At 57.8% G+C, this 461,373-nt stretch carries 424 protein-coding genes, 8 tRNA genes, 2 pseudogenes and 1 riboswitch (2 of these 435 only partly in view); of the genes and pseudogenes, 125 read left to right on the forward strand and 309 right to left on the reverse strand.

What is annotated here, in order from left to right:
* Window positions 1-386 carry the 3' portion of a class I SAM-dependent methyltransferase gene (locus L8V01_RS00270; RefSeq protein WP_259887149.1) on the forward strand. 217 nt of this gene lie to the left of the window's left edge, so the window shows 386 of its 603 coding nt (coding positions 218-603); the start codon falls outside the window, past its left edge; its stop codon occupies window positions 384-386.
* Here the strand turns inward: L8V01_RS00270 and L8V01_RS00275 are convergent.
* From L8V01_RS00275 to L8V01_RS00290, 4 genes are all read right to left on the reverse strand, one after another.
* Entirely contained in the window at window positions 383-1,918 is a 1,536-nt protein-coding gene (locus L8V01_RS00275; protein ID WP_269945191.1) for a bifunctional hydroxymethylpyrimidine kinase/phosphomethylpyrimidine kinase, read from the reverse strand. The genes L8V01_RS00270 and L8V01_RS00275 overlap by 4 nt on opposite strands.
* Window positions 1,911-2,540 carry a thiamine phosphate synthase gene (gene thiE, locus L8V01_RS00280; protein ID WP_269945192.1) on the reverse strand — a complete coding sequence of 210 codons (630 nt, stop codon included), beginning with the start codon at window positions 2,538-2,540 and terminating at the stop codon, window positions 1,911-1,913. The genes L8V01_RS00275 and thiE overlap by 8 nt, the downstream gene beginning before the upstream one ends.
* Complete coding sequence (thiM, locus tag L8V01_RS00285) at window positions 2,541-3,353, reverse strand: hydroxyethylthiazole kinase (protein ID WP_269945193.1); 813 nt, start codon at window positions 3,351-3,353, stop codon at window positions 2,541-2,543.
* A gap of 207 nt (window positions 3,354-3,560) precedes the next feature.
* Window positions 3,561-4,904: an NAD(P)/FAD-dependent oxidoreductase gene (locus L8V01_RS00290; RefSeq protein ID WP_269945194.1), complete on the reverse strand. Its 1,344-nt coding sequence runs from the start codon at window positions 4,902-4,904 to the stop codon at window positions 3,561-3,563.
* A 232-nt stretch (window positions 4,905-5,136) separates the two neighbouring features.
* Between L8V01_RS00290 and L8V01_RS00295 the strand changes: the two genes are divergently transcribed.
* Window positions 5,137-6,450 (forward strand): class I SAM-dependent methyltransferase, encoded by a 1,314-nt coding sequence (locus L8V01_RS00295; protein WP_269945195.1) that lies wholly within the window; start codon window positions 5,137-5,139, stop codon window positions 6,448-6,450.
* Here the strand turns inward: L8V01_RS00295 and L8V01_RS00300 are convergent.
* The 4 genes from L8V01_RS00300 to L8V01_RS00315 all read right to left on the reverse strand — a co-directional run bounded on the left by L8V01_RS00300 (window position 6,447) and on the right by L8V01_RS00315 (window position 9,664).
* Window positions 6,447-7,355 (reverse strand): Dyp-type peroxidase, encoded by a 909-nt coding sequence (locus tag L8V01_RS00300; RefSeq protein ID WP_269945196.1) that lies wholly within the window; start codon window positions 7,353-7,355, stop codon window positions 6,447-6,449. The genes L8V01_RS00295 and L8V01_RS00300 overlap by 4 nt on opposite strands.
* A gap of 1,084 nt (window positions 7,356-8,439) precedes the next feature.
* Entirely contained in the window at window positions 8,440-8,604 is a 165-nt protein-coding gene (locus tag L8V01_RS00305; protein ID WP_269945197.1) for a hypothetical protein, read from the reverse strand.
* Window positions 8,605-8,617: 13 nt separating this feature from the next.
* The gene (locus L8V01_RS00310) at window positions 8,618-9,319 is read right to left on the reverse strand and encodes a YceI family protein (RefSeq protein ID WP_269945198.1); all 702 of its coding nucleotides are present in this window, start codon (window positions 9,317-9,319) and stop codon (window positions 8,618-8,620) included.
* A gap of 3 nt (window positions 9,320-9,322) precedes the next feature.
* Window positions 9,323-9,664 carry a hypothetical protein gene (locus L8V01_RS00315; RefSeq protein ID WP_269945199.1) on the reverse strand — a complete coding sequence of 114 codons (342 nt, stop codon included), beginning with the start codon at window positions 9,662-9,664 and terminating at the stop codon, window positions 9,323-9,325.
* 130 nt (window positions 9,665-9,794) lie between these two features.
* Here L8V01_RS00315 and L8V01_RS00320 point away from each other — a divergent pair, with 130 nt between their 5' ends.
* The gene (locus L8V01_RS00320; RefSeq protein ID WP_269945200.1) at window positions 9,795-10,178 is read left to right on the forward strand and encodes an RNA polymerase-binding protein RbpA; all 384 of its coding nucleotides are present in this window, start codon (window positions 9,795-9,797) and stop codon (window positions 10,176-10,178) included.
* Window positions 10,179-10,256: 78 nt separating this feature from the next.
* On the opposite strand, the gene L8V01_RS00325 is transcribed toward L8V01_RS00320, so the two are convergent.
* From L8V01_RS00325 to L8V01_RS00335, 3 genes are read right to left on the reverse strand one after another with little or no spacing between them, the layout of a single operon-like run.
* Complete coding sequence (locus tag L8V01_RS00325) at window positions 10,257-11,150, reverse strand: polyprenol monophosphomannose synthase (protein WP_269945201.1); 894 nt, start codon at window positions 11,148-11,150, stop codon at window positions 10,257-10,259.
* 5 nt (window positions 11,151-11,155) lie between these two features.
* Complete coding sequence (lnt, locus tag L8V01_RS00330; protein WP_274707243.1) at window positions 11,156-12,682, reverse strand: apolipoprotein N-acyltransferase; 1,527 nt, start codon at window positions 12,680-12,682, stop codon at window positions 11,156-11,158.
* Window positions 12,683-12,684: 2 nt separating this feature from the next.
* Complete coding sequence (locus L8V01_RS00335) at window positions 12,685-13,287, reverse strand: FxsA family protein (protein WP_269945203.1); 603 nt, start codon at window positions 13,285-13,287, stop codon at window positions 12,685-12,687.
* 85 nt (window positions 13,288-13,372) lie between these two features.
* Between L8V01_RS00335 and L8V01_RS00340 the strand changes: the two genes are divergently transcribed.
* Entirely contained in the window at window positions 13,373-14,158 is a 786-nt protein-coding gene (locus tag L8V01_RS00340; RefSeq protein WP_269945204.1) for a precorrin-3B synthase, read from the forward strand.
* Window positions 14,159-14,172: 14 nt separating this feature from the next.
* Here L8V01_RS00340 and L8V01_RS00345 read toward each other — a convergent pair whose 3' ends face one another.
* The 13 genes from L8V01_RS00345 to L8V01_RS00405 form a co-directional block, all read right to left on the reverse strand.
* Window positions 14,173-14,919, reverse strand: coding sequence for an SDR family oxidoreductase (locus tag L8V01_RS00345; RefSeq protein ID WP_269945205.1), 747 nt, complete (start codon window positions 14,917-14,919; stop codon window positions 14,173-14,175).
* On the reverse strand, window positions 14,919-16,046 hold the full coding sequence (locus tag L8V01_RS00350) for a M24 family metallopeptidase (RefSeq protein ID WP_269945206.1): 1,128 nt from the start codon (window positions 16,044-16,046) through the stop codon (window positions 14,919-14,921). The genes L8V01_RS00345 and L8V01_RS00350 overlap by 1 nt, the downstream gene beginning before the upstream one ends.
* Before the next feature lie 32 nt (window positions 16,047-16,078).
* Window positions 16,079-18,895 carry a DEAD/DEAH box helicase gene (locus L8V01_RS00355; protein ID WP_269945207.1) on the reverse strand — a complete coding sequence of 939 codons (2,817 nt, stop codon included), beginning with the start codon at window positions 18,893-18,895 and terminating at the stop codon, window positions 16,079-16,081.
* A gap of 21 nt (window positions 18,896-18,916) precedes the next feature.
* A complete protein-coding gene (gene tatC, locus L8V01_RS00360; protein WP_394371646.1) occupies window positions 18,917-20,011 on the reverse strand; it encodes a twin-arginine translocase subunit TatC in 1,095 nt (364 codons plus the stop codon).
* Window positions 20,012-20,119: 108 nt separating this feature from the next.
* Window positions 20,120-20,383, reverse strand: a complete 264-nt coding sequence (gene tatA, locus L8V01_RS00365; protein WP_269945208.1) for a Sec-independent protein translocase subunit TatA — start codon at window positions 20,381-20,383, stop codon at window positions 20,120-20,122.
* A gap of 97 nt (window positions 20,384-20,480) precedes the next feature.
* A complete protein-coding gene (locus L8V01_RS00370; RefSeq protein WP_269945209.1) occupies window positions 20,481-21,437 on the reverse strand; it encodes a helix-turn-helix transcriptional regulator in 957 nt (318 codons plus the stop codon).
* A gap of 20 nt (window positions 21,438-21,457) precedes the next feature.
* Complete coding sequence (locus L8V01_RS00375) at window positions 21,458-22,426, reverse strand: helix-turn-helix transcriptional regulator (RefSeq protein ID WP_269945210.1); 969 nt, start codon at window positions 22,424-22,426, stop codon at window positions 21,458-21,460.
* Window positions 22,427-22,462: 36 nt separating this feature from the next.
* Window positions 22,463-23,842, reverse strand: a complete 1,380-nt coding sequence (gene pafA, locus L8V01_RS00380; protein WP_269945875.1) for a Pup--protein ligase — start codon at window positions 23,840-23,842, stop codon at window positions 22,463-22,465.
* Between the two features lie 38 nt (window positions 23,843-23,880).
* Window positions 23,881-24,072 (reverse strand): ubiquitin-like protein Pup, encoded by a 192-nt coding sequence (locus L8V01_RS00385; protein ID WP_269945211.1) that lies wholly within the window; start codon window positions 24,070-24,072, stop codon window positions 23,881-23,883.
* A 44-nt stretch (window positions 24,073-24,116) separates the two neighbouring features.
* Window positions 24,117-25,649 (reverse strand): depupylase/deamidase Dop, encoded by a 1,533-nt coding sequence (gene dop, locus L8V01_RS00390; RefSeq protein ID WP_269945212.1) that lies wholly within the window; start codon window positions 25,647-25,649, stop codon window positions 24,117-24,119.
* Complete coding sequence (arc, locus tag L8V01_RS00395; RefSeq protein WP_269945213.1) at window positions 25,646-27,211, reverse strand: proteasome ATPase; 1,566 nt, start codon at window positions 27,209-27,211, stop codon at window positions 25,646-25,648. Before arc ends, dop begins: the two co-directional genes overlap by 4 nt.
* Before the next feature lie 85 nt (window positions 27,212-27,296).
* The gene (locus L8V01_RS00400; RefSeq protein WP_239193930.1) at window positions 27,297-28,133 is read right to left on the reverse strand and encodes a tRNA (adenine-N1)-methyltransferase; all 837 of its coding nucleotides are present in this window, start codon (window positions 28,131-28,133) and stop codon (window positions 27,297-27,299) included.
* Between the two features lie 28 nt (window positions 28,134-28,161).
* On the reverse strand, window positions 28,162-29,415 hold the full coding sequence (locus L8V01_RS00405; RefSeq protein ID WP_269945214.1) for a M18 family aminopeptidase: 1,254 nt from the start codon (window positions 29,413-29,415) through the stop codon (window positions 28,162-28,164).
* A gap of 46 nt (window positions 29,416-29,461) precedes the next feature.
* Between L8V01_RS00405 and L8V01_RS00410 the strand changes: the two genes are divergently transcribed.
* Window positions 29,462-30,292 (forward strand): RecB family exonuclease, encoded by an 831-nt coding sequence (locus tag L8V01_RS00410; RefSeq protein WP_269945215.1) that lies wholly within the window; start codon window positions 29,462-29,464, stop codon window positions 30,290-30,292.
* Between the two features lie 12 nt (window positions 30,293-30,304).
* Here L8V01_RS00410 and L8V01_RS00415 read toward each other — a convergent pair whose 3' ends face one another.
* From L8V01_RS00415 to L8V01_RS00455, 9 genes are all read right to left on the reverse strand, one after another.
* Window positions 30,305-31,972, reverse strand: coding sequence for a formate--tetrahydrofolate ligase (locus tag L8V01_RS00415; protein ID WP_269945216.1), 1,668 nt, complete (start codon window positions 31,970-31,972; stop codon window positions 30,305-30,307).
* Between the two features lie 138 nt (window positions 31,973-32,110).
* Window positions 32,111-33,418, reverse strand: coding sequence for an anaerobic C4-dicarboxylate transporter (locus L8V01_RS00420; RefSeq protein ID WP_269945217.1), 1,308 nt, complete (start codon window positions 33,416-33,418; stop codon window positions 32,111-32,113).
* Between the two features lie 354 nt (window positions 33,419-33,772).
* Complete coding sequence (gene aspA, locus L8V01_RS00425) at window positions 33,773-35,329, reverse strand: aspartate ammonia-lyase (protein WP_269945218.1); 1,557 nt, start codon at window positions 35,327-35,329, stop codon at window positions 33,773-33,775.
* A 110-nt stretch (window positions 35,330-35,439) separates the two neighbouring features.
* Window positions 35,440-36,285 (reverse strand): ATP phosphoribosyltransferase, encoded by an 846-nt coding sequence (gene hisG, locus L8V01_RS00430; RefSeq protein WP_269945219.1) that lies wholly within the window; start codon window positions 36,283-36,285, stop codon window positions 35,440-35,442.
* A 32-nt stretch (window positions 36,286-36,317) separates the two neighbouring features.
* Window positions 36,318-36,581, reverse strand: coding sequence for a phosphoribosyl-ATP diphosphatase (locus tag L8V01_RS00435; protein WP_269945220.1), 264 nt, complete (start codon window positions 36,579-36,581; stop codon window positions 36,318-36,320).
* A 50-nt stretch (window positions 36,582-36,631) separates the two neighbouring features.
* A complete protein-coding gene (locus tag L8V01_RS00440) occupies window positions 36,632-37,354 on the reverse strand; it encodes an HAD family hydrolase (protein WP_269945221.1) in 723 nt (240 codons plus the stop codon).
* Between the two features lie 131 nt (window positions 37,355-37,485).
* Window positions 37,486-37,869, reverse strand: coding sequence for a hypothetical protein (locus L8V01_RS00445; RefSeq protein ID WP_269945222.1), 384 nt, complete (start codon window positions 37,867-37,869; stop codon window positions 37,486-37,488).
* 24 nt (window positions 37,870-37,893) lie between these two features.
* Window positions 37,894-39,132 (reverse strand): cysteine--1-D-myo-inosityl 2-amino-2-deoxy-alpha-D-glucopyranoside ligase, encoded by a 1,239-nt coding sequence (gene mshC, locus L8V01_RS00450; RefSeq protein WP_269945223.1) that lies wholly within the window; start codon window positions 39,130-39,132, stop codon window positions 37,894-37,896.
* Window positions 39,133-39,157: 25 nt separating this feature from the next.
* Window positions 39,158-40,012 carry an undecaprenyl-diphosphate phosphatase gene (locus L8V01_RS00455; RefSeq protein WP_269945224.1) on the reverse strand — a complete coding sequence of 285 codons (855 nt, stop codon included), beginning with the start codon at window positions 40,010-40,012 and terminating at the stop codon, window positions 39,158-39,160.
* 66 nt (window positions 40,013-40,078) lie between these two features.
* On the opposite strand from L8V01_RS00455, the gene L8V01_RS00460 reads away from it, so the two are divergent.
* Together L8V01_RS00460 and L8V01_RS00465 are read left to right on the forward strand one after the other, a co-directional pair.
* Entirely contained in the window at window positions 40,079-41,125 is a 1,047-nt protein-coding gene (locus tag L8V01_RS00460; protein ID WP_269945225.1) for a YncE family protein, read from the forward strand.
* A 4-nt stretch (window positions 41,126-41,129) separates the two neighbouring features.
* Window positions 41,130-42,245 (forward strand): quinone-dependent dihydroorotate dehydrogenase, encoded by a 1,116-nt coding sequence (locus L8V01_RS00465; protein ID WP_269945226.1) that lies wholly within the window; start codon window positions 41,130-41,132, stop codon window positions 42,243-42,245.
* 98 nt (window positions 42,246-42,343) lie between these two features.
* Here the strand turns inward: L8V01_RS00465 and L8V01_RS00470 are convergent, their stop codons facing one another.
* Both L8V01_RS00470 and L8V01_RS00475 read right to left on the reverse strand, forming a co-directional pair.
* On the reverse strand, window positions 42,344-42,730 hold the full coding sequence (locus tag L8V01_RS00470; RefSeq protein ID WP_269945227.1) for a hypothetical protein: 387 nt from the start codon (window positions 42,728-42,730) through the stop codon (window positions 42,344-42,346).
* Window positions 42,730-43,269 (reverse strand): YbhB/YbcL family Raf kinase inhibitor-like protein, encoded by a 540-nt coding sequence (locus tag L8V01_RS00475; RefSeq protein ID WP_269945228.1) that lies wholly within the window; start codon window positions 43,267-43,269, stop codon window positions 42,730-42,732. The genes L8V01_RS00470 and L8V01_RS00475 overlap by 1 nt, the downstream gene beginning before the upstream one ends.
* A gap of 226 nt (window positions 43,270-43,495) precedes the next feature.
* Here L8V01_RS00475 and L8V01_RS00480 point away from each other — a divergent pair.
* The 3 genes from L8V01_RS00480 to L8V01_RS00490 all read left to right on the forward strand — a co-directional run bounded on the left by L8V01_RS00480 (window position 43,496) and on the right by L8V01_RS00490 (window position 45,011).
* Window positions 43,496-43,581, forward strand: a tRNA-Leu gene (locus L8V01_RS00480).
* Between the two features lie 81 nt (window positions 43,582-43,662).
* The gene (locus L8V01_RS00485; RefSeq protein WP_269945229.1) at window positions 43,663-44,379 is read left to right on the forward strand and encodes a TVP38/TMEM64 family protein; all 717 of its coding nucleotides are present in this window, start codon (window positions 43,663-43,665) and stop codon (window positions 44,377-44,379) included.
* Window positions 44,380-44,432: 53 nt separating this feature from the next.
* A complete protein-coding gene (locus tag L8V01_RS00490; RefSeq protein WP_269945230.1) occupies window positions 44,433-45,011 on the forward strand; it encodes a MarR family transcriptional regulator in 579 nt (192 codons plus the stop codon).
* On the opposite strand, the gene L8V01_RS00495 is transcribed toward L8V01_RS00490, so the two are convergent.
* The gene (locus L8V01_RS00495; protein ID WP_269945231.1) at window positions 45,008-45,847 is read right to left on the reverse strand and encodes a DUF3097 domain-containing protein; all 840 of its coding nucleotides are present in this window, start codon (window positions 45,845-45,847) and stop codon (window positions 45,008-45,010) included. The genes L8V01_RS00490 and L8V01_RS00495 overlap by 4 nt on opposite strands.
* A 33-nt stretch (window positions 45,848-45,880) precedes the next feature.
* Between L8V01_RS00495 and L8V01_RS00500 the strand changes: the two genes are divergently transcribed.
* Complete coding sequence (locus L8V01_RS00500) at window positions 45,881-46,654, forward strand: hypothetical protein (protein ID WP_269945232.1); 774 nt, start codon at window positions 45,881-45,883, stop codon at window positions 46,652-46,654.
* Here the strand turns inward: L8V01_RS00500 and L8V01_RS00505 are convergent.
* From L8V01_RS00505 to L8V01_RS00515, 3 genes are all read right to left on the reverse strand, one after another.
* Complete coding sequence (locus L8V01_RS00505) at window positions 46,651-47,724, reverse strand: ferrochelatase (RefSeq protein WP_269945233.1); 1,074 nt, start codon at window positions 47,722-47,724, stop codon at window positions 46,651-46,653. The two genes, L8V01_RS00500 and L8V01_RS00505, sit on opposite strands and share 4 nt — an antisense overlap.
* Window positions 47,725-47,755: 31 nt before the next feature.
* Window positions 47,756-49,210 (reverse strand): NlpC/P60 family protein, encoded by a 1,455-nt coding sequence (locus tag L8V01_RS11930; RefSeq protein WP_269945234.1) that lies wholly within the window; start codon window positions 49,208-49,210, stop codon window positions 47,756-47,758.
* A 1,729-nt stretch (window positions 49,211-50,939) separates the two neighbouring features.
* Window positions 50,940-51,398: an Rv1476 family membrane protein gene (locus tag L8V01_RS00515; protein WP_269945235.1), complete on the reverse strand. Its 459-nt coding sequence runs from the start codon at window positions 51,396-51,398 to the stop codon at window positions 50,940-50,942.
* A 328-nt stretch (window positions 51,399-51,726) separates the two neighbouring features.
* Between L8V01_RS00515 and acnA the strand changes: the two genes are divergently transcribed.
* Window positions 51,727-54,540, forward strand: a complete 2,814-nt coding sequence (gene acnA / locus L8V01_RS00520; protein ID WP_269945236.1) for an aconitate hydratase AcnA — start codon at window positions 51,727-51,729, stop codon at window positions 54,538-54,540.
* Window positions 54,541-54,733: 193 nt separating this feature from the next.
* Complete coding sequence (locus L8V01_RS00525) at window positions 54,734-55,309, forward strand: TetR/AcrR family transcriptional regulator (protein ID WP_269945237.1); 576 nt, start codon at window positions 54,734-54,736, stop codon at window positions 55,307-55,309.
* 77 nt (window positions 55,310-55,386) lie between these two features.
* Here L8V01_RS00525 and L8V01_RS00530 read toward each other — a convergent pair whose 3' ends face one another.
* From L8V01_RS00530 to L8V01_RS00550, 5 genes are all read right to left on the reverse strand, one after another.
* Window positions 55,387-56,523: an ABC transporter gene (locus L8V01_RS00530; RefSeq protein WP_269945238.1), complete on the reverse strand. Its 1,137-nt coding sequence runs from the start codon at window positions 56,521-56,523 to the stop codon at window positions 55,387-55,389.
* Window positions 56,514-57,206: an energy-coupling factor transporter transmembrane component T family protein gene (locus tag L8V01_RS00535; protein WP_269945239.1), complete on the reverse strand. Its 693-nt coding sequence runs from the start codon at window positions 57,204-57,206 to the stop codon at window positions 56,514-56,516. The genes L8V01_RS00530 and L8V01_RS00535 overlap by 10 nt, the downstream gene beginning before the upstream one ends.
* Window positions 57,206-57,916, reverse strand: coding sequence for an ECF transporter S component (locus L8V01_RS00540; protein WP_269945876.1), 711 nt, complete (start codon window positions 57,914-57,916; stop codon window positions 57,206-57,208). The genes L8V01_RS00535 and L8V01_RS00540 overlap by 1 nt, the downstream gene beginning before the upstream one ends.
* Before the next feature lie 181 nt (window positions 57,917-58,097).
* On the reverse strand, window positions 58,098-59,069 hold the full coding sequence (locus L8V01_RS00545) for a nucleoside hydrolase (protein ID WP_269945240.1): 972 nt from the start codon (window positions 59,067-59,069) through the stop codon (window positions 58,098-58,100).
* A 21-nt stretch (window positions 59,070-59,090) separates the two neighbouring features.
* Entirely contained in the window at window positions 59,091-59,765 is a 675-nt protein-coding gene (locus L8V01_RS00550) for an NAD(P)H-binding protein (RefSeq protein ID WP_269945241.1), read from the reverse strand.
* 104 nt (window positions 59,766-59,869) lie between these two features.
* On the opposite strand from L8V01_RS00550, the gene L8V01_RS00555 reads away from it, so the two are divergent.
* The gene (locus L8V01_RS00555; protein WP_179386521.1) at window positions 59,870-60,139 is read left to right on the forward strand and encodes an ACT domain-containing protein; all 270 of its coding nucleotides are present in this window, start codon (window positions 59,870-59,872) and stop codon (window positions 60,137-60,139) included.
* Between the two features lies 1 nt (window position 60,140).
* Entirely contained in the window at window positions 60,141-61,505 is a 1,365-nt protein-coding gene (locus tag L8V01_RS00560) for a PFL family protein (protein ID WP_269945242.1), read from the forward strand.
* Window positions 61,506-61,529: 24 nt separating this feature from the next.
* Here the strand turns inward: L8V01_RS00560 and L8V01_RS00565 are convergent, their stop codons facing one another.
* From L8V01_RS00565 to L8V01_RS00605, 9 genes are all read right to left on the reverse strand, one after another.
* Window positions 61,530-62,852, reverse strand: coding sequence for a DUF2254 domain-containing protein (locus L8V01_RS00565; RefSeq protein WP_269945243.1), 1,323 nt, complete (start codon window positions 62,850-62,852; stop codon window positions 61,530-61,532).
* Between the two features lie 6 nt (window positions 62,853-62,858).
* A complete protein-coding gene (locus tag L8V01_RS00570; protein ID WP_269945244.1) occupies window positions 62,859-64,490 on the reverse strand; it encodes an ABC-F family ATP-binding cassette domain-containing protein in 1,632 nt (543 codons plus the stop codon).
* A 114-nt stretch (window positions 64,491-64,604) separates the two neighbouring features.
* On the reverse strand, window positions 64,605-65,012 hold the full coding sequence (locus L8V01_RS00575; protein ID WP_269945245.1) for a metal-sulfur cluster assembly factor: 408 nt from the start codon (window positions 65,010-65,012) through the stop codon (window positions 64,605-64,607).
* Window positions 65,013-65,465: a Fe-S cluster assembly sulfur transfer protein SufU gene (gene sufU / locus L8V01_RS00580; protein WP_269945246.1), complete on the reverse strand. Its 453-nt coding sequence runs from the start codon at window positions 65,463-65,465 to the stop codon at window positions 65,013-65,015.
* Window positions 65,462-66,709 (reverse strand): cysteine desulfurase, encoded by a 1,248-nt coding sequence (locus L8V01_RS00585; protein ID WP_269945247.1) that lies wholly within the window; start codon window positions 66,707-66,709, stop codon window positions 65,462-65,464. Before L8V01_RS00585 ends, sufU begins: the two co-directional genes overlap by 4 nt.
* A 45-nt stretch (window positions 66,710-66,754) precedes the next feature.
* Window positions 66,755-67,513, reverse strand: coding sequence for a Fe-S cluster assembly ATPase SufC (gene sufC / locus L8V01_RS00590; RefSeq protein WP_259886736.1), 759 nt, complete (start codon window positions 67,511-67,513; stop codon window positions 66,755-66,757).
* A 28-nt stretch (window positions 67,514-67,541) separates the two neighbouring features.
* Entirely contained in the window at window positions 67,542-68,696 is a 1,155-nt protein-coding gene (gene sufD, locus L8V01_RS00595; protein ID WP_269945248.1) for a Fe-S cluster assembly protein SufD, read from the reverse strand.
* A 5-nt stretch (window positions 68,697-68,701) separates the two neighbouring features.
* Window positions 68,702-70,141 carry a Fe-S cluster assembly protein SufB gene (gene sufB / locus L8V01_RS00600; RefSeq protein WP_005324837.1) on the reverse strand — a complete coding sequence of 480 codons (1,440 nt, stop codon included), beginning with the start codon at window positions 70,139-70,141 and terminating at the stop codon, window positions 68,702-68,704.
* Window positions 70,138-70,875, reverse strand: coding sequence for a helix-turn-helix transcriptional regulator (locus tag L8V01_RS00605; RefSeq protein ID WP_269945249.1), 738 nt, complete (start codon window positions 70,873-70,875; stop codon window positions 70,138-70,140). Before L8V01_RS00605 ends, sufB begins: the two co-directional genes overlap by 4 nt.
* A gap of 268 nt (window positions 70,876-71,143) precedes the next feature.
* Here L8V01_RS00605 and mptB point away from each other — a divergent pair, with 268 nt between their 5' ends.
* The 5 genes from mptB (at window position 71,144) to L8V01_RS00630 (ending at window position 76,764) form a co-directional block, all read left to right on the forward strand.
* Window positions 71,144-72,868, forward strand: a complete 1,725-nt coding sequence (gene mptB, locus L8V01_RS00610; protein WP_269945250.1) for a polyprenol phosphomannose-dependent alpha 1,6 mannosyltransferase MptB — start codon at window positions 71,144-71,146, stop codon at window positions 72,866-72,868.
* 6 nt (window positions 72,869-72,874) lie between these two features.
* Window positions 72,875-73,804: an ABC transporter ATP-binding protein gene (locus tag L8V01_RS00615; protein WP_269945251.1), complete on the forward strand. Its 930-nt coding sequence runs from the start codon at window positions 72,875-72,877 to the stop codon at window positions 73,802-73,804.
* 55 nt (window positions 73,805-73,859) lie between these two features.
* Complete coding sequence (locus L8V01_RS00620; protein ID WP_269945252.1) at window positions 73,860-74,624, forward strand: ABC transporter permease; 765 nt, start codon at window positions 73,860-73,862, stop codon at window positions 74,622-74,624.
* 69 nt (window positions 74,625-74,693) lie between these two features.
* Window positions 74,694-75,722 (forward strand): COX15/CtaA family protein, encoded by a 1,029-nt coding sequence (locus L8V01_RS00625; protein ID WP_269945253.1) that lies wholly within the window; start codon window positions 74,694-74,696, stop codon window positions 75,720-75,722.
* 64 nt (window positions 75,723-75,786) lie between these two features.
* Window positions 75,787-76,764 carry a quinone oxidoreductase family protein gene (locus L8V01_RS00630; RefSeq protein WP_269945254.1) on the forward strand — a complete coding sequence of 326 codons (978 nt, stop codon included), beginning with the start codon at window positions 75,787-75,789 and terminating at the stop codon, window positions 76,762-76,764.
* 84 nt (window positions 76,765-76,848) lie between these two features.
* Here the strand turns inward: L8V01_RS00630 and L8V01_RS00635 are convergent, their stop codons facing one another.
* Window positions 76,849-77,793 (reverse strand): heme o synthase, encoded by a 945-nt coding sequence (locus tag L8V01_RS00635; RefSeq protein WP_269945255.1) that lies wholly within the window; start codon window positions 77,791-77,793, stop codon window positions 76,849-76,851.
* A gap of 345 nt (window positions 77,794-78,138) precedes the next feature.
* Between L8V01_RS00635 and tkt the strand changes: the two genes are divergently transcribed.
* From tkt to pgl, 5 genes are all read left to right on the forward strand, one after another.
* The gene (tkt, locus tag L8V01_RS00640; protein WP_269945877.1) at window positions 78,139-80,211 is read left to right on the forward strand and encodes a transketolase; all 2,073 of its coding nucleotides are present in this window, start codon (window positions 78,139-78,141) and stop codon (window positions 80,209-80,211) included.
* Between the two features lie 27 nt (window positions 80,212-80,238).
* Window positions 80,239-81,324 (forward strand): transaldolase, encoded by a 1,086-nt coding sequence (gene tal / locus L8V01_RS00645; RefSeq protein ID WP_269945256.1) that lies wholly within the window; start codon window positions 80,239-80,241, stop codon window positions 81,322-81,324.
* Between the two features lie 99 nt (window positions 81,325-81,423).
* Window positions 81,424-82,956, forward strand: coding sequence for a glucose-6-phosphate dehydrogenase (gene zwf / locus L8V01_RS00650; protein WP_269945257.1), 1,533 nt, complete (start codon window positions 81,424-81,426; stop codon window positions 82,954-82,956).
* 14 nt (window positions 82,957-82,970) lie between these two features.
* Entirely contained in the window at window positions 82,971-83,906 is a 936-nt protein-coding gene (locus tag L8V01_RS00655) for a glucose-6-phosphate dehydrogenase assembly protein OpcA (protein ID WP_269945258.1), read from the forward strand.
* Window positions 83,907-83,948: 42 nt separating this feature from the next.
* On the forward strand, window positions 83,949-84,710 hold the full coding sequence (gene pgl, locus L8V01_RS00660) for a 6-phosphogluconolactonase (protein ID WP_269945259.1): 762 nt from the start codon (window positions 83,949-83,951) through the stop codon (window positions 84,708-84,710).
* Between the two features lie 139 nt (window positions 84,711-84,849).
* Here pgl and secG read toward each other — a convergent pair whose 3' ends face one another.
* The 4 genes from secG to gap all read right to left on the reverse strand — a co-directional run bounded on the left by secG (window position 84,850) and on the right by gap (window position 88,432).
* Complete coding sequence (secG, locus tag L8V01_RS00665; protein ID WP_049360789.1) at window positions 84,850-85,083, reverse strand: preprotein translocase subunit SecG; 234 nt, start codon at window positions 85,081-85,083, stop codon at window positions 84,850-84,852.
* A gap of 184 nt (window positions 85,084-85,267) precedes the next feature.
* Window positions 85,268-86,050: a triose-phosphate isomerase gene (tpiA, locus tag L8V01_RS00670; protein WP_269945260.1), complete on the reverse strand. Its 783-nt coding sequence runs from the start codon at window positions 86,048-86,050 to the stop codon at window positions 85,268-85,270.
* A gap of 39 nt (window positions 86,051-86,089) precedes the next feature.
* Window positions 86,090-87,307 carry a phosphoglycerate kinase gene (locus L8V01_RS00675; RefSeq protein WP_269945261.1) on the reverse strand — a complete coding sequence of 406 codons (1,218 nt, stop codon included), beginning with the start codon at window positions 87,305-87,307 and terminating at the stop codon, window positions 86,090-86,092.
* 117 nt (window positions 87,308-87,424) lie between these two features.
* Complete coding sequence (gap, locus tag L8V01_RS00680) at window positions 87,425-88,432, reverse strand: type I glyceraldehyde-3-phosphate dehydrogenase (RefSeq protein WP_269945262.1); 1,008 nt, start codon at window positions 88,430-88,432, stop codon at window positions 87,425-87,427.
* 536 nt (window positions 88,433-88,968) lie between these two features.
* On the opposite strand from gap, the gene L8V01_RS00685 reads away from it, so the two are divergent.
* On the forward strand, window positions 88,969-90,615 hold the full coding sequence (locus L8V01_RS00685) for an L-lactate permease (protein ID WP_269945263.1): 1,647 nt from the start codon (window positions 88,969-88,971) through the stop codon (window positions 90,613-90,615).
* Window positions 90,616-90,715: 100 nt separating this feature from the next.
* Here the strand turns inward: L8V01_RS00685 and whiA are convergent, their stop codons facing one another.
* From whiA to pyrR, 25 genes are all read right to left on the reverse strand, one after another.
* Window positions 90,716-91,693 carry a DNA-binding protein WhiA gene (whiA, locus tag L8V01_RS00690; RefSeq protein ID WP_274707249.1) on the reverse strand — a complete coding sequence of 326 codons (978 nt, stop codon included), beginning with the start codon at window positions 91,691-91,693 and terminating at the stop codon, window positions 90,716-90,718.
* A gap of 195 nt (window positions 91,694-91,888) precedes the next feature.
* Complete coding sequence (locus L8V01_RS00695; protein WP_269945265.1) at window positions 91,889-92,863, reverse strand: gluconeogenesis factor YvcK family protein; 975 nt, start codon at window positions 92,861-92,863, stop codon at window positions 91,889-91,891.
* Between the two features lie 23 nt (window positions 92,864-92,886).
* On the reverse strand, window positions 92,887-93,759 hold the full coding sequence (gene rapZ / locus L8V01_RS00700; RefSeq protein WP_269945266.1) for an RNase adapter RapZ: 873 nt from the start codon (window positions 93,757-93,759) through the stop codon (window positions 92,887-92,889).
* Window positions 93,760-93,808: 49 nt separating this feature from the next.
* Window positions 93,809-95,884 carry an excinuclease ABC subunit UvrC gene (gene uvrC, locus L8V01_RS00705; RefSeq protein WP_269945267.1) on the reverse strand — a complete coding sequence of 692 codons (2,076 nt, stop codon included), beginning with the start codon at window positions 95,882-95,884 and terminating at the stop codon, window positions 93,809-93,811.
* A 3-nt stretch (window positions 95,885-95,887) separates the two neighbouring features.
* The gene (locus tag L8V01_RS00710; protein WP_269945268.1) at window positions 95,888-96,436 is read right to left on the reverse strand and encodes a PH domain-containing protein; all 549 of its coding nucleotides are present in this window, start codon (window positions 96,434-96,436) and stop codon (window positions 95,888-95,890) included.
* 74 nt (window positions 96,437-96,510) lie between these two features.
* Window positions 96,511-96,990, reverse strand: a complete 480-nt coding sequence (gene ribH / locus L8V01_RS00715) for a 6,7-dimethyl-8-ribityllumazine synthase (RefSeq protein ID WP_269945269.1) — start codon at window positions 96,988-96,990, stop codon at window positions 96,511-96,513.
* Between the two features lie 32 nt (window positions 96,991-97,022).
* Window positions 97,023-98,282 carry a bifunctional 3,4-dihydroxy-2-butanone-4-phosphate synthase/GTP cyclohydrolase II gene (locus L8V01_RS00720; protein ID WP_269945270.1) on the reverse strand — a complete coding sequence of 420 codons (1,260 nt, stop codon included), beginning with the start codon at window positions 98,280-98,282 and terminating at the stop codon, window positions 97,023-97,025.
* A gap of 11 nt (window positions 98,283-98,293) precedes the next feature.
* Complete coding sequence (locus L8V01_RS00725; protein ID WP_269945271.1) at window positions 98,294-98,908, reverse strand: riboflavin synthase; 615 nt, start codon at window positions 98,906-98,908, stop codon at window positions 98,294-98,296.
* Window positions 98,909-98,962: 54 nt separating this feature from the next.
* Complete coding sequence (gene ribD, locus L8V01_RS00730) at window positions 98,963-99,985, reverse strand: bifunctional diaminohydroxyphosphoribosylaminopyrimidine deaminase/5-amino-6-(5-phosphoribosylamino)uracil reductase RibD (RefSeq protein ID WP_269945272.1); 1,023 nt, start codon at window positions 99,983-99,985, stop codon at window positions 98,963-98,965.
* Window positions 99,985-100,653 (reverse strand): ribulose-phosphate 3-epimerase, encoded by a 669-nt coding sequence (gene rpe / locus L8V01_RS00735; protein WP_269945273.1) that lies wholly within the window; start codon window positions 100,651-100,653, stop codon window positions 99,985-99,987. Before rpe ends, ribD begins: the two co-directional genes overlap by 1 nt.
* A 19-nt stretch (window positions 100,654-100,672) precedes the next feature.
* Complete coding sequence (locus L8V01_RS00740) at window positions 100,673-102,226, reverse strand: RsmB/NOP family class I SAM-dependent RNA methyltransferase (protein WP_269945274.1); 1,554 nt, start codon at window positions 102,224-102,226, stop codon at window positions 100,673-100,675.
* Window positions 102,223-103,173 (reverse strand): methionyl-tRNA formyltransferase, encoded by a 951-nt coding sequence (gene fmt / locus L8V01_RS00745; protein ID WP_269945275.1) that lies wholly within the window; start codon window positions 103,171-103,173, stop codon window positions 102,223-102,225. The genes L8V01_RS00740 and fmt overlap by 4 nt, the downstream gene beginning before the upstream one ends.
* A gap of 75 nt (window positions 103,174-103,248) precedes the next feature.
* Window positions 103,249-103,761, reverse strand: a complete 513-nt coding sequence (gene def, locus L8V01_RS00750; protein ID WP_269945276.1) for a peptide deformylase — start codon at window positions 103,759-103,761, stop codon at window positions 103,249-103,251.
* Between the two features lie 97 nt (window positions 103,762-103,858).
* Window positions 103,859-105,901, reverse strand: a complete 2,043-nt coding sequence (locus tag L8V01_RS00755; protein WP_269945277.1) for a primosomal protein N' — start codon at window positions 105,899-105,901, stop codon at window positions 103,859-103,861.
* A gap of 11 nt (window positions 105,902-105,912) precedes the next feature.
* Window positions 105,913-107,145 carry a methionine adenosyltransferase gene (gene metK / locus L8V01_RS00760; RefSeq protein WP_269945278.1) on the reverse strand — a complete coding sequence of 411 codons (1,233 nt, stop codon included), beginning with the start codon at window positions 107,143-107,145 and terminating at the stop codon, window positions 105,913-105,915.
* 109 nt (window positions 107,146-107,254) lie between these two features.
* Window positions 107,255-108,502: a bifunctional phosphopantothenoylcysteine decarboxylase/phosphopantothenate--cysteine ligase CoaBC gene (coaBC, locus tag L8V01_RS00765; protein ID WP_269945279.1), complete on the reverse strand. Its 1,248-nt coding sequence runs from the start codon at window positions 108,500-108,502 to the stop codon at window positions 107,255-107,257.
* 128 nt (window positions 108,503-108,630) lie between these two features.
* On the reverse strand, window positions 108,631-108,933 hold the full coding sequence (gene rpoZ, locus L8V01_RS00770; protein WP_005324891.1) for a DNA-directed RNA polymerase subunit omega: 303 nt from the start codon (window positions 108,931-108,933) through the stop codon (window positions 108,631-108,633).
* A 41-nt stretch (window positions 108,934-108,974) separates the two neighbouring features.
* Window positions 108,975-109,544: a guanylate kinase gene (gmk, locus tag L8V01_RS00775; RefSeq protein WP_269945280.1), complete on the reverse strand. Its 570-nt coding sequence runs from the start codon at window positions 109,542-109,544 to the stop codon at window positions 108,975-108,977.
* 8 nt (window positions 109,545-109,552) lie between these two features.
* Window positions 109,553-109,873 carry an integration host factor, actinobacterial type gene (gene mihF, locus L8V01_RS00780; RefSeq protein WP_005328460.1) on the reverse strand — a complete coding sequence of 107 codons (321 nt, stop codon included), beginning with the start codon at window positions 109,871-109,873 and terminating at the stop codon, window positions 109,553-109,555.
* A 259-nt stretch (window positions 109,874-110,132) separates the two neighbouring features.
* Window positions 110,133-110,972, reverse strand: coding sequence for an orotidine-5'-phosphate decarboxylase (gene pyrF / locus L8V01_RS00785; protein WP_269945281.1), 840 nt, complete (start codon window positions 110,970-110,972; stop codon window positions 110,133-110,135).
* Window positions 110,956-114,297 carry a carbamoyl-phosphate synthase large subunit gene (carB, locus tag L8V01_RS00790; RefSeq protein WP_269945282.1) on the reverse strand — a complete coding sequence of 1,114 codons (3,342 nt, stop codon included), beginning with the start codon at window positions 114,295-114,297 and terminating at the stop codon, window positions 110,956-110,958. The genes pyrF and carB overlap by 17 nt, the downstream gene beginning before the upstream one ends.
* Window positions 114,298-114,322: 25 nt before the next feature.
* Complete coding sequence (gene carA, locus L8V01_RS00795) at window positions 114,323-115,504, reverse strand: glutamine-hydrolyzing carbamoyl-phosphate synthase small subunit (RefSeq protein ID WP_269945283.1); 1,182 nt, start codon at window positions 115,502-115,504, stop codon at window positions 114,323-114,325.
* Window positions 115,505-115,527: 23 nt separating this feature from the next.
* Complete coding sequence (locus L8V01_RS00800) at window positions 115,528-116,865, reverse strand: dihydroorotase (protein ID WP_269945284.1); 1,338 nt, start codon at window positions 116,863-116,865, stop codon at window positions 115,528-115,530.
* A gap of 34 nt (window positions 116,866-116,899) precedes the next feature.
* The gene (locus L8V01_RS00805) at window positions 116,900-117,856 is read right to left on the reverse strand and encodes an aspartate carbamoyltransferase catalytic subunit (RefSeq protein WP_269945285.1); all 957 of its coding nucleotides are present in this window, start codon (window positions 117,854-117,856) and stop codon (window positions 116,900-116,902) included.
* A 2-nt stretch (window positions 117,857-117,858) separates the two neighbouring features.
* Window positions 117,859-118,467: a bifunctional pyr operon transcriptional regulator/uracil phosphoribosyltransferase PyrR gene (gene pyrR / locus L8V01_RS00810; protein WP_269945286.1), complete on the reverse strand. Its 609-nt coding sequence runs from the start codon at window positions 118,465-118,467 to the stop codon at window positions 117,859-117,861.
* A 145-nt stretch (window positions 118,468-118,612) separates the two neighbouring features.
* Here pyrR and L8V01_RS00815 point away from each other — a divergent pair, with 145 nt between their 5' ends.
* The 3 genes from L8V01_RS00815 to L8V01_RS00825 all read left to right on the forward strand — a co-directional run bounded on the left by L8V01_RS00815 (window position 118,613) and on the right by L8V01_RS00825 (window position 121,036).
* Window positions 118,613-119,965 (forward strand): TIGR01777 family oxidoreductase, encoded by a 1,353-nt coding sequence (locus L8V01_RS00815; RefSeq protein ID WP_269945287.1) that lies wholly within the window; start codon window positions 118,613-118,615, stop codon window positions 119,963-119,965.
* 74 nt (window positions 119,966-120,039) lie between these two features.
* Complete coding sequence (locus tag L8V01_RS00820) at window positions 120,040-120,531, forward strand: YbjN domain-containing protein (RefSeq protein ID WP_269945288.1); 492 nt, start codon at window positions 120,040-120,042, stop codon at window positions 120,529-120,531.
* Window positions 120,524-121,036, forward strand: a complete 513-nt coding sequence (locus L8V01_RS00825) for a YbjN domain-containing protein (protein WP_269945289.1) — start codon at window positions 120,524-120,526, stop codon at window positions 121,034-121,036. Before L8V01_RS00820 ends, L8V01_RS00825 begins: the two co-directional genes overlap by 8 nt.
* 87 nt (window positions 121,037-121,123) lie before the next feature.
* Here L8V01_RS00825 and L8V01_RS00830 read toward each other — a convergent pair whose 3' ends face one another.
* The 3 genes from L8V01_RS00830 to efp all read right to left on the reverse strand — a co-directional run bounded on the left by L8V01_RS00830 (window position 121,124) and on the right by efp (window position 123,294).
* Entirely contained in the window at window positions 121,124-121,978 is an 855-nt protein-coding gene (locus L8V01_RS00830) for a PPK2 family polyphosphate kinase (protein WP_269945290.1), read from the reverse strand.
* A 111-nt stretch (window positions 121,979-122,089) separates the two neighbouring features.
* Window positions 122,090-122,719, reverse strand: a complete 630-nt coding sequence (nusB, locus tag L8V01_RS00835) for a transcription antitermination factor NusB (protein WP_269945291.1) — start codon at window positions 122,717-122,719, stop codon at window positions 122,090-122,092.
* An 11-nt stretch (window positions 122,720-122,730) separates the two neighbouring features.
* Window positions 122,731-123,294: an elongation factor P gene (gene efp, locus L8V01_RS00840; protein ID WP_023021466.1), complete on the reverse strand. Its 564-nt coding sequence runs from the start codon at window positions 123,292-123,294 to the stop codon at window positions 122,731-122,733.
* A gap of 253 nt (window positions 123,295-123,547) precedes the next feature.
* Between efp and L8V01_RS00845 the strand changes: the two genes are divergently transcribed.
* A complete protein-coding gene (locus L8V01_RS00845) occupies window positions 123,548-124,444 on the forward strand; it encodes a GDSL-type esterase/lipase family protein (protein WP_269945292.1) in 897 nt (298 codons plus the stop codon).
* Here the strand turns inward: L8V01_RS00845 and L8V01_RS00850 are convergent.
* The 13 genes from L8V01_RS00850 to aspS all read right to left on the reverse strand — a co-directional run bounded on the left by L8V01_RS00850 (window position 124,441) and on the right by aspS (window position 139,602).
* The gene (locus L8V01_RS00850; RefSeq protein ID WP_269945293.1) at window positions 124,441-125,547 is read right to left on the reverse strand and encodes an aminopeptidase P family protein; all 1,107 of its coding nucleotides are present in this window, start codon (window positions 125,545-125,547) and stop codon (window positions 124,441-124,443) included. The genes L8V01_RS00845 and L8V01_RS00850 overlap by 4 nt on opposite strands.
* 119 nt (window positions 125,548-125,666) lie before the next feature.
* Window positions 125,667-126,095: a type II 3-dehydroquinate dehydratase gene (gene aroQ, locus L8V01_RS00855; protein WP_269945294.1), complete on the reverse strand. Its 429-nt coding sequence runs from the start codon at window positions 126,093-126,095 to the stop codon at window positions 125,667-125,669.
* Window positions 126,096-126,097: 2 nt separating this feature from the next.
* Window positions 126,098-127,168: a 3-dehydroquinate synthase gene (gene aroB / locus L8V01_RS00860; protein ID WP_269945295.1), complete on the reverse strand. Its 1,071-nt coding sequence runs from the start codon at window positions 127,166-127,168 to the stop codon at window positions 126,098-126,100.
* A 63-nt stretch (window positions 127,169-127,231) separates the two neighbouring features.
* The gene (locus tag L8V01_RS00865; protein ID WP_269945296.1) at window positions 127,232-127,768 is read right to left on the reverse strand and encodes a shikimate kinase; all 537 of its coding nucleotides are present in this window, start codon (window positions 127,766-127,768) and stop codon (window positions 127,232-127,234) included.
* 3 nt (window positions 127,769-127,771) lie between these two features.
* On the reverse strand, window positions 127,772-128,983 hold the full coding sequence (gene aroC, locus L8V01_RS00870; RefSeq protein WP_269945297.1) for a chorismate synthase: 1,212 nt from the start codon (window positions 128,981-128,983) through the stop codon (window positions 127,772-127,774).
* A 7-nt stretch (window positions 128,984-128,990) separates the two neighbouring features.
* On the reverse strand, window positions 128,991-129,443 hold the full coding sequence (locus L8V01_RS00875) for an A24 family peptidase (RefSeq protein WP_316986883.1): 453 nt from the start codon (window positions 129,441-129,443) through the stop codon (window positions 128,991-128,993).
* Between the two features lie 112 nt (window positions 129,444-129,555).
* Window positions 129,556-130,383 carry a shikimate dehydrogenase gene (locus L8V01_RS00880; RefSeq protein ID WP_269945298.1) on the reverse strand — a complete coding sequence of 276 codons (828 nt, stop codon included), beginning with the start codon at window positions 130,381-130,383 and terminating at the stop codon, window positions 129,556-129,558.
* Between the two features lie 31 nt (window positions 130,384-130,414).
* Window positions 130,415-131,608 (reverse strand): endolytic transglycosylase MltG, encoded by a 1,194-nt coding sequence (gene mltG, locus L8V01_RS00885; RefSeq protein WP_269945879.1) that lies wholly within the window; start codon window positions 131,606-131,608, stop codon window positions 130,415-130,417.
* Window positions 131,609-131,646: 38 nt separating this feature from the next.
* The gene (gene ruvX, locus L8V01_RS00890; RefSeq protein ID WP_269945299.1) at window positions 131,647-132,198 is read right to left on the reverse strand and encodes a Holliday junction resolvase RuvX; all 552 of its coding nucleotides are present in this window, start codon (window positions 132,196-132,198) and stop codon (window positions 131,647-131,649) included.
* Between the two features lie 11 nt (window positions 132,199-132,209).
* On the reverse strand, window positions 132,210-134,894 hold the full coding sequence (alaS, locus tag L8V01_RS00895) for an alanine--tRNA ligase (RefSeq protein ID WP_269945300.1): 2,685 nt from the start codon (window positions 134,892-134,894) through the stop codon (window positions 132,210-132,212).
* Between the two features lie 101 nt (window positions 134,895-134,995).
* On the reverse strand, window positions 134,996-136,387 hold the full coding sequence (locus L8V01_RS00900; protein ID WP_394371630.1) for a replication-associated recombination protein A: 1,392 nt from the start codon (window positions 136,385-136,387) through the stop codon (window positions 134,996-134,998).
* A 42-nt stretch (window positions 136,388-136,429) separates the two neighbouring features.
* Entirely contained in the window at window positions 136,430-137,644 is a 1,215-nt protein-coding gene (locus L8V01_RS00905) for a protein kinase family protein (protein ID WP_269945301.1), read from the reverse strand.
* Between the two features lie 125 nt (window positions 137,645-137,769).
* Complete coding sequence (aspS, locus tag L8V01_RS00910; protein ID WP_269945302.1) at window positions 137,770-139,602, reverse strand: aspartate--tRNA ligase; 1,833 nt, start codon at window positions 139,600-139,602, stop codon at window positions 137,770-137,772.
* Window positions 139,603-139,845: 243 nt separating this feature from the next.
* On the opposite strand from aspS, the gene ypfJ reads away from it, so the two are divergent.
* The 7 genes and pseudogenes from ypfJ to L8V01_RS00945 all read left to right on the forward strand — a co-directional run bounded on the left by ypfJ (window position 139,846) and on the right by L8V01_RS00945 (window position 147,413).
* The gene (ypfJ, locus tag L8V01_RS00915) at window positions 139,846-140,724 is read left to right on the forward strand and encodes a KPN_02809 family neutral zinc metallopeptidase (RefSeq protein ID WP_269945303.1); all 879 of its coding nucleotides are present in this window, start codon (window positions 139,846-139,848) and stop codon (window positions 140,722-140,724) included.
* A gap of 241 nt (window positions 140,725-140,965) precedes the next feature.
* Window positions 140,966-142,541 (forward strand): annotated as a pseudogene (locus L8V01_RS00920) (inorganic phosphate transporter).
* A 142-nt stretch (window positions 142,542-142,683) separates the two neighbouring features.
* On the forward strand, window positions 142,684-143,406 hold the full coding sequence (locus L8V01_RS00925; RefSeq protein WP_269945304.1) for a CBS domain-containing protein: 723 nt from the start codon (window positions 142,684-142,686) through the stop codon (window positions 143,404-143,406).
* Window positions 143,407-143,465: 59 nt separating this feature from the next.
* Window positions 143,466-144,578, forward strand: coding sequence for an LLM class flavin-dependent oxidoreductase (locus L8V01_RS00930; RefSeq protein WP_269945305.1), 1,113 nt, complete (start codon window positions 143,466-143,468; stop codon window positions 144,576-144,578).
* Window positions 144,579-144,585: 7 nt separating this feature from the next.
* Window positions 144,586-145,245 (forward strand): FMN reductase, encoded by a 660-nt coding sequence (locus L8V01_RS00935; protein WP_269945306.1) that lies wholly within the window; start codon window positions 144,586-144,588, stop codon window positions 145,243-145,245.
* Between the two features lie 173 nt (window positions 145,246-145,418).
* Complete coding sequence (locus L8V01_RS00940; protein ID WP_269945307.1) at window positions 145,419-146,828, forward strand: L-serine ammonia-lyase; 1,410 nt, start codon at window positions 145,419-145,421, stop codon at window positions 146,826-146,828.
* Window positions 146,829-146,837: 9 nt separating this feature from the next.
* The gene (locus tag L8V01_RS00945; protein ID WP_269945308.1) at window positions 146,838-147,413 is read left to right on the forward strand and encodes a TetR/AcrR family transcriptional regulator; all 576 of its coding nucleotides are present in this window, start codon (window positions 146,838-146,840) and stop codon (window positions 147,411-147,413) included.
* A 27-nt stretch (window positions 147,414-147,440) separates the two neighbouring features.
* Here L8V01_RS00945 and hisS read toward each other — a convergent pair whose 3' ends face one another.
* Window positions 147,441-148,730 (reverse strand): histidine--tRNA ligase, encoded by a 1,290-nt coding sequence (gene hisS / locus L8V01_RS00950; RefSeq protein WP_269945309.1) that lies wholly within the window; start codon window positions 148,728-148,730, stop codon window positions 147,441-147,443.
* Between the two features lie 5 nt (window positions 148,731-148,735).
* The gene (locus L8V01_RS00955) at window positions 148,736-149,371 is read right to left on the reverse strand and encodes an MBL fold metallo-hydrolase (RefSeq protein WP_269945310.1); all 636 of its coding nucleotides are present in this window, start codon (window positions 149,369-149,371) and stop codon (window positions 148,736-148,738) included.
* Window positions 149,372-149,782: 411 nt separating this feature from the next.
* Here L8V01_RS00955 and L8V01_RS00960 point away from each other — a divergent pair, with 411 nt between their 5' ends.
* On the forward strand, window positions 149,783-150,643 hold the full coding sequence (locus L8V01_RS00960; RefSeq protein WP_269945311.1) for a peptidylprolyl isomerase: 861 nt from the start codon (window positions 149,783-149,785) through the stop codon (window positions 150,641-150,643).
* Between the two features lie 358 nt (window positions 150,644-151,001).
* A complete protein-coding gene (locus L8V01_RS00965; RefSeq protein WP_269945312.1) occupies window positions 151,002-151,328 on the forward strand; it encodes a hypothetical protein in 327 nt (108 codons plus the stop codon).
* Between the two features lie 189 nt (window positions 151,329-151,517).
* Here the strand turns inward: L8V01_RS00965 and L8V01_RS00970 are convergent, their stop codons facing one another.
* The 13 genes from L8V01_RS00970 to L8V01_RS01030 all read right to left on the reverse strand — a co-directional run bounded on the left by L8V01_RS00970 (window position 151,518) and on the right by L8V01_RS01030 (window position 167,120).
* A complete protein-coding gene (locus L8V01_RS00970; RefSeq protein ID WP_269945313.1) occupies window positions 151,518-152,090 on the reverse strand; it encodes a DUF421 domain-containing protein in 573 nt (190 codons plus the stop codon).
* A 119-nt stretch (window positions 152,091-152,209) separates the two neighbouring features.
* Window positions 152,210-154,282 (reverse strand): bifunctional metallophosphatase/5'-nucleotidase, encoded by a 2,073-nt coding sequence (locus tag L8V01_RS00975; RefSeq protein WP_269945314.1) that lies wholly within the window; start codon window positions 154,280-154,282, stop codon window positions 152,210-152,212.
* 187 nt (window positions 154,283-154,469) lie between these two features.
* Window positions 154,470-156,758 (reverse strand): RelA/SpoT family protein, encoded by a 2,289-nt coding sequence (locus L8V01_RS00980; protein ID WP_269945881.1) that lies wholly within the window; start codon window positions 156,756-156,758, stop codon window positions 154,470-154,472.
* Window positions 156,759-156,846: 88 nt separating this feature from the next.
* On the reverse strand, window positions 156,847-157,392 hold the full coding sequence (locus L8V01_RS00985; protein WP_239235234.1) for an adenine phosphoribosyltransferase: 546 nt from the start codon (window positions 157,390-157,392) through the stop codon (window positions 156,847-156,849).
* A 53-nt stretch (window positions 157,393-157,445) separates the two neighbouring features.
* The gene (locus tag L8V01_RS00990; RefSeq protein WP_269945315.1) at window positions 157,446-159,113 is read right to left on the reverse strand and encodes an ABC transporter substrate-binding protein; all 1,668 of its coding nucleotides are present in this window, start codon (window positions 159,111-159,113) and stop codon (window positions 157,446-157,448) included.
* A gap of 53 nt (window positions 159,114-159,166) precedes the next feature.
* The gene (gene secF, locus L8V01_RS00995) at window positions 159,167-160,324 is read right to left on the reverse strand and encodes a protein translocase subunit SecF (RefSeq protein WP_269945316.1); all 1,158 of its coding nucleotides are present in this window, start codon (window positions 160,322-160,324) and stop codon (window positions 159,167-159,169) included.
* A 2-nt stretch (window positions 160,325-160,326) separates the two neighbouring features.
* On the reverse strand, window positions 160,327-162,219 hold the full coding sequence (secD, locus tag L8V01_RS01000; RefSeq protein ID WP_269945317.1) for a protein translocase subunit SecD: 1,893 nt from the start codon (window positions 162,217-162,219) through the stop codon (window positions 160,327-160,329).
* 239 nt (window positions 162,220-162,458) lie between these two features.
* Window positions 162,459-162,821, reverse strand: a complete 363-nt coding sequence (gene yajC / locus L8V01_RS01005) for a preprotein translocase subunit YajC (protein WP_269945318.1) — start codon at window positions 162,819-162,821, stop codon at window positions 162,459-162,461.
* Window positions 162,822-162,894: 73 nt separating this feature from the next.
* Window positions 162,895-163,974 (reverse strand): Holliday junction branch migration DNA helicase RuvB, encoded by a 1,080-nt coding sequence (gene ruvB, locus L8V01_RS01010; RefSeq protein ID WP_269945319.1) that lies wholly within the window; start codon window positions 163,972-163,974, stop codon window positions 162,895-162,897.
* A gap of 23 nt (window positions 163,975-163,997) precedes the next feature.
* Entirely contained in the window at window positions 163,998-164,615 is a 618-nt protein-coding gene (gene ruvA / locus L8V01_RS01015; protein ID WP_269945320.1) for a Holliday junction branch migration protein RuvA, read from the reverse strand.
* A gap of 32 nt (window positions 164,616-164,647) precedes the next feature.
* Window positions 164,648-165,214, reverse strand: coding sequence for a crossover junction endodeoxyribonuclease RuvC (ruvC, locus tag L8V01_RS01020; protein ID WP_269945321.1), 567 nt, complete (start codon window positions 165,212-165,214; stop codon window positions 164,648-164,650).
* A 184-nt stretch (window positions 165,215-165,398) separates the two neighbouring features.
* Entirely contained in the window at window positions 165,399-166,154 is a 756-nt protein-coding gene (locus L8V01_RS01025; protein WP_269945322.1) for a YebC/PmpR family DNA-binding transcriptional regulator, read from the reverse strand.
* Window positions 166,155-166,247: 93 nt separating this feature from the next.
* Entirely contained in the window at window positions 166,248-167,120 is an 873-nt protein-coding gene (locus L8V01_RS01030; RefSeq protein WP_269945323.1) for an acyl-CoA thioesterase, read from the reverse strand.
* A gap of 183 nt (window positions 167,121-167,303) precedes the next feature.
* Between L8V01_RS01030 and L8V01_RS01035 the strand changes: the two genes are divergently transcribed.
* Window positions 167,304-168,650 (forward strand): DUF2029 domain-containing protein, encoded by a 1,347-nt coding sequence (locus L8V01_RS01035; RefSeq protein ID WP_269945324.1) that lies wholly within the window; start codon window positions 167,304-167,306, stop codon window positions 168,648-168,650.
* An 18-nt stretch (window positions 168,651-168,668) separates the two neighbouring features.
* On the opposite strand, the gene L8V01_RS01040 is transcribed toward L8V01_RS01035, so the two are convergent.
* From L8V01_RS01040 to L8V01_RS01110, 15 genes are all read right to left on the reverse strand, one after another.
* A complete protein-coding gene (locus L8V01_RS01040) occupies window positions 168,669-169,130 on the reverse strand; it encodes a hypothetical protein (RefSeq protein WP_269945325.1) in 462 nt (153 codons plus the stop codon).
* The gene (locus L8V01_RS01045) at window positions 169,130-170,233 is read right to left on the reverse strand and encodes a glycosyltransferase family 4 protein (RefSeq protein WP_269945326.1); all 1,104 of its coding nucleotides are present in this window, start codon (window positions 170,231-170,233) and stop codon (window positions 169,130-169,132) included. The genes L8V01_RS01040 and L8V01_RS01045 overlap by 1 nt, the downstream gene beginning before the upstream one ends.
* Window positions 170,233-171,177 carry a phosphatidylinositol mannoside acyltransferase gene (locus L8V01_RS01050; protein WP_269945327.1) on the reverse strand — a complete coding sequence of 315 codons (945 nt, stop codon included), beginning with the start codon at window positions 171,175-171,177 and terminating at the stop codon, window positions 170,233-170,235. The genes L8V01_RS01045 and L8V01_RS01050 overlap by 1 nt, the downstream gene beginning before the upstream one ends.
* Before the next feature lie 39 nt (window positions 171,178-171,216).
* Window positions 171,217-171,822: a phosphatidylinositol phosphate synthase gene (gene pgsA, locus L8V01_RS01055; protein WP_269945328.1), complete on the reverse strand. Its 606-nt coding sequence runs from the start codon at window positions 171,820-171,822 to the stop codon at window positions 171,217-171,219.
* Complete coding sequence (locus L8V01_RS01060) at window positions 171,815-172,309, reverse strand: HIT family protein (RefSeq protein WP_269945882.1); 495 nt, start codon at window positions 172,307-172,309, stop codon at window positions 171,815-171,817. The genes pgsA (L8V01_RS01055) and L8V01_RS01060 overlap by 8 nt, the downstream gene beginning before the upstream one ends.
* Window positions 172,310-172,400: 91 nt before the next feature.
* Complete coding sequence (gene thrS, locus L8V01_RS01065; RefSeq protein WP_269945329.1) at window positions 172,401-174,464, reverse strand: threonine--tRNA ligase; 2,064 nt, start codon at window positions 174,462-174,464, stop codon at window positions 172,401-172,403.
* A gap of 77 nt (window positions 174,465-174,541) precedes the next feature.
* Window positions 174,542-175,768, reverse strand: coding sequence for a Dyp-type peroxidase (locus L8V01_RS01070; RefSeq protein WP_269945330.1), 1,227 nt, complete (start codon window positions 175,766-175,768; stop codon window positions 174,542-174,544).
* Window positions 175,769-175,770: 2 nt separating this feature from the next.
* Entirely contained in the window at window positions 175,771-176,337 is a 567-nt protein-coding gene (locus L8V01_RS01075) for a copper chaperone PCu(A)C (protein WP_269945331.1), read from the reverse strand.
* On the reverse strand, window positions 176,337-176,903 hold the full coding sequence (locus tag L8V01_RS01080) for a copper resistance CopC family protein (protein ID WP_269945332.1): 567 nt from the start codon (window positions 176,901-176,903) through the stop codon (window positions 176,337-176,339). Before L8V01_RS01080 ends, L8V01_RS01075 begins: the two co-directional genes overlap by 1 nt.
* A gap of 531 nt (window positions 176,904-177,434) precedes the next feature.
* A tRNA-Gly gene (locus L8V01_RS01085) sits at window positions 177,435-177,507 on the reverse strand.
* 40 nt (window positions 177,508-177,547) lie between these two features.
* Window positions 177,548-177,622 (reverse strand) — tRNA-Val (locus L8V01_RS01090).
* A 27-nt stretch (window positions 177,623-177,649) separates the two neighbouring features.
* Window positions 177,650-177,720, reverse strand: a tRNA-Cys gene (locus tag L8V01_RS01095).
* A 30-nt stretch (window positions 177,721-177,750) separates the two neighbouring features.
* Window positions 177,751-177,826: transfer RNA gene (locus tag L8V01_RS01100), tRNA-Gly, on the reverse strand.
* A 38-nt stretch (window positions 177,827-177,864) separates the two neighbouring features.
* Window positions 177,865-177,936, reverse strand: a tRNA-Val gene (locus L8V01_RS01105).
* 48 nt (window positions 177,937-177,984) lie between these two features.
* Window positions 177,985-178,060: transfer RNA gene (locus L8V01_RS01110), tRNA-Gly, on the reverse strand.
* Window positions 178,061-178,304: 244 nt separating this feature from the next.
* On the opposite strand from L8V01_RS01110, the gene L8V01_RS01115 reads away from it, so the two are divergent.
* From L8V01_RS01115 to msrB, 5 genes are all read left to right on the forward strand, one after another.
* A tRNA-Val gene (locus L8V01_RS01115) sits at window positions 178,305-178,379 on the forward strand.
* Between the two features lie 67 nt (window positions 178,380-178,446).
* Window positions 178,447-179,349 carry a DMT family transporter gene (locus L8V01_RS01120; protein WP_269945333.1) on the forward strand — a complete coding sequence of 301 codons (903 nt, stop codon included), beginning with the start codon at window positions 178,447-178,449 and terminating at the stop codon, window positions 179,347-179,349.
* A 70-nt stretch (window positions 179,350-179,419) separates the two neighbouring features.
* Window positions 179,420-180,106 carry a dihydrofolate reductase family protein gene (locus L8V01_RS01125; RefSeq protein ID WP_269945334.1) on the forward strand — a complete coding sequence of 229 codons (687 nt, stop codon included), beginning with the start codon at window positions 179,420-179,422 and terminating at the stop codon, window positions 180,104-180,106.
* 18 nt (window positions 180,107-180,124) lie between these two features.
* Complete coding sequence (locus tag L8V01_RS01130) at window positions 180,125-181,276, forward strand: glycosyltransferase family 87 protein (protein ID WP_316986888.1); 1,152 nt, start codon at window positions 180,125-180,127, stop codon at window positions 181,274-181,276.
* A gap of 10 nt (window positions 181,277-181,286) precedes the next feature.
* Entirely contained in the window at window positions 181,287-181,709 is a 423-nt protein-coding gene (msrB, locus tag L8V01_RS01135) for a peptide-methionine (R)-S-oxide reductase MsrB (protein ID WP_269945336.1), read from the forward strand.
* A gap of 105 nt (window positions 181,710-181,814) precedes the next feature.
* Here the strand turns inward: msrB and hemQ are convergent, their stop codons facing one another.
* Entirely contained in the window at window positions 181,815-182,516 is a 702-nt protein-coding gene (gene hemQ / locus L8V01_RS01140) for a hydrogen peroxide-dependent heme synthase (RefSeq protein ID WP_269945337.1), read from the reverse strand.
* A 147-nt stretch (window positions 182,517-182,663) separates the two neighbouring features.
* Here hemQ and L8V01_RS01145 point away from each other — a divergent pair, with 147 nt between their 5' ends.
* Complete coding sequence (locus L8V01_RS01145) at window positions 182,664-183,323, forward strand: DUF3000 domain-containing protein (RefSeq protein WP_394371631.1); 660 nt, start codon at window positions 182,664-182,666, stop codon at window positions 183,321-183,323.
* A 1-nt stretch (window position 183,324) separates the two neighbouring features.
* Window positions 183,325-184,569 carry an HRDC domain-containing protein gene (locus L8V01_RS01150; protein WP_269945338.1) on the forward strand — a complete coding sequence of 415 codons (1,245 nt, stop codon included), beginning with the start codon at window positions 183,325-183,327 and terminating at the stop codon, window positions 184,567-184,569.
* 17 nt (window positions 184,570-184,586) lie between these two features.
* Here the strand turns inward: L8V01_RS01150 and dxs are convergent, their stop codons facing one another.
* The 5 genes from dxs to dut form a co-directional block, all read right to left on the reverse strand.
* The gene (gene dxs, locus L8V01_RS01155; protein ID WP_269945339.1) at window positions 184,587-186,512 is read right to left on the reverse strand and encodes a 1-deoxy-D-xylulose-5-phosphate synthase; all 1,926 of its coding nucleotides are present in this window, start codon (window positions 186,510-186,512) and stop codon (window positions 184,587-184,589) included.
* Window positions 186,513-186,649: 137 nt separating this feature from the next.
* Window positions 186,650-187,873, reverse strand: a complete 1,224-nt coding sequence (locus tag L8V01_RS01160) for a class I SAM-dependent RNA methyltransferase (protein ID WP_269945340.1) — start codon at window positions 187,871-187,873, stop codon at window positions 186,650-186,652.
* Window positions 187,866-188,498 carry a DUF3159 domain-containing protein gene (locus L8V01_RS01165; protein ID WP_269945884.1) on the reverse strand — a complete coding sequence of 211 codons (633 nt, stop codon included), beginning with the start codon at window positions 188,496-188,498 and terminating at the stop codon, window positions 187,866-187,868. Before L8V01_RS01165 ends, L8V01_RS01160 begins: the two co-directional genes overlap by 8 nt.
* Before the next feature lie 107 nt (window positions 188,499-188,605).
* On the reverse strand, window positions 188,606-189,553 hold the full coding sequence (locus L8V01_RS01170) for a DUF3710 domain-containing protein (protein WP_269945341.1): 948 nt from the start codon (window positions 189,551-189,553) through the stop codon (window positions 188,606-188,608).
* A 45-nt stretch (window positions 189,554-189,598) separates the two neighbouring features.
* Window positions 189,599-190,033, reverse strand: coding sequence for a dUTP diphosphatase (gene dut / locus L8V01_RS01175; protein WP_269945885.1), 435 nt, complete (start codon window positions 190,031-190,033; stop codon window positions 189,599-189,601).
* A 181-nt stretch (window positions 190,034-190,214) separates the two neighbouring features.
* On the opposite strand from dut, the gene L8V01_RS01180 reads away from it, so the two are divergent.
* Window positions 190,215-190,673 (forward strand): DUF3093 domain-containing protein, encoded by a 459-nt coding sequence (locus tag L8V01_RS01180; RefSeq protein WP_269945886.1) that lies wholly within the window; start codon window positions 190,215-190,217, stop codon window positions 190,671-190,673.
* A 115-nt stretch (window positions 190,674-190,788) separates the two neighbouring features.
* Here the strand turns inward: L8V01_RS01180 and L8V01_RS01185 are convergent, their stop codons facing one another.
* Together L8V01_RS01185 and L8V01_RS01190 are read right to left on the reverse strand one after the other, a co-directional pair.
* A complete protein-coding gene (locus L8V01_RS01185; protein ID WP_238799907.1) occupies window positions 190,789-191,079 on the reverse strand; it encodes a DUF4193 domain-containing protein in 291 nt (96 codons plus the stop codon).
* A 112-nt stretch (window positions 191,080-191,191) separates the two neighbouring features.
* Window positions 191,192-192,079, reverse strand: a complete 888-nt coding sequence (locus L8V01_RS01190) for an inositol monophosphatase family protein (protein ID WP_269945342.1) — start codon at window positions 192,077-192,079, stop codon at window positions 191,192-191,194.
* Between L8V01_RS01190 and ppgK the strand changes: the two genes are divergently transcribed.
* Window positions 192,078-192,836: a polyphosphate--glucose phosphotransferase gene (gene ppgK, locus L8V01_RS01195; RefSeq protein ID WP_269945343.1), complete on the forward strand. Its 759-nt coding sequence runs from the start codon at window positions 192,078-192,080 to the stop codon at window positions 192,834-192,836. The genes L8V01_RS01190 and ppgK overlap by 2 nt on opposite strands.
* Before the next feature lie 200 nt (window positions 192,837-193,036).
* On the forward strand, window positions 193,037-194,557 hold the full coding sequence (locus tag L8V01_RS01200; RefSeq protein WP_269945344.1) for an RNA polymerase sigma factor: 1,521 nt from the start codon (window positions 193,037-193,039) through the stop codon (window positions 194,555-194,557).
* A 456-nt stretch (window positions 194,558-195,013) separates the two neighbouring features.
* Here the strand turns inward: L8V01_RS01200 and dhaM are convergent, their stop codons facing one another.
* The 5 genes from dhaM to L8V01_RS01225 all read right to left on the reverse strand — a co-directional run bounded on the left by dhaM (window position 195,014) and on the right by L8V01_RS01225 (window position 199,606).
* Complete coding sequence (gene dhaM, locus L8V01_RS01205; RefSeq protein ID WP_239204137.1) at window positions 195,014-195,733, reverse strand: dihydroxyacetone kinase phosphoryl donor subunit DhaM; 720 nt, start codon at window positions 195,731-195,733, stop codon at window positions 195,014-195,016.
* Between the two features lie 3 nt (window positions 195,734-195,736).
* Window positions 195,737-196,420: a dihydroxyacetone kinase subunit DhaL gene (dhaL, locus tag L8V01_RS01210; protein WP_023022662.1), complete on the reverse strand. Its 684-nt coding sequence runs from the start codon at window positions 196,418-196,420 to the stop codon at window positions 195,737-195,739.
* A gap of 2 nt (window positions 196,421-196,422) precedes the next feature.
* Window positions 196,423-197,424 (reverse strand): dihydroxyacetone kinase subunit DhaK, encoded by a 1,002-nt coding sequence (gene dhaK / locus L8V01_RS01215; protein ID WP_269945887.1) that lies wholly within the window; start codon window positions 197,422-197,424, stop codon window positions 196,423-196,425.
* A 149-nt stretch (window positions 197,425-197,573) separates the two neighbouring features.
* On the reverse strand, window positions 197,574-199,358 hold the full coding sequence (locus tag L8V01_RS01220) for a DEAD/DEAH box helicase (RefSeq protein WP_269945345.1): 1,785 nt from the start codon (window positions 199,356-199,358) through the stop codon (window positions 197,574-197,576).
* Window positions 199,355-199,606, reverse strand: coding sequence for a DUF3039 domain-containing protein (locus tag L8V01_RS01225; RefSeq protein ID WP_269945888.1), 252 nt, complete (start codon window positions 199,604-199,606; stop codon window positions 199,355-199,357). Before L8V01_RS01225 ends, L8V01_RS01220 begins: the two co-directional genes overlap by 4 nt.
* Window positions 199,607-199,743: 137 nt before the next feature.
* Here L8V01_RS01225 and L8V01_RS01230 point away from each other — a divergent pair, with 137 nt between their 5' ends.
* The 9 genes from L8V01_RS01230 to galE all read left to right on the forward strand — a co-directional run bounded on the left by L8V01_RS01230 (window position 199,744) and on the right by galE (window position 209,411).
* On the forward strand, window positions 199,744-200,118 hold the full coding sequence (locus L8V01_RS01230; RefSeq protein WP_269945346.1) for a DUF3099 domain-containing protein: 375 nt from the start codon (window positions 199,744-199,746) through the stop codon (window positions 200,116-200,118).
* A gap of 15 nt (window positions 200,119-200,133) precedes the next feature.
* Window positions 200,134-201,705 carry a N5-glutamine methyltransferase family protein gene (locus tag L8V01_RS01235; protein WP_269945347.1) on the forward strand — a complete coding sequence of 524 codons (1,572 nt, stop codon included), beginning with the start codon at window positions 200,134-200,136 and terminating at the stop codon, window positions 201,703-201,705.
* A 44-nt stretch (window positions 201,706-201,749) separates the two neighbouring features.
* On the forward strand, window positions 201,750-202,193 hold the full coding sequence (gene dtd / locus L8V01_RS01240) for a D-aminoacyl-tRNA deacylase (RefSeq protein WP_269945348.1): 444 nt from the start codon (window positions 201,750-201,752) through the stop codon (window positions 202,191-202,193).
* Window positions 202,194-202,551: 358 nt separating this feature from the next.
* Complete coding sequence (locus L8V01_RS01245; protein ID WP_269945349.1) at window positions 202,552-203,967, forward strand: SLC5/6 family protein; 1,416 nt, start codon at window positions 202,552-202,554, stop codon at window positions 203,965-203,967.
* 46 nt (window positions 203,968-204,013) lie between these two features.
* Window positions 204,014-205,387: an L-serine ammonia-lyase gene (locus tag L8V01_RS01250; protein WP_269945350.1), complete on the forward strand. Its 1,374-nt coding sequence runs from the start codon at window positions 204,014-204,016 to the stop codon at window positions 205,385-205,387.
* A gap of 145 nt (window positions 205,388-205,532) precedes the next feature.
* The gene (locus L8V01_RS01255) at window positions 205,533-206,324 is read left to right on the forward strand and encodes a helix-turn-helix transcriptional regulator (protein WP_394371632.1); all 792 of its coding nucleotides are present in this window, start codon (window positions 205,533-205,535) and stop codon (window positions 206,322-206,324) included.
* A 181-nt stretch (window positions 206,325-206,505) separates the two neighbouring features.
* Window positions 206,506-207,519, forward strand: a complete 1,014-nt coding sequence (locus L8V01_RS01260; protein WP_269945352.1) for a sigma-70 family RNA polymerase sigma factor — start codon at window positions 206,506-206,508, stop codon at window positions 207,517-207,519.
* 225 nt (window positions 207,520-207,744) lie between these two features.
* Entirely contained in the window at window positions 207,745-208,422 is a 678-nt protein-coding gene (locus tag L8V01_RS01265) for a metal-dependent transcriptional regulator (RefSeq protein ID WP_269945353.1), read from the forward strand.
* A gap of 2 nt (window positions 208,423-208,424) precedes the next feature.
* Entirely contained in the window at window positions 208,425-209,411 is a 987-nt protein-coding gene (galE, locus tag L8V01_RS01270) for a UDP-glucose 4-epimerase GalE (protein ID WP_269945354.1), read from the forward strand.
* Between the two features lie 10 nt (window positions 209,412-209,421).
* On the opposite strand, the gene L8V01_RS01275 is transcribed toward galE, so the two are convergent.
* Window positions 209,422-210,507, reverse strand: coding sequence for a DUF4192 domain-containing protein (locus L8V01_RS01275; protein WP_269945355.1), 1,086 nt, complete (start codon window positions 210,505-210,507; stop codon window positions 209,422-209,424).
* A gap of 241 nt (window positions 210,508-210,748) precedes the next feature.
* On the opposite strand from L8V01_RS01275, the gene L8V01_RS01280 reads away from it, so the two are divergent.
* Together L8V01_RS01280 and L8V01_RS01285 are read left to right on the forward strand one after the other, a co-directional pair.
* A complete protein-coding gene (locus L8V01_RS01280) occupies window positions 210,749-211,813 on the forward strand; it encodes a proteasome assembly chaperone family protein (protein WP_269945356.1) in 1,065 nt (354 codons plus the stop codon).
* A 34-nt stretch (window positions 211,814-211,847) separates the two neighbouring features.
* Window positions 211,848-214,391, forward strand: coding sequence for a DEAD/DEAH box helicase (locus L8V01_RS01285; protein WP_269945357.1), 2,544 nt, complete (start codon window positions 211,848-211,850; stop codon window positions 214,389-214,391).
* An 85-nt stretch (window positions 214,392-214,476) separates the two neighbouring features.
* On the opposite strand, the gene ahpD is transcribed toward L8V01_RS01285, so the two are convergent.
* Together ahpD and L8V01_RS01295 are read right to left on the reverse strand one after the other, a co-directional pair.
* Window positions 214,477-215,001: an alkylhydroperoxidase, AhpD family gene (gene ahpD, locus L8V01_RS01290; protein ID WP_269945358.1), complete on the reverse strand. Its 525-nt coding sequence runs from the start codon at window positions 214,999-215,001 to the stop codon at window positions 214,477-214,479.
* A gap of 97 nt (window positions 215,002-215,098) precedes the next feature.
* Complete coding sequence (locus tag L8V01_RS01295; RefSeq protein WP_269945359.1) at window positions 215,099-215,692, reverse strand: peroxiredoxin; 594 nt, start codon at window positions 215,690-215,692, stop codon at window positions 215,099-215,101.
* Between the two features lie 160 nt (window positions 215,693-215,852).
* On the opposite strand from L8V01_RS01295, the gene L8V01_RS01300 reads away from it, so the two are divergent.
* Window positions 215,853-216,797 (forward strand): hydrogen peroxide-inducible genes activator, encoded by a 945-nt coding sequence (locus tag L8V01_RS01300; RefSeq protein ID WP_269945360.1) that lies wholly within the window; start codon window positions 215,853-215,855, stop codon window positions 216,795-216,797.
* Between the two features lie 104 nt (window positions 216,798-216,901).
* On the opposite strand, the gene L8V01_RS01305 is transcribed toward L8V01_RS01300, so the two are convergent.
* On the reverse strand, window positions 216,902-217,810 hold the full coding sequence (locus tag L8V01_RS01305; RefSeq protein ID WP_269945361.1) for a DUF2189 domain-containing protein: 909 nt from the start codon (window positions 217,808-217,810) through the stop codon (window positions 216,902-216,904).
* 106 nt (window positions 217,811-217,916) lie between these two features.
* Between L8V01_RS01305 and hrpA the strand changes: the two genes are divergently transcribed.
* Window positions 217,917-221,804: an ATP-dependent RNA helicase HrpA gene (hrpA, locus tag L8V01_RS01310; protein WP_269945362.1), complete on the forward strand. Its 3,888-nt coding sequence runs from the start codon at window positions 217,917-217,919 to the stop codon at window positions 221,802-221,804.
* Here the strand turns inward: hrpA and nrdR are convergent.
* A complete protein-coding gene (gene nrdR / locus L8V01_RS01315) occupies window positions 221,801-222,259 on the reverse strand; it encodes a transcriptional regulator NrdR (RefSeq protein WP_269945363.1) in 459 nt (152 codons plus the stop codon). The two genes, hrpA and nrdR, sit on opposite strands and share 4 nt — an antisense overlap.
* A gap of 730 nt (window positions 222,260-222,989) precedes the next feature.
* Here nrdR and lexA point away from each other — a divergent pair.
* Window positions 222,990-223,694 (forward strand): transcriptional repressor LexA, encoded by a 705-nt coding sequence (gene lexA, locus L8V01_RS01320; protein ID WP_259886911.1) that lies wholly within the window; start codon window positions 222,990-222,992, stop codon window positions 223,692-223,694.
* 363 nt (window positions 223,695-224,057) lie between these two features.
* Window positions 224,058-224,840, forward strand: a complete 783-nt coding sequence (locus L8V01_RS01325; RefSeq protein ID WP_259886910.1) for a DeoR/GlpR family DNA-binding transcription regulator — start codon at window positions 224,058-224,060, stop codon at window positions 224,838-224,840.
* A gap of 15 nt (window positions 224,841-224,855) precedes the next feature.
* On the opposite strand, the gene ptsP is transcribed toward L8V01_RS01325, so the two are convergent.
* A complete protein-coding gene (ptsP, locus tag L8V01_RS01330; protein WP_269945364.1) occupies window positions 224,856-226,544 on the reverse strand; it encodes a phosphoenolpyruvate--protein phosphotransferase in 1,689 nt (562 codons plus the stop codon).
* A 197-nt stretch (window positions 226,545-226,741) separates the two neighbouring features.
* Here ptsP and L8V01_RS01335 point away from each other — a divergent pair, with 197 nt between their 5' ends.
* From L8V01_RS01335 to L8V01_RS01345, 3 genes are read left to right on the forward strand one after another with little or no spacing between them, the layout of a single operon-like run.
* Window positions 226,742-227,719: a 1-phosphofructokinase family hexose kinase gene (locus tag L8V01_RS01335; RefSeq protein ID WP_269945365.1), complete on the forward strand. Its 978-nt coding sequence runs from the start codon at window positions 226,742-226,744 to the stop codon at window positions 227,717-227,719.
* A 1-nt stretch (window position 227,720) separates the two neighbouring features.
* A complete protein-coding gene (locus L8V01_RS01340) occupies window positions 227,721-229,829 on the forward strand; it encodes a PTS fructose transporter subunit IIABC (RefSeq protein WP_269945366.1) in 2,109 nt (702 codons plus the stop codon).
* 53 nt (window positions 229,830-229,882) lie between these two features.
* On the forward strand, window positions 229,883-230,152 hold the full coding sequence (locus L8V01_RS01345) for an HPr family phosphocarrier protein (protein WP_023021375.1): 270 nt from the start codon (window positions 229,883-229,885) through the stop codon (window positions 230,150-230,152).
* Window positions 230,153-230,220: 68 nt separating this feature from the next.
* On the opposite strand, the gene L8V01_RS01350 is transcribed toward L8V01_RS01345, so the two are convergent.
* From L8V01_RS01350 to hflX, 3 genes are all read right to left on the reverse strand, one after another.
* Window positions 230,221-231,210, reverse strand: coding sequence for an HNH endonuclease signature motif containing protein (locus L8V01_RS01350; RefSeq protein WP_269945367.1), 990 nt, complete (start codon window positions 231,208-231,210; stop codon window positions 230,221-230,223).
* Between the two features lie 131 nt (window positions 231,211-231,341).
* Window positions 231,342-232,622, reverse strand: coding sequence for a uracil-xanthine permease family protein (locus L8V01_RS01355; protein WP_269945368.1), 1,281 nt, complete (start codon window positions 232,620-232,622; stop codon window positions 231,342-231,344).
* A gap of 31 nt (window positions 232,623-232,653) precedes the next feature.
* On the reverse strand, window positions 232,654-234,147 hold the full coding sequence (gene hflX / locus L8V01_RS01360; protein ID WP_269945369.1) for a GTPase HflX: 1,494 nt from the start codon (window positions 234,145-234,147) through the stop codon (window positions 232,654-232,656).
* 75 nt (window positions 234,148-234,222) lie between these two features.
* Here hflX and L8V01_RS01365 point away from each other — a divergent pair, with 75 nt between their 5' ends.
* Both L8V01_RS01365 and L8V01_RS01370 read left to right on the forward strand, forming a co-directional pair.
* Window positions 234,223-235,020 carry a hypothetical protein gene (locus L8V01_RS01365; protein ID WP_269945370.1) on the forward strand — a complete coding sequence of 266 codons (798 nt, stop codon included), beginning with the start codon at window positions 234,223-234,225 and terminating at the stop codon, window positions 235,018-235,020.
* A 35-nt stretch (window positions 235,021-235,055) separates the two neighbouring features.
* A complete protein-coding gene (locus L8V01_RS01370) occupies window positions 235,056-235,661 on the forward strand; it encodes a hypothetical protein (RefSeq protein WP_269945371.1) in 606 nt (201 codons plus the stop codon).
* Window positions 235,662-235,684: 23 nt separating this feature from the next.
* On the opposite strand, the gene dapF is transcribed toward L8V01_RS01370, so the two are convergent.
* Genes dapF through L8V01_RS01385 form a run of 3 tightly spaced genes read right to left on the reverse strand, consistent with a single transcriptional unit; the run spans window position 235,685 to window position 238,046 of the window.
* Window positions 235,685-236,545, reverse strand: a complete 861-nt coding sequence (dapF, locus tag L8V01_RS01375) for a diaminopimelate epimerase (RefSeq protein WP_269945372.1) — start codon at window positions 236,543-236,545, stop codon at window positions 235,685-235,687.
* Window positions 236,546-236,550: 5 nt separating this feature from the next.
* Window positions 236,551-237,447 (reverse strand): tRNA (adenosine(37)-N6)-dimethylallyltransferase MiaA, encoded by an 897-nt coding sequence (miaA, locus tag L8V01_RS01380; RefSeq protein ID WP_269945373.1) that lies wholly within the window; start codon window positions 237,445-237,447, stop codon window positions 236,551-236,553.
* Window positions 237,447-238,046 (reverse strand): hypothetical protein, encoded by a 600-nt coding sequence (locus tag L8V01_RS01385; RefSeq protein WP_269945374.1) that lies wholly within the window; start codon window positions 238,044-238,046, stop codon window positions 237,447-237,449. The genes miaA and L8V01_RS01385 overlap by 1 nt, the downstream gene beginning before the upstream one ends.
* A 136-nt stretch (window positions 238,047-238,182) precedes the next feature.
* Between L8V01_RS01385 and L8V01_RS01390 the strand changes: the two genes are divergently transcribed.
* Both L8V01_RS01390 and L8V01_RS01395 read left to right on the forward strand, forming a co-directional pair.
* On the forward strand, window positions 238,183-239,487 hold the full coding sequence (locus L8V01_RS01390) for a DUF349 domain-containing protein (RefSeq protein WP_269945375.1): 1,305 nt from the start codon (window positions 238,183-238,185) through the stop codon (window positions 239,485-239,487).
* Window positions 239,487-240,617 (forward strand): GNAT family acetyltransferase, encoded by a 1,131-nt coding sequence (locus tag L8V01_RS01395; protein ID WP_269945376.1) that lies wholly within the window; start codon window positions 239,487-239,489, stop codon window positions 240,615-240,617. Before L8V01_RS01390 ends, L8V01_RS01395 begins: the two co-directional genes overlap by 1 nt.
* 37 nt (window positions 240,618-240,654) lie before the next feature.
* Here L8V01_RS01395 and L8V01_RS01400 read toward each other — a convergent pair whose 3' ends face one another.
* The 5 genes from L8V01_RS01400 to L8V01_RS01420 all read right to left on the reverse strand — a co-directional run bounded on the left by L8V01_RS01400 (window position 240,655) and on the right by L8V01_RS01420 (window position 245,100).
* A complete protein-coding gene (locus tag L8V01_RS01400; protein ID WP_269945377.1) occupies window positions 240,655-241,281 on the reverse strand; it encodes an Rv2732c family membrane protein in 627 nt (208 codons plus the stop codon).
* 22 nt (window positions 241,282-241,303) lie between these two features.
* Entirely contained in the window at window positions 241,304-242,866 is a 1,563-nt protein-coding gene (gene miaB, locus L8V01_RS01405; protein WP_269945378.1) for a tRNA (N6-isopentenyl adenosine(37)-C2)-methylthiotransferase MiaB, read from the reverse strand.
* 45 nt (window positions 242,867-242,911) lie between these two features.
* Complete coding sequence (recX, locus tag L8V01_RS01410) at window positions 242,912-243,514, reverse strand: recombination regulator RecX (protein WP_269945379.1); 603 nt, start codon at window positions 243,512-243,514, stop codon at window positions 242,912-242,914.
* A gap of 51 nt (window positions 243,515-243,565) precedes the next feature.
* Window positions 243,566-244,702, reverse strand: a complete 1,137-nt coding sequence (gene recA / locus L8V01_RS01415) for a recombinase RecA (protein WP_269945380.1) — start codon at window positions 244,700-244,702, stop codon at window positions 243,566-243,568.
* A 182-nt stretch (window positions 244,703-244,884) separates the two neighbouring features.
* Complete coding sequence (locus L8V01_RS01420; protein ID WP_269945381.1) at window positions 244,885-245,100, reverse strand: DUF3046 domain-containing protein; 216 nt, start codon at window positions 245,098-245,100, stop codon at window positions 244,885-244,887.
* A 163-nt stretch (window positions 245,101-245,263) separates the two neighbouring features.
* Between L8V01_RS01420 and L8V01_RS01425 the strand changes: the two genes are divergently transcribed.
* Genes L8V01_RS01425 through L8V01_RS01435 form a run of 3 tightly spaced genes read left to right on the forward strand, consistent with a single transcriptional unit; the run spans window position 245,264 to window position 247,151 of the window.
* Window positions 245,264-245,827, forward strand: a complete 564-nt coding sequence (locus tag L8V01_RS01425; RefSeq protein WP_269945382.1) for a biotin transporter BioY — start codon at window positions 245,264-245,266, stop codon at window positions 245,825-245,827.
* The gene (locus L8V01_RS01430) at window positions 245,827-246,519 is read left to right on the forward strand and encodes an energy-coupling factor ABC transporter ATP-binding protein (protein WP_269945383.1); all 693 of its coding nucleotides are present in this window, start codon (window positions 245,827-245,829) and stop codon (window positions 246,517-246,519) included. The genes L8V01_RS01425 and L8V01_RS01430 overlap by 1 nt, the downstream gene beginning before the upstream one ends.
* A gap of 11 nt (window positions 246,520-246,530) precedes the next feature.
* Window positions 246,531-247,151, forward strand: coding sequence for an energy-coupling factor transporter transmembrane component T family protein (locus L8V01_RS01435; protein ID WP_269945384.1), 621 nt, complete (start codon window positions 246,531-246,533; stop codon window positions 247,149-247,151).
* Between the two features lie 79 nt (window positions 247,152-247,230).
* Here L8V01_RS01435 and L8V01_RS01440 read toward each other — a convergent pair whose 3' ends face one another.
* The 4 genes from L8V01_RS01440 to pgsA (L8V01_RS01455) form a co-directional block, all read right to left on the reverse strand.
* A complete protein-coding gene (locus L8V01_RS01440; RefSeq protein ID WP_269945385.1) occupies window positions 247,231-248,091 on the reverse strand; it encodes a PspA/IM30 family protein in 861 nt (286 codons plus the stop codon).
* 184 nt (window positions 248,092-248,275) lie between these two features.
* Window positions 248,276-248,641, reverse strand: coding sequence for a helix-turn-helix domain-containing protein (locus L8V01_RS01445; RefSeq protein WP_269945889.1), 366 nt, complete (start codon window positions 248,639-248,641; stop codon window positions 248,276-248,278).
* 26 nt (window positions 248,642-248,667) lie between these two features.
* A complete protein-coding gene (locus tag L8V01_RS01450) occupies window positions 248,668-249,165 on the reverse strand; it encodes a CinA family protein (RefSeq protein WP_269945386.1) in 498 nt (165 codons plus the stop codon).
* Between the two features lie 7 nt (window positions 249,166-249,172).
* Window positions 249,173-249,757 carry a CDP-diacylglycerol--glycerol-3-phosphate 3-phosphatidyltransferase gene (gene pgsA / locus L8V01_RS01455; protein WP_269945387.1) on the reverse strand — a complete coding sequence of 195 codons (585 nt, stop codon included), beginning with the start codon at window positions 249,755-249,757 and terminating at the stop codon, window positions 249,173-249,175.
* A gap of 59 nt (window positions 249,758-249,816) precedes the next feature.
* Between pgsA (L8V01_RS01455) and L8V01_RS01460 the strand changes: the two genes are divergently transcribed.
* On the forward strand, window positions 249,817-250,104 hold the full coding sequence (locus L8V01_RS01460; RefSeq protein ID WP_269945388.1) for a YciI family protein: 288 nt from the start codon (window positions 249,817-249,819) through the stop codon (window positions 250,102-250,104).
* Here L8V01_RS01460 and L8V01_RS01465 read toward each other — a convergent pair.
* The 7 genes from L8V01_RS01465 to dapB form a co-directional block, all read right to left on the reverse strand.
* Window positions 250,101-251,222 carry a TerC family protein gene (locus tag L8V01_RS01465; protein ID WP_269945389.1) on the reverse strand — a complete coding sequence of 374 codons (1,122 nt, stop codon included), beginning with the start codon at window positions 251,220-251,222 and terminating at the stop codon, window positions 250,101-250,103. The genes L8V01_RS01460 and L8V01_RS01465 overlap by 4 nt on opposite strands.
* 169 nt (window positions 251,223-251,391) lie before the next feature.
* Window positions 251,392-254,694, reverse strand: a complete 3,303-nt coding sequence (locus tag L8V01_RS01470) for an FtsK/SpoIIIE family DNA translocase (RefSeq protein WP_269945890.1) — start codon at window positions 254,692-254,694, stop codon at window positions 251,392-251,394.
* A gap of 218 nt (window positions 254,695-254,912) precedes the next feature.
* Entirely contained in the window at window positions 254,913-255,548 is a 636-nt protein-coding gene (locus L8V01_RS01475; protein WP_269945390.1) for a TIGR03085 family metal-binding protein, read from the reverse strand.
* 58 nt (window positions 255,549-255,606) lie between these two features.
* On the reverse strand, window positions 255,607-257,757 hold the full coding sequence (locus tag L8V01_RS01480; RefSeq protein ID WP_269945391.1) for a ribonuclease J: 2,151 nt from the start codon (window positions 257,755-257,757) through the stop codon (window positions 255,607-255,609).
* Between the two features lie 2 nt (window positions 257,758-257,759).
* Entirely contained in the window at window positions 257,760-258,668 is a 909-nt protein-coding gene (dapA, locus tag L8V01_RS01485) for a 4-hydroxy-tetrahydrodipicolinate synthase (protein ID WP_269945392.1), read from the reverse strand.
* A gap of 56 nt (window positions 258,669-258,724) precedes the next feature.
* Window positions 258,725-259,471, reverse strand: a complete 747-nt coding sequence (gene thyX, locus L8V01_RS01490; protein ID WP_269945393.1) for an FAD-dependent thymidylate synthase — start codon at window positions 259,469-259,471, stop codon at window positions 258,725-258,727.
* A gap of 3 nt (window positions 259,472-259,474) precedes the next feature.
* Window positions 259,475-260,221 carry a 4-hydroxy-tetrahydrodipicolinate reductase gene (gene dapB, locus L8V01_RS01495; RefSeq protein WP_269945394.1) on the reverse strand — a complete coding sequence of 249 codons (747 nt, stop codon included), beginning with the start codon at window positions 260,219-260,221 and terminating at the stop codon, window positions 259,475-259,477.
* 136 nt (window positions 260,222-260,357) lie between these two features.
* Between dapB and L8V01_RS01500 the strand changes: the two genes are divergently transcribed.
* Window positions 260,358-260,747: a VOC family protein gene (locus L8V01_RS01500; RefSeq protein ID WP_269945395.1), complete on the forward strand. Its 390-nt coding sequence runs from the start codon at window positions 260,358-260,360 to the stop codon at window positions 260,745-260,747.
* 119 nt (window positions 260,748-260,866) lie between these two features.
* Window positions 260,867-261,574: an AMIN-like domain-containing (lipo)protein gene (locus L8V01_RS01505; RefSeq protein WP_269945396.1), complete on the forward strand. Its 708-nt coding sequence runs from the start codon at window positions 260,867-260,869 to the stop codon at window positions 261,572-261,574.
* A gap of 103 nt (window positions 261,575-261,677) precedes the next feature.
* Here the strand turns inward: L8V01_RS01505 and L8V01_RS01510 are convergent, their stop codons facing one another.
* The 4 genes from L8V01_RS01510 to L8V01_RS01525 all read right to left on the reverse strand — a co-directional run bounded on the left by L8V01_RS01510 (window position 261,678) and on the right by L8V01_RS01525 (window position 266,462).
* On the reverse strand, window positions 261,678-263,924 hold the full coding sequence (locus tag L8V01_RS01510) for a polyribonucleotide nucleotidyltransferase (protein WP_269945397.1): 2,247 nt from the start codon (window positions 263,922-263,924) through the stop codon (window positions 261,678-261,680).
* 143 nt (window positions 263,925-264,067) lie between these two features.
* Entirely contained in the window at window positions 264,068-264,337 is a 270-nt protein-coding gene (rpsO, locus tag L8V01_RS01515) for a 30S ribosomal protein S15 (protein WP_005278802.1), read from the reverse strand.
* 139 nt (window positions 264,338-264,476) lie between these two features.
* Window positions 264,477-265,439 carry a nucleoside hydrolase gene (locus L8V01_RS01520; protein WP_269945398.1) on the reverse strand — a complete coding sequence of 321 codons (963 nt, stop codon included), beginning with the start codon at window positions 265,437-265,439 and terminating at the stop codon, window positions 264,477-264,479.
* On the reverse strand, window positions 265,440-266,462 hold the full coding sequence (locus tag L8V01_RS01525; RefSeq protein ID WP_269945891.1) for a bifunctional riboflavin kinase/FAD synthetase: 1,023 nt from the start codon (window positions 266,460-266,462) through the stop codon (window positions 265,440-265,442).
* Between the two features lie 23 nt (window positions 266,463-266,485).
* Between L8V01_RS01525 and truB the strand changes: the two genes are divergently transcribed.
* Window positions 266,486-267,379 carry a tRNA pseudouridine(55) synthase TruB gene (gene truB / locus L8V01_RS01530; RefSeq protein ID WP_269945399.1) on the forward strand — a complete coding sequence of 298 codons (894 nt, stop codon included), beginning with the start codon at window positions 266,486-266,488 and terminating at the stop codon, window positions 267,377-267,379.
* Here truB and L8V01_RS01535 read toward each other — a convergent pair.
* The 9 genes from L8V01_RS01535 to rimP form a co-directional block, all read right to left on the reverse strand.
* A complete protein-coding gene (locus L8V01_RS01535; protein ID WP_269945400.1) occupies window positions 267,376-268,050 on the reverse strand; it encodes a 4'-phosphopantetheinyl transferase family protein in 675 nt (224 codons plus the stop codon). The two genes, truB and L8V01_RS01535, sit on opposite strands and share 4 nt — an antisense overlap.
* Window positions 268,047-268,856, reverse strand: coding sequence for a metallophosphoesterase family protein (locus tag L8V01_RS01540; RefSeq protein WP_269945401.1), 810 nt, complete (start codon window positions 268,854-268,856; stop codon window positions 268,047-268,049). The genes L8V01_RS01535 and L8V01_RS01540 overlap by 4 nt, the downstream gene beginning before the upstream one ends.
* An 85-nt stretch (window positions 268,857-268,941) precedes the next feature.
* On the reverse strand, window positions 268,942-270,282 hold the full coding sequence (locus tag L8V01_RS01545; protein WP_269945402.1) for an MATE family efflux transporter: 1,341 nt from the start codon (window positions 270,280-270,282) through the stop codon (window positions 268,942-268,944).
* Entirely contained in the window at window positions 270,279-271,241 is a 963-nt protein-coding gene (locus L8V01_RS01550; protein WP_269945403.1) for a DHH family phosphoesterase, read from the reverse strand. Before L8V01_RS01550 ends, L8V01_RS01545 begins: the two co-directional genes overlap by 4 nt.
* Complete coding sequence (gene rbfA, locus L8V01_RS01555) at window positions 271,242-271,685, reverse strand: 30S ribosome-binding factor RbfA (protein WP_269945404.1); 444 nt, start codon at window positions 271,683-271,685, stop codon at window positions 271,242-271,244. It abuts the gene before it with no gap.
* A 261-nt stretch (window positions 271,686-271,946) separates the two neighbouring features.
* On the reverse strand, window positions 271,947-274,802 hold the full coding sequence (gene infB / locus L8V01_RS01560; RefSeq protein WP_269945405.1) for a translation initiation factor IF-2: 2,856 nt from the start codon (window positions 274,800-274,802) through the stop codon (window positions 271,947-271,949).
* Between the two features lie 106 nt (window positions 274,803-274,908).
* The gene (locus L8V01_RS01565; RefSeq protein WP_269945406.1) at window positions 274,909-275,256 is read right to left on the reverse strand and encodes a YlxR family protein; all 348 of its coding nucleotides are present in this window, start codon (window positions 275,254-275,256) and stop codon (window positions 274,909-274,911) included.
* Window positions 275,257-275,341: 85 nt separating this feature from the next.
* Window positions 275,342-276,358 carry a transcription termination factor NusA gene (nusA, locus tag L8V01_RS01570; protein ID WP_269945407.1) on the reverse strand — a complete coding sequence of 339 codons (1,017 nt, stop codon included), beginning with the start codon at window positions 276,356-276,358 and terminating at the stop codon, window positions 275,342-275,344.
* A 23-nt stretch (window positions 276,359-276,381) separates the two neighbouring features.
* Window positions 276,382-276,921, reverse strand: coding sequence for a ribosome maturation factor RimP (rimP, locus tag L8V01_RS01575; protein WP_269945408.1), 540 nt, complete (start codon window positions 276,919-276,921; stop codon window positions 276,382-276,384).
* Window positions 276,922-276,959: 38 nt separating this feature from the next.
* On the opposite strand from rimP, the gene L8V01_RS01580 reads away from it, so the two are divergent.
* A complete protein-coding gene (locus tag L8V01_RS01580) occupies window positions 276,960-277,811 on the forward strand; it encodes a DUF4439 domain-containing protein (protein ID WP_269945409.1) in 852 nt (283 codons plus the stop codon).
* A 169-nt stretch (window positions 277,812-277,980) separates the two neighbouring features.
* Window positions 277,981-278,310: a transglycosylase family protein gene (locus L8V01_RS01585; RefSeq protein ID WP_269945410.1), complete on the forward strand. Its 330-nt coding sequence runs from the start codon at window positions 277,981-277,983 to the stop codon at window positions 278,308-278,310.
* Window positions 278,311-278,436: 126 nt separating this feature from the next.
* On the opposite strand, the gene L8V01_RS01590 is transcribed toward L8V01_RS01585, so the two are convergent.
* Window positions 278,437-278,799 (reverse strand): DoxX family protein, encoded by a 363-nt coding sequence (locus L8V01_RS01590; RefSeq protein WP_269945411.1) that lies wholly within the window; start codon window positions 278,797-278,799, stop codon window positions 278,437-278,439.
* Window positions 278,800-278,839: 40 nt separating this feature from the next.
* Window positions 278,840-280,609, reverse strand: a complete 1,770-nt coding sequence (locus L8V01_RS01595; RefSeq protein WP_269945412.1) for a proline--tRNA ligase — start codon at window positions 280,607-280,609, stop codon at window positions 278,840-278,842.
* Between the two features lie 31 nt (window positions 280,610-280,640).
* Between L8V01_RS01595 and yaaA the strand changes: the two genes are divergently transcribed.
* Window positions 280,641-281,363, forward strand: coding sequence for a peroxide stress protein YaaA (yaaA, locus tag L8V01_RS01600; protein ID WP_269945413.1), 723 nt, complete (start codon window positions 280,641-280,643; stop codon window positions 281,361-281,363).
* A gap of 32 nt (window positions 281,364-281,395) precedes the next feature.
* Here the strand turns inward: yaaA and L8V01_RS01605 are convergent, their stop codons facing one another.
* The 5 genes from L8V01_RS01605 to L8V01_RS01625 all read right to left on the reverse strand — a co-directional run bounded on the left by L8V01_RS01605 (window position 281,396) and on the right by L8V01_RS01625 (window position 286,421).
* Window positions 281,396-282,709, reverse strand: coding sequence for a DUF4921 family protein (locus L8V01_RS01605; RefSeq protein ID WP_269945414.1), 1,314 nt, complete (start codon window positions 282,707-282,709; stop codon window positions 281,396-281,398).
* A 27-nt stretch (window positions 282,710-282,736) separates the two neighbouring features.
* Entirely contained in the window at window positions 282,737-283,489 is a 753-nt protein-coding gene (locus tag L8V01_RS01610) for an ABC transporter permease (RefSeq protein WP_269945415.1), read from the reverse strand.
* 45 nt (window positions 283,490-283,534) lie between these two features.
* Window positions 283,535-284,434 carry an ABC transporter ATP-binding protein gene (locus L8V01_RS01615; protein WP_269945416.1) on the reverse strand — a complete coding sequence of 300 codons (900 nt, stop codon included), beginning with the start codon at window positions 284,432-284,434 and terminating at the stop codon, window positions 283,535-283,537.
* Between the two features lie 66 nt (window positions 284,435-284,500).
* Window positions 284,501-285,244 carry a response regulator gene (locus tag L8V01_RS01620; RefSeq protein ID WP_269945417.1) on the reverse strand — a complete coding sequence of 248 codons (744 nt, stop codon included), beginning with the start codon at window positions 285,242-285,244 and terminating at the stop codon, window positions 284,501-284,503.
* Window positions 285,237-286,421: a sensor histidine kinase gene (locus L8V01_RS01625; protein ID WP_269945418.1), complete on the reverse strand. Its 1,185-nt coding sequence runs from the start codon at window positions 286,419-286,421 to the stop codon at window positions 285,237-285,239. Before L8V01_RS01625 ends, L8V01_RS01620 begins: the two co-directional genes overlap by 8 nt.
* Window positions 286,422-286,488: 67 nt before the next feature.
* Between L8V01_RS01625 and L8V01_RS01630 the strand changes: the two genes are divergently transcribed.
* Complete coding sequence (locus L8V01_RS01630) at window positions 286,489-287,310, forward strand: PhzF family phenazine biosynthesis protein (RefSeq protein ID WP_269945419.1); 822 nt, start codon at window positions 286,489-286,491, stop codon at window positions 287,308-287,310.
* On the forward strand, window positions 287,311-288,666 hold the full coding sequence (locus tag L8V01_RS01635) for a protein adenylyltransferase SelO (RefSeq protein WP_269945420.1): 1,356 nt from the start codon (window positions 287,311-287,313) through the stop codon (window positions 288,664-288,666).
* 83 nt (window positions 288,667-288,749) lie between these two features.
* Here L8V01_RS01635 and mqo read toward each other — a convergent pair whose 3' ends face one another.
* Window positions 288,750-290,246, reverse strand: coding sequence for a malate dehydrogenase (quinone) (mqo, locus tag L8V01_RS01640; RefSeq protein WP_269945421.1), 1,497 nt, complete (start codon window positions 290,244-290,246; stop codon window positions 288,750-288,752).
* Window positions 290,247-290,511: 265 nt separating this feature from the next.
* Here mqo and L8V01_RS01645 point away from each other — a divergent pair, with 265 nt between their 5' ends.
* From L8V01_RS01645 to L8V01_RS01660, 4 genes are all read left to right on the forward strand, one after another.
* Entirely contained in the window at window positions 290,512-291,540 is a 1,029-nt protein-coding gene (locus L8V01_RS01645) for an alpha/beta hydrolase (RefSeq protein ID WP_269945422.1), read from the forward strand.
* A gap of 27 nt (window positions 291,541-291,567) precedes the next feature.
* On the forward strand, window positions 291,568-292,971 hold the full coding sequence (gene mtr / locus L8V01_RS01650; protein WP_269945423.1) for a mycothione reductase: 1,404 nt from the start codon (window positions 291,568-291,570) through the stop codon (window positions 292,969-292,971).
* A gap of 316 nt (window positions 292,972-293,287) precedes the next feature.
* Window positions 293,288-293,680, forward strand: coding sequence for a hypothetical protein (locus L8V01_RS01655; RefSeq protein ID WP_269945424.1), 393 nt, complete (start codon window positions 293,288-293,290; stop codon window positions 293,678-293,680).
* Window positions 293,681-293,728: 48 nt separating this feature from the next.
* On the forward strand, window positions 293,729-294,127 hold the full coding sequence (locus L8V01_RS01660; RefSeq protein WP_269945425.1) for a hypothetical protein: 399 nt from the start codon (window positions 293,729-293,731) through the stop codon (window positions 294,125-294,127).
* Between the two features lie 199 nt (window positions 294,128-294,326).
* On the opposite strand, the gene map is transcribed toward L8V01_RS01660, so the two are convergent.
* From map to dxr, 5 genes are all read right to left on the reverse strand, one after another.
* Complete coding sequence (map, locus tag L8V01_RS01665; protein WP_269945426.1) at window positions 294,327-295,196, reverse strand: type I methionyl aminopeptidase; 870 nt, start codon at window positions 295,194-295,196, stop codon at window positions 294,327-294,329.
* 65 nt (window positions 295,197-295,261) lie between these two features.
* Window positions 295,262-297,115 carry a penicillin-binding transpeptidase domain-containing protein gene (locus L8V01_RS01670; RefSeq protein WP_269945427.1) on the reverse strand — a complete coding sequence of 618 codons (1,854 nt, stop codon included), beginning with the start codon at window positions 297,113-297,115 and terminating at the stop codon, window positions 295,262-295,264.
* Between the two features lie 81 nt (window positions 297,116-297,196).
* Window positions 297,197-298,360 (reverse strand): flavodoxin-dependent (E)-4-hydroxy-3-methylbut-2-enyl-diphosphate synthase, encoded by a 1,164-nt coding sequence (gene ispG, locus L8V01_RS01675; RefSeq protein ID WP_259887582.1) that lies wholly within the window; start codon window positions 298,358-298,360, stop codon window positions 297,197-297,199.
* A 107-nt stretch (window positions 298,361-298,467) separates the two neighbouring features.
* Window positions 298,468-299,676 carry a M50 family metallopeptidase gene (locus L8V01_RS01680; protein ID WP_269945428.1) on the reverse strand — a complete coding sequence of 403 codons (1,209 nt, stop codon included), beginning with the start codon at window positions 299,674-299,676 and terminating at the stop codon, window positions 298,468-298,470.
* A 14-nt stretch (window positions 299,677-299,690) separates the two neighbouring features.
* Window positions 299,691-300,851, reverse strand: coding sequence for a 1-deoxy-D-xylulose-5-phosphate reductoisomerase (gene dxr / locus L8V01_RS01685; RefSeq protein WP_269945429.1), 1,161 nt, complete (start codon window positions 300,849-300,851; stop codon window positions 299,691-299,693).
* Between the two features lie 138 nt (window positions 300,852-300,989).
* On the opposite strand from dxr, the gene L8V01_RS01690 reads away from it, so the two are divergent.
* Window positions 300,990-301,490 (forward strand): DUF2631 domain-containing protein, encoded by a 501-nt coding sequence (locus L8V01_RS01690; RefSeq protein WP_269945430.1) that lies wholly within the window; start codon window positions 300,990-300,992, stop codon window positions 301,488-301,490.
* A gap of 224 nt (window positions 301,491-301,714) precedes the next feature.
* Here L8V01_RS01690 and L8V01_RS01695 read toward each other — a convergent pair whose 3' ends face one another.
* Genes L8V01_RS01695 through rlmN form a run of 3 tightly spaced genes read right to left on the reverse strand, consistent with a single transcriptional unit; the run spans window position 301,715 to window position 305,280 of the window.
* Window positions 301,715-303,313 (reverse strand): hypothetical protein, encoded by a 1,599-nt coding sequence (locus tag L8V01_RS01695; RefSeq protein ID WP_269945431.1) that lies wholly within the window; start codon window positions 303,311-303,313, stop codon window positions 301,715-301,717.
* A gap of 5 nt (window positions 303,314-303,318) precedes the next feature.
* The gene (locus L8V01_RS01700; RefSeq protein ID WP_269945432.1) at window positions 303,319-304,149 is read right to left on the reverse strand and encodes an ABC transporter ATP-binding protein; all 831 of its coding nucleotides are present in this window, start codon (window positions 304,147-304,149) and stop codon (window positions 303,319-303,321) included.
* Between the two features lie 18 nt (window positions 304,150-304,167).
* Complete coding sequence (gene rlmN / locus L8V01_RS01705) at window positions 304,168-305,280, reverse strand: dual-specificity RNA methyltransferase RlmN (protein ID WP_394371634.1); 1,113 nt, start codon at window positions 305,278-305,280, stop codon at window positions 304,168-304,170.
* A gap of 94 nt (window positions 305,281-305,374) precedes the next feature.
* Between rlmN and L8V01_RS01710 the strand changes: the two genes are divergently transcribed.
* Complete coding sequence (locus L8V01_RS01710; protein WP_269945434.1) at window positions 305,375-305,782, forward strand: LapA family protein; 408 nt, start codon at window positions 305,375-305,377, stop codon at window positions 305,780-305,782.
* A gap of 84 nt (window positions 305,783-305,866) precedes the next feature.
* On the opposite strand, the gene L8V01_RS01715 is transcribed toward L8V01_RS01710, so the two are convergent.
* The 5 genes from L8V01_RS01715 to rpsB form a co-directional block, all read right to left on the reverse strand.
* Window positions 305,867-306,745 (reverse strand): phosphatidate cytidylyltransferase, encoded by an 879-nt coding sequence (locus L8V01_RS01715; RefSeq protein ID WP_269945435.1) that lies wholly within the window; start codon window positions 306,743-306,745, stop codon window positions 305,867-305,869.
* A 141-nt stretch (window positions 306,746-306,886) separates the two neighbouring features.
* Entirely contained in the window at window positions 306,887-307,444 is a 558-nt protein-coding gene (gene frr, locus L8V01_RS01720) for a ribosome recycling factor (RefSeq protein WP_269945436.1), read from the reverse strand.
* 71 nt (window positions 307,445-307,515) lie between these two features.
* Complete coding sequence (gene pyrH / locus L8V01_RS01725; RefSeq protein WP_269945892.1) at window positions 307,516-308,202, reverse strand: UMP kinase; 687 nt, start codon at window positions 308,200-308,202, stop codon at window positions 307,516-307,518.
* A gap of 276 nt (window positions 308,203-308,478) precedes the next feature.
* A complete protein-coding gene (tsf, locus tag L8V01_RS01730) occupies window positions 308,479-309,291 on the reverse strand; it encodes a translation elongation factor Ts (protein WP_269945437.1) in 813 nt (270 codons plus the stop codon).
* A 299-nt stretch (window positions 309,292-309,590) separates the two neighbouring features.
* Window positions 309,591-310,424 (reverse strand): 30S ribosomal protein S2, encoded by an 834-nt coding sequence (gene rpsB / locus L8V01_RS01735; RefSeq protein WP_049377474.1) that lies wholly within the window; start codon window positions 310,422-310,424, stop codon window positions 309,591-309,593.
* A gap of 497 nt (window positions 310,425-310,921) precedes the next feature.
* On the opposite strand from rpsB, the gene L8V01_RS01740 reads away from it, so the two are divergent.
* Entirely contained in the window at window positions 310,922-311,323 is a 402-nt protein-coding gene (locus L8V01_RS01740; protein ID WP_338081039.1) for a M23 family metallopeptidase, read from the forward strand.
* On the opposite strand, the gene L8V01_RS01745 is transcribed toward L8V01_RS01740, so the two are convergent.
* The 14 genes from L8V01_RS01745 to rimM all read right to left on the reverse strand — a co-directional run bounded on the left by L8V01_RS01745 (window position 311,320) and on the right by rimM (window position 323,790).
* Window positions 311,320-312,237, reverse strand: a complete 918-nt coding sequence (locus L8V01_RS01745) for a tyrosine recombinase XerC (protein WP_269945439.1) — start codon at window positions 312,235-312,237, stop codon at window positions 311,320-311,322. The genes L8V01_RS01740 and L8V01_RS01745 overlap by 4 nt on opposite strands.
* A gap of 35 nt (window positions 312,238-312,272) precedes the next feature.
* The gene (dprA, locus tag L8V01_RS01750) at window positions 312,273-313,454 is read right to left on the reverse strand and encodes a DNA-processing protein DprA (RefSeq protein ID WP_269945440.1); all 1,182 of its coding nucleotides are present in this window, start codon (window positions 313,452-313,454) and stop codon (window positions 312,273-312,275) included.
* Complete coding sequence (locus L8V01_RS01755) at window positions 313,451-315,013, reverse strand: YifB family Mg chelatase-like AAA ATPase (protein WP_269945441.1); 1,563 nt, start codon at window positions 315,011-315,013, stop codon at window positions 313,451-313,453. Before L8V01_RS01755 ends, dprA begins: the two co-directional genes overlap by 4 nt.
* Window positions 315,000-315,398, reverse strand: a complete 399-nt coding sequence (locus tag L8V01_RS01760) for a YraN family protein (RefSeq protein ID WP_269945442.1) — start codon at window positions 315,396-315,398, stop codon at window positions 315,000-315,002. Before L8V01_RS01760 ends, L8V01_RS01755 begins: the two co-directional genes overlap by 14 nt.
* Window positions 315,399-315,570: 172 nt before the next feature.
* On the reverse strand, window positions 315,571-315,876 hold the full coding sequence (locus L8V01_RS01765; protein ID WP_259887599.1) for a DUF2469 domain-containing protein: 306 nt from the start codon (window positions 315,874-315,876) through the stop codon (window positions 315,571-315,573).
* A gap of 62 nt (window positions 315,877-315,938) precedes the next feature.
* Window positions 315,939-316,580: a ribonuclease HII gene (locus L8V01_RS01770; protein ID WP_269945443.1), complete on the reverse strand. Its 642-nt coding sequence runs from the start codon at window positions 316,578-316,580 to the stop codon at window positions 315,939-315,941.
* The gene (gene lepB / locus L8V01_RS01775) at window positions 316,567-317,304 is read right to left on the reverse strand and encodes a signal peptidase I (protein ID WP_269945444.1); all 738 of its coding nucleotides are present in this window, start codon (window positions 317,302-317,304) and stop codon (window positions 316,567-316,569) included. The genes L8V01_RS01770 and lepB (L8V01_RS01775) overlap by 14 nt, the downstream gene beginning before the upstream one ends.
* Window positions 317,282-318,085, reverse strand: a complete 804-nt coding sequence (gene lepB, locus L8V01_RS01780; protein ID WP_269945445.1) for a signal peptidase I — start codon at window positions 318,083-318,085, stop codon at window positions 317,282-317,284. The genes lepB (L8V01_RS01775) and lepB (L8V01_RS01780) overlap by 23 nt, the downstream gene beginning before the upstream one ends.
* Window positions 318,086-318,266: 181 nt before the next feature.
* Complete coding sequence (rplS, locus tag L8V01_RS01785; protein WP_269945446.1) at window positions 318,267-318,611, reverse strand: 50S ribosomal protein L19; 345 nt, start codon at window positions 318,609-318,611, stop codon at window positions 318,267-318,269.
* Window positions 318,612-318,837: 226 nt separating this feature from the next.
* Window positions 318,838-321,159 (reverse strand): Tex family protein, encoded by a 2,322-nt coding sequence (locus L8V01_RS01790; RefSeq protein ID WP_269945447.1) that lies wholly within the window; start codon window positions 321,157-321,159, stop codon window positions 318,838-318,840.
* A gap of 142 nt (window positions 321,160-321,301) precedes the next feature.
* Entirely contained in the window at window positions 321,302-321,946 is a 645-nt protein-coding gene (locus tag L8V01_RS01795) for a hypothetical protein (RefSeq protein WP_269945448.1), read from the reverse strand.
* Window positions 321,947-322,049: 103 nt separating this feature from the next.
* Window positions 322,050-322,427, reverse strand: coding sequence for a BTB/POZ domain-containing protein (locus L8V01_RS01800; protein ID WP_269945449.1), 378 nt, complete (start codon window positions 322,425-322,427; stop codon window positions 322,050-322,052).
* On the reverse strand, window positions 322,424-323,296 hold the full coding sequence (trmD, locus tag L8V01_RS01805) for a tRNA (guanosine(37)-N1)-methyltransferase TrmD (RefSeq protein WP_269945450.1): 873 nt from the start codon (window positions 323,294-323,296) through the stop codon (window positions 322,424-322,426). Before trmD ends, L8V01_RS01800 begins: the two co-directional genes overlap by 4 nt.
* Complete coding sequence (gene rimM, locus L8V01_RS01810) at window positions 323,293-323,790, reverse strand: ribosome maturation factor RimM (protein WP_269945451.1); 498 nt, start codon at window positions 323,788-323,790, stop codon at window positions 323,293-323,295. Before rimM ends, trmD begins: the two co-directional genes overlap by 4 nt.
* Window positions 323,791-323,898: 108 nt before the next feature.
* On the opposite strand from rimM, the gene L8V01_RS01815 reads away from it, so the two are divergent.
* Both L8V01_RS01815 and L8V01_RS01820 read left to right on the forward strand, forming a co-directional pair.
* On the forward strand, window positions 323,899-324,300 hold the full coding sequence (locus tag L8V01_RS01815; protein WP_269945452.1) for a cupin domain-containing protein: 402 nt from the start codon (window positions 323,899-323,901) through the stop codon (window positions 324,298-324,300).
* A gap of 38 nt (window positions 324,301-324,338) precedes the next feature.
* Window positions 324,339-325,025: a TetR/AcrR family transcriptional regulator gene (locus L8V01_RS01820; RefSeq protein WP_269945453.1), complete on the forward strand. Its 687-nt coding sequence runs from the start codon at window positions 324,339-324,341 to the stop codon at window positions 325,023-325,025.
* Window positions 325,026-325,248: 223 nt separating this feature from the next.
* On the opposite strand, the gene rpsP is transcribed toward L8V01_RS01820, so the two are convergent.
* Complete coding sequence (rpsP, locus tag L8V01_RS01825; protein ID WP_269945454.1) at window positions 325,249-325,764, reverse strand: 30S ribosomal protein S16; 516 nt, start codon at window positions 325,762-325,764, stop codon at window positions 325,249-325,251.
* A 352-nt stretch (window positions 325,765-326,116) separates the two neighbouring features.
* On the opposite strand from rpsP, the gene L8V01_RS01830 reads away from it, so the two are divergent.
* Window positions 326,117-328,384 (forward strand): acyltransferase family protein, encoded by a 2,268-nt coding sequence (locus tag L8V01_RS01830; RefSeq protein WP_269945455.1) that lies wholly within the window; start codon window positions 326,117-326,119, stop codon window positions 328,382-328,384.
* Between the two features lie 132 nt (window positions 328,385-328,516).
* On the opposite strand, the gene ffh is transcribed toward L8V01_RS01830, so the two are convergent.
* From ffh to L8V01_RS01910, 16 genes are all read right to left on the reverse strand, one after another.
* Window positions 328,517-330,160: a signal recognition particle protein gene (ffh, locus tag L8V01_RS01835; RefSeq protein ID WP_269945456.1), complete on the reverse strand. Its 1,644-nt coding sequence runs from the start codon at window positions 330,158-330,160 to the stop codon at window positions 328,517-328,519.
* Between the two features lie 51 nt (window positions 330,161-330,211).
* On the reverse strand, window positions 330,212-332,335 hold the full coding sequence (locus tag L8V01_RS01840) for a [protein-PII] uridylyltransferase (RefSeq protein ID WP_269945457.1): 2,124 nt from the start codon (window positions 332,333-332,335) through the stop codon (window positions 330,212-330,214).
* 4 nt (window positions 332,336-332,339) lie between these two features.
* Entirely contained in the window at window positions 332,340-332,678 is a 339-nt protein-coding gene (locus L8V01_RS01845) for a P-II family nitrogen regulator (RefSeq protein WP_269945458.1), read from the reverse strand.
* Between the two features lie 225 nt (window positions 332,679-332,903).
* Window positions 332,904-333,272: a Na+/H+ antiporter subunit G gene (locus L8V01_RS01850; protein ID WP_269945459.1), complete on the reverse strand. Its 369-nt coding sequence runs from the start codon at window positions 333,270-333,272 to the stop codon at window positions 332,904-332,906.
* A gap of 3 nt (window positions 333,273-333,275) precedes the next feature.
* Window positions 333,276-333,566 (reverse strand): cation:proton antiporter, encoded by a 291-nt coding sequence (locus L8V01_RS01855; RefSeq protein WP_269945460.1) that lies wholly within the window; start codon window positions 333,564-333,566, stop codon window positions 333,276-333,278.
* Window positions 333,563-334,096 carry a monovalent cation/H+ antiporter subunit E gene (locus tag L8V01_RS01860; RefSeq protein WP_269945461.1) on the reverse strand — a complete coding sequence of 178 codons (534 nt, stop codon included), beginning with the start codon at window positions 334,094-334,096 and terminating at the stop codon, window positions 333,563-333,565. Before L8V01_RS01860 ends, L8V01_RS01855 begins: the two co-directional genes overlap by 4 nt.
* Window positions 334,097-335,638, reverse strand: a complete 1,542-nt coding sequence (locus tag L8V01_RS01865; protein WP_269945462.1) for a monovalent cation/H+ antiporter subunit D family protein — start codon at window positions 335,636-335,638, stop codon at window positions 334,097-334,099. It abuts the gene before it with no gap.
* Window positions 335,638-336,114 carry a sodium:proton antiporter gene (locus L8V01_RS01870; protein WP_269945463.1) on the reverse strand — a complete coding sequence of 159 codons (477 nt, stop codon included), beginning with the start codon at window positions 336,112-336,114 and terminating at the stop codon, window positions 335,638-335,640. Before L8V01_RS01870 ends, L8V01_RS01865 begins: the two co-directional genes overlap by 1 nt.
* The gene (locus tag L8V01_RS01875; protein ID WP_269945464.1) at window positions 336,114-339,092 is read right to left on the reverse strand and encodes a DUF4040 family protein; all 2,979 of its coding nucleotides are present in this window, start codon (window positions 339,090-339,092) and stop codon (window positions 336,114-336,116) included. Before L8V01_RS01875 ends, L8V01_RS01870 begins: the two co-directional genes overlap by 1 nt.
* Before the next feature lie 372 nt (window positions 339,093-339,464).
* Window positions 339,465-341,402: a signal recognition particle-docking protein FtsY gene (gene ftsY / locus L8V01_RS01880; RefSeq protein ID WP_269945465.1), complete on the reverse strand. Its 1,938-nt coding sequence runs from the start codon at window positions 341,400-341,402 to the stop codon at window positions 339,465-339,467.
* A gap of 84 nt (window positions 341,403-341,486) precedes the next feature.
* On the reverse strand, window positions 341,487-345,011 hold the full coding sequence (gene smc / locus L8V01_RS01885; protein ID WP_269945466.1) for a chromosome segregation protein SMC: 3,525 nt from the start codon (window positions 345,009-345,011) through the stop codon (window positions 341,487-341,489).
* Between the two features lie 78 nt (window positions 345,012-345,089).
* Complete coding sequence (locus L8V01_RS01890; RefSeq protein WP_269945467.1) at window positions 345,090-345,368, reverse strand: acylphosphatase; 279 nt, start codon at window positions 345,366-345,368, stop codon at window positions 345,090-345,092.
* A gap of 22 nt (window positions 345,369-345,390) precedes the next feature.
* Window positions 345,391-346,890, reverse strand: a complete 1,500-nt coding sequence (locus L8V01_RS01895) for an alanine/glycine:cation symporter family protein (protein WP_269945468.1) — start codon at window positions 346,888-346,890, stop codon at window positions 345,391-345,393.
* Window positions 346,891-346,943: 53 nt separating this feature from the next.
* A complete protein-coding gene (gene mutM / locus L8V01_RS01900; protein WP_269945469.1) occupies window positions 346,944-347,759 on the reverse strand; it encodes a bifunctional DNA-formamidopyrimidine glycosylase/DNA-(apurinic or apyrimidinic site) lyase in 816 nt (271 codons plus the stop codon).
* Window positions 347,760-347,761: 2 nt separating this feature from the next.
* Complete coding sequence (rnc, locus tag L8V01_RS01905) at window positions 347,762-348,532, reverse strand: ribonuclease III (RefSeq protein WP_269945470.1); 771 nt, start codon at window positions 348,530-348,532, stop codon at window positions 347,762-347,764.
* Window positions 348,529-349,074 carry a YceD family protein gene (locus L8V01_RS01910; protein ID WP_269945471.1) on the reverse strand — a complete coding sequence of 182 codons (546 nt, stop codon included), beginning with the start codon at window positions 349,072-349,074 and terminating at the stop codon, window positions 348,529-348,531. The genes rnc and L8V01_RS01910 overlap by 4 nt, the downstream gene beginning before the upstream one ends.
* Window positions 349,075-349,224: 150 nt before the next feature.
* Here L8V01_RS01910 and L8V01_RS01915 point away from each other — a divergent pair, with 150 nt between their 5' ends.
* Window positions 349,225-349,872, forward strand: a complete 648-nt coding sequence (locus L8V01_RS01915; protein ID WP_269945472.1) for a hypothetical protein — start codon at window positions 349,225-349,227, stop codon at window positions 349,870-349,872.
* 191 nt (window positions 349,873-350,063) lie between these two features.
* Here L8V01_RS01915 and L8V01_RS01920 read toward each other — a convergent pair whose 3' ends face one another.
* Together L8V01_RS01920 and gdhA are read right to left on the reverse strand one after the other, a co-directional pair.
* Entirely contained in the window at window positions 350,064-350,822 is a 759-nt protein-coding gene (locus tag L8V01_RS01920; RefSeq protein ID WP_269945473.1) for a DivIVA domain-containing protein, read from the reverse strand.
* A 195-nt stretch (window positions 350,823-351,017) separates the two neighbouring features.
* Window positions 351,018-352,364, reverse strand: coding sequence for an NADP-specific glutamate dehydrogenase (gene gdhA, locus L8V01_RS01925; RefSeq protein WP_269945474.1), 1,347 nt, complete (start codon window positions 352,362-352,364; stop codon window positions 351,018-351,020).
* A 199-nt stretch (window positions 352,365-352,563) separates the two neighbouring features.
* Here gdhA and L8V01_RS01930 point away from each other — a divergent pair, with 199 nt between their 5' ends.
* Window positions 352,564-353,646 carry a glycerate kinase gene (locus L8V01_RS01930; RefSeq protein WP_269945475.1) on the forward strand — a complete coding sequence of 361 codons (1,083 nt, stop codon included), beginning with the start codon at window positions 352,564-352,566 and terminating at the stop codon, window positions 353,644-353,646.
* Here L8V01_RS01930 and L8V01_RS01935 read toward each other — a convergent pair.
* Complete coding sequence (locus L8V01_RS01935; RefSeq protein WP_269945476.1) at window positions 353,643-354,041, reverse strand: hypothetical protein; 399 nt, start codon at window positions 354,039-354,041, stop codon at window positions 353,643-353,645. The genes L8V01_RS01930 and L8V01_RS01935 overlap by 4 nt on opposite strands.
* Before the next feature lie 36 nt (window positions 354,042-354,077).
* Here L8V01_RS01935 and L8V01_RS01940 point away from each other — a divergent pair, with 36 nt between their 5' ends.
* Window positions 354,078-355,283: an amidohydrolase gene (locus L8V01_RS01940; RefSeq protein ID WP_269945477.1), complete on the forward strand. Its 1,206-nt coding sequence runs from the start codon at window positions 354,078-354,080 to the stop codon at window positions 355,281-355,283.
* A gap of 97 nt (window positions 355,284-355,380) precedes the next feature.
* A complete protein-coding gene (locus L8V01_RS01945; protein ID WP_269945478.1) occupies window positions 355,381-357,771 on the forward strand; it encodes a glycogen/starch/alpha-glucan phosphorylase in 2,391 nt (796 codons plus the stop codon).
* A gap of 74 nt (window positions 357,772-357,845) precedes the next feature.
* Here the strand turns inward: L8V01_RS01945 and L8V01_RS01950 are convergent, their stop codons facing one another.
* The 15 genes from L8V01_RS01950 to hisD all read right to left on the reverse strand — a co-directional run bounded on the left by L8V01_RS01950 (window position 357,846) and on the right by hisD (window position 371,630).
* Window positions 357,846-359,468, reverse strand: coding sequence for an alkaline phosphatase (locus L8V01_RS01950; protein WP_269945479.1), 1,623 nt, complete (start codon window positions 359,466-359,468; stop codon window positions 357,846-357,848).
* Window positions 359,469-359,663: 195 nt separating this feature from the next.
* Entirely contained in the window at window positions 359,664-361,079 is a 1,416-nt protein-coding gene (gene pyk, locus L8V01_RS01955) for a pyruvate kinase (RefSeq protein ID WP_269945893.1), read from the reverse strand.
* 159 nt (window positions 361,080-361,238) lie between these two features.
* On the reverse strand, window positions 361,239-362,192 hold the full coding sequence (gene lgt / locus L8V01_RS01960; protein WP_269945480.1) for a prolipoprotein diacylglyceryl transferase: 954 nt from the start codon (window positions 362,190-362,192) through the stop codon (window positions 361,239-361,241).
* A gap of 45 nt (window positions 362,193-362,237) precedes the next feature.
* The gene (locus L8V01_RS01965; RefSeq protein ID WP_269945481.1) at window positions 362,238-363,068 is read right to left on the reverse strand and encodes an indole-3-glycerol phosphate synthase TrpC; all 831 of its coding nucleotides are present in this window, start codon (window positions 363,066-363,068) and stop codon (window positions 362,238-362,240) included.
* Between the two features lie 84 nt (window positions 363,069-363,152).
* Window positions 363,153-363,791 carry a TIGR02234 family membrane protein gene (locus L8V01_RS01970; RefSeq protein WP_269945482.1) on the reverse strand — a complete coding sequence of 213 codons (639 nt, stop codon included), beginning with the start codon at window positions 363,789-363,791 and terminating at the stop codon, window positions 363,153-363,155.
* A complete protein-coding gene (gene hisI, locus L8V01_RS01975; RefSeq protein ID WP_269945483.1) occupies window positions 363,788-364,150 on the reverse strand; it encodes a phosphoribosyl-AMP cyclohydrolase in 363 nt (120 codons plus the stop codon). The genes L8V01_RS01970 and hisI overlap by 4 nt, the downstream gene beginning before the upstream one ends.
* Entirely contained in the window at window positions 364,147-364,917 is a 771-nt protein-coding gene (gene hisF, locus L8V01_RS01980) for an imidazole glycerol phosphate synthase subunit HisF (protein WP_269945484.1), read from the reverse strand. Before hisF ends, hisI begins: the two co-directional genes overlap by 4 nt.
* Before the next feature lie 29 nt (window positions 364,918-364,946).
* Window positions 364,947-365,729, reverse strand: a complete 783-nt coding sequence (locus L8V01_RS01985) for an inositol monophosphatase family protein (protein WP_269945485.1) — start codon at window positions 365,727-365,729, stop codon at window positions 364,947-364,949.
* A gap of 3 nt (window positions 365,730-365,732) precedes the next feature.
* A complete protein-coding gene (gene priA, locus L8V01_RS01990) occupies window positions 365,733-366,521 on the reverse strand; it encodes a bifunctional 1-(5-phosphoribosyl)-5-((5-phosphoribosylamino)methylideneamino)imidazole-4-carboxamide isomerase/phosphoribosylanthranilate isomerase PriA (RefSeq protein WP_269945486.1) in 789 nt (262 codons plus the stop codon).
* Window positions 366,522-366,535: 14 nt separating this feature from the next.
* The gene (gene hisH / locus L8V01_RS01995) at window positions 366,536-367,168 is read right to left on the reverse strand and encodes an imidazole glycerol phosphate synthase subunit HisH (RefSeq protein ID WP_269945487.1); all 633 of its coding nucleotides are present in this window, start codon (window positions 367,166-367,168) and stop codon (window positions 366,536-366,538) included.
* A gap of 3 nt (window positions 367,169-367,171) precedes the next feature.
* Complete coding sequence (locus L8V01_RS02000) at window positions 367,172-368,422, reverse strand: MFS transporter (RefSeq protein WP_269945488.1); 1,251 nt, start codon at window positions 368,420-368,422, stop codon at window positions 367,172-367,174.
* Window positions 368,419-368,586, reverse strand: coding sequence for a hypothetical protein (locus tag L8V01_RS02005; RefSeq protein ID WP_005324605.1), 168 nt, complete (start codon window positions 368,584-368,586; stop codon window positions 368,419-368,421). The genes L8V01_RS02000 and L8V01_RS02005 overlap by 4 nt, the downstream gene beginning before the upstream one ends.
* A gap of 5 nt (window positions 368,587-368,591) precedes the next feature.
* Window positions 368,592-369,194, reverse strand: a complete 603-nt coding sequence (hisB, locus tag L8V01_RS02010) for an imidazoleglycerol-phosphate dehydratase HisB (RefSeq protein WP_269945489.1) — start codon at window positions 369,192-369,194, stop codon at window positions 368,592-368,594.
* A 24-nt stretch (window positions 369,195-369,218) separates the two neighbouring features.
* A complete protein-coding gene (locus tag L8V01_RS02015; RefSeq protein WP_269945490.1) occupies window positions 369,219-370,319 on the reverse strand; it encodes a histidinol-phosphate transaminase in 1,101 nt (366 codons plus the stop codon).
* A complete protein-coding gene (gene hisD / locus L8V01_RS02020) occupies window positions 370,320-371,630 on the reverse strand; it encodes a histidinol dehydrogenase (RefSeq protein WP_269945491.1) in 1,311 nt (436 codons plus the stop codon).
* Window positions 371,631-371,755: 125 nt separating this feature from the next.
* Here hisD and L8V01_RS02025 point away from each other — a divergent pair, with 125 nt between their 5' ends.
* Window positions 371,756-372,652, forward strand: coding sequence for a type III secretion system chaperone family protein (locus L8V01_RS02025; RefSeq protein ID WP_269945492.1), 897 nt, complete (start codon window positions 371,756-371,758; stop codon window positions 372,650-372,652).
* Window positions 372,653-372,661: 9 nt separating this feature from the next.
* Here the strand turns inward: L8V01_RS02025 and L8V01_RS02030 are convergent, their stop codons facing one another.
* Complete coding sequence (locus tag L8V01_RS02030) at window positions 372,662-373,174, reverse strand: hypothetical protein (protein ID WP_269945493.1); 513 nt, start codon at window positions 373,172-373,174, stop codon at window positions 372,662-372,664.
* The gene (locus L8V01_RS02035) at window positions 373,149-373,925 is read right to left on the reverse strand and encodes a hypothetical protein (RefSeq protein ID WP_269945494.1); all 777 of its coding nucleotides are present in this window, start codon (window positions 373,923-373,925) and stop codon (window positions 373,149-373,151) included. Before L8V01_RS02035 ends, L8V01_RS02030 begins: the two co-directional genes overlap by 26 nt.
* Before the next feature lie 164 nt (window positions 373,926-374,089).
* Here L8V01_RS02035 and L8V01_RS02040 point away from each other — a divergent pair, with 164 nt between their 5' ends.
* The 5 genes from L8V01_RS02040 to L8V01_RS02060 all read left to right on the forward strand — a co-directional run bounded on the left by L8V01_RS02040 (window position 374,090) and on the right by L8V01_RS02060 (window position 379,898).
* Window positions 374,090-374,629: a TetR family transcriptional regulator gene (locus tag L8V01_RS02040; protein WP_269945495.1), complete on the forward strand. Its 540-nt coding sequence runs from the start codon at window positions 374,090-374,092 to the stop codon at window positions 374,627-374,629.
* Between the two features lie 21 nt (window positions 374,630-374,650).
* Complete coding sequence (gene glgX, locus L8V01_RS02045; RefSeq protein ID WP_269945496.1) at window positions 374,651-376,849, forward strand: glycogen debranching protein GlgX; 2,199 nt, start codon at window positions 374,651-374,653, stop codon at window positions 376,847-376,849.
* 13 nt (window positions 376,850-376,862) lie between these two features.
* Window positions 376,863-378,194: an exonuclease domain-containing protein gene (locus L8V01_RS02050; protein ID WP_269945497.1), complete on the forward strand. Its 1,332-nt coding sequence runs from the start codon at window positions 376,863-376,865 to the stop codon at window positions 378,192-378,194.
* Between the two features lie 77 nt (window positions 378,195-378,271).
* On the forward strand, window positions 378,272-378,889 hold the full coding sequence (locus L8V01_RS02055) for a hypothetical protein (protein ID WP_269945498.1): 618 nt from the start codon (window positions 378,272-378,274) through the stop codon (window positions 378,887-378,889).
* A gap of 10 nt (window positions 378,890-378,899) precedes the next feature.
* On the forward strand, window positions 378,900-379,898 hold the full coding sequence (locus L8V01_RS02060; protein WP_269945499.1) for a GTP pyrophosphokinase: 999 nt from the start codon (window positions 378,900-378,902) through the stop codon (window positions 379,896-379,898).
* A 22-nt stretch (window positions 379,899-379,920) separates the two neighbouring features.
* Here L8V01_RS02060 and L8V01_RS02065 read toward each other — a convergent pair whose 3' ends face one another.
* From L8V01_RS02065 to ilvA, 4 genes are read right to left on the reverse strand one after another with little or no spacing between them, the layout of a single operon-like run.
* The gene (locus L8V01_RS02065) at window positions 379,921-380,310 is read right to left on the reverse strand and encodes an RNA-binding S4 domain-containing protein (RefSeq protein WP_023021235.1); all 390 of its coding nucleotides are present in this window, start codon (window positions 380,308-380,310) and stop codon (window positions 379,921-379,923) included.
* On the reverse strand, window positions 380,311-380,550 hold the full coding sequence (locus L8V01_RS02070; protein WP_049361101.1) for a hypothetical protein: 240 nt from the start codon (window positions 380,548-380,550) through the stop codon (window positions 380,311-380,313).
* 2 nt (window positions 380,551-380,552) lie between these two features.
* Window positions 380,553-381,191 carry a YigZ family protein gene (locus tag L8V01_RS02075; RefSeq protein WP_269945894.1) on the reverse strand — a complete coding sequence of 213 codons (639 nt, stop codon included), beginning with the start codon at window positions 381,189-381,191 and terminating at the stop codon, window positions 380,553-380,555.
* Window positions 381,191-382,459, reverse strand: coding sequence for a threonine ammonia-lyase IlvA (ilvA, locus tag L8V01_RS02080; RefSeq protein ID WP_269945500.1), 1,269 nt, complete (start codon window positions 382,457-382,459; stop codon window positions 381,191-381,193). The genes L8V01_RS02075 and ilvA overlap by 1 nt, the downstream gene beginning before the upstream one ends.
* Window positions 382,460-382,558: 99 nt before the next feature.
* On the opposite strand from ilvA, the gene L8V01_RS02085 reads away from it, so the two are divergent.
* Window positions 382,559-384,415: a choice-of-anchor I family protein gene (locus L8V01_RS02085; protein ID WP_269945501.1), complete on the forward strand. Its 1,857-nt coding sequence runs from the start codon at window positions 382,559-382,561 to the stop codon at window positions 384,413-384,415.
* A gap of 61 nt (window positions 384,416-384,476) precedes the next feature.
* Entirely contained in the window at window positions 384,477-384,962 is a 486-nt protein-coding gene (locus L8V01_RS02090) for a hypothetical protein (RefSeq protein WP_269945502.1), read from the forward strand.
* A 49-nt stretch (window positions 384,963-385,011) separates the two neighbouring features.
* Here L8V01_RS02090 and L8V01_RS02095 read toward each other — a convergent pair whose 3' ends face one another.
* Both L8V01_RS02095 and dnaE read right to left on the reverse strand, forming a co-directional pair.
* Window positions 385,012-386,202, reverse strand: a complete 1,191-nt coding sequence (locus L8V01_RS02095) for a cobalamin-independent methionine synthase II family protein (RefSeq protein ID WP_269945503.1) — start codon at window positions 386,200-386,202, stop codon at window positions 385,012-385,014.
* Window positions 386,203-386,274: 72 nt separating this feature from the next.
* The gene (gene dnaE / locus L8V01_RS02100) at window positions 386,275-389,847 is read right to left on the reverse strand and encodes a DNA polymerase III subunit alpha (RefSeq protein WP_269945504.1); all 3,573 of its coding nucleotides are present in this window, start codon (window positions 389,845-389,847) and stop codon (window positions 386,275-386,277) included.
* Between the two features lie 45 nt (window positions 389,848-389,892).
* On the opposite strand from dnaE, the pseudogene rarD reads away from it, so the two are divergent.
* Window positions 389,893-390,745 (forward strand): annotated as a pseudogene (gene rarD, locus L8V01_RS02105) (EamA family transporter RarD).
* Here rarD and L8V01_RS02110 read toward each other — a convergent pair.
* Genes L8V01_RS02110 through lspA form a run of 6 tightly spaced genes read right to left on the reverse strand, consistent with a single transcriptional unit; the run spans window position 390,732 to window position 394,089 of the window.
* A complete protein-coding gene (locus tag L8V01_RS02110) occupies window positions 390,732-391,001 on the reverse strand; it encodes a permease (RefSeq protein WP_269945505.1) in 270 nt (89 codons plus the stop codon). The pseudogene rarD and the gene L8V01_RS02110 overlap by 14 nt on opposite strands.
* Before the next feature lie 53 nt (window positions 391,002-391,054).
* Window positions 391,055-391,378, reverse strand: a complete 324-nt coding sequence (locus tag L8V01_RS02115) for an HNH endonuclease signature motif containing protein (RefSeq protein WP_269945506.1) — start codon at window positions 391,376-391,378, stop codon at window positions 391,055-391,057.
* Entirely contained in the window at window positions 391,375-392,085 is a 711-nt protein-coding gene (locus L8V01_RS02120) for a hypothetical protein (protein WP_269945507.1), read from the reverse strand. The genes L8V01_RS02115 and L8V01_RS02120 overlap by 4 nt, the downstream gene beginning before the upstream one ends.
* Window positions 392,086-392,145: 60 nt before the next feature.
* Window positions 392,146-392,682, reverse strand: a complete 537-nt coding sequence (locus tag L8V01_RS02125) for a hypothetical protein (protein ID WP_269945508.1) — start codon at window positions 392,680-392,682, stop codon at window positions 392,146-392,148.
* Window positions 392,679-393,605: an RluA family pseudouridine synthase gene (locus tag L8V01_RS02130; protein ID WP_269945509.1), complete on the reverse strand. Its 927-nt coding sequence runs from the start codon at window positions 393,603-393,605 to the stop codon at window positions 392,679-392,681. Before L8V01_RS02130 ends, L8V01_RS02125 begins: the two co-directional genes overlap by 4 nt.
* Window positions 393,598-394,089, reverse strand: a complete 492-nt coding sequence (lspA, locus tag L8V01_RS02135) for a signal peptidase II (protein WP_394371637.1) — start codon at window positions 394,087-394,089, stop codon at window positions 393,598-393,600. Before lspA ends, L8V01_RS02130 begins: the two co-directional genes overlap by 8 nt.
* A 41-nt stretch (window positions 394,090-394,130) precedes the next feature.
* Between lspA and L8V01_RS02140 the strand changes: the two genes are divergently transcribed.
* Window positions 394,131-395,072 (forward strand): hypothetical protein, encoded by a 942-nt coding sequence (locus L8V01_RS02140; protein WP_269945510.1) that lies wholly within the window; start codon window positions 394,131-394,133, stop codon window positions 395,070-395,072.
* Here the strand turns inward: L8V01_RS02140 and L8V01_RS02145 are convergent, their stop codons facing one another.
* Window positions 395,073-395,723: a WKL family lipoprotein gene (locus tag L8V01_RS02145; protein ID WP_269945511.1), complete on the reverse strand. Its 651-nt coding sequence runs from the start codon at window positions 395,721-395,723 to the stop codon at window positions 395,073-395,075.
* Window positions 395,724-395,830: 107 nt separating this feature from the next.
* Here L8V01_RS02145 and L8V01_RS02150 point away from each other — a divergent pair, with 107 nt between their 5' ends.
* On the forward strand, window positions 395,831-396,721 hold the full coding sequence (locus L8V01_RS02150) for an asparaginase (RefSeq protein ID WP_269945512.1): 891 nt from the start codon (window positions 395,831-395,833) through the stop codon (window positions 396,719-396,721).
* 13 nt (window positions 396,722-396,734) lie between these two features.
* Here L8V01_RS02150 and L8V01_RS02155 read toward each other — a convergent pair whose 3' ends face one another.
* Window positions 396,735-398,129 (reverse strand): DNA polymerase IV, encoded by a 1,395-nt coding sequence (locus L8V01_RS02155; protein ID WP_269945513.1) that lies wholly within the window; start codon window positions 398,127-398,129, stop codon window positions 396,735-396,737.
* A 299-nt stretch (window positions 398,130-398,428) separates the two neighbouring features.
* On the opposite strand from L8V01_RS02155, the gene L8V01_RS02160 reads away from it, so the two are divergent.
* From L8V01_RS02160 to L8V01_RS02170, 3 genes are all read left to right on the forward strand, one after another.
* Window positions 398,429-399,052, forward strand: coding sequence for a metallophosphoesterase (locus L8V01_RS02160; protein ID WP_269945514.1), 624 nt, complete (start codon window positions 398,429-398,431; stop codon window positions 399,050-399,052).
* A 65-nt stretch (window positions 399,053-399,117) separates the two neighbouring features.
* The gene (locus L8V01_RS02165) at window positions 399,118-399,762 is read left to right on the forward strand and encodes a GntR family transcriptional regulator (RefSeq protein WP_269945515.1); all 645 of its coding nucleotides are present in this window, start codon (window positions 399,118-399,120) and stop codon (window positions 399,760-399,762) included.
* Window positions 399,759-400,991, forward strand: a complete 1,233-nt coding sequence (locus L8V01_RS02170; protein WP_269945516.1) for an MFS transporter — start codon at window positions 399,759-399,761, stop codon at window positions 400,989-400,991. The genes L8V01_RS02165 and L8V01_RS02170 overlap by 4 nt, the downstream gene beginning before the upstream one ends.
* A 69-nt stretch (window positions 400,992-401,060) precedes the next feature.
* Here L8V01_RS02170 and ileS read toward each other — a convergent pair whose 3' ends face one another.
* Window positions 401,061-404,231, reverse strand: a complete 3,171-nt coding sequence (gene ileS, locus L8V01_RS02175; RefSeq protein ID WP_269945517.1) for an isoleucine--tRNA ligase — start codon at window positions 404,229-404,231, stop codon at window positions 401,061-401,063.
* Window positions 404,232-404,518: 287 nt separating this feature from the next.
* On the opposite strand from ileS, the gene L8V01_RS02180 reads away from it, so the two are divergent.
* The gene (locus L8V01_RS02180; protein WP_269945518.1) at window positions 404,519-405,520 is read left to right on the forward strand and encodes an HNH endonuclease signature motif containing protein; all 1,002 of its coding nucleotides are present in this window, start codon (window positions 404,519-404,521) and stop codon (window positions 405,518-405,520) included.
* A 72-nt stretch (window positions 405,521-405,592) separates the two neighbouring features.
* Here the strand turns inward: L8V01_RS02180 and L8V01_RS02185 are convergent, their stop codons facing one another.
* The 21 genes from L8V01_RS02185 to L8V01_RS02285 all read right to left on the reverse strand — a co-directional run bounded on the left by L8V01_RS02185 (window position 405,593) and on the right by L8V01_RS02285 (window position 427,528).
* Window positions 405,593-405,814, reverse strand: coding sequence for a zinc-binding dehydrogenase (locus L8V01_RS02185; RefSeq protein WP_269945519.1), 222 nt, complete (start codon window positions 405,812-405,814; stop codon window positions 405,593-405,595).
* 99 nt (window positions 405,815-405,913) lie between these two features.
* Window positions 405,914-407,089, reverse strand: a complete 1,176-nt coding sequence (locus L8V01_RS02190; protein ID WP_269945520.1) for a DivIVA domain-containing protein — start codon at window positions 407,087-407,089, stop codon at window positions 405,914-405,916.
* Between the two features lie 204 nt (window positions 407,090-407,293).
* Window positions 407,294-407,587 (reverse strand): YggT family protein, encoded by a 294-nt coding sequence (locus L8V01_RS02195; protein ID WP_259885781.1) that lies wholly within the window; start codon window positions 407,585-407,587, stop codon window positions 407,294-407,296.
* Between the two features lie 75 nt (window positions 407,588-407,662).
* Entirely contained in the window at window positions 407,663-408,115 is a 453-nt protein-coding gene (locus L8V01_RS02200; RefSeq protein WP_269945521.1) for a cell division protein SepF, read from the reverse strand.
* 104 nt (window positions 408,116-408,219) lie between these two features.
* Complete coding sequence (locus L8V01_RS02205) at window positions 408,220-408,918, reverse strand: YggS family pyridoxal phosphate-dependent enzyme (RefSeq protein WP_269945522.1); 699 nt, start codon at window positions 408,916-408,918, stop codon at window positions 408,220-408,222.
* A complete protein-coding gene (pgeF, locus tag L8V01_RS02210; protein WP_269945523.1) occupies window positions 408,918-409,649 on the reverse strand; it encodes a peptidoglycan editing factor PgeF in 732 nt (243 codons plus the stop codon). The genes L8V01_RS02205 and pgeF overlap by 1 nt, the downstream gene beginning before the upstream one ends.
* A 24-nt stretch (window positions 409,650-409,673) precedes the next feature.
* Window positions 409,674-410,993, reverse strand: a complete 1,320-nt coding sequence (gene ftsZ, locus L8V01_RS02215) for a cell division protein FtsZ (RefSeq protein ID WP_269945524.1) — start codon at window positions 410,991-410,993, stop codon at window positions 409,674-409,676.
* A 310-nt stretch (window positions 410,994-411,303) separates the two neighbouring features.
* The gene (locus L8V01_RS02220; protein ID WP_269945525.1) at window positions 411,304-411,975 is read right to left on the reverse strand and encodes a cell division protein FtsQ/DivIB; all 672 of its coding nucleotides are present in this window, start codon (window positions 411,973-411,975) and stop codon (window positions 411,304-411,306) included.
* Window positions 411,975-413,438, reverse strand: a complete 1,464-nt coding sequence (murC, locus tag L8V01_RS02225; protein WP_269945526.1) for a UDP-N-acetylmuramate--L-alanine ligase — start codon at window positions 413,436-413,438, stop codon at window positions 411,975-411,977. Before murC ends, L8V01_RS02220 begins: the two co-directional genes overlap by 1 nt.
* Complete coding sequence (murG, locus tag L8V01_RS02230; protein ID WP_269945527.1) at window positions 413,439-414,539, reverse strand: undecaprenyldiphospho-muramoylpentapeptide beta-N-acetylglucosaminyltransferase; 1,101 nt, start codon at window positions 414,537-414,539, stop codon at window positions 413,439-413,441. It lies immediately after the preceding gene.
* Window positions 414,540-414,562: 23 nt separating this feature from the next.
* A complete protein-coding gene (locus L8V01_RS02235) occupies window positions 414,563-415,963 on the reverse strand; it encodes an FtsW/RodA/SpoVE family cell cycle protein (protein WP_269945528.1) in 1,401 nt (466 codons plus the stop codon).
* 28 nt (window positions 415,964-415,991) lie between these two features.
* Window positions 415,992-417,383 carry a UDP-N-acetylmuramoyl-L-alanine--D-glutamate ligase gene (gene murD, locus L8V01_RS02240; RefSeq protein WP_269945529.1) on the reverse strand — a complete coding sequence of 464 codons (1,392 nt, stop codon included), beginning with the start codon at window positions 417,381-417,383 and terminating at the stop codon, window positions 415,992-415,994.
* 41 nt (window positions 417,384-417,424) lie between these two features.
* The gene (gene mraY / locus L8V01_RS02245) at window positions 417,425-418,531 is read right to left on the reverse strand and encodes a phospho-N-acetylmuramoyl-pentapeptide-transferase (protein ID WP_269945530.1); all 1,107 of its coding nucleotides are present in this window, start codon (window positions 418,529-418,531) and stop codon (window positions 417,425-417,427) included.
* A 30-nt stretch (window positions 418,532-418,561) separates the two neighbouring features.
* Window positions 418,562-420,091 (reverse strand): UDP-N-acetylmuramoyl-tripeptide--D-alanyl-D-alanine ligase, encoded by a 1,530-nt coding sequence (locus L8V01_RS02250; RefSeq protein WP_269945531.1) that lies wholly within the window; start codon window positions 420,089-420,091, stop codon window positions 418,562-418,564.
* 2 nt (window positions 420,092-420,093) lie between these two features.
* A complete protein-coding gene (locus L8V01_RS02255) occupies window positions 420,094-421,629 on the reverse strand; it encodes a UDP-N-acetylmuramoyl-L-alanyl-D-glutamate--2,6-diaminopimelate ligase (RefSeq protein WP_269945532.1) in 1,536 nt (511 codons plus the stop codon).
* Window positions 421,630-421,638: 9 nt separating this feature from the next.
* Window positions 421,639-423,510: a peptidoglycan D,D-transpeptidase FtsI family protein gene (locus L8V01_RS02260; protein WP_420869457.1), complete on the reverse strand. Its 1,872-nt coding sequence runs from the start codon at window positions 423,508-423,510 to the stop codon at window positions 421,639-421,641.
* Window positions 423,511-423,705: 195 nt separating this feature from the next.
* On the reverse strand, window positions 423,706-424,509 hold the full coding sequence (ftsL, locus tag L8V01_RS02265; protein WP_269945533.1) for a cell division protein FtsL: 804 nt from the start codon (window positions 424,507-424,509) through the stop codon (window positions 423,706-423,708).
* The gene (gene rsmH, locus L8V01_RS02270; RefSeq protein ID WP_269945534.1) at window positions 424,506-425,546 is read right to left on the reverse strand and encodes a 16S rRNA (cytosine(1402)-N(4))-methyltransferase RsmH; all 1,041 of its coding nucleotides are present in this window, start codon (window positions 425,544-425,546) and stop codon (window positions 424,506-424,508) included. Before rsmH ends, ftsL begins: the two co-directional genes overlap by 4 nt.
* Window positions 425,547-425,704: 158 nt before the next feature.
* Window positions 425,705-426,139, reverse strand: a complete 435-nt coding sequence (gene mraZ / locus L8V01_RS02275; protein ID WP_005324499.1) for a division/cell wall cluster transcriptional repressor MraZ — start codon at window positions 426,137-426,139, stop codon at window positions 425,705-425,707.
* Between the two features lie 449 nt (window positions 426,140-426,588).
* The gene (locus L8V01_RS02280) at window positions 426,589-426,987 is read right to left on the reverse strand and encodes a DUF3040 domain-containing protein (protein ID WP_269945535.1); all 399 of its coding nucleotides are present in this window, start codon (window positions 426,985-426,987) and stop codon (window positions 426,589-426,591) included.
* A 109-nt stretch (window positions 426,988-427,096) separates the two neighbouring features.
* Window positions 427,097-427,528 (reverse strand): SAV_6107 family HEPN domain-containing protein, encoded by a 432-nt coding sequence (locus L8V01_RS02285; RefSeq protein ID WP_269945536.1) that lies wholly within the window; start codon window positions 427,526-427,528, stop codon window positions 427,097-427,099.
* 229 nt (window positions 427,529-427,757) lie between these two features.
* On the opposite strand from L8V01_RS02285, the gene L8V01_RS02290 reads away from it, so the two are divergent.
* From L8V01_RS02290 to L8V01_RS02300, 3 genes are read left to right on the forward strand one after another with little or no spacing between them, the layout of a single operon-like run.
* Window positions 427,758-428,312, forward strand: coding sequence for a GNAT family N-acetyltransferase (locus L8V01_RS02290; protein WP_269945537.1), 555 nt, complete (start codon window positions 427,758-427,760; stop codon window positions 428,310-428,312).
* 50 nt (window positions 428,313-428,362) lie between these two features.
* Window positions 428,363-429,442, forward strand: coding sequence for a polyprenyl synthetase family protein (locus L8V01_RS02295; RefSeq protein ID WP_269945897.1), 1,080 nt, complete (start codon window positions 428,363-428,365; stop codon window positions 429,440-429,442).
* Between the two features lie 8 nt (window positions 429,443-429,450).
* Window positions 429,451-430,941, forward strand: coding sequence for an alpha-(1->6)-mannopyranosyltransferase A (locus L8V01_RS02300; protein ID WP_269945538.1), 1,491 nt, complete (start codon window positions 429,451-429,453; stop codon window positions 430,939-430,941).
* Here the strand turns inward: L8V01_RS02300 and L8V01_RS02305 are convergent.
* Window positions 430,910-431,314, reverse strand: coding sequence for an Rv2175c family DNA-binding protein (locus L8V01_RS02305; protein WP_269945539.1), 405 nt, complete (start codon window positions 431,312-431,314; stop codon window positions 430,910-430,912). The two genes, L8V01_RS02300 and L8V01_RS02305, sit on opposite strands and share 32 nt — an antisense overlap.
* Before the next feature lie 10 nt (window positions 431,315-431,324).
* On the opposite strand from L8V01_RS02305, the gene L8V01_RS02310 reads away from it, so the two are divergent.
* Entirely contained in the window at window positions 431,325-432,677 is a 1,353-nt protein-coding gene (locus tag L8V01_RS02310) for a protein kinase domain-containing protein (protein ID WP_269945540.1), read from the forward strand.
* On the opposite strand, the gene L8V01_RS02315 is transcribed toward L8V01_RS02310, so the two are convergent.
* Both L8V01_RS02315 and L8V01_RS02320 read right to left on the reverse strand, forming a co-directional pair.
* Window positions 432,674-434,062 carry a class II 3-deoxy-7-phosphoheptulonate synthase gene (locus L8V01_RS02315; protein WP_269945541.1) on the reverse strand — a complete coding sequence of 463 codons (1,389 nt, stop codon included), beginning with the start codon at window positions 434,060-434,062 and terminating at the stop codon, window positions 432,674-432,676. The genes L8V01_RS02310 and L8V01_RS02315 overlap by 4 nt on opposite strands.
* Window positions 434,063-434,106: 44 nt before the next feature.
* On the reverse strand, window positions 434,107-434,616 hold the full coding sequence (locus L8V01_RS02320; RefSeq protein ID WP_269945542.1) for a polyadenylate-specific 3'-exoribonuclease AS: 510 nt from the start codon (window positions 434,614-434,616) through the stop codon (window positions 434,107-434,109).
* Between the two features lie 74 nt (window positions 434,617-434,690).
* Here L8V01_RS02320 and L8V01_RS02325 point away from each other — a divergent pair, with 74 nt between their 5' ends.
* On the forward strand, window positions 434,691-435,872 hold the full coding sequence (locus L8V01_RS02325; RefSeq protein ID WP_269945543.1) for a glycosyltransferase 87 family protein: 1,182 nt from the start codon (window positions 434,691-434,693) through the stop codon (window positions 435,870-435,872).
* Here L8V01_RS02325 and L8V01_RS02330 read toward each other — a convergent pair.
* From L8V01_RS02330 to ctaC, 12 genes are all read right to left on the reverse strand, one after another.
* Window positions 435,778-436,869, reverse strand: a complete 1,092-nt coding sequence (locus L8V01_RS02330) for a hypothetical protein (protein ID WP_269945544.1) — start codon at window positions 436,867-436,869, stop codon at window positions 435,778-435,780. The genes L8V01_RS02325 and L8V01_RS02330 overlap by 95 nt on opposite strands.
* A 65-nt stretch (window positions 436,870-436,934) precedes the next feature.
* Window positions 436,935-437,675, reverse strand: a complete 741-nt coding sequence (locus L8V01_RS02335; RefSeq protein WP_269945545.1) for a lysophospholipid acyltransferase family protein — start codon at window positions 437,673-437,675, stop codon at window positions 436,935-436,937.
* 23 nt (window positions 437,676-437,698) lie between these two features.
* A complete protein-coding gene (locus tag L8V01_RS02340; protein ID WP_269945546.1) occupies window positions 437,699-438,631 on the reverse strand; it encodes an ROK family protein in 933 nt (310 codons plus the stop codon).
* A gap of 38 nt (window positions 438,632-438,669) precedes the next feature.
* The gene (locus L8V01_RS02345; protein ID WP_269945547.1) at window positions 438,670-439,773 is read right to left on the reverse strand and encodes a glycosyltransferase family 4 protein; all 1,104 of its coding nucleotides are present in this window, start codon (window positions 439,771-439,773) and stop codon (window positions 438,670-438,672) included.
* On the reverse strand, window positions 439,774-440,817 hold the full coding sequence (locus tag L8V01_RS02350) for a C40 family peptidase (RefSeq protein ID WP_269945548.1): 1,044 nt from the start codon (window positions 440,815-440,817) through the stop codon (window positions 439,774-439,776).
* A gap of 112 nt (window positions 440,818-440,929) precedes the next feature.
* Window positions 440,930-441,559 (reverse strand): C40 family peptidase, encoded by a 630-nt coding sequence (locus L8V01_RS02355; protein WP_269945549.1) that lies wholly within the window; start codon window positions 441,557-441,559, stop codon window positions 440,930-440,932.
* Window positions 441,560-442,532: 973 nt separating this feature from the next.
* Complete coding sequence (gene qcrB / locus L8V01_RS02360; RefSeq protein WP_269945550.1) at window positions 442,533-444,155, reverse strand: cytochrome bc1 complex cytochrome b subunit; 1,623 nt, start codon at window positions 444,153-444,155, stop codon at window positions 442,533-442,535.
* A complete protein-coding gene (gene qcrA / locus L8V01_RS02365) occupies window positions 444,155-445,375 on the reverse strand; it encodes a cytochrome bc1 complex Rieske iron-sulfur subunit (protein WP_269945551.1) in 1,221 nt (406 codons plus the stop codon). The genes qcrB and qcrA overlap by 1 nt, the downstream gene beginning before the upstream one ends.
* Window positions 445,372-446,259 carry a cytochrome bc1 complex diheme cytochrome c subunit gene (gene qcrC, locus L8V01_RS02370; RefSeq protein ID WP_005324465.1) on the reverse strand — a complete coding sequence of 296 codons (888 nt, stop codon included), beginning with the start codon at window positions 446,257-446,259 and terminating at the stop codon, window positions 445,372-445,374. The genes qcrA and qcrC overlap by 4 nt, the downstream gene beginning before the upstream one ends.
* Before the next feature lie 54 nt (window positions 446,260-446,313).
* The gene (gene ctaE, locus L8V01_RS02375) at window positions 446,314-446,925 is read right to left on the reverse strand and encodes an aa3-type cytochrome oxidase subunit III (RefSeq protein ID WP_394371638.1); all 612 of its coding nucleotides are present in this window, start codon (window positions 446,923-446,925) and stop codon (window positions 446,314-446,316) included.
* A 547-nt stretch (window positions 446,926-447,472) separates the two neighbouring features.
* Window positions 447,473-447,904, reverse strand: a complete 432-nt coding sequence (gene ctaF / locus L8V01_RS02380) for an aa3-type cytochrome oxidase subunit IV (RefSeq protein WP_198491716.1) — start codon at window positions 447,902-447,904, stop codon at window positions 447,473-447,475.
* A gap of 19 nt (window positions 447,905-447,923) precedes the next feature.
* On the reverse strand, window positions 447,924-448,997 hold the full coding sequence (gene ctaC / locus L8V01_RS02385; protein ID WP_269945552.1) for an aa3-type cytochrome oxidase subunit II: 1,074 nt from the start codon (window positions 448,995-448,997) through the stop codon (window positions 447,924-447,926).
* Window positions 448,998-449,386: 389 nt separating this feature from the next.
* Here ctaC and asnB point away from each other — a divergent pair, with 389 nt between their 5' ends.
* Entirely contained in the window at window positions 449,387-451,309 is a 1,923-nt protein-coding gene (asnB, locus tag L8V01_RS02390) for an asparagine synthase (glutamine-hydrolyzing) (protein ID WP_269945553.1), read from the forward strand.
* A gap of 76 nt (window positions 451,310-451,385) precedes the next feature.
* On the opposite strand, the gene L8V01_RS02395 is transcribed toward asnB, so the two are convergent.
* Window positions 451,386-451,730 (reverse strand): HesB/IscA family protein, encoded by a 345-nt coding sequence (locus tag L8V01_RS02395; protein WP_005324455.1) that lies wholly within the window; start codon window positions 451,728-451,730, stop codon window positions 451,386-451,388.
* Window positions 451,731-451,871: 141 nt separating this feature from the next.
* Here L8V01_RS02395 and L8V01_RS02400 point away from each other — a divergent pair, with 141 nt between their 5' ends.
* Window positions 451,872-452,552, forward strand: a complete 681-nt coding sequence (locus tag L8V01_RS02400) for a DUF3043 domain-containing protein (RefSeq protein WP_269945554.1) — start codon at window positions 451,872-451,874, stop codon at window positions 452,550-452,552.
* Between the two features lie 11 nt (window positions 452,553-452,563).
* Window positions 452,564-453,358 carry a nicotinate-nucleotide--dimethylbenzimidazole phosphoribosyltransferase gene (locus L8V01_RS02405; RefSeq protein ID WP_269945555.1) on the forward strand — a complete coding sequence of 265 codons (795 nt, stop codon included), beginning with the start codon at window positions 452,564-452,566 and terminating at the stop codon, window positions 453,356-453,358.
* Between the two features lie 8 nt (window positions 453,359-453,366).
* On the opposite strand, the gene L8V01_RS02410 is transcribed toward L8V01_RS02405, so the two are convergent.
* Window positions 453,367-454,461, reverse strand: coding sequence for a branched-chain amino acid aminotransferase (locus L8V01_RS02410; protein WP_269945556.1), 1,095 nt, complete (start codon window positions 454,459-454,461; stop codon window positions 453,367-453,369).
* A 102-nt stretch (window positions 454,462-454,563) separates the two neighbouring features.
* Here L8V01_RS02410 and L8V01_RS02415 point away from each other — a divergent pair, with 102 nt between their 5' ends.
* From L8V01_RS02415 to thiC, 3 genes are all read left to right on the forward strand, one after another.
* On the forward strand, window positions 454,564-456,051 hold the full coding sequence (locus L8V01_RS02415; RefSeq protein ID WP_269945557.1) for a leucyl aminopeptidase: 1,488 nt from the start codon (window positions 454,564-454,566) through the stop codon (window positions 456,049-456,051).
* Window positions 456,052-456,089: 38 nt separating this feature from the next.
* Window positions 456,090-456,626, forward strand: a complete 537-nt coding sequence (locus L8V01_RS02420) for an isochorismatase family protein (RefSeq protein WP_269945558.1) — start codon at window positions 456,090-456,092, stop codon at window positions 456,624-456,626.
* Window positions 456,627-456,954: 328 nt separating this feature from the next.
* A riboswitch (TPP riboswitch) is annotated at window positions 456,955-457,065 on the forward strand.
* On the forward strand, window positions 457,064-458,845 hold the full coding sequence (gene thiC, locus L8V01_RS02425; protein ID WP_269945559.1) for a phosphomethylpyrimidine synthase ThiC: 1,782 nt from the start codon (window positions 457,064-457,066) through the stop codon (window positions 458,843-458,845). It overlaps the preceding riboswitch by 2 nt.
* Here the strand turns inward: thiC and L8V01_RS02430 are convergent.
* On the reverse strand, window positions 458,837-459,247 hold the full coding sequence (locus tag L8V01_RS02430; protein ID WP_269945560.1) for an oxidoreductase: 411 nt from the start codon (window positions 459,245-459,247) through the stop codon (window positions 458,837-458,839). The two genes, thiC and L8V01_RS02430, sit on opposite strands and share 9 nt — an antisense overlap.
* A 125-nt stretch (window positions 459,248-459,372) precedes the next feature.
* Between L8V01_RS02430 and sucB the strand changes: the two genes are divergently transcribed.
* Window positions 459,373-461,373 carry the 5' portion of a 2-oxoglutarate dehydrogenase, E2 component, dihydrolipoamide succinyltransferase gene (gene sucB / locus L8V01_RS02435; protein ID WP_269945561.1) on the forward strand. The gene runs 57 nt beyond the window's last position, so 2,001 of the gene's 2,058 nt are visible here — the first part of the coding sequence; it begins with the start codon at window positions 459,373-459,375; its stop codon lies off the right edge, out of view.

Consider the following 461,373-nt stretch of genomic DNA (forward strand, 5'->3'; position numbering starts at 1 on the left):
TCGACGTAGATCCCATCCTCATCGAGCACGCCGAGCACGATTTCCCAGAGGGGCAATGGTTCGTTGGTGACCTGTGCGAAGAAGAGGTGCCAGAAGGGCCCTTTGATATTGCCGTATCTGCCGGCAATGTCATGGGCTTTTTAGCAAAGGAAGGACGCGAGCCTGCACTGCGCAATATTTTTAATTCCCTCAAGCCGGGTGGGCGCCTCGTTACCGGCTTTGGCGAGGGCCGCGGCTGGGAGTTCTCCGATTTCCTCGACATGGCGCAAAAGGTGGGCTACCGAGTGGACTTCACTTTCTCTTCGTGGGACATGAAGCTCTTCTCGGAGCACTCCACCTTCCTCGTCGCTGTCCTCTCGCGTCCGGGATCAGACCTTCTGGCCTAAAAGCGCCTATCGGCTTGGTCGAAGAAATCGACCTCGTGGTGACTTGCGGTGATATAAGCGCGCTCGGCCCGCATGCGGGTTCGCTCATCTGCTCTGCTGAGCGCGTCCTCGACTATGTCAAGGCTTGCGCGTACTCCGTTGAGGAAGTCCTCGCCGCCGTACATGGATAGCCAGGAGTGGTATGGGTGCTCTGGGGAATCAAATTCTGCAAGGTGGAGGCCTACTTCTGCGTACAGCCAGTAGCAGGGAAGTACAGCTGCTGCGCCCACGACGTAATCATCGGTATGCGTCGAGCGGATAAGAAAATCCGTATAGGCACTGGTAACCCCAGAGGCTGCGGTAGTCATTTCGCTCGCCAGCCAACCGCGGTGTAGCTCTGCCTCTACCGCTAGGCAATCGTGCGCCCCCTCGGCCCAGTGCAGTTGTTGTGCCGGTACTGGTGCTTGGCTGGCGAGGCGAGACAGTGCCTTGGAATAGGCGTTGAGGTATTGAGCATCCTGGTCGAGGTAGAAGCTGAACGCATCTCGATCCAAAGCTCCGGTGCCCAACGCTTGAATAAAGGGTAGCGCCTTGATGGCCTCCCAGTGATCTCCGGCCAAGTTCCACAGCCGCTGCGTGTGTGGTCCGGCCGCAGGAACGCGTGGCTGATTGACGTCATCCGGTTCCTTCAGGCTGCCGGATAGATAAGGCTGGGGCAGGGTAGAGGCAGCCTGCATCAGGCGCTGCGCGCGGTGCTGGTGATCTACGGGGCCATGTCCATTACCCACATGCAGCGCATCCGCATTCGCAATTGCCTCGTGCAACCACTGGGTAGACCACGTAAGAGCTGCGGCAGCGCTATCGCCGGCACCTAAACGTGTGGCCAAGGCAGAGGAAAGGGAGCAACCCGTCCCGTGGGTGTTCTTCGTATCCACGCGGCTTGAAGGAACGCGATGGACGGACCCATCTGGGGTGACAACCGCATTGTCTGCGATATCGGAATCGAGGTGCCCGCCCTTGACGACGACCGCGGTATCTGCAACCTTGGCCCAATCTTTGGCAGTGGCGATGGCCTGCTCGAGGTCCTTTGCCTCTTCCGTCTGTGTCAAAACTGCCAATTCTTTCAAATTCGGAGTGATGAGATCGACCTGATAACTCAGATCGCGCACGGCCTGCTCTGCTTCTTCTTCCAAGAGCCGGTCACCGCTGGTGGCTACCATGACAGGATCGAGTACTACGGGAACGGTCTCCGGAAGGCACCGGAGGAAGTCTGCGACCTTGGCGGTAATGGCGGCGTCAGCAAGCATGCCGATTTTTACTGCATCGATCTCTACGTCCTCAATGACCGAATCCAACTGTTCTTGCAGGAAGCTCAGTGGGGGAACATGGACGCTGCGCACACCTTGGGTATTTTGGGCCACCAAGGCAGTAACCACGGTCATGCCGTAACCGCCCGCGGCGGAGATAGCCTTCAGGTCAGCCTGAATACCTGCGCCGCCTGTGGGGTCGGTACCGGCGATGGATAGAACTCGGGGATAGATTCCTCTAGCCACGAAAAGCCTCCTTGAGTTGAGCGGCAGCCGCTGCAGGATCTTGGGCCGCCATTATGTCGCTTACTACACAGATACCGGAAAAATCGTCGCCCGCTAGCTCGTGCGCATTATGGGTCTTAATCCCGCCGATGGCGACAGAAGCAATACCGCGCTGTCGGGCGGCGTGGGCGAGAGCCTTGGCCGCATCCGGCCCCATGCCGGCTGGGGCATCTTTCTTCGTAGCGGTCGAATGCACGGGACCAATGCCGATCACATCTGGGCGAGCATCATCCGCAATGGCTTCCAACTCCTCTTGGCTCCCAACGGATAAGCCGATCAGCTGATCGTCGCCCAGCTTGTCGCGGGCGACGCGAAATGCCATGTCATCCTGGCCTATGTGCAGGTGGCAGCCGAGCTTGGCTGCCACCTCAACGCGGTCGTTGATAAACAACGGAATATCGCCCAGTACGGCAAGCAATTCGCGCGCAGTACTTTCAATCTGCTCATCGCTTGCTTCTTTGTCTCGCAGCTGGACAACGGTAACGCCGCCGCGAATAGCTTCTTTAACAATCCCAACGACGTTGTCGCGCCCGCCTGCAAGGTGCGGATCGGTAACGAGGTAGAGCGTCCAATCAATAGCCATTTAGATCCCCTCGGCTGGGGTAACGGTGATGAGGCCTTCGATATCTGCAGTCGGGACATCGTAAAGCGCATCGAGCCAGGCGACAGCAAAGGAACCAGGTGCATGCTGCTTTTCAGCAGCGATAGTGCCGGCCGCGCCCACGTGTGCGTGGGCCGCGATGATTGCCTCGAAGGGATCTTTCCACGATGCCAAATAAGCTGCGCAAATCGCACCAAGTGAACAGCCGGTGCCAATGACGTTTTGGAGCATTGGATGGCCCGATTCTAGGTAGACCGCACGCGTTGTATCACCGACGTGGACGATGAGGTCGCGCGGTCCTGAAATGGCCACCACGGCACCGGTATCCCGAGATAGGGCCAAGGCAGACTCAATTGCGGCGTCAACGCCATCGGTTGATTCCACCCCGCGGCCTCCTTGTCCAGTGCCTGCTAGGGCGATAATTTCCGATGCATTGCCCCGGATAGCTGCCGGCCCCTGTGGCAGCACTTCCCGCATGAATTCGGTGCGCTTAGACAATCCACCAGCGCCCACAGGGTCTAGCACCCAGGGAGTCTGGGCGGCATTCGCTCCCGCGATGGCTTCGCGCATGCCGTCATATTGTTCGGAGGTGGGGGTGCCACAATTGATCAGAACCCCACTGGCTATCTGCGCGAATTCCCGGGATTCTTCCGGGGTATCGACCATTGCGGGGCTGGCGCCGACGGCCAAGAGGGTATTGGCAGTGACGTTGCTGACGACCTTATTGGTCAAGCATTGAATAAGCGGCGTGGACTCGCGCACGGAATCATGTGCGCGCAGAAAAGAATAATCCACAACTATCCCTTCGCTAGTTCTAACTGAGTGCAGGTTCGATGGGTGTTTCTCAGCCGCACCGTGTGCGGCACCCCATGTTGTGTGTCTCAGCCTAACAAAGGTCACGGAAACTATGTGCGAAAATCTTGGTGGTAGCGCCAGGCAAATAAAAATCGCCGCCCGTGCCTTGCCTTGGGGCAGGTGGGCGGCGATGCGAGCGAGGAGGTACTACTTCTCGTGCTTGTTGATGATATTGCGTGCGATGCGCTGCTGGGTGGTGATCTCCAAGTTGCCGCGATCGCGGGAGAGAATATTGGTTGCCCAGTTAACCAGGACTGCCAAACGGCTGCGCAGACCAATAACGTAGGTCAGGTGCAGGCCCAGCCAAGCCATCCAGCCTGCGAAACCACCGAATTCTGTCTTGCCCAGCTTGACGACGGCGTTGAAGCGCTTGACGATGGCCATGGAGCCCTTGTCAAAGTAGTCGAAGGCTTCCTTCTCGTTTGCGGTGGACTCCTCATCCACCTTGGCCTCGATGAGCTTAGCGACGTGCGCGCCGCCCTGGATTGCAACCTGTGCCAGACCCGGCAGACGGTTGAGCGAAATCATATCGCCGACCATGTAGACGTTATTGTGCTCGCCCACGGTAAGATCCTCGTTCACGGAGACGCGACCCGCGCGGTCTGCCTCGACGCCAGCCTGATCGGCAACCAGCTTGCCCAGTGGGGAAGCGGCCACACCGGCGGACCAGATCTTGGTAGCGCCGGTTAGGGTGGTCTCTTCCTCAGTCTTCATGTCCTTGTAGGTGACGGTATCCGCGGTTACGTCGGTCACCATGGCGTTGAGGTGAACCTGTACGCCTTCCTTTTCCAAGGTGCGCTGAGCCTTGCGGCCCAAACGCTTGCCGAATGGCGGCAGTACCTGTGGGGCGCCATCGAGCAGGTAGATCTTGGCGGAGGTGGTGCCGTAGTTGGAGTAAACATCGTTGAGGGTACGGTTTGCCAGCTCGGCGATCTGGCCGGTGAGCTCAACACCAGTTGGGCCAGCACCAACGATGATGAAGGTGAGCAGGCGCTCGCGTTCCGCGGGGTCGTCGGTAAGCTCAGCCTTTTCAAACGCCGAGATGATGCGAGAACGCAGCTCCAAGGCATCGTCCAAGGTCTTCATGCCAGGGGCGAACTCGGCGAAGTGGTCGTTGCCGAAGTAAGACTGACCGGAACCCGCGGCTACAACCAGGGAGTCATAAGCATAGGTACGGGAGAACTCGTCCTGCTCAGCGGTAACCGTCTGATCCGCTAGGTTGATGTCAGTAACCTCGGCGTTAACGAAGTGGACGTTGTCCTGATCGCGCAACAACTGGCGGGTAGAAGGGGCAACCTCACCGGTGGAAATCATGCCGGTTGCTACCTGGTAGAGCATCGGCTGGAACAGGTGGTGGTTCTTCTTATCGATGAGGGTGATTTCCACATCGGCGTTCTTCAGCCTCTGAACAGTGTTAAGACCACCGAAGCCGGCACCAACCACGACGACGTGGTGGCGGCCACCGTTGGGGCGATAAGGGGTATCAGTCATGGAATTAATGCGACCTTCCTTAAGAAAGCTAATGTTTAGTACCCATACAGTCTAAACACTTCAAACAGAACGCGCATACTTAATAGTGATTAACTTGCGTTAGACGCACTTGGCTGATGAGGACGGAACAAGTCTGCGTTAGCGGAGTGCCTAAACCTCTAGGCTCGCATAGCTGACTAAAGTTATTCCGGATAGTGACTTCTTCCGCTCACCAAGGAGTGCACCTGGCATTATGACTTTTACCCGCCCCGAGCATTTGAGCTCCATTGATGCTGATTCCTGGCCGAACGTGGCAACGGTCCCTGCGTCTCGTTGGCCTGGTATGAAGGCTCGCAGGGCAGAGGCTGAGTTTGCTAAGGCCTGCGACGATGCAGGCCTAGAACTGGATCTAGATGCGGAAGGCGGGCCCGATCTCAAGGTGGGCCATGATGCCCTGTTCGAGCGGATCGCCGCTAGCGGTTGGCTGGGATTTGCGGAAAGCTTCATGGCGGGAGAGTGGACCGTCAGCTCTTCGACGCAGTTAGTTAAGGTTCTGGGGCGACTTTTAGGAGCAAGCTACCTCCCCAAGGCAAAGATGCTTGGGGTTAGCGACTCGGAGCCAGGGGAGCTGCCGCTTGATTTGGTGCGTCTATATTCTGGTGATGGTTTGAGCCACGCCGGAGGAATCTTTTCCAGTGGTGTACCTACTACCATTAGAGAAACGGTAGAAAGCTACAGCCCAAAAGCTGGCCGTAAAGAGCCCAAAAGCCATTTTGTAGATGTCACTACGTTAAGCGAGCCCACCAGCGTAGATAGGGACGACTTGGGCGATGCGCAACGGCGCGCGGCCGATTGGTTACTTGATGCCACCCGAACTGGTGCCGGAACCCACCTGTTGGTCTATCCGGCTGCCGGCATGCAGCCTGCCATGCGCGCAACTAAGCGGCGCGCGACTGTGGACGTTTTAACCAGCGACGTAGACCAGATAAGTCAAATGCGGGAGGCACTCGTACTCGAGGGAGCAGATGACTCCATTCACGTCGAACGCATTCCCGGAGTGGTCCCAGATCCTAAGCAATGGCACGGGCACTATGACGCAATTGTCACCGTGGAGAAAGTAGAGCAACTAGGGCCAACTGAGCGCAAAGGATACATCCGTGCTGTTGATCGGTTTTTGACCCCGAACGGACGGGCAGCAATACAGTCCATCGTGGCAACTGACTCCATGACCGAAGCCGGTAGGGCCTCACTGCAGGCTCTGCGAGCATATGTTTGGCCGGGCTTGGACTATCCACTTACCACCGATTTGCACCAACTGGTGGATAAGAACTCCAACCTGCGCATCGTGTCCGAGACTCACGTAGGCACCCATTACCTAGAATCATTGCGCCAGCAGAGATCCTTTTTTGATGGGCACCTCCGCGAGGCTGCGGCGGCTGGTTTCGACCCAGTATTCCGCCGCTTGTGGACCTTCCAATTTGCTCTCCGTGAGGCGCTTATGACGCTTGGCATGATTGATGCGGTCCAGTTCGGGTTGGCTCACCGCAACCGTGGGGGACGGCGTTAGGCGGGTGGCAGCTCGTCGAAGTTCTTCATCAGCTCCGCGCTTGGCACAAAGAAATTGGTGCCTGTAAGGGCCGTGGAAAAGTCGAGAATACGATCGTAGTTTCCTTCTGGCTTGCCAATGAACATATTGCGCAGGCGCTCCATTACGTTTTCAGGATCCTTGGCATAGCCAATGAAGTAGGTGCCCATTTCACCAGCAGAGAAAGAACCAAAGACCATGTTCTCGCGGTAGATATCTTCCTCTAAGTCATTGAGTGCGACGTGGGAATTTGATGGCTTAGTGTCATCGTCCAATTCGATATCGTCGGCTTTGGTGCGTCCGATGACCTTCTCTTGTTCTTCAGTGCTCAACTCATTCCACTTGGCGAGGTCATGGATATATTTTTGAACGGTGACATAGGAGCCGCGGGGGTAGTCGGCGTCATCGTCAAGCAAGACGGTATCCAAGGCTTCTTCTGCCAAGGGATTGGCAATACCATCCACAAAGCCTAGTAAGTCGCGCTGGTCAAGGTACTTAAAGCCGTGGGTCTCGTCGATAACGGTTGCGGCATCACCCAGTTGGTCTAGAACCTGGCGGGCCATTTCGTGGCAGAGATCGTAGCTATTAGCCCGGAAGTGGAACAGGATATCACCTGGAGTTGCGGGAGCATTATGTGCTGCGTCAATTGCCTCGAATTCCTTCAGCCGATCAGGAAGGGGCGCGCTGGTCAAACGCGGCCACATGGAGGCTCCGATGCCAACTACGGTATAAAGCTCACCTTCGTTATAGCGGAAGTTCACGGACTTGAAAAGCCCGGCGAACCCCGTGAGCATGTCACGGGTGGCTTGCTCGCCGCCGTCCTTGATCTCTAGGACTAGGAAAAGCGCTGCGCGGGAGGGCTTATCTATTACATGCTGAATCGTCATAACATCGATTTTACCCACCCTGCGGTAATCAGGCCCGTTCGCCGGCTTGGAATCGCCCCTGATAGAGACCATCTTGGCCTCTATATGAGCTAGTGTGCATTTTGGTTGAAAACTAACCGATAGCCGGGTGAGAAGATGCGGACATGGATACGGAAAAGCAGAAGAAAAAGCACCGCGCGGATCTTTGTATTGTTTGCGAGGAAAGACGATTCATATGATGAGTCATTTGCAGGAGTTGCGCTGACGCGTGCCCAAGAAAAAGCGATGGGGCAATGCGTAGACCGCTCGGGGGTAACCTGTTGGACTGAAGAAGCACGCCTGCGTGGGTGGAAAGGTCCACTGGATGAAGTACACCATCCGGAAGTGGTTTACCTCGTATTTAGCGGTGGACACGCGCAGGGATCGGACCCGTCGAGCGCTGAATTCGATCCAGAGCTTAAGGCCGCGTGTACTACGAGAGGTCAAGCCGAGAAAGAAGTCATCCGTCGTATGAGAAATGATGCGAGCTCAATTTTCGTGAAGGAATGGCACATCTGGAAAGCGTCATTCGGGCGCGTGTTTTCAGGAGCGACCGGAAGATGCGAGGTGCAGGTATCAATGTATGGAGGCAGGAACTAAAAGGGGAGAATGCCACCCCTACTTAATATGACATAATGTACATTATCGGACAAATACTCATATCTGGGTTTATTGCCTTCCCACCATTACAGACTTCCGCTTAGAGTCAGGCTTTGCAGATATTGTTTCTGAACCACGGCCCAATTCCCACCAGTTTCTAAATGACGTTGTGCGTTGCTTCGCGACGCCTCGCGGTCTCTGCCGCGCTATCCGACGGTCCGCCAGCTTTGGGCCTAGGCGCGGATTACCGGCTCAGCTGTCCGGGGTCATATTTGGAATGCCGAGTGTCGCCAGACTTTAAGGGTTTCGCTATCCCGCGGCCTACCGACTGTAGCTTCGCTCTGCTTGGTGACCGAATGGGTCGATATGGGTCAAAAATATGCCCTACCGGTGGGGGTAACTGCACCACCTTTTAACGTCACACTGACGTTATTCGGGAAATTCTCCCACGCCATGAATACCACATTTAGCGATTACGGTACGCGCTCCACAGCTGCCAGATAGTCAACAGCGCCAAGATAACCGAAATCGCTGCGATGACCCACATGTGTTGAGCGGCTACGAAAATCGTGAAGCCGATGACTACGACGAGACGCAGCCACATGAACGGGATAATCTGACGGGTATTCACAGCCTAGTCCTCGCTAGTTCTTCTCAAAGGAAATGCGGAGATTAACCTCGCCTTTTTCTTCTACCTTGGCGGCAAGCATCTCTGGGGTCTCTACGCCGTAATCAAGGCGATCAACTGGCACGGTGCCGCCGATGACGATCTGGTCTCCATCGCGAAGGACGTCAAAATCCTGAGTGATCTCGTGCGTCTTATCCTTGATCGTCAGATCGCCGGTGAGCTCAACCTTGCCAATGGTGCCGTCATCGGGGACGTCGGCAAGCGAAGCTGGCTTTGTAAGCTCAAAGGAAGACTCCGGGAAAAGCTGGGTCTCAAAGAGCTTGGACTTCATATTCTTATCGCGGACCTTCTTATCCGTAGTCAGCTCATCCATATCGACAGTGACCATGGCATTTTTGAGTGTGTAATCAGAAATATCTGCCTGGCCGGTAACCTCGGTGGTTGAACCCGATGTGGTGGTCTTTTCCGCAGGTAGGACCTCATTAAAGGTAAAGCCTACCGAAGTATGGTTATCGGCACGCCCCTTGGCTACCTGCCATGACCCGTCCAGCTCCGTTGAGGCGGACTTGGCACCATCTGCGGAGACTGCTTCAGTCTTCACGCCTGTGCCTTTCAGGAGCGAATACACCATAGGGCCAATAGCCACGGCGGTGAGCAATACGATCAGCACCACAAAGATGGTGATGACGAGCTTTCGGTTATAAAAAAGCTTTTTCATCTACTATCGAAGTCCTTCTAGGCGTCGGGCTAGCGTTACGAGCTCTTCGCACAAACCGCTAAGCTCTTGTGCGCTGGCACCTTCCTCCGCGGCGGTATTAATGTCCTCTGCGGAACAACGTAGTTCAAAAAGTCCGTCACGCAAACTCTCTGCCTTTTCTGGAGTAAGGATTACGGCATTGGCAGGAATTCCCGTGCCGCTGACGTTATTCCTCTGTTCATAAGCGCGCTGCTTACAGGAGGCGCTGCAGAATTTGCGTGGCCGTCCCCTACCGCCTTGGTCAATGTCCTTCCCACACCATTGGCAGGAACCGACGTTGCGTTCACGACTAGCTGTACGGATCACCCGATATACTTTAGTTCATTTTGGGCGGGCTGGGAACAAAGGCCCGTGGGTGTTCGTTATAATTAGTAGCTCTTAGGCGAAGTTTTGCTTCGCAATCAATCAGGGATCTCTTTGAAAAGGATGATGTTGCATGGCAGATCGCGTACTCCGTGGCAGCCGTATGGGCGCAGTCAGCTACGAAACCGACCGCGACCACGACCTCGCACCGCGCCAGATGGTGAAGTACCGCACCGATGACGGCGAGATTTATGAGGTACCTTTTGCGGATGATGCTGAAATCCCTGAAGAATGGATGTGCAAGAACGGCAAGCTGGGCCACCTGGTAGAGGGCGAGGGCGTTGAGTCTAAGCCAGCCAAGCCCCCGCGCACCCACTGGGACATGCTGCGTGAGCGCCGCTCCATCGAGGAGTTAGACGAGCTTCTAGAAGAGCGCATTAACCACCTGCGCTCCCGCCGCCGTTCCGCAGCACGCCTTTTGAAGGAGCAACAGGAACAGCAGCAGAAGAACTCCTAGAGTTTTCCGCGGCATGAATTAAGCCCGTACCCCTTAGCTTTTTAGTTAAGGAGTACGGGCTTTTCGTTACTGCGCGGGCTACTTTTTCAGCTGCGCAATCTGGTGCTTAGCCAAATGACCGATCTCTTCGGCGAAGTCCGAAATCCAGCTGGCACCTTTGCGGACTTGCACGCCCAGATCGTGAATGGAGCCATCCTTGACCTCGCGGTTGACCAACTTCGATACAGCGCCGCCGAAGTCCTGCAGCTGCTCAGCTCGGTGGGCTACGCCCCACTTAGTCACCTCGAGCAGAGAATCTTTGACGAAGGAGCCATCGAGCTTGGACTCGCCGTATTCGCGCTCGGTAAAGGTAATGGGAACCTCGCGGACGTCGAAGCCAGCCTTAACCGCGCGGAAAGCCAAGTCCACCTGGAAGATGTAGCCCGCCTTGGACAACTCATCGAAATCGATGGATTCCAAAAGCTCGCGGCGGAAGGCACGGTAACCGGCGGTCATATCGGATAGCCCAGCGCCCAGCGCTACGGAGATGTAGATATTGCCCAAGCGGGAAAGGTACTCGCGGGAGGCCGGCCAGTTGACGGTCTCGCCGCCAGGGATGTAACGGGAGCCGATAACCAGGTCCGCACCCTTGTCTACCTCTTCCAGCAGCAGGTGCAGCTGTTCCGGTGCGTGGGAGCCATCTGCATCCATTTCACACAGCACCTGGTAGTCGCGCTCCAATCCCCACTCAAAGCCGGCGATATAGGCGCCCAACAGGCCGCCCTTGCCCTCGCGGTGAAGAACGTGGATGTGGTCGTCTTGCGCTGCAAATTCATCGGCCTTGTCACCGGTGCCGTCGGGAGAGTTATCGTCCACGATGAGGATTTGGACCTCTGGGACGGCCTCCCTAACGCGTCCGGTAATGAGGGGAAGATTCTCTATCTCGTTATAGGTCGGGATGATGACCAAGGTCGAGGATTCAAGCGTGCTCACAGTGTTTATGCTCCTACGTATGTCTCTGTGCCGGAGCGGCGCGGGGTGCGTCGCAGGCGGTTTGTGCGCAAAGCTACCAGTGCGCAGACTGTACCAATAATAACCATCAGCCATTGCAGGGGCGAACCAAACCTGACCGAAAAGGTCTCGCCGTTGCGCAATGGTAGCTGCTCTACTAGTGCGGCCGGAGTGAAAATTTCCGAAGACTGGCTAACGTGGCCATCAGGGTGAACGATGGCGGATACTCCAGAGGTTGCCGCCACTACTACGGCGCGGTCGGTCTCCATCGCACGCAGCCGGCTCATCGCCAATTGCTGATAGGTCATATCGGAGTGGCCAAAAGTCGCGTTGTTGGTAGGCGTCGTCAGCAGTTGCGCCCCATTTTTCACCGAGTCCCTAAAGGCATTATCGAAGGAAACTTCGTAGCAAGTAGCCACGCCCACCGGCACGCCCGCCATGGATACCACGCCTGGACCATCACCGGGTTTGAAGTTGCCAGCTAGGTTCACATAGTCGGAAAATTTGGCAAAGAAATCCCGCATGGGCATGGTCTCACCGAATGGTTGCAGGTACTTTTTATAGTGGTGGTCTCCTACTGTGTGGCCAGGGGCAAAGACCTGCATGGTGTTGCGGGCGCCCACCTCATCCCGCGTGGCGGTGCCAACCAAAACAGGTGCGTCTATCGCATCGACGGCGCCGCTGATCGCCGCGGCTGCCGTGCCGTCACGGAATGGGTTGATATCAGAGGAGTTTTCGGGCCAGATGACTAGGTCAATGTCCTTTTCGCGTGCGGCCAGCTTCTTTGTTTCGGCCACGTGGTTGTTGAGGACCGCCTGGCGTTGCCCGGCAAAGTCTAGGCCCATGCGAGGTACGTTGCCTTGGATGGCGGCAACCTTTGCTTTCCCGACAGTGGAATCGTCTCGGTTGATTCCCAGACCTGCCACCGTTGCGCTTGCAAGGGGAAGGATAGCTGCTAAGAGTGCGGCGCTCTTGGCCTTCCATCCGCGTTGAATCAGCAGCGCAGCGAGACCGCAGCCGCACAGGACCGTGGCTGCGGTAATGAGCGAGGTTCCACCCCACGGAGCCAGGTTGGCTAGCGGTCCGTCGATTTGTCCCCAAGCCAATTTCACCCAAGAGAAACCGCCGAAAGGTACCGAAGAACGCAGCACCTCCACCGCGAGGTAGAAGAACGGGAAGGCAATAAAACCGTATTTCCACCGCGCTACTGCCGCGCCGCCAAGGCCCAGCACAATGGCGTATACCGAAAGCCATATAGCCAAAGCGATGTATGGACCGCTGCCCACCAGCTCGCCGATCCAGGGCAGTGTGAGCAGATACAGCACGAGCGAATGTGTTACTGCAAGAAGCGCGCCCACACGGGCGGAAACGTGCCTAGTTCCCCACGGCAGCATGCTCGCGTACAGCAAGCCCACGCCCACAATGGCAGCCCACCACCAGCTACGGGGCTCTATGGCGGCATACGTGAGCAGACCAGAAAGGCCCGCCACAGCGAGGCGGGCAAGAGTCACCATCACTAGCTCTTTCCGCCTTTGGAGTCGCCACCGGAGGGTCTGAAGTCATCTGGATCCAGGTTCTCGCTCCAACGGCGGATCTCTTCCTCATCCAACACTTCATGCGGGCCAGCATCCTGCGTGCTGGGGTGCCCACTTTGTGTTGCTTGTCCACGACCAAAGGAGCCAAAGTCGCCATAAGAATCGTGCTGCTGCGCCATTGGGGTGGCCTCGTAGATCTTAACGCCCATGTTTTCGATCTTGCGGTACAAGGAGGCCGCCATCATCGTGCGGAAGACAGCGCGGGTCGGCGAGAAGATCAAGAGGGCCCCGAGGATCGTCGTCAAGAAGCCCGGCAAAGAAAGCAACATGCCGCCCACCAAGGTAAGGCCCACATTGCTGGCGGTCTTGCCCACATTGCCGCCGCGTACGACGTATGTACCGTCCCCTGTGCGTTCGACCTGCTTTCCCATCAAGCGGCGCACTTCAATGCCAGCGATGGACATTCCGAAGAACATGGTGACAAAGAGTGCGATAAGCGCCCAGCCAACGCCGATCCATTTTGAGACGGCCCAAAAAGTCAGGGTCTCTGCGACCATGTAGAGAGCAAAATACATAAACGGCATGGCCTCAGTCTAACGAGGCAGACTGATAAAGTGCTGGCAACACTCATGCGCGAAGGTGCAACCGCGGCAGGTTAGACTAGTGCGCATGTTTACTCCTGCGCTTTTTGAAGACCCCCAGTACGGCACGTGCATCCGCATCCACGTTGCCGGCGGCAGCACCCACGCCCAGGATTGGGTCACTTTGGCGCAGTGCGCCAGTGCTGTTGCGGATGGGTATGTCTACATCGACCGGTTCTCCGCAATCGAGTTGCGCGGCATTAAGGATGCGGAGGCACTCAATCAGCAGCTCCAGGAATTGCAATTGCGCGCAACGGCGATGCCGGTGCTGGCTTCGCCTTTGTCGGCGGAGGCCAAGCAAACGGCCCAGAACATCGCGGCTGAGCTGGAAGCGGCGGAAGGCGGTCCCGGGATTGCCGTCATTGCCCACGATGACGTACCGACCGGCGCGGCTGCAGTCAGCCTTAGCATCGACGGGGACGGAGCCCTGCGCCTTGAGCGTTCCCCGCTTGGCGACGCCCCCTCTGCCACACTGACTCCACAGGCTGCTGCCCACCACTATGAGGAGGCGCTCCAAGGCGCCGAATCCCTAGAGCATAATGCCTCCGACCTGGCAGAACCAGGCCCTATTGGCTGGCTAGATCAGCATTTGCCTGCCGGCATCGTTGATCTGGGTGCCGGCGTGCACCGCGGCGCCATCCCTGCCGAGTTTGCGCAGCTCATCGGCCAGTTAGAGGTAGACATCACCGTCACCCCATGGGGCGGATTAGTCTTTCACAATATTGCCGAGGGCGACGCCGAAGTGGTACTGCGAGTACTCGCCCCACGCGGATTCATCTTCGATATCAACTCTCCCCTGCTGCGCGCAGAGTAAAAAGAACGCAGGATCTAGCGCGGCATGTGCCGCCATATTGGGCGCGGTACAAGCCGCATGACCCACGCGAGGCCCTGCAGAGCCCGAGGAATCCATATGGTGTGCGAACGCGGCTTACCGCGCTGTGCATCGCGGGAAATACAACCGACAACGGCCTCGGCCACATCTGCCGGACGCACAGAAAGCGGCGCCGGCTTCATTCCTTCCGTTATGCTGCCGATGACAAAGCCAGGGCGCGCGGTAATAAGGCCTACCTGGCTGCCGTGCAGCTTGTCCGCCAGCCCCTGACAAAAGGCATCAAGACCGGCCTTGGTAGATCCGTACACGTAGTTTGCCCGGCGAGCCCTCCAGCCTGCAATCGAGGAAAAGGCGACGATATGGCCGCGGTCCATTCGCTGGGAAACCAGCGTAAGCAGTGAAATCTGCGCGGCATAATCGATTGTGGCGATGTCGACCGCGTGGAAAGCATCGCGTTCCGCCCGCTGCTGATCGCCCAGGATGCCAAAGGCGACGACAGCAAGCTCAAGGGGGCCTGCTAACTCTATGGCGCGATCGACCACACCGGCGTGGGACGGAAAATCTGCGGCGTCGAAATCGAGCAGATGCACGCTGCGCGCACCTGCCGCCCTGAGCTGGCCTTCCATGCCCTCCATTCCGTGGGTGCCACGAGCGGCGAGCACAATATCTTGGCCTGGGGCTACTCTCCTAGCGATTTCTCCGCCGATATCGCTGCGGCCTCCCAGAATTAGTACGCCAGCCATTAACGGACGTCACGCGGAGCTTGGTTCAGGGACTCGTAGCCATCGTTGGTAAGGACCACGATGTCTTCCAAACGCATGCCCCACTTGCCTTCCAAGTAGATACCCGGCTCAATGGAAAAGGCCATGCCCTCTTCCAAGGCGAGATCGTTGCCTTCCATAATGAAGGGCTCCTCGTGCGTGGACAGGCCGATGCCATGTCCGGTGCGGTGGACAAAGTAGTCGCCCCATCCGGCTGCCGAGATCGCCTGGCGGGCAATGGCATCGATGTCTGCGGCGGTGCTGCCGGGGTGGGATGCTGCGCGAGCGGCAGCTTGGGCGTCGGCAAGCACGGCGTAGGCATCCTGAAAATCCTGCGGGGCCGTGGAAATATCCCCGCCCACTACGTAGGTGCGGGTGCAATCGGAGTGGTAGCTGGAAGGCAAAGTGCCTCCGATATCGACGACGACTGGCTCGCCCTCAGCCAACTCGCGATCCGAAAAGCTATGGTGCGGGTTGGCGCCATTCGGGCCCGATCCGACGATGACGAAATCGATAACAGAGTGCTCCTGCAGGATGAGCTTTTCCAGTTCGTGGGCCACCTCGGCTTCGGTGCGGCCGGCCTGCAAAAGCTGTGGAACCTGCGCGTGGACCGCGTCGATAGCCTGCCCGGCCTTGCGCAGCTCAGCAATCTCAGCCTCGTCTTTGCGGGTAAAGAGTTCGGCCAGTGCGTAAGTGGCCAGTTCATAGCTGGCGTGTGGGAGCAGATCTTGGAAACGCAGCACGTGATCTGCAGTCAGCGACTGTCCCAGCGCTACCTTGCCTAGTCCGTCGCCTGCGCCACGCAGTGCAAGCTCATAAGGATTTTCTCCGTCATTCCAGCCACGCAACTCTACATCCAGCTCACCTACCGGTGCAGCCTTGATATCGGTGATATCGGTATTAGGCGCGACGATCCATGCATTGCCCTGCTGAGGCACGACCAAGACCGTCAGGCGTTCGTGGGAAGAGACCCAGGAGCCGGTGAGGTAGGCAAAGTCTGGTCCCGTGCCAATGAGGAGCAGATCGATGCCCTTGTCTGCAGCTGCCTTTTGTGCGGCGTGCAGACGCTGGGCGTAGACATCAGCGGAAAAAGTCTGAGTATCAGTCATGCCCCAGAGTCTACTCGTCCGCGCCGCGGATATTAGGCACCAATGGCTACGACACCGCGCTGAATTGCGTCGATGGCCCGGCGGGCATTGCGTTGAATCTCGCCGTCGTGCCCCGTTTTAGCCACTTGTTGCAGCAAGTTGATAACTTGGCGGCACCAACGGACAAAATCACCCGGGGTGAGCTCGGCGCCGGCTTCATTGGCCGCAGCCATGCAGTAGCCCAAGGGTGCGCCGGCCGCCCATTGGTGTACCGCCAAGGTGAACCCGGCTTCCGGCTCTCGGGTAGGTGGCAGCCGGTGGCGCTGCTCGTCAGCGGTAAGTTCGGTGTACACGCGCCACGTGGCATTCATAGCGTCAGCCATGCGCTCGGTGGCTGCTTCCGGTTGCCCACTGGTGGCATTGCGGTTTTCGAAACAGCACAGGGAGGCAACGCCGGCAAGCTCTGCGGGATCGAGTTCATCCCAAATTCCGCGCTTGAGGCATTGTGCGACGAGCAGATCGGATTCGCTGTGAATTTTGGCAAGGCGCTCGCCTTCTTCGGTAATAACCGGCGTGCGATCGGCACCGACCCCGGTGAATTCTACGTAGTCCATTTCTGCGAGGAGGTCCACGATGCGCTCGAAGGTGCGGCCCAATGTATCCGTAGCTTTATTGACCTTGGACTGCAGCTTGTCCCGATCACGCTCGCGCCGTGCAAGCTTTTGTGCCAGGCCCGCCAGCTGTTCGCGGTCAGTAGCCGGCCAATCGTGAGCTGGATGAGCACGCAGTGCGTCGCGCAACTGACCTACCCGCTTATTTGGCCGAGCGCGGGTGTGCGACTTCATGCGCTTGGGCCGGTCGAAGTGTTCGCGGTGCAAAACATCCTGCACATATCGAGTATTGCGGCGCGGGTTCTTGCGCACCGGCTTGGGGATCTTGATGCTACCGACTTGGATCGGTGGGTTATTGATTCCGGCTGCATCGATACGTCCCGACCACCCGGACTCAGTGGTAATCCACGGGCGAGGATCCGCGGTTTGGTTAGCGGGAGTAACAACCGCGGCGAGAATTGGACGCTTCTTGCCGGGCATGGCAATAACATCGCCCAGCTGCAGGCGTCCCAGTACCGCAATCACCTCTTGGTTGCGCTGGTTGGCACTATCGATTTTTGATTGCTTTTCTTCCGCTGTGAGCTCGCGGCGCAGGCGGACATAGTCCATGAGAACCTCGGCGGGATCTTCTCCGTCCTTAGCAGGCGGAGCAAGCGACGCCACGGCATCATCGAGCTGATTGCGCAGTTCTCGCACGCGATGCTCGGCGCGTTCAATCTCGCGAGTTTCCTCCACGACGGAGCCATCGGCTTGGAACTGTGCGAAGGACTTTTCCAAAAGGCGGAGAGATTCCTCGAAACCAAGCATGCCCAGCAAATTGATCGCCATATTGTAGCCCGGTGCAAAAGTGGAAATGAGAGGATACGTACGGGTAGAAGCAAGGCCAGCTACTTGACGCGGATCCATGGCGGGGGCCCACTGCACGACTGCATTGCCCAAGGTATCGATGCCACGGCGTCCTGCGCGGCCCGTCAGCTGCGTGTACTGGCCTGGGGTGAGATCGACGTGCGCCTCACCATTGAATTTGATGAGCTTTTCTAGCACCACGGTGCGCGCCGGCATGTTGATGCCGAGTGCGAGCGTTTCAGTAGCAAAAACGGCGCGGACGAGCCCGCGTACGAATAGGTCTTCCACGATATGCCGGAAGGCGGGCAGCATGCCCGCATGGTGTGCGGCAAAGCCACGGGACAGGGCTTCGCGCCAGCGCTTAAAATCTAGAACTTGCAGATCTTCTTCAGGGATACCTTCCACACCCGCATCGACGATGTCCTTGATCTGGCGCGCCTCCTCTTGGGAGGTAAGCACCATGCGGCTGCGCAGGCACTGATAGAGAGCGCCATCGCAGCCTGCACGGGAGAAGATGAAGGTGATCGCCGGAAGCATGTCCTGCGATTGCAATACCTTCAATACCTCTGGGCGGCCCAAGGGGCGATAGCGATCCTGCTGCCGGGCGGCGCCGGAGCGTCCCCTTCCTTTACCGTGGAATTCGCTGCGTCCGCCACCCTTGTGACGCGCACGCGCGCGAAAGCCCTTGCCAGACTTATAGTCCGCGCGACCATCGTCGGTATCGCCGGCCTCAAGGCGCTGGATCCTACGCTCTAGCTCGGCGTTGACCTGGCCGCCAGATTCTGGCTCGAAGAGCGGATAAATCTTGCGCCCCAGCATCATCCACTGGTCGAGGGGAACTGGGCGGTGTTCGGAGACGATGACGGTGGTATCGCCGCGCACGGTAGAAAGCCAATCGCCGAATTCTTCCGAATTGGACACTGTGGCAGATAGGCCGATGATGGAGACATGATCCGCGAGGTTGAGGATGACCTCTTCCCACACTGCGCCGCGGGAGGCATCAGCCAAAAAGTGGATCTCATCCATGACTACGTGGGTCAAGCGATCGAGGGCCGCGGATTCTGCGTAAATCATATTGCGCAGCACCTCTGTGGTCATGACGACGATCTCTGCATCAGGGTTGATCGATACGTCACCGGTGAGCAGGCCTACGGCTTCTTCGCCATGCTCTTCCACCAAGTCGTGGTACTTCTGGTTACTCAAGGCTTTAATCGGCGTCGTATAAAAGCACTTGGTTCCCCGGCTCAGCGCCAAAGAGACAGCAAATTCGCCCACGATCGTTTTGCCGGCGCCGGTCGGCGCGCAAACCAGTACGCCATGACCGTCCTCCACGGCTTGGCAGCCCTTTACCTGGAACTCATCCAAAGGGTATGGCAGGGCTGCGGTAAAGGAATCCAGATGAGTTTCAGTCATGACTCCCCAGGCTACCCGTGCCTAGAGGACATCGTCGAAAAAGCCGCCGCTGGTCGACGAAGTCCCACTGGCACCGGTGCTCCATGTCTGCTGCGGCTGCTGCTGTGCCTGTTGTACTGGCTGTGAAACGGGTTGAGAGGGCCCCGGTGAAGGGTTTACTCTGCTCGGCGCCTCGACAGGGGTTGGCCCGCCTATGGCTCCTGGTCCAGCGCCAAGCGGCGAAGCAGTCTCATCATCGAGATCCATCCACTCGGGGCGTTCGCGCTGCATGCGCTTATCGTGGAGGCGGCAGAACTGGAATGCGATCTCGATGAGCAAGATGAGTGAACCAGCCAGTACCACCATCGAGAAAGGATCCTGGCCTGGGGTGACAAAGGCGGCAAAAATCATCACGACGACAATGATGATACGACGCTTGTCTTTGACGTGTTCATATTCGAGCACGCCAATAAGGTTCAGGGACACGATAAGCAGTGGGATTTCAAAGCTGATGCCAAAGATAAGCAGCAGGGCCAAGAGGAAGTAGAAGTAGCGCTCACCGGTCAGGGCCGCTGTTTGATACTCGGCGCCGATGCCCATGAGGAATTCCAAACCCACGGACAAGATGAAATAGGCCAGCACGGCACCGGCAACGAATAGGCCCACCGCGGCGCTGACAAAGCTCAACGTGTAGCGGCGCTCGTTCTTATGGAGACCAGGCACAACGAAGGCCCAGACCTGGTACAGCCACACCGGCGAGGACAATACGGTGCCGGCCAAAGCTCCTACTTTCAGGCGCAATAGGAGCATTTCAAACGGGCTGGTGGCCAATAGACGGCACTCGCCGTCCGCGCTAAAGGAGGCGCGCTTATCTGGGGGCAGCGCACAATACGGCTCTCGTAGAATTTCACCTAACGGAGACAGCCCGAATGGTGCTCGTTGGTACCAAATGAACCCAATGATGGCCCCGACAACAACCGCTAACACGGAAATAATGATGCGACGGCGCAGCTCCTGCAGGTGCTCCACCAAGGTCATCTCCCCGGTAGGGTTCTTCTGCTTGCGCGAAAAGCGCAGCTTTCCCTTCACGCTCTTGCTTGCCTTCTGGGGAGATAGAGGCTGTGACTGTGACGACATCAGTGTGGCTCTTTCAACGCAAAGAAGCGAACACTTCCCTACTGCACGGATTGCGGGTGCATATCCGCGCGCTGCAGAGGTGTTCGCGCGACGACAGGTTAGGGGCGTTTACTGCTGAGTATTGGTGTTGTTCTGCTGGCCCGGCTGCATGTCTGGGCGGTTCCAGAATTCCTCATCGGACTGCTGCTTCTGGTTCAGCTGCGCCTGAGACTGAGAACGCTGGGCTTCCTCGGAATGCATCTCATTGACCTCAGACTTGAAGATGCGCGCGGAACGGCCAATAGAGCGTGCCAATTCCGGCAACTTCTTTGCACCGAATAACAAGACGATGACAAGAACGATTAGGCCAATTTCCATAGGTCCTATACTCATGGAGAAACCTCTTTCAACTAGTGCACCAGCATGCCGGAAAGCATCACCGCCAACTTATCTGCCGGCGGGCGGGCGCAGTAAACGGGCAAGTAACTGGCTACTGAGTATAGCCGCTCAAGGCGGTGTTTCCTCGCTCCGCAATGAGGTTTACCACGGATTGAGGAGCCACTACCCGCAACCTATCAGCTTGACCAAGGGCAAAGCGAATAAGCCAATCCACTGATCCCATTGGCATCGTTGCAGCTACTTCCCCATTTCCTAAGTCTTCACCCAGGCGCATATCGTAATACTCAGCCAGCCACGTGAATTCTTGGTTAATTGCTAGTTGCACGGTGTCCCCATCGCCCAAATTAAAGGGTGAAGAGGCATCAAAGTCGAGGTCTTTCAGGTGCGGCTGGGATTTTTCCTCCACGATACGAGCCTTACTAATGCGGTCGATGCGGAAGGTGCGATGCGCTTGCTTTGCTTCCTCCCAAGCGGCCACGTAGGGCTCGGAATCGACGATGAAAATGCGGGCTGGGTCCACCACCCTCTCGGATTCAGCATTTGAGGATGCGCTCCAGTAACGCAGCCTTACCCGCTTTCTTTCGTTGACTGCTTGGGTCAAAAGCGCCTGGATATCCGTCTCTTGAGGGGCGGGAGTAGACAGCGACTCATAGATGGCGGCTGTCTTTTCATCCATGATGCCGCGCAGCTTAGTGGCGGCGGATTCGACCGCGCGGGCGTCGATTAGCCCTGGCATCGCCTGCAAGGACTCCAGGGTAAGGAGCAAAGCACCGGCTTCCGTCGGGGTAAGGCGCAGAGCCTGGCTCAAGCCTTGATCATTGTGAATGGTTACCCCATCGCGATAACTGAAGGTGAGATCAATGAGATCCTCGGTATTGCGCCCAGTACCGGAACAAAAGAGCCGATCGAGGGCTTCTTTCAATTCGCCAGGATCCATACCCAAATCTTTGGCCGCTTCCATGGGCGTCTTGTCGGGGTGATTTTTGAAGTATGGAATCAGGTTTAAAGAGCGCACTAGCGCCTGGAGCTTTAGTGATCCGTCAGCCATGACTAGCCTTCCTCCTGCGATTATGACGCCTTGCGTAAAAGGGAGATGACCTCTTGGCGGACCCCGGCTGGTTCGAGCACCTGTACCGCTGGTGCATAGCCGGCCGCGGTCCGCACGAGCCAATCCTTATCCACCTTGTGCAGCAACACAGTGCCATCGGGTTGTTGCTCGCCGGCATCTAAAAGCTCTCGTGCCTGCCCGTCAGGGATAACGAGGCGCGCATCGACTTTTTCCCCTCGCTGCAGTGCACGCTCTACTAACACCTGCAGGTCTTCAGTTGGAGCGGGGTGCTCCGCGGGATCGTGCGAGCGCTTGATGTCAGAGACGCGGAGGGCGCGAAAGACGCGCGGTTCGTTGCGGTCCACATCGAATCCCACGAGGTAGATGCGACTGTCCCGGTTGACCACTCCCCAAGGGTCCATGACACGGCGTACCGGCTCAGTAGCCGGATTAGCACGGTAGGAAAACGTAATGCGGAGCTGATTGCGCACCGCAGCGAGCACCGCGGTGATGATTTCTGGGGCAAGTCGAGTGATGTCATTGACCGCCGTGTATACCGGTGCGCCTGCGAGGTTGCGTGAGGCGCCGCTGGCAGCAATCTTCGTCCATCCCGACAGGGAAAAATCGCTTAAGCCGCCGGTGGTACCCACGCCTCCTGCAATCCCTAGAACCATGGCCTCCTCAGGGGAAAACTCCACCGGAGGAAGCTGGTAGCTGCTCGAGTCAAGGCGATAACGCGCACCGTCTTCGCTACCGGAATGCACAATGGGCACCCCGGCGCGCTGGAGGGTTGCGATGTCTCGTGCAAGCGATTTGGCAAAGGCTTCATCTGACTTATCGCCGTATCCTGCTACATGACGGCGAATCCAGGAGGCAGTGCGGTCCGGGCTACCGCCGGAGTTGGCGGCGCCCTGTAGCGCGAAAGAGAGGTTGGTGAGTCTTTCTACCGCCTCATCATGCCGTTTCGGCGCGGGGTTGTGTGCTGCCACGTGTTGTGTTGTCTCCCTGGTGCGGCTCGTGTGCTTCTAGCTGTGGTGTAGACGCATATAGTCTAGCAACGCCTCGACCCGATCATCGTCGGCCACGAAGGGGTCTAGGAGCTCTTCGGTGCGCGGCTCTGGGCGGTTGACCTTGAGGCGCGTCCAGTCAACGGTGACGTTGGCCCCGAGGCTACGGGCAGCGGCAAGAAACTGGCCGCGCAGCGCAGCACGGGTGGTGGCAGGCGCTGTGTCCATAGCTCGTTCGATCTCGGAGTCCGTGATCCAACGTTCGATAAGGCCCTTGCGTAGCAAGACATGGTAGAGCCCGCGGCTCGGCCGGATATCGTGATAGGTCATATCAATCTGGGCGAGCTTGGGGTGTCCCCAGTGACCACCCAGCCGTTCGCGGTAGCGCTCGAGCAGTCCCAATTTAATGACCCAGTCGATTTCTCGGTCCACGCCGGAGAAGTCTTGAGTCTCAATGGCGTGCAGCGTGCGCTGCCAGAGATCCACCACGCGCCGCATTTCTGCCGTGGGAGTTCCGGCGTCTTCGCGTTCTTCCAACCATTGGGTTGCGCGCTGGCACAGTTGCTGTTGGACCTCGAGCGCGGTGACGGATCCCCCTCCTGCGAGTGGTAGTTCGGTCAAACCCGTCATATCGCGCGCGATGGCGCGAATATGGTGAATGGGTTTTTCGATGTCGAACTCCGGCAACTCAAATCCTGCCTCCAGCATTTCCAAGATGAGCAGAGTGGAGCCCACTTTGAGCGCCATGGTGGGCTCGGCCATAGTGGAGTCACCCACGATGACGTGCATGCGGCGGAAGCGTTTGGAATCGCCGTGCGGTTCATCGCGGGTATTGATGATGGGACGCGAGCGGGTGGTGGCAGAAGACACGCCTTCCCAGACCTGGTCTGCCCGCTGCGAGAGCAGGAATTGGGCGGGCTTATCGCCCTTAGCGGGCTGGATCATGCCGGTGCCGCAAATGAGCTGGCGGGTAATAAGGAACGGAAGGAGCGCCAGCCCCACATCCTTGAGCACCATGTGGCGGCTGATGAGGTAGTTTTCGTGGCAGCCAAAGGAATTTCCGGCTGAATCCACGTTGTTTTTAAACAGGTACACCGTGCGCGGGTGCCCCTCGGCGGCAAAGGCCTGTTCAGCTTGTTCGCCCAGCCGGTTGACTATCGCATCGCCGGCGCATTCATAGGCCAGAAGCTGGCTCAAGCTATCGCACTCGGCGGTGGCTACCTCAGGGTGGGAGCCGACGTCGAGGTACAGGCGGCTCGCGTTGGTAGAAAAAATATTGGACGAGGAATGCTCTTGGACGATGGGCCGGAAAAGCACGCGCGCCACTTCATCGGGGCTCAGGGCGCGTTCTCCTGGGCCCGCGCTGGTGGTTAAGCCATATTCCGTCTCGATGCCCATGATGCGACGGGCGAAGACAGGATGCTGGTCACTCACCCTTACTGCCCGCCTTTTTGGACATAAGAGCGCACGAATTCCTCGGCGTTGTTTTCTAGCAGCCCATCGATCTCATCGAGCAATTCATCGGTGCTGGTGGTATTGATGCTAAGCTGCGTGGTGGTAAACTCTTCCTCTCCGGCGGAGTCATCGCCGCCGTGTCCGCCGGTGACCTGGGACTGGTCAGTAGACATAGGGTGTGTGTCCTTTCCTTCGCTTCTGCCTTAATAGTTGGTTATTAATTACGGTACTCGGGGTGGATACCGCTGTCAGTTAGTCCCTGCAGGAGATCCTCCACGGTGCGTGCGGCTTCGATGATCTCCCCACATTCGGCCCGGGTAAGACCGGTGGTCTCATCCATCGGAACGGTGGCCCAGGGCGCTGCAGATCCCTCACCTACCCGAACGGTGAGGCTTTGCCAGCTCGCGGCAATAATGTCCTCGCCGAATTTCTGCGTTACTCGTCCGCGGAAATACGCGCGGGTATCCTCCGGAGGAGTGCTGGCAGCGCGTTCTATATCTGCGGTGCTAAAGAGCTGGCGCATCTGCCCTTTGCGCACCAGTGCGTGGTGAAGGGATTTGGCAGGATCAATCTCTGCGTATTGCAGGTCAATCAGGCGCAGCTTTGGGTCGGCCGGGTCGATACCGCGGTCGAGGTAGCCCTTAATCAGGCGATACCTCGCCACCCAATCCAAAAGGTGCGCGGCCTGCATCGGATCTTCCGCCAAGAGTGCAACTACCTCGTCCCAGGCCGCGAGCACCTTGTGATCGGCTTCTGTGCGTGGGGTTACGCGGGCGCGGTATTCGGCGAGAAGCTCTAGGGCGGTGAGCTGGCGGGCGTTGGCAAGCTGGAGCCGATGCTGAAGGCTCAGGTCGCGGCTCACGCGTGGGACTTCCGCCACTGCATCCTTCAAGTGGAGATCGCTAAAGTCCACGCCCTCCTCAATCGCATCGAGAACCAACGAGGTCATGCCCAGTTTGAGCAGCGTGGAGGTCTGCGACATATTCGCATCTCCGATGATGACGTGGAGGCGGCCAAAGTCCGCGTGCACCGCATGCGGCTCGTCGCGGGTATTGATGATTCCTCTGTTGAGGGTGGTTTCCAGCGAGATTTCTTGCTCTATATAGTCCGCACGTTGGGAGATCTGGAAGCCTGGCTCCTCGCCGAATTCCCCGAGCCCCATGCGTCCGGCACCGATAACTACCTGGCGGGCTACGAAGAAGGGGATGAGGGCCTGCGCCATAGTGTCAAAATCCGTGGCACGGGAATACTGATAGTTCTCGTGCGAGCCATAAGACGCGCCTTTGCCGTCCACGTTGTTTTTATAGAAGCGCAATGCAGGGCACGGATCGTGGTTAGCAAGGACCGACTGTCCTTGCTCAGTAAGCCCAGCTACGGCCGCGGCAGATTGCAGGAGCGTGGCGTCACCTGCGGCGTCGTAAAGCGTAGCTTCCCAGGCATTGGTGCATTCCGGTGCGGAATATTCTGGGTGGGCGTGGTCCACATAGAAGCGCGCGCCATTAGCCGTGACCACATTGGCCACCCCGATGGCGTTGGGGTCAACCACGGGCACGGTGTGATAGCGCTTGAGATCAAAGCCGCGGGAATCACGCAGCGGGTGTTCTTCGGCAAAGTCCCAGCGCGAGCGCGCCCCAGTGTGCAGCGCGGCATACGCTACCACCGCGTGCGTGGAAGAAATGATGGGCGAATACTCCGGCAGCTCCGGGGTGGCGATTCCGTACTCGGTCTCGGTACCTACAACGCGTCTCATGCGCTCCTCCTAGCAGTCAGCAGCTCCACCCGCTCAACGCGGGCACCTGCATGGTCTTGGGAGATGATCTTGGTCCACTCCTCCGGGTTGGTAGAGGTGGGCACGTACTCGGATTCGGCGCGCTCGGCCGCGATGGCCTGGAGCAAATGCTGCTTGGCGATGCCCCCGTGGCGCCCGCCTATCCCCTGCTCACTGTTCGCACGCTGCTGCAGTTCGTCCTTAATAGCTAGCTTCTTGGCGCGGGAGAGGATATTGGCAATCATCGCGCCGGAGACAAAGTCCCGGTAGTGTAAAATTTCGCGCTCCCCGCTGGAAAAGTGCAGCTGCACAAAGGGGCGATCGGCATAAAGCTCGTCCACCGCGGCGCCGATGAGCTCCTCTAGCCTGCCCTGGTGCGGCACGGATTCTGCAAAATGGCGGGCAAAGATTTCGCGGGCGCCCTGTTTATTTGGCCGGTTGACCCGGATCTTGATATCCAGCCGGCCGGGGCGCATGATGGCGGGATCGATGAGCTCCTCGCGGTTGGTAGCGCCAATAACGATCACATTGGATAGGCTTTCTACTCCGTCGAGCTCCGTAAGCAGCTGCGGCACCACCGTGGTTTCCATATCCGAGGACACGCCTGAGCCGCGGGTGCGGAAGATGGATTCCATCTCATCAAAAAAGATGACCACCGGCCGGTCAGAACTCAGCTGGGCTAGTTCCCGGGCGCGCTCAAAGATAAGGCGGATGCGGCGTTCCGTCTCGCCTACATACTTATTGAGCAACTCTGGTCCCTTGACATTGAGGAAGTAACTCGGCCCATCACTGCCCAGTTGCTGCGCCAAGGAATGGGCCACGGCCTTGGCGATGAGCGTCTTACCGCACCCGGGCGGGCCATAAAGGAGGACGCCCTTAGGCGGCTGTAGCTCGTAGTGGTGATAGAGGTCCGGATGGATAAACGGCAGTTCCACGGAATCGCGGATCTGGGAAATCTGCTCGTCTAGTCCGCCGATGTCCTCGTAGCGCACATCGGGGACCTCCTCAAGGGAGAGCTGGGAGACCTCCGTCTTTTCCACCTTTTCCAGCGCGATGGCAGCTTTGGGATCAACGAGCACGATTTCACCTGCTGGCACGCGGGTTTCCTCGCGCAGTGCCTGCGATAGCAGCACCACCTTTTCCTCGCCGGAGGAATTTGCCACGATGAGGCGGTGATCTCCTAAGCGCTCGACCACGGTGGCGAGCTCACCCGTGCGCTCGGGCGCGCACCCTTCTACCACTACGAAGCCATCGCTCAAGCGAACCTGCTGGCCGGCCACTAGGCTGCCTGGTTCCACATTGGGCGAAACCTTTAGCTGCATCACGCGGCCGTTGGTGTAGACCTCTGCGGTGGTTCCCACCTCGCTGTGGGTAGGCGAATAGCCTAAGAAAACGCCGTAGGTCGATGCCGGCTCAGCCAGCGCGTTAAGCTCCGCAAAAAGCTGTTCGAGCTTCCCACGCGATTCCTTTAATAAGCCCGCCAACTTCTGATTGCGGGCAGCAAGCTGGCTGATCTGCCGCTTATAGTCCGTGGCTTCATCCATGCCCACTACTCTAACGCGGCCCAGTCGGCGAAAGAGGGCAGTTGCGCTTTAAATTCTGGGCGCTGAGACGAGCCTATTTCCAGCTTTACTTGCGGGCGCGGCGCTGCGGGCGCGGCGGAGTGACGCCATCAGCCAAGCGGCGGGTCCAGATAAGGAAGGCGGTATGCGCATTCATGCGGTGCTCCGGGCGGGTAGCCAGGCCTTCGACCTTCCATTCGCGCACCAGTGATTCCCAGGCCTTAGGCTCGGTAAAGCACTTAAGCTCGCGAATTCCTTCCATGACCTTCATCAACTGCGGCACCGTTGCCACGTAGGTCATGAACACTCCGCCAGGGATCAGAAGATCGCGCACTGTCTCCAGGTGCTCCCAGGGCTCGAGCATATCGAGGATCACGCGGTCTACCGGCCCGCCCACGTCCTCGGCGGTGACATCTCCTAAATCGCCGAGGCGCGGCGACCACCACTCGGGCTGCTCGCCAAAGTATTCCTTGACGTTATCTACCGCATACTCGAGGTGGTCATCGCGCACCTCATAGGAATACACATGACCTTCCGGCCCCACGGCGCGTAGCAGGGACATGGACAGCGCACCCGAACCGGCACCGGCCTCGAGCACGCGCGCACCCATGAAGATATCGCCCTCTACCAAAATCTGCGCCGCATCCTTGGGGTAGATCACCGCAGCACCACGCGGCATCGACAGCACGTGATCCACCATCAGGTGACGGAAAAGGAGGAAAGAGGAGCCAAGGGTGGATTCAATAACCGAGCCCTCGTCCATACCCACGATGTCGTCATGATTAATGATGCCCTTGTGGGAGTGGAACTGGCCTCCTTCTTCCAGAATGACCGTGTAGTGGCGCCGCTTGGCGTCGGTAAGCTGCACGCGGTCGCCATAGGCAAAGGGGCCGGAATAAGCCATGTCTCAAGACTCCTCGAGGTTGCGGTTACTATCCCACCAAGTATGCCTCAAGCGCCTGCGCGAGCCATACTTGGTCCCGCTCGCCCACCATTTCTCGCGCCGAGTGCATGGACAGCATGGGCACGCCCACATCGACAGTGTCGATGCCCAAACGCGTCGCAGTAATGGGACCGATGGTCGAGCCGCAGGGCACATCATTATTGCCCACAAAACGCTGCACCGGTACACCGGCCCTGCCGCACGCTGTTTCCCACAGCGCTACCGTAGTGGCATCGGAAGCATAGCGCTGATTGCCGTTGATCTTGGTTACTGGGCCTTTGCCGATGATCGGATGGTGCGTGGGATCGTGCTTGCTCACGTAGTTGGGGTGCACCGAGTGCGCTGCATCGGCCGAAACACAGCTCGAGCGTGAAAACATCTGGAAACGCTCCTCCTCGTTAGCTCCCAGCGCGCGCGCCGTACGAGTAAGTACATCCGCCAGGATGGGGCCGCCCGCACCGTAGCGCGAGCTGGAGCCCACCTCTTCGTGGTCAAAGGCCATCATGACCAAGATATCCTTGCCCTGATTTCCCTCGGCGGCCTTCTTCATCGCCTCCAACGAGGCATGAACGGAAGAAAGGTTATCCATGCGTCCGGCCGCGATGAACTGCTCGCCGGTGCCAAAGACTTCGCCGCGAGCGGCATCGGCCGTAATCAGGTTGAAGGAAGCAATATCCTGCTTGGCGACACCCACCTTCTCCCCCACTACCTGCAAGATGGACGCCTCCGGGTCACCGACGCTCAAAACTGGCTGCATGTTGTGCTGGCGATCCGGCTTAAACTCATCTTTGCGGTAGAGGTGGATTGCCAGGGACGGAAGGCGCAGTACCGGGCCAGTATTGACCAGATGCCGCGTGCCATCCTTGGTGACAATCTGCCCAGCCACGGTCAGCTCCCGGTCAAACCAAGTATGCAGTAGCGCCCCTCCATAGATCTCTACTGCCACCTGCTGCCAGCCGGCCGCGGAAAAGTCCGGCGTGGGCTTAAGAACCAAGCCCGGCGAATCTGTATGGGACCCTACGATGCGGAAACCAGAATTCTTATCCGCTCCCTCTGGCACGTACCACGCCGCTACCGCGCCGCCGCGCACCATGACGTGGCCGCCAGGCGCAGCGGACCACTGCGTTCCCTCATCCTGTACCTCAAATCCCGCCTCGCGCAGCTGGCGGGATACCTCATCGGCAGCGTGGTACGAAGAAGGAGAAGCAGCAATGAAATCTAGGAAATCTGCGGTATAACTCATACCTCCTAGCTTGCCACGAAACGCGCGGCGATAGGCTAGATACACCATGGCTACTTCATCTACACCCCGACCGCTCGCCCTGTCGCCCTCGCGCGCCTCCGACTATAAGCAGTGCCCGCTGCTTTACCGCTTCCGAGCCATTGACAAGTTGCCCGAGCCCAAGACCATTGCGCAGGTCAAAGGAACCCTAGTGCACGCCGTGCTGGAAGAAATGCACAAGCTACCGCGTGCAGAACGCACCTATCCTGCCGCAGTGAAGATGATTAAGCCCTCTTGGGCAGAGATGACCGCTAAAGACGAGGAGCTTTTAGAGCTCGTGCCAGAAGAAGACACCTACGACTTCTTCGTCGCTGCCAGAGATCTGCTCAAAGGTTATTTCCAGATGGAAAATCCGCAGGGCTTTGATTGCCAAGAAACCGAGATGTACGTCAACACGGTTCTGCCCAACGGCGTCCCCGTCCGTGGCTTCATCGACCGCGTGGACCGCGCACCAACCGGCCAGGTGCGGGTCGTGGACTATAAAACAGGCAAGAAACCCCTGCCCCGCTATTCTCAGGACGCGCAATTTCAAATGCGCTTTTATGCGCTGGTTTACTGGCGCATCCTAGGCACTATCCCTCATCAACTCCGCTTGATGTACCTCAAGGTCTTGGACTCGATGTTTCTTAGCCCAAACCGTGAGGAACTCGAATACTTCGAGCGCGATCTCGGCGAATTGTGGGCCAAGATTGAGGCCGATGGGCGCGCCGGGGACTTCCGCCCGAAGCCGTCTAAGCTGTGCGGTTGGTGCGCCCACCAGGATCTCTGCCCCGAGTTTGGCGGCACTCCGCCGCAGTACCCGGGTTGGCCGGGCTCAGCGGCAGATACAAAGGATTAGCACCCCACCTGCCTAGAAGAGGCCCGAAATGGTGCCCTGCTTATCGACGTCGATATTATTCGCCGCCGGCTTCTTAGGCAGCCCCGGCATCGTCATAACGTTGCCCGTAAGCACGACGATAAATCCCGAACCGGTACGCGGCAGCAATTCGCGCACATGCAGGGTATGTCCTTCCGGCGCTCCCAATGCGGAGGCATCATCGCTGAAGGAGTATTGCGTCTTCGAAATAACCACGGGCAGCTTATCCCAGCCATTGTCCTGGATGTACTTCAGATCCTTGAGCGCCTTTGCCCCGTACTCCACACGGTATGCGCGATAGATCTCGCGAGCGATGGTCTCGATGGAGGCCTCGATTCCCTCCTGCGGATCGTAGAGCTGCTTAGCACCGCCCTGCAGGTTCTCCAGCAAGGTCTCTGCCAGCTTGGTAGCTCCCGCGCCACCCTCAGACCACACGTTGGCTTCCTCTATTGCCACACCAAAGTCCTTGGCCCACTGCCGCATGAATTCTCGCTCCGCCTCAGTATCAGACCAAAAGAGGTTGAGCGCTACTACCGGTTTGATCCCGAACTTGCGCAGGTTTTCTACGTGGCGCTCTAGGTTGACAATGCCCGCCTTCAGGGCGTCTAGGTTCTCCTCGGTGAGCTTATCCTTGGCCACACCGCCGTTGTACTTCTGTGAGCGGATGGTGGCGACAACGACAGCGCCGGCGACATCTAGATCACCGAAACGTGCCTTGATATCCAGGAATTTTTCGCCACCCAAATCAGAGCCGAAGCCTGCCTCGCTTAAGACGATATCGCCAAATTGCAATGCGGTTTGGGTCGCCAACAGGGAGTTACATCCATGCGCAATATTGGCAAAAGGCCCACCGTGAACCAGCGCCGGAACGCCGCCTAGGGTTTGCACTAAGTTCGGATTCAAAGCATCGCGCATGAGCGCCGTGAGTGCACCATCGGCATTAAGCTCGCGGGCGGTGACAGGGCGCTGATCATAGGTGAATCCAATAGTGATGTCGCCAAGGCGTTTCTTTAGGTCTTCGAGGCTCGTGGCCAAGCACAAGATGGCCATGATTTCAGAAGCAGCGGTAATGGTGAAACCGGTCTCGGCAGGTACCCCGTGAGCTGGCCCGCCCAAACCCGTGACTACGTTGCGGAAAGCGCGGTCGTTGACGTCCATGCACCTTTGCCAGGTCACGCGACGCGGGTCGATGCCGAGGGAATTTCCTTGGTGGATGTGATTGTCGATGATGGCGGCCAAGGTATTAGTAGCGGAGGTAATCGCGTGGAAATCGCCGGTAAAGTGCAGGTTAATGTCCTCCATAGGGACAATTTGTGCGTAGCCGCCGCCGGCTGCACCGCCTTTGATGCCCATGACTGGGCCTTGGGAGGGCTCGCGGAGGGCAACGATGGCCTTCTTTCCCAATTTATCTAAGGCGTCCGTAAGGCCGATAAGGACTGTGGACTTGCCTTCCCCGGCAGGTGTGGGCGACACACCGGTAACAAGCACCAGCTTTCCTTGATTTTCTTTAGCGTAGTCGACCTTGGTGATATCCACCTTGGCCTTAGTAGTGCCATAAGGAATTACGGCGTCAGAAGGAATGCCTGCCTTAGCGGCAATCTCCGCAATTGGTAGCAAGTTATGGGCTTGAGCGATTTCAACATCGGATGGCTGCGTAGTCATGGCCTCAGCCTACCGAGCAGTCAGATGGAATAAAGCGCATTTGCCAATAAAAGTGAATTGACTCATGGCATAAAAAGTCGACCAACCGAAAAGGCGCCCCCAAGAGGGCGCCTCATGCATGAACTGGAGATCGTCCTATTACAGGATGACGAGACCGAATGCGTAGCCCAAAAGGACAGAAAGCACGATGCTGACCGTTCCCGGAATAAGGAACGGGTGATTGAATACGGCCTTGCCAATTCGGGTAGAGCCCGTATCGTCCATCTCCACCGCTGCAAGCAGCGTTGGGTAGGTCGGCAAAATAAACAGTGCCGACACGGCCGGGAAAGCTGCGACTGCGGTAATTGGGCTGACCCCCAATGCCAGTGCTGCCGGCATGAGAGCCTTGGTGGTGGCAGCCTGCGAGTACAGCAATGCCGCTGCGAAGAACAGAACTACGGCGAGCAACCACGGCGAAGACTCGATGACGCTGCCGGCCATGGACTGGATATCGTCCATGTAGTGGTTGATAAGGCTGGTGCCCAACCAAGCAACGCCCAACACACAAATACATGCAGACATACCGGACTTGAATACTGGGGTGTTTAAAACGTCTGCGGCAGGAACCTTGGTCATCATCACGATGATGGTGGCCGCGGTCAACATCACCGTCATGATGGCCTCATTGCGCGGCAAGGTTGGCTCTGCGATAAGACCAACCTGCTCGGAGGTCAGCGTTGCCCATGCCATCACAATAACGATGGCGACCAAAAATACGATCACAGAAGCTTTGGCGCCCTTCTGCGGTGCGAAATTGCCTGCGCCGAGCGGTTCCTTTACGAGGCCTTGAGCCTTGCGTTCCTGATAGACCGGATCATCATCTAGTTCTTTTCCAAACTTATTGGCAATCCAAGCAGCCGGGAAAATGGAGAGGAACGTTGCCGGAATGACCACTGCCAATACCTGTAGATAGCCCACATTCATCGGCTCCAACAAACTAGCCAGCAAAACAACGGCTGCGGAAATTGGTGAAGCACAGATAGCCATCTGGGAGGCTACAACCGCAATAGAAAGCGGACGGGAGGGACGAACTTTGCCCTCTTTTGCTACCTCCACGATGACCGGCAGCGTGGAAAACGCGGTGTGACCAGTACCGGCAAGTACTGTCATCAGCCAAGTAACCACCGGTGCGTAGAAGGTAATGCGCTTAGGATTCTTGCGCAAAAACTTTTCGGCAATATGCACGAGGTAGTCCATGCCACCGGCGCGCTGCATAGCCGCAATCGCGGCAATAACAGTCATAATGATGCCGATGACATCAAACGGGATGTCTTCCCTTGTGATGGGAACGCCGGTGAGACCGAGTATCAGCACACCGAGGCCGCCGGCCATGCCAATGCCGATTGATCCAATTCTCGCGCCCAAGAAGATAGCTGCGAGAACGATGAGAATATGAACAATAACCATGGACTTACTCCATACGCTCTGTACGCAAACGATGAGCATGCATCTCTCTGCAGAGTGCATGCCGCCTAGACAATTTCTATTTTGCACCCACTAGGGTGATTTATTCATTCAAAATGCCCGTTTGTGTTTATTCCCACATGTGTTTAGGTTCTCGCTATAAAACGCTCGGTATTTGGCTATTCATTTGCCCAGCTTAGAGGCTCGGAACAACAGTGGGAACAATGGGGCCGCCCCATAGAAAACACCTCCGCTGAAGTTGCCGTTTTTCCAACGCATGCGCACTGGAAGCGACAAGTCCTACGGAGGTGTTTGGGACCAGGGACTCAGCCCTGCAGTTTATGCGGCGATCCGGCTTTAATCTTCGTCGATGAAGAGCTGACCGCGGAACTCTGGATGCATGAGGTTTTCTACCGAAAGCACCTTGTTCAAGGTTGCCTCATCAAGCAGTCCCTTCTCCAGAACCAGCTCCTTGACGCCCTTGCCGGTCTCTAGGGATTCCTTGGCAATCAAATCACCATTGTGGTGGCCGATGAATGGGTTCAGGTAGGTGACGATACCAATGGAATTTTCCACGTATGCACGGCACACGTCTGCATTAGCAGTAATGCCGGTGACGCACTTCTCGTGCAGTGCATCAACGGCGTTACCCATGATGCGAATGGACTGGAACAGTGCCTCACCAATCACCGGCTCCATCACATTGAGCTGGAGCTGGCCAGCCTCAGCAGCCATGGTGACCACGTGGTCATTGCCGAAAATCTTAAAGCACGTCTGGTTAACAACCTCCGGGATAACGGGGTTGACCTTGCCCGGCATGATGGAGGAACCGGCCTGGCGAGCAGGCAGATTGATTTCAGCCAAACCGGCGCGCGGACCAGAAGACAGCAAACGCAGGTCATTGCAGATCTTGGCGAGCTTCATTGCTGCGCGCTTGATGGTGGAATGCAGCAGGACATAAGCACCACAGTCAGAGGTAGCCTCAATGAGATCGCGTGCGGTCTTCATCTCAAGGCCGGTAACCTCAGACAAGGCAGCGGTGACTTGGTGGCGATATCCAGCTGGGGTATTCACGCCGGTACCAATTGCGGTTGCGCCCAAGTTGATCTCGAGGAGGCGACGCTGTGCATCGCGCAGCAAAGCCTGCTCCTCGTTGAGATTATTGGCAAATCCCTTGAACTCATCGCCCAAGGTCATCGGTACCGCGTCCTGTAGCTGGGTACGTCCCATCTTTAGGATGTCCTGGAACTCATTGCCCTTATCCTGGAATGCGGCGCGCAGGCCGTCCATGCGCTCAATGAGGTGGTCGACGGCTGCGTGCAGTCCCAAACGGAAGCCGGTCGGGTATGCATCGTTGGTGGACTGGGACATGTTCACATCATCGTTTGGGTTGATGATGTCGTAGGAACCCTTTTCTTCACCGAGGTACTCCAGCGCAAGGTTGGCAACGACCTCATTGGTGTTCATATTCAGCGAGGTACCAGCGCCGCCCTGGAATACATCCAGCGGGAACTGGTCCATGCAGCGGCCTTCTTCCAAAATCTGGTCACATGCCCAGATGATGGCCTCAGCCTTCTTCTTCGGCAGCACGTGCAAGCGGCGGTTTGCCATCGCGGCCGCCTTCTTGACCTGAACCATGCCGCGAATGAAATGCGGGATGGTGTTAATGGTCACATAAGAAATCTGGAAGTTGTCCATAGCGCGGACGGTGTGGACACCGTAGTAAGCGTCAGCGGGAACTTCCAAGGAGCCAAGAAGATCGGTCTCGGTACGAGTCTTCTTGCTGGAGTTCTTAGGTGTCTTTTGCTCGGCCACCTTCTGCTGTGCGGCGTGAGTGGAAGTATCGTCTTTCTTCTTCACGTCCTTTGCTGCAGACTTGGTGTCCTTTTCTTCTTTCTTAGAGGACTTTGCCATGATGGCTCGGCTCCTTTACCTGTCGAGACTTATATTCGAATGAGTAACCTCAAGCGCTAATGTTAGCCACGACTGAATCTATTTGGGCCGACCCAGAATATTTACTCCCCCTAAAAGCGGGCGATGCGCAAATCAGAAGCCAAAATAGCTTCCGCCCCTAATTGGGAAAGCCGGTCCATCACTTGGTTAGCTTGCTTCTGCGGAACCATCGCGCGCACCGCCACCCAATCTTCGCGGGCCACAGGAGAAACCGTAGGACCAGTTAATCCCGGCGTAATACCAGCCGCTGCGTCCAAGTTAGATTTGGCAATGTTGTAGTCAATCATCAAATAGGTGCGAGCATGCAGGATTCCCTGAATGCGGCCCAGAACCACCTGCTCTTCTTCAGTGATTTCTACGCCGGTGCGCTTAATAACTACAGCTTCAGACTCGATAATGGGCTCGCCAAATGGAGCCAAACCTTGTTGGCGCAACGTAGTACCAGTTGACACGACATCAGCAATGACATCGGCGACGCCGAGCCGAATGGAAATCTCCACGGCACCGTCGAGCCGAATTACATCGGCCTCAATGCCTTGTTTCGCAAGGTTGGTGCGGACAAGATTTGGGTAGGACGTTGCTACGCGGCGCCCGGCCAGTTGAGAGATTTCCCACTCTTCTCCTTGCGGGGCGGCATACCGAAAAGTTGACGCGCCAAAGCCTAACGGTAGGACTTCTTCAAATTGTGCCTTGGAATCAAGCGCTAGGTCGCGGCCGGTAATGCCCAGATCCAAAACTCCACGAGCGACATAGATGGCAATATCCTTCGGCCGCAGGAAGAAGAACTCTACATCGTTTTCTGCATCAACAACGTTGAGCGCCTTGGAGTGGCCACGGCCTTTGTAGCCGGCCTCCGTAAGAATCTCCACGGCGGCTTCTGATAGAGAACCTTTGTTGGGTACAGCTATCTTAATCATGATGTTCCTTCCATCGCGCCCCTGCCGGGCTATTAGAGATATTTGTAGATGTCCTCAGGACTTAACCCGCGCTTGAGCATCATGACTTGCGTCCAATAGATAAGTTGAGACATTTCTTCCGCCAGTTCGGCATCGGATTGGTACTCCGCGGCGATCCAAACTTCCCCTGCCTCTTCGATAATCTTCTTGCCAATGTGATGTTCGCCTTCGTCTAGGGCGGCGACGGTGCCCGACCCGGCTGGACGCTGGGTGGCTTTGCGGGCTAGTTCAGCAAAAAGGGTCTCAAAGTTCTTCACGCCTACCTATTGTTCCATAGGTAGATATGGAATGTAAGGGAACGCCGGTTTTACTGCTGCGCTGAAATCTTCCTAAACCAGTCGTATACATCCAAAGCCGTTGCACCTTCAAGGTGACGGGAATCGCGGAGGAGGGAAACCTCCGTTACTCCTGCTGGGACCTCTACCCCGTTATCCTCTGGCAAGCCGATAACGATACAGCCCGCATCAACTGCCGCACGCATACCAGTCGCGGAATCTTCAAAAACCAAACAATTCGCAGGGTCAGCTCCGACGCGGCGGGCGGCTTCGCGGTACATATCTGGTGCAGGCTTTCCGGCCGGCACCTCATCTCCGCAGATGGTATCGACAAAATGCTCGCGCCCAAGCGCCTGGATAGCTGCATCTGCCACGTTACGTTCGGTATTGGTGGTGACCATCATGGGTATGTCATCTGCCTCAAGCTCTTCCAACAGCGAGGCAATGCCGGGGAAGACTTCCAGTTTGCTGGCGAAAAGCCGTTTGACATAGTCAAACATCAACTTACGATACCGCTGACTATCACCGGATTGAAGAGTTACGCCTGCATTATCAGCACAGATGCTCAAGGTGGTGTCAAAGGTCGCGCCTACTGTAGCGAGGCGCTGAGTAGGCGTTAGCCGTTTCCCTAGAAGCTCCGAAAGGTAAAAGGTAGCCTCTGCCCACAGCGGTTCCGAGTTAGTTAGCGTGCCATCCATGTCCCAGAAAATGGCGGCCGGCTTTGTTTGTTTGGAAGCGCTATCGGGGTATGACAAGAGGATTGAACTAACTTTCTCAATTGAATAGGCAATGGTAACGAGTACGCATCACGTGCACGACTTTAAGAACTGGGCAGCGAGTTTGCGCTACCTAGATGCAGATTTCGTCCAGGGTTTAAGGGCGGTGACTAAAAGTCCAGCTCCGGAATCTGGGACAGTGCTTCATCGTCTGCCCCAGTTGCCGCGCAGGCATTATAGATGAGCTCGGAAAGCTCTTCCTTTTCCTCCGGTTCAAGCACAGCATCATGCTGGGCGCGGTTGAAATCGGCTAACTTGCGTACAGTCTTGGACAAAACGCTTAGCAGTTGCGGCCCGTCCGGATCATCTGGAAGCGCATCCAGCCCATCCAACATCTGCTCTAGGTAGCCGCGCAGCTCCGGAAGCACGCTGGCATCAAAGGGGGCCTCCCAAAACTCCTTTTCCTCCTCTTTGAGGTAATCGCCGGTAGCGAAGGATTTCAGGTCATTGATGAACTCATCTACGGTGGGCTGGAAATCGGCGCGAATGCTCATGATGTAGATACTGCCCTATCTTGGCTAGGCCTGCACGCCGAGGAGCGAATTTAGTGCAGTGCGGACCAAATCGGCCGCCCCTTCTTCCTCCGCGCCCCGGTCGCCTTCCGCCCAGTCGTCCACGGCAGCCAGCGCGGATGGGGTATCAAGATCGTTGGCGATCGCTGCGCGCAGCTTGGCGACGACCTCTTGAGCCCCTGCTAAGCTACCCGGCTTAGCCAATGCTTCCCGCCACGCAGCCAGACGTCGCTTAGCCTCTTCGAGCACTTCATCCGACCAGTCGCGCTCATCGCGGTAGTGTCCAGCGAAAACGCCCAAGCGGATAGCGGATGGATCCTCGCCCGCTTCTACCAACTTGTGGACGAAGACGAGATTGCCCAAGGACTTAGACATCTTGACGCCCTCGAGCCCAATCATGCCGGTATGCACGTAGAACTGCGCCATGCGGTCTACTCGTAGGGCAGCCTCTGCGTGGGCAGCGGAAAACTCGTGGTGCGGGAACTTCAGGTCACTGCCGCCACCCTGGATATCAAAGGTTGATCCCAAGCGGTTAGTGGCAATAGCGGAACATTCAATATGCCAGCCTGGGCGGCCAGGCCCAAAGGGCGAATCCCATGCCGGCTCACCCTCGCGGTGAGCGCGCCAAATGAGTGCGTCAAGCGGGTTCTTCTTACCTGGGCGGTCTGGATCGCCACCGCGCTCAGCAAAGAACGTGCGCATCTCTTCAGCCGAGTAATTGGACTCGTAACCAAAGTGCTCGGTGGCTTCGATGGAGGCGTAGACATCCGGGTGTTTGGGGTCGTCTACGACGTAGGCCGCGCCAACGTCGAGAAGCTTCTGCACCATTTCCACGATTTCATCGACGGCCTCCATGGCGCCGATGTAGTCCTGCGGCGGGAAAACGGAGAGCAGCTCCATATCGGAGCGGAAAAGGTCAATTTGAGAAGTACCGAGCTCACGCCAATCCACGCCGTCACGTTCGGCACGCTCGAATAGGGGATCATCGACGTCGGTGATGTTTTGGACGTAGTGGACCTTCTTTCCGGCGTCCAAGAACGCGCGGTAGATAAGGTCAAAGGTCAGGTACGTGGCGGCATGGCCCAGATGCGTGGAGTCATAGGGCGTGATGCCGCACACGTACATGGTGGCGGTATCTCCTGCGACCTCTACGGGGGCGATGGTTTGATTCGCGGAATCGTACAAGCGCAGCTGTGCCGCATCACCCGGCACAGGGCGGAAGGAAGGTATTGGCCAAGAATGCATAGCCACCATCCTAACGCGGTGCGTCTTAGAGCGGCTGCAGGACTCCCAGTGCCAGGAGGATCATTAGGAGGATGCCAACTGGAATGCGGTAGGCGGCGAACCAGGAGAAGGAGTGGTTGCCCACGAACTTCAGCAGCCACGCAATCGAGGCATAACCCAAGGCAAAGGCAATGCCCGTACCGACCAAGAGCTGGAGACCGGAGGCGGACTGGCCGGCTTCGGGAGAAAAGGCGTCGGGAAGCGAGAAAAGCCCCGAAGCCAACACAGCCGGAATGGCGAGCAAGAAGCTAAAACGCGTAGCCACCTCGCGGTCCAGCCCCAGAAACAGGCCGCCAGAGATGGTGCCGCCGGAGCGGGAAACGCCCGGAATGAGCGCCAGGCACTGGCACAAACCCATGACAATGGCGTCTTTCATGGATAGCTCCTCAAAGCCCCGCTCCTTCTTGCCCACCTTTTCTGCAGCAATGAATACAAAGGAGAAAAGAATCAGCATGGCGCCGGTGATCCAGAGGTTGCGCAGGGCGCCGCGGATTGCATCTTCAAAGGCGTAGCCGATGATGCCGATGGGAATGGAACCGACGATAACCATCCATCCCATGCGCCAGTCCTGGCCACGTGAGGCCTTATTGGTCCAGCCGCGGAACCAACCGGACAGAATCTGCCAGATCATAGGGGCGAAGTAGACCAGTACGGCCAGCTCCGTACCTAGCTGGATAACGGCGGTGAAGGAAGCGCCGGCGTCTTTGCCCCAAAAAAGCTCGGAAACAATGCGCAGGTGGCCAGAGGAACTTACCGGAAGAAACTCGGTAAGGCCCTGCACGATGGACAAAACGATGACCTGCGCCCAAGAAACTGCGTCAGTTGCGGTATTAGAAATCACCCGCTTCACACTACAGCCGCTCTGGGCTTCGGGTTTTTACAACGCGCGCTGTTAGGATTAGTAGCCGTGAAATCTCAATCTGGCTCCGCACTTATCCTTTCCAGTTTGCTGGCGCTCAGCGCCACCGCGTTGGCCGCCTGCCAGCCCGAAGTGGGCGTGGGCGCCGATCCAGAGACTGCGGTCAAAGGCAGTGCCACCCCGGCAGCCTCCCCAGCCAACGCGGATCCGGAAGGCACGGTAGTCGACTTCAAAGAAGACATCACGGACTTTGCTGCCATTAATGACTCGCTAGCGGTGCGCACCAAGAACCAACTTCTCATTGGCAGCCAGAAGGATTTTGAGGGGAAGAAGGCCGCCAAGCTCGATATTTCTGAAGAGTGCGGCGATCTCAGTTCTTCTGCTTCCGGTTTCGTTTTGGCTTGTCCGGACAAGGTGCTTCTTATCGATCCTTCCTCCCCAGAATCTCCCGATGAAGTCGCCATGGAGGAAGAGTCCCCTGTCACTGCTGCGACCCAGCTATCTAACGGTGACATTTTTGCCACTTCAGCTGATTCCTCCACAGTGGGGATATACAAGGACGGCAAGCGCGAGAACGATATTGAAGTCGAAGCAGGCTCCGATCAGCTACTCGCCGTGCCCAATCCCAAGGGCGATGACGCGGTGGTACGTATCCACCGCGAGGATTCGACCATCCAAAACGTAGATTGGACTAATGATCGCGCGGGCGGCCGGCTGCGCGTTGGCCAGGGAGTAGGAAGCATCGCGGTGGGCGACAACGGCGTAGTCCTAGCCTCCGATACTGAAGGCGAGCGCTTGGCGGTCTATACCTCCGATGATGTCATCCGCCTGCACCAATACGGCAATGTCGACGGTTCTCCTTGGGGCGTAGCCTGGGATAAAGAGCGTAACTTGGCCTGGGTTAGCGCAACCGATACCAACAAGGCCCATGCCTACGAGATAAACAAAGGCGTTCCCGAGTTGCGCGGCGATATCTCCACCGTGCGGGATGCGCAAAATATCGCCGTGCTTGGCGACGGCACCTTTGTCGCCGCCTCCGCCACCGGTCACGGCCTGCAGTTCGTAGGCACCCCGCACCTGAAGAAGGAGTCTTAAGAAGATGACCAGCACTATTGACCGCCTACGCGCCGAGGCCTACCAGCTTGCATTGCGCGGCATGTTCAAGCTCAGTCCGGAGCGGATACACGAGATCATCAATACGGCCTTGAGCGGACTCCAAGCTGCCGGCCCCGTCAACCGCGCCTTGGCAAAGGTCCTGCCGGTCAATGATCCCGTCCTGCGCCAAGAGGTCTTTGGGGTAGAGTTTCCGCGCCCGCTGGGACTAGCCGCCGGGTTTGATAAGAACGCCGCGGCTGCTAATACCTGGACTCCCATCGGCTTTGGCTATGCGGAGTTGGGCACTGTCACCGCCCAAGCACAGCCCGGCAATCCCGCTCCGCGCCTTTTCCGCCTTAAGGCCGACAAAGCCATCTTGAACCGCATGGGGTTTAACAATAAAGGCGCAGCGGCAGCGGCAGAAAACCTGCGCAAGCGCCGCTACAGCGATGTCATTGGCATCAATATTGGCAAAACCAAGGTGACCCCTACCGAGCGCGCTGTAGAAGACTACCGCCGCTCCGCGTCCGTACTTGGGGATCTGGCGGATTTCCTAGTAGTAAACGTATCTTCTCCGAATACACCGGGCCTGCGTGATCTACAGGCAGTCGAATCCTTGCGCCCGATTCTTGCTGCTGTGCAGGAATGCACCGCGGTCCCAGTCTTGGTAAAGATTGCACCCGATCTTTCCGATGCAGACATTGACGCCGTGGCAGACCTAGCCCTCGAGCTCGGCCTCGACGGTATTGTGGCAACTAATACCACCATCTCCCGCGAAGGACTTAAGACTCCACGTGCCGAGGTGGCAGAGATGGGAGCCGGCGGCGTTTCTGGCCCCCCAGTAGCCGAACGCTCCCTGGAGGTTCTACGTCGCCTCAACAACCGGGTCGGCGACCAGCTCACGCTCATTTCTGTTGGCGGCATCTCCACGCCTGAACAAGCATGGGAACGCATTACTGCCGGCGCTTCGCTGCTGCAGGGCTACACCGGCCTGATCTACGGCGGCCCAGATTGGATCCGCGATATCCATCGCGGCATTGCCTCCCAAATCCGTGCACACGGATTAAGGAATATTTCCCAAGCCGTTGGCTCCGAGTTGCCATGGAAGCACTTGGATTAGGTCAGTTCAGAGCCTCTCTTTTAAGAAGGTCCGCCTACTTTTCCTGCCGCTAGCAGATTATCTAGGCGGACCTTTTATCCTTGCGGTGCCGACTAGACTTACGCCATCGCACTACGCCTAAGAACGAGTGCGCACAACATCGCAAAACCGGCGTAAAACACGATCCAAATCTGCGGTTGAGTGAATAAGATATCGCCAGGTACAAAGCGGCTTGCCGCAATGATCACAGTAGAGACCGCCAGCGCTGCAACTTGCGCGCGGCTTCCAGCTTGGCTTTTGCTCATGGTGCTAAATGCGCCGACGATAAGCGCGGCGACGACAATCGCCATTTTGGAATACGTCCACGCAAAATCGGCGCCCCAACCATCCGTAAAGACGGAAATTAGCGCAAAGAGCACTAACACAAATGCGACAACCATGAAGGCACCGCCCACTCGCAGTGCCGTCGGCGGGCTAGATTGCGGCGCCGTTGAGCTACTCGCCATTACTTTTCCTCGTACCAACCCCATAAAATGGCACGGCCTAGGGCATGGAAGTGCAGGTTGAAGCCAAGCACAGTTGGCGTCGCTTCCGGATCGATATCGAGCTTTTCTACGTCAACTGCATGTACGGCATAAAGGTAGCGGTGTGGCGCGTGTCCAGCAGGCGGGTTTGCGCCAAAATAGGTGCGATCGCCGGAGTCATTGCGCAAGCTGATGACACCGTCAATGCCTAGATCCTCGGCAGCCCCGGCGTTGGTGGGCAACTCGCTCACCTCGACGGGGATGTTGAAGGCCGCCCAGTGCCAGAAACCAGAAGCGGTTGGTGCATCTGGATCGAAACAAGTTACGACTAGGGACTTGGTACCTTCCGGCAAGCTGGACCACGCAAGCTGAGGAGACACACTCTCAGGGGCGCGGAGCTTTTCCTGCAGTTCATCGCCCTCGACTAAATCGGTGGAAGAAAGAACGAAGGAGGGAACATCGCGCAAAGGCGCGTAGGGATCCGGTCCAGGAAAACGGGAGTCATCTGCATAAGAAATCATAGATCCATTTGTACCGCACATCACACGCCGCTGTCGATGTGTCGCGTTCTTTCATTGCCGCTGAGACTTCCACTAACAATGCAAGAAGCCCCATCGGAGTTACATTCGTGTACTTTCTTCCCGTTCTACTAACCGCATTTTTCCTAGTTAAGCTGGCGATTTGTAATGCAAGCACCTAGCAGGATATAGTATCGGGGTGCCTAGCCGAGAGGCTAATAGACACCCTGCCCGGGTGGCGGAATGGCAGACGCGCTAGCTTGAGGTGCTAGTGTCCTATTAACGGACGTGGGGGTTCAAGTCCCCCCTCGGGCACTCATGAACCGGCGGTTACCACTGAGGTAATCGCCGGATTTTTCTTTTCTCGCCTCCTCCCAAGGACTACGATTACCCCACATGACCACACCAATGAATTGGGCGCGCAGCTTCGGCCACTTCCTAGCTTCGCTCGCCCACTCTGCTTGGCGGTCAATTCTCCAGTGGACGCCGCGGCGCTGGATAACCATCATCATTGCTGGCGTTGGGCTTGGGGTCCTATTTTGCTGTCTCGATATACCGGACATAGCACAGTTGCGTGAGGCTGCCTCCCGATACGGCGCTTGGTTTCCCCTAGTTTTCACCCTAGGTTATGTCATATTCACCCAGTTCCCCATCCCCCGCACCATCTGGACAGTATCCGCGGGAATCCTATTTGGCCCCTGGAAAGGCCTTATCCTCTCCTTGGGCACATTAACTATCTCTGCAGCCTTATCCCTCCTCATAGTGAGGAAACTTCTCGGCGGCTGGATCCGTCCGCACCTTACCCACCCCGCAGTCTTCAAGATAAATGCCCACTTGGAGCGGCGCGGCTGGCTTGCCATCGCCTCTCTCCGGATGGTGGCCGGCGTCCCCTTTAGCCTCCTCAACTATGTTGCGGCCCTGACTCCCGTGAAGCTCAGCCAGTTCACCTTGGCCACCCTTCTCGGTTCCATCCCTACTACAGCCGTGGGCGTGTTCTTCGGCGATGCCCTCACCGGTCGCACTTCCCCCGGCATCGTCCTCGCCTTCCTGGCTTTTGCCGCCATTGGTGTGGGCGGGCTCTATATGGATTCGCGCCTGCCCACTCGCCCATAAGTCAAGTACGAGCGGTAGACTATTTCTCATTAGGCCCTTAAAGGAGGATTAACGTGCTTGCTGTTCACGCCCGCTACCGCGGCCGCTCCGTGCGTCGCGCGGAGTTAGTCCAGCGTTCCGCATCGGCTCTGTCGACCCTCAATGGGGTTGGCGAATTTCACGTGCTCGGCGTGGAAGATATTTGCGCCGTAGTGGATTCGGCAACGGCCGTGTGCGACGTGGTCATGGCCTTGCTTGCCGACGGCGACTGGGCCATCGGCATCGGCATTAGCCCCGGCAACCAAGAAGATGAGGAAGGCGCTCGCCAAGTGGCTACCGCTGCCCTCAAAAAGTCCGCCCGCATGGGGCAGGTTTACGCCAAGCTCAATAAGCGAGGCCGTGCGTCGGAAGCGAGCGATATCGCCGCTACCTTCGCACTGCTTGGATACGTATTGCACAAGCGCACCATCGAGGGCCGCCAAGCTACCTCACTAGTGCGTGCAGGGCTCAACCAAAATGAGGCAGCCGAAGAACTAGGAATTTCTAAGCAAGCCATGTCGCAGCGCCTCCAGGCGGCCGGCTGGAGTGCCGAAATGGCAGGATGGCAGCTGGCGGTGAATCTTATCGAGCGCGCCAACCTTGCCCATCCCTAGAGCAGGTCGGACTCGCTCAACTCGGGGGTCGTGACGAAATCCACGAGCCGCTCCACGGCGCCAATAAGGCTAGAATCCAGATCGCGAAAGGAATGAACGGCGTTATATACATGCCGCCACCCGTCTTTGGGATCACTCCAGCCAACATGCCTGCAAATGCCGCTCTTCCAGTCCTCGCCATAAGGTACTTCTGGCCATGCGCGCAGGCCCACCCGCTGAGGTTTTACCGCCGCCCAGATATCAATAAACGGGTGGCCGGTTACCAAAACGTGCTCTCCAACCGATTCAGTCATTCTGGTTTCCTTGGATCCTTGAACTAGGTGGTCAGCTAGCACCCCGACCCTGCGGCCCGGCCCAGGCTGAAACTCCGCCAAACGCTCTTCCAAATTGTCCAGACCTTCAAGGTATTCCACCACCACCCCCTCCACGCGCAGATCGTGGCCCCACACCTTTTCTACGATGGCAGCATCGTGCACGCCTTCGACCCAAATGCGGGAAGGCGCGGCGACCTTTGCCTCCACGTTTTCCACGCGACGGGAACCGGAGTTGGACTTGCGGGGAGCTTGCTTTTCGACGTATCTCGTCAGCGTTACCGGCTTGCCTTCCACTAAGAACCCGCCCTTGACCAAATTGAAGACGCGTTCTACTCCATGGCGATCCTCTAGGCGTACGACCTCACCGAATACGGTTTTGTCCACCCCCATGACAGCACCCACAAAGTCATCGCCACGTACTTCCACCACCATTCCGGGCTCAGCTGGCACCTCTGGGTATTGCCGCGGTTTAGACCGCGCGTGGCCGGCAAAAATATCTCCGCCATAAGGATCGAAACTCATGGCCCGATAGTCTATCTACTAGACTGGCTCGCCATGGATATGCGCGCCGAAGTATGGTCACCTTTGCAAAACACCGCCGTCTGGCTCGGATCGTGGCTGTGGGGACACGAGACCACCGATGACTTGCTAGATGCGCTGACTGAACTAGGTGGACGCCCGGAGTGCTTGGACGAAGCCCCCTTCGTAGACTTGCTCTCGCTGCTACGCACCGAGACCGACGAGCTTACCGCCGAGCGCGGGGTACGAGCAGAACCCATCCTGCGCCTAGCGCTTTCCGGACCCGGCGAGCCACCAGCCTTACCCGCAGGCTCGAATTCCTATCGCGCGGCCGCACAAGGTTCTACTGGGGCAATCATAGTGCGCACCAATAATCCCTTGCTTCACCTAGTCCTCATCCCCCACATTCGCCACAGCCATACAGCATGGCAGGTGGTCGTCGAAAAGCAGCAGCTTCCAGCCCCCGCATGGCTCAGCCCTGGGGAGGCTGACGCACTCTTAGCGCAAGCCACGAATGAGTCTGCAGACACTATTGCCGCAACCGGATATAGCACAGAAGCGCTACCGAACCCCAGGCTTACGGTGGGGACTCTCAGCGACTTCTATGACACACCCGGTCTCCCCCGGTCCACGCCTGCCCGAGCAGCAAAGCTCTTTGCCCGCGCAGACCGAGTGGCAGCAATTATCGAAACCGTCACGGATCGAATCAACGACCACAGTCTAGATCCGCAACTGCTCCGCCTCTGGCGCCACATCCGGCAGGCTCGCATGACGGGTGTGGCCTATGCCCTAGGAGAATTCGCGCGCTAGCGACTCCAAATATCGCAGCACTCCGCCGCGCATGGAGTGCCGTTGACAGTGCACCCTTGGACGGTGACATTGCCGCTAGTTTCCCATTCGCGGCCCTGCTCCAATTCTTCCACTAGGTCAACTACCATCTCCGCAAAACGTGGCGTCGGACCTGCGGTTCGGGTGCGTAGGACCTTTACCCCCAATTCTTCAGCGGCCTTCTGCAGCTCGGAATCTAGATCCCAGATGACTTCCATATGATCAGAAATGAAGCCAATCGGACAGACGACGACGGTATCGACGCCTTCATTGCGGTTGAGCGCCGTAGTGTGGTCAACGATGTCCGGCTCCAGCCACGGGGTTCGTGGGTTGCCAGAGCGCGACTGCCACACCAGATCGTAGTGTGAAATTCCTGTCTGCTCCGCTACCAAACGCGCGGCTTCTGCCACTTGGCGGGAATATAGATTCTTATCGCCATTCACCCCTCCCGCATTGTCGTGGGCAACGGGCACCGAGTGGGCGGTAAAAAGAAGGCGGGTGGTGTCCAACTTATTCGCAGGTACCTGGTCCCAGATCTCATTTACCGCCGTGGCCATTTCGCCTACGAACTTGGGGTGGTCAAAGAATTGGCGAATCTTTGTGAACTCGATTTCAGGAAGACCTTGACTCTCTAGATGCTCGCGCATCTTCTCAATGTCTTCATCATATTGCCGGCAGGCAGAGTATCCGCCCCACGCCGAGGTAGCAAAAACAGCTACGCGCCGCACGCCGTCCTTGGCCATTTGCTCTGCGGTTTCGCTGGTAAAGGGGTGCCAATTCCGATTTCCAAAGTAGATCGGTAGATTATGTCCGCGTTTTTCCAACTCGCCACTGACATGATCGATAATCTCCCGATTGAGTGCATTGAGCGGACTTACGCCCCCAAAGTGATAATAATGCTCCCCAACTACCTCAAGGCGTTCACGCGGAATACCCCTACCGCGGGTGACGTTCTCCAAAAAAGGAACGACCTCCTCGTTTCCTTCTGGGCCACCGAAAGAAAGAACGAGGAGGGCGTCAAAGTTTTGGGCATTCTGTTGTGCGTCAGTCATGCCCTAAACAATACCAACCAAAAGTTGGAGATTAGAGAAGGCGCACGACATCCGGAGTAGCGCCGCCCCACCGAACTGGAACTACCGAAACAGTCTGACCAGACTGCGGCGCTTCAATCATCTGACCGTCGCCAAGATAGATAGCTACGTGCTGGTTGCCACCAGGCCCATAGAAGATTAGGTCACCGCGCTGCGCATTATCCCGGGATACCTTCTTACCCTGCTGATACTGCGCACCAGTGTAGTGAGGCAGATCCAAACCAGCGGCTGCATAGGCATACTTAACCAGGCCGGAGCAATCAAAGCCCGACTGACTAAAGTCACCGAAAGAGTCGGCCACCCCACCATCGCGCAGGCCGCCGGTGGGTCCGTTATTATCGCCGCCGCCCCAGACATAAGGAACGCCTACCTGGGACTCAGCACGCGAAATTACTGCCTCAATCTGAGCATCACGGCCAGCGTCTGCTCCCGTGGTGGACTCATCAGACTCGCTTAACTCATCCGTCTCAGGAGCATCAGCGCTAGCCGCCGGTGCGGTACTCGGGCTGCCAAGCCCAAGCAAATCGGACGATCCCTGCATAAGGGTGCGCACATCATCTTCGTCCACTGCCGCTGCTATATCATTCGCAATTCCGAGCGCATCGTCTACAGAGGAGCCGGTTCCAAAATCAACGGTTTGGAAAGTCGGAGTAACCCCCTTGTTGAGAGCGTTTCCAAAGTCCGCTTCTGGGGCAGTCTGGTCTTGTTCGGGTGCTTCTGAGGTAACTGGATCCTCTGCACCATTTGGCATTGACGGCGCCGGCTGGGAGCCCTCCCCAATAACCTCATCGGTAAAGCCTTCAGGCTTGTCGTTCTTAGTCAAGGTTTCAGGGTTGACGCGGAAATTGTTTTCAGGGCTTTCGTTATCTAGTCTCTGAGCTTGATTCAGGTCCGTGTCAAGAGTGTCCTGCTCACTCAATTCCACATTGTTCCCACTAGCGTTTTGGGACGCGCTCTCCTGCTGACGAGCAAAGGTAGCTTCTGCAAAACGCTGCGTAGCGTGTAAGCGTGCTTCATTTTGAGCCAGATTTCGGCGCTCTTTCGCAACTCGGCTCTCAGCAGCCTGCTTTTCTTCGTGTGCTTGCTGCAGCTCGGTCTCCAGGGCGACGACACGCTCATTGCTTGTATCGTGTCCCTCGCTCACCTGTGCCAACTCGGCGTTGATCTGAGCAATGCGTTCTTCGGCCGCAGCGGCATCTGGCTCAGCGCGATCCAACTCGGCACGGGCTGTTTCAACAACACCCTGCAATGAATCGGCGTTGGCTATCGCACGCTCAATCGTGGCGTGGTCTGATTCCTGGGTTTTGACGTTGTCTGGGGTTTGTACTGGCGCTTCATCAGCCCCGGCTGGGGCAACAGTAGAAAGCGTTGAGATGGCTGCGGTACCTGCTACTGCAGCGATAAAGGCGCGAACATGTCGAATGCGCGGAAGGCGAATGGTGGCCACTGAAATACTCCTAGATTGAACCCACGCATTTCCACTGAGGAGCTATCCGTACCGGCATCTAGGCATAGGAATGCCCGAGAGGCCCGCCTGCAGATTTCGCACAAACACAGGCGTCATCGCATGTCTTGCAGTGCAAGCTAGAAATGAGTTTCACAAAGATAGATCAAGGTACGCGAAACTAACCTCTAGCGACTGCGAGCGCTAAAGCGGTAAATGGATACGTAATGCCACAGCTGACTGAGACCTCACTCCAGGCGTGCTCTGTCGGTGGGCTATTGCGCACCCGATGGTTCTGTTATGGCCCGCTTAAAGTGCCTACGCTGAGCCCGGAGCTCAGCTAGCATTCTGCAACCGCGACTGTTTCTCTACAACAGCAATACCCGGATGCACACATGCTCGGCTAGGACGATTAAAGGTCTCTGTCTCTACTTGCCGGCCTCGGCATAGTAGCCCGTTAATGGTCTACAGACACTCTCGGCTCGAACCACAATTTCCCATGACTGCGAAGCCCACCAATTCATTAACGATCTTCGAGGCATACAAACCAGGATTTATGAGCAACCCCAATTCCGTAAACCCCAAATACGTTTTCGTTGCACTGAGCGCCGTGAGAACTGCCCTATGGGTTCTGGCGGATCTCGCCGCGGCGCCGACAGAGATTTGCCAAATGGTCTAGCCATACAGCAATACCATGCCGCCGAGGGCAAGTTGCCACAAACCATGAACAGGCCACACGAAGCTGGCCTTTGCGGAGTGATTAGGCGTTCTTTGAACCCGGTCCTATGGACATCTTCGCGCGCACCTTGCACATGGTGGCGAGCAGCAAGCTCGGCCCTGAAAGATGCACACCGAAATTTCCACACGGCGAGGTTCTAATGAACCCGTCTCACCTCATAAACGGAAGGTGGGTTTATGTGTAATTTTTTCGAACATTGCAATCGCTCAAGTTATTTACTTGCGCTCCCCTACTAACTTTCGAGGAGGACCAGGTTCATTGACTCCCAAGAACCGCCACTCGATTATCCATCTTTCGCTCGAGGCGTGCTTCCCCACATACCCGTGCGAGTGTTCTCGTGACTGTCAAGGCTAAGCCCATGAACTCAGAAAGCAAGAAATGTCTCCTGAGGCGACAACCGAACCATACGTCACGACACGCCCACTCCGCACAATTTTCCCCCAATTCCCGCGAGTCAAGTTAATTCACATGACACAACATGCGCATCTAACCTGCAATGATTTTGTTATCGTCCCGTTATTGTGATGTTGGTCACCTGCACACGGGTCAAACCCCCGCTCACGTTTACACCCACAGGGACGGAACGGGGCAGAGCGAACCACTCCCCCACCGAGAGTCAACCACTAAGTCTTTACTTTCCCCTCCCCTCCCCTCCCCTGTTTGACCCAGCATCACACAGGCTCGACGTCAAATGCTCGAACGTAAAGCGCCCAGTCCCTAAGGCAGGCTCCCGCACCTTTAACCGACCGAGACTGGAGCGCGATTGGTTGTTTAGAGAAGTCCGCGCACCATTCAAGTAGAGCCAACCTAGGACCGTATGCCAGCGACATGGCGACGAGTTTCTAGCCTATTCGGAATCACTTTTTCGAACAAAAGTAACGTTCCAGCAATGTTTCATCTTCAACTAATTAAGAACCGGGGACGCTTCGCCCCGCCCTAAAGCCGGGCCGCTATCTTTCGCGCCTCCCGCATCCCGCTTGTAGGTGCCCGAAATTATCGGCGCGCGGCGGCCCAATAAGAACTGACAAAGATAATTGCGGCAATTAAAGCGACCGATCCGACTACCGCGCTTACCGGGAACCTGATTTGGTCTAGCCCCGCGTAGTACTGATTCAAAAGCTCATTTTGCGCCAGTCCGGGCGCTAGGTGGGACTGGACAGCCTCAATGTCGGCACGACTATACGTGTCGCTCACAGAAGAGACGTATTGCGGGGTTTGTACGACAACCGTATCTAGCCCTGTTGCATCCTGAAGTTCCTGAGCTATGTCCCGAACATCAGGAGCTCGGTTTGCAGCTACATCAACCACCGCGATCCCATCTCCCTCCTTTAATCCCTTTGCCACATCAGCATTAAGATCAACATCTTGACCGTGGATTGGGTTCGTGTATGCCACACCGTCTTCGTGGAGCTGCTCTGCCAAGTCCGTAATATCTACCCCTGCGGGAATCACGTGTGTCCCTTCCTTAAATATAGGGCTAGTGAACCTTGTCTCCCTCAAGATACGAGCCGTCACTCGACGTTCAGCCCCTCAACTCGCCGGTTTTTGAGAAAAGGTGAAAACAGAACGCTTGTACTGTTACAATGGCAGCGACCGAAGGTTTTAGCCTCTACAATATCTAGGTGAACCATCGCGTTCTTTGTCGCCTTCAGCACAGCGGGCCCCATGGCCGCGTCAGATCACATTGACAGTCTGAAGCGCAGCGCACTCCCCCGAAGTGCTGCAGGGCGGCGATTAACAAACAGAACACACTGTTTATCAACAAGGAATGGAGCTCCCTGTGACTGAAAGCTTGAACTCCTTCGAGGCCAAGAAGACTCTTGATGTCAATGGCAAGTCCTACGACTACTTTGACATCAACGCCGTTTCTGGCTTGAAGAAGTTGCCGTACTCCCTAAAGGTGCTAGCAGAAAACCTGCTGCGCAATGAGGATGGCAAGAATGTAACCAAGGACCACATCAACGCCCTGGCTAACTGGGATCCGGAAGCAGAGCCAGATACCGAAATCCAGTTCACTCCAGCACGTGTCCTCATGCAGGACTTCACCGGCGTTCCTTGCGTTGTCGACCTCGCCACCATGCGTGAGGCTGTCTCCGCCTTGGGTGGTACCCCGGATCAGGTTAACCCGCTTAACCCGGCTGAGATGGTTATTGACCACTCCGTTATCGTTGAGGCTTTCGGTTCCACCGACGCGCTCGAAAAGAACGTCGAGATTGAGTACCAGCGCAACGAAGAGCGCTACCAATTCCTCCGCTGGGGTGCAGAGAACTTCTCTAACTTCCGCGTTGTTCCTCCGGGAACCGGCATTGTCCACCAGGTAAACATCGAGTACCTGTCCCGCGTTGTCTTTGATAATGAGGGACTTGCTTACCCGGATACCTGTATCGGTACTGACTCCCATACCACCATGGAAAATGGCCTTGGCATTTTGGGCTGGGGCGTCGGTGGCATTGAAGCAGAGGCTGCCATGCTGGGCCAGCCGGTCTCCATGCTTATCCCGAAGGTCGTAGGCTTTAAGCTGACCGGCGAAATTCCTACTGGTGTTACCGCAACCGACGTTGTCCTGACCATCACTGAGATGCTGCGTGAGCACGGCGTCGTCCAGAAGTTCGTTGAGTTCTACGGCAACGGCGTGAAGTCCGTGCCGCTGGCTAACCGCGCCACCATCGGCAATATGTCTCCTGAGTTCGGTTCCACCGCAGCGATCTTCCCGATCGACGAAGAGACCACCAAGTACCTTGAGCTCACCGGCCGCCCGCAGGAGCAGATTGACCGCGTCGAGGCGTACGCCAAGGCGCAGGGCATGTGGTTGGAAGAGGATGCTCCGGAGGCAAAGTACTCCGAATACCTCGAGCTGGACCTCTCCACCGTCGTTCCTTCCATCGCCGGCCCGAAGCGCCCGCAGGATCGCATCTTGTTGACCGAGGCCAAGGAACAGTTCCGTAAGGACTTGGATAATTACACCACCGATGAGGTCTGCGTTGATGAATCCTCCGTTGAGGCAAAGCGCATGTCTGCAGAAGGTGGCGCTCCGGCTATGGAAGACGTCACTGGCGGTTTGAACAAGGCTCGTGAGGGCCACGGAGAATCCTCTGCTACCGGTGCGAAGGGCCGTCACTCGAATCCGATTACCGTTGAGTCCCAAAATGGTGGCGAATTCACCTTGGACCACGGCATGGTTGCCATTGCTTCCATTACTTCTTGTACCAACACCTCCAACCCATCCGTCATGGTGGGCGCGGGTCTTATTGCCCGCAAGGCTGCAGAAAAGGGTCTCCAGTCCAAGCCGTGGGTTAAGACCATTTGTGCACCTGGTTCCCAGGTTGTTGATGGTTACTTCCAGCGCGCAGACCTCTGGAAGGACCTTGAGGCTATGGGCTTCTACCTCTCCGGTTTCGGCTGCACCACCTGTATTGGTAACTCCGGCCCGCTGCCGGATGAAGTCTCCGCTGCTATTAACGAAAATGATCTTGCGGCCACCGCAGTCCTTTCTGGTAACCGCAACTTCGAGGGCCGCATTTCTCCGGACGTCAAGATGAACTACTTGGCTTCCCCAATCATGGTTATCGCTTATGCTATTGCCGGTACCATGGACTTTGACTTCGACGAGCAGCCTTTGGGCCAAGATAAGGAAGGCAACGATGTCTTCCTGAAGGACATCTGGCCATCCCCGCAGGAGATTGAGGACACCATTCAGTCCGCGATCTCCCGCGAAATGTACGAGGCTGACTATGCCGACGTCTTCAAAGGCGATGATGCATGGCGCAACCTTGACGTACCAGAGGGCGAGACCTTCAAGTGGGATGAGGATTCCACCTATATCCGTAAGGCTCCTTATTTCAATGGCATGCCAACCGAGCCGAACCCGGTTGAAGACATCAAGGGTGCTCGCGTACTGGCGAAGCTTGGAGACTCCGTCACCACTGACCACATCTCCCCTGCGTCCGCTATTAAGCCGGGCACCCCGGCTGCGCAGTACCTCGATGAAAACGGCGTTGCCCGCCAGGACTACAACTCATTGGGCTCCCGCCGCGGTAACCACGAGGTCATGATGCGCGGTACCTTCGCCAATATTCGCCTGGCAAACCAGCTGGTTGACGTCACCGGTGGCTACACCCGTGACTTCACCCAGGAAGGCGGACCGCAGGCCTTCATCTTTGATGCTTGCCAGAACTACAAGGAAGCCGGCATTCCGCTCGTTGTCATTGCTGGTAAGGAGTATGGCACCGGCTCCTCCCGTGACTGGGCTGCCAAGGGCACCAACCTGCTTGGTGTGAAGGCTGTTATTACCGAATCCTTCGAGCGTATTCACCGTTCCAACTTGATCGGCATGGGCGTTATCCCGCTGCAGTTCCCGCAGGGTGAGTCCCATGAGTCGCTCGGTTTGGACGGTACCGAGACCTTCGATATTGAGGGTATTTCCGCCTTCAATGATGGCTCTATCCCCAAGACCGTCCACGTCACCGCTACCAAGGAGTCTGGCGAGACCGTCGAGTTTGATGCCGACGTCCGCATCGACACCCCGGGTGAGGCTGACTACTTCCGCCACGGCGGCATCCTGCAGTACGTCCTGCGTCAGATGGTCAAGAACTAAGAACTTCACTACGCCTCCTCTTAGCTCAGGAATTGGGCTAAGAGAGTAAGTTCGGTCGAAAGCGCGGGGTTGCACTGCCCTCTCCTGTGGAGGGCAAGGCGACCCCGCGTTTCGTCACGTAGACATTATTAATTATTTAATATTACTAAGCACTTTAAATTTAGACGTTTCCCATAAAGGAGAGTTCCCTGCTATGCCCATCGTGAGCGAATCTGAACTTAGCCGCCGTCGGCACGACATTCTCGTAGGTTCTCGCCGCTGCTTTGCAGAACACGGCTACGAGGGGGCTACAGTTCGGCTGCTAGAACAGGCAACGGGCAAGTCACGCGGCGCGATCTTTCACCACTTCGGCGATAAAGAGTCACTCTTTCTTGCCTTGGCGCAAGAGGATGCGGCTCGCCAAGCTGAAGTCGTTGCCCAAAATGGCTTGGTAGAAGTCATGCGCGAAATGCTTCAGCATCCTGAGCGCCACGATTGGCTTGCCACTCGCCTGGAAATCACCTCCCTCCTACGCACTGATCCCTCATTCGCCGCTCGGTGGAAGGAAAATCAGTCGGTTCGTGATGAGGCCGTGCGGGCACGATTGGCTTCCAATGCGGATAAGGGCCGACTACGTGATGATGTAGAAATCGACACCCTGGCCATTTATCTAGAGGTGTTCATGGATGGGTTCATCAACCGGCTCGCCTTGGGTGATACCGCAGAGTTGGAAAGTGTTCTTGATTTAGTGGAACAATCCATCCGCGGTACTCAGGCGAGCCGGCATTAATCCCGCGCATAGCCCATCCAGCTCTCGGCTGCGTCTTACCTCAGGGACGCAATGGCCGAGAGCATTTTTGCATTCGCTCAGCACTGTGGCGCCGGCAATACCTTCTCTTCGACTTGGGCATAAGTTGATATTTCCGCCATAAACTTTGGGTCGTGGCAGGCAACCACCAAGGCACTACCGGACTGCAGCGCGTAGTGGATTAGTTGGTGCATTAACCCCCGGTCCGCAGCAGAAAGCAAGGTATCTGGCTCGTCGAGCAGTACCTTCTGGCGGTGCTGCCCTATGACGTGAGCAACTTGCGCAAGGCGCAGGCGAGACGATGATAAATCGAGAGGGTGATCTGCAGGATTTAATCCCAGCAGGTCGCACAAGGTTGCATCGGGGACGAATTGCTCCACCGTGGAAAATACCGCCTGGTCAAACGGCGATTGCAGGGCAAGAGCTGGTGTATTCCGTACGACTCCTGCTCCATCGAGCCCGGCGGCGGCGCGCAGGAGCGTAGTCTTGCCGCTGCCATTATCACCGCGCAGCCAGGTCACCCCTGATTCCGCGATGGGGATTTCTACTGGGCCGACGCTAAAGGCAATTCCAGTGGGTTGGCTAAATTGCCACCACTTCTTTTTCGCTGCACCCCGGCGGGCCGTCAACGGACCTATGCTCCCCGTCCGGCCAGTCGGAGAAATCCGCGGCAGCTCGACGGGCCTTACGAAAGGTTCTCTTCCAATGATTTTTCCGCCCAATTCTGGCCAGGAAGTACTCGACACAGAAATGATGCAGGAATGCGGCATTGCCTGCAAAAGGCGAACCATTTGCGCGCGCGACTCAGAGTCAAGCCCGGCTGCAGGTTCACATACAATCACGATTTCCGGTTCGCGGATGGCCACAGTGGCTGCTGCTAACCTGCGAGTTTGGCCACCAGAAAGCTGCGTTGGGTTGTGTTCGCAATAGTCAGAAAGCCCCACTGCGCAAAGCATTCGCTCCCCACGGAGTTGCATCTCAGCAGCAGGCACGCCGGCGTTTTCGAGACCTAGGACTACTTCTTCCATGCAGGTTTCACGAAGAAAGCTAATCTGTGCTGAGGCATCCGTGCCGATGATGGCCTCGGTTGATAGGTCTTCCGCTAGCTGTGCGGCAACGTCTTCTACAGCTTTGGATGGCTCAACAAGTACCTGATAGATCGACCCAGGAGTGGGTTGAATGCGGGCTAGGTCCATTTAGCAATCACCACCACAAGGCTAATTAACGGAATGACAAGGCGTAAGACACGGGAGACCATGGTATCGGCAACGGGTCGCAGCAGACTACGTTGCCCTTCCTGGTCGAACCCGACGGCGGCCAAGGCCTGACCGCGTTGGGTTCCTTGGGTAAGGAGGCGGGCGATTACGGGAACAATGACACGCGAGATGGTATTGCGCCAGGTCACGGAGATGCCGGCTAGTTGATTAGCTTCCCGGACGCAGCACCACGCGTGCGCGCCTTGGGGCAGGGTTTGGAGGGAGGCTCCAACGATATACGCCACCTTATGGCCAGCGCGGGAAACTTGCAGCCATTTGGCGATATCAGCAATGCGAAGCGCTGCCATGGCTGCGATGAAGCAGGACATAAGGGCACAAAATCTTAAGGTGAGGTTGCCGGCAAGCGCCAGGCCGTCAGCAGTAATCAGCGGGAGCACCTGGTGATCACCATAGGGGGCATGGATAACCAGCATCGAAAGGGCCGCTGGCGTGCTCAGCGCCACCGTTGTCAAAATCACGGAGGCATTGCGGGTAGAGGCAGTACCGCACGCAAGAGCGATGAGTGCCACGCTTGCCGACGCCACCGGGGTATTCAGCGCCAAAGTAAGGAACCAGCCGCAGGCCGCCATGGTGACTACGGTGGCGGGATGGAGGCTTTGCATTAGCGTGGCTGGAGCGATTCCCGGGTGCGTTGCGGCAATGCCTTTACCGACGCCCAGACGATGAGGAAAACCAGTGCCTTATCCAGGGGATCCGAGATAAAGGACTGTAGCGTGACCGAGGCGATGAGGGAATTGCCTAGCTCTCGGAAGAGCGAGACGACCGCGCCCGTACCTAGACCCGCGGTGCCACCATAGACAAACGCGGCCACTGGGGCGGCGAGCATGCCGGAGATGATGCCGATAATAGCACCGCCGAGGACAACCCACCATACCTTGGTGAATGCGCCCTTCTTGATGATCAATCCGGAAAGGAACCCCGTGGCGGCGGACGCTGCAGCGAAGGGCAAGGCGGCAGGGTTGAGTAGTCCCCATACGACGGAGGACAACGTGCCGGTAGCTAAGCCAGCGATGGGGCCGGCGAGCGCGGCTACCAGGACAGTTCCCACGGAATCGATATAGAGGGGAATGCCGATAGAACCGATGATTTCACCGACGACAATATTGAGTACTAGTGCCACAGGGATAATGGCGATGGTTCGCGCCGGTAGCGCCGGGACGGTGCCAGCTAGAAGGAGCGCAGCGCCAATGAGGTAGCCGGCGAGGGTAATGAGTGCTTCGGTCGAACCTGCTACGGATTCCCAGTCCGTTGGCCGCAAAAGTACGAGGTAGATCCACGTTGCGGTGACAACAAGTGCACCCGCGATGAGCATGGCCTTGCGCGCAGGGGTGAGAGAAAGCTGTGACACAATAATAGTCCAAATCCAAATACCGAAAAAGGGCAGAGTAAACGCCAACCGCGGGTGGTGCTACTTTCCTATGTCACCTCGGAAAGCGGCCTCGCACGGCACGTGCGCCGCGGATAATAGTAGAGGTTCTGCTTGTTAAATGCCACTAATGCGAAGCCAAAAGCGTAAATCCCCGCGCGAATTCTTGGTGTGCAGCCTCAATGTCAGCAGCAGTTACCAGTCGCGCGTTATGGGCACGGCCCCAATGGTTGCGCAAATCCGCAACGCTTGTCCCCCGCAACAGCGGCGAGTCCGCTTCAACGGCAACGGTGGTCTCGGCCGCTTTATAGTTGATGCGCCCCAGAGCAATCATGCAGGTCAAAAGATCGTGAATCTGTGCTTGATAGCCCTCTCCTTGCTCCTGATGGAATTCAAAATAGAATCGCAGCACGTCCGGCAAAAATTCTGCTGCGGGGTGCTGCCCCAACAATTCCATAACCTCTCCTAGGCGCTGCGGGGTGAGGAGAAACTGTTCCGTTACTTCAAGGGAACACAGCGTGGTGGGAACTTGTGGGGCGGTAGAACGAAAGTGTTGAGCAGCGGCGTGTGGATCAACCCAAAAGTTCCACTCGGCAGTTGGCGTGGTGTTTCCGCGATAGTTCACTGCCCCACCCATGATCGTGATGGCGCCGAACCGTGCGGCAGCCTTGCTATGGGTTTCTTCGAACGCGGCTAGGTTGGTGACCGGCCCGGTGACGATAAGTTGCAGATCGTCATGGGCGGCTAAGGCTTCTTCCCATACCTGGCGCCAATCACGGTGGAGCGGCTCGGTAGCGGGAGCGGGGGCGGTCGCGTAGCCCAGTCCTGTCGGGCCGTGGGTCTCTGGGGTTGTAGTAAGTTCCACCTTGAGGGGCTGAGGCAGGCCGGGGGCTACGGGGACTTGGGAAAGCGAGCACAGATCCAGGATCCAGCGGGCATTGGCCGCAGTTTGGTCCGCTTCGACATTGCCGGCCGTGGTGGTAACGCCCACCAGCTCGATCTCACCGGCATGATGCAGGCCCGCTAAGTACATCAGGGCGAGGCAATCATCGATGCCGGGATCACAATCAATAAGTACAACTGGTCGCGAGGCAGTCATAATGCCAGCCAGTCTAGCGCCTTACTTGATGGAGCTTACCGGGTCTTTGCCATCGACAAAGGCGATAGGCGACTCCGGCAGGCTGTCGCGGCCGAGGGCTTCGACGATAACGTCCGCAACCAGCTCGCGCGAAGAAGTCATGGACTCTTGCAGCATCTTGTCCTCGATCAGCTCCAGTCCCTGTGCCCGTTCTTCGGTCAGCATCGCAGGCTTGAGGATGAGATGGGGGTAATCGGCCTTAACCAAACGGTTGTCTACTTCCTTCTTCGACTCAACGTAGGCATACCACTTTTCATCGGCGGGATCCGTGGTCGCTTCCTGGGAGCCGACATAAGAAATCATCAGGTAGGAGGGCAACTTCTTCCCCTCTTGCTCCAGCTTTTCCATCGCGTCGAGGGTAGCCAAGGCACCATCTCGGTCCACGGCCCAGGTGAGGTCTGCTCCACCGCGGCCGCCATTGCCAGCACCCCAGACAACAGCATCATAATCGGCGAAAAGCTCCGCCCATTGTTCAGCTGACTGCTCTGTAATATCTGCCACAACGGGCGTCGCCCCGAGCTTTTCAATATCTGCCTTCTGCTCAGGGTTACGAATAAGTGAATGGACCTCGTGGCCGGCTTCCACCAACTTTGGGGCGGTCAGAAGTCCGACCTTTCCGTGTCCTCCGATGTACAGAATCTTCTTTTTATCAGTCATACTTTCCCACCGTAACAACGACTCCTCAAACCTGCAGACGCCTCTATCCGAGCAGCTCCCATAAATGGCCACGGTGACTAGTACAAGCAGATAGAATTGCGTGCATGTATGCCATTATGACCGTTACCGGCGCCGATAGCACCGGCATCATCGCCGCCGTGACCACTACCCTTGCAGAACTCGATATCAACGTCATCGACGTCTCCCAGACGCTCATGGGCGGCTATTTCACCATGATCCTCCGCGTCGAATTCGATGCAGACAAGGTCTCCATCCAAACCATCAAAGAGCGTATGCGCCCCGTTGCGGAGGAAAAGCATCAGTCCATCCGCATCCAGTCCGAAGACCTTTTCACCGCGATGAACGAAATTTAATATGAGTACGCGATTTAATACCACCAATATCTTGGACACCATCGAGATGATTGAGAATTATCGTCTCGATATCCGCACCGTAACCATGGGCATCTCGCTCCTCGGATGCACCCGGACCACCATGGAAGCCACGTGCCAAGCAATCTACGACCGAGTCACTCAACAGGCAGGGCGCTTAGTTGAGGTGTGTGAAGGCATCGAGGGCGAGCTGGGCATCCCCATCGTGAATAAGCGCATTTCCGTAACCCCCATTTCCTTGGTGGTAGCCGGCGTAGAAGGAAACCCCGTCGACGCCGCGAAAGCCTTGGACAAGGCTGCCAAGGTGGTAGGCGTCAATTTCGTGGGCGGCTACTCCGCTTTGGTAGAAAAGGGCGCCACGACCGCGGAGCAGAAACTCATCAGCTCCATTCCCGAGGCGCTAGCAACTACCGACGTCGTCTGTTCCTCTGTAAATATCGCTAGCTCCCGCGCCGGCATCAACATGGATGCGGCGAAGAAAATGGGCGAGGTCATCAAGGAAGCTGCCGAGCTGACCAAAGACGATTCCGCCATCGCGTGCGCCAAGCTCGTGGTCTTTGCCAACTCCGTGGGAGATAACCCCTTCATGGCCGGCGCCTTCCACGGCATTGAAGAGCCCGATTGCGTGGTCTCCGTCGGTGTATCTGGCCCGGGCGTCGTCGACCGCGCTTTGGGTTCGCTCGAGGGAGCCAGCTTGGACCAAGTTGCGGAAGAGGTGAAGAAGGCTGCCTTCAAGATCACTCGCGCCGGGCAGCTGGTAGGCACCATGGCCTCTGAGCGCCTTGGAGTGCCCTTCGGCATCATCGACCTTTCGCTTGCCCCCACGGCCGAGTTGGGCGATTCAGTTGCCCACATCCTTGAGCATATGGGCCTTGACCAAGTGGGCACCCACGGCACCACCGCGGCCTTGGCATTGCTTAACGACGCCGTTAAGAAGGGCGGTATGATGGCGTGTTCCCGGGTTGGCGGACTGTCCGGATCTTTCATCCCCGTCTCCGAGGACAAGGGCATGATTGATGCGGTCAAGTCCGGCTCTATCTCTATGAATAAGTTGGAGGCCATGACCGCCATTTGTTCGGTGGGCTTTGACATGATTGCTCTGCCGGGCGATACCTCGGCCGCGACGATCTCGGGCATGATTGCTGATGAGGCCGCCATCGGCGTGATGAACCATAAGACCACCGCAGTGCGCGTCATCCCAGTGCCTGGTGCGCAGGTAGGCGACGAAGTCAGCTTCGGCGGCCTGCTGGGCTACGCACCCGTCATCCCTGTCAACCAGGTGGGCAATGCGCAGTTCATTAACCGCGGCGGCTTCATTCCTGCCCCGGTGCATGGATTCCGCAATTAGGGCCAGCGGCAAGCGCGCCGCGGCCTAGCTGGCGGCGTGCTCTTCGCCTGGATTTTCGGATTCCGCCCACGCGGCTAGGTTGGCTTGGAAGTGCTCGTAGGAGGACTTTAACTGCGCGAGCTCTACTTCGCCGCCAACTTGGCGGCAGGCATCGGAGTGGATGGCTCGGGCGGCATCGGCAAGCACGCTCCGGCGCTCTGCAGTGCGCAAGAGGGCCACAACCTTAGCCAAATTATCCAGCATGCTGAGGTAAATCTCTGCATTATCGGCTGCATCGCGCCGAATCTGCGCAAACATTGCCTCCACAATTTCCTCGTAGCTGAAAGTTTGATAGTCGAGCCGGAACGCGCCATCAACATGCACGATGCCCTGCGGTAGCCGGTTATCCCCTATGACGGTAAGGATTTGGGTAAAGCGGTCGATGATATCGATTACCGTAAATGGGTCATTAACACCCGTACTCAATGCTCGCGCGGCGATTTCCGCTAGGTGCCGGGCGGTAAACCGTGGATCATGAGCCGAGGCATTTTCGCGGTGCTGTGTGAGCACAATATGGCGTTCAATATCCTCTGGCAAGTGCGGCGCTCCATGCGCTATGACCTCCCCTTCAAGCACTAGATCACCCGGAGCCACGCCAAGGTGCACCGCACAATCCTCTTGCGCTGCTGCCTGCGCAATGGCGTCATAATCAACGAATTTCAGGTAACCGGTCTGGCTGCTGCGACCCTGTTCTGCTCCCTCGTAGAATTCCGGCCCCGGTGCGTCGGCTATCTTTTCCTCCTCACCCCGCTGGATCAGCCGGCGCATATGGTTCTCCACGTCCTGGGCAACCACGTGGACGACGTGAGACATGCTAATCGATTGCGCAATATGCACGATGAAGTAGATAAGAAAAACTACACAGGCCAGGGCCAACAGAACTGTCACGGCCACATTCAAGGAAGGAACGTGCTCTCCTTCCCCATCGCTCCCAGTGCGCACCGCGCGTAGGGACAACAGGGCAAAGATAAAGGTGGCAAGGTAGATCGCCAAAGTAGATTGGATGGAGCGGTCTTTTAAGAACTCGTGCAAAAGGCGCGGACCCATTACCGTGACGACGCCAGACAGCGCGGTCAAGGTGATGAAAAAGACGGTGCCGGCCAGAGAAAGCGAGGAGGTTGCTACCGCGCTCAAGATCCCTTGCGCGCTATCTGCGCTTCCGTCATAAAAGGGCGTCGCGCCCACGTCAAAACTGCTGTCTATTGCGATGAGTAACTCAGCGCCTGCGGCCGCGATAGCCACCGCTACGGCCGGGATCAGCCAAAACTTCTCCCGCCAAGCGGGCATCCTCTCCAGCAGCGTCTTCATGGGTTCCTAAGCTAGCTCCACGATCTCCATGTAGTCATCGGACCACAAGTCTTCATCACCATCGGGCATGATAATCACGCGTTCTGGGTCCAAAGCCTTCACCGCACCCGGATCGTGGGTCACCAGCACCACAGCTCCTGTGTACGTTTTAAGGGCGTCGAGCACCTGCTCGCGCGAGATGGGGTCCAAGTTATTAGTTGGCTCGTCTAATAGCAGTACATTCGCGCGGCTAGAGACTAGCGCGGCCAAAGACAAGCGGGTTTTCTCACCACCGGATAGAGTTCCAGCGGGTTGTTCGAGCTTATCGCCGGAGAACATGAAGGCACCAAGCAGGCTGCGCAATTCCTGCTGATCCGCATCCGGGCAAGCATCAATGGTGTTCTGCCAGACGGACTTATCCGGATCGATGGTGTCATGTTCCTGTGCGAAATAGCCGATGCGCAGGCCGTGGCCGCTGACGATTCCGCCCTCACCGTCGGTTCTTTCCACACCGGCCAGCAACTTCAACAGGGTGGTCTTACCTGCACCGTTGTAGCCGAGGACGACCACTCTAGAGCCCTTGTCGATAGCGAGGTCTACGCCCACAAAGACCTCAAGCGAGCCATACATTTTGGTCAGCCCCTTGGCATTCATGGGGGTTTTGCCACACGGGGCTGGCTCGGGGAATTTAATATTGGCGACCTTATCGGCCACGCGGACCTCATCAAGCTCATTCATCATGCGTTCAGCACGGTGGAGCATTTGCTTGGCCGCAGCGGCCTTGGTTGCCTTGGCGCCCAGCTTAGCAGCCTGCTTTTGCAGTGCAGAAGCCTTCTTTTCGGCATTCGCCCGTTCTCGGCGACGCCGCGCTTCATCCGTGGCTCGGGCATCGAGGTATTTCTTATAGCCCATGTTGTACACGTCAGCCTCGCCACGGACCGCGTCAAGGAACCACACCTTATTGCACACAGCCTCCAGCAACTCGACATCGTGGGAAATCATAATAAGCCCGCCCTCGTGCTTGGAGAGGAATTGGCGCAGCCACACAATCGAATCCGCATCGAGGTGGTTAGTTGGCTCATCTAGAAGCAGCGTGGTCTGGGATTTGCCGGAGCCTTCGGTCGCGGCAAATAGGATCTGCGCCAGTTCCACACGGCGGCGTTGGCCGCCCGAGAGGGTCTTGAGTTGTTGATCCAGCACGCGCTGCGGCAGGCCCAAGTTATCGCAGATCTGCGCACACTCGGAATCGGCCTCATAGCCGCCTAGGGACTCAAACTGTTCCTCCAAGCGGGAGTACTTCCGAATGGCCTTGTCCCGGAATTTATCGTCCGTGGCCGATTCCATGAGCTCTTGTTGCTTGGCCATTCGGCGCTTTAGATCATCCAAACCGCGTGCGGAGAGAACGCGCTCGCGCGCTGTCTGCTCGATATTTCCTTCGCGGGAATCTTGGGGGAGATAACCAATGGGGCCCGAGCGAGTTACAGAGCCGCCATAGGGCTCCGTCTCCCCTGCCAAAATGCGCATAGTCGTCGTCTTGCCAGCACCATTGCGGCCGATGAGGCCAATGCGGTCGCCGGGCTGCACGCGCAGGTGCTGCCCGGGGGCGTCGAGAAGCGTGCGAGCTCCTACCCTGACTTCGAAATCATTGGTTACAATCACGAAGAAATAGTCTAGCAATTGACTGCGCTGACGCTAAGACACGCTAACACCCCCAACAGCTGTTTCCCTAGACCGGGAAAAGCGCTGTTGGGGGCGAGTGCATAGTGCGCGATCTTAGACCGCGAAGCCGAGGGCCTGAAGCTGCTCGCGGCCCTCCTCAGTAATCATCTGCGGGCCCCATGGCGGCATCCATACCCAGTTAATGCGGACGGCGTCGGCCAGCTTATTGGCCTTGACGATGTCTTCCACTTGTTCCGCAATAACATCGGTCAGTGGGCAGGCCGGCGAGGTCAAAGTCATGTTAATCATGACAATTTCCTTGCCGTTGTCTACTTCAAACCAGAGGTCATAGACAAGGCCCAAGTCAACAACGTTAATGCCGAGCTCGGGGTCAATAACGTCACGCATGAATTCGGTGACATCAAAGGCTTTAGAAATCTGCTCTTCGGTCTGCTCCGGCCGCTCGCCGCTGCCGGAGAATGAAGAGTTCTCATTCTGATAAGGATCTACGGGATCGGTCATCTAATTCTCCACTTCAGTTAGTGCATCGGCGGAAGCGGCCTGGAAGGCCTTCCATCCGAGGAGCGCGCACTTTACGCGCGCTGGGTACTGGGATACTCCGGCGAAGGCAACGCCATCACCAATAAGGTCTTCATCGCCTTCTTCCTTGCCGCGAGAGGTGATCATCCTTTCAAACTCTGCCAGCTTCTCATTGGCTTCCGCAAGGGACAGCCCAACGATTTCCTCCGCCATAACCGAGGTAGAAGCCTGCGAAATGGAGCAGCCTTCCGCATCATAGGAGACGTCCTCTACGGTCTTGCCATCCTCAGATAGACGAACGCGCAAGGTCAGCTCATCGCCGCAAGAAGGATTCACGTGATGAACCTCTGCTTGATACGGCTCCCTCAGGCCAGCATGCTGGGGGTTCTTATAGTGATCCAGGATGACGTCCTGGTACATGGAATCTAGGTTCATGAGGCAACTCCAAAGAATTCGCGGGCGACCTTGATTGCTTCCACTAGCTTATCTACCTCTTCCTCGGTGTTATAGAGGTAGAAGCTAGCGCGAGCGGTGGACTGTGCCCCACAGGCACGGTGCAATGGCCACGCACAATGGTGTCCAACGCGAATGGACACACCATGGTCATCAAGAACCTGGCCCAAGTCGTGCGGGTGAACACCTTCCACGGTAAAGGAAATAGCACCACCACGATTTTCAGTGTCCACTGGACCAATAATGCGCAGACCGGGGATTTCCTTGAGCTGGCGCAAGGCGCGCTCGGTTAGCTTCTTTTCGTGCGCGTGGATATTATCCATGCCCACCTCGTCCAAGAATTTTACCGCGGCGCCAAGACCAACCACTTGGCTGGTCATCTGCGTGCCCGCCTCAAAGCGTGTCGGCGGCTTGGCAAAGGAGGTCTCTTCCATCTTGACGATCTCAATCATGGAGCCACCGGTCAGGAAAGGCGGGAGCTTCTTGAACAATTCCTCCTTGCCGTACAGCACGCCAACGCCGTTAGGACCGCACATCTTATGGCCGGAAAAGGCCGCGAAGTCCACATCCAAGGCGTGGAAATCTACCGCCATATGAGGCACCGACTGGCAGGCATCCAAGACAACCATGGCGCCTACCGCACGAGCACGGCGCACCAGCTCATCAACGTCCGCCACCGCGCCAGTGACATTGGACTGGTGGGTAAACGCAACGACCTTGACCGAATCATCGAGCTCGAGCGAATCAAGATCGATACGGCCATCTTCGGTCATGGAATACCATTTCAACGTAGCGCCGGTGCGAGCACATAGCTCCTGCCATGGCACCAAGTTGGCGTGGTGTTCCAACTCAGTTATCACAACGGTATCGCCCTCGCCCACGTAAAGGTCACCCGCACGCTCGTCGCTAAGCACATAGGCAACTTCATTTAGGGCCTCAGTGGCGTTTTTCGTAAAGGCGATCTCGTCGCGGTCCGCACCTATGAATGCGGCGATAGCTTGTCGCGCGGACTCGTAGGCGTCATCGGCCTCTTCCGCCAGCTGGTAGGAACCGCGGTGGACAGGGGCGTTCGTGTGCAGCACAAACTCCTCCTCCGCCTTCCATACCGGCAGCGGGCGCTGGGAAGTAGCGCCCGAATCCAGATACGCCAGTGGCTTATCGCCACGCACAGTGCGCTGGAGGATCGGGAACTGCTCCCTAATTGCGTTTACATCAAATCCAGTCATGAATCTTCTTTAGATAGTCGCGGTTGACCGGCCCGTGGTCGGTCCTTACTTCAGGAACTGGTCGTAGCCGTCAGACTCGAGCTGATCTGCCAATTCAGCGCCACCGGTCTTGATGACTTGACCGTCTGCAAAGACGTGCACAAAGTCCGGCTTAACGTAGTTCAGGATGCGCTTGTAGTGGGTAATCATCAAGATGCCACCATTGGTTTCCTTCTGGTAGCTGTTGATTCCCTCAGAAACGATGCGCAATGCATCAACGTCTAGGCCGGAGTCGGTCTCGTCCATAACTGCGAACTTCGGCTTGAGGATATCGAGCTGCATAACCTCGTGGCGCTTTTTCTCGCCACCGGAGAAGCCTTCGTTGACGGAGCGGGAGATGAAGGACTTATCAATCTTCAGGTTCTCGCGAGCCTGAGTAAGTTCCTTGTTCCATTCACGCAGCTTCGGTGCTTCACCGCGGATCGAGGTGACGGCGGAACGCATGAACTGGGAGACCTTGACGCCCGGTACCTCAGTTGGGTACTGCATCGCTAGGAAGAGACCGGCGCGGGCGCGCTCGTCGACGGGCATGTCCAACAGGTTTTCGCCATCGAGAAGCACCTCACCCTCAGTGACCTCGTACTTTGGGTGGCCAGCAATGGTGTAGGACAAGGTGGACTTGCCTGAGCCGTTCGGGCCCATGATGGCGTGAATTTCACCGGAGTTAATGGTCAGGTTGACGCCCTTGAGGATTTCCTTCGGCTCGCCGCCTTCTTCCGTCGGCAGCACCTGGGCGTGGAGGTTCTTAATTTCCAGAGTAGACATAATGTGTGGGTTTCCTTCTATGAAAGCTTTAGGCGGAGATCTTTTCCAGTTCTTCGGAAATGCGGTTTTCCAATTCCTCAGACAGGGACTGCACCGGGATGCGGTGGATGACCTCATTGAAGAAGCCACGAATAATGAGGCGGCGGGCTTCAGCCTCTGGAATGCCGCGAGACATCAAGTAGAACAATTCGATGTCATCGAAGCGACCAACGGTGGCTGCGTGGCCAGCGCCGGTGATTTCACCGGTTTCAATCTCCAAGTTAGGGATTGCGTCCGCGCGAGCGCCCTCGGTCAGGATCAGGTTGTTATTGGTCTCGTAAGTATCGGTGCCCTGTGCATTGGAGCGGATGAGAACATCACCTACCCAGCAGGTGCGGGCTTCATTTTCCTTAGTGCCCTGCAGCGCGCCCTTATACAGCACGTGGGAGCGGCAATTAGGAACGGAGTGATCCACCAGCATGCGGTTCTCAAAGTACTGGCCTTCGTCAGCGAAGTACACGCCCAGCAGCTCTGCGTCGCCGCCCTGCTCGGTGAAGTTCACGCGCGGCACAATGCGTACTACTTCGCCGCCGAAGATGGCGGAGTTATGGCGCAGCACGGAGTCGCGACCGAGCTGGGCCACGTGGTTGGACAGGTGAACCGCATCGTCTTCCCAATCAACGTCAACGACAACGGTTAAGTGGGCGCCATCTCCTACAATGAATTCGACGTTATCCGCGTGGGTGCCGGAGCCGACATACTTCAAAATGACGGTAGCTTCCGCGTGGTGGCCTACCTCAATGGAGGTGGCGCCAAAGGAAGTCACACCCTCGCCCTTGCCGGTGTAGGTAATAACGATGGGCTCTTCTACCTGAGCCTCTGCATCAATGGTGACAACCTGACCTTCAGGCATGGAGGTCCATGCCTGTGCAGCAACGCGGTCAGAGGGAGTACCCACACGGCCCAAGCGCTTATCATCACGAGTGACGGTCTCGGAGCTTACGCCAGGGTGCTCGCTGACGGTGACATCCTGTGCCACTGCCTCAGCGAATTCCCCATTGTGCAAGCCACGCAGTCTGCGCAGCGAAACAAAGCGCCACACCTCATCACGGCCGTGCGGCACCGGGAAATCCTCCACGTTGGTGGAGGTAAAGACGTCACCCTTGGTGATCTTATCCGGGTTGAATTCGTTCGAAGCGACCATTTTCTTTAGCCGACCGATCCTTCCATTTGCAGTTCGATGAGGCGGTTGAGCTCGAGGGCGTACTCCATCGGCAGCTCCTTGGCAATAGGCTCGACGAAGCCGCGCACGATCATTGCCATTGCTTCTTCTTCCGCAATGCCGCGAGACATCAGGTAGAACAGCTGCTCCTCAGAAACCTGGGAAACAGTTGCCTCGTGGCCTAGGGTGACGTGATCATTGCGGATGTCGTTATACGGGTATGTGTCCGAGCGCGAAATGTTGTCCACCAGCAGCGCATCGCACTCTACGTTAGAGGTGGAATGGTGCGCGTTTTGATTAACCTGCACCAAGCCGCGGTACGCGGCGCGGCCACCGGCACGAGCTACCGACTTAGACACGATATTGGAAGAGGTGTGCGGAGCCATGTGCGTCATCTTGGCGCCCGTATCCTGGAACTGGTTCTCACCAGCAAAGGCAACGGAAAGAACCTCGCCCTTGGCGTAAGGACCGGTCATCCATACGGCCGGGTACTTCATAGTGACCTTAGAACCAATATTGCCGTCAACCCATTCCATGGTGCCGCCTTCTTCTACCTTGGTGCGCTTGGTCACCAAGTTGTAGACGTTGCTAGACCAGTTCTGAATGGTGGTATAGCGGCAGCGGCCGCCCTTCTTCACGATGATCTCCACTACCGCGGAGTGAAGGGAGTCAGACTTGTAGATAGGAGCGGTACAGCCCTCGACGTAGTGCACATAAGCGTCCTCATCAACGATAATGAGGGTGCGCTCAAACTGGCCCATGTTCTCCGTGTTAATGCGGAAGTAAGCCTGCAATGGAATATCTACGTGCACGCCCTTGGGCACGTAGATAAAGGAGCCACCGGACCACACAGCGGAGTTCAGCGCGGAAAACTTATTGTCTCCGGCCGGGATAACGGTGCCGAAGTACTCCTTGAAAAGCTCAGGGTAGTCACGCAGTGCCGTATCAGTATCGACGAAGATGACGCCCTGGCTTTCCAGGTCCTCACGGATCTGGTGGTAGACCACCTCGGACTCGTACTGCGCAGCCACACCGGCAACGAGACGCTGCTTTTCGGCCTCTGGAATGCCAAGCTTATCGTAGGTGGCCTTGATATCGTCTGGCAGATCTTCCCAGGTTTGGGCCTGTTCCTCGGTGGACTTTACGTAGTACTTGATCTGGTCGAAGTCGATGCCAGACAAATCCGCACCCCACGTAGGAACGGGCTTTTTATCAAAGATGTTGAGGGCCTTCAGGCGCTGGTTGAGCATCCATTCCGGCTCGCCCTTCTTGGCGGAAATATCGCGTACTACGTCTTCGTTCAAGCCACGGCGAGCAGAAGCGCCAGCCGCGTCCGAGTCGTGCCAGCCGTACTCATATGCACCAATGGAATCGATGATTTCATCATCGGTCATCTTGTTTTCAGGTGCCGATTGTGCCTGGGTCATGACTCGCTCCTTTCAGTATTGGTATTAACGGGTGTCAAGGGGATATTCGTGGTACAGATTCCGTGGCCACCGGCAATGGAGGCCAAGGGCTGTACATGTTTGCCTAATAGAGCGGAAAAGACTTCCTGTTCCGCCTCACACAGTTCCGGATGCTCAGCGGCCACGTGGGACACCGGGCAATGGTGTTGACATATTTGCACTCCCTGGCCGGCGCGGTCCACCGTGGCGGCATAACCGTGCTCATCTAAGACTTCAGCTAGCTTTCGCGCCACGTCTTCCACGGATTCCCCCTCTTCTACTAGGGGGCGCACATCCGCGACGAGCCGCTCAAACCGGGCCTTAGCAAAGTGCTTTACGGCTTCAGATCCGCCAACAGCACGCAAAGCCGTCAAAGCCTCTGAAGCCAAGTCATCATAGGCGTGACCAAATTTCGCTCGGCCACGATCGGTGAGGCGAAAGTGCTTAGCTGGTCGTCCGCGACCGGAACCGCTACCCGCTGGAGTGCGGGCGGCAGGCCGGCGGCGCACTACCTCCGTTAGTTCCTCTTCCACCAAGATGTCTAAGTGCCGACGGATTCCGGCAGCGGAAAGGCCAAGGCGTTCACCCAGGTGGGAAGCAGTAACAGGCCCGTCCTTCAGCAGCAGCAACATGACTTGGCGGCGAGTATCGCCATCCGTGGTGCGCGTTTCTTTCGCCATCTTCGGCGACTTTTCCGCGCGTTGAGGTGTGCTCATGCCGGGGACCTCCCTTCGTGCTCCACTCACTTACAGCTGCTCTGCCGCGCCTTACCTTCTACCGGCAGTACGCGCCAAACCAACTGCGCCTTCTTTATTAGACAACACTAGTGTTCCTTAATTCATTCCGGAATGCCACCATGGGGCATTCCTCGGCGTGGCAACGGGGGTGACTATTACCCTCACCGCCACTTCTCGCCACTCTGCGCGGCCCACGCGGGCGGGCCAGCTGGGGTTGGGACGCAATCCTCGCGTAAGGTCTTATGCCATGACAGGGAAAATCCGCGGCTTTCTTACCGGCATTAAAGCCGAGCTGCCGCAGCTAGGTTCCGCAGGGTCGCGCACTGCACGGCTGCACGCCGAAGATACCGGCGCCGCGGAACCAGATTCCCGTTTTGATTTCGTGCCCGCCAACGCTGATGGGCTCAAGCGCACCACCACCGCCCAGTGGCGGACGTTTTTCATTCTGCGCTGGGTAGGAACGGTTGGCTCCTTACTCATAGCCTTTGGCGCTTTAGGAGCCGGCGCCTTGCCAGTGGTGGGCAACCCTTATGACAACGTTCCTTTTGGTTCGCTTATGTCTCGCATGCTGCAAACATCGTCCGCGGTAGTGATGGTCGGAGTCGGGCTCTTGGTCACAGCGTGGGTTTTCCTCGCCCCATTTGTGGGCACGCCCCTTCGCCAGCCACAGAAGGGCTCCACTGTGCCTACTCGGGCCCGCAGGCTCGTGACCACCCAGCAGCTATGGCGCACTTGGGCCGGTTGGGTTATTCCACTGATCTTCACCGCGCCGCTATTTACCCAAGATATCTATTCCTATTTGGCTAATGGCTCCATCGTGGTCCAAGGAATGGATCCCTATTCCGCGGGGCCGGTTCAGTTACTGGGCGCTGGCGATAAACTGGCCCGGTCTGTGCCATTTATCTGGGCAAATTCCCCTTCCCCTTATGGCCCGGTGGCACTCGGTTTAGCCGCAGTAGTAAGCCTGTCTACTGCTAACTCCATCTTATTGGGCGTTATCGCGCACCGCCTATTGTCTATCGCTGGGATTATCGTAGCCGGCTGGGCCATTAGCTGCCTCGCACGACGCTGCCGAGTATCTCCAGAGTCTGCCCTCTGGCTCGGCATTCTCAACCCGTTGACTATTTTGCACTTAGTGGGTGGAATCCATAATGAATCCATCATGCTGGGATTGTTGTTGGTGGGAATGGAGATGGGTCTCCGGGGCGTCGACAAGCTGGGGCGATCGCGTCGCAGTGCCTACCTAGCACTTGCTGCCTCCGGCTTTTGCCTCTCGTGCGCCGGAATGGTCAAAGTTACCGGCTTTATTGGATTGGGGTTTGTCGGAATGGCTTATGCCCGTTATCTCATTGAAAAAAATGGGACCCCTCGCTGGAAAGCCTTAGCCTGCGCAATTGCCCTACAGCTCGTTGTATTGGTAGCAACCGTAGCCCTCATTAGCGCGTGCACCGGTATCGGCTTGGGCTGGGTAACCGGGCAAGGCGGTGCAGCCTCTATTCGCTCATGGCTTTCCACCTCCACCGCTGTGGGCGTGGGAACGGGGGTTTTCGGGATGCTACTCGGCCTAGGAGATCACACCGAAGCCATCCTCACCGTCACCCGTACTTTTGGTGTGCTCGTGGCCGTGGCGTTTATGGCCCGCATGCTCTTTGCCACCTTGCGTGGCCGCATTCACCCCGTGGGAGGACTTGGCACCGCCTCCCTCGTCCTCGTTATTTTCTTTCCTGTCGTCCACCCTTGGTACATCCTGTGGGCGGTACTGCCATTGGCTGCATGGGCCAATCGGCTCATCTTCCGTTTCAGCGTTGTAGCCTATTCTGCAGCGATGAGCTTCTTTGTCCTACCGCGGGGACTTGGCCTACCGCCGAGCACCATCATCGCCATTTACGTGTCAGCTGCCTGTGCATACGCTGTCATCGCCGCTCTCTGGTGGGTTGCAGTGCACCGCAGCGGAATCCGTGTCCTAGACTAATCCCACGTGAATTCGATTTCAGCCGACCGTCCAGCCCTCACCTTGGACAATGTGGTGAAGAGATTTGGCTCCACTACTGCCGTTAATGGGCTGAGCCTAAGCGTTGCCAGCGGCGAGGTCTTTTGCCTCCTCGGCCCCAATGGTGCGGGAAAATCTACCACCATTGAAATGTCTGAAGGCTTCATCCACCCCACCAGCGGCTCCATCGATGTCCTTGGGCATAATCCGGGTACCGAGCCAGATAAGGTGCGGGAAAAAGTAGGAATTATGTTGCAAGGCGGCGGTTCCTATTCCGGCATCCATGTTTTAGAGATGCTGGAATTATCCGCCCGCTATAGTGCTCACCCCCTCTCCCCACAATGGCTGCTGGAGACTTTAGGACTCGAAGGCGTAGCTCGCACCTCCTACCGCCGGCTTTCTGGCGGACAGCAACAGCGCCTATCGCTTGCCCTAGCTATCATCGGCCGACCGGAGTTGGTGTTTCTCGATGAGCCAACCGCCGGCATGGATGCACAATCCCGCTTAGCTGTGTGGGATCTTATTCGAGCATTGCGAAGCGATGGCGTCACCATCGTCTTGACCACTCACCTCATGGATGAAGCGGAGTCGCTAGCAGACCGGGTGGCCATCATGGATCATGGTCAGCTAGTAGCCCACGGTACACCGGCGGAACTTACGGCCCAGACGGAATCGGCAGGGCTCAGTTTTAGCACCGACATCGACGTTAATCTCGAGGCGTTGGCTGCAGCCGGAATTTCTGCCACAAAGTCTCGCCCGTTGCACTACCGCCTGACCGAAGCCGGCACCCCTGAGACCATCGCCGCACTGGCTACCGAACTTGCCCACCAAGGCGTCCTTCTGCGGTATTTGGATGCAGCCCACCGCAACTTGGAAGAAGTATTCCTTGATCTCACCGGACGCCACCTGCGCAGCTAACTGCCCCGCACTAGAACCGCATTAATTCGATCGTGTTGAAGGAAGAATCCATTTCATGAGCACTGCCTATACCCCAGGGACCTTTACTCCCGCTCCTCAGCGAGCCAGCGCCGGCGCCATCTTGCTCGCGCAAGGCAAAATGGAAGCAAAGCTCATGTTGCGCCACGGCGAGCAGCAGCTTCTCAGCGTCATCATTCCGCTGGCCATCCTCATTGGGGCCGCCCGCCTAGAGCCCACCACAGGGCACGGCTTGCACGAAGTATTTCCCATGGTCCTTGCAGTAGCGGCCACCTCCGCGGGGTTTACAGGCCAAGCCATCTCGCTCGCCTTTGACCGACGCTATGGGGCCCTTAAACGCACTGGTGCATCCGGGGTACCTGCCTGGGCCATTATCGGAGGCAAGATCCTAGGCGTGCTCACGATGGTGGTTTTCCAAATCCTTGTTTTGGGCATCGCAGCCTATATTTTGGGCCTACGCATTAGCCCGAGCGGGGTGTTGCTAATGATCGTCTCGCTATTTTTTGGCGTAGCGGCCTTTACCGCAATGGGTCTGTTGCTCGGCGGCACCCTCAGCTCAGAAGTCGTGCTCGCGCTGGCCAACCTCATCTGGTTCATTCTCCTTGGCGTGGTGGGATGGACGCTCTATTCTCAGGGCCTTGGCGATAATGGCATTCTCAATGTGGTACCAACCGTCGCTCTTGCGGGCGCGCTTACCGACGCCTCTAATTCCATCTTCCCTAGCCTCGAACTCATTTCCTTGGTGGCATGGCTAGCCGTGGCGTCGTTTGCCGCGGTCCGTTGGTTCCGCTTCGATGGCTAAATGTGACTTTTGTCCGGTTCGTGCCGAAACGAGAGCAATTTTTATGCCCGAAATCTCCCGACTAGTAGGATGCTATGCGTGAAATACTGGACAAAAACAAAGCGCTTCTTTAAAGAAGCCGCCCCCACACTGCAGCAACAGCGCCTTATCGCGCTCATCCTCCTCCTGTGTCAGGGTGGCATTACCGTGTCTGGTTCCATTGTCCGCGTGACCGGCTCGGGACTGGGCTGCCCCACGTGGCCAGAGTGCCAGCCAGGTTCCCTTGTCCCGATGGAGGGCGCCGCCCCTGCGCTACACCAAGCCATCGAGTTTGGTAACCGCCTGCTAACTTTCGTGGTAACTGCGGCAGCGATTGCCGCGGTCATCGCCATGCGCATGGCACACCGCCGCACTGAGCTTAAGGTCTATGCTTGGCTCAACGTGGCTGGCATCGTCCTTCAGGCAGTTATCGGTGGAATTTCTGTCCACCTAGATCTGCGCTGGTGGTCCGTGGCCCTGCATTTCTTGCCTTCCATGCTTCTAGTTTGGTTAGCCGCCATGCTTTACTCGCGCATTCTAGAGCCAGATGACGGTACTCCCCGAGCACGCTTCCCACAGGGCATTCGCCTACTCGCGGCTATCGCTACGGTCGCATTGAGCGTTGTCCTCATCACGGGCACGATGGTCACCGGATCGGGTGTCCATTCCGGTGATTCCGGCGTGGGAATGGAAGGCCGACTACAAGTAGATACCGAGGCCATGGCCGTCACCCACGCCATGTGCATGTACGTCTACCTGACGCTTAGCGTCATTACCATCTTCTTGCTGTATAAGAAGCGTGCGCCACAGGATGCCAAGAAGGCGGGTTGGGCCCTTATCGTGTGCATCCTCATTCAGTGGGCAGTCGGCGTCTATCAGTTCTACATGAGCATTCCGCGGTGGACGGTGCCGTTCCATATCGGCCTCTCCTCCTTCGTTACGGCTTATACAGCCCTGCTCTGGGCGCACGGTGTACGTCGCGCGGAAGGCACTGCAGATCTCATCACTGGCTCGCCTAGCGGCGATGAGAAATACGCAGCACGGCAAGCAGCGTTAAAGGCTGAACACGCGGCGGTATAACCCACAAAGCTATTTGCCGGCCGAGCGACTGCGCTCGGCCGGCTTTTTGCGCTAGCCTGGCTATATGCACGCAATTCAGGTCACAGAAACCGGCGGGCCAGAAGTACTTCGTTATACCGAAGTGCCCGCCCCCACCCCTAAAGACGATGAGGTATTGGTGGACGTCATTATGGCGGGCGTCAACTACATCGATACTTATTACCGTGAGGGGATTTATAACGCGGCCACCCCGTTTATTCCCGGATTCGAAGGCACCGGGCGCGTGGCTTACGATCCAAAGGGAGAAATCGCCGAAGGGACGATGGTTGCGTGGAACCAAGCCTTCGGCTCGTACGCGGAGCAGGTCTGCGTCCCTCGTGAAGGGCTCGTGGCGGTACCAGATGATTTTCGCCCTGAAGTTGCCGCTTCCATGCTGCTGCAGGGTATTACCGCACACTATCTGGCACACGGTGTCTATCAATTGGGCGAAGGCGCTTCGTGCCTAATCACCGCGGGCGCTGGAGGCGTGGGACAAATTTTGACCCAGATGGCCTCCTCTCTTGGCGCTACCGTGTACACGGTTGTCTCTACGGATGAAAAGGAAGAACTTTCCTACGCTGCCGGGGCGGATAAGGTATTTCGCTACGGCGATGGACTCGCCGAGCAGGTCCGCCGCTACAACGGTGACAAGGGAGTCGACGTGGTGTATGACGGCGTCGGCAAGGCCACCTTCCAAGAGTCGCTCGAGGCGGTCCGCCCCCGTGGCACCGTCGCACTCTTTGGCGCTGCTTCGGGGCCGGTGGAACCTATCGACCCCCAGCTTCTTAATAAGCATGGGTCCATCTTTCTGACTCGACCATCCATTGGCGCTTGGACCGCGCAAGAAGGCGAGTTCCAGATGCGGGCCCAAGCGGTCGTACAGGCGGTTGTAGACGGCGAGCTTAGTTTCAACGTTACGGCCTCCTACCCGCTAGCCGACGCCGCCACGGCGCATCAAGATCTCCAAGAGCGCAAGACCACAGGTTCCATTGTCTTGCGCGTACAGGATGGCGCATACAACTAACCCCAGCATTTTAAAAGCGCGGGAGAAGGAACTGATCCATCTCCCGCGCTCTGGTTTTCCTCGGGGCTTTTCAGTGTGACGCGGCTAGAACAGCGTCGCAGACCAGCCGAGCATCCGCCCAAGTGGTTCCCAACCCAAGATTGCGTCAATAGACAGGCCGATAAAGAGAACCGACAGGTAGTTATTGGAATAAATGAACAAGCGCATGGGCTTGACTTTGGCGCCGTTCTTCACACCTTCATGCAGGCGAATAGCCGTCCCCAAGAAGACAGCACCGGAACCTAGCGCTGCCACCAAGTAGATCCACGATGCAGCGGGAACGATGAGCAAAGTAACGATGACAGTGCCGACGGTGTACCACACAATCTGGCGGGTGACTTCCTTTTCGCCAGCCACAACGGGCAACATCGGAACGCCAGCCTTGCGGTAGTCTTCCTTGTACTTCATGGCCAGCGCCCAGGTGTGTGGCGGCGTCCAGAAAAAGATGATGAGGAATAGCACTACTGCCTGCCACCAACGGTCCGGCTCTCCTGCTGGTGCGTTATCACGGATGACAGCCCATCCGACCATAGCCGGCATGCAACCTGCCAAGCCGCCCCAGACGATATTTTGGGCATTGCGCATCTTCAAAAACTTGGTGTAGACGAAGACGTAGAAGAAGTTCGTCAAAACCACAAAGAACGCTGCCAGCCAGGAGTGAGCAAGAAAACCTAGCCACAGCACGGAAATGACAAGCATAACCCATGCAAATATCGCGGCGTTTCGCTTCGAAATCGTAGCTCTAACCAGCGGACGCGCTCTAGTGCGCTGCATCTTCTGGTCCAATTCGTAGTCCACGACATTGTTAAACGTGTGGGCGGCGGCAGCACCCATCCAGCCGCCAAAAATAGTGGACACAATTAGCCAGATATTATCCGATACGGCTTCTACGCCACGCTGCGCTTGGAGCATCGCCGGAATTGCAGCCACGAGGAGGAGCTCAATGATCCTCGGTTTCGTAAGCGCAAAATAGGCCTTGATGGTCTCCAAGGAATTCCTCCACTATCTGAACGTTGGTGAACTGTGCTTCGCACACACCCTGCGTGCGGTCACCCCTAGCGGTCGCACGTACCCGTGAAAAAGTTCCAATTCTCTCACTCACAATTTGGGCCGAGGGGTGAAACTCTGCGAGCAAATGGTGCTAGAACTATGCACGTTGTAGCACCCAGACATGCGCCGCTTAGCCATGCCAGCTTACCGTTTAACCCCTAGTTTCTATAATTGCGCACCGCCGGATAGAAAATTACTAGACTGAAGGAAGTCAAGTACTTTTTGCCTAGACGTAAGCGAGGCTTTCACGTGTCGAAAGATAAGTTGTCCCCAGAACTCCAATCTATGGTCGAGCGCCGTTATCCGGAGGATTGGACTGAGTTTGACACCCGCGCCGTTGATACCGTGCGCGTACTAGCCGCCGATGCAGTGCAGAAGTGCGGTTCCGGACATCCCGGTACAGCAATGTCCTTGGCGCCCCTCGCCTACACTCTCTACCAGCGAGTTATCAACCATGATCCTAACGATGTGCACTGGGCCGGGCGTGACCGGTTTGTACTCTCCGTTGGCCACTCCTCCCTTACCCAATATATCCAGCTTTACCTGGGCGGTTTTGGACTAGAAATGGAGGACCTCAAACGGCTGCGCACTTGGGGATCGCGTACGCCGGGCCACCCAGAGGTCCACCACACCGATGGAGTGGAAATCACCACTGGCCCGCTTGGCCAAGGCTTAGCATCCTCTGTTGGTATGGCAATGGCAGCCCGCAAAGAACGTGGTCTTTTCGATCCGAATACCCCCGCTGGCGAGTCTCCGTTCGATCACTACGTCTATACCATCGCCTCCGATGGCGACCTTCAAGAGGGAGTTACCGCAGAAGCTTCCTCACTTGCGGGAACACAAAAGCTGGGCAACCTGATCGTTTTTTGGGACGATAACCGCATTTCCATTGAAGACGATACAAATATTGCCTTCAACGAGGACGTTGTAGCTCGGTATGAGGCTTATGGTTGGCACGTCCAAACCGTTGAATCCGGCGAAGACGTTGTGGCCATAGAAGAAGCAGTCAAGGCCGCCCAAGCAGAAACCGAGCGCCCTTCTTTCATCCGTGTAAAGACCGTAATTGGCTACCCTGCCCCGAATAAGATGAACACCGGTGGAGTCCATGGTGCCGCACTGGGCGAGGACGAAGTAGCCGCCACCAAGGAGGTCTTGGGCTTCGATCCCAAACTGAGCTTCCATATTGATGAAGACGTCATTGCTCATACCCGCAAACTGCAAGAGCGCGGTGCTAGAAAACATTCGCTATGGCAAGAGAAGTTTGACGCTTGGGCTGCGGCTAATCCAGAGAATAAGGCTCTCTTTGACCGCATGAGCGCCCGCGAACTGCCGCAAGATTTTGGTGCCAACTTGCCGGTATGGGAGCCCGGCGAATCCCTGGCTACCCGCAAGGCCTCTGAAGCTGTTATCCAGGCGCTGGCTGCCTCCCTGCCTGAGCTGTGGGGCGGATCTGCCGATCTGGCTGGTTCTAATAACACCGTTATTAAGGGCGCGGACTCCTTTGGTCCTGAGACCATCACCACCGATATGTGGTCCGCGCAGCCTTATGGCCGCAATCTTCACTTCGGTATTCGCGAGCATGCGATGTCCGCAATTATGAACGGCATTGCTTTGCACGGCAATACCCGCGTTTACGGCGGAACCTTCCTGATCTTCTCCGAATACCAGTACCCCGCTGTCCGCCTAGGTTCGCTGATGTCGACCGATACCTACTATGTGTGGACCCATGACTCCATCGGCTTGGGTGAAGATGGTCCTACACACCAACCAGTAGAGACCCTGTCTGCGTTGCGTTCTATTCCAAACCTATCTGTCATCCGCCCAGCAGATGCCAATGAGACTGCCCAGGCTTGGGCTGCGGCAATCGAGTATAAGCCCTCACCGAAGGGCTTGGCTCTCAGCCGCCAAGGATTGCCGGTTTTGGAAGGCACAAAGGAAAAGGCTCATGACGGCGTTCGCCGTGGCGCCTACGTCTTGGTAGAAGCCTCTAAGGAGACCCCGGACGTAATCCTCCTCGCCACCGGCTCCGAGGTGCAGATAGCCGTCGCCGCTGCTAAGGAGCTAGAGGATGCCGGAACTGCCACCCGAGTCGTGTCCGCTCCCTGCCTGGAATGGTTTGACGAGCAGGACGAGGCCTACCGAGAGTCCGTGCTCCCAAGCAGCGTACGAGCCCGCGTTTCCGTTGAGGCAGGCATTGCCATGCCGTGGCATAAGTACACCGGTTCATTCGGCCGCAACATTTCCATTGAGCTCTATGGTGCTTCCGCGCCTGCGGCAGAGCTCTTTGAGAAGTTGGGATTCACCACTGCAGCAGTAGTTGAGGCGGCACAGGAATCCCTCGCTGCTGCTGCAAAATAAGACCTAGAGACTGGATAAGGAATTAGCATGAACTACATCTCCGAACTCAGCCAGTTGGGAACTTCTACCTGGCTCGATGATCTCTCCCGCGAGCGCCTGCTTTCCGGAAACCTCAAGGAGATCATCTCCTCCAAATCCATTGTGGGTGTTACCACTAACCCAGCGATCTTCGCCGCTGCAATGACCAATGGCACCGCTTACGACGCCGAGCTTTCTACGTTGAAGGAGGCTAAAGCCACTGCCGATGAAGCGGTGTATGCATTGGCTATCGAAGACGTCAAAAATGCCTGTGATCTCTTTGCAGACATTTACTCCGCTACTGATGGCGCGGATGGCCGGGTATCGATCGAGGTTGATCCGCGTATTTCTGATGACGCTGCAGCCACCCTGGAGCAGGCCCGTGAATTGTGGGCGAAAGTTGATCGACCTAACGTCATGATCAAGATTCCGGCTACCACCGGCTCCTTACCAGCGATTGAAGATGCCTTGGCGGAAGGAATCAGCGTCAATGTCACCCTGATTTTCTCTGTGGATCGCTACCGCGCTGTTATTGAGGCCTTCCGTACCGGCCTCAAGCGTGCCGCCGAGAATGGCAAGGACGTCTCAACTATCCACTCCGTGGCTTCCTTCTTCGTTTCCCGTTTGGATACCGAAGTGGACAAACGCCTGGAAGCCATTGGCAGCGAGGAAGCACTGGCACTGCGGGGTAAGGCAGGCGTCGCAAATGCACAGCGCGCCTATGCCCTCTTCCAGGACGCATTGCTTAACGACGCCGACCTTCCGGAAGGCTCCCACCTCCAGCGACCGCTTTGGGCTTCGACCGGAGTCAAGAATCCGGATTACCCTGCCACCTTGTACGTCTCCGAGCTGGCTGGTCCGCACACGGTCAATACCATGCCGGAAAAGACCATTGATGCGGTGCTATCGCAGGGCGATCTTCACGGCGATGTGCTATCCGATAGCCGTGACACAGCAGAAAGCATCTTTGCCCAGCTAGAAGAGGTTGGCATCGACTTCGACGATGTCTTTGAAGTGCTGGAACGTGAAGGCGTAGACAAGTTCGTTGCCGCGTGGAACGAACTGCTTGCTTCCATTAAGGAACGACTCGCGTAAACTAGCTTTGTCACCTATGCCCCGCCGAAAATTCGGCGGGGCATTCTGCCGCTAGACTATTAGCGAGCTATTAGCCCATAAACTCAGGAAGGAATCTTCGTGACCGACTCAGCCGCTTGGGTCAACCCCTTGCGCAGTGCCAGCGATAAGCGATTGCCGCGCATCGCAGGACCAGCGGGCATGGTCATCTTCGGCGTTACCGGAGACCTTGCATATAAAAAGCTTTTGCCCGCAATTTACGACCTAGCAAGCCGAGGTCTCCTGCCCGCTGGCTTTACCCTCGTTGGTTATGGTCGCCGTGATTGGGACAAGCCCGCATTCTGTGACTATGTTCGCTCGGCCGTCGTGGCTGGGTCCCGCACCGAGTTCAATGAGGATGTCTGGCAACATTTGTCCCAAGGCATTGAATTCGTACAAGGCTCCTTCGATGATGCCGGCTTTGATCGTCTCTCTTCCCGCTTGGGAGAGCTAGACCGCGAGCGCGGCACGGGCAGCAACTGGGCGTACTACCTTTCTGTCCCACCAGAGTTCTTCTCAAATATCTGCCATCAGTTAGAGCGCGTTGGTATGGCCAACTCCGTTGAAGACTCGTGGCGCCGAGTAATCATCGAAAAGCCTTTTGGCCATGACCAAGAATCGGCCCGCAAGCTCAATGAGATTGTCAATGCCGTCTTCCCTGAGTCAGCAGTCTTCCGCATTGACCACTATTTGGGCAAAGAAACCGTGCAAAATATCATGGCTTTGCGATTTGCCAATCAAATCTTTGAACCAATGTGGAATGCTCACTACATTGATCACGTCCAGATTACGATGGCCGAAGACATCGGCTTGGGAGGACGCGCTGGCTACTATGACGGCATCGGAGCGGCTCGAGACGTCATCCAAAACCACCTGCTACAGCTTTTGGCCCTGGTTGCGATGGAAGAGCCATCTTCCTTCGAACCTGAGGCCTTGCAAGCAGAAAAGGTAAAGGTGCTACGCGCTACCCACGCCGTTCATCCCCTCAACAAGACCACTGCTCGCGGCCAGTACTCCGCCGGCTGGCAAGGCTCCGAGTTTGTGAAAGGATTGCGCGAAGAGGAGGGCTTTGATCCTGAATCTACAACGGAGACCTACGCTGCCTGCACCTTGGAAGTAAACTCCCGGCGTTGGGGCGGGGTCCCCTTTTATCTGCGCACTGGCAAGCGCTTGGGCCGTCGAGTTACCGAAATCGCGCTGGTATTTAAAGCTGCGCCAAACCAGCCATTCGTTGATGGACAGACTGACGCACTGGGAAGAAACGCCGTGGTCATTCGTGTGCAGCCGGACGAGGGCGTAACTATGCGATTTGGCTCCAAGGTCCCTGGCTCCACCATGGAAGTCCGTGATGTCAACATGGACTTCGCCTACGCTGAGGCCTTCACAGAGGAATCGCCAGAGGCTTATGAACGATTGATTCTAGACGCCCTCTTGGACGAATCCTCGCTCTTTCCTACCAACGAAGAAGTAGAGCTTTCCTGGTCGATTTTGGACCCCATCATCGATTATTGGGCCGAGGCTGGACAGCCGGAAAAATACCGTGCCGGCAGCTGGGGGCCTGAATCCGCCGATAGAATGTTGCGCCGCCGGGGTCACTCCTGGCGCCGCCCATAGGAGGGACGCAGACAATGATTATTCCATTGCCCAATACCACTACGCGTGAAATCTCCAAGAAGCTGGTGGAGGCGCAAGAGCACTACACCCTAACTACCGGCCGAGTCCTCACCCTCATTGTTGCGGCACGCGAGGACGATGACCTCGAAAATATCCTTGCCTCCGTGCGCGATGCTTCCCACGAGCATCCGTCGCGCGTATTAGTCGTCGTAACAGGCGACCGGCAAGCAGAAACCCATCTCGATGCCCAGCTGCGCGTTGGCGGTGAAGCGGGCGCTTCTGAGATGGTTATCATGAAGCTTCACGGTGCCTTGGTAGACCAAGACGAAGCCGTTGTCACACCGCTACTCCTACCCGATACCCCACTGGTTGCTTGGTGGCCCACCTTATGCCCACCCGATCCGGCCACCAGCTCAGTAGGAAAGCTGGCTCAACGTCGCATCACAAACGTGGCTTTTGATGGCCGTGTTACAGGTGAAGATCTCCGGACCTTGTCAGCCGGTTATACCCCAGGTGATTCCGATATGTCGTGGGCTGCCATCACTTTGTGGCGTGGTGTCGTCGCCTCGGCTTTGGACCGCCATCCACACGAACCCGTAACCTCGGTCGAGGTTGCAGGCCCCGCCGGCCATCCAGCGCCCGACTTCGCAGCGGGCTGGTTGCTCGACCGCTTGGCAGTTCCGGTCCACCGCACAGTTACAGAATCGGAAGAACACCACTTCCCCGTGGCTCACCTGCGTTTTACTCGGGAAACTAGCCACGTCGATGTTGACGTCGTTGATGAGCGGACGGTGCGTGTCTGCGTTCCAGGCTCCCCGGATTCCTTAGTTAGCCTAAGCAATCGTTCTCAAGCTGAAGTCCTCTCTGAAGAACTGCGTCATCTGGATGCCGATAAAACCTACGCCCAAGCGCTCCGCGCCCTCGCCCAAGTAGACTACAGTAATCAGTAAAACGGCTTAACCCCGATTCTTTGCAAAGGATTTCGATACATAATGGTAGCTCTTCACCGCGTAAGCGATGTGGATGACCTTATCTCCCAGGCCGCACTCAAATTCATCGATACCGTAGCCCGCATCCAAGCAGCAGGTGGCGGCCTCCACAACGATGGCATTGCGCGTGTTGTCCTCACTGGTGGCGGTGCGGGAATCGGGGTTCTCCATGAGCTTGCTCGGTTGGATTTCGCTGCACAGCAACAGGGTGAAAACTTCCCCGCGCAGCGAATCGATTGGGCGCGCGTACACGTATTCTTTGGTGATGAGCGCAATGTGCCTGTGACAGATGCCGATTCTAATGAGGGACAAGCCCGTGCCGCCCTGCTTAACCACGTGGATATTCCGGATCAAAACATTCACGGCTTTGATCTAGGCGCGGTTTCCATGGAAGCTGCGGCAAGTGCTTATGAACCGGAGCTGAAAGAGTTTGCTCCCAATGGATTCGATCTGCACTTGTTAGGCATGGGAGAAGAGGGCCATATCAATTCTTTGTTCCCTCACTCTTCCGCCATCCGGGAGCAGGAGGAATTAGCTGTTCCGGTACATGATTCCCCCAAGCCCCCAAGCGAACGAATCACGCTTACCCTTCCCGCGGTTAACCAATCCGAACGCATCTGGCTCCTTGTGGCCGGCGAGGCCAAGGCGGAAGCAGCCAAGCACGTCGTAGAGGGCGCGGATCCAGAAGAATGGCCGGCTGCTGGTGCCCACGGACGAGCAGAAACCATCCTTTTCCTAGCGGATGACGCTGCGTCCGAGTTATAAGCAAAATTTCGCCTAAGACCGGCACAACCTCACCTATAAACATAAAAGAGCGCCGACACCGCTCCCCCTCGTCATTCCGCTGAAGGAAAGCGAGAGATTGGAAGCTTGTGTCGGCGCCTTCTGCGTCGAACCGTAGGGTCTAAGCGTACGCTTGGATCAGGTTGAGGCCCACGATGCATGCAAGCCAGATAATAACCATAACCACGGTGTAGCGGTCGAGGTTCTTTTCCACGACGGTCGAGCCGGAAAGGTTCGACTGTACACCGCCACCAAAGAGGCTGGACAAGCCACCACCCTTGCCCTTGTGCAATAGCACGAAGATGGACATCAAAATAGCAGCGATGACCAAGATGATTTCCAGTGCCAAGACCATGAGGATAATCCTTATTTCTAACGTGCGCTCTGCGGTTGCCTTATGATACCCGCTGGCGCGGTAACGTACTTTTGCGCTTTGCGTCTTGCAAAGCAATCACACCGGCCCACTGTACACCACGGCGCGGGCTGGAACCATTCCAACCCGCGCCAAGGCGCCAACCTGTGACAGGTGGTAACTGCTGTTAGTTCAGTGCGTTTGCTGCATTAGCAGCCAGCTTGGCAAACTCTTCGCCGACCAAGGAGGCGCCGCCGATAAGGCCGCCATCAACGTCTGGCTTGCTGACGATCTCCGCTACAGAATCAACCTTGACGGAACCGCCGTAAAGAATGCGGATGCCTTCCGCAACTTCATCGCCGGCCAGCTCCTTGACGAGCTCACGAATAGCGGCGCAAACCTCTTGCGCGTCGTCTGCGGAGGCTACCTTGCCGGTGCCAATGGCCCAGACCGGCTCATAAGCGATGACGGTCTTGGCAAGCTGCTCCGAGCTGAGACCAGCCAAGGAGTTGCGGGTCTGGTTGACCACGTAGTCCACATGGGTACCGGCCTCACGTACGGTCAGTGGCTCGCCCACGCACACAATGGGGCTTATGTCATTGTCCAAAGCTGCGGCGGCCTTTTCCGCAACGAGTTTATCGGTCTCGCCGTGATACTGGCGGCGCTCCGAGTGGCCTACTACAGCCCAGCTGCAGCCAAGCTTAGCCAGCATCTGACCGGATACCTCACCGGTGAAAGCACCTGACTCGTGCTTGGAGATGTCTTGCGCTCCGTAGGTAATCTGCAGCTTATCGCCCTCTACCAGCGTCTGAATGGTGCGAATATCGGTAAACGGGACCATGTAGGCCACGTCAACCTTCTCGTAGTAATCCTTTGGCAGAGAAAAGGCGAACTTCTGAACAGAGCCGATGGCCTCAACGTGGTCGAGGTTCATCTTCCAGTTACCTGCAATAAGTGGGGTACGTGCCATGAATTTATCCTCTCTTTCTGGCAAGTTAAGAAGGCTGTTTTAGGCTTCCAAAACAGAAACGCCCGGTAGTTCCTTGCCCTCTAGGTACTCGAGGGAGGCACCACCTCCGGTGGAGATGTGGCTAAAGCCATCCTCGTCTAGTCCGAGCATGCGCACCGAGGCAGCGGAGTCGCCGCCGCCAACGACGGAGAAGGAACCGTTCTTTGCAGTGGCGTCGATAATGGCCTGCGCTACACCAGCGGTGCCCTTGGAGAAGGCCTCCATTTCGAAGACACCCATTGGGCCGTTCCAGAACACGGTCTTGGAAGAGGCGAGAACCTCTGCGAACTTCTCCACGGACTTAGGTCCAATATCTAGGGACATCCAGCCCTCCGGGATGCTATCAAGTTCGACCACCTGGGTCTCTGCATCTGCTGCGAACTTGCTTGCAGCAGTGAGATCAACCGGGAGGACCAGCTTGTCACCGAAGCGCTCGAGGAGGTCCTTGCAGTTATCGATCTGGTCTTCCTGCAGCAAGGATTCTTGGACGTTATAGCCCTTAGCAGCCAGCAGGGTATAGCACATGCCGCCACCAATGATGACCTTGTCTGCCTTGCCTGCCAGCGCCTCAATCACGCCCAGCTTATCCGAGACCTTCGCACCGCCAAGTACTACGACGTACTGGTGCTCCGGCTCCTTGGCCACGGTGGAAAGAACCGAAAGCTCCTTTTCTACCAACTTGCCTGCGTATGCCGGCAGGCGCTTAGCAACGTCATACACAGATGCCTGCGCACGGTGAACAACACCAAAGCCATCGGAGACAAAAGCGCCATTATCGGCAGCTAGAGCAACGAGCTCGTCAGCGAACTGGCCGCGCTCCGCTTCGTCCTTAGAGGTTTCACGAGGATCGAAGCGGACGTTTTCTACCAACATCACGTCGCCATCGTTGAGGCCGTTCGCACGCTCATGAGCGTCTTCCCCGGTGACATCGCCGGCCAAGGCGACATATTGGCCAAGTGCCTCAGAAAGCGCCTCTGCTACTGGGGCCAAGGAATACTTAGCGTTTACCTCACCCTTTGGGCGCCCCAGGTGTGCGGAAAGAATGACCTTTGCGCCGCCTTCTACCAGCGCCTTGATGGTCGGAAGAGAAGCGTTGATGCGTCCCGGATCGGTAATATTTCCCTCTTCATCGAGGGGAACATTGAAGTCAGAGCGAACGAGGACATGGCGGGATTCGACGCCTTCCTTGAGGAGATCGTCAAGAGTCTGGAAAGTCATTATTTACTCCTTAACTATTTCGGATGGGTTAAAGGCTATAGATATAAGAATACCGACCGCGACGCAGCGCCGTTTGGGCTTGCATCGGGGCCGGATTCTCATTGCTGGAGCTCCAGTTTAGAGCTTGTCTGCCACCAGGTTGGTCATGCGAACGAGCTGGGAAGTGTAGCCCCACTCGTTGTCGTACCAGCCCAGAACCTTGACCAGGTTGCCGTTGGAAACCTTGGTCATGCCGGCGTCGAAGATGCAGCCGTGCGGGGAGGTAACGATATCGGTGGAAACCAGCGGATCCTCGGTGTATGCGAGGGTGTCCTTAAGCTCGCCCTCAGCAGCTTCCTTCAAAGCGGCGTTGATTTCCTCGGCGGTTACGTCGCGAGAAGCGGTGAAGGTCAGGTCCGTAGCGGAGCCGGTGATAACCGGAACGCGCATTGCGTAGCCGTCCAGCTTGCCCTCCAGTTCCGGCAGAACCAAGGAGACTGCCTTAGCAGCACCGGTGGAGGTGGGAACGATGTTGACTGCAGCGGCACGAGCGCGGCGCAGATCCTTGTGCGGAGCATCCTGAATGCGCTGGTCACCGGTGTAGGCGTGAACGGTGGTCATCAGGCCCTTTTCAATGCCGAACTTGTCATTGAGGACCTTAGCCATCGGTGCGAGGCAGTTGGTGGTGCAGGATGCTGCGGAGATGACGTTGTGGTTTGCCGGATCATAGGTGTCGGAGTTGACGCCGTAGACGAAGGTTGCGTCTACTTCCTTGCCCGGTGCGGAGATGATGACCTTCTTGGCGCCAGCCTCGAGGTGAGCCTTTGCATCATTGCCGTTGGTGAAGCGGCCCGTGGACTCGATGACGAGGTCTACGTTGTACTCGCCCCACTTCAGCTGCTTCGGGTCCTTCTCTGCGGTTACCACGATGCGGTGACCGTTAACGGTGATGGACTCATCGTCGTGGGTAATTTCGCCATCGAAGCGGCCCAGTACGGAATCGTACTTCAGCAGGTTAGCCAGAGTGCCATTGTCGGTCAGGTCGTTTACTGCAACAACTTCGAGGTTGTTGTCACCCTGAGCGACTGCACGGAAAAAGTTGCGGCCGATGCGGCCAAAGCCATTGATACCTACGCGAATAGTCACTGTATTTCTCCTCAAAGAGTCGAGTAAATGTGTGTATGGGTTTGAGCGCGGGTCCTTCGATGATTTTCTATGTGTGAGAAGCGCCCGAGCGTTTTCCCTACATGGCCGATAATACCGAGGCATTTCCTTCGGCGCAGTCCCCTACTAGCCTTGAGATCTATTGGATGACAGATTATCCAAAAGCGCGTACACTCTTTCCGATCCTTTTTATTTACCTAAGCCAAACCCGCTGGAAAAGCCCGAATAAGTGGGATTATGTTGGGTTTACAGCGTAAACGTGAGATATATCATGCCACAGCTTTAGGGTTTGTGCCCGCCTCTGCCCGATCAGACATTTGCGCATTAAGTCTAGAAAATAAATCGCTTGACCATATTGGTCCGGCCACGTTTGTCTCGCGATATGCTTTTCTTACTCACTGGCTCACAGCCGCTTTTCAGGCCACCCCGCCTGCCCTAGCGCGCGCGTTGGTCACCGTGAGGCTTCAGTGCCCGGACGCAGTTGCGGGCAGGACCACCGTAGGACCCAAGGACGTATCTTGTTCCAAATCAATACCTCTGCTGTGGGCGACAGCCTCGGGCTTACCGCCCTCGTGGCGATTCTCCCCCTCATCGCATTCTTTATCATGCTGCTCGGAGTCAAAGCGCGCGCCCATACTTCTGGTGCCGTAGCCCTTGCGGTATCCATCCTTATCGCAATCCTCGGCTTTTCTATGCCGGTAGATATGGCATTGTCCTCCGCTGTGCGCGGCGGGCTCTTTGGTCTACTGCCCATCGTCTGGGTGATCATCACCGCTATTTGGTTCTATGAGATCACCGTTGCTTCTGGGCGCTTCGAGGACTTGCGCAAAACTTTTGACCTTTTGGGCGATGGCGATATTCGTATCCAGGCTATCCTTATTGCCTTTTGCTTCGGTGGCTTGCTCGAGGCTCTCGCTGGCTTCGGCGCACCCGTTGCCATTACCGCAACCATGATTATGGCACTAGGGGTAAAACCGCTACGTGCTGCGACTGTGGTGTTGATCGCAAATACCGCCCCAGTTGCCTTTGGCGCTGTTGGCATTCCGGTCACTACCGCCGGCGAGGTTGCCGGTCGCAGTGCTGATCAAACGCATGATATTGCCGCGTTGATTTCTTTGCAGGTGCTGCTTATCGCCGCCATTGTTCCTTTCCTTATTGCCTTCATCCTGGATGGCATCCGTGGCGTCAAGGAGACTGCGCCGGCAGCAGCTGTCATCGGCGTCTCTTTCGCCCTTGCTCAGTGGCTGGCCGCAACCTTCTTTGCCTACCAGCTCACCAACGTCATCGCCTGCATCGTCTCGTTGGGCTGTGCCTTTGCCTTCCTACACGTGTGGAAGCCCAAGGGCGTCAAGGAATTGCGCGAGCGACTTGAGCTGCCAGCAGCTGAATCTACAACTGACCTAAACGGCCGCCGCATTTGGATGGCGCTGCTGCCCTATGCAGTAGTAACTGTCGTCTTCGCTGTCGCCACTGCCGCGCCCGCTATCTTCGGTTTCCTCAAGCTCCACTTTGCTTGGCCGTTGCTTGATGACGCCATTGTCGACGCCGATGGCAAACTCATGGATACCAGCTTTAGCTTCAATGTCTTTGGCAACCCAGGTACGCTTCTTCTGCTTTCCGGAATCATCGTCGCGGTTGTCTACCACTTCTTCAATGAAAATGGCCGCTATAGCCTGAGCTTTGGACAGCCGGTAAGCGCTTTTGGCGACGTCGTTAGCCGCATGAAATTCTCCGCGCTGACTATTATCTTGGTCTTGGCCTTGGCATACACCATGAACTATTCGGGCCAAACCATTGCGATCGGCGAATTCGTCTCTTCTGCTGGCGGTATCTTCGCTCTCTTCGCTCCAGTCCTGGGGTGGATCGGTACCGCCGTGACCGGTTCGGACACCTCCGCCAATGCCCTCTTTGCCAACCTGCAGGTGGCGGCAGCAGAACGCATCAGTGTGAACCCAGATCTCATGCTTGCTGCTAACACCGCTGGCGGCGTCGTGGGCAAGATGATTTCCCCGCAGTCTCTCGCGATCGCGGCAACCGCCGTCAATATGGAGGGCAAGGAATCCGTCATCCTGAAAAACGTTGTGGGTTACTCGGTCGCCTTCTTGGCCGCCGTGTGCGTCATCGTATTCCTGATGACCAACGTCCTAGGCTTCTTGGTTCCCTAGGCCTCTCCGCCCCCAGCGAAGCCACAACTCCCCGCCGCACAGCTACCTCTTCGGTATTCGTGCTGCGGGGAGTTGTGCATCTGCGCGCTTTTGCGAGAACTTAAGACTCGTTGAAAAGATCCTCCGTAATAGCCTGGTTGGTATCGGGGATATCAAGTTCCTCTGCGCGCTTATCAGCCATAGACAACAGACGACGAATGCGGCCAGCCACCGCATCCTTGGTCATAGGTGGCTCAGCCAAGCGGCCGAGTTCCTCTAGCGAGGCCTCCCGATGCTGTACTCGGAGTCGCCCCGCATCTGCAAGGTGCTCAGGAACGTCATCGCCGAGAATCTCCATAGCCCGATCGACACGCGCCGCAGCCGTTACTGCTGCACGAGCCGAACGACGGAGGTTGGCATCATCAAAATTATCCAAGCGCCGGGACGTATCATGAGCCTCCCGCTTTACACGCTTCTTCTCCCAGCTCAATCGGGTTTCTTGCGCACCCATTCGGGTCAGTAGTGCCCCGATCGCATCGCCATCTCGTACGACTACGCGGTCCTCGCCGCGCGTCTCCTTGGTTTTGGCAGAAATGCCTAAACGACGAGCACATCCCACGAGCGCCAACGCGGCTTCTTGGCACGGGCACGTTACCTCTAGTGCGGAGGAACGCCCAGGCTCAGTAAGGCTGCCGTGCGCCAAAAAGGCACCCCGCCACGCTGCTTCACTATCAGCAACAGTGCCGGAAATTACCTGTGGCGGCAGCCCTACGACTGCGTGGCCGGAACGGGTGATGAGTCCTAGGCGGCGTGTCAGCTCTTTCGCCCCAGTGGAAATTCGGACGGTAACACGACTTTTTTTCGTGGTTCCTGCAGGGCCAGCAACGTGACTATCGGCGGCAATTCCATAGAGATCATCTAGTGCAGTGATCACGCGGCGAGCAATGGCGTGGCTTTGCAGCTCCAGTTCATAAGACATGTTGTCACCGGAAATATCCAGCTCGCCGGCAAAACGCAAAATCGCCGCTAATTCTGCAGCACGAGCGGACTGGCGCGGCACGACGACAGCCGTTAGTTCTTCTTTGACCTGCTCGGTCAATGGTGTGGTCACCTAGTTCGCCCCATTTCTATACTCACAATCACAAGGAATTTATGCACTCCAAGAGCCCTTGCTCAAGGGTAATCGCGGTGAAAGGTTTTCTGTCATCATACCGCGAGCACCCGAGCCCCGCGCACTCGGCCAATCGCCGGCATCGACTCGCAGACCTTGACCATCAACGCCGTGCAAAGCGCCCTAGTTGCGGAAGGTCGAATACAACTCCAAGAGCGTCGCTGAAAGCTTTTCTGGATCATGTTTATTGACACTCCGGCCGTCGGCATCGACGTGGCTAACATCGGCAAACGTTGCGCGGGCGCCAAAGGATTGCGCCGCACGCTGGATGTAAACGCGCTCGCTATCTGAGGGTAAAGCAGCCTCGTCCACCAGAATGCGGTCGATACGCAAATCTGGGGCGTGCTGGGACAGAACGTGCAAATGGCGTTCTGCAGAAAAACCAGGGGTTTCGCCCGGCTCAGCTGAAAGATTAAGCACAACCACTCGCAGGGCGTTGGAAGCAGAGATCGCTTCCACTACTTGGGGTACGAGAGTGTGCGGTAGCACTGAACTAAACCAAGAGCCTGGGCCAATGGTGATGAGGTCCGCGCGCTGAATGGCGTCGAGGGCGTCCGGATTTGCGCTGGGATGCTCGGGAAGGATACGCACGCGCCGCACCTGCCCCGGGGTAGACGCAACCGCGACTTGGCCGCGGACTTGGCGCATCACTCGAGGGTCGTCGTCAAGCCCGGCAACATCCGCCTCAATTTCTAAGGCCTGGTTGACCACTGGAAACACCCGTCCCTGGGAGTTAGTCAGCTCCGCGATGGTGTCCAATGCTGCTTGGTAGTCCCCTAGAACGTCGGTCAACCCTGCGATCATAAGGTTTCCTACCGCATGGCCTGCCATGGCACCGTTGCCGCCGAAACGGTGCTGCAACGTCTTTGCCCACAGATCTCCTACTGGATCGCTATTGGCCAGTGCGGCGAGTGCCATGCGCAGATCTCCGGGCGGAATGATCTCCAGCTCGCGACGCAAGCGACCAGAAGAACCGCCATCGTCAGCGACAGTGACAATGGCGGAAATATCGGCCGCCTGGCTAAGGCGTGCGGATAGAAGGGTTTGATAAAGTCCATGGCCTCCACCAAGGCAGACCATGTGAGAAGGATTGGTCATAAAAGTGCTAGTACTCCTGTGCTCTAGTCCCGAGCAATATCCCTGTGCAAGGTGCTGACGTCCAATGCATCGTTGTCACGCAAACGCGCCGCGATGGCCTCTGCAACGGCAACGGAGCGGTGATGTCCTCCCGTACAGCCCACACCAACCGTGATGAAATTCTTGCCTTCGTGCCGATAACCATCCAGCATGGTAGAAAACATGCCTAAGAAACTATCCACAAATTTTTCCGCCGCCGGTTGGGACAAAACATATTGCGCCACTGGTTCATCCGTTCCGCGATAACCTCGAAGCTCCGGCACCCAGTATGGATTAGGAAGAAAACGCACATCTACCACAAGATCCGCATCGCGCGGAGAGCCATTCTTGAAACCAAAGGATTCGACTGTCACGTGCTGCTTTTCATTCTGCATTTCACCAAAAGCCGCCTCAATTGCCCGGCGCAAATCATGAATGGATAAGTTGGTGGTATCGATGATGATATCCGCATGGGCGCGTACATCCGCTACTGCTTGGCGCTCCCTTTGGATTCCTACCTTAAGGGTATCCCCTTCCTGCAGCGGGTGGGTGCGCCGTACCGAATCGAATCGGCGAATAAGCACATCGTCCCGAGCATCTAAAAAGAGCACGGTGGGCTTCATGTTCAGCTCCGTGAGCTCATCCATGATTTCTAAAAGAGAGCCAGGGAACATGCGCGAGCGCACGTCCGTCACGGCAGCTACCTTGCCTACCGGAGTGTCCTCCTGGTTACACAGCTTAAGCAGATCCACAATCGCGCGCGGTGGAATATTATGCGCCACATAGTAGCCCTTATCCTCAATTACCTTGGCAGCGGAACTCAACCCGCCGCCGGACATGCCGGTTATCAAAATGGGTGGAGTTTCGAAATGCGTCATGCCCTTTAGTCTAGCGCTTTCAGATTTTCCTATTCTAGGAGTGCGTCTCTTACTTACCCACAGGATCGTGCAAGCTCTCGTACACGGTCTGGGCCAGCTTCGGGCCAAATCCATTGACCTCACAGATCTCCTCAACGCTGGCTGCCTTGAGCTTTTTCACCGAGCCAAAGTGCTTGACCAAATCCGTGCGGCGTTGCGGGCCCAATCCCGGCACGGAATCAAGCACCGAGGCACGCATCCGCTTAGAGCGCTGCTGCCGGTGATAAGTAATGGCAAAGCGGTGCGCTTCATCACGGATTTGCTGCAAGAGGAAGAGCGCTTGCGAATTTCGCGGCAAAATCACCGGCTCATCATCGCCTGGCACCCAGATTTCTTCAAGGCGCTTGGCCAAGCCGACCAAAGTCACATCCACAATGCCCAGCTCGTCAAAGACCTCTTGGGCCGCAGCCACCTGGGGCGCACCACCGTCAACGATGAAAAGCTGCGGTGGATACGCAAAGCGGCGACCAGCTTCGGCCGATTCTTCTGCCACCTTCTCCTCCGCAAAGGAAGACTCTTCTACCTCCTCATCCGGGTGGGCCAGCTTATCTTGATTATGACGTTTGAACCGGCGGCGGGTTATCTCTGCAATAGAGCCGACGTCATCTGAACGGCCATCTCCAGCCGCCTCTTTAATTCGGTAACGCCTATAGTCCGACTTCTTAGGCAATCCGTCTTCAAAAACCACCAAGGAGGCAACCACATCCGTGCCTTGGATATGGGAAATATCGGTACACTCAATGCGCAATGGAGCTTGCTCCATGCCAAGAGCTTCTTGAATATCTTGCAACGCCGCAGAGCGAGCGGTGAGATCTCCCACCCGCTTTAGCTTATGTTGCCGCAACTGCTCCTTGGCATTCTTTTCCACCGTGGCCATTAACTGCTTCTTATCGCCACGCTGGGGCACGCGCAGATCCACCTTGGCCCCGCGTAATTCTTCCAAAAGGGCAACAACCTGCTCTGGTTCATCCGGCATGGCTTGGACCAGAATCTGCGGCGGAATTACCTGTACTCGCCGCGACTTCATGTGCGATTCTTGATCGACCCCGCGCCGTTTAACGTCTGCCGCTAACGCCGCATCCTCGCGTGCTTCTTGCTGCTCGCGCTCCACAGCATCCGAATAGAACTGGATGAGGAAATTCTGTACCAATGCGGGCAGCGCTGGATCGGGCTGTCCGTCTTCCAGCGGTTCTGAGCTGGCTTGGTCTCCGGCGCGCTCGACCACCCACCCGCGCTGGCCGCGGATCCGGCCATCGCGAACGTGGAAAATCTGTACTGCTGCTTCAAGTTCATCAGAGTTAAAGGCTATGAGATCGGCATCGGTACCGTCGGTAAAGACCACGGCCTGCTGTTCCATGATCTTGTCGATAGCACCTAAATCATCGCGCAGACGTGCTGCGCGTTCGAACTCTAGCCCTTCAGCAGCCTGTTCCATGTCCTGGGTGAGTTTGCGGCGCACTGAACCGGTATTTCCGTTCATAAAGGAAACGAGGTCATTGACGATTTCGCGGTGCTCGTCCTTGCTTACCCTGCCTATGCATGGGGCGTCGCATTTGCCGATATATCCCAGCAGGCACGGGCGTCCGAGCCGCTCGTGCCGGTTATAAACGCCCTTGGAGCAGGTGCGCATGGGAAAGACTCGGGTGAGTAGATCCAAAGTCTCGCGGACCGCCCAAGCATGAGAATAAGGGCCGAAGTAGCGCACACCTTTCCGGCGGGGACCACGGTAGAAGAAGGCGCGCGGCACTGTCTCCCCAACCGAAACCGCGAGCATAGGATAGGTTTTATCATCGCGGTACATGACGTTGAAGTGCGGATCAAAGCGCTTGATCCACGTGTACTCCAACTGCAAGGCTTCCACCTCGCTTGCCACGACCGTCCATTCCACGGAGTTGGCGGTAAGCACCATCTGGCGCGTGCGCGGGTGCAGCTGGGTGATGTCCTGAAAATAGTTGGACAGCCGAGCGCGAAGGTTCTTGGCTTTGCCTACGTAAATAACGCGGCGGTTTTCATCGCGGAATTTATATACACCCGGATCCGTTGGGATGGTCCCTGGAGCCGGACGGTAGGTAGTGGGATCGGCCAATTTTTAGTCCTGTGGCATGTACTTGGCTTCCACGTCGCGGAAGCGGCGAACCTTATCGATGACCGAGTCCTTATCACCGGATTGCAGCGCCCAGACGGGCACGAACTCGAATTCAGGCAGTTCCAGGCGGGCCATGCGCTGGCCTACGGGAAAGGAAAGTCCATAGACTACCTGCCACGGATAGAAGCGAGTGCCCACAATATTGCGGACTTCTACCCCATCCTCATTGGCGCGCAGGCGTGGGCGGTTAAGGGCAATCCATGACAAGACGGAAATCAAAACTCCGACGCCGGGGAAAGCGAATTTATCGATTGTGGTTACGTGCGCTCCGGTAAAGGACACCCCCAAGGTCACACCCATAAAAATATGGATGGCCATCACGAGGATGACCCAGCCGATAGCAACCTTGCGCAAAAAGGAAGAGGTCGCCGTGTACTCCCATGGCTTGGAGCTGGTCTGGGCGAAGGGATCGGCACTGGTATAGGCCAATACTTCGGCGTCGCTAAGCTGGCGGCGCTGCTGCGGATTCTTTGGGGCCTGCGCCTCGTTCATTTACATACTCCTCTGGGGCGCTCCCTGCGTGCCAACCGTTATTGGGTCACAGGGCGCTGACGCATCGCTGAAGGTTACTTTTCTACTGCGTTTAGTCTACGCAACTGGAGGGCGGTATCTAAAGCCGCAATCATAGCCTCTGCGCCCTTGTTTTCTACCGCATCTGCAAAGCCGGCCCGATCAACCGCCTGCTGTTGGTCATTGACGGTCAGGACACCATTTGCAACAGGGGTGGATTCATCAAGTGCGATGCGAGTCAGTGCCTGGGTGACCGAATCGCACACATAGTCAAAGTGCGGCGTACCGCCACGAATGACACAGCCCAACGCCACCACAGCATCGTAAGCGCGAGCGGCTGCCTGAACGACGACGCCTAGTTCCAGCGCCCCCACGACCCGGTACTCGTCAACCTCGGCACCATTGTCTTTGGCGGTCTGCACCGCCTGGGCATGGAGCTGATCGCAAATTTCCGCGTTCCACGTGGCAGTCACCACGGCAACGCGCAGCCCACTGCCATCTACCTGGGCAATATCGGGCAAGCCTTCTTTACTCATCGGGTTCCTTTCGCTCGGGTGTCGTTGTTGTATTAATGCTCCGCATCCCACTGCGCTACCTGCGGCAGCGTATGGCCCATACGATCGCGCTTTGTCCGCAGGTATTCAATATTGTCCGCGTTTGCCGGGGTTGCTAGAGCGGTATGCTGGCTAGCATCTACACCAAAGCCGCTCAGCCCCTCGCCCTTGTGCGGATTATTGGTAAGCAGGTTTGCTGATTCAACCCCGAGGTCCCGGAGAATTTGGCCGGCCACGGAGTACTCTCGGGCATCTTCAGGAAGCCCTTGCTCTAAATTGGCATCGACCGTATCCATTCCAGCGTCCTGCAGCCGGTAGGCCTCCAGCTTATGCAGCAGTCCGATCCCCCGGCCTTCCTGGCCGCGCAAGTAAATAATGATGCCACTGCCTGCTTGGCTAATACGGCGCATGGACTCGTGCAGCTGTGGGCCGCAATCGCAGCGGCGAGAACCAAAAGCATCCCCGGTCAGGCATTCGGAATGCACGCGCACTAATACGTCACGGGCGCCACGCAACTGGGAAGGATCACCTGCAACAAGCGCAACGTGCTCCTGCCCATCTATGTCGTGGCGGTAGCCAATCGCTGTGAAATCGCCATATTCGGTAGGCAGGTGCGTACTGACCTGGCGAGTTATTTGAGTCTCGTGCCGGCGGCGCCATTCGATGAGCTGCGCAATAGAAATCATGGAAAGGCCATGTTTATCGGCAAAGCGGCGCAGCTCCGGGGAACGCGCCATATCGGTTGGATCCTCCTCAGAGACTATCTCGCACAGCACGCCGGCTGGGCGCAAGCCCGCCAACCGCGCAAGATCGATAGAGGCTTCTGTATGCCCATCACGTTCCAACACCCCACCAGGACGGGCGCATAGGGGCACTACGTGACCGGGGCGGGTGAATTCACTGGGAGTCGTGCTGGGATCGGCTAGGCGGCGTATGGTCTCCGCCCGCGAGGTAGCAGAAATGCCGGTACTGCCCGTGGCTGCATCAACAGTAACCGTATATGCGGTGCCGCGTATATCCTGATTGACGGCCAGCATCGGCGGTAGGTTCAGGCGATTGCAATCCTCTGGCAACAAGGGTGCACAGATGTATCCGGAGGAATAGCGCACCATAAAGGCAACGAGTTCCGGGGTGGCTAGCTCAGCGGCGAAAATCAGATCGCCTTCATTCTCGCGATCCTCGTCATCGATAACAACTACCGGCTTACCAGCGGCGATATCCGCAATGGCTTGGTCGATGGAATCCAGACGGATGCAATTATCACTCGCGCTCATAAGGTAGCAGTCTAGTCCTTAGCTTCAGGGGGTAAAGCTTCGGGGTGAAGCATCTTTTCCACGTACTTAGCCAACACATCCACCTCTAGGTTTACTTCTCCTCCCTCTGGCAATGTGCCATGGATGGTTTCCCGCAAAGTTGTGGGAATCAGGGACACCTCGAACCAATCTGAGCCCACGGCGCTCACGGTTAACGAGGTACCACTTACGGCAATGGAGCCCTTTTCTACAACGTAGCGGGCAAGATCGGCAGGCAAGCTAAAACGCAGCACATCCCAATTCTCTGACGAGGTACGGGTCAGGAGCGTGGCGGTACCATCCACATGGCCCTGCATGATGTGGCCGCCCAATCGGGTTGTGGGCAGTAACGCCGGTTCCACGTTGACTGCAGTGCCCGTGGAGAGACGTCCCAGCGCCGTACGGTCGAGGGATTCTTGCATCACATCCGCGCAAAATACCTCCCCCGAAAGGTCAGTCACCGTAAGGCAGACTCCGTTGATAGCAATAGAGTCACCCAATTCGGCTGCCGCAACGGTGCGCGGGGCGCGGATGCTCAACCGCAGTGCATCGGCGTGGGGTTCCATTGCCGCGACGGTGCCCAATTCTTGTACCAGCCCAGTAAACACATGCATCCTTTCTGCTCAGAAATCCGATATTTAAGTATTTACTAATCCAAGTGCCTAGCGCACATATTCAATAAGAACATCGTCACCCAACGGCTTCATTCCCACACGCTGGAACCGGGTGGCCTCTTTAAGCGTTTGCGTCACCGGATGAGCTAGTACTCCGCGGCCCTCGCCAAGCAATACGGGCGCAATATAAGCAGAGATGGCATCGACCAAATCGGCCTTGAGGAAACTGCTGGCAAGACCGGCACCACCTTCCACGAGGACGTCACGGGCACCACTCGCATAGAGCTCATACAATGCTTCATCGATGCTCTCGTACTGCTCGTAGCCCAACTCACGCAGGTTACTTGCTGCATCACCTGCGGATTTCAAATCGCGCTTGCCTATAACCACACGGCGCGGCTGGTGCTCGCGCAGGCTGCCATTTCTAAAGCGCGCAGTAAGCGAGGGATTATCGGCTAGCGCCGTACCGGTGCCCACGACGATGGCATCGCGCCGTTCTCTATCGGCATGCACCCAGTCGCGCGCGGCTTCGCCGGTAATCCATTGGCTAGTTCCATCGGCGGCGGCCGTAAAACCGTCGAGGCTCTGGGCAAATTTAAGCGTTATATGCGGCCTGCGGGTGCGCATGGCCCACAGCCATGGCACCAACGCGTCTTCAACTTGTGGGGGCTTTTCCAGCTTGATGACGTCCACCCCGGCCTCCGCTAGGGCGCGTGCCCCACCAGCGGCCTGCGAGGTAGGGTCCGAATGTAGGTAATACACGCGAGCCACACCGGCATCGATAAGCGCCTGCGTACATGGGCCCGTTCGGCCGGTATGCGCACAGGGTTCCAAGGTAACAACGGCCGTGCCACCGCGAGACTTCTCACCCGCAGCGCGCAGCGCCATGACCTCAGCATGCGCACCGCCCACCGGTTGGGTAGCTCCGACTCCCGCAACCTCTCCGGCCGCGGACACGATGACCGCGCCTACCGGTGGATTCGGACTCGTGGTGCCGCGTACCTCTGCACCTGCGGCCATAGCGCGGTCAAGCGCGGCGGAAATCGTGTCGTCTTCTAGCGCAGCGCCCACTAGGCACCCGCCGCCTCTGTGCGCAACTCGTCCACGGCGGTTGCTGGATCTTCTGCCTTAAACACGGCAGAACCTGCCACAAATGCATCACAGCCAGCTTCTGCTGCTACAGCAATAGTTTCAAGCGAGATACCGCCATCGATTTCGATGACCGTATCAAGCTTTTGCTCATCGATGCTGCGGCGAAGAACCCGCACCTTCTCTAGCATCTCCGGCATGAACTTCTGTCCGCCGAACCCAGGCTCCACGGACATAACCAGCACCTCATCGAAATGATGCAGCTTATCCAGCCATGGCTCGATGGCAGTACCAGGCTTTATGGAAAAGGCCGCACGCACGCCCAAATCGCGAATGCGCTGGGCAAGCTCCACCGCGGCCTGTTCATCGGCAACGGCCTCAACATGGAAAATTATGGTGTGCGCGCCCGCCTTGGCATAAGTCTCGATCCATTTTTCTGGTTCCTCGATCATCAAATGCACGTCTAGCGGCTTGTCGGTGACTCGATGCACCGTAGACGTAATATCTGGGCCAAAAGACAGGTTAGGCACGAAATGCCCGTCCATAATGTCCACGTGGACCCAATCGGCCGATTCAATCGCCGCTAGTTGTTCTCCCAAGCGAGAAAAATCGGCTGCCAGAATAGAGGGGGAAATAATCGGTGCAGACATGCACACCAGTCTATCGCGATTAGTCCTTGCCCCGCCGTAAAGCAGCAAAGAACATCGCATCGGTTCCATGCCGGTGCGGCCACATCTGTACGGATTTCTCGCGCCCAACATCGCCCATATCGGGAATAAGGGCGTGAGCGTCCAGTTCTGTAGTACCGAGCTCGCTTAACGCACGGTCTACGATGGCGCGGGTCTCGCGCAAATCTGGCGAGCACGTGGAATATATGACCACACCACCTGGGCGCACGAGATTTAATGCGGAGGATAGGAGCTCAAATTGCAGCCGATTAAGCTCAGCTATATCGGACTCGGATTTGCGCCACCGTGCCTCAGGCCGGCGACGAAGAGCGCCGAGGCCGGAACAAGGGGCATCGACAAGCACGCGGTCAAAGCCCTCTCCCACACCGGGATCGCGACCATCGGCCACGTGGACATCAACGGGCAGATCACTTACGGTCTTTTCAATCAGCCGTGCACGATGCGGCGAGACTTCCACCGCATCCACGTGCGCGGAATCTATGCGAGCGAGCGCCCCCATCAAAGCAGCCTTACCACCGGGACCGGCGCAAAGATCCAGCCACCGGCCAGTGTCCTCGCCCTCAACGGGTGCCTCGCAAACCGCGCGGGCGATGAGCTGCGAGCCTTCATCCTGCACGGCAGCCAATCCTTGGCGAACAGGCTCCAATTGGCCTGGGTCCCCAGACTCCATGTACACGGCATAGGGAGAGTAGCGCCCTTCCTCATTGCCGGTCATCAGCGCTAATTCCTCGGCTGAGATTTCCCCGGGACGGGCTACTAGATGCACTGTGGGGCGGTCCGAGTCCGCGGCTAGGGCAGCCTCCAGCTCTCCTAGCCCCAGCACGCGACTAAACGATTCCGCGATCCACGTGGGGTGGGCATGCTTGAAAGCGATAGCCGCGATTTCGCCCTGCGGCGCCAGTTTTTCCAGCCAGCTCTTAGCCGGCGTCCGCGTAATGGTGCGCATAATGCCATTTGCAAAGCCTTTGGCTTTAACCTCACCGGCAGCTTCCACCAAGCGGACGGTGGTATCAACGGCCGCATGCGCCTCCACTCGGGTATAGAGAACTTGGTATGCCCCCAAACGCAGAGCATCAACTACGGCTGGGGAGATGGCCTCTAAGGCGCGTGAAGAGCATTCGGCGATGACCGCATCCACCACGCCAAGGGTGCGTAGCGTCCCATAGGTGATTTCGGTGGCAAACGCGGCGTCGCGTCCCTTAAGCTTCTGCTTTCGCAATGCCTTGGGCAAGATCAGGTTGGCAAAAGCATCGTCATCGCTTACCTTGCGCACCACGTCAAAGGCCACCGCACGCGGCGCATCTACCCCGGCAGCCAACGCGGCTTGAATCAAGCCAGCTTCCTGACGCTTCCCAGATCGCTGAGTATTTGCGTTTGCCTGTCGGCCCCGCGGGTGCCCGCTACGGGCACCGCGTTGCGGCCGCTGCGGGCGCCCACCCCGATTCTTCGCACCACCCGTGGTCCGGGAAGCCCGGGGCTTTCCCTCCGGGGTCTTATCACCGGATTTACTACGGGAACGGAAACCACCACTCACTGAAACGTCACCTCAGCATCCTTGCCTAGACCGCGCGCCCAATCAGCCGCATTCATCATCTTCTTCCCCGGAGGCTGGATTTTACCCAGACGCACCGGCTGCATGCCGGTACCAACATAAACGGCGTTTTTCGCAATATGCAGCTGCCCAGGCTCTAATTGCTCCGGCGCAGCGGCCGCATCTTCTAGTTGGCTAACTGGCCCAATCTTCACTCGGGAGTTTCCCCACATGGTCCACGCGCCGGGGCCTGGGGTATGGGCGCGAATATGCCGGTCAATGGCAAAGGCAGGCTGCGACCATTCCACCCGCGCCTGAGCGGACGCGATCTTCGGGGCATAAGTGGCCTCCCCCTGTTGCCGCCGAGCTTCCAGTTCGCCATTTGCCAGGCCGTCCATAGTGGCAACAAGCAAGTCACCGCCGGAATAGGCAAGCCGGGTCAGAAGGTCGTCGGCAGTATCGGTCGGTTTGATTTCTTCCGTCACGGTGCCCAGCACTGGGCCCGTATCGAGGCCTTCTTCGATCCGGAAAGTGGATGCGCCAGTAACCTCATCCCCGGCGGCAATGGCAGCCTGCACCGGTGCCGCACCGCGCCATGCAGGAAGCAGGGAAAAGTGCAGGTTTACCCAGCCATGCTGTGGGAGATCCAGCAGGTCCCTAGTTACCAGATTGCCGTATGCGACCACCGGAATTGCTTCCGGTTCCAGCTCCCGCAGACGGGTGCGCAACGCTTGCCCGTCCTCTGAGTCAGGCCGCAAGGTAGCTGGGGTTAGTACCTCGATTCCATGTTCTTGAGCCACCGCCTTCACCGGGCTTGGGTGAAGGGTGCGGCCACGGCCCCTCTTGGCATCTGGGCGGGTGATTACCGCCACCACCTCGTGCGACGAAGCAAGTAGCTTTTCTAAGGCCACAACTGCTGGCTCCGGGGTACCGGCAAAAATGATCCGCATGCGGAAAACTCTCCTCTAAGTGTTGTTCAAAGTACTAGGCTACAACGCCACGACGCCTTAGCTATAGCGTGTGGGCTAGGAGGCGTTAAACCATGCGGATTCACGGATGGCCCGCAGGGCGTCTTTGCGTACCGCAGCCTCAAGGCGTTGTAGGAAGAGCACGCCATCGAGGTGGTCTGTCTCATGCTGAATGCATCGAGCCATGAGGCCGGAATCCACCATTGACATAGGGCGCCCCTCAATATCCTGGCCAGAGACAAAAACCTGATTGTATCGAGTGGTTTCCGCGCTAATTCCCGGAATGGATAGGCATCCCTCCGGCCCCGTTTGTTCCTGCGTACCTACGGGTGTCCATACTGGGTTGACAATCGCGCCGCGAAGGCCTGATTGAGTATGCGAGCAGTCATAGACAAAAATGCGTTTCACAATGCCCACTTGGTTTGCCGCAAGCCCTACTCCCCCTGCATTGTCCATGGTTTCGAGCATGTCGCCCGCCAAAGTACGCAGGCTGGCATCAAAAGTGGTGACTTCTTCGGCGCGCGTGCCCAATACGGGGTCGCCGTAGATACGGATTTCTCGAGGAGACATGGCAATCAAACCTTTCTGATGGCACCGAGTTCAAGCCCATAGGTACAAGCTTCTTCCCCGCTGAGACTAGCGCATTCTATTCTCCCGTCCGATGCGGCTATCCAACATGGATGGGGTCAACCATAATCCGCAGCGGCAAGTCATCTTTGCGCGCACTTCGCGCCGCGTTCGCGCTGCGCAATGCACGCCCCAATTGCGAACGAGGCCCCAGCGGTGTGCGGATGACCAATCGCTGTGGTGGGCCAAAGCGCTGGCTATCGTACTCACCGGGCAGGGTCTGGCCTTGTGGAAGCGGAACTGGGCCTAGTACTTCCGCATGCTCTGGTAAATCCACTAAACTTGCGAAGCCATCAAGCGAGGCATCTGCGCCGTCGATAGCCGCGAAGTGCACCGCCGGCGGAAAGCGCACTTCGCGTCGGGCGGCAAGCTCAGTTGCGGCCGCGCCCACCATATCCCACCGGAGAAAGTGCTGAACCACGCTGAGGGATTCATCCGCGGCCACAATAATTCGACCGCCCTTGAAACGCGGCTGCACCAGCGTCGCCGCCTGTGCCCATTTTGCAAGAGTGTCCTCCGTGGCGCGGAGGTCCTGCCGGTTTAGCAACGCCCCTGCGTCCAAAAGCAGTGCTGCGCCATACGCGCCGGCCTTTACCCTCGGTTCAGCGCCCGGGGTGGCAATGACTAGAGCCGGGGAATTCTCTACCGCATCAAGCACCTTGTTCCCGCCCGAGACCACCACGCGGGTATTGGGAAAGGCACGCCCTAACTCCTCAGCGGTGCGCTCGGAGCCTAAGACGATGGCCCGCAAGCGTGGGGAACCGCATTCAGCACACCGATGCCGCGCCTCGATGCGCCCACACCACCGGCAGGTAGGCATTCCGGCTTCTTCCGCACCGCCTTCGCTTGCCGACGTCCCTTTCGGCGGCAGCCCCAATGGCCCATTGCAGTGGCGGCAACGCGCCGGGGCCCTACACTGACCGCACGCCAAAATGGGCGCGTAGCCCTTACGCGGCACTTGAACCAATACTGGTTCCCCACGATCCAGCGCTTGATGCGCGGCTTGGAAGGCTTGGGCTTGCACCGAGGTGGTCCCGCCGTGTAAATCGCGGGCAATCGATAGCCCAAACGATCCGACGGCCTCGATGGCCGGGCACCGAGCAGCGATCGTATTCGCGCTAGCCACCACATCGTGGGCCCACCCCGATTCCACAAGAAGTTGGGTTTCCGCAGTGCGGGAATGATTGGCCAAGATCATACTGCAGCCTTCAAAAGCCGAGCGGGTGGTCAGCACTTCTCTGGCGTGAACATATGGTTTGAGGTTATCCACCAGATTATCGTTGCCGTCATCTAGAATCACCGCCAGCTGCAGGTCTTTGACTGGTGCGAAAGCCGCGGACCGTGTCCCAATGACCACGCGCGCCTGGCCCACCAGCGCGGAGAGGTAACGCCGGTAGCGCGCCTGCGGGCCCATACTATTGCTCAGTACGGTAATCTGCTTTGCCCCTAGAATCTGGCGCAGGGCTGCTTCTAGGGCGTCGATGGTTTTCTGATCCGGAGCCACTAGGAGGACGCCGCCTCCTCCTAGCGCCACCTTTGCTGCCAGGGCCGCCAAGGCATGTGCCCAGTCATCCCCCGGGGCAATCTGCCATGCGGCTCGGGCGAGCTTTCCGGCCAAGATCGAGTCTACGAATGCCTCACCATGCTGGTAGGCCGACCATCCGGAAAGGTCAGGCTCACTCGTGGTGCCGAGCTCTTCCCAGGGGGTCTGCAGATCGGATTCTTCTGCCTTCGCATGCCGGGGTGGGATAGCTGAGCGGATAATGTCCGAGCGAACCCCGCCGTAACGGTCAGCAAGGGCGTCAACAAGCCGAACCAGCTGCGGCGGATAAACCTGGAAGGGTGAGATGATGCGCTCGATAAAACGCAGGTTGCCGCCAAATTCAGAGTCATGCAGCCGTTCTAGGACCACGGCATCAACCAAGCGTCCATTGAAACGGATGCGCACCTTAATCCCCGGTTGTACTTCCTCCGAATCCGCCTCTTCTACGAGGTAATCAAAGCCCCGGTCAAGGTGCGCGACCCCCAAAAGCGGCAACACCCGCGCAACCGGTTTCCGGGTGGCGGGTGTTTTCTTTGGCATAGGCCTCGATTCTACAGGCCGGCGGCAGCGCGCAACGCTTCTACTCGGTTCAACTGCTCCCACGGCAGTTCAACATCGGTACGGCCAAAGTGGCCATAGGCCGCAGTTTGGGCATAAATGGGGCGAAGCAGATCCAGCTCGCGAATGATAGCTGCAGGTCGCAGGTCAAAAACCTCATTTACCGCAGCTTGAATATTCGCATCGCTCAACCCTTCCTTAGCGGTACCGAAGGTCTCGACGTACAAACCAACCGGCTTTGCACGACCAATTGCGTATGCAACCTGTACCTCGGCGCGGTCAGCTAGCCCAGCGGCGACGATATTCTTTGCCACCCACCGCATGGCGTATGCTGCGGAGCGATCCACCTTGCTGGGATCCTTGCCGGAGAAAGCACCGCCGCCGTGACGGGCCATGCCACCATAGGTATCAACGATAATCTTGCGTCCGGTTAACCCAGCATCTCCCATCGGGCCACCGAGAATGAAGGAACCGGAAGGGTTCACCAGCAGGTTTGTGTCCTTGGTGTAGTACTTTTCCAAGCCCGCATCTTTGATAACCCATTCCAGAACCTCGCTGCGCAGAGGTCCTTCGAGCCAAGCGCTATCGACCTCGGTATCGTGCTGCGTGGAGATAACCACAGTATCTAGGTGGGAAGGCTCATTATCATCGGTGTAGGCAAAGGTAACCTGGGTTTTTCCGTCCGGACGCAGGTGATCGACAATGCCTTCCTTGCGTACTTGTGTCAGGCGACGAGACAACCGGTGTGCCAAAGCAATAGGCAGCGGCATGTATTCGGCGGTTTCATTTGAAGCGTAGCCGAACATCAGCCCTTGGTCGCCGGCACCAGCGGTATCGTTTTCCTCATCATAATCTTCGCCTTGGGCGCGAGCCTCGGTGGAGTGATCTACGCCGGCGCCGATCTCCTGGGATTGCTCGCCAATGGCAATGTTGACGCCACAGGTATTACCGTCGAAGCCAACCTCTGAAGAAGTAAAGCCGATGGACTTCAGGGTATTGCGCACGAGGGCTGGGATTTCTACATATGCTTCGGTGCGTACCTCGCCCACCACGTGAACCTGTCCCGTAGTCACCAGGGTTTCCACGGCGACACGGGATTGAGGATCCTTTTCCAGCAAGGCATCAAGGATGGCGTCAGAAATGGCGTCACAAATCTTGTCGGGATGGCCTTCCGTAACGGACTCGCTGGTAAAAAGACGAGTTGCCACTACAGCGTTATCAGTCACAAAAACTTCCTTTGTTCGCACTATTGGTTCGATGCTGTGGGTTTTCTACGCCCAAGCCTAATACCACGTAAGCCTAGACCAAGCGGTCTATAAATGCAATTTTAGTTGTCTACTCCCGCAACATTTGATTCACCGCCGCCAAGATTTGAGCGGCCACCACCTGTTTCGAGCCATGCTCTACCCGTTGCGGTTCTACCCCAGAACCCAGAATCCAGCCTTCATTGGATTTCTGTCCGAAAGTCTTATCACGACCTACTTCATTAGCCATGAGTACATCGCAGCCCTTTCGAGCAAACTTCTCTTGCGCGTACTCTAATGCGGATTTATCGGCATCACCCGTTTCGGCAGCGAATCCTACGATCACGCACTCAGCGGGAAGTTCTGCGCGAGCGCGTGCAGCGACGAGCCCTTTTAGTACATCCGGATTCTCCACGAGGTGAAGCGTTGAAAGCGCATCATCCGCTAGACCCTTTTTCATCTTGGACTCTGCAACCTCGGCAGGGCGAAAATCAGAGACGGCTGCGGCCATGATAACAACGTCCGCATCGCGCGCCTCCTCGCGCATAGCCCGCTCTAGCTCACGTGTGGAGATGATACTGCGCACCTTCGCACCGCTGGGCACCGGGAGCGGGGCTGTATTGCCCGCCACTATGGTTACGTCAGCCCCCATCTGACAAGCCCATTCCGCGAGCGCAAAACCTTGCCTCCCAGAGGACCGATTGCCCAAATAGCGCACGGGATCCAACTCTTCGCGAGTACCACCGGCAGAAATGACCACCTTTTTGCCCTTCCACCGATGCTCTACCCGGTATCCCGCCAATTCCGTGCGCACGATCTCTGCAATCTGGTCCGGCTCTGGCAGACGCCCTGGACCAGAGTCCGCGCCCGTCAAACGACCATGTGCGGGCTCTATGACGGTCATCCCGCGGCGCCGTAAAGTGGCCACATTATCTTGCGTAGCGGGGTTGAGCCACATTTCCGTATGCATAGCTGGCGCTATAATCACTGGGCAGGTGGCCACTAGAACTGTGGCGGTGAGCAGGTCATCCGCCCGCCCTGTAGCCAACCTTGCAATCAGGTCAGCGGTAGCGGGAGCTATGACCACAGCATCCGCGTGCTGCCCCACATTTACGTGTTGGACCTCATCCACTGCATCAAAAACAGTCGTGGATACTGGGTGGCCAGATAGCGCCTCAAATGTAGCTGCGCCAACAAAGTTCAACGCATTCTCCGTGGGCACCACCCGCACGTCATCGCCAGCTTCCTTAAAGTTGCGCACGAGGTGGCAAGCCTTATACGCAGCGATGCCGCCAGCAACGCCCACTACAATATTGCGAGAGGTATCTAATTCAGTCACATCGCACGATGGTACCTGCCCATACAAAGAAAGGCTCCGCACACCGCCATTAAACGTTTTCTCATAATGAGAGTCATGCCTCTAGCGGCATGTGGAGCCTAAAAAGCTTCAGCGAGCCGAGCTGCTTGCTACTTGCCTTCCTCGTGGTCAAGTAGACCAGCATCGATCTCGCGCAACGCGATGGACAAAGGCTTCTCGCCAGGCTCTGGGGTAACCAGTGGGCCTACGAACTCGAAGACACCTTCATCCTGCTCTTGGTAGTAGCTATTGATCTGGCGTGCACGCTTTGCGGCAAAGATGACCAAAGCATACTTAGAAGAAACCTTGTCCAAAAGCTCATCGATCGGCGGATCGGTAATGCCAATCGGATCATCAAATACTGGCTCCGCCTTTGCGGCTTCAGTGTTAGAAGGGGTGGTCACGTTAGTCACATGCACCTTTACATTGATTGAAGATGGTCAGAAAAGGAGGCCTATGCTCGCAGGATATCACTAATGGCAGTAACTGCTTCATCCAGATTATCGTTCACAACAATGTGATCGAATTCGTCCTGTGCGGCTAGTTCCTCGTGCGCAGTTTGCAACCTACGGTCAATGACGTCTTGCGGCTCAGTACCGCGACCGGTTAGCCGCTCTACAAGTACTTCCCAAGACGGGGGCGCCAAAAAGACCAGGTCCGCTTCCGGCAGCGCCTTCTTTACGCTCCGAGCACCCGCCAGATCAACTTCCACGAGCACCGGACGGCCTGCGGCCAAAGCTTCCTCTACCGGCTGAGCGGGTGTTCCAGATCGCTGTAAGCCACCGTGGATATCAGCCCATTCGAGCATCTCCCCAGCGTCTATGTGCTCTTGGAAGGCTTCTGGGGTAACGAAGAAATAGTCAACGCCATCCTTCTCCCCTGGGCGGGGCTGGCGCGTCGTCATAGACACGCTGAAATATAGCCCCTCGACGTCACTGCGCAGACGCGAAACTACGGTGGATTTTCCCACTGCGGAAGGCCCCGCCAATACGACGAGGCGCCCGCGTGCAGTTGCGTCGGCCATAGTTGTGACTATTCGCCGTAGCCGAAGCGCTCAAGAAGCGCACGACGCTGACGCTCACCCAAGCCGCGCAGGCGACGGGTCTGAGCGATCTCCAGGTCCTCCATAATTTCCTTAGCCTTGACCTTGCCGACCTTTGGCAGAGCCTCGAGGAGTGCAGAAACCTTGGTCTTGCCGATGATCTCATCGGTCTCAGCCTTTTCGAGCACGTCCTTCAGGTCGGTCTCACCGCGCTTGAGCGCGGCCTTGAGCTCAGCGCGAGCCTTGCGGGCCTCAGCGGCCTTAGCTAGAGCTTCCTTGCGCTGCTCATCAGTCAACTTTGGAAGGGCCACGGGTTTCCTCCGATTCATTAGATTGATTCTGTTACGTCTAGTACTTGGTACCAGATTTCGGCTCCCTAACGCAGTTTATACACTGCGGAAAGTTATCAATAACCTTCGAGCGAACCGACTTCTGGCAATCCTAGCACTGCTCATTGAACGGTGGCGATTAGAAGGTTCAAAAGCACGCCTATTTTAGCACGTCACCGCACATACCTTAAACAAAGTACCAGGTAAGCGGCGCGGCCTATAATCAGCCACGCCACTGCATTTAGCCTTGAAATTCCTCAGCCGTTCGCACGACGGCTTTACGCAGGTCAGCTACGCTAGGCCCCTGCTCAAGCACGGCCCTGGACACATTGGCAAAGCCCAGCGACGGACACTCTGAGACAATGTTGTGCACCTGTTCTGGGCCGGCCCCCTGGGCGCCTACGCCGGGCAAGAGTACCGGACCATTAAGCGCGTCTAGGCAGGGCGGATTATCTAAGGTAGCGCCAACCACTACTCCCACGTTGCCCGGCACACCAGCCTTGTGCGCTGATACGTTATACGCCGCACATTCATCGACGACTGCCTGCGCGATAGTGCCCTGCTCGCCTACCGGGACCGATTGAATGGCGCGAGCCTCCGGGTTGGAGGTCGCCGCCAAGACAAAGATTCCGCGGCCGGTTTCTTCTGCCTTAGTAAATACCGGGCCGAGTGCGCCGACGCCCAGATAAGGTGACACGGTCACCGAATCCGCACGCAACGGGGACTGCTCATCCAGCCATGCATCCGCGTATCCGGCCATGGTCGATCCGATATCGCCACGCTTGGCATCTGCGAGGGTTAGGCATTCCGCATCGCGCAAGGCAGCCAACACGTCCTCGAGGACCGCAAACCCGCGAGATCCGAATCTCTCGAAGAAGGCAACCTGTGGTTTAACCAGGGCGGCAGTATCGCTAAAGGCTTCAACGCAGCGCATGCTAAAGCTGCGCAGCCCATCCGCTGTAGGCTCCAAGCCCCACTTCTCCAAGAGGTATGGGTGCGGATCAATGCCCACGCAAAGTCGGCCGCGTGCTTGTCCCGCCGCTTCGAGGCGCTGGCCAAATCCTTTAGTGCTGTGGGCCATGCTCAAGCTCCTGGAGCGCACGTACCTGCAGGTTGCCAATGCGCATCGCTTCAATGCCCTGGACGGCTGCGGTTACACCTTGCACGGTGGTCACCAGTGGGATTTCCATGTGCACGGCCGCGGCGCGGATATCGTAGCCATCGTGACGGGCACCGGCAGAGCCGGCAGGCGTGTTGAGAATCCAGTCGATCTCACCATTGAAAATCTTATCCACGATGGACTCTTCGCCATCCTTGGCCTCGGAAACCTTGGCAGCAACCTCGCACTCGATACCGTTGCGGCGCAGCATCTGTGCGGTGCCGGCGGTAGCGACGATGTTGTAGCCCATGTGGGCTAAGCGTTGAATTGGGAAGATCAGCGTGCGCTTGTCGCGGTTGGCCACGGATACGAAAATGGTGCCCTCCGTAGGCGGCACGGCAAAGGCCGCGATTTCGCCCTTGGCGTAGGCCGCACCAAAGTTAGTAGCTAGGCCCATGACCTCACCGGTGGACTTCATCTCTGGCGACAGCAGCGTATCAAGCAAGCTGCCATCAGGGCGACGGAAGCGATTGAACGGCAAGACCGCTTCCTTGACGGCAATCGGGTGCTCCAGCGGCAAAGAACCGCCGTCATACTCAGTTGGGATCATCCCCTCAGCGCGAAGCTCCGCAATGGAAGAGCCCATCATGACGCGGGAGGCCGCCTTGGCAAGCGGCACACCGGTTGCCTTGGAGACGAACGGCACGGTGCGGGAAGCACGTGGGTTGGCCTCGATGACGTAGAGGATGTCATCCTTCAGGGCGAACTGCACATTCATCAGGCCTTTGACACCAATGCCCTCCGCCAGCAGGCGGGTGGATTCGCGGACTTTTTCAATATCCTCTGGTCCCAGCGTCATCGGTGGCAGCGCACACGAAGAGTCGCCAGAGTGAATGCCGGCTTCCTCGATGTGCTCCATGACGCCACCTAGGTAGACCTCGTTGCCGTCGCACAGCGCATCCACGTCGATCTCGATGGCGGAGTCTAGGAAGCGGTCCACCAGAACCGGGTGGTCTGGGGAAAGCTCGGTGGCGCGCTCGATGTAGTCCTCCAACGCCGTTTCGTCGTAGACGATCTCCATGCCGCGGCCGCCCAGAACGTAGGACGGACGAACCAGTACCGGGTAGCCGATGGAGGAAGCAACCTCGCGGGCCTCTGCGAAGGAGGTGGCGGTGCCGTAGTCCGGTGCTGCCAATTCTGCCTCGTCGAGGACCTTGCCGAATTCGCCGCGGTCCTCAGCGGAATCGATAGCTGCCGGGCTGGTGCCCACGACCGGAACACCTGCCTCTTCCAAGCGGACAGCAAGGCCCAGCGGAGTCTGGCCACCCAGCTGGACAATCACGCCGGCGACATCGCCGGAAGCGGCCTCAGCGTGGTAGACCTCCATGACGTCCTCGAAGGTCAGTGGCTCAAAGTAGAGACGGTCGGCGGTGTCGTAGTCGGTGGAGACGGTCTCCGGGTTGCAGTTGACCATAACGGTCTCGTAGCCCTGCTCCGAGAGCTCAAGGGCCGCGTGAACGCAAGAGTAGTCAAACTCGATGCCTTGACCAATGCGGTTAGGGCCGGAGCCCAGAATGATGACCTTGCCCTTGGAGCCTTCCGGCGCGGGGCGAACCTCGGTCTCGGCATCCGGATCGAGCTCATAGGAGCTGTAGTGGTACGGGGTCTGGGCCTCGAATTCACCGGCACAGGTATCTACGGTCTTGTACACGGGGCGGATACCCATGCGCCACCGCAGGCTGCGAACGCCATCTTCGCCGTTGAATTCGGGGCGGAGGGCGGCAATCTGGGCGTCGGAAAGCCCAAAGACCTTAGCCTCGCGCAAAAGTTCCTCGGTGAGCACTGGGGCGTCGATAAGCTCCTGGCGGAAGGCAACCAATGTAGCCAGCTCAGCGATGAACCAGGGGTCAACGCCGGAGGCCTCGTGTACCTCGTCTACAGAAGCGCCGAGGCGAAGCGCCAGCTCGATGTCGTACATGCGGCCCTCGGTTGGGCGCTCCAGATCCTTGAGCACCGCCTGCAGATCGGTAGCCCGCTCTCCGGCGAAGTACTCATCCGGCTTGGTCCAAAAGCCGTTCGGCTTGTTTTCCAAAGAACGCATGACCTTATTGAGGCCGGCGATGTAATTGCGGCCGATGCCCATGGCCTCGCCCACGGATTTCATGGTGGTGGTCAAGGTGTCATCGGCGCCCGGGAATTTCTCAAAGGCAAAGCGTGGGGCCTTGACAATGACGTAGTCCAAGGTCGGCTCGAATGCGGCCTTGGTCTCGCCGGTGATGTCGTTTTGCACCTCGTCCAAGGTGTAGCCGATAGCGAGCTTGGCAGCCAACTTGGCAATCGGGAAACCCGTGGCCTTGGAAGCCAGCGCGGAGGAACGGGAAACACGCGGGTTCATCTCGATGACGATGATGCGGCCGTCATCCGGGTTTACCGCGAACTGGATATTGCAGCCGCCGGTATCGACGCGAACCCCGCGGATAATCGCGATACCCAAATCGCGCATCTTCTGGTACTCACGGTCAGTCAGGGTCAGTGCTGGGGCGACGGTGACGGAATCGCCGGTGTGCACGCCTAGGGCGTCGACGTTTTCGATGGAGGCAACAACTACGACGTTATCGTCGCCATCGCGCATGAGCTCGAGCTCGTATTCCTTCCAGCCCAGGATGGATTCCTCAATGAGCACGTTGGCCTCAGGGGATGCGGCCAAGCCGCCGCCGGCGATGCGGTCCAGATCCTCATTATTGAAGGCCAGACCGGAGCCCAAGCCACCCATGGTGAAGGAGGGGCGGACGACAACGGGCAGGCCGAGCTTGTCGACGGTCTCGTGTACCTCATCCATGTTGTGGCACACGGCGGAGCGGGCGGATTCGCCACCAATGGAGGCGACGATATCCTTGAACTTTTGGCGATCCTCGCCACGCTCGATGGCGTCAATATCGGCACCGATAAGCTCAATGCCGTACTTGTCCAAGATTCCTTGGCGGTCTAACTGAACTGCGGCGTTCAGTGCAGTCTGACCGCCCAAGGTAGCCAACACCGCGTCGATGGGATTGCCCTCTTCGCGCTCTTTAACCAGAATCTTTTCGATGTATTCCGGCTCGATAGGCTCGACGTAGGTATGATCCGCAAACTCGGGGTCGGTCATGATGGTGGCCGGATTGGAATTGACCAGCGTTACGCGCAGGCCCTCTTCCTTGAGCACGCGGCAAGCCTGGGTGCCGGAGTAGTCGAACTCGCAGGCCTGGCCGATGACGATTGGGCCAGAACCGATGACCAGGACGTGGTTGATGTCGTTGCGCTTTGGCATAGTTATTCTTCCTTTTCCTGGTTGTCTACTTATTTGGGGTGTGGTTAGCCATCAGTTCTTCAAACTGATCAAATAGCGGGTTGGCATCGTGCGGGCCCGCAGCGGATTCCGGGTGGTACTGCACGGAGTAGGCCATGCCGTTGCGCAGTGCCACGCCCTCAACGGTGTCATCATTAAGGCAGATGTGGGTGACCTGTGCGGGGCCGAAGTCGGTGGCAAACTCGGCGTCCTTATCCTCTAGGTCATAGCTTTCCGGCGCCTTGAGCGCGAAGCCGTGATTCTGGGAGGTGATGTCGATCTTGCCGGTTACACCATTGCGCACCGGCACGTTGATGCCGCGGTGGCCGAACTTCATCTTGTAGGTATCTAAGCCCAGCGCACGGCCCAAGAGCTGGTTGCCAAAGCAGATGCCAAAGAACGGAATCTTTGCCTCGAGCACCTGCTTGATAATGCCCACCATTTCATCAGCAGTAGCCGGGTCACCCGGGCCGTTGGAGACGAAGACGCCATCCGGGTTATAAGACTGCACCTTGTCAAAGGAGGTATTAGCTGGCACGACGATGGATTCAATTCCGCGCTGAGCAAAGTGGCGCGGGGTCGCGGTCTTAACGCCCATGTCAAAGGCAACGACGGTGTACTTCTTCTCCCCTACAGCCTCAATCGTGTAGGGCTCGTCAGTCGATACCTCTGCGGCAAGATCGGCGCCTTCCATGGAGTCTTGGGACTTAACTTCTTTCAGTAGCTCCTCTACTGGGCGCTGAGCATCTTCACCGGAGAACAGGCCGGCGGCGATGGAGCCGTAGTTGCGCAGGTGGCGTACCAAGGTGCGGGTATCGATGCCGCGGATTCCAATGACCCCCTGCTTTTCCATCTCTTCGCTCAAGCTGCGCTCTGCGCGCCAGTTGGATACGCGCTGTGCAAGGTCGCGGATAACGAGGCCAGCAACCCAGATACGGTTGCCGTGGGACTCGTTGTCCTCATCATTCCAACCGGTATTGCCAATGTGCGGCGCGGCGGATACCACGATCTGGCGGTGGTAGGACGGGTCCGTCATGGTTTCCTGGTAGCCGGTCATCGCCGTGGTGAATACGGCCTCGCCCAAGGTGGTGCCGGTGGCGCCAAAGCCATAACCGCGGAAGGTTCGCCCGTCCGCGAGAACGAGGATTGCTGGGGTTCTATCAGTCACGTCGTGGCCTTTCTCTGCCATATAGGTGGTTTCAGTGTGCAAGGTTAGTCTTCTTCGGAGGCTGCCAAGTCAAAAGTGACGGCGCCTCGCAAAATGGTGTAGGTAACGCGGGCACCAAATTCTTCGCCAGCGTACGGGTTGTTTTCGGACTTGGAGGCTAGCTTGGAGGAATCAGAAACCCAGTGGTGGTCTGGGTCCACAATGGTCAAGTTAGCTGGCTCGCCTTCTGCGATAGGACGGCCATGGCCTGGCAGGCGGGTAATTTCTGCAGGGCGCTCGGACATGACGCGGGCGACAAAGCGCCAATCGGCCAGCCCGGACTCGACGAAGATTTTGGCGATGACAGCCAAAGAAGATTCCAGGCCCAACATGCCTGGGCGGGCATTTTCAAATTCCACGCACTTGTCTTCGGAGCCGTGCGGGGCGTGGTCGGTGGCAACGCAATCGATGGTGCCGTTGAGCAGCGCCTCGCGCAGTGCCGCGGTATCGCGCTCTTCGCGCAGCGGCGGGTTGACGCGGAAGAGGCCATCGTAGGTGCGCAGCTTGTCATCGGTCATCAACAGGTGGTGCGGGGTTACCTCGGCGGTGAGCGGAATATCCTGCTCCTTTGCCCACTTCAGCAGCTCCACGGTGCCCTGGGTCGAAGCGTGGCAGATGTGCACGCGGTTGCCATAGTCGCGCGCCAACAGGGCGTCACGAGCCACGATGGATTCTTCCGCCACGCGCGGCCAACCGCGCAGGCCTAGCTTGGCCGCGGTCTCGCCCTCATGGGCAGAAGCACCGCCGGTCATGCGGTCATCCTCGGCGTGCTGAGCCAGCAGCACGTCCATGCCCTTGGCATATTCCAAGGCGCGACGCATCAGCTGCGGATCCTGGACGCACTTGCCGTCATCGGAGAACATGCGGACCTTGGCATCCGAGCGGGCCATCATGCCGAACTCAGTAAGGGTCTTGCCTTCCAGGCCCTTGGTTATGGAGCCCACCGGGTGGACGTCGCACAGCGCCAAAGCTTGGGACTTTGCCCATACGGACTCAGCGATGATCGGCTGGTCGGTTACCGGGTTGGTATTAGCCATGGTGAACACGGCGGTAAAACCGCCCTTGGCGGCAGCCTTGGAGCCGGTCTCGATGGTCTCAGTGTCCTCACGGCCGGGCTCGCGCAGGTGCACGTGCATATCCACCAAGCCCGGCAGAAGTACGTCGCCCTGGCCGTCGATGACCTGTGCGTCCTCGGCTTCTGCCGTGGCGCCGATGGCAGCAATAATGCCGTCCTTGACCAAGACATCGGTGGGCTCGCCTTCGCCGTACAGGCGCACATTGCGAATCACGAGCGGGGCTTCCGCCGGCGCGGAAAGGCGACCGGTTTCCGGGTAAGTAGTCATTGTCTCTCCCTAAAGTTGAATGTGGGTCGCGGTTTTAGATGCCGGCGTTTTCGCCATTGGTCAGCAGGGTAAACAGCACCGCCATGCGGGCGTGCACACCGTTGTGCACCTGCTGCAGGACCGCAGTTTTGTCCAAATCAGCGACGCCATAGTTAATCTCCATGCCGCGCAGCATGGGGCCTGGGTGCATGACGATGGCGTCTTTGTGCATGGCCGCCGCGCGATCCTTGGATAGGCCAAAGAGGTTGGCGTACTCGCGGTGGGAGGGGAAGAATCCGCCGTTCATGCGCTCTTGCTGCACGCGCAGCATCATGACGACGTCGGCGTCTGCGATTTCTGCATCAAAGTCATAGGACACGCGCACCGGCCAATTTTCTACCCCAAAGGGCATGAGGGTGGCGGGGCCAACGAGGGTTACCTCTGCACCGAGGGTGGTGCGTAAATCTACGTTGGAGCGCACGACGCGCGAGTGCAGGCAATCGCCCACAATCTTTACCTTCAGTCCGGCAAAGCCTTCGTCGCTGTGCAGGCCCAAGCGCTGGCGCATCGTCACGGCGTCGAGCAGCGCCTGCGTTGGGTGCTGGTGCGCGCCATCGCCCGCGTTGATCACTGAAGGGCCCTGACCATTTGGGGCAACCCACTGGGCTAGTTGCTGCGGCGCACCGGAGGAAGGGTGGCGCATGATGATAGCATCGGCGCCGATGGCGGCCAAGGTAAGGCCCGTATCCTTCAGGGACTCGCCCTTCTTTACCGAGGAGGTGGAGGCAGACAGATTAATAACGTCCGCAGACATCCACTTTCCGGCCGTTTCAAAGGAAGACCGGGTGCGGGTGGAGTTTTCATAAAAGAGGGTATAGATAGTCCGTCCGCGCAGGGTCGGCAACTTCTTTACCTCGCGGCCTTCGAGGGCCTCGCGGAAGCGATCCGCTTCATCCATCAGACCGATAATTTCGCTTCTGTCCAGTTCGGCCATATCGATGAGGTGCTTCATGGTTATGCCTCCCCCGCTTCGGAGCCGGCTCTATCGGTAGTTGCGGCGGCTCGGGTCAATACGACCGCGTCGCGGCCGTCAATCTCGCTGTTGTATACGGTGACATCTTCTTCTCGCGCGGTGGGCAGATTCTTACCCACATAGTCGGCGCGGATAGGAACCTCGCGGTGGCCGCGATCTACAAGGACGGCCAGCTGAATAATGTCCGGGCGGCCCACGTCGCTCAACGCATCCAAGGCAGCGCGGATAGTGCGGCCGGAATACAGCACATCGTCAACCAAAATGACGGTGGCATTATCGATGCCGCCGGTGGGAATCGTCGTCGGTTGGAGTGCGCGATGCGGCTTATTCAAAAGGTCATCGCGGTAAAGGGTGATATCGAGGGAGCCCCATGGGACTGCAACCCCGGAAAATTCTTCAATCTTGTGCGCTAGGCGCTGTGCAAGTGGCACGCCACCAGAGGGAATGCCAAGCAGAATGACCCACGGTGCGTCCGCGGAATCGAGCGCCGTTTTTTCAATGATCTGGTGCGCGATGCGTGCAACGGTACGCGAAACGTCATCGGAGCTTAAAAGCTCTAGCTTGTTCGCGGTGGCGTCAGTTCCACTCATCGTGACCTCCTTCCCCGCCTCACGGTGCGGTCTTTAAAGGATGCCGGTTGATGGTCTCAAAAATGTCTATGCTGTTAGACACAAAAGACTCTAGCACCTTCCCCACCATTTGGGTGTGGGCATATAGAAGGAGGCGCATCACCCAGTGAGTTTCACCGCTGAACACGTAGTTCCCGCCCCGCGCGAGCAAGTCTGGCGGTGGCATACCCGCCAAGGCGCTTTAGCCCGCCTAAACGCGCCCTTTACCTTCATGAAGCCCATCCAGCAGGCAGAGAATCTGGGCGATGGTACCTCCATTTTGGGCCTTCCGGGCGGCCTGCGCTGGACCGCTCAGCACGTGCTTTCCCAATACCGCGAGGGCTATGAATTCACCGACGTCTGCGTAAACTCCCCTATCCGCAGATTCGCTAAATGGCAGCACCATCACACCTTTGCGGATCACCCAAGCGGCACGCTTGTTCGCGATGAAGTCTCGACCCGCATCCCTTCCGCGGCGCTGAAATCGGTTTTTGCCTACCGTCAGCACCAGCTCATTGAGGATTTTTCCTTTCTCCAGCGGCTTGCCGACGCCTCCTTAAACACCCAACCACTAACCATCGCCATGACCGGCTCGCGCGGCAGCGTAGGCACAGCGCTCAGCGCACAACTGCGCACCACCGGGCACACGGTAATCCAGCTCGTGCGCGGCACGGCGACTAAGGGGCAGCGTACCTGGCGACCAGAACATCCCGATCCCGACCTCTTGCACGGGGTCGACGTTCTTGTTCACCTAGCCGGCGAGCCCATCTTCGGCCGCTTCAATGACGAGCACAAGGCCGCCATCCGCGATTCCCGCGTTGGCCCCACCGAGCCCCTTGCCCGTCTAGCGGGAACTACGGATTCCGTCCACACCATGGTCTGCGCTTCTGCAGTGGGCTACTACGGAGCCGACCGCGGCGATGAAGTCCTCACCGAGGAATCCGCACCTGGCGAGGGCTTCCTCGCAGACGTTGTGGTCGACTGGGAACGCGCCTGCGAGCCCGCCCGCACCGCGGGCACCCGCGTGGTCAATATCCGCACCGGCATCGCCATGTCAGGCGGTTCCGGCCTCCTGCCGCTGCTGCGCGCCCTCTTCTCTACCGGCCTTGGCGGCCCTTTCGGCGACGGTGAGTTCTGGTTCAGCTGGATCGCCCTCGATGATCTGACGGATGCCTATTTCCGCGCCATCGTAGACGATTCGCTAGAAGGCCCGGTCAATGCGGCCTCGCCTAACCCGGTGCTCAACAAAGACTTCGTAAAAGCCCTCGGCGCCGAGTTGCACCGCCCGGCCGTGCTGCCTGTTCCGCCCTTCGGACCCGCAATCTTGCTGGGCAAGGAAGGTGCCCAAGAGTTGGCCCTAGCGCAACAACGCGTAAGCCCCACGGTTCTGCAGAACAGTGGACATACGTTCCGCTACCCCACAATTGATACTGCCCTCGCCCACGAACTCGGCGGCGAGCGCCTATGGCAGTCCCAGTAGCGGATTCCGAACTTAGGTAAACTAGCAAAGGTTGACCTTTATCCCCGATTAGTACATGGATTGAGACTACTTAAGTGTCTGAAGAACCAACCCTGTATCCCGATACGCCGGTAGAGCCCGTAATTCTCGAGCGCATCGGCGAGATCTTTGCATCTGAGAACCTGGAATACCGCCTCGAAGAGCAGCCAGTGAGCGAGGAAGAGACCGTGCAGATCCTGCGCACGGGTTTCTCCAACGTCGCCATCGCCATGCAGGTGCGCGATGATGTGCTCGTGGCAGATTCCGTCTGGCGCGGCAACGTGCCTTCTTCTGAGGGCCCAAGCCTGTTGACGGTGCTCAACCAGTGGAACCAGCAGCACTTCGCGCCGACCCTGCGCTTCTTTGAGTCAGCCGAGAATAACCTCGCCGTCTCCGGCGTGCGCGAGATCAACATTGCCCACGGTTTGTCCCGCAACCAGATCGGCGCCTTCGTGATGTCCACGCTGGATTCTATGCTGCAGTCCTTCGCCTTCGTGGAAGAACACTACCCACAGCTCGTGACTTGGGAGGAGCACAACCATGACTAATGCCTCTACCGAAAACAACCTGCCGGAGATCACCCTTGACCGCGTTGTCGAGGCCATGCGCACCTTCGACATCGAATTGACCAAGATGGACAGCGATATTGAGGCAGCTACAGCCAACCTCAATGGCCTGCCTACCATGTTCGCGGTCCTTGATTCCGTGGTTATCGTCCGTTGCGATGTGCCTACCGACGCCGCCTATTCCAAGGCCGATGCCGGCCTCTTCCTCGCGGCTAACCAGATCAACTCCGTAGCCTTCGGCGCGCGCGCAGTTATCTCGGAGCACGATGACATGCTCGTGGTGCGCACCGAGCGCGATATCCCTGCCGCTGCCGGCATGACCGATGAGCAGCTGCAGGCAGCCTTGAAATCTGCAGTAGACGGCGTAATCCGTGGACAGGACGCCATGGTCTCTGCTGCGGAAGAAATGGCCAAGCTTGGCTCCGAAACTGCTGGCAACGCCGGCGCGGAAGGCAATAACTCCGGTGCTGGAGATGCCACGAGTTAACTAACGCCGCCTAAGATGCAAGCTCCCTTAGCCTTCCATTCCTCATGCGGGATTGGGCGGCAAAAAGGGAGCTTTTCTTGTGGACATTCACTCGGCGTCGAGGATGCGCTGGCGTTCTTGCTCAGGATCAAAATCCGGTGCAGGCCAAGAAAGCTCTAGGTGGCGCAACGCGTCCACCATGAGGAATTTCAACGCCATGCGGGCGTATTTCTTATTGTCCGTGGGGAGGACATACCACGGTGCCCAGATTTCATCTGTTCGGCGAATGGCATCTTCATAAGCAGCCATGTACTCGTCCCAATATCCGCGCTCCTCAATATCGGATGGATCGTATTTCCAATATTTGTCCTCGCGTTCGGTGCGCTCCAGGAGGTTTTCTTTTTGGAACTGCGGAGAGATATGCAGAAATATCTTTAAAATCTTAACGCTGCGGCCGGCAAGTTCCTGCTCATAGTCCCGTATGGCTGCAAAACGGCGGTCCACTTCGTCTTCGTCTACCCATTTATGTACCCGCTGGATGAGCACATCTTCATAATGGGAGCGGTCGAACGCCACAATCTGGCCCGGCCGGGGGTCATGTTTGCGAATGCGCCACAAAAAGTCGTGCGCCAATTCCTCGTCCGTCGGTTTGCCAAAGCCCACAGTTTTGGTGCCTTGCGGGTCAAAGACCGAAAAGACATTACGTATGGCGCCGCCCTTGCCGGAGGTATCCATCCCTTGCAAAACCACCAGTAAAGACGGCGCGCCATCTTCATGCGCGCGACCATTAGCAAAAAGACGCTCTTGGAGCTCATAAAGCTCTTCGTCGTAACGTGCAAAGCGAGCAGCAAGGTCGGCCTTAGAGCCACTAAAACCTGGCGTAACGGCAGGGTCTACATCAGCGAGGCGGAAGTTCTTCCCTGCTCTCAGGCCCAGCGCATCATGAATCTTGAATTTGCCCATGCCTGCCATGGTACAAGAATACCGCCCGCCGCCAGCCTGGTGTTTCTACCAAGCCGACCACAGGCGGAAAATTGGCTCACGATAAAAGGGCGCGAGTATTACTCGACGGTGCTACTCGGCCGAGTCTTCCGCAGATTCAGAATCCTCATCAGTCGCGGTAGCGTTGCTCGCAGTCTCTGCCGATTCTGCTGGTGGAACGGCATCCGTGGTGTCCTTAGCCGCAGCAGCATCGTGTTCCTCTTCCTCTAGGCCCTGGTTCTCTGCAGACATCGGGCTTTCGGCGGAGCGGGACTGCGCCACATCGTCCAATACCGCGTGGATATACGGTGCTGCCTGCTCATTGGAGTACTGAGAGGCGATTTCTACGCCTTCTACTACAGCGGTGGCGGTAGGAATATCGGGATTGAAGAGTAGCTCCCAGACCGAAACGCGCAGGATAGCGCGGTCTACTGCGGGAATACGGTGCAGCTCCCAGTCCTCAGAAAGGTAGCGAGCGATAGTCTCATCGATGACATCAAGCTCTTCGGCTGCGCCCTTGATAATGACCTTGGTGTACTCGGCAATCGGCGCTACCGCGTTGCGATCCTCACGTGCCAAGGCGATGCGATCCTCCACGATGGCGACGGGATCGACGTCCCTGTTTTCTGCTTCGTAGAGGATATCGGCGGCACGGCGACGTGCGCGGTAGCGCGCGGTGTGCCGCTTGTAGTTGATATCGCGCTTAGGGGTGTTATCAGACACAGTCAGATGCCCTAGTTGTTAACGCGGGAGAGGTACTCGCCGGTACGGGTATCGATCTTGAGGACGTTGCCGATCTCAATGAACAGCGGAACCTGGATCTCAGCGCCGGTCTCCAAGGTAGCAGGCTTGGTGCCACCAGAAGAACGGTCACCCTGCAGGCCAGGTTCGGTGTGCTCGACCTTAAGGTCTACGGAAATAGGCAGTTCTGCAAAAAGTGCCTCATCCTCGTAGAAGGAAACCTGAACGCGCATGTTCTCCAGCAGGAAGCGAGCGGCATCGCCGAACTTCTCCGGTGGGAGCTCAAACTGCTCGAAGGTCTTTTCATCCATGACAACGTAGCTGGTGCCATCGTTGTACAGGTAGGTCATATCGCGGCGATCCACAGTAGCGGTCTCTACCTTCACGCCTGCATTCCAGGTCTTGTCCACGGTCTTCCCGGAGACAACATCCTTGAGCTTGGTGCGCACGAAGGCGGGGCCCTTGCCCGGCTTCACGTGCTGGAACTCAACGATCTGCATGAGTTTGTTGTCGATCTTCAGAACGAGGCCGTTCTTGAAATCAGTAGTATCAGCCATTGCGGTTAAACTCCCGAAAATTGTGGACTAAAGGTTGAAAGCAATGTTTAAGCCTACCGGACAACTGCCCCTTGGGGTATTACCGGTCCCCCATTTCTGACCTACATTGACACGAGAAGTGACCTTCGAGGATTTTCGCCTGCCCAAAGCAACCGAGTTCCCCGATAATCAATCGTTTTTATCCAGCAATAACTCGCTGTACGATATGGTTTTGCATTATTGATTTTTCTCATATCTACCAAGGATCTTTGCGATGTCTCTCAAGAAGCTTTATGCCATTGCTACCACTACCGGCGCGGCCGTAGCAGCGCTTACCGCTCCACAGGCGATGGCGGCGGATGCCCAGACCGTAATGTTTGGTGATTCTGTCTTCGCCAACCCTACATATGGCCAGGTCGGCACGACCTCGAGCCTGTCTCCTTCGGCGGGCACCACGCTGTCTTCCGCAACCCATGGCATTGAAGACACCCCGGGTGCACCTTCCCCACAGGGCTGCCCGCAGGGCCAGAGCAATGTTGGCCGCGAACTTGCACGCGTTTCTGGCCAGCACGTTGCCAACTACGCCTGTTCCGCGGCGAAGGCCGCCGGCCATTCGCACCGCAAGGACTTTGATGAGCAGATCAACGGCGCAATCGCCAATAATGATCTCAATGGCGCAACGAAGAATGTTCTCATCCAGTTCGGCGCCAACGATTTCCAAGAGATCATGCGCCCCTCGCTTTCTTCATCCAACCCCTACTTTGACGGTATGAAGCATTCGATCCAGCGGGTTCGCCAGGCCGCTCCGAATGCCCGCATCACCGTTGTAGGTTACCCCGCCGTCTCCGCCCGCAACGGCGCAGTCTGTCCTCTGCGTACCTCCATGCCGGGCTCCACCGCTACCGGTTTCAATATGGATTACGCGGGCCTGGTGCGCACCGGTGAGGACCACGTCAATAGCGCGATGTACAAGGCAGCGAGCGCAAACGGCGTGCAGTACTACGACCTACGCGCCGATTCCATTGATCACGGCATGTGCGCGCCGGATAGCACCCGCTGGATTTCTGGCAAGTGGGAGTACTCCGTACCGCACAACCTCTTTAACCACCTCACGCACCTGGGCAACCAGAATGTCGCCCAGCTGCTCAACTCCAAGGTGCTGGCCCACTAACCCGGCACTTCGGTGAACTCCTTCGTCGCGGCAGTGATGATCTTCGGCGCACCATCGGTGATGATGAGGGTATCTTCGATGCGCACGCCACCCTTGCCCGGCACGTAGATGCCGGGCTCGATGGTCAAGGTCATACCGGCAGCGAGTTCACCCTTGCCGGTCTGAGCCGCGAACGGGGCCTCGTGGACGTCAAGACCCACACCGTGTCCCGTCGAATGCACAAAGTAATCGCCATAGCCGGCGGCAGAGATGACGTCGCGGCAGGCGGCGTCGACGTCGGCAAGCGTAGCGCCCGGCACCGACGCTGCCACGCCCGCCTTTTGAGCACGAAGCACCACGTCATAAATTTCCTTAGCAAAGTCATTCGCCGAGCCCACGACGTAGGTGCGGGTGCAATCGGAGTTAAACCCGCGCAGGTGCGCACCGAAATCGATGGTCACTAGGTCGCCGTCCTCGATGATCCGGTCATCAGCGCCATGGTGCGGCATCGCCGAATTCGGGCCAGAAGCGACGATGGTATCGAAGCTCACCCGCTCCGAGCCCAGCATACGCATCCGGTATTCCAAATCGGCGGCCACCTGGCGCTCGGTGCGGCCGGCACGCAGCTCGCCTGCAGCAAGCAAGTCTTCCAGTGCCTGGTTGGCCAGCGCGGCAATTTCTTCCAGCTTTTCTAGCTCAAGTTGGTCCTTGACCAAGCGGATATTTTCAATCACCCCAGCAACAGGGACCAAGGTGACCGACTCCGGAGCCGACTCTTCAAGGTCCTTGAGCTCAGAGACCGTGAGATAGTCGGCTTCGAAACCCACGCGGACCGGCCCCTCAACATCGGCAAACTGCTGGAGAAGCACCTTTCCTACTGCGCGGCCTTGGATAGCCTCCAGATCAGGAACCTCGCGGGCAATCTGCGTGGTATACCGGCCGTCGGTAGCAACCTGCGCGGTAAGATCCTTGCGCAAAAGCAGCCCGCCATTCGAACCGGAGAACCCCGAAAGGTAGCGCACGTGCGTGAGGTGGGTTACCAGCACGGCATCTATGCGCTGGCCGGCCAGTTCCGCGGCAAGCTTGCGGCGCCGGTCGCTAAAGCGGGTATCTGCCAAAGCCATGATTTCATCCTTCTGGGTCGACAACGGTATAGAAAGTATCCACCCAGTATATCGACCCCGCCACCACAGTTGGGCCGAATTATCTCTCCACGGCTTCTATCCAGCCCGTTCGTGGGGGCTTATTGGCACAGGTAATCCACTGCCGCCACGTAGCCAAAGACTCCCAACCCGGCAATGACGCCGCGGGCAATAGGGCTGAGATAAGAGTGATGGCGGAAGGGCTCGCGCGCGTGCACATTAGAGATATGTACCTCAACGAATCCGGCGCCTTCCGCGACCTCTGCCAGGGCGTCTCGCAGGGCCACTGAGGTATGGGTAAATCCGCCGGGGTTAATTATTACGGGGTGTCCCGCATCCGCAGCGGCATGTACTTTTTCAATCAGCTCCCCCTCATGGTTGGACTGGAAGCACTCTACTTCTGCACCGTGCTCGGCGGCGTGAGAGGAGACCATTTTCTCTACATCCTCCAGGGTGGTGGAACCGTAAACATCCGGCTGCCGCTTTCCCAAGCGGTTCAAGTTCGGGCCATTGAGTACAATAATCTTCATTTCTACTCCGAAATCGCGGCGTAGGCCGCCTCTAACTCTTCCGTGCTGGGGCCTTCTAAGCGCGTGGTCTCGCCCACCCCAGTCAAGGCGACGAAGCGAATCTTGCCGTCGCGGTTCTTCTTATCGTGGGTCATTGCCTCATGCAGGTCTGCAAACTGGCCTGCTCTATATGACGTCGGCAGCCCAATGCTGTGCAGGATACGCCGGTGCTTTTCCACAAGTTCAGTGTCAATGAGGCCGCGCGCATGCGACAGGTGGGCAATAAACATCATGCCGACCGCTACCGCGTTGCCATGGCGCCATTCGTAATGTTCATGGCGCTCCACAGCATGGCCAAAGGTATGGCCGTAGTTCAGCGTTTCACGCAGTCCCGATTCTTTGAGGTCCTCTCCTACCACTGCGGCCTTAACCGCGATGGAGCGCGCAATCAACTCTGGAAGGAAGCCCTGCGGATCCAAACAAGCGGCAGGGTCGCTCTCATAGCGCTCAAGGATTATCGGGTCATGGATGAACCCAGTCTTGATGATCTCCGCTGACCCAGCCACGAGTTCCGCCGACGGCAGGGTTTCGAGGCGTTCCAGATCCACAAATACAGAATCCGGCTCGTGGAAGGCACCGACCAGATTTTTCCCGGCTGCCGTATTGATGCCGGTCTTGCCGCCGACGGCTGCGTCAACCATGGCCAAAAGCGTGGTAGGAACCTGGATGACCTTGATGCCGCGCATCCACCCGGCTGCGGCGAACCCAGCCAAATCGGTGGTGGCACCACCGCCCAAGCCAATGATGACGTCACGGCGGTTAAAGCCCTTCTCCCCCAGCTGGTCCCACACGCCGCCGATAACGCTGAGCTGCTTAGCGGCCTCGGCATCGGGGACGTCGATAAGCGTAGGCGAAACTCCCTCCGCAGCAACGAGTTCGGCTAGGTGCTCAGCCGCGGCACGCAGCGGCGGCTGGAAGACAATGCCCGCCTGGTTGGCACCAATCTCCACGCAGCGCCGTGCGATGTCTTGGTTTAGACCGGCGCCAATGCGAGCTTCATAGGGCTGCGGTCCGTTAACGGCAATCGTGGGCATGATGATCCTTTCCGTTCGCCGCCAAGCCGGTGTGGCGAGGAACAAGTGCTAGCGCAGGAGCTTTTAAAGGGTATCGAGGAAGCCGAGAATATCGCCCACTACCTGCTGCGGGGTCCGGGCATCGGTACGCACCCGATAATCGGCAACTTCCAGGTAATACGGGCGCCGCGTCTCCACGAGGCTGCGATAGTGCTCAAGGGGATCGTCAGCCGCAAGAACCGGCCGGTTACTATCACCGGAGGTGCGTCGTGCACCCTCTTCAGGGGAAATATCCAAGAAGATTACGGTATGGCGCTCCAGTAGTTCACGGGTAGAATCCGTGAGCACCGCCCCGCCGCCCAAGCTGACAACCCCAGATGTGCGCAAGGCAGCAGCTACGTGCTCGGCCTCAAGCGCGCGGAAGCCTGGCTCGCCGAGCTCGCTAAAGACTTCCCCACAAGGCTTTTCCTTTGCCTGTTCGATGAGGTGATCCGAATCCACCAATTCACAGCTCAAGGCATGAGAAAGGCGGCGGCCAATGGTGGATTTGCCCGCGCCCGGCGGGCCAACCAAAACAACGCGTGGACGGGGTTGCCCCGTGACAGCGGCTGGGGTGGTCATAACCTACTCCTGGTTAAAAGCAAGACGGTCCGAAACGTATTTATCATACGCAGCAATGGCCTGGGAAGTTTCTTCGAGGCTATCCCCGCCGAACTTCTCAAGCACAGAACGCGCAAGAACGAGGGCAACCATGGCTTCCGCCACCACACCGGCCGCTGGAACGGCGCAAACGTCCGAACGCTGGTGGATCGCTGTAGCATCGGCGCCGGATTCCATATCAATCGTGCGCAGCGCGCGCGGAACGGTGGAAATCGGCTTCATCGCCGCACGCACACGCAATTGTTGCCCATTAGTCATGCCGCCTTCCAGTCCACCTGCACGGTTGGTGAGGCGGGATACGCCGTCTGCAGTTCGCACCATTTCATCGTGGGCAGCGGAGCCGCGACGACGAGCCTCTGCAAAACCATCACCAATTTCCACGCCCTTGATAGCTTGAATCCCCATCAAAGCGCTGGCCAATTGTGCGTCCAGGCGGTCATCGCCGGAAATGTGCGATCCTAGCCCAATAGGGAGGCCATCCACCACGACCTCCACGATGCCGCCCAAGGTATCGCCCTGCTTCTTTGCGGCCTCGATTTCCGCGATCATGGAAGCCTCTGCCTCCTTATCACAGGCGCGAACTGGCGAATCATCGATCGCTTCGATATCCGCGAATGCTGGCGCGGGCCTCTCATAAGGCTCGGAAGCGCCAATAGAAATAACGTGGGAGAAAACCTCGACGCCGAGGGTTTCGCGCAGGAAATTGCGCGCAACGGTAGCGGCAGCCACACGCGCCGCAGTCTCGCGGGCGGAAGAGCGCTCCAGAACCGGCCGCGCTTCGCTGTGGCGGTATTTCACCATTCCGGCAAAGTCCGCGTGTCCTGGACGCGGCCTAGTCAAGGCGGCACCACGCCCCGAGTTCATCGCCTTAATATTGTCTTCATCGTCCATATCCAACGGATCGGGCGACATGATAGTGGTCCACTTCGGCCACTCCGTATTGCCAATCATGATGGCGATGGGGCTACCCAAGGTGAGCCCGTGGCGGACTCCTCCCAGAACAGTGACCTCATCAGCCTCAAATTTCATACGGGCGCCACGGCCATAGCCTAGGCGGCGCCGGGAAAGCTGATGGGAAATATCGGCGCGGGTGATAGGAACCCCGGCGGGCATGTGCTCCAGCAAAGAAATAAGAGCCTGGCCGTGGGATTCACCTGCAGTAGTCCAACGAAGCATGCGGGTATTATCGCACGGCATGGCCAATCCAGTACGAACTTGGCCCTGCAATATATTCTTCCACCCCCTCAAAGAGGGTGTACACACACCACGACAACGGCCGCGGCAAGCAACATCGCGGGGCCATGCGGGCTTTTCTTATGCCCAGTCCACGCAGACCAAAAAGCGTCAGAATAGACGCGCAGCCACTCGCCGCCACCACCCCCATAAACCCCGCCACATGCCCCACCAGCATCCCCAAGGGCAGGGCGAGTTTTATATCTCCTCCGCCCACGCCTGCGTGGGCCAGCCCCAGCACGAGGTATATCCCCGGCCACCACAGTCCATTCCAATTGGCAACGGTAAGTGACAGCGCTGCTGCCGGCAGCGTTAGCCAATCTGGCAAACGGCGCTGTCGAACGTCCCACCAAGACAGCACTGCTGCCCAGGAACAATAGATAATTCCCCCGAAAATAAGCACGGGGCTCAGAGTAGGCCACGCTTTGAGGAAGCGCTGACCGCTTGCTCATGCACGGCGAAATCTGCTGCGTGTTACCCCACGCGGTTGCGGCCCGCGCTTGCCGACGCCTCTCCTAGTAAGACGTTTGCGAGCGTCGCCGCAATTCCTCGTTCAATGCTTCCAACATTTCTTCCCGCGGAGCGGCCACCCCTGTAAATTGCTCGAATTGGCTAAACGCTTGGTGTGCGAGCATGACATGACCGCCGATAGTTTTGTGCCCATTGGCCGCCGCACACGTGGTTAGCGGTGTGGGCCAGGGATCATAGATGACATCCAGCACCGGTGCGTGGGCGATGTCAAAAACATAGTCTTCCAACGCAGCGGCTGGAACGGTAGACACAATGACGTCGGCTGCACGAGACAGCGCTGACAAGTCCTTGTCGAAGCCGGCAAAGGAAAGCTCCAGCCCCAATTCATAGGCAAGAGGTAACAACTCGGCGCTACGGTCCGAACGGTTAAGCACCATAACGTTAGTCACCCCGCGCTCGGCAAGCGCCCACAACGCGGGACGGGCGGTGCCCCCTGCACCGATGAGCAGCGCGTGGCCTACTGGCTCATCCCCTAATAGTTCTGCGAGGGCACCGCGCACGCCCTCGGTGTCGGTATTGTCTGCAAACCAACCATCTGCCCTACGCACCAAGGTATTAGCCGAGCCAATCAGCTGTGCGCGGTCGCTCACGGAATCTGCGAGACGGAGGGCGGCGAATTTGCCCGGCATGGTGACGGAGAAACCAACGAAGTCTGGATCGCTTGTCTCTACTAAGTCCGGCAAACCTTCTGCTGTCGTTTCGAAGCGGGTGTAGTCCCACCCTGCCAGCCCGGCTGCCTCGTAGCCAGCATTGTGGAGCACCGGAGACAAGGAATGCTCTATGGGACTGCCCAAGACTGCCGCGCGTGGCATGATGATCTACCCCTTAATGGCTGGCGGGACTCTAGGGAGCCGGTTGATCGGCAGCAGCGTCGCCGTTGCCGGAACCAGCGCCTTCGCCCTCGCGCTTCGAATCGAGAACGCCGGATCGGATGGCATCATCCACACGGCCCAAGTGCTCATCGTACGTATCCGAGAATACGGTGGTGCCTTCTTCGTCCACGGTGACGAAGAACTTCCAATTACCCTCGGCCGGTTGCTCCATAGCTTGGATAGCTTCATCGGATGGAGATGCAATCGGAGTGTCCGGCAGGCCTTCCTTCGCGTAGGTATTCCATGGGGTCTTTTCCTCACGGGCCTCATCGGTGGTGGCAAGCTCAACGTCTTCCAGGCCGTAGTTCACGGTGGAGTCAAACTCGAGACGCATCGGCTCATCCAAACGATTGAGGATGACGCGGGCTACCTTATCGAACTCACCAGCTGGGGCCTCACGCTCTACCAAGGAAGCGGAGGTAAGCAGCTCATATGGGCTCAGCCCAATGGCCTTTGCGCGCTCTTCAATATTGGTCTCATTGTAACGCTTGGTCGAGCGAGTAATGAGATCCTTAAGGATGTCCTTGGCCTCCATATTGGGATCCAAGACGTACTGGCCAGGGGCAATGAGGCCCTCGATGCGCTTAGGGTCATTGCCGCGCTTGTTGATAGCATCCAGAGCCCACTGTGGTGCACCCAGTTCAGCCGGGTCGGTTTCCGCCGCGACCTTCTCCAAGTCTTCCTTCTTCAGGCAGTTGCCATCGTTGCAGCTTACCTTAGAGATGAGGGAGTAAATGCCGTAGCGGACATCTCCGCCGACAACCTTGACATCTTCCAAGGTAGCGCCGCCTTGAACCTCAAGCATGTCTACGCGGTTATTCTTATCCAGCAAAGCCTCTACCGCAGATTCCGCGCTCATCTCTTCTTGTAGACGGTAGAACCCAGGCTGAATCTGGCTTGCGCTGTGATTCATGGACGCGGCAGAGTCAAAGGCGTCTTGAGTCTTCACCACATTCTTTTCCACCAAGGCGGGCCCCAGCTCTGACATAGACGAGCCCTCAGGCACCTCCACGAGTTGGGTAGTACCGTTGCCGGTTCCTTCATAGTCGGCCGAAGTATTTCCGAGACGGAATCCGATGTAGATAAGGGCACCAAGGATAACGATGATAGATGCGACGATGACGGCAATACCGCGCTGGCGGCGTTTGACGTATTTCGGGTCCATCGATCGGCCGAGGCGTTCTTGGTTACGGCTCACGTGTTTTAGTCTCCTGAGTCTGAAGGCTGGTCAATTGCATCATCCGAGCGAAGGGCGTTCGCGCGCCCGTCCAACCAGGACTGCAAAATCTCCACCGCTGCGGCTTGGTCGATGACTTTGCGGCCCTTCTTTTCGGACACGCCAGACGCGCGCAGCGCGGTCGTTGCCGCTACGGTAGTCAAACGCTCATCAGCCAAGCGTACTGGCGGTGGAACTTTATCTATATTTGCATTTCGATTCAACCGGCGGCGGATCCGAAACGCAATTTCCTTAGCATGTTTTACGCTCTTTGAACCATTTCCCTGCAAATCTCTGGGCAAACCAACGATGATCTCCACCGCCTCGTAAGAATTAATTAATTCCAGGATGCGGTCGATATCGCCCTTGTCTCGGTCCTTGAAGCCAGTTTCGCGGTGAACAGTTTCCACTGGGGTGGCAAGCGTTGCTTCCCTATTAGACACCGCGACCCCAATGCGCACTGTTCCGACGTCGAGTGCGAGCCGGCGGCCCTGCCCCGGATCATTCACACCGGGGGTATCTGGTTCTACCTTCGCCACAGCCGACCTTCCTACAGGGACTCGAGCATGTCCTTGACGGCTTCAAAGCCGCGCTCGGCACCCGCTGCGGTAGATCCAGATCCTTGGGCCATATCCGGCTTACCGCCGCCACGGCCATCGACGAACTGGCCAAACTGCTTGACAATGTCCCCGGACTTCACCCCGCGGCCGACGGCCTTATCCGTGGCTGCCGCAATGAACGGGAACTTGCCCTTGTCCTCGGCGCCCAAGACGATAACGGCCTCTTCCTCGCGCAGGCGGTTGCGCAGGTCCGTAGCAACGGTGCGCAGGTCCCCACCTGTGGTGCCTTCCGGCAAGGTCAGCGCAATGACCTTGAAGCCATTAATGTCCTTAGCGGCGCCGACGAACTCGGAGGCACGCGCAGCCAGTTGCTGCTTGCGCAGGGTTTCAATTTCCTTCTCCGCTGCCTTGAGCTTCTCAGAGAGCTGAGCAATGCGGTCTGGCAAATCCTCGGTCTGCACCTTGAGCTCGCGGGAGACGCCTTCTACCAGAGCGGTTTCCTTGGAATAGTAACGGAAGGCATCCAAACCGGAGTAAGCCTCGATGCGGCGAGCACCAGAGCCGACGGAAGATTCACCCAGCACGGACACGGGTCCGATTTCGGAGGAGGAACCAACGTGGGTACCGCCACAGAGCTCGATGGAGAACGGACCGCCGATTTCTACGACGCGGACTTCCTTGCCGTAGTTTTCACCGAAGAGTGCCATAGCGCCCATAGCCTTTGCCTCCTCCAGGGAGGTCTCAATGGTATTGACGGCAAAGTTGGAGTCGATCGCCTGGTTGGTGATCAGAGCAATCTCTTCCAGCTGCGCCTGGCTGAGCTGCTCGGTGTAGTTGAAGTCAAAGCGCAGGTAACCCGGACGGTTCATAGAGCCTGCCTGGACAGCGGTGGGGCCAAGCACCCGGCGCAGCGCGGCGTGAATCAGGTGCGTTGCAGAGTGCGCCTGGGTAGCACCGTGGCGCCATTGCTCGTCGACGGCCGCCTGAACCGACATGCCCAGATCAAGACCGCCGGCGGTGACCGTAGCCTTGTGCACCCACAGCTTCTTGCCAATCTTTTGGACGTCATTGACCTCCAGCAAGGACTCGCCCGCCACGATGCGGCCGCGGTCGGCCATCTGGCCGCCAGCCTCGGCGTACAGCGGGGTGTGGTCTAGGATGACCTCAACCTGGTCACCCTCATCTACTTGTTCGACCTTCTCGCCGCCGCGGACAAGGCCGATCACGCGGGCGTCGGAAGTAAGCTCCTCGTAGCCCGTAAAGACGGTGGGGTTATTGTCTACCCAGTCGCGGTAGAGCGAAAGGTCGGTATGGCCGTGCTTTTTGGCTTGGTTATCGGCCTTGGCGCGGCGCCGCTGCTCCCCCATGGCGTCGTTAAAGCCATCCATGTCGACCTCAAGGCCGGCCTCCTGCGCCATCTCGAGCGTCAGATCGATGGGGAAACCATAGGTATCGTGCAGCTCAAAGGCCTTCTCACCCGGCAGCACCTTCGCGGTCTTGGCACGGGAGGTGGACTTGAGCTCCTGTACGGCATCATCGAAGAGGCGGGTGCCGGACTCGAGGGTCTTCAGGAAGGCCTTTTCTTCATTGACGGCAACGCGCAGGATGCGCTCGCGGTTGTCCGCAATCTCCGGGTAGGACGGAGTCATGGTATCCATGACCGTGTTCATGAAGTGCTCCATAGTCGCGCCCTTAGCGCCCAGCAGCTTGGCGGAGCGAATAATGCGGCGCAGCAGGCGGCGCAGGATGTATCCGCGGCCCTCATTGCCAGGGGTTACGCCGTCCAAGATGAGCATCATGCCGGTACGGGAGTGGTCAGCTACCACGCGGAAGCGGATATTGTCCTCGTGGGAGGCCTTGTCACCATAGGTGGCTCCGGTGAGCTCCTCGGCGACGTCAATAACTGGACGCAGCAGGTCCGTCTCGTAGACGTTATCTACACCCTGCAGGATGCAGGCCACGCGCTCGATGCCGAGGCCGGTATCGATGTTCTTCTTGGGCAGCTCGCCGACGATCTCAAAGTTGCCCTTGCCAATTCCCTCACCGCGCTCGTTTTGCATGAAGACCAAGTTCCAGATCTCCATGTAGCGGTTATCGTCGGCAATCGGGCCGCCGTCCTTGCCGTATTCAGGACCGCGGTCAAAATAAATCTCGGAACACGGGCCGCATGGTCCGGGGATGCCCATGGACCAGTAGTTGTCCTCCATGCCTAGGCGCTGAATGCGTTCTTCTGGAACACCAATCTTGTCGCGCCAAATATCGGCCGCCTCATCATCATCTAGGTAAACCGTGACCCACAGGCGCTCTGGGTCAAGGCCAAATCCGCCCTCGTCGACGGAGCCGGTAAGCAAGGTCCACGCATTGGTAATGGCGCCTTCCTTGAAGTACTGGCCAAAGGAGAAGTTTCCGGCCATCTGGAAGAAGGTGTTGTGACGGGTAGTAATGCCTACCTCGTCAATATCCAAGGTGCGCACGCACTTTTGGATGGAGGTAGCGAGGCCCTTTGCAAAGGGCGGGTTCTGCTGGCCCAAGAAATAGGGCTTGAACGGAACCATGCCCGCGTTTACGAAAAGCAGGTTAGGGTCATCCAGGATCAGCGAGGCGCTTGGCACTGCCTCGTGACCAGAATTGACGAAGTGCTGGGTAAACCGTTCCCGGATCTCATGAGTCTTCACGAGCAACAATCCTAACTGTGTGAGCTTTCATCTTCTATCTAGAAGTTTCTAACCCGCCCAACTTTACCCCTCACCGCACCGTCGTTTCCCATTGGTGGGGATCATTGCGGACGGCGGGCATTCTTGCCAGGGGCGCGCTTACCACGAATAATGCTGCGCAACCGGCCAATGTAGTCATAAACACGCTTCTCGGCGCCGTGATCGGTGGGTTCATAGTACACGGAGCCCTCTAGCTCGTCGGGCAGGTATTGCTGCTCTACAACGCCTCGGGGATCATCGTGGGGATAGACATAGCCCACAGCATTTCCCAATTTCTTTGCCCCTTCATAGTGGCCATCCCTAAGGTGCGCTGGTACGTGGCCCACCTTCCCGGCGGCCACATCTGCCTGCGCCTGCGTGATGGCCGATATAACCGAGGGAGATTTGGGCGCGGTAGCCAGATGAATGGTGGCCTGAGCCAGCGGGATTCTAGCCTCCGGCATGCCGATAAGCTGCGCTGCTTCCGCTGCCGCCACAGCAACTTGGAGTGCGGTGGGATCGGCCATGCCAATGTCCTCAGAGGCATGAACTATGAGCCTGCGAGCGATAAATCGCGGGTCCTCGCCCGCTTCCACCATGCGAGCCAGATAGTGCAAAGCAGCATCAACATCGGAGCCGCGAATGGATTTAATAAAAGCTGAGACCACGTCATAGTGTTGATCGCCATCACGGTCATAGCGCACCACTGCCTTATTGACGTTTTCCGTGACCGTCTGTGGGGTAATTTCCCCGCCATCGTCCACTGCCTCTGCGGCCGCTTCCAAATAGGTCAGCGTGCGCCGCGCATCGCCGCCAGCCAAAAGAACTAACTGATCCAAGGCCTCATCAGTAATCCGAATCTTGCGTTCGCCCAGACCACGGTCGCTCTCTAGCGCGCGCTTGGCGACGCCCCTCAGGTCGTCATCGCTTAGCGAATGCAGCTGCAAAAGTAGCGACCGTGACAATAGCGGAGCCACGACGGAGAACGAAGGATTTTCTGTCGTCGCCGCTACCAGCAGCACCGTGCGGTTTTCCACGGCCGCCAGGAGCGCATCCTGTTGGGTTTTGGAAAAGCGATGCACCTCATCGATAAACAGCACCGTCCGCCGGCCATGAATAAGCTCTTGACGTGCGTGGGTGATGACCTCGCGGACCTGCTTGACGCCCGAATCGAGCGCGGATAGGCCCACGAAATTCTGCCCCATTTGGCTAGCAATGAGCGAGGCGATGGTGGTCTTACCCGTGCCGGGAGGCCCGTATAAAATGACCGAGGCCTCGCCGGAGCCTTCTACCAAGCGGCGAAGCGGCTTCCCCGGGGCCAAGAGGTGCTCTTGTCCAACCACTTCATCCAAACTCTGTGGGCGCATCCGTGCCGCGAGTGGAGATCCCGCGTGGGTGGCGAAAAGATTTTTGCCAGGCAACGCGGATGTCCCCTGCTCCGGAGCGGGCCCGCCAAACAACAAGTCTTGAGACACTTAGAATCTTCCTCCTTGGACTGCGCGGGCGCTTATCTCTACTTACTCATCATCTACGCGGCGGGCGATGGCACTACCAAACTCTGCGATTGGTGCGCAGGCGGGACCATCACAGCGCGCGGTGTAGCGCGAAAGGGCTTCAAATGTTTCATAAAGGTCGCGGCGCACGAGCAATTCATCTTCCGTGAACGGCCCGTGATCAGCCGGTCGCAAGATAGACCTTTGTGGATCATGAAAGACCTCGGCCTCTCCCCTGGCCAGTGCGACCAAGCCTTCTATGCCGCCGGCATGCATGGTAGTCACGCTCGACAGAGCCCAACCGATAAGTGAAGCCACGATGAGGCCATGGATCTCATCGGTATCAGCAAAAAGCGGCCAGACCTCAGATACCGCACGGGACCACGCAGAGATGAAAATATCGGCTTCCTCGTCCGTTATCGGCTTGGAGAACAGAAACTGCGGGAATCCAGCTATAACGCAAGCCACGTCAAAGCCGACGTTCCGGAAACCCGCCCACTCGTAGTCCAAGAAATGCAACCGCTGGGAAACGATAATGTTATCCGGAGATAAGTCAAAGGGGGTAAAGGCCCTATCCTTGCCCGAGGCCAAAGACCTAGCCGCTTGTTCAGCCAGATCCCGGAAACTTGCTGGCGCATCGAGGCCTGCCTTGTCCAATAGATCTAGGCCGATACCAATGGAGCGCTGCAATGCCTCATCGCGCACGGATTGATGCGGCGCCAATTCGGGGTTCTTGCGCAGCATGCGATTAAGCAAGGTTTCGTAATCCTGCTCATGCCCAGCAGTCCCGGCATGCATATGTCCCAACGCGCTACCCAGCGATCGCAGCACGCGGACTCGGTCTTCATCAGAGGATTGAACAAGGACGTCGGCAAGCGTCTCCCCCTCGCCCAAGTCCGTCAAAACAATAATGCGTTGCTCAAGATCATGAGCCAAGAGCACTGGCCCTGGGCGGACGTCTTCAGAGAGGGCCGTAGTGAATTGATAGGCCACAACTTCACGCAACATAGCCGCATCATCAACGCCATACCCAGTTACTGGGTTGTACTTAACCACCACAGAACGATGGGGCAAAAAGGCGCTGGGGGCAATCCTGGCTCGCAGGACCATTGCATTGCCGGAGCCGTCCAAGCGCTCCACGCTCGACATCTCCGGGGTGCCGCCAAAGCGGCGCGACAACATCTCCGAGGCGGCCTTGATGACTTCCTCGGGTGACAGCACTGTCTCGTTTTCAACCATAGTTCTATCCAGTATGCCCCCTCACACCAAAGCGGGGTCACAAGTTCGCCCGCAGCGTAAATCGCTGCGGCCTACCCTGTGCCCCGCCAGGTGTGCCTTAAAGGCAGTGTTAATAGGCTAATTACCTATTTTTCCTCAGCGTTCTCTCCCGCCGTGGAACCTGCCTTATCCTGTTCCTTCTTCTTTTCCGGCTTGTAGTCTACGCCAGTCTCCTTACGCTGTGCGGCCGGAATTGCCGCTGGGGCGTCGGTAAGCGGGTCTACGCCACCGCCGGACTTCGGGAAGGCAATGACGTCGCGGATGGAGTCGAAGCCACCCAACAGGGAGACAATGCGGTCCCAGCCGAAGGCGATGCCGCCGTGTGGCGGAGCACCGTAGGAGAAGGCATCGAGCAGGAAGCCGAACTTCTCCTGCGCTTCCTCATCACCGATACCCATGACATCGAAAACGCGCTTTTGGACGTCCTCTTGGTGGATACGAATGGAGCCGCCACCGATTTCGTTGCCGTTGCAGACGATGTCATAAGCGTAAGCAGTAGCCTCGCCCGGATTCTGATCGAAGGAATCGAGCCACTCCGGCTTCGGAGAGGTAAAGGCGTGGTGAACCGCAGTCCACTTGGAATGGCCCAAAGCGACGTCGCCCGAAGCGGTTGCATCCGCAGAAGGCTCGAAGAGCGGGGCATCAACGACCCAGGTAAAGGCCCAGTCGCCTTCCTTGATAAGGTCCAGCTTCTTGGCAATCTCGCCACGAGCGGCGCCCAGAAGCGCACGGGAAGACTTGGTGTCACCAGCGGCAAAGAAGATGGCGTCGCCCGGCTTAGCGCCGACGTGCTCCGCAATGCCCTCGCGCTCAGCATCCGTGATGTTCTTGGCTACCGGACCGCCCAAAGTGCCGTCCTCGCCCACAGTGATGTAGGCCAAGCCCTTTGCACCGCGCTGCTTAGCCCAGTCCTGCCAAGCATCGAACTGACGGCGTGGCTGGGAGGCTCCGCCCTCCATCACAACGGCGCCTACGTAATCGTTCTGGAATACGCGGAAGGTCGTGTCCTTGAAGAATTCGGTACACTCCACAATCTTGATATCGAAGCGCAGGTCCGGCTTATCAGAGCCGTAATACTTCATCGCATCAGCGTAAGTCATGCGAGGGATCGGAGTCTTGATCTCATAGCCAATGAGCTTCCATAGCTCGGTGACAATCTCCTCAGCCAAGGCAATGACATCATCTTGATCTACGAAGGACATCTCAACGTCCAGCTGAGTAAACTCCGGCTGGCGGTCAGCGCGGAAGTCTTCGTCACGGTAGCAACGAGCAATCTGGTAGTAGCGCTCCATGCCAGCAACCATGAGCAGCTGCTTGAAAAGCTGTGGGGACTGCGGCAACGCGTACCACGTGCCTGGTTTCAAGCGCGCTGGAACCAGGAAGTCACGTGCGCCCTCCGGGGTGGAACGGGTCAGGGTTGGGGTCTCGATCTCGGCAAAATCATGAGAATCCAGTACCTTGCGGGCTGCGCGGTTAGCCGCGGAGCGCAGGCGCAGCGCCTTTGCCTGGCGCTCACGGCGCAGGTCCAAGTAGCGGTACTTCAGGCGAGTCTCCTCGCCCACCTCACCCGAGGTGGAAGGATCATCAATCTGAAACGGCAGCGCTGCGGACTTATTGAGAACCTCAAGATCCGCGACGTTGACCTCGATTTCACCGGAGGGCAAGTTGGGGTTTTCCGAGCCCTCAGGGCGAGGCTCTACGGTACCGGTGACCTTAACGCAGTATTCCGAACGCAGATCGTGGGCGCGCTCCGCCACATCGGATTCGCGGAAGACGACCTGTGCGATACCGGAGCGATCGCGCAGGTCAATAAAGATCACACCACCGTGATCGCGGCGGCGGGAAACCCAACCGGTTAGGGTGACGGTCTCTCCTGCGAGTTCTTTGCGGAGCTCACCAGCTAAGTGGGTACGCAGCACTGTTGTTCAATCCCTTCTAAAAATGGTGTCACTTGCGGGTCCCGCCACGCGTAAACAGCGCGCGCCAAACCAAACACAAGACTAGGAACGCGCACAATTCTACATCCCTACCGGTACACGGAGCGCAGTTAGGTAACCACTAGGCAAGCCTAAATATCTCGATGCCTGCGCCCTTAGCCCCCGGGTACTTTCCACCGGCATCTTTATCCTGTGCTAATCGGGGCCATGTGGCACTATTTAGACATGACCTTTAGATCAGGTGCCGATTTCGGTGGCAAGGAAGCTCGTTCTGGCGGTGGCGGCGGTGGCATCGCCATCGGCGGTGGCGTTGGCTCGATTGTATTGGTGGGCCTCTTCCTCTTGCTAGGAGGCAATCCCTCGGACTTAGGCTCGATTTTGGGAAGTGACCAAAATCAGTCTGGCGATGCCGCTCAGGGAGGAAGCCCCGACTGCCAAACTGCCGAAGACGGAAACACTAAGGACGAGTGCTTAGTGGAGTTTACCGGCCGAAGTGTAGATAATATCTGGACAAAAGTCCTGCCGGAGCAAGCAGATATCCAATACACGGAACCGGAACGCGTGGTTTTCCACGGTGGTGTCAATACCGGTTGTGGTGCAGCCTCTTCTTCTACCGGCCCCTTTTACTGCCCGCGCGATGAGTCCGCATATTTTGATACCGGATTCTTTGACTCGCTGCGGAATTTCGGCGCCGATAATGCGCCCTTGGCCCGCATGTATATCGTCGCCCACGAATTCGGCCACCACATTCAAAACTTGGAGGGCACCCTTGGGCTATCTGACTACAACGACCCGGGCGCCGATTCCAACGCCGTAAAAATCGAGTTGCAGGCTGACTGCTACGCGGGCCTGTGGGCTTCCTACGCCGACAAAGGGGACAACCCCTTGCTAGAGCCGATCACCAAAGAACAGGTCTCAGACGCTGTCGCCGCTGCTCAAGCGGTGGGCGATGACAACATTCAGCGTCGATCCGGCGGCCAGGTTCAACCCGACTCGTGGACGCATGGCTCATCAGAGCAGCGAGAAAAAGCGTTCCTTGCTGGATATAACTCCGGAAAGATGTCCCAGTGCGACACCTTGGGGCGCGGCGCTTACCGCGGCTAAAGCCCTAAATGCGGCCGCCGCCTACAGCGGCGGTCATTATGTTCGCCAATAGCCACATTACCTTACGGGTTCCACACCTTAAGTTCACTTTCCGGACACCTAGGAACCTTAGTCTGAGCGTGCATTCTCTAGATAAGTAATTCCCCTTAAGAATCCCCTCTCACCACGCTGTGACGCGCGGTGATACCTCTTGTGCACGCTTTCCTGAAAGGTTCCTCCTGTGTCTACCCCTACCGCTCAAATGACGGATATCGAAGCCGTCAATGGCAAGGGCAACGACTGGATTTGGCACGCCATCTTCGGCGGCCTTACCGCCGTTACCCTCATCGGCTTTATGATCTGGGGCCACGACTACGTCGATGGCTCTAAGCCCATTCTCCTAGGCGCCGCCATTCTCTTCGCCCTGTTCATGGCCTTTAATATTGGCGGCAATGACGTTGCCAATTCCTTCGGTACCTCCGTAGGTGCTGGAACGTTGTCTATGAAGCAGGCCTTCGTTGTTGCCGCTATCTTCGAGGTCTCCGGCGCCATCCTCGCCGGCGGTGAAGTCACCGATACCGTCCGATCCGGAATGGTGGACCTTGACGCCATCGATGGGCTAGACCCCATGGAATTCGTCTACATCATGATGGCATCCCTGCTGGGTGCGGCGATTTGGCTACTCGTTGCCACTCGTATGGGCTGGCCTGTCTCCACCACCCACTCCATCGTCGGCGCCGCGCTCACCGTCGGCTTCATTACCGGCAAGGGCGGCTGGGGCATGGTGCAGTGGGGCGAAATTGGCACCATTGCTATCTCGTGGGGTCCTCTCCCCTGTCTTCGGCGGTATCGCCGCTTTCATCCTGTTCAAATGGATTAAGACCTCGATCTTGGTCTACAACGAGGAAGCGGACCAGAAACTGCGCGAAATCAAGACCCGCCGCGCGGAGTTGCGCCAAGAGCATAAGACTCGCTTTGCTCGCCTCAATGAGATCCAGCAGATCAGCTACACCAACGCTATGGCCCGGGACGCAGCTTTGGTGGCAGAAGAAGACTTCGATCCGGATCAGCTGGAATCTGAGTACTACCGCGATCTGTATAACCTGAATAAGGACATGGATGACGTCAAGGCCCACCACGCCTTGGAGAGCTGGGTACCGGTGCTAGCCGCCATTGGTGCCATCATCATTTCCGCCATGGTCATGTTCAAGGGCCTCAAGCACACCGGAATCGACTTCAGCGTTCTGCAAAACCTATTGGTCATGGGCATGGTTGGCGCAGTGGTATGGATGGCTGTATTCATCTTCGCCCGCTCTCTAAATAAGAAGTCCCTGGCTAAGTCCACCTTCCTGCTCTTTTCCTGGATGCAGGTATTTACCGCCTCTGCTTTCGCCTTTTCCCACGGTTCCAACGATATTGCGAACGCCATTGGCCCCTTCGCTGCGGTTATTGACGTCCTCAAGACCGGCCAAGTAAGCGATGAAGCTGCCGTCCCCGTTGCCGTCATGATTGCCATGGGTGTCGCTCTCATTTCTGGCCTGTGGTTCATTGGCCGCTTTGTGATTCAGACTGTGGGCTCCGGCTTGACGCAAATGCACCCTTCCTCTGGCTTCGCTGCTGAGCTTGCCGCGGCCGGTGTGGTGATGGGTTCCTCCATTTTGGGTCTCCCTGTGTCTTCCACCCACATTCTCATCGGCGCCGTGCTAGGCGTTGGAATTGTCAATAAGGCAGCTAACTGGAACCTGATGAAGCCTATCGCTTTGGCATGGGTCATCACTCTTCCCGCCGCAGCAGTCATCGCTGCAATTACCGTGTCCGTGTTGCGCGTAGTCTTCTAGGACGTTCTCTCGCCGCGTATCCTCGGCGGGCTCACCGCATCCGCTAGCCTCACCGGCAGTTTTGCCGGGGCTAGCGGATTTTCCTTCGGTAGCCTAAGCAAGCGCTCTGCTTGGCGACGCCCCCTTCTCTACACTGGCCCATATGACCGCGCACCGAGCCACTGCATTCTTAGCCGCATTTAATGACATTGAACAGCACTTGCGCTCCACCCTTAAAGCGGAAAACTCGGATTCCTTCTGGTGGATCGTAGACAAGGCACGCGACAAGCACATTCTTTCTACAAAGCAAGCCGAAGCGCTCAAAGACTTTTCTAATCTACGCAATGCGATTTCTCACGGACGCTACTACAAATCAGAGCCCATCGCAGAACCACACGAGGCAGTGGTCAAACAGATCTCCGCTCTCCGAGAGGTAGTAGTTTCCCCTCCCGATACCCTCCACGTTTTGCACCCGCGAAAAGTGTTTACCTTGACCTCCTCCACCTCCATCATGGAGGCCTTTAGAGTTATTAAGGATAAGGATTTTTCCCAGATTCCCATCTACGATGAGGGCACCTTCACCGCTTTGCTGACCACCAACACCATTGCGCGGTGGGTCGCCGCAGATCTCAGCGATAATCACGTGCTCGATGCTGCAGACATAGCAGACATTGTGAAATACAAAGAACCCAGCGATCGCGCCATCTTCCTTGCCCGAACAGCAAGCGTGCAGGAGACGATGGATTCTTTATCCGAAACCGATAGCCAAGGACACCGCCCTTGTGCAGCCGTCATCACGGAACACGGCAAAGTGAATGAGACTCCCCTGCGCTTGGTCACCCCAGCCGATCTACCGGCACTTTTTGATGCCCTAGAATGGGAGTAATTCGCCAGACGTAGGCGCTGCGTTTATTTTACTCCTGTGCACCGCATAGAAAGGCAACCATGCAATTCGGCATATTCAGTATTGGGGATCTAACTACTGATCCTGTCTCGGGAAAGACCCCCACTGAATCTGAGCGCATCCGAAACTTAACGGAGATTGCGCTCAAGGCTGAAGAAGTCGGCTTGGACGTCTTTGCCACCGGCGAGCACCACAACCCGCCTTTCGTGCCGTCCTCGCCTACTACGCATTTGGCGTATATCGCCGCCCAAACGGAGCGCTTGCAGCTGTCTACTGCAACCACCCTCATCACTACCAATGACCCAGTAAAGATCGCAGAGGACTACGCCTTCCTGCAGCACCTTGCTGACGGTCGCGTAGATCTCATGCTAGGCCGTGGAAATACCAGCCCAGTCTATCCGTGGTTCGGCAAGGACATCCAGCAGGGAATCCCTTTGGCCATTGAGAACTATCACCTTCTGCGTAAGCTCTGGCGCGAGCCGGTTGTTAACTGGCAAGGAAAGTTCCGTGCTGGATTGGAAGGGTTTACCGCGACTCCGGTCCCATTAGATGGGGTTCCGCCGTTTATCTGGCATGGTTCAATTCGCTCGCCACAGATTGCCGAGCAAGCCGCCTACTACGGCGATGGATTTTTCCATAACAATATCTTTTGGAATAGGGAGCACACCGCTCAGTTAGTGAATCTTTATCGGCACCGCTTTGCAAGCTACGGCCATGGTCAAGCAGACCAAGCAATCGTGGGACTTGGCGGACAAGTCTTTATCGGCGATACCGAGCAGGAAGCGAAAGATTTCTTCCGCCCGTACTTCGACAACGCCCCAGTCTATGGCCACGGCCCGAGCCTCGAAGACTTCACGGCGCAGACCCCGCTGACAGTAGGCACCGTAGAACAAGTAATAGAAAAGACTCTTAGCTTCGCTGAATGGGCGGGCGACTATCAACGACAGCTATTCCTGATTGATCATGCCGGGCTGCCGCAAGAGGTAGTTTTAGAACAGATTGAAATCCTCGGAAAGCAAGTAGTCCCAGAATTGCGTCGTCGCTTCGAGCAGCGCCGACCGAGCCACATTCCTTCTGATCCTCCGACGCACGTCAGCTTGCTTTCTGAACCGAGCTCACCACACTTTAAGGTCAGTCCAGGAAAGGAGATTTAAGTAGATTATGCGCTCTCTCCTAGTTATCTCAGCTGGCCTTTCCCAACCATCTTCCTCACGCAAGCTGGCAGACAGGCTAGCGGAAGCTACCCGTGCCAAGATTTGCGCACGAGGTGAAGGGACTCGGGTAGACGTAATCGAAATTCGCGATCTGGCTGGCGAACTGGCCACAGCAATGACCGACTGGTCGGCTCAGACACCCCTATTAGCTAAGGCAAAGCACTTAGTTACCCACGCTGATGGATTAATTGCCGTCACCCCTGTATTCCAAGGCAGTTATTCGGGCCTATTCAAAATGTTCTTTGACACCTTGGAGCCAGCCGCACTAGACGGGCTTCCCACCATCATCGCCGCCACTGCTGGGTCCTCGCGTCACTCCCTGATTTTGGACTATGCACTTCGGCCGCTATTTAACTATCTACACGCGAGCGTGGTGCCGACAGGGGTATTTCAGGCAGCGGAAGACTTTGGCACTCCAGAGGGCGATCGCATTGCGGCTCGTATCGAACGCTCGGCAAATCAGCTGGCGGACCAAATAGTAGCTCCGAGAGATCGGGTCACCGGGATCGCGGAGGACTTCAGTAATCAGGGCGGCCGCCCTGCCACCGCACTGTCGAAGGATAGCTTCATCCCCTTGGAGAAGTTGCTGAACGGTTACGAGAAATAGGACAAAACTGCGGTCCGTCCATGCATTTGCTGTGATTGATAGCAAGTGTGGCTTTCGCTACGCTGGTCACATAAAATCCCCCTTTTGCTCTCCGGTTCTATCTTGATTTCCTTGCTCGATCAGTACAAGAATCTGTTACTCATCCTCCCAGAAAGGTTCGGCATAGCTTAACTATGACAATTAGCGTCACGGACATCTTCTCCATTGGTATTGGCCCCTCCTCTTCTCACACCGTGGGGCCAATGCGTGCTGCTAAGCACTTCCTCGATTCGCTCGAGACGCATCCGGCCAAGGTGTATACCGAGTTGCGCGGTTCCCTCTCTGCCACCGGTCGCGGGCACGCATCTGACAGAGCGGTCATCCTCGGGCTCGCCGGATGGGATCCACTAAGCGTGCCGATCGATGCTGAACCGCACGCCGGTGGTTTTATCCCCAGCGAGGGAACTATTACTGGGCCACGCGGCACAGTGGATTATGAAATCGTCTTTGACAACGAGCCGCTTCCCCAACATCCGAATGGAATGATCTTTAGCGCGTGGGATGAAGACGGAAATGTTATTGCTGATAAGGAGGAATACTTCTCCGTCGGAGGCGGGTTCATCCTCTCCCGAGCAGAACTGGACGCGGAAGTCGCCGAAAGTAAAGAGATACCCGCCGGCGTGGCAGCAGCGCAAGTAGATGACTCCGTTCCTTATAAGTTCACCACGGGTGAAGAGCTACTCAACCTTTGCGAAGCCCACGATAAGGCGATTTGGGAAATCGTTTTAGCCAACGAGGAAGTCTTGCACCGAGAGGAAGGCGGTGCGGAATTCGTCGTGCAGCACCTCGATTTGGTTTGGGACATTATGCGTGAGTGCGTTACCGAGGGCATTTCTACCAAAGGCCTTCTACCAGGGGGCCTGCGCGTGCCACGCCGCGCTCCAAAGATGTATGCCCAATTGTTGCGAGACCAGGATGACACCAGCTGTGGATTCTCCGCTATGGAATGGGTAAACCTGTATGCACTAGCCGTCAATGAACAAAACGCCGCTGGTGGTCGCGTAATTACCGCGCCTACTAACGGTGCTTGCGGCATCATTCCCGCGGTTTTGCATTATGCTCGTGATTTCCGTGCCGACTTTACCCGCTCGACGGCGCGCCGCTATCTATTGACCGCTGGTGCCATCGGCATGATCATTAAGGAAAACGCGTCTATTTCTGGAGCTGAGGTTGGTTGTCAAGGTGAGGTCGGTTCTGCCTCTGCTATGGCTGCCGCTGGTATGGCAGAGCTACTCGGCGCCGCGCCTGCCCAGGTAGAAAACGCCGCAGAGATCGCATTGGAGCACAACCTTGGCCTGACCTGTGATCCGGTTGGAGGATTAGTGCAGATTCCATGCATCGAGCGCAATGCTATCGGTGCGGTGAAGTCCATTAATGCGGCACGCATGGCCAAAATGGGTGAAGGTACTCATCACGTCACCTTGGACAATGCGGTTCAGACCATGGCAGAAACTGGTCGCGATATGCTGTCCAAATACAAAGAGACCTCGCTAGGCGGGTTAGCTAAGACCATGGGCTTTAGCGTTTCCCAGGTGGAGTGCTAAAGGTTTCGCATGCGAGCAGATGCCCTCCACCGCCGCACGGCGATCATTGCTGCGGCGTGTCAGCTCTTTCGTGCTCACGGCGATGATGTTGCCCTAGATAAGGTTGCTGATCAGGCCGGGGTAAGCGTAGCCACCGTTTATCGGAACTTCCCTAACCGCGCGAGCCTTATCCGTGCCTGCGCAGGATATATGGGCAATGCTTTCGCACAATTTCAACAGCGCCTCATCGCAGATTTTGAGCATTCTCCTGCCTCAGGCGAAGATTACATAAGAGCCTACGCCACCCATATTCTTACCATAGGCTTAAATACGCTCATTCCTGCCTTCGCGCCAGAGGATCTGGATTCTCTCAGCCCCGAACTTACCGCCCAGCGAGATCTCTTGGAGCGCAACGGCCGGCGCTTTATTGAGTTAGGGCAGCAACAAGGTGAAATCGGACCTGGTGTCACCCACCTTGAATTCATCGTGGGCCTTTTGAGTTTGGCACGCCCGCGTGAAGTAGATATTGAGTCCTACCAGCCAGATATTCAAGAAAAGATCATTGATCTCTACCTTGCGGGCATAAAAAGAGGGCACCGCGCCTAAGCGCGATGCCCTGAAACTGGAGGAAGCCTACGCCTCGCCGTGCATTTCTCGGGCAAGGACGGATACCAGATCCTTCAGGTTGACATCATGCTGCTCGTGCGCCGCCAGGTCTTTCAGCGCGACGGTGCCGTTTTCTAGCTCCTGATCTCCCAAGACCAGCGCGAATCGTGCACCTGCCCGGTCAGCGCCCTTCATCGCACCCTTAAGTCCGCGATCTCCGAAGGACATATCCGCCGAGATGCCGGCCTTACGGATGTCATTGATAAGAGAAGTCATCGTGCGCTTTGCAGCGGCACCAAGTGCTACGCCAAAGACATCTACGCGAGAATCAACGCCATCTAAGGTAATGCCTTCTGCTTCCAGCGCCAGCAAGGCACGGTCGACGCCCAAGCCGTAGCCGATACCGGATAGATCCTGGCCTCCAAGCTGGGCCATAAGACCGTCGTAGCGGCCACCGCCGCCGATGCCGGACTGCGCACCAAGTCCATCGTGAACGAATTCGAAGCAGGTCTTGGTGTAATAGTCCAAGCCGCGGACCATACGCGGGTTGATCTCGTAGGCTACGCCCATGTCATCCAGCATGCCGGTGACGGTTTCGAAGTGCTCGCGGCATTCGTCATTGAGGTGATCGAGCATCAATGGGGCGTCGGCAAGCTGTTCCTGCACCTCGGGGCGCTTATCATCCAGTACGCGCAACGGGTTAATCTCCGCCCGGTGACGGGTCTCCTCATCCAGGTCAAGTTTAAAGAGGAATTCCTGCAGCTTTTCCCGGTAGGCAGGACGGCAGTTGCGATCGCCCAAGCTGGTGAGCTCCAGACGGAAACCAGTAAGTCCCAGTGCACGGAAGGAACGATCTGCCAAGGCGATTACTTCAGCATCCAGCGCGGGATCATCCACGCCAATAGCTTCCACGCCTACTTGCTGCAGCTGGCGGTAGCGACCGGCCTGTGGGCGCTCGTAGCGGAAAAACGGGCCAAAATAGTTGAGCTTGACGGGTAGCTGGCCACGGTCCAAGTTGTGTTCGATGACAGAGCGCATCACGCCGGCGGTTCCCTCTGGACGCAAGGTAACTGAGCGATCTCCGCGGTCTGCAAAAGTGTACATCTCTTTCGAGACCACGTCGGTGGACTCGCCTACTCCCCGGGCAAACAGCGCGGTGTCTTCAAAAATCGGCAGCTCAATGTGCTGGAAACCGGACAGATGCGCCTGTTCCACCATGGTCTGGCGCACCTTATAGAACGCGGCTGACTGCGGTGGAAAGTAGTCCGGGACGCCTTTGGGAGCGGACAGGGCTTGGAACTGCTTCTTATTACTCACGGGTATTACAGTACCTCCCTCAAAGTAGCGAAGAAGGGATTGGTCGCCCTCTCCTTGCGCATCGTGGTGGTCGGGCCGTGGCCAGGTAGGAGGGTTAGATTATCTGCCAAACTCCACACTGGACCAGCAAGGGACTTTTGCATGGCTTGGGCGTCTGAGTGCGGCAGATCCGTGCGCCCAATAGCGCCGGCGAATAGGACATCGCCGGTTAAGGCAAATTCTTCGGAGACAATCATGGTGCACCCCGGGGAATGCCCAGGGGCATGCTTAAGCGAAAAGGTATGGCCGAGCAATTCTAGGGATTCCCCGTCATGCAGCTCGCGCACATCGGCGATGGGGGTCATATGGGCGGCATCGAAAAGCTCTTGCGCCTGCGGCGAAACGCCTTCCCCACTTTCCAACATGAATTGATCAGCTGGGTGGATATACACAGGTGTGTCGAGCCTTTCTGCAAGGGTTCCCGCATCCCGTGTGTGGTCAATATGGCCATGGGTGAGCACGATTGCCTCATAGTCCAAATCATGCTCAAGGACCTGTTCCATCGCATCCATACCCGGATCCACAACGAAGGCGCGGCGTCCTTCCGCAATCACGTAGGTATTGGTCTGAAACGGCCCAGCAGTAAAACCGAAGATTTCCATACCCACTACCCTAGCTACCTCGAGAGCAATCAGGCGCGCTCGCCTATTTCTGGAATAGCAGCTCTCAGAAACAAGTCTTTGGCTCGGTAGAAAATGCCCTGCATCTTGACGTAGTTCGGCCTAGGAAGCAATGATCGGAGGACCATCTTTTCAGCCGAAATCCCCCTGATATACACCGGCCGAGGAAACTCTTCACAAAGGCCTAAATCTGTATCCTTTCCCCAGTTTGCACAAAACGCAGAAGGAGCGGGTGAAAATTGGATTCTCCATAGGTGCTTTGGGAACTTCTGGGTTGGTTTAAACCACGAACTTGCGCTATTTCCGTGCCGACTCCTTCTTAGCAGTATTAAACCGCTAGACTCAGTCGGGTTGAACCATGCCACCGATAATCGCTAGAAAGGTTGACTTCCGGTGCCAAATAATCAAAAGCGCGGCGAAGAGGCGCTGAGCAAACTCGAACGCGAGCTAAAGTCCCGCGAACGCAAGCAAAAGGCACGCCCGCTGGGCGTCGTCGCCGCCTCCCTTGTAGTAATCCTCGCTCTTGTGGGCGGTATCTATTTCCTCTCCACCCGCGAGGGCGATGATGAAAACGTGCAAGCAGAGGACTCCTCTGCGGCAGAGACCTCGCAGGAAACCCCGCAGGCACAACCTATCGCAGACAAGCGCACTAAGGCATTGCCAGACACGGTGACATGTAAGTACGAAGACAATGGCCAGGATTCTAACGGCGCCAAGAGGCCGAACGGGAAGGATATTTCCACCAAGGGCACCGTCACCGTCTCCTTTGAGACCTCTCAAGGCCCCATCGAGATGGAGATGGATCGCGCTAAGGCACCATGTACCACCAATGCGATTTCTGAACTGGCCAAGTCCGGCTACTATGACGACACCGTGTGCCACCGCATGACCTCCGGAGCCCTGAATGTTTTGCAGTGCGGCGACCCGACTGGTTCCGGCTCCGGCGGCCCAGGCTTCAGCTTCGCTGATGAGTACCCCACCGACGAGGTAGATGAGAAGGATGCACAGAACCCAGTAATCTACCCGCGTGGTTCCGTGGCAATGGCGAACAGTGGCCCAGATACCAACGGTTCTCAGTTCTTCCTAAACTACGACGATTCTGAACTTGCTCCGAGCTATACCTACTTCGCCACCATTAGCGATGAAGGAATGAAGACGATGGATAAGATTGCCAAGGCCGGTGTGGAAGGCGGCCAACCAGATGGCAAGCCAGCCAAGGAAGTCAAGATTATGAAGGCAACCGTAAAAGCTTAAGAACGTAAAAGCCCTGCTTGACGACGCCTCCCCTTAACCCTTCCCCGGCTCACACCCCCTAACGGGGGAAGGGCTAAAGCCCCGAGCATTCGCCACTTTCACCGCGGACGAATGCGCCGGGGCTTTCGTTTTCCTTAATTTAACTTAAGCCTGAATATGAGGGTTTAGCTGCAGAAACACTAGGTCACTAAAATTCCCCCAGATCACACCAGTCCCACAAGTAAACATGCAGCACATAGTAGACTTTCAGTTAGTCCAGCGAATGAACAAAAACCTGCCGATACTGTTGCAGAAGCCTGTCAGCCTGTCTAATATTTGAGTCGTCTTTGAACATCACCAAGCTTGTTAGGAATCAAACATGAAGCTTTTCTCCCGCAAGGCACTTGTTGCTGGTGCAACCGCTCTGTCCATGACCTTCGCTGGCACCACTGTAGCTACCGCTGCTGAGACAACCACTGCCACCAAGTCCGTTGAGGCTAAGCCGTCCAAGACCGCAGGAGCTAACACTACGGCTACAGCTAAAACCACCGAACCGTCTAAGGAGCCGAAGGAAGGCTCTTCCATCAAAGACTTGGATCCGGATGAGATCAAGGCTTGGATTGGTGTATTCACCGCTGTAATCAGCGCCTTGGGCACCGCCTTCGCTTTCGCCGACAAGTACCTTGACCTGCCTTTCGGCAAGTAAGGTCACCGCTTCATAGCGATTCTTAAGCCGTTACTTCCCACTGCGGGTTGTAGCGGCTTTTTCGCGTCTTTGCCGGCTAGTTGGTGCAGCTCACAACCGGGTAAGCTGGGACCAAGAAGATTCCTGCCCAGCAAGCAATTCGCATTGTTCTCGCCTCCCAACATTGGATGCAGGCGGTCAGGGCCAGTTCTAGAAATCCTTTGCGTCCTCAATGTATTCGGCACCAGCTAAGTCTCTAAATAGCTCAGGATCGATGGTTTGCCCGACCTTGATAACGGAAATATGGCCCGTCGGCTCAAGGATCATGATCTGCACATCCTCCATGCGGCTAATGCCCGCCTTGCGGGCAGCAGAATAGATATCTGACTTAGTAATATGTGCCAGACTCAAATATTCTTCGATCATCTCTCCGCGAAAGACTAGGAGAACTGGCCGCCGGTCGAGAAAGCGCGTCCACTTCACCACCTTGCGGATGGTTCCAAACGCGGCCTCTAACGCCATTAGAGTAGTCAAACCAATAACACCAGCAGCTAGAGTTGGTGGATTACCCACGATAACGCGGCCGGCAACTGCGCCGAACATAATAATGATGATGGCATCAGAAGCCGTCATGGAGGTCAGCACACGGGAACCGAATACTTTTACTAGGACCATGAAGGCTAAATAGATACCCAAAGTAGCCACGACCACAACTGGGATACGATGCCATTCAATTCCCAGTTGGTAGGTTGCCTCACGCAGAAATAGTTCTAGAGTATCCACGATTGTTAGGTTACCTGGCCCCGGCTAGGCATAAGGAAAGAGGCGGAGCACCTCTCCCTTGTTGGGAAGAAATGCTCCGCCTAACACCGTAAAGGGCGCGGTTTCGCTTAGATTGCGGTTTAAATATGGAACTGCTTGCGCAGGTCCTCAATCATCTTGCGAGCAGGGGCAGGAAGAATCTGCGGATTCATCCCCACGACTGCAATACCAGCAACGAGCGCCGCTACGATGGCAAATACTGCACCACCCACGGAAGAGCCATGGGAGGACAAAGAGGAACCCTTAGGCTCAGGATTGGTGCTCGGCACCTGGGAGCCGTCACCGGCTACCTCGAGGGGCAGAGAAGCCTTAGTACCAGCGTCAGTGGTGATCTCCAGTTTTTGGTTTCCGCTCAGATTCTCTGGAACGGTAAGCTTCACCGTCGCGCGACCGCGCTCACCATATTGCGCATCGCCCTCTTGAGCGGAGTTGTCGATGTCGACGGTCTGCTTAGCGTCACCCAGCTTCACAGTGGCCTTCTTAGCCATTGGCTCACCATCGGTGGAGTAATTGAGGCTCGACAGCTCGACGGTGATTTCCTTACCCGGCTTCACTTCACCTTCAATGTGGGCACCGATCTGCCCTTGTCCCGTACGGACCTCAGATTCACCTGACTTGATGTAATCGATCATGGCCTGAGTATCCATGTATCCCACATCGTTCTTGCTCTTGATGGAACCAGCGTTAAAGTAACCGTCACCGCCTGCCTCTTCGTCGCTGGAAGCAAGGAACGAAGACAGCGCAATGGAGTAATCCTTCTTCGGATCAATTGGCTCGCCATTGATAGTCACGGACTTTACGCGCTCACCCTTGCCAGCCTTCTGGTCGTAGACCACCTGGACATTATTGGAAAGCCCCATGGCAAGGCGTGGACGGCTTCCCTCCTGCCACTGGTTTTCCAAGGCCTTGATGAACTCCTCACCGGAAATCTTGGCTGTAATCACGGAGTTGCCAAAAGGCTGTACCTCAAAGATGTCCTTGTAGGTAACGTCTCCGCCCTTCAAATCGGCACGTACACCACCGGCGTTCATAACACCGATTTCGATATCCTCGCCTACCTGCTTGCTCATGGCATAGCGTTGGCCATCCGCGATGAAGTTGTTAAGGGTGGATTCTACACCGCGGTTGGAGCCTGCCTCTGCACCTTCGTCCGAGCCGCGGAAGAGATCCTGCTTGACGTTGCCTGCAGTCTTAGAGCCTTCTACCTCGGCCTCCTTCTGCGCCTTCTCGACGACGGCGGCAATGTCAGCGTCCGGCTCAACAGCAGCGGCGTCCGTAGCATCGTACTGGCTGAGCTTGATATCGACTACCTTCTTGGCGGACTTGTCAAAGGTAATGTCAACATCGTTAAGCAGCTTGCCATACTCATGACCCTGCGCCCACTGCAATGGCAGTGCACCTTCGCGGGGGATTTCGCCCTTGGTGCGCTGGTGAGTATCACCGCCGAAGAGTACGTCTACGTCCTTGTTGAATCCCTGGGCATACTCTTGGGCGTCCTCATGGAATAGCGCGACAACAACGTCTGCCTCACCGGTCTCCTTCAGGCGGGTGGCCTCATCGTTGGTGGCCTTTACTGGATCCGTGAAGGTAACGCCGGGGATCTTGGCTGCGGATACCTTGTACTTGGTGTTTTCCGTTACGGTGCCGACATAGCCCACCTTGACGCCGTCGACGTCTTCAACGTGAGAAGGCTTTAGCAAAGACTTGCCGTCCTTGACCACGTTGGCGCCCAAGATTGGAAACTTAGAGTTAGGCTGAATGCGGTCCGTTAAGTCCTCAGTGCCCTTATCGAACTCGTGGTTACCTACTGCAGATGCCTTCATACCCATCTGATTGAGAGCCTCGAGCGTGTACTTATCATCGGAAATAGCAGAAACGAAGGCAGAACCGCCCACATTATCGCCCGATGAGGTTAGGTTGAACTCTTGGCCCTCATTTACCTGCTTGATAAGGGACTGCAGGCGAGCTACGCCGATCTCATCGCCAGCTTTAGCTGGGTCACCAACCTTATCTTCCAAGTGGCCGTGAATGTCGGTGATATTAGTGACGGAGATGGTGGTCTTGTTCTCCTGTGCTACCGCCTGCGCACCGGAGAGAGCTACGGCAGAGACGGTAGTGGCGGCCACGAGTTGGCCTATGCGACGGAACTGCATTGAAGTACTCCTAGATAGTAGAAAGCGACAGGATAATTTATATCGCTTTGCTAACTATTTGGCAGGAGCCATTAAGCTAGGCTGCTGGCGATTTACCTCCCAGCAGCCAAGAATTCACAAACCAGTAACCTCACCGATGCCCAAGCGTTGCTTGCCCTCCCCTCCTTGAGGGTAAAGACGAAGGAAGCTACGCGGTCACTCGGTAGACGTCAAAGACACCTTCGGTATTGCGCAGCGTAGTCATCAGCGTACCCAGTTGCTTGGTGTCAGAAACGGAAAAGGTGAACCGCACAGTCGCAATATGGTCATCGCCGCGATTGGAATTCATGGTCAGCACGTTGATGCTTTGGTCGCTCATGACACGAGTAAGCTCCGAGAGCAACCCTTGACGGTCAAGTGCTTCGAGCTGCAAAGTAGCAGAAAATGCACCGGTCGCAGAAGTGCGAGATGACCACTCCACCTGCATCATTCGCTCCGGCTCCGCCTTGAGCTTTTCCGCATTAGTGCAGTCCGCACGGTGAACCGACACGCCGCCGCCACGAGTAACGAAACCAAAAATGGTATCTCCTGGCACAGGTTGGCAGCACTTAGCCAATTTAGCCATGACATCTGGGCTGCCTTCCACCAAGATACCGGTACCTGAAGCAGAATCTTCCGTGTGCTGAGCCCTAGAATTCTCAATCTCAGATAGCGGCGTACGCGAAGCGAGAGTGTCAACTGCGTCATCGTGATCGCCGAACATAGCAACCAGCTGATTGGCCACATGCTGTGCAGACACGTGGCCAGCACCAATCGCGGTATAAAGCGAATCGACGTCAGAATAGTGCAGTTGTTCAGCTACCTGTTTCATCGAACTTGCCGTAAACAGGCGGTGCATAGGCAGGCCGCCACGCTGTACCTCAGTGGCAAGGGCATCGCGTCCCGCTTCTAGATGTTCTTCGCGGCGCTCTTTGGCAAACCATTGCCGTACCTTGGTCTTGGCGCGAGCCGACACCAAGAAGTCCTGCCAATCACGCGAAGGACCAGCATTAGGATCTTTGGAGGTAAAGATTTCTACCTTATCGCCGGATTTCAGCTTCGATTCCAACGCCACGAGCTTGCCGTTGACCTTGGCACCGATGCACCTGTGCCCGACCTCAGTGTGTACTGCGTAGGCAAAATCTACCGGAGTCGAGCCCGCAGGTAGGTTCACCACATCGCCCTTCGGGGTAAAGGCAAAAATCTGCCTGGCGGTTAAGTCATAGCGCAACGAGTCTAGGAACTCATTGGGATCTGCGGCTTCCTTTTGCCAGTCAAGGAGCTGGCGCATCCAGGCCATCTGGTCCACTTCTTCTTGGTGGCCCGAATTCCTACCCTTGGTTTCCTTGTAGCGCCAGTGGGCGGCAACGCCAAACTCGGCGTTGTAGTGCATCTCATGAGTGCGGACCTGAACCTCCAAGGTGGCGCCGCCTTGTGCCAAAACGGTGGTGTGCAGCGATTGATAGACACCGAATCGCGGCGAGGATATATAGTCCTTAAAACGCCCAGGCAAAGCTTGGTAGATGGAATGTACCACGCCGATGGCGGCGTAACAGCTGTTCACGTCCTCTACCAAGATGCGGATACCCACTAAGTCAAAGATCTCCGCGAAGTCGCGGCCGCGCACGATCATCTTCTGATAAATGGACCAATAGTGCTTCGGGCGGCCCATCACCTCGGCCTCTATGCCGTTTTGCTTCAGCGCTGCGCTGACTTGGCTAATGATCTCTTTTAGCGCGCGATCACGCGAGGGGGCGCGGTCTGCCACCATGCGTACGATTTCGTCATACTTCTTGGGATACAGGATGGCAAAAGCGAGATCTTCGAGCTCCCACTTAACGCTAGCCATACCCAAGCGGTGGGCCAGCGGAGCAATAACCTCGAGGGTTTGGCGCGCTTTCTTGGCTTGCTTTTCGGGCGGGAGGAACCGCATCGTGCGCATATTATGGAGGCGATCGCTTACCTTGATCACCAGCACTCGCGGATCGGTGGCCATCGCGACAATCATCTTGCGGATTGTTTCCGCCTCTGCTGCCGAACCAAGCGCCACTTTATCCAGTTTGGTTACGCCATCAACCAAGCGGGCTACCTCGGGGCCGAAGTCTCGGGTGAGATCCTCTAGGGAATAGTCCGTATCCTCCACGGTGTCATGCAGGAGCGCGGCCACGATGGTGGTGGTATCCATGCCGATTTCGGCAGCGATAGTGGCCACGGCAAGCGGGTGGGTAATATACGGCTCCCCGGACTTCCGGAAAACCCCGTCATGCAGGCGCTCCGCAGTGTCATAGGCGCGATTGAGTAGATCCGCATCGGCCTTGGGATGAAACTTGCGGTGAATGGACATCAACGGGTCCAGCACCGGGTTCACCTTGACTCGGCCGCCGGTGAGCGAACGGGCTAGGCGGGCTGACATACTGCGCATTCCCCCGCCTGTTTGGCGCTTAACTGGTTTGTCCATGGCCATATCTACCGCCCTTCGAAGTGCCACCTTTTCCATGTGGCCTCATGTCCCTCTAGATCGTGGGATCTAGCTTAGACACCTCATCTTAGTCTGTGGCATTTAGCACAATGAGCGGTGGGCCGGATAAGCGCTCACGTCCATTGAGGCCCTTGACCTCAAGTACCACAACATTGCCCGCAACTTCCGCGCCTGCGGACTCGAGCAGTAGCTTAGCGCCGTGGAGGGTGCCACCGGTGGCTAGGACGTCGTCGACAAGCACTACGCGCTTGCCCTTGATATCAACGCCGCTGGCCGGAATCTCCAGCGCCGCGGAGCCGTACTCTAGCTCGTATTCTTCTGTAAATACCGGAGGCGGAAGCTTGCCCTTCTTGCGGATGGCAAGAATACCCAAGCCCATCTTGTAAGCTACGGCCGAGCCGAGGAGGAATCCACGGGCGTCCAAGCCTCCAATCATGTCCGCGCCCAATTCCTCGCAGGCGGCAGCCAAACCGTCCACTACAGTGCGAAATGCCTCTGGATCCGCCAAGACTGGGGTGAGGTCCTCAAAAAGGATGCCTTCCTCTGGAAAGTCTTGAACGAGGCGAACCTTATCCTTGAGTGCCTGTGCTGCTGATTCGTAATGCGAGCTCATAATCTTCCTTGAGAAATTTTTGCGAGAGGTCGTTAACGGCCGCTGTGTGCGGCCTAGTTCTTTTCAGCTGGGGCGGTGCTGTGCCAGCGGTCCATATTCCAGCCGATGCCCGAGACGCCAGTGTACGGCAGGACACCTTCCACGTCGCGGCGGACAAGGAATGCGCGCGGCTGTGCGGCGAGTGGAATGGAGGGAACATCCTTCCATAAGGCATCTTCCGTCTTTTTTAAGTCAGCGGAGTTTTTCATGGTTGACTCAACTGCGGAGTATTCCGTGTGGGGATTCACCGGGCCGAGGAATGCATCGACGGTAGGCGCCCAGGTTTCCGGATCCATTTCCAAATAGTGTTGGGACATAAATTCCGCGGAGGCGTCCTCGATGGTAATGCCGGCCGGCTCGCAGGACGCGCGCAGCTGCTCCACCATCGCCTTATACCGATTATCTGGGCCTAAGTAGCCAACCTTGATGGTCGTGCCGTTAAGCTGTCCCGCTTGAGCCATATCCGTGCCTTGGTGGTCTTTGCCCACCTTATCCAGACCGCCAGCTACTGGGTCGGTAGCAGAAACAGTGCGCAAATAAGCGGGCGGAACCTCGACCCCTGAAGCCTCGGAGCTTGCCTGGGCAACCGCCTGCTGATCGACGCACGCGGCAAAGCTGTCCCGCGCCCAAGGCTCGGCAAATACTCCGGACTCAGACAACGTCAACGTATCAGTTAGTTCACCTACCATCGGAGTCACCTCATACGGGGTCTCTCCTGCCTCATTCTTGGTGCTAGCAAGCCAATCTGGGTCTTCGCTGCCGGAATCCACCACGCGCAGTGTTCCCTTGTCTGCAAGTTTTTGGGCGTCTGCATTTGCTGGCCACACAACAATGTGGTCCTCAGCTGGGGCATCCCCAAAGTACTTCCCATTTGCCTTGAGAATTACCTCACCCTCGTCGCCTATTTTGTCGATGACGTAGGGGCCGAAAGACACCTGCAAATTCGAATCAAATTGATCCTTCGCTACTGAGAAGCCGTACCGCCACGCATCCGCGACTGGGGCGAGCGCTTGCATGTCCTCAGCCGCCAGCGCCGAATGGAGTTGTTCCATACTCAAGCCGGCTTTATCAGCCAAAGCATGGGCGGGCATAACTGTGCCGGCGCCAAACATGTGGCGCCAGCGTTGACCCTGATCCTTGTTAAAAGTAAGGGTGAAAGTTTTGCTTTGCGGTTCACAGCTAAAATCCGCGATGTCATTCATCAGCGGCATATGGGAGGCGAATTCAACTGGGTGGGTACCAGCGGAATATGCCAAATAATAGTCATCGCAAGTAACTGGGGTGCCGTCAGTAAACACGGCATCGTCTTCCAGTGTTAATTGCACACTGCGCTGGTCGCTGCCTGCAACGGGCGGTAGCTCCTCAGTCTCTACGAGGTCCGCGTTGGGAATCAATTCGCCAGACGGGCCTGGCACGAAAAGCCCCGGGTATAAACGCGTGGACAACAATCCCGCGGATGTGGCATCGCCAAAGGAGGTACCGGCATTGGTGGTGGCCAGCCGTGAATTAACTTGGTAGCCGAAGTATCCATAGGACTCCGGCTCTTGAGGAGTATCGGATGAACCCTGCTCACCGCCTTGACCGCTACAGGCTGCCGCGCCTAGTACAAGAAGCGACGCGCACGCAGCGGCAGCCTTCTTTCCCCAGTGCTGTCCACCGGACATGCCTTCTCCCTTAAACACTGCTATGTGTCCTCACTTCAGCTACTAATCCGCCAGTGCCCTATTACCGCAGCCTAGCGCCCTGGGCGCCAGGTAGCGCCTGGGTGGCCGGTGGGCTCGGATGATTCGGCGTCGCCCTCTACCGAGCTAGGCTTAGCACTTGCTGGAGATACCACGGTACGGCCGGATGCTGGGGCAGTATCAGGCTCGCCCTCGTCGCTCTTTCCGGCCCGGTAGTCCGCAACGCGCTTATTATGGCGCTTAATCTTCTTAGATAGGTTGGCAAAGGTGACAACCAATGGGGTGGCAAAGAAAATGGAAGAGAAGATTCCTTCCACCACGCCAATAAGCTGAATGAGTGCCAAATCGCGCAAGGTACCAATGCCCATGAGCCAGACGGCCACCACAAAGAGCGCGATGATAGGCAGTGCGGAAATCACCGAGGTGGAGATCGAACGCATTACCGTCTGGTTGATCGCCAAGTTAGTCAGCTCAGCAAAGGTCTTCTTCCGTTGACCTTCAAGGCCTTCCGTATTCTCGTTGATCTTGTCAAAAACAATGACCGAGTCATACATGGAGAAAGTCAGCACCGTAAGCAAACCAATGATTACGGCTGGGGAAACTTCAAAACCAAAGAGCGCATAAATACCGGCGATGATTACGCCATCCGCGATGAGCGCGATGATGGCGGCAAACGCCATGGTCTTTTGCAGGCGGATGGCCACATAGACGGTGGCAGCCACCAAAAAGACCAGCATGGCGATGAGCATGCGCTGGGTAATAGAAGAGCCCCAAGATTCAGACACCGTGGAGGAACCGATGGCATCAGGCGTTGCCTTGCCGTTTTCATCCTTTGGCTCAAAATTTTCGTAGATTGCCGTACGGGCAGCATCCACGTCCTCTTGGCTGAGGCGCTCGGAGACAATCTCCAACGTCTCGGAGTCACCAGCGCCGACGATGTGCACCTGCTCCGGTTCTACACCGGTGGAGTCTTCGAAGACTTGGCTTACCTCGTCTTCCTTCAGGTCTCCGGCTGGCATGGACAAAGTAGTGCCGCCCTCGAAGTCTATCGAGAGGGAGAATCCACGGATGAGGATCGCAGCAACGGCAGCCACAACCAACGCAGCCGTTATGCCGTACCACAGCTTGGTGCGACCAATGAAGTCATAACCGCGCTCGTCCTCATAGAGGCGATCCATTCGGGAAATTCTGTGTTTAGTCGAAACAGCCATGCTTATTTCTCCTCATCTTCCGCAGCATCTGAAGGGCGGGCGGTTCCTGCAGCAGAGCTTCCTGCCGGTTCCTCAGTGGATGCCTCCCCGTCAGTAGAACGCTCGGCGGAGCCTGCTCGGCGGCGGCTAGAACCGTAATATCCGCGTTCACGGCGCTCTTCTACCAAGGCGTAGATACCACCGAGACCGTTCATGGAAGGCTTGGCTGCAGCCGGACGGCGGCCAACCATCTGCATCAGTGGTGCCATCACCAGGAAGGAGACGACTAGGTCGAAGACCGTGGTCAGCCCCATGGTGAAGGCAAAGCCCTTAACCTCACCGATCGCAAGGAAGTAGACAACCACGGAGCCGATCAGGGTCACCGCGTTACCGGTCACAATGGTGGCACGAGCACGCTCCCACGCCTTTTGCGTAGCGGAACGGAAGGTGCGTCCCTCGAGCAACTCATCCTTAATGCGCTCATAGTAAACCACGAAGGAGTCAGCCGTTGCGCCCACGCCAATTACCAAACCGGCGATACCGGAAAGGTCCAACGAGTAGCCGATCCAGCGACCAAGCAGAACCAGCGCTCCATAGGTAAGGAGGCCAGAGGCGATAAGGAAGATTAGGGAGACTCCCGCAAGGGCGCGGAAGTAATACAGGGAGTACGCCATCACAAGGATGAGGCCAACCAGACCTGCAATGAGACCTGCCTGCAGTGCGGCTTTACCCAGTGTAGGCGGGATGGACTCAACGGTGCCGCCGGGTTCGCCGTTTTCACCGGCAAAGGATAGCGGCAATGCGCCGTATTTAAGATTATTTGCCAAGCTCTTTGCCTCTTCCTGGCTGAAGTCACCAGTAATGGAGGTAGCGGAGCCAACCGGAGTAGCGCCCTGGATTACCGGTGCCGAGATAACCGCGGAGTCAAGAGTAATGGCAACCTGATCCTTGAGGTGTTCCTTCGTAAGGTCCGCCCAGGTCTGCGAACCATTCGGGCCATTTCCAGTCTTGAAGGAGAAGTTAATCTCCATCTGGCCGGACTGGCCATTGAGTCCACCCTCGATGGGCGAGTTGGTATCAATCTCGTTACCGGTCAGGCGGGTACCGTTTTCGTCCTTGATGCCATTGAGAAGCGGAGCCGGTTCCAGCACGTACGGATTACCATTGGAGTAATCACAGGTAACGAACGGCTTGGAAGGATCATCCGCGCCGGCCAAAGGATCGGTACTGCCCTGGCAAGTCATCAGCGCAGAGGCCGCCGCCTGGGTGGTCGGATCCTCGGACTGCCGGTCCTTGAGAAGCATCTCCGTTACCTCGTCGCGGCGCTCGGCCTGTTCAATGGAGTTGCCAGGCTCTTCCATGGGCTTAGCGCTAACCTTTGGAGCTTTCTGCTCCTTTGGCTTTTTTCCGGTCATTTGCGCTTCTTGGTCGGCGACGGCCTTGGTAACCTGCTCCATCTGCCTATTGGCATCGTCTGCGCTAAGGACATCGTACTTGACCCAGCGATTAGCCATGTCTTCCAATTCCTTGTTCAGCTTTGCCATATCCGGCATGGAGGGCTTCGCCACGGGGCGGAAGTAGAGCTGAGAGGTCTGCCCCACGGCCTGCGCCTGGGAGGCGTCCTCACCCGGGACAGTGATGACCAAGGTATTGCCATTGATAACAACCTCGGAGCCGGAAACGCCCATACCATTCACGCGCTGTTCCAAAATTGTGCGCGCCTGCTTTAGCTGATCTTGTGTGGGCTCCTCGCCTTGCGGCGCCAGCGTTACGCGGGTACCGCCCTGCAGGTCGATACCGAGCTTTGGGGTGCCTTGGCGGCTACCAGTAAAAAAGATGAGCGCATAGATAACAACCACAATGAGGGCAAAGAGCGCAAGCGCGCGCTTTGGCCATTGGCGTTTGCTACTTTTCATAGCGCCACGGGATGATGCGGACAACGATAATCTCCTGTGCTGCGTATTACAGGGTGTTTAAACATTAAATACGGCCCCGCCGAATGGCGCAGGCACGTTAACAACGCACAATCGTACGTCATGAGGCAGAGTTTTCCTTAACGGGGGCCGGAAAAGTTCCAAAGTGTGATGGGGTCTACGCTCTACGAAGACCCTATTTACCGAGCAATTATTAAGGATACTCTCAGCTAGGGCTCGCGCTAATGCTTTCCCTCGTCATCAAATGGTGGGTATTCCTCGTCCCGCGGGCTGTCCGCTTCGTTAGGCTTCGTCTCACCCCTAGACGCAGGACGCTCTAGGCCATTGGCTTCTTGTTCGGTTCGGATCACTGCCATCTTGTCAAAGGTCACCACGACACCTTGGGCGATTTCGAGATCCACGCTCTTTTCAGCGGTACCGCGCACGACGCCGTGTACGCCACCGGCAGTGACGATGGAATCACCCGGCTGCAAGGAGTTTTGCAAGGATTGCATCTCATTTTGGCGCTGGCGTTGCTTCCGCATGGCCATAAAGGATGGAATAACGAACAAGATGCCAATGATGATGAGAATGATGATTTCCATAGCTTTCTAGTGTGCCAGACACTCCTTGCCATAGAAACCCCAGGGTGCGTCGCCAAGCACCCAGCCACCTAAATCAAAACAGGCCGGCTGCACCTTCCGGTGGGGTAAGCCCCAAGTGGCGCCATGCAGCCGCCGTGGCTACGCGGCCACGACCTGTGCGCGAGACCATCCCAGCCCGCACCAAATAGGGTTCACACACTTCCTCAACTGTGGAGGGCTCCTCTCCTACCGCAATGGCAAGGGTGCTGACGCCAACAGGCCCGCCCCCATGGCCTTTAATGAGCGCATTGAGCACCGCGCGGTCCAAGCGGTCCAAGCCCATTTCGTCCACGTCAAAGACTTCCAGCGCTCCCTGGGCTGCGCCCAGATCAATATGACCGGTGCCGTTGACCTCGGCATAATCACGAACGCGGCGCAGCAGCCGGTTAGCAATGCGCGGAGTACCGCGAGAACGCGAACCAATTTCTACCGCAGCATCGTGGTCAATATCGACATCGAGAATGCGCGCGGCACGCTTGATGACTTGGGTCAGGTCTTCCGTACCGTAGTACTCCATCTGCGCGGTAAAGCCGAAGCGGTCACGCAATGGGCCGGTAAGCATACCGGCGCGGGTTGTAGCCCCCACCAAAGTAAAGGGCGGAATTTCAAGTGGAATAGAGGTCGCGCCTGGTCCCTTCCCCACAATGACGTCAATGCGGAAGTCCTCCATCGCCATATACAGCATCTCTTCTGCTGGGCGTGCGATGCGGTGAATCTCATCAATAAAAAGGACGTCACCTTCCATCAGGTTAGAGAGCATGGCTGCCAGATCCCCCGCACGTTCCAAGGCCGGTCCGGAGGTCATGCGCAGCGAGGTCCCCAACTCCTGCGAGATAATCATGGCCATTGTGGTCTTGCCCAAACCAGGAGGCCCAGATAGCAGCACGTGGTCTGGCGTTACGCCACGATTCTTTGCACCCTTGAGAACGAGAGAAAGCTGCTCTCGCACCTTGGGTTGGCCGATGAATTCATCGAGCGACTTCGGGCGCAGAGAGCGCTCAATATCATGTTCCTCCGAATGCGCAGTCGCCTCTACATCGCTATTGCGCTGGGTGGAATGCGCCGCATCGACTCCTTCTGGGAGATTAAACTCGGTGCGCTCAATATCGGACATAAATCCAGCCTTCCTACCCGCCGCTACTTCTTCTTACCCAGTTGCGCAAGCGCCGCGCGCAAGAGCGCTGAAGTGTCAGCCTCACTGTTTTCACCGTAGGCCGACTCCACTACAGGGCGCGCTGCCTTCTCCGTAAAGCCTAGGCCGATAAGAGCCTCGGTTACGCTTTCTACTACGGCACCGCCAGCCGGAGCCGCAGCGGTAACAGAATCAGCCGATCCTGCGTCCTCACCTGGTGCAAAGGCCCCCACCTTATCTTTTAGCTCCAAAGCCACGCGCTGGGCCATGCGCTTGCCGACGCCCGGAATAGACTGCAACGCCTTTACATCTTCCGCAGCTATCGCTGCTGCAAGCTCCCCAGCCCCCATGACCGAAAGTGCTGCCAAGGCAAGTTTTGGCCCCAAGCCAGACACGGACTGTAGCACCTGGAACATTTCACGATCCTCATCCGCACTAAATCCGTACAGTGTGAGGGAATCTTCCTTGACTACCAAATCGGTAAGTACCGTAGCCTCCTCGCCGCGGCGCAGCCTGCCCAAAGTTGAGGGCGTAGCCAAAAATTTATATCCCACGCCGGCACAATCTATAACCCCATGGTCGAGACCAATATGGATTACTTCTCCACGCAGTGCAGCGATCATTGCTTTCCTATCCTTCTATGTTCTTTGCTTCCCTAGCGCTTCTTGCCTTGTCCGCGCACTCCGCTCGTCTTGGCGCCTAGGCCAAGGCCGGTATTGTCCATGCGCACAATGGCAGGGGCGCGCCAGCAGTGACACACGGCCAGGGCTAGTGCATCGGCGGCGTCGGCAGGCTTGGGCGGTTCCGATAGCCCCAGGATACGGGTAATCATAGTGGTCATCTGCTTTTTATCGGCACGCCCATTGCCAGAGATAGCCTTTTTCACTTCAGACGGGGTGTACATGTATACCGGAATATCGCGTTCAGCCGCAGCCAGCACCAGCACCCCTACCACGTGGGCAGTCTGCATGACCGTGGAGACCTGCCCACGTTCGAAGACGCGCTCGATCGCTACGACATCCGGCGAATAGTCATCCATCCATTCCTTAGCTGCAATAGACAGCCGCAGAAGCCTCTCAGTTAGCTCTTTATCGCTAGGCGTGCGCACCACACCCACGGAAACGGGAAGGATTGCTCGCCCGCGACCAGCCTGAACCACAGAAAGTCCGCAGCGCGTCAAGCCGGGATCGATGCCCATCACGCGCATTCCCTCTAGGTTCATCTCTCCCCCGCTTTCATTTCTATACCGCACCTATTGCCACTAGCACCATTATGGACTACACACACGTGTTCTACAAGCGCAACAGTCTCACCTCCATAGCGAAGCGCCGGCAACGCCTCCCACGAGCTATGCCCGTGGAGCGCTGCCGGCGCCAAAAATTAGCCGCTATTGAAGCTAAAACCGTTTAGTCCTCATCTAGCTCTGCTAGAACTTCATCGGACAGGTTCATATTGGTATAGACGTTTTGTACATCGTCGGAATCTTCCAAGGCATCGATAAGGCGGAAGATCTTCTTCGCATCATTAGCCTCAAGTGGCACATCTACGGAAGCGCGGAAGTCATTATCGGAATCATCGACTTCAATATCAGCTTCCTTGAGGGCGTCCTTGACCGCCTGGACATCGGTAGGTGCACAGATGATCTCGAACTTTTCCCCGTGGTCCTTGACCTCTTCAGCGCCAGCCTCGAGCACGGCCATCAACACGTCGTCCTCGCTAAGCTCGCCCTTTTCTACTAGGACGTAGCCGGTGCGGGTGAACATATACGCCACGGAGCCAGATTCACCGAGGTTTCCGCCGTTCTTAGACATCGCGGTACGCACGTCCGTCGCCGCACGGTTTCGATTATCGGTAAGGCACTCAATAAGCATGGCCACACCATTGGGGCCGTATCCCTCATACATGATGGTTTCCCAGTCAGCGCCGCCAGCTTCCTCACCGGAGCCACGTTTGCGCGCGCGCTCGATGTTGTCATTGGGGACGGAGGCCTTTTTGGCCTTCTTGATCATGTCATCAAGGGTTGGGTTAGCCGCTGGGTCACCACCGCCAGTGCGGGCCGCTACTTCGATGTTCTTGATCAGCTTGGCAAATTCCTTGCCGCGCTTGGCATCGTTGGCAGCCTTCTTATGCTTGGTAGTTGCCCATTTCGAGTGGCCTGACATGGAGTCCCTTTCTAATCGGGTGCTGAAACTGGTGGCAATTATACGTGTGCTGCATGAACGCGTGAAAGCAGCCCCCATATAAGCGGGAAGAATTTATACTTTTTGCCAGTTGCCGTGGGCGGAACCACTACCCAAATTTTCATCCAAAAAGCGAGTGAGGCCCTCTTGATTAACTAGGGCCACCAACTCGCCCTGTTCGTTAAATAGCTTGCCACGGGCGATGGCCCTTCCACCGGACGCCGAGGGCGAAACCTGCTCATAAAGCAGCCATTCATCCACGCGGAAAGGCCGCACGAACCACAGCGCGTGGTCTAAGCTCGCCAATTGCACCCTATCTCCCTGATGCGGGATAAGTGCAGAACGAATCAGCGTCATATCAGACATATACGTAAGTGCCGCACGGTGAAAACAGGCATCATCCGGAACGTCACCAGTATTGCGGAACCAGATATGCCGAAAGCCCGCTCCGGTTTTCTCTGCGGCGGCGGCCTCGCGCCCTTCCTCCGGCACGAGGCGGATATCCCAATCCTCCCATTCCTTGAGGATAATCCGAGTGGAATAAGGCGCACCGCCGCCCAATCGTGCTACTTCAGCCGGCCCCGGCACCGCGGGCGGAGCGTCTTGGTGCTGCGGGCCTCTATCCCCTTCGCGATGAAAGCTTGCCATGAGAATGAAGATCAATGCACCCTCTTGGCAGACCTTCACTTGACGATGAGCAAAAGAACGACCGTCGCGGATTCGCTCCACCCGCAACTCCATCGGGCGCTTGGCGTCGCCAGGCCCTACAAAGTATCCGTGCAAGGAATGCACACCTTTACCATCAACTGTGCGCTGAGCCGCAGCCACTGCCTGAGAGGCGATATGACCGCCAAAGGCGCGGTCAATCCGAGATTCAACTGCGGGTCCGAGAAATTCATCTACCCCATCTGTGTCCTCTAAGGCCAATACTTCGCGCATGGTCGCCACCTCGTCCCTCCTTGGGTTGTTTCTCATACCAATCGCATATTGTTAGCTACATTACTAAATGAAGCGGAGTCAATCTCTCCCGCAGTAGGGCGTACCCCACTTCTGGGCAGTTTGGTTTAAGAATTTTCTGGAAGAAACTATGTCTGCCCCCAATGCACGCTTCCATTGAATAAAGTCTTTCGAGTGAAACGCATCGCTTCTGTTCCTGCAGTATGGCTCGGTTGGGTAGTCGCCCGCTTGGTTCTGATCTACCTACTCAAAATTGACCATAGCCCCAGAGGCGATGTCGCCTATTATTTTGCCGGTCTCTACGGCACTGACCCTACGCAGATGACCGAGTATCCCCATGCAGGAACATGGCCCACGGTGCTTTTGGGCTGGTTAACCGGTGAAGATATCACAACCTTCTATATCGGCTTCACCGTCATGACCTTGCTTGTTGACGCCGCCTTTTTAGCCCTCCTACTGCGCCATCACCCCACCCAACCGCGTGCTTTCCAAGCAGCATGGTTTTGGGTCTTTTTCGGCACGGCTGCTGGGCACACCTTTGTTTGGCGCCTCGATATTTTCCCCGCCGTAGCCGTGGCCGGAGCAGCTGCTTTGCTGGCTACCCGTCCGCTCTTTGCATCGGCGCTATTGGGTTTTGCCACCACCATGAAACTATGGCCCGGAGTTCTCGCCGCAGGCTTGGTGGGCCGATTCAATCAAACTAAAACCTGGCAGCGATTGCTTGCCTTCTTCTGCACCATCTTCGCCCTTTGCGGGGTCACAATCGCCACCTCAGGCATCGATCGATTACTTTCCCCGCTTGCCTACCAAGGTGTGCGAGGGCTGCAGCTAGAGTCCATCCCAGCTACATTCCTACTCCTCCAGGCTCACCATCATCCCGGCCGCTGGCACCTAGGCTATGCCCCTTCCAAGAGTTTTGAAATTTCCGGCCCCGGCGTGGATACCGCAATGCTATGGAGCACTGTAGCCATGACCGCAATGCTCGTATTCGCCATTGCTTGGGCGCTTTACCGCCTTTTTGCCGGCGGGTGGACCACCCGCACCACTATGGCGTTCTTTACCGTCATGGTCCTGCTGCTCATCGCCACCAATAAGGTCTTTTCTCCGCAATACATCGTCTGGTTAGGCCCGTTGCTGGCCGTAGTCATCCGCCAGCGCTTGCCCCGAGGTTTTGCCTCGCTGAAGGTGCTCCAAGGACTAATAGCGGTGTGCACCATCGTTGCGGCCGGGCTCGGCACCTTGGTCTACCCGTTCAACTATGACTACATCTGGCATTACGTAGGGGAGAAAATGTTTCCCGTTTACGTTTTGGCTGCCCGCAATATTCTCATACTCGTCATGGTTCTCATTGGCCTCATCTGGCTGGGGCTCGAGGTGGCCTTTAGCAAAAGGCTTGCACGCGCAGAGGGCGAGCGGGCTGACTCGCCGTCCGCCCTGCCCACCGATACGGCCGCGCCGGCGCACGCACAGCCGGTGGCCCAAGAGCTAGGCGGACTAAATCCGACGCGCACCACGTCTTAGGCGTCTGAGGCCGGTAGGCTACTCTGCCAGCATATAATCGAAGTATTCCGGCAGCTTCGCGGTACCGCCCAGGTGAAATAGACGCACAGCTGGACGCAGGCGCAGCGCACGGGTATCACTGACAGCCTCATTGTAGAAACGATGCGCAAGCTGGATGCGTCCTTCGGCGTCGGCAAGCGCTGCTGGGCGCCGATCTGCAGGAAATTCCCGCACAATGGCGGCGGATAGTTCGCGCTCGGCCATCGTCCGCGGTTCGAAGTGACCCTGGTACAGCTCGGTGGACTCGGCGCGCTGGGCTAGCGCCGCCAAATCCGGGGCCACCGCCGCAGTGACAGCTGCCCTGCGATCAAGCGCCGCCTGCAACTGCGCCAGTGAAGCATCCGTGCGAATGTGCAAAGAATTTAGCCTTTGGGCGGTAAAAAGCGCCCAGGAACCCACGATGATCAAGATGAATACGATAAGGGCAATCTCAATGGCCATTAGCGCTTCACCCTCACCTTGGTGCCGTCTTGAACAGTTTCATAAACCTGCATTACCGCGGCGGCTACATGATCCCAGTCATAGGTGCTGGCTCGCTGTACTCCATTGTGCACTAAGCGGGCACGATAATCGGCGTCCTCGAGCACCTCGTTGAGTACACGAGCAAGGTCATTGCTATCCTCATTGCGAAATAGCGCACCGGCAACATCATCGGAATCGGCGTTGCACACTGCGCGGAAGGCCTCCAAGTCCGAAGCAACAACGGCTGCACCTGCCGCCATGGCTTCCACCAAGACAATGCCGAAGCTCTCACCGCCGGTATTGGGGGCGACATACACATCGGCGCGGCCGAGGATTTCAGCTTTTTCGGCATCGCTGACCCGGCCAACAAAATCAACGCCTTCCACCTCACGGGTACGGCCACCACCCATAATGGTCACGCGTATATCTTGGCGTACTTGGCGCAGCGCGGCCAGCAGTATATCGAGGCCTTTGCGCGGTTCATCCAACCGCCCAAGGAAAACTACCTCTAGTGGTTCATTGGGAGCCTTTGCAGGGCTGCGACGCCGAGCCTGCGCATACACGGAAGTATCCACACCATTGGGAATCAGGACTGGGTCCCCTCCCAATTGTTCTACCTGCCAGCGCCGAGCCATATCGGATACCGCGATTCCTCCCCGAATCTTTTCCAAAAAAGGCTCTAATAAAGGCTTAGCCAAGGTCAATACCAGCGAGCTCGATGCGGAAGCATGATACGTCGCTACCAAAGGACCTTGGGCCACGGCCAGCGCAGTCATGGAAAAACTCGGGGAATTTGGCTCGTGGATATGCAGGACATCAAAGTTGCCGTTTTTGATAAAGCGTTTAACCTTGCGTGTCACATGTGGACCGACGGACAAGCGCGCCACAGAGCCGTTATAGGCGATGGGAAACGCTGGTCCGCCTTTAACCACGAAATCCGGCAGCTGTGTGGCCTCCGAGGCCGGACCAATGACTTGTACATGGTGCCCTTGCTCTATAAGCATCGTGGCTAGATCAAGGATATGGGCTTGAACTCCGCCAGGCTCGTCGAAGGAGTAGGGACACACAATTCCGATGCGCACTAGTTATCCCCTTCCTGCGATGGCCCGGCTTGGTGGGGCTCACCGGCCTTCTGGGCAGCACGCGCTTGGCGACGCCTCTCAATATCGACGTTCCACTGCGGCTGCAACATGTGCCAGTCTTCTGGATGGCGGCGGATATTATCCGCGAAACCATAGGCCATGCGCTGGGTGGTTTCTTGCAGGTTCGTTACCTCGATCTCGGGAGATACCGATAGCCCCCAACCCTCACCCTCGAACCAAGAGTGCACCACGTGGAGGGCAGCGCCCGTCTCCAAGGCCAGCTGTGCGGGACCTGCGGCCATATTAGCCTCCTCGCCCATGAAGTCGACGCTGACACCGCTTCGAGTAAGGTCACGCTCGGCCAACAGGCAAACCACGCCGCCGGCTTCTAGTACCTCTTTGAGGCGCTTAAAGGGCGAGGCGTCGCCGCCGGTAAGCGGAAGAACCTCGAAGCCGAGGGTTTCGCGGTAGTCCACAAAGGCGTCGAAAAGCACGGCAGGCTTAAGCCTCTCCGCAACGGTTGTGAACTGGCCGTAATGGCCAACGAGGAAGACACCGGCCATATCCCAATTACCCGAATGCGGCAGAGCCAAAATAGCCCCACGCCCGGATTCAGCAGAGGCATCAAAGTGTTCCAAGCCCTCTAGGCCGCTGAGCAGGCGCTCATGCAATCTTGCATCGCTATGAATCGCCGGCAGGCGGAACGCCTCCATCCAATAGCGCATATAGGACCGCACGGAATCGCGCACCAAGGCGCGAGTAACGTTTTCCGGCCCTACCACCCGGGCAAGGTTTTGCCGAAGGCTATCCATTCCGCGACCATTGTTACTGGCCCAATCCGCACCCCAGCGAAAAAGCATGCGCGCTACCGGTTCAGGCAGCCGACGCACCACCTTCCAGCCCGCAAGGTATCCCGCAGCGGCGAGGTCTTCTCTATCCCACATAGTTACTAAACCTCCTGGTTTTAGGTGGTGTGGTGCGAGCTAAGACTGGTCCTGGCGAGCGGCGATAACCATTCGCTGGCACACAGTGAAGATGGATCCGACGGCGAGGATCCACAGCGCTACCTCAATGGCGTGCGGAACGCCCAGTCCCTCGAGACCAATGCCGCCTAGGCCCAAGATGAGCCGCTCGGGACGCTCGATAAGGCCGCCAACCATCTTAAATCCAGATGCCTCTCCCCTAGCCTTGATATAGGAAATGACCTGGGAGCATACCAAGGTGACGAAGCAGGCGATAACCGTAATTCGGGAGGAATCCGCAGAATAAATCAACCACCATGCAATGGCGCTAAATAGTGCGCCATCGGTAATGCGATCGCAGGAGGCATCTAGGGTCGCGCCGAAGGCGGTGGCTTTGCCGGTCAGGCGGGCCATTGTGCCGTCGAGCATATCGAAAGCGGCGAAAAGGCCGGACAAGACGGCGGCGGAAAAGAGGTGACCGGTAGGAATGAGGACCACCGAAATGGCAATGGTGACAATGGTGCCCACAACCGTGACCACGTTGGGGGTCAGGCCAAACTTCAAAAAGGCTTTGGCTATAGGTTCCACCACCACGGCGGCAGGCTTTCGCCCATGCACGCTAAGCACGCGAATCCTCCTCTTCCATCTCGCGCCAACCTTCTGCCAACACGCGGCGCGTTTCCTGCAGAAGCTGCGGTAATACCTTAGTCCCATCGAGGACAGTCATAAAGTTACTATCCCCGGGCCACCTTGGCACCACATGCAGGTGCAGGTGGTCTCCTACCGAGCCTCCCGAAGCGCGACCCAAGTTCAGACCTACGTTAATGGCTTCTGGGTGCGAAACTCTCTTGAGTACCCGGACTGCCTTTTGCGCAAACGCCATCAACTCGTGCGATTCCTCTTCCGTAAGGTTTTCGAGCTGGGATTCCTTACGGTACGGGACCACCATCAAATGCCCGGCGTTATACGGAAAAAGATTCAGCAATGCATAAACGGTCTTGCCGCGAGCAATGATAAGCCCGTCCTCATCGCTGCCCTGTGGCGCTTCGACAAAGGGGTCCTTTGAGCGCTTGGCAATATAGGCCATGCGATAAGGCGCCCACAGTCGTTCCAAACGATCTGGCTCACCGGCGCCCGAATCTACAAAGGTCTTAGCCGCCGAGTCATGGTTATTGACGGCGGCATTGTCGGTATCGTGCGTGTCTTTAGCGTCGGGCACTGATGAGCTCTTCAGTCGGCTGCTCGTTATTACGCTCTGCTACCCATGCGGAGATGAGCTCCACGGCCTCATTCACCGGCACACCATTGACCTGGGTGCCATCCAGGAAGCGGAAGGACACGGCGTCTGCCTCGACGTCGCGTGCACCGGCCACCAGCATGAACGGCACCTTGCCGGTGGTGTGGTTGCGAATCTTCTTCTGCATGCGGTCATCAGAAGTATCTACATCAGCGCGGATACCCTTCTTACGCAGCTGCGCTGCAACTTCCTCAAGGTGCGGGGAGAATTCATCGGCCACCGGAATGCCCACCACCTGGTGCGGTGCCAGCCACGCCGGGAAAGCGCCGGCGTAGTGCTCCAGCAGCACGCCGAAGAAACGCTCGATGGAGCCGAAGAGCGCGCGGTGAATCATGATTGGGCGCTTCTTCGTGCCATCGGACGCGGTGTATTCTAGCTCGAAGCGCTCAGGGAGGTTAAAGTCCAACTGAACGGTAGACATCTGCCAGGTGCGGCCGATGGCGTCGCGGGCCTGGACCGAAATCTTCGGGCCGTAAAAGGCAGCTCCAGCTGGATCCGGTACCAATTCAAGGCCAGACTTTTCAGCGACCGACTGCAAGATTGCGGTCGAACGCTCCCAAATCTCATCGGAACCGACGAACTTATTCGGGTCCTTGGTAGAAAGCTCCAGGTAGAAGTCAGACAGGCCGTAGTCCTTCAGCAAGGAGATGATGAAGTCAAGGACCTTGGTCAGCTCTTCTTCCAGTTGCTCCTCAGTGCAGTAGATGTGGGCATCATCCTGGGTAAAGCCACGTGCGCGGGTCAAGCCGTGGACCACGCCGGACTTTTCATAACGGTAGACGGTGCCGAACTCAAACAGGCGCAGCGGCAGCTCGCGGTAGGAACGGCCACGGGATGCAAAAATCAGGTTGTGCATCGGGCAGTTCATCGGCTTGGCGTAGTAGTCCTGCGGTTCCTTGACGGTATTGCCCTCATCGTCATACTCGCCATCGAGCTGCATCGGCGGGAACATGCCATCGGCATAGAAGTCCAGGTGGCCAGACTTTTTGAATAGGTCGCCCTTGGTGATATGTGGGGTATTTACAAAGGAGTACCCGGCTTGGACGTGGCGATTGCGAGAGTGGTTTTCCATCTCCATGCGCACGGTTGCACCATTCGGGTGGAATACCGGGAAGCCGGAGCCAATCTCATCCGGGAAAGAGAAAAGGTCCAGTTCCTGGCCCAGGCGGCGATGGTCGCGCTTTTCAGCTTCTTCCACCATAGTCTGGTAGGCCTCCAGCGCCTCCTTGGACTCAAAGGCGGTGCCGTAGATGCGCTGCAGCCCCGCCTTAGACTGATCGCCGCGCCAATAGGCTGCGGAAGAACGAGTCAGGGTATAAGCTGGAATGTACTTGGTGGTTGGGACGTGTGGTCCGCGGCAAAGATCAAACCACTCTACTTCCCCGGTGCGCGGATTGACGTTATCGTAGTGGGTCAAATCCCCAGCACCTACTTCAGCGGCCTCATCAGAGTCGGGGTCAACGTTGCCCTTGTCTTGGACCAACTCGAGCTTAAAGGGTTCTTCGGCGAGCGCCTGCTCCGCTTCCGCAGCGGACTCGTAGACGTGGCGCTCGAAGCGCTGACCGCCCTTGATGATCTTCTTCATGCGCTTTTCAATCGCCTTAAGATCTTCAGGGGTGAAAGGCTCCGCGGTCTGAAAATCGAAGTAGAAGCCATTTTCAATGGCAGGGCCGATGCCCAGCTTGGTGCCGGGGAACTCGGCCTGCACTGCTTGGGCCATAACGTGGCCACAGGAGTGGCGGATTACGGCGCGACCATCTTCCTCGCAGGCGGCTACCGGGGTGAAGGTGGATTCCGTGTCTGGCGTGTGCGACAAATCAAAGAGAGTGCCGTCCTCACCGCGAACGACTACGACAGCCTCCGGGCCCTTATTGGGAAGGTTGAGCTCTCGCATTGCTGCACCCACGGCCTGGCCGGCGGGCACGGTGAAGGAATCGTAATTGACCGGTACTGCGGGGATGAGTTCCGCCATAATCGCGCTCCTTTTTGCGCTCGTGCGTCGGCGGCATACCTGGCCGCGTCCGCTATTTAAATTTACGGATAGCTATTCTACAACCCTGCATGCTCGCAGAGCGATTTTGCCCACCAAGACTCGCGCCCGTCGGCATCGCGCGTGCCTGGCGGGCAGAAATACATAGCCGAACCAATATGAGTCAACCACTCGTTCATCAGGTCCGATTTATCCAATCGCGCCTGAATAGGCTCGAATTGCTTGGTGGGATCTTGCTGATAGCAGATAAATACCTGACCAATATTGGATAGCTGCCCATCCTTACCATCGGGAGCCAGCTCATAGTTATACGGGCGGCGTAGGATGCGCTGCTCTGGATGATCGGCCGGCGGGGTGGCAACGGCCATGTGCGAGTTCTTATCGATCACGGGCAGACCGTAGTCGTCAACCGCGTCAAAGTCCGCGGCGTCAAATTCTTCCTTACCGGTAAGCGGGGCACCATTGTCGAGCCTGCGCCCCACCGCATTCTCGCGAGAAGAGCGATCTAGTTTCTCCCAGGTATCCACGTTCATCCGGATGCGGCGCACCACCATCGCCGTTCCCCCGTGTGCCCACTGCGGGCCCTCATCGATCCAGACTTGGGCTGCGAAGTCTTCCTCGCTGCGCGGATTAACGGTACCGTCCTTTTGCCCGAACATATTGCGCGCAGTTGCGCCCTTTTCGTGGCTGCCATAGGCGTTAATAAACCCCTGTTGCAGCCATTTCACGCTGGCGTAGTGCTCGCCGGCTCGCACCATGTGTCGAAGGGCGTAGGTGTTCATCAGGGGGTCATCGCAGCAAATCTGCAATACGATATCACTTTGTCCCCACTTATTTTCCAGCTCATCGCGCTCAAAAGAACGTACATCACCCAACCACCGAGGCTTGTCCACCCCAAGCAGATTAAAAACCTTCTCACCTAGGCCGCAGGTGATAGTCAGGTTGGCGGGCTGTTGCACCATTTCCGGCTCCAATGTGCCCAGCGGTGCCTCCCCCGTACACAGCGCACGAGCGTCCTCGGTCCACAGCTTCATGAGGCTTGCAAACCCCCGCTTGTCGACGCCCCTTTTAAGCTCAAACCCCACCAAATTCAGGTGGGCCTGCTCTGCGGTAGCAATGCCCGCTTGATGCTCGCTGTCAAAGGCCACTAGGACATCCGCTAGGGGCAGTTGGTCTTTGGCTTCAGCATCAGGGCTCACCCCTTGTGAATTGCAGCTAGCCAACGCGAAGGCGCTGGTCGATACCGCAGCGCCGGTGAGAAATCCCCTCCTGCTGAATCCAGTCATAACTAGTGTTCGTGCCCCTCCATCTGGTGGTCTTTCATATCGCCGTAATCTTCATCGCCGGCGGGCATGCTGCGCGTCTGAATTTCTCCTAGGTCGAGCTCTTCGCCGCCCTCTAGTTCCACTTTGAGATCGAGGGACTCGCCAGGGGCGATTTGGTTGCCCATTTCCATGAGCATGAAGTGGTCGCCACCTGGCGCAAGTTCGTGGGACTCGCCAGCCTTAACCACCAGCGGACTCGACATTTCCTGCATCTTGCCATCGACGGTCTCATGCATCTGGTTCACCTTGGCGTTGAGGCTCGTGGAAAATCCAGTGATGGTGATGTCTTTATCGGAATGGTTGACTAGGTTGCCAAAGATGGCGGTCATGTCCTTTTCCTCGTTGGCGCGCACTACGGCGTCTTCGAAGGTCAGGTCCTTGGATTCCGCGGCAGCGGACTGCTCCGCAGCGTTGGTAGTAGTATCCGCCTTCGACTCGGTGGAATCATTTTGGTTCTGCGGGGAACAGCCGGCCAAGACAAGGCTTACTGCTGCCAGTCCTGCAACGGAGTAGTTAAAAAGTTTGGACATTAGTTTTTACCTTCCGAGTCAATCCGACGGGACTTAGCAATAAATAGAGCTGCAACTGCGGCAATAGCCAATACTCCGCCAACGCCCAGGATGATTTTTAGGGACATCGGCAGCCCCTCGCCGTCTTCCTTGTCTGCGTTTTCGGCATCACTCTCTTCGGAATTTTTGGCCGCGTCACCCTTAACAGTGAATTCCACTCCACCGCGGGTAGCGTGGCCGTCGGACGACGTGATTTGGAAGCCGACTTGATAGTTTCCTGGCCCTGGGTGGACATCGTCTGGTGTTTCAATCGTCAGGTCCCGCTCATGCAGCTGTGGCTCTTGGCTAAAGAGCTTCTCACCGGTGTCCGAATTGGTCACGGCGAAGGTATTAAAGTCCTTTTTTGGAATTCCTGAGAACTCGAGCGTGATTTCCTTGGGAAAGTCATCGAGTTGATCACCGTCTTTTACCGTTCCCCCAATAACGGAATCGTGCGCGAATGCGGCTGGCATCGGCCCGCCCAGAACCAGTGCTGCAGTGCCCAGTGCTGCAGCCGTGCGGCGCAGCCAAGGTACGCGGTAGCCCATAAATAGCTCCTTTTAAATCGGAAATGCACATGTTGAATTGTCAGACATACTAGCCCCGTCGCTTGCCAGAACGGCAATCGCGAAAAGCAGCGCGTCGAGACATAAGTCGGGCTGTAGTGCGCACAAGTTCCCCGCCTTTAATAAAAAGAGGCATTTATCACTATTTAAGGAATGTCAACTCAATGATTGGAGCTGGCTCCCTCAGCATCCCCCAACGCGCCTGCTTTCAAATGCAGGACCAGTCAGCATCAAGGCAGTGACTATCGAAACCGTGCCTGCAACGATGAGGACACAGGGCCAGATCGCGTTACCGGAATTGCCACCGATATCCGCCTCCGATAGCTCCACAGCAAATAATGCGCTTCCTACCAAGAGCGACAGACAGCCTGAGGCACCCACCAGTAGCGGAACTAAAACATTGCGTGACATCGCTACCCCCATTCACAGTGACGACTGCAGTCAACAGCTGGTCTCCCTGCGATCTTAGCTAGACATGCGAAAAGCCGCCCTATTTCTAGGGCGGCTCACCTGAGCGGATGACGAGACTCGAACTCGCGACCCTCACCTTGGCAAGGTGATGCGCTACCAACTGCGCTACATCCGCATGACAAACCTAAGTCTGCCAACGAGCCCTCAAAGGACTCTGGTGCGCGATACTGGGATTGAACCAGTGACCTCTTCCGTGTCAGGGAAGCGCTCTCCCACTGAGCTAATCGCGCTTAATGCCCGAAGGCATTAAGAAGTTGAGGTGGAAACGGGAATCGAACCCGTGTGCACGGTTTTGCAGACCGTTGCCTCACCACTCGGCCATTCCACCGTGACGATACCGCCTCACACAATACAGTGCTGGAGCGGATGACGAGACTCGAACTCGCGACCCTCACCTTGGCAAGGTGATGCGCTACCAACTGCGCTACATCCGCATGCGAAACCAGGCCCGGTTTCTAGGACAAAGTCCTTGTGCGCGATACTGGGATTGAACCAGTGACCTCTTCCGTGTCAGGGAAGCGCTCTCCCACTGAGCTAATCGCGCGTTATTCATTTAGAATCACTCTTCGCGGGAAGGCACCCAAGAAAAGCGTGGAGCGGATGACGAGACTCGAACTCGCGACCCTCACCTTGGCAAGGTGATGCGCTACCAACTGCGCTACATCCGCATTGCTCCGCAAAGTGTGTACCGTTGCGGTGCGAAAAGAAACATTATCGTGCTCCGCGCCAGTTTCCAAATCCCCAGCCCAGCGGCACTCTTTTGCGCGCGAACATTTCACCAGTTTCACTGCCTAAACCACAAGAGTGTGATTTCTCAGAAAACGTTGGTCCATCTTCTCCCCCTCAAATGTGCGACCTTCACCGGCCAATTAGGTATTTGAAATTACTGCGGTGTAAATTTGTCCTCCGCGAGGTCCTATAGCTCAGTGGGAGAGCGTTCCGTTCACACCGGAAAGGTCACTGGTTCAATCCCAGTTAGGACCACCACTACCCGTCCACCGCCCTACAAAGGCACCTTGGGCGGGTTTCTTGCATATCGGTAGAGTGTCCCAACGTGTTATGGATACTTTTTGGCATAATCGCTGGACTCGTTTTGCCCGTACAGACGCTGGTAAATACCCGTTTACGGGCTGCAACTGGCACGCCGTTTTCTTCCTCGCTTATTTCCTTCGCCGTAGGAACAGTAACCCTGCTGGTCATCGCCACCGCAGTTACCGGCGGTAAGTTCGGCATCTCCCAGGCGCTTGGTGAGCCGCTGTGGATTTGGTTTGGCGGCTTGCTTGGCGTAGTGGCGCTTACCGGCAATATTCTCTTATTCCCTCACCTAGGCGCGGTTCAAACTGTGGTTCTTCCCATCGCAGGCCAGATCATGATGGGAGTAGTTATCGATCACTTCGGCTTCTTCGACTCCCCTGCTTCCTCATTGACCATCGTGCGTGCAGTAGGAGCGCTGGTCACCCTAGGAGGAGTTATCGCCATCGTCGCCGGGCCCGGCGCGCCCACGAAGCGTGACGACAGCACCATGGCGTTGTGGTTGTGGCGCCTAGCAGGATTCATCTTTGGCTGCTTTACCGCCAGCCAGTCCGCCATCAATGGCCACCTGGGGCAAATCACTGGCTCGCCAGTAAGCGCGGCTTTGATGTCCTTTACCATCGGCGTTTCTGCCCTCATAGTTTTGAACATTATTTTACGCTGGCACCCCCGGATTGAGCGTCCTGACGGAGAAGCTAACCCGTGGTGGATGTGGGTTGGCGGCGTGTTGGGCGCCTTGTTTGTTCTCGGAAATGCCGCCTTGGTCCCTCAAATTGGCACTGGCCTTACCGTGGTGGCAACGTTGCTCGGCTCAATGTTGGGGTCATTGCTCATTGATCACATGCGCGGGGCCCGCGTTCAATTGCGGCAAGTAGTGGGCATTGCGGTGATTCTGATCGGCGTAGTTCTTATCCGCTTGGTATAGCACCCTCCTGCGGTTTTGGTTGATTCACTGCCACGTGGGCCAATTTTCGCCTTAGCTACACTGGGCCGGTATGGATATCTCTTCGCTTTTAGGTCCCGATTCCGGCGATAATTTTGTCGTCCGCACAAATATGGTCAGTACGTTGACTGGTTCTGCGACCATGAATCAGGTCTCAGAGGAAATGGGAAACGACACTGACGGAAAGCTTTTTGGAGCCCTGCGCGACTGGGCAGACGTTGTTTTGGTGGGGGCGCAAACGGTCCGAGCGGAAGATTACTCGGGAGTAAAACCCGCTGCGGCTGGTTCACGTCCGGCTCCTATTGCAGTCCCTACACGCAGCCTTGACTTCCATACAGACTCAAGTTTTCTTACTGATTTCACGACTCCACCGATTTTTCTACTTCCACATAGCAGCTGGAACGATGAAGAGATTTGCAAACGCATCGAGACCATCGAAACCACAGGCGCAGAAATCTGCGACGCCGGTGCGGGAAGCGTACAGGACTACCTATCCGTCCTGAAAGACCGCGGGTTTAGGCGCGTATTGTGTGAGGGTGGGCCGGGAATGATTGGCCAGTTGGTAGATGCTGATGCTATCGACCAGATGTATTTGACCTTGGACCCGCATTTGTCCACTGGGGTAGAAACCCCAATGTCTACGTTTAAGGGCAAGCATTCGCATCGTCGGATGCGGTTAGAAAATGTCGCCGCTGATGACGATGGCACGGTGTTTCTGCGATATACCCGCGCCCGCTAGGCCGTAGACTAAATGGCCGTGAATTCCCGAATCAATGCCGCCGCTTGGCCCGTGGCCATCCTGCTCGTACTCCATCGCGTATTCGTTATCGCGCGCAATGGCACGCCGACTGATGACTTCACCACCGTGTATAACGCCGTAACGCGCATGGGCAACGGTCAGCCAGTTTATGAGCAGGCCTATAACCATGTTGACCCGCTGTACTTGTATACCCCGGGAGCCACGCTACTTCTCGCCCCGCTGGGGCACCTCAACTTTTCGCTCGCGCGTGGACTTTTCATTGTGGCCAACGCGGCCGCGATCGTAGCGGCATTGGCAGTGCTCACCATTACCGTGGACCGCAAGCTCACCTCGCCTCTATGGCCGGTATCTATTGCTTTGGCTTTTGTCACAGAATCGGTCACTAACACCCTTGCTTTTACCAATATCAACGGCATTCTTTTGCTGTGCATGGCGGTATTTTTGTGGGCTTTACTCCGCGCAGAGCACACCCCGCAGTTGGGGTGGGTAGCAGGTGTAGTCATTGGTCTTGCCATTCTGATTAAGCCGCAGTTTGCGCCGTTACTCTTCTTGCCTTTGGTGAAACTGCAGTGGCGCAGCCTTGCCGCCGGCATTGGCGTGCCTGTGGTTATCAATGCACTTGCGTGGCCATTCGTACCGGGCGCTAACGGCTACTTGAACAAGCTGATGCCCTATCTTTCTTCCACCCGTGACTATGCCAATTCTTCCTGGGCAGGTTTCCACGCCTACGTTGACTTTGGCGCTGGATTGTATTGGGCCGTGTGGTTGATTTTTGCCGCGCTTACGGCTGCAGCGATACTCGGGCTTTTGCGCTGGCGCAACTGCGACCCGACCCTGTGGGCACTGACGACGAGCGGGGCAATCATGGTGGGAATCTTCTTCTTGTCCTCCCTAGGCCAGCAGTACTATTCCATGTGGCTGTTCCCGCTGATGTTTACCTTTGTGCTTAAGCGTTCGGTATTCCATTCCGCGGGTGCGTGGTTGGCGGCCTTTCTCTTCTTGGCTCCGGTCTCGTGGGCCTCCACGGCTCATCCGGATGCTGGGCGCTGGATGAATTTTTTCACTGCCACAGCAGGATGGTCGCTGCTCATCGTCACTATTTTCGCGACGGTTGCCGGCTGGTGGCGGTCTGCGCGCAGCACGGTTTAGACTCGGCCCCATGACCGATTTCAAGCTCATTGCCGATACCGAATGGCGCCAGCGCCTAAGCCCCGAGGAATACTATGTCCTGCGCGAGGCCGGTACGGAGCCTCCCCATGTGGGCGAATACACCAACACCACCACCGAGGGAGTCTATTCTTGCCGTGCATGTGGCACCGAGCTCTTTCGCTCCACCGAAAAGTTCGAGTCGCACTGCGGTTGGCCATCCTTCTTCTCCCCGCTAGCAGGAGACAAAATCATCGAGCGGGAAGATAACTCTCTAGGCATGCGCCGCGTGGAGGTCTTGTGCGCCAACTGCGAATCACATTTAGGCCACGTTTTTGAGGGCGAGGGCTACGATACGCCGACCGATTTGCGCTATTGCATCAACTCCATCTGCCTCAACTTGGAAGAAAAGCCGGTGGAAGGCGACGAATCTTAAGGAACCGCAAAAGAAAATGCGCCCCCGCCTTCCTAGCTACGTAACTAGGAAGGCGGGGGCGCGACAGTGGGCGTCGCCAAGCAGGGCTTCTGCTAGGCGGCGTTTTTATGGCAGGACTTCAATAAGTTCTGTTACGTCCTTCACGCGGCGGCCGGTGTGGAAAGGAATCTCCTCACGCACGTGGTGGCGGGCTTCGGTATAGCGCATCAAATACATCAGATCGACGATACGGTGCAGCTCATCCGCCTCAAAAGCCAAAATCCACTCATAGTCACCCAATGCGAAGGCGGGGACGGTATTTGCGCGCACATCGGGATAGTCACGCGCTTGCATGCCGTGTTCTACAAGAATACGGCGGCGCTTCTCATCGTCCATGGTGTACCAATCATAGGAGCGCACAAAGGGGTACACCGAAATCCATTCCTTAGGCTCCTCGCCCATGATGAAGGACGGCAGATGCGATTTATTGAATTCGGCCGGCCGATGCAAGGCGTTGCCCACCCAGGTCACTTCGCTGACCTGGCCCAGGGTGGTCTCGCGGCGGAAGTCCCCAAAGACCTTCTGCAGGTCAGAGAATTCCTCAGCGTGCCACCAGATCATGAAGTCAGCGGAATCGCGCATCGCCGTAAGGTCATAAATGCCGCGAACCGTCACCTTGCCAGCCTTCTCCACTCCGGCAAAGAATTCCCGTGCTTGGGCGATGATCTCCGCTCGCTCGGTGCCGAGCGCGCCCGGAATCACCTTAAAAACCGCGTGCTGGGAATATTGTTGAACCGCGTTGAGTTCTTTGTAATCAAGCTTCGCCATTGCGTTCTCCTTTGCAGAAGCCTCTCGGTTTAGGAACATATCCATCATAAGTTGGATATGGAACCTTGTCACTTCCCCTCCCACACAGATGGCGACACACTTGCGGATCGGCGCGCCTCCCCCAGCTAGAGGCCGCGAAACTATAGCTTGAACGTCGTGAGCAATTCCGAATCGACCACCCCACGCAGCGCCGAGGCTACCGCCCCTACCCCTTTGCACGGGCAGGCGGAAAGCCACGAGCCAGCCACCCCCGCGGCCTTCAGCCAAGCGGTAGAGTCCATGCATGCGGCGGAACTGCGCCCTGAGATTACCTTGGGGTCCATTCGCCCACCGCAGCGCCTCGCTCCGTTTAGCCATGCGATAGGCCTCGAAGTGGGAAGCGAAGAAACGCCAGATATAGTGCCCACGGATACAGAAGGCGATGCATTTGGTCGCCTCATCCTGCTCCACGATCCGGGCGCAGAGGAAGCTTGGGAAGGTACCATGCGCTTGGTTGCCTATATCCAGGCTGATATGGACGATGCTGTAGCGGGCGATCCACTCTTGCCTGATGTGGCCTGGCAATGGCTCAATGAGGGCCTAGAAAATGAAGGTGCCGGCCATACCAACCTGGGAGGCACCGTGACCTCAACCGCGTCCGTGCGTTTCGGCGAAATCGGCGGCCCTCCGCGTGCCTATCAGATCGAGATGCGCGCTTCATGGACAGCCGAAGGACTCGATTTGGCACCCCACGTGCAAGCCTTCGCGCAAGTACTGGCCAATGTAGCCGGCCTACCCCCCGAGGGCGTTACCGAACTCGGCCGATAATATGCCCGAATTGCGCAGCCGGCCGGTCGCAGGCATTCCACCAGTGCTTGCAACCCCGGATGAATTCACACGCGCCGCCGCACAGCTAGCTGCGGGGACTGGACCTTTTGCTATCGATACCGAACGTGCCTCTGGTTATCGCTATGATGATCGCGCCTTCCTCGTACAAATACGCCGCAAGGGCGCAGGCACTATGCTCTTCGCCCCTGAAGGCTGCCGCGAGGAGCTCACCAGCGCCCTTGCTCCTGTACTCAATGGTGCGGAGTGGATAATCCACGCCGCCCATTCGGATTTGCCTTGCCTGGGGTGGCTGGGTCTTTTTCCTGGATCAATCTTTGACACCGAGCTGGCAGCACGGCTCGCCGGCTTCGAAAGGTCCAATTTGGGCACTATGGTGGCAGAGCTTTTCGACGTCGAATTAGAAAAGGGCTACGGCGACGCCGACTGGTCCACCCCAGAACTTAGCGAAGAGCTCAGGGCTTATGCGGCGCTCGATGTAGAACTGCTACTGGAACTAGCGGAGACGCTGCGCGATATCTTAGCTGAACAAGACAAGATGGACTGGGCACTAGAGGAGTTTGCCGCCATCGTTCGTGAGCATGCCTTTGACACTGCTCCGCAATCACCTACGTGGCGCGATCTCAAGGGACTATCCACCCTGCGCAACGGCAGCCAGCTCACCGCCGCGCGGGCAGTATGGCACCAGCGCGATGCCATCGCCCAGCACACGGATACTGCACCAGGGCGGATTCTATCTAATAAGACGCTGGTGGAAATCGCTCGCTGCCTTCCTACTTCACACAGCGAACTTGCCCGCATCAAGGGCTTTCCTCGCCGCCGCAAAGGGGCTGCCGCCCGCTGGATGGCCGTGCTTAACCAAGCGCGTGCCACTCCACCGCAGAAGCAACCGCGCGTGCAAAGCGCCCCCAAGCCGGTTCCTTCCAAAACCATCTGGGCCAAAGACTATCCAGAACTCTGGGAGGTTTTTCAAGAAATTCGCAGCGAAATAGCACAGCTTGCAAAACACCTTGGCATGGCCCCTGAGCTTCTCATACGCCCTGCTACGCTACGCGCGGCCGTATGGGCGAAGGTGGGCGTGTGCGCCGGCAAGCGGCACCGCGGGCCTAATTCCGTGGCTGGCACTATCCGCCAGCCAGATGACGTCGCCGCATTCCTCCGCGCGGAAGGCGCGCGGGAATGGCAAATAGAAATGACCGCCCCGATTATCGTGGACGGCCTTTTCTAGGAGTTTCCCTACCTAAATTAGTCTTTATCCTCCAGCGCAGTGGCGTCTGCGGTGAGGTTTTCTACCCATTCACCAATCGATGACGCAATGAGTTGCGGAGTGAGACCAAATTCCTCGAGAACCTCTCCCCGCGATCCATGCTTGGGGAAATAACCTGGTGCGCCTAACCGGCGCACGGGGGTATCCACCTCGGCTGCGCTTAGGGCTTCTGCGATCATGGATCCGATGCCCCCACGAATAAGGCCGTCCTCCGCCGTAACCACCAGATCATGATCGGCAGCGAGCGCTACAACGGAGCCGGCCACCGGTGCTACCCAGCGCGGATCGATGACGGTGACATTAATGCCCTGCTCCCCTAGTAGCTTTGCCGCTTCGAGGCTGCGCGCAGACATGGCACCGATCGAAACAATAAGCACCTCTGGAGTATCCTCGCCCGCATCGGTTTCTCCATAGTGCAAAATATCCACGCCATCGCCCAAAGTCTCCACCGCTTCCATATCTGGCAGCAGGTTTCCCTTGGGGAACCGGACAATGGAGGGGCCGGACTCAATTTCTAGCGACTCTCGGAAAAGCTCGCGCAGGCGTGCGCCATCGCGGGGCGCGGCGATATGCATGCCTGGCACGATGCTCATAAGGGCCATATCCCACACACCATTGTGGGACGCACCATCGGAACCGGTGACCCCGGACCGATCCAGCACTATGGTCACCGGGAGCTTGAGCAGCGCAATATCCATAATTACTTGGTCCACTGCGCGATTCAAGAAGGTGGAGTATACCGCCACCACAGGGTGCATGCCGCCGAGCGCGAGGCCAGAAGCAGAGGTCATTGCGTGTTGCTCCGCAATACCAACATCAAAGAAGCGATCTGGGAACCGTTCCTGGAATGGTGTGAGGCCGGTTGGCCCAGCCATGGCAGCGGTAATGGCCACGATGTCATCTCGCTTTTCAGCAGCGGCCAGAAGCTCTTCCGAGAAGGCTGCGGTCCAGCCAGGCTGTTTGGTCCCCTTTGCCACTCCGGTGACTGGGTCAATGGCACCGGTGGAATGCATCTGGTCCTTCGGCTCATTTACGGCCGGAGCAAAGCCATGGCCTTTTTCAGTGACCACGTGCACGATAATGGGGCCGTCATAATCGCGCGCATACGTCAGCGCGTGCACCAAGGCATCAATATCGTGGCCATTGATGGGGCCGATATATTTCATGCCTAGTTCTGGGAACATCTCCGTAGGCAAAACTGTGGACTTAACGCCCTCCTTCATGGCATGCAAGGCATCAAAGGCCCGCTCGCCTACCCAGCCCATTTGCTTCAGGCGGCGCTTTCCTTGCTCCATGAGTTCGTCATAGCCGTGCTGGGAACGGATACGTCCAAGGTTTTCAGAAATGCCGCCGATAGTAGGCGAATAACTCCGGCCATTGTCGTTGACCACGATGACAGCATTGCGGTCCTTGTCCTCGGATATATTGTTCAGCGCCTCCCAGCACATGCCGCCAGTAAGGGCGCCATCACCGACAACCCCAATGACATTGCGGTGGCCATCCCCACGTATTTTGAAGGCCTTGGACAAACCATCCACGGTGGACAGCGAAGCCGACGCATGGGAGGATTCAGTCCAATCATGCTCCGATTCGGCCCGGTCCGTATAGCCCGAAAGGCCGTCCTTTTGGCGGAGGGTATCGAATTGGGCCGTGCGCCCAGTAAGCATCTTGTGCACGTAGGACTGGTGCGAAGTATCAAAAATAATGGGCTCGCGTGGGGAATCAAAAACCCGGTGTAACGCGATGGTTAGTTCCACTACGCCCAAATTGGGCCCCAAATGTCCGCCGGTAACGGAAACCTTATCTATGAGGCGCTGCCGGACCTCCGCCGCAAGCTTCTCAAGCTTGTCTGCAGACAGTGCCTTGAGGTCCTGCGGCGAGCTAATGGTATCCAAGATTGTCATGGAGCGGCCTTCAACTCCTTCTGTGCTTAGTTCTTCTTTTCTACCGTACCCGCGGCGGGTGGTGAATATTATATCGGTCAATTGCCGGGGCAGAACGAGGCTGGGCGCTAGGCCCGCCCCGAGCGCCCAGTACCACCCTAGGCAGGGACAATAAGCGCAATCGTTTCGAAATGATGTGTACCGGGAAAAGCGTTAATAAGCGCTAACTTTTCGGCACGGTAGCCGTACTGGTTCCAGTAGGCGAGGTCGCGCGCGAAGGTAGCTGGGTCACACCCCACGTGAATAACCGCCTGCGGTGCTGCGGCCGCTGTAGAGCGAATCACGTCCTCTCCGGCACCGGTGCGCGGGGGATCTAGGACCACAGCGCCGGGTTTGGGAAGCTGCGCGGCAACCTGTTCCACCTTGGCGGACTTTACTTGCACATCAAAGTCTTGCAGGCCTGGCTGCTCCCCCGCCGTGGCTGCCGGCGAGTAGTCCACGGAGAAAACCTTGCCTCGCACCGCTCGGGCAAGCGCCGGGACGAAAAGGCCTACGCCGCCGTAGAGATCCCAAGCAGTCTGTTCCCGATACTCTCGGCCACCGAGCCAGTCAGAAACGAGTTGGGTATAAAACTCCGGTGCCCGGCTATGAGCTTGCCAAAAGGCAGTTGCAGGAAATCTAAAAGCGCGCCCGCCTACTTGCTCTTGCACCTTGCCGCTTCCTTCAACCACCTCACGGATGGTCTCTACTCGCCGTCCGCGAGGGGCTTTGCGGGTTTCTACTACGTGGCGGTGCCCCGCACCGTCGAGCACTGCGATGACCTCCGCACCAGGAGTAAATCGACGCGCACCTTCGCCTACGAGTCCGTCCGCCAATCCAGGGGCTAATTGCGTACAGGCAGCCCCAGTAATGAGCTCATTGGAGTGCCACTCACGGGTTCCTGCGCGGGCGTGCTTGTCGACGCCCCACCGCACCCGAGTTCGCCACCCCCTTACCGGTTCCAACGTGTGTTGCTCGATTTCTAAACGCTCACGCTCCGCAATGCCCGTACGACGTAGCTGTTCGGACAGGATTTCTGTCTTGATTCCGGTTTCAGCTGCTGGATCTAGCTCGGCAAAATCGCAGCAGCCAGCTCCCTGCTTCGCAGCCGGGCACGTCGATGGCACCCGCAAGGGGCCAGGAGCGATAACGTGCGCCAGTTCCGCCTTAATAAATGACTTCTTAACTCGACCCGCCGTCGCTGCAACGACATCTCCAGGAAAGGCGCGCGGGACAAACACGACTCGTCCATCGGGAGCTTGTCCAATTCCTTCGCCACCATGCGCCATGCGATCGATCGTTATCTCAAGGCTATCGCCACGGCTAATCGTTGATTCAGTCATTTTCTTCCTCAGACTCTTGCGTTGATTCTGCGTTGATGAGCTCGCCTTTTGCCGCAGACGCCTCAACCGCCGCGTCCGCGCGGCGAACCATCCACACGGTGAGCGCCGTCACCAAGAGAGTCAATGGCCATCCCATTAAGATCCTGGCTACACCTAAGGTAGTTGTGGCATCGGCATCATAAATGGCGCGCTGGACTATAAAGCGGGCTAAGAAGATTACCGCCCACCCACCTGTAGCGATGGCATAGGCTCGGCGAGCTTGGGAGACCTTCCGCCACTGCATTTCTTCACCGTTAATCCCCTTCCAGATAACGCCTACTGCCGGCCAACGGAACAGAATGGAAAGCGCAGCGGCAATAAAAAGTGCTAGCGACATCCAGATGCCGTACAAGAAATACCCCTTGGCATCACCGGTAAACCAGGCAATGGCAGCGCAAAGCGCTACTCCTAGGAGACCTGAGATAGCCGGCTGGAGGGTTTCTTTGCGCACGATACGCCAGACAGCAATCACTACAGCCACGCCCAACGCGGCCGCTAAGGCTGGCCCTAGCCCAAAGAAATTATTAACCGGAATCAGCACAATAACCGGCAAAGTAGCCGAAACGAGCCCAGACAGGCCACCCATCTGCTCCAGCAAGGTCGGCTCAGCTGGTGCCCCTTCGGTTCTGGGAGTAGTGGGGTCCGAGGGGGATTGTTCCTGGGAAAAGTGTGTCACGTGATTTACTGCTTTGCTTAGTTCTTGGAATCAGGCGCAGAGTCCGCATCGGGATTCTGCGGGGACGATTCATCTTCCCGCGCCTGTGAGGCATTCCCCAAATCGCGCAAGTGCTGTTCGGCCTCTGCTTCAGCGGCTGGATCAGGTCCACCTACACCGTTTTCTGGGTGGTTTTGAGCATTAGCCGCCGCCTGCTGTTCTTGCTGGCGTTGTTCCATAGCTTGCTTTACCTGTGCTATGAGTTGCTCTGGCATGATTACCGGCAAGGCGTTTCCTGCCAAGACAGGGTCTTCACCGCGATAGACGAAAGTACGGGCGGCCACCTCCCGGGCCATTTCCGCAAGGTCAGCCTCCATGCCGGACGGTGCTGCTAGGGTCAGGCGCAGCATCCAACGCGGGCCATCAATACCGATTACCCGAATCTGGCCGTTGTCATTTTTGCCGATTACTTCGGCTCCCCATGGGCCCGTTTCAGTGGTAACTACGAGGCCATCGCGGCTCATGCCTTCTTTAATTTCCTCGACTGACTCCGCCCATTGTCCAGGCTTGCGCGGTGCGGCAAAAGCTACGGGCGTAATTCGGCCAACTTTAGTCACAATGTGGAGCATCCTGGGCCCTTGCTCACCCATTTCCACCTGTACCTGGGATTCCTTGGGAAGCGGAATACGCAGAGAGCCCAAGTCCAGTACGCCGATAGAAAAGTCACTAAAGTCGAAAGTTTCGATGTCTACAGAATCACCATCGAAAGGACCAGTCTGACCATTGACTGCGTCATGGGCAAACTCTTGCGGGGTATTGGCAGAAGCCGCCGCCGCATCTGCGGCAGTATCCTCTACGGAAGAAAAGGATTCCCGCACTCCGTTATCGCTAGCTTGCGGTGCTGACGAAGTTTCACTCTTACCAGCTGGCTTCGCCTCGGCCTCTTTCTCTTCCTTGTTCTTTTTTCCAAAGGGCCAGATTCCCATGTTTGCTACTTCCTTTCTCTGCGTATCGATTTCGTTCCGCTTCGACTACACACCGGTAGAGCCGTAGCCGCCGGCTCCGCGATCGGTGTCATCCAATTCATCTACCTCAGCAAACCCCACTAGCTCTACGCGCTGGACTACGAGCTGGGCAATGCGCATACCGCGTTCGATCTCAATAGGGTTGTGCCGGTCATGGTTAATAAGGCACACCTTGATCTCACCGCGGTAGTCCGCATCCACAGTCCCCGGGGTATTAACCACAGAAAGCCCTTGTTTGGCGGCTAACCCGGAACGCGGGTGTATCAAACCGACCGTCCCCACTGGTAGCGCAATGGCGATGCCCGTGCCGACGAGGGCACGTTCACCAGGTTGAAGAGTCAGCGATTCTGCTGCGTATAGGTCTGCACCGGCATCGCCGCGGTGAGCACGGTGCGGCAGCGGTAGCTCCTTATCTAGGCGCTTGACTTTAATGTCCCCCATGGGGCTTTCTGCTTGAGGATGTGGAAACGAGTCAGTCACCTCGCCAATCCTACCTGCCTTGGAAGGTTCATTCTGCGGCGCGTGTGGACTAGACTGGCAAGACGTGTCTGATACATCTGCTTCTTCCGCAACTCCGGCACCGTCGAGCGCAGCTTCCGCACAGGGCACGACGGCTGCCCAAGTGCTCTACCGCGAACGCCAATGGGTACCTTGGTACTTCTGGCTTTTTGCTGTCGCAATCGTAGCGCTTACCTCCGCCACAGCGGGGCTCAATCGCTCCGCGTGGTGGACCATCATTCCTGCGGTGCTGCTTAGCGCCATTGCCGTATGGGTTCTTGTGACTTGGTCGAATACAGTCATCAAGGTAGAGCTGGACCCAGACGGAACGCGGTGGCTGACGGTGAAAGACGCCCAACTGCCCAACGACGTGGTTTCAAGGTCAATCACCGTGCCCAAGTCGGCGCGCCGCAATGCACTGGGCCCGCAACTCGATCCCGCAGCATTTTTAGTCTCCCACGCCTGGGTAGATGAACACGCCATGATGGTGCTCAATGATCCTGAGGACGATACCCCCTATTGGCTAATCGCCTCGAAGAATCCCGAAGCCTTGCTCCACGCCTTCGTTCCGGCGCAGCATTAACATCTTTCGGCCCACTGGGCCCGCCTCCTTTGCTGCTCCTACAACGGTAATCTCCGCGCACTGCCTCGCTAAGAAAGCGGCAGTGCGCGGAGATTAGTGTCTACTACAGGCGCTTTTAAGCGCAGTCCTTGCAGATAGGCTGGCCATCCTCATCGTGGGAGTAGCGCTTATTGGATTGCACTAGGAAGCAGGAGGCACAGGTAAACTCGTTTTCTTGACGCGGAACGACCTCAACATTGAGTTCCTCACCGGTAAGGTCTACCGAAGGCGGCTGGAAGGCTTCAACGATTTCTCCGTCATCATCCATGCCGTTGTTATCGCTCTCCGCGGCTTTGAGTCCTTCTAAGGAGTCAGTTTCGAGTTCATCTTCCGCGCGCCGGCGCGGTGCGTCGTAATCGGTGGCCATAATGCACGCCCCTAATGGTCAAGTTGCTTTAAGGAATGGGTATTTATCGATCGCGCATAGTAAAGCACAAACGGCAAGATGTCACCTCACCGCCCCTTGGCACCTACCACAATTACCCCCGTAGCGCGCCCGTAGCGCCGTGCGCTGCTAAAAGCTCCTCAAAGGCGGGGGCCAAATCTGCCCCCGCGGCCCAGGTAAGTTCACCGTCAGCGGAGCCTTTATCAAAGCCTGGATGGCGCACCACCGCACCTGCTTCGCGAGCAATGATTGCCCCTGCGGCGAAGTCCCACGCATTGATGCCGTGTTCAAAGTAGGCATCAACGGTTCCCTCTGCCACCCTGCATAGGTCGAGCGCGGCAGCGCCGATGCGGCGAATATCACGCACATTAGGCAGGAGCTTGGTGAGAAGCTCGGCTTGGGCTGCTCGCCGGTCAGCTTTGTAACCAAAGCCGGTAGCCACCAAGGCCAACGCAGGGTCTTGCGTCTGTCCACACCGCAGTGCGTGCTCAATTCCGTCTGGGCCGGTGACCGTGGCGCCTTGGCCGGCTGCGGCAGCATAGGTGCGCCCGCGCGCCACGTTGAGCACCGCGCCAGCTACGAGATGTCCTTGGTACTCTGCACCAATGGATACGGCGTAATCCGGCACCCCGTAGAGGAAATTCACGGTGCCGTCAATCGGATCCACAATCCAGGTAACGCCACTGGTTGATTCCACATTGGCGCCTTCTTCGCCAAAAATTCCATCCCCGGGGCGTTGGGTGCGGATGGTGGTGGCAATGAACTCCTCTGTCGCGGTATCGACCTCCGTTACGGGATCTACGTCGCTGGACTTAGTGTGGGTATGTGCCGCGATGCCGTCACCTGCAACTAGTTCTGCGCGCCGCGCAGTAATTAATTCCGCAGCGCGCGTGGCGGTGGAAACGGCAAAATCCCGCAATTGGAGAAAATCGATCTGCTCAGTCATGCCAACTATTGTGCCTTCTTCTAGACTGTCGGGCATGACTACTCTTTCTGGCCATTCCTTTGGCATCGATATCGGCGGCTCCGGCATTAAAGGCGCTGAGGTGGACCTTGCCACCGGCGAATTCGTGGGCGAGCGTATGAAGATCGCCACCCCACAGCCGTCTACGCCGTATGATGTTGCCAAGGTAGTAGCCCACATCGTGCAGGAAAAGCAGTGGGACGGCCCCGTTGGCATCACCCTGCCTTCCGTGGTTCGCAACCAGGAAGTCGAGACTGCGGCAAATATTTCCAAGGACTGGATTGGGGTCAACGCCACAGAACTCTTTGCGGACTACCTGGATGCGGATTTTGCCGTGCTTAACGACGCCGACGCGGCGGGACTAGCCGAGGTTGCCTACGGAGAGGACATCGCCAAGCAGGGCTCCGTAATCTTCCTAACCTTGGGCACCGGTATCGGTTCGGCCTTCTTGCTAGACGGCCAGTTGTATCCTAATACCGAACTGGGGCACCTCACGGTGGGCGATGACGAGGCTGAGAAAATTGCGTCCTCGGCCGTAAAGGACCGCGAGGGACTCAAGTACAAGCAGTGGACTAAACGACTCAACAAGGTCCTCGCGGAATATGAAAAGCTCTTTAACCCGCAGGCCTTCCTCATTGGGGGTGGGATTTCCCGCAAGTTTGAAAAGTGGGGCCCACACCTTGACATTGAAACCCCCGTCATGCCTGCACAACTGCGCAATCGCGCGGGAATTGTCGGAGCTGCGATGGCGGCGGTAGACGGTTTGAAACCGTAATGTTTACGCACTGCAGGTGACCCTATCCACCGGCAGATCGGAAAGATCCTCTATACTGGGCGGTCGATCCTAAGTTAAATAGCTCTAGGGCGTGTCTGGCCTGCATAAGGCCACAACGCGTTAACATCACACTGATGCACGAGCGCCCCACCAGGGCGCACTGAGCTGTTTCAATCAAGAAGTTAGTCGAAAGGGCGTACGTGGCAGCCACTGAATCTTCAGACCAGGCACTCGGCGAGGGCGAAAACGCCGCTGAGGCATCTACTCCTGCAAAGAAGACCGCCAAGAAGACGGCAAAGAAAACCGCGAAGAAGACGGCTAAGAAGACAGCCAAAAAGACCGCTAAGAAAACAGCCAAGAAGACTGCGAAGAAGACCGCCAAAAAGTCGGCCAAGAAGACCGCCAAAAAGTCGGCCAAGAAGACCGCCAAAAAGTCGGCCAAGAAGACCACTAAGAAGTCTGCGAAAAAGGCCACTAAGAAGACGGTCCGCAAATCCGCGGCAAAAAAGCAGGAATCCCCAGCCGAGTCCGAAAAGCAGGCACAGCCGGAAGCAGAAGAGGAGCTCGAGGAGGACGAGCACGACGAAGACGTCGACTTCGATCCCACCAATGCGGACATCGAAGACGATGATGACTTCGACGCCGGCGAAGACCTCGAAGACGATGACCTCGAAGAGGACTTGGACGACGACGATGAGGAAGCAGAGGAAGACACCTCTTCCGTCTGGGACGAGGAAGAGTCCGCTGCGCTGCGCCAAGCACGCAAGGATGCGCAGTTAACCGCCTCTGCTGACTCCGTCCGCGCCTACCTCAAGCAGATTGGTAAGGTCGCCCTGCTCAACGCCGAGCAAGAGGTTTCCCTGGCCAAGCGCATCGAGGCTGGCCTGTACGCACAGCACCGCATGGATGAGATGGAAAAGGCCCGCGCCGAAGGCGATAAGGCCGCCAAGCTCTCCCCCATGGAAAAGCGCGACCTGCGCAGCATCGCCCGCGATGGCCGCAAGGCCAAGAACCACCTACTGGAGGCCAACCTGCGTCTGGTGGTTTCCTTAGCCAAGCGCTACACCGGCCGTGGCATGGCTTTCTTGGACCTCATTCAGGAAGGCAACTTGGGCCTTATCCGCGCCGTGGAGAAGTTCGACTACACCAAGGGCTACAAGTTCTCCACCTACGCCACGTGGTGGATCCGCCAGGCGATTACCCGCGCCATGGCGGACCAGGCCCGCACCATTCGTATCCCGGTACACATGGTGGAAGTCATCAACAAGCTCGGACGCATCCAGCGCGAGCTGCTGCAGGACTTGGGCCGCGAGCCCACCCCGCAGGAGCTGGCCAAGGAGATGGACATCACCGAGGAGAAGGTGCTGGAGATCCAGCAGTACGCCCGTGAGCCCATTTCCCTGGACCAGACCATTGGTGATGAGGGCGATAGCCAGCTGGGTGACTTCATTGAGGACTCCGAGGCAGTCATTGCTGTCGACGCCGTGTCCTTCACCCTGCTGCAGGACCAGCTCCAGGACGTGCTCACCACCCTGTCGGAGCGCGAAGCCGGCGTGGTTCGCCTGCGCTTCGGCCTCACGGACGGCATGCCGCGCACTTTAGACGAGATTGGTCAGGTCTACGGCGTTACCCGCGAGCGTATCCGCCAAATCGAGTCCAAGACGATGTCGAAGCTGCGCCACCCGTCGCGCTCGCAGGTCCTGCGTGACTACTTGGACTAGTTGCATGTAGCCCTTGCGAAAAGGGAGAGCGGCGAGGAGATTACGTATCCCTCGCCGCTTTTGATCTAAGCTCCTACAGGATGGACTGTAGAAGAGCCGCCGAAAGCACGACAACTGTTACCGCGCTTATAGGAACCTGCGGGATTCCCTCTACGGCGAGCATCGAAGGCGAACACAACTTCTCTCGTGAGATCTTCCCCGTCTACGCCGACGCGGAATTCGTGAAGTAAGAGCCGGCCTTGGGCCGGCTCCATAAGCATCCGCATGAGGCGCGTAGTAGGAACTTGCCGGTGTTGCCATACCGATTCGCTGGATTTGGTTGGTTCAGGGTTTTGCGCTTTCACGGGAACTTAGCTGCGTTCCACCTCAACCGCTATCCAACCAGTCAGGGCACGAAACCACCACGGGCGGGCCATTTACCCCTCATATCATGGCACCCGTGGAAGTACTCTTGACTTACTCGTCGAGTCCCTGAGCGATACCGTCAGCAATCTGGTCGACAAGGGCAGAGTCACCAGCTTCTCCGCTGACGGTGACTGACGCGCCATGAGGCGCGCCGAGAGACATCAGCATCATTGCTGAATCTGCTTCAGCGTCCTCACCATCGTAAGTAATGACGATGTCACCGTCTGCCGTCGCCGCCATTTCAGCGACTTTTGAAGCGGGCCGGGCATGCAGGCCCGCTGCGTCCGCAACAGTGACGGTTCGCTTATATGACTCTCCCGTTTCTGATGTTGCACTCGCAGTGCTTTCGTCAGTTGTCGCCGAGCGGGAAGAATTCGATGCGACAAAGATATCAATGGCCTGTGCTGCTGCCGTGGCTACGGCGGCAAGGTCATCTCCTTGTTGCGCAGACGTAGCCGCGGCAATGGCGGCCTCCACCAACGGTGCATCAACGAAAGTCACCGGATCATCTTCTAGGAACTCCAGTACAGACTCCACTGTCATCGTGGCTGAGCCTAAGTCAGTGAGAACAACCACACCGAGCTCCTGACTTAGGAGGTCGTTGATGGCAGATTCGATGAGGTCATACGAGGTTCCAATTCCCCCGTCTTCGAGTCCACCAGCTGTGCGGATGGTGACGTCCGAGGCCATCTGGGCTGCGAGTTCCGCGAGACCTTCGACAAGTTTGGCCGAATGAGAAACGAGTACGAGGCCAACGTGTGGTTGTGGCATCGTCTAAGCCTCCTCTGCTTTGTTGTTGCCGCTGTCTTCAGTCACTGCGCTCGAGGCTGCGTCGGCAGCCGCTGCTAGAAAGAGCGCGGTGGACGCCGCACCTGGGTCCTTGTGCCCTACGGATCGCTCTCCCAGATAGGAGGCACGTCCCTTCGTCGCCACCATTGAGATGGTAGCCTCGGCGCCTTCGGCTGCGGCTTCGGCAGCCGCGCGCAGAACCTCAGCTGGGCTGCGTCCGGCATTTGCTGCTTCACGGGCAGCACGGGCAGCAGGAGCCCAAGCATCAACCATCGTCTTCTCCCCCTCCGTGGCCTTGCCTCGCGAGGTGATTCCTTCAGCGGCGGCTTCGATAACTGCAGCCGCTGTAGAGGCATCGAGATCACCAGAGCCGGCTGCCTTAGCAGCACGTAAGAACGCGGTGCCCAACAGAGGCCCGGAGGCACCACCAACAGTGGACATCAGAGTTTTGGCGGTGAGCTTGAGCACGTCCACAACGGTCGAGCCGTCTTCAGTGGTTTCGGCAGCAACCTTGTCCACCACGGCACGGAAACCGCGGTCGACGTTTTCACCATGGTCGCTGTCACCAATCACACGGTCTAGCTCGATGAGCTCATCACGATGGTCATGGGCGGCTGCAGCACAGTTCTTCATCCAGTCCTGTGCCCAAACAGTTGAAAGGTTAGTCATGATTACATTCCTTTGCGTAGAGCGGCGGTGTGGCAGGGGGCGTCGAACAGCGCAATATCTTGATCATCAGCGCGCATCACGGTGACAGAACAACCCGCCATATCCAAGCTAGTAACGAAGTCACCCACGAGTGATCTCTCGATGGTCACGCCCGCGTCCTTGAGACGTTGAGCCACACGGCGGTAGACCACATAGAGTTCCGAAGCAGGCGTAGCTCCCATGCCGTTCACCACAACGATGGTGCGCTCGCCTTCACTCAGTTTAAGGTCCGCCAGGATGGGATCCAGCAGGTGATCCGTTACGTCGTCAGCAGAAACAATCGGGATTTCTTTTCGGCCGGGTTCACCGTGAATACCGACGCCCAACTCGACCTCGTCCTCCCCCAAATCAAAGGAGGGCTTTCCCACATGGGGCACGGTGCACGCAGACAATGCTGCCCCCATAGTGGCAGTGTTCTCCACTACTTTCTTTGCGACAGCAGTAACGGCAGCAAGGTCATCGCCTCGCTCGGCGGCCGCGCCCGCCAGCTTCTCCACGAGAAGGGTTCCAGCCACGCCGCGGCGGCCAGCGGTATACGTTGAGTCCTCAACGGCGACATCGTCATCTACGATGACCTGGCTGACCTCAATGTCATCAAACTCGGCGAGTTCAGCCGCCGTATCGAAGTTGAGGACGTCCCCCGTGTAGTTCTTAACAATGTAAAGCACGCCCGCGCCGGCATTGACGGCGTTGGTTGCTGCTTGAATCGCATCCGGCGTCGGTGAGGTAAACATCGCACCGGGAACAGCAGCGTCGAGCATGCCATGGCCAACGAATCCCGCGTGGAGCGGCTCGTGTCCCGAACCGCCGCCAGAAACGACGGCGACCTTGCCGCTCTCCTTTTTCTCTTTGCGGCTTACGAATAGAGGGTCAGTTGCACGCGTGACGATGTCTTTGTGTGCCTGCGCGAATCCTTCAACAGATTCAGCAACAACGTTTTCCGGCGAGTTGATGAGCTTCTTCATCATCCATCTCCTTGGATCTTCTTAAGCCAAAGGCCTACGGGCAGGATGATATCGAGCTTACTCTTCCTAAAAACATTTACACCGTTCACATTTTCAGACGCACGTTCGGCGCACCTCCGCTGAGACTCAGCGGACGCTTCTCGAAGCGTTTACCACTTACGCAGGTAGTCGATGCGCTCGCGAAGCTGCTCGGCGTCGCACAGCGCGGTGGGCGGCCCGCCGCAGGCCTTGCGTGCTTCGGTGTGAATGGCGCCGTGCGGGCGTCCGGTGCGCTGCGCGGTGATAGACACGACGGTGTTGAGTTCCTTGCGCAGCGCCGAGATTTCATCCACCGTTCCGGCATCGGAGCCGGCAGAGCTTGGTGCCGCCCCCGCGGCACCCGCCTGTCCCCCACGCTTCGGCGCGTGCGGGGTGCCGTAGAGCTTGCGACGCTGTTCCTCGGCTGCCTCTGCAGCCCGGCGCGCCTTCTCCTCGGCCTCGCGGCGGTCCATCTCTTCCGACTGCTTCTTGCGCAACAGGTCCTTGACCTGGTCGGCGTCGAGAAGCCCCGGAATGCCCAGGAAGTCCTCGTCCTCGTCAGTGATTGCTCCGGTGTTGAACTGGGAGCCGTTGTACAGCAGGCCGGAGAACTCTGCCTCCGCGCCGAGGGACTCATAAGAAGGCTCGAGCATGTCGGGCTCGGACTTCTTCTTATTGGCATCCTCAAGCAGCTCGTCGTCCCAGCCCTCCTTGTCGGGGTTCTTTCCCCCGCCGAGGACGTGATCGCGCTGCTTTTCCATATTCTCCGCCAGGCCCAGCAAAACCGGTACGGAGGGCAGGAATACTGAGGCGGTCTCTCCCGGCATGCGGGAGCGGACGAAGCGACCGATGGCCTGCGCGAAGAAGAGCGGGGTGGATGCCGAGGTGGCGTAGACACCCACGGCGAGGCGGGGGACGTCGACGCCCTCAGACACCATGCGCACGGCCACCATCCACTCGTCGGTGGATTCAGAGAACTCGGCAATGCGCGCGGACGAACCTGGGTCATCGGACAGGATGACGGAGACCGGGGTGTTGGAGATCTGCTTGAGGATCTTGGCGTAGGCACGCGCCGTCGTCGTGTCGGTTGCCAGCACGAGGCCGCCAGCATCCGGCATATTGCGCCGCATCTGCATCAGTCGGGTATGCGCTGCCTGCAAGACCGCAGGGATCCATTCTCCCTTAGGGTCTAAGGCGGTGCGCCACGCACGGGCGGTTTGCTCCGCATTCATGATGTCCCCTAGGCGGGCCGCATGTTCCTCGCCAGCCGAATCTCGCCACCGGGCTTCGCCGGAGTAAGAAAGGAAGACAACGGGTCGGACAACGCCGTCGGCAAGCGCATCGTCATAGCCATAGGTATGGTCCGAGCGAGAGACCTTGTGCCCCTCCCCATCGTCTACGTATTGGACAAAGGGAATGGGCGAGTCATCGGAGCGGAAGGGCGTGCCGGTAAGCGCTAGGCGGTGGTTCACATCGTCATAAGCTTCCTTGACGCCATCGCCCCAGCTCTTAGCGTCGCCGGCATGGTGGATCTCATCCAAAATCACCAACGTGCGCCGAGCAGAGGCGACCGCGCGGTGTTTAAAGGGATGCATGCCCACCTGTGCATAGGTCACCACAATGCCGTCCATAGAAGGATTGACGGCGGAGGAATTGCTAAACGCCGGATCCAACGCTAACCCCACGCGCGCAGCGGCCGCAGACCACTGGGTCTTTAGGTGTTCGGTCGGCACGACGACGATGACGCGCTCGACCGTACGGTCCTCCATAAGTTCCGTCGCGATTCGCAGCGCGAAGGTAGTTTTGCCGGCGCCTGGGGTCGCTACCGCCATAAAGTCTTGCGGTTTGGTGGCAAGGAATTTATCGAGGGCGGATTGCTGCCAGGCACGAAGGTTTGTCTTTTTAAAGGTCCTCACTTGCGGCGCAGACCCTTATACACACGCTCACAATCGGGGCACACCGGAGAACCCGGCTTTGCCTGCTTGGTCACCGGGAAAGTCTCGCCGCATAGAGCAACGACGTAATTGCCGTTCACAGCGGAATCGAGGATGTGATCCTTTTTGACGTAGTGGAAGAACTTCGGCGTGTCATTATCCGTCGTCGAAGTATCTTCACGAATATCTGGCCGTTCAATTGTCTTCGTAGTCGTAGTCACGCCGTCCATTTTGCCGCATCGGCATCGAACTTTGCGAGTCATACGTCTACCCTTGGAGAACATGTACACGTCACGCACGCCAGCCACTGCGCCGCTCTCCCCTTATCGAGGGAACGCCGACGCGCACGAGGGGAGCCGAGTCTAGGTTGTTTGGCAAAAAAGAGCGCTACCTCATCACGGACGCCAAGCTCTCGCCTGGCCAGGACCGCAAACGGCGCGAAATCCAATACGGCATCTTTCAGTTCTTGCGTGTTCCCTCGCTACTTATTGCAGGACTATGCCTCTACCTTCACTGGTGGCTCGTGGCCGCCATCATTGTGGGTGTGACGTTTCCGCTGCCATGGATTGCTGTCGTTATTGGCAACGGCCGCGGGGAAAAGAAGGATAAGCGGGAGAAAAACGTGTACAAACCGGCCATGAACCGGCAGCTTTATACCCAGACCGATGCCCCACGGCTCTCCGGTGGCACGGCCCGCCCTATAGAGGCTTCGCACGACATTATTGACCACGAAGAAGAGTAAGGATTCCCGCCCACTATGACGACCGCCTTTGGACCCGACTTCGATGCCGCGGAACTTGCCAAATTGGCCCCAGAACTAGCGGATGTCTTTACCGCCGCTGGCTTTAGTACCGACGGGTTGGCCGGATATTTAGGCCCAGAAGTAACTGAAGCTCTTTTCCGCGGCGAACCAGCGCCCGTAGCGCTGGCCGCCCACGGAGAATCACAGATGGATCTCTTAATCCGGTTTTTCCTCCTACATGAGCATCTGCCGGCCACGCTTTTGGCCGAGGCAGTAGGAGCGCGCTTGGCCACCCAGCTTCTGGATGCCAAAGTTGCGCTTGCCGACGCCCACGGCAAGGCCTACATTGCGCTCGACATCCGCCCCCACACCATCGTCGGCGCCAACCGGCTCATCTTCTCCGACGTTGATGCTTCCTTGGTCGCCCACGTGCCCGGGCCTGACCACGTGCTCGGGGTAGGCGCAGCAAGCTTGTCCCTGTTGCAATCTACGCCAGTGAGTCCGGTAAGCAGCGTTCTCGATTTGGGTACCGGCTCCGGTGTCCAATTATTGGGGCAGTTGGAGTGCGCGGACAAGGTGACCGCCACCGATGTACACGGCCGTGCGTTGGATTTAGCCCAGGCAACGATTGCCGCTGCCGGAGAAAGCAAGAAGGTGGAACTCCTCCAAGGATCTTGGTTCGATCCCGTTGCCGGCCGCCGGTTCGACCGCCTCGTGGCTAACCCACCTTTTGTTGTGGGCTTGCCCGAAGTCGGTCACGTATATCGCGATTCTGGTTTAAACCTCGATGGTGCAAGCGAGTTGGTCGTTTCCCAAGCCACCGATCACCTGACACCAGGCGGCACTGCTCACCTTCTAGCAGCCTGGATTCACACCAGCGGCCAAACCTGGCAACAGCGCGTTGCCTCTTGGCTTCCTGACAAGGGAGTAGCTGCTTGGATTATTCAACGCGATGTGGCGGATCCCGCACTCTATGTTTCCACCTGGCTCAAAGATGAATCTCTAGATGTGCGCACCGCGGAAGGACAGGAGAGCTCCCGCGCCTGGCTGGAGCACTTCCACGATCACGAGGTCAATGGCATTGGTTTCGGTTTCGTTGCCGTTCAACGCATCAGCGACGATGAACCCGCTGATATTTTGGCTGAAGAAATGCCACAATCCTTTAGCGATCCGCTCGGCCCTGAAGTAGAGGAATACTTCGCCCGCGTAGCCTGGCTGCGCGACCTTGTGCCAGGCGAGCTACAAGGAAAGCACTTCCAGGTACGGCCCGGCCTAGCTCGAGAAGACATCAGTACCCCGGACGAAGAAACTCAGCAAGGCTTTACTCGTGCCGCCCTTCGCCTTACCCGCACAGACGGACCACGCTGGAGTCATGAGGTTGACGAGCACATCGCTGCCATCGTCGCTGGTCTCAATCCGCAAGGCCTCAACTTGGAAGAAACGATTGGCCTCTATGCGGCGGCGCAAGGGTTCGACGAAGAAGAAATTACCGCTGCCGCCCTTCCCGCTGTCATTGATATGGTTCGCCACGGGCTACTTATCCCAGCAGACCTTCTTCTGGACGCCGATTCTGCGGACCTCACCTAGACCAGATTTTCAGCTCACCTAACACGAATGAGGAGAAAGCAGGCATGCGCGCAGTACTGACCCGAGTTTCCGAGGCCAAGGTAACCGTTGATGGCGAAACCGTAGGGGCCATTGATTGCCCCAACACCGGGGGATTGCTCGCCCTAGTGGGAGTCTCGCGCGAGGATATGGATAATTGGCAGCCGCGGGCTGAGAAAATGGCGCGCAAAATTGCGGAGCTACGCATTCTTGAAGGTGAAGTTTCCGTCGCGGATGCCGCTGCGCCGGTTTTAGTGGTGAGCCAATTTACTTTGTACGGTCGCACTGCAAAAGGACGACGCCCATCGTGGGCGGATGCGGCACCTGGATCGGAAGCCGAGCCAGTCATTGCAGCGATTATCGCGAGCCTTCAGGAGCGAGGCGTGTCAGTAGAAACAGGCCAATTCGGGGCTAATATGCGCGTTTCTTCTGTGAACGAGGGGCCCTTTACCGTCTTAGTCGAGACCTAGTAAGCGCCGCCTTTTATCGAGCCCCACTGGTGAGGAAACGCGTTCAGCAGGCCGTTTTACAATCGTTTTCGTGACCTATAGCACTATAAAAGACTTCATGTAGGATAAACCATAAATTACTACAGATTGCAAATTTCAAGAGCGTGATAAATGCCCTAGCCGCAAGACGATAAATTATTATCACGTTGCAAATTCTTGTCCTATACTGAAGTCACAGCGAAGCAAAAGGGCTGGATATGCAGGATGCGAGAAATTTTCTCAAATTCCTACTAACGCTCAGTTGAATGAGAATTTGTTTCTCACTCACGGTTGCAGAAGCCCCACCGCTTCGGCCGACCAACTAGATGTAGGAAAGAAAATGTCCCACTCACTCAAGCGGCGCAACGAGGCCCAGCACCCAGAAAACGGGGCCGAGATGCCCGAAAACCTCAAGACCTCCAAAGCATCACCTGCTGCAAAAGAATCTTCACCCGCACCCGGCATTGACACGCCATTCGATGGTCAAAAGGGCGCCCCGAAGTGGAATAAGGAAGACACCGTATGGATGCTCTCCTTGTTCGGCACCGCAATCGGCGCCGGTGTCCTCTTCCTTCCCATTAACGCCGGCATCGGCGGCATCATCCCGCTTATCATCATGACCGTCGTAGCACTACCTATGACCTACTGGGCTCACCGCGGAATGACCCGCTTGGTACTGTCCAGCTCCAAGCCAGACGGTGACCTCACGGACGTCGTGGAAGAGCACTTTGGCAAGAAGGCCGGTGTGCTCATGAACATCCTGTACTTCCTGTCGGTCTACCCCATCCTGCTGGTCTACTCGGTCACCATCACCAACACGGTCAATTCCTTCTTGGAGCATCAGCTCGGCGTTACCCCGCCGCATCGTTGGCTAACCTCTCTCCTGCTCGTTGGTGGCCTCATCTTGATTGTCCGCATGGGCAAGGACGTCGTGGTTCACGTCATGTCCTACCTGGTGTACCCGTTCATCGGCATCTTGGTACTGCTCTCCCTTTACCTCATTCCAAAGTGGAATACCGCGCTCTTTGATTCCTTCGACCTGAGCGTTGCTCGCGAAGCCTCCGGCCACAGCATGGGCGTTACCCTAATGCTCTTGGTCCCGGTCATGGTCTTCTCCTTCAACCACTCGCCAATGATTTCCTCCTTCGCCGTTGACCGCCGCCAGACCTACGGCAAGTTCGCAGAAGCCAAGTCGCGCAAGACCCTGCTCCGCGCCGAAATCCTCATGGTCGTCGTGGTCATGTTCTTCGTCTTCTCCTGTGCCCTAAGCCTCTCCCCGGCTGACATGGCTGATGCCAAGGAACAAAACATCACCATCTTGTCCTACCTGGCTAACCACTTCGACACCCCACTCATCCAGTGGATTGCCCCCATCATCGCCATGATTGCGGTTGCCAAGTCCTTCCTTGGCCACTACCTCGGTGCCGCCGAAGGCTTCGAGGGCCTCATCATCAAGGGCAGCAAGAACGCAAGCAAGGATGACGCTCAGTCGGCTCACAAGCTCGACACCATCACCCTCATCTTCATGCTGGTTACCGCTTGGCTCGTTGCTTGGGCTGACCCATCCATCCTGGGCATGATTGAAACCCTGTGTGGCCCAACGATTGCCATCATGCTCTTCATCATCCCGATGGTCGCTATCCACAAGGTTCCTGCTCTCCAGCGCTACAAGGGCAAGGCCTCCAACTACTTCGTATTCTTCATGGGCCTCGTCGCTCTAGCAACCATCATCTACTCCATCATCCAGGCCTTCTAAGCACCGCCGCAAACGAGAAATTCGCAGAGGATTCAAGGAAAGAACAATGTTCATCAGCATCTTCGATATGTTCAAGATTGGCATCGGCCCCTCAAGCTCACACACCCTTGGGCCAATGAAAGCCGGCAAGGCATTCGTAGACGAGCTCAAGAAAAAGGATCTCTTTGACAAGGTCACCCGAGTTCAGGCAAACGTCTACGGCTCCCTCTCTCTAACGGGTATCGGCCACTCCACCGACAAGGCCATCCTCCTCGGTTTGGCCGGTGAAGAGCCAGAGACTGTGGACATCGACGGCATCTCCGAATTCATGAAGAACGTCCGCAGCAGCGAAAAGCTCATGCTGGGCGGCACCCATGAGGTGGACTTCCCCAAAGACGGTGGCTTCTTCTTCCACGACGAGTACCTCCCAATGCACGAAAACGGTATGTGCCTTATCGCCTTCGCCGGCGAAGAAGACATCCTGCACAAGACCTACTACTCAGTCGGCGGCGGTTTCATCGTCAAGCAGGAAGACTTTGCCAAGCGCAAGGACGTCAAGGTTGATATCCCCTTCCCATACGCCAGCGCCGCAGAAATGCTCGAGTTGTGCGAAAAGAACAATATGACCCTTCCGGAGCTGGGCTTGGCCAACGAGTTGGCCCTCCGCTCGGAAGAGGAAGTCACTGAGCATCTGCGCAAGGTCCGCGATGTCATGTACACCGGCATCGAGCGCGGCTCCTCCACCGACGGCCCTCTTCCTGGTTCCCTGCTCGTCCCCCGCCGCGCCGCAGCACTGAAGCGCCGCCTAGAGCAGTCTGAGCCACACGATGGTCTGAACATTCTCAGCTGGGTCAATATGTTTGCCTTGGCAATCTCTGAAGAAAATGCTGCCTGCGGCCGCGTTGTTACCGCTCCCACCAACGGTGCCTGCGGCGTTGTCCCTGCAGTACTGGCTTACTATGACAAGTTTGTTGAGCCGGTTACCACCGAGATGTTTGCGGACTACATTTTCGCCTGTAATCAGATTGCATCCCTGTACAAAATGAATGCTTCCATCTCTGGCGCTGAGGTCGGCTGCCAAGGTGAAGTTGGTGTAGCGTGCTCCATGGCTGCCGGCGGCCTCGCCCAGCTCATGGGCGCTACCCCAGAGCAGGTATGCATCGCCGCGGAAATCGGCATGGAGCACAAACTTGGGCTAACCTGTGACCCGGTCTTGGGACAGGTTCAGGTACCTTGCATTGAGCGCAACGCCGTTGCCGCTGTTGACTCCATTACCAGCGCCCGCATGGCACTCGAACGTGAGAGCAAGCCGTGCGTCTCTCTCGATGAGGTCATCTGGACGATGTACAAAACTGGTAAGGACATGAACGCCAAGTACAGGGAGACTTCACAAGGTGGCTTGGCCATCGCCGTTCACCCACCAGTACCGGTGTGTGGATAGAGTCCACCCTGTAAGGAAGCGATGAGCCGGGTGAGCACAGCGCTAAGCCGCTTGTGTTCACCCGGCTTACTTGCCACTATTCCCTCCTTCCACCGAATCGCTTCCGTGTGGTAAATTCTCTATAACCTGACAGGAATTAAAGGACATGCTTCAGCTAATGAATTTCCCTAGCGGTCATGCCTCCGATGAAAATTTCCTCGAGCAGTATATTCCCCTCGTCGAATTCCTCGGTAAGGCAATGGGCCCAAACACAGAAATCGTGCTCCACGATCTCGACGTCCCCGATAAATCCATCATGGCCATTGCCAATAGCCATATCTCCGGCCGTCAGCTCGGCGGACCCGTGACTGATTTCGCACTGTGGTTCATGAAACAGGGCGATGCAGCAGCAATTCCTATGATGACCGGCTACCGCGCCGTCAATGCAGAGGGCAAAATTTGCCGCTCTTCCAGTTACTTCATTCGTGACGATTCTGGGCATATGCGCGGCATGCTGTGCATCAATGTTGATGTCTCCGAATTAGTTCACATCCGCGATGCAGCCGCTGCGCTCATTGGCAACGCCGACGATCCTGCCTTTGATAAATCAAAGGCCTTCGGCGGCTACCCAGGAGCAGACGAGCAGCCCCAAGGGCCTGTCGCCGTGCCAGACCCGTCTCCAGACGATGCAGCGGCAGTAGAAGAGGCACCAAAAGAGGAAGTGAGTGAGTCACTGCGCTCCAACGTCGAAAACCTTGTGGACTCCATGCTGGATTCAGCTATTTCTAAGCAGAGCACACCGGTTAATCGTATGCAGCGCGATGAACGCCTCGAAGTCGTTTCAGAGCTCGAGAACACGGGCTTTTTCCTCCTCAAAGGCGGAATTGCGGCAGCAGCGGAGCGCCTCGGCGTCTCAGAACCCACCATCTACCGCTATCTCGTAAAAGTGCGCGGCTAATAGTTCCGCGGACTGGTCAACTACGGTCCAAATTTGTTCCCCGTGACGCATCTCCCCCGAAAAGGTGGGCTTGTGACATGGGGAACGCCTCGTTTTAGCGATTCTTTCCGGATTGGGAACTAAAGCTTCAAAGCTTCCGTTGTACTTTGTGAAACCGGCGACAAATTCAGGAGGCTTCACCATGACGAAGACATCTGCCAACACCGCCAAGGGCAATTCAACTGCCACTACTGATGAAGAACAGGAAGTAGATCGCGGATCTCGCCGCAACCAAACTAATGACAACCCCTCCGCCGACCTTGTTCGCGTTTATCTCAATGGCATCGGCAAAACCGCTCTATTAAGTGCTGAGGATGAGGTAGAACTCGCTCAGGCCATCGAGGTTGGCCTGTACGCAGAATACAAGCTCAATAATGCGGAAAAGCTCACTCGTGCAGAAAAGCGCGATCTCAAGATCCTTGCGCGCGAAGGCAAAAAGGCTCGTTCGCATCTGCTGGAAGCCAACCTGCGCCTCGTAGTATCGCTGGCAAAGCGCTACACCGGCCGCGGTATGCCGCTGCTAGATCTCATCCAAGAAGGCAACCTCGGACTCATTCGCGCGATGGAAAAATTTGATTACGCTAAGGGCTTTAAGTTCTCCACTTACGCCACTTGGTGGATTCGCCAGGCCATCACCCGCGGCATGGCTGACCAGTCTCGTACTATTCGCCTCCCCGTCCACTTGGTGGAGCAGGTCAATAAGCTTTCCCGCATTAAGCGGGAGATGTACCAATCTCTGGGACGCGAAGCTACAAATGAAGAGCTTTCGGAAGAATCCGGCATCGATGAAAACAAGATTGAGATGCTTCTACGTCAATCCCGTGACCCTGTCTCGCTCGATATGCCGGTAGGCACCGATGAAGAAGCTCCACTGGGTGACTTCATTGAAGATGCAGAGGCTACCGACGCCGAGACTGCAGTTGTTGCATCCATGCGCCATTCCGATATCCGGGGTGTGATTGACACCTTGGAGAAGCGCGAACAGGACGTCATCCGCCTGCGCTACGGCCTCGATGATGGTGTGCCGCGCACCTTGGATCAGATCGGCCGCCGCTTTGGCCTCTCGCGCGAGCGGGTACGCCAAATCGAGCGCGAAGTTATGGCCAAGCTCCGCGATGGCAACCGCGCTGACCGCCTGCGCGAGTATGCTCTTTAAACCACGCTAACCACTATCGGTGGTTACAGCCTTCCCCGAGCTCTCTGGTATTTATAGCCATGACGAGCTCGGGTTTCGGCGTTGATACGCCTTCGGCCTGACTCTAAGCGGCAAGCCTGGCCTTAATTACGCTAGTCTGGACGACAGAGTCTAGAAAGCGCTTTCCCCGCCCTAGCCGGGAAAGAAACGCCGCATAAGTGTATTCACACAGAAAGGTATGCCCACGTGAGGGACCTAGTTGATACAACTGAGATGTACCTTCGGACCATCTATGAGCTAGAGGAAGAAGGTATCACTCCCCTGCGCGCTCGCATTGCCGAGCGCCTTGAGCAATCCGGGCCCACAGTTTCTCAAACTGTGGCGCGCATGGAGCGCGATGGCCTCCTGCACGTGCGCACTGACCGCAGTTTGGATCTAACGGAAAAAGGCCGCGACTTAGCTACAGCAGTCATGCGCAAGCACCGCTTGGCGGAGCGCTTGCTTACCGACGTCCTTGGGCTCGACATCGCCAAGGTCCACGACGAAGCCTGCCGGTGGGAGCATGTGATGAGCGAGGAAGTCGAAAAACGCATGGTCGCTGTACTCGACGATCCGACCCGCTCGCCATTCGGTAATCCTATTCCTGCTCTTTCCGCATTAGGTTTCGATATTCCGCAGCCTGACCAAGGTACCCGCGCAGTGGACCTTCCCAATGGGCAGGAAGTGTCTGCCACCGTCATTCAAGTCAACGAAATCTTGCAGGTTGATGATGAGACCTTCCAAGAGCTAACCAATGCCGGCATCCGGGTAGGCGCCAAGGTATCGGTAGTCAATAACAGCGGCACAATTACCCTGTCAACGCCAGATGGCGGCAGCGTGGTGCTTTCCGACGACTTGGCGCACGCAGTGCGCGTGGAGGTATAACCATGAAACTTCTCGTTACCGGTGGTGCCGGCTATGTAGGCAGCGTCTGCGCCGCCGTCCTAGTCGAGCAAGGCCATGACGTTACCATCATTGATAATTTCTCTACTGGCAATCGCGATGCCGTACCAGGGGAAGCGCGCATCATCGAAGGCGACGTAGCAGACAAGGCGGCCGAGATTTTAGGGGAAGGCGGCTTCGAAGGCGTCATTCATTTCGCGGCACGCTCCTTGGTAGGAGAATCCGTAGACAAGCCAGATGAATACTGGCAGCACAATGTAGTCACTACCTTGAAGCTCCTCAATGCTATGCGTGAAAGCGGGGTCAAAAACCTCGTCTTTTCCTCCACCGCTGCTACCTATGGTGAGCCGGACCAGGTCCCGATTACGGAGGATATGCCTACCCAGCCGACAAATCCTTATGGAGCGACAAAGCTGGCTATTGACTACATGATTACCTCCTTTGCTCACGCCTACGGCTTGGGCGCTACCTCGCTGCGCTACTTCAACGTGGCCGGCGCCTACGGGAATATCGGCGAGAATCGCGAGGTAGAAACCCACCTGATTCCCATCGTGTTACAGGTAGCGCTAGGCCACCGAGATAAGATTTTCATGTTCGGTGATGACTGGGATACCGAAGATGGAACCCCGGTGCGTGACTATATCCATGTTCGCGACCTTGCCGACGCCCACGTGCTTGCCCTTAAATCCAATGAATCAGGAAACCACCGCATTTATAACTTAGGTTCCGGCGATGGGTACTCGGTCAAGCAGGTAATCGATATGTGCCGCAAGGTGACCGGACACGACATTCCTGCAGAGGTGGCCCCCCGCCGCGCCGGTGATCCAGCCACGCTCATTGCTTCCTCGGAAAAGATTAAGCGGGAGCTGGGGTGGAATCCTACCCGTACGGATTTGGAAACCATTGTCAGCGATGCGTGGAATTTCACCCGTCAGTTAGGCGATAAAGCTCACTCTGCCAAGCGCTCCTAGGCGATCATGGCTAGGCGGGGCTATCAACTCCGATCCCCGCTGCTTCGCGCGCTAGCTCGCACCCGTGGCACAGCCTGGTAATCAACCGCTTTCCCATACCGCTGCGATATCCCTGTGCGATGAGGCGCCCCAAATTATGGCGGGGCGCCTCTTCTACTACCACGGACAGAGCTGGTCCGGCATAAATTCCAAATTCTTGGGATACCTGAGTAGCCGCATACAAGGCCAAAGCGTTGTAACGGATTGTCCCGTGGAATGTACGCGCCACCGCTAGCAAGAGCGCACCGGCTTCTTGCGGCACCGCCAGGAGGTCTTTGATGACGAGGTCACGAGTCCACGTTGTAGACATCCACATAGCTGCTACGCAAAGCAACTCTTCATTTTCAAGCGCCTCCTCTAACGAGTCGACCTCGCTGAGCACATAGTGGACGTCATTGATAAGGTGCTCGACCACTTCCACTGGGTCTGTAGTCCCGTAGCCCTCCCCGGCGCGCATCTGCTGGGCCAGTTCTTCGGCACAACGCTCCATGGCACTGATTTCTTCCTCGGCAAAATACGGATTCGGGGCCTTGAAGCGCTGGACTAAGTCACTGCGGGTAAGTTCTGGAAGAAGGCCATTGTCCACGCATGCTCGCATAGAGTGACTGGTAGAAATCGCAGGGATGGTTCCTTCCATCCAGTCTTGTAGCGGACCCTCACCGGATTCTGTGGCATGACCAAAGATAAGGTCATAAGCGGTATCTGTGGATAGTTCTTCGGCAAGCCAGCAGGCATCGATGCCTAAGCCAGAACGGTCTTCAAATCGGTAGAGCGAGTACAGAATTTCCCAGAGTTCCGCTTCGCGGCGTTGAGAAAGTACGAAACAGAAAATGATTTCAGGATCGCCGCAGTGAAATGCATCCATCACCTCCTGCAGGGCGCCAGGCACATCGCCCAAGTTGAGGCGAGCTACAGGCCCAATGCTGTATCCACGTGGGCTGGGTTGGATGGAGATAAGGATTGCTGATTCGGCGGGAAAGAATCCAAGGATTCCAGGGATATTGGCAAGGATATCGCCAGGCGTACGGATGGGCTGAGTTGGTGTTGTGATGTTCATGGCCCCACCTTCGGCTACGAGTGCAAGCTTGTATAGGCCAGTTCTCTCTAACCCGTGGCAATCTGTGGATAGGTGGGGTGAAGGGGACGTCGCCAAGCAAATTGTCCACACCCCGCCTGGGTTTGCGCTGGCATTGCCCGGCGGTTTGAGGCACAATTGTATATTTAACCTCGCAGTGCGTGGGAATAGTAGGCATGCGCGCGGCGTTGGAGAAGGTAAGAAAGCAAGGAGGTAACACAACATGCACGAAGAAGATCGCCGCATGTATGAGTTGGAGTATCCAGCTCCGGTGATTCGGGATGATTCCGGTGATGGAAAAGGCCCCACCATGATTGTTGCCATGCACGGTTATGCAGACGCCGGCCAAGCCATCGAGGCCAGCGCGGACCATTTGAAGGCCGCGTTGGAGGGCCGTCAGCTGGCGTCTTTTAACTCTGATGAGCTGATTGATTACCGCTCACGCCGCCCGGCTGTCACGATTGATAAGGATCGCGCACTCGAAATCGAGTCCATGGATCTAGGAATAAAGGTATTGCGCGATAATTCCGGCAAGACCTTCCTGCTGTTGTCTGGCCCGGAGCCGGATATGCGTTGGGACGCATTTACCACAGCCGTAGTCAAGCTGGTGGAAAAGTTCAATATCGAAGACACCATCATGCTCTATGCCGCACCTATGCCGGTTCCGCACACCCGGCCCACGGTGGTAACGGCGCACGGCACGTCCTCCCGCCTAACCGAGCACATGCTATCGATGGATTCGACCATGATGGTTCCTGGTTCTGCCGCGCTGTATCTAGAAAAGGCCTTGGCGGATAAGCACCGGACCGTGGCTGGATATACCGTTCATGTGCCACACTACTTGGCAGCTTCACCCTATCCGCAGGCTACGTTCCAATTGCTCGACTCAGTAGCAAGGGCAGCACGCCTCAATATTCCTTTGGGCAGCATTGAAGCGGATATCTCCCGAGTAGAAAACCAGCTAGAAGAACAAGTTGGTGGTTCGGAAGAAATCGAAGGTGTAGTACAGCAACTCGAGCAGCAGTATGACGCCTACATGGAGCGCTACCGTAAAGAGCATCCACAGGCCATCATGCCCGGTGAGGAGCCCGTGCCCACAGGTGAGGAAATCAGTGAGGAATTCCAAGCTTTCTTGGCATCTTTGGATGAAGAAGAAAGCCAGCAGATTATCCACACCGAAATTGATGACCGGGAGGATGGCATCGAAGATGAGGGCTCACAGGCCGATGGCGGCGAGGATGGCCCTGGCCCCGCGCAGGATGACGGTGACTTAGGTGATGATATCTAACTAACCCGCCCCCATCGCCGCTAAGGTGGTGGGGGTGAAATTATCTCAGCTGCTGCCAGATTTGACGGAAGTACCCAAGTCCCTCGTAGACGAGGCGATCTGGGATACCTTTACCTCGTGGACCACCAGCCAGGGTATTAATTTGTACCCGGCTCAGGAGGAAGCTTCGCTCGGCATTTTGTCCGGCGATAACGTCATCCTCGCTACTCCTACTGGCTCCGGTAAGTCCATGGTGGCTAATGCTGCACACTTCATTGCCTTGGCTCGCGGCCAACGCAGCTTTTATACCGCACCAATTAAGGCATTGGTGAGCGAGAAATTCTTTGCCCTCTGCGATATTTTCGGTGCAGAAAATGTGGGCATGATGACTGGCGACGCCACCGTTAACGGCAATGCCCCCATCATCGCCGCCACCGCCGAGATTGTGGCCAATATTGCGCTTCGCGATGGCGCCGAGGCCAATATCGACCAGGTAGTGATGGACGAGTTCCACTACTACTCCGAGCCGGACCGCGGCTGGGCCTGGCAGGTGCCGCTGCTGGAGTTGCCCAAGGCGCAGTTCCTGCTCATGTCCGCCACCTTGGGTGATACGACTTGGCTGGAGGAAGACCTCACCCGTCGCACCGGTCGTGCCACTGACCTCGTCGCCGGCACCACGCGGCCCGTACCGCTGGACTTTTCCTATGTCTTTAGCGCGGTGCACGAGACCATCGAGGAACTCCTGACCGATAAAAAGGCCCCCATTTACGTGGTGCATTTCTCGCAGCGTGAAGCAGCCGAGCGCGCCCAAGCGCTCACCTCCCTTTCGGGGATCATCACTAAGGACGAAAAGGAAGCCATTGCCCAGGAAATCGGTGGTTTCCGCTTTACCACCGCCTTTGGCAAGGATCTATCCAAGCTGCTGCGCAAGGGCATCGGCATCCACCACGCGGGCATGCTGCCCAAATACCGCCGTCTAGTAGAGCGCCTGGCACAAAAGGGCCTGCTTAAGATCATTTGCGGCACCGATACCCTGGGTGTGGGCATTAACGTGCCCATCCGCACTGTGCTGATGACTGGGCTTGCCAAGTTCGATGGCCAACGCCAGCGCATTCTTAAATCGCGCGAATTCCACCAGATTGCTGGGCGTGCCGGCCGCGCCGGTTATGACACCGAAGGCACTGTGGTGGTCGAGGCCCCCGAGCACGAAATCGAAAACGCCAAGGAACGCCGCCGCATCGGCGACGACCCCAAACGCTTGAAAAAGCTGAAGAAAAAGTCCGCTCGTGAGGGTGAGGTTTCGTGGTCCGAAAAGACCTTCGCGCGACTTACTGAGGCGGAACCAGAACAACTGACCTCTCAGTTCCGCGTATCTAACTCCATGCTTCTTAACGTTTTGGCGCGCCATGGCAATGGCTACGAGCACATGCGCCACCTACTGCGAGACAATCACGATAATCGCAGCAAACAGAATAAGGACATTCTCACCGCTATCGATCTCTTCCGCGGGCTAGTGGATTCCGGCGTGGTACAAAAATCCACCAAGGGTGTGGATATTTACGGCCGTCCCTACCATTTGGTGCGGGAGTTGCCGCGTGACTTTGCACTCAACCAGCCACTGGGTCCTTTCGCCCTAGCCGCGCTCTCGCTGCTGGATCCGGAAGCGGAGACCTATAATCTGGACGTCATTTCCGTGTTCGAGGCTATCCTGGATGACCCGCGCCAAGTGCTCATCGCCCAGCAGAAGCAGCGCCGCGGCGAAGAGATTGCCGCGCTGAAGGCGGACGGAGTGGACTACACCGACCGCATGAATATCGTGGAGGACATCACCTGGCCAAAGCCACTCGAGGAGCTTTTGGACCAAGCCTACGATACCTTCGCTGAAACCAATGCGTGGGTCAAGGAATTCGAGCTGCGTCCCAAGTCCGTGGTGCGCGACATGCTTGAGAACGCCATGACCTTCTCGGATTTGGTCGCAACGTACGGCTTGGCCCGCTCCGAGGGCGTGATTTTGCGCTACCTGACCGACGCCTGGCGCACCCTTAAGCAATCCATTCCCGATGAGTACAACACTCCGGAGCTAGAGGACATCGTAATTTGGCTAGGAGAGCTTATCCGCCAGGTGGACTCCTCGCTTGTCGACGAATGGGCGCAGATGGCCGGCGAAGACTCCCCCATCGACCAAGATACGGTGGACCGCGAGCTGGCCTTTGGCGTGGAGGACCCCACCGCGCTCACGGCCAATCGCCGCGCCTTTACCATCATGGTGCGAAATTACATGTTCCGCTTGGTGCAACTCTTCGCATTGGAAAAGGAAGACCGTTTGGCGGAGTTGCTCGATTACCTTGACGAGGTGCCGGACTTCGGCGCTATCCTCGATGACTACTTCGATGAATATGATGACATCGATTCCGGCCCCGAGGCCCGCGGACCGGAGTTCTTCCGCTTGGGCGATACTGACTCGCGTGCGTGGTCCGTACGCCAGATCATCAAGGACCCCGCCGGCGACCATGCTTACCAGTTCGTCGCTACGATAGACCTCGATGCCTCCGATGATGCCGGCGAAGTCCGTCTAGCAGACCTGCGCGTGGAGTACTAGCCAGCCAAAACGACAAAGCCGCCCTGGCTGCCACGCCCCGAGGAAGGGGACGTCGGCAAGCGCAAGGGCGGCTATAGGCCGGTTTTTAGCGGGCGGCCTCAATCTGGACGGCCTGTGCCACAGCCTGGACAACGGCCGCAACCTTGACGGCCTCCCAGACCTGCTCCTTGCTCAGGCCGGCCTCGTTGAGCTCGTGGGCGTGGGCACCCAGGCAGTGCTCGCAGCCATTGATGGCGGAAACTGCGGTATTCCACAGCTCAAAGTTGGCCTTTTCTACGCCTGGCTTGGAGATGATGTTCATGCGCAGGCCGAACTTAACCTGTGCGTAGTCATCGCCCAACCAACCCTTTGCGCGGTAGGCAACGTTGTTCATAGCCATAACGGTAGCTGCGCCGTAGGCTGCCTCGATGGCCTCCTCGGAGAGGTGCTCCTTTGCTTCTTCAGCGATTTCAGACAGCACGGTGTCATTGCGGGTTGCGGCAGCCGATGCCAGCAGGCAGCCCCAGAGCTGCTCCTCATTGAGGTCCTTGGAGCGGGTCAGAGCGCCCAGGTTGAGCTTCTGGTCCTTGGCGTACTCCGGCAGGGAGGACTTCAGATTATCAATAGACATAACTTTTCTCCTTTGCGGTTTTGATAGGAATTTTCTGCACTGGATTTAAAAGGAAACCCCGCCACGAAAGCGGGGCAAACCTGCATCTCAGTGAGATTTAGAGTGCGGACTGAACGACGTCCAGCTTGTTGATGTTCTTGGTGGGGTCGTTCTTCTCCCAGTTACAAGCGCAGACCTCTTCGGACTGCAGGGCGTCGAGCACGCGCAGCACCTCGTCTACGTTACGGCCAACAGCATCCGGGGTAACGGAGACGAACTGGATAACGCCATCTGGGTCAATGATGAAGGTAGCGCGGTCAGCAACGCCATCAGCGTTTTCTACACCCAGTGCGCGGATGAGGTCGTGGCGCACGTCGGAGAACATTGGGAAAGGAACTTCCTTCAGATCCGGGTGGGTTGCGCGCCAGTTGAAGTGAGCGAACTCGTTATCGGTGGAGCCGCCGAGAATCTGGGTATCGCGGTCCTGGAATTCCTCGTCCAGCTTGCCAAAGGCAGCGATCTCGGTCGGGCAGACGAAGGTGAAGTCCTTCGGGTAGAAGAAGACGACCTTCCACTTGCCCTCGTACTTGTCTAGGGACACCTGCTCGAAGTAGTCCTCCGGCTGGTTAGCGTTGACGTCGTGCAGGTCACCACCGGTCAGGGCGGTGAGGTTGAACTCTGGGAACTTCTCGCCGACGGTCAAAATAGGCATAGTCTTCAACTCCTTTATCAAAGGCTTTTCCTCTAAGTTTCCTGCCGCTTGCCGTACAAGCAGCGGGGCCGGACCGCATCCGGCCCAACACGATCAGTTATACCATCTTTTCCGCTCGCGTCAATAGCAAATCCTATAGGTAAGTGTTAGAGTAATAGGCATGCATAATAAAGAGTATCGCCCTACACTTGCTCAGCTGCGTACCTTCGTCACCGTTGCGGAAAACAAGCACTTTGGTACCGCGGCCGCCAAACTCGACATTTCCCAGCCCTCCCTCTCCCAGGGCCTCGTTGCCCTCGAACAGGGATTGGGCTTGCAGCTTATCGAGCGCTCCACCCGCAAGGTCATCGTCACCTCGGCCGGTGAGACCCTCCTCCCCTACGCCAAGGCAACACTTGAAGCAGCCGATACCTTCCTCGCCCACGCTCGCGGCGCCAACGGCACCCTTGCCGGCCCACTGACCATCGGCGTTATCCCCACCATCGCCCCCTACATCCTTCCCGATTTGCTCTCCATGCTTGCGGAGGCTTACCCGGATCTCGAGCCACGCTTCGTCGAGGAGCAAACCCAGCACCTCATTACCCGCCTGCGCAACGGTAACTTGGACCTTGCCATCATGGCCCTTCCTTCCGAGGCCACCGGCATGATCGATAGCCCGCTCTACACGGAGAAGTTCTCTATTGTTTGCCCGCCCAATCACCCCATCGCCGGCCGCGAGGATGTCGAGCTTGCGGAGCTTAAGGACCTAGATTTGCTGCTGCTTGACGACGGCCACTGCTTGCGCGATCAGGTCGTAGATCTCTGCCGCCACGCCAATATCAACCCTGCCGAGGCCACCAATTCCGTCACCCGTGCTTCCTCCCTGACCACCATCATGCAGCTGGTCATGGGCGGGCTGGGCTGCACCCTCGTCCCAGAATCCGCCCTGGCAACCGAATGCCACGGCAAGGATGTAGCCGTAGCCCACTTCGCCCCCGACGTCACAGCCGAGCGCGAGGTCGGCCTCGTCTTCCGCTCCTCCGCTGCCCGCAGCGAAGAATTCCGCGAATTCGGCACACTCATTACCTCCGCCTACAACAAGGCGATAGAGCGCTCCCAGCAGTAGCCGCAATCGGCAGTGCACACTGCCGCTAGTTGCCACTGGGCGTCGCCAAGCACGCCAAAGGCCACCGTCCCGAGCGGGAAACGGTGGCCTTTACCTATCTGGTGCTATACCTGCGGGAGGGTGTTGCGACCCGCGCACTGGCGGAACATGTGCGCTTGCGCCAATACTGTGACCGGATAAGCCACGATGAGGCCGATACCCAAAATCAAGCAACCGGCGATGATGATGAAAAAGTTCAAAACTGCCAGTAGCAACATTTGACCGTAGTTATTCTTACCTGCTTGAAAGCCCTTCTTCACGGCGTCACCAACGCTATCGCCATCGGCCGCGAACCATTGCATCAGCGAGAAGAATGGTTGGATAAAGAAGCTAATGAGCAAAAGCACGCCCATGATGCCCATGACGCTTAATACTGCCGCAGCTGCTTCGTCCTCCGTCATATTCTCGGCGTCGTTCAGCAACCCATAGACAGTTCCACCTACTGCAGCGAATCCAATGAGGCTCGCCACGGCCCCGATGACGAGCATGATGACCAGCGGCTGCCACCAACGCACGTTCTTAAACAGGTAGCCCCAACCAGTACGAGTGTCATCAATCTGGAAAAGCGCTAGGCGCATAATTACCACCGTCAATACAAGACTTAGGACAGTGGAAATGAGCTGAGAAACCGAAGAACCCGCGGTTGGCTCCTCCGAACCGGAGTAGTTCGCGGCATTAATGCCGCCAGCAATGGCTACAAAAACGATGCTTAGAACAAAAAGCGCTAAGGCTCCTAGGATCCACAGCTTCCAATTGCCAAAGACAGTCCTAAAAGCCCAAGAAACAGCATCTACTGCGGAGACCTTACCGGTAAACGGCCGCTGGCCTGCTTGGTAGCCTACATAGCCTTGGGTGTTTTCTTCATGGCTGCCGCCATAAGACGGAAGCTGACCGTAGTTTGGTCGGTCCTCGGGGTGATCGGTCGGTTCGTAGCGCGGAAAATCATCATTTCCACCCGAATACGGGTTCGTCATAACCGGGGTTCCTCCTTAAGGAATGCGAATCAGTGCATGGATAAGTATTTTCACTTTAACAACTTTTTCCTCATTTCTGGCGGGCAGGTAAACTCTGTGCCTAGTCATGACTATGAATGAACCCCCTTCCCGCGATGAACTTTTCGCTGCACTCGACAATGTCACCCTCTCTGAAGCCCGCTCCTTCCGACGCCGCTTGAAAAAAGCGCGTGCCCCAAAGGCATTGCAAGAAATCGGCGCTGATATCCATGCCGCCGCTGAGCGCGTCGCACTTAACGACGCCGCCGTTCCCACCATCACCTACCCCGACGCTCTCCCCGTCACGGCCCGCAAGGACGATATCGCCGAGGCCATTCGGGATAACCAGGTAGTCATCATCGCCGGTGAGACCGGTTCTGGTAAGACCACTCAGATCCCAAAGATCTGCCTTGAACTGGGTCGCGGCCGCCGCGGGTTCATCGGTCATACCCAGCCGCGCCGCATTGCAGCGCGCACCGTGGCAGAGCGCATCGCCTCAGAATTGGACCAGAAAATCGGAGAGTCCGTCGGCTACGCCATTCGTTTCGATGACCGCGTCTCTGAGACTACCGCCGTCAAGCTCATGACCGACGGTATCCTGCTCGCCGAGATGCAGCGCGATCGCTTCCTCAATAAATACGACACCATCATCATCGATGAGGCCCACGAGCGCTCCCTCAATATCGACTTTTTATTGGGCTATCTCAAGCGTCTTTTACCCAAGCGCCCCGACCTCAAGGTCATCATCACCTCTGCCACCATTGACCCAGAAAGCTTCGCCGCCCATTTTGCTGACGCCGACGGCAACCCCGCCCCCATTATCGAGGTCTCCGGCCGCACCTACCCTGTAGAAATCCGCTACCGGCCCCTCGAGTTTGAGGCCGGCGGAAAAGTTGTGGACCAAGATCCGCTCGACGGTTTGACCGAGGCCATCGAGGAGCTCATGCGCGAAGGCGAAGGCGATATCCTGTGCTTCTTCCCCGGCGAGCGAGATATCCGCGATGCCATGGAGGCCATCGAAGGCAAGAAGTGGAAAAACGTCGAGGTCACTCCCCTCTTCGGCCGCTTGTCAAACCAGGAACAGCACCGCGTGTTTAGCGAGCACCGCGGCCGCCGCATCGTTTTGGCCACCAATATCGCCGAAACCTCGCTTACCGTACCCGGCATCCGCTATGTCGTCGATACCGGCACCGCCCGCATTTCGCGCTATTCCACGCGCACGAAAGTCCAGCGCCTGCCCATCGAACCGATCTCGCAGGCCTCCGCCAACCAGCGCTCCGGCCGCTGCGGCCGCGTAGCCGAAGGCATCGCCATCCGCCTTTACAGCGAACAGGACTTTGAAAGCCGACCCGAGTTCACCGACCCGGAAATTCTGCGCACCAACCTTGCCAGCGTCATCCTGCAAATGGTTTCGCTCAAGCTCGGCGATATCGAAAAATTCCCCTTCATCCAGCCACCCGAGCACAAGGCCATTCGCGATGGCCTCACCCTCCTCCACGAGCTCGGTGCCCTCCAAGACAAGAAAGATAAGCCGACGCTGACCACCATCGGCCGCGATCTCGCCCGCATCCCCCTAGATCCCCGCATGGCCCGCATGCTCATTGAGGCCAATACCAACGGATGCCTCGATGATGTCATGGTCATCGTCGCCGCCATGACCATCCAGGACGTCCGCGAACGCCCCCTTGATTTCCAGGCCCAGGCCGACCAAGCCCACGCCCGTTTCAAGGACAAGACCTCGGATTTCTTGTCCATGCTCAAGCTTTGGGATTACATTAAGCAAACCCGCAACGAACAATCCGGCAATAAATTCCGCAAGCGCATGAAGCAGGAATTCCTCCACTACATGCGCATCCGCGAGTGGTTTGACTTGGTGCGACAGCTCAAGGACGTCGCCAAGCAGCTGGGCTGGACCTACCAGGAAGGCACCGAGCGGCGCTCCGATGATATCCACATGTCGCTGCTGTCGGGGCTTTTGTCCAATATCGGCGCCCGCGACTGCAATTCCAAGGAATTCCAGGGCGCGCGCAACACCCGTTTTCTGGTATTTCCCGGCTCGGCCTTGGCAAAAAAGCCGCCAGAGTTCCTCATGGCCGCGGAGCTGGTGGAAACCTCCCGGCTCTGGGCACGCGATGTTGCCGCCATCGATCCTTCCTGGGTAGAAAAGCTCGGTGCCAACCTGCTCAAGCACAACTACTCCGAGCCCACCTGGTCCCGCAAACGCGCAGCTGCCATCGCTCACCAGAAATCGACACTCTACGGCGTGCCCATCGTGGCCGACCGCACCGTGCCTTACCACCGAGTTGATCCCGCCGCCGCCCGCGATATGTTTATCCGCAACGCCCTCATCGCCGGTGACTGGAATACCCACCACGCCTTCTTCAAGGCCAATGCTCAAGCGCTTGATGACGCCGCCACATACGAAGAAAAGGCCCGCCGCCGCGGCCTCATCGTGGACGAAGACACACTCTTCGATTTCTATGACCAGCGCATCCCCGCAAAGGTAACCACTGGCCGCCACTTTGACTCTTGGTGGAAAAAAGAGCGCCGCCGCACACCTGAACTGCTGGATTTCGATCCAGCTAAGCTCATCGATGACTCCCACGACGTCACTGAAGAGTCCTTCCCCGACCACTGGCGCAAGGGTTCCGTCGACTACGAGTTGACCTACAGGTTCGAACCCGGCGATCCTCTTGATGGCGTCACCGTGATGGTGCCAATTCCTATGCTCGCAGGCTTGGATACCGAAGGGTTCGACTGGCTCGTTCCCGGCTTGCGTCTCGAACTCGTTACCGAGCTTATCCGCAGCCTGCCCAAGGCACTGCGCCGAACGGTGGTTCCCGCGCCCGAATTCGCCGAGCGCGCCATGGACCGCCTCATTCCTTATGAAGGGGCTATCACCCAGCAGCTTGCCGACGTCCTCCGCGAGCTCGGCGGCCAAGGCATCAACGCCACCGACTTCCAGCCCGGCAAGCTGCCTGCCCACCTGCGGATGAACTACGGGGCGATAGACAAACGTGGCAAAATCGTCGACTCTGACCGAGACCTAGCGGCACTCATTCGCCGCCAGGCCGGGCACATCAAATCCTCCGTGTCCCGTGTCTCTCGCACCTCCGAGTCCACCGCTGTTAGCGAATGGACCGACGATACTCTAGGCGCAATAGATGACACGGTCACTACCACCGTCGACGGCCACGAAGTTACGGCCTACCCCGCCCTAGTCGCCACCAAAGATGGCGTCGAGCTCAAGGTTCATCCCACCAAAGCCGCCGCAGACGCCGCGATGGTTACTACCACACTAACCTTGCTCATGCGCGAAATTTCGGTCAACCCTCCGCAAATGGTCAAGGGTCTACCGCTACAACAACGTGTAGCCGTTGACTCCTATCCGCACGGCGGTGCCGATGGCTTGGTCAACGACGCCCGCGTCGCTGCCATCCGCGATCTTATGCTAGAAGCCGGCGGACCGGTCCGTACTCCCTCTGCATTCCAGAAACTCAAACACACCGTCAAACCACAGGTTTCCGGACGTGTGCGTCAAGCCGTAGTAGCAATAGCGCCTGGACTCGCCGAATATTCCAATCTGCGAGCGGAACTCGCCCACTGGGATGGTCCTGCAATCGATGACATGCGTGAGCAATTAGACTTCCTCCTACCGCGTAACGCCATCACAGTCCATGGCATGTCGCATCTACGCCACCTGCCTCGCTATATCCAAGCTATGCGAATACGCCTCGAGGATATGAACCTTGACCCAGACCGCGATGCAGACCGCCAGGCCGAAATCGACAATGCCAAGGCCTACTTGTCCAACCGCCTGCGCAGCCTACCGGCCGGCCGCGAAAAGACGCGGGAGGTCAAGGACGTGCGCTGGATGATAGAGGAACTTCGGGTTTCCCTTTTCGCCCAACGCCTCGGCACAGCTCATTCGGTTTCGCTCCGCCGCATCCAGAAGGCGGTGGACAAACTGCGCTAGAAATCCTCGCGGTCGCGCCTCCGCATGAGCCGAATCTCGGATTCAAAGTCATCAGCGCTTTCAAACGACTTATACACGGAGGCGAAGCGTAAATAGGCCACCTCATCCAGGTCACGCAGTGGCTCCAAGATGGCCAAGCCAATTTCATTCGCGTTAACCTGCGAGGAGCCATGACCGCGGACGGTCTCCTCCACTTCTTGAGCCAGTTTCTTCAGAGCATCGTCACTAACGTCTCGCCCCTGGCAGGCGCGCCTCACGCCGCGAATCAACTTATCCCTGCTGAAAGGCTCTGCCAGACCGTTTCGCTTCACCACGAGTAGTACGGCCTTTTCAACCGTGGTAAAACGCCCCTTGCACGAAGCACACTCGCGGCGGCGGCGAATCGAGGCTCCAGCATCGACCACACGCGAGTCGATGACGCGGGACTGCTCATTATGGCAAAAGGGGCAATACACAGTGATCCTTTCGCTGACGTCGTTACGCCAGTAGTTTACTCACTTCCATGTCTATGCGGCCACTGGGCTTCGCCCCCACTGCTCCTCTTAACGCGATACTGCAGCTTCAACATGCTGCACGTCAGAAGCGGGCGGATGCGGCGCATTGCTGCCTTCCGCTCCAACTAATCCACCTACCAACGTGCCCACAAAGACCGCGACACCAAACACCGCACCTAATATATAGTTACCTGTGTTCGACCTAACCGCGCTGCTTCGTCCCCTTTTCGATATATTCTTGGAGCCCTCAGCAGCCGTACGATTCGAACGATATGTCGTTCGACTTTCCACCCGGAGAGTTCGAATATGTCGCGAATTGGCACCGCCATTCGCACTCCGACCGTCGTAATGAGCCACATCCCAGACAGACGCAGAGGGAACCACCACAGATCCTACAGAGTTACGATTTACCAGGTCATTACGAGAATTGATAAGCAGAGACATAATTTTCCTTTCGACGACTATGCCTACCGTAAGAGTCCAACACGACACACACCGTTAAACAGTCGTCATAATGTTCGATTTAGTTGGCACGTTCGATTTATAGCACCGCTTCGAACGTTTGTCCATCCCTGTGCGTAAATCTCGAACATCTGTACTTTTCGTGCTACAAATGACATGTGGCGATTTTCAACGCCGCCAGCTAACAGACCGCCGATAAAGCCATCCGAACCCTTCCTAGGAGCCAGTAATGGGCCGCAAGCCAAAGAAGACCACCGAGAAGACCGATTACGCTTCCCTATCCGATCGCCAACGACGAATCCTCAATGTCATTAGTGATGCCGTGATGCTGCGTGGCTACCCACCAAGCATTCGCGAAATTGGTGATGCAGCAGGGCTACAGTCCACGTCCTCGGTTGCCTATCAGCTAAAGCAACTGGAAGAGAAGGGATTCCTACGTCGCGATCCGAATAAACCGCGTGCTGTTGATGTCCGCCACCTCAATACCGACGATGGTGCGAAGAAGCCCGGACGCAAGCCTGCCAAGGCAGAGCAGCCAATACCAGAAGACGCAAGCGCCGTTTCCTATATTCCTGTCGTCGGACGCATTGCGGCCGGTGCCCCCATTACTGCCGAGGAAAACGTTGACGCCTACTTTCCTATGCCGGACGAGGTAGTCGGCGGGGGCGACCTTTATATGTTGCAGGTGGTTGGCGATTCCATGCAGGACGCCGGCATTCTCGATGGCGACTGGGTTATCATTCGCTCCCAGTCAGTAGCCGAGGAAGGCGAATTCGTCGCGGCCCTGCTGGATGGCTCTGAAGCCACCGTTAAGGAGTTCCACCGCGACTCTTCCGGTGTATGGCTACTTCCACACAATGATGCATACGCGCCAATCAACGGCGATGACGCCGAAATTATGGGAAAGGTCGTCTCCGTCTTCCGCAAGCTCTGAGGGAATATCAAGTCCATTATTTTTATACCCCGCAGGCCGTCTTTAATGACGTCTGCGGGGCCCATTTTTGTCAAGCCTCAACGCGAAAGCGACCTTCATTTGTTCACCCCCATTTTGGCACCTAATTGGACTCGGACACCAAAAGAGACGCAAATCCCAATTTCCCACTTTTGCTTTTGAACAGGTGTTTTGGTGTCAACAATCTATAACATAGCTGTGCAAATTTTTGCTTTAGTCCGTTTATTACCGATTTTTGAGACAATGGTTTAAGCAAAACAACATCGCCAGATTTTCATTTCCGCTAAACGCGGTGGCGATTCACCCCCGCGCCACGCAACGATGTTTTAGGTCCAAGGAGGAATCATGTACGCAGAAGAGCGGCGTCGCCAAATCGCTTCTCTCACCGCGGTTGAAGGCCGTGTCAACGTCACCGAGCTATCAGAACGCTTTGAAGTCACGGCCGAGACCATTCGACGAGACCTTGCTGTGCTGGACCGCGAGGGCGTCGTCCATCGCGTGCACGGCGGCGCGGTAGCCTCCCAGTCATTCCAAACTGCGGAGCTTACCCTAGATACCCGCCAACGTTCTGCCTCTGGGGCCAAGGCCGCCATTGCCCGAGCGGCCCTTGACTTTCTGCCCCGCGGCGGCGGAAGCATATTCCTTGATGCAGGCACCACCATCAATGCGTTTGCCGAGCTCATTGGGCAGCAGTACCCTCAAGCTCAATTTAATATTGTCTCCAATAGCTTGCCCATCGCTTTATCTTTGGCAGGCAACGGTGTACCGGACGTCCAGCTGCTTGGCGGCACCGTCCGCGCTATTACCCAGGCCGTCGTCGGCGATACGGCACTGCGCACGATGGCACTTATGCGCGCCGACGTCGCTTTTATCGGCACTAATGCCCTTACCCTGGATCACGGCTTGTCGACGGCCGACTCACAAGAGGCCGCCATCAAGTCCGCTTTCGTCACCAACGCCCACAAGGTCGTGGTGATGTGCGATTCCAGCAAGCTGGGCAATGATTATTTGGTCAGCTTCGCCGCAATCGCAGACATCGACGTCGTCATTACTGACGCTGCCGCCCCCGATTCCTTTGTAGAGGCGCTGCGCGAGCGCGAAATCGAAGTCGTGCTCGCCAGCGAATAACACCCTACCGCCCAGTTAGGCGAAGGACTCCATGCGCTCCACCACTGCGGTGCGGGCAGCATCTGGGCTCTCGGCGTCCAGCGCTACCTCAGCAAGCTGCTGGCACTGTTCCAGGGAAACTTCTGCCAACTGAGCACCAACGCCTGCCACTGCAGTCGAAGCAGCAGATAGCGAATTTACGCCCAGACCGGTAAGGACGCACGCTAGCATCGGGTCCGCCGCCGCTTCGCCGCATACACCCACCGCGACGTTATTGGCCTGGCCCACGATGCAAGTGTGCTGGATAAGGCGAAGCACCGCCGGCTGCCATGGGTCGGTGAGGTAAGCAAGCTGCGGAGAAAGGCGGTCCGCCGCCATCGTGTACTGGGTAAGGTCATTGGTACCAATGGACACGAAGTCAAGGTGCGGCATAATTTTATCCGCCATGAGCGCCGCGGCCGGCACCTCAATCATGGCACCGGCGGTCAGTCCGCGCTCTCGGCACAGGTTGGCAAACCACTGCGCTTCGGTGGAGGTCGCCACCATTGGAGCCATAACCCAAGTAGAGGCGTTTTCGTCGCGGGCTTCAGCCGCCTGCGCAATCGCGTCAAGCTGGCGGGTTAGCAAAGCCTCGTTATCGCGCGCGATGCGCAATCCGCGCACGCCCAAGGCTGGGTTCTCCTCAGAGGTCAGCGTGGCATAAGAGATTGGCTTATCGGAGCCAGCATCCAAAGTACGCACGACAACCTTGGATTCGGGGAAAGCGTTGAATACCTTGCCATAAATCTTGGCTTGGTCTTCTACGCTTGGCTCCTCGCTAGCAGATAGGAAGGACAACTCCGTGCGGTATAGGCCGATGCCCTCTGCTTGAGACTCGGAAGCGATGCGGGCGGCGTTGCCATCGGCAACGTTGGCAAGCAACTGCACGCGGTGGCCATCCTTGGTTTCAGCAGGTCCACGCCACTGGGCAACGCGTGCTGCGCGTTCGCGGTACTCGGCCACTGCCTTGGTAGAAGCCTCTTCGTCGGCGCCACAGGTCACGGTGCCAACCGCGCCATCTACGAATACCAGCGTGCCGCTTTCAATATCGGTCAACGCAGAGCCGACCGCCACGATGCACGGGATATCCAGCTGGCGGGCGATGATAGCCGTGTGGCTCGTGGGACCGCCCAGCTCGGTAACAAGTGCCTTGATGTGTTTGGTATCCAGCGTCGCGGTATCGGCCGGGGCCAAGTCGTCAGCGAAGAGCACGGCCTCGCCGTCTACCAACGGCAGCCCTGGCTCATCCTCGCCGCGCAGCTCTGCAATGACGCGGTCGCGCACATCCTTCAGGTCGGTGGTGCGCTCGGCCATCACGCCGCCGGCAGCCTCGAACATGGTGACAAACTTATCGGTGGCACCGACAGTAGCGAACTCCGCATTCCTACCGGTGCGGATATTCTTGCGCACAGCCTTGTGCCAGCCACGGTCCTTGACCATGCCGGCCGTTGCGGTGAGAACTTCCGCCGCCTGACCTTCTGCGGCGGCTGCACGCTGCTCTAAGCGGCCAGCTACCGTATCTATGGCCGCAAGAAAGCGGTCATATTCTGATTCACTCGCTTGCTCTGGGTCGATGCTTCCCTCGGTTGGCAGGGCCGGGCGAGGGCGGACCCACACGGCTTCAGCGTAGGCGACTCCAGCAACGACTCCGGTGCCTTTAATTGTGGACTCAGACGCGTTTTCCATGAGCGTACTTCCTTCGAAGATAGCGGTTTATTAACTTCCAGAACACCACAAATCGGATAGAAAAGCAATGTATACCACAGGAATTCTGTTGACTTTCGGACACAATCGGACAAGAATCAACATTAAGGGCGGGCCATGCCCTAAGGTTCTCTCCAACGGCGTTCGGCCCCCAATATACAACCTGCGAAAGGGACGACTTGATTCTCACGCTGACCCCCAATCCCAGTATCGACGCCACCCTTGTTCTCAGCGAGCCTTTGACCTCCGGTGATGTCCACCGCGCTAGCGAAGTCACACAGGTTGCTGGTGGAAAGGGCGTAAACGTCACCCATGCCGTGCACCTGGCCGGCGAGCAATCCTTAGCGCTTTTTCCAGCCCACGACTCCGATTCCTTCCTGAATCTTATCCACTCGGCGGGACTGCCCTCCTCTGCCATTACCATGGATGGTTCCATACGCGTCAATACCACCATCACAGAGCCCGATGGCACCACTACCAAGGTCAATGGCCCAGGCCCCGTGCTTTCCGACGCCGACGCCCAAGCCATCACCTCCACGCTTACCGCCCGCGCACTCGCGGCCGACTGGGTTGTGCTGGCAGGTTCCCTGCCACGCGGCGTGGATACTGATTGGTACTGTGACCTCATTTCCGCCGTCCGCGCGGCCGCACCACAGGCCCGCATCGCTGTAGACACCTCCGATGCACCAATGCAGGCCATCGGTGAAAACCTCGAGTCTGCGGCACCTGATCTGATTAAGCCCAACGGTCTAGAACTCGGCCAGCTCACCGGTACCGACGGCCGCGAACTGGAAGAGCAGGCCGCGCGCGGCGATTATTCGGGGGTGGTTCGCGCGGCACGGGACGTCGTCAAGCAAGGCATCGCAGAAGTGCTTGTCACTCTCGGCGGCGCCGGCGCTGTGCTGGTTACCGCTGATGGTGCTTGGGCCGCCACTCCCCCTCCAGCCACGGTGAAATCCACCGTAGGTGCCGGAGACGCCGCACTCGCCGGATACCTTCTTGGTCGCACCGCTGGTAATTCACCGGCCGATAGTCTTGCGCGATCCGTAGCCTATGGAACCGCGGCTGCCTCTAAGCAGGGCACACAATTTCCCCACCCAGAAGAAATCGATATCGCTAATACATCCGCTCACTCGCTAGCCTCAGGAGCGCCCTAACATGGCTTCCGAACTCATCACTACCGATCTTGTCGCGCTTGACGCCGACTTTGGCGACAGCGTCGACTCCGTCATTACCAACCTAGCCACGCTAGTGCATGACACCGGCCGAGCCACCGACATCGCCGGATTAGCCCAGCCCGCTATCGACCGCGAGGCTAAAGCCGGCACCGGCGTGCCCGGCGGCGTTGCCATCCCGCACTGCCGCTCCGAAGCCGTGACAGAACCCACCCTCGCGTTCGCCCGCTTAAGCCGCGGTGTAGATTTCTCCGGCCCTGACGGCGACGCCCAGTTGGTCTTCCTCATCGCCGCTCCGGCCGGTGGCGGCAAGGCCCACCTGAAAATTTTGTCCAAGTTGGCCCGCGCCCTTGTGCGCAAGGACTTCCTCGAGGCACTTCGCAACGCACCCACCAAGGAAGAAATCGTCCGTCTCGTACTGGACGTAGTCAACGCAGAAAAGCCAAAGAAGAAGCCGGTCTCTGAATCGACAGGAACCGCCGCTGGCGCCGCCGGGGCTGGGGCCGGCGCTGCAGCAGCCAACGGCGCTTCCTCGGCCGCAGCTCCAGCTAGCACCGAATCTTCGGCCGATGTCACCCGCATCGTGGCCATTACTGCCTGCCCCACCGGCATCGCACACACCTATATGGCCGCCGACGCACTGACCCAAACCGCGGCCGAGCGTGACGACGTCGCGCTGACCGTAGAGACCCAAGGCTCGTCAAATAATGAGTCTGTCTCTCAAGCCACCATCGACGCGGCCGATGCAGTTATTTTCGCCACGGACGTCGGCGTGCGCGATCGCGAGCGCTTCGCTGGCAAGCCGGTTATCGAGTCTGGCGTCAAACGCGCCATCAATGAACCCGGCACGATGCTCGACGAGGCGATCGCAGCCGCGCACAACCCCCACGCGCACAAGGTCTCCGGCACTGCTACCCGCGCCAATGCGGAAGAAGAAGGCAAGTCTCTTGGTTGGGGCAAGCGCATCCAGCAAGCCATTATGACCGGCGTGTCTTATATGGTCCCGTTCGTTGCGGCCGGTGGTCTGCTACTCGCCCTCGGCTTCCTTTTCGGTGGTGCCGATATGGCAAATGGGTGGCAGGCACTATCGACGGACTTTTCGCTCGGCAACCTCCCCGGCCATGACGTGACCGTTGACGGCGAACTCATGCACTTCGAGCGCTCCGGGTTCTTGCTCTATCTCGGCGCTGTTCTCTTCGCCGTCGGCCAAGCGGCTATGGGCTTTATTGTCGCCGCGCTGTCGGGCTATATCGCCTACGCTCTCGCCGGCCGTCCGGGCATCGCCCCAGGCTTCGCGGGCGGCGCGATCGCAGTCACTTTGGGCGCTGGGTTCATCGGTGGCCTGGTAACCGGTCTTCTGGCGGGCTTTATCGCCATGTGGATTGGCAATTGGAAGGTGCCACGCTGGCTGGGCTCGCTCATGCCGGTCGTCATCATCCCGCTGCTTACCTCGCTAATCGTCGGCCTTGCAATGTACCTGCTGCTGGGTGCACCGTTGGCAGCCATCATGGACGGCCTGCAAAATTGGCTATCGTCTATGTCCGGCTCCTCGGCCGTGCTCCTTGGCATCATCCTCGGCTTGATGATGTGCTTCGACCTGGGCGGCCCAGTCAATAAGGCCGCCTACCTCTTCGCAACGGCCGGGCTTTCCACCGGTGACGAATCCTCCATGCAGATCATGGCCGCCGTCATGGCTTCCGGCATGGTTGCACCGATTGCACTGTCGCTAGCCACGTTCATCCGCAAGTCGCTGTTTACCCCTGCCGAGCAGGAAAACGGCAAGTCTGCTTGGCTGCTGGGCTTGTCCTTCGTTTCCGAGGGTGCTATCCCGTTCGCAGCGGCCGACCCGTTCCGCGTCATCCCTTCGATGATGGCCGGCGGCGCGGTAACTGGCGCGATTTCGATGGCCCTGTCGGTCGGTTCCCGTGCTCCGCACGGTGGCGTGTTCGTCTTCTTCGCCATCGACCCGTTCTGGGGCTACCTCGTTGCCATTGCGGCCGGCGTGGTGGTCTCGACCGCAGCGGTCCTGGCGATGAAGCAGTTCTGGCCCAATAAGGCCGTCGAAGAAGCCGCCCAGAACGTGGCGGCATAACCCAAACACTCGTACACTGGATTGTAAAAATCCCCGTAAGAAAGGATAATTCCATGGCTTCCAAGACTGTAAAGGTTGGCTCCTCCGTAGGCCTGCACGCACGTCCCGCATCCATTATCGCGGACGCTGCTGGCGAGTTCGATGAGGATATCTTCCTTAACCTCGTCGGTGACGATGATGAGGATGAGACCGACGCTGCCTCTTCCCTGATGATCATGGCTCTTGGTGCAGAACAGGGCGATGAGGTGACCGTTACCTCTGATAACGAAGAAGCAGTGGAAAAGATTGCTGCTCTCATCGAGAAGGACTTGGATGCTTCCTAAGCTCTAAAACGGTTAGACTTTAGGCTCCCCACCCGTGCGGTGGGGAGCTTTTCGCTTTCCGACGCCACCTATCCCCACGGTGGCACCCATGTCACCTGCCCGCGCACCCGGGCAAGTCGGCCTCGGCTAGGCGGAGCATTAGGGTCATCGTCGTTAACGCCGTTGTGGTAAGGACAGCACGTCATGAGGTTCGCAGCGTTAGTTTCGCCGCCGTGCTTCCAGGCTCTTAGATGGTGAATTTGGCATTTATCGGCGGGAAAGTTGCAGCCATCCCAGGGGCAGACAGGATTGACCGCAGCCGCCATCAGCCGCTGTTTGTCATTGGCCAGCCGCGAGGTTCGGTAAAGGTTTACCGGCCCCTCGTGCGGGTGTACGAGGGTGACATAGCCGTGGTCGCTTAGTGTGCGTGCCACCAGCTCCGCGCCTGTCATTCGAGCGCCGTTGGTGAGCTGGAGGGTGATTTCCTCGCCGCCACCGTCGACTATGCAGTCGAGCTCGTCAAGGGTGAGAACCACCTGTGTCGTCACCGTTGTGCGCGACGCATCCGCCTTGCCGAAAAAGAGGTCTTTGGCAGATTCCAACGGTTTATTGGCATCTAATGCGGCATGCATATCCGCCACATCGGCCGAGTCCCCGGTAATGGTCAACGACCACGGGCCGCCGGAACGACGGGTAATGCGCACGCCCTTTTCTGGTGCGCGGCGCGGGCGCAGTTCGCGTACCAACGCCCGAGCTCGCTTTTCCAGTGCCGTGGCGCTACCGCGAAAGGCACACAGTTCGGAGCGCAGGGTCCAGGCGTCGCGCTGCGTCGGCAAGCGCAGGGCATATTTTTCAATGAGCAGCAGCACGTCGAGGGAATGCGTTGTTTGCCGCGCCGCCCGTTGTTTGGCAGAAAAGCCGCACCGGCCAAAGTAGGTATCGCACAAACGCAGCAGGTCGCGCGCGGCTATATCGGAGGCTCCACGCGCGATGAGCTGGCGATCACTAAGGCCTTGAGCGGCGGCGACGATGTCCATGCCGGCGCTCACAGCGTTTAAGTATGCGTCCAATGCGGTCATGCCGCTGAGTTAAACAGCGCCCGCAAGCCTGCGCGAGCCACGCACCGGCGCGGTGTGGATAACCCGCGTTGGCTCGTCAACAACAATGCCCACCGCGGCCGCGCGACGGGCAGTTATCCACAGCTAGGAAGTTAGTACTTGGCGCTATGGCCCTCGCCGACGGAATCGTACAGCTTCTTCATACTCGGATAAGCCACGATGATGCCCACCGAACCCCAAGCAATGCCCTCGAGGGAGACCCCGCCAACAGTTAAGGTCAGGTTGCCAATGCCGGCAATGAGTGCCACTGCGGCCGCAGTCAGGTTGACCGGATTATTGAAATTGACCTTATTGTCCATCCAGATGCGCACGCCCAGCATGCCGATGAGTCCGTAAAGCACGATGCAGGCGCCACCGAGAACGCCGGTCGGGATAGTAAAAATCAGTGCTCCAAACTTCGGCACGAAAGCCAAAAGGATGGCGGTAAAGGCTGCTACCCAGTACGCGGCCGTGGAATAAACGCGGGTGGCAGCCATCACGCCAATGTTTTCGGCGTAGGTCGTAGTACCAGAGCCACCGAAACCACCGGCAAGGGTGGACGCGAGACCATCGGCAATCAGCGCGTCACCGGCCAAGTCATCCAAGTCGCGCTTGGTCATTTCAGAAACGGCCTTGACGTGACCGACGTTTTCCGCGATGAGCACCACCAGCACAGGAAGCGCCACGGCGATGGCGGAAATGTTGAAGGAAGGCGCGTGGAATTCCGGCAAGCCTACCCACGGAGCGGCATCGATGGCCGCGACGGCGTCATCGCCTAGGTTGCCGGTAAGCGCAGCAAAGACCCAGCCAGCGACCACACCGAGCAGGATAGATAGGCGCGAGACCATGCCGCGCCCGGCGACGGTAGCAAGCAGGATGACGAGCAGTGTCACCGCCGCCACGAGCGGCTGGGAGGCAAAGTTTTCGGCCGCATTCGGTGCCAGGTTCAGGCCGATGAGCGCTACAATCGCCCCAGTCACGGCCGGCGGCATGACGGCATCAAGCACGCGACGGCCGGCGATCTTTACGGCCACACCCACCGCGGCCAAGACGAGGCCAGTAACCAGAATGGAGCCTGCCTGCGCGGCGATACCGTACTGCTGCGAAGCCGAGAGCGGCGCGATAAACGCAAAGGAAGAGCCGAGGTAAGACGGCAACCGGTTGCGGGTGATAAGCAGGAACAAAATGGTTCCGAGGCCGGAAAAGAGCAGCGTCGTATTGACGGGGAATCCGGTCAGGGTAGGAACCAACAGCGTGGCACCGAACATGGCTACCACGTGCTGCATGCCGATGCCGATGGTACGACCCCAACTAAGTCGTTCTTCCGGCGCTACGACCGCGCCCGGTGCAATCCTTTTACCGTCTCCGTGGACAGTCCAACCTTTTAAGCTCACGAGCCTTAATTATGGATCACCCGAGCCGGTTTTAAGAAACTTCCTCCACGATGAATTCGGCGAGCTCGCGGGCGGTGGGTCCGGGAAGGCGGACGTCGACAAGCGTGCCATCGGCCGTATATTCCTCGTGGCGCACCGTGCCCTCGGCATGTACGCGTGCCACAATATCGCCGCGTGTGAAGGGAACCTGCAGTTTTACGTGGCTATCGCGGGAGTTGAGGAAAAGCTCTACGCGCGCGGTCAGCTCATCGATTCCCTCACCCGTGCGCGCGGATACGTAGACAACATCCTCGTGGTCGAGAACGTGGCGCAACTCAGCAAGTACCAGCGGATCGGCTTGGTCGATCTTATTGATCACAATAATTTCGGGCGGTGCTTGCTCGCCGGTTGCTGAGACGATGTCATATATTACCTGGTTTACCGCCTCGATCTGCTTGAGCGGGAATGGGTCAGAGCCGTCGACCACGTGCAACATAATATCGGCGGCCAACACCTCCTCGAGGGTGGATTTGAAGGCCTCGACGAGCTGTGTGGGCAGGTGGCGGACAAAGCCGACAGTATCGGTAAAGACGACTTGGCGGCCGTCGGCAAGCGTGGCACGACGGGTGGTGGGATCCAAGGTGGCAAAAAGCGCGTCCTCTACCAGCACGCCGGCGCCGGTCATGGCATTAATGAGCGAGGACTTTCCGGCGTTGGTATAACCGGCAATCGCAATCTGGGCGATGGTCGAGCGCTGCCGCTTGGAGCGTTTGACCTCGCGCGCGGTCTTCATTGCGCGCAGTTCTTTGCGCAGGCGGGCCATCTCCGTACGGATGCGACGCCGGTCGGTCTCAATCTTGGTCTCACCAGGACCACGCAGGCCCACGCCGCCGTTGGAGCCGGCACGGCCGCCAGCCTGACGCGAAAGGTTGCCGCCCCAACCGCGGGTATGGGTATAGAGGTATTCCAGCTGCGCCAAGGACACTTGGGCCTTGCCTTCTTTGGACTTGGCGTGCTGAGCGAAGATGTCAAGGATGAGCATCGTGCGGTCAATGACCTTGGTATTGAGAGCACGCTCGAGTGCGGTGAGCTGACCGGGGTTGAGCTCGCCATCGCAAACCACGGTATCGGCGCCGGTGGCCTCAACGATGTCGCGCAGTTCCTGAACCTTGCCGGAACCAATAAAGGTACCGGAGTCAGGTTTATCGCGCTTTTGGTAGATCATCTCTACGACTTCGGCACCGGCGGTTTCGGTCAGCGCCGCCAGCTCGTCCATGGTGGCTTCCACCTCGGCCACGGTGCCCTCAGTCCACACGCCAACCAAAATGACGCGCTCAAGGCGCAGCTTGCGGTACTCCACCTCATAGCCGTCGGTGGTGTCCTCGGCCCGGATGGTGGTCTCACGGGTGACGCGGCGGAAAGCATTGCGTTCGGCTAGGTCAAGGTCACCGGTTGTGGGCGTCGCCTCTGGTGCGGTTGGGGCGTCGTTATCGCGGAAGGCGCGGGCGAGGAGATCGTCGTTATTATGCTGGGAAAATTCGGTCATACTACCCTTCATTTTGGCACGTTGCGGCCGAAAGCGGGAATTGCGGATTCTGGGCTGGGCCTACAAGGCGATACAATGGCGGGCATGAACGTTAAGGACACTGGGGTGAAGCAGAATACCGAGATGCAGGCTATTGGCCTCAATTTCGAGCGCTGGCAGGATGCCGTCGAGGCCGCTATCGCCAGCGACCGCTTGGCCGTAACCGGTGAGGTACGCGGCGGCCAGCTGATTCAGTTCACCGATCCATCGGGCGCGCAGCTCAATATCCTTGCTGTGGAGCCTTTTGCCACCTTCATTGGGTTCAATGCCGTTACCCAGGGGTTTGCCCACGTGGAAATGGTCAACGATGTCCTCGCACTGCTGGAAATTATCGATCCCTTTGGCACCACCATTGCCCAGGCCACTGCAAACTTGGCGCAGGGGCCTTTGCTTGCCGACGAACCCTTGCAGCAATGGCAACAGATTTCCCTGACCGCCATGGGTCTTGATGTGCGCACCTACGAGTCTGCCGATGCCTATGAGGCGGCCGAGGGCGAGTTCCCAGCGCTCTTCGAGTCCGCGGGGGCAAAGGTGATTTCCTCCGGCTCCGGTGCGGAAGTGCCCACCCCGGCTGCAACCTTTGCGGCGCGCGTCATGGAATCTGAGTGGCGTACCAATGAGCTCACCGGCGAGAAATTCGCCCACCTCGTCATGGATGGCCTCTTCCCCTTCGACCTATGCCTGCCAGCGGGGGGCGGCGAGCTGCCCGCGAAGGACTCTGTTGTGGCCGGCACCGCCATGCTTACGGCCTCCATTGAACTGCCCTCCGGTGGGTGCGGCGATGGCGCAGGCTGTGGTTGCGGCTCCGGTGGCTGTGGCTGCGGCGGGCACTAAGGACAACCCGAAGGACGAGTGGAATAGCTGTGTGGATGCCCTTCCCTGAAAATGCGAGAAACCGCCGCGTGCTGGTTCTCGTGCTGATCCTATTGGGATCAGTGGCGGTTGTGACGACCCTAAAAATCCCCGGGGTTTTCATCGCGGCACTGCTTATTGCCGCAGCGCTACTCATGCTCCATACTCGGCCGGACGCCTCGGAGCAGGCGGCACTGCGCAGCTCTATTCGGCTCTCGGCCGAAGACATCGAAGACGTCATGGCGGACTACGAGGAGTTCCAATCCTCCGAGGCGGCGGAAAAAATTGCGGACCGCACGCTCTACCGGCCGGCGCTATTAGATTTGGATTGTTCCGATCCCACAATCGAGGCCTTCCATTACGAGATTTCCGGCGCACGGCGCTTCCTTCGCCGACTCAACCTGCGCGTTAACGCGGAAGAAATCAGCACCAATGAGCTGGAATCGCTGCTCAAGGTTACCGATGAGCGCGCTCGCGAGCTCAAAGAAACGTGGTTGTCCGCCCGCCGTGCTGCCTTCACGCTTGGGCCGAAGTACGAAAAGAATGAAGTGAAAAATCGTGCGCTGCGCCGCCAAGCCCTCGAAGAGCAAGCATTCGAGGAAGGCGAAGGACGCAGCGCCTAAGCACTAACCACGCAGGCTGCGGTCTAGAGCGCGGTCTCGCCGGTGGCGACGATGGCGGACGGGCCGGTCAAACGCGAGCCGCCCTCATAGATTTCCACGGTGACTTCACCGCCGGGCACCTGCACGTGCACGGTGCCGTGGGGGGTAGTGGTGTGGTCAACGGCGGCGTCGGCAAGCGCGGCGGTTGCGGCCGCCACGGTGCCGGTGCCGCAAGAGCGCGTCTCTCCCACCCCGCGTTCGAAGACGCGCATGTGTACGTGACCATCGCGCAGTGGGGTTACCAGCTCAACGTTCACGCCAGCTGGGAAGAAATCCGCATCGATGACCGGCTGCTCCAAGGTCTTGGCCGCAAGGCTGTCTGCGTCCAGCCCGGGCACCACGACCGCAAGGTGCGGGTTGCCCATGTCGACGCCTAGGCCGGCGTAACTCTCACCGGCCATAGACGCAGTGGATACGCCAGTTACTTCGGCCGGACCCATCTCCACGGTGACCTCGGCCGCATGCTCATCACACGAATGCACCGTAACTTGCTTGGCGCCAGCGCGGGTGCCGATGGTGAACTCGTCCTCCTCTACAAGGCCGTGTGAGCGCAGCCAATGGGCGAAGACGCGAGTGCCATTGCCGCACATCTCCGCCACGGAGCCATCGGCATTGCGATAATCCATGAACCAGTCATCGGGCGCGATGCCCTCGGCCAGGGCCTCGATCTCCCCGGCCGCCAGCAAGGCGTCTGCGCGCACGACGCGCAGCAACCCATCGCCGCCGATACCGGCGCGGCGATCGCACAGCGCCGCTACGCGCTCGGGTGCAAGCGGCGTGGCTGCCGCGTGGTCCTCGACGATGACGAAATCGTTCTCAGTTCCGTGGCCCTTGGCAAATTTCATGCCCCCTACCCTAGCGCGCGCATCGCCTGGGCGGTCGTATCGCCCGCAGCATCCAACCACTTAATGCGCTTATCGCGTCTAAACCAGGAGCGTTGGCGGCGCACGTAGCGCCGGGTGCCCGTGATGGTGCGCTCGACGGCCTCGTCCCAGCTTAGTTCGCCGCGTTGGGCCTGGAATACCTGTGCATAGCCGATGGCGCGGCCGGCGGTGGAATCGGCCACCAAGCCTTGGGATTGGAGGCGCTCGACTTCCTCGATGAGCCCGCGCTCAAACATCTCGCGCGTGCGCAGCTCAATGCGCGGATTAAGCCAGTCTGCAGTGGTGCGAAGGCCGAGCAGACGGGTGCCCCACCGCGGCGGAGCATCTTTCGGCGGCTGGCTGGCCTTATAGGGCTTGCCGGTTAATTCAATGACCTCAAGTGCGCGGACCGTGCGGCGCGGATCCTTATCCTCAATGATGGCGGCCGCGGCCGGGTCCACCTGCGCCAGCTCCTCGTGCAGGGCATCAGTGCCGATTTCTACGCGCCGAGCCTCATACTTGGCGCGCACTGTGGGGTCGGTGGGCGGGAACTGCCAGTCGTCGACAAGCGCTTGGGCATAGAGCATGGAGCCACCGACCAAAATAGGTGTCTTGCCGCGGGCCATAATCTTCTCGACGTCCCCGATGGCATCGCGTTGGTAGCGCGCCACGGAGGCGGTGTCGGTCACATCCCAAACATCGAGCTGGTGGTGCGGGATTCCCTTGCGCTCGGCCGGGGTCAGCTTGGCGGTGCCAATATCCATGCCGCGGTAGAGCTGCATGGAATCGACGTTGACCACCTCGCCGTCTAGTTCATGCGCAAGTGCGAGCCCCAGTGCGGATTTGCCGGAAGCGGTAGGGCCAAAGACTGCAATTGGGCGCATTAGACCTCCCAGCCTGCAACGTAGCGGCCGACGCCCAAGGTAGCGTCGGTGGCGAACAACTGCTTCTTCTTAGGATCTAGGCTCGCCAATTCCTCCCACAGCGCGGGCTCTATCACGCCGCGCTGGGAGAGCCACTCGCCTGCCTTGCTTGCCGACGCCCCCATGAGCACCTCTTCGCACCACTCGTGCGCCTCCTGGGCTTCCGGAACGAGCGCCAAGGGGGCGCGCTCGGTCAGGCCCGCGCTGCCATCTGCCACGACGACGGTTAGCGCTTCTGGGTCAGGTTGGCCGATGCGCTCCCGGCTAGCCCGTGTGCGCAACTGCGGCACGCTGTGTAGTACGTACCGGGCCATTATCTCGGGCAGAAAATTACCGCCGCCAAGATCTGTAGCCGCACCCCACGCCTTTAAGCTGCCGGTGTGCGCGGTGTACCAGCGATTATCTTGGCTGCCGACAATATCGACGGCCGTTATGCCTGCCGCCGCAGCCTCCACCGCGAGGGTGCGGGCAGCGGCAAGCAGCGCGCGGGAGGCAGCGTCATGAGCAGATAGCTCCACGGCCAGCGCCGGTGAGGCTGGCATTACCATGAGATTGAACATTATTCCTCCATACTATCTACCCAAGTGGAGGTAATTAAATAGAATCTGGGCGCGCACGGGATATTCGCGGTAATGTATCCAGTGATTTTATCCGGCAGCCGTGACGCGCGGCGATCTATGCATAGGAGGGCTTGTCATGTCTCCCATCCCTACCCCAGGTTCCATGCCCAAGAAGGGCCCTCGCCCCACCGCAAAGCCTGTTCCAGTTCAGGCCCCACGCAAGAATGACCCGGCCAAGTGGGGACGAGTCGACGCGGATGGTTCCGTCTTCGTTTCTGCTCCGGAGGGCGAACGCAAGATCGGTGAGTGGCAGGCCGGCACCCCCGAGGAGGGCCTCCAGCACTACGGCGCGCGCTACGATGATCTCTCCACCGAAATTGAACTGCTCGAGGCTCGCCTGCGCGCCAACCCTAGCGAGGCCGCCGGCATTAAAAAGACCGCGGCGCAGTTGCGCGAGACCCTGCCCACCGCTGCCGTAATCGGCGATATCGCAGCCTTGGACCAACGCCTTAGCGCCGTCATCGATCACTCGGTAGAAGCCGGCGAGCAAGCCCAAGCCGATAAGGAGCGCCGCCGCGCGGAAGCCATCGCCGCCAAGGAAAAGCTGGCTGCTGAGGCAGAAGAGATTGCCGAAAACTCTACCGAATGGAAAGCCGCCGGTGACCGTATCCGCGCCATCTTAGAAGAGTGGAAGCAGATCAAGGGCATTGACCGCAAGACCGATGATGCCCTGTGGAAGCGCTACTCCCGCGCCCGCGATTCCTTCAACCGCCGCCGCGGTTCCCACTTTGCCGAGCTAGACCGCGCCCGTGCGGCCGCTCGCAAGAAGAAGGAAGAACTGGTCGAGCGCGCCGAGGCCATCCAAGATTCTACCGATTGGGGCCCTACCGCCCGTGCCTACCGCGATCTGATGACCGAGTGGAAGGCCGCCGGCCGTGCCCCGCGCGAGGTTGACGATAAACTCTGGGCCCGCTTCCGCGCCGCTCAAGACAGGTTCTTTGATGCACGCAACGCCGTTAATGATGAGCGTGACCGCGAGTTTGCGGAGAATGCGAAGGCCAAGGACGCGCTTATCGCCGAATATGACAACCAGATTGATCCCTCCAAGGGCATCGAGGGAGCTAAGGCCAAGCTGCGCGAGTTGCAGGAAAAGTGGGAGGAGATTGGCTTCGTTCCACGTAAGCAAGTGCGCGAATACGAATCCAAGATTGAGGCGCTAGAGCAGCGCGTTAGTGAGGCGGAAGAGTCCGAATGGCGCCGCACTGACCCAGAAGCACAGGCACGCGTAGCGCAGTTCCAGGCCAAGGTGGATGAGTTTAAATCCCAAGCTGAGGCCGCTGAGGCTAAAGGCAATGCCAAAAAGGCCGCGGATCTGCGCGCGCAGGCCGAGCAGTGGCAGGCTTTTGCCGACGCCGCCGCTAACGCCGTCAATGACAAGTAGTGCACCTCGTCCACATTGCGCGGCCTCCGCGGCCGCCGCACTCAGCTACCGTTGACGCTCGGCCGACAGAACCCGCAGATTGCATCCGCAGCTTCGTATTCTGGGCCAACCTTGCTGCCCAAGAAGCCAGCGGCGATGCTGCAGCGTCAACCTCGCCGGGCCGTGTGGTGCAGCGCCTGCAAGGTTCTAGCGAATCCCAGACCTATCTCTTTGCCGTAGTGGAGGGAAACTCCACCCTTGGGGAAGTTTCCGAGCTTGGGCTGCCACTCATTCCGGCAGTAGAGCCGAGCCCGGAACTGGATTACCTGGGATTCATCCACATCAGCTTGCCTCTCTTGGAAGAACGCGACGCCGCAGAAATTGAATGCGTGCTGTGCGATTTGCCTCTCCCCGGAGAACAGCTCGATGAAAAGGGGCGGAAAATAGCCGAGTGGATGGCGACAAAGGCACTGGAGCTCGCTCGGCAGCTCGGCCGTACTGTAGCCCACGTGGGTCTTTTGCATCCTCCAGGCACGAACCCAGACTATGACGCCATGGGAAGCATCTACCGCGAGCTCGGCTTCACGCAAAAGCATGCGGAGCACCAGTTGGTGATGGACATACCGGAAAGCCCCGTGGCAGCACTGCTCCCAGCGGGAATTACCGCTCGAGTGTGGCCCGATTATGATATCCCGGAACAATACATCGACGAGGTCATGCGGCTGCTTAGCCTAGCGTCCAAGGACGCTGAGACCGGGGACCTTACGGTGGAGCCCATCGTGTGGACACGAACCCGGCTCCGCGAAGCCCACAGCCGCCTGCGTGCGCGCCGCGGCCACACGCTCCTCGTCGCGCTCACAGCCGATGAGGGGAATATCCTCACACTGACAGAATTGGCTCGGCACGAAGACGCAAATCCTGCGGTATGCGAGTGGACTCTCACTGTCACCGATCGCCCACATCGCCGCCGCGGACTCGCGCAATTGGCCAAGCTCACAGCGCTGCATGAAGTTGCCCGCTATTGGCCTCAGGCGCGACGCTGCTACTGTTCCGTGGCTGCTAAGGATGAGGCGATGAACGCCATCTACCGCAGCCTGGGTGCCCGAGAACTCTCCCGTTCTTCCGCGTGGGAGTTATTCCTTAGAAACTAGTCGTTTAAAGCGCGCCGAATTTTAATGGATGGGGCACCTACTCGCCGTGCTGGGCGCGATGGCGCTCAGCGGCCTGTTTGCGGCGATTGTCCGCAAAAGCCGCCTGCTGAGGTGCGGTGTCGATACTGGATTGTAATTCGCCCACCTCATCCAGTTGACCAGCAGTGGCGCGTACCTGCGCCTCGGCCGCCTTTTGCTCGGGGCTGCGGCGCAGCGCCACCATGCAATAGGCCAGAAACGCCAGCAATGTGGCCAACGCTCCTATCCACATGCCTATAGACGCCCCATCAGCAGTCGAGCCGCGGAACCAAAAGCCCCACAGGTTGGCAAAGAAAGACACCGTTACGAGCATCCAAGCAATAAGTCCCGGAGTAGCTCGGCGGGTGAACAGCGTCGCCGGAGTAAGAATGCCCAGACCAATGAGTGCAAGCCAGGCGGACACAGTTTCCATAATCGAAATTTTCACACCACTAGACGTGGTGCCGAAGGTCAACGCATCCCAGCCGTGGGATGCGCCAGCGTAAGGCAAAACCAGGTAGAGGATATAGGCCACCACCGCAATCCACAACGTGACCCTGTGCCCGCCAAGGTCCATCGTCTGGGCCGCGCGGCGCTCGGCTTTAGCTGCGTTCTGTGCTGCGGTGGTGGATTTTGCCTCAGTCATGGCTCCCTAGCCTACTCCCCCACTAGCAACCGCAAGAATCGCCAGATTCCGCGGCAGCGGGCTTACCAATGGACGGTAGTCCCAAGCCCACACCGATGGGCGCGGTGGTAGGGGTCTCCCCTGCAGCGGACATGTCGCCGGCCTTGGTGCGCGTGTGGGAGGTAACGGCGGCGTCGGCAAGCAAGAAGAAGGAGCCCGCACCGGTGACCTGAGCATGGACCACATCGCCCGGGCGAATCTCGGCAGAAATATCCGAGCCTTCAGAGTCAACCGGGGTGAAGTGCACCAGGCGGCCATCGCGCGCACGGCCGGTCATGCGGTGGGTCTCATCGTTCTTGCGCCCGCCCCCGGCCTGCACCAAAAGCTCCACATCCGTGCCGATAAGCTTTTGATTTTCCTCGGCCTGGATGCTGTCTTGCAGGGCAACGAGGCGCTCGAAGCGGTCCTGGACAACCTCCTTGGGGATCTGGTCCTCCATCTCCGCAGCTGGGGTTCCCGGGCGCGGCGAATACTGGAAGGTAAACGCCGAGGCAAAGCGAGCGCGGCGCACCAATTCCATAGTGTCTTGGAAGTCTTCCTCGGTCTCGCCTGGGAAACCCACGATGATATCGGTGGTGATCGCGGCGTGCGGAATCTTCTCACGAACCTCGTCTAAAATCCGCAGGAACTTCTTGGTGCGATAAGAACGGCGCATATCCTTGAGGACCTTGTCCGAGCCAGATTGCAGCGGCATGTGCAACTGCGGGCACACGGACGGGGTTTCCGCCATGGCATCGATGACGTCGGAAGTAAATTCCGCCGGGTGCGGAGAGGTAAACCGCAGACGCTCAAGACCCTCGATCTTGCCTACCTCACGCAGTAGCTTGGAAAAGGCGAAGCGATCTCGTGGCAGATCTGGATCGGCGAAATTGACGCCATAAGCATTTACGTTTTGGCCGAGCAAGGTGACTTCGGATACGCCTTGGTCCACCAAGGCCTTGACTTCGGCCAAAATGTCACCGGGCCGACGGTCTTCTTCCTTGCCGCGCAAGGACGGCACAATGCAGAAAGTGCAAGTGTTATTGCAGCCCACAGAAACTGAAACCCAGCCGGCATAGGCAGACTCACGCTTGGCCGGCAATACGGATGGAAACGCCTCGAGCGAATCAACGATCTCCACCTGGGCTTCATCATTGTGGCGGGCGCGCTCCAGCAAGGTCGGAAGGGCCGCCATGTTGTGGGTGCCAAAGACGGCATCAACCCACGGCGCATTGTCAAGGACGGTGTCCTTATCCTTCTGCGCCAAGCAGCCGCCCACGGCGATCTGCATACCTGGGTGGTTTTCTTTGGTTTTCTTGAGGGCGCCTAAGGTCCCGTAGAGCCGCTTATCGGCGTTTTCGCGCACGGCGCAGGTATTAAAGACGATGAGATCGGGCTCTACGCCCTCGCCGGCGGCCGAGTATCCGGCTTCCTCCAAGAGGCCAGAGATACGCTCGGAATCGTGCACGTTCATCTGGCAGCCGAAGGTTCGGACTTCATAGGTACGGTTATCTGCGATTGTCTGCTCCACGTCGGCATAGTTTAGCCATGAAGCTAGGCATCTCATAACCGCCGCAGCGTCGCCACAACGGCGCAATCGCGCGCGGCAGCGCTATTCCTCCGCACGCAATTCTGCGCACCGAGCATCGAGCGCTGAGATCGCTATCTGCAATGACATCCCTTCATTGAAGCCACGGCGGGCAAGCACACCCACGATTCGCCGAAGGGCCTTATCGCGCTCCTTGCGGTCCGAAGGAACGGCCTTAATGGAGCGGGCTTTCTTTTCCGCAAGAGTCTGTGCCATGGCTTCTTCATCGGCAGGGTCGATCTGCTCGAGGGCCTCCGCGCGATCGGCCTCGCCTACGCCCTTTTCGCGCAGTTCTCTATTAAGCGCCGAAGCAGACTTTCCTCGGCGCTTATGGCGCTGGCGTACCCATTCATGAGCAAAAGCGGCGTCATTCACTAGCCCAGCGTTGGTTAAATCATCCAGTACATCTTCAATGACATCCGGTTCGAATTCTGCTTTGAGCAGGCGATCATACAGCTCTTGCCGGGACCTTGACCGTTGGTCTAAAAGTCCCAACGCTCGGGAGCGGACTTTGGCCTTGGCTTCTTCTGCTTCTCGGTCAAAAAGCCCGCCCCCAGCCGCGCCACTCTCATAGGCCTCGAGGGCTTGACGGAGTCGGGCGAGCTTTTCGGGGGCGGGCTGATTCATGAGGCAGTCTTAATTGGAATGTGGGCAGTGTCGGTATGGCGCTAAACGAATTTAGTCATCATCGAAGTCGACGTTTGGAACAAGGTCTACGGACTCATCGGTCAAGGGATCATCAGAGCCGGGAACGTCCATTGCTGCGGCTTCTTCGCCTTCGGCGGCTGCCTCGCCGATACCGAGCTTCTGGAAAATCTTCTGCTCGATTTCATTGGCCAGATCCGGGTTATCCTTCAAGAAGTTTCGTGCCTTCTCCTTACCTTGACCCAGTTGATCACCTTCATAGGTAAACCAGGAGCCGGACTTACGGATGAAGCCGTTTTCCACGCCGAGGTCAATAATGGAGGACTCGCGGGAGATGCCTTCGCCGTACATAATGTCGAACTCGGCAATCTTAAATGGTGGGGAGACCTTGTTCTTTACCACCTTGAGCTTAGTGCGATTACCGATGGCATCCTGGCCATCCTTCAGGGTTTGGATACGGCGGATATCGCAGCGTACGGAAGAATAGAACTTCAGCGCCTTACCACCAGTGGTGGTCTCTGGAGAGCCGAACATCACGCCGATCTTCTCGCGTAGCTGGTTAATGAAGATTGCGGTCGTGCCGGAGTTATACAGAGCGCCGGTCATTTTACGCAGCGCCTGCGACATAAGGCGAGCCTGGAGACCAACGTGACTATCGCCCATCTCGCCTTCGATTTCCGCCTTCGGGGTAAGGGCCGCCACGGAGTCCACCACGATAATGTCAATGGCACCCGAGCGCACCAGCATATCGGCGATCTCCAAGGCTTGCTCACCCGTATCTGGCTGGGATACCAGTAGGTTATCGGTATCTACGCCGAGCAGGCGAGCATACTGAGGATCGAGCGCATGCTCGGCGTCAATAAACGCGGCGATGCCGCCGTCCTTTTGTGCAGATGCGATAGCATGCAGCGCGACGGTGGTCTTACCAGAAGACTCCGGTCCATAAATCTCTACGATGCGACCGCGCGGGAAGCCGCCGATACCCAGGGCGACATCGATTGCGGTATTACCAGAAGAAATGGCCTTAATCGGCGGCCGATTATCATCGCCCAAGCGCATGACAGCGCCCTTGCCATAATCCTTCTCAATCATGGCCATGGCGGCATCAAGCGCCTTTTGGCGGTCATCTCCCTTAGACACGGCAGAAGAAGACTTCTTTTTGGTTGCCATTAATATTCATCCTTATCTTAAACGACGATGTACTAACGCATAATTAGACTGTCGCGGAACCCAATCGGTTCCCTCCGTCAACGCCATCCCACTGTAGACGACTGCATCGACACTTCCGTCATACTACATACATCTGTTCGAATTTCGAAAGTAGACACGCCAGCTTTTCGGCACTCCCTCCCCTACAAACTTGGGTAATCTACACCCAACCTGCGCTCTTGAGGGATATCAAAGTCATCACACAGGCTCAGCCAAACGCGACGGGGATCGACGCCGCGTTCGATAAGTTCATCCGGCGTTGCCCCGAGGTCAGGCAAGACATGCGAGTGGCTTATCCACTTGCCTTTAGACTCGCCAAATTCATCCACAATCAGCTGGTGATACTCGGTCAATCGCATGCGCGCCATCCTACTCAGCGTTTGGGTTGAGGTGCCAGCACGCCAACAGATGACGGCGAACCAACCTTGCATAGCTGTACAACCGAGCTTCCTGGAGCGTGCATGAACGCCGTTCAAAAACCGGGATTTCCTGCATTTTTCTCGCAGTGCTAACCTCTTGAACATGAAAAAGAACTCTCTGGCAACCACCATCGCCTACGTTGCCGTCTTTACCGCCCTCGTCATCGTGCTCGCCTTTGTATCCATACCAGTGGGTTCTGCTGGCGTTCCGATCGTGCTACAAAACGCCGCGCTCATCCTCGCAGGTTTGATTTTGGGTAGCAAGCGCGGCGGATACGTAGGACTGCTTTTCTTGTTCCTTGGTCTTGCGCTACCTGTGCTGGCCGGTGGCGGCACCACGTTGCGCGCACTGGCAGGTCCTACCGCCGGATACATCATTGGCTACGTTCTTTCACCAGCCGTAGCCGGTGCAATCGCCTACCGCTCCCCTAAGAACAAAGGCGGCATGGCCGTCGTACTTGCCATCGCTGCAATCGTGGGCCTTGCCGTCCAGTACATCTGCGGCGCCTTTGGCCTGATGATCCGCTCCGGCTTGGATATTGGACCGGCCTTCGCGGCGCAACTTCCTTTCATTCCCGTCGATGCCGGCAAGCTTGTGGTAGCCGTCATTATCGCCCTCGGCGTGCATGCGGCCTTCCCTGATCTGATGGGACGGAAGGCCTCCTAGTGCCGACCATTGATTTTTCCTCGGTCACCGTGGCTTTTGATGGCACCGTGGTCCTCGAGGACATCAACCTCACCCTCACTGAACAGCGCATTGGCATTATCGGCCAAAACGGTGGTGGCAAGTCCACCTTGACTAGGCTCATTAATGGATTGGGTGAGCCCAGTGAGGGCACGGTGACGATGGACCAGATGGACGTCGCCAAGCAGGGCAAAAAGGTGCGCGAAAAGGTAGGTTTTGTGTTTTCTGATGCCGAAAACCAAATTGTCATGCCAAATGTGCGCGATGATGTGGCCTTTTCGCTACGCCGCTTTAAGCTACCTAAGCACGAGCGCACCGCCCGAGTAGATGCCACCCTCGAACGATTTGGGCTCGCCGAGTTTGGTGAACGCTCGCCACACACGCTGTCCGGCGGACAAAAGCAGCTCCTTGCCCTGGCAGCCGTCATGGTCATCGACCCGATTCTCATCATCGCTGATGAGCCCACTACCCTATTGGACCTGCGTAACCGCGATCGGATCAAAAGAGAATTCGCACGACTGGAACAGCAACTGATTGTGGTCACGCACGATCTAGACTTTCTGCGCGATTTTGAGCGGGTCATTTGCATCGATGACCATCGCATCGCCGCGGATGGCCGGCCGGCGGAGGTCATAGAGTTCTATCAAGACCTCATGGCCCGGCGGCCGCTGTAGGGAGAATAGCTTTGCAACGACGCACGAATCTCCCGCTCTCCGTCTATGTAGACGGCACTAGCTTTGTTCACCGAATCAAGCCCAGTTGGAAGATCGCATTCCTATTAATCTTTATCCTGGTCACCAGCATCTTTTTCAAGTCCATTCCGTGGGCAGCAGGCGGTGTCATCTTCGTTGTCATCCTCTATGCCTGTGCCCGGATCCCACCGCACATTGCCTGGAGCCAGATCTGGCCGCCACTCCTCTTCCTAGTCCCCCTGGCCGGCTTCCAATGGTGGGCTAAAGATTTCGACTATGCGGCGGTGATGTTCCTCAATGTCTTCGCTGCCATGATGGCCGCGTTCCTGCTCACGCTGACCTCCACGGTAGATGAAATCATGGAGTCTTTGGAAGAGTCGCTGCAGCCGCTGGCGCGTCTGGGCGTGCCTGTTGACAACATCAGCTTGGCTATGTCACTGACTATTCGGCTCATCCCGCTGATGTTTGAAACCGTTTATGAGGTGCTTGATGCCCGCAAAGCGCGCGGGGCTGGCATGTCCCCACTGGCTTTTGGCGCCCCGGTGATCATTCGCTCCATCCGGCGTGCCCGCGCGATGGGTGAGGCTCTGCATGCCCGCGGCGTTGGCGACTAACGGCAAAAATTATCGCCTCCCTTGAACCACCAGATGATGGTCAAGGGAGGCGATAAGTACTTAAAAGGCAGTCGGAATCTTACTCGCCCCGTAGCTCCCGCAAGCGGGCCTGCACGGCATCGTCGTTGGCAGTGCCGGGCTGGGCAGCGTTGTCGGCAGCAGAGCCTGATGCCTTATTGCCCTCAATAGCCTGAGCCTTATTGCCTTCCACGGACTTGGAGGAATTCATTTCGCTGCGAATCTGCTCTAAGCGGGAGTGGCCGGCCATCTGAATACCGGCTTGTTGTACCTCAACCATGCGGTTTTCCACGGAGTTCTCGGCAAGCTCAGCCTGGCCCAGCGCCTTGGAGTAACGACGCTCAATCTTATCGCGTACGGCATCCAGGGACGGCGTATTGCCATTAGCGGTCAGCTCGTTCATGGAGTTCAAAGACTCGGAAACCTTTTCCTGCATCTTTGCCTGCTCCAGCTGGGAAAGCAGCTTAGAGCGCTCATTGACCTTTTCACGCAGCGCGGCATTATTGCGCTGAACCGCATTCTTGGCTTTCTCTGCCTGCTGCAGTGCTTGGTCGTGCAGCTTCTTGGTATCTTCCACGGATTCTTCTGCGGTAACCAGCTGGGCCGCAAAAGCCTCGGCCGCGTTTTCATACTCGACGGCCTTATTTTCATCACCCTTGGCACGGGCCTGGTCAGCCAATTCCAGGGCCTGGCGAGCATTGCCTTGCAGCTTTTCTACCTCTGCCAGGCGGCGGTTGAGCTGCATTTCCAGCTGACGCTGGTTACCAATCACGGCGGCCGCCTGCTGCGACAGCTCCTGGTGCTGGCGCTGAGCGTCCTCAATAGCCTGCTCGATCTGCACCTTTGGATCGGCGTTTTCCTCGATTTTGTTATCGAAGAGCGCCATCAGGTACTTCCAGCCCTTAACAAATGGGTTCGCCATGGTGTGCTTCAACCTTCCTAGGTTAAAAATATGTGCGTATTGTTCTGCTGTTTATACTAGCGAAGCGCTGTTTCCACCGCTTGCACTCCCCGCAGTCGCGGACGCTTGCCGACGTCCCCATAACGTACACAGCCGACCTTTCTCGCAAGAGAAAAGGCCGGCTGTCGACATAGGCCGCTGTAACTTAAAGCTCTGATGCGGCAGGAGCCGTATGGGCAAGCTCCTCATCCATGGATGGCAGAGCCATGTAGCCGGCGGCTTCAATCAGCACGTCAGACACCGAGCAATCCAGCGCGTGGCACACAGACGCAAGAAGCTCAGACGAGACTTCCTTGCGGCCGCGTTCGAGCTCCGAAAGGTAGCCCGGCGAAACGCGGGCCACTCCGGCCAATTCGCGCAGGGTCACTCCTTTGTCCGCGCGGAAGGCGCGCAGCGTCAACCCAAGAGCTTCACGCAAAAGCGGCTCGGGGGTACGAGCAGTGGTGGGCGTCGCTGCTGCCGCGGCGGCGCCGGTTACCGAGTGTTCGAGGACTGCAGTAGAAGTGTTCATCACTATGGTCAACGCGCCTCGTCTTGTTATTGTTCCCGCAGTACCGGATTTTCTTCCAAAGTTGAGCCCAGTAGCCGCAAGGCGGCTACGACCGTAGCTTCCCTGATTTCGTTTCGCTCTTTGCCCAACCCGGATAGCAACTGCGAAAAAGCAACCCCGTTGGGGGAATAGATTCCGATATAAACGGTGCCCGCCGGCTTGCCTTCTTGCCGGTCTGGCCCTGCTACTCCTGTAAGGCCTATCCCCCAGTCCGCATCAGTTTCTGCCACTGCGGCACGCGCCATTGCAAGGGCGGTCTCCCCAGAAACAACACCGGCAGCTTCGATATCGGCCACAGGTTGGCGCAAAAAGTGCGACTTCACCTCGGTGGCATACGTTATGAGACCACCGCGCAACACAGCCGATGCTCCAGGGACAGATGCCACAGTGGCGCTGGCCAACCCAGCAGTGAGTGACTCACAGAATGACAATGTCTCCCCGCGCTGGGTGAGCTCGGATACAAGGCTGGTTGCTGTAGTACTCATGGTCTAGCTAGCTATTCTGCTTTTTGCCATCGATGAGGTACTGCACACCGGTAACCACCGTGACCACTGCTGCCAGGAGCATGACTAAGAAAGTGGGGATATTCATCCAGTCTGGCAGCGGCCACAGGTACAGCCCTACAGCCACAGATTGCAAAACGGTCTTCAACTTGCCGCCCTTAGAAGCAGGCACTACCTTTCCGCGGCGCAGCAAAACCATGCGCCAGATTGTAATGCCAAATTCGCGGATGAGAATCACTACGGTAATCCACACCGGCAGCACCCCAATGATATTGAGGCATACCAGTGCGGTGGTCATAAGCGCTTTATCCGCAATAGGATCGGCGATTTTGCCGAAGTTAGTGATAAGGCCGCGAGCGCGAGCAATGTCACCGTCGAGCTTATCCGTCAGCATTAAGGCCGCAAATAAGCCAAAGGCCCACCATTCGTGGTCTGCAATGACCAGCCATGCAAATACCGGAATGAAAAGAATGCGCAGGCTGGTGAGAATATTTGGCAGGTTCCAATTGGACACCTGCGGATTCACATCCGAGGATTGCGCTGACTGTGTTCCGGGTTGATTCACGTTATACATACTACCTGTTAGCGCTAAGGGCCTGCGCTTGGATGCCTCGGCAATTTAAAATGCGAATCATGAAGTATTTTGCAGTTAGCTATGACTACAACCCCAAAAGCCCAGAGATTGCCAAGGCCCGCCCAGCGCACCGCGAATTTACCGCGCAGCTCTTTGAGGAGGGCACCATCATTGCCACTGGCCCATTGACGGATTCCAAGGGAGGAGCGCTTATCATCGTGGGGCTTGGCGACGACGCCGTGGTCGCCGATGCCATTGCCCTCATGGACAATGACCCCTTCTACCAGGCCGGCTGCATCACCGGCCGTAGCTTCCGCGAATGGAATCCGGTCAACGCCCACTTTTAGTGCGGCAGCTCTTCCTTGGGTAGGTCTTCGGCCTTGCCCAAGTAGTCGCCTTTCTTATTGCGGACGATCTTATTTCCTTCTTCGTCCCAATCGAAGTGATTGTGCGATACCGGTACTCCGCCTTGGTTTTCATCGCGCTTGTTTTTGATAACCGAGGCGATAACCGTAATAACCAGTACGCCCACAATCACAATGAGTGAGGTGATGGTGGAAAATTCTGGGATGGACTCCACGTTCTCGCCGCCGTTAACAAATGGCAGGTTATTCTCATGCAGCGCGTGGAACATTAGCTTTAGGCCAATAAAGCCCAAGATAATGCCCAAGCCATAGGGCAGGTACACCAAGCGATCCAGCAGACCATCAAGCAGGAAGTACATCTGGCGCAATCCCATCAGAGAGAAGGCATTGGTGGTAAAGACCAAGAACGCTTCTGACGTAATGCCGTAGATGGCTGGAATGGAGTCGAAGGCAAACATCACGTCGATGAGACCAATAGACACCAAGGCGATAAACAGCGGGGTGAACGCGAATTTACGCTTGCCCGAGGAATCTTCCACGCGGTGAGTAAGCCTATCGCCGTGGTAGCGCGGGGTGACGTGGACTACCTTGCGGATTAGCTTGATGATGCCCATGTCATTGGGATCGGTTTCGGGGGCGTCCCGAATCTCATCAACGACGAGCTTGATAGCCGTGTAGATGAGGAATATCGCGAAAAGGTAGAAGATATCGGACCACGCCGCGATGACCGCAGCACCCAAAAGGATGAACACTAGGCGGCATGCTAGAGCGATGACGATGCCGATGAGCAATACCTTTTGTTGGTACTTGCGCGGGATTTTGAAGGCGCCCATGATGAGCGCAAAGACAAAGAGGTTATCTACGGATAGCGCTTTTTCTGTTACGTAACCCGTGAGGTATTGGATGCCGTGTTCGTGGTCCCAAATGGCCCACACGCCGGCACCAAAAAGTAGAGCGATGCCGACGTAGAACAGCGTCCAGAACCCTGATTCTTTTAGCGTGGGTTCGTGCGGGGTGCGCACGTGGGAGAAGAAATCAAAAACAAAAAATCCAAGAATGGCGACGATGGAAATCGCCCAGATCCACAATGGCACATGCATTGGTACATCCCTCCGGTCGAAGATACAACAAAGTGACCGGAGGTCTCCCCCGCTCAGCTGCTGGAATGTAGCCGGGCCGACACGACCGGGAGCGTAACGCTTCCGTGCTGACGATCAATGCCGAAGGATGGGGTACTCCCCTCCAAGACGCGTCCAACTCTACACGATCTTAAAAGGCACCTGCCGAAGGGTTATACGTTGCCTGGACGGTTCGCGTGTCGCCGGCACCGCCCTGCGGGGAAGAATCGGAACTTGCAGAAGAGTCGGCGTCGGAAGTAGCGGCGGCTTCATCCTGCTCCTGCTGTTGCATCTCCTCCTGAATTTCCTTTGGCGCCTCGGCAGGATCAGCGCCCTTGATCATCCAAATGATCGTATCCAGCTCTTCTGGCTTTACCAGTACCTCACGGGCCTTGGAGCCTTCTGATGGGCCGACGACACCGCGGGATTCCATGAGGTCCATGAGGCGACCGGCCTTGGCAAAGCCAATACGGAGCTTGCGCTGGAGCATAGAAGTCGAGCCCAGCTGAGCGGTGACAACTAGCTCAACCGCCTCGAGGAGATCGTCCATATCCTTGCCGATTTCCTCGTCAATTTCCTTCTTGGCCTCAGTCTGCTTTTCCTCGGTCACGCCCTCGGTATAGTTTGGTGCAGCCTGCAACTTGGCGGCATCGACGACAGCCATAACCTCGTCATCGGAGACAAAGGCGCCTTGCATTCGCACTGGACGCTTGCCCTGCGGAATAAAGAGACCATCACCCATACCGATGAGCTTTTCAGCGCCACCTTGGTCCAAGATAACGCGCGAGTCGGTCAACGAGGACGTAGCGAAGGCAAGGCGGGATGGAACGTTGGTCTTGATCAAACCGGTCACAACGTCGACCGACGGACGCTGGGTCGCCAGAACGAGGTGAATACCAGCCGCACGCGCCTTTTGGGTAATGCGGACGATGGAGTCCTCAATTTCCTTCGGTGCGGTCATCATCAGGTCCGCCAGCTCGTCGACGACGCACACGATGTACGGGTACGGGCGAACCTCACGCTCGGAGCCTGCCGGCGCCTGGTATTCGCCAGAGACGACCTTGCGGTTATAGTCCTCAATCTTGCGTACGCGAGCAGCCTTCATATCCATGTAGCGCTGCTCCATCTCCTCCACCAGCCACTGCAGGGCTGCTGCCGCCTTCTTGGGCTGGGTGATGATAGGCGTAATCAGATGTGGAATGCCCTCGTACGGGGTAAGCTCCACCATCTTCGGGTCCACCAGGATAAGACGTACTTGCTCTGGGGTGGCTCGGGTGAGCAGCGAGACCAACATGGAGTTCACAAAAGCGGACTTACCGGAACCGGTGGCACCTGCAACCAGCAAGTGCGGCATCTTCTGTACCGAAAAAGAGGTGTATTCGCCCTCAATGTCCTTGCCCAAGCCAATAAGCATGGGATCCGGGGAACTGGTCATGCTCGGTGCGTCAAGCACCTCACGCAGGTGAACCATCTCGCGGTCTGGGTTGGGTACCTCAATACCTACTGCGGACTTGCCTGGAATCGGCGTCAACAAGCGGAGGTTATCCGTTGCGACAGCATAGGCAAGGTTCGACTGCAGGTTCGTAATCTTGGATACCTTAACGCCAGGCCCCAACTCGATTTCGTAACGGGTGACCGTGGGACCGCGGCTAAAGCCGGTTACCTGGGCATCTACCTTGAACTCTTCAAAGACATCAGTAATGGCCTCGATAATGCGGTCATTAATCTCGGTGCGCTCCTTGGCAGGAGTACCCGGGGTAAGCAGGTCAGTTGTGGGAACCGCGTAGTTCTCATTACCGAACTGGGCAGCAGGAGCGGGAGCCGCGGACGACTCCGAAGCCGCGGCTGAATCGCCCGCTGACTCGGCAGCATCCACCTGTGCGCCGGTCGTGGCGTCACGCCCAGAGCGCTCACGGAAGAGTTGGCGCGCCTTTTCGTGGGCAGACGAGACCGCATCAACACCACTTTCTACTGCGGAACCTGCAGCACCGGCTGCCGCTGCACCTGCCGCACCTGCGGCTCCTACGGAGGCAGATTTCGCTGCGCCACTTGCTGCACCCGCAACACCAGCAGCGCCGGCTGCAGCACCAGCGGCCGAGCCCATTATGGAGCCGCTGGCGGTGTCTGCTGCAGTATTCGAGTGAGCAGCGCCAGCGCTAGAGCGGCGGGTAGTGCCCAAAACTCGGGTCGGCTCTGGTTCCGCAGCAGATGGTTGAGCCGGAGCAGAAGCGGCGTCATTTACCACGGGAATCTCATCGGTATCGCCGATGTCGCGAGCGCTGGAGTCCTCGGCGACAGAGGAAACAGCCTGATACCCACCACGGGTGGGTGCGTTAAATGCTCGAGTTGCATTCTCTTGTTCGTCCCCGGCTGGGGACTCCACTGGATAGGAGGAACCGCGAGGAACGGGATCTTCATTGCGGCGTCGGAAAGCGCTGCGGCTCCCACCCCCATCCCGGCCGGAAGAGCGACGCTTGGTAGCAGGACGAGCCGGGCGCTCGCTACGCTCGCGTCCTTCCGCAATATCATCAATATCGCCGGTGACGTGGCCGTAGAGGTCATCGTCTCCGTCCTCATAATAATCCTCATCAGAACCACCAAACCGGGAGAAGGCAGCACTGATGGCCCCAGCTACTAGCTCATAGGCCTCGCGGATAGTAATACCCGTAACTAGCAAAGCGCCATAGATGATGACTAGGAAAAGCAGCGGTACCGCAACGAAGGAAGTAAAAGCCGTTTCCAAAAGACCGCCGATGGCGTAGCCGATGACGCCACCTGCACCACCGGCACTATCCGGAGTAAAGCCCAACTCCGGAGTTCCGGCAAAAATGTGAATCAGGCTGAGCATTGCTAGGACAATGATGCTGGTTCCACCTACGATGCGTGGTTTAAAGTGCCCCGCTGGCCCAGAAATATCCATCATCAGGGCGATCGCTAGAGCTACCAGCGCCACGGGGAGCACCCAGGCGCCGGCACCAATGACGTAGCGAACAAGATTGCCCACCCAAGCGCCTACCTGACCGGCAACGCCAAACCATACAGTTGCTGCAAGCACAATGGAAATGCCAATAAGTACGAGAGCAACCGCGTCAGGGTTTTTCACCTGGATTCCACGCGATTCTGACTCGCCGACTGCCATGTCAGCAACGTCCCCTTCCGCAGCTACATCGCGAGCGCGAGTAACCTTGTTCTTTTTCTTCTTCTCCCCGCGTGCAGAAATTTCTTCCGGCTCCCTCGTCATCTCGTACTGCTCAGTGTCATTTGCATCTTCGCTCGGCTTGAGGCCAGCAACACCATGGCTTACGTCGCGAGCCATGTTGCCCATGCCGCGGGCCGTGGCACCAAATGCGGCCCCCAAGCCCTTGCCGACGGCCCGGAACGCACTGCCCGTACGCTCCTGCGAGGTCGCCGCAGCGCGCCGATGCGAGGACGTCATAGCCAAGGTTTCCGGCATGCCAGCACCAGACTGGCTACGGCCGGATGGCCGTGAACGGTTCGACTTTCGGCGCGTACCGCGCGAAGAGGCATTTTTGACAGACATGCCTCTACTTTAACCCGGCAACCTCACAATTCACATTAACCACACGCGTTGCGCGATGCGTCTGGAGATGCTTTCCAACGGCAATCCTTCCCGGTGGGGCCGATAATCGGCAGCCAACGCATAAATCAACCCTAAAGGGTTGACTTTGTTATTGCTGCTACATCTCCCTCGAGGGAAACTTCAGCAGCATCGCGCCCGAAGCACCAGAGGAGAAGTTCCCCAATCTCTCCGGTAACGCGGACCACAGCATCGCCCTTTTCTGCTACCTCGTGTTTATCCGCTGCCACAATTCGCGGCAGGCCTTCCGGCTGCAGAATCACTGGACGATCAGACTTGCGCAACGTCGCTTTAGCCAAGAGTTTTAGGTAGCCATGCATCTGCTGTTGAATCCGTGCCGAAAAGTCACGCGGCCCCTTGCCATTAGCTCGGCGAATGTCTTCATGGTGGACAAAGTGCTCCACAAGGTTCTGCTGTGCATCTACGAACCGAACCGGGCTATAAGAGGCCGGTCCCCTCCCCCAGTCATCTACAAGCTCATCGAAGTCTCGCGCCGCGACCTTTCGTGATTGCTTCTCGAGGTGGCCGGAAAATGCGTTCAAGAAGATTCCGGCGGCCGCATCCGGGCGATTCTCCCGCACCCACAGATGTACGGCAAGGTCACGAGTAGTCCAACCCTCACACAAGGTTGGGGCGTCGGGGCCAAGCTTATGAAATAGCGCTACCATCTTGGCACGCTCAGCCGAAGAAAAAGACATAAGCCCCAGCATACCGATTTAGCTGGCATGCTGGGGCTTCGTCTCACTTAGTGTGAGGCTACCTCGCTAGTTACAGGGACTCACGAGAGGCATCAACGTCCTCATCATCGGTGACCAAAGGTCCGGAGTTGGTCGGCACAATGGTCGGCAAGATGACTGGTTCGCGCTTGTACTTCGAATCCATGAGCTTGGCGACCTTGCGGCGCAGCTTCTGCACCATGCGGTAGGTATCATTCTCGCCCTCTGCGGCCAGATCGTTCATGGTGTTTTCCACCATCTCCGCAACCTCCGGCACGATGCCGCGGTCATCATCGGAGAATCCCGTGGTAGATACCGTTGGATGCTCTAGCAGGCGCGAGGTGCGGTTATCAATCACACAGGTGATAGATACTACGCCGCCGGTTCCCAGGTTGGTACGGTCAGCCAAGGTATCCGCATCCACATCGCCCATAGAAACGCCATCAACGTACAGGTTGCCCACCTGCATCTGACCAACAACCTGGGCGCGACCCTTGCGCAGGTCTACGACAACGCCATTTTGTGCCAGCACCGTACGGTCGCGGTCCACACCGGTGGAGATGGCCAATTCCTTATTGGCGCGTAGGTGACGCCATTCGCCGTGGACAGGCATGGCGTTGAGCGGACGTGCGGCGTTGTACAGGAAGAGCAGCTCGCCGGCATAACCGTGGCCGGAAGCGTGCACCTTTACGTCCTGGTTAGTAATGACGTTGGCACCGATCTGGGACAGCATATTGATGACGCCGTAGACGGCTTCCTCGTTGCCCGGAATGAGCGAGGAGGAGAAGATAATGGTATCTCCATCGCGCACGGTGATCTGACGATGCTCACGGCGCGCCATGCGGGACAAGGCGGCCATCGGCTCACCCTGTGTTCCGGTGGTAATCAGCATGGTCTTGTGCGGAGCCATCTTGGCAGCCTCATCGATGGGGATGATCGTGCCGCGTGGGACCTTCAAGAAGCCCATCTTTTCCGCGATTTCCATGTTGCGCATCATCGAGCGGCCATTAAAAGCCACCTTGCGGCCGTTTGCCACAGCAGCGTCGATGGCGGCCTGAACGCGGTAGACGTTGGAGGCGAAAGAAGCCAAGATTACGCGCTGCTTAGCGCCAGCTACAAGGCGCTTGAAGTTGGCCGGAATGTCACCTTCGGAGGCAGATACACCAGGCACAGTGGCATTCGTGGAATCGCACAGCATGAGGTCAACGCCCTCGTCACCATAACGGGACAATGCCGGCAAATCTGTCGGGCGGTTATCCAGCGGGGTCTGATCCAGCTTGATATCACCGGTATGAATGATATTGCCGGCAGGCGTGCCCAACATGATGCCCAAAGCATCCGGCACCGAGTGGTTTACTGCCCAGAAGCGGACGCGGAATGGTCCGTATGTTACGTCGGATTTTTCATTAACCTCGACGAACTTCGGCTTTTGGCGGTGCTCCTTACACTTCGCAGCAATCAACGCGATAGTGAAACGAGAGGCAACGATCGGGATATCCGGGCGCAGCTTGAGCAGCCATGGGATAGCACCAATGTGATCCTCGTGAGCGTGAGTAACAACGAGAGCCTTGACCTTGTGGATCTTTTTTTCGATCGGGCCGAAGTCCGGCAGGATGAGGTCCACGCCTGGCTCCCCGGAGGACGGGAAAAGCACGCCACAGTCGATGATGATGAGGTCATCACCGTACTCAAAGACCGTCATATTTCGGCCGATCTCCGAGATACCGCCCAAAGCATAGATGCGCAAGGCATCCTTCGGCTGCTTTGGCGGTTCTGGCAGGCGCTTGGTCAGATCCGCGCCCTGCATGGATTTGGGCACATTGCGGCGGCCACGATTATTACGGCCGCGGCCCTTGCCATTTCCGTTCTTACCGTTGCCATTCTTATTATTTCCACCGTGGTGATTGTTCCCACCGTGGTTGTTGCCATTGCCGTTGCCATTTCCACCACGGCCACGGCCGCGGCTGCCACGGGAACGGGAGCGGCGGTTGTTGCCGCCACCATCGTAGTGGTTATCGGAAGAGTTCTTCTTGCCAGAGTTGTCCTTTTCGCCCTGTGCGGAATTATCAGAGGTCGAATTGCCAGCATCGCTCGCTGGTGCTTGGAAAACTGGCGAAGCCGCCTCGTTGGAGGCGGTTTCGTTTTCCGCCGGTGGGCCCGCCTTGCGGGTCACCTTGCGGGAACGGTTACGGGGTTCATTCATTCTTAGAGGACTCCAGATTGTTCCAGATCACGGCGAAGTACCTCGCGTTCCTCTTCGCTCGCGGCGGTTACGGGAAGACGGGTATCGCCAACTTCGATGCCCTGCAGGCGCAGGGCTTCCTTTGCAAATGTCGCTCCGCCCAACCGTGCCTGTGCATGGGTAAGCGGAAGAAGCGTAGTGACGTTGATTTCTCGGGCGCGAGCCATATCACCCGCGTCGAATGCTTCATAAAGTTCTGCCAAGGCACGCGGTGCAACATGGCCGATGACGGAAATGAAACCAGAGGCGCCGAGGGAAAGCCACGGCAGGTTAATTGGGTCGTCACCGGAATACCAGGCCAAACCGGTTTCTTGGATGAGTTCTGCTGCCGCAGGAAGGTCGCCCTTAGCGTCCTTCACGGCTTGGATGTTCGGCAAATCCGCAAGGCGGCGGAGAGTATCCGGCGCTACTGGGATGCCCGAGCGGCCAGGGATGTCATAGACACAGATCGGTAGATCCGTGGCCTGAGCAATCGCTGCAAAGTGCTCGTAAACGCCCTGTTGAGAAGGCTTTGAGTAGTAAGGAGTAACCACCAAAAGACTATCGGCGCCCGCCTCAGCGGTAGCCTTAGCCAATTTAATGGAGGCAGCGGTGTCATTCGTTCCGGCACCGGCACAAAGCTTTGCGCGGTCTCCTACTTCTTCCTTTACGGCTTTGAGCAGCTCCAGCTTCTCTTCTACCGACGTTGTCGGTGACTCGCCCGTGGTTCCACCAAGGATGAGCGAATCAACGCCATTGTCAACGAGATGAGCTGCTAGGCGACGACCTGCGGCAACGTCCAGTGCACCGTCACGATCAAAAGGGGTGACCATGGCGACACCGATGCGCCCAAAGGTGTCGACGCCAGTCTTTGCTGTCATACCTGTGCTCATAGCCGTCAAGATTACCCTTTTGGCTACCTTTTAGCCGCATCGGGGTACCGCGCGTGTTAGGCGTAGGGGCTTGCTGCCATCTGCGTGCCGTCGGCAAGCGTGGTGATATTAAAGTCATCAAAGAGAACGGGGGCGGTACCTTGCAGCAATTTTAGGCACTCCACCGCTACGTGGCGCAGCTCTTCGTCGGCCTGCTCAGCCGCACGGGCACCGATAAAGTGCCGCCACGCGCGATAGTTGCCAGTGACAATGATGCGGGTCTCTGTTGCATTGGGAAGCACCGCACGAGCCGCCTGACGGGCCTGCTTTTTACGCAGGAGCGCGTTCGGCTCATCTAGTTTCTCCTCAAGCGCATCGAGCAGCTCATCGTAGACAAAACGCGTCTCATCGACGGCCTGCATTACCAATCGGCTGAGCTGTTCGTCCTCCGTAACCAGTTTGGGAAGAACCACTTCAGTTTCGTCTGGGTGGACAAAACGCTGTGAGAGCTGCGAGAAAGAAAAATGCCGGTGCCGCACGAGCTCATGGCTAGCCGAGCGTGACAGGCCTTTAATGTACATCGTGGCTGTGGCATGTTCTAGCAGCGCGGTGTGGCCTACCTCCATGATGTGATGCAGGTAGGCTTCATTCGTTGCTGTGCGTGGGTTCGGTTTATCAAAAGACTCGTAGCACGCCCTTCCCGCAAACTCGACGAGCGCTTCCCCATCGGAAGCCGAGTCATCCGCGCGCCAGTCCACTCCCTTGGGAGCATGAAACTGTGTTGCGGCAATGAGCTGAATATCTAGCTCACTTGCTTTAGCCATAGCTTAGAGCCCCAGGTACTTGTCTAGGCCTACGACCAGACCCGGGTGATCCGCGATCTGGCGCACGCCCACGAGTACGCCGGGGGTGAAAGACGCACGGTCATAGGAATCCTGGCGGATGGTCAGTGACTGGCCTTGGGCACCAAAGATGACTTCTTCGTGCGCCACCATGCCACGGGTACGTACCGCGTGTACCGGAATGCCGTCGACAGTGGCACCGCGCGCACCGTCAAGCTGCTTTTCCGTGGCATCAGGCATTTCACCTAGGCCAGCCTCCTTGCGCGCAGCGGCAATACCTTCTGCGGTATGGATAGCCGTGCCGGACGGGGCATCCAACTTAGTCGGGTGGTGGAATTCGATTACCTCTGCGGTTTCGAAGAACTTAGCGGCCTGCTTGGCCAGCACCATCGTGAGTACGGCAGAGATGGCGAAGTTCGGAGCAATAAGCACGTTGCCGGCTCCGTCTTGCTTGGTCCACTCCTCCACCTGCGCTAGGCGTTCCTTATCAAAGCCGGTAGTACCCACGACGCAGTGGATGCCATTGGCAATGCAGAACTCAAGGTTGCCCATCACGGAATCCGGCTGAGTAAAGTCCACAATGACCTCCGCGTGGGCGTCGACAAGCTGCTGCAGATCATCACCTCGATCAATTTCTGCTACCAGCTCGAGATCATCTTCTGCGTTAACGCCTTCAACAATTGCCTGGCCTACGCGTCCATGTGCTCCTAATACGCCAACCTTAATAGCCATGGTGGATTCTCCTTCTTCCGCAAAATCGGTAGTGCTTTCCCCATCCTAACGCGCATAGGAACCACGCAATTCCTAGCCTGCCGGAAAGTACCTGCGGCCTTCGACGGTGCGCTGCGTTCTCACTAGGATGGTGAGCATGCAGATATATATTGCTTCCGTTCCCGTCGATGATGTTGCACGCGCCCACGATTTTTACGTCAACACCCTCGGATTTCGCGTCAAGGACGACGTGACCAATGGTGATTTCTGCTGGCTCACCGTCACTAATGCCGAAGGCGAAGGAAATACCGAACTCCTCTTGGAACCTAAGGGCCATCCCGCCGCAAAAGACTATGCCGCAGCTCTAAAAGCCAATGGAATTCCGGCCACCCAATTCCTTTCTACCGACGTAGAAAAAGAGTATAAGGAGCTTATCGACAAAGGCGTGCGCTTTACTATGGAGCCTACCGATGTTGGCCCCTCTATCATTGCGGTCTTCGACGACACCGTGGGAAACCTCATTCAACTTGTCCAACTGAAGAAGTAGCTGCACCCTCACTGCGAGAGATACTGCACCCCATCAGTTAACAATTGCATCACTTCTTAATCCGCGTCCCATCCACCCCAGTAGAATGGGGTTACAACGCGGTAGCAACCAAGGAAGTGATGAATATTCCTCGCTCTAACATCTCTCGCATAATTGCCGTGGTCTCCAGCGCAGGATGCGCACTAGCACTCGCAGCTTGTGCCAATGAGGGTAGTGAACGGGAAGACGCGCCTGCATTTGATGAAGCGCAGTCCACTACCGAGCACTCGGCTGCTCTGACAAGCTCTGCTGCACCCACGACTTCCTCTTCCGGCCCGCAGAGCACTTCAGCTGCCCACGAAAAGCAGCAGAAACTTCCACATAGCCCAGCCCCAGCCGCCTTTGCCGGCATGGGCACCGCCTCACTGGAGGATCAGCAGCACATGCCGCAAGGAGGAGGAAACCTCGTCCCAACCGGTGTGCGGGTAGGCGCTCATGATGGGTTTACCCGAGTCGTTATCGACTTGGATGGAGAGGGCGCACCGGGGTGGTTTACCTCCTTTACCGATAGGCCTGTACAGCAGGCTTCCGGCAAGGCAGTCGAGGTTCAAGGAAATGCCTTCCTCAACCTGGGTATCGAGGGGACCCCGTGGCCTTCTACCCCTGAACTAAAGGAAAAGTTCATGGAGCCAGGGGCCACGCCTGGCGCCGGGGTAGTTAGCGAAGTCAACTACACCACAACTTTTGAGGCACAAACGCAGCTCATCATCGGATTAGAGAAAAAGACTCTCTACTCTGTGACCTACCTCCAAGACCCCTCACGCTTAGTAATCGATTTCCAAAACTAAACCTCTCAGAAACTCTCCATAAACAGCGTCAGCGCTAAAAAGGGCCTTGCTCGCCAGCAGAGGAGCTGGCGAGCAAGGCCCTTTTCTTGGGGGCGCCTAAGATTTAGTCTTCGACCGGAACCAGGGAGATCTTGCCGCGGTTATCAATATCCGCGATTTCTACTTGGACCTTATCGCCCACGTTGATGACATCTTCCACCTTTTCGATGCGCTCATCCCCACCCAAGTTGGAGATGTGGATCAGGCCATCGCGGCCTGGGGTAAGGGACACAAACGCGCCGAATGGGACGGTCTTTACCACGGTGCCCAAGAAGCGCTCCCCTACCTTCGGCAGCTGTGGGTTAGCAATGGAGTTGACCTTATCGATGGCAGCATCGGCGGCTTCACCAGTAGCGGCGGAAACATAGACGGTACCGTCGTCTTCAATGGAGACTTCTGCCCCGGTTTCCTCGGTGATTTGGTTGATGGTCTTGCCCTTTGGCCCGATGAGCTCACCGATCTTATTAACCGGGATCTTCACTGAAGTAATCTTCGGGGCCAGGCCGGACATCTCATCCGGGGTATCGATGACCTCAGCCATGGTCTCCAGGATGGTAGAGCGAGCATCGCGAGCCTGCTCCAGGGCCTGGGCCAAAACCTTAGACGGGATGCCGTCCAGCTTGGTGTCCAGCTGCAAAGCGGTGATGTACTCAGAGGTGCCTGCAACCTTGAAGTCCATATCGCCAAAGGCGTCCTCGGCGCCGAGGATATCGGTGAGGGCAACGAACTTTTCCTTGCCGTTTACCTCGCCGGAAACCAAGCCCATGGCAATGCCGGCTACCGGTGCTTTGAGCGGAACACCGGCGTTGTACAAGGACAAGGTGGAAGCGCACACGGAGCCCATGGAGGTCGAGCCGTTGGAGCCCAGTGCCTCAGAGACCTGGCGGATGGCGTATGGGAAATCTTCACGGGATGGGATGACCGGAAGCAGCGCACGCTCGGCCAAGGCACCGTGGCCGATTTCGCGGCGCTTCGGGGAGCCCACGCGGCCGGTCTCACCGGTGGAGAACGGCGGGAAGTTGTAGTGGTGCATGTAGCGCTTGGATTCCACTGGGGTCAAAGAATCGATCTGCTGCTCCATCTTGAGCATGTCCAAGGTGGTCACGCCCAGAATCTGGGTCTCGCCTCGCTCAAACAAGGACGAACCATGCGCACGCGGTACTAGGTCCACCTCAACGGAAAGATCACGGATATCGGTAACGCCGCGGCCATCAATGCGGAAGCCTTCAGAAAGAATCTTCTGGCGCACGATCTGTTTCATTAACGCGTTATATGCGCTACGGATCTGCTTGGAGGCATCGGCCTCATCGAGATCCTCGAACTGGTCCAAGAGCTTATCTTCAACCTGCTCCATGTAGTCATTGGTGGCGTCGTCGCGCTCTTGCTTGCCTGGAATGGTCAACAGCTTTTCTAGCTTCTTGGTAGCTGCCTTTTCCACTGCCTCAAAGACGTCATCGCCATATGTAGGGAAGAGTGGGAACTCCTGAGTTTCCTTGGCAGCGCGCTCAGCTAGGCCGTTCTGGGCCTCGCACAGGGTTTTGATGAATGGCTTGGCTGCTTCCAAGCCCTCGGCCACAGCAGCCTCCTGCGGTGCGGGAGCGCCGTCAGCAATGCGCTCAGCGACGTTAGTTCCAGCGCCGGCCTCCACCATCATGATGGCTACATCGTCCTTGCGGCCCTTCTTAACGATGCGGCCGGCGACAACCATCTCAAAGAGTGCACGCTCGTGCTGCTCGTGGTTCGGAAAAGCCACCCACTGGCCTTCTGGGTGCTTATCGTCTGCGATGAGCGCCATGCGGACACCGCCAACTGCGCCGGAGACCGGCAAACCAGATAGCTGGGTGGCGGCTGAGGCACCGTTGATAGCAACGACGTCGTAGTACTCTTCCGGATCCTGGGACATCACGGTGACTACGACCTGGACCTCGTTGCGCAAACCCTTGACAAAGGTCGGGCGCAGCGGGCGATCGATAAGGCGGCACGCCAAAATAGCCTCGGAGGAAGGACGGCCCTCGCGGCGGAAAAAGGAGCCCGGGATCTTGCCAGCGGCATACATACGCTCTTCCACATCCACGGTCAGAGGGAAGAAGTCGAATCCCTCGCGCGGCTGATTGGACGCGGTGGTCGTGGCCAGCAGCATGGTGTCATCATCCAAGTACGTGGTCACGGAACCATCTGCCTGGCGTGCCAGCTGGCCGGTTTCAAAGCGCAGGGTGCGGGTACCAAAGTCACCATTATCCAAGGTGGCAATGGCCTCGGTAATACCAAAATCCTCGTCAATATTGAACTCGACGGAGTTCTGAACGCTCATTAAAAAATGTCTCCTTGAGTGGTTTAGGCGATCGTCGGTGCCGCCTGATCGATTTTGTCTATGACAACGGTGTCAAATTCTAACAGAAAAACCACAAAAGCCCCGCCAAAAGGCGGGGCAAGGTGGCCGAAGCTGGGCCGAAATTAGCGGCGCAGACCCAGGCGAGAAATCAGATCACGGTAGCGATCGACGTTGTTCTCAGCCAGGTACTTCAGCAGGCCACGACGGCGACCAACCATCAGCAGCAGACCACGGCGGGAGTGGTGATCGTGCTTATGGAACTTCAGGTGCTCGGTCAAAGTATTGATGCGGGAGGTCAGCAGGGCAACCTGTGCCTCAGGGGAACCGGTATCGGTTTCGTGCAGGCCGTACTCCTTGAGGATTTCGGCCTTCTTCTCAGTGGTCAATGCCATGAGTATTTCTCCTTTATTTCAGTCCACATTATCGTGACGCATAAGCCAGCGCGATGCACTTTGCTTGTGCGTGCCGCAACTGCTGTGAACCGCAGTCGCTAAGCCAAAGAAACACCTTACAGCGCTTGGACAGAGAAAATCAAAACCGCTTGGGCCGCAAGACGGGCTTATAAAGGTCTCCGAATAGCTTCTCGAGGCTTTCCACAAACTCACGCACAAAGCGCTCACTATCCACTTCGACGGCCACCCGTGCAGTTGGTGGGGCATCCAGGCGCGTTTCATCCGCGATCGTCCGGCCGCGGGTGGGGCCGGTGGTGTCGGTTTTGAGGTTTATCGAAAGGACGTCGACAAGCGAGGCATCTGCTGCTACCGCAACGGCTAATGGGTCGTGCAGACCGCAACCGCCCAAGTGCGGCGAGGTGGTGGCGTAGGCGCGGATATAGTAATCCACCATGTCCGCGAAGATGCGGCCGGCGTGGGTACCTGTAGCGCGCCAACGGGCGGATTCCGCCGTGGTCAGCAGCGTGCGTAAGGTGACGTCCAAGCCCACCATGGTGGTGTCATGGGTGTGCCGGAAGAGGTAATCGGTAGCTTCCGGATCTTGGGAGATATTGGCCTCGGACCACGGCGTGACGTTGCCGGGCACCGTGAGGGCTCCGCCCATCATCACTAGGTGCGAGTTCGCGGCAAAAGAGGGGTTTTGCTGCATGGCGGCAGCAATCGTCGTGGAAGGGCCGGTCGGAATGATAACCAAGTCATCGCCGTGCTCATGCACGGCTTGGATGAGGAACTCGGCCGCGGGTTGCGACTGCGCCTGCGTGGTTGCCGGCGGCAAAAGGACTTCTCCCACGCCGTTGTGGCCATGGATAAAGGAGGAAATATCGCTCGGCCGGAAACCATCCGGGCTAGGGCCGGCAAGGACCGGAATATTGTTTTTGCCCAGCAGCTCTAGAAGGGCCAGCGTATTGCGCACGGCCAACGGCACGGTCACGTTGCCGTAGGTACAAGTCACACCGATTAATTCCAGGTTCGGATGGGCTATGGCATACGCCAGCGCTAAGGCATCATCAATGCCGGTATCAAGATCGAGGATCGCCTTCATTTATTTCTCCCGCAGGAAGTAGTCTTTTGCAGTCCAGCCCTGCGCCTTGGCATCGGCGGCAAGCACTTGGCGGGCCTTGGCTACGTCATTGGCCATCGCTTCCAGCAGCTCATCTACGGAATTGAACTTCACCATATCGCGAAGGTGGCCCACAAAATACACCGTAGCCTCGTAGCCATAAAGGTCAGCATCGCGGTCAAGTACGAAGGATTCGATGGAGCGTTCCTCGTCGCCGAAGGTGGGGTTGGTGCCCACGGAAATAGCAGCCGCGTAGGCCACGCCGGGGCGCATATCGCCGTCGATGGACGAGTCTGAATGAACAACGAACCAGCCTGCGTAAACACCATCAGCGGGGATTGCCACCGTATCCGGGAAATATTGGTTGGCGGTGGGGAATCCAAGCTCCTTTCCCCCACGTCCTGCACCCCGCACTACGGGCCCAGTCACGGTGAAATGGCGGCCCAGCGCCCAATTGGCTGCTTCAATCTCGCCCTGGGCTAGGCACTCACGGATATGGGTAGAACAAATGCGTACCCCTTTGTCATTGAGCAGCGGGACAATCTCGACACTAAAACCGAATTCAGCACCGTAGTCTCGCATCGCCTGGGCGGTACCAGCCGCACCGGCACCAAAAGTAAAGTTCTCCCCTACCACGATGTGTTGGGCATTGAGCTTTCCCAGCAGTAAATCTTCTACATAAGGACGCGGCTCTACACCGGCAAGGTCCCGGGTGAAGTCAATAACGAGTACGGCTTCAATGCCCATCTCTTCGGCCAATTCCAGCCGGCGCTCAAAGCTCAGAACCGCCTGTGGGGCTCGCTCCGGTAGGAATACTGACACCGGGTGCGGGTCAAAGGTCACCATTACTGGGCGCTGGTCATTGGCGTGTGCGTGCTTCACACAAGCCGAAATGAGCTGCTGATGGCCGCGGTGCAGGCCATCGAAGACGCCTATGGTTATTGACGTTGGGCCCACTTCCGCGGGGATGTCATCGATTCCGTACCAAATATCCACGCAGACTATCGTAGAGCATAGACTTAGGGGCTATGACTGATGCGCTCGCAAACTCCGGACTCGTCATCGTAGACAAACCCGCCGGCATGACCTCCCACGACGTTGTCGGCCGCCTACGCAGGTACTTTCACACCAAGAAGGTTGGCCACGCTGGCACCCTGGATCCCATGGCAACTGGCGTGCTCGTCCTTGGCCTAGAGCGTGGCACCAAATTCTTGGCCCATATGGTTGCCTCCACTAAGTCTTACGACGCCACTATCCGGCTCGGGGCTGCCACGACCACCGATGACGCCGAAGGCGATCACAGCTGGGGCGCTAGTGCTGCGTCCATCGACAGCTCCGCCATCGAGGCAGAGATTGGCAAGCTCACTGGCGATATTATGCAAAAGCCCGCGGCCGTTTCGGCCATCAAGATTAATGGACGCCGTGCCCACGAACTCGTGCGCGAGGGCCAGGAGGTCGATATCCCTGCCCGCCCAGTCACGGTAGATAGGTTCGCGATTGTAGAAGAGCGCCGGGTGGGCGACTACATCGACGTAGACGTTACGGTCGATTGTTCTTCTGGCACCTATATCCGCTCCTTGGCCCGCGATTTGGGCGAAGCCCTGCAAGTAGGCGGGCACCTTACCGCCTTGCGGCGCACCGAGGTGGGCCCATTTGCACTTGCCGACGCCCTCTCGCTCGAGGCCCTAGCCGATTCCCCGCGACTTTCCCTCAGTTTGGACGAAGCTTTGGCTCGTTGTTTTCCGGTTCTAGCTGTAACAGAGGAAGAGGCGAGCGCCTTGTCCATGGGCAAGTGGCTTGAGCCTCGCGGTTTAAAGGGAGTACACGCCGCCGTGGCGCCGAATGGCCAAGCGGTGGCGCTCATTAAGGAAAAAGGCAAGCGCCTGGCCACCGTCTTTGTAGCACGACCTTCTACCCTTTAGCGGCTGAAGTCTAGGGCCGGAACCGTCGTGGAGACGATGACATAACCATCCCGGATTAGCCAGCGCCCGGTAATAAACGGCACTGGTGTGGGCCGAGCCAAAATATAGGAAATAAGGGTGCCGTCTTCGCGCAGGTCAATTTCTGCTTGGTCAAAATCGAGCCAGCGAAAGGTCATGGGAAACCACGCCTTGTACGTTGCTTCTTTAGCGCAGAAAAGCAACCGGTCCGGACAGTTAATCCCCGCCTCACGCAGGCGCATCAGCTGGGGCATCTCCCCTGCCCGGGCAATCATGGTGAGCACATGATCCGGCAGTGGCTCGGCGGGTTCCGCGTCTAAGCCCACCGATTTCATGGCATCAGTAGGCGCGACCACAGCGGCGCGCATGCCATCGGTATGCGTCATCGATCCTACGAACCCCTCTGGCCACAGCGGCATTCCGCGCTCTCCGCGCAAAATCGGCGTGGCCGGGTCGGCTCCTAGTTCCTGCAAGGCGCGGTGCGCGCACCACCTGGCATCACCAAACTCCGCTTTGCGCACATCGACTGCTTGGGAAACGAGAGACTTTTCCTCGGCCGCGAGGTCTTCAAAGTTCGCAAGATCCGCATAGCTCGGGTCCGTGCGCACATAGCAATACCGAGCGGATTCCGGGAATAACTCCGAAAAAATCATCTCGCCTCCTCTTCATAGGAATGCAGTACCGGATACGGCCACACCTGCACGCTGTCGCGGCCTTGCCACTCTCGCGGATATCCCAAAGAGGCTTCAATATGGTCAACGCCATCCACATTCATCCGTGACGGCATGTGTAAATGCCCATAAATGACTGCCTGTGCGTTATATCGCCGCGGCCACGAGCGCGTATGCCGCGTCCCGCACCACAGTGCAATCTCTGGAAAGCGCAGCAGCATCGTCGGCTCTTGTACTAATGGCCAATGGTTGACCAACACCGTGGGGCCGTGCACTCGGGAGAGGCGTTTGATGGAGTAAGCCAACCTATCCCAACACCACGCCCGAACATCTACAAAGGGTGCAATAGCGAATTCATCCGTCATCATTAGCTGCTTGGCACGCGCGGCTTCAATGGCTTGATCCACAGTGAGATCATGTGCCCGGAAGCTATAGTCATACAGGGTAAAAAGCGGAACGATCGTGGTTCCATGGAATACCGGATATGGGTCTTCAGGAGTAATAACCCCGATTTCTCGGCACCTAGCTACTAGGTAGTCATACTTTTCGCGTCCTTGGTAGCGGTCCTGCGAGCGGGAGAATAGCTCGTGATTGCCAGGCACCCAGATGACCTTGGCATAGTGATCATTGAGCTGACGCAAGATGCGAATTATAAGATCTGTACGCTCGGCTACGTCTCCGGCTACGATGAGCCAATCCCCCGGATCCGAGGGCGCGAGCTGATTAATTCGTTCACTATTGGCGCTGACCGCGCCATGCAGGTCAGAAACCGCCCACACTGTTGGCATAGATTCTCACCCGCCTTCCTCAAATCTGCGCACGGCACGCAGGCGTGCTTCACGCAGGAATATCAACACGCCTACTCTAGCGCAGCTAAGCCTCCTGCACTACGGCCCATTTCATGGAGCGGAACCGGAGCACCACTCCCACCATCCGGAAGGCAATGAATGCGGCAAGGCCACACCAGACGCCGGTTAAACCCGTACCCATAAAGTGAGCTAGCACTACACCTGGTAAAAATCCCAAAAGAACCGAGGAAATGGTCAGCGTACGCAAGAAGGCAGCGTCGCCTGCCCCTAGCAGCACGCCATCGAGTGCGAAGACCACGCCGCCGCCAATGACCATCGCCACCAAAATCCACCAAGGCTGAGAGATAGCATCAAGGACCTCAGGCGCGGAGGTAAAGATACGTGGGATAATGCCCGCTCCCGCGGCAAATACGACCGCTAGCAGCCCAGAGAAAACCGTGGAATACACAGTAACCTTGCGGCCTACGCCCCGAGCGTGTTGCGCAGATCCTGCTCCTAGTGCTGCACCTGTTAAGGACTGCGCGGCAATAGCCAGGGAGTCCAAGATGAGGGACATGAAGTTCCACAGCTGCATCATGATTTGGTGACCGGCCAGTGAGGCAGTGCCTACTCGAGAAACCACCGCCGTAGCAGTAAGAAAGGCCACCTGAAAGCTAGCCGAGCGCAAAATAAGATCACGGCCCAAAATAAGCTGCTCGCGTACCACGTGCCACCGGAACTGCCAAGAACCGGTGTGCTCATTGTGCAGTTCTCGCACGAAAAGCGCAGCAATAATGCTCATTCCCAATACAGTGGCGATGGCTGAGCCGGCCAACCCCCAGAAATGGACGAAGATAGGTACCGCAATAGCGCCGGGAATCATGCCAGACAAGGTAAAATACAGCGGCTTTTTGGTATCTTGTACTCCGCGCATCCACCCATTTCCGGCCATCTCCACCAGGGTGACAGGTATGGCCAATGCCGCAATGCGCAGCCACAATGCCGTTCCGGCAGCGGTGGCGGGATCACCGGTTAAAGCGCTTGCAAATACGCCACCGAAAATCCACATGATAACCGCAAGGACTCCGCCTACCCCCAAAGCTACGTAGGTGGCTTGCACGCCTTCTGCTACAGCGGCTTCTCGTTTGCCAGAGCCGAAAAGGCGCGCGGAACGAGCCGTCGTGCCATAAGACAAGAAGGTCAGCTGCGTAGTCACCACAGAGTGAATCGTGGTTGCCGCTGCCAACGAGGCGAGCTCTTGGGCTCCAAGACGGCCGACCACAGCGGTATCCAGGAGGAGATAAAGCGGCATTGCCGCAAGCACGCCCAGCGCGGGAAACGCGAGGCCAAAGACCTCGCGTGCGGTTACTGTGCCGGCGGTGGAGTGTTCTTGGGTACGCGTTCCATCCGTCTGCCCTCTACTCATTGAACAGCGGCCACCAATTCCTTAATGATTTTTTCTGGAGAACCATGCGCGGTATATCCCGCAGCTGGAATATGCCCACCGCCGCCGAAGGTTAGCGCCACGGAAGAGCAATCGATGCGAGAAGAACGCAATGAAACTGCCCACACCTCAGGAGCTTGCTCTTTAAAAACCACACCGATAGTGGTGCCTTCTAGCGCACGAACAAATTCCACTAGGGATTCCACTGCCGAGTCTGAATGGCCGTGGATATCTCCCCTCCGTGCAACGAGAATACCCAGTCGGTGCTGCCCAGCTTCCTCAATGCGCAGACCAGCCAGCACTCGACCTATCATCTGCAGATCGTCGGCCGTGGTGGAATCTAGTAGGTCTGCAGCAATCTGCTTGGTATCGAGATCGTAATGCATTAGCCGAGTGGCAATGTCGTGCATCGCAGGCCTCCCCCAGCGGAAGCTTCCGGTATCGGTCATCAGGCCGGCATATAGGCAGTGGGCAATATTGCGGTCGATCTGGATTTCTAAAGAATCCAAAATACTGAGCAGTACCACGGTGGTGGATTCGCACTCAGTGTCCACCACATTTATGGCGCCGAAGCCAGGATTGGAGGAATGGTGATCGATGCACAACACACGGCCCTGCTGCGCTAACTGCTCAATTTTGTCAGCAAAAAATCCCGTTCGGTCCAAAGAACCACAGTCAACGGTGACGTAGAGGTCATAGCCTTCTGGCAGAACTCGGCTGGTCTTTACCTCCTCAGCAGCGGGAATGGTATACAAGTTATGAGAAATCTCCCGATCCTGTCCCACAATCGCGCACACGTCCTTGCCTCGTTGCCGCAAGGCGAGCAGCAAAGCTGCAGCAGAGCCGATGGCATCGGCATCCGGCCGCAGGTGCGTAACAATGCAAATGCTGTGGGCATCCTGCAGCGCAGCAACTGCGGGCTGGTATTGCGTTTTAGTCACTTAGTCCTCGTCTTCATCAGAGGTCTTATACGGGTTCGCATCTCCTGCAGGCTGTGCGTTTTCCTTCAACTTTGCCAGTTCCTCGTCGCGCGCACGGGCGCGTGCCAAAAGCTCTTCCATATGAGCCGAAGCCTCGGGGACGGTATCGACTTCAAAGGTAAGCGTTGGGGTAAAACGCACCGAGAGCTGATCACCCACAATTTTGCGCAGCTGACCTTTGGCGCGCCTGAGTGCTTCTTCTGCTTGTGCAAAATCCGGCTCGGAGTCGATGTCTTTTCCGCGCACAGTATAGAAGACAGTAGCGTCATGCAGGTCGCCCGTGACCCGAGTATCCGTAATGGTCACCAGCTCAAGGCGGCGATCCTTAATCTGGCGTTCGATGGCACTTGCCACGATCTCCTGAATGCGCTTGGCCATTCGCGCTGCGCGTGCGTGATCAACCATGTGAACCTCCCAGCTCAATAAGAATCTATCTCTAAAATTACCGCCAACCGGTACAAGAAACCACCAGTTTAGTGCCGAGTACCGACCAATGAAAACCCGTACAGACGCTGCAACTATAAACTAACCATGTCGGGGGCTACGAAAGAAACGAGCAAACAGCAAAAGGCCCGCTTCCCTCTCCCCGCCCGTATCCACTGCGAGCTCGCAAGAGGCTCAGTGGAAGGGCTCTGAGAGTAGAAGCGGGCCTTGAGGCGGCGGCGATTAGTCGCGCGGAACCTCGACCTCTTCGTAGGCCTGAATGATGTCGCCTACCTGGATATCCGGGTAAGAGAGCACCATGCCGCACTCATAGCCGGCCTTGATTTCGGTTGCGTCATCCTTTTCGTGGCGCAGGGATTCGATCTTGGCGTCGGCAGTGATGACGTTGTTATCGCGCAGCAGGCGAACCTTGCCGTTGCGGACAACCTTGCCCTCGGTAACCATGCAGCCGGCGATGGTACCCACCGCGGAGGACTTGAACAGTGCGCGGATTTCGGCCGCACCGGTGTCGCGTTCCTCGTAAATCGGCTTGAGCATGCCCTTGAGAGCAGCCTCGACCTCTTCGATGGCCTTGTAGATGATCGTATAGTAACGAATATCCACGCCCTCTTGGGTGGCCATCTCCGTTGCCTTGCCTTCCGCGCGAGTGTTGAAGGCAATAATGACGGCGTCGGAAGCCGCTGCGAGGGAAACGTTGGTCTCGGTCACAGCGCCCACACCACGGTCGATGATGTTGAGCTCGACTTCGTCCTCGGTCTTGATATCCAGCAGGGCGTCTTCCAGTGCCTCGACGGAACCGGCGTTGTCGCCCTTGAGGATGAGGTTGAGGGTAGAAGTCTCCTGCAATACCTTGTCCAGATCCTCCAAGGAGACGCGCTTGCGCTGCTTTGCCTGTAGGGCAGAGCGCTTGCGAGCATCACGCTGGTTAGCAATCTGGCGGGCAACGCGGTCATCTTCTACAACCAGCAGGTTATCGCCAGCGCCCGGCACACCAGATAGACCCTGGACCTGCACCGGACGGGATGGACCGGCCTCTTCGACGTCGCCGCCGAACTCATCGAGCATGCGGCGGACGCGACCGTGCGCATCGCCGACAACGATGGAGTCACCCACGTGCAAGGTGCCGCGCTGGACGATGACCGTCGCAACCGGACCACGGCCGCGGTCCAAGTGCGCCTCAATAGCCACGCCCTGTGCGTCCATGTCTGGGTTAGCGGTCAACTCCAGAGCAGCGTCCGCGGTCAGGATGACAGACTCGAGCAGCTGGTCAATGTTCTTGCCCTGCTTCGCGGAAATGTCCACGAACATGGTGTCGCCACCATACTCCTCCGGAACCAGGCCGTACTCGGTGAGCTGGCCACGGATCTTATCCGGCTGAGCCTCCGGCTTATCCACCTTGTTCACAGCCACGACAACCGGAATATCGGCAGCCTTGGCGTGGTTGATGGCCTCCACAGTCTGTGGCATGACACCGTCATCGGCGGCAACCACGAGGATGGCCAAGTCGGTGGACTTAGCACCACGGGCACGCATGGCCGTAAAGGCCTCGTGACCTGGGGTATCCAGGAAGGTAATGGTGCGTTCGCCGTCCACGTCTACCGTGGTCTGGTATGCACCAATGCCCTGGGTAATGCCGCCTTCCTCGTGGGCACCTTCGTTGGTCTTACGGATGGCGTCCAACAGGCGGGTCTTACCGTGGTCAACGTGACCCATGACGGAGACGACTGGAGGACGATTCTCCAGTGCGTCCTCGCCTCCTTCATCCTCGCCGAACTTGAGATCGAAGGACTCAAGCAGCTCGCGGTCCTCATCCTCAGGGGAGACAACCTCGACGTTGTAATTGATCTCAGAGCCGAGCAGCTGCAGCGTATCTTCCGATACCGATGCGGTTGCGGTCACCATTTCACCGAGGTTGAACAGTGCCTGCACCAATGATGCTGGATCCGCACCGATCTTCTCGGCGAAGTCAGACAGCGAAGCACCGCGACGCAGGCGGACGGTTTGGCCCTTGCCGTCAGGCAAGCGCACGCCGCCTACGACGTGCTTCTGCTGCTCCTCGTACTCATGGCGCTTCTGACGCTTGGACTTCTTGCCCTTGCGTGGAGCGCCACCTGGACGGCCGAAAGCACCGGCGGTGCCACCGCGACGTCCGCCGCGTCCGCCTCCGCGGAAACCGCCCGGACGTCCGCCGCCTGGGCCACCGTGACCCGGTCCGCCGTGGCCGCCGCGACCGCGGCCGCCACGTCCACCACCGCTCGGTGCCTTGGACGGCATCGATGCGGGGTTCGGGTGGGAAGGCATCATGGCCGGGGATGGACGGCGACCGCCGCCACCCTGGTTATTGCCACCCTGTCGGCTATTTCCACCCTCGTGCTGGCCGCCACGCTTGCCGCGGTTATCGCCTGGCTTATTGCCGCCACGCTGGCCCTTGGAGCCACCCGGGCGTGGGCCTGGACGGTTATCGCCACCACCCGTGGAGAACGGGTTATTAGCTACGCGGCGGGAGCCGCCTGGCTTTGGCATCGGGCGAGGCATGGAGTTGCCTGGGGTCGGGCGCTCGCCCGACTTCTTGCCAGCAGCCTGGCCTGGCTTTGGTGCGCCTTGACCGGGCTTGGGCGCAGCAGACTTAGCGCCAGGCTTCGGTGCTGGAGCACCGGGCTTTGGCGCCGCCGGCTTTGCACCGGGCTTAGCTGCGGCTTGACCTGGCTTTGGTGCACCTTGGCCAGGCTTAGGCGCAGCAGTCTTTCCTGCACCAGAAGTGGTCGCACCCGGTTTCGGGGTGGCTGCCTTAGCGCCTGGTTTGGGCGCAGCGGACTTAGCACCTGGTTTAGGTGCGCTAGCCTTTACGGTGCTCTTAGCAGCACCCTTGGCAGCTTTATTGTCCTGCTTCTTCTCGGCAGCATCATCGCCACCGGACTGTGCTTCATAATGAGCTCGCATCTTCTTGACCACCGGTGGTTCGATGGTGGAAGAAGCAGTCTTTACAAACTCACCCTGTTCCTTCAGGGTGGCGAGCAGTTCCTTGCTGGTTACTCCGAGCTGTTTTGCCAGCTCGTGAACACGTAGCTTTCCGGGCACTTGTCTCCTCTTGGTATCGACTAGGAGCCAAGGCCGCGGAAACTGGCCTGACCCCTAGTTAGGTTTGTTGGACTTTCATCGCTGATGCTTCATCGTTGTGCGCTCATCAGTGTTCGGTCTTCCTTTGTAACTCTGGTTCGTACGACTCTAACGCGGAATCTCCCGCATTCGGTACCTGTTCGCTGTGCGCATCCAAGTACCGACGTACCTGACCTGTGTCCACGGGTGCGGACGTGCGAAGCGCGCGCTTGAAGGCGTGTTTGCGCTCCGCCAGCTCGAGTGCAGAAAGAGTGGGGATGATCCACGCCCCACGGCCGGGAAGCCGGCGGTGCGGATCCGCTACCAGACGACGCCCCTGCGGATCAGTGCGGTCGATGACCACCCGAAGCAAGTCCGTGTCTGGCAGGCGGCGGCGAGTAGCGATACAGGTCCGGAGTCTTTGCCTCTCAGACATCCAACTCCTTACTTTTCGCGTCGCCACTAAGCCCCCATTCTGCAACTGGGCCGTTTACTAGCCTACGCTACAAAAGCGCAGATCCTTAATTAGCATCAGCGTCCGAATGAATATCGATCTTCCAGCCGGTCAAACGGGCAGCTAAGCGAGCATTTTGTCCCTCTTTACCAATGGCTAGGGACAGCTGATAGTCCGGTACTACCACGCGAGCAACTTGCGCCTCATTGTCCACCACGGTGACCTTGACCACCTTCGAGGGGGCCAAGGCATTGCCCACGTAAACCGTAGGATCCTCGCTGTAGTCAATGATGTCGATCTTTTCTCCACCGAGCTGGCGCATGATGTTATTGACGCGCTGACCGCGCGGGCCGATGCAAGCACCCTTAGCGTTCAATCCCTTGGCATGCCCGATGACGGCCACCTTGGAGCGGTGTCCCGCCTCACGGGCGATGGCGATCATTTCTACGGTGCCATCGGCCACCTCTGGAACTTCGAGCTCGAAGAGACCACGAACCAATTCTGGGTGGGTACGCGAAAGGTTAATCTGCACCTGAGCGCCGTTGCGGTTTACGCCTACGACATAGGCCTTAATGCGGTCACCGTGCTCGAGCTTTTCCCCCGGAATCTGCTCGGCCGGCAGCAAAATGCCGTCCTGGGATTCCAACTCAGAGCCCAGCTGGACCACGACGATGCCGCGGGCATTAGCACGCGCATCGCGCTGGACGATGCCGCTGACCACGCGGCCGGAAAGCTCCGAGTAGGAATCGTAGGTGCGCTCCGCCTCGGCCTCGCGCAGCTTGCGAAGGATAGCCTCGCGCACAGCCTGTGCACCTACACGTCCAAAGTTTTCCGGGGTGTCATCGTATTCGGTAGTTACTTCCCCAGTTTCTGGGTCACGCTCCGAGACAATGACGCTGACTGCACCGGTAGTGGCATCGATATCGACGCGGGACTTGGCGCCTTCTACCTTGCCGCCAGCATTAGACTCGCGGTAATCAAGGTAGGAATACAACAAGGCACCCGCAATCGCTTCCAGCAGGTCCTTCACTGGGACATTGCGCTCGGATTCGATGGTACGAAGTGCCTCAAGATCAATATTCACTTGTCATTCCTCTCGGTTGCCGGTTAGTTTACGGCTTCTTCAAACGTCTTTTGCACTGCCTCCAGCTCCTGTTCGGACGGCTGTGCAAATTCAATTTCTACCACTGCGCGGGCAATGTTTTCCAATCGTTCGGCCCGCGCCTGCACGTCCTTTTTGCTTGCCGTGATAAGGATTACGGCATCGGCGGCGTCGTTAAGCGCGCCAATGCGCGCTGTCTGGGTTTTGCCATCGCCAAGATCGAAGGAAACCTTGCGCCCGCGGTTGCGGCGCCAGTGGCGCGGTGCGGTCAGCGGCAGATCCGCACCAGGGGTGGAAACCTCCAAGGTGTATCCGGCACCAAAGTTGAGCTCCCCTTGCGCTTCCTTGTCATCAAAGAAGGCGGAAATCTCGTTGGATACTTCCTCCAGTACATCGGAACTAGGACGTGTGTCCCCATCAATGCGAATGATCACCTGGGACTTCTTGCCCGCTTTGGTGGTCTTAATGTCTTCTACATCCAACCCTCTTTCAGCTAGCTTTGGTTGCAGGAGATCGGTCAATTGTTGTGCATCTGGGAAAGCCATGCCCACTAGCCTACGTGCTACGAGGTACAGTCTTTTGGGTGAACCGCCGACGCATTGCTTTGACCCTCGTAGCCTCAACCGCCACCCTGCCCGCTTTAGCGGGGTGCCAAGCGGTCGATTCCGTCGTCGACTATTTCGGCCCACGGCCGGAAAATAGGCTGCTTATGCTTGCCGACGCCGCCGCAACCGACGCCCTTGCTTTAAGCGGCGTCGACGACCATGCCGCCGACCTGCGCAACGCACAAGCCGACGCGCTTTATGCCGAAATTACGCGCCTGTGCGGCACCAATGACGCCGGTAATGCCCCGCGATCCTGCGAGGTGGAGCGCCCAACTAAAGCCAACCGCGCTGCGGACTCTGGCGAAATCATGGAAAATGCCGCCTCCGCGACTACCGCAGCAGCCGATGAGGTCACCGTGGAGTCGCGCGCGCTGGTAACTGAACAAGCCATCGCGCTCAATGCTTGGCTTCCCGGCGATGCCCCAGATATCCCAGAGCTTTCCCAACCGGAGCAAAAAAGCGCAGCCGATCTGCTCAGCTGGGAGTATGAGCAGGCCTTCGGTCTGGATTTCGCACGAGCCTACGTAGGCCCCGAACACGAAGATAATGTGGACCATCGTTTAGAGGTCCACCACCGCCGCATCGATGCCCTCCAGGAGGCATTGAGCCGGTATGGAAACGTGCCGCAACCCGAGCCGGCTTACTCCTCCGGTGACCAGGATCTCCCCCATGATTCCGCGTCTGCGCTGGGCTTTATAGGCGGCCTTGCCGAGCAGGACAGCCGTAAGTGGTCCGCTGCCGCTTCGCAGGCGGCGCAAGAAGAAACACCGGATCAAGAATGGGTTACGTGGCTCATCGGCATCGCGGCCGAGTCTCACGGAATGCGATAAGACAGGCTGACCGCCTGTAAATCCCCTGAACACTAGTCAGCGAAATTGCAGCGACCTTTACGGCACTATGCATTGCTTTCGCTCCGCAAACGTGCGTAGGTTGGTGCACCATGAGCTTGCAGGAGATACCGCAAGCTAAACAGACACAAAGAGAAGGAGTTTCCTCTCAATGCGTTCTAAGAAGACCATTTTGACCGTATCCGCCGCAGCGCTGGGCCTTGCTGGCCTCGCCGCACCCGCCGCTACCGCTGCACCGGCGAGCGCTTGGGACCAGGTAGCCGCCTGCGAGTCCGGCGGTGACTGGCACATCAATACCGGAAACGGTTACCAGGGTGGCCTGCAATTCAACGCACAGACTTGGGCTGCCAACGGCGGTACCCAGTACGCCCCAACCGCTGACCAGGCAAGCCGCGAGCAGCAGATTGCCGTGGCCGAAAGCGTCTTGGCTACTCAGGGCGCTGGCGCATGGCCTAACTGCGGCGGCCCAGTCGCCGGCTAGTCTCTAGCTCCGGCGCGCTACATAAAGCCGGCCTCTTCCCTCACTCCGCGGGATTGCCGCGGGACCAGGAAGAGGCCGGCTTTTGTGCTACACTTGGCTAGCTAAGATGCAGGAATCTGAATGCCCCTAAGCCTCGTGCTTAGCGATATTCCAGGCGTACATCATCAGTAGCACCTGCAGCGGCTGGCGAATAATGTGATAGAGCTTCTTCGGCCACCCAGACTTGCGCTCGATCCACGCGTGGTACATATTGGCTGGCCACACCGCGGCAAAGAGGACGAGCGCAGAAGCACCGCCAAACCCTCGGGTGGCGCGGCGGCGCAGCAATGTACCCGTCGCTATCTCCCAAAGACCAGAAGCAAAGTTATAAAACCGCGCGGGACCAGGAAGTTGCGGCGGGACGATGGATTCGAATGTCTTCGCCTTCACAAAGTGCAGCACGCCCATAGTGGAAAGAACCGCGGAAAGCCCATTTTTCTGAAGATTCATGCCTTCCACGGTACCCCGCCGCGCAGCCTTGCGTGCCCCTCTAGCCGCGCACGAGCTCTAGGATCTTATCCACAATCTCCTCGGCTGGGACCTCAAGGGTCTCGCCGCCACGGATGCGCAGCTCAATTTTTCCTTCCTTGAAGGCACGGCCCAGAATTGCCACGAACGGCATGCCGAGCAGCTCTGCATCCTTGAACTTCACGCCTGGCGAGACCTTTGGGCGGTCATCAAATAGCACCTCAAGGCCCTTAGCAGAAAGCTCTTCTACCAGTTTGTCGCCGGCCTCCATGGCTGCCGCATCCTTATTGGCCACGGCTACGTGTACCTGGTACGGCGCAACGGCTACCGGCCAGTTTAGGCCCTTGTCATCGTGGCGCTGCTCCGCTAGGACGGCCAGCATGCGAGTAATGCCAATGCCATAAGAGCCCATGGTAGGAACCGCTCGCTTGCCGTTTTCATCCAAGATTTGCACGTCGAAAGCCTCGGTGTACTTGCGCCCCAGCTGGAAGATGTGGCCAAGCTCGATGCCGCGCTCCAGGGTCAAAGTGCCCTGGTTATCTGGGGCAAGGTCACCTTCCTTGACCTCTGCGGCCTCAATGAACTCATCCACGGTGAAATCGCGGCCGGCCACGCAGCTAACCACGTGTCGCTCGCTCGCGTCAGCGCCGGTGATCCACGCCGTACCCTTGACCACGCGCGGATCGGCCATGACCTTGATGTCATTGTCATTTAGCGCACGCGGGCCGACATAGCCCTTGACCAAGAAATCATTGTCCGCAAAGTCCTTGTCCCCTGCCAGTTCAAATTCCACCGGCTCGAGTGCTGCCTCAAGGCGCTTTTCATCCAGTTCGCGATCACCAGGGATGAGCACGGCGGCCAACTCGGTCTCGCGCTCCTCACTCTCAGCGGCCGGGCGGAAGAGTTTTATCATCATGCATTTGAGGGTGTCTGCGGCGGTGACCTCGCGGCCGTCGACAGTAATGCCCGCACCCTGAGCCCATTCGACCAAGGCCTCAATGGTCTCTGCATTCGGAGTATCGCGTTCCTGTGCCTCCGGCTGGCCCTCGATGTCCTTCTCCGCCGGCGCTGGGGTAACCACGGCCTCGACATTGGCCGCATAGTCGCCCTCGGTAGAGCGTACAAAAGTATCCTCGCCCACCTCAGATACGGCGAGGAACTCCTCGGAGGCAGAACCACCCATCGCGCCAGAGGTGGCCTTACAGATGGCGTAATCGATCTCTAGGCGGTTGAAGATATTTTGATACGCCTTGCGATGGCGGCTATAGGACTCGTCCAAGCCCTCATCGGTCATGTCGAAGGAATAGGAATCCTTCATGGTGAACTCACGGCCGCGTAGCACACCTGCGCGGGGGCGCTCCTCGTCGCGGTACTTGGTCTGAATCTGGTACAGGGTAACCGGGAAATCCTTATAAGAGGAGTACATATCCTTGACCGCGTTGGCGAACATTTCCTCGTGGGTAGGACCAAGCAGCATATCTGCGTTCTTGCGGTCCTTCAGGCGGAAGAGGTTATCGCCGTATTCAACCCAACGGTTGGTTTTCTCATAAGGCTCGCGCGGCAGCAAGGCGGGAAACAGCATTTCTTGGCCGCCAATGGCATCCATTTCCTGACGGACTACGTCTTCAATCTTGCGCAGGGTGCGCAGGCCCAACGGCAGCCAGGTATAAACGCCCGGCGCGACACGGCGTACATATCCGGCGCGCACCAGCAGCTTGTGGCTAGGGACCTCGGCATCAGCTGGGTCCTCACGAAGGGTACGGAGAAATAGTTCAGAAAGGCGGGTAATCATGGACAAAAATATACCCCGCTACCCTGTATATATGCTCATTATCCTCCCTCCTTCAGAAACTAAGGACTACGGCGGCACGGGACAACCGCTTGATTTTGCACAGCTTTCCTTTCCGGAATTGAACGATGCCCGGCGCGAAATTGCAGCTGAACTGCAGTCTCTTCCGGTAGATGAGGCAATGGAGGTGCTAAAGCTTTCGGAAAAGCTGCGCGGTGAGGCTGAGTCTAATCAGGGGCTCTTTACCACCCCCACCATGCCAGCCGTGTTGCGCTATACCGGAGTGCTTTTTGATGCCTTAGATGCTCCTACCCTTCCCGCGTGGGATCGCCTTGCTATTGGCGACGCCCTCTTTGGCGTCCTCCGCGCCAGCGACCCTATCCCCCATTACCGGCTCTCGGGTGGCACAAAGCTGGGCGGACGCACCCTGACGTCGCGCTGGGGAAAACAGATTACACAAGCCTTGGAGAAGGTAGACGATCTTATTGTCGATCTGCGCTCGGGTACGTACCAGCAATTGGGCCGGGTAAAGGATGCGGTGACGGTACGGGTAGAAAGCGTGCAAGAAGATGGCTCGCGCAAGGTTGTCAGCCACTTCAATAAGCACTACAAGGGCCTTTTAGCCCGCGAGTTGGCGCTCTCGCCTGCCGACGCCTATAGCGCCGCCGACGTTGCCGCCATCGCGCGCGCCGCGGGTATGACCATTGAAGAACCGGATCCTGGGTCGAGTGAGCTCACGCTCGTCGTCAAGCGCTAAGCCCGTCGCGCGGTCTGCTCAGCACGGTCTGCTTAGCGCAGCTGCGGGTTATAAAGAAGGCTATTGCGCTGCAATGAGCACTCTGTCGCTACGCGGATTGAGCTGGCCACGTGCCCGGACTCGCGCAAGGGATAAAGCTGGCCTACTACCCTATCGCGCAGCTCCCATGGCGAGATGGTGTTGAGGTAAATTTTGGTGCCTCCTTCGAACCCGGCAAGGGTAGAAATGCGGAGCTTAATGAGGATGCGCCATGGTTGGGCAACGTCGACATCGGCAGGCTTGTGGTGCCACTCCTCATTACAGGGCACCTCGCGGCCCACTGCAGCGTGGGCGGCGTGGACGAGGTCGCTCATGGCGCGAATTTCTTCTTCCGCCTGCCGCCACGGCTCGCAGGTCGCGGACTTGGAGTAGATCTCCACTGTGGGATAGCGGTGGCCAAAACCGGCGAAGAGGACAGCATGATCGTTTTCCGCAATGACAAGGTTGCGGCTAGCGGCATAGTCCACCGCCCACTCGTTGTACATGTTCATATTGCTGCGCAGCATCTGTACCTCTCGGTGGGAGGCCATGCCGCGATCATCGATGGCAACGAGCTGCTTGTGCAGGTGCTCAAAGGAGGCACCGGCTGGCTGCAGCCAGTTTTGGAACGCCACCACGTACGGGGCGTAGCGGTTGCGATCGTAGAGGTCCCGCATGGCATCGATAGTCAGCTGCATAAATAGCAAGTGCTCTTCGGCACTCAAGGTGCCTGAAGATACCACTTGCGAATCATCCTGCGCACCGCGCTCAAAATGGCGGCCGGCCACGATGACGTCGTGACCACCCGCGAAGAAGCCTGCCGCCTGCTCTTCGAGATTTCCTTCACTGGCCTCAGGCAGGTGCGCCGCCTTCCGCTTCGTGCGCACGATCTTGAGCACGTGCTCCCGGCCGGCAGGATCGGCAAGGTAGTTTTCCATGCGCTGGCGGGTCTCTGCATCCATTTCGAAGCCATAGTTAGCGCGCCAGTAGTCATAGGAGACGATTTCAAACAAATTGGGGATGCGGCGAAAGGCCGGCACGGTGTGGCCGTATTCGCTCAAGGGCAATCCACGCACAATCCCGCCGGAAGGCAGAATGCGAGCCTTTTCCGGCGGGGTATCAGTCATGCGCTCAGAGCAAAAAGCGCAGCGGTGGGTGAAGTCTTCTTCGTGCAGGGGCTGCGGGTTAGCCACCGGTGTGGACAGGGGGCGGTTGCCGCGGCCTGGCACGGTCCATACCTCCGTCCCGGAGAACGGGTTGACCTGCTTGACCGTGCCGTCCCGCATGGTTTGGATGGGTTCTATGCGGGCAAAAAGTGCATCACTCATGCCCACTAGGGTAATAACGCCTAGTAGCTATTTCGCAACAGAGCGACGACGTGCCACCGCACAGGACCCGCCAACGGTGAGCAAGATCATCACGATTAGAACGACAGCGGCGACGGCTCGAGATTGCTCATCACCACTGCGGTTGGCACCCATTACTAGCCCCCAAGCGTTGGCATCAGGCAGCACGCGGAGGATAGCCTTAGCCCAAGGAGCGCTAACGGCATCGAGGGCGGTTTCAATGACGAAATACTCTGCCACGAGAATCATCGCTGCGAATGCACCACTGCGCAGAAGGTAGGCCAAGCTGGTAGCTAACAGGATAAAGACAGTCCACTCAACGTAGGCAAGGATGAACCCATTGTTATCCGGCCAATGCATGAAGCTGTCAAAATTGAAATCACCTCCGAAAGCAGTAATCAACAGCGTGGCTACCACCATGCCCAGTGTGGCCGCGAGCAGTAGCGAAAAAGTGATGATGAAAAATTGGCTCAGCACTATACCTACGCGGCGATTTGATGAGAGGTATGACCATGAAACTGTTCCATTACTTTGGTCGCCGCCTACCATCATGGCGGCAGCAAACACCATAACGACAATGGCGAGTGAACCGGAAATGGACACATCGACAGCCTCGAACTTGCCGTCGACCGTACCATTGAAGTCATTCGCCCAAGCCAACAAGACAGCGCCGGCAGCCATGCCAACTGAAACTACGGCGAGGTATATCCAAGTAGAGCGGAGCGAAAATAGTTTCCGGGATTCAGAAATCAGAGCGTTCATGTGAATCTATCCTTTGCAAATGGAGCGTATTGTGCAGGTGAAAAACTATGCAGAGCGGTAGGCCACGTGGTCGGCGGTCGCGCCGAGGTAGGCCTCTTCCAAGGAGGGCTGCTTGCGTTCCAAGCTGGAGATGAGAATGCGGTTTTCCAGACAGATGCGGCCGATGTCAGAACCTTCTAAGCCGCGCACACGCAGGACCTCCCCGTCAAAGGAGGTCTCCGCATCGGTGCCGTGCAACAGGCGCAGGAGCTCATCGGGCTGGTCAACGATGACTTCAAGGCTTGCGCCTCCAGTTCCGTTAACAAATTCATCCATGGTGCCCTCACCCAGCAACTTGCCCTTGCCAATGACCACAAGGCGGTCTGCGGTTAGCTGCATTTCAGAAAGAAGGTGGGAAGAGACAAGCACGGAGCAGCCGGCCTCGGCGAATTCACGGATGCGGGCACGCATCCAGTGCACGCCTTCGGGATCGAGGCCGTTGACGGGTTCGTCGAGAAGCAAGTGCTTCGGCTCGCCGATGAGCGCACAGGCAAGACCCAGGCGCTGCTTCATACCCAGCGAGTATCCACCCACGCGCTTGGTGGCTACCTGGGTAAGGCCGACGCGGTCCAAGGTATCATCCACGTGGTCCATGGACACGCCCTGCAACGCAGCCATATATCCCAGGTGCGCACGGGCGCTGCGGCCCGGGTGGAACCAGTTGGCATCCAGCAACGTGCCCACCGTGGTGGCAGGATTGGATAGTTCAAGGAAAGGCGTGCCATCAAAGGTTGCGGTGCCGGAAGTCGGATTCTCTAGGCCCACGCACATGCGCATGGTGGTGGACTTGCCAGAACCATTCGGTCCGAGAAAGCCGGTGACTTGGCCGTCTGGGACCTCAAAGGAAAGGTCATCTACTGCTTTAAAGGAACGGAAATTCTTGGAAAGGTGTGAAACTTTGAGCATGGTTTCCATCGTGCCGCCTGACCAGCACGAAGTAACCATCCTTGGGAGTGATTTAGCAGGTCATACCTAGGGATGAGACAGTAGCTCCTCCACTGAGACCACGCCATGCGTTAGGGCATATAGCACGGCATGCACACGATCGCGCGAGCTGGTCTTAGTAAGAATATGGCGCACGTGGGTCTTGACCGTGGCCATGGACACGAACTCGCACTCCGCGATTTCGGTATTCGAATACCCCAGTGCCATCAGCTTAAGGACGTCAAGCTCGCGCGGGGTGAGGTCTGCTGGCGGAGGAACGGGCGGTGCCGCCGCAGGCTCCACCTGGTTGGCGGGCGACTTAGAAGCAGCCTGTTCGCTGCGTAGTTGCTGCAGCACCTGGGCGGTAATGCGCGGCGAAAGCACCGCCTCGCCGGAATGCACGGTACGGATGGCGGTGAGGAGTTCTTCAGGTTCTACATCTTTCAGCAGGAATCCGGAAGCCCCGGCGGAAATAGCGCCGTGGACAAAGTTCTGATCATCAAAGGTGGTAAGCATAATGACCTGGGTTTCCGGAAACTCTGGCAGGAGCCTTTCGGTGGCGGCGATACCGTTGACGCGGGCCATCTGAACATCCATGAGCACAATATCGGCGGGCTGCGTGCGGGCTAGATCAAGCACTTCATCGCCATCGGATGCCTGCCAGGCAACTTCTAAATCCTCTTGGGAGCCGAGAAGCATAGCGAACCCGGCGCGCACGAGGGGCTGATCATCTACCAGTCCGATGCGGATGGGGCCAGCATGCGAGCTTGCTGGCTGCTCAGGGTTAGTCATTGGGTACCTCCACGGTAATAAAGAAATGTCCATCCTCAGTGCGGGTCTCAACGCTGCCACCATAGGCCTTGACGCGCTCGCTCATTCCGATGAGGCCGTAGCCGGGATTGTGATTATTCGGCGTACGAGCGGCCGGGTTATCGGCGTTAAGTACTAAGCCATTTCCGGTAGAGCGAAAGCGCAGTACTCCCCTTTTATCACGCGAATGCTTGATCATATTGGTCAAAAGTTCTTGCACCACGCGGTAGACGGTGAATTGGTATAGCTCGTCGCTTTCGGTCGGCAGGTCCTCCAGCCCGTGCACGGTGATATCGAAACCGGTCCGGCGCGCTTCCGAGATGAGACCGGCAATATCGCTCGCGCCGGGCGCCTTGGTATCGGCGCGGGAATCGCCATCACGCAGCACGGAGAGCAAACCGCGCATCTGTTTGAGGGAATCGCGGGAGGTAGAGGCGATGGTCTCCAGAGCTTCTGTGGCCGCTGCGGGATTTTTGGCGGCGGCGAACCGGGCGCCATCGGCGAGGGCAATAACCCCCGCTAAATTATGCGCCACAATGTCATGCATCTCGCGGGCAATGCGGTTGCGCTCTACCGCGCCAGCCATTTCCGCACGTTCAATCAGCAGCTGCTGGTCCTCGCGCTTTTTACGATCATTGGTGCCAAGCAAGTAGAAAAAGCCCATAACCGGCCACGCCATGACGATGACGGACCCAAAAGCAGGCAGCGGGCCGATGCTAGAACCCTCAAGGCCAAAGTCGATGCCGCCGAAAACCCTCCGCCCGTAGAGCGACGCTGCAGTGGCCGCCAAGGTACCTAAGGCAATCCACCCTATCCAGATCCGTTGTAACCGCTTGGGCGAATGTGCACCTATAAGAAATACGCAGTATGCCACTGGGAAGAAGTGAGCGTTACCCAGTGCAGCCAGCGGGGTAAGGATGCACACCGTTAGCGTGATGGCAATGAACCCAATGGCGTATTCCTTGAGCTTAGGATGCAGCCACAGTGCTAGTGGAACTCCGACGGCATAAAGTAAGAAGACCAGCTCTTGAAAAAGCGATGTTCTATCAATGGCACCTTCTGCCGCCGGCATGGAAGAAACCCAGAAAAACAACGGAATGATAATTCTCCACGGCGGGCCTACCCAGGCACGAACCGCATCCGGCCATAGCTTCTTCATGACCTTATAGGCTAGCGCAGCCGCTGTGCCATAGTCCTCATCCCTGGGGCTGACTAGACTGGCGGGCATGCAGCACGAGTTCTTTGAGGTTGATGTTTTTGCCACCGGCGCCTTTAACGGCAACGCCCTTGCGGTGATAGCCGGCGCCGATGGGCTTAGCGCCCAGCAGATGCAAGCAATCGCGAACTGGACCAACTTTTCTGAGACCACCTTCCTGCTCGAGCCTCACGACGCCCGCGCGGACTACCGCGTCCGCATTTTCACGCCGTACGAGGAGTTTGACTTCGCTGGCCATCCCACTTTGGGCAGCGCCGCTGCATGGCGGGCGCTGGGCAATCACCCGCAGTCAGAGGGAAAGATCGTCCAAGAATGCGGCGTGGGCCTAGTTACCGTACGCGAAGACCAGGAAGTCTTTTCCTTCGCTACCCCGCCGCTGCGCCGCGAAGAACCGCTGACCCCAGCGGAGCTAGAGGAGGCCTGCGAGGGGTTGAGGCTAGAAAGCGCCGACATTGTGGACCATGGCTGGGTGGACAATGGCCCAGGCTGGCGCTTGCTCCAATTGCGCGATACCGCCGCGGTGCGCGCAGTTAAGCCGCGGGCCAAGCGCCCCAAGGTCGGCATTGTAGGGCTCAATGCCGCAGCCGCGGAAGGAGAACCTGCTTATGAAGTTCGGGCATTTACCACCCAATTCGAGGATCCAGTTACGGGTTCCTTCAACGGCGGTGCTGCCCAGTTTATGCGCTCTCGCAACTTGGTGCCGGCGCGTTTTATCGCAGCGCAAGGCAGCCAGGTAGGCCGAGCGGGCGAAGTATTTATCAACGATGACGGCACGGATATCTGGGTGGGCGGTCGCGCCCAGATTCGCGTGCGCGGAACACTGGAGGTTTAGATGCAGCTCCACCACGATTTTGCCCAGAAGCTTCCCCACCTAGTCCGCCCCACTGAGGGCGAGGAGCAGCCACACCCAGAGATGGTCATCCTCAACGAGGAACTCGCCATGGATTTGGGACTCGATCCTACCTGGCTGCGCTCATCCGAAGGCATCGAGTTCCTCACCGGCCGCGCGGGCGGCCACGCCATGGCGTATTCTGGCTTCCAATTCGGTGCGTTTAATCCGCAGATGGGAGACGGCCGCGCCATGCTCTTAGGGGAGGTAGAAAAGGACGGCCGGCTCTGGGACTTGCACGCCAAGGGAACCGGACTAACTCCTTATTCCCGCCTCGGGTCCGATGGCCGCGGAACGCTGTCTTCTATGCTGCGCGAGTACCTCGTCTCTGAGGCCATGCACGCCTTAGGTGTGCCCACCACCCGGGCGCTGGCGGTCATCTCCACCGGCCGGCCCATCCAACGCGGGCATGTGCAACCGGCCGGCATCGTGGTGCGCGTTGCCGCTAGCCATATTCGCGTGGGCACCTTTCATCTAGCCGCCCAGACGGATTACACCCGCCAGCTGGCCGATTATGCCATAGCTCGCCACTACCCTGGCGCGGACTACCAGGAATTTTTCACCCAAGTGATGGATACACAGATCCGCACCGTGTCCCAATGGATGCGCTTGGGCTTTATCCACGGCGTGATGAATACGGATAACACCACCATCTCCGGCGAAACCATTGACTACGGTCCTTGTGCCTTTATGGAGGCATACTCCCCTGACACGGTGTTTTCCAGCATCGATAGGCAAGGCCGTTATGCCTTTGGCAATCAACCCTCCATCCTGGGATGGAATCTGGCTCGCTTGGCTGAATCCCTCCTGCCGCTCTTTGACATGGACATGAATAAGGCCATGGACTTCGCCCAAGAAACCATCAACGGCTATACAGATCGCTTTGAGCACCACCGCAATAGAGATTTAGCGAAGGCTTTGGACACCTCCCTGGAGATCGCTTCTTCCTATTCCGCTGCTATGTGGCTCAATGGTCCAGATATCACGCTGGCCCATCGCGCTCTTGCCGACGCCGCCGCGGGCCACCCCACCCCCGCCCGCGAGCTTCTTCCCGAGGGCGACTTCGTGGATGAGTACCTAACATCCTCTCCCGATCCTTGTTGCGTCGATAGGGCCATGCCTCGAGTGATCCCCCGCAACCTTGCGGTAGAAGCCGCATTGAGCTCTGCCGAGCGTGGCGAGATGGGCCCCTTCCGAGAGCTCCTCGATGCAGTCACCCATCCTTGGGAGCCACACCCTTCATTCGAAGCGCCGGATCCGCATGGGCTCAAAGGCTATCTCACCTACTGCGGTACGTAATCCCTCCCCTCCTTGCTCAAAGCGCACGAAACCCCTGCACCACAACGGCGGCGGTGCAGGGGTTAACGAGGCAGAAGCTGGCTTTAGCGGTCCAGCTTCAGGGTCTTCTGGGTGTACTCCCACATCTCGTCATACAGCTTCTTGTCATTGCGCAGTTTAATGCCATAAGACGGAACCATCTCGCGGATCTTATCTGCCCAATCGATCATGTGCTCGCCAAAGCAACGCTCCAGCAACTCCAACATGACGGCTGGGGTGATGGAGGCGCCCGGGGAAGCGCCGAGCAGACCGGCGATATTGCCCTCTTGGTTATTAACCAGGGTGGTACCAAACTCAAGAGAACCGAACTGCGGAGCGCCTGCAGGCTTGATCACCTGAACACGCTGGCCAGCAACGACCGTCTCCCAGTCGCTTTCCTTTGCTTCCGGTACGTACTCGCGCAGGGCGTCCACGCGGTCGGAGAAGTCCTTGCGTACTTCATCCACTAGATACTTGGTCAGGCCGAACTCCTGAACCGCCACTCCAAGGTAAGAGGTGATGTTATCTGGGCGGATGGACTTGAACAGGTCCAGGTAGCTTCCCTTCTTCAGGAACTTCGGGCTCCAGCCACCGTATGGTCCGAAGAGGAGGCCCTTTTCGCCATCGATAACACGGGTATCCAGGTGTGGCACGGACATTGGCGGGGCACCCACAGCAGCCTTGCCATAAACCTTGGCCTGGTGCTGTTCGACAAGCTCTGGGTTCTTGGAGCGCAGCCACAGACCGGAAACCGGGAAGCCAGCGTAACCGGCTACTTCCTTCACCTTGGCCTTGCGCAGTAGATCAAGGGCGTAGCCGCCGGCACCAACGAAAACGAACTTGGCCTTGACCACTGTGATGTCATCGGTGTGCTTGTTCTTGGAGTACACCTTCCACGCGGAGCCATCGCGCTTGATATCGATGACCTCGTGGCCATAGCGAATCTCAGTACCGGACGCCTTGGCCGCGGTCAGGAACTGCTTCGTCAGCGCACCAAAGTTAACGTCGGTGCCGGCATCGGTCCAAGAAATAGCAACCTTATTGGAGAAATCGCGCCCCTTAGCCATCAGCGGCAGCTTCTCAGCAAAGACGGAGTCATCTGCGGAGTACTCCATGCCTGGGAACATGTGCTTCTCGCTCAACACGTCATAGCGGCGCTTAAGGTAGTCCACCTGGATTTCACCTTGAGCAAAGGATACGTGAGGAACTGGGTTAATGAATTCGCTCGGTTCGGTAAGAATACCGTTGTTGAGCTGGTGGGACCAGAACTGGCGAGACTTCTGGAACTTTTCATTAATGCCCAGAGCCTTGGAGATATCGATGCGACCATTCTTCTCCGGGGTGTAGTTCAGCTCGCACAGTGCAGAGTGTCCAGTACCAGCATTATTCCACGGGGAGGAAGACTCCAATGCGGGGCCATCTAGGCGCTCAAAGATCATCTGAGTCCAGCTGGGCTCCAACTCGCGGAGCATAGCACCCAGGGTGGCGCTCATGATGCCGGCACCAATGAGTGCTACATCGACCTCGTCTACAACCTGTGCTGTCTTCTTAGCGGAGGACACTGTGTTATTACCTCTTCGAATTGAAAATAGATATCCATCGGCGCGGTCTACGCCTTGATTTATAGCGCTTAGCGCCCCGCGCTGCCATCGTTGCACTAAGACAACCTGACAGTGCGTCACGCATTAAGGCCTTACTCTACGCTTTTCTAATTAGATTTGGGATTTCTCCCCCAGACCAGTGGCAAAAATGTGGGAATTTCCGCCCCCGCTTTCCACACCCCAGCTGAGCGCACCACAAAATCTGTAATCCACCTAGAATCGAGGCATGGTTACACACACCCCGGTATGGGGCCCGGACAAGCTGGGCCCTGACTACGAAGCTACCACGATTGACTTGGGCTTGGATCCCGACGGCGAGGGCGAAGTGGTCACCACGCTCGTCCACTACGCACCCCACCCCACCGACCAGGAATCCCGAGAGACTGCGTCGGCTTCACGCCCAGCCCTGGTGTGGCTACACGGAATGACTGACTACTTCTTCCAAACGCACGTAGCCGAGCACTTTGCCGCCCAAGGGTACGATTTCTATGCCGTTGACCTACGCAAGTGCGGCCGTTCGCGTCGCTCCGGACAATCTTGGCACTATGTATCAGACTTGGCGTTTTATTATGTTGATCTCAACGCTGCCCTCGATGCCATCCCTAATAAGGAAGTAGTCTTTATCGCCCATTCGACCGGCGGGCTTATCGCTCCACTATGGATGGACCAGCTACGCCAGACCGATCAGGAACGCTACAAGCGGATTAAAGGCTTAATTCTCAATAGTCCGTGGCTGGATATGATGGGTGTTCCTGAGTTTGTTCTCACCCCGCTAAAGCCATTGCTATACGCGCTGGGACGCATTGCACCCAAGACCCCACTTCCAGGTGGCAACCTCACTGCTTATGGAGAATCAGTTCATCGGGACTTCTACGGCGAGTGGGATTTCGACCTACGCTTTAAACCGCTAGCAGGCCACAGGAAGTACGTCGGCTGGATAGCCGCAGTGTTTCATGGTTTCGACGCTATTCACAGTGGCCGTGTTGATGCCGGCGTACCTATCTTGACGCTGCAGTCCACCCGCACACAGCTGGGCCAGCCCTACTCCGATAGCGTAAATCACGCGGATGTCATCATTGACGTTACTCAAACGCGCCGGTGGGCAAAGGAACTTAGCATCCACTACACCTTGCATCCCATCAAAGGCGCGCGGCACGATGTCTTTCTGTCGCTTCCACACCCACTCCAGGAAGCATTTTCCGCTTGCGACCGGTGGCTGCCTACCGTCCTAGAAGCCCCAAAATCTAGTCAGTAATTTAGCCTCTATATATAAGGAATAGACATGACTTCTTCACACCAATCCCACGCACCAGTTGCCGAGGAACATTTCGACCTCATCATCATCGGCACTGGCTCCGGCAATTCCATCCCCAGCCCGGAATTTGATAACCACAAGATCGCTATTATTGAGAAGGGCACGTTTGGCGGCACCTGCCTCAACGTAGGCTGCATTCCCACCAAGATGTACGTCTACGCCGCCGATTTTGCCTTGGCTGCACGCGAGGCCGGCCGGCTAGGCCTCGACGCACAGGTCAATAGCGTGGATTGGGATTCCATCGTGGACCGGGTCTTTACCAACCGCATTGATCAGATTGCCCAAGGCGGCGAACAATACCGCCGCGGTGAGGAAACCCCTAATATCACCGTCTACGACGAACACGCTCGCTTTGTTGGCCCCAAGACCATACAAACTGGCAACCATGTCATCAGCGGCGATCAGATCGTCATTGCCGCCGGTTCCCGGCCGGTCATTCCGGAGGTCTATGCCGAGTCCGGCGTCAAGTACTACACCAACGAAGACATTATGCGCATGGACCACCAGCCGGAAAGCTTGATCGTGGTCGGCGGGGGCTATATCGCCATGGAGTTTGCCCACGTCTTCGACGGCCTCGGCACCACAGTCACCGTGGTCAATCGCTCAGAGACTTTGTTGCGCCACCTCGATGATGACATTTCCAGTCGCTTCAACCAGATTGCCCGCGACCGTTTCGATGTCTGCATTGCCACTGGCACCAAGCTCGAAGAGGCTGACAACGGAGTGCGCTTGGAACTCGACAATGGAGAGTCCGTAGAGGCCGAGGCTATCCTGGTTGCCACTGGGCGCACCCCCAATGGCGACCTGATGGATGTGGACAAGGCTGGCATTGAGCTGCTTGCCGACGGCCGAATTGCCACCGATGAATTTGGCCGCACCGCTGCTGAAGGCGTGTGGGCACTTGGTGACGTCTCCTCGCCGTACATGCTCAAGCACGTTGCCAATGCCGAGACCCGCGCCGTGCAGCACAACTTGCTGCACCCGGAAGACCTCCGCCCACTGCCCCACGACAATGTCCCAGCGGCCATCTTTACCCACCCGCAAATCGCCACGGTAGGCCTGACAGAAAAGCAAGCGCGTGAGAAAGGTTTCGACGTCACCGTCAAGGTACAAAACTTCGGCGATGTAGCCTACGGCTGGGCTATGGAAGATAGCACCGGTATCTGTAAGCTCATCGCGGACCGCGACACCGGCCAGCTGCTGGGCGCTCACCTTATGGGCCCGCAAGCTTCTACCCTCATCCAGCAATTGATTACCGCGATGGCCCACAAGTTGGACATGCGGGATTTCACCCGCAACCAATATTGGATCCATCCCGCGCTGCCAGAAGTAGTGGAAAATGCCCTTTTGGGACTGGAGTGGAATAAGTGAACTGTTACGTGATCCTTCTCACGATCTTCCAGTTTCTTCCCAGGCTTTAGGTTGTTTTCCCACTTCACACCAAGGAAGCCCCATTCACAATTTCAGGGAATTCACCACCATAAAGGGGTCCAAATTAATTTAATCACTGAAATTCCGGTCTTTGACGTGCAAAAGGACGGGAGTTTTACTAAATTCACTTGGGACACCGGCTCGAGCCGATACGAACACGGCTACCGCGTGTTTATGAATACCTCCTGTGTATTCAATAACACTTTGGTTTCCCAGTGCGGAAGCCTTGCAAGTACGACTTTTAAGGAATTTTGATATGCGTATCCGCAATGCAGCAATCGCTGGCGCAACCGCTCTCGCCGTTGCTTTCGGCGGCACCACCGTTGCCTCCGCTGACGAGACCGTCAACCAGAACGGCAACAACGTCACCGTAGAGCAGGCTAACCCTTCCAAGACTGGTAAAGGTCAGGCCGAGGACCAGACTCCAGAGGACTACACCCCTTCCCTGTCCTCCAAGCTTGGCCACAAGCTCGAGGGCGACCAGGCAGCTAATGGCGTTGGCATCTTCGGTTCTTCCAAGGATTTCTCCGGCCAGCCAGCGTGGGCAAAGGTCTTCTACGGTGCAACCGTTGTAGCAGGCATCGGCGCCCTGCTCGGCGGCATCATCGGTCCTGTATACAACTTCTTCGTACACGGCCCTTCCTTCTAAGCAACAGCCACACGGCTCAATCAAAACTTCCGAAAGGTAATTTTCACAATGCGTAACTTCCGCACCGCAGCCGTTGCTGCTGCTACCGCTGTCACCGTAGCCTTCGGCGGCACCGCCGTTGCTTCTGCAGAGTCCTCCACCGCCAACGAGAACACCGGCTCTTCCTTCTCCTCCAGCTCCCTGACTCAGCTGGGCAAGGACTGGGGCGCATGGTCCGAGGGCGAGGACGGCAAGCCAGTCGTTAAGCCTGAGAACCAGGTTACCGGCGAGGACATGTTCGGCAAGGAAACCTCCGACAGCATCCCAGAGTGGGCTTCCAACTGGAAGAAGGGTGCTACCGCACTGGGCATCACCTCCGTTATCGGCGCAATCATCGGCGCTTACAACTACGCTGTTTACAACGGCATCGTTCCGCAGCACATCTTGGACCCAATCTTCCGCCGCTAATCACTAGCCGCAGATTGGCTCTATATAGCTAGGGCTTGCTCGGGGCCTCGTTCTTAGTAGAATGAGGCCCCTTTTTGCTATGTACAGTCGCTCCAATAATGCCGACTCCTCTGCGAGGCATCGGCAAGTAAACAAAGGCCGCCTCCACTCCCCTTCTCTGGAAATGGAGGCGGCCTTCAGTTTGTTCTGAGACTAAGTACTAGTCCTCATCTGGAATGGTAAGGATTTCATTGCCGTCTTCGGTAATGACGAGGGTGTGCTCAAACTGGGCGGTGAACTTGCCGTCGGTGTTTTGGACGGTCCAATCATCATCCCAGATCTCGTAATCCAGGGAGCCAAGATTAATCATCGGCTCAACAGTCAGGGTCATGCCAGGCTCAAGGATGTCGCGGTAGACGGTCGAGTCATGGTGCAGGACAACAAGGCCGTTGTGGAAGGTCGGGCCGACGCCGTGGCCAGTGAAGTCGCGCACCACGTTGTAGCCAAAACGTTTTGCATAGGACTCAATAACGCGGCCGATGACATTGATCTCGCGGCCAGGCTTTGCTGCCTTGATGCCGCGCATGGTGGCCTCCTTGGTGCGCTCAACCAACAGGCGGTGCTCCTCGGAGACGTTACCGGCGAGGAAGGTGGCGTTATTATCGCCGTGCACGCCGTTCTTATAGGCGGTGATATCGATATTGACGATGTCCCCATCTTCAATCACGGTGGTATCCGGGATGCCGTGGCAGACAATCTCGTTAAGGGATACACAGCTGGACTTCGGGAAGCCGCGGTAGCCCAGCGTGGACGGGTAAGCGCCGTGGTCGCACATGTACTCGTGCGCCACGCGGTCAACATAATCAGTAGTCACACCAGGCTGTACAGCCTTGCCGGCCTCCTTAAGTGCGTTGGCCGCAATCTTGCAGGCCTCACGCATCTTCTCAATGACCTCAGGAGACTGGACGTAGGGCTCGCCAATGCCCTCCTGCACTTCGTCCTTCCACGCGTACTCTGGGCGCTCAATGCTCTCTGGCACGGTGAGGATGGGGGTGGGCTTGCCTGGCTTTAGCTTTCCTCGATTACTCATGGTTTCCCATGGTAGTCCTCCACGCCTTTATTGCAGCAGCCGGGGTCACGAGGGCAGGCGGGGTTCTAGCCTTCGGCTGGGGGCGCTGCCCCTTCGTGTGGGCCAGAACGGTAATCGTCCACCTTTTGCAAGAAGCTGCTTGTGATATTTACCGATACATCTGAGCCGCCGCCCAAGACCACGAGGGTGGCGAAGGCAATATCGTCTTCTTCGCGGTAGCCGGTAAACCAAGCGTGCGAACCCTCATTAATCTCGGCCTCACCGGTCTTACCGTAGATGGTGCCGCCTGCAGCCATGCTGCGTGCGGTACCGCTAGTAACCACTTGGCGCATCATGCCGCGGACGTTATCTAGCACAGGCTTCGAAATCTGCTGCGGCTTATCGGAGGCTTTGGTTTCGTGGCCTTCGATAAGCGTGGGCGTAGGCGTCTTGCCATTGGCAACCGTTGCGGAGACAAGCGCCATGCCGAAGGGGCTAGCCAAGTCGTAGCCCTGTCCATAGCCAGCTTCAGTGCGCTCCAGTGGTTCTTTGCCCTCCGGAATGGAACCGGTAATGGTAGTAAGGCCTGGAATATCGTATTCCACGCCGAAGCCAAATTTCTTTCCCATGTCTTTCAACTCACCAGGCTTGAGCTTGGTGGAAATATCCGCGAAGGTGGTGTTGCACGATTGCGCAAAGGCTTGGCTGAGCGGCACACTGCCTAGGGCGAAGGCATTGTAGTTGGTTACCACGCGGCCAAAGATATCCATGGTGCCTGGGCACGGGACGATGGTATCGGTGTTGAGCCCCTGCTTTTCCACTCCTGCCGCGGCGGTGAGAATCTTGAAAACCGAACCGGGCGGGTACTGACCTTGTAAGGCTACGTCGCCGTCTTCATCGGCCTTCTCGGTTTGGGCAACAGCCAAGATATCACCATTGGATGGGCGGATCGCTACCAGCATGGCTTGCGAATCCGAGCGCTCGTTTACCGCTTCTTGCGCGGCGCGCTGAACATCGTAATCGAGGCCGACCTTGATCGACGGTGCAGCATTAGGTGCATGTTTTTCCACATCCGATAGCGCCGCACCATTCTCATTGACCACAGAGATGGACCAGCCAGTTTGGCCATCAACCTCATCTTGGACAGCGGAGCGCACACGCGACATGAGATCGGGAGCGAGGCCTCGGTCGCGGGTAACTAATGCCGGTTCTTCGTTCAGGCGCACGCCATTCATGCCCTCTATCTTGGGGCGGATAGCTTTAGCCTGCTCCTCCGTAAACATGGTTACGGAAAAGGAGCCTTCTGCATCTTCCAATTTCTTGGCTAAATCTTTGGCATCCATCTCCGCAATGGAATCGTCTTGGCGGTGGGCGGCAGCCAGTGCACCGCTGATTTTGGAGGCGGTCGGGCGCACATCATCCAACGAGCTGGTATCTACCACAAGTCGGTAGTTCAGCCCTGGGCTCATGAGCTCCACGCCATTAGAAGAGACCACACTGGCACGCTGGGCTTCCAACGCACGCAATTCTAGGTGCTGATGCGCGCCCAAATCAGGATGTATAAGGCTTGGCTTCCAGCGGACCGTCCATTCATCTTCGGTCTTGGTCAACGTCATCTGCGAGTCATAGCTTAAGCTGCGCTCTTTGGGTAGATCCCAGGTGACCTTGTAGTTCGCCGTAGCTAGGTTGTCATTTTGGTCGACGCCCTCCAGCTCAATATCAAGCCCTTCTGCTTGCAGACCAGCGTAGGTCGCATCGAGGGCGGCGGTGGCGTCCGAGGGGGCATCGGTAAGCGCGGCCAAACCGTCATTATTGCGAGTTTCCATCCCCTCGAGGAATTCCTCCGCCACCGGTTCCGCGGAAACCGGCTTTGGTGTACAAGCAACCACGCTGGTGGAGGCGAGCGTGATAGTAGCAACCAGCGCGACCAACTTCTTCATGTCTTGGCACTCTAGCAGCGCAAGCACCAAAAAAGACTGCCCCACACCGAAGTGCAGAGCAGTCTGGTCAAAGTGGGTGGGCTACTGCGTTACGCGAACCTCAGCCTTGGCACCTTCCACGGCCTCCATGCCCTGCTCATCAGCAATGCGCATGGCTTCTTCGATGAGCGTTTCCACGATCTTATCTTCCGGCACGGTGCGTACGACCTCGCCCTTAACAAAGATCTGGCCCTTGCCGTTGCCGGATGCGACGCCGAGGTCCGCATCGCGGGCCTCACCCGGGCCATTGACAACGCAGCCCATCACGGCAACGCGCAGCGGGAACTCCATGCCGTCCAATCCGGCGGTAACTTCCTCCGCCAGCTTGTAGACGTCCACCTGAGCGCGGCCACAAGACGGGCAGGAGACGATTTCTAGCTTGCGCGGGCGCAAGTTAAGCGACTGCAGGATCTGGTCGCCTACCTTGATCTCCTCTACCGGAGGCGCGGACAAGGAAACGCGAATGGTATCGCCGATTCCTTCTGCGAGCAGTGCGCCGAAAGCAACCGAGGACTTGATAGTGCCCATGAACTTCGGACCGGCCTCCGTTACACCTAGGTGCAACGGATAATCAGTCTTTTCCGCCAGCTGACGGTACGCCTCCACCATGAGGACCGGATCGGAGTGTTTCACGGAAATGGCAATATCGCCGTAACCATGCTCCTCAAAAAGGCCGGCCTCCCAAATGGCGGACTCTACTAAGGCTTCTGGGGTAGCCTTACCGTATTTTTCCAGCAGGCGCTTATCCAAAGAACCACCGTTGACGCCAATGCGAATAGGAATTCCGGCATCACCGGCAGCCTTGGCAACTTCCTTCACGCGACCATCGAATTCGCGAATATTGCCTGGATTGACACGAATTGCGGCACAGCCGGCGTCGATAGCCTGGAAAATGTACTTAGGCTGGAAGTGGATATCCGCAATCACCGGGATGGGAGACTTCTTGGCAATAGCCGGAAGCGCCTCGGCATCGATGGGCTTGGGGCAAGCAACGCGCACGATATCGCAGCCGGAGGCGGTCAGCTGCGCAATCTGCTGCAGCGTACCGTTAACATCGTGCGTCTTGGTATTGGTCATAGACTGCACCGAGATCGGTGAGTCAGAGCCGACACCGACCGGGCCCACCTGCAGCTGCCGCGTCTTGCGGCGGGGGTGCAGGACTGGTGGTGGGCCGTCTGGGATTCCTAGACCGATAGGGGTCGACATGAACTCTCCTTGTTGAAGCACAGTAATTAAATACGGTGAGTGATTAACGCCCCCACTCTAGCACTGCTCGCTTTATGCCTGAAGTGCGCACGACAGGGTTGCGGCCACTAGCCGAATAGCCGAATGGGGTTGACCACATCGGCAACGATAACGATAGCTCCCACTCCCATGAGCAGCGCAGCCATCGCGTAAGTCACCGGCATCAACTTGGTGTAGTCAGCAGCGCCCAAAGCGGGCTTGCCCGCAAGCTTGCGGATACCATCGCGCACCTTCTCATAGCCAATGACTGCAATGTGTCCGCCATCGAAAGGTGGCAAAGGAATGAGGTTGAAAAGCGCGAGAAAGAAATTCAGCGTGGCCAGCATCATAAAAAACATTGACCACAGCGAGCGTTGCGCCAATTCCCCGCCCACGCGGGAAGCACCAACGACAGACATTGGGCCATCAGCTTCGCGCTCTTGGCCAAAGATAGAGGCCACCACTCCTGGAATCTTGCCTGGGAATTGCTTGAGACCATCGACCGTTGCGCCCAGCGAGTAGGTACTAAAACGCCAGGTTGCCGGTAGCGCGTCGACGGCGCCGTGCTTTTCGACGACGTCGATAAGCTGATTGCTCAGCCCGATAGACCCAGCGTCAACGAGTTCTCCGTCTTGGTTCAGCCGCTTAACTGTATCGAGGTGTACCGGGAGATCCTTTTCTACCCCATCGCGCTCAACCGTCAGCGTGACGGTGTCTCCAGGACGCTGCATGACCTCATCGCGCAGCTGAGTAAAAGAGTCCAGCTTCTCGCCGTCGAGGGCCAAGATAATATCGCCCTCCTGAACTCCGGCCTTTCCTGCTGGGCCGGAGCCCGTGCACTTTTCCAGTTCCTGGTTTGGCTTTTGATTAGCTGAGCAGGTTACTTCACCCACACGCGGGCGAACGTCCGCATCCGGGTTGGGGAGCCCGGCCGTCATCGCCACGAAGTACAAAATGACAAAGCCCAAGATCAGGTTGATGGCGATTCCGCCTGCCATGACTATTACGCGCTGCCACCACGGCTTTTTATACATGGCGTGGGGTTCTTCTTCCTCGGTGAGGAATTCATCCTGGGCGGTCATGCCGGCAATATCGCAAAAGCCGCCCACCGGGAATGCCGCAAGTCCATATTCGGTATGGCCCTTCCGGAAAGAGAATACGCGCGGCCCAAACCCAATGAAATAGCGGCGCACCCGCATGCCAAAGGCGCGGGCGGTGAGCATATGGCCCGCCTCATGCAGCGCTACGGTTAGCCCAATGCCGAGGGCGAAAAACACAATGCCCAGCAAGTTTGCCATGGTGTGAAAGCTTTCTATTCAGCCAGCGAATCAATTAGCGCATTCGCGCGCCTGCGCGCCTCGCCTTCTACCGCGAGGATTTCATCGAGGCTAGAGACTACACCAGCAAACTGGGAAGCGGAATCAAGGATCTCCCCCACCACGTCCACAATCTCTGGGAAGTGGATGCGCCCAGCCAAAAAAGCGGCTGCAGCTTCCTCGTTCGCAGCGTTATAGACAACACCCGTTCCTTCTGAAGCCGCCCGGCGGGCAAGGTTGACGGCGGGAAACGCGGCATCGTCAAGCGGCTCAAACCGCCAGTCATGGGCTTGGGCAAAGTCCAAGGATTGCTGCGCATCCGGTACGCGGTGCGGCCAGTTTAGTGCCAAGGAGATGGGCAACTTCATCGATGGCGGCGAGACCTGTCCGATGGTGCAACCATCCTTAAAGGTAGCCATGGAGTGAATGATGGACTGCGGGTGTACGGTGACATCAATTCTCTCTGGCTCAATATCGAAAAGTAGCGTGGCTTCAATGAGCTCAAGGCCTTTGTTGATAAGGGTGGCCGAGTTAAGCGTATTCATCTGCCCCATCGACCAGGTGGGGTGCTGCGCCGCCTGCTGCGGGGTCACCTCCCACATCTCCTCACGCGACCAGCCCCGGAAGGGGCCACCCGAGGCCGTGAGCACGAGCTTATCTAACTCACCTTCTTCCCCTGCACGCAAGCACTGCGCCATTGCAGAATGTTCCGAATCAACGGGGATGATCTGGCCCGGTCGCGCCGCCTGAGTTACCAGCGTACCGCCGGCGACAAGGGATTCTTTATTGGCCAGCGCTAGGAACTCACCCATTTCTAGCGTCGCCAGAGTGGCCTTCAAGCCAAGCGAACCGACGAGGGCGTTGAGCACAGTATCGGCGCGGATGGAGCGCACCAACTGCTCTGCAGCGTCTGCACCCGCTAAGACCGACCCTCCAAGTGCGGCGGAGACCTCGGCGGCGGCGCTTTCATTAGCCACGGCAACGTGGTCAAACGAAAGGTTGAGTCTGCGGGCTTGTTCGATGATTAGCTGCGGGTTGGAGCCGCCCGCAGCGATGCCCACCACGTCGAATTTGTCGGGATTATCCGCAATAACTTCTAGAGCCTGCGTGCCGATTGAACCGGTGGAACCAAGAAGGAGTATTCGCTGAGTAGTCACGCCTCCACCCTAGCGCCCACCGCCGCTGGATTGGCGCAGCAGGTAAGGCGCACTGCAACGGGGGTGTTTAATCGCCTTCCAAGGTGCGATGTTTTAGAATATGTAGCAGACAAATGGCATTGGTGTGCCCACTCGCCCATGGCACAGTGGAGCACACGCAGAAGCGAAGGAGAGCAAGTGTCTTCCCACAAGCCGGTACCGCAGGTATTTGACGGTGTTTCCACAGAGGACGTTCCATCCGCAGGATTCGGTTGGTCGCGCATCAGCCGCTCTGGCGTGCAGATCGCCGGTTGGATTTCCGTTCTCTTCCTGATTGCCTTCAACTTTGGCAATCACAAGGGCCATGTTGAGACCGTTTGGCTCATCGCCCTGACCGTCCTGCTGGTGCTCGGCCTGCTCATCTTCGCTTTCCAGCCCAAGCTGCACCAGGTGCGCACGGTAACCGCCCGCAACCAGCCAGTGGGCCACCAGGAGCCGGATTGGGTATATGACCAGAAGACCAATACCGGTGTTTACGCGGAGCTGACTGATTCCCAGCTGCGTGCCCTCAACATTGAGCCTTCCCGCGTTGCTCACCTGCGCGTTGAACCAGGCACCAACAACGCCACCCCGGTTTCTTCCGGCAAGCACGCACTCTAAGCTTAATAGCGCTTTAACCGCCGCCCTTCCCTGTGAAGACCGGCGGTTTCTTTATTGCCTAGCCAGGCACTTGCGCTTGGCGACGCCCCGCGGCGCAAGCAATCCCTCGTACTCCACAGCCGACACGCACTCCAGCAACTATGGTGAGGTTGCTACTATGCGCGCGACTGGACTGCTTGGCCAAGCAACAAAGCCAAGGAAAACATTAGAACTACACTCGCGGGTTAAGATACCCAGTGCCCGACCTTGGAATAGATTTCAGGCAGCGTTTCATCCACACGTTTACCGCTAACCCGCAAGGCAACGATATAGCAAACGACGGGGACCGCGATTACTAAGACAAGGCCCAACGTGAGCAATACGGAATTCGAACCGTACCCGAGGGCCATTGGGATAACACCGGGAATAATCGGGGTCCAGCCTATGAACAAGCTCAAAATGGCGCTTACGAACGCGCTGGCCGAGTAACCGGATTTATCCGCCCACATATTCCCGCCGGGCCGCGCGGTAGCAAAGGGATTAAAAGTAGTGAGAAGAAGGGATAGCCCTGCAGAAGAAATGAATATGCCCGTAGCCGCAGCGATAAAGCACACAGACTGCAGCTTGTCTGGGCTTAATATATAGAAGACTATAGCCAATATCACGAATACTATTGCCGAAAGCACCAAGTGAGCCCAGTGGCGCGCGTAGAGCAGCGTACGGGGGCGAACCGGAGCAGCCAGCTTCACCCAGAGACTAGGCCCGTCATAGCCGAAATCATTGGTAGCCAGCAATCCACCGAAGAGACCCAAAAATAGAATGCCTATTGTGGGCAGATCGGAATCCGAGTTGATCCCCTGGAAGATGAAAATAAGCGCCAAGATCGGCTGCATGATGATGCTGCCGATAAGGCGTGAATCGCGGAAGATATAACGAAAAGAGCGCGTAAATTCCATCGCCGCCGGACTGCGGTAGGAAAATGATCCCAATGAAAAGCGGCTAATACCCTTGGCCTTCCCGCTGCGCGTATGCTGGGCAGCCGCAAGGGTGCGGCGTTCGTACTGCAAGCGCAGCAAGCGCTGCCACGCCCATGCAGCCACGCATAGCGAGACCACGGCTATAAGAAACTGCGCAATGGCTGCCACCAGCTCGCCTTGACAAAGAGATAGCGCCCATCCCACTGGCGCGCCCAGAGGGGTCCACGCAAGAGCCTCTCCCACTGTCCCCAGCGGGAAATCAGAATCCATAAGGGAAGAAAGGCGGTTCGAGCCAAAAATGAGCAAGACTACAGCCACTGAACCTAGCACTTTCAGCGTAGTAGAGCTTAGCTCCGCGGCGGTGGCGCCCACATAAACCGCAAGGTCCGCGAGAACCAACGTCAGCACTAACGCAAAGATCATTCCGAGGACAAAGGGCAAGATAAGCAGAGCTTGCGCGTTGGCGGCTAAAGTCACAGATCCAATAACTGTGTACGCAATGGTCAACAAAACGGGCACCGGTGCGCGCAAGTTGAGCACCGAAGCTATGGCAAGTGCTGGGGTAATGTCTTTCAGGCGCAACGGCAACGCGGAAAGCTCGCGCGCAGATAGCTGGTTCTCCCCGCTGGGCATGATGAGCGTGATGACCAGAAAAGCGAGGGTGCCTATTGCAGGGGCGGCAGTAAGTGCATGGAAGTTTCCGGTTCCAGAATCACTGGAGATATCTGCCGCCGCCAATACAGCGAGCGAGGCCATGCCGATGAGTCCGTAGAGCAAAAGACAGATCGGAATCAAGACCGCCGAGGCATTGGACTTTAGGTTCCGCACCCACAATGTGCGATGCAGTTTTAGAAGCGTAGAGGTCATAAGGACTAAAACTCCCCTTCCCTACCTTGCGGCTCGCCGCTATCGCGCCGCAGCCATTCAAAGGAGCCCGCATCAAATTCACCGCCGCCGGCAAAGTGGATAAAGGCATCCGTGAGGCTGCCTTCTTGGCGGACCTCCTCTACGTGCCCAGCAGATAGCACTTGGCCACCGGCGATAATGGCTACGTGGTCACACAGTCCCTCCACCAATTGCATGACATGGGAAGACAGGATCACCGTGCCACCGCGGTCAACGTAGGCGCGCAGTAGTTCCTGAATGAGTTTGCCAGATACGGGATCCACGGCTTCCAAAGGCTCATCAAGAATCACAACTTCTGGGTTGTGCAATAGTGCACCTGCCAGGAGGATCTTTTTGGTCATGCCAGCGGAGTAGTCTGCGATGGGCTTATCGGCGGCGTCGGCAAGCTGCAAGGCATCCAGGAGTTGCGCGCTGCGGTGTTCCACCTCCGCTTGGTTCATGCGGCGCAATGCTCCGAGGTAGAAAAGGAACTCCGGTCCTGACAATCGGTCGAAAACTGGAGCACCATCGATGAGAAGGCCCATTGCCGCCTTCGCTGCGATCGGGTCCTGCCAGGTATTGTGCCCGGCGATGAATGCCTGACCACTATCTGGACGCAGTAAGCCGCACGCCATGGTGAGCATTGTCGTCTTGCCAGCACCATTCGGTCCGACGATGCCATAAATAGAGCCCCGCGGGATGTCGAGACTCAAATTCGACACCGCGGGGCGTCCAGCAAAAGATTTATTAAGACCACGCACGGCAAAGGCCTGCGTGGTGGGGTCATCTGCAAGCGGCGGATAATTCGGAACAATCATATCCGCTAATCTTATCAGTTAGGCAGACTTATCCTCCCGCTCATCCGCGGCGAGCTGGCCACAGGCCGCCGCAATCTCATCACCCTTGGTATCGCGCACAGTACATGGCACGCCTTGGGCTTGGACTCGCCGGACGAACTCGTCTTGGCGGTCTTTTGGTGCCGCATCCCACTCTGAGCCCGGCGTAGGATTCAATGGAATGACATTGACATGCACCTTGGAGCCCAGCTTCTGGTGCAACTTGCGGCCCAGCATATCCGCGCGGAAATCCTGATCATTCTTATCGCGAATCAGGGCGTACTCGATAGAAACTCGACGCGCGGAGGTATCCGCGTAGTAGCGCGCTGCATCCAAAACCTCGTCGACGGACCAGCGATTATTGACCGGAACAAGGCCGTCACGCAGCTCATCATCTGGTGTGTGCAGGGAAACGGCCAGCGTACAAGCCAAGTCCTCGTCCGCTAGCTTGCGGATAGCCGGGGCCAAGCCCACCGTGGAAATCGTCACGTTGCGCTGGGAAAGACCAAAACCGGCACCGTCCTGGCCGGTAATTTGGCGCACTGCCTGCACCACGCGCTTATAGTTGGCCAACGGCTCCCCCATGCCCATAAAGACCACGTTGGACAGGCGTCCACCTTCCGCTGCCATGGCGGCCGCCGCGTGACGGAATTGCTCAACGATCTCACCCGTCGACAGGTTGCGATCCAAACCGCCCTGGCCGGTCGCACAGAATGGACAGGCCATACCGCAACCGGCCTGGGAAGAAATGCACAACGTGGCGCGCCCTGGGTAGCGCATCAACACCGACTCCAACAACGTGCCATCGTGTAGACGCCACAGGGACTTGGTTGTCTCCCCATCATCCGTAGAGGTAGTGCGGATGGGCTTCATCAACTCTGGAAAGAAGGCCTCCCTAACGGCCTCGCGCTTGCCGGCAGGGATGTCCGTCATATCCTCGACATTGTCGGTGAAATGCTCGTAATAATGCTTAGCGAGCTGCTTTGCGCGGAATTTAGGCAGACCAATTTCTGCAAGCTTGTCCACGCGCTCGCTCTCGGACAAGTCTGCAAAGTGCTTAGGGGGAAGTCCGCGGCGCGGGGCGGAGAAGTTGAGTTTCACTGGTTGAGCCATAATGTTGCCCATCTTTCCACGGCCTGCGTGGGTTTTTCCAATTGAAAGCCGTGCCAAGTGGCACAATCGACAGGTTTAAAGAAATAATGGTTTCATGACAAATCCAAATTACCCTGCAGATGATTTTTCTTCTTCCGATGCAGACCTCTCCTCGGCGGAGATGGACACCTCTGCGCCGGAGACTGGTTCTGAGCCGGAAACGACGACCTCGGACTCTGACTCTCGCTCCACCCAGCCTTCTGGCAAAGCACAAGGCTCTTTCGCAGCTAGTACCTGGATCGCACTCATTGTAGGATTCCTGCTGCTCATTGTTCTTATTGTCTTCATCATGCAAAACCAACATGAGGTTCCTATGAACTTCCTGGGCTGGTCTGGTGAGTTCCCTGCAGGAATCGCTTTCCTCATCTTTGCCATTGGTGGTGCCCTTATCATGGCGCTCGTCGGCGGTTGGCGCATGTTCGAGCTGCGCCGCCAGCTACGCAAGCAAGCAAAGCAGTTCTAAAACGTCACAAAGCCGCCTCTCCAAATCCCTGCAATTCTTCAGGACTGGGATTTGGAGGAGGCGGCTTTTGCATGCCCGCTACGTCTACGGTGTGAACGTAGCGAGGAAGCTAATGGCAACCCATGTGACCATGGCAGAGGGCAACATGCCATCCAATCGGTCCATCAACCCACCGTGGCCAGGCAGCAATGCCGACATGTCCTTGATTCCTAGTTCACGTTTGAATTGAGATTCCACCAAATCACCCAACGTGGCGCAAACGACCAGTCCCAGGCCCATAAGGCTGCCTACCCACGCATCGTGATGGAGTAGGAACTTCACGGTAAGTGCACCGGTTACCACACCGAAAACGATAGAACCGCAAAACCCCTCCCAGGATTTCTTGGGGCTTACCGCAGGTGCCATTGGATGCGAGCCAAACATTACGCCGGCCGCATAGCCACCGGTGTCTGAAGCGACCACACACAGCATGAACACGACAATGGAGGCCGCACCACTAGCAAAAGGCGTTGACACCAGCGATAACATCGCCGCGAAGGTGGCGAAGAGTGGAATCCAAGTCAACACAAAAATGCCAACGGACATATCGCGCAGGTAATTAATGGGCGGGCGATGGCGGCCATTGTGGAAAAGGCGGCCGAACATGAGGGCAAGTACCGCGGTGACATAGACAGCCACCAGCCCGGGCGCGCCAAGTGGCCAGGATACCCACACCATGGCCTGGCCCAGGATAATCAGCAGCGTGCGCGGAATGGTGTAGGAATGCTCTCGCAGGCGAGTGAGCACCTCCCACATCGCTACGCCCACGGCAATAGCCACGACTGCATACCACGCGAGCGGACCGGCCCACACGGCGAGCGCCACAAGTGCGCCAAGGCCTACGCCAACGCCGATTGCGGCCGGCAAATCCCGGCCAGCACCGTTCTTTGGCTGTGGCAATCGGCGGTTTATGGCGTCACTCACCGTAACCGGCTCCTTTCACTGTCTCTTTCGCGTCCCCACAAACTTCTTCCAGTCCGCACCGACCCTTGTACTGAGCCATGGGTCTTGGACAGAAAAAGCGCCGCCGGCCGAGGACGGGCACGGCGGCAACAATGGGAGGCCTTAGACCTCCATTAGCTCGTTTTCCTTGTTTTCAACCAGCTTGTCCACTTGATCAATGTAGCCGGAGGTAATCTTTTCCATTTCCTTTTCAGCAGCGACGACTTCATCCTCGCCGGCATCGCCGTCCTTTTGCAGTTTCTTCAACTGCTCCATGGCCTTACGGCGGATGTTACGGATAGCGATCTTGCCGTCCTCGCCCTTGCTCTTAGCCAGCTTAACCATTTCCTTACGGCGCTCCTCCGTCAGCTGCGGAACGGTCACGCGTAGAACCTGGCCGTCATTAGTCGGGTTTACTCCCAAATCCGAGTTACGGATGGAGTTTTCAATCTCATGGATCATGGACTGCTCATAAGGTTTGATGAGCAGCATGCGCGGCTCTGGCACGGAGACGGTAGCCATCTGCGTAATCGGGGTAGGAACGCCGTAGTACTCGGCTACAAGACCGTTGAACATGGTAGGGTTCGCGCGGCCTGTACGAATAGTCACCAGCTGCTCGCGGGTGTGCTCGACGGAGGCGGTCATGTGCTCTTCTGCTTCGAGCTGAATCTCATCGATCATGAGGCTAAATCATCCTTAAACGAATAGGGGTAGCTGTATAAAAAGGTAGCAGGTTCACACCAGCTACAGTATTAGGACTGCACCAGCGTGCCGATAACTTCACCGCCAGCAGCGCGGGCAATATTTCCTTCCTCCAGCAGGTTAAAGACCAAAATCGGCATGTTATTGTCCATGCACAGGCTAAAGGCCGTCGCATCCGCCACCTTGAGCCCCTTTTCAATAACCTCACGCGGGGTGATCTCTGAGTACAGCTCGGCATCCGGGTTGGTTCGCGGATCATCGGAGTAAACGCCGTCGACTGCCTTGGCAAGGAAGAGGACTTCAGCGCCGATTTCGAGGGCACGCTGGGCGGCAGTGGTATCCGTAGAGAAGTACGGCATTCCCATGCCGGCACCAAAAATCACCACGCGACCCTTCTCTAGGTGGCGATCGGCGCGCAAAGGCAGATACGGCTCAGCGATTTGTGCCATGTTGATGGAAGTCTGCACGCGGCAGTCAACGCCCTGCTGTTTGAGGAAGTCTTGCAATGCCAAGGAGTTCATAACCGTACCGAGCATGCCCATGTAGTCCGAGCGAGCGCGATCCATACCGCGCTGGGACAGCTCCGCACCCCGGAAGAAGTTACCGCCGCCGATAACCACTGCGATTTCGATTCCTTGGCGAGAAACCTCGGCAATCTGGCGGGCCACATTTTCGACCACATCTGGGTCGATGCCGACCCTGCCGCCGCCAAACATCTCACCACCCAGCTTCAGCATTACTCGCTTGTATCCGGTTCGCTTAATATCTGCAGCAGTCACGCCTACTTCGTCTCCTTAACGCGGGGCAGTTTCAATCTCCGCCCCATCTTACCCATATACCTCCCACATCCTCACACCGCCTGCCACGGAAGGTCACGGCTCTGCCGCTGCGAGGCTAGGGCGAGCTATAACACGGCCCATCATCAGAATGTCATGGGCCAATCAGACTATTACTGCAGCACAAAGCCCACGAAGGAAAATCCTTCGTGGGCCTAGCGTCTAAAAGTGGTGGGCTTAAGCGCCAACCTCGTAACGGACGAAGCCGGTGATGGTGGTGCCAGCCTCTTCAGCAACCTGCTTCACGGTCTTCTTGTTATCGGAAAGGGAAGCCTGTTCCAACAGCACGATGGACTTGAAGAAACCATTCAGACGGCCTTCCACGATCTTCGGCAGAGCAGCCTCCGGCTTGCCCTCCTCACGAGTGGTTGCCTCGGCGATTTCGCGCTCCTTTTCAACGACCTCTGCAGGAACGTCCTCGCGGGTGAGGTACTCAGCGTTCATAGCGGCAATCTGCAGGGCTGCAGCGTGAGCGCCTTCCTCATTGCCCTCGTAGGAAACCAGGACGCCCACTGCCGGTGGCAGGTCAGCAGAACGCTGGTGCAGGTAAACGGCAACCTTGTCGCTTTCTACGGTAACTGCACGGCGTGCCTGCAGCTTCTCGCCGGTCTTTGCGGATTCCTCGTCCACAATCTCGGAGACTTTCTTGCCGTCGATCTCAAGGTTGTTGAGCTCGTCAGCGGAGTTTGCCTTGGCCTCAGCAGCAGCGTCAGCAATCTTGGCAGCAAAGGTCTTGAATGCCTCATTCTTGGCAACGAAGTCGGTCTCACAGTTGATCTCGACCATGGTGTTGCCGGAAACGGCGATGAGACCTTCGGTTGCCTCGCGGTCAGCACGCTTGGATACGTTCTTAGCGCCCTTGATACGCAGGTACTCGACGGCCTTGTCGTAGTCGCCGCCGGACTCTTCCAGAGCCTTCTTGCAGTCGAGCATGCCAGAACCGGTAGCTTCGCGCAGTGCCTTGACGTCTGCAGCAGTGTAGTTCGCCATAGTTGGGGCGATCCTCCTTGAAAATCAAACAGTGTTCGTTCAAACAGCGTAGTCGACACGATGAAATCGCGCCGCTTTAGGGTGGTGGAAACCACCCCTTTTCCCACCTTTATATAAGGGGGGAGCTGGATTCAGCAGCACCCAGCATAGATAAAACCAACCCCCGCCGCCGTTACAGCACGGTGGCGGGGGTTGGTAAACAGCCTTGGGCAGGATTACTCCCTTGCTGCCCCACACCAAAAGTGCGTGGGGTATTCAATTAATCGCAGGTTAGGAAGTCTCCATGCGAGAAAGTATGACTACTTCTCAGCCTTGTCTGCGGATGCTTCCTCAGACTTTTCCGCAGAAGCTGGGTCGGATGCTGCGGCAGCTGCCTCAGCATCGCGCTTTTCCTTCTCAGCGGAATCGCCGGCAGCTTCCTTGGCTGCAGCCAGCTGGCGCTCCTCGCGAGCCTTCTTGCCTTCCTCTACAGCGGAAGCAACGATGCCGGAAAGCAGCTTGGTGGAGCGGATGGCGTCGTCATTGCCTGGGATCGGGAAGTCAACTTCATCCGGATCACAGTTGGTGTCCAAGATGGCGACAACCGGAATATTCAGCTTGCGAGCTTCCTTAACCGCAATGTGCTCCTTGTTGGTATCAACAATCCACAGCGCGGACGGGGTCTTTGCCATATCGGAGATGCCACCAAGAACGCGCTCGAGCTTGGCGCGCTCACGGTTGAGCATGAGAACTTCCTTCTTGGTGCGGCCCTTGTAGCCGTCCTCACGCTCATCCATTGCCTGAAGCTCCTTCATACGCTTCAGACGCTTGGAAACGGTCTGGAAGTTGGTGAGCATGCCGCCCAACCAGCGGTGGTTGACGTAAGGCATACCGACGCGGGTTGCCTCTTCAGCAACTGCTTCCTGCGCCTGCTTCTTGGTACCAACGAACAGGATGGTGCCACCGTGTGCAACGGTTTCCTTGACGAACTCATAAGCTTCGTCAATGTAGGTCAGCGTCTGCTGCAGGTCGATGATGTAGATGCCGTTACGGTCGGTGAAGATGAAACGACGCATCTTCGGATTCCAGCGACGGGTCTGGTGGCCAAAGTGCACACCAGCGTCGAGGAGCTCGCGCATGGTTACAACTGCCATGATTCGCTCGCTTTCTTTTATCTTGTCTTTCGGTTTTCCAATTGTGCGGTGTTTTATTCCGCACCCTAGCAACGAAGGCCCCGCTGACACCTTGTTTCCAAGGACCACGTCAGCCGTCAGGCTGTCTCTTCCTTCCAGCAGAAAGCGACAACTTCGCCGCGCGTAGTCAATGCCTCCACGAGGTGGACACACTGCTGCCCCAAAGAATAATCTGCTGCGCTGGTTTTTCCAAACCGAATACAAGCTATCCACAACATTTTCCGCCAGGGCTATCGCTTAACTTCACCCCTGCCTCAATCGCATCATTCACCACACGATATCCACAGGCCGCGTGACGATAGGTTTCCTGCTAAACCTGTCTACTAGACACTGTGGCCATGATCGATTTTCTCCCACCGCCCAAGAGCCTCGCTTGTCGACGTCCCGTTCTCCTACCCGCCATCCTTATCACCGTCGTTTGTCTTTTATTTTTCTCCTGCCCACCTGCGGCAGCCTATGTGGATCCAGCCTCAGGTCGCCCTAGCCCGGCGCGGGTTCTCCGCGGGTTTGAAGCCCCCGAGAAGAAATGGAGCCCAGGCCATCGCGGCGTGGACATGGACTTAGCCGTAGGCTCTCCAGTGGTAGCCGCTGAAGATGGCACAGTCGCGTTTGTGGGCACGGTGGCCGGCAAACCCGTCGTCTCGATATCTCATGCGGACGGGGTAAGAACCACATATCAGCCCGTGCATGGCACCGTAAAACAAGGCCAAGATGTACGCGAAGGCCAAGTCATCGGCCGGCTGGGCAATCCCGTCGATGGATATCCGGGCTTGCACTGGGGTGCGCTTATCGCGAAGGATACCTATATCGATCCGTTGACGTTGCTGGATATGCCGGTCATCCGCCTCAAACCGCTTTAGGCACGCGGATGGGCTTGTTCATATACGCGTTGCAGGCGCTGTGCAGACACGTGGGTGTAAATCTGTGTGGTGTTCAACGAGGAGTGCCCCAGTAGTTCCTGCACCACACGTAGGTCTGCACCACCTTCAAGAAGATGAGTTGCGGCCGAGTGACGAACTCCGTGCGGGGTAAGCCCTTGAGCTCCAGTAACACGGGCAGCCTTGTCTACTATGCGGCGTACTTGGCGCTGGTCTATGCGCCCTCCCCTACTTCCTACAAAGATCGCTTCCGTGTCTGCCGCCGCAAGTTTTCCGCGCCCGTGATCAATCCACTGTTTTAAGGCGTCTTCTGCGGCGTGACCGAAGGGCACCACACGCTGCTTATTGCCCTTACCGGTAACCTGCAAAGTACCACGTTGGAAGTCGATATCGCCTAGGTCAAGCCGCACCAGCTCCGCAACGCGCATTCCGGTGGCATAGAGCAGCTCCAAGATGGCACTATCGCGAAGGAAATGGACTTCATCGGCAGCAACCGCATTACCCATAAGCTCACCGGCCTGATCTGGGGCCAACACTGTGGGCAAGTGTCGGCCTACTTTGGGAGTTACGAGCCGAGCAGCGATGTCCCGTTCTAGGTGCCCCTCGCGCACTGCCCAGGTAGAAAACCCCTTCACCGCCGCAGTACGCCGTGCCAATGTAGAGCGCGCTTTTCCTTCTGCTACGGCCTCTGCCAACCATTGACGCAGTTTATTTAGGGTAAAATCCGCAAAGGTGGGTACGCTGCAGGCAAGGTCGCGCAGATCGGAGCGATACCCTCGCACTGTTGCTGCCGCGCGACCTTTTACATGTAGCTGGAAATCCGCGAAGTCCTCGATAGCTTCCACCATCTGCCCCTCTACGTTTGGGCTCTTCGCAGAAAATCCATGTTCACTCATGCCACAGCAGTCTACTCGCCTTTCAATGGTGTCCCTTACTCTGTTTCTCGGCGCGCCCAGGTATTGCCATGCCGAACTACAACGCACATCTTCTCTAGTGCCAGTAGTAAGTGAATGGTAAGCGGTAAGCGGAATCCCGCTTCGCGGGCGATATCCTCCGCCGTTGCCTGATCTTGGCCAGGCGGCGGAGTAGCGTCATAGACTCGCAATTCATTGCGGGAGAGCCGTTGGGTCATCGTAGCCGCAAAATTGATTTCATACTGTGCTCCCGGGTCTACTTCCCCGGCGCGACCAATCAGGGCACGAATTTCATCGGCGCTGGTGACAAGTTGTGCCCGTCCCTCTTGGATACGTTGATGGCAGCCTAGCGAACCGCTGGTCGTAATGGGCCCGGGCACCGCCATGGCCACGCGACCTAGCGCCTCCGCCCAGTTGAGCGTATTGAGCGCCCCAGATCGAAACGCCGCTTCCATAACCACGGTGCCCTGGCTCAGTGCTGCGACTAGCCGGTTGCGGGTCAAGAACCGGTGACGCTTTGGGGCGGTTTCTGGAGCAAATTCAGAAACAACGCACCCGTTATCCGCAATCCTGGCAAAGAGGTTTGCATTGCGGGCGGGATAGTCCCTATCAATTCCGCACGCAGCCACCGCCACTGTGCGACCGTTGTTGTAGAGCGCAGTCTCGTGGGCGACGGTATCCACACCGAGCGCGCCACCGGATATCGGAGTCCATTGGTGCTGAACTAATCCGGAAACCACATTTTGAGTGGCCTGCCAGCCGTAACGGGATATTGCGCGAGTGCCGACGATCGCTACGGCCTGAGCTACCTCCGCCTGCAATGGTGCGCCGCGCACCCACAGGCTGTGTGGCGGCAATGCTTGATCATCAAATGTTGCTGGGGCATCCGCGCCATGCTGATAAAAGCCGAATGCAGAAGAGAATTCTTCTGTGGGCCACTCTGGGCTTTCTGCCGTAATAAGCCGGGCTCCCACCCGCTCGGCAGCCGCCATGTCTTCGGCCTGACGCAACCAGTCATAACGCGAGGCTGTTGGTGCTAGAAGTGGGCCTATCCACTCAGCGCGGTTATAGATGCCGTGCGCAATTTCTTCGGCCGGATACTGCGTAAGTAAGGCCTGCATTGTGGCAGAAGGGCCTTCCACCACCCGGTTGAGATATACCCAGGTGGCATAAGGGGTGGAGAGATCGAGTGAGCTCATGCCGCAAGCCTTCCCACGTTAATTGAACCGCGCAGATCAAGTGCACGTCCAACCTCATCAAGGTCCGGTTGTTTCTTCCCTTCTAAATCGGCCAAGGTCCACGAGAGCCTCAAAACTCGGTCCACCCCACGCTGGGAGATTTCACCATCGGCTAGGTAGGCCGACAACATCACCATCGCAGCATCCGTGGCGGGACGTTGTCGGCGCAGATAGGACGAGGGAACATCGCCATTGGTCCGCGCCGCGATACCGTCTGCCCACCAGCGAGCGGCGGCTCGTTCACGGGCAATAGCAACGCGCTCGGCAATGACAGTTGAGCTCTCCTCCCCTTCCGCGTTAATCGTTGCCGCCTGCCCGCTTAAGGTGACCACCATATCCAAACGGTCACGCAACGGGCCGGAGAGATTGGAAAGATAATTCATCCGTTCATGCGGATTGCACCTGCACTTGGAGGGCTCTTCCGCCGCGCACCTACAGGGGTTAGCGGCCATGACCAATTGGAAGCGGGCGGGATAGGTCACCTCACGGCGCGAGCGCGCTAGGCGTACCTGTCCTTCTTCCAGCGGGGCTCGCAGACCATCGAGAACCGGAGCTGCTACTTCGCTGGCCTCGTCGAGGAAAAGAACTCCATTATGCGCTAGGCTCACTGCCCCAGGGCGCGGATGACCGGCCCCGCCGCCAAGCAGCGCGGCACGGGTGACAGAAGAGTGCGGGGCTATAAATGGCGCTCGCTCAATAACCTCACCAGGGATTCCGGTTAAAGAGTGAATTGCAGTAGTTTCCACCTGCTGATCCGGAGTAAGGCTGGGCAAGATTGTAGGCAATCGCGAGGCAATCATGGATTTTCCAGAGCCCGGTGGCCCAATCATCATCAGATGGTGTCCACCGGCTGCGGCAACTTCGGCAGCCCATTTTGCGTTGGTTTGACCTGCAATGTCGCAAAAATCCGGCCCCACCTTTTCCGGATGAACTGGGGTAAGTGAACCGGAAAAGCTGGCGGCCCGCGGCAGATCGCGGTTTCCACACGCCCAGCCGAACGCCTCCTTCAATGAGGAGGCGACCAGCACATCCATATCCGGCACCAGCGTGGCTTCGGCCGCATTTCCAGGTGGAACGATGAGCGTTGCTATTCCTTTTTCGCGAGCTGCTAAAAGCGCTGGAATAATGCCTGCAACGGGGCGAACGCTACCGTCAAGGCCGAGTTCGCCCAAAACCAAAGTTCGCTGCAGACGCCGAGCCGGTGAAGGGGTGGAGCCCTTGGTGGGAAAGTTGGCTTCTGCCTGCGCGGCCAATATTGCTAGCGCGATGGGCAAATCAAAGTGTGAACCGGACTTTGGTAGTGAAGCCGGAGACATCGAGACAACTACCTTGGTCTTTGGCCATGGTAGATGGGAGTTAAAGGCCGCAGTCTTGATCCTATCGCGCGATTCGGAAATTGCGGTATCAGTTTGTCCCACCACGTGGATCCCTGGCAGGCCGTGGCCTACATTTGCCTCGACATCGACCAACTGGGCTAAGACTCCGTTAAGGGACATGGTCAAGCAATTACCTAGAGCCATCTTCGACCCCCTTGAAGTGTTCCACCACAAACCCCGGACCGTGTGCGAGTAAGGCAATGACGTCGAATCGAACGGTGGACAGTGGCTTTCCATCGAGCCATTGCGCCGCTGCTTTGCGCAGACGCGCTAATTTTTGTGGGGTAACGGCCTCGGCCACCCCGAAGTTGGCATTAGCGCGAGTTTTCACTTCGACAAAGACTATGGTTCCGTCCGCCTCGCGAGCGATAAGGTCTATTTCCCCTACCCGATATGAGACGTTTGCAGCGATAATAGTGGCACCGCGCTCGCGTAGATAGCGCGCGGCGTAAGCTTCGCCTCTTTTTCCTAATGCTTGTTTATGCCTCGGCCTCTTCGTAGCCAACTGGTGATCTGAGTGAAAATGCATAGCGGTCTATCCTTGTGCGTCGAGAAATTCATCTGCCCGCACAGAAGACCGCAGCCGGCAAGGTTCTTACAAGAGCCGCACATGCAAAAAGCGCCCCAGCTGTGGATAACTTGGCTTTGTATCCCTGTTGTCCACAGCCGAGGCGCACTTTGTCAGCACCGGCTTGACAAAACTATTCCGGCATTATGAATTCCGGCTTATCCAGCTCCTCGATGTTGACGTCCTTATAGGTAATAACGCGAACGTAGCGTACAAAGCGCGCGGAGCGGTACATGTCCCATACCCAAGCATCGGACATGCGCACCTCGTAATACACATCAGGTCCAGAGGTATGTGGGATCAGCTCTACCGCGTTTGCCAGGTAAAAGCGCCGCTCAGTTTCAACGACATAGGAAAACTGGCTGACAACATCTCGGTACTCGCGGTAGAGGGAAAGCTCTACCTCAGCCTCGTAGTTATCGAGTTCCTCTGCACTCACGGTGGACCTCCAGGTTGTGGGTTAGCTCGCTTTAGCTTAGCGCGCGGGAGGAAAAATTTTGGCTAGGCACGCGCGGCAAACTCCGCCTGGGCGCGGCGGACATTCTCGTAGCTCATGCGGTGTTCCGGGCACGCACCTAACTGGGAAATGGCAGCTTCGTGTGCTTTGGTGCCGTAGCCCTTATGATTAGCCAGCCCGTAGCCGGGGTAGCGCGCATCGAGCTCTTTCATGAGATGGTCACGGCTGACCTTCGCCAGCACGCTGGCCGCGGCAATGCACCGCGCGGCCGCATCGCCGCCAATAATGGGCAGGTGGGGCTGGCTCAGGCCGGGGATAAAGAGGGCGTCGGAAAGCACGTAGCCCGGATGAACTGCCAGGCGCGCTACCGCCCTGCGCATGCCCGAAATATTGGCGCGCTGGATGCCGCGCTTATCGATGTCCCCCGCACCAATATGCACCACCGACCAGTCCACAGCCTTGTCCTTGATAATGGGAAAGAGCCGCTCCCGCTGCTTGGGGGTAAGTTTCTTGGAATCGGTAAGTCCCGCCAATTCTTTAATCGGCCTATCTGGCATCACGCAGGCCGCAATGGTGATCGGCCCACAACACGCACCGCGCCCGGCCTCATCCACGCCAGCTACCGGTCCTAGCCCAGCCTTGCTCAACGCCACCTCGTAGGTGCGCCGCTGCTTAAGCCGACGCATCTGAAATTTCTGGGTGGTCCACTCCACCCCAGCGGGAAAGCGGCAAGATGACGCCCTCGACTCGGCCACGTACATTATCCACCGGCACCGTGCCTTGCAGGTGGTCGCCCAAGTGTGCACGCGAATCAAGGGAATTGGTGCGATTATCCCCCATTACCCACAGATTTCCCTCCGGAACGGTAATCGGACCAAAATACTCACCGCCACACGCCTGGGAGCCCGACTTAGGATCCACAGGAATCTGCGGCGGGTCGAGGACGAAATCTTGGTTCACGGGCTTGCCATCAACCATGACTGAAGGATCACCTGCCTCGCAGCTTACCGTTTGCCCGCCGGTAGCAATCACCCGTTTGACGAGGATATTTTCCCCGTTAGGCAAAAGCCCTACGGCCGCTAGGGCGTTCTGCGCACCACGCACGATGATGTTGTGCGAACGCTTGATCTGAAACTCGGTATTCCAAGAATCCGGCCCCTCAAAAACCACAACCTCGCCCGGCCGCGGATCCGAGAAATAATAGCTAACCTTCTGCACCGCAATGCGATCATTGTCGCAGCCAGCACAGCCGTGCAAGGTCGGCTCCATCGAAGCTGAAGGAATGACATACATCCTCCCCACTAAAGCCTGCAAGAGCACCAGCAGGACAAAGCCTGCCACCACGGGAAAGAGAAAATCTCGGGTGCGCAGGCGTTGGGCGGAAGGCCTATTCTTGGATATGCGGGTCATCGACCCCACCAATGCGGGTAAACGGCCAGAACACGAACTTTACTTTGCCGCGTACGTTTTCCACTGGAACCGTGCCGTGGAATTTATCCGTCATGTGGTAGCGCGAATCCGCGGAGGCAGTGCGGTTGTCACCCATAACCCAGATATTGCCCTCTGGTACTTCCACGGGGCCAAAGTACGGGCCGCCGCATGCTTCCGAGCCGGTCGACTCATCTACCGGATAGGTTGGTGGGTCTTGCACATAATCTTGCTCGATGGGCTTGCCATCTACCATTACAGCGGGATCGCCTTCTTGACAGGACACTGTTTGCCCACCGGTAGCGATTACACGCTTGACCAAAGTGTTTTCATCTGGCGGGGCCAAAGATACGAAGCTCAGTGCATCTTGCACACCGTGGATAAGCGGATTCGATGAACGCGGGGAGACATAGTTGGAATTCCAGTCCTCGGTGCCTTTAAAGACCACTACATCGCCGGGTTCGGGTTCACCATCGCCGTAGTAGGAAACCTTTTCCGTGAAGATTCGGTCATTCGTACAACCCTCGCATCCGTGCAGCGTCGGCTCCATCGATCCCGATGGGATTACATACTGCCGGCCAACAAAGTTCTGGAAGAGTCCTACGATCACAAGGACCGTCACCACGACTAGCAGAGTCTCTAGCAGCCACGGCATTTCCTTCTTCTTGGTTGCCTCTTCGCCTTGCTGGGTGGCGACGCCCTGTGCGGGGTGGGCCCCCTCGCCCTCTGGCGACTGTTCCTGCGAGATGCTGTCTTTATTCACGCAGTAGATCCTAGCAACCCCATCTCTTATTTCGGCTCTTATCCCCCTCAGGCTTAAAGGATTCACAGACAACTATCCGGTTACAATCTGCCGCTTCGAGATAGGAAGACCGGAATTTGGCATAAAAATCCCCTTGCACCCAGCAGGGAGCAAGGGGATGACGGCGCGCAGCGCGCTAAGACTAGCGACGCTCCTTGATGCGAGCCTTCTTGCCGCGCAGGTCGCGCAGGTAGTAAAGCTTCGCGCGGCGGACGCGGCCACGGCGGGAGACCTTGATGGACTCTAGGTTCGGGGAGTGAACCGGGAAGGTACGCTCAACGCCGATGCCGAAGGAGACCTTGCGGACGGTGAAGGTCTCGCGGATGCCGGAGCCCTGACGACGGATGCAGATACCCTTGAAGAGCTGTGCACGCTCGTTGTTGCCCTCGATAACCTTTACGTTTACTTCGAGGGTATCGCCTGGGCGGAAGGACGGGATATCGTCGCGCAGCTGTGCTGCATCGACCTTGTCAATGATGTTGGACATGCCAATATTCCTTTTCAGTTTGGGACAGAGGACCCTAGCGGCGTGATGCCTAACCGGTTCGTGCCCGTTACATAGAACGATGCACCATTTTTCCATAGGTGCCGGCGGGAACCAAATTCCGATTCGTTCTAGATTCCCGCCCGAGCAGGTCCAAGCTCCCACTGCCCTAGACGATGTGAGTTACAAAATGGCAGCGGCACGGCTAGCCCACGGTAGTTGCAGGAGGTTAGAATCCTGCCTTCTTCAAGGCATCGGCCATGGCGCCTCCTGGTCCACCCGTGCGTCCGCGCGAGCCACCTCGGGATCCGCCACTGGACTTGTGTCCGGAGCGCTTTCTTTCTCCCCTGCCTCCGGGCTTCGCGGAACCGCGTGGCCCATCGCCGCGGCGCTTCGGAGCCGGCTGCCCCGGTTCATCGTCTAGACGCAGAGACAGACCAATGCGCTGGCGCTCGACGTCAACCTCCATCACCTTTACCTTGACCACCTGGCCAGAGCGCACAATCTCATGGGGATCAGAGACAAATTTATGGCTCATCGCAGAAACGTGGACGAGACCATCCTGATGTACTCCAACGTCCACAAACGCGCCGAAGGCCGCCACGTTAGTAACCGTGCCCTCAAGAATCATGCCTGGGGTGAGGTCAGATACCTTATGCACACCTTCTTTAAAGGTAGCGGTCTTAAATTCTGGACGCGGGTCCCGGCCGGGCTTATCCAGCTCGGCGATGATATCGCTTACCGTCGGGATACCAAAGGTCTCATCCGCAAAGTCTGCTGGCGAAAGCTTGCTAAGCACGCGAGTATTACCTATAAGCTCAGAAATTCCCAGCCCAGTCTTTTCCGCAATGCGAGCGACAACGGGATAGGCCTCGGGGTGCACGGCGGAGGCATCTAGCGGATCGGTACCGCCATTAATGCGCAGGAAACCGGCGGACTGTTCAAATGCCTTAGGTCCGAGACGCGGCACCTTCTTCAATTCCTTGCGGGAAGCAAAGGAGCCATTGTCGTTACGATAAGCCACAATATTGGCGGCGATGGTGGAATTAACGCCGGCCACGCGCTCCAGCAGCGGAACCGACGCAGTATTGAGATCAACGCCCACGCCATTGACCGCGCTTTCTACGACACCGTCGAGTGTGCGGGCGAGCGCAGTCTGGTTGACATCGTGCTGGTACTGCCCCACGCCGATGGCTTTGGGATCAATCTTCACCAGCTCAGCTAGGGGGTCCTGTAGGCGACGGGCAATAGAAACCGCCCCGCGCAAAGAGACATCCATTTCGGGGAATTCCTCTGCGGCCAGTTGCGAGGCAGAATACACCGAGGCGCCGGATTCAGATACCACTACCGGCGTAGGACGTTGACCGCCGGCTTGCTTGATAAGGTCAGCAATTTCTTGGGCGAGCTTTTCAGTCTCGCGGGATGCGGTACCATTTCCGACGGCCATCAGGTCCACGGAATGCTGAGCGCACAGGGTAGATAGTTCCTGCACTGCCTGGCTCCACTGATTCTGTGGCTGGTGCGGGTAGACGATAGCGGTATTAAGCACCTTGCCTGTCTTATCGATCACCGCGCACTTGACGCCATTACGGTAGCCCGGATCCAAGCCGATAGTAGCCCGCTGGCCGGCCGGAGCAGCGAGTAGTACATCGCGCAGGTTGGTGGCGAAGATCTTGAGCGCACCCTCCTCCGCAATCTCTTTCAAGCGCATGCGCACATCCAGGCTAGAGGAAATATAGAGTTTGGTGCGCCAGCCCCAATGGACGGCATCGGCAAGCCATTTGGAGGAGTGATCCAGCTCAAACCGGGAGGCGATAACGTCTTCATAGTCGGCGTCATCTCCGGCATCAAGCTGCAGCTGCAGCACACCCTCATTCTCGCCGCGCAAGAGCGCCAGGATACGGTGCGAAGGCAACTTGTGGAAAGGCTCGTTGAAGTCAAAGTAGTCCTTGAATTTTGCTCCCTCGGCCTCTTTTCCTTCGACGACGTGCGAGCCCATGGTGCCCTCGGCGAACATTCGCTCACGCACCTCACCTACGAGATCAGGGTCGAGGGCGAAGCGATCCACCAGAATGGCGCGCGCGCCGTCGAGGGCCTTCTTGACGTCCTCAAAGCCTTCAGTGACAAAGGCCTGCGCCAGCTCTTCTGGGGTTGCTTTGGGATCCGCGATGAGCTTATCGGTCAGCTCCTCAAGGCCGGCCTCGCGGGCAATATCGGCCTTGGTCTTGCGGCGCTTCTTATACGGCAGGTACAAGTCCTCCAAACGCGCCTTGGTCTCGCAGGCAAGGATTTGTTCCTTGAGGGCGTCGGAAAGCTTGCCCTGCTCCTCAATCGCAGCAAGGATGGTCTCTTTGCGCTCGTGCAATTCCTTCAGGTAGTTTGCGCGCTCTTCAAGGGTACGCAGCTGGGAATCATCCAGCCCGCCGGTGGCTTCCTTGCGGTAGCGAGCGATAAACGGAACGGTATTGCCCTCCGCAAGCAGCTGCAACGCGGTAGAAACCTGCGATTCCTTGACGTTGAGCTCGGCGGCGATGGTGGCCGCAATATTCACGTGGTCTCCTCACTCTTTCTCGAGGTTTGGGATTAGACCCACCTAATCTACCGCACGGGGTGCACACCGCTTTCGCTTGCCGACGCCCCCCTTCAAACACAAAATCTCCTTTCCCGAAAAGGAAAGGAGATTTTGCGGGTGCTTAGTAAATGACCACGCGGGCGTTATCTCCACCGGAGCAAGTAACGCTCGAAGAGCTGCCAGAGCAGTACATGGTGTAGGTGCCACCAGTAACTGGCGAATAAACGCTCAAGGTTGCGCCGGTTCCACCTCCGGCGACCCAGTTATTCATAAACGCGGTATAAACGTTGCCGGCAAAGCTATTAGAAGTCTTTTTTGTAGCCGCATAGTAGCTGGTGTAGTCGCCCCAGGAATGACCGTTGCTGCTACCGGAAGAAGCCGCCTGGGCAGGCGCCGGCGCTGGCGCATCCTTAGTCTTAGTCACCGTAACTGGGCCCGAATCTTCCTCCTTAGAGTCGTCCTTGGAAGAAGTAGAGCCAGAGTGCTTGCCAGAGCCGGAATCGCTATTCGAATCCGCCTGCTGGAATTGGCTATCTGCGGCAGCGCTGGTCGTAGCATCGCTCTTGTTATTGGTCACGAACATAATGACCATGGCAGCTACCGCAATAAGCGCGACGATACCTGCGATAATTGCGGCTATCGTAGCGCCGCTTACCCCACCGCCCTGCTGCGGCTGGGAATAATACTGCTGGTTGTACTGGGGTGGCTGCTGGCTGTATCCACCGAAATTATTGCCACTAGGATTATTGCCATTAGGAGCCGTCATTAGAAAGGAACCACCTTGGGAATAGGAAGTTGAAGGGAGATGTCTCCTTTACTATAGCCCTAAAGGGCCCGCACACAGCAGTTGCGGCAGGAAAAGCAACTATTTATTTGGTTGCCTCCGCGCGCCATACCGCTGGGATGCCAAGACCCATTTCTGTAAATCCGATTTCCGCGCTGCCCAACCACGGCGCGCCTGCAGGTAGACAGTCCGCCACTGTGGATGCTGCGGCGGCCAGCGGTTGTGTGGTCTCACCATTGACGATGATCCGCCATAGCGGAATTTCCTGGGGAATAGTCCCGAATTGGAAGAGATATTCCTGTGCCAAGGGGGCATCGTTTGGGCACGACTCCGCAACCTGTATCGCGAAGATGCTCACTGGGTGGAAGCCGCGGGCGCTTAGCTCCTGCGGGAGCGTCGCAAGAATGTCTTGCCACGCTTGGGATTCTAGAAGCACGGAGAGATCTGCGCTGACCTGCATCATCCCTCGCCCTTAGCAGGTTCGTCCCGCTCCAGCTGAGCGATAAAGGTTCTATCGTTCTTGTCGAGTTCGGCCGTTTCCAAAAGCTCGGGGCGGCGTTTCCAGGTGCGCAGCAATGCCTGTTCTCGCCGCCACTTATCCACCAGACCATGGTTTCCCGAGGTCAGGACCTCCGGTACGGCAAGCCCCCGCCACTCACGCGGCTTGGTATAGCTAGGGCCTTCTAGGAGACCATCAGAGAAAGAGTCTTCTTCATGGGAACGCTTATTTCCCAACACGCCGGGAATCAGCCGAACTACAGCTTCAGCAATGACCAACACTGCCACTTCCCCGCCGATCAGCACATAGTCACCGATTGACACCTCACGCACGCGATAGCGCTGGGCAGCATCTTCCACCACACGTTGGTCTATACCCTCATAGCGCCCGCAAGCGAAGACGATGTGTTCCTCATTGGACCAGGCCCGCGCATCAGCCTGGCTAAACGGCTTTCCCGTAGGGGTAGGCACGATAAGCAACGGAAGATCACTATCCTCATCGGCCGCAGCATCCACCTCATAGGCTTGGGCCTCCACGCCCTCAATCTCATCATGGCGAGGACGGTTTAGGTGAGGTAGTGCCGATTCCAAATTGGGCGCGCTCTCCTGCGTGGCAACGCTATCGAGCGCCGGCCCCCACACCTCCGGTTTCATAACCATTCCGGGACCACCACCGAACGGCGAGTCATCGACGGACTTATGTGCATCCGTCGCCCACTGCCGTAGGTCATGGACTCCTACTTCAAGGCGCCCTTGTTCAATGGCCTTTCCTAAAAGAGCGTGGCGCAAGGGATCTAGGTATTCCGGAAAAATCGTGACAACGTCAAGCCTCATAGATCCAACAGCCCCTCCGGTGGATCGATGGTGCAGGTGCCCGCTGCAAGATCCACCTCGGGAATAATAGCGTGTACGAAAGGCACGAGCACCTCCCTGCCATTGTCTAGTTTTACTTCCAACAAATCCTGACTCCCACCGTGGATAACCCCCGTAACATCACCGATGCCTTTTCCACCCAGAACTACACGGAGCCCCTCCAGCTCGTGATCATAAAATCCACCGTCGTCGGTTTCGAGCGGTGCTGCCTGGAACTTAGTGCCACGCAGGCTATCTGCCGCAGTGCGATCCTTAACCTCTTCGAACAAAATCAACAGCCTCCCCTTGTGGCTGCGCACTGCCTTAACAGTCAATGCGTGTTCTTTTTTCCCCTGCGTGCCGTGCAGTACTTCCCCTACTGCAAAGCGCACCTCGGGCTCATCAGTGGTGGGCTCTACTACGACTTCACCCTTCACGCCGTGCGATTTAATCACGCGACCAATCATCAATTCCATAGCGGAAAGTCTACCGCACAGATTCTTTGCCTCTGCCAGCCATAGTCTTCAGCATCTGCAAGGAAAATAGAGGCCACTAGCAATCTTCATTGTCGTTACAGTAGACACATGAGCGATCTACCCACCCATTCCCCTGACACCTTTGGTACGGCTTCTCATTCTGGGGCTACCGCCTTAACGGCGCTAAACCTACTCGACCTAGCACCAGATACCGATCCACAGCGCTCCCGCCCCGGCGTACAACGCGTCTTGAGCGCAGCAGGTGCTAACCTCATCCTCTTCAGCTTTGCACCAGGCCAATGCCTTCCGGCTCACAAGGCCGCCCACCCCATTACCGTGCAGGTGCTGCGTGGGGAACTCCGCTTCGGCTGCGGCGAAGACTCCATCACCCTATCCCCTGGGAAAATCGTGCATCTTCCCGCATATGAGGTACACAACGTCGAGGCAGCGGTCGACGATACTAGCGATTCCACCCCTGCGGTTTTACTACTTACCATGCTGACTAATTAATTTATACGCACATATGTTTTGGTGATAAAATGACCTTTATGGAACCGCAAAATAAGCCCTACCATCATGGAAATCTCCATGATGAGCTGCTCCGTATCGCCGTTCAGCTAGGCAAGAGGAACGGACCCGACGCCATCACGGTCCGTGCCGTTACCCGCGAAGCCGGCGTCTCCCCTACCTCCGCCTACCGCCATTTCAAGGACCAAGAAGAATTACACGATAAGGTGGCCGAGCTTGCCACCGACGAACTGGTACGCCGCCTGCACGAAACGACTGAAGCCACCGATCATCTGGATTTTCCAAAACACCTGATGCAGATCGGTTACGCCTACCTCGAGTTCGCCTTGGACGAGACGAATTTCTTCCGCTGCATGTTGGAGTGGAAAGCACTGCGCTTCATGCTCGGTGTGGATCTCAATACAAAAGATGACCCCAAGATGGATCACCTCCAGCAAATCCGCGACTTCTTTGCTCTGCTGACCCGACACGCTGAAGCACTGGATAACACCACGGATCACACCTACTTCCTGCAAAATGCCTTACTGGCATGGTCCGCCGTTCATGGATTTACCGTCCTTGCCATTAACGGCCCCATGTCCCAGCTACCTCGCGAGCAAATCCGAGAGCTCTTTGCTCCGGTAGTCGCCGGCGCCCTACGTGGCATGGACTTTAAGGATCCGTCTAACGTCTACAGCCGCTACGCCGACTACAAGCCGCAGAGCTAAAGTCGCCCCAAGCCACCCAGGCGTGAAAGTCTTCGCGTCTTCTAGGGCAACTCACGACACGACGACTGCCCACACAGCCCCGCCAAGGACATGCGTGGGCGGTCGTCATTTCTGCACCGAATTTTCAACCTACACATTACAAGAGCCCCGGCTACACGGCTCGAGTAGTCGTGCAAGCGGGGCCCAAAGCTAGGAGTACTGTGCGCATAGCGCGGAAGGCAGATTATTCTGCAGACTCCTCGGAAGCTTCCTCAGCCTTTTCTTCGGCCTTAGCATCAGCTTCACCGGCAGCTGCGGCAGCAGCCTCTGCTGCAGCGGCTTCTTCAGCGGCCTTCTTCTCAGCCTCTTCCTTAGCCTTCTTCTTCTTTTCAGTGATGGCCTCAATGGTCGGGCCATTGTTAGCCTCAGCCAATGCCTCGTTGAAGATATCCAGCTTGGACTTCTTCTCCTCGGCAACCTTCAAGGTACCCTCTGCACCCGGCAGGCCCTTGTGCTTCTGCCAGTCACCGGTAACCTTCAGCAGAGCGAGAACCGGCTCGGTTGGCTGTGCGCCGACGGAGAGCCAGTGCTGTGCACGCTCGGAGTCGATCTGGATGAGGGAAGGCTCTTCCTTCGGGTGGTAGATACCGATGTTCTCGATGACCTTGCCGTTACGACGGGTACGGGCATCCGCAATAACGACGCGGTACTCAGCAGCACGGATCTTACCCACGCGCTGCAGCTTGATCTTGACAGCCATGATGGCTCCTTTTCTAGTCACTGGGCAGTTCGGACGCGCACTACATAGTGCGCCGGTTCAACCCTTGGATTTTATCTGCGCGTGACATACCGGCCGACCGTAGACGGGAACGGTGCTACGCAGAATATTACGTTATGTAGGTCATCTAGCTCAGCACAACCGAGAAGATAACTTGAAGTATTTTAGCGCGAAGAACGGCGAATTCAAAAACTGCTACGCCACGCACGCTGGTTCGTTATGCCAACGATAAAGAAGCAGAGTACCCTTAAGGGCCGAATATAGACACTTGGTTTCATATATATGGCGCGCCTTCTGCCCCACCCATTAGAAGCGGCGCACGAAAAGACAGTTTATGACTAAAGAATCACCGCGAAATTTCCGGTACCGCTATGACCTTGACGGGCTCCGCGGTATTGCCATCGGGCTAGTAGTTATCTACCACGTATTCGTCGGACGTGTATCCGGCGGCGTGGATGTCTTCCTGCTGTTGTCCGGCTACTTCTTTTTGGGCTCACAATTGCGTTATGCCAGCAAGCCCAACGCCTCGCTCAATCCGTGGTGGCCTATCTGGCGTACATTGCGCCGCTTGGTTCCGAGCTTGGTTTTGGTCATCGGCGTAACCTACCTCTTGGTGCGCATTTTTACACCACAGCTCATGCGCACGGAGCTAACCCAGCAGATCACAGCGACCATGCTGTATTACCAGAACTGGGAGCTGGCAAAACAAAACGCAGACTACACCGCCGCTGCTGCCGATACTTCCCCGCTACAGCACATGTGGTCCATGGCCGTGCAGGGCCAGTTCTACATTATGGGCATCGCCTTCGCCCTCACTTTGGCTGCCATCATGAAACTCCGGCCAAAGCAGAAGCGACTTGGCAAGCGCAGCTTCCCCACAGTGAATCAGATTGCTGGTCCCATCCTTATCGTGGTCACCATCGTCTCTTTTGCCTACGCTTCGCGCCACGGTCTTTACGGCACCCCAGAGAACTATTACTCCACGTGGTCGCGTGCTTGGGAGCTGACCCTCGGAGCGGTACTAGCTATTTACGGTTCCTCGTGGAAGATCCCGCCTCGGCTCTATGACCTCTTTACCGGTCTTGGCCTGCTGATGCTGGTTTTCACCGGTGCCATTATCGCAGATACCACCGCATATCCTGGTCCACTGTCCCTGTTGCCACTGGGAGGCGCTGTACTCATTATCTTGGGCGGCGGTGGCAAGATTTCCAAGGCAATGGCGTCCAAGCAAGCTCGCTGGTTGGGCGATGTAGCCTACCCACTTTACCTATGGCACTGGCCGCTGCTCATCCTGTCCACCTCTTACTTGGGCCAAGAAACCCCTTCGTGGTGGCTGGGCGTTATCATCATCGCCATCTCGCTTTTGCTGGCGGACCTTACCCATCGCTTCTTGGAACGGCCGTTGCGCCAACATCGCAAGCGCCCTACCGCCGAGGACTTGCCGGTACGCAAGGGACTTTCCACTCTAAAGAAGCCGGCCGGTGCCGCTCGCGGTGTCGGCGGCGTACTGGTCGCCGCGTCCGTCGTCGGCTTGCTAGCAATCCAGCCGCTGTGGATGCGTACCCTCGACGATGCGGACGCCGAGCTTTTGGATCCCGCCCTCTACCCCGGCGCTACCACATTCATCAATGACATCACCCCGCCGGATAACGTGGAGATTAAACCCGATCCGATTCTGGCTGGCGGCATCCAGCCACCAGTAGCAACGAACTGGTGCTTCGTTCCGGATAGCCAGCCTGCTGACTTCTTCTTTGAGACCCGAAAGGACGGGAAGACCCCGTGCATATTCGGTGATATGAACTCGGACAAAGAGGTATATTTGGTCGGCGGCTCCCACGCGGAGCAATACTCTTCCGCCCTTGACCGCTTGGGCAAGGAGATGGGCTTTAAGTTGGTTCCGCTGCTACGCCAGGGCTGCCCTATTGAGCTAGGCGATGACGTCACTGTGGCGCCGGAATGCGCCGAATGGGGCAAACTGGTCATGGACCGCATCGAAGAAGCACACCCGGCCTTGGTAATTTCCAATACCACGCGTCCTCAAAATGAGAATGGAGCCGGCCCTGATGCTGTGCCGGCCGGCTACCAGGCATTCTGGGATGAACTGGCCAAGCGGGATATCCCCTTCTTGGGCTTCCGCGATAACCCCTGGGGCTTCGATGAGGAAGGACGCCCACGCGAGTTTGATGAGTGCTACGTCGCTACCGAAGACGCCTATGGGTGTGGCATGCGCTTCGAGCAGGTCTACCAGCCCTACGATCCCGGTGCGGTCGTGCTATCGAAATACCAAAACATGCTCTCAGTAGACACCGCTCCGTGGTTCTGCGATGCCAACGGTGACTGCCCAGTCATCATCGGCAATACGATGGTCTACCGCGACATGCACCACATCACCAATGCTTTCGCAGAATCGGCTATGCCGATGATTCGCGAGGCCCTAAAGCCTTTCCTCAACGGCGAAACAGTTCAACAGGAAGCTCCTGATATCCCACCGGAACAAGCTGCTGGAGCCGTCGAGAAGGCTCCTGCTGCGCCTACCGACGCCGGCAAACAACGCGCCAATCCGGTCCCCTACCCCAACGCTGGCCAAGATGAGGCAGTCTAGCCCCTAAGCTCCAAGACCGGCTCCGCTTTCGCGAAGCTGTCTTAAAGGGGGCGTCGACAAACGCAAGCTCAAAAAAGGGGACTTCCGCGCGAATGCGGAAGCCCCCTTTGCTCTGGCTACAGGCTAGAAAAGCTACTTTTTGCCTTTGCCAAAGTCAAGGTTATTGAGGTCGATATTTTCCATGCCCTTCGGCATCTTGGGCATGCCAGGCATGCCTCCACCGCCGCCCATTTGCTGCTGCAGCTTTTGTAGCTCTTCCATTGACGGCATTCCACCGCCACCGGGCATGCCAGGCATTCCGCCCATGCCTGGTATTCCGCCTGGCATCTTCGGGCCGCGGTTTCCACCGCCACCCTTGCCCTTCTTGCGCTTGCCGTTCTTGCCCTTGCGGCCCTTAGGCTTCTTCTTGGTAGCCGAGCGGCCACCCATGCCGCCCATGCCGAATTGGCCGGCCATCTTGGACATCATCTTCTTTGCCTGATTAAAGCGCTCAATGAGCTGATTAACTTCAGAGACGCTCACACCAGAACCATTGGCAATGCGCTTGCGGCGCGAAGCATTGAGGATCTTCGGATTCTCGCGCTCTTGCGGAGTCATACCGCGAATGATGGCTTGGATGCGGTCCAGCTGCTTTTCATCCACCATGGCGGCCATCTCGTTCATCTGCTTGCCGCCCGGCATCATCTTCAGCAGGTTGCCAATAGGACCCATCTTGCGGATCATCAACATCTGCTCAAGGAAGTCATTAAGGGTCAGCTCGCCCGATCCAAGCTTGGAAGCTGCTTCCTCGGCCTTCTGGTGGTCAAGGGTGGCCTCAGCCTGCTCAATTAGGGAGAGCAAATCACCCATGCCCAGGATGCGGCTAGACATGCGCTCTGGGTGGAATACATCGAAATCGTCGAGCTTCTCACCGGTAGAAGCAAACATGATGGGTTTGCCGGTGACCTCACGGATAGACAGTGCTGCACCACCGCGGGCATCGCCGTCCAGCTTGGTAAGAACAACGCCAGTAAAGTCCACACCATCGCGGAACGCCTCGGCCGTTTGTACGGCGTCTTGACCAATCATGGAGTCGATGACGAAGAGGACTTCATCCGGATTGACGGCATCGCGGATATTGCGCGCCTGCGTCATCAGCGTCTCATCGATACCTAGGCGGCCGGCGGTATCGATGATGACCACATCGTGTTGCTTTTGCTTGGCCTCAGCTATGCCCCGCTTGGCGACGTCCACCGGGTCCCCGTGCGAGGTACCCATTTCATGCTCGTTGGAATCCAGGGAGGTTCCCGGGTCCGGCGCGAAGGTCGGAACCTCAGCGCGCTCACCGACGATCTGCAACTGCTGCACCGCACCCGGGCGCTGCAAGTCACAGGCCACCAGCATCGGGGTATGACCCTGCTTGGCCAGGTGCTTGGCCAATTTACCGGCCAACGTGGTCTTACCCGCGCCCTGCAGGCCGGCGAGCATAATCACCGTCGGCGGGTTCTTCGCCAGGTTCAAGCGGCGGGTTTCACCACCGAGGATCTCAATGAGCTCCTCATTGACGATCTTGACTACCTGCTGGGCTGGGTTGAGCGCCTCGGAGACTTCCGCGCCGCGGGCGCGTTCCTTAATGCGCTTGATAAAGCCACGGACGACGGTCAAAGACACGTCAGCTTCCAACAGCGCGAGGCGGATCTCGCGGGCGGTGGCGTTGATATCAGCCTCGGTCAGTTTGCCCTTACCGCGCAGGCCCGCCAGGGCTGACTGTAGGCGGTCTGATAGTGAGTCAAACACTACGGATGCGCTCCCTTAATTTAGATCGATCTAAAGTTCAACTATTCAATCTTAGTCCCTAGCCAGGGCCCTGGTCACATTCCCCACCACCGTAGCGCGGGAAACCTGTCCGCCAAGATAAACATTAACGATCATCGTCGCGCCCAAAATCTCGTGCCGCAGCCACGCAAAATCCGGCAGCGCCTCTACCAAGTGACCCAGTGCCCCAATGCGCTCGACGGTACGAATAACCAAGATGCCGCCCACATCAAAAGCTGCGGTGGTCACCTCCCCCGCAATGGCCGGCAGCTCCGTATAAGTGCGGGAGTTATAAGACTGGATAAACCGTATCTCCTGTGCCGCCTCTTCCAAGGTCTGCTGTACAGTCCGGATGAAAAATTCTGCCTTATAGTGTCCTTCTTCTTCGCGCACGATATTGGCGCGAACAATGGTCCAGCCCAAGGCAGAAAGCAGGGCAAAGATCCGCTTCAGTTCTCTTTGACTAGTACCGCACCAGGACACGCTGACCTCTTGGTCCTCCCAATCCACCGATAGCGCAACGCCTTCGACATTAAGCGGAACGTGAACAGCTGGGCGGTTGAGCACACGCGGCTTCACTGCCTCGAGGGCACGAGAAACGATCAATTTCTGTGCCTGCTCCACGCGCGCAGACCACACCCCAGGACCCGTCGATTGCGCATCGGCCTTCGCCAGCGCCGCCATGAGGGAAAGCGTTAGTTGATCGTAATGAGCAGCGCTCAACAAGGCGTCTCGCGCTTCATCGGAGGAAGGATCCATCGTTGCCGCCAGCCGCGCTAAAGTCGTGTGCTCCGCTACCAAAGTTTGGGCGCGCGACCTATCGACTACGCTCAATCGCATGCGGGCAGCCTGACGGGTAATCATCTCCGCTCCCACTTGGGCGTGAGGTCGATCATAGCCCTTGCCAATGTCATGGTACAGCGCAGCCAGTAGCAATAAATCAGGACGAGCCACTGATGTTCGCGCCTCCGCGCAGCGAGTAACCGTGGCGATAAGATGGTGGTCCACCGCATTGACGTGGCTACGCTCACGTGGCAAAAGACCACGCACATGCCCCCACTCCGGCACCAAGCGCTCCCATAGCCCATAACGATCCAAGTCCTGTATAACCCGAGGGGTGGATCTGGGGGACGATAAGATAGCAAAGAAATCATCAACTGCCGCCCGCGACCAGAGCGGCGGCAAATCAGGCAATTCTTGGAGCTGCCGCCACGTAGTCTCGGCGATGGTATATCCCGTCCGCGCCGCTGCGGCCGCCACGCGGGTGAGCAACCAGGGATCCGCTACGTTCGGTTTGCGCGAAAGGAAAATAACGCCGTCTTCGGCCACCACGTCTACATCAAGCGGGCGGCGCCGGCCGCGCCCCGACGCCGATGCATTACGGCCCAGCACCCCACGAGCAGTAGCTAGGCCGCGCTCAACGGCCTTGTTGACTGCGGCGGCTGCACTTACCAAAGCCGCGGTCAAGGCATAGCGGCTTTCAAACCCCAAATCTTCCGCCACATCAGCTGCGAACTCGGGATCCAAAATATCGCGGTAGCGACGGGCTTTAACGTGCAAGTGCGTACGGACGTCGAGAAGCAGCCGATGCTCGCGTTCCAAATTTGGAAAGTCACACAAATTTCCTAAAGCCAAAGCGCGTAAAAGCTGAATATCCCGCAGGCCACCGCGCCCATTTTTCAGGTCGGGATTGGTCATCGCTGCCACCGCGCCCGATCGCTGCCACCGAGCAATAGCAGTTTCTAGAAAATCATCGAATCCGCGCTGGAGCTGGCGGCGCCACGCTGCAAGTAACTGCGCTCGAGCCTCGTCCACCAATACCTTTCGCCCTGCAACATATCCCAAATCCAGCTGTGCAAAGCCAGCGGATGCATCCTCGGCGGCAATGGCGGCACACTCCTGTGGGGTGCGCAGAGCAAAATCTAAGCGATACTTGGCATCCCATACCGGATACCATAATTTTTCCACCGAGGCCGGTTCGGGTTCTTCGCCTTCCGGATAGATCAGAATGACGTCAATATCTGATTGCGGGGTCATCTCGTTTCGGGCAAAAGATCCCGTTGCAGCGAGTGCAGTTTTTGGTGGCAGCTCGAGTCCTTGCAATACACGAAGCGCCGAGGCATACGCCTCGGCGCGAATCTGTGCGGCGGTGAGCATGCGCTTAAAGCACCGCCTCGCCACGCTCGCCTGTGCGCACGCGAATAGCATCTTCCACGGGCGTAACCCACAGCTTGCCATCACCTATCTTGCCGGTATACGCAGCATCCACAATGGCAGTGATGATGTCTTCTACATGATCGTCAGCCGCGACTACTTCCAGCTTGACCTTTGGCACAAAGTCGGTGGCATACTCTGCACCACGGTATACCTCGCTGTGTCCCCGCTGCTGCCCAAAGCCCTGGCTCTCGGTAACAGTCAGGCCGCGTACCTCCTGCTGCTCCAGCGCTTGCCGGATTTCCGGCAAAGTGAAGGGCTTGACGATGGCCGTGATGAGTTTCATTGCTACTCCTTGCTCTCTCTTCGGGGCGGGGCTAACGGCACCGAATAATGTGCACCCATTTTAGCCCGAACACAGGCGTATCTGTGCAACTATCTCCCAATTATGGCCCTACGTTGCCTTTGCCTTGGTGGGGATGCATCTCGAAGCTAAAAGCGGCGAGCTCACCTGCCCTCCCACTACTAAGTACAAGGGCACGAGAACGCCGCCTGAAAGCTACCGTTACGGCTAAATATCATCCTTTTCGGCTTGCACCGTCTGCGCTGCCTGATGAGTACGCTTAGCATGCTTGACGTCGGTCACGGTTACGCCGTAAATGGAACGACCCAAATAGTAAGAGCCTACCGAGGCTATAATCCACACACCGAAGCATGCAATCAATGCCTGAATAAGCTGCCACAGGGAAAACCCATCGCGACCAAAATCCACGACAAGTTTGGCCACGATGATGAGCGGCACCGCAAGTCCCACTGTAGGTCCCAGCAGATTAGCACGGGTCAGTGCATCAGGGGCCCGCCAAAGCGAAACCACCGTGGCAACGACCAAAATGGTGGCGAAAATGAGTAAGACCGAAGCGATAATTTCAGCAATGCTCATGGCTTATCGCCTGCCCTTCGAAATAATGCGGGCCATAGATAGCGTGGGCAGCACACCCGCCGCAATGGCACCGAGGAGAGCAATATAATAAGCCATCGGTGCATTATTGGTCATGGACCACGCCAAGTACATGCTTATCATTCCGTAGAAAACGATATCCGAAGTGATAGCACGAGTGAGCTCGTCGCGCGTGCGCAGGGCCAGCAGCACACCACACCAAGTGGCGATGCCCATGATGAATACGCATATAAATACGACCCAACCGAACGGGGATAGCGTTGCAAAATCAATCATCGCTCGGTCTCCTTTCTGCGTTGTACGTTGCGGGCAAGGCGCTTAGGCTTTTCGACGTCCGCCTCGTTCTCCGAAAGCGGCGTATCCTCAGCCCGCGCCAAATCCGGCGAGCGCATATAACGTCCTAAGGATTCGAGCGGATACTCGTAGAAAGCCTCATCCAACTCCTCGGTCTCCCCTTGGCCAGGGACGCCATAATCGATGTCCTTAACCCGCGGGGCGAGGCGTTGTTCCATATCTGCCAAGTCCGCCACAATGCCTGCCGGATCGGACCCCTGCACCGCCTGAACCAGCACGATGCGTGGCAGCCCCTTCCGGGGCGGCTCGCGCAACCCCAGCGATAAGGTACCTGGCGTCGCAGTAATGGAAGAGGTAAACCAGAAGATTTCCCACGCGCTGGTCACCCGCAGTGGATAGCGAATAATCACAGGATGGTAGTCGTTATCTGGTTTGAAGGCCGCCAGCGCCAAGCTAATTCCGGCAACGAAGATCTCCTTGATGAGCCACAATGCATACATGACTGCGTTCATTTAACGGCCCTCCTGAATTTCATCAATATTGGGAACGGCAATCGGCTCATCCCCCAAGACGGCTTCAGTATAAGCGCTGGTATCCAAGAGCTGCTCAGAGGCGCTATCCACCACATCGAGAACGAGTCCAGAGAAGATGAACATGCACAACGATCCAAGGATAAGCGCCGCGGACGGAGCCATGAGTTTCTTGCGAATAACCAGTTCATCGGGAACCTTTTCTCTCGGTAGATCCTTGCCCCAAAAGACCTCGCGCCATACGCGCAACATGGCCAAGAAAGCAGCGAAGGAAGCGATAATAATGGCCGCAATGGCAATCCACGCCCAAGCGCCGCCCACGCGGGCAACCTCAAAGACGATCATTAGCTTGCCCCACATACCGGAGAACGGAGGGAAGCCGACGACCGAGAATGCACCAGCTGCGAAAATCCACGCGATGATGGGATCGCGGCGGGCGAGGCCCGAGAGCTTGCTGAGCACCCCGGTACCGTAGGTTTCCTCGATGGCGCCAGAGGCCAGAATTAGCGAACCGACGGTCAGCATATGGTGAATGGTGTACATGATGCCCGCCGCCAGTGCGCGGCGCGGGTCATCAGAAGTAAATGCCAGCATGACCAGGATGAATGGCATACCGTTGAGCATTTGATAACCCAGAACACGGCGAATGGAGTTTTCCGCCAGACCACCGAAGGCGCCGATCATCATGGAAATAACCATGATGACGATGATCAACACATTCCAGCGTTGGTCCATATCGAAAAGCTGCACATAAAGGCGATAGAGCATGTAAACGGCCACTTTGGTGTGCAAGCCGGAGAACAAGCCCATTACCGCTGCGGAAGTACCCGGGTAAGTTCGCGGTAGCCAAGACTGCACGGGGAATACACCGGCCTTGGCGGTAATCGCGATAAGAATCAAACCGGCAGCTACGGTCACCGGCCCATTGCCGGCCGCAGCGCCCTTCAACGCAGCAAGATTAACTGCACCCGTGACCGAGTAGATATAGCCCACGCCTACTACCAGCAGGGTGGAGGCGAAAAGATTCACCAAGACAAAGGCACGGCCGGCCGCCAAGCGAGACCAAGTACCGGACATGGTAATGAGGCCATAGGAAGGCAGCAACATGACCTCAATAAATACGAAGAAGTTAAAGAGGTCCGCAGTTAGCAATGCACCGCACACACCGGTAATCAAAATTAAGGTGAGGGACGGGTAATAGCGGGATTTCGTTTCACCGCCCGCGATGGCGAACCAATTGGCACCAAATGCGACGATCATCGTCGTAATGATCATCAGTGCGGAGAAAGCGTCCGCCGCGAATGGAATACCCACGTTACCTTGGTAGAGGCCCACGGTATGAGCTACTACCCCATTATTCATGGTGTAGACCAGCAGACCTAGGCCCGCAAAAATTCCAATTCCCGGAATTACCAGCATGATGGAATCGCGTACCACACGCCACGGGGCCAACAACGCAAACGCTGCTGCGATCAGCGGGACAGCTGGGAAAAGCGGAAGGAGTTGAGCTACAGTATCAGCCATTATTTGTCATCCTCCTTCTTATTAATAGCCCCGCGCTCTGCGACGGGAGTGTCATGGTCGACTTGGCCGATACGGTCAAGCTGATTATTAGAATCCTCCAAAATCTGGCGATTTTGAGCATCTCGGCCCAATGTCGAAAAAGCGTGGTCGATGGTGTTGTCATCAACTGGCTCCACCACATCGGTGTCATCGTTTTTGCCCATTGCTGCCATCGTTAACAAGATGGTCGAAGTAGCCATGGAAATAACCACCGCGGTCAGCACGAAGGCCTGTGGCAGCGGGTCTGCCATCTGGTCGTGCGGAACCTGGGAGGGGAAGGACTCGCCGCGGTAGGAATACACGCCCGTAGCCAACAGCATCAGATTGGCACCGTGGCCAAAAGCCATCATTCCCAAAACAATGCGTACCAATCCGCGCTGTTGGATGAGGTAGACAGCACTGCCTATGAGTATTGCAATAGTCAATGCAAGGATCATTACTTCTCTCCTCCCCGATTAGCTGCGGACCGCTTGCTCTTCCTCTTCGTCTTCGCCTCCGAAGGAGTCAACAAGGCCAACGGATCAGTCGAGGGGTTAATTGGGTCCGGATATGGATCATCGACATCCTCGAGCGAAATGCGCGGTGTTGTTGGCAACGCCGAATCATCATCGTGGACCCACGGCAGGAAGTCGCGTTCCGTACCCGGGCGCAGGTAACCACCCAAAGCATTAATCGCCATGGTAAGCATGCCCAGCACCGCAAGGTAAATGCCCAAGTCGAAGATGAGCGAAGTAGTCCAGTGCTGGCCAAAGGCCTCAGCATGGATAGCAGCCAAGAAGCCACCATTTCCAATGCCGTAGTGCAAGTAGCCCACGAAACCTGCAATCAAGGCGGTGATGATGCCAATACCCGTGAGATGAATCGGGGTCATGCGGCCGAAGACGATTTCATCGGATCCGCGAGACAAGTAGATCAGACCGATAGCGGCACCCATGATCAACGCTGCAGGGAAGCCACCGCCGGAGGCATTGTGCCCGCGGAAGAAAACAATGACGGACATAATTACCAGCAGTGGAATAACGACGTGCACGCCCTTGCGCAGAGGCACGGAGTTCAACTGCGACTGGCCGAACGGCGCGGGGCGAGTGCCCGACTTGAACGGGAAGCGCGGCAGCGTCGTGGTAATGGCCGCAATAACCACCGCTGCCATGCCCAGCACGGAAAGCTCACCCAGGGTATCGAGAGCACGGAATTCCACGATGATGGTAGCGACGACGTTATCGCCACCCGTGATGTCCGGAGCGTTGTCGAGGTACCACATGGCCAAGTCAGAACGTTCGTGACGGCCCATGAGACCCCACACACCCAAGAAAGCCGCCACACCGGCCAAGACTGCAATGACAATAGAGCCCGTCTTGCGGGACTTATTCTTTACTGGCTGGAAGGTTTCCGGCAAGTAGCGCAGCACCATCATCATGACGATGACGGATAGGGCTTCCACCATAAACTGGGTCAGCGCCACGTCCGGCGCACCTAGCAGGAACATCTGCAGGGTTACGCCGGAACCGGCAATGCCGATCATGATGGCTCCGGTCAGGCGATTTTGGGTACGTACTAAACCAAACATCGCCAGCCCGATAATGCCCAGTGGCAACAGGTCCCACGGGTTATCCAAGCCATCCACACGCGGCTGCAACGCCACCCCATCCACGCCATCGCGGATGAGGGTGGTCGCGGCCAGCACGATGATCAAGATGACGATTGGCAGCATGTGACGGGACGGATTATGCGAGTCGGACATCTTGCCCAAAACTCGTCCCAGTTGGGTACAGCCTACTTGGAGGGAGTGCAGTAGCTCATTGCCGCTTCGCGGCATGAATTTGGTGTCCTCAAAGCTTGCCCACATCTTCTTGCGGGCAAAAACGCCGGCGATACCGGCGATGAGGACCACCAACGAGATAGCAAAAGGAATTGTGAAACCATGCCACAGCGCAAGGTGCGAGTGGTGATCCATGCCGACAGCCGCCACTGCACGGTCGACCGGCTCGTCAAAGAGCCCAAGTACGAATACCAATGGCAAGGACATAAATCCTGGAAGCGCGGCCGGTAACCACAGGGAAACCGGGGCTTCATGAACATGTCCCATATCGCGAGGGCCGTCAAAGAACGCACCGAACACAATCTTTGCAGAGTAGGTAAAGGTAAAGAAGGCACCAATGCCTGCCACAATAAGCAGAATGACCTGACCAGCGCCGCCTATCGGGGCGTCTTCAAACGCAGTGAGCATCCCTTCCTTGGATACAAAGCCCAAAAGCGGCGGCACCGCAGCCATCGAGGCGGCACCGATTATTACTGAGCCAAATGTCCACGGCATCTTATTCCACAGTGGTCCAAGGCGGCGAATATCACGCGAACCGGCTTCGTGGTCGATGACGCCAATAAGCATAAACAACGAGGACTTAAATAGTGCGTGCGCCAAAGTGTGGACCAGAGCCGCGGCGATAGCGAACGGCGTACCCACACCAATTGTGGCAACAATCCAACCCAGATGGGAGACGGTGGAATATGCCGTTAGCTTCTTCAGGTCCGTCTTTTGTACTGCAAATACCGCGGACATAACCGCGGTACCCATGCCTACGACGATGAGCAACCAATTCCACACCGCCACATCGTGGAAAATGGCGGAGAAACGAATCAGCAGGTACACACCTGCCTTGACCACTGCCGCTGCGTGAAGAAAAGCCGAGACCGGGGTCGCGGCGGCCATAGCCTCAGGTAGCCAGAAGTGGAATGGGAACTGCGCCGACTTAGTAAAGGCAGACGCGGCGATCAAAACGGCTACGGCCGCCGTTACCCCTGGGCGTTCCGTCCATACTGGGGAGGCCAAGATAGCAGATACGTTAGTCGAGCCGGTCACCGTCGCAGCTATGCCCAAAGCAGTCAGCAGAGTCAATCCGCCGATGAAGGTCAGAATCAACGTACGCTGCGAGCCCGCTTCGCCTCCCGAACCGGATCGCGCGATCAGCATAAAGGAGGCCAAGGAGACAAGCTCCCAGGCAAGGAACAAAACCACAACGTCATTGGCCAGAACCAGCAACAAAATGGACAGCGTAAAGGCTGTCATCAGGGTATAGAAGCTGGTGTTACCGTCATTCTTGGGCAGGTAGGCTGCCGAATATGTAAAGACGACGGCACCGATGACCAGCGCCAGCATGGCGAAAAAGATACTCAACGCGTCCCCGCGGAGAGCAAAACTTACGTCGACGCCCGGTGCGATGAAATCGCGCACCCAAGTGGCGTGGAAACTTAATTCTTCCCCGGCTGCAATGGCAGGAAATTCCTTGGCAATAAGGACCGCCGCAATAAGAAAAAGGCCAGCTAGTGGATAGCCTGCCTTTCGGTCAATAACCTTCACGGTTACTGGTGCCAAGATCACTGCCAGCGCCGCGAGGAGGACTGCATAAAGTAGCGTCACGGAATACTTGCCTCACGAACCTTGGTCTAGGTTTAATGCGAATTTCGCATTAAATACAGCCCTTTCAGGCTACCACTCCCGCCAAGGCCGAACCACATTGCAGCAATTCCTTCCGTTTCATAAAAAGCGAGCACAACCGCCACAATTACGCTTACAGTCAGAAAATCCACAGGCGCTCAGCAGGACTTTCTCCCGCCTCAACTACCTCGCCGCTTTCGCATAGTTTGCGAAGCCGCAAAGCGAAGAAGGCGAAAAGAATTCGCGAGACTGCTGCATGCTTCAACTCGGCTATGAAAGCAAAGAACTCCCCCAGCACACCGTGGCGCACGCCCGTGCCACCCGATATGCAGGAGGGAGTTTTGAAGATGGCGGTTACTTCTCGCCCAAGAGAGCGTCGACGAAGCCTTCCACCTCAAATGGTGCGAGATCATCGGCGCCCTCGCCCAAGCCCACGAGCTTGACCGGAACGCCCAATTCCTCTTGTACCTGGAATACGATTCCGCCCTTTGCAGTACCATCCAGTTTAGTCAGTACCACACCGGTGATATCTACTACTTCGCGGAAGATTCGTGCCTGGGTGAGGCCGTTTTGGCCCACCGTGGCATCCAGTACCAGCAGAACCTCGTCCACATCGGTCTTCTTTTCCACCACGCGCTTGACCTTGCCCAGCTGATCCATCAAGTCCGTGGAGGTGTGTAGGCGGCCTGCAGTATCGACCAAGACCACATCTACTTGTTGTTCTACACCGGTTGCTACCGCATCGAAGGCTACCGATGCTGGGTCGGCGCCTTCCTTGCCGCGCACGGTATCGGCGCCAACGCGACGGCCCCAGGTCTCAAGCTGGTCGGCGGCCGCAGCACGGAAAGTATCGGCCGCACCCAAAAGCACCTTGTGGCCCATGGCTACAAGCACGCGAGCAAGCTTACCGGTGGTTGTGGTTTTGCCGGTACCGTTTACTCCGACGACCATAACGATGGCTGGCTTGCCCTCATTCGGCATGGCCTTGATGGAACGGTCCATCTCTGGGTGGCCTGCCTCGATGAGGCATTCGCGCAGCATCGCACGAGCCTCATCCTCGCTGGAAACGCCGCGCTCAGCAATCTTTTCACGCAGAGAATCAGTCACCTTCATGGTGGACTTGGTGCCCAGATCCGCCATGATGAGCGTATCTTCGACTTCCTCCCAGGCATCTTCATCCAGATCGCCTGCGGACAGAATTCCCATAAGCCCTTGGCCGATGGCATTTTGCGAGCGCGAAAGGCGCCCACGCAAACGGCCAAGGCGCCCACCGGCGGGGGCAATATCATCCTGTGGCTCTGGTGCTGGGGCAGGTTCCTCCTGTGGAACCTCGGTTTGTTCCTTGGCTGCTTCAGCCGCACCGGTTTGTGCCTCGGCTGCAGCTGCGGCTTCCTCGGCCTCCTCGCGGTCGTCGACGCGCTCTTCGATTTCTTCCGCATCCTTGTCTTCAACAACCTCGTCGAAGACTGGGGACTTATCTTCTACTTCGGCATTTTCCACAGAAACAACGCCTTCTGGATCCTCTACCTTTTCAGCAGCTTCCGGAGAATCCTTCGCAGCTTTATCGACCTGTTGTGCTTCCGGCTCTTCTACCTCGGGCGCAGCCTCTGGCTGTTCAGCCGATTCTGCGGCACGGTCCGCGGGTGCTTCTTTACTTTCCGACGCCGCAGCTGCCGTACCCGCTACCCCTGCCGCGCCAGCAGCCGTTGCCGCTGCGGCAGCTCCAGTACCGGTAGACGGGGTCTTTTCGGATTTATCCGGAGTAGATTCTGCCGGCTGCCTGTTTACCTCCGCTGGCTTCTTTGTTTCAGCCTGCTTACTGGTCTCTGCCGGCTTGCCGGTCTCTGCTGGCTTCGCCTGCTGTGATGCCGACTTATCCTCTAGTTGCTCTACCGCAGGTTGGTCCGCCTGCGCCTGCGGCTTAGCCTTTGACTGTGGGGTCTTGCCGTTGAGCTGCTCGTTGGCAATGTCGGTTGCATTCGGTTCTGTCTTAGCTGCCTGCTGGGCCTGACCTGGCTCTTCCGCAGCTGGCTTGTGTGTAGCGGGCTTGTCCGCCTGAACCGGGGTTTTCTGCGCTTCCTTAGCACCACCAGCAGGAGCGAAGTTAAAGCCGGACTTAGCCTGATAGTTGCCGGACTTTTGCTCCTGGGTCAGCTGCTTCGGTTCTTCCTCAGCGGGCTTATCAAAGGACACCTTCTTGGCGTCGCCACGCTTCTTGCCAATTACTACGAGAAGAATAATCAGCACAATGACGACAATTGCAATGCCGATCCATAACCATAAAGAATTCATGCCTCTATAGTGCCAGTCTTGCTGGCTCGCGGCACGCCAACCCCCTCCTAACGCGGAAGAGGTTGTGCCGGCAGGCGACGACCTCTACTGCTCCCCCGAATCGTCGCTGCGGGGAGCATCCACACCCAGGCGAGTAGCATCCTCGCTGGCTTGCTCCGTTCCAGGAGCGCTGCCGGCAGGATTCATGCGCTGCGAAATCACACGGGTTACGCCATCTCCGCGCATGGTCACGCCATAGAGGACATTGGCCACATCCATGGTCGGCTTTTGGTGCGTGATGACAATAAGCTGCGAATCCTTTCGCAACTCCTCAAAGAGGGCGATGAGACGGCGCAGGTTGACATCATCAAGCGCAGCCTCAACCTCATCCATGACATAGAACGGGCTGGGGCGAGCGCGGAAGATAGCAACCAACATCGCGAGCGCAGTTAGGGACTTTTCTCCGCCAGAAAGCAAGGACAGGCGCTTGACCTTCTTGCCGGGTGGGCGGGCTTCTACTTCGATACCGGTAGTGAGCATGTCTTCCGGTTCGGTGAGAACGAGCCGACCTTCGCCACCGGGGAAAAGAGTTTGAAAGACCTTGGGGAACTCCGCTTCGACGTCGTGCCAGGCATCGGTAAAAAGCTGCAGAATCTGTGCATCGACGTCTTCAATAACGCCGGTAAGGTCCTTACGGGCTTGAATGACGTCCTCCAGCTGGGTGGACAGGAAGGAATAGCGCTCTTCTAAAGCCTTATATTCTTCCAACGCCAGAGGATTGACCTTGCCTAGAGAATTCAGATCCTTTTCCGCTTGCTTTAGGCGCGCAGTCTCGGCGCCTCGGTCGAAGTCCTCACCTGGGGTGTAGTCCTGCAACAAGTCCGAGATGGCAATGCCCAGCTGCTCTACGATCTTGGCTTCTGCTTCATCCACACGCACCTGTGCCTGGGAGCGAGCGATTTCAGAATCATGGGCGCGGTTGGTCAGCCGGTCCAACTGCTGCCGTGCTGCCGAGACCTGTTGCTTTGCTTGCTGCAGGTGCGTGTTCAAGGAGGTGCGTTGCGCAAAGTAGTCATCACGCTCAGCGGTCGCGCGCTCTAGCAACTGCGTGGCGCGTGCGGCTAAATCACGCGAATGCTTGGCCACCGCGCCGGCCAATTCTCCCTGGGCTTTGCGCCGCGCCATAGCCTGCTCATGGCGGGTCTTGGCTTGGCGTTCATGCTGCGCTTGTCGACGCAACGCCTCGCCTTTCCCTGCTACCTGACCCACGTGATCTTGGGCAGAGCGGGCGGCAACCTGCGCCTCCATTTCCATCGATTTGACCTGCTCTAGTGCTGCCGAGGCTTCGTCGCGTTCCGCCGAAGACGGCTCATCTGGCTGCTCGTCCGCATCGACGCGGGCAAGCCTATCGCGGGCGTCGGCAAGCTGCTTGCGCGCCTCGGTAAGCTTAACTTCAATCTCGGTTGCCCGCGCCGCGGCCTTTTCATGCTCGTTCTTATTAGCCTCGTACTGCTTGAGCAGGCGTTGATGATCACGCTTCCACGCATCCACCTCGGTATCGTGCTCCCGCAGGGCGGCCTTCGCCGAAGCGGCGGCCACGCGGGCATCTTCGGCAGCAATTTTTGCTCCCTCCAGCGTGCCCGATAGTTCTTCGAGCTCCTGCGTGGCAGATTCCAGTTGCTCTTCCGCCTCGGCGATGCGGGCGGTGACCTCAACGGTAGATGAGGAACCGGTACCCACTTCTACCCATCCTTCACCCAGCACTACACCGGATTCGGTGACCGCGCGCAGGCGGGGGTCTTCTGCTACTAACTTTTTTGCTGCCGCGAAATCTGAGACAAGCACTACGTCCGCAAGTAGGCGGTGCAGCGCGGCGGAAACCTCCGGAACTACGGCAATATGGTCGAGCAACCACGAAGCGCCAGACGGCAGGGTCGCATCCACGCGCCACGATGTGGCGGGGGCGGCCGCCGAGACGTCGATAAGCGCTGAGCGCGTACCTTTTTCCAAGTCCGCAATAAGTTGCGTCGAGATCTCACCGGCCTGGGCTTCCGCAAAAGTGCCCAACGCGGCTGCAACCGCGGTGTCGTACTTGGTGGTAATAAATTCAGCCAGCGGCTGGAATTGCTCGCCCACATCGATCTTTTCCGGCACTGTCTGGGCCAAGGTATCGATGCGGGAGCGCAAGGTGTACACGGCGCGCTCACGCTCACGTTGCTCATCGCGCAGCTGCTCCAAGCGCTTATCGGCAGCGCCTGACTCGCTGGCCGCGCGCACATGGGCCTCTTCGAGCGGCTCGCGCTCGCTGGCCAAAGAGTGCAGCTTATTTGCTGCCTCATCGGCTTCCGCCTGGGCGGATTGAGTGCGTTTCTTTGTAGAAACCAAGGTTTCTTCCTGGCGAGCCAGCTCTTCCTCTGCCGAAGTAACCTGGCCAGCTGCCTTCTCTTCCGCGGCAATCAGGCGGACCACGCCTTCGCGCCGATCTGCAATTGCGCGCAACTGCGCCATGTGCTCGCGCTCGGCTGCCTCGAAAGCCTCGCGACGCTCTGCTACCTCTTCCCGGATCGCCTCGAGTCGTTCCGCAGCTTCCTCCGCCGCGGTGAGAAGCTCCGCATGTTCTTCGTCTGCGCGGGCGGCCCGTGCTTCGAGGTCCTCCGGATCTTGGCCAGAGTAGGCAACCTGTGCCCCGGCATTGGCCGCGCGCTCTTCGGCAATGCGCTGCGTGGCCGAAATGCGCTCCGAGAGCGTAGATAGATCGAACCAGAGCTTTTGGGCGGCATCCGCCTTGGGGCTGACCTCCTCGAGCTGGGTCTCAACCTCTAATTGGGACCCCGTGGCTTCCTCCAGCTGCGCGGTTACTTCTTCGACTTGCTCGGCGAGAACCTCGGCCGCGCGCTCCGCCTCTTGAAACTTCTGCCGCAGGCGCATTACCCTATCGCCGGCCAACCGCAGGCGGGCATCGCGCAGGTCAGCCTGCACGGTGGCGGCACGTTGTGCGGCCTCGGCCTGGCGCGCCAGCGGCTTGAGCTGTTTTCCCAGCTCATCAGTGAGGTCCTGCAGGCGATCCAGATTGGCCTGCATGCCGGTGAGCTTGCGCTGAGCCTTTTCCTTACGGCGTCGGTGCTTGAGCACACCGGCAGCCTCTTCAATATAGGAACGCCGATCCTCGGGCCTGGATTCTAGGATTTCAGATAGTTTGCCCTGGCCAACGATAATGTGCATCTCACGGCCAATGCCCGAATCAGAGAGCAGCTCCTGGATATCCATCAGGCGCGCCTTGGAGCCGTTAATTTCGTATTCGCTGGCACCATCGCGGAACATCCGGCGGGTGACCGACACTTCCGAATATTCAATCGGCAGCGCACCATCCGCATTATCAATGGTCAGGGTGACCTCAGCTCGACCCAAGGCTTTGCGGTCGCCCGCGCCGGCAAAAATAACATCTTGCATCTTGCCGCCACGCAGGGTCTTCGCGCTGCCCTCACCCATGACCCAGGCCAGTGCGTCCACTACATTGGACTTACCCGAGCCATTCGGACCAACGACGGCGCAAATACCCGGCTCGAATTTGAGAGACGTCGCCGACGCGAATGATTTGAAGCCTTTCAGCGTCAGCGATTTCAGGTGCATTTGGGTTATTTTAGCAAGCCTTGAGCGCAGCTGCCCAGCCGAGTCTAATGGGAAGCTTCGGCGGGCACGGGCTAGGTGCTAACGCTCAACAAAGCCTGTCTCACCTTTGGGGGCAGCCCACTGCTCAACTACTAAATCAACGGCTCCAGGGCGGCGGGTGGTACTAGGCTGTTCTTTCAAAAGGGCCAATAATTCCTCGCACTTTTCTTGGGGTCCTTCAGCCACAACTTGGACTCGGCCATCGGCAAGGTTGGTGGCATGACCACTCAGGCCGAACTCTAGCGCTCGCGAGCGTGTCCACCAGCGAAACCCCACGCCTTGGACGTGTCCGTGGACAAATGCTGTCATTCTTTCCATAGCCCTGCAGCCTCCCTAGCTCCTAGTACTTATCGTGATGGCCCTTTTCGCGCAAAACGCGGCGATCCTCTTCGCTGCGGCGAGTGACTGGATCCGAGCCGTCCCAACATTCCACGCCTTTTAATTCCGGCATCATATCGCGGTGGAATACCGGATCGATGCCGTGGCTGCGCTGCTCGTTGTAATTCTTAAGTAGCTTAATCGCCACACCTGAAAGCGGGACGATGGCAATGATATTAAGGATGACCATTGTCGCTGCACCAGTATCTGCCAGAGCGAAGACCAACGGCAACGAACCTACCGCGCCGAACCAGACAAAAAAGAGCACCACGAGCCGGAATACCACCAGTGCAATCTTGCTCTGGGTGAGGTACTCGAGGTTGGATTCCGCCAAATAGTAGTTGCCCAAGATGGAAGAAAAAGCCAAGAAGAAAAGGATAAAGCTGACAAAGTGGATGCCCCAATTGCCCACCTCAGAGGACAGGGCCGCCTGGGTCAAGGAAACACCCTCTGCTTCAGCACCATAGGCAATCTCTGGTCCGAGCAAGATGATGAAGGCCGTGATGGTACAGACCACCAAGGTGTCAAAGTACACGCCGAGAGTCTGGACTAGGCCCTGCTTGACGGGGTGAGATACCGCTGCGGTAGCCGCCGCGTTCGGGGCAGAACCTTCGCCGGCCTCGTTAGAGAACAGGCCTCGCTGAATGCCCTTCATCATTGCCATGCCCAACCCTGCACCGGCGATCTCTTTAATTCCTAGGGCATGGGCGACGATATCGCCGATCATTCCCGGCACCTTGTCAAAATTGGCGATGACTACAAACCCGCCGATGAGCAGGTACGCCACCGCCATAAACGGCACGATGATCTGGGTGATATTGGCAATACGGTTTACCCCGCCGAAGATGATAAGACCAGCAACTACGGCGATGACTACACCGATAATGGACCGGAACATGGTGTCATCTCGGTCGAAGGAGAAGGATACGGCATCTGCAATCGCGTTGGTTTGAAAGGCGTTATAAACCAATCCAAAGGTAAAAGCAATGGCAATGGAGAATAGTGCGCCCAATGGGCCCCATCCCAGTCCTCGCTTCATGTAATAGGCGGGACCGCCTCGATAGCCATCACCATCCCGGACTTTCCATAGCTGCGCCAAGGTGGACTCGATGAAAGCAGTAGCGCCGCCGAGTATGGCAATCAGCCACATCCAAAAGACGGCGCCTGGGCCGCCCACGGAAATTGCGACGGCTACGCCGGCAACGTTACCGGTACCTACGCGGGAGGCAGCGGAAATGGTGAACGCCTTAAAGGCAGAGATGCCGCCATAGTCCTCATCCTCATCGCGGCCCTCCCCCTTGGGCCGCTCGACGACGGCGCGGAACATATCCGGCACCATGCGCACCTGCACCAACGCAGTACGGATGCCGAAGAAAAGGCCCGCTGCGATTAGCAGCCAAGGCAAGACCCACGACCAGACGCCGTCATTAAATGTCGTCACGACATTTTCAAGAAAATCCATGCAGAATAATTTACTGCCTTAAGGTTCACAACGTGAACCCCATGCGCCATAACTTATTGGCACTGGGGGCAGAAATGGGTGGAGCGTCCCGATATTACGTAGCGCTCTAGCAGCATCCCGCACCTGCGGCAGGGCTGGCCAGCGCGTCCATAGGCAGCCAAGGACCGCGAAAAGTACCCCGATTCGCCGTTGACGTTTACATACAGCGAGTCAAAGCTCGTTCCACCCACTTTTAGGGCAGCAGCCATGACCTCTTGCGCCGCTTCCAACAATGCCACAGCATCTTTTTGCCGCAAGGTCGATGCTCTTTTACGGGGTGGTATCCGCGCTGCCCACAGGGATTCATCGGCATAGATATTACCAATTCCCGAGGTCAAAGTTTGATCCAAGAGCGCGGTCTTAACCGCGGTTTTCTTTGCGCGCAAGCGCCGTGCGGTGGCTACGATGTCAAAATCTGGCTCGAGTGGATCTATGCCAATATGAGAAATCTTTGACCACGGTGCGAAGAGCCAATATCCAAAAGTGCGTTGATCGACGAAGTTAAGCTCCACCCCACCGCTTAACCGGGCGGTAATGCGGCGGTGCGGCGAATCGCTTTCACCTATCCGCACCTGACCTGACATCCCTAAGTGAATAAAAAGGACGTCGCGGTGAGGATCCATTGTGTCTTCACCGACAAATTCCAACCACATGAATTTCCCGCGCCTAGCTACCGCGGCAATCTCTTTGCCCACTAGGAGTCCGGAAAGCGGCTCATCTTGGCCACGATTGGCACGCGGGTGCAGCACGTCTACAGACTCAAAACCTCGCCCCACCACGTGGGGAGCAAGGCCTCGCCGGACGGATTCAACTTCCGGTAGTTCCGGCATAGCTAGCCTTCTTTATGCGCAGTGCCTTGCACCAAAAGTGGGGTCTCCCGCAAGGTTTGGCAAGCCTCTTGAGCTGCTTGTTGCTCAGCCAATTTCTTATTGTGACCCACTCCGTTGCCCACGGTCAGTCCAGCCACGGTAGCTACTGCGTTGAACGTCTGATCATGTTCTGGGCCAGTGGAGGTAGCCGAGTAGACGGGCATCGGTGCCTTAAGCTCCGCGCATAGCTCTTGCAAAGTGGTCTTCCAGTCTAGGTGGCGGCCGCTTACGGTGGCATTTTCAATCTTCTCTGCAAACAGGCGCAAGATGACGTCACGCGCAGTTTCGAAACCATGCTCGCGATAAATGGCACCGAATATTGCCTCAGTGGTATCTGCAAGGATGGAATCTTTATCGCGCCCGCCGGTGGATTGCTCACCCTTGCCCAGCAAGATGTGCGGGCCGAGGTTAATCTCTCGTGCTATATCGGACAAGCCGTAGCGCGACACGATCGATGCGCGCATTTTAGAAATATCCGACTCGGGCCGAGAAGGATAGGTGATATAGAGCTGCGAAGCAACAGAAAGGCCTAGTACCGCATCGCCCAAAAATTCCAAGCGCTCATTATTGGGCAGGTGGCCATTCTCATTGGCAAATGAACGGTGGGTCAAAGCTAGGCGCAGGTGTTCTGGCTGCAAATTCACACCGAGCGATTCCAGCAGTGGGGTATGGTCTACCGCGCCAAATTCGGCGGCGAGCGCCTCTTCGCCAGTTAGTTTTTTCTTGCGGCTCATAGGAACTTCTCCAAACCAGCCCAACGAGGGTCGACCTTGTCTTCCTCTTTTTCGCCGGAAATACCGGTAGTCACGCCCTCAGGTGTATCTATTTCGCAGCCATCCTCACACACCGGAGCAAAGGGAAGGCTAAGGCCAGCCTCATCGATCACGGCTTGCAACAAATCCAGCTCATCATCTTCGATCTCTGGGATTTCATCTCCCGAGCCTTCGTCCCCGTCTTCTGGGCCATCACCGGAGACAAAGGATTCATCAGCGGCGAAAACCTGGGTGACGTGCAGGTTGAGATCAGGGTGCAATTCCTTCAAGCAACGGGAGCATTCCCCTGTCAGCTGTCCAGATACGTTGGCATCTACCAAGACACCTGCACCAAGCGGGGTCAAAGTAGCCTCCACAGTGAGCTCTTCGCCCTGCGGAATTGCGATCATCTCGACGCCAATCCTCTCGGGTGAGGGGCCGGTCTGAGTGCGTTGTTCCGGCAGTGCGTCAGCGCCTTGGGCATTTAACAATTCGCCCACATCGAACTTCAATGGTGATGTCATAACACTAGGTAGTCTACCTTGCCCCGCAAACTCCGCCTAGCGTCCCGCGCGGGCGGAGTTTCTGTCAAGAGTCTGGGGTTTAAGGTAAAAGGGCATATGGCTTCACGAAAGGGCCTTTTCTCCGGTGAAATCCGGCTTTAGCCTAGAGGCATGACATATCACTTGGCTTTAGCCTCCACGGATCTGCGCAGCATAGCCCTCGGATTTGCCACATTTAGCTGCCTGCCAGCCGCGGTTTTGACTATTGCCGGCGTGCTCATACACGCCACCCCAAAACCAGACCGTTCTGGGATCTATGGTGCCAGCGGCATCCGCCTAACGACCGCCATCATCTGCAGCACCGCTGCCGGTTTAGTAGCGGGCGCGGTCTTGGTAATCCCCGCTGGCATGGACCTCTCTGTTCTCACCGGCGCACTAATCTTTTCTCTTAGCGCAGGCGCAATTACTTGGTTCTCCCGAGAAACCATTCCCAGCGCCGTTATTTCGGTGGGCACGATGCTATTTTCCACTGGCGCACTGCTTAGCGTGTGTGCCCTTTGCTTTCCCCAGAATTTCAACGGCAGCCCGCTGACGTCTCTAACCTCATATTTCGTCACCGCACTGGTTGGCTTTCTTTTTCCAGGCTTGGTTACTTCAATCATTGCCGCGTGCATGGCGGTTCAATCCGCCGCCCCTGAACATCTCACTTCTCGGGCAGATAGATTCGCCTCTCCCCTACAAGTGCAGGTAACACCTTCTCCATATGCCGGAGGAAAGGCTATCCCTACGAAACGTTCACGCGCCCGCACTGCAGCTTGACTTTGCACCGCTTGAATAAAACAGCATAAGGCCCTGTCGGGTGGGTAGACGGTGTACGACAAACCGCCTTCCCACCGAACAGGGCCTTTCGCCGTGCCTAGTTCGGAAGATGCTTTACTTCCCACCCACTGGGAGCACCACTCGGCTCAAACGAGCGGTAAGTTCCAAAAGTGGATGAGGATTGAAAAGCTTTAGCGCTCGCTATAGCGGCGCTCGTAGTTCTCGCCCTCGGCGTAGCGGGTGCCACCCGCCGCACCGGCTGCACGGCCTGAGGCTTGGTAGTCACTGCCGCGGGAGCGTACTCCAGCACCCCCGCGCAGGGCAGAGCGGTCAGAACTTACGGTGCGCAAAAGACCACTAAGAGTGGTTTCAAATTCACCTAATTTACCGTCGACAAACTCATCGCATTCGCTGCGCAGACGATTGGATTCGGTATGCGCAGATTCCACGATGCGGTGTGCTTCTTCATCGGCACGGCGAACAACCTCCGATTCAGAAATCAACCGTTCCTGCTCGGCACGGCCTTCAGCGACGGAGCGCTCGTACTCGTCATTAGCTTGGGCGATGGTTCGGTCTGCCTCCGCACGTGCCTGTTCCACCATGGACTGGGCACGAGCCTCAGCATCAGCCACCAGCTTGGCAGCATGCTGTTCCGCGTGGGAAACAGTGGCATCTGCTTCTTCGCGGGCGTGGCCAACAATGTCGTCGGCCTGCGCATTGGCATCATTAATTGTCTGATCCGCACGCTCTTCGGCGCCGTGCAAGATTTCATCTTGCTTATCCAAGACATCCTGCGCGTCATCTATTTCTACGGGCAGGGCGTTGCGCAGGTCGTCGAGAAGCGCAAGCATCTCGTGGCGGGGCACCACGCAATTAGAGGTCATGGGGAAGCTATGGGCTTCCTCCAAGTGCTGGACTAGTTCATCTAAGGACTCAAAGACACGGTACATGCTGCGAATTTTACATGCCCACCCGCGCAAGGCGTGGAGGCCACGCACCGCGTGTGCTGCAGGTTTTCACCCGTACTTTGATTCGTGGCTCGCACCTGCCTATGCACGGAATTTTGCCCCAGACAAAACTCAAGCTCTCCTCTTCACCCAGATAGAAGTTAAGAGGAGAGCCGAAGCCGGAAGAAAGGAGCAGCCTTAGATCACGCCCTGCGCCAACATGGCATCGGCTACCTTCTTAAACCCAGCGATATTGGCACCGGCAACGTAGTCGCCTTCACGGTCGTATTCCTTGGCCGTGTTGTCGATGTTTTTAAAGATATTCGACATGATCGCGTGAAGGCGATTATCGGTGTAGTCAAAGGACCAAGAATCACGGGAAGCATTTTGCTGCATCTCCAGTGCTGAGGTGGCTACACCACCCGCGTTGGCCGCCTTGCCCGGCGCGAAGTTGATCTTGGAGTCCTGGAAGATATGCACAGCTTCCGGAGTCGACGGCATATTGGCGCCTTCGGCTACATAGCGCACGCCGCCTTCCACGAGCTTCTTGGCAGAATCGCCGTCCAGCTCATTTTGAGTGGCACACGGCAAGGCAACGTCCGCCTGTACCTGCCAAATATTTCCCTCTTCGTGGTATTCCACGCCTTCTCCGGCTTCTGCGGCATAAGTGGAAATACGCTCGCGACGGTTTTCTTTGACGTCCTTGAGCAGTTCAATATCCACACCATCTGGGGTGGTGATGTAGCCAGAGGAATCGGACATAGCAACCACGGTGGCACCTAGCTCTTGGGCCTTGGCTGCAGCATAAATTGCCACATTGCCCGAGCCCGAAACAATGACCTTGGCGCCGTCGAAGGACTCGCCGTGGGCCTTCATCATCTCATTGGTGAGGTAGACCGTGCCAAAGCCGGTGGCTTCAGTACGCACTAGGGAGCCGCCCCACGTCAAACTCTTACCAGTAAGAACGCCGGACTCGTGCTGGGTGGTCAGGCGGCGGTACTGGCCAAAGAGGAAGCCGATTTCGCGACCACCCACGCCGATGTCTCCGGCCGGCACATCGCGGTATTCGCCGATGTGGCGGTGCAGCTCTGTCATGAAGGACTGGCAAAAACGCATGATCTCCACCTCGGACTTTCCCTTGGGGTCAAAGTCAGAGCCGCCTTTGCCGCCGCCGATAGGCAGGCCGGTCAGGGAGTTTTTAAAGATCTGCTCGAAACCAAGGAACTTGATAATGCCCAAGTTGACCGAGGGGTGGAAACGCAGACCGCCCTTATACGGGCCGAGTGCGGAATTGAATTGGACGCGAAACCCGCGGTTGACCTGAATTTCTCCGTTATCGTCAATCCATGGCACGCGGAAGATGAGCTGGCGCTCAGGCTCACAGAGGCGCTCCACCAAGCCGTAGTCAGCGTATTGCGGGTCCTTTTCCAAAACGATCTTCAGCGAATCTAGGACCTCAGAAACCGCTTGGTGGAATTCCGGCTCGCCCGCATTACGCTTGAGCAATTTGTCATAGTACGCAGAGATTTGGCTATCTACTGACATGGTGTGCATTCCATTCTGTGGACTTGTGTGAACAGAAACCAGTTTCCTATCAAACAACCGATAATGCAAACAGGATCCAAGATTTGTTGTGCTTTACACAGTTCTTTACCAGCGACGATAAAGCTATTTATTTTCTGTAGAACGCTCGGATTTCACTCCTCGCAGTGCGCCGGTTCAAGCGGGCTTTATAATCACGGACATGCATATTGTCGTCGCGCCAGACTCTTTCAAAGGCACAGCCTCCGCTCCCGAAGCCGCCGCTAGCATCGCCACGGGGGTGCGCCAAGCGCTTCCCGACGCCACAGTTACTACCCTCCCCATGGCCGATGGTGGCGAAGGCACCGCCGCCGTGCTTGCCCAAGCGGCCGCAGCCGGAGGCCAGGCTGCAGAAACCATTACCCTGCCTACCACCGATGCCATTGGCCGCTTAACCCAAGCAAGCTACTTCCTCGCCGGCACCACCGCCTTTATAGACGTCGCCACGGCCACCGGCTTGCCTGCTGTACAGGACTGCCTCGATCCGCTACACGCCGATTCCTACGGCACCGGTGTCTTGATCGCGGACGCAGAAACGCGCGGAGCCACCTCGATCGTGCTCGGATTGGGTGGCACCGCCAGCATCGATGCAGGAATGGGGATCTTGACCGCGCTCGGGGCGGCCGCTCACGATGCCCGCGGCTATGCCTTGCCTAAGGGCGGCGCTCCCCTAGTTCAGCTCGATCACATCGATACTGCGCAGCTCAATATCAAAGCCGGCATGCTCGACTTCACCTTATTGGCCGATACCCGCGCCACACCGGTGCAAGCAGCTACCATGTACGGCCCGCAAAAGGGCGCGCAGGGCGAACAGGTAGCGCTACTAGCCGGCGCCATGCTCCAGGCATGCAAAGTAACCGGCGCAGAAGCTGACTCCGAATTCTTCGGCGCTGCCGGCGGCCTTCCCATCGGATTGTCTTGGCTCTCACGCACACTTTGGGGCTCAGATGAGCACATCCGCGTACTCGCTGGCGGCACTCATGTGGCCGGAGCACTCGGGCTTCCAGAAAAGATTGCCTCCGCCGACCTCGTCATCACTGGCGAGGGTCGATTCGATGAGCAGTCCTTAACTGGCAAAGCCGTCGGAACCATCGCCGAACTCGCTCGAGAAGCAGGCACACCATTAGGCATTATCGCCGGCTCCTTCGAGCACGACACTACTGCCTACTGTGCTCCTCTTAGCCAAGAAGGCTCGATGCCCCAGCAGCTGGCGGCGGCCGCCAAGGACATCGTCCAGCAGCTCTAAGGCCGGATCGAAAGCGACCAGGGGAAGATGGCTGGACGCTCATGCGCCAGCTCGTCTTCGAGCAAAACGTGGTCCTTCGGCAGCACTGCATGCGGGGTAAGCAGGCGCGAGAGCACCATGCCCAGCTGGTTTATCGAGCCACTTACTCCCTCCACTGCAATGTCGTAGCGGTGGACACTCGCGTCCTCTAGGTCGCGGTCCTCATGCTCGTCGCGGTAATTTTGCCGCAGTTGTTCTTCTAGCCCCTCCGGAAACTGCGGATCACCCGGGCGAGTAACCTCAGCGGAGGAAAGCGAACCATTTTCCACCAGCTTGTTGGTGGCAGTGGTGAAAATTTCCGCGACGCGCTCTGCGTGCGCGTTGGGAACCAAAACATCGAATTGAATAACCGGCATAGCGCTAACCCTACCCAATTCCTAAGGTGTGAAACCATGTCTGAAACTGCCCGCATCGCTCAGCTCGTCACTTCCCAGGAGGCCGATCTGGAGTGGCAAAAGAACTTCTATGAAGACCTGCATCGCCACCCCGAACTCTCCCATGAAGAAGAGCGCACCGCCGGCCGCATCCGCGCTAAACTCGCCGATTTTGATTGCGAGGTAGTGGAAAATATCGGCGGGTACGGTATGGTCGCCATCTTCCGCAATGGCGATGGGCCTACCGCCCTGCTGCGCGCAGACTTCGATGGGTTGCCTGTCGAGGAAGCCACCGGCGTTTCCTATGCCGCGGCCAATGGAAAGATGCACGCGTGCGGGCACGACATGCATACCACGGCGCTTTTAGGTGCCTGCGCGCTTCTCGACGCCTCCCGTAATTCCTGGTCCGGCACCTTCCTCGCTCTTTTCCAGCCGGCCGAGGAATCCTCCATGGGGGCTAAATTCATGTTGGACGATAACCTCATCGATCGCGTCCCACGTCCCGATATCTGCTTGGGCCAACACATCATGCCCGGCCGTGCCGGCACCGTACGCCATACCGCAGGCCCCATCATGGCCGGCTGCGATTCCCTGCGCATCCGCGTCTTTGGCAAGTCCGCCCACGCCTCCATGCCCCATAACTCCATCGACCCCACCTATATCGCGGCCATGATCGTCACCCGCCTACAGGCCATTGTCGGCCGCGAGGTCGCCCCACACGAGTTCTTCGTCATCTCCGTAGGCGAGCTGCACTCCGGCGATAAAAACAACATCATCCCGGACTCCGCCGAACTTGTACTCAATACCCGCTACTACGATCCCGCACTCGCGGAAAAGGTGTATGCCTCCCTAGAGCGCATGGTCAAAGCCGAGTGTGTCGCCTCCGGCAGCGAGCAGGCACCCGTTTTTGAGTACTTCGCCCACGGCGAGGTCACCGATAATGACGCCACCGCCCACGCCCCAGTTGGAGAGGTCTTCGACGCCGCCTTTGGCGCCGATTCAGTTACTGCCGCCCCTTCCACCGCATCCGAGGATTTTTGCTACCTACCCCAGGCGTGGGGCGTACCTTATGTCTTTTGGCACATTGGCTGCACTCCAGAAGATGAGCTGCAGGACCCACCGGTAAACCACCAAGCAACCTTCCTGCCGGACTATGCCCCGACCGTGTATGCCTCCACCCGCGCAGCATATGCTGCGGCATTAGCCTACCTAGCGGCCTCCTAGAGCCCCGGCGCAACGGCGCCGCTCCCACTGCAGGGTAGAGCCGATGCTATTAAGCTGGCAAGCGTTTCGTGACTAACTACTAACTTTAAGGTTACAAATGAGCCAGCCACGGCATTCTGTTTTCGAATCCACCGTCCCCTCTCACGTTCGCGCGGCCTCTGGCGTTAGCCCACACAGCGCCTCTTACCGCAAATTCTGGGCAGGCCTTTCCGGCGCCGTTATGGAGCAGATTGCTGATAACTGGGAGCGTACCCGCGCCGCCTACGCCGCTACCCGCCAGCAGCACTACTTCTCCGCGGAGTTCCTCCAAGGCCGCGCGCTGCTCAATAATCTCACCAATCTGGGCTTGGTCGACGAAGCCAAAGCAGCAGCCAATGCGGCCGACCACGAATTGAGTGATGTTCTCGAAGCCGAACACGATGCTGCACTCGGCAACGGCGGCCTCGGCCGCCTCGCTGCCTGCTTCCTTGATTCCGCCGTCACCCAAGACTATCCGGTGACTGGATATGGCTTGCTCTACCGCTACGGCCTATTCCGCCAGACCTTTGACAATGGCTTCCAAAAGGAACAGCCGGACGCCTGGATGGAGAATGGCTATGATTTTGTCATTCGTCGCGCCTCAGAACAGCGCCGCGTTCATTTTGATGACATGGACGTGCGCGCCATCCCCTATGACATGCCTATTACTGGCTACGGCACCGATAACGTAGGCACCCTGCGCCTGTGGAAGTCTGAGCCGATCGATGAATTCGATTACGATGCGTTCAACTCCCAACGCTTTACCGAGGCGATTGTCGAGCGCGAGCGCGTCATGGATATCTGCCGCGTGCTCTACCCCAATGACACTACTTACGAGGGCAAGGTGCTGCGTGTGCGCCAGCAATACTTCTTTGTTTCCGCATCCCTGCAAACCATGGTGGATAACTACATTGCTCAACATGGCGAGGACCTCACGGGTTTTGCCCAGTACAACTCCATCCAGCTCAATGACACCCACCCCGTGCTAGCCATCCCAGAGCTGTTGCGCATCCTGCTCGATGAACACGATATGAGCTGGGATGAGGCGTGGAAGGTGGTCACCGAAACCTTCGCTTATACCAACCACACCGTGCTAGCCGAGGCGCTGGAGAGCTGGGAAGTGTCCATTTTCCAAAAGCTCTTCTGGCGCATTTGGCAGTTGGTGGAGGAAATCGACCGCCGCTTCCGCGAGGAAATGGCCCACCGCGGCTTGGACCAGGGCCGCATCGACTACATGGCGCCCGTATCCAACGGGCACGTGCACATGGCCTGGATCGCCTGTTACGCCGCCTACTCCATCAACGGAGTCGCTGCGTTGCATACCGAAATCATCAAGGCCGATACGCTTTCCGAATGGCACGAGCTTTGGCCAGAGAAATTCAACAATAAGACCAATGGCGTCACCCCGCGCCGCTGGCTCAAGATGTGCAATCCACGCTTGGCAGAACTACTTACCCAGCAGGCGGGCTCCGATGCGTGGGTCACTGACCTCACCCAGCTTGCCCAGCTCGCCGATAAGGCCGATGACGAGGACGTGCTGCACGAGCTCATCGCCATCAAGCGGGCTAATAAACGTGACTTTGCACACTGGGTAAACGCACACCAAGGCGCGGAAGTTGACCCTGCTTCCATCTTTGACGTGCAGATTAAGCGCCTGCACGAGTACAAGCGCCAGCTGATGAACGCCCTTTATGTCCTTGACCTCTATTTCCGCATCAAGGAAAGGGGCGAAACTGTGCCTAAACGCACCTTCATTTTTGGTGCCAAGGCCGCGCCGGGCTACGACCGCGCCAAGGCGATTATTAAGCTCATTAACACCATCGCGGACTTGGTGAATAACGATTCAGCCACCAAAGACATTATCCGCGTTGTCTTTGTAGAAAATTACAACGTCTCCCCCGCCGAGCACATTATCCCGGCCGCTGATATCTCTGAACAGATTTCCGTAGCGGGCAAGGAAGCTTCCGGCACATCCAATATGAAGTTCATGATGAATGGCGCGCTGACCTTGGGCACCATGGATGGCGCGAACGTGGAAATCGTCGAGGCGGTTGGTGAAGACAATGCCTATATCTTTGGTGCCCGCAATGAGGAGCTGCCACAGCTGCGCGCGGACTACAACCCAGGCGAGCTTTACCACAGCGTTCCTGGATTGGCCCGCGTGCTGGATGCGCTTGTCGACGGCACCTTGGGCTCCGAAAATGCCGGCCTCTTCGGCGATCTGCGTGCTTCGCTTCTCGACGGCTACGGCGAACACGCACAAGACCAGTACTACGTCCTAGGTGACTTTGCCGACTACCGCGAAACCCGTGACCGCATGGCTGCCGAATACGAAGCAGACCAACTTGCCTGGGCCAAGAAGGCGTGGCTCAATATTTGCTACTCCGGCCGCTTTTCTTCCGACCGGACCATCGCAGACTATGCCAACGAGGTATGGAAGATCCAACCAACTCCGATTTCCCAGATCTAAGAAAAGTCCTGCCCCTCCGCTTCTGCAGCAGAGGGGCAGGACTTTAGGGTAGCGCTATGCCTAATTCCGTTTGTTTAGCGCAGGCCGACGCGCTTTAGCTGCTCATAGATGGGCTTTAGGTCAATATTGAGCACGCCCATCTGCGTAGCTAGGAAACCGAGTCCGCCAACGACAGCGCCTAAGATTCCTAAGCCTGTAGCTAGACCTGCGGCAAAGCCCTTGCTGCTGCCCTTCTTTCCTGCATCATCCGCCGGATTAGTAGTACCTCCCGGCTGCTCTGGCTCGTCGGCAGAGCCGGCGTCATCATTCCACCACTCATCAAAGACCAAGTTGGCCACCAAGGTGTTATCGATGAAATCACCGCGCACCGAATCCGTACCGGAGGTATTAGCCATAATGTCCTCAGAGCCCGCACCCTTGAAGAAGAATGGCACCAATTGGTTGGTGTGTTGCCCGGAGTACCAACCGTGGCGAGCAACCTTGCCCTTTTCGCCTTCCATGGCGTTAAAGCGGTCCTCCGCATCGGGGTTGTCGTCCGTCGGTGCCTCATTCGCACCGGATAGGTAACCGGTTTCGTGGTCCGCAGTCACGACGAGCAAAGTGTCCTCCCACGAGGAGTTCTCCTCTACCCACTTGATGGCCGCATCAACCGATTTATTAAAATCCTGAGTCTCCTCGATATCGCGCACTGGGTTATTTCCGTGGCCGGCCCAGTCGATGGCACCGCCCTCAATCATGACGGAAAAGCCATCCTCGTCCTGTCCCAGCGCATTGAGGGCGCCAGTAGTCATGGTGGGGAGATCGACGACGTCGTTAAGCTTGTCCGAGTATGGAGCCTTTGCCTCGCCCGAGCGGGAGTTCTGCAATGTGGAACCTACCTGCGCGATACCCCAATACTTCTGCTCCGGCTTGACGTCACCTTGCGCTATCTTCTTGAAGTCATCGTTGGACTCGAAGTAATTCCAGTCGGTCTCGCCTCCGGAAAGTTTGGCGTAGTCATCCTCGTACATGAAGCTGTAATCCGGAGTGTCGAGCTTCTGGTGGTCGTTATCGTAGAATGGGTGGCCAGCAGCCATGACTAGGTCGAGGCCACTGCCGAGCATCTCACGGCTAATGTCCTGCAGCTTATCGCGGTCCTTGTTGTGCGCGGCCCATGCAGCTGGCGTGGCTTCGGAATAGGCAACGGAAGAAACCACACCGGCGGACTTACCTTGCTTCTTGGCGCGCTCGGACATGTTTTCTTCCTTCATGCCGTAGTGCGACATGCCCAAGATGCCATTATTGGTCTTCACGCCAGTGGCCATGGCAGTACCGGCTGCTGCGGAGTCAGTAATCTTGCCTTCTTTTATGTACTCATGATTTTGCCATGCCTGCTCAGGATCGTAGGAGCCACCCATAGGGAAAGTAGCCATAGATAATCGGTTGAAGTCCTCAAAAGACTGCACTGACTGACCGTCGGATTCTTTGAGGTCCTCCGCACCAAATTCGCCGTCGATTAGGTACTTAGACTGGCCGGTTTCATAGAGGTTGGTCAAGGCAATATGACCATAGCCCATGCCATCACCAATCATGTAGATGATGTTTTTAGGCCCCTTGTGCACGTCATCGGCTGCCAGTGCCGGGCTTACCCCTAGGCTGGTGATTGAGACAGAGGTTGCCACTGCCAAGGCAGCGGTAGCGTAGCGAGAAAGAGTCATTGTGCAGTTGTCCTTTGAATGTGTAGAGAAGCTGAAACAAGAACAACCAAAAAATACTGCAGCCGCATGTCAGGAAAGCAACCGCTGCGTGTACGCGAGGTAAATATAAATCTACATTTGTATAAATTTATATAGAAAAGCGCCACGACCCGTGGAACGTGTTAAATGGTGGGTCGCGGCGCTCGTGCCAAAAATCTACTTCTTGGTTTCACCCAACAAGTGGCACTGAATCATGTTGGTGTTGCCAGCAATTCCTGGAGGAGTACCAGCAATGACGACAATCATGTCACCTTCCTCGTACTTGTCCATCTCCAGCAATGCATCATCGATGGCTTCCATCATGTCATCGGTGGACTTAACGTGCGGGCTCAAGAAGGTCTCAGCACCCCAAGTCAATGCCAGCTGGGAGCGCACCGCCGGGTTCGGGGTAAACGCCAGCAACGGCAGGTGAGAGTGCAGGCGCGCTACGCGCTTGGCAGTATCACCGGAGGTGGTGAAGGCCACGATAGCTTTCGCATTCAGGCGCTCTGCAATATCGCGGGCGGAGTAAGAAACGACGCCGCGCTTGGTGCGCGGAACGTGGGTGAGCGGCGGAACCTTGCCGCCGTCCTCCGCATTGGCCACAATCTTGGACATGGTACGCACAACGTTTTGTGGGTCAATACCCACAGACGTTTCACCGGAGAGCATGACGGCATCGGCACCATCGAGCACAGCATTGGCCACATCGGAGGCCTCTGCACGGGTCGGGCGCAGATTGGAAATCATGGAATCCAGCATCTGTGTAGCCACGATGACTGGCTTAGCGTTCTCGCGAGCAATCTGGATAGCGCGCTTCTGGAATAGCGGTACGCGCTCCAGCGGTACCTCCACGCCAAGGTCACCGCGAGCAATCATGATGGCATCGAATGCCAACACGATGGATTCGAGGGCATCGACTGCCTCCGGCTTTTCCAGCTTGGCAATAACCGGAACGCGGCGGCCCTCTTCGTCCATAATCTCGTGGACCTTATCCACGTCGGCTGGGGAGCGAACGAAGGACAAAGCAATGAGGTCAACGCCAAGCTTCAATGCGAAGCGCAGGTCAGCGATGTCCTTCTCCGACAAAGCCGGCACGGAAATATCCATGCCCGGCAGGGATACACCCTTGTTATTGGAAACTGGGCCACCTTCGGTGACCTCACAAACGACGTCGTTGCCGTCGACTTCCTTACATACAACAGCAACCTTGCCGTCATCAATCAACAGGCGGTCACCAGGCTTGGCATCCTTAGCCAAACCCTTGTAGGTGGTGGAAACGCGGTCGTGGGTGCCTTCGATATCGTCCACGGTGATGCGGACAATCTCGCCGTCATTCCACTGCTCCTCGCCGTTAATGAAGCGGCCAAGGCGAATCTTGGGACCCTGTAGGTCCGCCAAAATACCAACGGCGCGGCCGGTCTTATCAGTAGCCTGGCGCACCCAGTTGTAATTCGCCTCGTGGTCCGCATGCTCTCCGTGAGACATATTCAGGCGGGCAACGTCCATGCCGTCTTGAACGAGGCGCAAAATTCCATCCTCGCTAGCTACGGCAGGGCCGAGAGTACAGACAATCTTCGTTCTTCTATCCAGCATTATTGGCCTATTCCGTCGGGGGAAACTGAACACTCCCCAACCTACTCCTTCGGACGAATTGCGGCCACAAATTTCCGATTTCATTTTCCGAACGGGCACCCAAAAATGCCCTGATTCCCACAAAAACAAACCCAAACGGAAACACTTGGGCGAGATCTATGTCGTCGACGAGTCTCGCTGCTGTCCCTCAGATACCGTGTGCTCATCGCCGCGTTGGCGGCTATCACGGTTCTCCGCCCAGTATTTAGGGTCCACCTCTTCGGGGGATTCTGAACCTTGGCGGTGTCTATCGAGCAAGAAAAAGACAATCGCGGCAATGATAAAAATCACAAGGGAGACGATGATATTCACCCGCACCCCAAAAATATGAGTAGCTTCATCGGAACGCATTCCTTCAATAAAGAACCGGCCCAAGGTATATCCCATAACGTAGAGGGCAAAGACTCGCCCGTGGCCCAACTTCCACGCCTTGTGCGCCCATAAGAGGAATAGGCACACTAAGACATTCCACACCATCTCGTAGAGAAAAGTCGGATGCACCGAAGTCATAACCTCACCCGTGGAGTGCCCGGATACCGGCGCATAAGCGCCTTTTTCATTGACACGGTAATAGATATCCAATGCCCACGGAACGTCGGTTGGGCGCCCATAAAGTTCTTGATTAAACCAGTTGCCTAGTCGCCCGATCGCCTGTGCAAGCACAAGTCCGGGGGCCACCGCATCGGCAAAAGGCCCAAGTGGGACCTTCTTGACCTTAAAAAGCACCCATAGCGCCAGCGCACCGAGGGCTACGGCTCCCCATATACCTAACCCGCCGTTGGTAATCTTTAGCGCGTCCACGGGGTTGCAGTTATCACAGAAATACTTCTGGTTATCGGTAATAACGTGGTAGAGGCGTCCGCCTACGATGCCCGCAGGGATAACGACGATCGCCGCATCCCAGACCGTATCTGGATTTCCACCGCGAGCCGTATAGCGGCGCAAGGTCATACGCAGGCCGACAATAATGCCCACGATAATGCACAGCGCGTAGGCGCGAATGGGAATTGGCCCTAACTGCCAGACACCCTGTGGTGGGGACGGAATATTTGCAAGAATTTGAGTGTGCACGTAGCTAGTGTGCCTTATTCCCCGCCCCACCAGCCAGTTGGGGTATCACTCCAACTTGCGCGCGGGGCACGCTGGGTGCTGGCCAGCAGCCACCAGCGAACGGGCCAAAGCAGTAGGGTCTTGAGCGGCCATGACAGATTCGCCAACGAGCACAGCATCTGCACCGCGAGAGGCATAGTGAAAAAGATTGCGGGCATTATTAACCCCGCCTACCGCAATGCGCAGGATGGACTCTGGCAAACCTGGTGCGATGTCATTGAACGCCTCACGGTTAATGGCATCCGAAGCCAGCGACCAGGCATTAATGGCAATTACGCTGCTTCCCGCCTTGATCGCCCGGTCAACCTCGGCGCAGTTGCGAACCTCGACGATGGCGGTCATCCCGAGCGATTCCACGCGGTCTAATAGGGCCTCAAGGCGAGCTTGCTCCAAGAGCTCTACCTGCAGGGGAATTGCATCGGCGCCATAACAGCGGGCTTCGTGGATTTGGTAGGGGTCCACGATGAGATCGCGCGACATCATGGGTATATCAATCGCTGCGCGGGCGGCTGCCATGTCCTCCAAAGAACCGTGGAATCGGCGGAAATCGGTTTGGCAGGCCATAAGATGCACACCGCATCCCTCAAAGGTGCGGGCCCATTCCGCCATCTGCTCCGCAGAGCCTACGTGTGCGATTTCGCCGCCATAGGGAACGGCGCGTTTGAGCTCGGTGATAACCGAGCAGCCGGTACGCAGCAGAGCCGCTCGCGCATCGCGGGGAGATTCCATATCGCGCGAGCGCGCCTTCACCTCTTTGAAAGACACGCGGGCTTCCCGCGCAGCGACGTCCTCCAAGACTCCTGCTACAAGGTGGTCAACGGCAATGGGCGTAGGCATCAGCACCTCCCTCCACGGGCGATTGAGATCACACTTAGGTTAACCCGCTCAGGTGCTGTTCCGGAAATTGCATAAGCTGTGGGGCTATTTTTTATCCACATCGGTGGGATCGATATCGCTATCAAGTGCATCCCACATCACGCGGCCGGAGTCTGCGGAGGTTTCCAAATCCTCCCCCAACTTTGCTTGACGAGCCGCCGGCGTCTCATATTTGCTCGAGACTTTTGCCTTATCTTCGCCAGGATTACGAGCCAACATAACGGCGCCAAAGAGGGCTGCTGCAGCGCCCAGTATCGCCACAGCTGGGCCGAGGGAGTGTACTTCGGTGGAAACAACCGTGGCCCAATCGGAAATCTGGGCGGAATCCACCGCGTTTTCATTGGCCGAGGCACCCTGCAAAATCTTTTGCGCACGCTCGGCCTCCGCTCCTGCTGTCAGTAGGTTAATTGGGGTCCACGCGCTGGCCGCTGCCGCTAGGGCACAGACAATGCCCACCACTCGCCTACCAACGCGACGCAACGCCATGCCCGCAACGGCGCCTGCCACTAGGACAAGCGTCAAGGCCATGATTTCCAGCGACCACGCCGAACCTACAATGTCATTGGTCGCAGAGCCGGCTTTATCGTCTTCGCTGACGGCCACGACCCATGTCGCGCGCGAGGCAAGCCACAAAACGATGGCTCCTACAGCGATAAGTAGTGGTCCAAGGCGTCGAGCCTTCACAATTGCCCTCCTAGGAGATCCGTGGCGTCAAAGCACGTGCGGTCACCGGTATGGCACGCGCCGCCGCGCTGCCGCACGGTCAGCAGGATAGTATCTCCATCGCAGTCAAGGCGAACGCCCAGCACCTCTTGCGTATTTCCGGAAGTTTCTCCCTTTACCCAATAGTCATTGCGAGAACGCGAAAAATACGTCCCCTTGCGCGTGGCAAGGGTATGGGCCAAGGCGTGATCATCCATCCACGCCATCATCAGCACCTCGCCGGAGTCAGCTTGCACAATGGCAGGAACTAGTCCTTGGTCGTTGCGCTTGAGCCGCTTGGCGATGCCCCTGTCTAGTTCATACTCGGCTGGGTTAGTCATCGGCGCACCTCGTAGCCCGCTGTGGCTAGGGCATCTTTTACGTCGCCGATTTCTACCTCGCCGAAGTGAAAAATGCTAGCGGCTAATACGGCATCGGCTCCGGCCGCAATAGCCGGTGGGAAATCTGCGGTCCTGCCCGCACCACCGGAGGCGATTACCGGAATAGTCACCGCCGCGCGTACCGCGCTTAGCATGTCGACATCAAAGCCTTCCTTGGTGCCATCGCCATCCATCGAATTAAGCAAGATTTCGCCCACCCCGAGTTCTTCGCCACGGCGAGCCCATTCAACGGCGTCGATACCGGCCGATGTGGTGCCGCCATGCGTAGTGACTTCAAAGCCGGAAGGCGCATACTCCTCTTGACACCTGCGGGCATCTACCGACAGGACAATGCATTGTGCACCAAAAATCCCGGCCATTTCGCTCAATAACTCTGGGTTCCGAATGGCGGCGGTATTGATAGAAACCTTATCCGCACCGGCGCGCAAGAGCTCTCGGACATCTTCCACGCTGCGAACCCCACCGCCCACGGTCAGTGGGATGAATACTTGGTCTGCGGTTCGGCGCACGACCTCGAGCATGGTCGATCGCCCTTGCGTGGATGCGGAAACGTCCAAGAACGTAAGCTCGTCGGCTCCGAGGGCGTCGTAACGCGCAGCTAGCTCTACTGGGTCCCCTGCATCACGCAGGTTTTCAAAATTTACGCCCTTGACTACCCGGCCTTGGTCCACATCTAGGCAGGGGATCACGCGTACGGCTACAGCCATTGCGGCCGCCTCCTTAGGAATTGTAATTCTTAGTGAGAAAAGGAATCTCTGTGCCGCGACAAGATTTCCAAAATAGTGGCATGCACTTGCGGGGTTCCTGCCACCATGCCGCGTGACTGCGCGGTCCACGGATTGCCCTCAGGATCAGTGACAACTCCGCCGGCTGCTTGAACCTGTAATGCCCCAGCGGCGTTGTCCCACGGGCGTGGAGAGAAATTAATCGCCCCATCAAACACACCCTGCGCTACGAAGGCATTATCGAGCCCTACAGAGCCAGTCATGCGGGGTCGCAGGCCAGTCTCGCGCAGTTCATGGAAAATATCGGTGGGCAGGTGGGAAGAACAGCCCACATGGCCGCGCGCTTCATCAAATCCCATCGCGTCTTGGCCACCGCCGAATCCGGCAGCAGGGCCGCCGACTGAACGCAGTGGCGAGCCATCGCAGGTGACCAAACGGCGCTCCAAAAGTGGAAAGTCAGACACCGCAGCGATCGGTGCGCCTCCATGGATAAGCGCCACTAGGATTCCTGCCAGGGGATTGCCGGCAGAGTAATTTGCGGTGCCATCAATTGGGTCTACTACCCAAACGGTATCGAGTACACTGCCGCCTGATTCTTCCCCGTAGACTGGGATACCGGTCATCTGGGTCAGGATTTCGCGCAGCTGCTTCTCAATGACGAGGTCCACTTCGGTGGCAAAATCGCCCTGCCCCTTAAAGCGGGCGGGCGCCGCACCGAGTCCGGAGCGAAAGATGGGTTCTACTTGGTCTACAGCTGCCTCCGCGAAGGCCACCAACTCGCGGGGTTCCATCATGGTTTAGTCGTCCTCAGGGTCGTATGGGTCAATGGTTTCCTCCGCCGGCAGCGGCTCTACTTCTGCCACCGCAGCGAGAGCTTCCTCTAGGGTGAAGTTTCCTTCATAAAGGGCCTTGCCAATAATGGCGGAATCAATGCCCTCATTTTCATACAGTGCCAGCTCGCGCAGGTCTTCGACACTAGAGATTCCACCAGAGGCGGTAATCTTGGCATCGGTTGCCATGGCTACCTCGCGCAGCAACTCAATATTCGGCCCGGTTAGCGTGCCATCTTTAGAAACATCCGTTACCACAAAGCGTTGACAGCCAGCAGCGTCTAGGCGCTCGAGTACTTCCCACAAGTCGCCGCCATCAGAGACCCAGCCATTGCCCGTGACACGCCACTCGCCGCCGTCTTCGCGCACCGCTAGATCCACCGCAACCTTTTCGCCATAGCGTGCCAGTATTTGTTCAATCCAGTCAGGCTGCTCTAGAGCTGCGGTGCCAATATTAATACGCTGCGCACCGGTCGCCAGCGCACGCTCTACCGCTACATCGTCTCGGATGCCGCCGGTAAGCTCGACGTTTATGCCTAGCTCTCGGGTAATTTTTGCCATTTCTTCGTGGTTAGAACCGCGACCAAAGGCCGCATCTAAGTCCACAAAATGCAGCCATTGCGCGCCCTGGGTTTGCCACCTTAGCGCGGCATCGCGCGGTGCACCGTAGGAGGTTTCGGTGCCTGCTTCGCCTTGATCCAAGCGCACGGCTTGGCCTTGGGATACATCGACTGCGGGCAAAAGCGTAAAAGTCATATTCTTCATCCTACCTAGAGCGTACGCATCCAGTTTTCCAAAAGCTGCGCACCGGCATCCCCGGATTTCTCCGGGTGGAATTGGGTAGACCACAGGGCACCGTTTTCTACCGCCGCAACAAACCTATCGCCCGCGTGCTCAGCCCAACTGACCAAGGGCGGCCGAGTAATCTCCGTTTCCAACTCCCAGTGGCGAACACCATAGGAATGCACGAAGTAGAAACGCTCGTCTTCGGCTAGTCCGGCAAACATGTCACTGCCAACGGGTACTTCCACGGTGTTCCACCCCATATGCGGCAGCACCGTAGAGTGCAGCTTTTCGACGGTACCGGGCCACTCACCGCAACCAGCGGAGTTTATGTTGTGTTCTACTCCGACGTCGAAAAGCACCTGCATGCCTACGCAAATGCCCAACACCGGACGCTCCCCTGCCAAGCGCTGGCCGATGACCCTCGGGCCTTGCACCGCGTGCAACCCGCGCATGCACGCATCAAAAGCTCCCACGCCAGGAACTAGGAGCCCATCCGCTTCCACCGCTACCTTAGGGTCTGCGGTTACGGTAACTTCAGCGCCCGCTCGCTCCAAAGCGCGCTGTGCCGAGCGCACGTTGCCCGCGCCATAATCCAATAATGCGACCGTCTTTGCCATGGGCTACACCTTACGCATACGGCGCAGACGCGTCCGGATATCGTTGGTTTCACTCACCCGGGTGCGCCCGAGTGCAAAGTCTGCCACCGTCATAAGCAAACCAACCACGAGGATGGCCACGCCGGCCCCAAACGCCCCCGCATAGCCATAGCCGGCGACCAAAGCGCCCAAAAGGGTCGAGCCCAAACCGGTGCCGCCGTCATAGAAAATATTCCAGATGGCTGAAGCCTCCGAAACTCGCTCGCGCGGCAGACGATCAAACATGGACAGCAGCGCCTCATTTTGGGCAATACCGAAGGCGCCACCGAACAGGAAAGCACCAAACACGAGCCACCACACGGAGCCGTCGAGGTAGAGAGGCACTGCGATAGCGAGCACGCCCACAATGGCCATGATCTGGCCGGGGATATACAGACGGCCTGGGGTGCCTACGCGGTCTGCCACCATGCCCGCGAGGTAGCGGAAAATCATGGCGGCGCCGCCAACGATGGATAGCATGATGCCTGCCAGGCTGGCGCCGCGCTCTGCATCAAGTTCTTGCACTGCGGGCGGCAGGAAGGACGACACGGCGCCGTAGCTCATAGAGAAGGTAGTCAACGCCAGTGCGGGGACTAACACCAGCTTCCACGTGGGAACACGAATCAGGTTCGGCTCATCCTCGGTATCAGAGGCAAGCGTGACCTTAATCTTGGGGATGCGCAGGCACAGGCCAAAGCCTAGGAAGCCAATGATGCCGGCGGTAATATACGTCGAGGCATATCCCAGCTTTTCCGCCATGATCAGCCCCAAGGGCAAAAAGACCATCTGGCCGAGTCCGGTAAAGACGCCAATCATGCCGGTTGCCTTGCCTAATAGGCGGACCGGCGCCAGCTCTGCAATGAGCGCAGACTCGGAGACGGTAAGCGCGCCAAATCCCACGCCACGCATGGCAGAAAAGAGCAGGACTACCCAAGCATCGGTGCCCAACAGATGGCCGAACGCCGGTACACCCAAGGTGAAGGCAGATAGCGCCATCACGCGGCGGTAGCCCCAGCGGCGCAGCAGCCACGGTGAGATGATCTGGGTGAGGACGGTAAAGGCCATGAAGATGCCCGTAGACGAGCCTGCCAAGGTGGCCGAGCCACCGGAGTCAATGACTGCTAGGGGCACCACCGGAAGAAGGATGGACCAAGCACCGAATGCTGCGGCAATGGCCAGCATGGTCGCGGTATATCCAGGTACCTTCCAGATATTAGTTTCTTGGGTATTGCTCATTTACCGAACGCTCCTACCATCCACGAGATTGCTGCCACCACGGTGATTGCGGCCAATAAAGAGGCTACTACTGTCATTGCCTTCGATCCCTGTTGGTAGGCAGACCATGCACCGCCCACCAACATGCCGGCGACGAGGAAGAGGACCAAGATCATAAAATGCATGCGTTTTAGAGTGCTCCCTTCGTCGAAGGAATGCCAGTCTGGCGCGGATCGAATTCCACTGCGCCGCGCAGCGCACGCGCTACCGCTTTATACTCCGCCTCCGTAATATGGTGCGGATCGCGGCCATAGCGCACAGTGAGGTGGAGAGTTACCGCAGCGTGGGTAGCTAGCGTTTCAAAAAAGTGGCGGTTGATAACCGTGGCATAGTGGCCGCCAATGGTTTGCCACTGCAGGTGTTCTGGTTCGCCGTTCATCACGAAATAGGCGCGGCCGGAAAAATCCACTACCGCTTCCACCAAGGTTTCATCCATGGGCAAAAGTTGGGAGCCGAATCGACGAATGCCCGCCTTATCCCCAACCGCCTCACGCAAGGCGCTGCCCAGCACGATGGCGGTATCTTCCACGGTGTGGTGCGCATCAACCTCGACGTCGCCTTCTGCCTGCACCGCCAGATCAAAGCTGCCGTGGGTGGCAAAGGCCGTGAGCATGTGATCAAAAAATGGCAGGCCCGTTGAAATATCGCTGTTTCCTGTGCCATCCAGATCGATGACCACGGAAATCTGCGATTCCGACGTGGACCGTTGGGCTCGTCCTACGCGGTGGCTCATCGTTTACTCCTTTCCTCCCGCCGGCTAATCCGCCACTACTGTATCCGCTAGAGCCTCGGCCACGGCCAGAAAGGCCGAATTTTCTTCCGGCAGGCCCACGGTCATGCGCAAATGTCCCGCAATACCCACATCGCGGATGAGAACTTCCCTGTCCAAGAACTGCTCCCATACTCGGTGCTGGTCTGCAAAACGGCCGAAGAAGAGGAAATTGGATTCGCTGGGTAAGACGGTATAGCCCAGTTCGCGCAAGCGAGTGGCCACCCGCTCGCGCTCGGCGGCAATCTTTTCCACGGTGGCGAGGGTATCTGCACTATGGCGTAGCGCTACCGTAGCCGCCGCTTGGGATAGCACGGAAAGGTGATACGGTAGCCGCACCAGCATGACGGCCTCCACAAAAGCTGGGTCCGCCACGAAATAGCCGAGGCGGCCACCCGCGAAGTCGAAGGCCTTGGACATGGTGCGCGAAACCACCAGCTTCATGGGGTACTTGTTTAGCAGCGTCACCGCGGAGGGCGCGGAGGAAAATTCGCCGTAGGCCTCATCAACGATGAGGATGCCAGGGGCGGCGTCGGCAAGCGCGGCAATATCATCCAAGCCAGTCACGCCGCCGGTGGGATTATTCGGCGTAGTTACAAAGATAATATCCGGCTGGTGCTGCGCCACGGCCGCCAACGCCCGGTCCATATCAATGCGAAAGTCCTCATCGCGCGGGCACTCCAGGAACTGGGTATGGGTCCCGTCCGCCAAAATGGGGTGCATGGAATAGGACGGGGTGAAGCCCAGCACGCTGCGTCCCGGACCGCCAAAGGCCTGCAATAACTGCTGCAAGATCTCATTGGAACCATTCGCCGCCCACACTTGCTGATAACTCACGGGCACACCGGTCTGCCCAGAAACATAGCTGGCTAGGGCCTCACGCAGCTTTAGCGCATCGCGCTCCGGATAGCGATTGAGCGTGGTGGCAAGGCGGCGGGTTTCCGCTACTAGGTCATCAACCAGCGCCTCCGAGGGAGGATAGGGATTTTCGTTGGTATTGAGTTGGTAGGCCACCTTAAGCTGCGGAGCACCGTAGGCAGACTTCCCGCGCAATTCCTCGCGCAGGGGTAGATCCTTCAATTCCGTCATCTAGCTCTCCTCCAATCGGGCGCGGATGGCTTCGCCGTGGGCCGGAAGACGCTCGGCTTCGGCAAAAGCGATAACATGCGGGGCAATCTCCCCCAATGCGGCGCGGTCGTACGCGATGAGGTTGACTGGTCTTAAGAAGGTGTGGGTGGAAAGGCCACCAGAAAATCGCGCCGTACCAGAAGTAGGCAGCACGTGATTGGAACCGGCCGCATAATCGCCCAACGGCACCGGCGCGAAATCCCCTACAAAGATGGCACCCGCGTGCTTAATGCGCCCAGCCACTGCCTCGGGCTCAGCGGTGTGGATTTCAAGGTGCTCGACGGCATAAGCATTGGCCACCGCGATGGCCACATCAAGGGAATCTACCAGCACGACGCCGGATTGCTGGCCGCCCAGTGCCTCGGCCGCCCGCTCCGCATTGGCGGTAGCACTATAACGAGCTTCCACTTCCGCCTTGACGCGCAGGGCTAGGTTCTCCGATGCCGTAATGAGCACGCTCGCCGCCATAGGATCGTGCTCGGCCTGCGAGATGAGGTCATAAGCCACATACACCGGGTTAGCGGTGTCATCGGCGAGGATAGCGATTTCGGTCGGGCCGGCCTCTGCATCTGTGCCCACCACCCCACGCACCAAGCGCTTGGCGGCGGTTACGAAAATATTTCCCGGCCCCGTAATCATGTCCACCGGTGCGAGCTCGGCGTCATCATCGCCATAAGCCATCAGCGCTATGGCTTGGCCACCGCCCACGGCCCAGACCTCATCCACACCGAGCATCTGGCACACAGCCAGCACCGTCGGGTGCGGAAGACCACCGAATTCCTTCTGCGGCGGCGAGGCCACCACCAAGCTTTCGGCGCCGGCCTCTTGTGCCGGCACCGCGTTCATGATCACAGAAGAAGGATAGACCGCCTTTCCACCTGGCACGTATAACCCGACGCGCTCGATGGGACGGAATTCCTCCGTCACCGTGGCACCTGGCGCGAGCTCAGTAGTGTGTGCGGCCGGCTTTTGTTCGGCGTGTACCTTGCGCACCCGCTTGATCGCCGCTTCGATGGCTTGGCGCGTTTGCGGATCCAGGCTGGCCGCGGCCTGGTCCAATTCTTCCTGGGGTACTCGCAGGTGAGCCGGGCGCACGTCGTCGAAAAGCTCTCCGTATTCCAGCGCGGCCCTCGCACCTTCGTCTCGCACCCGATGAACCATCGGTGCTACCTTATCCACCACGGCAGCGACATCGGTGCCACCGCGGGGCAGTACTCGCCGTAGATGCGCGGGGCGCAAATCTTGGCCGCGCAGATCGATGGTTCGAAGCATTCCCGGCTCCCTTCTCCATAGCGGATTCCTGTTATTAAACCAATATCCTAATGCCCAAATCCCAGCGAGGGGGCCGGTTTGGACGATAGACTCGGACCCAACGCAGCTTTAAGGTGGTGGCAGTGATGAGCGAGAATGAACCCTCCCTTCTGCTCGCACATACCCATGCCATCGCCTGTGAGAATGGCATTTCCTGCTGGGCGCTACCTTCCGGCGAACTACTGGTTCCGCATGCGGCCGGCGGCTCCACCTTCATATTTGTAGACCAGCTGGAAGAACCGGTACTCCACTTGCACACCAGCCCCCGCGGCGGCGTCGATTTCAGCGAGATTGCTGTTCTGACACACCTGGCTAATGAGTGGAATCATGACTGCCTCTCACCGGCCGTGGTAGTGGACTATGCCCAGCCCGAATGCGTGAGTATATCCGGCCACAGTTACCTGCCGGCCGATATTTCTCCCAGCCACGAGCAGCTCGCAGCATTCCTCTTGCCGGCACTGCGCAATGCGGAGGTTCTCATCGATCTGCTCGCCCAGTCCCACCCCGCACTCGTCCGCGAGGCGGCACCAGAGCTTGCCCCGCTTGCCAACGCCCCCTTAGAACCCTTCACCCTCGATAGCCTGGCCGAAATGCTGCCGCTCATTGGCATTCAGCGCTTTCAAAGCGACGGCACCACCGCCATTTATGCGTGGGTCAATGACGTCCTTTTTGCCTTCGCGCTCGATAATGGGCCCAGCCTCATCATCAAAGGCCATTGGGATCCTAGCTTAGAAGAAGCGGAATTTACCCGACTCTTCCTCATTTGCAACGATTGGAATCGCGCCCACCACGGCGCAGTCGCATTCTGCCATCACACCTCCGAAGGCCTGCAAGTGCGAATGGATGCCGCCACCATCACTGCTGCGGGTCTTACCCGGCCACAGCTGTTTAGCGCCGTAGGCCGCGGGCTCAAACACATCCTGCACGGCATCGATGACATCGCGCGCGAAGTTACCGGCGCCTCCCCCGTGGAATGGCCTTAGTCGGGCTGGTTACCAATCCTCGTCGGCGCTGACAAAAGCCGTCGACCAATAGGCGAACATCGCCATGAAAGGTGCCACCGCCCAAGCAATCGCCGGGGAGAAATTCGGCGCAAACTCCACAACTTCCCCCGGGGTTTCCGGTGGATGCGTGGCCGTTACTCCGCCAAATACATAAAACGAGGCGGCACCTGCCAAGGCACACACGCCGACCCACAAGAGCATCGACAAGCCACGCCCTTGCCTGCGCAGATATGCAATCAAACCAAGAAGCAGCCCCAACACCCCCGTGATGAGCGCAAAGGTTATAAAGGCGATGAACTGGGCATTGCCCATCGCATCAATGGCGTAGCCGCCATCGTCTACCTCGCGGCCTATAAGCGTCGGCCGGAAAAGCCCCCACACCGCACCTGCTATGCCGTAGACCGCGAGCGCGCACGCGAGTAACCCCGCACCAAAACCAAGGGTGCGGGGTAACCGACGGCGGGAAAGAGACAACTTAGTTACAGAAGGTCCAGTTGCCATTCTCGCGACGGAAACGGACGGTGGAAGTCTCGGTACCCTCGGAGTTGGACACGCTCACGGTAGCGGAAGCATCATCGCCATTGACTACCACGTCATTGACCGATTGCAGCTTGGTCGACTGCGGGATGGACTCCAACTGGCTTGCAAACTTTTCAATCTCGCCGTTGCCGCCACCCTGCTGGCGCATGGTGTTGGCGTATTCACCAAAGGACTGGTTTGGCAGGCTATCGACGTACTGCTGGTACTGGCTGAACTCCTTGGACTGCTCATCACGCACCGCCTGGCAGGCATGCTGCGGCATGTAGTTGAAGTATTCCTTCACATTGTCAATCTCATGCTGACCGCGGACCAGCTGCTCGATGGCCTGCTTATCGGCATCATTAGCGTTCTGGCCGCCTTCAATCGGCTTGATATCTTCTGCGCCCGCGAAAGGATCCTCGCCATTATTCAGCGGGTTGGCCATCTGGTCAGGCCCTTCGCCAGCACCGTCTTCGCCTTCTTGCCCCTCGTCATTCGCTGCGGCGTCCTTCTTCTCGCCGTCCTTCTTCTTTTCCTTATCTTTGTTCTTGTCCTTATCGGCGTCTTTGTCCTGGGACTTGTCTGCAGACTTATCCTCGGAAGACTTAGAGGCCGTGGTGGCGGCAGCCTTCTTAGAATCGTCGTTATCATCCGAACCGCACGCAGCCAGCGCCAAGGGGGCAACCAGCGCAACTGCGAGGAGGGACTTCTTTGCAGGGGTCAAAAAGGACAAGGGAAAGCTCCTGAATCAATCTTGCGAATGTGAAGCCACCCCAAGGGCAGCTTCCTATTTGTCTTCGCAATACTAACAACCAGACGATGGAAATGACATTGAGACTCCATTAAAAGAACCTGTGAACTACCATCGAGGCCAACCGAGCCCGTACAATCGCCAGAGTGCAATTAAATCGCGAGAGTATTATCGACGCCGCTACTGCCCTGCTTGATGCCTATGGGCTTGGCGATGTCACCATGCGCCGCGTTGCCTCCTCCCTCGGCGTTGCCCCCGGTGCGCTCTACTGGCACATTGCCAATAAACAAGCCCTCATCGCTGCTCTAGCAGAAGATATTATTTCCCCCGTGTCTGGGGAGTCACTCGAAGAGCTCAGCCTCAATCTGCGCGATTTACTGCTCGCCCGCCGCGACGGCGCCGAGGTCGTCATTGCTGGCCTATCCCTGCCCCAGGCGCCTGCCTGGGACCGCCTCGTAGAGGCCTTTACCTCCGCTGCTGCCCGAAACACGCAGTCCGCTGGTAGCACGCAGCGCGCTGCGGCCCTATCCGCCATTCATCTCGTACTCGGAGCCACGTTAATGGAACAATCCCAACGCCAGCTGGCGGATACCACCGGCGAAGCTTCTTCGGTGGACTACCGCGGAGACTTGATTCGCGGCGTACGCATTATTAACGCAGGACTTCAGCACGGCACCTCTGCCTAAAAAGTGGTTATGCTCGTGGGCATGAACACTTCCGCCATGGACGCAATCCCCACGCCCACCGAGCGCTACGGCCGCCAAATCTGGCCTGGCAAACCCACCCCACTGGGATCCACCTTTGATGGATCCGGCACCAACTTCGCCCTTTTTTCGGAAGTAGCAGACAAAGTCGAGCTCTGTCTCATCGATAAGGAAGGCAACGAAGACCGCATCGAAATGTCTGAGGTAACTGCCCATGTGTGGCACATCTACCTCCCCAATGTCACCCCTGGGCAGCGCTACGGCTACCGCGTCTATGGCCCCTATGAACCAGAAAACGGCCTGCGCTGCGATCCCTCCAAGCTCCTTGTCGATCCCTATGCCCGCGCCTTCGACGGCGAATTCGACGGCGATGCCTCCCTGTACTCCTATGACATCCACGCCGAGGAACCCGGCACTGGCCGCAATGAGGAGGATTCGCTCGGCCACACCATGCTCTCCGTGGTCATTAACCCCTTCTTTGACTGGCGCAGCGACCACCGCCCCCATATTCCCGATAACGAAAAGGTCATCTACGAAACCCACGTTAAGGGCATGACCATGACCCACCCAGATGTGCCGGAAGAGCTGCGCGGCACCTACGCGGGCATGGCACACCCTGCCGTGATTGACTACTTCAAGGAGCTTGGCGTTACCACCGTCGAGCTCATGCCCGTCCACCAATTCCTGCAAGACGATCGTCTGCGCAACCTGGGCCTGCGCAACTACTGGGGCTATAACACCTTCGGCTTTTTCGCCCCGCACCATGACTACGCCTTTGCCAAGAAACCGGGCGAGGTGGTCTCTGAGTTTAAGACCATGGTCCGCGCCTTCCACGAGGCCGGCATCGAGGTCATCCTCGACGTGGTCTATAACCACACCGCCGAGGGCAACCACATGGGCCCGACCATTGCCTTCCGCGGCATCGATAATGGCGCCTATTACCGCCTCGTCGAGGGCGATGAGGCCCACTACATGGACTACACCGGCACCGGCAATTCCCTCAATGTCCGCCACCCGCACTCGCTGCAACTCATTATGGATTCGCTGCGCTACTGGGTCACGGAGATGCGCGTCGATGGCTTCCGCTTCGACTTGGCAGCGACCTTGGCGCGGGAGCTTGACGACGTCGACAAGCTCGCCACCTTCTTCGACCTAGTACAGCAAGACCCCATTGTTAGCCAGGTTAAGCTCATCGCCGAGCCCTGGGACATTGGCCATGATGGCTACCAGGTGGGTAACTTCCCGCCCATTTGGAGCGAATGGAACGGCAAGTACCGCGATACCGTGCGCGATTTCTGGCGCGGCGAGCCCGCTACCCTAGGTGAATTCGCCTCCCGTCTGACCGGCTCTTCGGATCTCTATGCCGATAATGACCGCCGCCCCACCGCCTCCATCAACTTCATCACTGCCCACGATGGTTTTACACTGCGCGACCTCGTTTCCTATAACGACAAGCACAACGAGGCTAATGGCGAGGACAACCGCGACGGCGAGTCCTTCAACCGCTCCTGGAACTGCGGTGAAGAAGGCCCCACCGATAATGATGAAATCCGCAAGCTGCGCCGCCGCCAAGTGCGCAACTTCCTGACCACTCTCCTACTCTCCCAAGGCACTCCGATGCTTTCGCACGGCGATGAATTCGGCCGTACCCAAAACGGCAATAACAATGTCTACTGCCAAGACAACGAGCTGTCATGGATGGACTGGTCCATGCTGGAGGAAGAGAAATCCGCCGCAATGCTGGGCTTTACCAAGCGCGTCCTGGCCATTCGCAACCACCACCCCGTATTCCGCCGCAAGCGCTTCCTCGCCGGCGGCCCGCTCGGCGCGGATGTCAAGGAACGCGATATCGCCTGGCTGGTTCCTTCGGGTCGCCTCATGACCCAGGACGATTGGGATCACGATTTTGGCCGGGCACTCATGGTCTACCTCAATGGCAATGCCATCACGGAAACCACCTCCCGCGGCGAACGCATCACCGATGATTCCTTCATCATGATCTTCAACTCCCACGACGGCGAAATAGAGTTCACCCTGCCCACCAAGGATCTCGGCGCCACGTGGCGGCTGATGGTCGATACCGCCGATTCCGGTGGCTACCCCGCGGAGGAAACCCTCATTGAGGCAGAGGGTACGATCACGGTGCATCCGCGTTCAACGCTGATCTTGCGTCAGGTTGAACCGCCCGTTTTCGATTCCTAGAGAAAGGCCCCTCGTGTCATTTCCCGCGCACGGCGCACTCATCGATGTCACAGCGGATAAACTCGTGCTCCACCGCACCCTGCTGGCAACCAGCCTCGGCGCCCCCGCCACGCAGGACATTCCGCTTGATTCCATCGGCACCGTGTGCGTGAATGAACCGACCGCCACTGGCTTTGGCACCCTCGATCTTGGCGCCGCCGGCTCCATCGCCTTCGCCCCGCACCAAGACCCGCAGGCCGTCGCCCGCGCCATCGCCGCCGCCCAGCGCGGCGAAGCCCCCTCTTCCGCCACCACCATTCCCGGCCTCGATTTCACCGCCGTGGACGTGGAAACGGCCAACGATAACTGGGGCTCTATCTGCCAAATCGGCGCGGTGCGCTTCCGCGACGGCCAAGAGACCGACTCCCGCTCTTGGCTGTGCGCTCCTCCACCAGGCCTCGAGCACTTTGCGGATATCAACGTCTCCATCCACGGCATTACCGCGAGCGATGTGGAAGGGGCGCCGGCTTTTGCCGACGCCGCCAAGGAGCTCTTCGATTTCCTCGGCGGCGACGTCCTTGTCGCGCACAATGTCCAGTTCGACTCCACCGCACTGCGTTCCGGCCTGCTCACCGCCGGCGCCGATGTGCCCACCGTCCCGCTGGCGTGCTCGCTTGCTCTGGCCCGCGATGCGTCCAAGACAAAGGTAATTTCGGTGCGAAACCACAAACTGCCCACCGTAGCGGCCCACCTATCCGCGCCAGACTTCAACCACCACGACGCCACCGAGGACGCCCGCGCGGCCGGCGAAATCATCGCCCGCTTGGCCGAGCGCTTTGGACACACCGGCAGCATCCGCGACCTTTTCACCGCCCGCGAATTCACCTTGGGCCGTCTCGACGCCGCGGCCATCCTGCCCGTCCTGCGCGCCCACACTGCCCCCACCTCCGGCGCGGACCTCGGCACGGGTACCGATTTCCGTGACCAGACCCGCGCAGCCGGTGCCAAGAAAAAGAAGCCCAGCGGCCCTGCCCCCTGGCAGGCCGTCGCCACGCCGGACACTATCCCGGAGCCCAACCCAGACGCCGACCCAGAAGGCGCGCTCTACGGACAGCATGTCACCCTCACCGGTGATTTTGAGCCCTATGATAAGGGTGTACTCTGGCAGGGCATCGCCGAGCGCGGCGCCCAGGTAGCCAAGAACGTCACCAAAAAGACCACACTGCTCATCGTGGGCGAATGGGCAAAGAAGACCTCCAAGGAAAAGCGCGCGGAAGAACTGCAGGCCAAGGGCCAAGAGATCGATATTTGGCCCGCCGATAAACTCTTTGCCGAGCTCCAGCTCGATACCGAGCCGCCCTTTTAGGCTTTCCCGGGAACCAAACGGCAGTTTCTCCAGTCCAATATAGGCGACCACTTCCTACCGCTTCTGGAGAACCCGCCGTGACCGTCGCCCTGCGCCCGCCTCGCCCCACCACTGCAAACCTGCTGCCGGCCCTCTTCGCCCGCTCGTGGCTGAAAGAACAGCGGCTTTCTGACGACGGCTTTTGCGACTCCCTCGCCACCATCCAGCTCTCCCCCAGCCTGTCCATGGCGCTCGTCTTTCCCGGCAAGCAAACCTTTCGCCGGCTCAGTCACCGCGGCCTCGCCGACATGGATGTCTCCGCGCGCCGTGCGTGGAACCACGCCTCGCATAACCTGCAGCGCGCCGCCCTCGATTCGCAAGGACTGCGCTTTTGGACCCGTCCTGCGGCCTGCGAGCTTCCCTCCGCCGCCCGTTTCGGCGGCCTGCAGGTCCGCTCCCACGGCGCGCCAATTTCCTCTTGGATTGCCCACCCAGAAACCTTCACCGTGCTGGACAAGCACATGCGTCGCCTGCTGCGTTCCCACTCGCTGACCTACCTGGTGCCGGACTCCGCCACGCTCTTTGCCTTTGCGCACCTGCCGGATCCCTATGCCCGCCGGCTGGCTGCCGACGCCGTCGCGCGCGTGCCGCGCCATCGCACTGTGCTCCACCCACGCCCGCTAGTATGGTCTAACGGATTCCCGCGGGAGTTATGAAAGGAGCACTATGCCGGAAAGTAGGATGTCGCGGCTGAGCAATCAGTACCATGACTGGGCGCGCAGCCACCCCACCGCCGCGGTGGATTTCCGCACCGCCATCGAGGACCTACTCAATGACGCCGGCATCATCTTCGATCGGGTCTCCACCCGTGTTAAGACTTGGCCCTCGCTGAAGGCGAAGGCCAAAAAGCGCCGCGAGAACGGCGATTTTGTCTATCCACAGCCGTGGGACGAGATTCACGACGTCATGGGAGTGCGCGTCACCCTGTATCACTCCACCGCAATTCCAGAAGCGCTAGACGTTTTTGGTGAATCCTTTAAGGTTGAACGCTCCGTTGACAAAGCGGCCGAGACCCGCATTTCCGGCGGCTTTGGTTACGGCTCCCACCACCTGGTGCTTACCGTGACCGAAGATAGCGCGGCCGCGATGGAAGAGCTCGCCGCCTACGTGGGCTGGACCTTTGAGGTGCAAATTCGCACCGTCCTGCAGCACGCATGGGCGGAGTTTGAGCACGATATCCGCTATAAGCAGGGACCGAACCCGCCCTCGCCGGAAGTTGACCGCCTGTTTACCCTGGCCGCGGGGCTTATCGAGCTTGCAGACCAGCAATTCGACGAGATCGCCGCGCTCAAGGCCCCGGATACAGAAACCGACCAGGACGTCGAGCTTACCGCCGAAACCTTGCCGGGCGTACTCGCCATCATCTTGGGCAACCGCTTCCCGCTCTCGCGCTCGGAGCACTACCGATTCCTTGCGGAGCTATTGGAGCAAAACGGCGTTCGCCACTTGAGCCAGCTAGAGCAGCTGCTTGACGACGCCGCCATTGCCCATGTCCACGACGCCATGCGCTACCGCTTCCGTCCCGGCCAGGTACGGCTTATCGACGACCTCCTGCTCAATAAGTTTGGTAAGCAGCATATCGAGGCCACTGCCGAATCCGGCGACCGCCCGGGCCGCAAGCGGCGGCTTATTGCGCGCCTGAAAGCGCTGCGCGCCGCCCACTAGCCGCACAGTATGTTTCGGTACCTTACCGGAAACCGCCGCGGAATTTCTCCATATCGCGGCGCTCTTTCTTCGTCGGCCGGCCGGCACCGCGCGGGCGCACGGGAACCGACGGCATAAACTCCTTAGGCGGCGGCGGTGGCGCGTGATCCGTATAGCAGGTGCGCGCCACGGGCGCACCCACGCGCTTGGCCACGGTCGCCAAAACCTCGAGATCGTGCTCGTGGTGGTTACGCCATACGCGCACGCGGTCGCCCGGCACCACCTGCTGGGAGGGCTTGACGGCCTCGCCGTTGATCTTTACGTGCCCGGCGCGCACGGCCGTCGCGGCCGCGGATCGGGTTTTAAACATGCGGACGGCCCACACCCAGGCATCAATCCGGACGGGGCGGCCGCTAGGTTGCGGTGCCGGCATTTAGTACTGGTTGTGGTTCTCGTTGACGATCTTCTGGATCTTCAGCCAGTTATAGCCGCCACCAACCACGGCGACGATGGCACCCACCAACATCCAGGCCCAGAAACTAGCCGATAGCGCACCCAGCACTGCGCCCACGCCGAGGCCGCCGGCCACGCATACGACGGCGTTGCGGGAGTGCTTTCGCACCTGCTGCTTGCGCTGCGCAATGGGGTTATTTGGTCGCTGCTGCATACTCATGGTCAGGATCCTACCTCAACCCACGCGCTGCCAGCTTCTGCCGCCTCGAGCTGGCCCTGCGAGATCGCTGCTAGCGTTGCTTCCAGCTCTTCCAGCTCGCCCGGGCGCACGGCCACGGTAAAGGTCACCGCGGCCGCATACGCGGTATCGGTTATCTCATAGCCGCGCCCGCGCAGGTCCGCTTCCACGCGCCCAGCCGTCGCGTGTGGGCACTCCACCGCATAAAGCTCCCGGCGCGCCCTGGTTACCGCGCGCACCTTCTCCATGGCCTCACTCACCGCGCCGCCATAGGCATGCACCAGCCCGCCGGCGCCCAGCTTGATGCCGCCGAAGTAGCGCACGACCACCGCGCATATATCGAGCATGCCGGAACCCTTCACCACATCCAGCATCGGCTTGCCGGCCGTACCGGAGGGCTCACCATCATCGGAAGAGCGCTCCACCGGGTTTGCGCCGTCGACGTGGTAAACGTAGGCGGAGCAGTGGTGGCGGGCGTCGGGAAAGCGGCTGCGGGCGGCGTCGATAAACGCGCGGGCCTCTTCCTCGTTAGTTACGCGGCCTATGAGGGTTATGAACCGGGAACGTTTAATCTCAATTTCGTGTTCGACCTGCCCCACCGGGCGAAGATAAGACTCCTGCATCACGCCACGAGGAACTCATACTCGGGGGTGCCGGGCTTAAGGTACTGCACGGAGATCTTGGATTCGCCCATGCGACCTAACAGCCCGTCGAGGTCCTCGGCGCGGCTAAGCTGCAGGCCCACCAGCGCAGCGCCAGTTTCCCGGTTATTGCGCTTTAGGTACTCAAAGAGCGTGATGTCATCGGTCGGGCCCAAAATCTCTTGCAAGAAGTGGCGCAGCTGGCCCGGCTCCTGTGGGAAATTCACTAGGAAATAATGCTTCAAGCCGCGGTGAACCAAAGAGCGCTCCATGATCTCGGCGTAACGCAGCACGTCATTATTGCCGCCAGAAATCACGCACACCACCGTCGAACCGGGCTTCAGGTCCAGTTGGTGCAGCCCCGCTACCGACAACGCACCGGCCGGCTCCGCAATGATTCCCTCATTTTGATACAGATTGAGCAGGTCCGTACACACCGCGCCCTCGGACACAGTGTCAAAGCTCAACCGCTCGCGATTGGCTTCCAAAATCTCATACGGCAGCGTGCCCAAGCGCTTCACGGCGGCACCATCCACAAAGGGGTCGACGTCTTCTAGCGTTACCGGCCCGCCATGATCAAACGCCGATCTTAGCGACGCCGTTCCCTCCGGCTCCATGCCCACCACTCGGGTCTGCGGCGCCATGTCCGCCATGTAGGAGGCAATTCCGGAAATCAGGCCGCCTCCTCCCACGGGAACGACGATGGTATCGAGCGACTTGCCCTTGGCCGAAAGCTGCGCCAAGACCTCCGCCGCGACGGTGCCCTGTCCGGTGATGGTGTCGCGGGCGTCGAAGGGCTCGATGAAGGTGGCGTCGCGCTCGGCGGCGTCGGCATGCGCGGCGGCAGCTGCCTCATCGAAGTTGGCGCCCACCACCACCAATTCCACTTGGTCGCCGCCGTGGACCAAGATGCGGTCGCGCTTTTGCATCGGGGTGGGTTCCGGCACGAATATCTTGCCGGCGATGCCCATCGTGCGGCAGGCATAGGCCACGCCCTGCGCATGATTGCCGGCCGACGCCGTGACAATTCCTCGGTCCCGCTGCTCTTGCGGCAAATTCGACATGCCGTTTAACGCGCCGCGAATCTTATAGGAGCGCACGTCCTGCAGGTCCTCCCGCTTGAGGTAGACCTCGCAGCCGGTCTCGGCCGACAGCCGGGCGCAATATTGCAGCGGAGTCGGGGCGATTTCCGAGCTAATCCGCGCCTGCGCCTGTTGGATATCGGATGCATGGATGGTCGAATCAGTCATGTCTTGACAGTCTACCCATTCACTGGAAATTCACTGTCCTTTAGTTGCACCGTTACCTACATCAGCAATAGTGGACATAACCACAAGAAAGGAATATCTATGCTTAAGCGCATCTCTCTCTGCGTTACCTCCTCGCTCGCCCTCGCCTGCGCCCCGGCTGCGCACGCCCACATTGTAGATAACGTGCTGGAGCACTCCGCGCCCAATGCCGCACTGCAGCTGGCCCCCATCGGTTCCCATGAATCCGGTGTGCTGGGTAAATCCTCCGCCGAAATCGTCGCCTACCACGCTGCGTCCCAGCGCATCCTCACCGTCAACGCACGCTCCGGCGAGATCGATATCCTCGACGGCTCCGATCCCACCCAGCCGCAAAAGATCGGCGCCATCTCCGCCGGCGGGGACAAGGAAATCAACTCCGTGGCCGTGCGTCCCGATGGCTTGGCCGTCGCCGCGGTACAGCAGGCGGATAAGACCGACAACGGCGAGGCGCTGTTCTTCAACGCCGCAACCGGCCAGGAGCTCGGACGCGTGGGCGTGGGAGCCTTGCCCGATAACGTGCACCTCACTGCCGACGGCCGCCATGCACTGATTGCCAACGAAGGCGAGCCTTCCGATGCCCTCAACGCCGAGGGAACCGCCTACCTCAAGGACCCGGAGGGCTCCATTTCCGTCATCAGCCTGCCCACCGACGTCGCAGCGCCGGCGCTTGGCGACGTCCACACGGCCGACTTCACCGCCTTTGATACCGCCGACCTTGACCCTTCAATCCGTGTCTTCGGCCCTTCCGCGCACCACAACCTGCCTTCGCGGGACTTCGAGCCGGAATACATCTCCTCCGCGGGCGGCAAGGCCTATGCCACGCTGCAGGAAAATAACGCCATCGCGGTCATTGATATCGAGTCCGCCACCGTAGAAAAGGTAGTCCCCGCCCATATTACAGACCACTCCCAGGTGCCGCTGGATCCGTCCAATAAGGATGATGCCGCGGAGCTGCGCACTATTCCGGTCAAGGGCCTGTCCATGCCGGACTCCATCGGCGCTTTCGAGGCAGGAGGCCAGACTTATTTCGCCACCGCCAACGAGGGCGATGCCCGCGAGTGGGGCGGTTATACCGACGAAGTAGAGCTCAAGGACCTGGTAAAGGACGGCAAGGTCTGCGATGACCTCGAGCTTCCCGAGGGCATCGAGGATAAGAAGTTTGCCGGCAACCTCAAGCTCACCAACGCTTCTGGCTGGAATGAAGAGAAGGGGTGCTTCGACGGCCTATATTCCTATGGCTCGCGCTCTTTTAGCATCTACGACGCCGAGGGAAACGTGGTCTTCGATTCCGGTGCGGACTTTGAATACATCACCAAGGATATGCCCGGCCTAAACTTCAACGCCGATAACGAGGATCCGGATTTCGATGATCGCTCCGATAACAAGGGGCCCGAGCCGGAAGCCCTGACCATTGGCGAGGTTGGCGATCGCACCTACGCCTTTATCGGCGCAGAACGCGTGGGCGGCATCTTCGTCTACGATGTAACCACCCCCGCCGAGGCAAAGTTTGTCACCTACGTCAATAATCGCGATTTTTCCGTTGACTACGACGAAAATGATGTCGCAGCCACGACCCTGGCCGGCGATCTCGGTCCCGAGGGCCTAGCCTTTGTCCCCGCCGCAGACTCCCCCACCGACGATGCCCTCCTTATCGTCGGCAACGAGGTATCCGGCACCACCACCGTGTTCTCCGTCAAGGACCTGCTTGCCGACGACGCCGACTCCCCTGCCGCATCCGGCAACTCCAACGGTTCCAGCAACAGCAGCAGCGGCAGCAGTGTCGCCGCCGGTATCGGAATCGTGGCCGGTTTGATAGGTCTCGGCGCCCTGATCGGCGGGGCGCTGGGCTTCCTGCCGAAGACCGTCGACGAGTTCTACGCGCTATTGCCGGCGCAGGTGCGCAAGCTTTTGCCATAGACCTTCCGGGATTTACCTGCTAAATTATTTGAGGCTAATAACTCTCACTCGAAGGAGAACCATGCGCAACCGTCTCAGCATTTCGCTCGTCGCCGCAACCGCAGTGGCAGCGGGCCTTGTAGCACCAGCAACCGCTTCTGCCGCTGAAGAGCAGCCGAAGCAGATCTCGGCTGAATGCCAGGCCGAGGTCGATAAGGCGAAAGAAGAACACCTCAAGAAAATCGAGAACGGCGAGCTCGGCTCTTCCGCCCGCACCCCGCAGGAGCTTATGCAGGGTCTGACCAACGGCTACGGTTCTTCGGGAATGCCGAAGGAGCCGGACTGCGTAGCCGAGGAGGCAGAGGCGCAGCAGATCGAGGCACTCAAGAAGCTTCCCATCTGGGGTTCTTCCTCCCCGGAGGAGTTCCTCGAGGTCATGAACTGGGTTACCGTGGCCGCCAGCCTCGTTGCCGCGCTGCTGCAGGCCCTCATTTTGGTTGCCAAGGTGAACCCCGCTGTGCTGGAGCCGATGAAGAATGCCCTCAAGCAGCTGGGCGTGCGCTTCTAAGCACTGAATAATTTAGCCGCTCCGGAGCTCCGGAGCGGCTTTGTGCGTTTTAGAAGAGTTCGCGGGTAGCAATCTCCGCGCCCTCGACCAAGGACTGCAGCTTCGCCCAAGCAATCTGGGGGTGCAGGCGGCCGCCCAGGCCACAGTCGGTCGACGCAATGACGTTTTCTAGGCCGACTACCTCCGCAAACTGGATGATGCGATCGGCCACGAGGCGCGGATGCTCTACCGCGTTGGTGGAGTGCGAGACCACGCCCGGATAAATCACGGTGCCTTCCGGCAACGCGTGGTCTTGCCAGACGCGCCACTCGTGTCCGTGGCGCGGCGAAGCGGCCTCGAAGGAGAAACCGCCGACCTCGGCGCGCAGGATTTCTTCGATGATTTCCGCAAATGGCACGTCGGTAACGTGTGGGCCGTGCCAGGATCCCCAGCAGATATGCAGGCGCGTTTGTTCCTTGGGCAGGCCGGCGATGGAATCATTCAGGACGTCGATACGCTCGCGGATAAAACCACGGAAGTCCTCGACCGACGGTTCCGGGTTGATTTGGTCCCAGGCCTCGGCCAAGTCGGGGGCGTCGAATTGCACAGTAAGCCCAGCATCGGTGATGGCCTGGTATTCGGTGCGCATGGCTCGGCCGACGTCGGCAAGCAGCTCATGCTCATCGTCATAGTAGCGGTTGGTCAGTCGTGCGGCCGAGCCAGGCGAAAGGGCGGCGATGAACCCGGGGGTGCCGGCTGGGAGGGCGTCGGCAAGCAGGCGAACATCGGCGGCGACCTCGTCCTGGCCGATGTAGGTTACCGGTCCGGTGAACTCTGGGTTCGCCACCTTGGCGCGGCCGGTGAAGATGCCAGAATCCGGGTCATTATAGGCCTCCGAGAACAGCGCGCGGTCGCGGCGATCAATAAACGACGTCAGCCGCGGCTCACCCGGCTTGGAGCGCACCACCTCGGCCGATTCCCAGCGGTCGGTATCCGTCATCGTCAGCCCGCCCAGGCGACTAAACGAATAATTCCACCACGCGCCATAATCCACCGCGCCGGAGGTGATATGGCCATACTCGCCCTCGTTAATGATGTCGAGGCCAAGATCGAGCTGCCGCTTGACGACGTCCGCTACCGCAGCCTCCAAAATCCCCTGGAACTCCGCGGCTGGCAGCTCCTCGCGCTTCAGGTTAGCTTCCAAAAGCTCCCGGGTGCGCGGCAGCGAGCCGACATGGGTGGTGCGAATCTTGTTTACCATCAGGTCTCCTCCATCGATATAGACTGTGCTGTCTAGATTAGTGGAGGGGGCCTGCCGCCGCCGAGTTTAAATTCAGCCTAATATGCCCGCGCCCATGGTGGCTTTAAGATCGCCCATGAGGTTGCCGGAGCGCTCCACGCGGAGGTGATCGCCGAGGATCATGGTGGTGGACTCGGCGCCGTCGACAAGCTCGAGGTACACGTCCGACTCGCCCTGGTTTTTAAGCAAGACCTGCTTGAGCCGGGCGATGTTTTCCATAGTGCACTGGTCCGTGCGCATAGTCAGGCGCAGCGGCAGGCCCGCGCCACCGCCAGGACCGAGGTCCGGCACGCGGATATCGGAGCAGAACAGGGAGCGACGCTCATCGCGGACCTTCACGTTCACACGCGCCAAGATGATATTGTCCTCCACAATCTGCGGGGCGACGAGCGAGTAAACCTTGTTGAATACCAAGATTTCCACCTGCGCGCCGTTGTGGTCTTCCACCGTAACGATGGCCCATGGCGAGCCATCGCGCTTGGAGAAGCGACGGTCGACGCCCGAGATAATGCCGCCGATGATGAGCTCTTGGCCGTTGTGCACCTCATCGTTGAGAATCTTGGTCAGCGGGGTATCCGTCTGCGCGGCCAGCGCCTCCTCGAAGCCATCGAGCGGGTGGCCGGAAACGTACAGGCCGAGCATCTCGCGCTCAAGGGCGAGCTCGTGCTTGCGCTCCCAATTATCTTCTGGAATGTCCAAGGCAAAGGCATTGGAGGCCTCGTCATCCTCTCCCCCGCCGATTCCGGCGAAGAGATCGAACTGGCCCTTGTCTGCGGCCTTTTTGGTGGTCTGCACCGCGTCAACGGCGTCCTCGTGTATGAGCATCAGGCCCTTGCGCGGATGATTCAAGTCATCGAAGGCGCCGGCCTTAATGAGCGCTTCTGTCACGCGCTTGGTGCAGGCGGCGAGCTCGATCTTGTCCAGGTAATCACTAAACGAGGTAAACGCGCCCTTGTCGTGGCGAGACTTAATGATGGACTCCACCACGTCCGAGCCAACGTTGCGGATAGCGCCCATGCCGAAGCGGATATCCTCTCCCACCGCCTGGAAGTCTTCTTCGGACTCGTTGACAGAAGGCGGCAGCACCTTGATGCCTAGGTGGCGGCAGTCCGAGAGGTAGATGGCGGACTTATCTTTTTTATCGCCCACCGAGGTCAACAGCGCAGCCATGTATTCCGGTGCGTAGTAAGCCTTGAGGTAGGCCGTCCAGAAGGACACCAAGCCATAGCCCGCGGCGTGGGACTTGTTAAACGCGTAAGACGCGAAGGGCTCGATGGTGCCCCAAAGCGCATCCATGGCGGACTTGGAGTAGCCGTTTTCTTGCATACCGCCCCAGAACTTGTCGTACTGCTGCGCCAGCACCTCCGGTTTCTTCTTACCCATCGCCTTACGGAAGCCATCTGCCTCGCCGGCCGTGTAGTTGGCGACCTTCTGCGAGATACGCATGATCTGCTCCTGGTAGACGATGAGGCCGTAGGTCTCATCCAGGATTTCCTTTAGCGGCTCTTCCAGCTCTGGGTGAATCGGGGTGATTTCCTTACGGCCGTTCTTGCGGTCCGCGTAGTCCCAGTGAGCGTTCACGCCCATTGGGCCAGGGCGGTAGAGCGCAAGGGAGGCCACGATATCCTTAAAGCCGGTTGGCTTCATGCGTTTGAGCAGCTCCTGCATGCCGCCGGAGTCGAGCTGGAAGACGCCAAGCGTATCGCCGCGCGAGAGCAGGTCGTAAACCTTGGAGACCTTGGGGTCATCGGCATGCAGCTGCTCGAGGTGGATTTCTTCGCCGCGGTTGCGCTTGATGTTTTCAATCGCATCGCCGATAACGGTGAGGTTGCGCAGGCCCAAAAAGTCCATCTTCAGCAGGCCGATGGCCTCGCACGCCGGGTAATCCCAGCCGGTGATATAGGCGCCGTCGGCCGGGCGCTTCCACATAGGAATGTGGTCCATGAGCCGGACCGAAGCCATAATCACCGCACAGGCGTGCACGCCCGCCTGCCTAACGACGCCCTCCAAGCCCCGCGCCGTGTCATAAATCTTTTTCACGTCTGGGTCGGATTCCACCATTTGGCGGACCTCGGCGGCCTCGGAGTAGCGCTCGTGGTCTGGGTCCGTGATGCCTTTAAGCGGAATGTCCTTGGCCATGATGGCCGGCGGCAGCGCGCCGTTGATGCGGTCGGCCATCTGGAAACCGGGCTGGCCAAAGTGCACCTTGGCCGAGTCCTTAATGGCCTGCTTCGTCTTCACCGTGCCGAAGGTAATCACCTGCGCCACCTTGTCTTCCCCCCAACGCTCAGCCGCATAGGTGATCATTTCACCACGGCGGCGGTCATCGAAGTCGATATCGATATCGGGCGCGGACGGGCGCTCTGGGTTCAAGAATCGCTCGAAGAGGAGATCGTGTTGCAGCGGGTCGATATTGGTAATGGTCAGCGCGTAGGCGACGAGCGCGCCGGCCGCCGAGCCACGGCCCGGCCCCACACGGATGCCCACGGAGCGCGCGTGCTTGATGAGCTCGGCCACGATGAGAAAGTAGGACGGGTAGCCCTTCATCTCGATGACGGAGATCTCATACTTGGCGCGCTCGATATATTCCTCCGGAACATCCCGGCCGGGGAAGCGCGCTTGCAGGCCCTCCATCACCTCATGGGTGAGCCAGGAGGTTGGGGTGTGGCCCTCGGGGACGTCGGCAATAGGCATGCGGTCGTGGGTGTGCTCTTCCCAGATCTCGCCGTAGTCTTGTACGCGTTCGGCAATCCACAGGGTGTTATCGCAGCCATCTGGAATCATATCGTCCCAGGTCTCGCGCATCTGCGCGGCCGATTTAATGTAATAGCCGGTGCCACCAAACTTGAAACGATCCGGGTCCATAAAGGTCTTGCCGGTCTGCACGCACAGCATTGCCTCGTGCGCTGGCGCTTGGGACTCCAGCACGTAGTGGCAGTCATTGGTCACCAGCGGCGGCAGGTCCAGCTTGCGGCCGATCTCTAGTAGGCCATCGCGCGTGCGCTTTTCGATGTCCAGCCCATGGTCCATCAACTCCAAAAAGAAGTTGTCCTTGCCGTAGATGTCCTGCCACATGGCCGCGGCTTCCAGCGCCTCGTTGAACTGGCCGAGGCGCAGGCGGGTCTGGACGTCGCCAGAGGGGCAACCGGTGGTGGCGATGATGCCGTCGGCATGCTCGGCGATAAGCTCGGCATCCATGCGCGGCCACTTGCCCAACTGGCCCTCGTAGGAAGCTAGAGAAGACAAGGTAAAAAGGTTGCGCAGGCCGGTCGCATTCTCCGCAATCATCGTTTGGTGGAGGTAGGCGCCGGACGCGGAGACGTCATCGCGCTTTTGATCCGGCGTGCCCCACAGCACGCGCTTTTTATTGAAGCGGGATTCGGGCGCCATATACGCCTCGATGCCGATGATGGGTTTGATTCCGGCGCCGGTCATGCGGCGGTAGAAGGCATCGGAGCCATACATATTGCCGTGGTCGGTCATCCCTACGGCCGGCATTTCTTGGCGAACCACCTCGTCGGCCAGCATATCGACCTTGGCCATGCCGTCCAGCATGGAAAACTCGGTGTGGTTGTGCAGGTGGACGAAGGAGGAGTTTTTGGCCATGCGGCTCATCATAGCGGGGCGGTCAAAATGGGCTATTATTTTGTGATGCTCTACACGCTCGCCGCCTACATCATGTGGGGATTTTTCCCCGCGTTCTTCCCTCTGTTGCTGCCGGCATCGCCGCTGGAAATCTTGGCGCACCGCGTGCTGTGGACCGCGGTGTTAGTCACCGGATTTTTGCTCCTCGGCGGCCGGTGGCGAGAAATGGTACGCATGGACAAGCGTACGTGGGCCTGGCTCGCGGCCGCGGGTGTATTCATCACGGCCAATTGGGGTACCTACGTGGTGGCGATTAATAGCAACCACGTGGCCGATGCGGCGCTGGGCTATTTCATCAATCCCCTGGTTTCGGTCGCCCTCGGCATGGTGTTTTTGAAAGAGCGGCTCCGCCCGTGGCAGGCCGGCGCTGTAGGGGTTGCGGCCATCGCGGTGCTGTATTTGACGTTCTTTACCGGCCAAGCGCCGTATATTTCGCTGCTGTTGGCCTTCAGCTTCGGCTTTTACGGGCTGCTCAAAAAGCAGGTACGGGTGTCCTCGGCCGTTTCAGTCGCAGCAGAGGCGCTCGTGATGTCACCGCTGGCGGTAGGCTACATCCTGTGGCTGGAAAGTAGCGGCCAGGGCACCTTCGCTAGCGAGGGCATCGGCCACGCGCTGCTTTTGGTCAGCGCTGGCTTGATCACCGCGCTGCCGCTTCTATGCTTTGCGGAGGGAGCACGGACGCTGCGCTTATCGACGATCGGCATGCTCCAATACCTCACCCCCCATCATGCAGATGCTGTGGGCTCTCTTTGTTACCCAGGAGCACTTTTCGGCGCACCGCTGGATCGGCTTCGGCATCATCGGCGTGGCCGTTGCGATTTACGTAGCCGATTTGGTGCGCATGGCTAGGAGCGCTTAAGTTTCTCGCGGGCGGCGCGGGCACGGCGGCGCACCGCACGTTCTTCTTCCGCCCGCAGCGCCCAGCGCGGCATCACTGCGACGAGAAAGATGCCATAGGCACACACGATCCCGGAAAACACCAGCGTCATCGGTGTGCCGCCGGTAATAAGGCCGAAAAGAAGTGCAATGCCGCAGACCACCACCGCGGCCCAGGCGGCGATATAAGCAAACTTGTAGTTGGGCATCCACTGCGAAAAGGGCTGCTTTGAGGACATGGGCCTAGCTTACGATCGCCACAGCGCGCGACGCCGCAGTGACACCGCGAAAATCACGTGGTGGGCCCGGTTTCTACGAGGTCGGGCGGAGGCGGATCCCAGGGGTTGACCCAGCGCACGCCGCGGGCCGTGCGCTCGAAGCGGCCGTTGCGCGGCGGGCCGATGCGGTGGTCGTCGTTGCGACCGTTGTGATAGGCGCAGGCGGTGGTAAGGTTCTTCGCATTCGTCCACCCGCCACCGGCCCAGCTGAAGATGTGGTGGACCTGGCACTCATCGGCGGGCTTATGGCAGCCCTTGACTGGGCAGGTGGGATTTTCCGCCGCCGCCATCATGAACTGCTTCCAGGTTGCCCCGCGGCGCATGCGGTACAGGTTCACCGGGCCCTCCACGGGATGTAGCAGGTGATAAACCCCTCCTCGGCTAGCGCGCGCTGGGCTAATTCTGCACCGGTAATTTGAGCGCCATTGGTCATGGTCAGCACCACATCGTCGCTGCCATGGGCCACGCCGACCAACTTATCCAGCGGCACCACAACATTGGTGCGCACAATAGAGGTGGCGGTACTGGTGCCGGTGCGGAAGAAAGAGGCGACGTCGGCAAGCGAGCCGGCCTGCTGGTGAAGTTCTGCGATAAGCGCGGAAGGGCCGGTGATAGAAAGCGTCCATGGCTTTCCTGCGGCGCGGCGCCGCAGGCTCACGCCAGGCTTTGGATCGCGTGGCGCGCGCATCTCGCGCAGCTTCTTGCGGGCACGCCTGTCCATCTCCCGCGTATCGCAGGCGATGTGGGCAAGCTCAGCGCGCAGGGCCCAGGCGCGGGCTTGGGTGGGTGCGCGCCGGGCATGCTTTTCGATGACCTCCAGCGTCGGCAGCGAATGGCGGTTGCGGCGCGCCCCATCCACCGCGCGGCGTTGGCGGCGCCGAAAGCTGGTGGGACCAAAGTAGACCTGCGCGAGCTGTGCAATAGATTCCGCTGAGGCATCGGGCATGCCTGCGGCTGTAAGGTCCACAGAGGACGCGTCGGCAGCCTCGGCGAGGATGTCCATCGCCGAGTTGAGCGCCGCGATATAAGCCCGAATGTGTTCCATGCCCCTGATGCTAAAAGCGCTGCGTAGGCAATGCGCGCCGCAGGCCCCAGGAGGGCAATATTAGCTGGGAGGGCGGATGGCGAAGCTGCCCCAGGCGGCGTCGGCGGGCGCGGGTTCGACGGCGGCGACGGAGGGAGTGGAGGCGACGTCGGCAAGCTGGGCGCCCGTACCCCACACCACGGCGGCGCTCACCGCGCTGGGGCGCTGCCCGTAGGAGGCATCGATGCGGTCGAAGGCGCGCTGGATGACGGCGGCGCGGTCCTCGCCGGCGGTGGGCTCTGGGACGTCGATGGGGGCGGTGGAGTCAATGAGGATGGCGTCCATGCGCGGGGCCGCGGCAACGGCGGCCGCGGCGGCCACGGGCGGCAATTCTTCGTCGAAGGTGACAAGGGCGTAGGCAGGCGCGTCTGGAATATCGCTGCCGGACACGCGCGCTATATACTCCTCGCGCGATTCCCCATCCGGGCCGAGCTGGTCTCCTTGCACCTGCGAAGAAGCTTGAGTCCCCAAGGCACCGAAGAGGGCCAGCGCCGCGATAAAAAGTACCGCGAGCATTGCCAGGGCCGCTAGCCGACGCCGCCGGTAGACCTTCCTCATCCCCGCAAAACCTCCAAAGCGTGCTCGAGATCGGCCGGGTACGGTGCTTTAATCTCGAACCACTTACCGGTACCGGGGTGGGTAAAGCCGAGTTTTACCGCGTGCAGCCATTGGCGCTCGAGCCCAAGACGCTTGGCCAGGTTCGGATCCGAGCCGTACATAGGATCGCCCACGCACGGGTGCCCGGTTGCAGACATGTGCACGCGGATCTGGTGGGTGCGGCCGGTCTCTAGGTGCACCTCGTTGAGGCTGGCCTCGCGGAAGGCCTCGATGAGGCGGTAGTGGGTGACGGCCGCTTTGCCGTCGTCAAGCACGGCGAATTTCCAGCCCGACTTGGGGTGGCGGCCGATGGGCGCATCGATGGTGCCCTCAATAGGGTCAGGCAGGCCTTGCACGACGGCGTGGTAGGTCTTTTTCACGCTGCGGTATTTAAAGGCGTGCTTGAGCGCGGAATAGGCGCGCTCCGAAGAAGCTACGACCATCACACCGGATGTGCCCACGTCGAGGCGGTGCACGATGCCTTGGCGCTCGGTCGGCCCGGACGAAGCCACGGTATAGCCGGCCGCGCGCAGCCCGCCGATAACCGTCGGCCCGTCCCACCCCACGCTCGGATGCGCGGCGACGCCCACCGGCTTATGCACGCAAATAATGTCGGCATCGCTGTAGAGCACATCCATGCCCTCGACCAGCTCTTCGCGCGGCAGCAGCGGCTTTTCTGGTTCCGGCAAAAGCACAGACACCACGTTGCCGGCAACCAGGCGCTCTGACTTTCCCAGTTCCTGGGAGTCTACGGTCACGCTGCCTTCGGCGCACAGCTGCGCGGTGGCGCTGCGGGAGAGGCCGAGGAGTTTGGCTAGGGCGGCGTCGGCACGCATGCCCTCAAGGCCTTCGGGGATTGGAAAGCTCCGCATTTGCCTATTCATGCTCGGCCTTCCTTTCCTCCAGCAGCATGGCGATGATAAAGAGCACCACACCGCATGTAATGGCCGCATCCGCAATATTAAATACGGCAAAGGAACCGACCGAAATATAGTCCACCACGTGCCCAAACCAGAATCCGGGCGCGCGGAAGATGCGGTCGGCGAAATTCCCCAGCGCGCCGCCGGAAATAAGCGCAAGCCCCACGGCCTGGCCGGTATGAGTAATGCGCGGGGCGGCGATAGCCACGCCCACTACGAATACCAGCTGGATGGTGGTAAAAAGCCACGTAGAACCCTCCCCGCCCATGGAAAAGGCGGCACCTGGGTTAAAAAGCAAGGTAAACCGGAACCAGTCCCCTATCACCGGCAGGGGCTCGCCCTCCGTGAGGATGGAGAGCATCACTTGTTTCACGGCTTGGTCTATTAACGCCACGGCGATGACTACCGCAGCGATAAGTCCTGTCTTACTCCTTCGTTTTTGGCTCACCCGGTCTATTCTAAACCGGAGCGTCCGGTATTTTGGTAAGCGTGTTTCGAGTCAAAGTTTTTGCAGCCCTGACCACAGCCGCCGTTGCGCTTACGGCGTGTTCTTATGAGAAGCCGGGCCCCGCGGTGGAACAGCCCGTGGGCCTTACTATCGACGCCCCGCGAGTCACCGTGGACAATCCCGGCACTGGGGAGAAAAAGCGCCTAGAGTACCGCGATATCGACTCCACGCAGGACGTGAACTACCGCGTTACCGAGGGATTTTCCCAAGATCTGCTGAAAAAATCCGCGGCCGAGAAGTTTCAGGCCTCTGACGTCGATTCCACCACCACTACCCTGCCGCTATCGGCCAAGGTAGATAAGGCGAGCGAGGACGTTGAGGATCAGCTGCCGGCCACCCGCAATGCCTTTGTCACGGCCGGTGCCCCGGAAACTTCTGGGGACACCGACGTCTCCTCAGCTGAGGGATTCCAATTTGGCTGGCGCGGCCAGGATACCGGCCAGATGAATTCGCTGCGCTTGGCCGCGCCCCAAGACGCCACGGATGAAGCCCGCGGCTCCGTCGAGCAGGCAATTATGAAGCTAACAGCCCTGCCCGTGGTTTTCCCCACCGATGAGGTAGGCAAGGGCGCGAGCTGGACGGTGGATTCGCGCGTAACCGGCGAGTCCACTTTGCTGCAAACGACTCGCTATACGGTTGATTCCATCGATGGGGACCGCGTGAAGCTCAACGTGGAGGTACAACAGCGGCCGTCGCTAGGCGCACTGTCCTTTGAGGGACAAGCCCAAGGCACGGAGCTGGAGGACAAAGAGCTCAACGTAGTGGACTCCAGTACCCAATCCAAGGGCAGCATCACGGTGGATCTGACCAAACCGCTGCCCGTGGGCGGTGATGTGTCCTTTGACACGAAGGTCATTTATGGCACCGCCGGCTCGGATCTGCGCGTGGTGCAGTCGAGCCTGACGGAGCTGAACTTTTCCTAGTTACTCAGCCGGGGCTTCTACAGGGGCCTCGGCTGGGGCCTGCTCGGCGCCGGCGGCGGGGGCATCGCCTTCGGCAGGGGCCGCATCCCCCTCGGCCGGAGCCGGAGCCGGGGCGGAGGCACCCGCACCGGTATCCGCGCACATCTCCGGAACCTGCTCTGGCGGCACGGTGTTTTGGATGAGAGTGCAAGCCCATGCCTTCGAAAGCTTCCAGGTACCATCTTCGTAGACGAATTCCACCTGGTCCGCGGTCTGCTGCTGGCCGTCGGCGGTAGTGAAGTTCACGGTGGTAAGCACGGACTGTGGGTCATAGCCAGGCAGTACGGGATCGACGACCTCAAACTCAGCGCCGGATTCCTCCTTGGACTTTGCCATGGTGTCGAAGATTTCCGGCGCGGTCTCGCCGCCCTGCACGGTGGCGGTCTTTTCCTGCTCAGAGGCGTTCGGGTCGGTGGCCTTGGCCAAGATCGCGTTGAGGTCCGCCGGGGACGGCAGCGCCGGGGCTGCGGAATCGCCGTCGGAGGAGGCGGATTCCTGCGTCTCGGTGTTGGTTGCGGCGGTATCGTCTTGCTCGTCGTCGGAAGAGCAGGCGGCCAGGGCGGTGACCGCGGTCAGTGCGAGGCACGCGGCGCTAAACTTGCGGAATTTCACTTCTAACTCCTCACGTCTGGGTTCTAAACTCCCATCAGTTTACAGCTGCACCAGCTTTTTCTGGGCTGCGCCGCCGCGTGGACCGAGATTTCTTTAACCTGGGGTGCATGTCCCGACTTGCTCTGATTGCCACCGGTGGCACAATCGCGTGCACCACCGTGGCCGATGGTTCTTTGGTTCCCACCATCTCTGGCGCGGATCTCGCCGCCGATACCGACGCCGAGGTGGTGGAGTTTCGCCAGCTCGACTCCTCTTCTATCACCTTGGCGGACCTCGATGAGCTCATTGCGGTGGTCAATTCGCAAACGGCGCGGGAGGATATTGGCGGCGTCATCATCACTCATGGCACCGACTCGATGGAAGAGACCGCATTGGCGCTGGAGATCTTCTGCGGCGGCACAAAACCCATCGTGCTCACTGGCGCGCAGCGTTCCTACGATCACCCCGAGGCCGACGGACCCAACAATCTGCGCGACGCACGCGATCTTGCCGCGAGCGGGCAGCCTGAGGTCTTCCTCTGCTTTGGCGGTGAGACCATTCCGGCGCGCGGTGCACGCAAGCGGCACACCAGTGACCTGCGCGGGTTCGAATCTATGCACGTTCCCGGCACCACCCCGCACATGGCCCCCGCCCCTCTAGCGCCGCACCCGGTAGAGATTATCTCCGCCTATCCGGGGGCTGGCCGCCTGCTGGTTGATGCCACCGTAAACTCCCCCGCCGCCGGACTCATTATTGAGGCCATGGGTTCTGGAAATATGGGCGAAGAGATGGGCCGCGCGCTTGCCGACGCCCTCCACGCCGGCCTCCCCGTCGTCATATCTACCCGCACGCCCTACGGCCCGACGGCGCTGGCCTACGGTGGCGATGGCGGTGGCGCTAGTCTCGGGAGACTTGGCGCCATCAGCGCCGGCTATTTCCGCCCCAGCCAGGCGCGAATTTTGCTCGCGGCGGCGCTGGCCACCGGCACCGATCCCGCGGAGCTCTTTGTGCAGGATTAACTGCACCTGACGGTTAGGATTCGCTGTTGAGCCAGTCTTGCCAATCGAGCGAGTCGAGCGGATCCGCAGGAACGAGCGCAGGATCATCGGCCGCAAAGGATTTGGTGCGTCCGGGCCCCGTCACACGGGTTTCAAAACGCACGCTGACCACCCCGTGGCCAGCTCCTTGGATCCAACCGTGCCCGTAGTCGGGATGGTAAACGTCTTGCGTTGCGTGCCAGTGGTTATCGGTTTCTTCTTCCACAGTCAGCGTGGCTAGAGGCGCAGCGGGGCCGGGCGCCGTGTCATCACTGATTCCGTTTTCATAGTCCGTATCTGCCGGCGCAGGACGCACGATCTCGCGATCTAGCTCTGGGAAAAGCACGTCTTGGCGTGCGTTTTCTAGGCCGGAATAGCTCACCCCCACTAGGCGGATAGGCCCCAGCTCATCTGGGTAGCGGGCAAGCTTGAAAGCGGCGGCGGTGAGCACGGCGGCGTCGTCAGTCGCGTACGGCAAGGTGGTCGACCGCGACTCGATGTGGAAATCCGCCATGCGCAGCTTCACCGTTACCGTGCGAGCGCCGCGCCCGTCCTTGAGCAGGCGACGATGCGCGCCTTCCGCTGCGCGGGCTATAGCTGCATCGACCTCCGGGGCGGTCTGCAGATCCTTCGGGTAGGTGTGCTCGGTGGAGATCTGTTTTGAAATAGCGCGCGGCGCTACCTCGCGGTCATCGATGCCGCGGGCCAGCTGCCACAGCTGCAGCCCCACCACGCTGCCGATGGAAATTTCTACTTCCTTGCGCGTCATTGCTGCAAGCTGCCCAATTGTCTCCACCCCGATGGACTTCAGCTTCGCTCCGGTCACTGGGCCGACGCCCCACAGCTTGCCCACCGCCAGCGGGTGCAGCATATCTAGCTGACGCTCTGCAGGGATGACGAAGGTGCCATCTGGTTTCGCCTCGCCCGATCCAATCTTGGCAAATTGCTTGCCCGAGCCCGCACCGATGGAACATGGCAGCCCCGTCTCCTCTCGAATGCGCGCGCGCAGCTCATCCGCCCAACGCTTGACCTCATCCGCGCTCGCTCCTTCGAGGGCGGCGGGTTCCATGAATGCCTCGTCGATGGAAAGTTGCTCGATGACCTCCACGTGTTGCGCAATGATTTCAAAAACACGACGCGAAGCCGCCGAATAGACTACCCGGCGCGGCTGCACCACCACCGCGCGCAATCCGACGAGCTGCTGCGCACGATACATCGGCATCGCTGAGTGCGCGCCGTACACGCGCGCCTCATAGGAGGCTCCGGCTACGACGCCGCGTCCGCTAGTCCCGCCCACCAATACCGGGCGCCCCTCCAGCGTAGGCCGAGTCAGCTGTTCGACAGATGCAAAAAATGCGTCCATGTCGATGTGTAAAACCCAGCGTTGCATGCGGCCCAGTCTAATAGGCGCACAGCCACATGCACTCCTTAGTGTTTGCGTGCCGTTAATTGAAGCTTTTACTTCTCTCCATCTCATCGTCACTCACACGCAAGGTCATGAATTTATCTTTTCAAGGACCGTTCCACACCGCTCCGCGCTCCCTAACGCGGCCGAATCGACACCGCTGTCTTGCATTGCACTACTGGATTCACCCAATGGAGGGATCAACCTTGTGAGTTCGACAGCTTAAAAATCACAGTCGCGGCCAGCAAACACTGGAGGGCAGCAATCCAGCCGAAAGGCAAACCATGCTCGGTAGCATCTTCGTCTTTTCAGATCTCCACTTGGGCCGCCCCGGCACCCCAGGGTTGGATTGGGCCCTGCAAGAACTAGAGACCGCCGCAAGTCTGGGTGCCACAACCTGCGTCTGCCTAGGCGATATCATCGACCGCAACGCCGACGCAGCCGAGTTTGTGCCCCAAGCCCGCACAGTTATGGCGCATGCCGCCAAACTATTCGACGAGGTCCATTTCATTTCCGGCAATCACGATACCCACCACACCCTGGACTTCCCGCCCGAGGTCACGGTCCATGGCTCGCAGGTGCATACCTTCCAGATAGGCACAACCACGGTTCTTACCGCAGCGGTGGCAACCGATCCGGACCCGCGCTGTCTCCAGCTTCCGCCGCGCCCTAGCGACGGCCCCTTCCTCGGCCTCTTACATTCTTCTGTCACCGGCGAGTTTTCCAAAGGCACCTGCCTGCCGCTTTCCGTGGCTCAGCTACAGGCGTGCGGCGCCGATGCCTGGATCCTTGGGCACGTCCACACCCCGCACGTGCTTGCCGACGCCCCCTTCATCGGCTGGGTCGGCATGGGCCACGGCTTACTCTTCAACCCGAATACGCGCCACGTCACACGACTGCATAACTAGATTCTTTCCCCACAAAGCACCACTTCACGTTTGCTTGCATGCAAGCTTGCATGCAAGATGAATGCATGTCCAATGAACGAATGCAACCCGCTGCGGAGCGCGCCTATATCTTCGTTAAAGACAAGATCATTGACGGTGCCTTCGAGCCTTCGCAGATGCTCTCGGAGGCATCCCTTGCTACGGAGATGGGCATTAGCCGCACTCCGATGCACGAGGCCTTCCTGCGTCTCGAAGTCGAAGGGTTTTTACAGCTCTACCCCAGGCGGGGCGCCCTCATCGTGCCGATTAGCCCGCAGGAAATACGCGAGGTCTATGAGGCGCGCCTGCTGGTGGACCGGCATTGCGCAGAAAGAATCTGTGCTTTGCCTGATGCCGAACGCGCGGACATTGCCGATGACCTCGATGCGACAATCGCGGAGCAAGATACCGCGCTTGATGGCGAGGATCTGCACGCATATACGCATCTCGATGCCCGTTTCCATCAGATCATCATGGACGGCGGCGGCAATAGCCTGCTAGCCGGTCTAGGCCACCAGCTGCGCGAGCGCCAGCAGCGGTTTACTGCCACGGCCATTGGCCGCAACGTCGCCCGTGCCCGCACCTTCGTGGATCAGCACCGCACGCTTGCCGATGCCCTCCGCGCCGGCGATCTCGAGGCCTACTTCTCCGCATTGGACACCCACCTAACCAACTCAAAGAATCAACTATGACTGAAACCTTTTCTAAGAACGCATGGTTCCCCGTCGCCGGCAGCATGGTCGCTGTGGCGTGGGGCGGCAATGAGTTCACTCCACTCTTGGTCATGTACCGCGAGCAATCTCACTTCTCGCAGGTCACCGTCAATGGCCTCTTAGCCGCCTACGTCCTCGGTATCGTGCCGGCGCTGCTCATCTCTGGCCCGCTTTCAGACTACATCGGGCGCCGCCCCACGATGTTGCCCGCTGCTCCCCTATCGCTCCTGGGCTCATTCCTGCTATCCATCGCACCGAATGAGCCTTTAGTCATTGCCGTGGGCCGCATCCTGTGTGGCTTAGCGTTGGGCATCGTTATGGCAGTCGGCTCCACGTGGGTAGCAGAGCTTATTACCCGCGCCGGCGGTGATCCCGCAGCCGGCCCACGCCACGCCTCCATGTGCTTGACCTTAGGCTTCCTGATCGGCGCGGGCCTCGCTTCGGTGCTGGCGCAATGGGGCCCGTGGCCAACTCACTTGGCCTATATCCTGCACATCCTCCTTACCGTCGCTACTGCCGTTTGGCTGATGAAAACGCCGGAGACCCGCCCGCCTCGTGGCGCAACGGTGAAAGATACCTTCCTCGACCTGAGCATCCGCGATATGCTGCGTATGCTGCATATTCCCTCTGCTGCCCACCGCCGCTTCGTGCGAATTGTTCTTCCGGTAGCCCCGTGGGTCTTTGGTTGTGCTGGTGCTGCCTATGCCCTCCTTCCCCAGCTTCTTTCCAAATCCGCCGGCGATGCCCCCATCGCCTTTTCCGGACTCATGACCGTTATCACCTTGGGCTGCGGCGTCGGTATCCAGATGCTTGGCAAGATTATTGATACCAGCCGGTCCGCCCGCGCGTCGGCCGTTGCCATGGGGGTTATCACCGTCGGCACGGTCCTCGGCGCGGTGGCCTCGCACACCCGCTCGCTGCCGCTCGGCATCGCCGGCGCAGCAGTAATGGGTGCAGGCTACGGCCTTGCACTGGTCGCCGGACTTTCCGAGGTCCAGCGCATCGCCCGCGCAGAAGAACTCGCTGGCCTTACCGCCGTCTACTACTCGGTGTCCTATACCGGCTTCTTTATCCCCATGGCCTTCAGCGCACTCGCCCCGCTGCTCGGCTTTACCACCCTTTTCCTCATTGGCGCTGTGCTCGCACTGTGCTGCCTGGTTAACGTGGTCCTCGGCTGGCGCGCCCACCTGCCCGGCCCGGTCCGTTAAGTCCTATCACTCATAAAAATTGCCCAGCCATTCCGGCTGGGCAATTTCTTTTAGGTGGTGGCGAGCGTGCTACTGCTTAACGACGGTCGCACTAACCCCCTTCACTACCTCGTGTACCTCTGCGCTATCCAGCGCCTCGGTGGTCACCTGGAAATCGGTGGCGAGTACCTCACCGGCGATATGATCGGCGTGTCGCTCTGCCCAGGCCTTCTTATCCTCTGGGACAGAAAGTACGGCAGCGATGCGGTCAGAGACCTCGAACCCGGAAGCCTTACGGGCGTCCTGCAAACCACGAATGACGTCTGCGGCCCAGCCCTCAGCCTCAAGCTCTTCGGTCACTTCAGTATCGAGCACCACAAGACCGTCGAGGCCCTCGATACGCGCGGTCGACTTCGGATTCGCCGCCTGCAAGCGCTCGGTGTACTCATCTGGGCCAAGCACTATATCGCCATCGACCACGACTTCCTCGCCGCGGCGCTCGTAGTTGCCCGCCTTGAGATTCTTGATGGCGCGCTGCACGTCCTTGCCCAGGCGCGGACCTGCGACCTTGGCATTGCAGACTACCTGGAAGGTGCCCACCGAATCGACGTCGTCAGTAAGCTCGACCTCCTTGACATTGACCTCGTCGCGGATGATATCGGCGAAGTCCGCCAAGCGCTGTGCCCCCTCCAGGGCTACCGTCAGCTTGGGCAGCGGCAAGCGATTGCGCAGCTTATTGGACTTGCGTACCGAAGACGCCGCCGAAGCGACTGCGCGGGTCGCATCCATCGCGGATACAAGATCTGCATCGGACGGGTAGTCTGTGGCCTGCGGGTAGTCCGCTAGGTGCACCGAACGCTCGCCGGTCAGTCCCCGGTAGATAACCTCTGCCACGTGGGGCAGCAGCGGCGCCACCACGCGAGTCACTGTCTCCAGCACTGTATACAAGGTGTTGAAGGCCTCTGGATGAGCATCCTCGCCCTCCCAGAAACGCTCGCGGGAGCGGCGCACGTACCAGTTGGTCAGGACGTCGGCGAACAGGCGCACTTCTTCAGTAGCCGTGGCAATATCGGTATCGGCAAGCGCCGCGTCCACATTGGCTACGACATCGTGGGTCTTGGCCAAGATATAGCGGTCGAGAACATGCGTGGAACTGGTGTCGAACTTTGCCTCCTTCTCTGCGTAGAGCTGCAGGAAGGTATAGGCATTCCAGATTGGCAGGATGGCCTGGCGCACGCCCTCACGAATCCCCTGCTCGGTCACGATAAGGTTGCCACCGCGCAGGATAGGCGAAGACATCAGGAACCAGCGCATGGCATCCGAACCATCACGGTCAAAGACCTCGTTGACGTTCGGATAATTGCCCTTGGACTTCGACATCTTGAGACCATCGTTGCCCAGCACGATGCCATGGGCCACGACCTTCTTATACGCCGGACGATCAAAAAGCGCAGTGGACAGTGCATGCATCACATAGAACCAACCACGCGTCTGACCGGAGTACTCCACGATGAAGTCAGACGGCGAGTGAGTTTCGAACCACTCTTTATTCTCAAATGGATAGTGCTTTTGCGCAAAAGGCATCGAACCAGACTCGAACCAGCAGTCCAGCACGTCCGGCACGCGGCGCATCATCGACTTACCGGTGGGATCATCCGGGTTCGGACGCACCAACTCATCGATGTGCGGGCGGTGCAGCGACTCTGGGCGTACGCCGAAATCGCGCTCCAGCTCATCCAAGGAGCCGTAGACATCCATGCGCGGGTAATTGTCATCATCGGACATCCACACCGGGATAGGCGCACCCCAGTAGCGGGTGCGAGAGATATTCCAATCGCGCGCGCCCTCGAGCCACTTGCCAAACTGGCCATCCCGGATGTGCTCCGGCAGCCACTCGATGTCATTGTGGTTGAGCTCCACCATGCGATCGCGGAACTCGGTCACCTTCACAAACCAGGCCGGCAGCGCCATGTAGATAAGCGGCTCGCCCGAGCGCCACGAGTGCGGGTAGGAGTGTTCAATGGTCACGTGGCGCACCACTCGCCCAGCAGCCTTCAAGTCTTTGATGATGTCCTTATTCGCATCAAAGACCAGCTGGCCTTCATACGGCGGTACCTGCGCAGTAAACTTGCCGTCTTCATTTACCGGGATAACCAGCTCGATATCGTACTGGTTCGTAGTATTCATATCGTCTTCACCAAACGCAGGAGCCTGGTGAACCACGCCGGTGCCGTCTTCGGTGGTGACGTAATCAGCAATCAATACCTGGTAGGCATTGCGCAGATCCGGGAAGAAACCAAAGATGGGCTCATAGGTAAATCCCTCGAGCTGCGCACCGGTAAACGTCTCCTGTACCTCGGCCTCACCCAGTTCTTTCTCCAAGGTGGACAGCAGGTTTTCCGCCATGATGAAGGTACGGTCTGCGAAATCACCCTCAGTGGCCTTAAACAGCACGTATGTGACCTCCGGGTGGACTGCCAATGCCTCATTAGAAGGCAAGGTCCAGGGGGTGGTGGTCCAGGCGAGGAAGGCGGCGTCGGCAAGCGCGGGGTGCTCTGCCAGTGTCTTTTCCGCCGCGCTTCCCTCACGCGCCCCCTTCACTGGGAAGGTAACCGTCAACGTCGGATCCTGGCGCATCTTATAGGAATCATCCAAACGGGTCTCCTGGTTAGACAGGGAAGTATGCTCGGCCCAGGAGTACGGCAGGACGCGGAAGCCCTTGTAGATAAGCCCCTTGTCATAAAGTTCCTTGAACGCCCACATGACCGATTCCATGTAATTGATGTCCATGGTCTTGTAGCCGTTTTCAAAGTCCACCCAGCGGGCCTGGCGGTTAACGTAGTCTTCCCACTCGTCGGTGTACTCCAACACGGACTTGGCGCAGTACTCGTTGAACTTTTCCAAGCCCATATCTTCGATCTGTGCCTTATCGGTAATGCCCAGCTGCTTTTCCGCTTCCAGCTCGGCGGGCAGGCCGTGGGTATCCCAACCGAAGACGCGAGGAACGTAATTGCCAGCCATGGTGCGATAGCGCGGGACAATATCTTTCACATAGCCGGTCAGCAGGTGACCATAGTGAGGCAAGCCGTTAGCAAATGGAGGGCCATCATAGAAGATGTACTCGGGGCAGTCCTTGGTCTTTTCTAGCGAAGCATGGAAGGTATCGTCCTGCTTCCAGTACTTCTGGACTTCCTCTTCCATATCTGGAAAGCGGTGTGAGCCGCCGGTCATGTCAACCTTGGGGTAAATCTTTTTCGCCATCATTATCCTTCACTCTTAACTCGGTGCAGGGACGCGCCTTTAAGGCTCGCGGTACCACCCTGCTTGAGCCCGAAGGCTCCGCTTCGTTTCGGTGAAGGAGTTGACGGTCCCACCCGTTCAGTTCTACTGGGCCCGAGGGCTGTTCTTCTGAATTACTCCCCGGTGATGGCCGGATCATCGCATGTAGGTCATAGTATAGCGCCCGATAATCTTCGCGCACAATAAGTTATCCACAGGCTAAAAATTTTCTCTTGTGGGGGCTTGCGCAGGACAATAAATTATGAGTCGTGAACGCGCTTGATACGTACCTCGCAGCCATGGCACCCGGGATGGACATCGTCCTCGGGTGCGCAGGCATGTCTGAGGACGACCTCTGCGCGCGGGGCGCCGCCGAAAAGACGGCCCGCGAGTTGGCATTGTTGAAGGAGGCGTACTGCGGCACGACCAAGTTCACTAGGAAGCGGCGACGCGCAATCGAAGGCGCTCAGCACAATGGACATTCCATTGTTGCTTTATCCATCATCGAAAAATATGCGCGGAAGATGCCTACGCTTTTCGACGCCTGGGTTCTCCGCGAACAACTGTGCACCACCAAAGCTACAGCAGGGGCGCTAGAAAAGCTGGCCCAGTCCAAGGTCCCGAAGAAAAAGCGCAAAGTAAAGCCGGGCGTGCGGATCATCCGCCGAAAGGATGCACCGTGGACGCTTGCGATCGACGGCTCGTCATCGTTTATCGCAAATCTCCACGCGGCAGTGGAGAATCAAGACAAAAAGCCTCTGGACGTGGTGGAAGATACCTTCTTCGACAGCGATACGGCGCAACGAAGCACCGTGGTAACGAACGTTCTCGTGCGGATGGAAGACTACGTACGCATCGTCAACGGTGACGGTGAGGAAATCACCCTGCAGATGACCAACGGGGCGACGCTTACGGGTGCGCAGTACCTGCGCCGCACGCTTAAAGAGCATGGGTTTATCACCCTAGTAAGCCCCTATGAAGGCGCAGTGAATCTGTATCGCACGCAGCGTTTTGCCAACGCCAAACAACGGCTAATGGCGGGCGCAGAAAATCCCGTCTGCCCCTGGCCGCGATGCGCTAAGCCTGCCGACGAATGCCAAATTCACCATTTGGAGCCGTGGTTGCACGGTGGATTGACCAACATCGCGAACTTATCCACAGCCTGCGCCTACCACAATGGCGCCAATGATGACGATCCCAATGCCCCACCATTGCGCGGGCGGCTTGCCCGAGAAAACGGACAGATTCGGTGGCAACCGCCTGACCGTTAGGACTCGCCCGCGAGATAAGGCGCCTTGTGCGCCTTATTGGCGTGCCTCAAAACAAGGTGCGGAGCTTGCTGCTTAGTCCTCGCGGAGGGCAGCACGCAAAGACTCCTGCTCAGGATTTTCTGCTGCCCGAGCCTTGTCGGTGCGATGTTTATGCGCCCAGTCCAGGATGAAGCACACGAGTCCCAGACCAGCAGCGGCGAAGACAAGATAGAGCGACCAATCGGTTCCCGAAATGACAAAGTTCACCAAGGCCACGAATGCCACGAGGGCTAGAACTAGAGCGGCAACGAGCACGATGGTTCCTTTCGGCTGGGACGGGATGAGGCACGACTGTCTAAAACAACAATAGCGCCCCCGCCGCGGTGGCGGGGGCGCTAGGAAGTACGGGAGGGCTTAGTTATTGCCAGCCTCGCCGTTCGGTGCGGCGGTGCCGCGTGTTTCCAGCTCTTCCAGCTGGGACTCGAGCAGGGTCTTCAGGCGGGTGCGGTACTCACGCTCGAAGGTGCGCAGCTCGGAGATGCGAGCTTCCAGTGCGGTCTGCTGCTGCTTGACCGTGTTCATAACCTCGGTGTGCTTGCGCTCGGCATCGGCCTGCAGGGAAGCAGCCTTCTCCTCTGCCTGACGGATTTGAGCCTCTGCGCGGGAGGAAGCATCGGACTCGGTCTGCTTTGCCTTAGCCTCGGCGTCAGAAACCAGCTTCTTGGAGCGGGAATCTGCGTCCTGCAGCTGAGCATCGTACTTCTTTTGAGCCTCTGCCAGCTGAGCCTTGGAGCGGGAATCGGCGTCGGTTAGCTGCTTCTCAGCAGCAGTGCGTGCCTCAGACAGCATGGACTCGGACTCCGCGCGAGCCTCGGAGGTGAGGCGGTCTGCCATCTCTTGTGCCAGACCCAGAACGCGGGCGGCCTGCATGTGGGTTTCTGGGGTAGCCAGACCGTCGGCGGTCTGAGCTGCGCCGGCACCTGCAATACCTGCAGCTGCGGCACCAGCCTTGGAAGAACCAGCTGCAGAAGCGGACTTCTTCAGCTCGTCGTTTTCCTTCTTGGAGGCCTCGAGTTCCTTCTTAGCCTGTGCTGCCTCAGCGCGGGCTGCCTCTGCATCCTTCTTCGCCTGAGCAGCCTCCTCGCGGGCTGCCTTCAGGTCTGCGGAGGAGGAAGCAGCAGCGGAGCCGGACTCCTGTGCCTTGGAAGCTTCAGCCTGGGCCGACTTAACCTGCTCCTGCGCCTTCTTAGTCTCTTCCTTAGCGCGGGAGAGCTCAGACTTGGAATCCGCCAGCTTGGTTTCGTACTCGGCGCGCAGCTTGGCCTCAATCTCCTTGCGCAAGGCGGCCTCATCGGTACGAGCAGAAGCTGCGGTCGCGGTACCAGCAGCACCGGCACCAGCACCCGCCTTGGCCTGGGAGTTCAGGTCACTGACCTGTGCCTGCAGGTCTTCGTTTTCATCCTGCAGCTGGGCAAGGGCGTCTTCTACGAGGTCGAGGAACTGATCCACCTCATCTTCGTTGTAGCCGCGCTTGCCAATAGGCGGCTTGCTGAACGCGACGTTGTGAACATCAGCTGGTGACAGTGGCATGTCTTCTCTTCCCCTTCAGGTTGGTACAACCCCGGAGGTTCCAGGGCCTTAGGAGCTGCGGTTCGGGCTTAGCTAAACCTTCCCCACAAAGGTACATGTGGTTCATAATACGGGTTATCGCGATTTATCGTAACCAAACGCCCACAATAATCGACGCCCCGTCGAGTCTCAACGTTTACCACAGGTTTCGAGGCGACGGGGGTGCTAGCCCAAGAAAACGATTCGCAGAATAAGCGTGAGAATCGAAAGCAAAATAAAGAGCACGAGCACCGATACGTCGAGAGCTACGCCGCCCATTTGTAACGGCGGAATCAGGCGTCGCAATGCCTTGACCGGCGGATCTGTAATAACAAAGAGGGGCTCCGCCATGACCATAAACCAGCGTGGCGGGTTGAACTGCCGTGAAAAGGACTGGATCATCTCGATGATGATGCGGGCAATGAGTACCCACGTATAGATCCGCACGAGCAGGATAAGGATAATTCCGAGTTGTGTCACAATCACTGAGCCTATCGAATAAACCCCCGCAGGTGCCCAATCGGCACCCACGGGGGTCGGGTAAAAATAATTGCTTTAGCGGAGGCCGGCTGCGCGCTCGAGCTCGTGCTTGGCGATGTCCGCAGACTTCGGCACGATGGAAAAGACCTTACGCTCCGTGTCCATTCCCTTGGTAAGGTTGAGCATTCGACCCTCGAGGCCAAAGCAGAGGCCGGCGGCAAAGTCGATGAAGCGCTTAGCGGTAGCCTTTTCGGCGTCGGTAAGCTCAAAGACCACTGCGTCACCATCACGGAAAGGCTCGCCCACCTTGGCGGCATCATTGAAAGACGTCAGCGAAATAGCCACGATGGTCGGTACAAAATCCTCCTCTACCGGAGCAGACTCATAAGACTGCGGGGTCCGGCGTGGGGCGTAGGCGGAGGAGCTATTACCGGAGTAACGCGGCTCCTCGTTGTAGTAGGCATCGTCCTCTTCGATGTCCATCGGACCAAGACCGAAGAAATCCTTCGTCTTATCAATGAATGACATTTTTGGGTCTCCCTCTGACCTAAATTTGTACAAGTTCAAACGCGCAAAATGTGTCTGGTGTGACGCATGTGATTTACGCTGTGAAATGCGCTTTTGCGATATTTTTAACCTACTGGCCGCGGTCCCATGATACTGGTTCCGACACGCACGATATCGCTGCCCGCGGCGATTGCTTCGGCCATGTCCGCGCTCATTCCAGCAGACATTTTCAGCGGGCGGTTCAGCTCGGCAGATAGCCGATCGACTCCCTGGCGCACTCCGCGAAATACCTCACCCGCATCGGCGTCGAGCGGCGGAACAACCATGAGACCCGCGAGGTCGAGATGTTCCGCTCCTTCTACTGCATCCACAAGCTCACTGAGCGCGCTGGGGATAACGCCGCCGCGAGAGCCATCGCCGTCGGCGGAGACTTGAATGAAGACCGGCAGGTTGCCTTCGCGCTCGCCCCGTTCCTTTGCCAAGGAAACACCTCGCTCCAACGCGCGGGCGAGCTTCAGGGAATCGAGCGAATGGACGCTTGCCGCCCAACGGGCCACATGGTTGGCTTTCTTAGTCTGAATCTGGCCGATCATATGGAATCGCAGCTGCGGCAGTTCAGAGGCCTTAGCACGGGCTTCTTGCTCCCGATTTTCGGCGACATCAGTAACCCCTAGTTCGGCTAAAAGGGCAATATCTGCAGCCGGATGAAACTTCGTCACCGGTAGCAACTCCGGCGTCTTGCGATCCGCCCGCTCCGATAGCCGGTGAATTTCGGCGCGAGTAGCCTCAAGATTTTCTTGTAACTGTGTTTTACGGTCCGCCATCACTTATCCTCCAACCAAATCAGTCCGGCTTGGCGGCCGGTGATGCCTTCGCGGCGATAGGAAAAGAAATCTTCGTCTTCAATGGTGCAGCGAGGGTCGGATTCAATCGCGGTGATACCTAGCCCCATGAGCTGGCGAATCAGCCCTGCGCGCACATCGATGCCCCACGTGCCTTTCGACGTCCTAGTCTTGGAGCCAGGCAGCCGGCGCTCCACATCATCGGCCATCTGTTCCGGGACCTCGTAATTCTTTCCCGAAGCGGCTGGGCCCATGACTACTTGGATGCACTCAGGTTGAGCCCCGAGTTTCTGCATTTCGCGCACGGTATTGACCACAATGCCATTGCGGGCACCCAAGCGGCCGGCGTGAGCGGCGGCGATGACGCCAGCGGCGACGTCGACAAGCAGAAGCGGCGTGCAATCTGCAACAAGGACGCCCAAGCCCAGGCGGCGCTGGGTAGTAACAATAGCGTCGGTGGCTGGCACGGGCTCATCCTGCGGACCATCAATAACGGTGACGGTATTAGTGTGCAGCTGCTCCATCCACACGATATCGTCCACGCCGGTCACACGCTTAAGGCGATCGCGGTTAGCAGCTACCGCGGCGGGGTCATCGCCGACATGGTGCCCCAAGTTGAAAGAGTCATATGGAATAGCAGACGCCCCGCCGGCACGGCTGGTAAAAACCATGCGGACGGGGCGTTTGGTGCGATGTTCCTCGTTTACTGGCATGCACACCAGCGTAGCGCTTTGCGCTTAGCGCATGAAGGAAGGCACGTCGAGGTCGTCGTCGCCGTCATCATCGCGGCGCTGGGATGGGCGGGACAAACGGTAATCATCGCGGCGCTCCTCGCGGGAGAAACGGTCAGAGTTGGTGAACAGACCGCTGGACTCGGGGCGACGCTCCTCGGCCGGGCGTTCTGGAGTATAGCGCTCACGGTCTTGGCCGGCGCGCGGCTCGTAGGAGTGGCGCGGGGAGTAATCGTCCTGTACCGGCTGAGCGGCAGCAGGCTGTGCCGGAGCTGGGGTGACGGGCTCTGCCGCTTCGCGCTGACGGTTATCAAAAAGGGAACCCGGCTTGCGCTGCTCCTGCTGCGGCTGGTGCTGTGCCGCGGCTTGGGCCATATTGGCCTCGGCGTCGAAGCCGGTGGCGATGATCGTGATGCGGATTTCATCGCCCAAGGTGTCGTCGATGATGGTACCGAAGATAAGATTGACGTCTTCGTCGGCACGCTCTTCCACCATGGAAGCCGCGGCATTGACCTCGTGCAGGCCGAGGTCGGAACCACCGGCGATAGAGAGCAGCACGCCCTTGGCGCCTTCCATCGTGGATTCTAGTAGCGGGGAGTTAATGGCCTGTTCGGCAGCGGTCATAGCGCGGTCATCGCCGCGGGCGGAACCGATACCCATAAGCGCAGAGCCGGCATCGGACATGACGGAGCGGACGTCAGCAAAGTCGACGTTGATCATGCCCGGAATGGTGATCAGGTTGGTAATACCCTGCACACCATTGTGCAGCACCTCATCGGCAGCGCGGAAAGCTTCGACGATGGACAGCTCTTCCCCACCGAGCTGCATCAGGCGGTCATTCGGGATGACGATGAGGGTATCGCAGACCTCACGCAGCTCCTCGATGCCAGACATGGCCTGGCGGGTACGGCGGGCACCCTCGAACTTGAATGGGCGAGTAACCACGCCGACGGTCAGGGCACCCATCTTTTTCGCGATGGACGCCACTACCGGAGCGGCACCGGTGCCGGTTCCGCCGCCTTCGCCGGCAGTCACGAAGACCATATCGGAGCCCTGCAGGGCGTCTTCAATTTCGGACTTGTGGTCTTCTGCAGAGGTCTTGCCTACCTCAGGGTTAGCGCCGGCGCCAAGTCCGCGGGTGGCCTCGCGGCCGATGTCGAGCTTGGTGTCGGCATCGGAGAAGATGAGGGCCTGAGAGTCGGTATTGATGGCGACGAATTGGACGCCTTTGAGGCCTTCTTCGATCATGCGGTTGACGGCGTTGACGCCGCCACCGCCGACGCCGACGACCTTGATATCCGCGAGATTGTTATTGGAAGAGATCATGTGAGTAGGTCTCACCTTTCGCTACTGTAAGTCTGCACGTGCATTAAACGAGGAATGTAATGCGTTCCGCCAAAGGCGAATCGCGTTCCTCTCCATCTTTAACGACAGCCGTGTAATTTTCACGCACATTTTCCGCGTGTCGAGACCCTCAAGTTCCACTTTAGAGTTTCTCACCTGCGGTTTTGTTAGTCACACCCGCATCATCCGCCCCATGTTGCGGGCAGAGAAAAGGCCCGTGCAGCGCACGCGCCTAAGCGGCACCGCACCGGGCCGAAAAGAGATGACAAGTGCGCGCGGGGGCACCCAGCCCCTATCCGCGGGTGGTGACCAACTCAGGGTTGGAGATATTCCACTCGCGGCCCTCCATCTTCAACACCGTGGCAAAAGCATGCGCCTTGTCCTCATCATTGGAGTCGCTCGCGCCCCAGAAGACGCGGCGGCCGTCCTTGGTGGTGAAGGTGAGAGAATATTGATTGGCCACCTCGAGTGTTGCGACCTGGTTGCGCACCTCGTCTGAGAGCGCTGCAATGGCGCGCACCGCGTCCTGGGTTTGGGAAGAACCGCTATCGACGGAACCAGTTACCTCAACCGCGCCGGCGGGGGGCTCCGCGGAAGTAAATTCCTCGCCTTTATCATCGATCAAGATGGGCTTATTATCGCGCTTTACAAAAGCCACGGCCTTGTGCTCGGCCACGTTAATGGTCAAGGTCGAGGGAAAATCGCGGGAGACGGTCGCCGAATCGACCCAATCCAATCCGGCCACACCGGAAGCTGCCTCGCGCGCATTGACGCGCAGCAAGTTTTCGCCCTCGGGGACACCGGCGGCCTCTTCTACCTGCGCCGGATCCAGCTGGTGGAGGCCTTCCACCTGGAAATTTCGCACCTTAAGGATGGGCACCGTCCACAACACGACTCCGGCGATGAGGGCAACCGCAACAACAGCAGCGACTATCCCGGCGATGAGCTTTGAGGATACGCGCACTAGTTTGCCCGCAATTCGTCGAGGATTTCTGCGGCCACCATAGTTACCGAGCCAGCGCCGATGGTCAGTACCACGTCTCCAGGCTCTACGATGGAGACGACGTCACGAGCGGCGGCGGAAAAGTCCGGCTCGAAAATAACCTGCATCTCGGCGGGCATCTTATCGGTAATGATGCGGGAAGTAATTCCCTCCACGGGCTGTTCCCGTGCGCCATAGATGTCGAGGACAACGGCGGCGTCGGCAAGCGAAAGCGCTTGGGCAAACTCGGAGTCGAATTCCATGGTGCGCGAGTACAGGTGCGGCTGGAAGCACGCGATGACGCGCCCGCCGTGGCCCTCAGCCTCAACCTTTGCGCGGGCGGCCCGCAGCACTGCAGCGACCTCGGTGGGATGGTGGGCATAGTCATCGAAGACGCGCACGGGTTTGCCCTGCTTGTCGACGCTCCCGCGGTACTCAAAGCGCCTGCGCACACCACTAAAACCAGCCAAGCCCTCGGCGATTGAGGCCGGCGTGCCGCCGGAGAGCACGCCAGCGATCAAGGCACCCAGTGAGTTCAGCACCATGTGGTGGCCTGGGATCTGCAGCTCGTAGCGTACGGTCTCCGCTACCCCAGGCAGGGTGAGCTTGACGGCGGTATCCATGCCCTCGGCGGTGGTCTCTTCGTGCACAAGCTCTGCGGCCAGCGGAACGGTGGAGGTCAGAGCCTTGTCCGGATAACCATAGCCCACAACGTTGATGCCGCGCCGAAGTGCACGCTCACCTGCTCGGGCAGCGTGCTCATCTTCCACGCAGACAACGAGGTAGCCGGTTTCCGGGGTGACGAGGTTAGCGAAGTCATCAAAGACCTGGAAATAGGCTTCCTCGCTGTGGAAGAAGTCGAGGTGATCGGGCTCGATGGTCGTGAGCACCGCGACGTCGGGGCTATAGCGCAGCAGGGAGGCATCGGATTCATCCGCCTCTGCAACGAAGGCCTCACCAGTGCCTCCGTGGGCATTGGTACCTGCGCGATTGAGCTGGCCGCCAATGGCGAAGGAAGGATCGAGGCCCGCATGTTGCATGGCGCTCACTGTCATGGATGTGGTGGAAGTCTTGCCGTGGGTGCCAGCCAGCAGCACTTGCTTGTGGCCCTCCATTAATGCGGCGAGCAGGTCGGAGCGCCGGATGACCGGGATATCGTTCTCCTTCGCGGCCAATAGCTCCGGATTATCCTGCGGAATGGCGGCGAAAGAGGTAACCACGACAGTGGGCAGTTCGCCGGAAAGACGCAGGTTTTCCGAGGCGTGCCCAATCGCGACCTTGGCGCCCATGGTGCGCAATACCTCTACTGGGGTGGAGTCTTTCACATCGGAACCGGTAACCACCGCGTCGCGGGCGGCAAGGATGCGCGCCAAGCCCGACATGCCGGAACCGCCGATTCCGATGAAGTGGACACGGCGGAGATCGTAGTGTGCGGGGTCGGTCATTTATTTATCCTTCCTTCCGGCGGCGCCTTCGGCCTCAAAAACGCGGGCGGCAATGCGGTCTGCGATGGTATTGGCTACATCCCCGGCACTGGCGTGGGCTGCGGCGTGCGTCATTGACTCGAGGCGCTTCTGGTCCCCTAAGATCCCGCGTACCTCAGAAATGAGGCGCTCCGAGGTCAGCTCCGCATCTGGGATTTGAATTGCGGCGCCGGCCTCGACCACCTCGCGGGAGTTAAGCGCTTGTTCACCATTGCCGTGCGGCAGCGGAATATAAATGGCGGGCAGGCCTGCGGCGGAGACTTCGGCTACGGTCATGGCGCCGGAGCGGCACACGACGAGATCGGCCACTGCGAGAGCGGAGCCCATGTCTTCGATATACGGCAGTGCCGCGTAGTTCGGGTGCTCTGCCGGCGGATCGTTCTTCTTGCCATAAGCGTGCAGAAGCTGGAAGTCCTTTGCCAGATCTTCCACCGCCCCAGCCACGGCGCGGTTGATGCTGGCCGCACCCTGAGAGCCGCCGGTAATAAGGATGATGGGGAGCTCAGCCAAGTTCCACTTGGTGCGCGCGTCTGCGGCGAGGTTTCCATTCGGGTCCTCCGCTAGGCTCGGACGCACAGGGATGCCTACGACTTCACCCGGCATGCCGGAGTCAGGGTGGGCGTTGAGGCCGATTCCGCCCATCTTCACACCAAGCTTATTGGCTATTCCGGCCAATGCATTGGTCTCGAGAACATAAAACGGAATGCCGAGGGAGCGCGCAGCAATATAGGCTGGCCCTGCAACGTAGCCGCCGGTGCCAAAGACGACATCCGCCTCGACGTCCTTGAGCACCTGCTTGGCCTCCCTCACCGCGCGGGAAAGGTTGAACGGCAATTTGAAAAGCTGCGCGTTGATTTTGCGGGGGATCGGCACTGGAGTAATCAAGCGAAGATCCACGCCGCGAGCGGGAATAATATCGCGCTCGAGGCCCTTTTCGGTGCCGAGCGCGGTAATGCGTGCGCCGTGGCGCTCGCGCAAAGCTTCGCCCACGGCAAGGGCGGGTTCAATATGTCCGGCGGTGCCGCCACCTGCGATGACGGCGGAAATAGGCGTGGAATTCATAGCCTAAAGGCTACCAGCGCCACCTAGCGATAGCGGCGCTCGGCGCGCGGATAGCGGCGGCCGGCTCCGGTAACGGGACGGCCAAAGCGTTCCTCGCGCACGCGGGAACGGGGCTCCTGAGGGCGGGCGTGGCGGCCCTGCTGCTTCTTTTTCGGCTTAGGCACCGGTTGCGGCTCGCCAATGAAAAAGAGGCGGTCGAACAGCGGGCGGCCGAAATTCTGCATTGCGGAAATCTGCATTGGCTCGTGGCGCGCCACGTTGCACAAGATACCCATCGAACCGATGGTTATGATCGCCGCAGTACCACCGGCAGAAATCATGGGCAGCTGAATACCGGTCACCGGCAGCAAACCGATGACGTAGCCGATATTCACGAATGCCTGGGTAACCACGCCGATGGTTAGCGTAGCGGCAAGCAGTGACTGGAACTGATTTTGCGCGCGCATCGCGGTGCGCAGCCCCACATAGCCTAGGGCAGCAAAGAGAACGATTACTAGCGCGCCGCCCCACCAGCCGAGTTCCTCGCCCACGATGGCGTAAATGAAGTCATTTTTTGCCTCGGGGAGGTAGAACCACTTGGCACGGGATTGGCCAATGCCAACGCCCCAAAAGCCGCCGTCGGCAAGCGAGAGAAAGCCCTGATAAGACTGGAAACCTGTGCCTTGAGTATCGGAAATATTGCCCACCAAGGCATCAAAATAGGTGTGGAAACGATTCGAGCGGAACCCACCCTTAAGGAAGATAAATATCAACCCTAGGACCCCGGCAACACCGATCGTCGCGGGAACTCGCCAGTCAACACCAGCGAAAATGAGGGTAAAGACAACCACGAGAGCAAAGGACAAGGCCATGCCCATATCTCCCTGCAAGGCAATGAGCAAAAACATCACGCCTGCGATTAGGGAGTACATCATGAAGGGATCAGTAAGCTTCAAGGATTTGTGCTCTTTATCCGCCAATACGGTCGCGCCAAACATGCCGACTGCAATGCGTGCGAGCTCCGAGGGCTGCAGGGAGAACGGGCCCAAGTAGATCCACGACTGCGAACCTACCTCCTCACGGCCGGTACCGACCCCGGGGATGAGCACCGCGATGAGCAAAATGATCGATAATCCCACGATCCACGGCACGCATTTGCGCAATGTATGCGGCGATACTTTCAGGCCAAGCCAGAAGGCAACGAGACCAAGAAAGACCATCGCACACTGCCGTAGCGCTTGATTCCACACGCCGCCGTCCTCGGTTAAAGAGGTGGCCATGGAAGAGGAAAAGACCATGAGCACACCAATGCCGATGAGCGAGAAAATGATGATGCGCAGCAGTTGATAATCAAGGCCGGCCTGCTGGCGGGCTTGCTCGCGCAGCTCGCGGACGCGGTCGCCCAAGCTCTTCGAGCGCGGGCGCTGCTGGGAGGTGGCCGTCATGTGTTCTCCTGATCCTTAATCTATGGCTCTAGCTGCGGGTAAGCTCTCGCGCGGCGGCCGCGAAGAAATCGCCTCTTTGAGCCATGCCGGTATACATATCCAACGATGCCGCAGCCGGCGCCAAAAGCACGGTATCCCCCGCCTCGGCGTGTTGCAGCGCCGCTTCTACCGCCGCATTCATGGCAGCTGCTGGGTCCTGGCTCTCGATAATGTCCACCGCTGCATGCGGTGCGTGTGCTGCGAGCGCGTGGGCAATCTCTTGCCTATCCACGCCCATGACTACCGCAGCCTTGATCTGGGCGGCGTGCTTGGCGACGAGCCCGTCTACCTCCGCTCCCTTCAACTGCCCGCCGGCAATCCATACGACGGAGTTGAGCCCTTTCAGCGCAGCGTCCGCCGCGTGCGGGTTCGTGGCCTTGGAGTTATCAATAAAGGAAATGCCAGAGGCCTGGTGGACCACCGCACCGCGGTGCCCAGCGACCGTATAAGCAGAAAGCCCCTCCTCAATGGATTGCGGGGCTGCACCCGCCAGCCGCGCGACGCTGGCCGCCGCCGCTGCATCCAATACTCCTGCCAGCCCCGCCGGCTCGATGCCCTCGGCGGAAGCTAAATCCTCGCGCCCTGCGGCAAGGCGGGATACGAGGCGCCCTGCGCTCACCCCGACTTCGCCCTGTTCGGGTTCGGCGGCGGTGAAACCATAAACGTGTGCGGTACCCGCGGCGTAGCTCACCGCTGCGGCGTCATCCTTGCCCACCACCGCGGCTTCACCAGATAGCACCTTGGCCTTGGCGCGGGCATAGGCATCGAAGGAGCCGTGCCAGTCGAGGTGGTCTTCCGCTAGGTTGAGCAGTACGCCGACATCTGGGCGAAGTTGGCTCGACCAATGCAGCTGAAATGAGGAAAGCTCGGCGCATAGGACATCGACGCGCGGGGTGGCCGTCAGGGCATCGAAAAGCGAAACGCCGATATTGCCCACCGCGAGTGCGCGCTTGCCGGTTCGGGCGGCGTCGGCAAGCATGATCTGCGCCAGCATTCCCGTGGTCGTAGTCTTGCCATTGGTACCAGTGACCACCAGCCAGGTGCGGGGCGCACCGAAGACGCCGGCGCGGTCCAAGCGATACGCCAGCTCCACATCTCCGATTACTTCTACCCCGGCCTCTTGGAAGGCAACCAGCAAAGGCGAATCTGGCCGCCAACCGGGCGAGGTAACTACAAGATCGAAATCCCCCTGTGCGGCGGACTCGGCGGATACCGTGGCAACCCCATAGTCATCCGCCAGCGCTTGCAACGCCAACTCATTGGAGTCCGCCACGGTGGTATCAACGCCGAGGCGCGCGAGCATGGCTACGCATCCACGCCCGGATACTCCCGCCCCGGCCACAAGCACTCGTCCACGCAACGAGGATGGCAACTCAGTCATCTTTTATCCTCTTTCCTCGATAAAGCTAGAAGGCGTTGGTCTTAGCCGCCGAATCCAACGGCGGAAAGCCAGTCGCCGTAGAAGATGCATACGCCGGCGATAGAGGCCATGGCGCTGAGCAACCAGAAGCGGGTGACAACCGCGGTCTCGGCCCAGCCCCCGTTTTCAAAGTGGTGGTGAATCGGTGCCATGCGGAAGAAGCGCTTACCGGTGCTGCGGAAGACAATGATCTGGATAACCACGGAGACCGTCTCGATAACAAAGATGGCGCCAATGATGATCATGAGCAGCTCGGTGCGAGTGGTCACGGATAGGCCGGCGACGAGACCACCGAGTGCTAGCGAGCCGGTATCGCCCATGAAGATCTTCGCCGGTGCAGCGTTCCACCACAAAAAGCCCAAGCAACCGCCCAGGCCGGCTGCGGCAAGCACTGCAAGGTCGAGCGGGTCGCGAACCTCATAGCATCCAGCAGACGGGGACACGGCGCAGGAATTGCGGAACTGCCAGAAGGAAATCAATGCGTAGGCGCCCATCACCATCGCGGTGGTGCCGGCAGCTAGGCCATCGAGACCATCGGTCAGGTTGACCGCATTCGACCATGCCGCAATGAGCAGGTAAAGAAAGACCAAGAAGATGATGGTACCGATGACGGCGCCGCCTACGGCAATATCGAAGGTGTCAAAATCCCGAACAAAGGAAAGGTTTGTCGATGCCGGGGTCAAGCCGTGCGAATCCGGGAACTGCAAAGCCAAGATGCCGAAGATAAGCGCGACGGCCAACTGCCCTACCAGCTTGGCGGTCTTATTCAGGCCTAGGTTGCGCTTCTTAAAAAGCTTGATGAAGTCATCGGCAAAGCCCAACCCGCCAAGGCCCATGGTGAGGAAATAGACCAAGAGGCCAGAGGGGCTAAATCCACCGTTTCCGGTCACGCGGGCATAAATACCCACCACAAGGTAAGCCACCGTAATTGCTAGCAAAATCGCCAGTCCGCCCATGGTGGGGGTCCCGCGCTTGCGCAGGTGCAGCTGCGGCCCGTCCTCGCGGATTTCCTGCCCCTTTCCTACGCCGGAAAAATACCGGACCAACATCGGAGTGGTAAATATCGCAACGAGGAAGCTGAGGATGCCCGCGATAATGATCTGAGTCATTGCTAGAGGTCTTTCTCCTTGTACTTAGTACTAACGGCGATTGAGCTGTTCTGCCACGCGCCACAGGCGCTGGGCATTTGATGACTTGATGAGGACTACATCTTTGGCCTCGCGCCCCGCCCAATCTTCGATGCCGGCGGGCGCTACCCTGATGATGTCTTCGACCGCCGCCGCAGCGGCGTCAACATCTGGGCTGATAGTAGTATTTATACCCCGCGCCTGAGCGGACTCGACCATGGCCCTCATATTCTCGTTGTCGCCCACGGCCACCAAGTGGTCAACGTGGTACTTCGACAAAACCTCTCCCAGCGCGCGGTGGGCTTCGATGGCCTCGCCACCCAACTCACCCATCTCACCGAGCACGGCGATGGCACGCGCATCTGGGCGGGCTGCAGAAGTATAGGCCAGCGCCGCAATCGCCGCGTGCATGGAATCGGGGTTGGCGTTATAGGAATCGTCGATGGTGGTTACTCCATCGCGGCGGGTGCGCACATCCATGCGGTGTTCTGAGGCATTCTGGTGCCCAGATAGCGCGTTGGCTACTACCTGCGGTTCCACGCCGGATTCAATGGCCGCCGCGGCCGCTGCCAAAGCGTTAGAGACCTGGTGTTTGCCAAAAACCTGCAGCTTTACCGGAAGCGGGTCCGTTCCCGGCACATGCAGCACAAACGAGGGGCGGGCGACGTCATCGAGCTGGATATCGCTGGCGTAATACTGGGCGTCAGAAGCCGGCGGCTTATTGGCCGAGTAGTAGACGACCTTGGCTGAAGTACGCGGTGCCATGCCAGCGACGAAGGGATCATCGGCATTAAGCACGGCGACGCCGCCCTCAGCGGCCGCGGGCAAAGCTTCAACGAGCTCACCTTTGGCTTGGGCAATGTTTTCGCGCGAGCCAAATTCACCCAAGTGGGCGGTGCCCACGTTCAGGACCACGCCGACGGTGGGTGCAGTAATGGTGGTTAGGTGGCGAATATGACCGATGCCACGGGCGGACATTTCTGCGACCAGGAAACGGGTGTGCTCATCGCAGCGCAGCGCGGTATACGGCAGGCCAACTTCATTATTGAAAGAGCCTGGAGGCGCAACGGTTTCGCCGTCTGCACGGAAGATGGTGGCCAGCAGATCCTTGGTGGAGGTCTTTCCCGCTGAACCGGTCACGCCGACGATTTCTAGGCCTTGCTCGGCGGTCAGGCGGCGGGTTACCTCCCGCGCGATATCAGAAAGCGCCTGCACTACCGCTGCGGCGGAACCATCCGCGTCGTGGGCATAGATATCGGCGTTGGCTGCATCACCAGTAACCTTGCCCTGGGGCTTGACGACGACCGCGGGAACCCCCACCGGCCGCGCCGCAAGCACCGCCACGGCTCCTTGTTCAATAGCCTTTTCTGCATAGTCATGGCCATCCACGCGGGCACCGGGCAGGGCGAGGAAGAGCCCACCCTTAGTTACTTTGCGGGAATCGAATTCGATAAAGCCGGTGACGCGCTGGTTCGGGTCTGCGACGCAATCGAGGCTGCCACCAGTGATTTCGGCAATATCGGCAATAGATAGTGGAATCATGTCTACTCCTTCGCATCCCTAAGGGTATCGCGGTGCGGCCTTCCAGCCAGCTTTTCCTCGATGGCGCGGGCCATTTCCTCGCGGTCATCAAAGTGCAAGGTCTTTCCGTTGACGAGCTGGCCTACTTCGTGGCCCTTGCCCACGACGATGACAGCATCACCAGGCTCGGCCCAATCAACAACCTCATCGATGGCACGGGCGCGGGAGCCTACCTCCCGGATATCGCCCTGCGGGGCGGCCTCGCGCGCGCCCTCCATCACCGCAGCGCGGATTGTGGCTGGGTCCTCGGAGCGCGGGTTGTCATCGGTAATCACGGTGAGGTCGGCTCGGCTGGCGGCGGCCGCGCCCATGATGGAGCGCTTGGAGCTATCGCGATCTCCGCCGGCGCCGACGACGATGCCGACGCGCCCCTTGGTTCCTTCCAACTGGCCGCGCAACGTATCAAGCACCGCAGCGATTGCAGCCGGCTTATGGGCGTAGTCCACCACTGCCACGAAGTCCTGCCCACGGTCGATGCGCTCCATGCGTCCGGGGACTGCGACTTTTTCCACGCCCACCAAAAATTCGGCGGGTTCCTCCCCTACAGCTGCGGCCATGCCGAGCGCCAGGCAGGCATTGGCGATATTGAACTCGCCGGGCAACGGCAGCCGGAACGAGAACTCAGCGCCGTCATAGTCCAAGGCCACTTCTTGTGCTCCGGTGGCTTCGGCAGCGGTTTGGCGCGCAGAAATGGTGGCTTGAGCGCCTTGGGTAGCAACCGTAGTCACTGGGACGCCCGCTTCCTTGGCGACGTCCCGCATACGCTCGCCCCACTCATCATCGATACAGATTACGGCTCGCTCGGCGGCCTGTTCGCCGGCAAAGAGCTTTGCCTTAGCCTGGAAGTAATCCTCCATGGTGGGGTGGAAATCCAGATGGTCCTGGCTCAAGTTGGTAAACCCACCGACGGCAAACCGGGTACCGCGCACGCGTCCCAGCTCGAGCGCATGCGAGGATACCTCCATCACCACGTGAGTAACTCCCTCGTTTTTCATACGGGCAAATAGCTCTTGCAAGGTCGGCGCCTCAGGAGTGGTCAGCGTGGTGGGCACTGGGTTGCGATTGATGCGGGTGCCAGTGGTTCCGATCAGGCCCACGGAGTGTCCTGCGTGTAGCAGGCCGGCCTCAAGCAAGTAACTCGTCGTGGTCTTACCCGAGGTGCCGGTCACACCAATAACGGTCAGGTCACGGGTGGGGTGGCCGTAAATTTCAGCGGAAATTGGGCCAAGAACGGCACGAATATCCTCAACCACCAAAACGGGGCGGGTTTCCTGCGCGGCGGTGAGAAGGTCGAGCCCGGCGGCGTCGGTAAGCACTGCCCCAGCCTTAGTATCGCGGGCAAACTGCGCGCCGTGCACGCGCGTTCCCGGCAAGGCCGCAAAGAGGGCCCCCTCGGGCAAGCGGGAAGAGTCCAGCCCACACGCGGAGACCTGCACCGAGGCATCACCAATAACACGCCCGCCGGAAAGCTGGGCCAGAGTATCCAAAGAAACGGTCATACTAAGCTCCTATTGTGCCCGCAGGGTCAGCCGCGGTGCTGGTTTCGAAGTCGGAATATTGTCACGGTTGAGCAGCCAAGAGGCGATATCGCGGAAGATCGGTGCTGCCGATTGGCCGCCACCACCATTGTCCTCCACACCGGACTTTGGCTCATCTAGCATCACCGCAACGACGAAGCGCGGGTCATTAGCGGGGGCGATACCGGCGAAGGTAATCCAATACGCGGAATTGGAATAAGCCCCGGTATTAGGATCCACTTTCTGCGCCGTACCGGTCTTGCCGGATAGCTGATAGCCCTTGAGTTGTGCATTGCCGGCCGTGCCGTTTTGCACGCCCGCCTCATCATCTTGGAAGACGGCGCGGAACATATCCACGGTAGTCTTGGCCGTTTCAGGGCTTACCACCTGGGTCTTTTTCGGCTCGTCGAGCTTTTCGTCCTTGCCATCGGGCCCCTTTACCGAGTCAATAATGCGCGGTTCAATGCGCTCGCCACCATTAGCCAAGGCCTGATACACACTCGCCATCTGCAAAGTGGTCCATGCTTGTCCCTGACCAATAGGAAGGTTGGCGAAGGTACCACCGGACCATTGCTCTAAGTCCGGAACGCTACCGGCAGATTCATTCGGCAGCTCTATGCCAGTGGTATTACCCAAACCAAACTTCTGCAGGTAGTCGGCATATTTCTCTTGGCCCAACTTATCGGCAATCATCAAGGTGCCAACGTTAGAGGACTTACCAAAAATACCGGTGGTGGTAAATGGCTCGGTGCCATGCTGCCAGGCATCGTTGACCGTTACCCCAGCCATATCGATGGAGCCGGGAACCTGGTGTACCTCATCCGGGGTGGTCACGCCCTCCTGCAATGCAGCAGCCGCGGTTACTACCTTGGCCACAGAGCCTGGCTCATACGGGTGGGAAACGCTGCGATTTTCGAAGTCTTTGCCCTCATCCAGCTGATCTTCAATATTCTTATTGGGATCCACGGTATCGGTATTAGCCATGGCGAGAACCTGGCCAGTAGCGGCATCGAGAACCACGGCCTCCGCGCCAGAGGCCTTGGAATTAGCCTTGGCCTTCTCCAGTTTCTGCTGCACGTAAGTCTGCAGATCGAGGTCCAATGTAAGGGTGACATCGCGGCCGTCTACGGTATCGACGACATCGCGCAAGGTACCCGGAATAACCTGGCCATCTGCGGATACATCCTCGGTGGACTGGCCATCGATACCCGTCAATTCAGTATCGCGCGCGGCCTCGAAGCCAAACTGACCATGGCCATCCATCGACACCTTGCCCACTACGTTTTCCCCGATTGCACCATTGGGGTACTGGCGGATGTCTTGGCGGTCCGCAGCCACACCGTGGTACTTATTTGCAATCTCTACGGCTACATCGGGGTCGACGTTGCGCACCAGTACCTCGTACTGAGTATCAGCCTTGAGTTTATTAAGGATATCGTCCTTGTCTACCTTAGAAGCGGAGGCACCGGAATCCTCAATCATCTTCGGGATTCCCTCGGACATGTCCTTGAGCGTCTGCTCCATCTTTTGATTGAGGAAGCTATCGAGCTTCTTTTCATCCATACCTTCAATCGAGCCATCATTCTGACCCTCGATTTTGGCTTTGTCCTTTAGCTCATCGCGCAGGCGCGTGGGCGAGACAGTCAGGGAACGAGACTTCATCGTATAGGCCAAGCGCTGGCCATCGCGGTCCAGAATCTCTCCCCTGCGGGCGGGTTCAATATAGACACGCTCGCGCTGGGTCACGGCCTTGGCGGATAGATCCGGCCCCCAAACTAGCTGCACCCAAGCCAAGCGGCCGGCAAGGACAACCATCGCCACCAACACAACGGAGACGATGATGCGCAGGCGTTTGCGCATCATCCTCTTTTGCGGCACCGCAGAGCTGGTGGAGCGGCGCGAGCGGCGCCTAGCCTTACTTGGCACAGTCACGGTCCAATGTCACCTTCCCTATTTCCGCCACAATTTCTTGCGTGTATTGATTGTGCCCTACAAAAGTGAGAATGCCCGCGCCACCACGCGCGAGCATCAGCTTTTTCACCGGATATTCTTCCCTAGCTATTCGGCGCGGCTCGCGTAAGGCGCACGCGCGGGAAGGTTGGGACGCGCATTGCCCGATTCCGCGCCAGTATTGCCTGCGTCACGGTCCTTATTGCGGTCCTCAGTATCGCTGCTGCCGCCACGAGCGGTGCGCTGCTGGCCCTGCGGCACGGCGTTAAGGGAATCCGACATGCCCTCCGTATCCTTCGGGTCACTGGAGGCCTGGCCAGGACGAATAGGTTCACCGTTTACGTCAATGAGCTTTTCAGTATCCGGGGTGCCTTCGCGCTTTTCGACGATCTTTCCATCACCGCCGACTTCCGCAATCCCCGGCTGCTTAGGAACGGCCATGCCCATCTCATCCGCACGGCGAGCAATATCCGCAGAAGAGCTAAGATTTTCCGCATCGCGATTCAGGGTCTCAATTTGGTTATCCAATTGCGAGTCCTGCACGGTGAGCTGCTGGATGGCAAAGGTTTGCTTGGTAGACAGACCAGAAAGCCACATTGCCATGACAACACCGGCGATAAGCAGCGTGATCGCGATAACGGACAGACGAGTGAACAGGCCACTCTTCTTGGTCTGCGGCTGCAACTGGCGGCCACGGAAGCTGACCACCTGCTTCGATCCCAGACGCTTGGTACTGCGGTGCGGGATTCGGGTGCGGCTCGGAGCGCGCTTGGGGCTTGGGCGCTCCCGCAGCGCCGTCGGGGCTCCGGTATCGATTCCGGTGGTGAAGTCTCGGCTGGCGCCCATGGTGCGAGTGGCCTCTCTGTCGCGGCTGTCAGTCTTTACGTGGTTTCGGCGTGGGATGGTGCTCATTTCCGGCCTCCCGGGGGTAAAAATTCCGGCTTTCCTTCGAGCCTCTCAATGGCACGAACCCGCACCGACGCGGCGCGGGAATTTTCTGCAATCTCCCCTTCGGAAGCCTTTTCCGCACCACGGGTGACGATTTTGTACTGCGGTGCGGTACCTGGAAGATCCATCGGCAGTCCTGCCGGTGTCTTGGAGGTGGTCAGTTCTTTAAAAGCCGCTTTAACGATGCGGTCTTCTAGGGATTGATAGCTCATAAAAACCGCGCGGCCACCTACAGCCAATGCTCCAGTGATAACAGGCAGTACATTCTCGATGGCCTCCAACTCGCGGTTGACCTCAACCCGCAGCGCCTGAAAGGTGCGTTTGGCAGGGTGGCCGCCGGTGCGACGGGTAGCAGCCGGAATGGCATCATAAAGCAGCTCGACCAAGCGGCCGGAGTTGGTGAAGGGCTCTTTTTCGCGCTCCTTCAGCACGGCCGAGGCAATTTTGCCCGCGAAGCGCTCATCGCCGTAGGTCTTGAGGATTCGCGCCAAGTCACCGTGCGAATAGGTATTGAGCACGTCCGCCGCAGTAATTCCCTGCGAGGGATCCATGCGCATATCCAACGGCGCATCCGTCTTATAGGCGAATCCGCGGTCCGCCTGGTCTAGCTGCATCGAGGAAACACCAAGGTCAAAAAGCGCGCCGGCGATGCCTGCGGTGCGGGCCGAATCAAAGATGCCACCCTCGCCTTCCGCGATGGCGCTGCCCAGCTCATCAAAGCGTGCATTGACGCCCACGAAACGATCGCCATAGGGAGCTAGGCGCTCGGTTGCATTGCGCAATGCCTGCTTATCACGGTCCACGCCGATAACCCGAGCCTTTGGAAAGGAATCTAGAAAGTAGCGGGTGTGGCCGCCGGCGCCCAAGGTGGCGTCAACAAGTACGGCATTGTCCCCCGCTTTCTCGACCTGGGGGCGCAGTAGCTCTGCCATGCGCTCGCGCATGACTGGAACGTGACCGTGATTGGCAGCCACATCATAGTTCAAGCCTTCTGTAGCCATGTCTCCCCGCAACCCCCTTTCTCAATTTCCAGGACTTTCAGTGGTGGAAAGCATGCGAGTGCGTATAGGGCCCTGTCCGAGGCAGGTTTCTGATATCGGGGAAGTACACCAGAATCATCCGCCTCGGGCAGAGTCCTTACACGCACTCTTGTGCAGGCTTAGAGCAAGCCCGCTAGTACGTCATCGGCATCAGCTGCCGAGTAAGCATCTTCAGTTTGCGACTGGTACTCAGCCCATGCGGCTGCGTCCCAAATTTCGAGAAAGTCCACAGAGCCAACCACAACGCACTCCTTGGACAAATTTGCGTATTCCCGATGCCCCGCGGACAACGTAATGCGCCCATGTCCGTCCGGCCGCTGTTCGTCCGCACTTGCTGCCAAGTTACGGATGAAAGCACGTGCTTCTGGATTGGTTCGAGAAACCGCCGCAGCCTTCCGCGCACGTGCCGCAAATTCCTCCCGTGGGTACACGGCCAATGAATGGTCCTGCCCCTTGGTGACCATGAGACCACCCGCGAGTTCATCGCGAAATTTTGCCGGAAGCGTAAGACGTCCTTTGTCATCGAGCTTCGGAGTGTAGGTTCCGAGAAACATCCCGGCGTCCACCTTCCTTACTCGAAAACTCCGGATTCTCTCACTTCAGAATCGAGACCCTTGAGCCCCTCTTTCCTCCGCTGCGCCCCACTCTACCCCACTTTCCCCCACCTAACCCACTTAAAGCGGCGTGTCTTCGAGATTAGATACTGTTATCTGCAGCTAGATGACTGTTTTTCCGGTGGGAAGAAATCCCATAAAGGGTATTGACAACCCTCTATATTCACCCCTATTACCCCACCTGTAACACCAAGATAAGGTGCCACTCCCCTCACTTAAACCCCACATACTGTGCTAACCAAGCGTTTTGAGCTTTCCGAGAGCCACTTACCTCACAGTGCCCCACCACGAAGCCCACCAGTGGGGCAAAGTGGGAGATTTTGGATAGGCATGAAAATACCCCAGCCAATCCCTACTGAATCGACTGGGGTAACAAAGGCTAAAAGGCGCTAACGCTCCTCAAAACGGCGACGGAAGTTTTCTTCGAGCTTCCCGCTAACGCCCCCGTTGCGCGAAGCAGACTTCTTTGCACGTCCACCAGAATAGCGAGCCCGCGATGAGCGACCAGAGCCATCACCGCGCAGCATCCATACACCGGCGGCAAACATGACCAAAAATCCCGCAATGGAAAGGGCAATGAACCACAAGCTTTGCTGCGCTAGGGCAACACCACCAATCAGCATGCAAAGGCCAACAACAACGAGCGCCACGCCCCGCAGGGTTACTGCACCGCCAGAACCGCCGAACGACGTAGGCTCAGAAACGGAAGCGCCAAATTTAGGATCGTCAGCAAGCAACGATTCCTCAATTTCACGGAGCGTGCGCTGCTCCTGCTCAGAAAGAGACACTGTTCCTCCAACTAGGGATTGGGCTTCAGGCGGTAATAGTTCTATCTATCCTAACGCCCAGAATAATCAGTATGTTCCCCAAAAGGTAGTGACCGCCCCCACGCAGTGACTACGCAGCAAAAGAACCGAACGTTGTCTCTGCCTCACTTTCATCCAAGAATTGTGCGGCGCGCTGCATAAGGCCATAAACGAACTTTTCATCCGGCACTTCATCCAGGCCCGATACCACTCGAGCGCGGGTCCGAGAATAGGCCTTAAAAGTTTCCGCCCACCGCTTATCTTCCACACCTACTAGCGCTAGGCGCTCCCAAGCACTAGAAGGAAGACGGCGACGCCGCGCCACTGCGGATGCCGCTACTCGCGCACCGGCGGTCCGCAGCGCCGCCTGGTATGCCACCTCTAAAGCTTGGTCGAATCGCCCATCTTCTGCATATCCGCGCGCCGAGTCCAATAGCTCACGCGCCTGAAAGAGGAATCGAGCCCGCTTACCTCCCTCTCGGTCAAAAGAACGAGTGCGTGTTGCCGAAATAATCTGTGCCATTGCCTTTGTCCTTAACTAAGTAACTAACGCCGTTGAAGTGCCCCTGACATTAAGAAGACCACCGGACATCTCACAGTTCAGAATAGCTCACATGTTCGAGATAGGCAATAGGAGCGACCACGTCAAATGCCTAGTTTCCACATTCTGTTCGAAACTCCCATTCTGTTCTCGGTGGCCCAACACCCGCCCCGTTGCTCCACTTGGCGCATACTTCTGGTGTCATAGAACCGTGAGCTTTGAAATCCGCCGCCTAACTCCGCCAGAATTCTCTGTGCTGGCCCCGCAATTGGTTGAGATCTATATCGAGGCGATGAATTATCGCCCCGATATTCTGCACAACCGCATAGCAAGCTGGCGAAATGACCTGATCCGGCCCGGGTTCAGTGCTCTGATTGCCACTCACGACAATGGCACTGTAGGAGTAGCCTATGGATTTCTAGGCTCCCCGGATAACTGGTGGGACGCCGAACTTCGCCGCGGGCTGCGCCTACAAGGCGGGCCCACCGAAAAACAGTGGGATATTGTGCGCAACTATTTTGAGTTAGCAGAGATCCACGTCTTACCGCAGTATCAAGGCCATGGACTGGGTAAACAACTACTGGAGGGCTTGTTGTGGAATGCCCCGGCCCGCTACGCCCTACTGTCAACGCCGGAAGTGCCAAATGAGGACAATGGGGCTTTTCGGCTGTATAGATCCGCCGGGTTCTTCGACATTATCCGCAATCACCGCTACCCCGCGGACGCTCGCCCATTTGCCATTTTGGGGGCCACCCTGCCGCTGTAAACCTCTGTTATTCCTTGCGCACCCCAGCCGGTATCGTGTGGAGTGTGACTATGCAGAATATTCCTGAGCCTGCGGAGATCCCCGGTGCAGTGCGCGAAGAACTCGCAGCCTTCCTTGACCAACGCCGAGGACAAGTGGCAGAAATTGGCAGCCCTGTAACCAAGGCCGTAAGCTTTTTGGAATCCTTCGTGCTCAATGGCGGCAAGCGTGTACGCCCCACGTACGCTTGGGCCGGCTACCTTGCCGCAGGGTGTGGAGAAGAGGACCCTGCAGCCATGCTTCGCGCGGCCGCGTCTCTAGAATTCATCCAGGCCTGCGCATTGATCCACGATGACATCATCGATGCCTCTAATACCCGGCGCGGGAATCCTACGGTGCACCGGGGCGTCGAAAAGCTCCACCGCGAGTCGGATTATTTGGGCGATGCCGAATTTTTCGGCACCTCCGTGGCAATCCTGGTAGGCGACCTAGCGTTGGTATACGCGGAAGACATGTTCCAAGATTCCGGTTTGAGCGCAGCTGCATTGCACCGCGCCCGCAGTCCGTGGCGCGGAATGCGTACCGAGGTCATCGGCGGCCAGCTATTAGATATTTCCTTGGAAGCAGCAGGCTCCGAGTCTGTAGAACTAGCCAACTCCGTCAATCGCTACAAGACGGCGGCTTATACTATTGAACGCCCACTACACCTAGGTGCGTCCATCGCCGGCGCTAGCGAGGACCTTATCGCTGCCTTCCGCGGTTATGGTCACGATATCGGCATTGCCTACCAGCTACGCGACGATCAACTGGGAGTCTTCGGCGATCCGGAAATAACCGGCAAGCCAGCTGGCGATGATCTGCGCGAGGGAAAACGCACCGAGCTTTTGGCGCTAGCGCTCCAGCGCGCGGATGAGTCTGACCCACAAGCTGCCGCTACCCTGCGCAAATTCATCGGACAAACCTCGGATCCCCAGGAATTGGCCCGCATGGCACAAATCATTGCTGATTCGGGTGCGCCACAAGAAATTGAACGCCGAATCGAATCGCTGACTCAATCTGGCCTAGAACACCTGCGTGCCGCACAGGTGGATCCTGCGGTAACCGAGACCCTAGAGCGACTGGCTATTAAAGCCACCGCTCGTCACAAGTAGGTCTAGCCGTGGCAAAGACGTATTCCTTTCCCATTCCGCGCGCGCTGCCGCTGGGCCTATCGGCCTCTTGCATTTTGCTGCTGGCGTCTTTTTCGGGCGGCGCTACCCGTAACCGCGGGGGGCTACTAGAAGCGCTCAATATCGGTTTCTTATCTTATGGACACGGGCGCAATCTTGGTCTCGCACTGTACTGGGTGGGAATTTTCCTTCTCGCCGCAGCGTGGGTGCTTGCCGGGCGCACCATCATTCGCCCACAGCTTAAAAACCCGCTCCCCGAGGGCGGCTTGCGCGATATCCAGCGCATCCTCATTGCCTGGGTCGCTCCGCTATTGTTGGCCGGCCCTTTGGCCTCACGCGATGTATATTCCTATCTCATGCAGGGGGCTATGGTCCGCGATGGCTTTGATCCATATACCGAAGGCGCCGCCGTTAACCCCGGCCCCTTCCTCCTCGAGGTATCGCAGGATTGGCGCAATACCACCACCCCGTATGGTCCCCTTCACCTTTGGATAGGCGAATTGGTCACCAGCTTGGTGGGCGATAACGTCACCGCGGGCATCGTGGTCTATAAGGCTCTTTCTCTGCTCGGTTTCATTGCTATCGCTTGGTCAATTCCCCAGATCGCCCGCAAGCTCGGTGCGGATCCGACGGTAGCACTCTGGCTCGGCGTAGCTAATCCGGTTATCATCTTGCACCTACTTGGCGGTATGCATAATGAGTCCCTGATGGTGGGGCTTGTGTCCATCGGCCTACTTGCGGCTCTGAATAGGCGCTTCCACGCAGCACTTTTACTCGTGGGCGCAGCCGTAGCGATGAAGGCCACAGCGCTCATCGCGGCGCCCTTTATCGTGTGGATGATGCTTCACTATTACGCGCCCAAGGGCTCAAGCGCATGGCGGTCGGTCTTCGTCTTCGCTGTATCCGGCATCGCCGCGGTGGTGGAAATCATCGCCGCAGTAGCACTGATCACCTGGGTTTCGGGCACATCTTGGGGTTGGTTATCGCAGATTAGCGGCAACTCCAAGGTCATCAACCCGCTCGCAGGCCCGACCTTAGCTACCGACGTTATCTTCCCTGCCGTCCAGATTTTCACGCCGGATGCCTCCTATAACGCCATTTTGGCTGTCTTGCGCAGCATAGCCACTGCATGCATGTTCATTGGCCTAGTGGCGGTGTGGTGGATGTGCCGCAAAAACAACCGCGATGCCATCATGGGCACCGCGGCCGCGTATCAAGTTGCGTTCGTATTCAACGCCGTGACCTTGCCGTGGTACTACGCCTCCATCTTTACCCTGATGGGTACCTTCCGGCCGCCACTGTGGCTTCTGAAGTTCACCACCGGCGTTGCCTTATTTATCGGCGTCTCCTTTTCCGGGGATGGCAATCACCAGCTCTATAACTGGTTCTGGGTCATCGGGATGATCGTGGTGGCATGGTTTGCTACCCAATGGCTCTTTGAAGGAGTGCCTAAAAAGCAGCAGCCTGCGCGCGGCGAATAACCTCGCGAGCGAGATGACCGTGCAGGGCATCTATCGGGCGGCCTGGGAGTGAGTCGTCCTCAGTAAAAAGGTATTTAAAGATTTCCGCGTCCTTGTAGCCGCCATCGGTCAGCACGGTTATCGCCGCAGTCACATGCTTGGCAATGACGCCCTTATCATTAAAGAAAGCCAGCGGAACGCGCTTTCCTTCTGGAGAATCCCAGGCAATGAACTTTCGGTCCTGCAGCAGTTCATAAGCACGAGTAATGGGCAGGTCTAGCTTTTCCGCTACCTGCTGCATGCTGAGCAGTTCTTCATTTGCGAGCAAGGAATCGAGGGATTTTTCTACGTTAGTCACGCCACCTACTTTAACGCGGGTAGTGGGATCGGCCATACTGGAAAGCATGACTAGGTTGGAAATTGGTGACATTCTGGAGAATCGTTACCGCATCGATCGCCCCATTGCCCGCGGTGGCATGTCTACCGTGTATCGCTGCGTGGATTTGCGGCTCGGGCGGGCAGTCGCGGCCAAGGTCATGGACGAGCGCTATTCCGATGACCCGATCTTTATCAAGCGCTTTTCCCGCGAGGCCCGTGCAATGGCTCGCCTGCAGCACCCCAACCTAGTGGCTATCCACGATTTTTCAGCCGATGGCGAACCCATCTACCTCATCATGGAGCTCATCGATGGTGGTACGCTTCGTGAGCTATTAGCCGAGGGAGGCCCCTTTCCGGTTCAGGCGGCCACCTCTACCCTGCGCAACGTTTTGCGCGGCTTGGAGGAGGTGCATTCCACTGGCCTCATCCACCGCGATATTAAGCCCGATAATGTGCTTATCACCTCCCACCACCGGGTAAAAGTAGGCGATTTTGGGTTAGTGCGCGCCACCAATGCTGAGGCCACCTCAGACACGATTGTGGGCACCGTGTCCTATCTAGCACCGGAGCAGGTCACGGGTGAGGAGATTACGCCTGCCTCGGACGTTTATTCGGCAGGCATCGTCCTTTTCGAGCTACTTACCGGAACCGTTCCCTTCTCCGGCGATACTCCCCTAGCGCATGCTACGGCTCGGTTGGATTCTGACGTCCCCGCACCGTCATCGCGGATCTCTGGGGTGCCCAAGCTTGTCGACGCCCTCGTGGCCACCGCCACCGCCCGCGATCCCCGCGAGCGCTTCGCCGACGCCGGCGAATTTCTTGAAGCACTCGATGATGTCTGCCGAGAGCTTGATCTTCCGGACGTCACCATTCCCGCCCCTAGGAATGCTGCCGCAGCGCGCACTGCACAGGCACCCACGGACTTTTCTGGCACCGGTGCCACCGAAATCTTCGAGCCCACCCGCACCATCCCGCAAGGCGAAACAGAACAGCTCGATGGCGGGCCGACAGAAGTGATCCCACCGCAACGTCTGAGCTTCGAGACGAAGTTAGATTTGCCGCAGGCCGAGGCTGCTCCAGAGCCAGAGCCGCAATCCTTTTCTCGCCCCCAAGCACAACCGTATTCGGCGGCCGAGCCCCCACTCGAACCATTTGCACCGGCAGCCGCATCTGCGCCCACACCGGTGCCGGCTTCCGTCCCCGAACAGCCGGTGCAAAGCGCACATGAAGAACCCGCCGAGCGTCCGCTGACCAACCGCAATCCGCTTTCGCTAGTGCTTTTCCTATTAGTGGTCGCGATTGCCGTTGGAGCGGTAGCTATCGGCGGGTGGTGGTTCGGGTCCTCGCTCTACGGCACGACACCGAACCTGTGGATTTAGTTACGCAGCATTTCCGCAATGAGGAAGGACAGTTCCAGCGACTGCTGCGTATTCAGGCGCGGATCCACGGCCGACTCATAGCGACCCGGAAGATCCACATCGGTGATGTCCTCGGCGCCGCCAAGGCACTCGGTAACATCCTCACCGGTGAACTCGAGATGTACACCGCCCGGATGGGTGCCCAGCTCACGGTGAACTTCGAAAAAGCCCTGCACCTCATCCACGATCTTGTCAAAGTGTCGAGTCTTGTAACCGTTCGATGCGGTAAAGGTATTGCCGTGCATCGGATCGGACTGCCATACCACCTTGTGTCCGGAGTCTTCTACCGCCTTCACAATGGCCGGTAAGACGGTGCGCACCTTATCGTGGCCCATACGGGAGATCATGGTCAGGCGCCCTGGCTCGCGATGCGGGTCAAGCCTTTCCGCGTATTCCACAGCCTGCTCTGGAGTAACCCCCGGCCCCAGCTTGATTCCCACAGGATTGCCAATCATCGCCGCAAAATTAACATGGAAGTCTTCGATACCGCGGGTGCGCTCACCAATCCATACCTGGTGTGCGGAGAGGTCGTAGAGCTTAGTATCGCCGTTATTGTCCTGGCCTAGGCGCAGCATGGACCGTTCGTAATCCTTCAGCAAGGCCTCGTGCGAGCAGTAAATATCGGCCGAGCGCAGGGTGTCATCATGCACGCCACAGGCATTCATGAAGTTCAGCCCATTTTCGATCTCACGGGCCAAGTCCTGGTAGCGGGCACCGGCGCGGGATTTCCTTACGAACTCGCGGTTCCACTCGTGTAGGCGGTAGAGATCCGCAGTTCCAGAGGAGGTCAAGGAGCGAACCAGGTTCATCGCTGCCGAAGAATTGGCGTACGCCCGGATCATGCGGGCCGGATCGTGGCGGCGTGCTTCCTCGGTTGGCTCCACGCCGTTGACGATGTCACCTCGGTAATTCAGCAGGCCATTGGAATCCGTATCGGAAGATCGCGGCTTAGCATACTGGCCGGCGATTCGTCCCAGCTTAACCACGGGGACAGAGGCACCATAAGTCAAAACCACGGCCATCTGCAGCAACGTTTTTACATTGCCGCGGATATGGGGCTCGGTATTGGACTCAAAAGTTTCCGCACAATCGCCGCCCTGCAGCAAAAAGGCATTGCCTAGGGCAACGTCTGCCAGCTTCTTTTTGAGCGCTTCGATCTCTGGTGCGACCACGATGGGCGGTACGGATTCGAGAATCTTGCGCACGTTATTGGCCTGGGCGGTATCCCAGCTGGGCTGCTGTTTTGCGTCACGCTTGATGACGTCCTGGAAGACTTCCTCGATGCCCTCTGGCAAAGGAGGGAGGTCCGGGAGAACGCCTTGCGGAATATCTACTGTCCAACTCACACTGCTATTTAACCATTAATAGCCTATCGCGCGTTAGTTAAATTCTAGATATTAATTCTATTGCCTTTAGTGAGCGGAAGCACTTGGGCGCAGGCACGGAACTTGGCGAGGTTATGGCGGGCGTCGACAAGCGCATCGTGATTCCCCTTGGGCACGGCGGGCAGGCTCGGGCGGCCTGCAAACTCCCAATACTGCTTAAGCTCGCGGGTGTAGCGCGGCAGGCGCTTTGGCAAACCTGCCATATCTCCCCACAATTGTGCCAACACCACGTGGTCATAGGCACCGACCCAAGCCCACAGCTCTACTGGAGTCGAGCTTTGAGTCAGGAATTCTAGGACCTCCGAGCGGATTGTATCCAAAGGCTTCCACACTGGATCGCGCGGGCTCGGCAGCTTATCCAATACATTATCCTTCACCCAAGAATTAGCCTTGGCGGGATCAAAATCCGTGGACACAGCGTAATATTCGCTGCCATTCTCACCGACGATGCCGATGGAGACCAATTCAATGGTCTGTCCATCCTCAATAAATTCGGTGTCATAGAAGTAGCGCACGTCTCCCAAGCCTAGCGCCGCCTAGTACACGGCAATAAATTGGCCCCTTAAAGCGACGGTTGTACACTTCTGGCGTGAAGAAGTCTCTGTGGTTTACTGCTCTGCCCTTGTGTCTTTCCGCTCTCGTGGCCCTTTGGTGGCTCATTGATATCCCGGAGCTTTTCTCAGGACACTTTTCCCCCTACTACCATATTGACCTTGACGTTTACCGCGAAGGAGGCGCTGGTTTCGGCAGCGACCTCTACTCCAAGGACTATCTCGTAGGCAGCAATCGCGACGTCTCCCTCCCCTTCACATACCCGCCATTCGCGGCGTTGCTTTTTACCCCACTGAGCTGGCTCCCGCTTACCGTCGCAAGCGTCCTTGTATCCGTCGCCTCCTTTGCCGCACTCTGGGCCTGCGTAGCGCTCATCCTTCGCTCCATCAAGTGCTCCGGATGGGCGGCTTGGGCACTACTGGCTGCCATGCTCACCGAACCTATTACGGAGACCTTTAGCTTCGGCCAGGTAAATATCCTGCTCACGGCCCTCGTGGTGGTAGACATCCTCTGGCTCCGCCCAGGCCGCGGACGAGGCGTGCTTACCGGTATCGCCATGGCTATCAAGCTCACCCCCGCAGTATTTCTTGCTGTGTTCTTTGTCCGCCGCGAGTGGCTCGCGTTTTTCAGCGCACTCGGCGCTTTCTTCGCAGCCGGACTAATCGCCTTTGCCTGCAATCCGCACAGCTCGATTCAGTACTGGAGCGAGACTTTGCGCGATTCCAACCGCATTGGTGGATTGGCTTATAGCTCCAATCAGTCACTGCGTGGCTTCTTTAGCCGCCTTGCCCCCGAGCACGCAGAAAAGCTATGGCTCATTGCCGTTCTCGTCGTCATTGCTATCGTGTGGTTTGTCATGGAGCGCCTCTCCCATGGAAACCAGTCCGTTCTCATGCTGCTGGCTGCATCAGTATCACTACTTTGCTCGCCGGTGTCCTGGTCGCACCATTTCACTTGGCTGGTACTGGCTGGCGTCCTTCTTGCAGCCCAACGCCGGTGGAAGCTCGCCGCACTAACGTGGCTGGCCCTTTTGGCTCGCGGACATTGGCTCGTTCCCCACACCAATGACCAAGAGCTGGATTGGGCTTGGTGGCAACACATCGTGGGCAACGACTTCGTCATCGTTACCGCTCTGCTGGTTCTTTGCTCGCTACCATTGGCTCTACGGCGGGCCGGCGCTTATCAATCCGCGGCGGAACCAGTGTCCAACCGAGGATAGGGACCTTCCCCAGCGCCCACAGTGCCACCGAAGCAGCCGCCGAATAGAAAAAGCACATCGCAATCCAGAACCACGTATTTTCCATCGGCCACTGTCCTGCCAAGCTAACGACATAATCGCGGTGGGCCATGAAGAAGCCGTACCCCACCGTCATGCCGATTGGGTGGGCCAAATAAATAGGCAAGGTATGGCGCCCCACAAACTTCACAAACGCAGAAACCGCCGGAATATGGCTGATGAGGACTGCCCCTACGATGCCAGCTGGGGTTTCCAGCGTCTGTTCCGCAAAGCGGATCAACAGATCTAGATCCCCCCTGCCTAGGATATCGCCCCCGGGCAACGGCCAATGCACCGTCACTTCTCCTTCGAGGGCATTCCACGTTTTCCGGATGAACACTCCCGCGAAGTAGCTCGCGATCGCCGCACTGTAAGCCCACAGAGAACCCATGCGGAAGGTGCCTTTGAAGGGGGCTTCGGCGGCGTCGGCAAAGCGCGTAATAGGCCCACGCAGATAGGCGGCGCCGACGAAAATAGGCAAAAACATAATCGCCTTGCCTATAAAGAAGTAATGGTCCTGCCACGCAATGAACAACAGTGGTGTAAAGCTCAAGGTCATGCCCGCCCATGCGGGCAGCTTGCGCACACTCCACAAAAAGATATTGAAGATGATAAGCGCGTGGATAAACCACGCCATGGTGTGGCCCAAAAGTAGGTTATAAATGAGATCCGTGAGCTGTAGGTAGGGATCCCCAAACACCCAGTGGTATTCAATGCGCTTGGTCCACAGCTCAACAGTCATCCACACCGTATAAGGAACGAGGAAAAACCACAGGCGGCGAGTAAATAACTCGCTAAAGGAATAGCGAAAAATTTTGGTAGAGAAATAGCCGGATACGAGGAAGAACAAGGGCAGGCGGAGAGGATCCAGCCACATGTTCAGGTCAGCCAACCACGTTAGCTCACCTTCCGGAACCACCAGCGTCACGTGCAAGAGCACTACGCCGATGATGGATACGCCTTTAGCAGTATCTGGCCAAGCTAAGCGGGCCTTGGGAATAGTGATTACCTCCCCTTGTATTCAGCGCCGGCGGGGTAACCATGACCGGCTTTGAGTGAAGCCTTCACATCGGAGGCGTACACATCAACATAAGGCTTATCGCTCAACTCGGCCAAATTGCGCATCACAAAATCCGTGAAGGCACGGATAGTGTCATGCTCCGCCGGATTCATGCCGCGCTCCTTTGCCCAGTCATGCGGCCAGATAGGATCACCTACCCGCACGCCGACCTTAAAGGGGCGTGGGATCCACGAGCCAATGGGATTAGCCTTGCGGGAATTGATCATCGCAATGGGAAATACCGGCTGGTTGGTCTCCATTGCAATCCGTGCCATGCCGGTACGGCCTTTGTAAATGCGTCCGTCTGGCGAGCGGGTGCCTTCCGGATAAATGCCAAAAAGATCGCCACGAGACAAAATGCCCTCTGCGGTCTCCACAATGGCGTCGCCGGCGTCTTCGCTATCGCGCTCAATGGGTACTTGGCCCACCGAAGTAAAAAACCATTTCTGTAAACCACCGACTAGCCCGGGGGTAGTAAAGTACTCCGACTTAGCCGGAAAGGTAATTTGGCGGGGGCACACCAGCGGAAAGAAGAAGGAATCCATAACGGCCTGGTGGTTCGACACCAAAATCGCGGGCCCTTCAGAAGGGATTTTTTCAATTCCCTCAGTCCAAGGGCGATTCCATACGCGCAGGGCGGGTCCGAAAAAGATGTGCTTAAAAGCCCAGTACCACTTGTTTTTCATCGCCAGGTCGTCCTTTGTTTGTTCTAACGGCCGCTGCGGGCCAAATCGGCTACGCCAATCATACCCGCTGCGGAACCCAATTCTGCGGTGGCAACACGTGCGAGGGGGCGGTGCCCTGCCCCGACGATATCCTGCCCCATCGCTTGGACAGCGCCCTTAAGGTACAAGTCTGCATCTTGCGATACACCGCCGCCCAGCACGATAAGCTCGGGATCGAGTACATCGGCAACGATGGACAGGCCCTGTCCTAACCACCGGCTGAAGTCTTCCATCACCGCTACCGCCAGGGGATCGCCACGGCGCGCCGCTTGGGTAATTTCCTTACCCGTTGGATCAGTCGGCAACGCAGTCTCATAGCTAGCACGCAAATCCGCACAGGTATCCGGCAATGCCGTACCGGAAGCATAGCGCTCCAAACAGCCCCGCTTACCACACGAGCACTGCCGCCCATTGGGCACCACGACGATATGCCCAAACTCTGGGGCTGTGCCGAATGCTCCGCGGTAAATGGTGTCGTGCGTCATCAGCGTGGCACCAATTCCGGTACCCACTGCAAAGAAAACCCAATCCTCGGCGCCCCGGCCAGCACCAAAGCACCACTCTCCCCATGCTGCTGAATTGGCATCATGCTCTAAGCGCACATGCATACCAAGCTTTTGCGATAGTGATTCCCTCACGTTGGCATGCCGCCACGGTAAATGCGGGGCAAAGCGCACCACTTCACAGCTAGGATCGAGAAAGCCTGCTAAAGCTAAGCCAACAGCGTCGACCTCATAATCAGCGCGTAGCTCATCGACGATGCCCACAATGTCGGCTTCCAGCTGCTCGGCGTCCATCGACGTGGGGATTGTGCGACTGGCGAGGATTTTCCCCTCCCGAGTGATCACTCCACCGCGCACGTTGGTGCCACCGACGTCGAAGCCGATAGTCAAATCGGCGGAGTTGTTCTCAAGCATGCATAACAGAATATACCGACAACCGGGCTAGGGTCACATCAAGACATCAGACGACGCAAACGCTGCCCCATAATCTGCCATGTCCAATTCTCCTCCACATGGCGGCGACCCGCTTGCCCCATCTGCTGTCTACGGTGCGGATCACCTAGCAAGGCCTTCAACCCTTGAGCCAGTTCTTCCACAGAAGAGCCCTTGACGACGACCCCGGTCTCCCCCGTCACCGTCTCAGGCGCGCCGCCAGAATCGCCAGCGATGACTGGCACACCGCAGGCTTGCGCCTCCAAATAGACAATGCCGAGCCCTTCCACGTCTAGTCCACCGCCGCGAGTACGGGCAGGCATGGCAAAAACGTCGGCTGCGTGCAGCGCTGTGTCGATACTTTCGGCCTCTTGGATCACTGCATCCGGACAATACATATCCGCTAACTCCACTAATGCAGCCCGGTAGCGGCCCCTCCCGATGAGAAGCAGCTGCGCATCCGGAAACTCCTCACGCACTAGGGGCATGGCGCGCAAAAGCTGATCCTGTCCCTTGCGCGGTACAAAGCGCGAAATGCACACGATGGTCGGCCCATTGACCCCGAATTCCGCCTTTGCGGCGGCGCGTTGCTCTGGAGTGGCCGGAGAAAAGTTCTCCACACTTACCCCAGAGGGTAGATGCTCCCAGCGAGGATAAGGTCCGAAGGGCCCTCGCAGGCGGCGCAAGGTGTAGTCGGAGATATAGGTAATAACGTCAGCGTAGTCACCGATGCGTCGCAGACATTGTCTGGCAACGGGCACCATCGACCATCCCACTTCGTGTCCGTGCGTCGTTGCCACCACACGGGTGGCTCCTGCCTCCTTGGCCGCCTTGCCCATCAGAGCAAGGGGCGCGGCTGCGCCGAACCAGACGATATCAATATTTTCGGCGCGAATGATCTCCTGCATACGGCGCACCGTTGCTGGCGTTGGCAACATTACGCGGCGGGGCCAACGGATCACCTTATAATCCGCCGCAGCATCAAATTCCGCTGGGGGCTCCTGCGTAGAAGCAAAGACCACGACATCGCGCGGGTCCAAGGTTGCTACAAAATCGCGCAGGTAAGATTGGATTCCGCCGATTTTGGGTGGAAAGTCATTGGTTACCAGCAGAATACGAGCCACTTAGTAACGCGCCGTTCCGGTAATCGGCATGGACTTAAGCGGTACTACCTGGACAGGTACGCCATAGGTAGAGGCGTGCACGACTTGACCATTACCAATGTACATGCCCACGTGAGTAACGCCTGGGTAGTATCCCACGATATCTCCCGGCTGCAGATCTTCCAGCGGTACCGAAGTACCGCCGGCAATCTGTGCCTGCGAAGTGCGCGGAATAGACTTTCCAATCTGCTGATAAGCCCAGAACATCAAACCAGAACAGTCAAATTGATCCGGGCCTGCTGCGCCCCAGCCATAGGGCGCACCGAGTTTGGACAGCGCGGCCGAAGCCGCTCCGTCAGCAACCTCACCTAAGTCCACTTTTGGCTTGTCCGTGCCGCCGAACTGGCTCTCCCATGCCTTGCGCTGCTGCTCATCAAGGGCATCGACCTGCTTCTCGATGTCCTTTTGCTGCTTTTCTAGCTCCTCCTTTTCCCTCAGGAGGACCTCGCGCTGCTCTTCTAGGGCCTTCTTTTCTTCGCGTACCTTGTCCGCGGCAGCCGCAGCCTCGTGCTTTTCGTCTTCTGCCATGATCGCGGCGTTCGCTTTAGCATCAAGAGTGCGTTGGGCCTTACGCGACAAGGCACCGAGGTAGCCCATGCGCTCTACAGCATCCGAGGGATCCTCTGCCGCCAGCGCTCCCGACACGGCGGAGCGGGAATCACCACGATAGCGAGACTGCGCGATGCCATTGACCTTCTCTTGCTGCGCGGAAACATCGCCCTTAGCGTCGTCCGCTCGAGATTGCGCGTCGGCCGCTGCGCGCTCAGAGTCCGAAACCTCAGCCTGCTTGTCTTCGAGCTTTATTTCTAGCTCTTTTACTTCCTCATTCTTGGCAGAAACTTTGCGCGCGACCTCACCTACGCGCTCGACTAATGTATCCACATCCTCAGTGGTGGACTCTTGGCGCGGGGCGGCCTCTTGGGCAACTACCTGCGAAATTCCGGACACAGACGTAACAGCAAGAGCTGCTACCAGCGCAGCTGCAGGAAGTACTCGTTTAGACACGTATGGACCTTTGGATTAAGAAATTTGAAAATCGTACTTACTATAGCGGGTTTTACCCCCAAATGCACGACAAAGCCCTCCCCGCGAAAGGGAGGGCAATATCCATCGCTTCTTAGAAGCGAACGGCCGAGTGGATCGGCATGTAGTTCAGGTCACGCTCCTGAACCGGGGTGCCAGAATTAAGGGCATCAATAATGGTGCCGTGGCCGGTGTAGATACCGACGTGGGAAGCGCCACCGTAGTAGGCAACGATGTCACCTGGCTGCAGCTGGTCCAGCGGTACTGGGGTACCAGCGGAAGCCTGCGCCTGAGAGGTACGCGGGATCTGCTTGCCGGCCTGAGCGTAAGCCCAGCTCGTCAGACCGGAGCAGTCGAAGGCGTTCGGGCCAGCAGCGCCATACACATACGGGGAGCCGATAACGGAGCGAGCCGCTGCAAGTGCCTTCTGGCCGACGGTCTGCTGTGCTGGAGCGGCCGGCTTGTGACCGGCTGCTGCGTAGTTGGTGTGCTGCTGGTTGGAAACCTTGCCTAAGGACGGTACGTAGCGGTCAATGTTTGGAACCTGGTCAATGTTCGGAACATTTTCCAGACCTGCTACCTCAAAGCGGTAGTCGGTATTAGGTACGACAACCTCAGCTGCCTGTGCGACGCCTGGTGCGACGACGGCTGCGGTTGCAGCGAGTGCTGCAGTAGATGCAATACGACGGGTATTAACAGTGCCCTGACGACGGTGCTGTGCCACGAGTAAAACTCCAAATCTTCCTGCGCGCCTACCTCCTCCTAAAAGAAGAAGCTCTGACCCTGGGGGACTAGCGTTCGTTGGAAAACCGTTCCTTTAGGATTTCCTCCACTCGGCCCCTCAGTAGGAAGGGCCAGATGCGGCGCTGTAATTCTTCTGTTCTGATTGAGCACCTTTTCGGGCGGTAACTCAATGTCTCGAATAGGTTACGAAATCATCACAAGTAATGTCCATTCGCAACACCAGATCAACCCTTGTTATCGCTTCGTTACCTTCCCTTGACCTAACCGATACTAAAGGCTTGCAAAATGAACATTAGTTTAGACATCGAGGGACGTTTACAGTTGCGACCAGCCCAAACGTCACCCCGCACCAGAATGAACGCCGATGAACCCGCCAACTAAAAAAAGGAGCTTAACAATTTAGAAAAAACTAAATTGTGACTTTAACCACCTAGCCATCTGGTTCGACTCTACTCCCCCACTAATTAACTTCTTTCACCGGCAATCTGAACCGTTCGCTACGTTGCAATACCCGATGGAGGTAGGGCTGCCTGTGATGCGAAACGCTGAGGCAGGCATCCAGCCAGCCGTATCAATAGGTTACGAACTAGCGCAAAGTAGAAGGCTAAAGACCAAGATGGACTACCCACTTTCCTTTCCCACAAAGACAAAATGAGCGCCCTACCGAGAAAACCACCGCACAGTAGCTATGGGGTGCCAACTCCGGACTTCCACAGCCTTGAAAGTGGCCGTTCTACGTTGCCTCTGCCCTTTTAGATCGACGCCAGCGCCGCCAGCACTCAGTTCCCTATCGGATTTCGCCATACAGCTCAATTTCCACAGATACGAGACCGATCGAGCGATGCATAAATGCTCTAAAGGCTTTCAATAAACGCAAGACCCGCTCTGGTGCCCCTAAAGGGAACCAGAGCGGGTCTCTGAGCGTGTTTCGAGTTAAGCCTCAGGAAAAGGGCTTAAATACGGCCGTTTTCTTCATCCTCACGACGGTTAGCCTCGTTCAGGCGGCGGAACATCTCCGCCTCCTCATCGTGGTTATCCGCGTGGATTTCGTGAACTCGGTGCATGATTGCCGGATCATCGGGGCTGAAAGAACCTTGGGTCTCAGAATCGGCAAGACCAAGCTGGTTGAGCTGCTTCGGAACCTGAGCACCTGCGTACTCAAGCGGAACCGGATGGCCTTCCGCATCAACCGGTCCAAGCGGCTGGTGGACCTCAATAAAGGCGCCATTCGGCATCTGCTTGATAACGCCCGTCTCGATACCGTGCTCCAGTACCTCGCGGTCAGAGCGCTGCAAACCAACGCAAATACGGTAGGTGATGAAGTAGGCAATCGGCGGGAGGACGATTAGGCCGATACGACCAACCCAAGTCATCGCGTTCAGCGAAATCTGGAAGAAGTGGGCCACGTGGTCGTTACCACCTGACAGGGTGACCAGCAGGAAGAATACGATGGCAGCCGCACCAATAGCGGAGCGGGTAGGTACATCGCGAGGACGCTGCAGCAAGTTGTGGTGTGCGTCGTCGCCGGTGAACTTCTTCTCCAGGAACGGGTAGGACATCAACAGGACAACCATAAGACCACACAGCAGGGCAACCCAGAAGGCGGAAGGAATGGTGTAGTTGCCGATGTAGAGCTCCCACGCTGGCATGACACGGGCAACACCATCAGTCCACAGCATGTAAATATCTGGCTGGGAACCAGCAGAGACCTGAGATGGGTTATACGGCCCAAGAGTCCAGATGGCGTTGATTGTCAGCAGGCCAGACATCAACGCCAGCACGCCAGCAACCATCATGCCCATGCCGATTGCCTTGGTGGCGAAGACAGGCATAATGCGCACGCCGACGACGTTATTCTCTGCGCGACCAGGTCCAGGGAACTGAGTGTGCTTCTGGAACCAAACCATGATGAGGTGAGCTGCAATCAGACCAAGGATGATGCCCGGAATAACCAAGACGTGCAGGATGTAGAAGCGATCCAGCATCAGGTCAGACGGGAAGTCACCACTGAAGATTGCCCAGTGCAGCCAGGTGCCGATAATCGGCAGGCCGAGGATGATGGCGGACATAATACGCAGACCGACACCGGAGAGAAGATCGTCCGGCAGGGAGTAACCGAGGAAGCCCTCGATCATGCCCAGCAGGATAAGCGCGCAACCGATAATCCAGTTGGCTTCACGGGGACGTCGGAAAGCACCGGTGAAGAAGATGCGCAGCATGTGCGCAACCATGGACATCATGAACAGCAGTGCTGCCCAGTGGTGCATCTGACGAACAAACAGACCGCCACGAACCTCGAAAGAAATATCCAACGCGGTGGCGTAGGCGCGGGACATTTCCACACCATTAAGCGGTGCGTAGGTGCCGTCGTAAATGACCTTCGTGATGGAAGGGTCAAAGAACAGCGCCAGGTAAATACCGGTTAGTACAAGAATGATGAAGCTGTAAAGCGCCATCTCACCGAGCATGAAGGACCAGTGAGTCGGGAAGACCTTGTTTAGCTGAGTCCTCAACACGCCGGCGGCGCTATAACGCTCATCCATGTTGTTGCCCATTTGGGCGAGTTTATTGCTCATTATGACTTACGCTCCCAGAATGCCGGGCCGACAGGCTCAATGAAGTTGCCCTGTGCTACGAGGTAGCCCTCGTCGTCCACCGTGATTGGCAGCTGTGGCAGTGCGCGGGCAGCCGGGCCGAAGACCGGCTTGCCGTAGTGCAAAGCGTCAAACTGCGACTGGTGGCACGGGCACAGGATTCGGTTGGTCTGTGCCTCATACAGAGAGGTTGGGCAACCGATGTGGGTACAGATCTTGGAGTAGGCGTAGTAATCGCCGTGGTGGAAGTCTTCTTGACCTTCGCGCTCGATTGCCTTTTGTGCGTCGTTGTGACGCAGGCGAATCAGCATAACCGCGTTGCGGTTGCCGTGAATCGAGTGCATGTGGTTCTCGTAGACATCGCGCTCAGCATCGTACTGATCGCCATCGTTGACATCTTCTTCCGCCAGCGGGAATACGGTCTCCATACCGCCGGCCGCAAGATCCTCAGGACGGACGCGAACCAAGCGGGTAACACCCTTGGTGCTGTAGTGCTCGCCCGATTCACCCGAATGCTTCTCGGCGATAGTACCGGTATCGCGCGCCAAGTAAAGCTTGACGCCCTCATCATGCATGGTCCAACCGGAAGTCCACAGGGTGCCATCGCCTGCGTAGTTCATGCTATGGCGAACCTTCCATGGGTTCTTGATTGCACCACCGAGTGGAGCAATTACCGTCAGGCCAAACAGCACGCCGGCGCCGCCAAGCAGACCCTGGACGGTCTTACGGCGACCCAGAGTGGAGGTCTTCCAAGAATCATTCAGAAGAGCGGTCAGAGTACGGCGGTCAACCTCTTCGGAAGGACCGTCGTGGCGGCGCTGTACGGAGATCTCCTCTGGGAGAATCTTCTTAACGTACTGAACAATGGCGATGCCCAATCCGCAAATAGCCAGTGCGGCGGTAATACCAAGCAACGGGGTGTAGAGAGTATGCCAAATGTGGCCCTCCTCCCCTAGCTGCTTGTACTGCCATGGCCAGAATAGGTAAACGCCAAGGAAGCCTAGACCGCCAATGACGGACAAGAAGAGCCAGATGGCCACATTACGGCCAGCACGCTTTTCAGCAGGGTCACCATCAACGGGGAAACGCTCCTTGCGGAACGCAACGGTGACATCATCGAGCTCGGTACCCAGAGCAGCGAGTTCATCGTTGCTCATCTTGTCGAGCTCAGCATTAGTGTAATTCTTCTTCACATTGCTCATGAGCGCGATCCAATCCACATAGCGGCGGCGCACAGGGCGCTAATGCCGATAATCCACATTGCCAGGCCTTCCGCTACTGGGCCGAGACCGCCAAGGTCCCAACCGGCAGGAGACGGAGTTTCCTTTGCAGACTTGAGGTAGGCAATGATGTCCTTCTTCTCATCTGCAGTCAGCTGACGGTCGGAGAACTTAGGCATATTCTGCGGACCGGTCAGCATCGCCTGGTAGATTTCCTGCTCGCTTGCCGGAGCCAGCTCTGGAGCGAACTTACCGGAAGACAGCGCGCCGCCCTGGCCGGTGAAGTTGTGGCAAGATGCGCAGTTCATGCGGAAGAGCTCAGAGCCCTTCGCAACATCTTCAGCCTGGATTTCGCCGTTGTAGTTGGCACCGCGCAGCGATTCCTGGGCAACGCTTCCGTCATCGTTGTAAACAATGTCGGCGCCGCCACCATTGGCTGCGACATAAGCAGCCAATGCTAAGGTCTGCTGCTCGGTATAGCGAGGTGCCTTACGCTCTGCCTGAGCGTCATTCGACATCATAGGCATACGGCCGGAGTGCACCTGGAAGTACACGGAACCGGCACCAATGCCTACGAGGGACGGACCCCGGCCTTCGATGCCCTGCAGATTGGCACCGTGGCAGGTGATACAAGCGGTGTCATAAATGTCCTTACCCTCTTGTACGAGGGCTTGGTCATCTTTTTCCGCCGTGGCGACCTGAGCGTCTGGGGTCAAGGCAGAAGCCAAGACGCCCGCACCGGACAGGCCAATCGCCAAAGCGAAGCCACCGGCTAGGGTGCGCTTCGCCTTGCGGCGACGGCGGGTCTTCTTAGCCGCCGCAGTGGTCTGCTCCACTGCAACGGACTGCGAATTGTTATCCATCATTTTCCTTTAGATAACTCGAACACGGGAGGACTGTTTGGGGAATATTGGCCAGTACTACTGGACCAAGTAAATAACGGTGAAGACGCCGATCCATACAACGTCGACGAAGTGCCAGTAATAAGACACTGCCATCGCTGCAGTCGCCTGCGCCGGCGTGAACTTGGACTTAGCAACGCGCGCGAGGATGATTGCGAAAGAAATCAGACCCGCTGTCACGTGTGCAGCGTGGAAGCCGGTGATGATGTAGAACACCGAACCAAAGACGCTGGCCTGGACAGTCACACCTGCGTGAATCAACTCAGTCCACTCGAACGCCATGATGCCTAGGAACACAACACCCAATACCAGCGTTACGGAGTACCAGAGTCGAAGCTTGTAAACGTCACCCCTTTCTGCGGCAAACACGCCGAACTGGGAGGTCACGGAAGAAGTAATCAGTACCGCCGTAATGAGGAAACCCATGGGCAGATTGATATGGGCGGTGTGCTCCGCCCAGTCGCCTTCCTGACCGTTTGCTCGCGAGGTGAACCACATCGCGAACAGTCCGGCAAAGAACATCAATTCCTGAGACAGGAACACGATGGTGCCCACACTGACCATATTGGGTCGGTTCAGTGAGGCAGCACGTGGTGCTGTCATACCTTGGTTAGAAACTACGCTCGTCACAGTGGCTATTATGGCTGTTCTAAGCGCCGAAGTCACCTCAATTCCCCCCGTAGCTTCTAATCTCTTTTCACCATTCGGACAGCATCCATCCAGCTATCCTGTCCGCCAAATAAGTTTTTTCCGGTTGGGAACTTTTTAGCTTGCTTTCCGACGCCCCATCGGTGCAGGTAACACCGCCCAACGCCTTCTGGTTCATAATTTTAGCCAGCTCGCATTAGCAATTTCCGCAACTAAGAACGGACACAAGCACCATGTCCGCAGGGGAATTCTGGAGAGATAAATCACACCAAGATTCCACCCCAAAATCGCTGGTTTACAACTTTCGGACGACCCCCGCAAAAATTGCCGTTTACGTGCCCGAATGGCCAAGCACCACTTCCCCAAGCCGCGCGCACAGCAAGTCAACATTCCCCCGCTCTTAAAAAATTTCTCCCTTTTCGGGAACTTTTTGACTGCTATAGACGACCCCGGATCGCCAAAGCCCTCCTAGCCGTAGCGACTAGGAGGGCCGAGAAGTTTTAGGCGGGAAGTCCGTCTACTAAAGGAATTAGTGCTTTTCCTTCGGCAGGCCGTACTGCAAAGACAAACCGGTGCAGGCTGCGATCAGGCAAACAGCGCCAAGGGCAATTAGCCAGAAGTAGAGGAAGATGACACCCAAGCCAAGGATGCCGATTGCACCGGCCATGGCCAGCGGCCAAATGGAGCTTGGAGAGAAGAAGCCCAAGATGCCGGCGGAATCTTCGGTTTCTGCTTCTTCCCAATCTTCTGGAAGAACATCACTGCGGTCATCAGTGAAATGGAGGTAGGCACCCAGCATCATGCACAGAAGGAAGGCAAGGAACATGCCTACGATGCCAACCCACTCGGCGCCGTAAAGGTAACCGTCATCCTTAACAAAGGTGACGCCGAAGATGTAGACAATCAGCGAGACAAGAAGGTACGTCGCGATTGAGTAAAAGACTTTCGATGTTGCACGCATTGTGTTGTGTCCTTATCTCTTAGGCCGCGGTATTGACGAAGTTGTCACCATTTGCGGTATCACGCTCGCCGGAGAACGGGTGGGTGGTAACCGCGTAAGGGTCTTGACCGATTTCCTTCAGCGCCTCGGCATTGGTGGCATCCGGGTTATCCTCACGGAACTTCAGGTACTTGTTGAAGTCCTCTGGAGAGACAACGCGGATTTCGAAGTTCATCATCGAGTGGTAAGTACCGCACATCTCAGCACAGCGGCCAACGAATGCGCCCTGCTTCTCAATCTTTTCTACCTGGAAGCTGCGCTCCTGAGCGTTTGCCTCTGGGTGTGCGTAAACATCGCGCTTGAATAGGAACTCGGGTACCCAGAAAGCGTGGGATACGTCGCCGGAAGCGAGACGGAACTCAATTGGAGTATCGGAAGGAAGAACCAGAACCGGAACCTCTTCGGTGGTGCCGACGGTTTCGATCTTGTTGTAGTTCAGGTAAGAAAGGTCGCCCGCGGACTTGCCGTGAATCGGGTTCGGGTTATCTACGCCCTCTGGGTCATGAGCGGTCTTTTCCGCTTCTGCCTGGCGAGCCTTATCAGCACCGTCGTAGTTCTCACCATTGACATGGTTTTCGGCGTAGCCGAACTTCCAGTTCCACTGGAATGCGGTGACGTCGACAACGACCTTTGGATCCTTGTCCAAAGCGGTGACCTTCTGCTGAGTCTGAACGGTAAAGAAGAACAGACCCATAATGATGAGGATCGGGACGATGGTCAAGACCATCTCAAGCGGAACGTTGTACTGAATCTGGCGAGGGAATTCACCCTTGCCATCCTTCTTCGCCTTCTTCGCACTCCAGCGGAAGATAGCGGTGAGGAACAGGCCCCACATAATAAAACCAACGATCCATGCGGCAACCCAGACCCAAATCCAGAAGTTGTACATGGCTTCTGCCTCAGGGGTAATACCCTTCGGCCAACCGAATCCCAGGAGGTTCTCTACAGCAGTTGGCGCCTGTACGTCACAACCTGCCAGAGCGAGTCCACCCAGGGCAAGTGCGCCAGCTACGCCCGCCTTGCGGGCAAAGGTGCGCTTATTACGCTGTCCCACGTGTGTTCTGCCTTTCTGTCCACACAAAACTTCTCGAATACTCACAGAGCACTCTTACCCAATCAGAATAGAGGATAATCGCCAGATTCCCAGCCTGTTTAAAGCCTTAAAAGGGCACCTAGTGCACTCAATTCATATCCACGTCTTTGTAGGTTACCGCCCCACCTGCACAATGTTCCAACCGCACCCCCAGTAGGAACTTTCGCCATGTGCGCCAATTCACAAGCGCTTTATGGAACCATCATCCGAAAGTTCGCACCCTATCGGGGAAGCTATTTCCAAGCCCTCAGGCAGGTTTCCTTAAGCCGTGGCGTGTTCTGGTTTCGGCCCCACTGGCCGTAAAGTGGGTGACTAGCAATAGACGCTTATATATAAGGAGCAATCTTTACATGTGCGGACTTCTTGGCATGCTCGCCGCCACCGGTGACGTAGATAAGTACGTCGACGCGCTGGAACGTTCCCTGCCCTGCATGCGCCACCGCGGCCCCGATGCGGCCGGCACGTGGCACGACGGTGATGCGGCCTTTGGTTTTAATCGCCTATCCATCATCGACCTTGAACACTCTCATCAGCCCCTGCGCTGGGGCCCTGAAGATCAGCCCGATCGCTATGCCCTGACCTTTAATGGTGAAATCTACAACTATGTAGAACTGCGTGAGGAGCTCAAGGACTTGGGCTACACCTTCCACACTGAGGGTGATGGTGAACCCATTGTGGTGGGCTACCACCACTGGGGCAAAGACGTGGTCAATCACTTGCGCGGCATGTTCGGCATCGTCATCTGGGACACCCACACCAAAACCATGTTCGCCGCCCGCGACCAATTCGGCATTAAACCGCTTTATTACGCCACCACGGAGGCGGGGACGGTCTTTGCTTCAGAACTGAAGTGCATTTTGGAGATGGCCGATGAAATCGGTCTAGAACTCAACCTTGACCGTCGAGCCATTGAACACTACGTAGACCTGCAGTACGTTCCAGAGCCAGAGTCGCTGCACGCACATATTCGCCGTGTGGAGTCCGGCTGCACGGTAACTCTCCGCCCAGGCGAAGATGCCGTCGCCGAGCGTTACTTCAAGCCTCGTTTCCCCGTCCAGCAGGTCAAGCAGGGAGAAGAGCAACAGCTCTTTAACCGCATCGCGGAGGCGCTAGAGGATTCCGTCGCCAAGCATATGCGCGCCGACGTCACCGTAGGCTCCTTCCTATCTGGCGGTATTGACTCCACCGCCATTGCCACCCTGGCAAAGCGCCACAACCCAGACCTTTTGACGTTCACCACCGGCTTTGAGCGCGAGGGGTATTCCGAAGTCGATGTCGCGGCTGAATCCGCCGAGGCCATTGGCGTGGAGCATATCGTCAAAATCGTCTCCCCCGAGGAGTATGCCGAGTCCATTCCGAAGATCATGTGGTACCTGGACAATCCGGTGGCTGACCCATCGCTAGTTCCCCTCTTCTTCGTGGCACAGGAAGCCCGCAAGCACGTCAAGGTAGTACTTTCCGGCGAAGGCGCTGACGAGCTCTTTGGTGGTTACACCATCTATAAGGAGCCGCTGTCTCTTGCCCCATTTGAAAAGATCCCTTCCCCACTGCGCCGTGGTCTGGGCAAACTTTCCCAAGTTCTGCCCGAGGGAATGAAGGGCAAGTCCCTTCTCAATCGTGGCTCCATGACGATGGAAGAGCGCTACTACGGAAACGCACGTTCCTTCAACTTTGAGCAGATGCAGCGCGTTATCCCGTGGGCGAAGCGCGAATGGGATCACCGCGAGGTGACCGCCCCCATCTACGCCCAGTCCGAGGACTTTGACCCCGTTGCGCGCATGCAGCACCTAGACCTATTTACCTGGATGCGCGGCGACATCCTGGTCAAGGCCGATAAGATTAATATGGCTAACTCGCTGGAGCTGCGCGTGCCGTTCCTAGACAAGGAGGTCTTTAAGGTTGCCGAGTCCATCCCTTATGACCTGAAGATCTCGCACGGCACCACCAAGTACGCCCTGCGCAAAGCCATGGAGCAGATCGTCCCGGCGCACGTATTGCACCGCAAGAAGCTGGGCTTCCCAGTACCGATGCGCCACTGGCTGGCCGGCGATGAGCTCTACGGCTGGGCTCAAGACACCATTAACGAGTCCCAGACCGAGGACATCTTCAATAAGAAGGAAATCCTCGAGATGCTCAAGGAGCACCGTGACGGCGTATCCGATCATTCCCGCCGCCTGTGGACAGTGCTGTCCTTTATGATTTGGCACGGCATCTTCGTCGAAAAGCGCATCGACCCGAAGATCGAGCAGCGCGATTATCCGGTCAAGCTTTAGAGGCTTAGGTAGCTTTTCACGCAGAGAAAAAGAGGGTGGGTGCCAGTGGCACCCACCCTCTTTTATTTACCTATATTTAGTTGAAGGAGTCGCCGCAGGCGCAGGAGCCGGTGGCGTTCGGGTTATCGATGGTAAAGCCCTGGGACTCGATGGTGTCAGCGAAATCGATCTTGGCACCAGTCAGGTAAGGAACGGACATCTTGTCCACCACGAGGTTTACGCCGCCTACCTGGTCAACCTTGTCACCGTCCAAGGTGCGGTCATCAAAGTAAAGCTGGTAGCGCAGGCCAGCGCAGCCGCCAGGTTGCACGGCAATGCGCAGGGAGAGATCGTCGCGGCCTTCTTGGTCGAGCAGGGCCTTTGCCTTTGCGGCTGCTGCTTCGGTCAGAATGACGCCGGTTGCGGAAGCTGGAGCGGTCATCACTTCTCCTCAATAAGTCTTGGTTTCGTTGCCACTACCCTACCCGGTTAATTCAGGTGGGAAAAGGTAGCCCTTAGCCATAACGCCACTGAGGCTGGGCCTATTCCCCTATTCGTGCCTAAACCTTGTAGTGTGAGGGGCGTGAAATTTCCGTGGCAAAAAGATGACAAGACCTCCCCTGAGCCAGCCCCCATGCAGGAGGAAGTTCAGGAAAAGCCCCAGCGCAAGGGCTATACCCCGCCCAAGGGTCGTCCGACACCGAAGCGATCAGAACAAGAGATTGCGCGCGGCGTAAAGCGCGATCCCCATGGAATGTCCGAGGCGCAGCGCTACCAGCACCGCAAGGACATGAAAAAGTCCATGAGCAAGGAAGAGTGGAAGGAATTTAAGAAGAAGGAGCGCCAGGAGCGCCACCAAGCCAACCGCGAGCAGCAGGCCCGCATGGCGGACGGTGACCCTCGCTTCCTTCCCGCTAGAGATCAGGGTGCCGAGCGCGCTTATGTGCGCGATTGGGTGGATGCCCGCCGCAGCCTGAGCAACTGGGTGATGCCGATGGCTCTGGTGCTGATCGTGGTCATGTTTTTGACCTACGCAGTACCGAGCATCGCAACCTTAATCAACGCGGTGGCCATGGTTATCATCATTATTTTTGCCATTGAGGGCATTCTTTTAGCCCGCCGCTGCAATAAAGCCGTGCGCGCTAAGTTCCCTGGCACCACCGAGGCAGGCTTTAGCCTGGGCTTTTATGCTTATTCTCGCGCCAGCCAGCCCCGCAAGTGGCGCATCCCGCGCCCACGCGTGGAGCTCGGCGCCGACGTTTAGGGAGACTATTCATGGCTATTCCGCAGCCCAATAACCAGGCGCGCGCCACATACGACGCACAACTCGCAGCCTTTGGGCGCCTGACCGATGCCGCCCAGTGGCTAGCAGCATGCCAAGGCGAGGCACCTGCCCGTACGCCGCAGCGCATACGCGCGGTGGTTTTTGGTGAACAAGCGGCCCCACTGCCGGCCACCGAAACGGCGGCGCGACGCGCCGAGGTAGGGCTGGAAGTAGTCACCGTGACGGATTATCCCCAGGCATATCGCCTCGGGAAGGCCACGGCGGATGCGGAAATTGATGCCGGGGCTGACCTACTCATTCCCGCCGGTGCGGAACACGCCCGCGTGGCGGCGGTGGTGATGGGGACTATGACGCTAACGGAGCCGGTAGCGATCGTCGGCAAGCAAAGCAGCGTAGAAGACTGGAAACGCGAGGTTTCCGCTATCCGGGATTCCATGTTCCGCGCCCGCAATTTGGAGGGAATGGAGCTGGTGGAATCCTGTCACTCCTGCGTCCTTGCCGCCTTGGTAGGGTTTATCACCCGCGCGGCGCAGCGGCGCACGCCAATGCTTATCGATACCCCGGTTACAGCCACCGCCGCACTCCTAGCAGAACGTGACAATCCTGGCGTTAAGGAATGGCTCTACGCCACCACCCTCGCGCCCACCCCAGCGCACGAACTGGCGTTGGAAAAGCTGGGGCTCCACCCCCTGCATGAGCTGGGAATGGAGCCGCAACCTGCGCTGGGAGCCCTAGCGGCGCTGCCAATGCTACTAACAGGCGTAGAGATCGCTGCAGACGCCTAAAACCCCAGTTACGCCAAGGTGTGCAGCCAGCCGTGGGTATCTTCCACAGCGCCGCGCTGGATTCCGGTAAGGCGCTCGCGCAACGCCATTGTGATGTCACCGGCTTTATTGCCATTGACCTGGAAATCGGCCGAATCTCCCAGCACGCGCCCGACCGGGGTAATGACCGCGGCGGTACCGCAGGCGAAGGCCTCCGACATCGCCCCAGATTCGGCATCACGCTGCCATTCTTCCGTGGTAATGCGGCGTTCAGTGACCTTGTACCCCAGATCGCGAGCTACTTGCAGCAGGGATTCGCGCGTGATGCCAGGCAGCAGTGAGCCGGACAGCTCCGGGGTAACGATTTCCGCGCTCTCGCCGCTGCCGTAGACAAACATAAGGTTCATGCCTCCCATCTCTTCGATGTAGCGGCGTTCAATGGCATCCAGCCAAACCACTTGGTCGCAGCCCTTTTCATCCGCTTGGGCCTGAGCCAACAGCGAGCCGGCATAGTTACCAGCAAACTTGGCCGCGCCGGTACCACCGGGAGCGGCACGGACGTAGTCGGTAGACAGCCAGACCGAAACCGGCTTGATGCCACCACTGAAATAGGAGCCTGCCGGCGAAGCAATAAGCACGTAGCGGTAAGAATTGGCTGGGTGGACGCCCAAGGAGACCTCGGTGGAAATCATAAAGGGGCGCAGGTACAGGGCCTCTTCCCCACCGGCTTCCGGTACCCAAGCCTTATCCACCTCCACAAGTTGGCGCAGAGATTCGATAAATTCTTCTTGGGGAAGCTCCGGCATGGCCAAGCGCTGAGCAGAGTTGATAAAGCGCTGGGCGTTGTGATCGGGGCGGAAGGTGGCGATGGAATCATCGGGCTGGCGATAGGCCTTGATGCCTTCAAAAATGGCCTGCCCATAGTGGAATACATTGCTGGCCGGATCCATGGTCATCGGTCCATAGGGGCGCACCTGGGCATCGTGCCATCCCTTGCCTTCGGTCCAGTCAATGGTGACCATATGGTCCGTAAAGTGCTTGCCAAAGCCGGGGTTGGCAAGGATCTCGCTCAACTTTTCCGCGGACGTGGGGTTATCGGTACGAGTAATCGTGTAATCAAGCATGCCCACAATCTACTCTTTTATCTATAGCGAGGCAGGAATATGTTCACGCCCGCACGGTACAGTGGAGGGAAGATAAAAAGCCTTTCTATAAAGGAGGACACTATGGCAAAATCCGATCTGACCGCACGCGGTCACTTCCCCAAGGTGAAGTTGGGAAAGAAGGTACCTAAGAAGGCAGAAGCACTGCTTATCGCAGCGTTCGAGGGCGATGATGGCTTGGAGCTGCCTGGCACCACCCTGCTGGAGGGAGCCGCATTGCGCTCTACCTACGAAGCGCTTGTTGCCGTAGGGGCTACCGGTAAGACGGGCGAAGTCACGCGCGTTCCAGCTCCGGCAAAGGCAGGCGTGGCCTCCATTATTGCCGTTGGATTGGGCGATGCCGAGGAAGTAAACGATGAGACACTGCGCCGCGCCGCCGGCCAGGCGGCCCGCTCCATCACCAAGGTTGATGCGGTAGCCACCTCTTTGGGCGATTTCGGCGTGGCTCCAGTGGTGGAAGGTTTGATCCTCGGCGGTTATAAGTATTCCGGCCTGCGCTCCGAGTCGGCCGCGGCGGCTACCACGTACACCGTGGTAGCCGGAAAGTCCGCCCAAGAAGAGTTCGACAATGCGAAGATTACCGCCGAGTCCGTCCTCATCGCCCGCGACCTAGTCAATACTCCCTCCAACCTGCTCTACCCGGAAACCTATGCCGCATTCCTGTCTGCCCAAGCGGCAGAGGCCGGCCTTGAGGTAGAGGTTTTGGATGAAAAGGCGCTGGAAAAGCAGGGGTTCGGCGGAATTATGGCTGTCGGTCGCGGATCCGCACGCCCGCCGCGCCTGGTCCGCTTGAGCTGGAAGCCGAAGAAGGCCAAGCGCCACGTCGCTTTGGTGGGCAAGGGCATTACCTTTGATACCGGCGGTATTTCCCTGAAGCCGGGGGCCAAGATGTGGGACATGATTTCGGATATGGGCGGTTCTGCCGCTATGGCCGCCGCTATCATCGCCGCGGCAAAGCTGAACCTCAAGGTCGCCATCACCGCTACCTTGCCGTTGGCTGAAAACATGCCTGGCAGCAATGCCACCCGCCCGGGGGACGTCATCACTCATTACGGCGGCATCACCTCGGAGGTGCTCAACACTGATGCCGAGGGACGCCTAGTGCTTGCCGACGCCATTGCGCGCGCCAGCGAGGACAACCCCGACTTCCTTATTGAGACCGCTACCTTGACCGGCGCCCAGATGGTCGCCCTGGGAGAGCGCACCGCGGGCGTCATGGGTTCGGAAGAATTCCGCGACCGCATGGCCGAAATCGGCCGCGAGGTGGGAGAAAAGGCATGGGCCATGCCGCTGCTGGAGGAGCACGAAGAATCCGTGAAGTCCGCCAGCGCCGATATCCGCAATATCAACGCCAAGCGCGAGGGCGGCATGGAATATGCCGGCACGTACCTGCAGCACTTTGTGGGCGAAGGTATTGAGTGGGCCCATATCGATGTAGCAGGGCCTTCCTTTAACACCACTGGCGCTTATGGCTACACCCCAAAGATGGGCACCGGCGTGCCCACCCGTACGGTAGTTGCCGCATTGCGCGAGATTGCTGAATTAAAGTAACCCCGCAGCAGGCTTTATGGGTTTAGAATCCTAAAGGCATGAAGCCTGCTTTAATCATCGTTGACGTGCAAAATGACTTCTGCCCCGGTGGCGCCTTGGGCACCGAGCGGGGCAATGAAGTCGCTGAGAAAATCGCCACCCTACAACGGCGCTACGAGACCGTGGTAGCCACACAGGATTGGCACATCGATCCGGGTTCGCATTTTTCTAAGGACCCGGATTTTGTCGATTCCTGGCCCGTTCACTGTGTAGCAGAGTCCCACGGGGCAGCCATGCATGAGTCCATCGGTCCCGCTCATGCCTACTTCCGCAAGGGCGAATACACCGCTGCCTATTCCGGTTTTGAAGGGGCCGCAAACGGCACCTTGCTCGCGGACTGGCTGCGCGAGCAAGGCGTCGAGTCCGTGGATATCGTGGGCATCGCCACGGATCACTGCGTTCGCGCCACGGCTGCCGACGCCTTGCAGGAAGGGTTCACCGTCCGCGTTCTGCGTGACTATTGCTCACCGGTAGACGAATCCCGCGGCGAGGCCGCCTTGGAAGAACTCGCCGCGGCGGGAGTCACCGTCTGCTAGCCCCTGCCGTAGGAATGCCGACAACGCCAGCGGCCCTCGAACCGAATATGGTCCGAGGGCCGTTGGCGTCTCTCTACAAGGTGTTTCCATGTATCGGCCAAAGCCGCCCTCTGGAAACGTGAGGGGTTCTCTCTATCTCTCTCGCATGCGCTCTCTCAAACGCATGACTTAAGTATGGGCCATCGATATTGGACACCGGTGTCAAGTACCTGAAAGTTTCCTGTTGAAATCTGCCGCCAACGCTCCTGCCGCCTCCCCCTCGGCCGAATGCCTGCCGGCTGATATTGCAAAAGCCCTGCGCTGCGCTAGACGTTTGTTATAGGGTGATTTGCGTCCCCACGGGTGCCCGAGCACGGGCTGAGAGTGCGCTAAAGCTGCGCATAGACCGTTCGAACCTGTTTGGTTAATACCTACGAAGGAAGAGAGGAGCGCTTGCCATGACGGCTGCCCCAGAAAACCACCCTAAACACTCCTATTCCCCCATTCACCACAACGGCTTAGAGGTCCCAGAGACCGAAATCCAACTGGATGATTCCCCACAAGGCCCCAATGAACCCTTCCGCGCCTATCGCACGCGTGGGCCAGAATGCGCACCAGAAGAGGGACTACCGGCCCTACGCAGCGAGTGGATTAGCGAGCGCGGAGATATCGAAGAATACACCGGCCGCGGCCGCGAGCTGGCGGACGATGGACGTGCCGCTCAGCGCCGCGGGGCGTCTTCCCAAGAGTGGAAGGGCTCTAAGCGCCCGCCGCTTAAGGCTCAGCCTGGGCGCCGCGTAACCCAAATGCACTACGCCCGCCAAGGGATCATCACCCGCGAAATGGAATTCGTAGCAATGCGTGAGCACTGCGATCCGGAATTCGTTCGCGCTGAGGTCGCTCGCGGCCGCGCCATTATCCCTAATAACGTCAACCACCCCGAGTCTGAGCCCATGATCATTGGGCGTAAATTCCTCACCAAAATCAACGCCAATATTGGCAATTCTGCGGTCACCTCCTCGATCGAGGAAGAAGTGTCCAAACTGCGCTGGGCCACCCAGTGGGGCGCAGACACCGTAATGGACCTTTCCACCGGTGACGATATCCACACCACCCGCGAGTGGATCCTGCGCAATTCCCCGGTTCCCATTGGCACCGTGCCCATCTACCAAGCTTTGGAAAAGGTCAATGGTGTGGCAGAGGATCTGACCTGGGAAATCTTCCGCGATACCGTCATCGAGCAGTGCGAACAGGGCGTGGACTATATGACCATTCACGCCGGTGTGCTCTTGGCCTATGTACCGCTGGCAAGCAATCGCGTGACCGGCATCGTCAGCCGCGGCGGTTCCATCATGGCAGGATGGTGCCTTGCTCACCACAAGGAATCTTTCCTCTACGAACACTTTGATGAGCTGTGCGAGATCTTCGCTCAGTACGATGTTGCATTTTCGCTTGGCGACGGCCTGCGCCCCGGCAGCCTTGCCGATGCCAACGACGCCGCCCAATTTGCCGAGCTCAAGACCATCGGCGAGCTTACCCGCCGCGCCTGGGAGTATGACGTCCAAGTCATGGTGGAAGGCCCCGGACACGTGCCGCTCAACATGATTCAAGAAAACAACGAGCTCGAGCAGGATTGGGCCTCAGATGCCCCCTTCTATACCCTCGGCCCGCTAGTTACCGATATCGCCCCTGGCTATGATCACATCACTTCCGCCATCGGTGCCGCCCATATCGCAATGGGTGGTACGGCCATGTTGTGCTATGTCACGCCGAAGGAGCACTTGGGACTGCCCAACCGCGATGATGTAAAAACTGGTGTCATTACTTATAAGATTGCGGCGCACTCAGCGGACGTTGCCAAGGGACATCCAGGCGCCCGTGCTTGGGACGATGCCATGAGCAAGGCCCGCTTTGAATTTCGCTGGAATGACCAATTTGCGCTCTCCCTCGATCCGGAGACCGCACAGGCTTATCACGATGAAACGTTGCCTGCTGAGCCAGCAAAGACCGCACACTTTTGTTCCATGTGTGGGCCGAAGTTCTGCTCCATGCGCATTAGCCAAGACATCCGCGAGATGTTCGGCGGGCAAATGGCCGAGCTGGGCATGCCGACGCTGGGCGAGCAGGTCCGCGCGGCAGTCCACGGCTCAGCACCAGAGAAAGGTATGCAGGAAAAATCCGCCGAATTCCGCCGCAACGGGTCTCAAATTTATTTACGCGAGGATGCTGACCTAGCTTAGCTCTCGCCCTGTATCGGGATTTTCGCCGCGCTCAAATCGGGCGCGGCGTTGCCTTTGCTCTTCCCTTTTGCGCAAGATGCGCTGCCTTTCCATGCGCTCGCGCATGCGCTGCGGATAGCCGGTTTCTTCCACGTCATAAATATCGCAGCTCAAAAGTTTGGCCACCGCATCGATGCCCTTTGGCCCGCCGATACGACGGCGAATGAACTCGCCGTTTTCATCCACAACAACAACGGACATCTCATTGACTACCGTTTCCGGCTCCACAAAGGCTTCTACAAAAGCCTTTCCGGCGGCCCACTGTTGCAGATCCTGCGCGTCTTCCGGGCGGACGGTCTCCCCCGGTCCGCGGGGTGGTCGCAGCGACGATCTGGACTTATTGCGACGGAACGGGTTGAACATAATTGCCTAGCTTACCCGGAAGGAGGGTAGTTACTAACCCCACATCTGCACGAGGGTGAGCATCACGCTGTAAGATTGTCGGGTAGCGATAGAACACTTCCAACTTTCGAGGAGTCTTATAACTCATGGCGAACTCCGTTGAGATGCCCGAGCTGGGCGAATCCGTAACCGAAGGCACCATCACGCAGTGGCTCAAGTCCGTCGGCGATACCGTCGAGGTAGACGAGCCTTTGCTCGAGGTCTCCACCGACAAGGTCGACACCGAAATCCCCTCCCCCGTAGCTGGCACCATTATTGAAATTAAGGCTGATGAGGATGACACCATCGAGGTCGGCGAAGTCATCGCCATCATCGGTGACGAGGACGAGGCTGGCTCCGCATCCAACGACTCCTCCGCTGAAAAGGGCGAAGAGGAAGAAGCAGACACAAAGGAAGAGCCGAAGGGTGACTCTTCTAACGGTGGTTCCGGCGAGGCAGCCGATGTAGAAATGCCTGAACTCGGCGAGTCCGTCACCGAAGGCACCATCACCCAGTGGCTCAAGTCCGTCGGCGATACCGTCGAAGTAGACGAGCCACTCCTCGAGGTCTCCACCGACAAGGTCGACACCGAAATTCCTTCCCCGGTAGCAGGCACCCTGGTAGAAATCCTCGCCGACGAGGACGACACCATCGAGGTCGGCGAAGTCATCGCCCGCATCGGCGACGAAAACGCCACCGCATCCTCCTCCAACTCCAAGTCCGAAAACGAAGACAAGGAAGAAAAGAAGGAAGAACCAAAGACCGAAGAAAAGGAAGAGAAGAAGGATGACTCTTCCAACGGTGGTTCCGGCGAGGCAGCCGATGTAGAAATGCCTGAACTCGGCGAGTCCGTCACCGAAGGCACCATCACCCAGTGGCTGAAGTCCGTCGGCGATACCGTCGAAGTAGACGAGCCACTCCTCGAGGTCTCCACCGACAAGGTCGACACCGAAATTCCTTCCCCGGTAGCAGGCACCCTGGTAGAAATCCTCGCAGACGAGGACGACACCATCGAGGTCGGCGAAGTCATCGCCCGCATCGGCGACGAAAACGCCACCGCATCCTCCTCCAACTCCAAGTCCGAAAACGAAGACAAGGAAGAAAAGAAGGAAGAACCAAAGACCGAAGAAAAGGAAGAGAAGAAGCCTGAGCCAAAGGCCGAGGAAAAGAAGGAAACCAAGCAGGATTCCTCCTTGAACACCTCCGCCAAGGTCAATAATGGCGATAACGTTCCTTATGTCACCCCGCTGGTACGCAAGCTGGCAGATAAGCACGGCGTGGACCTCAATAACGTTGAGGGCACCGGCGTAGGCGGCCGCATCCGCAAGCAGGACGTGCTCGCGGCTGCTGGCGAGGGCGAGGCACCTGCCAAGTCTGGCGCACAGTCCGATAACTCCCCGCGTGCTCGTTGGTCCACCAAGTCCGTGGATCCGGCCAAGCAGGAGCTCATCGGCACCACTCAGAAGGTCAACCGCATCCGCGAAATCACCGCCGCCAAGATGGTAGAGGCGCTGCAGATTTCCGCACAGCTTACCCACGTGCAGGAAGTCGACATGACCGCCATCTGGGATATGCGCAAGAAGAATAAGCAGGCTTTCATCGACAAGCACGGTGCCAACCTGTCCTTCCTGCCATTCATCGTGAAGGCTACCGCTGAGGCTTTGGTCTCCCACCCGAACGTGAATGCTTCCTATAACCCAGAGACCAAGGAGATGACCTACCACTCGGATGTCAACATCGCTATCGCCGTTGACACTCCGAAGGGCCTGCTCACCCCGGTCATCCACAAGGCACAGGACATGACCCTGCCGCAGATTGCTCAGCAGATTGCAGAGCTTGCTGATAAGGCCCGCAATAACAAGCTGAAGCCGAACGATCTCACCGGTGCTACTTTCACCGTGACCAACATCGGCTCCGAGGGCGCCATGCTCGATACCCCGATCTTGGTTCCGCCACAGGCCGGCATCCTGGGCACCGCGGCTATTGAGAAGCGCCCAGTCGTTGTCAACGAGAACGGCCAGGACGCCATCGCTATCCGCCAGATGTGCTACCTGCCATTCACCTACGACCACCAGGTGGTTGACGGTGCGGACGCAGGTCGCTTCATC

The organism is Corynebacterium curieae, assembly GCF_027570035.1.
Taxonomy (GTDB): Bacteria; Actinomycetota; Actinomycetes; order Mycobacteriales; family Mycobacteriaceae; genus Corynebacterium; species Corynebacterium curieae.

Excerpts from the sequence above, each read along its gene's own strand:
- L8V01_RS01500 (WP_269945395.1), top strand. The coding sequence starts at position 260,358 with ATGCAGATATATATTGCTTCCGTTCCCGTCGATGATGTTGCACGCGCC.
- L8V01_RS00805 (WP_269945285.1), bottom strand. The coding sequence starts at position 117,856 with ATGAAGCACCTCATCGATATGGCCGAACTGGACAGAAGCGAAATTATC.
- L8V01_RS00410 (WP_269945215.1), top strand. The coding sequence starts at position 29,462 with ATGGCTACTTCATCTACACCCCGACCGCTCGCCCTGTCGCCCTCGCGC.
- L8V01_RS00475 (WP_269945228.1), bottom strand. The coding sequence starts at position 43,269 with ATGATTTCTTATGCAGATGACTCCCGTTTTCCTGGACCGGATCCCTAC.
- mraY (WP_269945530.1), bottom strand. The coding sequence starts at position 418,531 with ATGACTCAGATCATTATCGCGGGCATCCTCAGCTTCCTCGTTGCGATA.
- recX (WP_269945379.1), bottom strand. The coding sequence starts at position 243,514 with ATGAATCAGCCCGCCCCCGAAAAGCTCGCCCGACTCCGTCAAGCCCTC.
- rpsO (WP_005278802.1), bottom strand. The coding sequence starts at position 264,337 with ATGGCATTGACCACTGAGAAGAAGGCCGAAATCCTCAAGGAGTACGGC.
- rapZ (WP_269945266.1), bottom strand. The coding sequence starts at position 93,759 with ATGACGCATTTCGAAACTCCACCCATTTTGATAACCGGCATGTCCGGC.
- rpe (WP_269945273.1), bottom strand. The coding sequence starts at position 100,653 with ATGTCTGCACCGATTATTTCCCCCTCTATTCTGGCAGCCGATTTTTCT.
- thiE (WP_269945192.1), bottom strand. The coding sequence starts at position 2,540 with ATGGCTATTGATTGGACGCTCTACCTCGTTACCGATCCGCACCTTGCA.
- ftsZ (WP_269945524.1), bottom strand. The coding sequence starts at position 410,993 with ATGATCTCTTCCAATAACAATCTCGCGGATATCAAGGTCGTCGGCGTC.
- L8V01_RS02405 (WP_269945555.1), top strand. The coding sequence starts at position 452,564 with ATGGCTATTCCGCAGCCCAATAACCAGGCGCGCGCCACATACGACGCA.
- L8V01_RS00955 (WP_269945310.1), bottom strand. The coding sequence starts at position 149,371 with ATGGAAATCTTCGGTTTTACTGCTGGGCCGTTTCAGACCAATACCTAC.
- aroC (WP_269945297.1), bottom strand. The coding sequence starts at position 128,983 with ATGCTTCGTTGGACTACTGCAGGTGAATCCCACGGCCAGGCTCTTATT.
- L8V01_RS01795 (WP_269945448.1), bottom strand. The coding sequence starts at position 321,946 with ATGACGGCTCCTAATGGCAATAATCCTAGTGGCAATAATTTCGGTGGA.
- ptsP (WP_269945364.1), bottom strand. The coding sequence starts at position 226,544 with ATGGAAAACGCGTCTGAGTCCACAATTAAAGGCACCGGAGTCGTTGCT.
- L8V01_RS01635 (WP_269945420.1), top strand. The coding sequence starts at position 287,311 with ATGCAGCTCCACCACGATTTTGCCCAGAAGCTTCCCCACCTAGTCCGC.
- L8V01_RS01565 (WP_269945406.1), bottom strand. The coding sequence starts at position 275,256 with ATGTCTGAGAGGCAAAGACTCCGGACCTGTATCGCTACTCGCCGCCGC.
- L8V01_RS01610 (WP_269945415.1), bottom strand. The coding sequence starts at position 283,489 with ATGAACGCTCTGATTTCTGAATCCCGGAAACTATTTTCGCTCCGCTCT.
- L8V01_RS00865 (WP_269945296.1), bottom strand. The coding sequence starts at position 127,768 with ATGACCACCCCAGCCGCTGTCACGGGGCAACCCCGTCCACGCGTTGTT.
- L8V01_RS00310 (WP_269945198.1), bottom strand. The coding sequence starts at position 9,319 with ATGAAAAAGCTTTTTTATAACCGAAAGCTCGTCATCACCATCTTTGTG.
- thiC (WP_269945559.1), top strand. The coding sequence starts at position 457,064 with ATGACGGCTGCCCCAGAAAACCACCCTAAACACTCCTATTCCCCCATT.
- L8V01_RS00925 (WP_269945304.1), top strand. The coding sequence starts at position 142,684 with ATGACCGCGCACCGAGCCACTGCATTCTTAGCCGCATTTAATGACATT.
- L8V01_RS01985 (WP_269945485.1), bottom strand. The coding sequence starts at position 365,729 with ATGATGGAACCCCGCGAGTTGGTGGCCTTCGCGGAGGCAGCTGTAGAC.
- L8V01_RS00625 (WP_269945253.1), top strand. The coding sequence starts at position 74,694 with ATGCTATGCGTGAAATACTGGACAAAAACAAAGCGCTTCTTTAAAGAA.
- L8V01_RS01630 (WP_269945419.1), top strand. The coding sequence starts at position 286,489 with ATGCAGCACGAGTTCTTTGAGGTTGATGTTTTTGCCACCGGCGCCTTT.
- L8V01_RS02295 (WP_269945897.1), top strand. The coding sequence starts at position 428,363 with ATGCAGAATATTCCTGAGCCTGCGGAGATCCCCGGTGCAGTGCGCGAA.
- L8V01_RS00535 (WP_269945239.1), bottom strand. The coding sequence starts at position 57,206 with ATGCAAAGCCTCCATCCCGCCACCGTAGTCACCATGGCGGCCTGCGGC.
- ahpD (WP_269945358.1), bottom strand. The coding sequence starts at position 215,001 with ATGTCTATTGATAATCTGAAGTCCTCCCTGCCGGAGTACGCCAAGGAC.
- L8V01_RS01760 (WP_269945442.1), bottom strand. The coding sequence starts at position 315,398 with ATGCATTTTCACTCAGATCACCAGTTGGCTACGAAGAGGCCGAGGCAT.
- L8V01_RS01620 (WP_269945417.1), bottom strand. The coding sequence starts at position 285,244 with ATGACTAACCCTGAGCAGCCAGCAAGCTCGCATGCTGGCCCCATCCGC.
- L8V01_RS00675 (WP_269945261.1), bottom strand. The coding sequence starts at position 87,307 with ATGACTTTCCAGACTCTTGACGATCTCCTCAAGGAAGGCGTCGAATCC.
- L8V01_RS01305 (WP_269945361.1), bottom strand. The coding sequence starts at position 217,810 with ATGACGAACCCGTATTCGGGTGGAAATGATGATTTTCCGCGCTACGAA.
- L8V01_RS01945 (WP_269945478.1), top strand. The coding sequence starts at position 355,381 with ATGAGCCAGCCACGGCATTCTGTTTTCGAATCCACCGTCCCCTCTCAC.
- murC (WP_269945526.1), bottom strand. The coding sequence starts at position 413,438 with ATGACCGACCCCGCACACTACGATCTCCGCCGTGTCCACTTCATCGGA.
- rplS (WP_269945446.1), bottom strand. The coding sequence starts at position 318,611 with ATGTCCAACATCATTGACAAGGTCGATGCAGCACAGCTGCGCGACGAT.
- L8V01_RS02160 (WP_269945514.1), top strand. The coding sequence starts at position 398,429 with ATGCTCGGTAGCATCTTCGTCTTTTCAGATCTCCACTTGGGCCGCCCC.
- tatA (WP_269945208.1), bottom strand. The coding sequence starts at position 20,383 with ATGAGTATAGGACCTATGGAAATTGGCCTAATCGTTCTTGTCATCGTC.
- L8V01_RS02090 (WP_269945502.1), top strand. The coding sequence starts at position 384,477 with ATGCGCAACCGTCTCAGCATTTCGCTCGTCGCCGCAACCGCAGTGGCA.
- L8V01_RS00975 (WP_269945314.1), bottom strand. The coding sequence starts at position 154,282 with ATGCAGTTCCGTCGCATAGGCCAACTCGTGGCCGCCACTACCGTCTCT.
- L8V01_RS01860 (WP_269945461.1), bottom strand. The coding sequence starts at position 334,096 with ATGAACGCAGTCATGTATGCATTGTGGCTCATCAAGGAGATCTTCGTT.
- thrS (WP_269945329.1), bottom strand. The coding sequence starts at position 174,464 with ATGGCGGAACTCATCCCCGCAGTACCGGTCAATTACGATTCCTTCACC.
- hisH (WP_269945487.1), bottom strand. The coding sequence starts at position 367,168 with ATGGCAAAGACGGTCGCATTATTGGATTATGGCGCGGGCAACGTGCGC.
- lnt (WP_274707243.1), bottom strand. The coding sequence starts at position 12,682 with ATGGTGACTCTTGCCCGCCTCGCTGTGGCGGGCCTTTCTGGTCTGCTC.
- L8V01_RS00465 (WP_269945226.1), top strand. The coding sequence starts at position 41,130 with ATGACCAGCACTATTGACCGCCTACGCGCCGAGGCCTACCAGCTTGCA.
- L8V01_RS01170 (WP_269945341.1), bottom strand. The coding sequence starts at position 189,553 with ATGGGAATCTGGCCCTTTGGAAAAAAGAACAAGGAAGAGAAAGAGGCC.
- L8V01_RS00300 (WP_269945196.1), bottom strand. The coding sequence starts at position 7,355 with ATGACGATTCAGCATGTAATAGATAAGCCCTCCCGCGCAGCGCTTTTC.
- L8V01_RS02250 (WP_269945531.1), bottom strand. The coding sequence starts at position 420,091 with ATGATTCCACTATCTATTGCCGATATTGCCGAAATCACTGGTGGCAGC.
- hflX (WP_269945369.1), bottom strand. The coding sequence starts at position 234,147 with ATGACCGAATTTTCCCAGCATAATAACGACGATCTCCTCGCCCGCGCC.
- sufB (WP_005324837.1), bottom strand. The coding sequence starts at position 70,141 with ATGACCCAGGCACAATCGGCACCTGAAAACAAGATGACCGATGATGAA.
- L8V01_RS01615 (WP_269945416.1), bottom strand. The coding sequence starts at position 284,434 with ATGCTCAAAGTTTCACACCTTTCCAAGAATTTCCGTTCCTTTAAAGCA.
- L8V01_RS01425 (WP_269945382.1), top strand. The coding sequence starts at position 245,264 with ATGAAAAAGAACTCTCTGGCAACCACCATCGCCTACGTTGCCGTCTTT.
- L8V01_RS01870 (WP_269945463.1), bottom strand. The coding sequence starts at position 336,114 with ATGATCCTTGCATTGACTATTGCAATACTCATAGGCAGTGCTGTCTAC.
- L8V01_RS00880 (WP_269945298.1), bottom strand. The coding sequence starts at position 130,383 with ATGCCACGCGCGGCAGTCTTGGGCAGTCCCATAGAGCATTCCTTGTCT.
- L8V01_RS01275 (WP_269945355.1), bottom strand. The coding sequence starts at position 210,507 with ATGAACATCACAACACCAACTCAGCCCATCCGTACGCCTGGCGATATC.
- L8V01_RS00550 (WP_269945241.1), bottom strand. The coding sequence starts at position 59,765 with ATGACTGATAAAAAGAAGATTCTGTACATCGGAGGACACGGAAAGGTC.
- L8V01_RS01930 (WP_269945475.1), top strand. The coding sequence starts at position 352,564 with ATGCATATTGTCGTCGCGCCAGACTCTTTCAAAGGCACAGCCTCCGCT.
- L8V01_RS00565 (WP_269945243.1), bottom strand. The coding sequence starts at position 62,852 with ATGAAGACGCTGCTGGAGAGGATGCCCGCTTGGCGGGAGAAGTTTTGG.
- L8V01_RS01480 (WP_269945391.1), bottom strand. The coding sequence starts at position 257,757 with ATGAATGAACCCCGTAACCGTTCCCGCAAGGTGACCCGCAAGGCGGGC.
- L8V01_RS01535 (WP_269945400.1), bottom strand. The coding sequence starts at position 268,050 with ATGATTTTTTCGGAGTTATTCCCGGAATCCGCTCGGTATTGCTATGTG.
- L8V01_RS01350 (WP_269945367.1), bottom strand. The coding sequence starts at position 231,210 with ATGACCGCATTGGACGCATACTTAAACGCTGTGAGCGCCGGCATGGAC.
- L8V01_RS01590 (WP_269945411.1), bottom strand. The coding sequence starts at position 278,799 with ATGAATCTTCAGAAAAATGGGCTTTCCGCGGTTCTTTCCACTATGGGC.
- L8V01_RS01680 (WP_269945428.1), bottom strand. The coding sequence starts at position 299,676 with ATGGCAAACTTGCTGGGCATTGTGTTTTTCGCCCTCGGCATTGGGCTA.
- sufC (WP_259886736.1), bottom strand. The coding sequence starts at position 67,513 with ATGTCTACTCTGGAAATTAAGAACCTCCACGCCCAGGTGCTGCCGACG.
- msrB (WP_269945336.1), top strand. The coding sequence starts at position 181,287 with ATGACCGATTTCAAGCTCATTGCCGATACCGAATGGCGCCAGCGCCTA.
- L8V01_RS02120 (WP_269945507.1), bottom strand. The coding sequence starts at position 392,085 with ATGGAACACATTCGGGCTTATATCGCGGCGCTCAACTCGGCGATGGAC.
- L8V01_RS00470 (WP_269945227.1), bottom strand. The coding sequence starts at position 42,730 with ATGGCGAGTAGCTCAACGGCGCCGCAATCTAGCCCGCCGACGGCACTG.
- L8V01_RS02285 (WP_269945536.1), bottom strand. The coding sequence starts at position 427,528 with ATGGCACAGATTATTTCGGCAACACGCACTCGTTCTTTTGACCGAGAG.
- def (WP_269945276.1), bottom strand. The coding sequence starts at position 103,761 with ATGTCTCCTCGAGAAATCCGTATCTACGGCGACCCCGTATTGGGCACG.
- L8V01_RS02000 (WP_269945488.1), bottom strand. The coding sequence starts at position 368,422 with ATGAGCAATACCCAAGAAACTAATATCTGGAAGGTACCTGGATATACC.
- pyrR (WP_269945286.1), bottom strand. The coding sequence starts at position 118,467 with ATGAGTGGAACTGACGCCACCGCGAACAAGCTAGAGCTTTTAAGCTCC.
- qcrC (WP_005324465.1), bottom strand. The coding sequence starts at position 446,259 with ATGATGGATAACAATTCGCAGTCCGTTGCAGTGGAGCAGACCACTGCG.
- carB (WP_269945282.1), bottom strand. The coding sequence starts at position 114,297 with ATGCCAAAGCGCAACGACATCAACCACGTCCTGGTCATCGGTTCTGGC.
- yajC (WP_269945318.1), bottom strand. The coding sequence starts at position 162,821 with ATGGAAATCATCATTCTCATCATCATTGGCATCTTGTTCGTTATTCCA.
- L8V01_RS01940 (WP_269945477.1), top strand. The coding sequence starts at position 354,078 with ATGTCTGAAACTGCCCGCATCGCTCAGCTCGTCACTTCCCAGGAGGCC.
- dut (WP_269945885.1), bottom strand. The coding sequence starts at position 190,033 with ATGGGGGACATTAAAGTCAAGCGCCTAGATAAGGAGCTACCGCTGCCG.
- L8V01_RS01965 (WP_269945481.1), bottom strand. The coding sequence starts at position 363,068 with ATGCCTACGCCCATTGCCGTTGACCACCTTGTAGCAGGAGTCTTGGAG.
- L8V01_RS00755 (WP_269945277.1), bottom strand. The coding sequence starts at position 105,901 with ATGCCAAAGAAAACACCCGCCACCCGGAAACCGGTTGCGCGGGTGTTG.
- L8V01_RS00495 (WP_269945231.1), bottom strand. The coding sequence starts at position 45,847 with ATGAGTTTCGATCCTTATGGCGGAGATATTTTTGCCGGCCACGCGCGG.
- L8V01_RS01465 (WP_269945389.1), bottom strand. The coding sequence starts at position 251,222 with ATGCATGTGCCATTGTGGATCTGGGCGATTTCCATCGTCGCCATTCTT.
- L8V01_RS00575 (WP_269945245.1), bottom strand. The coding sequence starts at position 65,012 with ATGACCGATCCCGTAGATCCTTATCAGAATGAGAACTCTTCATTCTCC.
- L8V01_RS01865 (WP_269945462.1), bottom strand. The coding sequence starts at position 335,638 with ATGGCTGATACTGTAGCTCAACTCCTTCCGCTTTTCCCAGCTGTCCCG.
- L8V01_RS00655 (WP_269945258.1), top strand. The coding sequence starts at position 82,971 with ATGATTATTCCATTGCCCAATACCACTACGCGTGAAATCTCCAAGAAG.
- L8V01_RS00340 (WP_269945204.1), top strand. The coding sequence starts at position 13,373 with ATGTTTACTCCTGCGCTTTTTGAAGACCCCCAGTACGGCACGTGCATC.
- L8V01_RS01345 (WP_023021375.1), top strand. The coding sequence starts at position 229,883 with ATGGCTTCCAAGACTGTAAAGGTTGGCTCCTCCGTAGGCCTGCACGCA.
- L8V01_RS01400 (WP_269945377.1), bottom strand. The coding sequence starts at position 241,281 with ATGACTGAGGCAAAATCCACCACCGCAGCACAGAACGCAGCTAAAGCC.
- ileS (WP_269945517.1), bottom strand. The coding sequence starts at position 404,231 with ATGGCGAAAAAGATTTACCCCAAGGTTGACATGACCGGCGGCTCACAC.
- dhaL (WP_023022662.1), bottom strand. The coding sequence starts at position 196,420 with ATGACTAACCTTTCAACTGTTTGGGCACAGGACTGGATGAAGAACTGT.
- L8V01_RS01385 (WP_269945374.1), bottom strand. The coding sequence starts at position 238,046 with ATGTTCAATCTCATGGTAATGCCAGCCTCACCGGCGCTGGCCGTGGAG.
- ctaF (WP_198491716.1), bottom strand. The coding sequence starts at position 447,904 with ATGCGTGCAACATCGAAAGTCTTTTACTCAATCGCGACGTACCTTCTT.
- L8V01_RS01460 (WP_269945388.1), top strand. The coding sequence starts at position 249,817 with ATGAAGTATTTTGCAGTTAGCTATGACTACAACCCCAAAAGCCCAGAG.
- L8V01_RS01365 (WP_269945370.1), top strand. The coding sequence starts at position 234,223 with ATGGCGGGCATGAACGTTAAGGACACTGGGGTGAAGCAGAATACCGAG.
- qcrA (WP_269945551.1), bottom strand. The coding sequence starts at position 445,375 with ATGAGCAATGTGAAGAAGAATTACACTAATGCTGAGCTCGACAAGATG.
- L8V01_RS00355 (WP_269945207.1), bottom strand. The coding sequence starts at position 18,895 with ATGACTGAAACTCATCTGGATTCCTTTACCGCAGCCCTGCCATACCCT.
- L8V01_RS02075 (WP_269945894.1), bottom strand. The coding sequence starts at position 381,191 with ATGCAGGAGTCTTATCTTCGCCCGGTGGGGCAGGTCGAACACGAAATT.
- L8V01_RS02205 (WP_269945522.1), bottom strand. The coding sequence starts at position 408,918 with ATGGCGGACCGTAAAACACAGTTACAAGAAAATCTTGAGGCTACTCGC.
- L8V01_RS00530 (WP_269945238.1), bottom strand. The coding sequence starts at position 56,523 with ATGGACCTAGCCCGCATTCAACCCACTCCTGGGTCGATCTATCAGGTA.
- rimP (WP_269945408.1), bottom strand. The coding sequence starts at position 276,921 with ATGGCTTTCCCAGATGCACAACAATTGACCGATCTCCTGCAACCAAAG.
- tatC (WP_394371646.1), bottom strand. The coding sequence starts at position 20,011 with ATGTCGTCACAGTCACAGCCTCTATCTCCCCAGAAGGCAAGCAAGAGC.
- ruvC (WP_269945321.1), bottom strand. The coding sequence starts at position 165,214 with ATGAACCTAGAGGGAATGCGCGTGATGGGCATCGATCCCGGCTTGACG.
- trmD (WP_269945450.1), bottom strand. The coding sequence starts at position 323,296 with ATGAGGCTTGACGTTGTCACGATTTTTCCGGAATACCTAGATCCCTTG.
- L8V01_RS00540 (WP_269945876.1), bottom strand. The coding sequence starts at position 57,916 with ATGCTCATCGCGGGTGCACTTGTTGTCACCGCAACGTGGATCTACCTC.
- dxs (WP_269945339.1), bottom strand. The coding sequence starts at position 186,512 with ATGACAATCTTGGATACCATTAGCTCGCCGCAGGACCTCAAGGCACTG.
- gdhA (WP_269945474.1), bottom strand. The coding sequence starts at position 352,364 with ATGTCAGTAGATAGCCAAATCTCTGCGTACTATGACAAATTGCTCAAG.
- L8V01_RS00560 (WP_269945242.1), top strand. The coding sequence starts at position 60,141 with ATGAGTACGCGATTTAATACCACCAATATCTTGGACACCATCGAGATG.
- L8V01_RS00345 (WP_269945205.1), bottom strand. The coding sequence starts at position 14,919 with ATGGCTGGCGTACTAATTCTGGGAGGCCGCAGCGATATCGGCGGAGAA.
- L8V01_RS02015 (WP_269945490.1), bottom strand. The coding sequence starts at position 370,319 with ATGACGGAATTGAAGGATCTACCCCTGCGCGAGGAATTGCGCGGGAAG.
- L8V01_RS01025 (WP_269945322.1), bottom strand. The coding sequence starts at position 166,154 with ATGTCAGGCCACTCGAAATGGGCAACTACCAAGCATAAGAAGGCTGCC.
- L8V01_RS01540 (WP_269945401.1), bottom strand. The coding sequence starts at position 268,856 with ATGCCAACAGTGTGGGCGGTTTCTGACCTGCATGGCGCGGTCAGCGCC.
- hemQ (WP_269945337.1), bottom strand. The coding sequence starts at position 182,516 with ATGGCGAAGCTTGATTACAAAGAACTCAACGCGGTTCAACAATATTCC.
- hisD (WP_269945491.1), bottom strand. The coding sequence starts at position 371,630 with ATGCTTCGAACCATCGATCTGCGCGGCCAAGATTTGCGCCCCGCGCAT.
- L8V01_RS01690 (WP_269945430.1), top strand. The coding sequence starts at position 300,990 with ATGGCACAGTGGAGCACACGCAGAAGCGAAGGAGAGCAAGTGTCTTCC.
- L8V01_RS00505 (WP_269945233.1), bottom strand. The coding sequence starts at position 47,724 with ATGACTGACGCACAACAGAATGCCCAAAACTTTGACGCCCTCCTCGTT.
- L8V01_RS00630 (WP_269945254.1), top strand. The coding sequence starts at position 75,787 with ATGCACGCAATTCAGGTCACAGAAACCGGCGGGCCAGAAGTACTTCGT.
- L8V01_RS00935 (WP_269945306.1), top strand. The coding sequence starts at position 144,586 with ATGCGCTCTCTCCTAGTTATCTCAGCTGGCCTTTCCCAACCATCTTCC.
- L8V01_RS02130 (WP_269945509.1), bottom strand. The coding sequence starts at position 393,605 with ATGAATAGGCAAATGCGGAGCTTTCCAATCCCCGAAGGCCTTGAGGGC.
- L8V01_RS02065 (WP_023021235.1), bottom strand. The coding sequence starts at position 380,310 with ATGCCGGCACCGCAACCTAGCGGCCGCCCCGTCCGGATTGATGCCTGG.
- hisF (WP_269945484.1), bottom strand. The coding sequence starts at position 364,917 with ATGGCTGTAGCCGTACGCGTGATCCCCTGCCTAGATGTGGACCAAGGC.
- L8V01_RS02150 (WP_269945512.1), top strand. The coding sequence starts at position 395,831 with ATGTCCCGACTTGCTCTGATTGCCACCGGTGGCACAATCGCGTGCACC.
- L8V01_RS00400 (WP_239193930.1), bottom strand. The coding sequence starts at position 28,133 with ATGGCTTATTCCGGCCCCTTTGCCTATGGCGACCGCGTGCAGCTTACC.
- dtd (WP_269945348.1), top strand. The coding sequence starts at position 201,750 with ATGCGCGCAGTACTGACCCGAGTTTCCGAGGCCAAGGTAACCGTTGAT.
- L8V01_RS01845 (WP_269945458.1), bottom strand. The coding sequence starts at position 332,678 with ATGAAACTCATCACGGCCATCGTCAAGCCCTTCACTTTGCCGGAAATC.
- dhaK (WP_269945887.1), bottom strand. The coding sequence starts at position 197,424 with ATGAAGAAGCTCATCAACTCGCCGGAAAACGTTGTTGCTGAATCTGTT.
- L8V01_RS01920 (WP_269945473.1), bottom strand. The coding sequence starts at position 350,822 with ATGTACCGTGTCTTTGAGTCCTTAGATGAACTAGTCCAGCACTTGGAG.
- L8V01_RS02025 (WP_269945492.1), top strand. The coding sequence starts at position 371,756 with ATGAGCGAGAATGAACCCTCCCTTCTGCTCGCACATACCCATGCCATC.
- fmt (WP_269945275.1), bottom strand. The coding sequence starts at position 103,173 with ATGCGGATCATTTTTGCCGGTACCCCGGAGCCAGCAGTTGTGGCCTTA.
- L8V01_RS01080 (WP_269945332.1), bottom strand. The coding sequence starts at position 176,903 with ATGGGCTACCGCGTACCTTGGCTGCGCCGCACGGCTGCAGCACTGGGC.
- L8V01_RS00370 (WP_269945209.1), bottom strand. The coding sequence starts at position 21,437 with ATGGCTGACGGATCACTAAAGCTCCAGGCGCTAGTGCGCTCTTTAAAC.
- L8V01_RS01165 (WP_269945884.1), bottom strand. The coding sequence starts at position 188,498 with ATGGGTGGCCTGTCTGGGCTCGTTTCGGCTACTTTGCCGGTTATTGTG.
- L8V01_RS01185 (WP_238799907.1), bottom strand. The coding sequence starts at position 191,079 with ATGGCCACCGATTACGACGCACCGCGCCGGCGCGCGGAAGATGAACTC.
- carA (WP_269945283.1), bottom strand. The coding sequence starts at position 115,504 with ATGGCAGAGAAAGGCCACGACGTGACTGATAGAACCCCAGCAATCCTC.
- rpsB (WP_049377474.1), bottom strand. The coding sequence starts at position 310,424 with ATGGCAGTTGTAACCATGCGCGAGCTCCTCGACGCTGGTGTGCACTTT.
- truB (WP_269945399.1), top strand. The coding sequence starts at position 266,486 with ATGACTGATGCGCTCGCAAACTCCGGACTCGTCATCGTAGACAAACCC.
- L8V01_RS00290 (WP_269945194.1), bottom strand. The coding sequence starts at position 4,904 with ATGACTGATACCCCTTATCGCCCCAACGGTGGCCGCCACCACGTCGTC.
- map (WP_269945426.1), bottom strand. The coding sequence starts at position 295,196 with ATGAGTAATCGAGGAAAGCTAAAGCCAGGCAAGCCCACCCCCATCCTC.
- L8V01_RS01450 (WP_269945386.1), bottom strand. The coding sequence starts at position 249,165 with ATGAGTACTACAGCAACCAGCCTTGTATCCGAGCTCACCCAGCGCGGG.
- L8V01_RS00905 (WP_269945301.1), bottom strand. The coding sequence starts at position 137,644 with ATGGTTGAAAACGAGACAGTGCTGTCACCCGAGGAAGTCATCAAGGCC.
- L8V01_RS01710 (WP_269945434.1), top strand. The coding sequence starts at position 305,375 with ATGACAAATCCAAATTACCCTGCAGATGATTTTTCTTCTTCCGATGCA.
- L8V01_RS01070 (WP_269945330.1), bottom strand. The coding sequence starts at position 175,768 with ATGACTGGATTCAGCAGGAGGGGATTTCTCACCGGCGCTGCGGTATCG.
- L8V01_RS01295 (WP_269945359.1), bottom strand. The coding sequence starts at position 215,692 with ATGCCTATTTTGACCGTCGGCGAGAAGTTCCCAGAGTTCAACCTCACC.
- ilvA (WP_269945500.1), bottom strand. The coding sequence starts at position 382,459 with ATGACTGATTCGACCATCCATGCATCCGATATCCAACAGGCGCAGGCG.
- L8V01_RS01840 (WP_269945457.1), bottom strand. The coding sequence starts at position 332,335 with ATGCTCACCGCCGCACAGATTCGCGCCGAGGCGTATGCCTCGGCGCTT.
- L8V01_RS01595 (WP_269945412.1), bottom strand. The coding sequence starts at position 280,609 with ATGATTACCCGCCTTTCTGAACTATTTCTCCGTACCCTTCGTGAGGAC.
- lepB (WP_269945444.1), bottom strand. The coding sequence starts at position 317,304 with ATGACCCGCATATCCAAGAATAGGCCTTCCGCCCAACGCCTGCGCACC.
- lexA (WP_259886911.1), top strand. The coding sequence starts at position 222,990 with ATGGGCCGCAAGCCAAAGAAGACCACCGAGAAGACCGATTACGCTTCC.
- L8V01_RS01370 (WP_269945371.1), top strand. The coding sequence starts at position 235,056 with ATGCCCTTCCCTGAAAATGCGAGAAACCGCCGCGTGCTGGTTCTCGTG.
- L8V01_RS00545 (WP_269945240.1), bottom strand. The coding sequence starts at position 59,069 with ATGACTGCCTCGCGACCAGTTGTACTTATTGATTGTGATCCCGGCATC.
- L8V01_RS02260 (WP_420869457.1), bottom strand. The coding sequence starts at position 423,510 with ATGATGCGCAAACGCCTGCGCATCATCGTCTCCGTTGTGTTGGTGGCG.
- L8V01_RS00985 (WP_239235234.1), bottom strand. The coding sequence starts at position 157,392 with ATGAGCTCGCATTACGAATCAGCAGCACAGGCACTCAAGGATAAGGTT.
- rsmH (WP_269945534.1), bottom strand. The coding sequence starts at position 425,546 with ATGGCTACAGAAGGCTTGAACTATGATGTGGCTGCCAATCACGGTCAC.
- L8V01_RS01300 (WP_269945360.1), top strand. The coding sequence starts at position 215,853 with ATGCATAATAAAGAGTATCGCCCTACACTTGCTCAGCTGCGTACCTTC.
- L8V01_RS01235 (WP_269945347.1), top strand. The coding sequence starts at position 200,134 with ATGACGACCGCCTTTGGACCCGACTTCGATGCCGCGGAACTTGCCAAA.
- priA (WP_269945486.1), bottom strand. The coding sequence starts at position 366,521 with ATGACTTTTACGCTTTTGCCCGCAGTCGATGTATCCCAAGGCCAAGCC.
- hisI (WP_269945483.1), bottom strand. The coding sequence starts at position 364,150 with ATGACTAACCCAGCCGAGTATGAACTAGACAGGGGCATCGCCAAGCGG.
- L8V01_RS01125 (WP_269945334.1), top strand. The coding sequence starts at position 179,420 with ATGGATATCTCTTCGCTTTTAGGTCCCGATTCCGGCGATAATTTTGTC.
- L8V01_RS00350 (WP_269945206.1), bottom strand. The coding sequence starts at position 16,046 with ATGACTGATACTCAGACTTTTTCCGCTGATGTCTACGCCCAGCGTCTG.
- L8V01_RS01225 (WP_269945888.1), bottom strand. The coding sequence starts at position 199,606 with ATGGACGGCGTGACTACGACTACGAAGACAATTGAACGGCCAGATATT.
- L8V01_RS01645 (WP_269945422.1), top strand. The coding sequence starts at position 290,512 with ATGGTTACACACACCCCGGTATGGGGCCCGGACAAGCTGGGCCCTGAC.
- mltG (WP_269945879.1), bottom strand. The coding sequence starts at position 131,608 with ATGGACCCGAAATACGTCAAACGCCGCCAGCGCGGTATTGCCGTCATC.
- L8V01_RS01605 (WP_269945414.1), bottom strand. The coding sequence starts at position 282,709 with ATGAGTGATGCACTTTTTGCCCGCATAGAACCCATCCAAACCATGCGG.
- L8V01_RS00825 (WP_269945289.1), top strand. The coding sequence starts at position 120,524 with ATGACTAATGCCTCTACCGAAAACAACCTGCCGGAGATCACCCTTGAC.
- L8V01_RS02430 (WP_269945560.1), bottom strand. The coding sequence starts at position 459,247 with ATGTTCAACCCGTTCCGTCGCAATAAGTCCAGATCGTCGCTGCGACCA.
- L8V01_RS01160 (WP_269945340.1), bottom strand. The coding sequence starts at position 187,873 with ATGACTGAATCAACGATTAGCCGTGGCGATAGCCTTGAGATAACGATC.
- pgl (WP_269945259.1), top strand. The coding sequence starts at position 83,949 with ATGGTAGCTCTTCACCGCGTAAGCGATGTGGATGACCTTATCTCCCAG.
- L8V01_RS01420 (WP_269945381.1), bottom strand. The coding sequence starts at position 245,100 with ATGCGATTGACCGAGTATCACCAGCTGATTGTGGATGAATTTGGCGAG.
- pafA (WP_269945875.1), bottom strand. The coding sequence starts at position 23,842 with ATGGGCATCGAGACGGAATATGGCTTAACCACCAGCGCGGGCCCAGGA.
- L8V01_RS00830 (WP_269945290.1), bottom strand. The coding sequence starts at position 121,978 with ATGGGCAAATTCAAGATTCATGATGCGCTGGGCCTGAGAGCAGGGAAG.
- L8V01_RS00415 (WP_269945216.1), bottom strand. The coding sequence starts at position 31,972 with ATGACTACGCAGCCATCCGATGTTGAAATCGCTCAAGCCCATAACTTG.
- L8V01_RS00930 (WP_269945305.1), top strand. The coding sequence starts at position 143,466 with ATGCAATTCGGCATATTCAGTATTGGGGATCTAACTACTGATCCTGTC.
- tsf (WP_269945437.1), bottom strand. The coding sequence starts at position 309,291 with ATGGCGAACTACACTGCTGCAGACGTCAAGGCACTGCGCGAAGCTACC.
- L8V01_RS01700 (WP_269945432.1), bottom strand. The coding sequence starts at position 304,149 with ATGATTGTTCCGAATTATCCGCCGCTTGCAGATGACCCCACCACGCAG.
- L8V01_RS01250 (WP_269945350.1), top strand. The coding sequence starts at position 204,014 with ATGTTCATCAGCATCTTCGATATGTTCAAGATTGGCATCGGCCCCTCA.
- L8V01_RS02410 (WP_269945556.1), bottom strand. The coding sequence starts at position 454,461 with ATGCTTGATTACACGATTACTCGTACCGATAACCCCACGTCCGCGGAA.
- L8V01_RS01260 (WP_269945352.1), top strand. The coding sequence starts at position 206,506 with ATGACGAAGACATCTGCCAACACCGCCAAGGGCAATTCAACTGCCACT.
- L8V01_RS02070 (WP_049361101.1), bottom strand. The coding sequence starts at position 380,550 with ATGAGTATGCAGCAGCGACCAAATAACCCCATTGCGCAGCGCAAGCAG.
- L8V01_RS01520 (WP_269945398.1), bottom strand. The coding sequence starts at position 265,439 with ATGAAGGCGATCCTCGATCTTGATACCGGCATTGATGATGCCTTAGCG.
- L8V01_RS02235 (WP_269945528.1), bottom strand. The coding sequence starts at position 415,963 with ATGACGGCCACCTCCCAGCAGCGCCCGCGCTCGAAGAGCTTGGGCGAC.
- L8V01_RS02125 (WP_269945508.1), bottom strand. The coding sequence starts at position 392,682 with ATGAGGAAGGTCTACCGGCGGCGTCGGCTAGCGGCCCTGGCAATGCTC.
- L8V01_RS00850 (WP_269945293.1), bottom strand. The coding sequence starts at position 125,547 with ATGGCTTTGGCAGATACCCGCTTTAGCGACCGGCGCCGCAAGCTTGCC.
- miaA (WP_269945373.1), bottom strand. The coding sequence starts at position 237,447 with ATGCGCCCAATTGCAGTCTTTGGCCCTACCGCTTCCGGCAAATCCGCA.
- dnaE (WP_269945504.1), bottom strand. The coding sequence starts at position 389,847 with ATGGCCAAAAACTCCTCCTTCGTCCACCTGCACAACCACACCGAGTTT.
- L8V01_RS00845 (WP_269945292.1), top strand. The coding sequence starts at position 123,548 with ATGTCTCTCAAGAAGCTTTATGCCATTGCTACCACTACCGGCGCGGCC.
- L8V01_RS01815 (WP_269945452.1), top strand. The coding sequence starts at position 323,899 with ATGAGCGATCTACCCACCCATTCCCCTGACACCTTTGGTACGGCTTCT.
- ppgK (WP_269945343.1), top strand. The coding sequence starts at position 192,078 with ATGACTACTCTTTCTGGCCATTCCTTTGGCATCGATATCGGCGGCTCC.
- mutM (WP_269945469.1), bottom strand. The coding sequence starts at position 347,759 with ATGCCGGAACTACCGGAAGTTGAATCCGTCCGGCGAGGCCTTGCTCCC.
- L8V01_RS02200 (WP_269945521.1), bottom strand. The coding sequence starts at position 408,115 with ATGTCATTCATTGATAAGACGAAGGATTTCTTCGGTCTTGGTCCGATG.
- rimM (WP_269945451.1), bottom strand. The coding sequence starts at position 323,790 with ATGGAATTGATGATTGGTCGCGTGATTAAATCGCACGGCGTGAAGGGT.
- L8V01_RS00555 (WP_179386521.1), top strand. The coding sequence starts at position 59,870 with ATGTATGCCATTATGACCGTTACCGGCGCCGATAGCACCGGCATCATC.
- pyrF (WP_269945281.1), bottom strand. The coding sequence starts at position 110,972 with ATGGCCCACAGCACTAAAGGATTTGGCCAGCGCCTCGAAGCGGCGGGA.
- L8V01_RS01755 (WP_269945441.1), bottom strand. The coding sequence starts at position 315,013 with ATGGCTCTAGGTAATTGCTTGACCATGTCCCTTAACGGAGTCTTAGCC.
- dprA (WP_269945440.1), bottom strand. The coding sequence starts at position 313,454 with ATGAGCTCACTCGATCTCTCCACCCCTTATGCCACCTGGGTATATCTC.
- thyX (WP_269945393.1), bottom strand. The coding sequence starts at position 259,471 with ATGGCTAAAGCAAGTGAGCTAGATATTCAGCTCATTGCCGCAACACAG.
- L8V01_RS01245 (WP_269945349.1), top strand. The coding sequence starts at position 202,552 with ATGTCCCACTCACTCAAGCGGCGCAACGAGGCCCAGCACCCAGAAAAC.
- hisG (WP_269945219.1), bottom strand. The coding sequence starts at position 36,285 with ATGATTAAGATAGCTGTACCCAACAAAGGTTCTCTATCAGAAGCCGCC.
- L8V01_RS02155 (WP_269945513.1), bottom strand. The coding sequence starts at position 398,129 with ATGCAACGCTGGGTTTTACACATCGACATGGACGCATTTTTTGCATCT.
- L8V01_RS02095 (WP_269945503.1), bottom strand. The coding sequence starts at position 386,202 with ATGGTAAACAAGATTCGCACCACCCATGTCGGCTCGCTGCCGCGCACC.
- aroB (WP_269945295.1), bottom strand. The coding sequence starts at position 127,168 with ATGCCCACGATTGCCGTTAACGGACCGCAGCCCTATGAAGCTCGCATT.
- murG (WP_269945527.1), bottom strand. The coding sequence starts at position 414,539 with ATGAATTCCACGCCTATTTCCGCCGTCATCGCAGGTGGCGGCACCGCC.
- L8V01_RS00295 (WP_269945195.1), top strand. The coding sequence starts at position 5,137 with ATGACTTTTACCCGCCCCGAGCATTTGAGCTCCATTGATGCTGATTCC.
- tal (WP_269945256.1), top strand. The coding sequence starts at position 80,239 with ATGAACTACATCTCCGAACTCAGCCAGTTGGGAACTTCTACCTGGCTC.
- L8V01_RS01280 (WP_269945356.1), top strand. The coding sequence starts at position 210,749 with ATGCACGAAGAAGATCGCCGCATGTATGAGTTGGAGTATCCAGCTCCG.
- L8V01_RS02165 (WP_269945515.1), top strand. The coding sequence starts at position 399,118 with ATGTCCAATGAACGAATGCAACCCGCTGCGGAGCGCGCCTATATCTTC.
- dhaM (WP_239204137.1), bottom strand. The coding sequence starts at position 195,733 with ATGCCACAACCACACGTTGGCCTCGTACTCGTTTCTCATTCGGCCAAA.
- L8V01_RS01510 (WP_269945397.1), bottom strand. The coding sequence starts at position 263,924 with ATGAGCGTTCAGAACTCCGTCGAGTTCAATATTGACGAGGATTTTGGT.
- L8V01_RS00945 (WP_269945308.1), top strand. The coding sequence starts at position 146,838 with ATGCGAGCAGATGCCCTCCACCGCCGCACGGCGATCATTGCTGCGGCG.
- L8V01_RS00710 (WP_269945268.1), bottom strand. The coding sequence starts at position 96,436 with ATGAACGAGGCGCAGGCCCCAAAGAATCCGCAGCAGCGCCGCCAGCTT.
- L8V01_RS01660 (WP_269945425.1), top strand. The coding sequence starts at position 293,729 with ATGCGTAACTTCCGCACCGCAGCCGTTGCTGCTGCTACCGCTGTCACC.
- L8V01_RS00980 (WP_269945881.1), bottom strand. The coding sequence starts at position 156,758 with ATGGACAAACCAGTTAAGCGCCAAACAGGCGGGGGAATGCGCAGTATG.
- qcrB (WP_269945550.1), bottom strand. The coding sequence starts at position 444,155 with ATGAGCAATAAACTCGCCCAAATGGGCAACAACATGGATGAGCGTTAT.
- L8V01_RS01475 (WP_269945390.1), bottom strand. The coding sequence starts at position 255,548 with ATGCTGGGGCTTATGTCTTTTTCTTCGGCTGAGCGTGCCAAGATGGTA.
- L8V01_RS01050 (WP_269945327.1), bottom strand. The coding sequence starts at position 171,177 with ATGTGGGATAGAGAAGACCTCGCCGCTGCGGGATACCTTGCGGGCTGG.
- miaB (WP_269945378.1), bottom strand. The coding sequence starts at position 242,866 with ATGAGATGCCTAGCTTCATGGCTAAACTATGCCGACGTGGAGCAGACA.
- smc (WP_269945466.1), bottom strand. The coding sequence starts at position 345,011 with ATGCACCTGAAATCGCTGACGCTGAAAGGCTTCAAATCATTCGCGTCG.
- L8V01_RS01625 (WP_269945418.1), bottom strand. The coding sequence starts at position 286,421 with ATGAAGAAGCTATGGCCGGATGCGGTTCGTGCCTGGGTAGGCCCGCCG.
- L8V01_RS00720 (WP_269945270.1), bottom strand. The coding sequence starts at position 98,282 with ATGAGCGCGAGTGATAATTGCATCCGTCTGGATTCCATCGACCAAGCC.
- L8V01_RS00605 (WP_269945249.1), bottom strand. The coding sequence starts at position 70,875 with ATGAGCACACCTCAACGCGCGGAAAAGTCGCCGAAGATGGCGAAAGAA.
- L8V01_RS00320 (WP_269945200.1), top strand. The coding sequence starts at position 9,795 with ATGGCAGATCGCGTACTCCGTGGCAGCCGTATGGGCGCAGTCAGCTAC.
- efp (WP_023021466.1), bottom strand. The coding sequence starts at position 123,294 with ATGGCTGATACTACTGATTTCAAGAACGGCCTCGTTCTGAAGATCGAC.
- L8V01_RS01820 (WP_269945453.1), top strand. The coding sequence starts at position 324,339 with ATGGAACCGCAAAATAAGCCCTACCATCATGGAAATCTCCATGATGAG.
- L8V01_RS01545 (WP_269945402.1), bottom strand. The coding sequence starts at position 270,282 with ATGAGTAGAGGGCAGACGGATGGAACGCGTACCCAAGAACACTCCACC.
- pgsA (WP_269945387.1), bottom strand. The coding sequence starts at position 249,757 with ATGTATAACGTGAATCAACCCGGAACACAGTCAGCGCAATCCTCGGAT.
- mtr (WP_269945423.1), top strand. The coding sequence starts at position 291,568 with ATGACTTCTTCACACCAATCCCACGCACCAGTTGCCGAGGAACATTTC.
- L8V01_RS02005 (WP_005324605.1), bottom strand. The coding sequence starts at position 368,586 with ATGCATTTTATGATCTTGGTCCTCTTCCTCGTCGCCGGCATGTTGGTG.
- L8V01_RS00800 (WP_269945284.1), bottom strand. The coding sequence starts at position 116,865 with ATGACTACTTACCCGGAAACCGGTCGCCTTTCCGCGCCGGCGGAAGCC.
- L8V01_RS02340 (WP_269945546.1), bottom strand. The coding sequence starts at position 438,631 with ATGCTTGAGAACAACTCCGCCGATTTGACTATCGGCTTCGACGTCGGT.
- galE (WP_269945354.1), top strand. The coding sequence starts at position 208,425 with ATGAAACTTCTCGTTACCGGTGGTGCCGGCTATGTAGGCAGCGTCTGC.
- pgeF (WP_269945523.1), bottom strand. The coding sequence starts at position 409,649 with ATGCCAGTAAACGAGGAACATCGCACCAAACGCCCCGTCCGCATGGTT.
- L8V01_RS02190 (WP_269945520.1), bottom strand. The coding sequence starts at position 407,089 with ATGCCACTGTCACCAGCTGATGTTCACAACGTCGCGTTCAGCAAGCCG.
- L8V01_RS00965 (WP_269945312.1), top strand. The coding sequence starts at position 151,002 with ATGAAGCTTTTCTCCCGCAAGGCACTTGTTGCTGGTGCAACCGCTCTG.
- L8V01_RS01935 (WP_269945476.1), bottom strand. The coding sequence starts at position 354,041 with ATGCCGGTTATTCAATTCGATGTTTTGGTTCCCAACGCGCACGCAGAG.
- L8V01_RS01390 (WP_269945375.1), top strand. The coding sequence starts at position 238,183 with ATGTCTCCCATCCCTACCCCAGGTTCCATGCCCAAGAAGGGCCCTCGC.
- L8V01_RS01445 (WP_269945889.1), bottom strand. The coding sequence starts at position 248,641 with ATGAACACTTCTACTGCAGTCCTCGAACACTCGGTAACCGGCGCCGCC.
- murD (WP_269945529.1), bottom strand. The coding sequence starts at position 417,383 with ATGACTGAGTTGCCATCCTCGTTGCGTGGACGAGTGCTTGTGGCCGGG.
- rnc (WP_269945470.1), bottom strand. The coding sequence starts at position 348,532 with ATGAGCCGCAAGAAAAAACTAACTGGCGAAGAGGCGCTCGCCGCCGAA.
- sufD (WP_269945248.1), bottom strand. The coding sequence starts at position 68,696 with ATGGTCGCTTCGAACGAATTCAACCCGGATAAGATCACCAAGGGTGAC.
- sufU (WP_269945246.1), bottom strand. The coding sequence starts at position 65,465 with ATGAACCTAGATTCCATGTACCAGGACGTCATCCTGGATCACTATAAG.
- L8V01_RS01915 (WP_269945472.1), top strand. The coding sequence starts at position 349,225 with ATGACATATCACTTGGCTTTAGCCTCCACGGATCTGCGCAGCATAGCC.
- ribH (WP_269945269.1), bottom strand. The coding sequence starts at position 96,990 with ATGAGTAAAGAAGGCTTGCCCGATATTGCCCAGGTAGATGGCAGTGGG.
- secD (WP_269945317.1), bottom strand. The coding sequence starts at position 162,219 with ATGAAAAGTAGCAAACGCCAATGGCCAAAGCGCGCGCTTGCGCTCTTT.
- L8V01_RS01950 (WP_269945479.1), bottom strand. The coding sequence starts at position 359,468 with ATGACTCTTTCTCGCTACGCTACCGCTGCCTTGGCAGTGGCAACCTCT.
- L8V01_RS01800 (WP_269945449.1), bottom strand. The coding sequence starts at position 322,427 with ATGATGCAGGTCAGCGCAGATCTCTCCGTGCTTCTAGAATCCCAAGCG.
- mptB (WP_269945250.1), top strand. The coding sequence starts at position 71,144 with ATGACAGGGAAAATCCGCGGCTTTCTTACCGGCATTAAAGCCGAGCTG.
- pyrH (WP_269945892.1), bottom strand. The coding sequence starts at position 308,202 with ATGCTGAAGCTGGGTGGTGAGATGTTTGGCGGCGGCAGGGTCGGCATC.
- mraZ (WP_005324499.1), bottom strand. The coding sequence starts at position 426,139 with ATGTTTCTCGGAACCTACACTCCGAAGCTCGATGACAAAGGACGTCTT.
- rpsP (WP_269945454.1), bottom strand. The coding sequence starts at position 325,764 with ATGGCTGTCAAGATCAAGCTGCAGCGCGTGGGTAAGATCCGTGCTGCT.
- L8V01_RS01150 (WP_269945338.1), top strand. The coding sequence starts at position 183,325 with ATGCCCGAATTGCGCAGCCGGCCGGTCGCAGGCATTCCACCAGTGCTT.
- L8V01_RS01040 (WP_269945325.1), bottom strand. The coding sequence starts at position 169,130 with ATGGCCATTGAGATTGCCCTTATCGTATTCATCTTGATCATCGTGGGT.
- ypfJ (WP_269945303.1), top strand. The coding sequence starts at position 139,846 with ATGACCTTTAGATCAGGTGCCGATTTCGGTGGCAAGGAAGCTCGTTCT.
- L8V01_RS01890 (WP_269945467.1), bottom strand. The coding sequence starts at position 345,368 with ATGGAAAGAATGACAGCATTTGTCCACGGACACGTCCAAGGCGTGGGG.
- L8V01_RS01340 (WP_269945366.1), top strand. The coding sequence starts at position 227,721 with ATGGCTTCCGAACTCATCACTACCGATCTTGTCGCGCTTGACGCCGAC.
- L8V01_RS01695 (WP_269945431.1), bottom strand. The coding sequence starts at position 303,313 with ATGACCTCTACGCTTCTAAAACTGCATCGCACATTGTGGGTGCGGAAC.
- L8V01_RS00620 (WP_269945252.1), top strand. The coding sequence starts at position 73,860 with ATGAGCACTGCCTATACCCCAGGGACCTTTACTCCCGCTCCTCAGCGA.
- yaaA (WP_269945413.1), top strand. The coding sequence starts at position 280,641 with ATGCTCATTATCCTCCCTCCTTCAGAAACTAAGGACTACGGCGGCACG.
- L8V01_RS02415 (WP_269945557.1), top strand. The coding sequence starts at position 454,564 with ATGGCAAAATCCGATCTGACCGCACGCGGTCACTTCCCCAAGGTGAAG.
- L8V01_RS01440 (WP_269945385.1), bottom strand. The coding sequence starts at position 248,091 with ATGGCGAACCCATTTGTTAAGGGCTGGAAGTACCTGATGGCGCTCTTC.
- rlmN (WP_394371634.1), bottom strand. The coding sequence starts at position 305,280 with ATGGCTCAACCAGTGAAACTCAACTTCTCCGCCCCGCGCCGCGGACTT.
- L8V01_RS00405 (WP_269945214.1), bottom strand. The coding sequence starts at position 29,415 with ATGAGTTATACCGCAGATTTCCTAGATTTCATTGCTGCTTCTCCTTCT.
- L8V01_RS01075 (WP_269945331.1), bottom strand. The coding sequence starts at position 176,337 with ATGTCCAAACTTTTTAACTACTCCGTTGCAGGACTGGCAGCAGTAAGC.
- L8V01_RS02305 (WP_269945539.1), bottom strand. The coding sequence starts at position 431,314 with ATGGCCGATCCCACTACCCGCGTTAAAGTAGGTGGCGTGACTAACGTA.
- L8V01_RS01255 (WP_394371632.1), top strand. The coding sequence starts at position 205,533 with ATGCTTCAGCTAATGAATTTCCCTAGCGGTCATGCCTCCGATGAAAAT.
- aroQ (WP_269945294.1), bottom strand. The coding sequence starts at position 126,095 with ATGAAGATTATTGTACTCAATGGCCCGAACTTGAACCGCTTGGGAAAG.
- L8V01_RS01670 (WP_269945427.1), bottom strand. The coding sequence starts at position 297,115 with ATGAAGAAGTTGGTCGCGCTGGTTGCTACTATCACGCTCGCCTCCACC.
- ruvA (WP_269945320.1), bottom strand. The coding sequence starts at position 164,615 with ATGATCGCTGCACTGCGTGGAGAAGTAATCCATATTGGTCTCGACCAT.
- L8V01_RS00385 (WP_269945211.1), bottom strand. The coding sequence starts at position 24,072 with ATGTCTACTGACCAGTCCCAGGTCACCGGCGGACACGGCGGCGATGAC.
- L8V01_RS00500 (WP_269945232.1), top strand. The coding sequence starts at position 45,881 with ATGGATATGCGCGCCGAAGTATGGTCACCTTTGCAAAACACCGCCGTC.
- L8V01_RS00420 (WP_269945217.1), bottom strand. The coding sequence starts at position 33,418 with ATGGTTATTGTTCATATTCTCATCGTTCTCGCAGCTATCTTCTTGGGC.
- L8V01_RS02110 (WP_269945505.1), bottom strand. The coding sequence starts at position 391,001 with ATGTCCTCAAAGCAGCCCTTTTCGCAGTGGATGCCCAACTACAAGTTT.
- L8V01_RS02310 (WP_269945540.1), top strand. The coding sequence starts at position 431,325 with ATGACTAGGTTGGAAATTGGTGACATTCTGGAGAATCGTTACCGCATC.
- L8V01_RS01190 (WP_269945342.1), bottom strand. The coding sequence starts at position 192,079 with ATGCCCGACAGTCTAGAAGAAGGCACAATAGTTGGCATGACTGAGCAG.
- L8V01_RS01895 (WP_269945468.1), bottom strand. The coding sequence starts at position 346,890 with ATGGATTTTCTTGAAAATGTCGTGACGACATTTAATGACGGCGTCTGG.
- glgX (WP_269945496.1), top strand. The coding sequence starts at position 374,651 with ATGAACACTTCCGCCATGGACGCAATCCCCACGCCCACCGAGCGCTAC.
- L8V01_RS01585 (WP_269945410.1), top strand. The coding sequence starts at position 277,981 with ATGCGTTCTAAGAAGACCATTTTGACCGTATCCGCCGCAGCGCTGGGC.
- asnB (WP_269945553.1), top strand. The coding sequence starts at position 449,387 with ATGTGCGGACTTCTTGGCATGCTCGCCGCCACCGGTGACGTAGATAAG.
- secF (WP_269945316.1), bottom strand. The coding sequence starts at position 160,324 with ATGGCTGTTTCGACTAAACACAGAATTTCCCGAATGGATCGCCTCTAT.
- tkt (WP_269945877.1), top strand. The coding sequence starts at position 78,139 with ATGGTCGAGCGCCGTTATCCGGAGGATTGGACTGAGTTTGACACCCGC.
- L8V01_RS01770 (WP_269945443.1), bottom strand. The coding sequence starts at position 316,580 with ATGCGTCGGCTTAAGCAGCGGCGCACCTACGAGGTGGCGTTGAGCAAG.
- L8V01_RS00585 (WP_269945247.1), bottom strand. The coding sequence starts at position 66,709 with ATGACTGGATTTGATGTAAACGCAATTAGGGAGCAGTTCCCGATCCTC.
- ftsL (WP_269945533.1), bottom strand. The coding sequence starts at position 424,509 with ATGAGCACCATCCCACGCCGAAACCACGTAAAGACTGACAGCCGCGAC.
- gmk (WP_269945280.1), bottom strand. The coding sequence starts at position 109,544 with ATGGCCGACGCAACTGCACGCGGGCGCCTCGTCGTATTGGCGGGGCCT.
- L8V01_RS00335 (WP_269945203.1), bottom strand. The coding sequence starts at position 13,287 with ATGCCGTTTATGTATTTTGCTCTCTACATGGTCGCAGAGACCCTGACT.
- L8V01_RS00940 (WP_269945307.1), top strand. The coding sequence starts at position 145,419 with ATGACAATTAGCGTCACGGACATCTTCTCCATTGGTATTGGCCCCTCC.
- L8V01_RS02060 (WP_269945499.1), top strand. The coding sequence starts at position 378,900 with ATGCCGGAAAGTAGGATGTCGCGGCTGAGCAATCAGTACCATGACTGG.
- mshC (WP_269945223.1), bottom strand. The coding sequence starts at position 39,132 with ATGCATTCTTGGCCAATACCTTCCTTCCGCCCTGTGCCGGGTGATGCG.
- recA (WP_269945380.1), bottom strand. The coding sequence starts at position 244,702 with ATGGCAACCAAAAAGAAGTCTTCTTCTGCCGTGTCTAAGGGAGATGAC.
- L8V01_RS00485 (WP_269945229.1), top strand. The coding sequence starts at position 43,663 with ATGACCACACCAATGAATTGGGCGCGCAGCTTCGGCCACTTCCTAGCT.
- L8V01_RS02085 (WP_269945501.1), top strand. The coding sequence starts at position 382,559 with ATGCTTAAGCGCATCTCTCTCTGCGTTACCTCCTCGCTCGCCCTCGCC.
- ftsY (WP_269945465.1), bottom strand. The coding sequence starts at position 341,402 with ATGAATTCTTTATGGTTATGGATCGGCATTGCAATTGTCGTCATTGTG.
- L8V01_RS01745 (WP_269945439.1), bottom strand. The coding sequence starts at position 312,237 with ATGAGTGAACATGGATTTTCTGCGAAGAGCCCAAACGTAGAGGGGCAG.
- L8V01_RS01505 (WP_269945396.1), top strand. The coding sequence starts at position 260,867 with ATGAATATTCCTCGCTCTAACATCTCTCGCATAATTGCCGTGGTCTCC.
- L8V01_RS02395 (WP_005324455.1), bottom strand. The coding sequence starts at position 451,730 with ATGACCGCTCCAGCTTCCGCAACCGGCGTCATTCTGACCGAAGCAGCA.
- frr (WP_269945436.1), bottom strand. The coding sequence starts at position 307,444 with ATGATCGATGAGATTCAGCTCGAAGCAGAAGAGCACATGACCGCCTCC.
- L8V01_RS01855 (WP_269945460.1), bottom strand. The coding sequence starts at position 333,566 with ATGATTGATTTTGCAACGCTATCCCCGTTCGGTTGGGTCGTATTTATA.
- L8V01_RS00445 (WP_269945222.1), bottom strand. The coding sequence starts at position 37,869 with ATGAGCATTCGCGCCGATTTCCAGCCCACCGTAGATGAGTTCATCAAT.
- L8V01_RS01910 (WP_269945471.1), bottom strand. The coding sequence starts at position 349,074 with ATGACATCACCATTGAAGTTCGATGTGGGCGAATTGTTAAATGCCCAA.
- tpiA (WP_269945260.1), bottom strand. The coding sequence starts at position 86,050 with ATGGCACGTACCCCACTTATTGCAGGTAACTGGAAGATGAACCTCGAC.
- secG (WP_049360789.1), bottom strand. The coding sequence starts at position 85,083 with ATGGTCTTGGCACTGGAAATCATCTTGGTCATCGCTGCTATTTTGATG.
- dapB (WP_269945394.1), bottom strand. The coding sequence starts at position 260,221 with ATGGCTATTAAGGTTGGCGTATTAGGAGCACATGGACGCGTAGGCCAG.
- rbfA (WP_269945404.1), bottom strand. The coding sequence starts at position 271,685 with ATGGTTGATCACGCACGCGCAGCGCGAATGGCCAAGCGCATTCAGGAG.
- L8V01_RS01850 (WP_269945459.1), bottom strand. The coding sequence starts at position 333,272 with ATGAGCATTGCTGAAATTATCGCTTCGGTCTTACTCATTTTCGCCACC.
- L8V01_RS01830 (WP_269945455.1), top strand. The coding sequence starts at position 326,117 with ATGACTAAAGAATCACCGCGAAATTTCCGGTACCGCTATGACCTTGAC.
- L8V01_RS00695 (WP_269945265.1), bottom strand. The coding sequence starts at position 92,863 with ATGACCAATCCTTCTCACATGGTCTGCCTTGGTGGAGGCCATGGACTT.
- L8V01_RS02170 (WP_269945516.1), top strand. The coding sequence starts at position 399,759 with ATGACTGAAACCTTTTCTAAGAACGCATGGTTCCCCGTCGCCGGCAGC.
- L8V01_RS02030 (WP_269945493.1), bottom strand. The coding sequence starts at position 373,174 with ATGGCAACTGGACCTTCTGTAACTAAGTTGTCTCTTTCCCGCCGTCGG.
- L8V01_RS02335 (WP_269945545.1), bottom strand. The coding sequence starts at position 437,675 with ATGAAAAACAAGTGGTACTGGGCTTTTAAGCACATCTTTTTCGGACCC.
- L8V01_RS00525 (WP_269945237.1), top strand. The coding sequence starts at position 54,734 with ATGCCCATCGTGAGCGAATCTGAACTTAGCCGCCGTCGGCACGACATT.
- ispG (WP_259887582.1), bottom strand. The coding sequence starts at position 298,360 with ATGTCGACCCCTATCGGTCTAGGAATCCCAGACGGCCCACCACCAGTC.
- L8V01_RS01655 (WP_269945424.1), top strand. The coding sequence starts at position 293,288 with ATGCGTATCCGCAATGCAGCAATCGCTGGCGCAACCGCTCTCGCCGTT.
- dapA (WP_269945392.1), bottom strand. The coding sequence starts at position 258,668 with ATGAGCACAGGTATGACAGCAAAGACTGGCGTCGACACCTTTGGGCGC.
- ruvB (WP_269945319.1), bottom strand. The coding sequence starts at position 163,974 with ATGTCCGATATTGAGCGCACCGAGTTTAATCTCCCAGAAGGAGTCGAT.
- L8V01_RS01470 (WP_269945890.1), bottom strand. The coding sequence starts at position 254,694 with ATGCCGGAAACCTTGGCTATGACGTCCTCGCATCGGCGCGCTGCGGCG.
- hrpA (WP_269945362.1), top strand. The coding sequence starts at position 217,917 with ATGACTATGAATGAACCCCCTTCCCGCGATGAACTTTTCGCTGCACTC.
- dop (WP_269945212.1), bottom strand. The coding sequence starts at position 25,649 with ATGAGACGCGTTGTAGGTACCGAGACCGAGTACGGAATCGCCACCCCG.
- hisB (WP_269945489.1), bottom strand. The coding sequence starts at position 369,194 with ATGAGCCACCGCGTAGGACGAGCCCAACGGTCCACGTCGGAATCGCAG.
- L8V01_RS01325 (WP_259886910.1), top strand. The coding sequence starts at position 224,058 with ATGTACGCAGAAGAGCGGCGTCGCCAAATCGCTTCTCTCACCGCGGTT.
- dapF (WP_269945372.1), bottom strand. The coding sequence starts at position 236,545 with ATGAAATTTGCCAAGGGCCACGGAACTGAGAACGATTTCGTCATCGTC.
- L8V01_RS02255 (WP_269945532.1), bottom strand. The coding sequence starts at position 421,629 with ATGACCGTTTCTTTGGATACTCTGGCCCAGCTTTCCGGCGGGCGTGTT.
- arc (WP_269945213.1), bottom strand. The coding sequence starts at position 27,211 with ATGGATGAAGCCACGGACTATAAGCGGCAGATCAGCCAGCTTGCTGCC.
- aspA (WP_269945218.1), bottom strand. The coding sequence starts at position 35,329 with ATGGCAAAGTCCTCTAAGAAAGAAGAAAAGGACACCAAGTCTGCAGCA.
- L8V01_RS02420 (WP_269945558.1), top strand. The coding sequence starts at position 456,090 with ATGAAGCCTGCTTTAATCATCGTTGACGTGCAAAATGACTTCTGCCCC.